Annotated in this window: 424 protein-coding genes, 4 tRNA genes, 1 other RNA gene, 2 pseudogenes and 1 riboswitch (2 of these 432 only partly in view); of the genes and pseudogenes, 204 read left to right on the forward strand and 227 right to left on the reverse strand. The window is 64.3% G+C overall.

Going from position 1 to position 454,189, the window contains the following annotated elements:
* On the reverse strand, positions 1–227 hold the beginning of the coding sequence (locus tag ACNEOT_RS03610) for a LysR family transcriptional regulator (RefSeq protein ID WP_415972190.1). It extends 652 nt beyond the left edge of the window; only the first 227 of its 879 coding nucleotides appear in the window; its start codon is at positions 225–227; the stop codon falls past the left edge of the window.
* Between the two features lie 263 nt (positions 228–490).
* Between ACNEOT_RS03610 and ACNEOT_RS03615 the strand changes: the two are divergent.
* Positions 491–685, forward strand: a pseudogene (locus ACNEOT_RS03615) (integrase core domain-containing protein); the annotation flags it as partial.
* A gap of 54 nt (positions 686–739) precedes the next feature.
* Here the strand turns inward: ACNEOT_RS03615 and ACNEOT_RS03620 are convergent.
* From ACNEOT_RS03620 to ACNEOT_RS03665, 10 genes are read right to left on the reverse strand one after another with little or no spacing between them, the layout of a single operon-like run.
* Positions 740–1,867, reverse strand: a complete 1,128-nt coding sequence (locus tag ACNEOT_RS03620; RefSeq protein ID WP_415972191.1) for a Glu/Leu/Phe/Val dehydrogenase dimerization domain-containing protein — start codon at positions 1,865–1,867, stop codon at positions 740–742.
* Between the two features lie 53 nt (positions 1,868–1,920).
* Positions 1,921–2,814: a hypothetical protein gene (locus tag ACNEOT_RS03625; RefSeq protein ID WP_415972193.1), complete on the reverse strand. Its 894-nt coding sequence runs from the start codon at positions 2,812–2,814 to the stop codon at positions 1,921–1,923.
* A 53-nt stretch (positions 2,815–2,867) separates the two neighbouring features.
* Positions 2,868–4,139, reverse strand: coding sequence for a pyridoxal phosphate-dependent aminotransferase (locus tag ACNEOT_RS03630; RefSeq protein WP_415972194.1), 1,272 nt, complete (start codon positions 4,137–4,139; stop codon positions 2,868–2,870).
* Positions 4,136–5,797, reverse strand: coding sequence for a class I adenylate-forming enzyme family protein (locus ACNEOT_RS03635; protein WP_415972196.1), 1,662 nt, complete (start codon positions 5,795–5,797; stop codon positions 4,136–4,138). Before ACNEOT_RS03635 ends, ACNEOT_RS03630 begins: the two co-directional genes overlap by 4 nt.
* Positions 5,798–5,828: 31 nt before the next feature.
* Complete coding sequence (locus ACNEOT_RS03640) at positions 5,829–6,401, reverse strand: type 1 glutamine amidotransferase (RefSeq protein WP_415972198.1); 573 nt, start codon at positions 6,399–6,401, stop codon at positions 5,829–5,831.
* The gene (locus ACNEOT_RS03645) at positions 6,394–7,242 is read right to left on the reverse strand and encodes a hypothetical protein (RefSeq protein ID WP_415972200.1); all 849 of its coding nucleotides are present in this window, start codon (positions 7,240–7,242) and stop codon (positions 6,394–6,396) included. The genes ACNEOT_RS03640 and ACNEOT_RS03645 overlap by 8 nt, the downstream gene beginning before the upstream one ends.
* Positions 7,239–8,300 carry an N-acetyl-gamma-glutamyl-phosphate reductase gene (argC, locus tag ACNEOT_RS03650; protein ID WP_415972202.1) on the reverse strand — a complete coding sequence of 354 codons (1,062 nt, stop codon included), beginning with the start codon at positions 8,298–8,300 and terminating at the stop codon, positions 7,239–7,241. Before argC ends, ACNEOT_RS03645 begins: the two co-directional genes overlap by 4 nt.
* The gene (locus tag ACNEOT_RS03655; protein ID WP_415972203.1) at positions 8,297–9,142 is read right to left on the reverse strand and encodes an ATP-grasp domain-containing protein; all 846 of its coding nucleotides are present in this window, start codon (positions 9,140–9,142) and stop codon (positions 8,297–8,299) included. The genes argC and ACNEOT_RS03655 overlap by 4 nt, the downstream gene beginning before the upstream one ends.
* Positions 9,143–9,145: 3 nt before the next feature.
* Complete coding sequence (locus ACNEOT_RS03660; protein WP_415972205.1) at positions 9,146–9,325, reverse strand: hypothetical protein; 180 nt, start codon at positions 9,323–9,325, stop codon at positions 9,146–9,148.
* A 2-nt stretch (positions 9,326–9,327) separates the two neighbouring features.
* On the reverse strand, positions 9,328–10,509 hold the full coding sequence (locus ACNEOT_RS03665) for a hypothetical protein (RefSeq protein WP_415972206.1): 1,182 nt from the start codon (positions 10,507–10,509) through the stop codon (positions 9,328–9,330).
* 260 nt (positions 10,510–10,769) lie between these two features.
* Here ACNEOT_RS03665 and ACNEOT_RS03670 point away from each other — a divergent pair, with 260 nt between their 5' ends.
* The gene (locus tag ACNEOT_RS03670) at positions 10,770–11,456 is read left to right on the forward strand and encodes a hypothetical protein (RefSeq protein ID WP_415972208.1); all 687 of its coding nucleotides are present in this window, start codon (positions 10,770–10,772) and stop codon (positions 11,454–11,456) included.
* On the opposite strand, the gene ACNEOT_RS03675 is transcribed toward ACNEOT_RS03670, so the two are convergent.
* From ACNEOT_RS03675 to ACNEOT_RS03685, 3 genes are read right to left on the reverse strand one after another with little or no spacing between them, the layout of a single operon-like run.
* Complete coding sequence (locus ACNEOT_RS03675) at positions 11,424–12,626, reverse strand: LLM class flavin-dependent oxidoreductase (protein ID WP_415972209.1); 1,203 nt, start codon at positions 12,624–12,626, stop codon at positions 11,424–11,426. The genes ACNEOT_RS03670 and ACNEOT_RS03675 overlap by 33 nt on opposite strands.
* A complete protein-coding gene (locus ACNEOT_RS03680) occupies positions 12,605–13,966 on the reverse strand; it encodes an NtaA/DmoA family FMN-dependent monooxygenase (RefSeq protein ID WP_415972211.1) in 1,362 nt (453 codons plus the stop codon). The genes ACNEOT_RS03675 and ACNEOT_RS03680 overlap by 22 nt, the downstream gene beginning before the upstream one ends.
* A complete protein-coding gene (locus ACNEOT_RS03685; protein ID WP_415972212.1) occupies positions 13,966–15,198 on the reverse strand; it encodes an MFS transporter in 1,233 nt (410 codons plus the stop codon). Before ACNEOT_RS03685 ends, ACNEOT_RS03680 begins: the two co-directional genes overlap by 1 nt.
* Before the next feature lie 91 nt (positions 15,199–15,289).
* Between ACNEOT_RS03685 and ACNEOT_RS03690 the strand changes: the two genes are divergently transcribed.
* Positions 15,290–15,739 carry a MerR family transcriptional regulator gene (locus ACNEOT_RS03690; RefSeq protein WP_415972214.1) on the forward strand — a complete coding sequence of 150 codons (450 nt, stop codon included), beginning with the start codon at positions 15,290–15,292 and terminating at the stop codon, positions 15,737–15,739.
* A 104-nt stretch (positions 15,740–15,843) separates the two neighbouring features.
* Positions 15,844–16,638 carry a response regulator transcription factor gene (locus ACNEOT_RS03695; protein WP_415972216.1) on the forward strand — a complete coding sequence of 265 codons (795 nt, stop codon included), beginning with the start codon at positions 15,844–15,846 and terminating at the stop codon, positions 16,636–16,638.
* A gap of 237 nt (positions 16,639–16,875) precedes the next feature.
* Here ACNEOT_RS03695 and ACNEOT_RS03700 read toward each other — a convergent pair whose 3' ends face one another.
* Both ACNEOT_RS03700 and ACNEOT_RS03705 read right to left on the reverse strand, forming a co-directional pair.
* Positions 16,876–17,727 (reverse strand): alpha/beta fold hydrolase, encoded by an 852-nt coding sequence (locus ACNEOT_RS03700; protein WP_415972218.1) that lies wholly within the window; start codon positions 17,725–17,727, stop codon positions 16,876–16,878.
* Positions 17,724–18,911 carry an acyltransferase family protein gene (locus ACNEOT_RS03705; RefSeq protein WP_415972220.1) on the reverse strand — a complete coding sequence of 396 codons (1,188 nt, stop codon included), beginning with the start codon at positions 18,909–18,911 and terminating at the stop codon, positions 17,724–17,726. Before ACNEOT_RS03705 ends, ACNEOT_RS03700 begins: the two co-directional genes overlap by 4 nt.
* A gap of 473 nt (positions 18,912–19,384) precedes the next feature.
* Between ACNEOT_RS03705 and ACNEOT_RS03710 the strand changes: the two genes are divergently transcribed.
* Entirely contained in the window at positions 19,385–20,782 is a 1,398-nt protein-coding gene (locus ACNEOT_RS03710) for a class I adenylate-forming enzyme family protein (RefSeq protein ID WP_415972222.1), read from the forward strand.
* Positions 20,783–20,799: 17 nt separating this feature from the next.
* Here ACNEOT_RS03710 and ACNEOT_RS03715 read toward each other — a convergent pair whose 3' ends face one another.
* Both ACNEOT_RS03715 and ACNEOT_RS03720 read right to left on the reverse strand, forming a co-directional pair.
* Entirely contained in the window at positions 20,800–21,441 is a 642-nt protein-coding gene (locus tag ACNEOT_RS03715) for a LysE family translocator (protein ID WP_415972224.1), read from the reverse strand.
* A 90-nt stretch (positions 21,442–21,531) separates the two neighbouring features.
* A complete protein-coding gene (locus ACNEOT_RS03720) occupies positions 21,532–21,996 on the reverse strand; it encodes a hypothetical protein (RefSeq protein WP_415972226.1) in 465 nt (154 codons plus the stop codon).
* 109 nt (positions 21,997–22,105) lie between these two features.
* Between ACNEOT_RS03720 and ACNEOT_RS03725 the strand changes: the two genes are divergently transcribed.
* Positions 22,106–22,981, forward strand: a complete 876-nt coding sequence (locus tag ACNEOT_RS03725; protein ID WP_415972228.1) for a bifunctional methylenetetrahydrofolate dehydrogenase/methenyltetrahydrofolate cyclohydrolase — start codon at positions 22,106–22,108, stop codon at positions 22,979–22,981.
* Here the strand turns inward: ACNEOT_RS03725 and ACNEOT_RS03730 are convergent.
* The 7 genes from ACNEOT_RS03730 to ACNEOT_RS03760 all read right to left on the reverse strand — a co-directional run bounded on the left by ACNEOT_RS03730 (position 22,951) and on the right by ACNEOT_RS03760 (position 29,323).
* Complete coding sequence (locus ACNEOT_RS03730; protein ID WP_415972230.1) at positions 22,951–23,754, reverse strand: IclR family transcriptional regulator; 804 nt, start codon at positions 23,752–23,754, stop codon at positions 22,951–22,953. The genes ACNEOT_RS03725 and ACNEOT_RS03730 overlap by 31 nt on opposite strands.
* A gap of 59 nt (positions 23,755–23,813) precedes the next feature.
* Entirely contained in the window at positions 23,814–24,506 is a 693-nt protein-coding gene (locus ACNEOT_RS03735; protein WP_415972232.1) for a GntR family transcriptional regulator, read from the reverse strand.
* A gap of 41 nt (positions 24,507–24,547) precedes the next feature.
* A complete protein-coding gene (locus ACNEOT_RS03740; RefSeq protein WP_415972234.1) occupies positions 24,548–25,684 on the reverse strand; it encodes an aromatic ring-hydroxylating oxygenase subunit alpha in 1,137 nt (378 codons plus the stop codon).
* A gap of 98 nt (positions 25,685–25,782) precedes the next feature.
* Entirely contained in the window at positions 25,783–26,937 is a 1,155-nt protein-coding gene (locus ACNEOT_RS03745; RefSeq protein WP_415972236.1) for an NAD(P)/FAD-dependent oxidoreductase, read from the reverse strand.
* A 5-nt stretch (positions 26,938–26,942) separates the two neighbouring features.
* On the reverse strand, positions 26,943–27,305 hold the full coding sequence (locus ACNEOT_RS03750; protein WP_415972238.1) for a bifunctional 3-phenylpropionate/cinnamic acid dioxygenase ferredoxin subunit: 363 nt from the start codon (positions 27,303–27,305) through the stop codon (positions 26,943–26,945).
* Between the two features lie 303 nt (positions 27,306–27,608).
* Positions 27,609–28,241 carry an MBL fold metallo-hydrolase gene (locus ACNEOT_RS03755; protein WP_415972239.1) on the reverse strand — a complete coding sequence of 211 codons (633 nt, stop codon included), beginning with the start codon at positions 28,239–28,241 and terminating at the stop codon, positions 27,609–27,611.
* Entirely contained in the window at positions 28,238–29,323 is a 1,086-nt protein-coding gene (locus ACNEOT_RS03760) for an S-(hydroxymethyl)mycothiol dehydrogenase (protein ID WP_415972241.1), read from the reverse strand. The genes ACNEOT_RS03755 and ACNEOT_RS03760 overlap by 4 nt, the downstream gene beginning before the upstream one ends.
* Before the next feature lie 489 nt (positions 29,324–29,812).
* Here ACNEOT_RS03760 and ACNEOT_RS03765 point away from each other — a divergent pair, with 489 nt between their 5' ends.
* The 3 genes from ACNEOT_RS03765 (at position 29,813) to purU (ending at position 34,843) form a co-directional block, all read left to right on the forward strand.
* Entirely contained in the window at positions 29,813–31,327 is a 1,515-nt protein-coding gene (locus ACNEOT_RS03765) for a BCCT family transporter (RefSeq protein ID WP_415973637.1), read from the forward strand.
* A gap of 176 nt (positions 31,328–31,503) precedes the next feature.
* Positions 31,504–33,969, forward strand: a complete 2,466-nt coding sequence (locus ACNEOT_RS03770; protein ID WP_415972243.1) for a GcvT family protein — start codon at positions 31,504–31,506, stop codon at positions 33,967–33,969.
* A gap of 25 nt (positions 33,970–33,994) precedes the next feature.
* The gene (gene purU, locus ACNEOT_RS03775) at positions 33,995–34,843 is read left to right on the forward strand and encodes a formyltetrahydrofolate deformylase (RefSeq protein WP_415972244.1); all 849 of its coding nucleotides are present in this window, start codon (positions 33,995–33,997) and stop codon (positions 34,841–34,843) included.
* 155 nt (positions 34,844–34,998) lie between these two features.
* Here purU and ACNEOT_RS03780 read toward each other — a convergent pair whose 3' ends face one another.
* Genes ACNEOT_RS03780 through glyA form a run of 8 tightly spaced genes read right to left on the reverse strand, consistent with a single transcriptional unit; the run spans position 34,999 to position 44,001 of the window.
* Entirely contained in the window at positions 34,999–36,381 is a 1,383-nt protein-coding gene (locus tag ACNEOT_RS03780; RefSeq protein WP_415972246.1) for an L-serine ammonia-lyase, read from the reverse strand.
* The gene (locus tag ACNEOT_RS03785) at positions 36,378–36,788 is read right to left on the reverse strand and encodes a glycine cleavage system protein H (RefSeq protein ID WP_415972248.1); all 411 of its coding nucleotides are present in this window, start codon (positions 36,786–36,788) and stop codon (positions 36,378–36,380) included. Before ACNEOT_RS03785 ends, ACNEOT_RS03780 begins: the two co-directional genes overlap by 4 nt.
* Positions 36,785–37,705, reverse strand: a complete 921-nt coding sequence (gene folP, locus ACNEOT_RS03790; protein ID WP_415972249.1) for a dihydropteroate synthase — start codon at positions 37,703–37,705, stop codon at positions 36,785–36,787. Before folP ends, ACNEOT_RS03785 begins: the two co-directional genes overlap by 4 nt.
* 41 nt (positions 37,706–37,746) lie before the next feature.
* The gene (locus ACNEOT_RS03795) at positions 37,747–38,325 is read right to left on the reverse strand and encodes a sarcosine oxidase subunit gamma (RefSeq protein WP_415972251.1); all 579 of its coding nucleotides are present in this window, start codon (positions 38,323–38,325) and stop codon (positions 37,747–37,749) included.
* Positions 38,318–41,161: a 2Fe-2S iron-sulfur cluster-binding protein gene (locus ACNEOT_RS03800; protein ID WP_415972253.1), complete on the reverse strand. Its 2,844-nt coding sequence runs from the start codon at positions 41,159–41,161 to the stop codon at positions 38,318–38,320. The genes ACNEOT_RS03795 and ACNEOT_RS03800 overlap by 8 nt, the downstream gene beginning before the upstream one ends.
* Positions 41,158–41,436 carry a sarcosine oxidase subunit delta gene (locus ACNEOT_RS03805; RefSeq protein ID WP_415973639.1) on the reverse strand — a complete coding sequence of 93 codons (279 nt, stop codon included), beginning with the start codon at positions 41,434–41,436 and terminating at the stop codon, positions 41,158–41,160. Before ACNEOT_RS03805 ends, ACNEOT_RS03800 begins: the two co-directional genes overlap by 4 nt.
* A gap of 49 nt (positions 41,437–41,485) precedes the next feature.
* A complete protein-coding gene (locus ACNEOT_RS03810) occupies positions 41,486–42,724 on the reverse strand; it encodes a sarcosine oxidase subunit beta family protein (protein WP_415972255.1) in 1,239 nt (412 codons plus the stop codon).
* Entirely contained in the window at positions 42,721–44,001 is a 1,281-nt protein-coding gene (gene glyA / locus ACNEOT_RS03815; RefSeq protein WP_415973640.1) for a serine hydroxymethyltransferase, read from the reverse strand. The genes ACNEOT_RS03810 and glyA overlap by 4 nt, the downstream gene beginning before the upstream one ends.
* Before the next feature lie 165 nt (positions 44,002–44,166).
* Between glyA and ACNEOT_RS03820 the strand changes: the two genes are divergently transcribed.
* The 3 genes from ACNEOT_RS03820 (at position 44,167) to ACNEOT_RS03830 (ending at position 46,894) form a co-directional block, all read left to right on the forward strand.
* Positions 44,167–44,838 (forward strand): GntR family transcriptional regulator, encoded by a 672-nt coding sequence (locus tag ACNEOT_RS03820; RefSeq protein ID WP_415972257.1) that lies wholly within the window; start codon positions 44,167–44,169, stop codon positions 44,836–44,838.
* A 253-nt stretch (positions 44,839–45,091) separates the two neighbouring features.
* Positions 45,092–45,970 carry an alpha/beta fold hydrolase gene (locus tag ACNEOT_RS03825; RefSeq protein WP_415972258.1) on the forward strand — a complete coding sequence of 293 codons (879 nt, stop codon included), beginning with the start codon at positions 45,092–45,094 and terminating at the stop codon, positions 45,968–45,970.
* 42 nt (positions 45,971–46,012) lie between these two features.
* Positions 46,013–46,894 (forward strand): SDR family NAD(P)-dependent oxidoreductase, encoded by an 882-nt coding sequence (locus ACNEOT_RS03830; RefSeq protein WP_415972260.1) that lies wholly within the window; start codon positions 46,013–46,015, stop codon positions 46,892–46,894.
* A gap of 73 nt (positions 46,895–46,967) precedes the next feature.
* Here the strand turns inward: ACNEOT_RS03830 and ACNEOT_RS03835 are convergent, their stop codons facing one another.
* A complete protein-coding gene (locus tag ACNEOT_RS03835; RefSeq protein WP_415972262.1) occupies positions 46,968–47,531 on the reverse strand; it encodes a hypothetical protein in 564 nt (187 codons plus the stop codon).
* Positions 47,532–47,680: 149 nt separating this feature from the next.
* On the reverse strand, positions 47,681–47,920 hold the full coding sequence (locus ACNEOT_RS03840) for a hypothetical protein (RefSeq protein WP_415972264.1): 240 nt from the start codon (positions 47,918–47,920) through the stop codon (positions 47,681–47,683).
* Between the two features lie 342 nt (positions 47,921–48,262).
* On the opposite strand from ACNEOT_RS03840, the gene ACNEOT_RS03845 reads away from it, so the two are divergent.
* Positions 48,263–49,030: a GAF and ANTAR domain-containing protein gene (locus tag ACNEOT_RS03845; RefSeq protein WP_415972265.1), complete on the forward strand. Its 768-nt coding sequence runs from the start codon at positions 48,263–48,265 to the stop codon at positions 49,028–49,030.
* 28 nt (positions 49,031–49,058) lie between these two features.
* Here the strand turns inward: ACNEOT_RS03845 and ACNEOT_RS03850 are convergent, their stop codons facing one another.
* From ACNEOT_RS03850 to ACNEOT_RS03865, 4 genes are all read right to left on the reverse strand, one after another.
* Positions 49,059–50,411, reverse strand: a complete 1,353-nt coding sequence (locus ACNEOT_RS03850) for an EAL domain-containing protein (protein ID WP_415972267.1) — start codon at positions 50,409–50,411, stop codon at positions 49,059–49,061.
* Between the two features lie 59 nt (positions 50,412–50,470).
* Entirely contained in the window at positions 50,471–51,310 is an 840-nt protein-coding gene (locus ACNEOT_RS03855) for a GAF and ANTAR domain-containing protein (RefSeq protein WP_415972268.1), read from the reverse strand.
* A gap of 294 nt (positions 51,311–51,604) precedes the next feature.
* On the reverse strand, positions 51,605–52,366 hold the full coding sequence (locus ACNEOT_RS03860) for a GAF and ANTAR domain-containing protein (RefSeq protein WP_415972269.1): 762 nt from the start codon (positions 52,364–52,366) through the stop codon (positions 51,605–51,607).
* A complete protein-coding gene (locus tag ACNEOT_RS03865) occupies positions 52,363–53,124 on the reverse strand; it encodes a GAF and ANTAR domain-containing protein (protein WP_415972271.1) in 762 nt (253 codons plus the stop codon). Before ACNEOT_RS03865 ends, ACNEOT_RS03860 begins: the two co-directional genes overlap by 4 nt.
* Before the next feature lie 143 nt (positions 53,125–53,267).
* Here ACNEOT_RS03865 and ACNEOT_RS03870 point away from each other — a divergent pair, with 143 nt between their 5' ends.
* From ACNEOT_RS03870 to ACNEOT_RS03880, 3 genes are all read left to right on the forward strand, one after another.
* Entirely contained in the window at positions 53,268–54,065 is a 798-nt protein-coding gene (locus ACNEOT_RS03870) for an endonuclease/exonuclease/phosphatase family protein (RefSeq protein ID WP_415972273.1), read from the forward strand.
* An 11-nt stretch (positions 54,066–54,076) separates the two neighbouring features.
* The gene (locus ACNEOT_RS03875; RefSeq protein WP_415972275.1) at positions 54,077–54,652 is read left to right on the forward strand and encodes a hypothetical protein; all 576 of its coding nucleotides are present in this window, start codon (positions 54,077–54,079) and stop codon (positions 54,650–54,652) included.
* 131 nt (positions 54,653–54,783) lie between these two features.
* Entirely contained in the window at positions 54,784–55,401 is a 618-nt protein-coding gene (locus tag ACNEOT_RS03880; RefSeq protein WP_415972277.1) for a hypothetical protein, read from the forward strand.
* On the opposite strand, the gene ACNEOT_RS03885 is transcribed toward ACNEOT_RS03880, so the two are convergent.
* Complete coding sequence (locus ACNEOT_RS03885) at positions 55,374–56,279, reverse strand: serine hydrolase (RefSeq protein ID WP_415972279.1); 906 nt, start codon at positions 56,277–56,279, stop codon at positions 55,374–55,376. The genes ACNEOT_RS03880 and ACNEOT_RS03885 overlap by 28 nt on opposite strands.
* A complete protein-coding gene (locus ACNEOT_RS03890; protein WP_415972281.1) occupies positions 56,276–57,130 on the reverse strand; it encodes a LysR family transcriptional regulator in 855 nt (284 codons plus the stop codon). The genes ACNEOT_RS03885 and ACNEOT_RS03890 overlap by 4 nt, the downstream gene beginning before the upstream one ends.
* Positions 57,131–57,233: 103 nt before the next feature.
* Between ACNEOT_RS03890 and bla the strand changes: the two genes are divergently transcribed.
* The gene (gene bla, locus ACNEOT_RS03895) at positions 57,234–58,151 is read left to right on the forward strand and encodes a class A beta-lactamase (protein ID WP_415972282.1); all 918 of its coding nucleotides are present in this window, start codon (positions 57,234–57,236) and stop codon (positions 58,149–58,151) included.
* Between the two features lie 2 nt (positions 58,152–58,153).
* Here bla and ACNEOT_RS03900 read toward each other — a convergent pair whose 3' ends face one another.
* Positions 58,154–58,606, reverse strand: a complete 453-nt coding sequence (locus ACNEOT_RS03900) for a MarR family winged helix-turn-helix transcriptional regulator (RefSeq protein ID WP_415972284.1) — start codon at positions 58,604–58,606, stop codon at positions 58,154–58,156.
* Between the two features lie 116 nt (positions 58,607–58,722).
* Here ACNEOT_RS03900 and ACNEOT_RS03905 point away from each other — a divergent pair, with 116 nt between their 5' ends.
* Positions 58,723–59,733, forward strand: coding sequence for an aldo/keto reductase (locus ACNEOT_RS03905; RefSeq protein WP_415972286.1), 1,011 nt, complete (start codon positions 58,723–58,725; stop codon positions 59,731–59,733).
* A gap of 14 nt (positions 59,734–59,747) precedes the next feature.
* Here the strand turns inward: ACNEOT_RS03905 and ACNEOT_RS03910 are convergent, their stop codons facing one another.
* Genes ACNEOT_RS03910 through ACNEOT_RS03930 form a run of 5 tightly spaced genes read right to left on the reverse strand, consistent with a single transcriptional unit; the run spans position 59,748 to position 65,782 of the window.
* Positions 59,748–60,560 carry an HpcH/HpaI aldolase/citrate lyase family protein gene (locus ACNEOT_RS03910; RefSeq protein ID WP_415972288.1) on the reverse strand — a complete coding sequence of 271 codons (813 nt, stop codon included), beginning with the start codon at positions 60,558–60,560 and terminating at the stop codon, positions 59,748–59,750.
* A complete protein-coding gene (locus tag ACNEOT_RS03915; RefSeq protein ID WP_415972289.1) occupies positions 60,557–61,042 on the reverse strand; it encodes a MaoC family dehydratase in 486 nt (161 codons plus the stop codon). The genes ACNEOT_RS03910 and ACNEOT_RS03915 overlap by 4 nt, the downstream gene beginning before the upstream one ends.
* Positions 61,039–62,205 (reverse strand): acyl-CoA dehydrogenase family protein, encoded by a 1,167-nt coding sequence (locus ACNEOT_RS03920; protein WP_415972290.1) that lies wholly within the window; start codon positions 62,203–62,205, stop codon positions 61,039–61,041. Before ACNEOT_RS03920 ends, ACNEOT_RS03915 begins: the two co-directional genes overlap by 4 nt.
* The gene (locus ACNEOT_RS03925; RefSeq protein WP_415972291.1) at positions 62,202–64,199 is read right to left on the reverse strand and encodes an acetyl/propionyl/methylcrotonyl-CoA carboxylase subunit alpha; all 1,998 of its coding nucleotides are present in this window, start codon (positions 64,197–64,199) and stop codon (positions 62,202–62,204) included. The genes ACNEOT_RS03920 and ACNEOT_RS03925 overlap by 4 nt, the downstream gene beginning before the upstream one ends.
* Before the next feature lie 5 nt (positions 64,200–64,204).
* Positions 64,205–65,782, reverse strand: a complete 1,578-nt coding sequence (locus tag ACNEOT_RS03930) for a carboxyl transferase domain-containing protein (RefSeq protein WP_415972293.1) — start codon at positions 65,780–65,782, stop codon at positions 64,205–64,207.
* Positions 65,783–65,882: 100 nt separating this feature from the next.
* On the opposite strand from ACNEOT_RS03930, the gene ACNEOT_RS03935 reads away from it, so the two are divergent.
* The 3 genes from ACNEOT_RS03935 (at position 65,883) to ACNEOT_RS03945 (ending at position 68,881) form a co-directional block, all read left to right on the forward strand.
* On the forward strand, positions 65,883–66,485 hold the full coding sequence (locus tag ACNEOT_RS03935; RefSeq protein ID WP_415972295.1) for a TetR/AcrR family transcriptional regulator: 603 nt from the start codon (positions 65,883–65,885) through the stop codon (positions 66,483–66,485).
* A gap of 120 nt (positions 66,486–66,605) precedes the next feature.
* Entirely contained in the window at positions 66,606–67,730 is a 1,125-nt protein-coding gene (locus tag ACNEOT_RS03940; protein ID WP_415972296.1) for a HoxN/HupN/NixA family nickel/cobalt transporter, read from the forward strand.
* A gap of 50 nt (positions 67,731–67,780) precedes the next feature.
* On the forward strand, positions 67,781–68,881 hold the full coding sequence (locus ACNEOT_RS03945; protein WP_415973642.1) for a lipase family protein: 1,101 nt from the start codon (positions 67,781–67,783) through the stop codon (positions 68,879–68,881).
* Here the strand turns inward: ACNEOT_RS03945 and ACNEOT_RS03950 are convergent.
* Genes ACNEOT_RS03950 through ACNEOT_RS03965 form a run of 4 tightly spaced genes read right to left on the reverse strand, consistent with a single transcriptional unit; the run spans position 68,878 to position 73,374 of the window.
* Positions 68,878–69,693: an SDR family oxidoreductase gene (locus ACNEOT_RS03950; protein WP_415972297.1), complete on the reverse strand. Its 816-nt coding sequence runs from the start codon at positions 69,691–69,693 to the stop codon at positions 68,878–68,880. The genes ACNEOT_RS03945 and ACNEOT_RS03950 overlap by 4 nt on opposite strands.
* On the reverse strand, positions 69,690–71,312 hold the full coding sequence (locus tag ACNEOT_RS03955; protein WP_415972299.1) for a bifunctional 3-(3-hydroxy-phenyl)propionate/3-hydroxycinnamic acid hydroxylase: 1,623 nt from the start codon (positions 71,310–71,312) through the stop codon (positions 69,690–69,692). The genes ACNEOT_RS03950 and ACNEOT_RS03955 overlap by 4 nt, the downstream gene beginning before the upstream one ends.
* The gene (locus tag ACNEOT_RS03960; protein WP_415972301.1) at positions 71,309–72,244 is read right to left on the reverse strand and encodes a fumarylacetoacetate hydrolase family protein; all 936 of its coding nucleotides are present in this window, start codon (positions 72,242–72,244) and stop codon (positions 71,309–71,311) included. The genes ACNEOT_RS03955 and ACNEOT_RS03960 overlap by 4 nt, the downstream gene beginning before the upstream one ends.
* Entirely contained in the window at positions 72,241–73,374 is a 1,134-nt protein-coding gene (locus ACNEOT_RS03965; protein ID WP_415972303.1) for a VOC family protein, read from the reverse strand. Before ACNEOT_RS03965 ends, ACNEOT_RS03960 begins: the two co-directional genes overlap by 4 nt.
* 123 nt (positions 73,375–73,497) lie before the next feature.
* On the opposite strand from ACNEOT_RS03965, the gene ACNEOT_RS03970 reads away from it, so the two are divergent.
* A complete protein-coding gene (locus ACNEOT_RS03970; protein ID WP_415972305.1) occupies positions 73,498–74,151 on the forward strand; it encodes a TetR/AcrR family transcriptional regulator in 654 nt (217 codons plus the stop codon).
* Between the two features lie 4 nt (positions 74,152–74,155).
* Here ACNEOT_RS03970 and ACNEOT_RS03975 read toward each other — a convergent pair whose 3' ends face one another.
* The 4 genes from ACNEOT_RS03975 to ACNEOT_RS03990 are packed head-to-tail and all read right to left on the reverse strand — an operon-like array spanning position 74,156 to position 78,585.
* A complete protein-coding gene (locus tag ACNEOT_RS03975) occupies positions 74,156–74,989 on the reverse strand; it encodes an SDR family NAD(P)-dependent oxidoreductase (protein WP_415972307.1) in 834 nt (277 codons plus the stop codon).
* A complete protein-coding gene (locus ACNEOT_RS03980; RefSeq protein ID WP_415972309.1) occupies positions 74,986–76,539 on the reverse strand; it encodes a flavin-containing monooxygenase in 1,554 nt (517 codons plus the stop codon). The genes ACNEOT_RS03975 and ACNEOT_RS03980 overlap by 4 nt, the downstream gene beginning before the upstream one ends.
* A 16-nt stretch (positions 76,540–76,555) precedes the next feature.
* Positions 76,556–77,674: a PDR/VanB family oxidoreductase gene (locus ACNEOT_RS03985; RefSeq protein ID WP_415972311.1), complete on the reverse strand. Its 1,119-nt coding sequence runs from the start codon at positions 77,672–77,674 to the stop codon at positions 76,556–76,558.
* A complete protein-coding gene (locus ACNEOT_RS03990) occupies positions 77,671–78,585 on the reverse strand; it encodes a metal-dependent hydrolase (protein ID WP_415972312.1) in 915 nt (304 codons plus the stop codon). Before ACNEOT_RS03990 ends, ACNEOT_RS03985 begins: the two co-directional genes overlap by 4 nt.
* 111 nt (positions 78,586–78,696) lie before the next feature.
* Between ACNEOT_RS03990 and ACNEOT_RS03995 the strand changes: the two genes are divergently transcribed.
* The 3 genes from ACNEOT_RS03995 (at position 78,697) to ACNEOT_RS04005 (ending at position 81,224) form a co-directional block, all read left to right on the forward strand.
* Positions 78,697–79,272, forward strand: a complete 576-nt coding sequence (locus ACNEOT_RS03995; RefSeq protein ID WP_415972314.1) for a TetR/AcrR family transcriptional regulator — start codon at positions 78,697–78,699, stop codon at positions 79,270–79,272.
* A 79-nt stretch (positions 79,273–79,351) separates the two neighbouring features.
* Positions 79,352–80,326, forward strand: a complete 975-nt coding sequence (locus ACNEOT_RS04000; protein ID WP_415972315.1) for an ABC transporter substrate-binding protein — start codon at positions 79,352–79,354, stop codon at positions 80,324–80,326.
* A 10-nt stretch (positions 80,327–80,336) separates the two neighbouring features.
* Positions 80,337–81,224 (forward strand): siderophore-interacting protein, encoded by an 888-nt coding sequence (locus ACNEOT_RS04005; protein ID WP_415972317.1) that lies wholly within the window; start codon positions 80,337–80,339, stop codon positions 81,222–81,224.
* A 14-nt stretch (positions 81,225–81,238) separates the two neighbouring features.
* Here ACNEOT_RS04005 and ACNEOT_RS04010 read toward each other — a convergent pair whose 3' ends face one another.
* From ACNEOT_RS04010 to ACNEOT_RS04040, 7 genes are all read right to left on the reverse strand, one after another.
* On the reverse strand, positions 81,239–82,729 hold the full coding sequence (locus tag ACNEOT_RS04010) for an aldehyde dehydrogenase family protein (protein WP_415972319.1): 1,491 nt from the start codon (positions 82,727–82,729) through the stop codon (positions 81,239–81,241).
* Positions 82,726–84,273: a long-chain-fatty-acid--CoA ligase gene (locus ACNEOT_RS04015; RefSeq protein ID WP_415972321.1), complete on the reverse strand. Its 1,548-nt coding sequence runs from the start codon at positions 84,271–84,273 to the stop codon at positions 82,726–82,728. Before ACNEOT_RS04015 ends, ACNEOT_RS04010 begins: the two co-directional genes overlap by 4 nt.
* A 131-nt stretch (positions 84,274–84,404) precedes the next feature.
* Positions 84,405–85,034 carry a TetR/AcrR family transcriptional regulator gene (locus ACNEOT_RS04020; protein WP_415972322.1) on the reverse strand — a complete coding sequence of 210 codons (630 nt, stop codon included), beginning with the start codon at positions 85,032–85,034 and terminating at the stop codon, positions 84,405–84,407.
* A 28-nt stretch (positions 85,035–85,062) separates the two neighbouring features.
* The gene (locus ACNEOT_RS04025; protein WP_415972324.1) at positions 85,063–87,237 is read right to left on the reverse strand and encodes a 3-hydroxyacyl-CoA dehydrogenase NAD-binding domain-containing protein; all 2,175 of its coding nucleotides are present in this window, start codon (positions 87,235–87,237) and stop codon (positions 85,063–85,065) included.
* Between the two features lie 35 nt (positions 87,238–87,272).
* Positions 87,273–88,481, reverse strand: a complete 1,209-nt coding sequence (locus tag ACNEOT_RS04030) for an acetyl-CoA C-acetyltransferase (RefSeq protein WP_415972326.1) — start codon at positions 88,479–88,481, stop codon at positions 87,273–87,275.
* Between the two features lie 32 nt (positions 88,482–88,513).
* Positions 88,514–89,671 (reverse strand): acyl-CoA dehydrogenase family protein, encoded by a 1,158-nt coding sequence (locus ACNEOT_RS04035; RefSeq protein WP_415972328.1) that lies wholly within the window; start codon positions 89,669–89,671, stop codon positions 88,514–88,516.
* Between the two features lie 171 nt (positions 89,672–89,842).
* Positions 89,843–90,541 (reverse strand): FadR/GntR family transcriptional regulator, encoded by a 699-nt coding sequence (locus ACNEOT_RS04040; protein WP_415972330.1) that lies wholly within the window; start codon positions 90,539–90,541, stop codon positions 89,843–89,845.
* 193 nt (positions 90,542–90,734) lie between these two features.
* Here ACNEOT_RS04040 and ACNEOT_RS04045 point away from each other — a divergent pair, with 193 nt between their 5' ends.
* The 3 genes from ACNEOT_RS04045 (at position 90,735) to ACNEOT_RS04055 (ending at position 95,023) form a co-directional block, all read left to right on the forward strand.
* Entirely contained in the window at positions 90,735–92,105 is a 1,371-nt protein-coding gene (locus ACNEOT_RS04045) for an SLC13 family permease (protein WP_415972332.1), read from the forward strand.
* Positions 92,106–92,324: 219 nt separating this feature from the next.
* Complete coding sequence (locus tag ACNEOT_RS04050; protein WP_415972333.1) at positions 92,325–93,524, forward strand: CaiB/BaiF CoA transferase family protein; 1,200 nt, start codon at positions 92,325–92,327, stop codon at positions 93,522–93,524.
* Positions 93,521–95,023: a carboxyl transferase domain-containing protein gene (locus tag ACNEOT_RS04055; RefSeq protein WP_415972334.1), complete on the forward strand. Its 1,503-nt coding sequence runs from the start codon at positions 93,521–93,523 to the stop codon at positions 95,021–95,023. The genes ACNEOT_RS04050 and ACNEOT_RS04055 overlap by 4 nt, the downstream gene beginning before the upstream one ends.
* 71 nt (positions 95,024–95,094) lie before the next feature.
* Here the strand turns inward: ACNEOT_RS04055 and ACNEOT_RS04060 are convergent, their stop codons facing one another.
* Both ACNEOT_RS04060 and ACNEOT_RS04065 read right to left on the reverse strand, forming a co-directional pair.
* Positions 95,095–95,835 carry an SDR family oxidoreductase gene (locus ACNEOT_RS04060; RefSeq protein WP_415972336.1) on the reverse strand — a complete coding sequence of 247 codons (741 nt, stop codon included), beginning with the start codon at positions 95,833–95,835 and terminating at the stop codon, positions 95,095–95,097.
* Positions 95,836–95,940: 105 nt separating this feature from the next.
* Positions 95,941–96,819, reverse strand: a complete 879-nt coding sequence (locus tag ACNEOT_RS04065) for an RNA polymerase sigma-70 factor (RefSeq protein ID WP_415972338.1) — start codon at positions 96,817–96,819, stop codon at positions 95,941–95,943.
* Between the two features lie 169 nt (positions 96,820–96,988).
* Between ACNEOT_RS04065 and ACNEOT_RS04070 the strand changes: the two genes are divergently transcribed.
* Positions 96,989–98,473, forward strand: a complete 1,485-nt coding sequence (locus ACNEOT_RS04070; protein ID WP_415972339.1) for an amidase — start codon at positions 96,989–96,991, stop codon at positions 98,471–98,473.
* Here ACNEOT_RS04070 and ACNEOT_RS04075 read toward each other — a convergent pair.
* On the reverse strand, positions 98,470–99,522 hold the full coding sequence (locus tag ACNEOT_RS04075; protein ID WP_415972341.1) for an NAD(P)H-binding protein: 1,053 nt from the start codon (positions 99,520–99,522) through the stop codon (positions 98,470–98,472). The genes ACNEOT_RS04070 and ACNEOT_RS04075 overlap by 4 nt on opposite strands.
* Before the next feature lie 86 nt (positions 99,523–99,608).
* Here ACNEOT_RS04075 and ACNEOT_RS04080 point away from each other — a divergent pair, with 86 nt between their 5' ends.
* Both ACNEOT_RS04080 and ACNEOT_RS04085 read left to right on the forward strand, forming a co-directional pair.
* Positions 99,609–100,409 (forward strand): alpha/beta fold hydrolase, encoded by an 801-nt coding sequence (locus tag ACNEOT_RS04080; protein ID WP_415972343.1) that lies wholly within the window; start codon positions 99,609–99,611, stop codon positions 100,407–100,409.
* Positions 100,409–101,554, forward strand: a complete 1,146-nt coding sequence (locus ACNEOT_RS04085; protein WP_415973643.1) for a SpoIIE family protein phosphatase — start codon at positions 100,409–100,411, stop codon at positions 101,552–101,554. The genes ACNEOT_RS04080 and ACNEOT_RS04085 overlap by 1 nt, the downstream gene beginning before the upstream one ends.
* Here ACNEOT_RS04085 and ACNEOT_RS04090 read toward each other — a convergent pair.
* From ACNEOT_RS04090 to ACNEOT_RS04110, 5 genes are all read right to left on the reverse strand, one after another.
* Positions 101,531–101,890, reverse strand: coding sequence for an STAS domain-containing protein (locus ACNEOT_RS04090; RefSeq protein ID WP_415972345.1), 360 nt, complete (start codon positions 101,888–101,890; stop codon positions 101,531–101,533). The two genes, ACNEOT_RS04085 and ACNEOT_RS04090, sit on opposite strands and share 24 nt — an antisense overlap.
* Positions 101,891–101,943: 53 nt before the next feature.
* Positions 101,944–103,290, reverse strand: coding sequence for an MCE family protein (locus ACNEOT_RS04095; protein WP_415972347.1), 1,347 nt, complete (start codon positions 103,288–103,290; stop codon positions 101,944–101,946).
* A 132-nt stretch (positions 103,291–103,422) separates the two neighbouring features.
* Positions 103,423–103,875 (reverse strand): hypothetical protein, encoded by a 453-nt coding sequence (locus ACNEOT_RS04100; protein ID WP_415972348.1) that lies wholly within the window; start codon positions 103,873–103,875, stop codon positions 103,423–103,425.
* A 62-nt stretch (positions 103,876–103,937) separates the two neighbouring features.
* Positions 103,938–105,200: a DUF6745 domain-containing protein gene (locus ACNEOT_RS04105; RefSeq protein ID WP_415972350.1), complete on the reverse strand. Its 1,263-nt coding sequence runs from the start codon at positions 105,198–105,200 to the stop codon at positions 103,938–103,940.
* Positions 105,201–105,329: 129 nt separating this feature from the next.
* Positions 105,330–106,310: a sugar-binding transcriptional regulator gene (locus ACNEOT_RS04110; RefSeq protein WP_415972352.1), complete on the reverse strand. Its 981-nt coding sequence runs from the start codon at positions 106,308–106,310 to the stop codon at positions 105,330–105,332.
* A 122-nt stretch (positions 106,311–106,432) separates the two neighbouring features.
* On the opposite strand from ACNEOT_RS04110, the gene ACNEOT_RS04115 reads away from it, so the two are divergent.
* The 4 genes from ACNEOT_RS04115 (at position 106,433) to ACNEOT_RS04130 (ending at position 112,134) form a co-directional block, all read left to right on the forward strand.
* Positions 106,433–107,287 (forward strand): MIP/aquaporin family protein, encoded by an 855-nt coding sequence (locus tag ACNEOT_RS04115; RefSeq protein WP_415972354.1) that lies wholly within the window; start codon positions 106,433–106,435, stop codon positions 107,285–107,287.
* A complete protein-coding gene (gene glpK / locus ACNEOT_RS04120; RefSeq protein WP_415972356.1) occupies positions 107,284–108,801 on the forward strand; it encodes a glycerol kinase GlpK in 1,518 nt (505 codons plus the stop codon). Before ACNEOT_RS04115 ends, glpK begins: the two co-directional genes overlap by 4 nt.
* The gene (locus ACNEOT_RS04125) at positions 108,798–110,504 is read left to right on the forward strand and encodes a glycerol-3-phosphate dehydrogenase/oxidase (RefSeq protein WP_415972358.1); all 1,707 of its coding nucleotides are present in this window, start codon (positions 108,798–108,800) and stop codon (positions 110,502–110,504) included. Before glpK ends, ACNEOT_RS04125 begins: the two co-directional genes overlap by 4 nt.
* 115 nt (positions 110,505–110,619) lie before the next feature.
* Positions 110,620–112,134: an alkaline phosphatase D family protein gene (locus ACNEOT_RS04130; RefSeq protein WP_415972360.1), complete on the forward strand. Its 1,515-nt coding sequence runs from the start codon at positions 110,620–110,622 to the stop codon at positions 112,132–112,134.
* 17 nt (positions 112,135–112,151) lie between these two features.
* On the opposite strand, the gene ACNEOT_RS04135 is transcribed toward ACNEOT_RS04130, so the two are convergent.
* Entirely contained in the window at positions 112,152–112,709 is a 558-nt protein-coding gene (locus ACNEOT_RS04135) for a TetR family transcriptional regulator (protein WP_415972362.1), read from the reverse strand.
* Positions 112,710–112,813: 104 nt separating this feature from the next.
* On the opposite strand from ACNEOT_RS04135, the gene ACNEOT_RS04140 reads away from it, so the two are divergent.
* Positions 112,814–114,274, forward strand: coding sequence for an FAD-dependent oxidoreductase (locus ACNEOT_RS04140; RefSeq protein WP_415972364.1), 1,461 nt, complete (start codon positions 112,814–112,816; stop codon positions 114,272–114,274).
* Here the strand turns inward: ACNEOT_RS04140 and glgX are convergent.
* The 3 genes from glgX to ACNEOT_RS04155 all read right to left on the reverse strand — a co-directional run bounded on the left by glgX (position 114,211) and on the right by ACNEOT_RS04155 (position 117,154).
* Positions 114,211–116,253 (reverse strand): glycogen debranching protein GlgX, encoded by a 2,043-nt coding sequence (gene glgX / locus ACNEOT_RS04145; RefSeq protein WP_415972366.1) that lies wholly within the window; start codon positions 116,251–116,253, stop codon positions 114,211–114,213. The two genes, ACNEOT_RS04140 and glgX, sit on opposite strands and share 64 nt — an antisense overlap.
* A gap of 65 nt (positions 116,254–116,318) precedes the next feature.
* The gene (locus ACNEOT_RS04150; protein WP_415972367.1) at positions 116,319–116,705 is read right to left on the reverse strand and encodes a DUF5313 family protein; all 387 of its coding nucleotides are present in this window, start codon (positions 116,703–116,705) and stop codon (positions 116,319–116,321) included.
* On the reverse strand, positions 116,702–117,154 hold the full coding sequence (locus tag ACNEOT_RS04155) for a MarR family winged helix-turn-helix transcriptional regulator (RefSeq protein ID WP_415972368.1): 453 nt from the start codon (positions 117,152–117,154) through the stop codon (positions 116,702–116,704). Before ACNEOT_RS04155 ends, ACNEOT_RS04150 begins: the two co-directional genes overlap by 4 nt.
* A gap of 244 nt (positions 117,155–117,398) precedes the next feature.
* Here ACNEOT_RS04155 and ACNEOT_RS04160 point away from each other — a divergent pair, with 244 nt between their 5' ends.
* Entirely contained in the window at positions 117,399–118,376 is a 978-nt protein-coding gene (locus ACNEOT_RS04160; protein ID WP_415973644.1) for an alpha/beta hydrolase, read from the forward strand.
* Positions 118,377–118,385: 9 nt separating this feature from the next.
* Here the strand turns inward: ACNEOT_RS04160 and ACNEOT_RS04165 are convergent, their stop codons facing one another.
* From ACNEOT_RS04165 to ACNEOT_RS04175, 3 genes are read right to left on the reverse strand one after another with little or no spacing between them, the layout of a single operon-like run.
* Positions 118,386–119,336 carry a helix-turn-helix domain-containing protein gene (locus ACNEOT_RS04165; RefSeq protein WP_415972369.1) on the reverse strand — a complete coding sequence of 317 codons (951 nt, stop codon included), beginning with the start codon at positions 119,334–119,336 and terminating at the stop codon, positions 118,386–118,388.
* A 20-nt stretch (positions 119,337–119,356) separates the two neighbouring features.
* Positions 119,357–120,358, reverse strand: coding sequence for a phenylacetaldoxime dehydratase family protein (locus ACNEOT_RS04170; protein ID WP_415972371.1), 1,002 nt, complete (start codon positions 120,356–120,358; stop codon positions 119,357–119,359).
* Positions 120,351–121,409, reverse strand: coding sequence for a carbon-nitrogen hydrolase family protein (locus ACNEOT_RS04175; protein WP_415972372.1), 1,059 nt, complete (start codon positions 121,407–121,409; stop codon positions 120,351–120,353). The genes ACNEOT_RS04170 and ACNEOT_RS04175 overlap by 8 nt, the downstream gene beginning before the upstream one ends.
* A 303-nt stretch (positions 121,410–121,712) precedes the next feature.
* Between ACNEOT_RS04175 and styD the strand changes: the two genes are divergently transcribed.
* The 6 genes from styD to ACNEOT_RS04205 all read left to right on the forward strand — a co-directional run bounded on the left by styD (position 121,713) and on the right by ACNEOT_RS04205 (position 129,591).
* Positions 121,713–123,197, forward strand: a complete 1,485-nt coding sequence (gene styD / locus ACNEOT_RS04180) for a phenylacetaldehyde dehydrogenase StyD (protein WP_415972374.1) — start codon at positions 121,713–121,715, stop codon at positions 123,195–123,197.
* A gap of 254 nt (positions 123,198–123,451) precedes the next feature.
* Positions 123,452–124,021, forward strand: a complete 570-nt coding sequence (locus ACNEOT_RS04185) for a TetR/AcrR family transcriptional regulator (RefSeq protein ID WP_415973645.1) — start codon at positions 123,452–123,454, stop codon at positions 124,019–124,021.
* Between the two features lie 88 nt (positions 124,022–124,109).
* Positions 124,110–126,056 (forward strand): primary-amine oxidase, encoded by a 1,947-nt coding sequence (locus ACNEOT_RS04190; protein WP_415972375.1) that lies wholly within the window; start codon positions 124,110–124,112, stop codon positions 126,054–126,056.
* Complete coding sequence (locus ACNEOT_RS04195; protein ID WP_415972377.1) at positions 126,049–127,470, forward strand: APC family permease; 1,422 nt, start codon at positions 126,049–126,051, stop codon at positions 127,468–127,470. The genes ACNEOT_RS04190 and ACNEOT_RS04195 overlap by 8 nt, the downstream gene beginning before the upstream one ends.
* 11 nt (positions 127,471–127,481) lie before the next feature.
* Positions 127,482–127,958 carry a DUF5134 domain-containing protein gene (locus tag ACNEOT_RS04200; protein ID WP_415972378.1) on the forward strand — a complete coding sequence of 159 codons (477 nt, stop codon included), beginning with the start codon at positions 127,482–127,484 and terminating at the stop codon, positions 127,956–127,958.
* A gap of 112 nt (positions 127,959–128,070) precedes the next feature.
* A complete protein-coding gene (locus ACNEOT_RS04205; protein WP_415972379.1) occupies positions 128,071–129,591 on the forward strand; it encodes a GMC family oxidoreductase in 1,521 nt (506 codons plus the stop codon).
* A gap of 32 nt (positions 129,592–129,623) precedes the next feature.
* On the opposite strand, the gene ACNEOT_RS04210 is transcribed toward ACNEOT_RS04205, so the two are convergent.
* The 11 genes from ACNEOT_RS04210 to ACNEOT_RS04260 all read right to left on the reverse strand — a co-directional run bounded on the left by ACNEOT_RS04210 (position 129,624) and on the right by ACNEOT_RS04260 (position 139,406).
* Positions 129,624–130,529 carry a helix-turn-helix domain-containing protein gene (locus ACNEOT_RS04210; RefSeq protein WP_415972381.1) on the reverse strand — a complete coding sequence of 302 codons (906 nt, stop codon included), beginning with the start codon at positions 130,527–130,529 and terminating at the stop codon, positions 129,624–129,626.
* Position 130,530: 1 nt separating this feature from the next.
* Positions 130,531–131,838, reverse strand: coding sequence for a phenylacetate--CoA ligase PaaK (paaK, locus tag ACNEOT_RS04215; RefSeq protein ID WP_415972383.1), 1,308 nt, complete (start codon positions 131,836–131,838; stop codon positions 130,531–130,533).
* Positions 131,839–131,856: 18 nt separating this feature from the next.
* A complete protein-coding gene (gene paaE / locus ACNEOT_RS04220; RefSeq protein WP_415972385.1) occupies positions 131,857–132,951 on the reverse strand; it encodes a 1,2-phenylacetyl-CoA epoxidase subunit PaaE in 1,095 nt (364 codons plus the stop codon).
* Complete coding sequence (gene paaD / locus ACNEOT_RS04225; protein ID WP_415973646.1) at positions 132,951–133,448, reverse strand: 1,2-phenylacetyl-CoA epoxidase subunit PaaD; 498 nt, start codon at positions 133,446–133,448, stop codon at positions 132,951–132,953. Before paaD ends, paaE begins: the two co-directional genes overlap by 1 nt.
* 5 nt (positions 133,449–133,453) lie before the next feature.
* On the reverse strand, positions 133,454–134,371 hold the full coding sequence (gene paaC / locus ACNEOT_RS04230; protein WP_415972387.1) for a 1,2-phenylacetyl-CoA epoxidase subunit PaaC: 918 nt from the start codon (positions 134,369–134,371) through the stop codon (positions 133,454–133,456).
* A 43-nt stretch (positions 134,372–134,414) separates the two neighbouring features.
* The gene (gene paaB, locus ACNEOT_RS04235; RefSeq protein ID WP_032379886.1) at positions 134,415–134,777 is read right to left on the reverse strand and encodes a 1,2-phenylacetyl-CoA epoxidase subunit PaaB; all 363 of its coding nucleotides are present in this window, start codon (positions 134,775–134,777) and stop codon (positions 134,415–134,417) included.
* Positions 134,774–135,721 carry a 1,2-phenylacetyl-CoA epoxidase subunit PaaA gene (paaA, locus tag ACNEOT_RS04240; RefSeq protein WP_415972389.1) on the reverse strand — a complete coding sequence of 316 codons (948 nt, stop codon included), beginning with the start codon at positions 135,719–135,721 and terminating at the stop codon, positions 134,774–134,776. Before paaA ends, paaB begins: the two co-directional genes overlap by 4 nt.
* Positions 135,722–135,857: 136 nt before the next feature.
* Positions 135,858–136,610 carry an enoyl-CoA hydratase/isomerase family protein gene (locus tag ACNEOT_RS04245; RefSeq protein WP_415972391.1) on the reverse strand — a complete coding sequence of 251 codons (753 nt, stop codon included), beginning with the start codon at positions 136,608–136,610 and terminating at the stop codon, positions 135,858–135,860.
* A complete protein-coding gene (locus tag ACNEOT_RS04250; RefSeq protein ID WP_415972393.1) occupies positions 136,607–137,491 on the reverse strand; it encodes a 3-hydroxyacyl-CoA dehydrogenase family protein in 885 nt (294 codons plus the stop codon). The genes ACNEOT_RS04245 and ACNEOT_RS04250 overlap by 4 nt, the downstream gene beginning before the upstream one ends.
* Positions 137,488–138,210, reverse strand: coding sequence for an enoyl-CoA hydratase/isomerase family protein (locus tag ACNEOT_RS04255; RefSeq protein WP_415972395.1), 723 nt, complete (start codon positions 138,208–138,210; stop codon positions 137,488–137,490). Before ACNEOT_RS04255 ends, ACNEOT_RS04250 begins: the two co-directional genes overlap by 4 nt.
* On the reverse strand, positions 138,207–139,406 hold the full coding sequence (locus tag ACNEOT_RS04260) for a thiolase family protein (protein ID WP_415972397.1): 1,200 nt from the start codon (positions 139,404–139,406) through the stop codon (positions 138,207–138,209). Before ACNEOT_RS04260 ends, ACNEOT_RS04255 begins: the two co-directional genes overlap by 4 nt.
* A gap of 111 nt (positions 139,407–139,517) precedes the next feature.
* Between ACNEOT_RS04260 and ACNEOT_RS04265 the strand changes: the two genes are divergently transcribed.
* The 5 genes from ACNEOT_RS04265 to ACNEOT_RS04285 all read left to right on the forward strand — a co-directional run bounded on the left by ACNEOT_RS04265 (position 139,518) and on the right by ACNEOT_RS04285 (position 144,083).
* Entirely contained in the window at positions 139,518–140,129 is a 612-nt protein-coding gene (locus ACNEOT_RS04265; protein ID WP_128646201.1) for a TetR/AcrR family transcriptional regulator, read from the forward strand.
* 77 nt (positions 140,130–140,206) lie between these two features.
* Positions 140,207–142,234 carry a phenylacetic acid degradation bifunctional protein PaaZ gene (paaZ, locus tag ACNEOT_RS04270; protein WP_415972399.1) on the forward strand — a complete coding sequence of 676 codons (2,028 nt, stop codon included), beginning with the start codon at positions 140,207–140,209 and terminating at the stop codon, positions 142,232–142,234.
* Positions 142,231–142,548, forward strand: coding sequence for an EthD family reductase (locus ACNEOT_RS04275; protein WP_415972400.1), 318 nt, complete (start codon positions 142,231–142,233; stop codon positions 142,546–142,548). Before paaZ ends, ACNEOT_RS04275 begins: the two co-directional genes overlap by 4 nt.
* 23 nt (positions 142,549–142,571) lie before the next feature.
* Positions 142,572–142,940, forward strand: a complete 369-nt coding sequence (gene paaI, locus ACNEOT_RS04280; protein ID WP_415973647.1) for a hydroxyphenylacetyl-CoA thioesterase PaaI — start codon at positions 142,572–142,574, stop codon at positions 142,938–142,940.
* Positions 142,941–142,970: 30 nt separating this feature from the next.
* Positions 142,971–144,083, forward strand: coding sequence for a helix-turn-helix domain-containing protein (locus ACNEOT_RS04285; protein WP_415972402.1), 1,113 nt, complete (start codon positions 142,971–142,973; stop codon positions 144,081–144,083).
* Here the strand turns inward: ACNEOT_RS04285 and ACNEOT_RS04290 are convergent.
* A complete protein-coding gene (locus ACNEOT_RS04290) occupies positions 144,067–145,470 on the reverse strand; it encodes an FAD-binding oxidoreductase (protein ID WP_415972404.1) in 1,404 nt (467 codons plus the stop codon). The genes ACNEOT_RS04285 and ACNEOT_RS04290 overlap by 17 nt on opposite strands.
* Positions 145,471–145,767: 297 nt before the next feature.
* On the opposite strand from ACNEOT_RS04290, the gene ACNEOT_RS04295 reads away from it, so the two are divergent.
* Positions 145,768–147,069, forward strand: a complete 1,302-nt coding sequence (locus ACNEOT_RS04295; RefSeq protein WP_415972405.1) for an MFS transporter — start codon at positions 145,768–145,770, stop codon at positions 147,067–147,069.
* Positions 147,070–147,292: 223 nt separating this feature from the next.
* Here the strand turns inward: ACNEOT_RS04295 and ACNEOT_RS04300 are convergent, their stop codons facing one another.
* From ACNEOT_RS04300 to ACNEOT_RS04325, 6 genes are all read right to left on the reverse strand, one after another.
* On the reverse strand, positions 147,293–147,754 hold the full coding sequence (locus ACNEOT_RS04300) for an SRPBCC family protein (protein ID WP_415972407.1): 462 nt from the start codon (positions 147,752–147,754) through the stop codon (positions 147,293–147,295).
* 52 nt (positions 147,755–147,806) lie between these two features.
* On the reverse strand, positions 147,807–149,042 hold the full coding sequence (locus tag ACNEOT_RS04305) for an O-succinylhomoserine sulfhydrylase (RefSeq protein WP_415972409.1): 1,236 nt from the start codon (positions 149,040–149,042) through the stop codon (positions 147,807–147,809).
* Positions 149,043–149,223: 181 nt separating this feature from the next.
* Positions 149,224–150,060 (reverse strand): thioesterase family protein, encoded by an 837-nt coding sequence (locus tag ACNEOT_RS04310; RefSeq protein ID WP_415972410.1) that lies wholly within the window; start codon positions 150,058–150,060, stop codon positions 149,224–149,226.
* Positions 150,061–150,094: 34 nt separating this feature from the next.
* Positions 150,095–151,324 (reverse strand): acyl-CoA dehydrogenase family protein, encoded by a 1,230-nt coding sequence (locus ACNEOT_RS04315; protein ID WP_415972412.1) that lies wholly within the window; start codon positions 151,322–151,324, stop codon positions 150,095–150,097.
* Between the two features lie 132 nt (positions 151,325–151,456).
* Positions 151,457–152,785, reverse strand: a complete 1,329-nt coding sequence (locus ACNEOT_RS04320) for a GMC family oxidoreductase N-terminal domain-containing protein (RefSeq protein ID WP_415972414.1) — start codon at positions 152,783–152,785, stop codon at positions 151,457–151,459.
* The gene (locus tag ACNEOT_RS04325) at positions 152,746–153,213 is read right to left on the reverse strand and encodes an OsmC family protein (protein ID WP_415972416.1); all 468 of its coding nucleotides are present in this window, start codon (positions 153,211–153,213) and stop codon (positions 152,746–152,748) included. The genes ACNEOT_RS04320 and ACNEOT_RS04325 overlap by 40 nt, the downstream gene beginning before the upstream one ends.
* 125 nt (positions 153,214–153,338) lie before the next feature.
* Between ACNEOT_RS04325 and ACNEOT_RS04330 the strand changes: the two genes are divergently transcribed.
* Positions 153,339–154,229, forward strand: coding sequence for a LysR family transcriptional regulator (locus ACNEOT_RS04330; protein ID WP_415972418.1), 891 nt, complete (start codon positions 153,339–153,341; stop codon positions 154,227–154,229).
* Positions 154,230–154,394: 165 nt separating this feature from the next.
* Here the strand turns inward: ACNEOT_RS04330 and ACNEOT_RS04335 are convergent, their stop codons facing one another.
* The 5 genes from ACNEOT_RS04335 to ACNEOT_RS04355 form a co-directional block, all read right to left on the reverse strand.
* Positions 154,395–155,135, reverse strand: a complete 741-nt coding sequence (locus ACNEOT_RS04335; protein ID WP_415972419.1) for a hypothetical protein — start codon at positions 155,133–155,135, stop codon at positions 154,395–154,397.
* A gap of 148 nt (positions 155,136–155,283) precedes the next feature.
* Positions 155,284–155,634: a hypothetical protein gene (locus ACNEOT_RS04340; protein ID WP_415972420.1), complete on the reverse strand. Its 351-nt coding sequence runs from the start codon at positions 155,632–155,634 to the stop codon at positions 155,284–155,286.
* Between the two features lie 369 nt (positions 155,635–156,003).
* Positions 156,004–156,930 carry an SMP-30/gluconolactonase/LRE family protein gene (locus tag ACNEOT_RS04345; protein ID WP_415972422.1) on the reverse strand — a complete coding sequence of 309 codons (927 nt, stop codon included), beginning with the start codon at positions 156,928–156,930 and terminating at the stop codon, positions 156,004–156,006.
* 327 nt (positions 156,931–157,257) lie between these two features.
* Positions 157,258–157,695 (reverse strand): NAD(+)--rifampin ADP-ribosyltransferase, encoded by a 438-nt coding sequence (arr, locus tag ACNEOT_RS04350; protein ID WP_415972424.1) that lies wholly within the window; start codon positions 157,693–157,695, stop codon positions 157,258–157,260.
* 182 nt (positions 157,696–157,877) lie between these two features.
* Positions 157,878–158,810: a cupin domain-containing protein gene (locus ACNEOT_RS04355; protein ID WP_415972425.1), complete on the reverse strand. Its 933-nt coding sequence runs from the start codon at positions 158,808–158,810 to the stop codon at positions 157,878–157,880.
* A 109-nt stretch (positions 158,811–158,919) separates the two neighbouring features.
* On the opposite strand from ACNEOT_RS04355, the gene ACNEOT_RS04360 reads away from it, so the two are divergent.
* Positions 158,920–159,660: an SDR family oxidoreductase gene (locus tag ACNEOT_RS04360; RefSeq protein WP_415972427.1), complete on the forward strand. Its 741-nt coding sequence runs from the start codon at positions 158,920–158,922 to the stop codon at positions 159,658–159,660.
* A 50-nt stretch (positions 159,661–159,710) separates the two neighbouring features.
* The gene (locus ACNEOT_RS04365) at positions 159,711–160,889 is read left to right on the forward strand and encodes a low temperature requirement protein A (RefSeq protein ID WP_415972429.1); all 1,179 of its coding nucleotides are present in this window, start codon (positions 159,711–159,713) and stop codon (positions 160,887–160,889) included.
* 191 nt (positions 160,890–161,080) lie between these two features.
* Here ACNEOT_RS04365 and lpdA read toward each other — a convergent pair whose 3' ends face one another.
* Genes lpdA through pdhA form a run of 4 tightly spaced genes read right to left on the reverse strand, consistent with a single transcriptional unit; the run spans position 161,081 to position 165,811 of the window.
* Complete coding sequence (gene lpdA / locus ACNEOT_RS04370; protein WP_415972431.1) at positions 161,081–162,448, reverse strand: dihydrolipoyl dehydrogenase; 1,368 nt, start codon at positions 162,446–162,448, stop codon at positions 161,081–161,083.
* Positions 162,445–163,698 (reverse strand): dihydrolipoamide acetyltransferase family protein, encoded by a 1,254-nt coding sequence (locus ACNEOT_RS04375; RefSeq protein WP_415972433.1) that lies wholly within the window; start codon positions 163,696–163,698, stop codon positions 162,445–162,447. Before ACNEOT_RS04375 ends, lpdA begins: the two co-directional genes overlap by 4 nt.
* Positions 163,695–164,699 (reverse strand): alpha-ketoacid dehydrogenase subunit beta, encoded by a 1,005-nt coding sequence (locus tag ACNEOT_RS04380; RefSeq protein ID WP_415972434.1) that lies wholly within the window; start codon positions 164,697–164,699, stop codon positions 163,695–163,697. Before ACNEOT_RS04380 ends, ACNEOT_RS04375 begins: the two co-directional genes overlap by 4 nt.
* The gene (gene pdhA, locus ACNEOT_RS04385) at positions 164,696–165,811 is read right to left on the reverse strand and encodes a pyruvate dehydrogenase (acetyl-transferring) E1 component subunit alpha (RefSeq protein ID WP_415972436.1); all 1,116 of its coding nucleotides are present in this window, start codon (positions 165,809–165,811) and stop codon (positions 164,696–164,698) included. Before pdhA ends, ACNEOT_RS04380 begins: the two co-directional genes overlap by 4 nt.
* A gap of 158 nt (positions 165,812–165,969) precedes the next feature.
* Here pdhA and ACNEOT_RS04390 point away from each other — a divergent pair, with 158 nt between their 5' ends.
* Entirely contained in the window at positions 165,970–166,449 is a 480-nt protein-coding gene (locus tag ACNEOT_RS04390; RefSeq protein ID WP_415973648.1) for an Lrp/AsnC family transcriptional regulator, read from the forward strand.
* Between the two features lie 78 nt (positions 166,450–166,527).
* On the opposite strand, the gene ACNEOT_RS04395 is transcribed toward ACNEOT_RS04390, so the two are convergent.
* The 4 genes from ACNEOT_RS04395 to ACNEOT_RS04410 form a co-directional block, all read right to left on the reverse strand.
* Positions 166,528–167,601, reverse strand: coding sequence for a Glu/Leu/Phe/Val dehydrogenase dimerization domain-containing protein (locus tag ACNEOT_RS04395; protein WP_415972438.1), 1,074 nt, complete (start codon positions 167,599–167,601; stop codon positions 166,528–166,530).
* 274 nt (positions 167,602–167,875) lie between these two features.
* Positions 167,876–169,246: an LLM class flavin-dependent oxidoreductase gene (locus ACNEOT_RS04400; protein WP_415972440.1), complete on the reverse strand. Its 1,371-nt coding sequence runs from the start codon at positions 169,244–169,246 to the stop codon at positions 167,876–167,878.
* Positions 169,247–169,347: 101 nt separating this feature from the next.
* On the reverse strand, positions 169,348–169,854 hold the full coding sequence (locus ACNEOT_RS04405; protein WP_415972442.1) for a flavin reductase family protein: 507 nt from the start codon (positions 169,852–169,854) through the stop codon (positions 169,348–169,350).
* 49 nt (positions 169,855–169,903) lie between these two features.
* Positions 169,904–170,482 (reverse strand): 3,4-dihydroxy-2-butanone-4-phosphate synthase, encoded by a 579-nt coding sequence (locus tag ACNEOT_RS04410; protein WP_415972443.1) that lies wholly within the window; start codon positions 170,480–170,482, stop codon positions 169,904–169,906.
* 193 nt (positions 170,483–170,675) lie between these two features.
* Between ACNEOT_RS04410 and ACNEOT_RS04415 the strand changes: the two genes are divergently transcribed.
* The 4 genes from ACNEOT_RS04415 to ACNEOT_RS04430 all read left to right on the forward strand — a co-directional run bounded on the left by ACNEOT_RS04415 (position 170,676) and on the right by ACNEOT_RS04430 (position 176,652).
* Positions 170,676–171,236 (forward strand): TetR/AcrR family transcriptional regulator, encoded by a 561-nt coding sequence (locus ACNEOT_RS04415; protein WP_415972445.1) that lies wholly within the window; start codon positions 170,676–170,678, stop codon positions 171,234–171,236.
* 462 nt (positions 171,237–171,698) lie between these two features.
* Positions 171,699–173,717: a CocE/NonD family hydrolase gene (locus ACNEOT_RS04420; RefSeq protein WP_415972446.1), complete on the forward strand. Its 2,019-nt coding sequence runs from the start codon at positions 171,699–171,701 to the stop codon at positions 173,715–173,717.
* A 113-nt stretch (positions 173,718–173,830) separates the two neighbouring features.
* Positions 173,831–175,324 carry a peptide MFS transporter gene (locus ACNEOT_RS04425; protein WP_415972447.1) on the forward strand — a complete coding sequence of 498 codons (1,494 nt, stop codon included), beginning with the start codon at positions 173,831–173,833 and terminating at the stop codon, positions 175,322–175,324.
* 107 nt (positions 175,325–175,431) lie between these two features.
* Positions 175,432–176,652, forward strand: coding sequence for an amidohydrolase family protein (locus ACNEOT_RS04430; protein ID WP_415972449.1), 1,221 nt, complete (start codon positions 175,432–175,434; stop codon positions 176,650–176,652).
* A 91-nt stretch (positions 176,653–176,743) separates the two neighbouring features.
* Here the strand turns inward: ACNEOT_RS04430 and hppD are convergent, their stop codons facing one another.
* The gene (gene hppD / locus ACNEOT_RS04435; RefSeq protein WP_415972451.1) at positions 176,744–177,949 is read right to left on the reverse strand and encodes a 4-hydroxyphenylpyruvate dioxygenase; all 1,206 of its coding nucleotides are present in this window, start codon (positions 177,947–177,949) and stop codon (positions 176,744–176,746) included.
* Between the two features lie 181 nt (positions 177,950–178,130).
* Here hppD and ACNEOT_RS04440 point away from each other — a divergent pair, with 181 nt between their 5' ends.
* Positions 178,131–178,643 carry an Lrp/AsnC family transcriptional regulator gene (locus tag ACNEOT_RS04440; protein ID WP_415972453.1) on the forward strand — a complete coding sequence of 171 codons (513 nt, stop codon included), beginning with the start codon at positions 178,131–178,133 and terminating at the stop codon, positions 178,641–178,643.
* Positions 178,644–178,677: 34 nt separating this feature from the next.
* Here ACNEOT_RS04440 and ACNEOT_RS04445 read toward each other — a convergent pair whose 3' ends face one another.
* The 3 genes from ACNEOT_RS04445 to ACNEOT_RS04455 all read right to left on the reverse strand — a co-directional run bounded on the left by ACNEOT_RS04445 (position 178,678) and on the right by ACNEOT_RS04455 (position 182,237).
* Positions 178,678–180,057: an SLC13 family permease gene (locus tag ACNEOT_RS04445; RefSeq protein ID WP_415972455.1), complete on the reverse strand. Its 1,380-nt coding sequence runs from the start codon at positions 180,055–180,057 to the stop codon at positions 178,678–178,680.
* A 73-nt stretch (positions 180,058–180,130) separates the two neighbouring features.
* Positions 180,131–181,012: a hydroxymethylglutaryl-CoA lyase gene (locus tag ACNEOT_RS04450; protein ID WP_415972456.1), complete on the reverse strand. Its 882-nt coding sequence runs from the start codon at positions 181,010–181,012 to the stop codon at positions 180,131–180,133.
* Between the two features lies 1 nt (position 181,013).
* A complete protein-coding gene (locus ACNEOT_RS04455) occupies positions 181,014–182,237 on the reverse strand; it encodes a CaiB/BaiF CoA transferase family protein (RefSeq protein WP_415972458.1) in 1,224 nt (407 codons plus the stop codon).
* A gap of 374 nt (positions 182,238–182,611) precedes the next feature.
* Between ACNEOT_RS04455 and ACNEOT_RS04460 the strand changes: the two genes are divergently transcribed.
* The gene (locus tag ACNEOT_RS04460; protein ID WP_415972459.1) at positions 182,612–183,271 is read left to right on the forward strand and encodes an IclR family transcriptional regulator; all 660 of its coding nucleotides are present in this window, start codon (positions 182,612–182,614) and stop codon (positions 183,269–183,271) included.
* A 7-nt stretch (positions 183,272–183,278) separates the two neighbouring features.
* Here ACNEOT_RS04460 and fahA read toward each other — a convergent pair whose 3' ends face one another.
* The 4 genes from fahA to ACNEOT_RS04480 all read right to left on the reverse strand — a co-directional run bounded on the left by fahA (position 183,279) and on the right by ACNEOT_RS04480 (position 187,055).
* A complete protein-coding gene (gene fahA / locus ACNEOT_RS04465) occupies positions 183,279–184,445 on the reverse strand; it encodes a fumarylacetoacetase (RefSeq protein ID WP_415972461.1) in 1,167 nt (388 codons plus the stop codon).
* A gap of 31 nt (positions 184,446–184,476) precedes the next feature.
* On the reverse strand, positions 184,477–185,265 hold the full coding sequence (locus tag ACNEOT_RS04470; protein ID WP_415972463.1) for a hypothetical protein: 789 nt from the start codon (positions 185,263–185,265) through the stop codon (positions 184,477–184,479).
* Positions 185,262–186,455 (reverse strand): homogentisate 1,2-dioxygenase, encoded by a 1,194-nt coding sequence (locus tag ACNEOT_RS04475; protein ID WP_415972464.1) that lies wholly within the window; start codon positions 186,453–186,455, stop codon positions 185,262–185,264. The genes ACNEOT_RS04470 and ACNEOT_RS04475 overlap by 4 nt, the downstream gene beginning before the upstream one ends.
* A 72-nt stretch (positions 186,456–186,527) precedes the next feature.
* The gene (locus ACNEOT_RS04480) at positions 186,528–187,055 is read right to left on the reverse strand and encodes a MarR family winged helix-turn-helix transcriptional regulator (protein ID WP_415972466.1); all 528 of its coding nucleotides are present in this window, start codon (positions 187,053–187,055) and stop codon (positions 186,528–186,530) included.
* A gap of 94 nt (positions 187,056–187,149) precedes the next feature.
* Here ACNEOT_RS04480 and ACNEOT_RS04485 point away from each other — a divergent pair, with 94 nt between their 5' ends.
* The gene (locus tag ACNEOT_RS04485; protein ID WP_415972468.1) at positions 187,150–187,359 is read left to right on the forward strand and encodes a hypothetical protein; all 210 of its coding nucleotides are present in this window, start codon (positions 187,150–187,152) and stop codon (positions 187,357–187,359) included.
* Here the strand turns inward: ACNEOT_RS04485 and ACNEOT_RS04490 are convergent.
* Positions 187,331–187,732, reverse strand: coding sequence for a GAF domain-containing protein (locus tag ACNEOT_RS04490; protein WP_415972469.1), 402 nt, complete (start codon positions 187,730–187,732; stop codon positions 187,331–187,333). The genes ACNEOT_RS04485 and ACNEOT_RS04490 overlap by 29 nt on opposite strands.
* 125 nt (positions 187,733–187,857) lie before the next feature.
* Here ACNEOT_RS04490 and ACNEOT_RS04495 point away from each other — a divergent pair, with 125 nt between their 5' ends.
* From ACNEOT_RS04495 to ACNEOT_RS04505, 3 genes are all read left to right on the forward strand, one after another.
* Positions 187,858–188,271: a hypothetical protein gene (locus tag ACNEOT_RS04495; protein ID WP_415972470.1), complete on the forward strand. Its 414-nt coding sequence runs from the start codon at positions 187,858–187,860 to the stop codon at positions 188,269–188,271.
* A 173-nt stretch (positions 188,272–188,444) separates the two neighbouring features.
* The gene (locus ACNEOT_RS04500) at positions 188,445–188,789 is read left to right on the forward strand and encodes a nuclear transport factor 2 family protein (RefSeq protein WP_415972471.1); all 345 of its coding nucleotides are present in this window, start codon (positions 188,445–188,447) and stop codon (positions 188,787–188,789) included.
* Complete coding sequence (locus tag ACNEOT_RS04505) at positions 188,786–189,625, forward strand: SDR family NAD(P)-dependent oxidoreductase (protein WP_415972473.1); 840 nt, start codon at positions 188,786–188,788, stop codon at positions 189,623–189,625. Before ACNEOT_RS04500 ends, ACNEOT_RS04505 begins: the two co-directional genes overlap by 4 nt.
* 77 nt (positions 189,626–189,702) lie before the next feature.
* Here ACNEOT_RS04505 and ACNEOT_RS04510 read toward each other — a convergent pair whose 3' ends face one another.
* Positions 189,703–190,638 (reverse strand): pyridoxal-phosphate dependent enzyme, encoded by a 936-nt coding sequence (locus ACNEOT_RS04510; protein WP_415972475.1) that lies wholly within the window; start codon positions 190,636–190,638, stop codon positions 189,703–189,705.
* 100 nt (positions 190,639–190,738) lie between these two features.
* Here ACNEOT_RS04510 and ACNEOT_RS04515 point away from each other — a divergent pair, with 100 nt between their 5' ends.
* Complete coding sequence (locus ACNEOT_RS04515; RefSeq protein ID WP_415972477.1) at positions 190,739–191,620, forward strand: dioxygenase; 882 nt, start codon at positions 190,739–190,741, stop codon at positions 191,618–191,620.
* Between the two features lie 24 nt (positions 191,621–191,644).
* Complete coding sequence (locus ACNEOT_RS04520; RefSeq protein WP_415972478.1) at positions 191,645–192,757, forward strand: CaiB/BaiF CoA transferase family protein; 1,113 nt, start codon at positions 191,645–191,647, stop codon at positions 192,755–192,757.
* On the opposite strand, the gene ACNEOT_RS04525 is transcribed toward ACNEOT_RS04520, so the two are convergent.
* Together ACNEOT_RS04525 and ACNEOT_RS04530 are read right to left on the reverse strand one after the other, a co-directional pair.
* Positions 192,754–193,482: an SIMPL domain-containing protein gene (locus tag ACNEOT_RS04525; protein WP_415972480.1), complete on the reverse strand. Its 729-nt coding sequence runs from the start codon at positions 193,480–193,482 to the stop codon at positions 192,754–192,756. The genes ACNEOT_RS04520 and ACNEOT_RS04525 overlap by 4 nt on opposite strands.
* Before the next feature lie 38 nt (positions 193,483–193,520).
* Positions 193,521–194,078 (reverse strand): YceI family protein, encoded by a 558-nt coding sequence (locus ACNEOT_RS04530; RefSeq protein ID WP_415972481.1) that lies wholly within the window; start codon positions 194,076–194,078, stop codon positions 193,521–193,523.
* A 65-nt stretch (positions 194,079–194,143) separates the two neighbouring features.
* Between ACNEOT_RS04530 and dhaL the strand changes: the two genes are divergently transcribed.
* A complete protein-coding gene (gene dhaL / locus ACNEOT_RS04535; protein ID WP_415972482.1) occupies positions 194,144–195,802 on the forward strand; it encodes a dihydroxyacetone kinase subunit DhaL in 1,659 nt (552 codons plus the stop codon).
* Here dhaL and ACNEOT_RS04540 read toward each other — a convergent pair.
* The 5 genes from ACNEOT_RS04540 to ACNEOT_RS04560 form a co-directional block, all read right to left on the reverse strand.
* Positions 195,786–196,271, reverse strand: coding sequence for a GAF domain-containing protein (locus ACNEOT_RS04540; RefSeq protein ID WP_415972484.1), 486 nt, complete (start codon positions 196,269–196,271; stop codon positions 195,786–195,788). The genes dhaL and ACNEOT_RS04540 overlap by 17 nt on opposite strands.
* Complete coding sequence (locus ACNEOT_RS04545; RefSeq protein ID WP_415972485.1) at positions 196,232–196,936, reverse strand: DUF998 domain-containing protein; 705 nt, start codon at positions 196,934–196,936, stop codon at positions 196,232–196,234. The genes ACNEOT_RS04540 and ACNEOT_RS04545 overlap by 40 nt, the downstream gene beginning before the upstream one ends.
* 9 nt (positions 196,937–196,945) lie before the next feature.
* A complete protein-coding gene (locus ACNEOT_RS04550; protein WP_415972486.1) occupies positions 196,946–197,983 on the reverse strand; it encodes a hypothetical protein in 1,038 nt (345 codons plus the stop codon).
* Positions 197,984–198,044: 61 nt separating this feature from the next.
* Positions 198,045–198,461 (reverse strand): very short patch repair endonuclease, encoded by a 417-nt coding sequence (locus tag ACNEOT_RS04555; RefSeq protein ID WP_415972488.1) that lies wholly within the window; start codon positions 198,459–198,461, stop codon positions 198,045–198,047.
* The gene (locus ACNEOT_RS04560) at positions 198,458–199,606 is read right to left on the reverse strand and encodes a DNA cytosine methyltransferase (RefSeq protein WP_415973649.1); all 1,149 of its coding nucleotides are present in this window, start codon (positions 199,604–199,606) and stop codon (positions 198,458–198,460) included. The genes ACNEOT_RS04555 and ACNEOT_RS04560 overlap by 4 nt, the downstream gene beginning before the upstream one ends.
* Before the next feature lie 179 nt (positions 199,607–199,785).
* Here ACNEOT_RS04560 and ACNEOT_RS04565 point away from each other — a divergent pair, with 179 nt between their 5' ends.
* The gene (locus tag ACNEOT_RS04565; protein ID WP_415972490.1) at positions 199,786–201,579 is read left to right on the forward strand and encodes an ABC transporter ATP-binding protein; all 1,794 of its coding nucleotides are present in this window, start codon (positions 199,786–199,788) and stop codon (positions 201,577–201,579) included.
* Positions 201,572–203,395: an ABC transporter ATP-binding protein gene (locus ACNEOT_RS04570; RefSeq protein ID WP_415972492.1), complete on the forward strand. Its 1,824-nt coding sequence runs from the start codon at positions 201,572–201,574 to the stop codon at positions 203,393–203,395. Before ACNEOT_RS04565 ends, ACNEOT_RS04570 begins: the two co-directional genes overlap by 8 nt.
* Here ACNEOT_RS04570 and ACNEOT_RS04575 read toward each other — a convergent pair.
* Positions 203,392–203,733, reverse strand: a complete 342-nt coding sequence (locus tag ACNEOT_RS04575; RefSeq protein WP_415972494.1) for a hypothetical protein — start codon at positions 203,731–203,733, stop codon at positions 203,392–203,394. The genes ACNEOT_RS04570 and ACNEOT_RS04575 overlap by 4 nt on opposite strands.
* A 188-nt stretch (positions 203,734–203,921) precedes the next feature.
* On the opposite strand from ACNEOT_RS04575, the gene ACNEOT_RS04580 reads away from it, so the two are divergent.
* Positions 203,922–204,437 (forward strand): putative glycolipid-binding domain-containing protein, encoded by a 516-nt coding sequence (locus ACNEOT_RS04580; protein WP_415973650.1) that lies wholly within the window; start codon positions 203,922–203,924, stop codon positions 204,435–204,437.
* On the opposite strand, the gene ACNEOT_RS04585 is transcribed toward ACNEOT_RS04580, so the two are convergent.
* Positions 204,410–205,381 (reverse strand): prephenate dehydrogenase, encoded by a 972-nt coding sequence (locus tag ACNEOT_RS04585; protein WP_415973651.1) that lies wholly within the window; start codon positions 205,379–205,381, stop codon positions 204,410–204,412. The two genes, ACNEOT_RS04580 and ACNEOT_RS04585, sit on opposite strands and share 28 nt — an antisense overlap.
* 63 nt (positions 205,382–205,444) lie before the next feature.
* Between ACNEOT_RS04585 and ACNEOT_RS04590 the strand changes: the two genes are divergently transcribed.
* The 4 genes from ACNEOT_RS04590 (at position 205,445) to ACNEOT_RS04605 (ending at position 206,896) form a co-directional block, all read left to right on the forward strand.
* A complete protein-coding gene (locus ACNEOT_RS04590) occupies positions 205,445–205,984 on the forward strand; it encodes a tRNA adenosine deaminase-associated protein (RefSeq protein WP_415972496.1) in 540 nt (179 codons plus the stop codon).
* Positions 205,985–205,993: 9 nt separating this feature from the next.
* Positions 205,994–206,443 carry a nucleoside deaminase gene (locus ACNEOT_RS04595; protein WP_415972498.1) on the forward strand — a complete coding sequence of 150 codons (450 nt, stop codon included), beginning with the start codon at positions 205,994–205,996 and terminating at the stop codon, positions 206,441–206,443.
* 106 nt (positions 206,444–206,549) lie between these two features.
* The gene (locus tag ACNEOT_RS04600; RefSeq protein WP_415972500.1) at positions 206,550–206,747 is read left to right on the forward strand and encodes a CsbD family protein; all 198 of its coding nucleotides are present in this window, start codon (positions 206,550–206,552) and stop codon (positions 206,745–206,747) included.
* Between the two features lie 58 nt (positions 206,748–206,805).
* Positions 206,806–206,896 (forward strand) — tRNA-Ser (locus tag ACNEOT_RS04605).
* 430 nt (positions 206,897–207,326) lie between these two features.
* Here ACNEOT_RS04605 and ACNEOT_RS04610 read toward each other — a convergent pair.
* The 3 genes from ACNEOT_RS04610 to ACNEOT_RS04620 are packed head-to-tail and all read right to left on the reverse strand — an operon-like array spanning position 207,327 to position 209,739.
* A complete protein-coding gene (locus ACNEOT_RS04610) occupies positions 207,327–207,794 on the reverse strand; it encodes a hypothetical protein (RefSeq protein ID WP_415972501.1) in 468 nt (155 codons plus the stop codon).
* 23 nt (positions 207,795–207,817) lie between these two features.
* Positions 207,818–208,732, reverse strand: a complete 915-nt coding sequence (locus ACNEOT_RS04615; RefSeq protein WP_415972503.1) for an alpha/beta hydrolase family protein — start codon at positions 208,730–208,732, stop codon at positions 207,818–207,820.
* Positions 208,729–209,739 (reverse strand): PHP domain-containing protein, encoded by a 1,011-nt coding sequence (locus ACNEOT_RS04620; RefSeq protein ID WP_415972505.1) that lies wholly within the window; start codon positions 209,737–209,739, stop codon positions 208,729–208,731. The genes ACNEOT_RS04615 and ACNEOT_RS04620 overlap by 4 nt, the downstream gene beginning before the upstream one ends.
* Before the next feature lie 120 nt (positions 209,740–209,859).
* On the opposite strand from ACNEOT_RS04620, the gene ACNEOT_RS04625 reads away from it, so the two are divergent.
* Positions 209,860–210,549: a YceI family protein gene (locus ACNEOT_RS04625; RefSeq protein WP_415972507.1), complete on the forward strand. Its 690-nt coding sequence runs from the start codon at positions 209,860–209,862 to the stop codon at positions 210,547–210,549.
* On the opposite strand, the gene ACNEOT_RS04630 is transcribed toward ACNEOT_RS04625, so the two are convergent.
* A complete protein-coding gene (locus ACNEOT_RS04630) occupies positions 210,530–211,435 on the reverse strand; it encodes a sterol desaturase family protein (RefSeq protein ID WP_415972509.1) in 906 nt (301 codons plus the stop codon). The genes ACNEOT_RS04625 and ACNEOT_RS04630 overlap by 20 nt on opposite strands.
* A 186-nt stretch (positions 211,436–211,621) precedes the next feature.
* On the opposite strand from ACNEOT_RS04630, the gene ACNEOT_RS04635 reads away from it, so the two are divergent.
* From ACNEOT_RS04635 to tgt, 7 genes are all read left to right on the forward strand, one after another.
* Positions 211,622–212,257, forward strand: a complete 636-nt coding sequence (locus ACNEOT_RS04635) for an SOUL family heme-binding protein (protein WP_415972511.1) — start codon at positions 211,622–211,624, stop codon at positions 212,255–212,257.
* Positions 212,258–212,398: 141 nt separating this feature from the next.
* Positions 212,399–212,857 carry an RrF2 family transcriptional regulator gene (locus tag ACNEOT_RS04640; protein WP_415972512.1) on the forward strand — a complete coding sequence of 153 codons (459 nt, stop codon included), beginning with the start codon at positions 212,399–212,401 and terminating at the stop codon, positions 212,855–212,857.
* Positions 212,858–212,952: 95 nt separating this feature from the next.
* Entirely contained in the window at positions 212,953–213,567 is a 615-nt protein-coding gene (locus tag ACNEOT_RS04645; protein ID WP_415972514.1) for a TetR family transcriptional regulator, read from the forward strand.
* A gap of 2 nt (positions 213,568–213,569) precedes the next feature.
* Positions 213,570–215,858, forward strand: a complete 2,289-nt coding sequence (locus ACNEOT_RS04650; protein WP_415972515.1) for an MMPL family transporter — start codon at positions 213,570–213,572, stop codon at positions 215,856–215,858.
* Between the two features lie 86 nt (positions 215,859–215,944).
* Positions 215,945–217,675 carry an ABC transporter ATP-binding protein gene (locus tag ACNEOT_RS04655; RefSeq protein ID WP_415972517.1) on the forward strand — a complete coding sequence of 577 codons (1,731 nt, stop codon included), beginning with the start codon at positions 215,945–215,947 and terminating at the stop codon, positions 217,673–217,675.
* Between the two features lie 8 nt (positions 217,676–217,683).
* Positions 217,684–219,606 (forward strand): ABC transporter ATP-binding protein, encoded by a 1,923-nt coding sequence (locus tag ACNEOT_RS04660; protein WP_415973652.1) that lies wholly within the window; start codon positions 217,684–217,686, stop codon positions 219,604–219,606.
* A 58-nt stretch (positions 219,607–219,664) separates the two neighbouring features.
* The gene (gene tgt / locus ACNEOT_RS04665) at positions 219,665–220,903 is read left to right on the forward strand and encodes a tRNA guanosine(34) transglycosylase Tgt (RefSeq protein ID WP_415972520.1); all 1,239 of its coding nucleotides are present in this window, start codon (positions 219,665–219,667) and stop codon (positions 220,901–220,903) included.
* Here the strand turns inward: tgt and ACNEOT_RS04670 are convergent.
* Positions 220,857–221,513 carry a pyridoxamine 5'-phosphate oxidase family protein gene (locus ACNEOT_RS04670; RefSeq protein WP_415973653.1) on the reverse strand — a complete coding sequence of 219 codons (657 nt, stop codon included), beginning with the start codon at positions 221,511–221,513 and terminating at the stop codon, positions 220,857–220,859. The two genes, tgt and ACNEOT_RS04670, sit on opposite strands and share 47 nt — an antisense overlap.
* Positions 221,514–221,697: 184 nt before the next feature.
* Here ACNEOT_RS04670 and ACNEOT_RS04675 point away from each other — a divergent pair, with 184 nt between their 5' ends.
* From ACNEOT_RS04675 to ACNEOT_RS04695, 5 genes are all read left to right on the forward strand, one after another.
* A complete protein-coding gene (locus ACNEOT_RS04675; protein WP_415972522.1) occupies positions 221,698–222,558 on the forward strand; it encodes a hypothetical protein in 861 nt (286 codons plus the stop codon).
* The gene (locus tag ACNEOT_RS04680) at positions 222,555–222,998 is read left to right on the forward strand and encodes a PIN domain-containing protein (RefSeq protein ID WP_415972524.1); all 444 of its coding nucleotides are present in this window, start codon (positions 222,555–222,557) and stop codon (positions 222,996–222,998) included. Before ACNEOT_RS04675 ends, ACNEOT_RS04680 begins: the two co-directional genes overlap by 4 nt.
* Positions 222,999–223,109: 111 nt before the next feature.
* Positions 223,110–227,486, forward strand: a complete 4,377-nt coding sequence (locus ACNEOT_RS04685) for an amino acid adenylation domain-containing protein (protein ID WP_415972526.1) — start codon at positions 223,110–223,112, stop codon at positions 227,484–227,486.
* Positions 227,487–227,538: 52 nt separating this feature from the next.
* Positions 227,539–228,012, forward strand: a complete 474-nt coding sequence (locus ACNEOT_RS04690) for a DUF2231 domain-containing protein (RefSeq protein WP_415972528.1) — start codon at positions 227,539–227,541, stop codon at positions 228,010–228,012.
* On the forward strand, positions 228,005–228,724 hold the full coding sequence (locus tag ACNEOT_RS04695) for a VIT family protein (RefSeq protein ID WP_415972530.1): 720 nt from the start codon (positions 228,005–228,007) through the stop codon (positions 228,722–228,724). Before ACNEOT_RS04690 ends, ACNEOT_RS04695 begins: the two co-directional genes overlap by 8 nt.
* Positions 228,725–228,730: 6 nt before the next feature.
* Here ACNEOT_RS04695 and ACNEOT_RS04700 read toward each other — a convergent pair whose 3' ends face one another.
* From ACNEOT_RS04700 to gluQRS, 4 genes are all read right to left on the reverse strand, one after another.
* The gene (locus tag ACNEOT_RS04700; RefSeq protein WP_415972532.1) at positions 228,731–229,612 is read right to left on the reverse strand and encodes a M56 family metallopeptidase; all 882 of its coding nucleotides are present in this window, start codon (positions 229,610–229,612) and stop codon (positions 228,731–228,733) included.
* The gene (locus tag ACNEOT_RS04705; RefSeq protein WP_415972534.1) at positions 229,609–229,980 is read right to left on the reverse strand and encodes a BlaI/MecI/CopY family transcriptional regulator; all 372 of its coding nucleotides are present in this window, start codon (positions 229,978–229,980) and stop codon (positions 229,609–229,611) included. The genes ACNEOT_RS04700 and ACNEOT_RS04705 overlap by 4 nt, the downstream gene beginning before the upstream one ends.
* A 74-nt stretch (positions 229,981–230,054) precedes the next feature.
* The gene (locus ACNEOT_RS04710; protein ID WP_415972536.1) at positions 230,055–230,798 is read right to left on the reverse strand and encodes a queuosine precursor transporter; all 744 of its coding nucleotides are present in this window, start codon (positions 230,796–230,798) and stop codon (positions 230,055–230,057) included.
* Between the two features lie 52 nt (positions 230,799–230,850).
* A complete protein-coding gene (gene gluQRS / locus ACNEOT_RS04715; RefSeq protein WP_415972538.1) occupies positions 230,851–231,711 on the reverse strand; it encodes a tRNA glutamyl-Q(34) synthetase GluQRS in 861 nt (286 codons plus the stop codon).
* Between the two features lie 158 nt (positions 231,712–231,869).
* Here gluQRS and ACNEOT_RS04720 point away from each other — a divergent pair, with 158 nt between their 5' ends.
* Positions 231,870–232,913 carry an ABC transporter substrate-binding protein gene (locus ACNEOT_RS04720; RefSeq protein WP_415972540.1) on the forward strand — a complete coding sequence of 348 codons (1,044 nt, stop codon included), beginning with the start codon at positions 231,870–231,872 and terminating at the stop codon, positions 232,911–232,913.
* A gap of 64 nt (positions 232,914–232,977) precedes the next feature.
* On the opposite strand, the gene ACNEOT_RS04725 is transcribed toward ACNEOT_RS04720, so the two are convergent.
* From ACNEOT_RS04725 to ACNEOT_RS04750, 6 genes are all read right to left on the reverse strand, one after another.
* Entirely contained in the window at positions 232,978–239,412 is a 6,435-nt protein-coding gene (locus tag ACNEOT_RS04725) for an amino acid adenylation domain-containing protein (RefSeq protein WP_415972542.1), read from the reverse strand.
* Positions 239,409–246,257 (reverse strand): amino acid adenylation domain-containing protein, encoded by a 6,849-nt coding sequence (locus ACNEOT_RS04730; protein ID WP_415972544.1) that lies wholly within the window; start codon positions 246,255–246,257, stop codon positions 239,409–239,411. The genes ACNEOT_RS04725 and ACNEOT_RS04730 overlap by 4 nt, the downstream gene beginning before the upstream one ends.
* 25 nt (positions 246,258–246,282) lie before the next feature.
* Positions 246,283–248,043: an ABC transporter ATP-binding protein gene (locus ACNEOT_RS04735; RefSeq protein WP_415972545.1), complete on the reverse strand. Its 1,761-nt coding sequence runs from the start codon at positions 248,041–248,043 to the stop codon at positions 246,283–246,285.
* Positions 248,040–249,764, reverse strand: coding sequence for an ABC transporter ATP-binding protein (locus ACNEOT_RS04740; RefSeq protein WP_415972547.1), 1,725 nt, complete (start codon positions 249,762–249,764; stop codon positions 248,040–248,042). The genes ACNEOT_RS04735 and ACNEOT_RS04740 overlap by 4 nt, the downstream gene beginning before the upstream one ends.
* Positions 249,761–250,705, reverse strand: coding sequence for a methionyl-tRNA formyltransferase (locus tag ACNEOT_RS04745; protein WP_415972549.1), 945 nt, complete (start codon positions 250,703–250,705; stop codon positions 249,761–249,763). The genes ACNEOT_RS04740 and ACNEOT_RS04745 overlap by 4 nt, the downstream gene beginning before the upstream one ends.
* Positions 250,706–250,829: 124 nt before the next feature.
* Entirely contained in the window at positions 250,830–251,765 is a 936-nt protein-coding gene (locus ACNEOT_RS04750; RefSeq protein WP_415972550.1) for a LysR family transcriptional regulator, read from the reverse strand.
* Positions 251,766–251,903: 138 nt separating this feature from the next.
* On the opposite strand from ACNEOT_RS04750, the gene ACNEOT_RS04755 reads away from it, so the two are divergent.
* Both ACNEOT_RS04755 and ACNEOT_RS04760 read left to right on the forward strand, forming a co-directional pair.
* Positions 251,904–253,319, forward strand: coding sequence for an MFS transporter (locus ACNEOT_RS04755; RefSeq protein ID WP_415972552.1), 1,416 nt, complete (start codon positions 251,904–251,906; stop codon positions 253,317–253,319).
* Entirely contained in the window at positions 253,316–254,062 is a 747-nt protein-coding gene (locus ACNEOT_RS04760) for a 3-hydroxybutyrate dehydrogenase (protein WP_415972554.1), read from the forward strand. Before ACNEOT_RS04755 ends, ACNEOT_RS04760 begins: the two co-directional genes overlap by 4 nt.
* Before the next feature lie 233 nt (positions 254,063–254,295).
* On the opposite strand, the gene ACNEOT_RS04765 is transcribed toward ACNEOT_RS04760, so the two are convergent.
* A tRNA-Ser gene (locus ACNEOT_RS04765) sits at positions 254,296–254,383 on the reverse strand.
* A 95-nt stretch (positions 254,384–254,478) separates the two neighbouring features.
* On the opposite strand from ACNEOT_RS04765, the gene ffs reads away from it, so the two are divergent.
* Together ffs and ACNEOT_RS04775 are read left to right on the forward strand one after the other, a co-directional pair.
* Positions 254,479–254,573, forward strand: an RNA gene (gene ffs / locus ACNEOT_RS04770) — signal recognition particle sRNA small type.
* Between the two features lie 53 nt (positions 254,574–254,626).
* A complete protein-coding gene (locus ACNEOT_RS04775; protein WP_415972555.1) occupies positions 254,627–255,913 on the forward strand; it encodes an aminotransferase class I/II-fold pyridoxal phosphate-dependent enzyme in 1,287 nt (428 codons plus the stop codon).
* 53 nt (positions 255,914–255,966) lie between these two features.
* On the opposite strand, the gene ACNEOT_RS04780 is transcribed toward ACNEOT_RS04775, so the two are convergent.
* Entirely contained in the window at positions 255,967–257,484 is a 1,518-nt protein-coding gene (locus ACNEOT_RS04780; RefSeq protein WP_415972556.1) for a DHA2 family efflux MFS transporter permease subunit, read from the reverse strand.
* A 103-nt stretch (positions 257,485–257,587) separates the two neighbouring features.
* On the opposite strand from ACNEOT_RS04780, the gene ACNEOT_RS04785 reads away from it, so the two are divergent.
* Positions 257,588–258,259 carry a TetR/AcrR family transcriptional regulator gene (locus ACNEOT_RS04785; protein WP_415972558.1) on the forward strand — a complete coding sequence of 224 codons (672 nt, stop codon included), beginning with the start codon at positions 257,588–257,590 and terminating at the stop codon, positions 258,257–258,259.
* 144 nt (positions 258,260–258,403) lie between these two features.
* Positions 258,404–259,693, forward strand: coding sequence for a lipase family protein (locus ACNEOT_RS04790; protein ID WP_415972560.1), 1,290 nt, complete (start codon positions 258,404–258,406; stop codon positions 259,691–259,693).
* Positions 259,694–259,718: 25 nt separating this feature from the next.
* Here ACNEOT_RS04790 and ACNEOT_RS04795 read toward each other — a convergent pair whose 3' ends face one another.
* Positions 259,719–260,048 (reverse strand): YnfA family protein, encoded by a 330-nt coding sequence (locus ACNEOT_RS04795; RefSeq protein ID WP_415972562.1) that lies wholly within the window; start codon positions 260,046–260,048, stop codon positions 259,719–259,721.
* A 105-nt stretch (positions 260,049–260,153) separates the two neighbouring features.
* Between ACNEOT_RS04795 and phoU the strand changes: the two genes are divergently transcribed.
* The 4 genes from phoU (at position 260,154) to ACNEOT_RS04815 (ending at position 262,348) form a co-directional block, all read left to right on the forward strand.
* Positions 260,154–260,807, forward strand: a complete 654-nt coding sequence (gene phoU / locus ACNEOT_RS04800) for a phosphate signaling complex protein PhoU (protein ID WP_415972564.1) — start codon at positions 260,154–260,156, stop codon at positions 260,805–260,807.
* Between the two features lie 37 nt (positions 260,808–260,844).
* On the forward strand, positions 260,845–261,648 hold the full coding sequence (locus tag ACNEOT_RS04805) for a transglutaminase-like domain-containing protein (RefSeq protein WP_415972566.1): 804 nt from the start codon (positions 260,845–260,847) through the stop codon (positions 261,646–261,648).
* 71 nt (positions 261,649–261,719) lie between these two features.
* The gene (locus ACNEOT_RS04810; protein WP_415972567.1) at positions 261,720–261,908 is read left to right on the forward strand and encodes a hypothetical protein; all 189 of its coding nucleotides are present in this window, start codon (positions 261,720–261,722) and stop codon (positions 261,906–261,908) included.
* Between the two features lie 5 nt (positions 261,909–261,913).
* On the forward strand, positions 261,914–262,348 hold the full coding sequence (locus tag ACNEOT_RS04815) for a hypothetical protein (RefSeq protein ID WP_415972569.1): 435 nt from the start codon (positions 261,914–261,916) through the stop codon (positions 262,346–262,348).
* A gap of 50 nt (positions 262,349–262,398) precedes the next feature.
* On the opposite strand, the gene ACNEOT_RS04820 is transcribed toward ACNEOT_RS04815, so the two are convergent.
* Positions 262,399–263,664 (reverse strand): hypothetical protein, encoded by a 1,266-nt coding sequence (locus ACNEOT_RS04820; protein WP_415972571.1) that lies wholly within the window; start codon positions 263,662–263,664, stop codon positions 262,399–262,401.
* A gap of 123 nt (positions 263,665–263,787) precedes the next feature.
* On the reverse strand, positions 263,788–264,372 hold the full coding sequence (locus tag ACNEOT_RS04825) for a DUF6461 domain-containing protein (RefSeq protein ID WP_415972573.1): 585 nt from the start codon (positions 264,370–264,372) through the stop codon (positions 263,788–263,790).
* Between the two features lie 48 nt (positions 264,373–264,420).
* Here ACNEOT_RS04825 and ACNEOT_RS04830 point away from each other — a divergent pair, with 48 nt between their 5' ends.
* The 3 genes from ACNEOT_RS04830 to ACNEOT_RS04840 are packed head-to-tail and all read left to right on the forward strand — an operon-like array spanning position 264,421 to position 269,834.
* Positions 264,421–264,996, forward strand: a complete 576-nt coding sequence (locus ACNEOT_RS04830) for an HhH-GPD-type base excision DNA repair protein (RefSeq protein ID WP_415972574.1) — start codon at positions 264,421–264,423, stop codon at positions 264,994–264,996.
* Positions 264,997–265,047: 51 nt separating this feature from the next.
* A complete protein-coding gene (locus tag ACNEOT_RS04835) occupies positions 265,048–267,441 on the forward strand; it encodes a helicase-associated domain-containing protein (protein ID WP_415972576.1) in 2,394 nt (797 codons plus the stop codon).
* A gap of 44 nt (positions 267,442–267,485) precedes the next feature.
* Positions 267,486–269,834, forward strand: coding sequence for a DNA polymerase III subunit gamma and tau (locus ACNEOT_RS04840; protein ID WP_415972578.1), 2,349 nt, complete (start codon positions 267,486–267,488; stop codon positions 269,832–269,834).
* A 12-nt stretch (positions 269,835–269,846) separates the two neighbouring features.
* On the opposite strand, the gene ACNEOT_RS04845 is transcribed toward ACNEOT_RS04840, so the two are convergent.
* Positions 269,847–270,077, reverse strand: coding sequence for a hypothetical protein (locus tag ACNEOT_RS04845; protein WP_415972580.1), 231 nt, complete (start codon positions 270,075–270,077; stop codon positions 269,847–269,849).
* 235 nt (positions 270,078–270,312) lie between these two features.
* On the opposite strand from ACNEOT_RS04845, the gene ACNEOT_RS04850 reads away from it, so the two are divergent.
* Together ACNEOT_RS04850 and ACNEOT_RS04855 are read left to right on the forward strand one after the other, a co-directional pair.
* Positions 270,313–271,524 carry an acetyl-CoA C-acetyltransferase gene (locus ACNEOT_RS04850; protein ID WP_415972582.1) on the forward strand — a complete coding sequence of 404 codons (1,212 nt, stop codon included), beginning with the start codon at positions 270,313–270,315 and terminating at the stop codon, positions 271,522–271,524.
* Positions 271,525–271,533: 9 nt separating this feature from the next.
* Positions 271,534–273,669 carry a 3-hydroxyacyl-CoA dehydrogenase NAD-binding domain-containing protein gene (locus ACNEOT_RS04855; RefSeq protein WP_415972584.1) on the forward strand — a complete coding sequence of 712 codons (2,136 nt, stop codon included), beginning with the start codon at positions 271,534–271,536 and terminating at the stop codon, positions 273,667–273,669.
* A gap of 39 nt (positions 273,670–273,708) precedes the next feature.
* Here the strand turns inward: ACNEOT_RS04855 and ACNEOT_RS04860 are convergent, their stop codons facing one another.
* The 4 genes from ACNEOT_RS04860 to mihF are packed head-to-tail and all read right to left on the reverse strand — an operon-like array spanning position 273,709 to position 276,429.
* Positions 273,709–274,380, reverse strand: a complete 672-nt coding sequence (locus ACNEOT_RS04860; RefSeq protein ID WP_415972585.1) for a GntR family transcriptional regulator — start codon at positions 274,378–274,380, stop codon at positions 273,709–273,711.
* Positions 274,381–274,392: 12 nt separating this feature from the next.
* The gene (locus tag ACNEOT_RS04865; RefSeq protein WP_415972586.1) at positions 274,393–275,565 is read right to left on the reverse strand and encodes a cation:proton antiporter; all 1,173 of its coding nucleotides are present in this window, start codon (positions 275,563–275,565) and stop codon (positions 274,393–274,395) included.
* A 19-nt stretch (positions 275,566–275,584) separates the two neighbouring features.
* Positions 275,585–276,067 carry a cation:proton antiporter regulatory subunit gene (locus tag ACNEOT_RS04870; RefSeq protein ID WP_415972587.1) on the reverse strand — a complete coding sequence of 161 codons (483 nt, stop codon included), beginning with the start codon at positions 276,065–276,067 and terminating at the stop codon, positions 275,585–275,587.
* A 47-nt stretch (positions 276,068–276,114) separates the two neighbouring features.
* Positions 276,115–276,429: an integration host factor, actinobacterial type gene (gene mihF, locus ACNEOT_RS04875; protein WP_008712632.1), complete on the reverse strand. Its 315-nt coding sequence runs from the start codon at positions 276,427–276,429 to the stop codon at positions 276,115–276,117.
* Positions 276,430–276,828: 399 nt separating this feature from the next.
* Here mihF and ACNEOT_RS04880 point away from each other — a divergent pair, with 399 nt between their 5' ends.
* On the forward strand, positions 276,829–277,389 hold the full coding sequence (locus ACNEOT_RS04880; RefSeq protein ID WP_415972589.1) for a hypothetical protein: 561 nt from the start codon (positions 276,829–276,831) through the stop codon (positions 277,387–277,389).
* A 41-nt stretch (positions 277,390–277,430) separates the two neighbouring features.
* On the forward strand, positions 277,431–278,483 hold the full coding sequence (locus tag ACNEOT_RS04885) for an alpha/beta hydrolase (RefSeq protein WP_415972590.1): 1,053 nt from the start codon (positions 277,431–277,433) through the stop codon (positions 278,481–278,483).
* A 16-nt stretch (positions 278,484–278,499) separates the two neighbouring features.
* Here the strand turns inward: ACNEOT_RS04885 and ACNEOT_RS04890 are convergent, their stop codons facing one another.
* Together ACNEOT_RS04890 and ACNEOT_RS04895 are read right to left on the reverse strand one after the other, a co-directional pair.
* Positions 278,500–279,414, reverse strand: a complete 915-nt coding sequence (locus ACNEOT_RS04890; RefSeq protein WP_415972592.1) for an oxygenase MpaB family protein — start codon at positions 279,412–279,414, stop codon at positions 278,500–278,502.
* Between the two features lie 2 nt (positions 279,415–279,416).
* Positions 279,417–280,913 carry an aldehyde dehydrogenase family protein gene (locus ACNEOT_RS04895; protein WP_415972593.1) on the reverse strand — a complete coding sequence of 499 codons (1,497 nt, stop codon included), beginning with the start codon at positions 280,911–280,913 and terminating at the stop codon, positions 279,417–279,419.
* 121 nt (positions 280,914–281,034) lie between these two features.
* On the opposite strand from ACNEOT_RS04895, the gene ACNEOT_RS04900 reads away from it, so the two are divergent.
* On the forward strand, positions 281,035–281,694 hold the full coding sequence (locus ACNEOT_RS04900; RefSeq protein WP_415972595.1) for a GntR family transcriptional regulator: 660 nt from the start codon (positions 281,035–281,037) through the stop codon (positions 281,692–281,694).
* Between the two features lie 25 nt (positions 281,695–281,719).
* Here ACNEOT_RS04900 and ACNEOT_RS04905 read toward each other — a convergent pair whose 3' ends face one another.
* From ACNEOT_RS04905 to ACNEOT_RS04915, 3 genes are read right to left on the reverse strand one after another with little or no spacing between them, the layout of a single operon-like run.
* On the reverse strand, positions 281,720–284,086 hold the full coding sequence (locus ACNEOT_RS04905; protein ID WP_415972596.1) for an FdhF/YdeP family oxidoreductase: 2,367 nt from the start codon (positions 284,084–284,086) through the stop codon (positions 281,720–281,722).
* Positions 284,087–284,134: 48 nt separating this feature from the next.
* Positions 284,135–284,395 (reverse strand): acyl-CoA-binding protein, encoded by a 261-nt coding sequence (locus ACNEOT_RS04910; RefSeq protein ID WP_415972597.1) that lies wholly within the window; start codon positions 284,393–284,395, stop codon positions 284,135–284,137.
* 28 nt (positions 284,396–284,423) lie between these two features.
* Positions 284,424–284,996: a TetR/AcrR family transcriptional regulator gene (locus ACNEOT_RS04915; RefSeq protein ID WP_415972599.1), complete on the reverse strand. Its 573-nt coding sequence runs from the start codon at positions 284,994–284,996 to the stop codon at positions 284,424–284,426.
* A gap of 23 nt (positions 284,997–285,019) precedes the next feature.
* On the opposite strand from ACNEOT_RS04915, the gene ACNEOT_RS04920 reads away from it, so the two are divergent.
* Complete coding sequence (locus ACNEOT_RS04920; protein ID WP_415972601.1) at positions 285,020–285,952, forward strand: oxygenase MpaB family protein; 933 nt, start codon at positions 285,020–285,022, stop codon at positions 285,950–285,952.
* 29 nt (positions 285,953–285,981) lie between these two features.
* Positions 285,982–286,764, forward strand: coding sequence for an alpha/beta fold hydrolase (locus tag ACNEOT_RS04925; RefSeq protein ID WP_415972603.1), 783 nt, complete (start codon positions 285,982–285,984; stop codon positions 286,762–286,764).
* A gap of 21 nt (positions 286,765–286,785) precedes the next feature.
* Here ACNEOT_RS04925 and ACNEOT_RS04930 read toward each other — a convergent pair whose 3' ends face one another.
* Entirely contained in the window at positions 286,786–288,102 is a 1,317-nt protein-coding gene (locus ACNEOT_RS04930; protein WP_415972604.1) for a class I SAM-dependent methyltransferase, read from the reverse strand.
* Entirely contained in the window at positions 288,099–289,544 is a 1,446-nt protein-coding gene (locus ACNEOT_RS04935; RefSeq protein ID WP_415972606.1) for an FAD-binding oxidoreductase, read from the reverse strand. Before ACNEOT_RS04935 ends, ACNEOT_RS04930 begins: the two co-directional genes overlap by 4 nt.
* A 258-nt stretch (positions 289,545–289,802) precedes the next feature.
* Here ACNEOT_RS04935 and ACNEOT_RS04940 point away from each other — a divergent pair, with 258 nt between their 5' ends.
* Positions 289,803–290,237, forward strand: a complete 435-nt coding sequence (locus ACNEOT_RS04940) for an SRPBCC family protein (RefSeq protein WP_415972608.1) — start codon at positions 289,803–289,805, stop codon at positions 290,235–290,237.
* Here the strand turns inward: ACNEOT_RS04940 and ACNEOT_RS04945 are convergent.
* Positions 290,234–290,896: a hypothetical protein gene (locus tag ACNEOT_RS04945; protein WP_415972609.1), complete on the reverse strand. Its 663-nt coding sequence runs from the start codon at positions 290,894–290,896 to the stop codon at positions 290,234–290,236. The two genes, ACNEOT_RS04940 and ACNEOT_RS04945, sit on opposite strands and share 4 nt — an antisense overlap.
* Before the next feature lie 120 nt (positions 290,897–291,016).
* On the opposite strand from ACNEOT_RS04945, the gene ACNEOT_RS04950 reads away from it, so the two are divergent.
* The 3 genes from ACNEOT_RS04950 to ACNEOT_RS04960 all read left to right on the forward strand — a co-directional run bounded on the left by ACNEOT_RS04950 (position 291,017) and on the right by ACNEOT_RS04960 (position 293,105).
* Entirely contained in the window at positions 291,017–291,355 is a 339-nt protein-coding gene (locus ACNEOT_RS04950; RefSeq protein WP_032395293.1) for a YbaB/EbfC family nucleoid-associated protein, read from the forward strand.
* A gap of 9 nt (positions 291,356–291,364) precedes the next feature.
* Positions 291,365–291,973 carry a recombination mediator RecR gene (recR, locus tag ACNEOT_RS04955; RefSeq protein ID WP_032379989.1) on the forward strand — a complete coding sequence of 203 codons (609 nt, stop codon included), beginning with the start codon at positions 291,365–291,367 and terminating at the stop codon, positions 291,971–291,973.
* 94 nt (positions 291,974–292,067) lie between these two features.
* Positions 292,068–293,105 carry a type IV toxin-antitoxin system AbiEi family antitoxin domain-containing protein gene (locus ACNEOT_RS04960; protein ID WP_415972611.1) on the forward strand — a complete coding sequence of 346 codons (1,038 nt, stop codon included), beginning with the start codon at positions 292,068–292,070 and terminating at the stop codon, positions 293,103–293,105.
* A 20-nt stretch (positions 293,106–293,125) separates the two neighbouring features.
* Here ACNEOT_RS04960 and ACNEOT_RS04965 read toward each other — a convergent pair whose 3' ends face one another.
* The 3 genes from ACNEOT_RS04965 to ACNEOT_RS04975 are packed head-to-tail and all read right to left on the reverse strand — an operon-like array spanning position 293,126 to position 296,033.
* Positions 293,126–293,830 (reverse strand): type 1 glutamine amidotransferase, encoded by a 705-nt coding sequence (locus ACNEOT_RS04965; RefSeq protein ID WP_415972612.1) that lies wholly within the window; start codon positions 293,828–293,830, stop codon positions 293,126–293,128.
* A complete protein-coding gene (locus ACNEOT_RS04970) occupies positions 293,823–295,085 on the reverse strand; it encodes a MurT ligase domain-containing protein (RefSeq protein WP_415972614.1) in 1,263 nt (420 codons plus the stop codon). The genes ACNEOT_RS04965 and ACNEOT_RS04970 overlap by 8 nt, the downstream gene beginning before the upstream one ends.
* A 51-nt stretch (positions 295,086–295,136) precedes the next feature.
* Positions 295,137–296,033 carry an EamA family transporter gene (locus ACNEOT_RS04975; protein ID WP_415972616.1) on the reverse strand — a complete coding sequence of 299 codons (897 nt, stop codon included), beginning with the start codon at positions 296,031–296,033 and terminating at the stop codon, positions 295,137–295,139.
* A 72-nt stretch (positions 296,034–296,105) separates the two neighbouring features.
* On the opposite strand from ACNEOT_RS04975, the gene ACNEOT_RS04980 reads away from it, so the two are divergent.
* Positions 296,106–297,032, forward strand: coding sequence for a LysR family transcriptional regulator (locus ACNEOT_RS04980; protein WP_415972618.1), 927 nt, complete (start codon positions 296,106–296,108; stop codon positions 297,030–297,032).
* 144 nt (positions 297,033–297,176) lie between these two features.
* Here ACNEOT_RS04980 and leuA read toward each other — a convergent pair whose 3' ends face one another.
* Both leuA and ACNEOT_RS04990 read right to left on the reverse strand, forming a co-directional pair.
* On the reverse strand, positions 297,177–298,988 hold the full coding sequence (gene leuA, locus ACNEOT_RS04985) for a 2-isopropylmalate synthase (protein ID WP_415972619.1): 1,812 nt from the start codon (positions 298,986–298,988) through the stop codon (positions 297,177–297,179).
* Positions 298,989–299,139: 151 nt separating this feature from the next.
* Positions 299,140–300,816, reverse strand: a complete 1,677-nt coding sequence (locus ACNEOT_RS04990) for an FUSC family protein (protein WP_415972621.1) — start codon at positions 300,814–300,816, stop codon at positions 299,140–299,142.
* Between the two features lie 137 nt (positions 300,817–300,953).
* Between ACNEOT_RS04990 and ACNEOT_RS04995 the strand changes: the two genes are divergently transcribed.
* Both ACNEOT_RS04995 and ACNEOT_RS05000 read left to right on the forward strand, forming a co-directional pair.
* Entirely contained in the window at positions 300,954–302,219 is a 1,266-nt protein-coding gene (locus tag ACNEOT_RS04995; protein WP_415972623.1) for an aspartate kinase, read from the forward strand.
* A gap of 3 nt (positions 302,220–302,222) precedes the next feature.
* Positions 302,223–303,245: an aspartate-semialdehyde dehydrogenase gene (locus ACNEOT_RS05000; protein ID WP_415972625.1), complete on the forward strand. Its 1,023-nt coding sequence runs from the start codon at positions 302,223–302,225 to the stop codon at positions 303,243–303,245.
* A gap of 56 nt (positions 303,246–303,301) precedes the next feature.
* On the opposite strand, the gene ACNEOT_RS05005 is transcribed toward ACNEOT_RS05000, so the two are convergent.
* Positions 303,302–304,372, reverse strand: coding sequence for an ABC transporter ATP-binding protein (locus ACNEOT_RS05005; protein ID WP_415972626.1), 1,071 nt, complete (start codon positions 304,370–304,372; stop codon positions 303,302–303,304).
* A gap of 117 nt (positions 304,373–304,489) precedes the next feature.
* On the opposite strand from ACNEOT_RS05005, the gene ACNEOT_RS05010 reads away from it, so the two are divergent.
* The 3 genes from ACNEOT_RS05010 (at position 304,490) to ACNEOT_RS05020 (ending at position 309,005) form a co-directional block, all read left to right on the forward strand.
* The gene (locus ACNEOT_RS05010) at positions 304,490–306,301 is read left to right on the forward strand and encodes a multicopper oxidase family protein (RefSeq protein ID WP_415972628.1); all 1,812 of its coding nucleotides are present in this window, start codon (positions 304,490–304,492) and stop codon (positions 306,299–306,301) included.
* A gap of 46 nt (positions 306,302–306,347) precedes the next feature.
* Complete coding sequence (locus ACNEOT_RS05015; RefSeq protein ID WP_415972630.1) at positions 306,348–307,982, forward strand: DUF222 domain-containing protein; 1,635 nt, start codon at positions 306,348–306,350, stop codon at positions 307,980–307,982.
* Between the two features lie 123 nt (positions 307,983–308,105).
* Positions 308,106–309,005, forward strand: a complete 900-nt coding sequence (locus ACNEOT_RS05020; protein ID WP_415972631.1) for a family 16 glycosylhydrolase — start codon at positions 308,106–308,108, stop codon at positions 309,003–309,005.
* Here the strand turns inward: ACNEOT_RS05020 and ACNEOT_RS05025 are convergent.
* The 3 genes from ACNEOT_RS05025 to ACNEOT_RS05035 are packed head-to-tail and all read right to left on the reverse strand — an operon-like array spanning position 308,960 to position 310,813.
* Positions 308,960–309,862, reverse strand: a complete 903-nt coding sequence (locus ACNEOT_RS05025; RefSeq protein ID WP_415972632.1) for a polysaccharide deacetylase family protein — start codon at positions 309,860–309,862, stop codon at positions 308,960–308,962. The two genes, ACNEOT_RS05020 and ACNEOT_RS05025, sit on opposite strands and share 46 nt — an antisense overlap.
* 42 nt (positions 309,863–309,904) lie before the next feature.
* The gene (locus ACNEOT_RS05030; protein WP_415972634.1) at positions 309,905–310,189 is read right to left on the reverse strand and encodes a hypothetical protein; all 285 of its coding nucleotides are present in this window, start codon (positions 310,187–310,189) and stop codon (positions 309,905–309,907) included.
* A 57-nt stretch (positions 310,190–310,246) separates the two neighbouring features.
* Positions 310,247–310,813 (reverse strand): CGNR zinc finger domain-containing protein, encoded by a 567-nt coding sequence (locus tag ACNEOT_RS05035; protein WP_415972636.1) that lies wholly within the window; start codon positions 310,811–310,813, stop codon positions 310,247–310,249.
* 81 nt (positions 310,814–310,894) lie between these two features.
* Here ACNEOT_RS05035 and ACNEOT_RS05040 point away from each other — a divergent pair, with 81 nt between their 5' ends.
* Positions 310,895–312,076 (forward strand): epoxide hydrolase family protein, encoded by a 1,182-nt coding sequence (locus ACNEOT_RS05040; protein ID WP_415972638.1) that lies wholly within the window; start codon positions 310,895–310,897, stop codon positions 312,074–312,076.
* Between the two features lie 8 nt (positions 312,077–312,084).
* Here the strand turns inward: ACNEOT_RS05040 and ACNEOT_RS05045 are convergent, their stop codons facing one another.
* The 3 genes from ACNEOT_RS05045 to ACNEOT_RS05055 form a co-directional block, all read right to left on the reverse strand.
* The gene (locus ACNEOT_RS05045; RefSeq protein WP_415972640.1) at positions 312,085–312,705 is read right to left on the reverse strand and encodes a 2'-5' RNA ligase family protein; all 621 of its coding nucleotides are present in this window, start codon (positions 312,703–312,705) and stop codon (positions 312,085–312,087) included.
* A gap of 54 nt (positions 312,706–312,759) precedes the next feature.
* A complete protein-coding gene (locus ACNEOT_RS05050; RefSeq protein ID WP_415972642.1) occupies positions 312,760–313,071 on the reverse strand; it encodes a hypothetical protein in 312 nt (103 codons plus the stop codon).
* A 62-nt stretch (positions 313,072–313,133) separates the two neighbouring features.
* On the reverse strand, positions 313,134–313,868 hold the full coding sequence (locus tag ACNEOT_RS05055; RefSeq protein WP_415972644.1) for an LpqN/LpqT family lipoprotein: 735 nt from the start codon (positions 313,866–313,868) through the stop codon (positions 313,134–313,136).
* Positions 313,869–314,021: 153 nt separating this feature from the next.
* On the opposite strand from ACNEOT_RS05055, the gene ACNEOT_RS05060 reads away from it, so the two are divergent.
* From ACNEOT_RS05060 to ACNEOT_RS05115, 12 genes are all read left to right on the forward strand, one after another.
* Positions 314,022–315,383, forward strand: a complete 1,362-nt coding sequence (locus ACNEOT_RS05060) for a neutral zinc metallopeptidase (RefSeq protein WP_415972645.1) — start codon at positions 314,022–314,024, stop codon at positions 315,381–315,383.
* A gap of 62 nt (positions 315,384–315,445) precedes the next feature.
* Positions 315,446–316,042 carry a TetR/AcrR family transcriptional regulator gene (locus tag ACNEOT_RS05065; protein WP_415972647.1) on the forward strand — a complete coding sequence of 199 codons (597 nt, stop codon included), beginning with the start codon at positions 315,446–315,448 and terminating at the stop codon, positions 316,040–316,042.
* Positions 316,039–317,556, forward strand: a complete 1,518-nt coding sequence (locus ACNEOT_RS05070) for a flavin-containing monooxygenase (protein WP_415972649.1) — start codon at positions 316,039–316,041, stop codon at positions 317,554–317,556. Before ACNEOT_RS05065 ends, ACNEOT_RS05070 begins: the two co-directional genes overlap by 4 nt.
* Positions 317,553–319,244, forward strand: coding sequence for a GMC oxidoreductase (locus tag ACNEOT_RS05075; RefSeq protein ID WP_415972651.1), 1,692 nt, complete (start codon positions 317,553–317,555; stop codon positions 319,242–319,244). Before ACNEOT_RS05070 ends, ACNEOT_RS05075 begins: the two co-directional genes overlap by 4 nt.
* Positions 319,244–319,879 carry an acetoacetate decarboxylase family protein gene (locus ACNEOT_RS05080; RefSeq protein ID WP_415972653.1) on the forward strand — a complete coding sequence of 212 codons (636 nt, stop codon included), beginning with the start codon at positions 319,244–319,246 and terminating at the stop codon, positions 319,877–319,879. Before ACNEOT_RS05075 ends, ACNEOT_RS05080 begins: the two co-directional genes overlap by 1 nt.
* 51 nt (positions 319,880–319,930) lie before the next feature.
* Positions 319,931–320,365, forward strand: coding sequence for a Fur family transcriptional regulator (locus ACNEOT_RS05085; protein ID WP_415972655.1), 435 nt, complete (start codon positions 319,931–319,933; stop codon positions 320,363–320,365).
* Between the two features lie 91 nt (positions 320,366–320,456).
* Positions 320,457–321,989 carry a catalase gene (locus ACNEOT_RS05090; protein ID WP_415972657.1) on the forward strand — a complete coding sequence of 511 codons (1,533 nt, stop codon included), beginning with the start codon at positions 320,457–320,459 and terminating at the stop codon, positions 321,987–321,989.
* 158 nt (positions 321,990–322,147) lie between these two features.
* Positions 322,148–322,621 carry a Dps family protein gene (locus ACNEOT_RS05095; RefSeq protein ID WP_415972659.1) on the forward strand — a complete coding sequence of 158 codons (474 nt, stop codon included), beginning with the start codon at positions 322,148–322,150 and terminating at the stop codon, positions 322,619–322,621.
* Between the two features lie 81 nt (positions 322,622–322,702).
* Entirely contained in the window at positions 322,703–323,389 is a 687-nt protein-coding gene (locus ACNEOT_RS05100; protein ID WP_415972661.1) for an HAD family hydrolase, read from the forward strand.
* Positions 323,386–325,185 (forward strand): glycoside hydrolase family 15 protein, encoded by a 1,800-nt coding sequence (locus ACNEOT_RS05105; RefSeq protein ID WP_415972663.1) that lies wholly within the window; start codon positions 323,386–323,388, stop codon positions 325,183–325,185. The genes ACNEOT_RS05100 and ACNEOT_RS05105 overlap by 4 nt, the downstream gene beginning before the upstream one ends.
* Before the next feature lie 29 nt (positions 325,186–325,214).
* Positions 325,215–326,015: an SDR family NAD(P)-dependent oxidoreductase gene (locus ACNEOT_RS05110; protein ID WP_415972665.1), complete on the forward strand. Its 801-nt coding sequence runs from the start codon at positions 325,215–325,217 to the stop codon at positions 326,013–326,015.
* Between the two features lie 9 nt (positions 326,016–326,024).
* A complete protein-coding gene (locus tag ACNEOT_RS05115) occupies positions 326,025–326,996 on the forward strand; it encodes an LLM class F420-dependent oxidoreductase (protein ID WP_415972666.1) in 972 nt (323 codons plus the stop codon).
* Between the two features lie 51 nt (positions 326,997–327,047).
* Here the strand turns inward: ACNEOT_RS05115 and ACNEOT_RS05120 are convergent, their stop codons facing one another.
* The 9 genes from ACNEOT_RS05120 to ACNEOT_RS05160 all read right to left on the reverse strand — a co-directional run bounded on the left by ACNEOT_RS05120 (position 327,048) and on the right by ACNEOT_RS05160 (position 333,451).
* Entirely contained in the window at positions 327,048–327,803 is a 756-nt protein-coding gene (locus tag ACNEOT_RS05120; RefSeq protein WP_415972668.1) for an ABC transporter permease, read from the reverse strand.
* Entirely contained in the window at positions 327,800–328,546 is a 747-nt protein-coding gene (locus ACNEOT_RS05125; RefSeq protein WP_415972670.1) for an ABC transporter permease, read from the reverse strand. Before ACNEOT_RS05125 ends, ACNEOT_RS05120 begins: the two co-directional genes overlap by 4 nt.
* Positions 328,543–329,445 carry an ABC transporter ATP-binding protein gene (locus tag ACNEOT_RS05130; protein ID WP_415972671.1) on the reverse strand — a complete coding sequence of 301 codons (903 nt, stop codon included), beginning with the start codon at positions 329,443–329,445 and terminating at the stop codon, positions 328,543–328,545. Before ACNEOT_RS05130 ends, ACNEOT_RS05125 begins: the two co-directional genes overlap by 4 nt.
* Positions 329,446–329,523: 78 nt before the next feature.
* Positions 329,524–330,198 (reverse strand): response regulator transcription factor, encoded by a 675-nt coding sequence (locus tag ACNEOT_RS05135; protein WP_415972673.1) that lies wholly within the window; start codon positions 330,196–330,198, stop codon positions 329,524–329,526.
* Positions 330,195–331,337, reverse strand: a complete 1,143-nt coding sequence (locus ACNEOT_RS05140) for a sensor histidine kinase (protein ID WP_415972675.1) — start codon at positions 331,335–331,337, stop codon at positions 330,195–330,197. Before ACNEOT_RS05140 ends, ACNEOT_RS05135 begins: the two co-directional genes overlap by 4 nt.
* 49 nt (positions 331,338–331,386) lie before the next feature.
* Positions 331,387–331,848: a DUF4429 domain-containing protein gene (locus ACNEOT_RS05145; RefSeq protein ID WP_415972677.1), complete on the reverse strand. Its 462-nt coding sequence runs from the start codon at positions 331,846–331,848 to the stop codon at positions 331,387–331,389.
* 32 nt (positions 331,849–331,880) lie between these two features.
* Positions 331,881–332,306: an SRPBCC family protein gene (locus ACNEOT_RS05150; protein WP_415972679.1), complete on the reverse strand. Its 426-nt coding sequence runs from the start codon at positions 332,304–332,306 to the stop codon at positions 331,881–331,883.
* A 115-nt stretch (positions 332,307–332,421) separates the two neighbouring features.
* A tRNA-Pro gene (locus ACNEOT_RS05155) sits at positions 332,422–332,495 on the reverse strand.
* Between the two features lie 17 nt (positions 332,496–332,512).
* Complete coding sequence (locus ACNEOT_RS05160) at positions 332,513–333,451, reverse strand: metallophosphoesterase (protein WP_415973654.1); 939 nt, start codon at positions 333,449–333,451, stop codon at positions 332,513–332,515.
* A 227-nt stretch (positions 333,452–333,678) separates the two neighbouring features.
* Between ACNEOT_RS05160 and ACNEOT_RS05165 the strand changes: the two genes are divergently transcribed.
* The gene (locus ACNEOT_RS05165) at positions 333,679–334,143 is read left to right on the forward strand and encodes a GatB/YqeY domain-containing protein (protein ID WP_037187848.1); all 465 of its coding nucleotides are present in this window, start codon (positions 333,679–333,681) and stop codon (positions 334,141–334,143) included.
* A gap of 66 nt (positions 334,144–334,209) precedes the next feature.
* Here the strand turns inward: ACNEOT_RS05165 and ACNEOT_RS05170 are convergent, their stop codons facing one another.
* Positions 334,210–336,558, reverse strand: a complete 2,349-nt coding sequence (locus tag ACNEOT_RS05170) for a penicillin-binding protein (protein ID WP_415973655.1) — start codon at positions 336,556–336,558, stop codon at positions 334,210–334,212.
* Between the two features lie 295 nt (positions 336,559–336,853).
* Here ACNEOT_RS05170 and ACNEOT_RS05175 point away from each other — a divergent pair, with 295 nt between their 5' ends.
* Positions 336,854–337,177, forward strand: coding sequence for a WhiB family transcriptional regulator (locus ACNEOT_RS05175; RefSeq protein WP_008712729.1), 324 nt, complete (start codon positions 336,854–336,856; stop codon positions 337,175–337,177).
* A gap of 48 nt (positions 337,178–337,225) precedes the next feature.
* Here ACNEOT_RS05175 and ACNEOT_RS05180 read toward each other — a convergent pair whose 3' ends face one another.
* Genes ACNEOT_RS05180 through ACNEOT_RS05190 form a run of 3 tightly spaced genes read right to left on the reverse strand, consistent with a single transcriptional unit; the run spans position 337,226 to position 340,761 of the window.
* Positions 337,226–338,356 (reverse strand): ArsA family ATPase, encoded by a 1,131-nt coding sequence (locus tag ACNEOT_RS05180; protein WP_415972682.1) that lies wholly within the window; start codon positions 338,354–338,356, stop codon positions 337,226–337,228.
* Positions 338,353–339,360 (reverse strand): ArsA family ATPase, encoded by a 1,008-nt coding sequence (locus ACNEOT_RS05185; protein ID WP_415972684.1) that lies wholly within the window; start codon positions 339,358–339,360, stop codon positions 338,353–338,355. Before ACNEOT_RS05185 ends, ACNEOT_RS05180 begins: the two co-directional genes overlap by 4 nt.
* Positions 339,361–339,405: 45 nt before the next feature.
* Positions 339,406–340,761 carry a wax ester/triacylglycerol synthase domain-containing protein gene (locus ACNEOT_RS05190; RefSeq protein ID WP_415972686.1) on the reverse strand — a complete coding sequence of 452 codons (1,356 nt, stop codon included), beginning with the start codon at positions 340,759–340,761 and terminating at the stop codon, positions 339,406–339,408.
* A gap of 57 nt (positions 340,762–340,818) precedes the next feature.
* Here ACNEOT_RS05190 and ACNEOT_RS05195 point away from each other — a divergent pair, with 57 nt between their 5' ends.
* Positions 340,819–340,986 (forward strand): DUF4177 domain-containing protein, encoded by a 168-nt coding sequence (locus ACNEOT_RS05195; protein ID WP_094609297.1) that lies wholly within the window; start codon positions 340,819–340,821, stop codon positions 340,984–340,986.
* A gap of 6 nt (positions 340,987–340,992) precedes the next feature.
* Positions 340,993–341,451: a RidA family protein gene (locus tag ACNEOT_RS05200; RefSeq protein ID WP_415972687.1), complete on the forward strand. Its 459-nt coding sequence runs from the start codon at positions 340,993–340,995 to the stop codon at positions 341,449–341,451.
* Positions 341,452–341,518: 67 nt separating this feature from the next.
* On the opposite strand, the gene ACNEOT_RS05205 is transcribed toward ACNEOT_RS05200, so the two are convergent.
* Positions 341,519–342,373, reverse strand: coding sequence for a Gfo/Idh/MocA family protein (locus ACNEOT_RS05205; protein WP_415972689.1), 855 nt, complete (start codon positions 342,371–342,373; stop codon positions 341,519–341,521).
* Positions 342,374–342,431: 58 nt separating this feature from the next.
* Here ACNEOT_RS05205 and ACNEOT_RS05210 point away from each other — a divergent pair, with 58 nt between their 5' ends.
* On the forward strand, positions 342,432–343,226 hold the full coding sequence (locus ACNEOT_RS05210) for an MBL fold metallo-hydrolase (protein WP_415972690.1): 795 nt from the start codon (positions 342,432–342,434) through the stop codon (positions 343,224–343,226).
* Here ACNEOT_RS05210 and ACNEOT_RS05215 read toward each other — a convergent pair whose 3' ends face one another.
* Entirely contained in the window at positions 343,227–343,901 is a 675-nt protein-coding gene (locus tag ACNEOT_RS05215) for a Crp/Fnr family transcriptional regulator (RefSeq protein ID WP_027494494.1), read from the reverse strand.
* A gap of 267 nt (positions 343,902–344,168) precedes the next feature.
* A complete protein-coding gene (locus ACNEOT_RS05220) occupies positions 344,169–344,438 on the reverse strand; it encodes a hypothetical protein (RefSeq protein WP_415972692.1) in 270 nt (89 codons plus the stop codon).
* 173 nt (positions 344,439–344,611) lie between these two features.
* On the opposite strand from ACNEOT_RS05220, the gene nth reads away from it, so the two are divergent.
* Genes nth through marP form a run of 4 tightly spaced genes read left to right on the forward strand, consistent with a single transcriptional unit; the run spans position 344,612 to position 347,857 of the window.
* Entirely contained in the window at positions 344,612–345,298 is a 687-nt protein-coding gene (gene nth / locus ACNEOT_RS05225) for an endonuclease III (protein ID WP_415973657.1), read from the forward strand.
* Between the two features lie 50 nt (positions 345,299–345,348).
* Positions 345,349–345,960 carry a TlpA family protein disulfide reductase gene (locus ACNEOT_RS05230; protein ID WP_415973659.1) on the forward strand — a complete coding sequence of 204 codons (612 nt, stop codon included), beginning with the start codon at positions 345,349–345,351 and terminating at the stop codon, positions 345,958–345,960.
* Between the two features lie 23 nt (positions 345,961–345,983).
* Positions 345,984–346,670 carry an NUDIX hydrolase gene (locus ACNEOT_RS05235; RefSeq protein ID WP_415973661.1) on the forward strand — a complete coding sequence of 229 codons (687 nt, stop codon included), beginning with the start codon at positions 345,984–345,986 and terminating at the stop codon, positions 346,668–346,670.
* Positions 346,667–347,857 carry an acid resistance serine protease MarP gene (marP, locus tag ACNEOT_RS05240; RefSeq protein WP_415972694.1) on the forward strand — a complete coding sequence of 397 codons (1,191 nt, stop codon included), beginning with the start codon at positions 346,667–346,669 and terminating at the stop codon, positions 347,855–347,857. The genes ACNEOT_RS05235 and marP overlap by 4 nt, the downstream gene beginning before the upstream one ends.
* 29 nt (positions 347,858–347,886) lie before the next feature.
* On the opposite strand, the gene ACNEOT_RS05245 is transcribed toward marP, so the two are convergent.
* Positions 347,887–348,819 carry an alpha/beta fold hydrolase gene (locus ACNEOT_RS05245; RefSeq protein ID WP_415972696.1) on the reverse strand — a complete coding sequence of 311 codons (933 nt, stop codon included), beginning with the start codon at positions 348,817–348,819 and terminating at the stop codon, positions 347,887–347,889.
* 18 nt (positions 348,820–348,837) lie between these two features.
* Positions 348,838–349,335, reverse strand: coding sequence for a phage holin family protein (locus ACNEOT_RS05250; RefSeq protein WP_415972698.1), 498 nt, complete (start codon positions 349,333–349,335; stop codon positions 348,838–348,840).
* 242 nt (positions 349,336–349,577) lie between these two features.
* Between ACNEOT_RS05250 and ACNEOT_RS05255 the strand changes: the two genes are divergently transcribed.
* Together ACNEOT_RS05255 and ACNEOT_RS05260 are read left to right on the forward strand one after the other, a co-directional pair.
* On the forward strand, positions 349,578–350,948 hold the full coding sequence (locus ACNEOT_RS05255; RefSeq protein ID WP_415972699.1) for an MFS transporter: 1,371 nt from the start codon (positions 349,578–349,580) through the stop codon (positions 350,946–350,948).
* 145 nt (positions 350,949–351,093) lie between these two features.
* Positions 351,094–352,956 carry a glycosyltransferase family 39 protein gene (locus tag ACNEOT_RS05260; protein ID WP_415972701.1) on the forward strand — a complete coding sequence of 621 codons (1,863 nt, stop codon included), beginning with the start codon at positions 351,094–351,096 and terminating at the stop codon, positions 352,954–352,956.
* Positions 352,957–353,001: 45 nt separating this feature from the next.
* Here the strand turns inward: ACNEOT_RS05260 and acs are convergent, their stop codons facing one another.
* Positions 353,002–354,945, reverse strand: a complete 1,944-nt coding sequence (gene acs / locus ACNEOT_RS05265) for an acetate--CoA ligase (RefSeq protein WP_415972702.1) — start codon at positions 354,943–354,945, stop codon at positions 353,002–353,004.
* A 444-nt stretch (positions 354,946–355,389) separates the two neighbouring features.
* Here acs and ACNEOT_RS05270 point away from each other — a divergent pair, with 444 nt between their 5' ends.
* The 5 genes from ACNEOT_RS05270 (at position 355,390) to ACNEOT_RS05290 (ending at position 361,571) form a co-directional block, all read left to right on the forward strand.
* Positions 355,390–357,018: a peptide ABC transporter substrate-binding protein gene (locus tag ACNEOT_RS05270; RefSeq protein ID WP_415972704.1), complete on the forward strand. Its 1,629-nt coding sequence runs from the start codon at positions 355,390–355,392 to the stop codon at positions 357,016–357,018.
* A gap of 162 nt (positions 357,019–357,180) precedes the next feature.
* Positions 357,181–358,107 carry an ABC transporter permease gene (locus tag ACNEOT_RS05275; protein WP_415972706.1) on the forward strand — a complete coding sequence of 309 codons (927 nt, stop codon included), beginning with the start codon at positions 357,181–357,183 and terminating at the stop codon, positions 358,105–358,107.
* Entirely contained in the window at positions 358,100–359,071 is a 972-nt protein-coding gene (locus ACNEOT_RS05280; RefSeq protein ID WP_415972708.1) for an ABC transporter permease, read from the forward strand. The genes ACNEOT_RS05275 and ACNEOT_RS05280 overlap by 8 nt, the downstream gene beginning before the upstream one ends.
* Positions 359,068–360,792: a dipeptide ABC transporter ATP-binding protein gene (locus tag ACNEOT_RS05285; protein ID WP_415972710.1), complete on the forward strand. Its 1,725-nt coding sequence runs from the start codon at positions 359,068–359,070 to the stop codon at positions 360,790–360,792. Before ACNEOT_RS05280 ends, ACNEOT_RS05285 begins: the two co-directional genes overlap by 4 nt.
* A 32-nt stretch (positions 360,793–360,824) precedes the next feature.
* Positions 360,825–361,571 carry an oxidoreductase gene (locus tag ACNEOT_RS05290; protein WP_415972712.1) on the forward strand — a complete coding sequence of 249 codons (747 nt, stop codon included), beginning with the start codon at positions 360,825–360,827 and terminating at the stop codon, positions 361,569–361,571.
* 362 nt (positions 361,572–361,933) lie between these two features.
* Here ACNEOT_RS05290 and ACNEOT_RS05295 read toward each other — a convergent pair whose 3' ends face one another.
* Positions 361,934–362,779, reverse strand: a complete 846-nt coding sequence (locus ACNEOT_RS05295; RefSeq protein ID WP_415972714.1) for an HAD family hydrolase — start codon at positions 362,777–362,779, stop codon at positions 361,934–361,936.
* Positions 362,780–363,114: 335 nt separating this feature from the next.
* On the opposite strand from ACNEOT_RS05295, the gene ssd reads away from it, so the two are divergent.
* From ssd to ACNEOT_RS05330, 7 genes are all read left to right on the forward strand, one after another.
* A complete protein-coding gene (gene ssd, locus ACNEOT_RS05300; RefSeq protein WP_415972716.1) occupies positions 363,115–364,230 on the forward strand; it encodes a septum site-determining protein Ssd in 1,116 nt (371 codons plus the stop codon).
* Positions 364,227–365,411 (forward strand): TadA family conjugal transfer-associated ATPase, encoded by a 1,185-nt coding sequence (locus tag ACNEOT_RS05305; protein ID WP_415972717.1) that lies wholly within the window; start codon positions 364,227–364,229, stop codon positions 365,409–365,411. The genes ssd and ACNEOT_RS05305 overlap by 4 nt, the downstream gene beginning before the upstream one ends.
* The gene (locus ACNEOT_RS05310) at positions 365,408–366,187 is read left to right on the forward strand and encodes a type II secretion system F family protein (protein WP_415972719.1); all 780 of its coding nucleotides are present in this window, start codon (positions 365,408–365,410) and stop codon (positions 366,185–366,187) included. Before ACNEOT_RS05305 ends, ACNEOT_RS05310 begins: the two co-directional genes overlap by 4 nt.
* Positions 366,184–366,756, forward strand: a complete 573-nt coding sequence (locus ACNEOT_RS05315) for a type II secretion system F family protein (protein ID WP_415972721.1) — start codon at positions 366,184–366,186, stop codon at positions 366,754–366,756. The genes ACNEOT_RS05310 and ACNEOT_RS05315 overlap by 4 nt, the downstream gene beginning before the upstream one ends.
* A gap of 63 nt (positions 366,757–366,819) precedes the next feature.
* On the forward strand, positions 366,820–367,023 hold the full coding sequence (locus tag ACNEOT_RS05320; RefSeq protein WP_415972723.1) for a DUF4244 domain-containing protein: 204 nt from the start codon (positions 366,820–366,822) through the stop codon (positions 367,021–367,023).
* Between the two features lie 56 nt (positions 367,024–367,079).
* Entirely contained in the window at positions 367,080–367,391 is a 312-nt protein-coding gene (locus ACNEOT_RS05325; RefSeq protein WP_415972725.1) for a TadE family type IV pilus minor pilin, read from the forward strand.
* Positions 367,388–367,741, forward strand: a complete 354-nt coding sequence (locus ACNEOT_RS05330; protein WP_415972726.1) for an Rv3654c family TadE-like protein — start codon at positions 367,388–367,390, stop codon at positions 367,739–367,741. The genes ACNEOT_RS05325 and ACNEOT_RS05330 overlap by 4 nt, the downstream gene beginning before the upstream one ends.
* Before the next feature lie 333 nt (positions 367,742–368,074).
* Here ACNEOT_RS05330 and ACNEOT_RS05335 read toward each other — a convergent pair whose 3' ends face one another.
* Positions 368,075–370,444 carry a DEAD/DEAH box helicase gene (locus ACNEOT_RS05335; RefSeq protein WP_415972728.1) on the reverse strand — a complete coding sequence of 790 codons (2,370 nt, stop codon included), beginning with the start codon at positions 370,442–370,444 and terminating at the stop codon, positions 368,075–368,077.
* Positions 370,445–370,843: 399 nt separating this feature from the next.
* On the opposite strand from ACNEOT_RS05335, the gene ACNEOT_RS05340 reads away from it, so the two are divergent.
* The 5 genes from ACNEOT_RS05340 (at position 370,844) to ACNEOT_RS05360 (ending at position 376,757) form a co-directional block, all read left to right on the forward strand.
* Positions 370,844–371,047: a cold-shock protein gene (locus ACNEOT_RS05340; protein ID WP_005248460.1), complete on the forward strand. Its 204-nt coding sequence runs from the start codon at positions 370,844–370,846 to the stop codon at positions 371,045–371,047.
* A 148-nt stretch (positions 371,048–371,195) separates the two neighbouring features.
* Positions 371,196–371,783: a hypothetical protein gene (locus ACNEOT_RS05345; RefSeq protein ID WP_415972732.1), complete on the forward strand. Its 588-nt coding sequence runs from the start codon at positions 371,196–371,198 to the stop codon at positions 371,781–371,783.
* Positions 371,784–371,892: 109 nt separating this feature from the next.
* Positions 371,893–374,862 (forward strand): type I DNA topoisomerase, encoded by a 2,970-nt coding sequence (gene topA, locus ACNEOT_RS05350; protein WP_415972733.1) that lies wholly within the window; start codon positions 371,893–371,895, stop codon positions 374,860–374,862.
* 122 nt (positions 374,863–374,984) lie between these two features.
* Positions 374,985–375,542, forward strand: coding sequence for a DUF3558 family protein (locus ACNEOT_RS05355; RefSeq protein ID WP_415972735.1), 558 nt, complete (start codon positions 374,985–374,987; stop codon positions 375,540–375,542).
* Between the two features lie 27 nt (positions 375,543–375,569).
* On the forward strand, positions 375,570–376,757 hold the full coding sequence (locus ACNEOT_RS05360) for a DNA polymerase III subunit delta' (protein WP_415972737.1): 1,188 nt from the start codon (positions 375,570–375,572) through the stop codon (positions 376,755–376,757).
* Here ACNEOT_RS05360 and ACNEOT_RS05365 read toward each other — a convergent pair.
* On the reverse strand, positions 376,754–377,284 hold the full coding sequence (locus tag ACNEOT_RS05365) for a CGNR zinc finger domain-containing protein (RefSeq protein ID WP_415972739.1): 531 nt from the start codon (positions 377,282–377,284) through the stop codon (positions 376,754–376,756). The two genes, ACNEOT_RS05360 and ACNEOT_RS05365, sit on opposite strands and share 4 nt — an antisense overlap.
* A gap of 88 nt (positions 377,285–377,372) precedes the next feature.
* Between ACNEOT_RS05365 and ACNEOT_RS05370 the strand changes: the two genes are divergently transcribed.
* Together ACNEOT_RS05370 and ACNEOT_RS05375 are read left to right on the forward strand one after the other, a co-directional pair.
* On the forward strand, positions 377,373–378,068 hold the full coding sequence (locus ACNEOT_RS05370) for an SDR family oxidoreductase (RefSeq protein WP_415972740.1): 696 nt from the start codon (positions 377,373–377,375) through the stop codon (positions 378,066–378,068).
* Positions 378,069–378,135: 67 nt separating this feature from the next.
* A tRNA-Thr gene (locus ACNEOT_RS05375) sits at positions 378,136–378,208 on the forward strand.
* Positions 378,209–378,720: 512 nt separating this feature from the next.
* Here the strand turns inward: ACNEOT_RS05375 and ACNEOT_RS05380 are convergent.
* The 3 genes from ACNEOT_RS05380 to ACNEOT_RS05390 form a co-directional block, all read right to left on the reverse strand.
* Positions 378,721–379,017: a helix-turn-helix domain-containing protein gene (locus ACNEOT_RS05380; protein WP_415972742.1), complete on the reverse strand. Its 297-nt coding sequence runs from the start codon at positions 379,015–379,017 to the stop codon at positions 378,721–378,723.
* A gap of 37 nt (positions 379,018–379,054) precedes the next feature.
* Positions 379,055–379,387 carry a type II toxin-antitoxin system RelE/ParE family toxin gene (locus tag ACNEOT_RS05385; protein ID WP_415972744.1) on the reverse strand — a complete coding sequence of 111 codons (333 nt, stop codon included), beginning with the start codon at positions 379,385–379,387 and terminating at the stop codon, positions 379,055–379,057.
* A 143-nt stretch (positions 379,388–379,530) separates the two neighbouring features.
* Entirely contained in the window at positions 379,531–379,731 is a 201-nt protein-coding gene (locus tag ACNEOT_RS05390) for a hypothetical protein (RefSeq protein WP_415972745.1), read from the reverse strand.
* Positions 379,732–379,851: 120 nt separating this feature from the next.
* Between ACNEOT_RS05390 and ACNEOT_RS05395 the strand changes: the two genes are divergently transcribed.
* From ACNEOT_RS05395 to ACNEOT_RS05415, 5 genes and pseudogenes are all read left to right on the forward strand, one after another.
* The gene (locus ACNEOT_RS05395; protein ID WP_415972747.1) at positions 379,852–380,481 is read left to right on the forward strand and encodes a hypothetical protein; all 630 of its coding nucleotides are present in this window, start codon (positions 379,852–379,854) and stop codon (positions 380,479–380,481) included.
* Between the two features lie 112 nt (positions 380,482–380,593).
* Positions 380,594–380,683, forward strand: a pseudogene (locus tag ACNEOT_RS05400) (DUF2510 domain-containing protein); the annotation flags it as partial.
* 224 nt (positions 380,684–380,907) lie between these two features.
* Positions 380,908–381,072, forward strand: coding sequence for a hypothetical protein (locus ACNEOT_RS05405; protein ID WP_415973718.1), 165 nt, complete (start codon positions 380,908–380,910; stop codon positions 381,070–381,072).
* Between the two features lie 98 nt (positions 381,073–381,170).
* A complete protein-coding gene (locus ACNEOT_RS05410; protein ID WP_415972748.1) occupies positions 381,171–381,761 on the forward strand; it encodes a hypothetical protein in 591 nt (196 codons plus the stop codon).
* On the forward strand, positions 381,748–382,992 hold the full coding sequence (locus ACNEOT_RS05415; protein ID WP_415972750.1) for a hypothetical protein: 1,245 nt from the start codon (positions 381,748–381,750) through the stop codon (positions 382,990–382,992). Before ACNEOT_RS05410 ends, ACNEOT_RS05415 begins: the two co-directional genes overlap by 14 nt.
* 286 nt (positions 382,993–383,278) lie before the next feature.
* Here the strand turns inward: ACNEOT_RS05415 and ACNEOT_RS05420 are convergent, their stop codons facing one another.
* Positions 383,279–384,382, reverse strand: coding sequence for a DNA alkylation repair protein (locus tag ACNEOT_RS05420; protein WP_415972751.1), 1,104 nt, complete (start codon positions 384,380–384,382; stop codon positions 383,279–383,281).
* Between the two features lie 94 nt (positions 384,383–384,476).
* Here ACNEOT_RS05420 and ACNEOT_RS05425 point away from each other — a divergent pair, with 94 nt between their 5' ends.
* Complete coding sequence (locus tag ACNEOT_RS05425) at positions 384,477–385,067, forward strand: hypothetical protein (RefSeq protein ID WP_415972753.1); 591 nt, start codon at positions 384,477–384,479, stop codon at positions 385,065–385,067.
* Here ACNEOT_RS05425 and ACNEOT_RS05430 read toward each other — a convergent pair whose 3' ends face one another.
* Positions 385,068–386,312 (reverse strand): MFS transporter, encoded by a 1,245-nt coding sequence (locus ACNEOT_RS05430; RefSeq protein ID WP_415972754.1) that lies wholly within the window; start codon positions 386,310–386,312, stop codon positions 385,068–385,070.
* Positions 386,313–386,426: 114 nt separating this feature from the next.
* Between ACNEOT_RS05430 and ACNEOT_RS05435 the strand changes: the two genes are divergently transcribed.
* A complete protein-coding gene (locus ACNEOT_RS05435; protein WP_415972755.1) occupies positions 386,427–387,311 on the forward strand; it encodes a LysR family transcriptional regulator in 885 nt (294 codons plus the stop codon).
* A 50-nt stretch (positions 387,312–387,361) separates the two neighbouring features.
* The gene (locus ACNEOT_RS05440; RefSeq protein WP_415972757.1) at positions 387,362–388,453 is read left to right on the forward strand and encodes a spore photoproduct lyase family protein; all 1,092 of its coding nucleotides are present in this window, start codon (positions 387,362–387,364) and stop codon (positions 388,451–388,453) included.
* A 55-nt stretch (positions 388,454–388,508) separates the two neighbouring features.
* On the opposite strand, the gene ACNEOT_RS05445 is transcribed toward ACNEOT_RS05440, so the two are convergent.
* The gene (locus ACNEOT_RS05445; RefSeq protein WP_415972759.1) at positions 388,509–389,501 is read right to left on the reverse strand and encodes a manganese catalase family protein; all 993 of its coding nucleotides are present in this window, start codon (positions 389,499–389,501) and stop codon (positions 388,509–388,511) included.
* Between the two features lie 206 nt (positions 389,502–389,707).
* On the opposite strand from ACNEOT_RS05445, the gene ACNEOT_RS05450 reads away from it, so the two are divergent.
* From ACNEOT_RS05450 to ACNEOT_RS05460, 3 genes are read left to right on the forward strand one after another with little or no spacing between them, the layout of a single operon-like run.
* Complete coding sequence (locus tag ACNEOT_RS05450) at positions 389,708–390,265, forward strand: dihydrofolate reductase family protein (protein WP_415972761.1); 558 nt, start codon at positions 389,708–389,710, stop codon at positions 390,263–390,265.
* A gap of 39 nt (positions 390,266–390,304) precedes the next feature.
* Positions 390,305–391,660, forward strand: a complete 1,356-nt coding sequence (locus tag ACNEOT_RS05455) for an AGE family epimerase/isomerase (protein WP_415972763.1) — start codon at positions 390,305–390,307, stop codon at positions 391,658–391,660.
* Complete coding sequence (locus ACNEOT_RS05460; protein ID WP_415972765.1) at positions 391,642–392,535, forward strand: LysR family transcriptional regulator; 894 nt, start codon at positions 391,642–391,644, stop codon at positions 392,533–392,535. Before ACNEOT_RS05455 ends, ACNEOT_RS05460 begins: the two co-directional genes overlap by 19 nt.
* Here ACNEOT_RS05460 and ACNEOT_RS05465 read toward each other — a convergent pair whose 3' ends face one another.
* The 5 genes from ACNEOT_RS05465 to ACNEOT_RS05485 form a co-directional block, all read right to left on the reverse strand.
* Entirely contained in the window at positions 392,536–393,345 is an 810-nt protein-coding gene (locus tag ACNEOT_RS05465; protein WP_415972767.1) for a carbohydrate ABC transporter permease, read from the reverse strand.
* On the reverse strand, positions 393,335–394,237 hold the full coding sequence (locus ACNEOT_RS05470; RefSeq protein ID WP_415973662.1) for a carbohydrate ABC transporter permease: 903 nt from the start codon (positions 394,235–394,237) through the stop codon (positions 393,335–393,337). The genes ACNEOT_RS05465 and ACNEOT_RS05470 overlap by 11 nt, the downstream gene beginning before the upstream one ends.
* 56 nt (positions 394,238–394,293) lie before the next feature.
* Entirely contained in the window at positions 394,294–395,130 is an 837-nt protein-coding gene (locus ACNEOT_RS05475; RefSeq protein WP_415972768.1) for a metallophosphoesterase, read from the reverse strand.
* An 86-nt stretch (positions 395,131–395,216) separates the two neighbouring features.
* Complete coding sequence (locus tag ACNEOT_RS05480; protein ID WP_415972770.1) at positions 395,217–396,593, reverse strand: ABC transporter substrate-binding protein; 1,377 nt, start codon at positions 396,591–396,593, stop codon at positions 395,217–395,219.
* A gap of 35 nt (positions 396,594–396,628) precedes the next feature.
* A complete protein-coding gene (locus ACNEOT_RS05485) occupies positions 396,629–397,750 on the reverse strand; it encodes an ABC transporter ATP-binding protein (RefSeq protein ID WP_415972771.1) in 1,122 nt (373 codons plus the stop codon).
* 199 nt (positions 397,751–397,949) lie between these two features.
* Here ACNEOT_RS05485 and ACNEOT_RS05490 point away from each other — a divergent pair, with 199 nt between their 5' ends.
* Positions 397,950–399,308 carry a hypothetical protein gene (locus ACNEOT_RS05490; protein ID WP_415972772.1) on the forward strand — a complete coding sequence of 453 codons (1,359 nt, stop codon included), beginning with the start codon at positions 397,950–397,952 and terminating at the stop codon, positions 399,306–399,308.
* On the forward strand, positions 399,299–400,396 hold the full coding sequence (locus ACNEOT_RS05495) for a hypothetical protein (protein WP_415972774.1): 1,098 nt from the start codon (positions 399,299–399,301) through the stop codon (positions 400,394–400,396). Before ACNEOT_RS05490 ends, ACNEOT_RS05495 begins: the two co-directional genes overlap by 10 nt.
* 28 nt (positions 400,397–400,424) lie before the next feature.
* Here the strand turns inward: ACNEOT_RS05495 and ACNEOT_RS05500 are convergent, their stop codons facing one another.
* On the reverse strand, positions 400,425–400,736 hold the full coding sequence (locus tag ACNEOT_RS05500) for a hypothetical protein (protein ID WP_415972776.1): 312 nt from the start codon (positions 400,734–400,736) through the stop codon (positions 400,425–400,427).
* Between the two features lie 89 nt (positions 400,737–400,825).
* Entirely contained in the window at positions 400,826–401,359 is a 534-nt protein-coding gene (locus ACNEOT_RS05505) for a CGNR zinc finger domain-containing protein (RefSeq protein ID WP_415972777.1), read from the reverse strand.
* Positions 401,360–401,398: 39 nt separating this feature from the next.
* Between ACNEOT_RS05505 and ACNEOT_RS05510 the strand changes: the two genes are divergently transcribed.
* Positions 401,399–402,400, forward strand: coding sequence for an EamA family transporter (locus tag ACNEOT_RS05510; RefSeq protein WP_415972779.1), 1,002 nt, complete (start codon positions 401,399–401,401; stop codon positions 402,398–402,400).
* A gap of 7 nt (positions 402,401–402,407) precedes the next feature.
* On the opposite strand, the gene ACNEOT_RS05515 is transcribed toward ACNEOT_RS05510, so the two are convergent.
* Complete coding sequence (locus tag ACNEOT_RS05515; RefSeq protein WP_415972781.1) at positions 402,408–403,052, reverse strand: TetR/AcrR family transcriptional regulator; 645 nt, start codon at positions 403,050–403,052, stop codon at positions 402,408–402,410.
* A gap of 73 nt (positions 403,053–403,125) precedes the next feature.
* On the opposite strand from ACNEOT_RS05515, the gene ACNEOT_RS05520 reads away from it, so the two are divergent.
* The 3 genes from ACNEOT_RS05520 to ACNEOT_RS05530 are packed head-to-tail and all read left to right on the forward strand — an operon-like array spanning position 403,126 to position 406,203.
* Positions 403,126–403,992 (forward strand): SDR family oxidoreductase, encoded by an 867-nt coding sequence (locus ACNEOT_RS05520; protein ID WP_415972782.1) that lies wholly within the window; start codon positions 403,126–403,128, stop codon positions 403,990–403,992.
* Positions 403,993–404,015: 23 nt separating this feature from the next.
* Positions 404,016–405,506: a flavin-containing monooxygenase gene (locus ACNEOT_RS05525; protein ID WP_415972784.1), complete on the forward strand. Its 1,491-nt coding sequence runs from the start codon at positions 404,016–404,018 to the stop codon at positions 405,504–405,506.
* Positions 405,490–406,203, forward strand: coding sequence for an NADPH-dependent F420 reductase (locus tag ACNEOT_RS05530; protein ID WP_415972786.1), 714 nt, complete (start codon positions 405,490–405,492; stop codon positions 406,201–406,203). The genes ACNEOT_RS05525 and ACNEOT_RS05530 overlap by 17 nt, the downstream gene beginning before the upstream one ends.
* Before the next feature lie 30 nt (positions 406,204–406,233).
* Here ACNEOT_RS05530 and ACNEOT_RS05535 read toward each other — a convergent pair whose 3' ends face one another.
* The 5 genes from ACNEOT_RS05535 to ACNEOT_RS05555 all read right to left on the reverse strand — a co-directional run bounded on the left by ACNEOT_RS05535 (position 406,234) and on the right by ACNEOT_RS05555 (position 411,082).
* Complete coding sequence (locus ACNEOT_RS05535) at positions 406,234–406,515, reverse strand: protealysin inhibitor emfourin (RefSeq protein ID WP_415972788.1); 282 nt, start codon at positions 406,513–406,515, stop codon at positions 406,234–406,236.
* Between the two features lie 10 nt (positions 406,516–406,525).
* Positions 406,526–407,563: a M4 family metallopeptidase gene (locus ACNEOT_RS05540; protein WP_415972790.1), complete on the reverse strand. Its 1,038-nt coding sequence runs from the start codon at positions 407,561–407,563 to the stop codon at positions 406,526–406,528.
* Between the two features lie 90 nt (positions 407,564–407,653).
* Entirely contained in the window at positions 407,654–408,403 is a 750-nt protein-coding gene (surE, locus tag ACNEOT_RS05545; RefSeq protein ID WP_415972791.1) for a 5'/3'-nucleotidase SurE, read from the reverse strand.
* Positions 408,400–409,293 (reverse strand): 1-phosphofructokinase family hexose kinase, encoded by an 894-nt coding sequence (locus tag ACNEOT_RS05550; RefSeq protein WP_415972793.1) that lies wholly within the window; start codon positions 409,291–409,293, stop codon positions 408,400–408,402. The genes surE and ACNEOT_RS05550 overlap by 4 nt, the downstream gene beginning before the upstream one ends.
* Before the next feature lie 115 nt (positions 409,294–409,408).
* Positions 409,409–411,082, reverse strand: a complete 1,674-nt coding sequence (locus ACNEOT_RS05555; RefSeq protein WP_415972795.1) for a phospholipase D family protein — start codon at positions 411,080–411,082, stop codon at positions 409,409–409,411.
* 54 nt (positions 411,083–411,136) lie between these two features.
* Between ACNEOT_RS05555 and ACNEOT_RS05560 the strand changes: the two genes are divergently transcribed.
* On the forward strand, positions 411,137–411,985 hold the full coding sequence (locus ACNEOT_RS05560) for an aldo/keto reductase (protein WP_415972797.1): 849 nt from the start codon (positions 411,137–411,139) through the stop codon (positions 411,983–411,985).
* Positions 411,986–412,040: 55 nt separating this feature from the next.
* Here the strand turns inward: ACNEOT_RS05560 and ACNEOT_RS05565 are convergent, their stop codons facing one another.
* Positions 412,041–412,679, reverse strand: coding sequence for a 3-oxoacid CoA-transferase subunit B (locus tag ACNEOT_RS05565; RefSeq protein WP_415972799.1), 639 nt, complete (start codon positions 412,677–412,679; stop codon positions 412,041–412,043).
* Positions 412,676–413,437, reverse strand: coding sequence for a CoA transferase subunit A (locus ACNEOT_RS05570; RefSeq protein ID WP_415972801.1), 762 nt, complete (start codon positions 413,435–413,437; stop codon positions 412,676–412,678). Before ACNEOT_RS05570 ends, ACNEOT_RS05565 begins: the two co-directional genes overlap by 4 nt.
* A 143-nt stretch (positions 413,438–413,580) precedes the next feature.
* Between ACNEOT_RS05570 and ACNEOT_RS05575 the strand changes: the two genes are divergently transcribed.
* Positions 413,581–414,363 (forward strand): IclR family transcriptional regulator, encoded by a 783-nt coding sequence (locus ACNEOT_RS05575; RefSeq protein ID WP_415972803.1) that lies wholly within the window; start codon positions 413,581–413,583, stop codon positions 414,361–414,363.
* Here the strand turns inward: ACNEOT_RS05575 and ACNEOT_RS05580 are convergent.
* Positions 414,360–414,632: a hypothetical protein gene (locus tag ACNEOT_RS05580; RefSeq protein WP_415972805.1), complete on the reverse strand. Its 273-nt coding sequence runs from the start codon at positions 414,630–414,632 to the stop codon at positions 414,360–414,362. The two genes, ACNEOT_RS05575 and ACNEOT_RS05580, sit on opposite strands and share 4 nt — an antisense overlap.
* A gap of 142 nt (positions 414,633–414,774) precedes the next feature.
* On the opposite strand from ACNEOT_RS05580, the gene ACNEOT_RS05585 reads away from it, so the two are divergent.
* A complete protein-coding gene (locus tag ACNEOT_RS05585; protein ID WP_415972806.1) occupies positions 414,775–417,123 on the forward strand; it encodes a DUF222 domain-containing protein in 2,349 nt (782 codons plus the stop codon).
* Between the two features lie 9 nt (positions 417,124–417,132).
* Here the strand turns inward: ACNEOT_RS05585 and ACNEOT_RS05590 are convergent, their stop codons facing one another.
* The gene (locus ACNEOT_RS05590) at positions 417,133–418,953 is read right to left on the reverse strand and encodes a pyridoxamine 5'-phosphate oxidase family protein (RefSeq protein ID WP_415972808.1); all 1,821 of its coding nucleotides are present in this window, start codon (positions 418,951–418,953) and stop codon (positions 417,133–417,135) included.
* Positions 418,954–419,135: 182 nt separating this feature from the next.
* Positions 419,136–420,017, reverse strand: coding sequence for an alpha/beta fold hydrolase (locus ACNEOT_RS05595; protein WP_415972810.1), 882 nt, complete (start codon positions 420,015–420,017; stop codon positions 419,136–419,138).
* 85 nt (positions 420,018–420,102) lie between these two features.
* On the opposite strand from ACNEOT_RS05595, the gene ACNEOT_RS05600 reads away from it, so the two are divergent.
* The gene (locus ACNEOT_RS05600; RefSeq protein WP_415972812.1) at positions 420,103–420,618 is read left to right on the forward strand and encodes a CGNR zinc finger domain-containing protein; all 516 of its coding nucleotides are present in this window, start codon (positions 420,103–420,105) and stop codon (positions 420,616–420,618) included.
* Positions 420,619–420,688: 70 nt separating this feature from the next.
* Here the strand turns inward: ACNEOT_RS05600 and ACNEOT_RS05605 are convergent, their stop codons facing one another.
* A complete protein-coding gene (locus tag ACNEOT_RS05605; RefSeq protein WP_415972813.1) occupies positions 420,689–421,834 on the reverse strand; it encodes an NADH:flavin oxidoreductase in 1,146 nt (381 codons plus the stop codon).
* A 65-nt stretch (positions 421,835–421,899) separates the two neighbouring features.
* Here ACNEOT_RS05605 and ACNEOT_RS05610 point away from each other — a divergent pair, with 65 nt between their 5' ends.
* The 3 genes from ACNEOT_RS05610 to ACNEOT_RS05620 all read left to right on the forward strand — a co-directional run bounded on the left by ACNEOT_RS05610 (position 421,900) and on the right by ACNEOT_RS05620 (position 424,829).
* The gene (locus ACNEOT_RS05610; RefSeq protein WP_415972815.1) at positions 421,900–422,721 is read left to right on the forward strand and encodes a sulfurtransferase; all 822 of its coding nucleotides are present in this window, start codon (positions 421,900–421,902) and stop codon (positions 422,719–422,721) included.
* A 71-nt stretch (positions 422,722–422,792) separates the two neighbouring features.
* Entirely contained in the window at positions 422,793–423,614 is an 822-nt protein-coding gene (locus tag ACNEOT_RS05615) for an SDR family oxidoreductase (RefSeq protein ID WP_415972816.1), read from the forward strand.
* A gap of 69 nt (positions 423,615–423,683) precedes the next feature.
* Positions 423,684–424,829 carry an acyl-CoA dehydrogenase family protein gene (locus ACNEOT_RS05620; protein ID WP_415973663.1) on the forward strand — a complete coding sequence of 382 codons (1,146 nt, stop codon included), beginning with the start codon at positions 423,684–423,686 and terminating at the stop codon, positions 424,827–424,829.
* A gap of 8 nt (positions 424,830–424,837) precedes the next feature.
* Here the strand turns inward: ACNEOT_RS05620 and ACNEOT_RS05625 are convergent, their stop codons facing one another.
* Positions 424,838–425,866: a TIGR03086 family metal-binding protein gene (locus ACNEOT_RS05625; RefSeq protein ID WP_415972818.1), complete on the reverse strand. Its 1,029-nt coding sequence runs from the start codon at positions 425,864–425,866 to the stop codon at positions 424,838–424,840.
* Entirely contained in the window at positions 425,863–426,222 is a 360-nt protein-coding gene (locus ACNEOT_RS05630; protein ID WP_415972820.1) for an ArsR/SmtB family transcription factor, read from the reverse strand. The genes ACNEOT_RS05625 and ACNEOT_RS05630 overlap by 4 nt, the downstream gene beginning before the upstream one ends.
* A gap of 95 nt (positions 426,223–426,317) precedes the next feature.
* On the opposite strand from ACNEOT_RS05630, the gene ACNEOT_RS05635 reads away from it, so the two are divergent.
* The 6 genes from ACNEOT_RS05635 to ACNEOT_RS05660 are packed head-to-tail and all read left to right on the forward strand — an operon-like array spanning position 426,318 to position 431,855.
* The gene (locus ACNEOT_RS05635) at positions 426,318–426,965 is read left to right on the forward strand and encodes a hypothetical protein (RefSeq protein WP_415972822.1); all 648 of its coding nucleotides are present in this window, start codon (positions 426,318–426,320) and stop codon (positions 426,963–426,965) included.
* A complete protein-coding gene (locus tag ACNEOT_RS05640; protein ID WP_415972823.1) occupies positions 426,962–427,603 on the forward strand; it encodes a DJ-1/PfpI family protein in 642 nt (213 codons plus the stop codon). The genes ACNEOT_RS05635 and ACNEOT_RS05640 overlap by 4 nt, the downstream gene beginning before the upstream one ends.
* A complete protein-coding gene (locus ACNEOT_RS05645) occupies positions 427,600–428,064 on the forward strand; it encodes a MarR family winged helix-turn-helix transcriptional regulator (RefSeq protein WP_415972824.1) in 465 nt (154 codons plus the stop codon). The genes ACNEOT_RS05640 and ACNEOT_RS05645 overlap by 4 nt, the downstream gene beginning before the upstream one ends.
* 7 nt (positions 428,065–428,071) lie before the next feature.
* On the forward strand, positions 428,072–429,310 hold the full coding sequence (locus ACNEOT_RS05650) for a hypothetical protein (protein WP_415972826.1): 1,239 nt from the start codon (positions 428,072–428,074) through the stop codon (positions 429,308–429,310).
* A 22-nt stretch (positions 429,311–429,332) separates the two neighbouring features.
* A complete protein-coding gene (locus ACNEOT_RS05655; protein WP_415972828.1) occupies positions 429,333–430,337 on the forward strand; it encodes an aldo/keto reductase family protein in 1,005 nt (334 codons plus the stop codon).
* Between the two features lie 45 nt (positions 430,338–430,382).
* The gene (locus ACNEOT_RS05660) at positions 430,383–431,855 is read left to right on the forward strand and encodes a carboxylesterase/lipase family protein (protein WP_415972830.1); all 1,473 of its coding nucleotides are present in this window, start codon (positions 430,383–430,385) and stop codon (positions 431,853–431,855) included.
* A 94-nt stretch (positions 431,856–431,949) separates the two neighbouring features.
* Here ACNEOT_RS05660 and ACNEOT_RS05665 read toward each other — a convergent pair whose 3' ends face one another.
* Entirely contained in the window at positions 431,950–433,791 is a 1,842-nt protein-coding gene (locus ACNEOT_RS05665; RefSeq protein ID WP_415972832.1) for an NAD(P)-binding domain-containing protein, read from the reverse strand.
* A gap of 113 nt (positions 433,792–433,904) precedes the next feature.
* Positions 433,905–434,795, reverse strand: a complete 891-nt coding sequence (locus ACNEOT_RS05670; RefSeq protein WP_415972833.1) for an alpha/beta fold hydrolase — start codon at positions 434,793–434,795, stop codon at positions 433,905–433,907.
* A 74-nt stretch (positions 434,796–434,869) separates the two neighbouring features.
* Between ACNEOT_RS05670 and ACNEOT_RS05675 the strand changes: the two genes are divergently transcribed.
* From ACNEOT_RS05675 to ACNEOT_RS05725, 11 genes are all read left to right on the forward strand, one after another.
* The gene (locus ACNEOT_RS05675; RefSeq protein WP_415972834.1) at positions 434,870–435,637 is read left to right on the forward strand and encodes a helix-turn-helix domain-containing protein; all 768 of its coding nucleotides are present in this window, start codon (positions 434,870–434,872) and stop codon (positions 435,635–435,637) included.
* 117 nt (positions 435,638–435,754) lie between these two features.
* A complete protein-coding gene (locus ACNEOT_RS05680; protein WP_415972836.1) occupies positions 435,755–436,813 on the forward strand; it encodes a 2,3-butanediol dehydrogenase in 1,059 nt (352 codons plus the stop codon).
* A gap of 44 nt (positions 436,814–436,857) precedes the next feature.
* Positions 436,858–438,150: a GAF domain-containing protein gene (locus ACNEOT_RS05685; protein WP_415972838.1), complete on the forward strand. Its 1,293-nt coding sequence runs from the start codon at positions 436,858–436,860 to the stop codon at positions 438,148–438,150.
* 21 nt (positions 438,151–438,171) lie between these two features.
* Complete coding sequence (locus tag ACNEOT_RS05690; RefSeq protein WP_415972840.1) at positions 438,172–440,229, forward strand: FUSC family protein; 2,058 nt, start codon at positions 438,172–438,174, stop codon at positions 440,227–440,229.
* A 34-nt stretch (positions 440,230–440,263) separates the two neighbouring features.
* Complete coding sequence (locus tag ACNEOT_RS05695; protein WP_415972842.1) at positions 440,264–440,890, forward strand: HEAT repeat domain-containing protein; 627 nt, start codon at positions 440,264–440,266, stop codon at positions 440,888–440,890.
* Between the two features lie 9 nt (positions 440,891–440,899).
* Positions 440,900–441,874, forward strand: a complete 975-nt coding sequence (locus ACNEOT_RS05700; RefSeq protein WP_415972844.1) for a HEAT repeat domain-containing protein — start codon at positions 440,900–440,902, stop codon at positions 441,872–441,874.
* A gap of 23 nt (positions 441,875–441,897) precedes the next feature.
* Complete coding sequence (locus tag ACNEOT_RS05705; RefSeq protein WP_415972846.1) at positions 441,898–442,239, forward strand: plastocyanin/azurin family copper-binding protein; 342 nt, start codon at positions 441,898–441,900, stop codon at positions 442,237–442,239.
* Between the two features lie 19 nt (positions 442,240–442,258).
* Positions 442,259–442,669, forward strand: a complete 411-nt coding sequence (locus ACNEOT_RS05710; protein ID WP_415972848.1) for a DUF2752 domain-containing protein — start codon at positions 442,259–442,261, stop codon at positions 442,667–442,669.
* A gap of 111 nt (positions 442,670–442,780) precedes the next feature.
* Positions 442,781–442,978 (forward strand): hypothetical protein, encoded by a 198-nt coding sequence (locus ACNEOT_RS05715; protein WP_243596936.1) that lies wholly within the window; start codon positions 442,781–442,783, stop codon positions 442,976–442,978.
* Positions 442,979–443,109: 131 nt separating this feature from the next.
* Positions 443,110–443,766, forward strand: a complete 657-nt coding sequence (locus ACNEOT_RS05720) for a GntR family transcriptional regulator (RefSeq protein ID WP_415972849.1) — start codon at positions 443,110–443,112, stop codon at positions 443,764–443,766.
* Complete coding sequence (locus ACNEOT_RS05725) at positions 443,763–445,013, forward strand: MFS transporter (protein WP_415972851.1); 1,251 nt, start codon at positions 443,763–443,765, stop codon at positions 445,011–445,013. Before ACNEOT_RS05720 ends, ACNEOT_RS05725 begins: the two co-directional genes overlap by 4 nt.
* Here ACNEOT_RS05725 and ACNEOT_RS05730 read toward each other — a convergent pair.
* Positions 445,010–445,657, reverse strand: a complete 648-nt coding sequence (locus ACNEOT_RS05730; RefSeq protein WP_415972853.1) for a hypothetical protein — start codon at positions 445,655–445,657, stop codon at positions 445,010–445,012. The two genes, ACNEOT_RS05725 and ACNEOT_RS05730, sit on opposite strands and share 4 nt — an antisense overlap.
* 36 nt (positions 445,658–445,693) lie before the next feature.
* Between ACNEOT_RS05730 and ACNEOT_RS05735 the strand changes: the two genes are divergently transcribed.
* Entirely contained in the window at positions 445,694–446,377 is a 684-nt protein-coding gene (locus ACNEOT_RS05735; RefSeq protein WP_415972854.1) for a hypothetical protein, read from the forward strand.
* Positions 446,378–446,526: 149 nt separating this feature from the next.
* On the opposite strand, the gene ACNEOT_RS05740 is transcribed toward ACNEOT_RS05735, so the two are convergent.
* Positions 446,527–447,864 carry a M1 family metallopeptidase gene (locus ACNEOT_RS05740; RefSeq protein ID WP_415972856.1) on the reverse strand — a complete coding sequence of 446 codons (1,338 nt, stop codon included), beginning with the start codon at positions 447,862–447,864 and terminating at the stop codon, positions 446,527–446,529.
* A 5-nt stretch (positions 447,865–447,869) separates the two neighbouring features.
* Positions 447,870–451,802 (reverse strand): Pls/PosA family non-ribosomal peptide synthetase, encoded by a 3,933-nt coding sequence (locus tag ACNEOT_RS05745; RefSeq protein ID WP_415972858.1) that lies wholly within the window; start codon positions 451,800–451,802, stop codon positions 447,870–447,872.
* Positions 451,803–452,006: 204 nt separating this feature from the next.
* A riboswitch (SAM riboswitch) is annotated at positions 452,007–452,122 on the forward strand.
* 54 nt (positions 452,123–452,176) lie between these two features.
* Here ACNEOT_RS05745 and ACNEOT_RS05750 point away from each other — a divergent pair.
* On the forward strand, positions 452,177–453,508 hold the full coding sequence (locus ACNEOT_RS05750; protein ID WP_415972860.1) for an aminotransferase class V-fold PLP-dependent enzyme: 1,332 nt from the start codon (positions 452,177–452,179) through the stop codon (positions 453,506–453,508).
* A gap of 152 nt (positions 453,509–453,660) precedes the next feature.
* Positions 453,661–454,164 carry a hypothetical protein gene (locus tag ACNEOT_RS05755; RefSeq protein WP_415972862.1) on the forward strand — a complete coding sequence of 168 codons (504 nt, stop codon included), beginning with the start codon at positions 453,661–453,663 and terminating at the stop codon, positions 454,162–454,164.
* Positions 454,165–454,172: 8 nt separating this feature from the next.
* Here the strand turns inward: ACNEOT_RS05755 and ACNEOT_RS05760 are convergent, their stop codons facing one another.
* On the reverse strand, positions 454,173–454,189 hold the 3' end of the coding sequence (locus tag ACNEOT_RS05760; RefSeq protein ID WP_415972863.1) for a YbaK/EbsC family protein. It continues 457 nt past the right edge of the window; only the last 17 of its 474 coding nucleotides appear in the window; its start codon lies off the right edge, out of view; the stop codon is at positions 454,173–454,175.

Raw genomic sequence — 454,189 nt, forward strand, 5'->3', positions numbered from 1 at the left:
GACACAGCATTGAGCACTGCTCGAGCCTCTGGGACCAGCCTGCACCCCGCGGCGGTCAGTGTTACTTGACGTTTGGACCTGTCGAACAGCGGCTGACCCAGCTCGTGTTCGAGTCTTCGGATCTGTTGACTGACCACGGCCTGGACCACGTGCAATCGCTCCGCCGAACGGGCAAAATGTAGCTCCTCGGCGACCACCAGAAAGTACCTGAGCTGCTTGATCTCCATGGTGATGAATTATCCCTTGCCCGCAGGTTGATGTAGCGAGTGAACGGCAAACCAAGCGGAACCGCATGCGTACCCAGCAGAAAACTATGCAGACTGCACAGAGTGGTTTGCTGCCCGATTCAACAGCGACCTCATGCCTGAACTCCTGAGCAGCAGAGAAACCGCCTACGGGCTTTTTCGAGCAACTTACGACATCACGATTCGCGTGCACTAGAACGCCAACTGATCCTGTTGCCGGTCAGAATTACTCGCGCAGATTCAGACCTGACATCACGTCCAAGCGAACCAGACCGCTCCGGCCGTAGACCAACGGCAAAGTCGAACGATTCGACTGGACCCTCAACCAGAAACGGGTCTACACCTCCCACGAATTCCGAGCGGCCACATACCAACACTGGGTCCCTCATTACAATCACCACCGAGCCCAAACCGGCATTGGCGGTAAGTCACCATCGAGCGACTCACCGTCCAAAACCTCCCCGGGAAGAACAACTAGCTATCAGTTGCGAGGATCATCTTCCGTCTCTCTCCGAACGCCGTTGAGCAAGCAGGGTTTCCAGTGCGGTGGTCGGTGAATCCTGGGCGAGATCGAACAAGTCGCGGGTGTTCTTGCGGACCTTGTCGGCGATCCAGTCGAAGACCCATTGTTTGCGTGCTTGTCCTGGTAGGTCGAAAGGCACGACTCGAGTGACAGCGAGGGCGGCGGATCCGGCACCGCCGATGTTGGCGATAACGCCGGGCACGAGCAGTGTGCCGGACCGTGCAGCTTTGTCGCGACTTTCCGTGGTCGAAGCGAGGTTCGCGCCCTCGACAACAAATCGCGCACGCAGTCGGTTGACGTTATCGGCGGTCAGTGCGTATTTCTGCGCCGCCAAGATCAGCAGGTCGGCGTCGATGTCGAGCCATGCGTCCGACTCCGAGGACAAGGTCACGGTGCTCGATAGCTGCGATCGGTCGATTCGTCCGTGGATGTCCGTGGCGGCAATAAGTTCTGCGGTGGACAACCGGCCGGCACTGATAGTTCCCTCGATATCGGCCACTGCGACGACGGCGTGACCTTTCGCTTCCAGGAACTGGGCGACAGCTCGTCCAACTGCTCCGAAGCCCTGAACGACGACCCTTGCGGGACTCCGACCTTGACTGGTCTCGAGGGCGGTAAGGGCGCTGACGGCCACGCCATATCCGGTCGCATCGATGAGGGGTTCATAGTATGTGCGCCAATCGATGGGCATGTCCGGTGCCCCGGGGCGGTAGCGGGGGTCGTACTGTGCCGCGTCGAAGAATATCGCGCGGTCTGCTGGGGTGACACCGAGATCGATTCCGAGGTGAATCCCGCCGTGCAACAACGGTTTGACGGTTCGACCGAATGTTCGGAAGGTGCTTTCGCGATCGGTACCGTCGGAGACGATGCCGCCTTTGGCGCCGCCGATTCGTAGTCCGGCCAGGACGAACTTGTCGGTCATGTCTCGTGCCAGACCGCTGACTTCTTCGTGGTCGACGGAGGGGGTCATTCTGACCCCTCCCATGGCGAGGCCGTCGACGAGGGAGTCCACCACCACCCATCCCGTGATGGAGCCTTGAGTTCCGTTCAGCTGCACTGACAGTGCGGGCGCTTGTGTTTTCACTATCGAGGTTGTCATCGAGTTGCTTTCCCTTTCGAGCGGTCTTCTGAGTGAGTGCGGCAGCGGAGGGGTCAGCTCGCGGTGACCACAGATGCTGGGGTGAATGCAACGTGATTGTTCAATAGCACGTTGTGGCTGGCGAAGTCGATCGAGATGTTGTCGCCGTCGGCGATGCGGTAGCCGTCGTGATAGCTTGCGCTGTCAGCGCCGAGAAAGACGTAGTTGAGGGCGCCGGGACGGCGAACGATGGGGTAGCTGAAGAAATGGCCCACCATTTCGTCTGCCGTGTAGTACAGCGAGTCGGTGCCGCAGCTGAAGTCTCCTTTCCAGGAAATCTGGCCATTGCGTGTGATCGTGACGGTTCCGGTCACCGAGGTCGGTGGGGTGTCGAGAAATACGTACGGCAGTAGCGATGTCTCGCAGAGTTTGCAATAGGGGTTGTACGCCGGGTCCTTTAAGTGAAGACCGATGTCGCACAGGTCATTTCCGAGCGTGTAACCGGCGTACTTCGGTTCGCCCTGCTCGTCGTTGAGGAACAGCAACACCACTTCGGGCTCCTCGATCAGGGCGATCGCATTCGCAGGGACGTGGAGCGCATCCCCACTCTCACGCAGCCACCGGTCGATGCCTTTGAAGAACCACCGGGCAGGTTCGACCGGTTCTCTCGGAGATGTCCGCTCGGGCATCTTCGATACGTGCGATCGCATGAACCCGCTGACGAGGCCGTCCGCCGACGGCGCTGCGTAGAACGGCCGGAGCCGTGGCTTCGCGTCGTAATTGGCGGTTCGTGGAACTTCTCGATCTGCTGTGAGGAGCGCTCGAATGCCGTTCAGGCCGTTGCTCGATGCGTCGCGCAGCTGTGCGTCATCGACGGTGTAGTACCGAACCGGCTCGTCGCTGCCCGTTGTGAGCAGGCCTATGAGGGGGTGTGTATCAGTTTCGATACGAAAGATTGCTTGGGGCATGGGATGTCTCCTGTTCGGGGCGATGAGGTGGTGAGTGGGAGCAGGTAGCGGGATCAGGCAAGAAGGTGGAGTGCGGATACGGCGTTGTGCAACCGGTCGAGGTTCTCTGCGATCCAGGGAAGGGTGAGGGGGTCGGACGAAGCGAGCGCCTGTTGTTGCTGCTGGAGTGTCGATCCGTACAGCTGGCTGGTCGAGAGTCGGACCGTCAGCTTGTCGAGTGGATCTCCGAATGCGGAGCCCGGAAGTGCAGCAACAGCGTATTTTCGCAGTAGCAGATCGGTGAGGTCGGCGCTCGACTCGACCTTGTGTGCAGCGCGCAGGGCGTCGCGATAGAGCGAGAAGTCCGGATACAGGTAACAGGTTCCCCGAGTCTCGGGCAACACCAAGCCTTCCGTTCTGAGGACGGAATTGGCGGCTCGAGCGACCGAGCGGTGCAGGTGCAGCGCCGCCCTCATCCATGCGACGATCTCCGGTGGTTCGGTCAGCGCGTATGCGGCGGCGTGTTGAACCGGCATCGTAGGGCTCGACCAGATGTGGCTTGCGACAGTGCATACCGAATCGAACAGCGATGGCGACTCCCCGCGCTGCGGGAACAGTGCAAATCCGGTACGCCACCCGCCGACAGCGAGGTTCTTCGTCAATCCCGTGGTGACAATGGTGCGTTCGGGGGCGAAGTTGATGGGCGAGGCACCGCGAACACTCGCCCCGTCGAAGGCCAGATCGTAGTAGATCTCGTCGGAGACAATGATCAGATCATGTTCGCGCGCAACGTCGGTGAGCTGTTGCACGATGTCTGCTGCGGCGATATCGCCAGTCGGGTTGTCCGGCAGGGTGGTCACCACGACCCGGATACTGCGCCCACTACGGCGTGCGGTCCGGGCGACCTCGGCGACGGCATCCGGGTCGGGCACACCCCCGGCACCGGGAAAAGTGTCGATCTCGATGACGCGAAGGCCGGCCAGCGTGGCCTGTGCGGTGTAACTGACCCAACTCGGGCGCGGCACGATCACGTCGCCGCCGAGAGCGAGGATGGACGCGAAGAGCAACGCTTTGCTTCCGGGACCAGTGATGATTCGCGAGGCGTCGGCGTCCACACCGCGTCGTCGCCAGTACCCGGCGGCGGCCTCGCGGTACGACTCGATGCCGGCGACCGGGCCGTAGTCGTTGTGTTCGGTGGCCGTGCGAAGTTCCTGCTGCAATCGAGGCGCAGCCGGAAGGCGAATCTCACCGCTGGCCATGGGCAGGACGTCACGGCCTTGCAGGCGAAGTGCATCGAGGGCTTCACCTATAGCCAGAGTGGCAGATGACTGCACTCCTGCAGTCATCGGTCGACGTTTTCGCTCGTACGCGAGGTGATCGCGAACTCGTCCCGCAACCGCCGCTTGCGGATCTTCCCGGTGCTGGTCTTGGGAAGGTGATCCACGACCTCGACTCGGCCGGGCAGGCACCAATCGGGGAACCCATCGGCAATCAATCGCGCTCGAACAGCGACGACCGATACATCGGTGTCCGGCGTGTGCGTGTCACTCCGAGCCAGGACCGCACACAGACCTGTCTGTTCACCGTGGCTGTCCAGGGATGGGATCACACTGGCTTCACCGACGCCGTCCAACAGTTGGATCGACGCCTCGATCTCGACGGTTGGCACGATGTTCTCGCCGAACCAGATCACGTCCGCAGCGCGGCCGAGTACTCGGATACCGTCGTCACCGAGGTCACGAGCAACATCACCTGTGTCGAACCACCCTTCGGAATCGACAGCCGCATCGAACTGATCTTGTTGTCCGAAATAGCCCAAAGCCCGTGAAGCGCCGCGAACCTCGAGTCGGCCCACCGGACGCTGCGCTGTGAGCCGGGCCCGCCCGACGACGCGAATCTCGACTCCGGCAATGGCATTACCGTTACTGATCGCAGGCAGGGACGGCGGTGCATCTCCGGGAGTCAGCACCGCGGGTCCGAACTCCGACATGCCCCACAGTGACGAGGTGCGGGCACCGAACACGTCTTTGATCTCCGAAGTGAGCGCCTCGACTACAGGCGCCGACCCGACAATTACCCGATCGAGTGTCGAGACATCGCACCGGAGGACCCTTTGCGCCGCGGACAGAGACAAGAGAGTCTGCGGAGGGCCGTACATGACAGTTGCGCCCGTCGCTTCGATCAGCGGAAGAAATTCCTCCGCGTCGCGGGACTGTTGGATGACCGTCGTCCCTCCGACGAGGGTGGTGGTGAGAATTCCTTGGACCAGCCCCGAATAGTGCACGACCGGCGTGGTGACCGCCACTACCGTGGTGCGATCGAGCCCGAAGTTGTCGACGTAGCTGCGGACAGCGGCATACAGCGAATTGTGTGAGTGAACCACCGCTTTCGACGGACCGGTCGTCCCTGATGTGAACAGCATCAAGCAGGCCGCGTCCGAGTCCAGATCCGCGGCCGCATCCACGAGCTCCTGATGCGCCCGTCGACTGCCGGTGGGCACCGGCAACAGGGAATCGACTGTCACTGCATCGGATTCGCCACGGTCACCGACGACGAGTACCTCCCTCACGGTGGGAGAACCGAGTCGGATCGACCGCGTATCAGTTGCCGTTCGGTCGGTCAGTAGCAGAATCGCCTGGACCACTCGCAGACGGTGCAGAAGCTCCTCGATGTCGGATCCTGGGGGAACGGGGCACAACACCGCTCCGATGCTGAAGGTCGCGAATGCGAATGCTGCCATTTCCCAGCGATTGCCGATCTGAACCGCCACTGCGTCACCGGTGCGTATTCCCCGGTCCAGCAGAAGCTTTCGGACCTGCGCGGTCCGTACCGTGAGGTCCTCGTACGACACCGATTCTGTCGACGTCAAGGTCGATCGGCGACCGATCAGTGCAGCGTGGCTCGGGCGGTCACGGTAACGATCGTTGAGGTCGTGGAGAAACGTCTCGTCCCGCCACCAGCCTCGTTGGCGTGCGAGGGACGAATCTACCGATGTGTGCGCCATGGTGCGCTCCTGCTCTTTCGGATCTGGTTTGTCAGAACGTGCGGACGACATCTACGAAGCCCTGCAACACTTTTCGCCCGTCGGCCCTGAACTCCAGATGTGCTTGCGAGCCGTAGATTCGGTGGTCGTGCGATCTGATGAACTCGACCGGGGCAAGGTCGGATCGCCCTATGCCCTCGAACCCGTCGGGTGCGGTGTCCACATACAGCGTGTGGCGTTGGAACAAGGTCAGTTCGGTGGAGCAATGGTTGAAGACCGGATCCACTGCGTCGACCGTGACCGTGTGATTACCCACTCGCTGGGGCCCCTGTTGCAGTGTCGATCCACGTGCAAGTGCGATGAGCTGCATTCCGCCGCATATGCCCCACACCGGCACCGTCGAGCCGAACACAGTATCGATCAGGCGTGCATAGAACTCGGAGTCGTAGGCACGAACTTTCGTGCCGCTGAGCACCAAACCCTTGTAGCGCTGCGGCAGCGGTGCGCCGGCGACGTCGCCCACTGCGATCGTGGTGACCTGCGCCCCCACCTTTTCCAGACTCTTGCACAGGGCGGGCAGCGACAGCGTGCCGTTGTCGACGACGAGAACCTCGGGGTCAGCCATTGGCCGCCGCTGTCTCGATCTGCGCCCGATCACCGGCAGAGGTGATGGACGTCCCGGCATATCCGTCGCGCAGTGACGATGTGAGACCGGATCCCAACGTGACTCGCTGCACGCCGCCGGCGAGTGCCTCGTCCGCGGCCCGCAGCTTCTTTCGCATCCCGCCGGAGGCGGTGTTGTTGTCGCGAAGCACAGCCGCTGCCTCTCTCGATATATCGTGGACGGGTTCGTCAGCGACCATCAGATGCGACACATTGGTCACCAGGGTCAGAACGGGTGCCCTGCACGCCGCCGCAATAGCGGCAGCGGCTCTGTCACCATCGGTATTGACAGTTCTGCCGCTCGGATCGAGCGCGAGAGGGGTGACGATGGTGACCCGGGAGCTCGAACTCGGGAACAACATCTCCGGGTCGACACGTCGAATGGGGCCGACTCGATTGTCGATCTCCACCAAAGTCTTTCCCTCCCAGTAATACCGCTCACCGTGATCGGCATGAAGAAGACCGTTGTCTCCGATCACACGAGTGCTGCTGACACCGCGCGCACCGAGTAACCCGGCGATACGGGATGTCAACGCTGCGCTCACGGCGTGGATGTCCTCGATGGTCTGATCGGTCGTCAGGCGGCTCTGGTTGCCGAACCGATCACGAAGAACCGTTGTGCCGCGGCCGGCCGCGGCGGCATACGCAGCCAACGGTGCCGACCATCCGTGCACCAGCACCAAGCGGGTCGACCCGGTACCGGTCGCCAAGCATGCAAGATCGTTCCACCACTCGTGTGTCAGATCGTCAACGCAGCTACCACCGACCTTGACCACGGTGGGTGGGGCGGCTACGGCGGTCATACCGGCACCACCGGGTTGTGTTGCAGCCCCAGGCCAGGGTCCAGTCCCAGGCTGATGTTGAGCATCTGTACTGCCTGTCCTGCAGCACCTTTGACAATGTTGTCCAATGCGGCCAGCACGACGATCCTTTCTCCTTCGATGTCGCGGACTACCGAGATGTCGCAATAGTTCGACCCGACCAGAACGTGCGGGTCGGGAACGGGGATCGATGTCTCGTCCAGGCGACGGATCCGGACGAACGGTGACGATTTGTAGAATTTGGTGTAACGAGCGAACAGGTTGCCGCCGTCGTGCGGTGAGGCCGGAAAGAGATAGCAACTGGCGAGCAATCCTCGAACGTTCGACACCCCGTATGCCGACATGCTGATGGGGATGGTCGATGTCGCCGCGCGGGACGCGAAGAAGCCCCTCACTTCGGCGGCATGACGGTGGCCGCTCGGCGCGTACGGGGTGATCGCTCCGTTTCGATACGGGTGGGCACCGGCCTTGTCGTAGCTGATGCCACCGCCGCTCGAGCCGGTCTTGCCGTCGACGAGAACACGGTCGAGCGGAAGAGCAGGATCGCCGACTATCGGTGCGAGCGCGAGAGTGACAGCCGTGGCGAAACAGCCTGGAACAGAAATCAAGTCGGCCGATACGATCTCGCCGGCGATCAGTTCCGGTACGCCGTAGACGAACTGTCGTGCCAGTGTCTCGTCTCGCCGAACGGCGGGATACCAGCGAGCATGCACTTCGGGGTCCTGGATGCGGAACGCGCCGCTGAGATCGATCACACGGACTGTTCCTGCAAGCTCGGATGCCAGGTGAGCCGATACATGTGCGGGCGTGGCCAGGAAGACCACATCGCATCGACTCCCGATCTCTGTTTCGTTGATTTTCTCGACCGGTGGCAGGCGCGCCTCACGCAGACCTGGATGTAGCTGCGGGACCGTCGCACCGATGCTCGACGATCCACCCAGGAAGGTGATTTCGGCGTTAGGGTGAGCGAGGAGCAGTCGAATCAACTCACTTCCGGTGATCCCGGATGCACCGATGATTCCGGCGCGAATCCGGCTCATGACAGCGCCGATGCGAGGTAGTTCACTATCGCGCCGGCGATGTCGATTCCTGAGCTGTCCGCGACCGCACGAAACGCCGGGGCATGGTTGACCTCGTTCAAGACGTAACCGTCCTCGGTCTCGAAGAGGTCGACTCCGAAGATTCCGGGGCCGAGCACCTTCAGTACCTCGTCGGTGATCGATCGAATGTCGGCCGAAATGCTCTGTTCCTCCTGATGAGATCCGATGGCGGCGTTGCTGCGCCAGTCTCCGGTCCCAGGTGTGAACCGTGAGACGGCTTCGACGCGGTCACCGATGACGAAGACGCGGATCGACGCGCCACCGTAGAAACGTTCCATGAGTGCGGCTTGCTCGAATGCATGCCCGAGATCCTCGACGTAGTCGTATATGGACTGGGCGCTCTTGAGGTTCTCGATGATCGTCACCCGCCGTCCCATGCCGCCGAAGATCGGTTTGAACACCACCGGCGTCTGGAAGTGAGAGAGAGCGTGCGTGAAGTCCTTGCGGGTAAGGATCAGCTGATAGTCGGCGACGGGAATGGCCGACTGCAGTCGGGTTCTGGTGATCAGCTTGTTCTCGCAGATGGCGATTGCCGATGCACTGTTGAGTACGAGTCGGTGATGAGGTGAGAGTGCCTCTGCGAGAAGGCCTCCTCGGGTGTAGCTTCGGCTGCGAACGAGGACCGCGTCGTAGCCATCGAGTGCAGTCGATCCTTCGGGGCCGACAGTGAGTTGTTCGTCGTTGACCCACTTCAGTGTCAGTCCTGTGCGGTCGGCCGCGGCGATGAGCTTCTGCTCTTCCCAGCCGAGTCGGTCGGCGACGATTGCCACACTTGCTGCCATGGGCTACTCGCCCCAATCGCGAAGCTGTGTCTGCACCATCTCGAACTGCGGCCTGCCACCGACCACCGTGCTGACTCGAAGCGTCAGTAGGCATTCGGGGCAGGACATCGTTTCCCCTGCATCCAGCGGAGGAGTGGCGAAGTCGGTTTCGCATTCGGGGCATTCTGTGTTCAGAAGTGACATGGTCATACTCCGTTTCGGATCGAGGTGAAATGGGCGGACACAGCGGCTTCGATGTCGATGAACGTCTTCGGCCGGTGCGGTTCTCGGGCAAGGTCGGCCAACACTGCGTCGATGTCGTCGGGGCTGAGCGTGCCGATACCGTCCACGGTGTCGGCCACCCAGTTCACCAACGAGGGTGACAGGCGGGAGCGCACGGAGAGCTTGCGTACGTTACCGACCGCTTCGGCGGCGATCGTCTCGTACGCCGCGGGATGCTCGAGTTGTCCCGACAGTTCGTAGGCGTAGGCGTACTCGCTGGTCGGACCGCTCATGAAGCTGCCGGCGAATCCCGTGTTTTCCGTTGCCAACGTGTATCGCGACAGCTCGGTCAGCGTGGACAGGTCATGGTCGCTTTCGCCGTGGAACAACCGGAGCGCGACAAGGATTTCGGCGAGCGGCGCGTTGCCGCCGCGCTCGCCGATTCCACCTACGGTCGCCGAAATCCACTGTGCGCCAGCATCGTATGCCGCCAACGAATTGGCGACCGCCAGGCCGAGCATGTTGTGTGAGTGAATTTCGATCTCTGAGCCCTCGATGGCCACCAGCGATGCGACGATGTCGCCGACCTCGGTCGGCCGAGCGCAGGCGACGGTCTCGGCGAGCCGGAATCGGTCGGCACCGGCATCGAACCCCGCGCTCACGTACTCGACCAGCCGTTCGGGGTCTGTTCGGACCCCGTCCTCACCGCTGAATTCGATGAGCAGTCCACGCTTCTTTCCTTCGTCGATAGCGAACCGTGCCAACGCGATCAGATACTTCGTACTGGGCGAGGCGAGCTTGAGCCCTGCATGTTCGGTCGAGGTCGGAATCGACAGCAGAATGGATTGGCAACCCAGGCGCTGTGCCTCGTCGAAGGAGCGGCTGACCTGAGCACGGTCGCGTACAACGACCAGGCTCAGGCATCGATCGGGGCCGATCGCGGCGTGGGCTGCCTCGATGATGTCTGCGTCACGGGCTTCCGGCCCGGAGATCATTCCGACCTCCACCAGGTCCACGCCGGTGTCTCTGAGCAGTCCGGCAATGGTCGCGGCTTCGGTGGGCCCGAATTCGACGCCGGCCATGTGGGCGGTGTCTCGCAGCGTTGCGTCCGAAATCTTGGGAAGCTCTCGTCGAGGTCGATCTGAAAAATGTTCTGCATCAGTCACTTTGCCGCACCCCAGTCACATCGTGTGCTGTCCCACGCCCGGACTCGTCGGTCCGTTTCGGGCTGTCGTAAATGAGACTCCTGCATCGGACAGCGCAGAACAACCCTTGTCAGGTCAGGAATTGTCACGGGCTGTCGGGAAGTATCCGATGTCGTCAGATCACGTAAAGGTGCAGCGGTGCAACATCGTCGGGCAACTAGAGTTTGGCTTCGGATCCACAGGAGGTGGGTGCGTGCCTGCGTTAGAGGATGGGACGTGATGTGAACGTGTTGCGATTCGGTGTTGTCGTTCCGCCGGCGAACCCGACTGTCGAGCCGGAATACCGGAGCATGCTCACCGATACGGAGTCGGAGTTCTTCACTTCACGCCTCCCTACCCGGGAGGGCGCCCTTCGTGAGGTATTGGCTCAATGGGGCCGAGACACCCCCGAAGCGCTGTCGAGGTTCGGCGCGATGCCGTTGGATGCGGCTGTCGTCGCATGCAGTGCATCCCATTACCTTCATTCGGCGGACGGCGATCGTGCGGTCTGCAGGGAACTGTCCGAATCGGCTGGTTACCCCGTTGCGTCATCGGCCCTGGCCACCACGCTGTATCTGCATGCCCACGACTGTGCGTCGATCACGTTGGTCAGTCCGTACGAACCGTGGTTGACCGAACTCTCGCGTGCATACTGGCAGGCCAGTGGCATCGCAGTGAACACAGTCATCTCGGTGCGGCGAGCCGCCGACTACGACCCCTACGTCGTCACTCACGACGACCTCGTCGACGCGGTGACATCAGCTCCTACCGGCTCCGATCCAGTGCTGTTCACCGGAACCGGGATGGGAACCCTGCGCGTCATCGATTCTCTTCGAGGGACCGGAGTGCCGATGGTCTCGTCCAACATGGCCTCGACGTGGTGGTTGAGATCACAGTCAGCGCGCGCTGGCCGACCTGCGAAACCGTGACTCGGGCACGGCCAGCCCGAGACGGCTGCGCAGAGTTCCTGGCGGTGTCGCAGTGGGCCGTTGACCCCGGTCCTGCAGTATTGGTACCAACGCTGTCGTGATGCGGCTCAGGTCGGTCGGAAGTACCGCCGGCCGCAGTCGAAAACCGTCGATCCCCAAGGCGTGCCAGGCGGCCATGATATCGGCGAGTTCGTCTGCTGTGCCGCTGAAAATTCGGCTGTCCGAACTCCAGGTGCCTGGATGGTTGGCGTCGAGCGCGGCGCGACGTTCGGCTGTCGAGGCTTTGTCGTCGTCGAGTAGGACAGTGATGTCGACGTAGATCGCGAGGGGTAGATATCGGCTCGGCCGGTCGAGGGCTTCGATTGCCCTGACCTCGCTCACGGTGTCGATGACGTCAGCGTCCGTGTGGGGCGTGATGAAGACGATGTCGGCCTCGCGGGCGGCGAGCCGGTACGGAATGGGGGCATGGCCCAGTGCAACGACGATCGGTTGACCTTGCGGAGAGCGAGGTGTGATCGACGGGCCCAGTGGCCTGAATCTGTTCGCGTCCGGCGTCAACCGGTGCAGTCGATCTCGGTCGATGTAGCGGAATGTCGACGCGTCGCGAACGACGGCGTCGTCGTCCCAGCTGTCCCACAGGTCGCGCACTGACCCCAGGTAGTGCGCGGCATCGTCGAACAGATCGGTGAGACGGGTGCTGATTTTGACCGGGTCGGTGATGTCGTCGTCGGTGAGTTGGGGTGTCGCCATCCGTCCGATATTGCGGGAATCGTCGGCGCGGAACGTGATCTGGGGCCGCAGACCGGCGCGGCCATGGCTGGCCCAGTCCAGCGAGGCGATCTGCGAACTGACGTGAAACGGTTCCGAATGTGTGACGTTGACGGTGGGAATCAGTCCGATCTCGGAGGTTCGCGGTGCCAGGGCCGCCAAGGTGAGGACTGCATCGAGCTGGCCACGCAGTTCGTCGGTGCGATCGTCGGCGCGGTGGAGTGTCGAGCTCTGAAGGGCAAGACCGTCTTCGAGGGTGACGAAGTCGATGCCGCCTGCTTCGGCGAGTTGCACGATTTCTGTCCAGTAGGCGATGTCGATGATTCTGTCGGGGCGGGCGGCAGTGTCTCGCCAGCTTGCCGGGTGCCATCCGGTTCCTGTCAGGGCAACTGTGAGATGCATGGGGTGTGTCCTTGATCGTCGGGAAAGAGGTTCTCACGCAATGTCTCTCCGCGGTAGCGGTCGGGGTACACGCCGAGATCTTGCAGTTCGGGCACTACCCGGTCGACGAAGTCGTCCACCGACTGGGGAACGATGGCGGGATCGACGATGATGCCGTCCGCAACCTCGGTGCGGACGTAGTCGGCGATCTGGTGTGCCACCTGCTGCGGTGTACCGACGAACGTGTGCGGGCCGGCGAAGCGGCGCATGAGATCGACGATGCTTCCTGGATCGCTCTCGTGTAGACGGTGTAGGCGCAGGACGGTGTCGGCTCGTCCGCTCGTTTTGATCAAGGTGTGACCTTGAGCAGCGACCTGGCGGTAGCTGCTGTCGAGGGGTGGCGGCGGCCCGAAAGGGTCGTGATCGGACAGGTCCAGGCCCAGGATCCCGCCCAATGTCTCCAGAGCGGAAACCGGCGAAATCTGTTGCTGCCGAAGAGAGGCGGATCTGGATTGTGCATCGGCCGAGCTGTCGCCGAGCACCACGCTCGCGCGAGTGAAGACCAACAGACTCTCGCGCGGGCGGTCGAACCGGGCAAGGCGATTCTTGATGTCCTGGTAGAAGATGCGCCCGGGTGCCGGGGCGGTGTGTTTGCTGAACACGATGTCGGCAGTTTCGGCCGCCAGTTCGCGGCCTTCCTGGGAGTCGCCCGCCTGAATGATGACCGGCGACGTCTGAGGCGAGGTGGGAACATTGAAGCGGCCCGCAATATCGAAGTGCCGCCCGTGGTGGGCGTATGCACCGCTACTGGAGTCGGTGAACCACCCGCGGCTCGAATCCGGCGCCAGCGGGCCCGACGACCAACTGCGCCACAGATCGTGCGCGAGAGCGAGGAACTCGCGGGCCCGTTCGTATCTCGCATCGTCGGGAAGGAAGCCTCCACGGGTGAAATTCGCACCGGTGAACGCATCGTTGGTGGTGACCACGTTCCACGCTGCCCGGCCACCGCTGACGTGATCGAGCGTCGCGAGTTTTCGCGCGAGTTCGTACGGTTCGTTGAACGTGGTGTTGACGGTTGCGGCCAGGCCGAGTCGAGACGTGACGGCCGAGATCGCTGCGAGGTACACCAGCGAGTCCGGCCGCCCCACCACGTCGTTCTCATAGATCTTGCCATTGAATTCGCGGAGACGAAGACCTTCGGCGAGGAACAGGAAGTCGAAGAGGCCACGTTCCGCGGATCGGGCCAGGTTCTCGAATGTCTCGAATTCGGTTTGGCTGCGGGACCGCGGGTCCGCCCACACCACGGTGCTGTCGACACCCGGGAGATGCGCGGCCAGATGAACTCGCGTACTTCTGCTCATCACGCGTGGATTTCGTTGACGTCCAGCTTGTTGGATGCATCGGTGAGTTTAGGTGGGGCGGCGAATCCGTGGCGTTTGGCCAGCACGATGACCAGCAGCGTCGGGGCAAGGATGATCAGTGCGGCCCACGCGAAGGAGTTCGGTCCCACTCCACTCAGCAGCAGTCCCCCGATGACACCTCCGACGGCCATGGCAACGTTCCACAATGTGACCAGCATGGCCTGTGCTTCGTCGGCCACCGGGCCTCCGGCTACACCGACTGCGGTCTGCAGAAGGGTCGGTGCTCCTCCCCATGCCAGACCCCAGAGGAACAATGCGGCATACAACACGATCGGGGTATCGCCGGCCAGTCCGAGAGCGGTCACTGCGACGGCGAACAGAATGGTCGCGGTGATGGCGAGCAGGCGTAGGGTTCGGTCGATCTTGGCACCGACGACCCAGATGCTGATCAAGCATGCGATGCCGAACACCAGGAGTGCGACATCGACCTGATCTCCTGCTCCGACGCTGTCGAGGAACGATGCGATGTAGGCGTAGAAGATGGTGTGCGCCAGAACGAAAGTGAGTGTCACGAACAGAACTGCGCCTACGCCAGGGGTGGTGATGGTGCGGTTGAACGATGCGCGGTTCCCGCGTCCCTGTCCGGGGAAGTCGGGGACGAAGGCCGCGATCCAGGCCACGAGAATCACGGCGATCACGGTCATCGCCCAGAAGGCCACGCGCCAGCCGAACTCTTTGCCGACGAAGGTTCCGAGGGGCACCCCTGCGGCCAGGGCCACAGGAATTCCGGCCATCGCTACAGCGATCGCTCGTCCCTGCAAGTGTTCGGGGACAAGCCGTCTGGCGTAGCCGGCGAGTAGCGCCCACGCCACTCCGGCGGCCATACCTGCCACGAATCGCGCCACCATCGTCAACTCGTAGTTCGACGACACGGCAGTCACCGAGTTCGCGACCAAGAATCCGATGATGGACAGCAGGAGAAGTCGCTTACGACGCCACCCTGCTGTGATCACGGTGAGCGGAATGGTGGTCAGAGCGGTTCCGATCGCATAGATTGTGATCGTCTGCCCCGCAGCGGACTCGCTGACGGACAGGCTCTGGCTCATTGCGGGAAGTAGTCCTGCGGGGAGAGTTTCGGTCAGGCTGGTGACGAAGACGGCGGTTGCCAGCGCCAGAAGCGACAGCAATGGGAGCCGTTCTGTCCGAGATTCGGGTTCTGAAGTTCTGGTCATGCAAGTATGGTTAAACCCTGACATTGGTGTGAGGGTCAAGAGCGGTGTCTATGGCCTGCATCACATTCGCTCGATATGCTGAGGAGACAGGATGCGCATCGGAGAATTGGCTTCTGCGACAAACACATCGGTGCGACTGCTCCGATACTACGAAGAGCGGCAACTCATCGTCTCGACCCGCGAAGCGAACGGGTACCGCACGTACGACGACCGGTTCGTTGATCGCGTCTTACAGATCCGTGGACTGCTCGATGCCGGCCTACCCACCAGAATCATCAAGCAAATCCTCCCCTGCCTCGACAAGCCCCGTGTCATCCACTTCGCCGACGCGACACCGGACATGATCGCTCTGCTCACGCACGAGCGCGATCGGATGGAAGAACGTGCCCTGAACATGATGAAGAACCGAGACGCCATTGCGTCGTACCTGGACGAGGTGATCGACATCGCCAACGAGGGATCGACTGCAACACCGCAACCTCTTCCCGCCCGAACCGAAAACGCTACCGACATCACCGCGACCAGCGCGATCGCCTCCTGACCGACGAGTTCCATTCATGGTTTGGATGATTTTAAATATCGCGCCCGCAACGATCCTGACCTACGGTAACCGAGTTACGACCATCGAAGTTGGGGGAGAATCGTATGGCGTCGAAGCTCGACACCGAAAGATCGATCCGCATCCGCACACGACAGTTCCCGGTCGCACCGATTCGGCATCTGACGGTACTGTCGGTCGACCCGATCGCAGTGGTCGACGACAACTGCATCCTGCGGCGCCGAGGCCACACGGTGAATCTGGTGGGATCGGGAAAAGCTGCACTGCAACACTTTCGCACCAGCGATGTCGTCCTGCTGAACATGGATCTACCGGACTTGGACGCGTTCGATGTCTGCAGCACCATCCGGCGGGAATCTGACATTCCGATCATTGCGATCGTCAACACCGACGATGAACTCGACCGGGTACTGGCACTGCGCGCCGGTGCAGACGACTGCGTGATGAAAAGTTGCGGCTTCCACGAAGTAGTGGCTCGCATCGATGCTGTGATCGGCCGCTCACGTCCACTGAAAGCGAAAGCTTCCCTGCGAGAGGAGATGACGGAGTTCGGTGGCCTGACGCTCGATGCGTCGACTCGCCGGTCACGCGTGGACAACAAGTGGATTTCTCTCACGGAGAAGGAATTCGACCTTCTGGCATTTCTCGTCCGCAAGCACCCGGCACCGGCCTCGCGAGAAGACATCATGAGATCCGTCTGGGACACCGACTGGACCGGATCCAACAGGACGATCGACACGCACGTCAGTAGCCTGCGCGCCAAGCTCGGATCGGTTCACTGGATCCAGGCCGTCCGCGGAGTGGGCTACCGAATGACTCTGCCCCCGGCGAAGCCGGATCGTTCGATTTGCTCCGTAGAAGAGAGCCAACTTCCTGCCTAGACTCACATCTTCGCCCGGGGGACAAGCGGTACTCGGCCCATACGCACCTCGAGTCGAGCGGGCCGACAGTTGCGGGATACGTGAAGTTCGGTTCGATGTGGCATGACGGTGAACTCGACCGGCCCCCGTCGAGGGGGATCTTGGTGCGTTCGGAATGCCGCACCATCCGGCCGCAGTTCCAGTGGGCCACTGTCCAGAAGTGCACCTCGAGTCAACAGTCAAGGCATGCGCCGCGCCCTACGCAGATCGATTCTTGCTGGGTTCGGCGAGTGCAGCTGTACCGATGCCATCTGATCCGGCCCTCGACAGCTCCGATAGCCACATCGCGATCAGGCCATCGACAAGCAACGGTTGATCGAGATGCACATTGTGTCCGGCACCATCGACCGCGACGTACGTTTGGCGATCGTAGTAGTCCAGAAGTTCCAACTGATCGCGCCACCCCACTACCGAATCCTGCTTACCAGTGATCAGCACGTTGATTCCGCCCAAGCGCGATGTCAGCGACTCCTCGGGGAGCGGCTCCAGGTTGTAGTTGAGCAGGAGCTCCTGAGCGGCTTCGCGGTCGTGTGCCTGGTAGCCAGGTACGACATGGTGGTGGTAGGCGGACCATGAAGCATGGGTGTGACGGGGGCTGATTGCCTTGAACGAGTCGAGGAAGACGCGATCGGCCTCATCGACGTCGAACTCGAAGTTGTCTCGTTCGACCGCGGGGATGTCGGGGTTGACAGTCCTGTTTCCTGCAGATTTGACCGCCGGCGCGATGAGAAGCGACCCGAGCACACGTGACCCATATCGAACGTGCAGTGCTCGGGCGATGAATCCGCCGTACGAGACCCCGACCAAGGCGAAATCCTCGTCGCGGAAATGGGTGTCGATGTAGTTCGAGACAGTCTCGACGACCCCTTCGGAGCTCATCGAGTTCAATCTGGGTGAACGACCAGACCCGGGAAGGTCGACGTAATGACGTTCCCATTTTTGTTCGGTGAAATTGCGGTCCAATGGCAACATCATGCGGTGATCGATCGTGAACCCGTGCAGAAGCAAGACTGGCGTACCTACTCCCTGTATGTGCGTAAACAAAGTCATACGGTTCTCCTTGCGTGCTCGGATTGTTTCCTGAGAAATTCTTTGGTCTTCTCCCGCACATATTTTTCCAGGGTGCCGTAAGAAAAATACGATAAAGCGAGGGCAAATAGATAGAATAGAGGAATCAATGCGAAGGATTCTGCCGCACCCATAGATTGCGGAGTGAAAGCAGTCTCGAACAATAGGATCAGTATCCATTGGTACATGTATATTCCAAAGGTATATTTTCCTATTACTGAGAGTTTCTTGACAATGTGCGGTACCCGATCAGTAGCAATCTCTCGTGTGGCTACGGCCCCGATCAGCAGTGTGATGGGCAGGACGGTGGCTGATGTGAGCGAGAAGAGGTATGGGAGTGTCGTCACCTCGAGCACGACTGCCAGTGCTAGTACGCTGCAGGCCAACAAAATGGATCGTGGCCAAATTCCGCGCCGCACCAGAATGCACACAATCACGCCGATGATGCACTCTAGCAAGCGGGTAAGGGGAAATATGTAGACGAACCAGTATTTCCATGACGATATCTCGACTGGTTGCATGTGCTCGACGAACGCGACGTTACCGATCCGACCCCCGTCGGGAAAGAGCGTCAGAAGAGCCGGAATGAGGATCACTGTCGCTACGAGCGTGGACAATAGTGTCCCCAGTTTTGCAGAACTCGCGCGTGAAAGTCGGCCTATCAGTTTGGGGAATATTAGATACAAGACAAGCTCGGTGCACAAGGTCCACGACGGTGCATTGAGTGAGTAGTATGCGTTCGGGTCAGGTATCCACGCGTGAAGTAGGAACAGATTCACTGGTATGGCCCAATCCAATTTCCAGAGCAACGCTAAGGCCAGGATAGATGCCACGACGTGAACGGGCCAGACCCTCAATAGCCTCTTGACCAGGAAATTCCGAAAAACCAAGGTATCGGGTTGGCTAGTGATCCATGCCAAGATGAAGCCGCTCAAGATCATGAAAAATGATACAGCGTTGCATCCGGCAGGATTCACCACTGTGAAGAGAATGCTGTCCGCGGCGACGTTACTCGTCAGGTGCAAGAAACTGAAATGCGACACCACAATAATAAACGATGGGATCAGGCGAATTGCAGCGAGTCCGTGCAGAGTCACGCGCTGAGGGGATCGATCGTCGGCGTCGGCGTCGGTTGTACGCCCCAGAGGCTCCTTATTCGAGGACATGAACCGATCCTAAGAACCTTCACACCAGTGGCAGGGTCAAGTAATCTCAGCGCTACTGTGACGGAAACCACCAAAAATATGGCTGTGTGATCGTAATTTTACTGCTGGTGAGATATCTTTTTAACATTTACTGGCCGTCGCGGAACGCCACACGATTAGCCGTGCATCGGGTCCGCGCTCGACTCCGCCGCGTCAGGTGCCATCGCCGTTGAAGGATGAGTCGAGGAGTTGCAGGAGCTCGAGCCCGCGCTACTGCAGATAGTTCTGGCAACCCAGCACTCGTGCAGCCCAGCTCGGATGGTCGTTCTCCGTGTGTGGCGCGGGCCTGCCGAACCTCGCGCAAGTATTGGCAGACGCGTGCTCGTACGCCGAGCACCAGTTCGATTACAGGACCATCGGTCCGCTCGCCGACGATCAGGCCCACGATGCGATGGTGACAGCTGCCGCCGCCGAGGACGCCGTAGACATAGGGCATGCCTCGCTCCATTCCGGTTTACAGCTCGAGGTGGCTACGTGCCGTCGAGGCGGAAAGACATTATCTGGCGGGAGTGGGAGCAGGCGACGTGGTCGCAGTCCTGCTCCCGAACCGCATCGAGATCATCACCACGATGTATGCAGCGTGGGCGCTGGGAGCGACGTTGACACCCGTCAACCCGGCACTCACCGACGACGAAGTGCGCTATCAGCTCGAGGACTCCACCACCCGCGCGCTCGTCGGGAACGATCGAGCCGGCAATCTTGCACGTGCGCAGAACATTTCATTCGTCGATGTCGATTCCGAGCAGCATCGTGGCGAAGGCGTACAGATGGGCGTCGGCCGCGCCATCCCGGGGCCCGACGCTCATTCCGCTCCCGCACTGATCGTCTACACCTCGGGAACGACGGGGCGTCCGAAAGGCTGTGTACTGACCCATCGCAACATCGACCGCATGAGCGCGGCGATCGTCACTGCGTGCGAACTCGGCGACGCAGACACGAGCTTGCTGGTGCTCCCACTTTTTCATTGCAACGGCCTTGTCGTTGGCACGGTTGCCCCGTTGCGAGCCGGCGGAAATGTCCATGTCGCGCCGCGATTCTCCCCGGACACGTTCTGGGACAACGTAGAACGCGTCCGACCCACATACTTCTCCGCAGTACCGACCATGTATTCGTTGCTGGCGGATCGAGGACCGACGGACCGCGATGTCTCGTCGCTGCGTTTCGTCATCTGCGGGGCAGCGCCCATGCCGGCCGGATTGATCGCGTCGTTCGAGTCGACCTTCCACGTTCCCATCGTCGAGGGCTACGGCCTGTCCGAATGTACTGTCGCAGCAACCATCAACCCGCCCAGCGGACTCCGCAAGCCGGGCACGGTGGGCATCGCGCTACCGGGTGTCGACATCGCCATCCGAACTCCCGACGGACCGAGTACTCATCCCGGTCGAACCGGGGAGGTGCTGGTGCGCGGCGAGACCGTCATGCAGGGATACCTGGGTCTACCGGAGATCACCGACAATACGATTCGCGACGGGTGGCTGCATACCGGAGACGTCGGCGTCGTCGACTCGGACGGTTATCTCGTCCTGGTGGATCGCCTCAAGGACATGATAATTCGCGGCGGAGAGAACATCGCACCGAGCGAAATCGAACACGTTCTGCAGTTGCACCCCGACGTCCTCGAAGCGGCTGTCATCGGCGAAGAACATCCGGTCTACGGCGAAGTCCCCGTCGCGCACGTTGTCGCACGAGCCGGCAGAACGATCTTCGTCGACGAGTTGGAAGCACACTGTGAACGGAGCTTGGCCAAGTACAAGCGACCCAGCCGCATGGTCGTTCACGATGCTCTGCCGAAGAACGCCGTCGGAAAGATCGCGAAGAAGGACCTTCGGTGAGTTCGAGGATGCGGCGTCTAGTTCCGCACGACGGCGTCGACGAGGAGCGCTGCAGCGAAGATCATCAGCAGCACGCCCACTCCCAGTTCCAGGTTGGCCAGTCCGCGTGATCCCAGATTGCGAAAAGCTCTGACGCCGAACACAACCAGTATCGGTAGGTAGAGAACTCCGACGAGGACGTCGGCCGCGCCGAGCACGCCGAGTTGCATCGCGATCGGCCACGAGGACGATCGGTCGACGAATTGTGGCAGCACGGCGACGAAGAACAGAATCACTTTCGGGTTCGTCAGATTGGTGACGAAGGTGCCGCGGAAGGCACGTCTACTCGATCCGGGTTCGGCACCGACGGCAAGTGGACTTTCGTTGCTCCGCCTGATTCGGCGGCTCGCTGAAAGCGCGCGGACTCCGAGGTAGGCGAGATATGCGGCACCGATCAACGCGAGAACGGTGAGACTGCCGGGAACGGCGACGATCAACGCGGACAGGCCGACTGCGCTGATGAGCATGTGCACGGCCAAACTGCACAAGGCACCTGCGGCTGCTGCCATCGCGACGAGTCGTCCTCCGACACTCGACCGCAGGATCATCACGGTATCGGGCCCGGGAGAGATGTAGCTGGCCAACACCAAAGACAAGAACACAGCCCACGGCACGCTCACGGGTCCTTGGGATCCTCTCGGTGCGACTCGGAGGCGATCGAGAGTAGCGCAATCGGCTTCGTCGGTTCACAGGGTGGGCAGGTCTGCACGCTACCCAGGTAGTCGCTCGGACGCTCTGCGAACCCGACGGTTGTGCCACGCCTGCGCTGCGAAGGGCGCACCGACCACACCGATGCAGACGACCGGCAATGCGACGGACCACGGCACGGACGCGCTCTTCAGGGCCATCACTACGCCGAGGAGGACCATCGGTTGTCCGAACGTGTCCAATAGGTCTACTCGACGGGGTTCGACCGGCGGTCGACCGAGTAACGGAATGCGGCGGCCCGCGTTCTCTCGCATGGTTCGCCGCGTCGACGCGACAATGAACGCCGCTCCTATGGCCGACGCGCAGACTCCTGCCGCGGCCAACCAGTTCTGTCCTTCGTCGACCAGAACCACCGTCAGGCAGAGGGCGGCAAGGATGACGTAGGTGCCGGCCAGCTTCCAGCGAGGTGCAGGCTCGCGCTCATCGCGCTGCACGCTGACCGGCCGCATCGGTTGCAGTGGCTCCATCGCCCGACCTTCCCACACCCCGGCTCTTGACCGGCTGCAAGAACACGAAGTAGCCTGACCGACAGTTGATATATCACGACAGAAGACGAAAGCCCGAGGAACCGAAGGTATGACCACAGCGCTGAAGATCGATGGGACGGCAGTCAGTGCAATCGTCAAGGACGATCTGCGGAATCGAGTCGACACGCTCCTTGCGCGAGGGATCAGGCCCGGACTCGGCACGATCCTGGTGGGCGACGATCCGGGTAGTCGTTCGTACGTCGCAGCCAAGCATCGTGACTGTGCCGAGGTGGGACTGCATTCGATTCAGGTGCGGCTGCCCGCGTCCGCGACCCAGCGCGAGATCGAAGATGCGGTACATGCCCTCAATGCAGACCCCGAGTGCACCGGCTTCATCGTGCAGCTGCCGCTGCCGTCACACATCGACACTCACCGGGTGATAGAGCTCATCGATCCGCGCAAGGACGCAGACGGACTGCACCCGACCAATCTCGGTCGGCTCGTGCTCGGCATGGACGGGCCGTTGCCCTGTACACCGCGCGGAATTCTGGAACTGCTTCGCCACCATGATGTTCCGATCACCGGCGCGCGCTTCTGCATCATCGGGTGTGGCATCACCGTGGGCCGCCCGCTCGGTCTGATGCTCACCCGGCGCAGCGAGCATGCGACGGTCACCATGTGCCACGAGGCGACGGTGGACACCGCTGCGCATACGCGAGCTGCCGACGTCGTCATCGCAGCAGCGGGCGTTGCGCACCTGGTGCGTCCCGATTGGATCAGTGCCGGGGCCACGGTGTTGTCGGTGGGTATCACCCGCACCGTCGAAGGAATCCTCGGCGACGTCCATCCCGGCGTCGAGCAGGTCGCAGGACGGCTCAGCGGTGCCACCGGCGGTGTCGGACCGATGACCCGCGCCATGCTGCTGACGAACGTCGTGGAATGCGCGGAAACCGCTCAGGCCGTGGGGATGAACGACTCGCGGTAGCCCATCTTCTCGCTGATCTCGGCGGCTGCGGCCAGAACGTCCGGGACTATCGCCCGCATTCGGGTCTCGTCGAAACGATAGACCGGACCGGAAATGCTCAGTGCGGCAGTGGTTTTACCGGTGTAGTCGAGAATCGGGGCCGCAATGGCATTGAGCCCGGTCTCGAATTCCTCGACCACGACGGCATATCCGAGGGTCACGGCCGCGTCGAGTTCGGCGGTGAGGGCGGCAACCGTGGTGAGTGTGTGCTCGGTGTACCGATGCAGCTCGAGCGAATCGACGACGGTGCGTCGAGTGTCGGGATCGAGGGCGGCCAGTAGTACCTTGCCGCTCGCGGTGGCGTGCAGGGGAGTCTGTTCACCGATCCAGTTGTGAGTTCCGACCGAGCTGGGTCCGCGAGCCTGATCGAGGTGTATCGCTGTATTGGCGCGCAGCACAGCGATATTCACAGTTTCACCGAGCTTTCCGGCGAGGCGTTCGCAGACGGCGTGGCCGTATTCGGTGATCTCGAGGCGCTCGGGCACGGCCGCGGCAAGCCTGAGAACCCCCAGGCTGAGCCGGTATTTCCCGCGATTGTGAGTCTGCATCACCATGTCGTGCTCTTCGAGCGACGCCAAGAGCCGCGACACGGTGGACTTGTGTACGCCGATTTCGGTGGCGATGGCGCTGACGCCTGCCTCCCCGAGCCTGGCCACAACCTCGAGCACTCGAAATGCGCGGTCGACGGATTGGACGCCGCCCTCCGGGGCACGTGTCGAATCGTCGGTTGCCACCCCCTGGACTATACGTACCGGACACCTACCTGGTGGTACGCCCCCTCGGGCGGTGACGTCTAGATGACGGCCCGAACTGCAACGTCGAACTCGGTCACGTGTGCTCGGGCGATCGTTGCGGCGGTCTCCGCATCGCCCGCCGCGATGGCGCGCAGAAGCTCGGTGTGCGTACCCACGTGATCGGCGAGTGGGGGCAGACGATCCATGAACAGCCAGAAGATGCGTGTGGCGAGATTGTTGTAGCGGATCAGCGCGTCTTCGAGAACGGGGTTCGACGCCAGCCGGTACACGGTGCGGTGGACTTCTGCGTCCCACTTGATCAGGTCGTACTGGCTGGGCGGTGCGGCCTCGAACTTCTCGGTGCGGTCGGCCATGCCCAACAGCACTTGCCGCTGCGTCGCCGTCGCCGCCGTGGCTGCCTTGGTGGCCGCCAGCGGCTCGAGGCGTTGACGGATCTCGGAGATGTCACCCAGGTCGGCGACGTCGATCGACGTCGCGAACGTGCCGCGTCGTGCGTGCGAGATGACGAGCCGCTCGTACTCGAGCCGTTTGAGCGCCTCCCGCACCGGTGTGCGGCCGACGCCCAGCTCGACGGACAGGGCAGATTCGACGACGGCTTCACCGGGCTTGATTGCGAGCATGACGAGCTTGTCGCGAATGGCCGCGTACGCGATGTCTGCCATCGTCGCCCCCGGCTCGGCCGACACCCCCGACGATCCGGGGGTGCTGGACGACTCCGCCTCGACGCTCATGGTCACCGATCCTATCGGCACCGAGACTGCGGCAGGGGCGGTCAGGCCTCGATACGGTTCTTCAACCAATCGTGGAAGATGCCGATGTGGTGTTCGCTGCCCACCAGCACGCCGCCGTCGCGATACTTGCGCGAGTTCATGGCGGGCTGGCAGCGTTCGCAGGCCTCGAAGTCCTGCAGATTCACCCGATGGAACAGCTCCACGGAGTGCTGCAGGTCCCGTCCCGAGGCGACGACCCCTGGCAGGTAGAGCCAATCGCATTCCACCAGAGTGTGATCGGCCGCGATCGGATACATGCGGTGGATGATGACGTGATCGGGGACGAGGTTGACGAACACCTGGGGACGAACGGTGATTGCGTAGTAGCGCCGATCCTGCTCGGGTGCGATTCCCGGAATCGCGTCGTGCCCCTCGGATCCGTCGAGCGTGAATCCTCGTACGGATTCACCGAATTCGGCTCCGTGGCCGACGTAGTACTGGGCTGCATAGCCGTCGGCGAACTCCGGCAGTACCTCGGTCAGCTCCGGATGGATCGTGGCGCAGTGGTAGCACTCCATGAAGTTCTCGATGATGAGCTTCCAGTTCGCCTTGACGTCGTAGCTGACGCGCCTGCCGAGTCCGAGGTCCTCGATCTTGTAACGGTCGATCGATTCGACGTCACCGAGTCGGTCGCGGATGTCCTGCACCACGGTGGTGTCGAAGGATGCCGGATTGTCGCTCAGGTTGACCCAGACGTAACCGAGCCATTCCTCCACCGACACCGAGGACAGGCCGTAGCGAACCCGGTCGATGTCGGGCATCTTGGTGAGATTCGGTGCAGCGATGAGCTTTCCGTCGAGATCGTATGTCCAGGCGTGGTACGGGCATTGGAACGATCGCTTGACCTCGCCCTTGTCTTCCATGCAGATCCGCGCGCCTCGGTGCGCGCAGACGTTGAGGTAGGCCTTGATGGCCCCGGTGCGTGTCCGTGTCACGATCACGCTCTCCCGACCGATCTGCACGGTGCGGAAGGCACCGGGCTTGTCCAGGTCCGCAGCACGGACGGCGCAGATCCACAGTTCCTCGAAGATCTTCTCCTGTTCGAGTTCGAAGATCGCCGGATCGGTGTAGTAGCGACCCGGGAGGGTGGAGATCAGGCTCTCGGGCAGGGGGAGCGAGGTATCGGGAATTGTGGTCAAGGGGGTCCTCCGTACGTGGCCGACCTCGAGGATCGGTGGCGAGACGTCAACTGCGATAGCGGGTTACGACGGGTGGAGCATCGGGTCTGCTGGTGGTGTCAGACCGCGCGGGCAGGAGCCGAGAGCTGTCGACGCCAGCGGGTGAACAATCGAACCTGATTGACACCGAGTACGCCGACCGGAAGTCCGTCGGATCGGTACACGGCGAGAAAGCTGCCCGCCTCGGGCGAACCCTCTTCGATGGTGCATTCGTTGTCCGGCCCTGCGGTGCCGGCGAATTGGATGCGTGAGCCGTACTGGTCGGACCAGAAGTACGGGGGTTTGACGTGTTGGCCGCCGTAGCTGCCCGCCAGCAGCGTCGCCACTGCGACGGTCGGTCTTTCGGACGCGCCTGCCCAATGCTCGACCCGTCGATGGATGCCGCTCGAATCGAGCCACGCGGCGCAGTCGCCGACGGCGACCACTCCGGGAAGCGCCGTTGCCCCGCCGCCGTCGCACAGGATTCCGTTGCCGAGGGCGAGTCCACTGGTACTCAGCCAATCGATGTTCGGAACACCGCCGATGCCGACGACCACGACGTCCGCGTCGAGCAGCCGACCGTCCGCGAGTCGAACGCCCTCGACGCGGTCGGTGCCGGTGAGGCCGTCGACGGCAATTCCGCAGATCAACGTGGTGCCGTTGTCGCGGTGCAGGTTGCCCACCGCGCTGCCCAGCCGGGTACCGAGTGGTCCGGCGAGCGGTGACGGTGCGGCCTCGACGACGGTGACGTCGAGGCCCAGTCTCCGTGCAGTGGAGGCTACTTCGGCTCCGATGAACCCGGCACCGATGACGACCAACCGCGCTCCTGGCACGAGTTCTGCCCGCAAGCGGTCGGCGTCGTCGATGGTGCGCAGAACGTGCACACCCGACAGGTGCTCGGTCCCGGGAAGCGATCGTGCGCGTGAACCGGTGGCCACGATGACGCCGTCGGACGTGACTTCGGCGCCGTCGTCGAGGGTGACGGTGCGACGCGAGGCATCCAGTGCGGTGGCTGTGCGGCCCAGAATCCAGGTGGCATCGAGGTTTTCGTCCTCGGGTTCGAGCGCGAGAGTCGCCACGTCCACCTCGCCGGCCAGATACTCCTTGGACAGCGGAGGGCGGTCGTAGGGTCGGTGGCTTTCGGCACCGATGATGGTCACTGCGCCGTCGAACCCGGCTGCCCGCAACGCGCGCGCCGAGCACAGTCCCGCCAGGGATGCCCCGACGATGGTCACGCTTTTCACGGTCGACCCTCGGCGGCCAGACGGCCACGAACGTCGGGCGGAAGATTGGGGGCCGCGGTGCTCAGCTCGATGTAGATCACACCGTCGTCGACGACAACGGTGTGAGTGCGCACCGGCAACTTCGCGGGGGGAGCGTCGACAGCTCCTGTGCGCAGGTCGAACGTGGACGCGTGGAGCGGACATTCGACCGCGCATCCTTCCAGCCAGCCGTCGGCGAGCGACGCGTCCTGATGCGTACAGGTGTCGTCGATCGCGAACAGCTCACCGTCCTCGGTGTGGAACACCGCCACCGGAGGGGTGGTGTCGACGCGAAGGGCTTCGCCGCCGGGAAGGTCGGCCAATGGGCACACCTCGAGCATTCGGATCCTCTCTGTATCGCTATGCGGAACACGTCTTACTGGCCGCAACAATAGTGTGAACATCGCCACAGGGGCGTGTCAAGAGGAGACGCCACTTTTCACGCCTGCGAAACATGATGTAACGCGAATCGGACAAGACGCAGGTTGGGGCTGCTGATCAGCATAATTAGCCCATGTAATGACTAGATGACGCGCAGTCGACCGGCAGGCTCGGCGGCACCCGGACTGGACGGCGACGGTCCGGGACGCCGTCAGGCATCGGTTACCGATGGGTAGAACTCGCGATCTTGATATATCAGCGGCTCAGTTGCCGCGGGCGATCCATTCTTCGAGGTGTGGTGCTTCGTCGCCGATGCGGGTTCCGTCGCCGTGTCCGGTGTTGACGCGGGTCTCGACAGGGAGGGCGAAGAGGCGGTCTCGGATGGATCCGATGATGGTCGGGAAATCCGAGTACGAGCGTCCGGTGGCTCCGGGTCCGCCGGAGAAGAGGGTGTCACCGGAGAACAACTGTCCTGCTTCGGGCAGATACAGGCACGTCGAGCCGGGTGAATGCCCGGGGGTGTGCAACGCCAGGATGTCGGTGCCGGCGACGGTGATGCGCTGGCCGTCCTCGAGGGCGGCGTGCCCGACCCCGGGGTGGGTCTGGTCCCACAGCATGTCGTCGGCGGGGTGCAACAGGATCGGCGCATCGAGGGCCTCGGCCAACTCGGGGGCGACGGTGACGTGGTCGTTGTGACCGTGGGTGCAGACGATCGCCGTCACATTCCGGCCGGCGACCGCATCGATGATGGGGGCGGCGGTGTGGGCGGCGTCGACGATCACCACCTCGTCGTCGTCACCGATGAGCCAGATGTTGTTGTCCACATCCCAGGTGCCACCGTCGAGGCTGAACGTGCCCGAGGTGACGACGTTCTGGACACGGAAGGTCCCGCTCACAGGATCACCACCGACCGCAGCACGGTGCCCTGATGCATCTTGTCGAACGCGGCTTCGACGTCGTCGAGGGTGATGCGTTCGGTGACGAACTTCTCGAGCGGCAACCGGCCCTGCTGGTACAGGTCCACCAACTGCGGGAAGTCGCGTTCGGGCAGGCAGTCTCCGTACCAGGACGATTTCAGTGATCCGCCGCGGGAGAAGAAGTCGATCAGCGGCATCTCGAGGGTCATCTCCGGTGTCGGGACACCGACGAGGACGACGGTTCCGGCCAGATCGCGGGCGTAGAACGCCTGCTTCCACGTCTCGGGGCGGCCGACGGCGTCGATGACGACATCGGCACCGAACCCTCCGGTGAGTTCCTGCACCGCCTCGACGGCGTCGACGACCGAGGAGTCGACGGTGTGGGTGGCTCCCAGGCCCAGTGCCCATTCGAGCTTGCCCGGGTCGCGGTCGACGGCGATGATCGTCGACGCCCCCGCCAGGCGGGCTCCGGCGATCGCGGCGTCGCCGACACCGCCGCAGCCGATCACCGCGACCGAATCTCCGCGGGAGACGTTGCCGGTGTTCATTGCCGCGCCGAGTCCGGCCATCACGCCGCAGCCGAGCAGTCCGACGACGGCGGGGTCGGCGTCCGGGTTGACCTTGGTGCACTGGCCTTCGTGGACGAGGGTTTTCTCGGCGAATGCGCCGATGCCCAGCGCCGGGGTCAGTTCGGTGCCGTCGTCGAGGGTCATCTTCTGTGCGGCGTTGTGGGTGTCGAAGCAGTACCACGGGGTGCCGCGTTTGCAGGCGCGGCATTCCCCGCACACGGCTCGCCAGTTGAGGACGACGAAGTCGCCGACCTCGACGTGTTCGACGCGGTCGCCGATGGTCTCGACGATGCCGGCGGCTTCGTGTCCGAGCAGGAACGGGAATTCGTCGTTGATGCCGCCTTCGCGGTAGTGCAGGTCGGTGTGGCACACCCCGCAGGCCTGAATCTTCACCACGACCTCGTTCGGTCCGGGATCGGGGATGGTGATCGTCTCGATGGAGACGGGTGCGCCCTTGCTCTTGGCGACGACGGCGCGGACCTGCTGCGGCATGGTTGTTGCTCCTGGGAGAGGTGTGGCAGTGCCAACGGCTGTTCGCCGGGCGTGGATACGAGTTAATATATCAGTTACAGGGCAGAGTGGAATGTTAAATACCGGTATCGAAACGTGTCGATTGCCGAGACCTCGTGGTCATCTGCGCTGGTCGAAGGGTTGAGTTGCGGGAAACGGTCCCATTGGGCCGCCTCGAGAGGACAATCATCTCTTGACATCGCACCCGGGTCGGCTCAGTCTGGTTCGGGTCAAACCATTTCAAGTTGCGCAGAGAGCAACGCGTCGCACACCCAGTCTCGACCACCACGCTGCGTGCACGGGCGACACACCTATTCGGCGAGAGCCGGAGGGAGAACGAATGTGACTACGAACAGCAAACCCCGAGGGGACAAGACTCGGGCCGCGTCGGCCGAGAAACATGCCCCCCACCATTACGGCCCGCTCGAGGTCTACCACCACGGAGAGGAGGGCAAACCGCGCACCGACAAGGTGGTCTTCGGCATCACGGCCGCCATCGTGATCGCCATCCTGGCCTGGGGTGTCCTCGGAACCGAGAACATGAAGTCCGTCAATGCGTCCGTACTCGACTGGGTCGTGACCAACGTCGGCTGGCTGTTCATCTTCTCGGCCACCGGGTTCGTGATCTTCGCACTGTGGCTCGCGCTCAGTCGGTACGGCAAGATTCCGCTCGGTAAGGACGGCGAGAAGCCGGAATTCAACACCGTCAGCTGGATCGCGATGATGTTCAGCGCCGGCATGGGAATCGGATTGATCTTCTGGGGAGTGGCCGAGCCGCTCACCCACTTCGTCACCCCACCGCCCGGAATCACCGATTCGACTGTGGGAACTGCACTCTCGACGGCCATCTTCCACTGGGGACTGCACCCCTGGTCGATGTACGCGGTGGTCGGATTGTCCATCGCCTACGGCACCTACCGGATGGGCCGCAAGCAGCTCATCAGCTCCTCGTTCATTCCGCTGATCGGTCGCCGCGCCGAAGGTCCCATCGGCAAGGTCATCGACATTCTGGCGATCTTCGCCACGATGTTCGGCACCGCGGCATCCCTCGGCCTCGGCGCACTCCAGATCGGTTCCGGTATCGAGGTTCTCGGCTGGGTCAACCAAGCGGGAACGCTTCTGCTCGTGGCTGTCGTCGCCATCCTGACACTTGCGTTCGTGGCCTCGGCAGTGTCCGGGGTGTCCAAGGGAATTCAGTGGCTGTCGAACATCAACATGGTGCTGGCCCTCGTGCTCGCGCTGTTCGTATTCGTCGCCGGACCCACAGTGCTCATCCTGAACCTGCTGCCCACCACTCTCGGTGACTACGCCGCGCACATCGCCGGCATGTCGGCGCGCTCGGCGGCATCCGGTGGCCCAGAGACCGAGTCCTGGCTCTCGTCCTGGACGATCTTCTACTGGGCCTGGTGGATCTCGTGGACCCCCTTCGTCGGTATGTTCCTCGCTCGCATCAGTCGCGGCCGCACCATCCGCCAGTTCGTCATCGGCGTCATTCTCATCCCTACGTCGGTGAGCTTGATCTGGTTCTCGATCTTCGGTGGAGCGGCAATCGGCGAGCAGCAGAAGGGAACCGAGGATCTGGTGGCCCTCGGTAAGCCGGAGTCGCAGCTGTTCGCGGTTCTCGACCATTTCCCGTTGGCCGGCATCTCGTCGGTGTTGGTGATGGTGTTGGTAGGCATCTTCTTCGTCAGTGGTGCCGACGCTGCCTCGATCGTGATGGGCACCCTGTCACAACGCGGCACCCTGGACCCGTCGCGTGGGGTCGTCGCCTTCTGGGGCGTGGTCACCGGCGGCATTGCGATCCTGATGCTGTGGACCGGAGGTTCGGACGCCCTCAACGGGTTGCAGACGATGACCATCATCGTGGCGGCACCGTTCGTACTGGTGATGATCGGTACGTGTGTCTCGCTGTACAAGGACGTCACGAACGATCCGTTCATCGTCAAGAACCCCAAGGCCCCGCCGAAAGTCAAGGCCGGCAAGTGAAGTGAACGATGGTGCGGGACGCGAGACCATGCGTCCCGCACCATCGGTATTTCGGGGGTTGACCGAGACCACCCGTGCCCATACTCTTGATATATCAATCTCTGGTTAGTTGTCGTGCAGGCCGTTGGTCACCTCGGCCGAGCTCCATCTCTCCACCCCGATACGGAAGGACCACCATGGGTTCACCGAGAGTTGTCATCATCGGCGCCGGCATCGTCGGTACCAACGTGGCCGACGAGCTCACCGCACGCGGTTGGGATCGCATCACCGTCCTCGATCAGGGGCCGCTCCCTCTCACGGGTGGATCCACCTCGCACGCACCGGGTCTGGTGTTCCAGACCAACGCCTCGAAGACGATGACCGAACTCGCCCGGTACACGGTCGAGAAGTTCAAGGGCCTCGAAGTGGACGGGCAGTGGTGCTTCAACCAGCTCGGCGGTCTCGAAGTGGCGACCACCGAGGAGCGACTGGCCGACCTGCATCGCAAGCAGGGTTGGGCTACGTCCTGGGGCATCGAAGGATCGGTCATCGACCCGTCCGAATGTGCCAAACTGCATCCGCTGATCGACCGTTCGCGTGTTCTCGGCGGTCTGTACGTCGAGACGGACGGACTCGCCAAGGCGTCGCGCGCCGTCGTGGCACTCACCCGACGTGCAGAATCGCGCGGAGCCGTCTTCCGTGGCTCCACGAAAGTCGTCGGTATCGAACAGACGGGTGGCCGAGTCACCGGTGTGGCGACCGACCAGGGCGTCATCGAGGCCGACATCGTGGTGTCCTGCGCCGGCTTCTGGGGCCCCGATGTGGGCGAACTGGTGGGCATGAAGGTGCCGCTGCTGCCATTGGCGCACCAGTACGCCAAGACCGATCAGATCCCGGAACTGGTGGGACGCAACACCGAAGCGGCCGAGGCCGGCATGCCCATCCTTCGTCATCAGGATCAGGACCTGTACTTCCGCGAGCACGTCGACCGTCTCGGCATCGGAACCTACGCGCACCGCCCGATGCCCGTCGACACCAAGACCCTGCCCGGCGGAGACGGTGTGTCCGACGAGGCGATGCCGTCCATGCTCGACTTCACGCAGGAGGACTTCGCCCCGTCGTGGGAGCAGTCCAAGCTGCTGTTGCCCTGCCTCGAGACCGCCAAGATCGACCACGGCTTCAACGGGGTCTTCTCGTTCACCCCCGACGGCGGACCGCTGCTCGGTGAGTCTCCGGACGTCAAGGGCTTCTGGATCGCGGAGGCGGTGTGGGTCACCCACTCGGCCGGAGTCGGCCGGGCTATCGCACAATTGTTGGTCGACGGACGCTCCGAGGTGGAACTGCACGGATGCGACGTCAACCGCTTCGAGGACTTCCAGCTCGACCCGGCGTACGTCAGTGAGACCTCGCAGCAGAACTTCGTCGAGATCTACGACGTCCTGCATCCGTTGCAGCCGCGGTTGTCACCGCGTGATGTTCGCGTCAGCCCGTTCAACGCACGGCAGCAGCAACTCGGTGCCGTGTTCCTCGAAGGCCACGGGTGGGAACGCCCGCACTGGTACGAGGCCAATGCCGCACTGGTGGAGCAGCTTCCAGCCGAATGGCAGCCACCGAAGCGCGACGAGTGGGCGTCGATGTTCCACTCGCCCATCGCGGCCGCCGAGGCGTGGAAGACCCGTACCGCCGTCGCTATGTACGACATGACCCCACTCAAGCGGCTGCGGGTGCGCGGACCCGGTGCGCTGGCACTGTTGGAGGGTTTGACGTCCGGAAAGATGGACAAGTCCATCGGAGCCGTCACGTACACGCTGGCTCTCGACGAGAAGGGCGGCGTCCGAAGCGATCTCACCGTCGCACGGCTGTCCGAGGACGAGTTCCAGGTCGGTGCCAACGGCAACCTCGACTTCGACTACCTTCGCCGCGAAGCGCCGAGCGACGGCAGCGTCACCGTCGACGACATCACCGGCTCCACGTGCTGCATCGGTCTGTGGGGTCCGCACGCCCGCGAGGTCGTCGAAAAGCTGACCCAGGACGATTTCTCCAACGAGAACTTCAAGTACTTCCGCTGCAAGCAGGTTCGCATCGGGGGAGTGCCCGTCACGGCGATGCGGTTGTCCTACGTGGGCGAGCTCGGGTGGGAGCTGTACACCACCGCCGACTACGGCCAGCGACTCTGGGACATGTTGTGGCAGGCCGGTTCCGAGTTCGGCATCATCGCCGGTGGACGCGCTGCGTTCAACAGCCTGCGCATGGAGAAGGGCTACCGCTCGTGGGGCTCGGACATGACCACCGAGCACAACCCCTACGAGGCAGGCCTCGGGTTCGCGGTGCGCCCGCAGAAGGGCGAGTTCCGTGGCCGCGACGCCGTGCTCGAGATGTCCGACGACACCGTCTCGAAGAAGTTGGTCTGCCTGAAGATCGACGACGGTACGTCGGTGGTACTCGGGCATGAGCCCGTCCTGGTGGACGGCCAACCGGCCGGGTATGTCACCAGTGCCTCGTTCGGGCACACCGTCGGTGCCCCCATCGCCTACGCCTGGGTTCCCGCGAGCAGCGCAGAACCCGGTGCAGCAGTACAGATTCGATACTTCGAAAGGCTCGTGTCCGCCACCGTCGTGGCCGAGCCCCTCGTCGACCCCGAGATGGCCAAGATCCGCAGCTGACGACCCACCAGTACCAGGAGATTCGATGACCGAGAACTTCACCCTCACGCTCAGCTGCGGACAGCGGCCGGGCATCGTCCGGGCCGTCAGTGCGTTCCTGTTCGACAACGACTGCGACATCGCCGAACACCAACAGTTCGACGACTCGACGGACGGTTCGTTCTTCCTGCGCACCTCGTTCGTGGCCGGTGGTAGCACCGACATCGAGAAGTTGACCGAGAGCTTCCGCGAGGTGGCCGAGCGATTTTCGATGATGTACACCTTCAACGGGTGCAGCCAACCGCGCGTGCTCGTCATGGTCTCCAAGATGGGTCACTGCCTCAACGACCTCATCTTCCGTTGGCGTTCACAGAATCTCGGTGGAGAACTGGTGGCCGTGGTCAGTAACCACGAAGTGCTGCGGCCGATGGCCGAGGCTGCCGGGCTGCCGTTCGTTCACGTCCCTGTCACTCCGGGTACCAAGGCCGAGGCCGAGCAGCGCTTGCTGGACCTCGTCGCCGAGTACGAGGTGGACCTGGTGGTGCTGGCGCGCTACATGCAGGTGCTCTCCGACGAGACGTGTCGAGCATTGCACGGCAAGGCGATCAACATCCATCACTCGTTCTTGCCCGGCTTCAAGGGTGCCAAGCCGTACCACCAGGCCTTCGACCGAGGCGTCAAGCAGGTCGGTGCGACGGCGCACTACGTCACCCCCGATCTGGACGAGGGCCCGATCATCGAGCAGCAGGTCATCCGCATCGATCACACTCACGACCCGTCTCGTCTGGCCACCGTCGGACAGGACGCCGAGGCACTCGCACTCTCGCGGGCGGTCCGCTGGCACTGCGAGAATCGCGTTCTGCTGCATGGGCACCGGACGGTCATCTTCAGCTGAGCCGACACACACGAGGGGCCCGTACCGAATCGGTACGGGCCCTCGTTGTTGCGTCGGTCCAGGGGGACCTCACACCCTTTCTGCCGAGTGCGCGCTGGTTCTCTTTGCGGAGAACACGAGCGCACCTTTCAACACGGGTGTGAGGTCCCTGGGGGTCAGCACTCCACGAAACTGACCGGCACGTTGATCGCGAGGCCGCCGCTCGAGGTCTCCTTGTACTTCGAATGCATGTCGGCACCGGTGGAGCGCATGGTCTCGATCACCTGATCCAGGCTGACGCGATGAGTGCCGTTACCACGCAACGCCATACGAGCGGCGTTGATCGCCTTACCGGCCGAGATGGCGTTGCGCTCGATGCACGGGATCTGCACCAATCCGCCGATGGGGTCGCAGGTGAGACCGAGGCTGTGTTCCATTGCTATTTCGGCGGCGTTCTCCACCTGTTCGGGTGTGCCGCCCAAAATCTCGGCCAGTCCGGCTGCAGCCATCGATGCTGCCGAGCCCACCTCACCCTGGCAGCCCACTTCGGCACCCGAGATCGAGGCCATCTCCTTGTAGAGCGATCCGATGGCCCCGGCGGTGAGTAGAAAGCGCACCGTGCTGCCGTCGGGATCGGCGACCCCGGCCGCGGTGTAGCGAGTGGCGTAGTGCAGCACAGCCGGAATGATGCCGGCCGCGCCGTTGGTCGGGGCCGTGACGATGCGCCCGCCCGACGCGTTCTCCTCGTTGACCGCGAGAGCGACGAGATTGACCCAGTCCTCGGCGAATTCGCTCGACCGGTGCGGGTCCTCGGCGGCCAGGCGCAGGAACCAGTCCCGTGCTCGGCGTCGTACTCCGAGTGTGCCGGGGAGGTATCCGTCGCGGGAGATGCCGCGAGCTTCGCACTCGACCATCACGTCGCGGATGTGGAGCAAGCCGTCCCGTATCTCGTCGAGTGTTCGGCGTTCTCGCTCCACCTCGGTCATGACGTCACTGATGCTGCAGCGCCGTCGCTCGCAGAGCTGCAGTAGTTCCTTGGCGGAGGCGAACCCGTTCGCGGAGGCGAGTGGTGTTACGGCCTCGACGCTTTCGGCCTCGGTCACCACGAAGCCGCCACCCACGGAGAAGTAGGTCTCGGTGTGCAGTTCGGTCGAGTCCGCGGCGCGAGCGGTGAGCTTCATTCCGTTGGGGTGGAAGGGCAGTACCGTCAGAGGGCGGAGCACGATGTCGTCCACCGCAAGCTCGATCTCTCGGTGACCACCGAACACGATCCGGCCGGATTCCGCCATCGATGTCTGGCGCCGTTCCATCACCTCGGTCGAAATGGTCTCGGGGAGATGGCCTTCCAGTCCGAGCAACACTGCCGTCATGGTGCCGTGGCCTGCTCCGGTCGCCGCAAGCGAGCCGTACAGGTCCACCGTCACCTCGCGGACGGCCTCGAAGGCAGACATGGTCCGCAGGTCCTCAACGAATCGGGCGGCTGCGCGCATCGGACCTACCGTGTGCGAACTGGACGGCCCGACCCCGACGGAGAACAGGTCGAACACGCTGATGGTCATGAGCCCACCCGCACTGCTCCGGTGGGCTCGCGCGTGGTGAGTTCGTCGAGCGACGTGGCTGCCGGGGCCAGTACCGCGAACAGCCAGCCGGCACCGAGCGGATCGGCGAGAACGATCGAAGGAGTCTCGTGCACAACGGGATTGACGATCGTCACCATCCCGCTCGCCGGGGCGTACACCGTCACCGACCCGGCGGAGGTGCGGATGGTGCCGCACGCCTGCCCTGCGGTCAGCACGGTACGGACCGACGGCAGGTCGACGCCGAGGATGTCGACAGCGCCGTCGAGTGCCGTCGGTGTCACGCCCACTCGGCTCGGGGTCTGGGCGGGTGAGCCGAACGGGTCGACGGCCATCCAACCGTGATCGTCACTGTAGAGGCGGCGGGCGGACGAGCGTGGTGCGGTCATGAGGAGGCCTCGGCATTCATGGAGTTCGAAACGGGGATGCAGGATGGAGCAACGTCGATGGAGCGCACTGCCCGCAGGACGGCCAGTGCGTCGATCGTGGCGGCGACGTCGTGGACACGCAGGAGCGATGCCCCGTTCTGGGCCGCGATCATGGCGGCTGCCAGTGATCCGGAGAGCCTGTCGTCGGTGTCTCGGCCGGTGATCGCTCCGATCATTCCCTTCCTGGACACACCGGCCATGATCGGTCGGCCCGCCGACGTCAGCGCCCGAAGACCCTGCAGCAGTTGCAGATTGTGCTCGAGGGTCTTACCGAATCCGAAGCCGGGATCGACCAGAATGCGGTACGCCGGGATTCCGGCGCGGATGCACTCGGAGGCCCGGTCTTCGAGGAACGCAGACACCTCCGCGGTGACGTCGTCGTAGCGAGGGGAATGCTGCATCGTCGACGGCTCGCCCTGCATGTGCGTCAGGCACACGGCGGCGTCCAGCTCGGCTGCTGCAGCGAGCGCGCCGGGAAGTCGGAGAGCCCGAACATCATTGATGACGCTGGCACCGGCGCGCACCGCCTCGCGCATCACCTCGGGACGCGAGGTGTCGATCGACAACGGTATCGAGGTGCTCCTGGACAATGCGTCGATCACTGGCACGACACGGGCGATTTCTTCGTCGACGGTGGGTGGAGTGGCCCCGGGACGGGTCGACTCACCGCCGATGTCGAGCAACTCCGCTCCCTCGTCGACCATCGACAGTGCATGCGCCACAGCGCGATCCGCGTCCAGGAACCGACCTCCGTCGGAGAACGAGTCCGGGGTGACGTTGACTATCCCGCAGACGACGGGATGTGCGGTCGTCAGCCGGGTCAGTAGTCGGTCGCGGGCATCGGCTGCCCGTGTCGCTGTGGAGACGGTCGTGAGCACTGCGATCACCTCTTTCTCTCGCACGGGTCCAGCGGTTCGATTCAGGCGAGTTCGGCGTATTCCTCGGCCGCGTCGATCAACCAGGCCGCGAGATAGCGTGCGAACGACGAACGCACGAGGATGCGGTAGTCCGTTCCGGTGTCGTCACAGGCGATGAGGATCATGCCTGCCATCGCGAGCATCGTCTGCACCGTCGACCCGGCCGGAAAGATGCTGGGATGCAGATCGATCGAGCATCCCTTGGCGAGTACATCTCGGGCCCGAGAACCGCTCAGCCGCAGACTGGTTCGCTGCGCGGACACGTCCGTTGCTGCACCACGGTGCTCACGCACGACCGAGCCGAGACGGTGTTCGAGCTCGACCGGATCGACGCCCGCTCCGATCACCAGCCACTCCTCGGGGCCGAGCCAGATCGCCGTGGTGTTCGTGCCCTCGGCGACGCGGCCGGGGCCGGGTAGTTCGGTGCCGAGCTCGGCCGAGGCCGCGGCACCGCCCGGTCCGTTCGGGTCGACCCAGAGATCGATGCCGGCGAGAAACGGCTCCTCCACGATGCGGACAGCAGCGTTGACGGGCAGAAGCACCTCTGCCAGTGGACTTCTGGAGGCGAGACGGTCAGCCATCACGGCGGTTTCCTTCCGGGTCGACGAGTACGGAGCCGGTGACTTCCACGGCGATCAGGGTGTCACCCACGGGGACGTGCAGGATGTCGCCGAGCCGGTCGCGTCCGGCTTCGAGCAGGGCCAACCCGAACGGGCGACCCAGTTCTGCGCTGGCGTAACTCGACGTGACGTGGCCGAGCATCGGTACCGGAAGCTCGGGCAGGATGCCGGTGTCGGAGTGTTCGATGATCTGTGAGCCCTCCGGCAGGACTGTCTCCCGATCGACCGGCAGCAAACCGACGAACTGTTTACGCAACGGGTTTCGGTTCTCGGCGCGGTCGAACGAGCGCTTCCCGATGAAGTCGAGTTTCTTCTTCGAGACTGCCCAGCTCATGCCCAGATCCTGCGGGGTGACGGTGCCGTCGGTGTCCTGCCCGACGATGGGGTACCCCTTCTCGGCGCGCAGCACGTGCATGGTCTCGGTGCCGTACGGAGTGATGCCGTACTTCTCGCCCGCATCGATCAGTCGGGACCACAGTGCGTGGGCGTGCCAGGAATCGATGTTCACCTCGAAGGCGAGTTCACCGGAAAAACTGATGCGCGCCACGCGCACCGGGACACCGTCGACCGAGGCGTCTCGCCAGGCCATGAACGGGAACGCCTCGTTGGAGACGTCGAGTTCGGGAAAGATCTCGCCGACCAGATCGCGGGAGCGCGGTCCGACGACGGGGAACGTGGCCCACTGCTCGGTCACCGAGGTCAGCCGAACCGCGAGGTGCGGCCACTCGGTCTGGAGCCATTCCTCCATCCAGTCCAGCATCGCAGCTGCGCCGCCCGTGGTGGTGAACACCTGGAATCGATTGTCGGCCAGTCGCATCACGGTTCCGTCGTCGATCACCATGCCGTCGGCACCGCACATCACGCCGTACCGAACCATGCCGACCTTCAAGTTGCTCATCATGTTCGTGTAGAACATGTCCAGCACCACACCGGCGTCGGGGCCCTGCACGTCGATCTTGCCCAGTGTCGAACCGTCGAGCATGCCGACGCCCGCACGCACGGCCGCGCACTCGCGGAGCACGGCGTCGTGCATCTCCTCGCCGGGCAGTGGGTAGTAGCGGGGTCGCTTCCACTGTCCGACGTCCTCGAAGACCGCGCCGCGTGCGACGTGCCAATCATGGACTGCAGTAACTCGTTCCGGATCGAACGCCATGCCGCGGTTGCGGCCGGCCAACGCCGCGAACGCCACCGGGGTGTACGGCGGGCGGAACGTGGTGGTGCCCAGGTTCTCCACCGGCTTGTCGAGCAGCTCCGCCACGATGCCCGAGGACACCACACCGGAGGTCTTGCCCTGATCGTGCGCTGTGCCGATCGTGGTGTAGCGCTTGATGTGTTCCATCGACGACATGCCTGCCCCGACGGCGCGGACCAGATCGGCCACCGTCGCGTCGCGCTGGACATCGACGAACTGGCTGTCGGCTGCGGCGTCGTCGCGCACACGCCAGAGCACCAGTGACTCGCTGCGGGGCACGGAATCGACTACAGGAAGCGAGGTTTCCGGAACATCGAGGCCCAGACGGGTCAGCGCGCGTGCTGCCGCCGAGCCACCGTCACCCAGGCATCCCGCGAGATGGAATGTTCCCGAGGCCGAGCCGGCGACGGTGATGCCCTCGACGTCGTCGGCAGGCACGAAAGCGCCCAGTTCGCCGTCGTAGCGCAGCTTCCCGCGGGCCTGGCTGAACAGGTGCACTGCGGGGTTCCAACCACCACTGACGAGCAGTACGTCGCAGCCCACGGTCTCGGTGGCACCATCCGCACCGACGACCATTGCGTGCGTGACGCGGGTGTCCCCGCGGCTGCCGGACACGACACTGCCGGTGCGCACCTCGATGCCGCGCTCGTGGCACAGCCCCAGCCAGTACCCGGGTGCCGTCTCGCGGGCATCGGCGATGCACGCGATGCGCACGCCCGCGTCGTGCAGATCGACAGCAGCTCGGTAGGCACTGTCGTTGGTGGTGAACACGACGGCCTCGGTGCCGACGGTGACGCCATAGCGGTGCAGGAACGTCCGTGCGCTGTGTGCCAGCATGATTCCCGGACGATCGTTGTCGGTGAAGACGACCGGGCGCTCGTGGGCTCCGGTGGCCACCAGGATGTGTCGCGATCGAATGCGCCATACCCGCTGACGGCTCAGTGCGGCAGGCGCTTCCAGGCCCAGGTGATCGGTGCGGCGTTCGAGGGCGAGCACGAAGCCGTCGTCGTAGGAACCGAACGCGGTGGTGCGGCGCAGCATTGTGACATCGGGAAACGTGGACAGCTCGGTCACCGTGTCGGCCACCCAGTCCAGTGCGGGCCGGCCGTCGATGACGTCGTCGGAGCCGAGAAGGGAACCGCCGAACTCGCTCTGGTCGTCGACGAGGATCACCCGAGCGCCACTGCGCGCGGCGACCAGAGCGGCCGTCAGACCGGCCGGCCCTGCCCCGACGATCAAGAGATCGGCGTGTGCGTGCATGGCGTCGTACTTGGCGGAGTCGGAGATCTCGGCGAGCCGGCCCTGCCCGGGGATGCCGCGGGCGACCAGACCGTCGTACAGCTCGATCGTCGTGGCGAGCAGCATCGGCTCGGGGAACGGCTCCTCGATCTGGACGAGTCCGCCGGTGTCCTCGGCCCATGCTGCGGTGAATCCGCGTGGCCTGCCGAGCTTGATGCTGGTCGTCACCTGATGAATGCCGTTGGCCAGCAACGCAGAAGCCAGCGTATCTCCCGGATGTCCCTGCAGGGTCGCACCGCCGAACGTGAAGTCGAAGGTGCTCGTGCGGTCGATACGGCCGCCGGACGCGGTGCGGAATGCGGTCATGGGTTCACCGGCTTCGGGTCGTCGAGGCGATAGACACTGTGAATTCGATAGGTGGCGGTGTCGCGGACGGCGTTGAACCAACGCCTACAGCCGGCACTGTGGCTCCACCGTTCTGCGAAGAGCCCCTTGGGGTTGTCGCGGAAGAACACGAAATGCGCCCACTGTTCATCGGTCAGCGCCGACGGCTCCTCGGGGTAGGCGACGTGCGCCTGTCCGCCGTAGTGGAACTCGGTCTCTTCTCGACTCCCGCACCACGGGCATTCGATCAATTGCATTGCCACTCCAAGATTCTCGTTCGGTGATGCGTGTGCCGGAAGGCAAGTGTCAGTGCGCCACGCCGGCTGCGCCGTGCTCGTCCACCAGCGCGCCGGTGACGAATCGGTCCAGACTGAACGGTGCGATGTACTCGTGCACCTCGTCGTTGGCGATGGTGTCGGCCAGGCACCAGCCTGCACCGGGAGTGGCCTTGAATCCGCCTGTGCCCCAGCCGCAATTGAGGAACACGTTGTCGAACGGGGTGCGACCGACGATGGGCGAGGCGTCGGGGCACACGTCCACGATTCCGGCCCAGGTGCGCAGCAGATGTGCGCGAGCGAAAACGGGGAACAACTCGACCGCGGCCGCCATCTGCCGTTCGATGATGTGGAATGCGCCGCGCTGGCCGTAGCCGTTGTAGGAATCGACGCCTGCGCCCATCACCAGTTCACCCTTGTGCGCCTGGGAGACGTACACGTGCACGGCATTCGACATGACCACCGTGGGGTGCACCGGCTCTAGCAATTCCGAGACCAGGGCCTGCAGTGGGTGACTCTGCAGCGGAGTCTTGATGCCGAGCATGTCCGTCAGCGTGGAGGTGTGCCCGGCCGCGCACAGAGCGACCTGCCCGGTGGCGATGTCGCCGCGCGTGGTCTTCACACCGGTGACGCGGTTGCCGTCCGTGGTGAAGCCGGTGACCTCGCAGTTCTGGATGATGTCGATACCGGCCGCGTCGGCGCGTCGGGCGAATCCCCAGGCGACGTAGTCGTGCTTCGCGATGCCGGCGCGGGGCTGATAGGTCGCGCCGAGTACCGGGTAGCGAATGTCGCTGGAGATGTTGACGATCGGGCACAGCTTCTTGACTTCGTCGGGGTCGACCCATTGGGCGTCGATGCCGTTGAGTCGGTTGGCCTCGACGCGTCGCACGCTGTCGCGCACGTCCTGCAGGCTGTGCGCGAGGTTGAGGACGCCGCGCTGGCTGAACAGGATGGGGTAGTCGAGATCGTCGGCAAGACCCTCCCACAGCTTCAACGAGTGCTCGTAGATACGCGCGCTTTCGTCCCACAGGTAGTTCGAGCGGATCAAGGTGGTGTTGCGCGCCATGTTTCCGCCGGCGAGCCAACCCTTCTCGAGCACAGCGACATTGGTGATGCCGTGGTTCTTGGCGAGGTAGTGCGCGGTGGCCAGACCGTGGCCACCGCCGCCGATGATCACGACGTCGTACGACTTCTTCGGTTCGGGGTTGCGCCACAGGAAGTCCGGGTGATCGGGCAGATGTGCGCCCGGTGGGCGTGCGGGGGCGGTCATCGGTAGCCTTCCGTCAGGTCGGGGTAGAGGGGGAACTGCGCGGCGACGGTTTCGACCCGGGTGCGTAGTGCATCGAGTCCGCGGTCGTCGGTGTCGGGACGCAATGCCTGCGCGATGACGTCGGCAACCTCGGAGAATGCCGTGGCGTCCAGTCCTCGCGTTGCCAGCGCGGGTGTTCCGATGCGGACGCCGGAGCTGACCATGGGCGGTCGTGGATCGAACGGAACTGCATTGCGGTTCACGGTGATTCCGACATGGTGCAGCCTGTCCTCGGCCTGCTTGCCGTCGAGCTCGGACTTGCGCAGGTCCACCAGAACGAGATGGACGTCGGTGCCGCCCGAGACCACGTCGATGCCTGCGGCGGCTGCGTCGTCGGTGAGGAGTCGATCGGCCAGGATTTTCGCGCCTTCGAGGGTGCGCTCCTGTCGTTCCCGAAAGTCCTCTTCGGCAGCGAGTTTGAACGAGACGGCCTTGGCTGCGATGACGTGCTCGAGCGGTCCACCCTGCTGGCCGGGGAAGACCGAGGAGTTGAACTTTTTGGCCAGGGCGGCGTCGTCGGTGATGATGACGCCACCGCGAGGACCGCCGAGCGTCTTGTGTGTCGTCGAGGTGACCACGTGTGCGTGCGGTACCGGCGATGGGTGCAGGCCCGCGGCGACCAGTCCGGCGAAGTGCGCCATGTCCACCATCAGGTAGGCACCGACTTCGTCTGCGATACGGCGGAATTCGGCGAAGTCGAGGTGACGAGGGTAGGCGGACCAGCCGGCCATGATCAGCTTGGGACGGTGTTCGTGGGCGAGGCGCTCGACCTCCTCCATGTCGACGCGGTGGTCGTGCTCGCCGACGTGGTAGGCCGAGACGTCGTAGAGCTTGCCCGAGAAGTTCAGCTTCATTCCGTGTGTGAGGTGTCCGCCGTGGGCGAGTGCGAGACCGAGGATCGAATCGCCCGGCTGCAGAAGTGCCGCCATGGCAGCGGCATTGGCTTGTGCACCGGAGTGCGGCTGCACGTTGGCGAACTGCGACCCGAACAGGGTGTTCAGCCGGTCGATCGCGAGTTGTTCGACGACGTCGACGTTTTCGCAACCGCCGTAGTAGCGCCGGCCGGGGTAGCCCTCGGCGTACTTGTTCGTCAGCACCGAACCCTGTGCCTGCATCACCGCCAGCGGCGCGAAGTTCTCGCTTGCGATCATTTCGAGTGTGTTCTGTTGGCGGCCGAGCTCGGCACTGATTGCGCGGTGCACCTCGGGATCGAGATCGGCGAGTACGCGGTTGGTCACGCCTTTCGGGTGCGGTGCCGTCGCCGTCGGTGCGAAGTCCTGCGTCAAGATGGCCGCCCTTCTGGAAGATCAATGATCTGGAACTGATATATCAAGATGCCAATAGAGTAAGATCACAAAGCAGGGCCGTCAAGGGCGGGCATCGACCGGGAGTGAGAAGCGAAGATGACAATCGGAATTCCGCTGGTGATCGATGCGGTGCCGCCCGTGGGAACCAATGCAGATCGCGCCTACGAAATCCTGCGTGAGCAGCTGATCATGCTGGAGATCCGACCGGGCGAGCCCATCAACGACGATCGGCTCGCCGAGCAATTGGGGTTGGGGCGAACGCCGATTCGGGAGGGACTCAAGCGACTCGAACGCGAGCGACTCGTCGTCGCGTATCCCCGACGCGGCACCTTCGCCACCGCCGTCGACATGACCGATCTGGCCAACATCTCCGAGATTCGCAAGCAGCTCGAGCCGGCGGCCTCGGCGCGTGCGGCTCGGACGGCCACGCGCGCATCGCGGGACCGGTTGGTGGAACTCGCGTCGTCGATCGCGAGCATCGACGACGGTGACGACCCACGCGAGGTTCTCCGCAAGGATGTTCAGGTGCACCGGGAGATCTACCGGGCGTCGGGCAACCCGCACCTCGAAGACATCCTGGTCAGCCTCGACGCGCATGCCACCCGTATCTGGTGCCTGTTTCTCGATCGCCTACCGAACGTCGCAGGCCACGTTCGCGAACACCTCGTTCTCTTGCAGGCCATCATCGACGGCGACGCCGAGACCGCTGCCGAACTGACTCTCGAACACGTCGCCGGGTTCGAGAACGCGATCAGGAAACTGTTGTAGTAGCGGCCGCGATTCGCTCGGCCGCACGCTCGTTGCGCAGCACCTCCGTTTGTCATCGCGCTGTACGGGTATTGCTGTGAAGGTCAAAAAACACGGCCGGTCCACGCCGCAGACGTCTCGACGACGTTTCTCGCGCACCATCGAGGAATCGAACGTGCTGCGCGTCTTGGAGTTCCCTTTTCGCTTCGGGCCGACCGACCGTCTCCTCGCGCTGTCGCATCGGTCTCGACAACAGCACCGAAGGGCAGGGCCCGTGATCGACGACGTGCCAGAGACCAAGCCAGTACCGCTCACCCGCGAACTCGCAAGCCATCGAGTGAGGTACATCGATCAGGGACAGGGTCCCGTAGTGGTTCTGATCCACGGATTGATGGGCACGCTCCACGACTGGGATCCGCAGATTGCCGGTCTCGCCGATCGGTTCCGCATCATCGCGGTGGATCTGCCGGGTCACGGTGAGTCGGACAAGATTCCGGGTGACTATTCACTGAGCGCGCACGCCGCGACAGTCCGCGATCTGTTGACGGCGCTCGACATCGACACGGTGACCGTCGTCGGCCATTCCTACGGGGGAGGGGTGGCAATGCAGATGCTCTACCTCTTTCCTCAGATGGTGGACGGTATCTGTTTGGTTGCCAGCGGCGGGCTGGGTCAGGACGTGAATCCGGTTCTGCGAGCAGCCTCTCTACCGGGCAGCGGAATGGCCATACCCCTGGCCGCCTCCACCGCCAGCCGAGCACTGCTCGGTGGGGTTCTCGGCGTGCTGACACGGTTGAGGTTGTTCAGATGGGGGGCAGGCGATCGGCGGGCGTGGCGAAACTTCGCGTCGATGGCAGACCCCGCGGCCCGCCGGGCCTTCCTGTCCACCGCTCGGTCCGTCATCGATTTCCGCGGGCAGACAGTGAGTGCCACGAGGCTTTTGGCGTCGTTCGGTGACGTGCGGGCCTTGTTGGTGTGGGGAGAGCGGGACGCCATCATTCCTCTCGCCCACGCGCACGCAGTGCGTGACCACATGCCCGAAGGAACTGCCATCGAGGTGGTGCCCGGCGCTGGGCACTTCCCGCACCTGGACGAGCCGGAGCGCTTCGATGCAGTCTTCCGCACCTTCATGGCCGGACCCGCGACATGCTGAATCCGGCGTGCCGAACTTCTTCTCATCGAGAGCGTGGAATGCATGCCTGATCTCCAGAAATACCCGGTAGTGCTCATCACCGGTGCGTCGAGCGGAATCGGCCGCGCAACAGCACATCTGAACGCGCGACAGGGTGCGCGACTCGTGCTGTGTGCCAGGGGGCTGGCAGGACTGGAGTCCGTGGCGACCGAATGCGTCGACCTCGGTGCCGCTGCGGTTGCGGTGATGCCCGTGGACGTCTCCCGCGGCGAGGACTTCACCCGCGTCGTGGATGACGTCGTCGAGCAATTCGGCGGCATCGATGTCTGCGTCCACTCGGCAGCAGTGATGTCGTACGGAACGTTTCTGGACACTCCCGCCGAGGTGTTCGATGCCGTCGTCACCGTCGATCTCCTCGGCGCAGCCAACGTCGCCCGCGCGACACTCGGTGTGTTCCGTGACCAGCAGTCGGGCCACTTGGTGATCATCGGCTCGCTGCTCGGCCGGATAGCAGCGCCGTGGATGAGCGGCTACGTGACGTCCAAATGGGGCCTGCGCGGCTTGACGCGCGTTCTACAGCAGGAAGCCAGACAGTACCCGGGTGTGTTCGTCAGTTCTGTTGCTCCCGGTGCTGTGCGCACACCGATCTACCAGCAGGCCGCGTCGTTCATCGGCCGAGCGGGTGCACCGCCTCCGCCCGTCGCATCGCCGGAGGTCATCGCGCGCGCAGTGAACAAGGTTGTGCGAAACCCACAGCGAGAGCGCGATGCCGATGCAGTGTTCGGGTTGGTGAACAAGGCTGCGGCGGCCGGTTTCGCGGTGGTACCCGGCCTGTTCGATCTGCTGGTCGGACCACTGCTATGGCGTTGGGGTACCTCGGCGGAGCCGAAGGCGAATACCGAGGGGGACGTCTTTCGATCCCGGTCGGGCTCTCCACACGCTTGAATGCGTCGTACCCCGCGGTGATGTGCTCCGCGGGGTACGTGCGCCACGTGCATTGCTGCACAGCCGTTTTCGGTCAGCCCTGTGCGCGAGCTGCCAGTTTGCCTGCGATGCCCGAAAGGATTTCGGACGGCCGCTGCTGCTCGCCCTGCTGTGCGCCCAGAATCACGAGTGTTCCGGTGAGGATCGGTAGAGCCCACTGCAGGTACTGCAGCTGCTTCTGTGCGGCTGCGGCCTCCCGCGGTGTTCCCGACGTCGGCTCGGTGGCAGATTCGATCGAATGGCCCTGCGCCTCGGTTGTTTTCGCGCCCAGTACGCCGCTGTAGGCGGTCGCGGCCAACGCGGCACCGGTCACGGCAATCTTGATCGTGGTGTTAGCGGTGACACCTTGCTGATGGCGAGCGCGATCACGGTTGGCCAGCAAGATTCCCGCACCGCCGATGAGGTGTGCGCCGATCGCACCGGCGTTGACCGGAGCCCATTTGGCCCAGCCCGCGGCGGCAACTCGCGCCCGGTCACGCGGATCGTGCACTGCGGAGGAGGCTCCGTTGACGCCGACGGCGCCCATGAGAGTGCCACCGAACCATGCAGCGGCACCGAGATCGTGCAGTGAACGGATGACAGTATTTCTGTTGGACATCGTTGTCCCTTTCGGTTGGAAGCGCACCGTCGACAGCGACTTGCGCAGAGTACGAAAGGAATCAGCGTCTTTTTCACCAGCTTCCCTGATGCTCCGGGTACCCGTGCAGAACGTTCCCACACCTGGGCCCCCGGTCGGCTGGTGTTGTTCTACTGTCCGACGAGTGGACGGGGCGTACTGGTGCGTAGCTGGATCTGCAGTTGCAGGTGTGCCCGGGTCGCATCGTCGAGCGCCGTGTGGGAGGTGCATTCGAGTGCAGCGTGCAGTCGGCGACGGTAGCCGGCGGCGTTCAAGCCGAAAGCAACCCAGATTTCTTCGTCGCCTGCGCCGCCGTAAGGAATCCAGCGAACGGCGAAGTCGATCAGTTCGTGGGCGTGGAACTCGTTCATGTGATGGCCTTGCCCCTGCGAGCGGTAGAGCCTGCATCGTCGATACGAATGTCGATACAGATACGGCCGTCGAGGAATGTCCGAAGTGCGAAACGATTGTCACAGGCCGGGCGACGAAAACTGTTGCGACACCATGACCCTGCACAGGGCGAAAGTGTCGATCCCGGATCGGCTGGTGGTCTCAGCATTCCCAGTCGACACCCACCGACACGAGTTGTCAACCGGGAGGGCCACTTCTCGGCAATTCGGCGGTGTCACCGCTCGTCTTCGAGGGGCCGCTAGACTGGAAAGGGAAATTCTTCACGCGATACAGGCGTACATCAGACCGATTCGAGGTTCCACATGGCGCAGGACTACGTCGATGACGGACGCGCCTCTGCCGAAGCCGACGAACTCGACGATTTGCGGGACAGTCTGACCTCGCTGTCGCAACTGGCCATGAACAGCCTCTCGCTGCCGCAGATGCTCACTCACATTGCCGAATTCGCGGTGCGGGCGATACCTGGTGCCGATGGTGCCGGCTTGACCCTCGAGCACGGTGATCGGCGCGACACCATCGTGGCAACGGATGATTTCGTCGTCGAAGTCGACACGATCCAGTACGCCCTCGGTGAGGGCCCGTGCATCTTCGCGGCCGCCGAGGGGCGCACCGTACGTTCGGGCTCGCTGGGCGGCGATGCTCGATGGCCGCGTTTCGGTCCGAGGATCGGCCGCCTCGGAGTGCACAGTGCGCTGTCCTTGCCCCTGATGACCAGCAACGAAACCCTGGGTGCCATCAATGTCTACGCCCACGCCAAGAACGCCTTCGACGACCGCGCGATGAATCTCGGCGAGCTGTTCGCAGTGCCCGCGGCGGTGTCCGTGGAGAACGCACGAACCCTGGCCAACGCGCTGCTGCTCACACATCAGCTCGAAACGGCGCTCACCAATCGCAAAGTGATCGACCACGCGATCGGCATCATCGTCAGCCGCAGCGGATGTACCAGCACAGAGGCGTTCGCGCGCTTACGCGCGATGAGCCAGCGGGACGGCATCAAATTGACGGTCGTCGCGCAATCGATCTTCGACGACGCGCAACGACGCGCGCAGGCCCGGCGCACCGGCCATTAGCCACCCGGGGTGGAGTGCGCCGTGAGCGTCACAGAGTGACGTGTGGCGGAAACGGCGGGATGACCCTAGACATCAGAGAACGGGCCGCGGCAACGACGATTCGTCTGTCGTGGGTGAGCAGAAACTCGAATCGACGCGTGTTCTCGGCTCCGATATCGCCCAGGTCCCGTGCGATGACCGCAGCGAAATAGTGTTGTCCCACAACGGCGATCGTCCACTGTCGAGTGAACGGCTCTCCTGGGTGCAGTTCCGTCCCGTGCACGCCCAGAGCGGGTTCGGGCGGCATACCGACGCCCAGCGCCGCGACGAACGTATTGGCGGCCGCCAGATCGGCATATCGCTGCGCAACAGTGGAATCGAAGAACTGTGCGCCCTGGAAGGCCGACAGGATCATCAACGGCTCGTGCGTCTGCCCGGCATGCCGCTCGATCTGACGAGTCAGAGCAGCCACCAATGGTTTTCGCCCTATCGCCGGCAGTGCGGCATCGAACAACTCCGACGGTACCGCCGGTACCCGGTCGGTGACCAGCGGTAAGGAATAGCTCCGCAGTGGCCGCGGCTCTGCGATCTCGTCGGCGGTGGTGCTCGAGGAGGGCAGCGGTGCAGGCCGCCCGAACATCCAGCCCTGACCCAGCACGGCTCCGTAGGCTCGGGCGCGCTCGAGGTGATCGTCGGTCTCGATCCCCTCGGCCAGAATCACGGCTCCGGTCGACGCGGCATGCGCCGTGACAGCCGCGATGATGCGGGCCAGCTCGGGAGTCGGATCTCGCTGTACGAGAGCGTGATCGAGCTTGATGATGTCGGGTGCGATGAATTCGAGCAGAGCCATGGAGTCGGGATGGCTGCCGATGTCGTCGAGAGCTATGCGGCAGCCGCTGCGTCGCGCCCTGTCGACCAGCCGCAACACACTCGCCGGGTCGGACAGCAGTGACCGCTCGGTGAGCTCGAGCACGATGTCGAGTCGGCCGAGGACATCGCGGATTCTGGTGTGCGCGCGGTCCGGCAGCATTCTCGCAGTAGAGGGTTCGACGTTGAGGAACAGGCTTCGGCGGGAAGTCAGATTTGCCTCGAGAGCGCCGTCGAGGGCGGCGGATCGGCACGTCCAGTCGAACTCCGTCGCGATACCCCTGGCGGCAGCGGCCTCGAACACCTCGGCCGGGTCCACCAGGGGATGCTGGGGCCATCGAGCGAGAGCTTCGTAACCGACGACGTCACCGTCGGAGAGGTCCACGATGGGTTGATACACCGGACGTACCGACCGCGGATCGGCAAGGATTGCATCGATGCTCTCGTGGTCGATCGCAGAACCCCGTGGGGCAGCGCGCAGATGCCGCACTCGCGGGTCGGCGAGTGCTCGACCCGCAGTGGCATCTGGGTGCATCGTGTGACTCCTCTGTATCTGGCCTGCTCGTGTGCCGTCGAACGAAAGATCTTCGTCGTTCAGTTGATGTCGGGTCGATGGAACTCCCCGCGCGTGAGTTGCGCGGCGAGTGCATTGACCGGGGTATTCGTGTCCTGCGACATTGTCGACAGTATGTCGAAGGCTTGCCGGGCGTCGGTGTTGTATCGCTCCATGATCATTCCCTTCGCCTGCCCTATCTGGTCACGAGAGGTGAGCGCGCGGGCGAATTGCTCGTGCTGCGTGCTGAGTGTGAGAGCCAACGCGGCGTGTGTGGCAAGTGCGGTGGACGCATCCACCGAAGACGCCGAAAAAGCGCCGGCGGTAAGCGAATACATCGTCAACGCGCCGACCACAGCCGTGCCGGTGTTCAGGGGCACGCTGAGGGCAGATCGAATCATCGTGCGTCCGACTATCTCGGCGGTGAACGTCGGAAATCGGATATCGGTGCGCACATCGCAGGCGAGTACGGTCTCGTCGAGGCGGACCGAGAGCAGTGACGGGCCGTTGTCGGCATCGCTCTGGATGCTGTCGGCCGCAGCTGCGAGCTGGTCGGTCGGCGCACGGAATTCGGTTCTGCCATTGCCCAGAAGCATTGTCGTCGAGGCACTGTCGGCACCGGAAACGACACGGAGGGCGGCCGAGGTGATCGCGGCGAGCGTGTTCTCGATGCTCTCGTGCTGCGCGTACAGTTCGCGGGCTACGGTCGCGAATGTCTGAGCATCGGACCGAATGTGCCCGGAGGACCGGATACTGCCGAACCGTTCGTCACGGGATCGGGCGGTGGCACCGGTGGATTGCGCAGAGGCTCCGATGCAACCGCACTGGGTCGTCGTAGCGGTACCGCGACGGGGGCACTGAGGCGCAACGAGATCGACCATCGTTGGTCTCCGCCCTTCGGGCTGCCGATGGTTCCGTGAATGCGCCTGGAGCGCTGAGCTCGAACCATCGGTACCGCGATCGTGAAAGCACGAAGCTACTCCGCACCACTCAGGACCGGGCGAAGAATGTCTCTGTCGATGATTGGCCTGCAGGCAACGTCATCGATCCCGGGTCGGCTGTGTTCTCAGCCCCCTCATCTGATAACAGGCTCGGTGGTTTGTCAACTCCGCGGCCACTTCGCTACGCCGAGACCGGGTTCTTTTCGGAGCCGAAACAACAACGCACACAATGCGTTACCGCCCGGGTTTGTCGCTCCGGATTCCGGCGACGTTCGCCAGGACTTCCCGAGCGTCCAGCGTTCGGTGGACCAGGGCGTCGCTCACCTGCGAGAGCGGCACGGACTGTTCGCGGGCGTAGCGGCGTAGCGCGCCGAACGCCTGGTCCATGTCGAGTGCGCCCACGTGCGAGAGCAGGCCCTTTGCCTGCTCGAGGCTGGCGCGATTGCGCAAGGTCGACGACAGTCGTGCACCGATCGCTGCCGGGTCCGGGGGCACGGAACCATGTACGAGTGCGATGCTGGCCACGTGGGCCAGAGCCTGGGCGAGTTCCAGATCGTCGTGATCGAGTGCGCCCGAACGTGATCCGAACAAGCCGAGGGTTCCGAGGACGTTCTTCTGCAGTCGCATGGGAACTGCGTGAACCGAGGCGAAACCTGCCGAGGTGGCGACCTCGACGAATTGCGGCCACGTCGACCTTTGCTCCTCGAGATTGGCAACACTGACGGGCTGCCCGGAATGGAAGCAGTCGAGGCACGGGCCCTGCTCGCGCTGAAGCTGAAAGACTTCCAACAGGCGAGTCGCTTCCGAGGACGCTGCCACCACGTGCAGCACGCCCCGCTCGTCGGCCAGAAGCAACCCCGCCGACGCGATGTCGAGCAACTCCGCACATTCGGTGGTCAGGCCACTGAGCAGCTCGATCACGTCGAACTCACCCACCAGACCGTTGGCCAGTCTCACGAAGGCTTCGGTCACTCCGTGCTCGCGGTCGATGCTCATCCGATGCTTCCCGAGTCGTACCCAGAGGTGGGTTTGTCGTCGGAAGCGAGCCTGAGCCGACGTTCGATGATGTCCCAGGCGACTTCGCTTGCCGTCTGTCCGCTCGTATAGGCGTGGGCCCGCAATCGGGCGAGGGCTTCGACGGAGTCCAGGTCGAGCTGACCCATCAAAATGCCTGTCGCCTGGTACACCTCGACGCGTTCGAGTGAGGCGAGTTGGTCCCAGCCGTCACCGCCCTCGCCTGCCGCCTCCCAATCCAGATCCGAGTTCATCAGATCCAACAGAGGTAGCGCGGCAAGTTCGGCAGCCCACATGCCTGCGCTCAAGTCGGTCTCCGACAGGGGGCCCGGTTTCGTGCAGAAGAGATCGAGTACGCCGATGTGCACGGCGGCAATTGCCGTGGGCAGAGCGAAGATTGCATTGACCCCGGCGTCGAGAACGGCGGGAGTGAATGCCGGCCACCGCCGCTCGGCGGGATCCGCCAGATCCGGCACCAGAACGGGGACGCCGGTGGACACCGCGTCCAAGCACGGCCCTTCGCCGAATGTGAACTGGAACTCGTCGAGCTTTCTGCTGAATTCACCACTGGATCCGAAGGTGCCGCGGCTCACGCCGTCATGAATTACCGAGATCGCCGCACCGTCGACCGGGAGAAGCTCGACACATGCCACGCACAGCCGGTCGGCCGCGGACAGTCCGTTTCCGGCGTCCGCCATTGCCGACGCCAATTCTTCGCGAAGGCGCGACTGCGCCGTCACAACCTGGCCGTTGGGATACTGCAGAACGCTCTCATGAAGCCAACCCTAGTCCTCTTCGTCGTCCTGTGCCCTCGTCTCGCGGATCGTGACGGCCGCAACGAAATCGACTGTCCCATCTCGACGCGCTCTGCCATCATGACGCCGTGAAGATCGTATCGATCAATGCCTGGGGCGGCGCGATGCACGACGACCTGGTGGCCTGGCTCGAAACCGTTGACGCCGATGTCTTTTGCCTTCAGGAGGTCACCCGAACTCCGCATCGATCGGGCTGGGCGACGTTCGCCGACGGCGAGCGCACACTGCCGCAGCGTCTGAATCTGTTCGACGACGTCTCGGCGGCGCTCGCCGGCTACACGCCGTACTTCGTCGCGAACGATGCCGGGCCGGTCACCGACGGCGACGGCCTCGAACTGCGGCAGGACTTCGGGATCGCGACATGGGTACGGGACGAGTTACCGGTCGTAGGAATCGACGCCCGATTCGTCCATTCGCACTTCGTCGACCACACGGTCTGGGACGTCGACGACCGCCCGAGAGCTGCTCTGACGGTCACCGTCCGCGATCGAATTGCAGGCAGGTTCGTCTCCGTCGTTCAACTGCACGGCCTGCGTGTTCCAATGGGTAAGGGCGACAATGCGGTTCGCCTCGAGCAGGCTCGAATACTCGTGGACATCGTGCGGAACGCCCGCTCGACGAGCGATGTCACCGTGTTGTGCGGCGACCTGAACCTGCTGCCGTCGAGTGAGACGTTCACGCTCCTCGGTGAGCACGGAATGACCGATCTCGTGGGAGATGCCGACACTCGGACATCGATCTATCGCAAACCGGTTCGCAATGCCGGCTATCTGTTGGTGTCGTCGCCGACCGCCGTGCGGAATTTCGAGATCGTCGCACGTCCGGAAGTGTCCGATCACCGAGCGCTGATGCTCGATCTCGTGTGACACTCGCCGGCATGAAGCGTGTGATTCGCGGTGCTCTCGTCGTCGCTCTGGTCGCGCCGCTCAGCGTGGCATTGACGTTCGCTCGGCCGGGCGTCGCTCATGCCTGCTCGTGTGTCTACTACACAGACGGAACTCAGGCCGAGCAGCAAGTTGCCGACTTCGCCTCGGGGGACAACGCGGTGTTCACCGGAACAGCGGTCGCCGAGCGTCGAGAGGACTTCACCGTCTACTACGACTTCGATGTCCGTGAGATCTTCCGCGGCGATGTCGGCGCGAAGACGACGGTATCCACCGCGAGCGAGGGTTCCGCGTGTGGAACCACCTTCGACCTGAAGGAGGAGTACCTCGTCTTCGCGACAACCTATGGCGCGCAGAACGCGCAGTGGGCCGTCGATTCATGCTCGGCAACAACGATTTCCGACAATGAGCTGACCCGCGCCGCGACGGTGAAGCAGTTCGGTGAACCTCGCGAGCTGACCGCAGACGACGGCACTTCACCGGTCCTGATCGCCCTGATCGGGGTCTGCGCTGTTGCTGCAGTTGCCGCCGGTGCAGCGGGCTGGAGCCTGTGGCGAGCGCGTCACTGACGCGTAGGTGTGGGCCTGACGTCGATGACGCCGGCGATACGTTATCGAACCGTGATCTTGTTAGCGCAGGTAACAGACCCTCGTTGTCGGCGATACAACCAACGCAACGTCCGTCGCGAGAGGGAGACGTCATGAGAGTTCGTACTTCGGTAGGATCGGCGGTGCTGGCCGTGGTGGCGGTAGCTGCCCTCGGCGCATGCGGCGCGGATTCCACGCCCGCGCGGACGACGCCCGGACCCATCGCATCGTCGACCGCGCCCGCGATGGCTGCGCCTGCCACAGAGGTCGACACAGCGGTCGAGGAACCGGCTCCGATCGACGACCGACCCGAGCCGACCGAGACTGCAGCCGGCGATCCTGTTCGGACGGACTCTTCCAGTTCGGACGGTCAGGCTCCCACGCTAGTAGGGGATTGGCAGCGGCACGCAAGTGTCCTTCATCTCGACCCGGACCCCGCGAGCAGCACGTTCACCACCGGGACCAGCTGCTGCGATGTCGAGACGTGGACCGCAACGTGGACCCCTATCGGTGCGAACGGGGACGACGGCGTGGTGGTGACACTGGTGCAGCGCACCTTCCTCTCCGGCGACGGTCTCGGCGGAAGCCTGTACGAGGGAGGGACGTTCGAGGCGTCGCCGAGCATCGGATACAACGGCACTCGGGTCCTGATGACTTACGGCCTGGGTGATGCGCCTGGGGTGCTCACGTGGTGCCGTTCCGGTCAGGGTGTTCCCGAGTGCGGTGCCTGACGCACGGCCGTGACCGCGATTCGGGCGGCCGCTCCGATGGCTCGATCGACAAGGGGTAGAAACAGATCCATTCGCGCTGCCCGAGTGAACACCGAAATCGCCACCGGGTGCTCGCCCGGAAACGACACCACCGCAACCTCGTTGCGGATGGGTCCGATGGTGCCCGTCTTGCCTGCCACCTGAACATCCGGGAACGGAATGCCACTTCGAATCCTGTGCGGCCACACTTGCTGCGTCAGAACGGTTCTCATGTAGCTACACTGCGCGGGAGAGGCGGCCGTGTCCGACCAGATGGCACGCAGAACCACGTTGATGTCGCGGGGCGTCGTCGACGAGGTGTACGCGGGATCGAAACCGGCACTGTCTATCACGGTGTAGTTGCTTGCGAGCAGTCCTACCGCCTCGTCTGTACTCAAACGCCCCGTGTCGTGGACGATCTGATCACCCAGGGTTTGTGTGCCACCGACGATTCGTGTGTTCTCCAGTCTCAGACTGTCGATCACATTCGTGAGGGCATCGAGCCCCACTGCACCGAGCAGTGCATCGGCAGCGGCGTTGTCGGACACTGTGATCATCGATCGCGCAACATCGCGCCAACTCATCGTCACCGGGTCGGCGCAGCTCGAGATTCCCGTAGGCCCGGGACTGCACTGCGCAGGAACCAGCCGCACCGGATCCGTTGCGGTCAAGCGACCCTCGTCGAACGCGCGTGATGTGGCAACCAGCAGGACGAGCTTCCACACCGATGCGGCCACGACCGGATCATCGCCCTCCAGGTCGACGGTCGGCCCTACGCCGTCGATGCGTTCGGCTCTGACCCAACCGCGGCATCCGGCGTCGGCGAACACCGCACGAAGCTGCTCGCGAACGAGTTTCATCTACTGGCCTGCAACAGGATTCGATCGATCAACGGCGTGATCGATTCGGCCTCGGCTTCGCGATGAATGATCCGGACGCGTAGCGCAACGTCCTCGGCCGCGAGGTCGAGGTGCGCGGTGCCGGGGAGCGTCGGGCTCGAGGCCGGGACGAGGCCGAAGCATCGACCGGACGCCACGGCCGTGGTCAGCTCACGAAAGGTTCTCGCCACCAATACCTCTGGATCGAGTGCACGGCGGCGGAACGCGTCGAGCATCAGATCGTGTGCAGGTGGGTTCGCAGTACGCGGAGTGGTAGCGAAGGCGAGGTCGGACAACATTCTGAGGCGAGGGCGCTCGGCCTGTGCCGAACGGTGTCCGGCGGGAACGCAGATTCGCCGAGGCAGCGTGATCACCGGGCCCGCCACGACTCGGTCGAGCACCACCGGATGATCGATCACCGCGACGTCGAGTTCGTTCGAGCGCACGCGGTCGAGCAACGACACCGCAGCAGCGGTCTCGACGCGCGCCCGTGTGCCGACGGACGCGGCGATGCGTGTGGCTATCGCGTCGTCGAGCTGAGGTACCAGGCCGATTCGAATGGTCCCGGATGTGGTGAGCGATTGTGCAGCAGAGGTCAATCGGCGCGAGTCGTCGACGATCAGTCTGGCGCGGGGCAGCAGCGCGGCACCGTGTTCGGTGATGGCAGCGCCATCGGGGGTCCGCTCGACGAGGGTGAGACCGAGATGGTTCTCCAGAGCCTTGATTGCCCTGGACACGGGCGGCTGCGTCACTCCGAGAGTGGCCGCGGCTCTGCCGAAATGGCGTTCTTCGGCGACGGCGACGAAATACTCGAGATGGCGAATCAGATCCACCTGGCTATTGAAACACGTTCACCTGCTCTGATACCGAACAGGAATGATCTGACCAGCGCTCGCGACTTGGCCCGAGAGTGTCCGAGTGTGATCGGCTGTCGGCATGCGTACCCCGACACCCACTGCACTGATCCTTGCGATAGCCGCTGCGACGCTGACCGCAGGGGTCGGATGTGCTTCGCCGACCACCACCGCCGAACCGCCGAGGGCCGAGGCGAGCGCGTCGCAGGTCCACACCGAACAGGACTATCTCGACCTCGAGAGCAGGGACGCCGCTCGCGTCGGTGTCAGTGCGATCGATCTGACCTCCGGTTCGACCGAAACATACCGCGGCGACGAGCGTTTCGCGTTCTGCTCGACGTTCAAGGTCTATGCCGTCGGTGCCGTACTCGCGGCCGTCGACAAGGGGACTCTGAGCCTGTCCGATACGAGAACGGTCACCGCGGAGGACAAGGTGCCCGGCTCGGCTGTCGATTGGGCTCCGGGATCGGTCGTCATGATTGCCGACCTGGCGTCGGCCGCATTGACCAAGAGCGACAACACGTCCGGCAATCTTCTGATCCGTGAGGCCGGTGGAACTGCGGCCGTCACCGAGTTCGCTCGCTCGTTGGGCGACACCGAGTTCCGACTGGACCGCATCGAGCCGGAGCTGAACACCGCAATTCCCGGCGACCCTCGGGACACCACGACGCCCAACTCGTTGGCGGCCGGCTACCGAACCCTGCTCGACGGCGACGTGCTGACTTCGGCCTCGCGCGAGCAACTGCTGGCGTGGATGGCCGGCACCGAAACCTCAGCGGCTCGGTTTCGTGCTGGGATTCCCCCGCAGTGGACCTCGGCGGACAAGACCGGAACGGGAAGCTACGGCGTGTCCAACGATGCGGGACTGTTGTTCGGGCCCGACGGTAGGAGAGTCCTGCTGGTCGTGCTCAGTGCAACGACGTCTGGTGCGGCAGACTCACCGGCCATGAATCCGTTGGTCGCCGATACGACCCGAGCAGCTCTGAACCAGCTGAGCTGACGTCAGCTCGCGGACCGTCGGACGGCATCGACCAGGGGGATCAGCTCCGGTTCGTGTGCCGCTTCGTCGAGGGCGTCCCGCAATGCTGCGTCATTCGTCGGGCGGGCCGTCTCGAGCAGCGCGAGTCCTTCTTCGCTGACGTCGGTGTAGATGCCGCGTCGATCGGTAGGGCACAGGTAGCGAGTGAGCAATCCGCGGTCTTCGAGGCGTGTGACCAGTCGGGTCGTGGCGCTCTGGCTCAGCACGATGGCGTCGGCCACCTGCTTCATCTGCAAGTGACCGCCCTCGCCGTCGTGCTGCCTGCCCAGGACGTCGAGCAGCCAGTACTCCCGTGCGCTGAGGTTGTGGTTCGCCTGGAGCGCGCGTTCGATGCGACCTTCGATGCGGCCGTGCAGTACGGCAAGCGCCAGCCAGTTCTGGGCCAACGCAGTCAGAGCGGGGTCGTGTGCGGTCATTGCCGTGCCTTTCGTGCCGAACTCGTCCCCACACCATACCGCGCTTGCAATTAATCAGCGTATGCAACTATTGTTGACGCTTGTTACCCGCTTGAGCTTCGACGATTGGACACCCCATGACCATCTCCCAGTACCTGCCTTCCGCTCTCGGATTCGGCACCGCACCGCTCGGAAACATGTTCCGCGCTATCCCCGACGACGAGGCAGCGGCGACGGTTCGAGCGGCCTGGGATCACGGAATCAGATTCTTCGATACGGCCCCCTTCTACGGTGCAGGTCTCTCCGAGATTCGCCTCGGCGAGGTACTGGCCGAGCATTCCCGCGACGAGTACGTGCTCAGTTCCAAGGTGGGCCGCGTCATCTCCGACGCGATCGAGGATCCGGCCACCCGCGAGTTCGGTGAGAAGGGCAACCTCTTCGAGCACGGCCGACCCAACGCGATGGTCAACGACTACACCGCCGACGCCACGATGCGGTCCATCGAGGACAGTCTGACGCGACTGAAGACCGACCGACTCGACATCGTGTGGGTCCACGACATAGCCCAGGACTTCTACGGCGACGAGTGGCTGCAGATGTACGAATCCGCCCGCACCGGTGCGTTCCGAGCGCTGACGCGGCTGCGCGACGAGGGCGTCATCAGGGGCTGGGGCCTGGGCGTCAACCGCGTCGAGCCGCTGGAGATGACGCTCGATCTCGACGAACCGAAGCCCGACGCCTTCCTGCTCGCCGGTCGGTACACACTCCTCGATCACTCTCGCGCGCTGCAGCGCCTGCTGCCCTCGGCCTTGGCCAGTGGCGTCGACATCGTGGTCGGTGGACCGTACAGCTCCGGAATCCTGGCCGGCGGCAACCATTTCGAGTACCAGGAAGCGCCGCAGGAGATAGTCGACAAGGTCACGCGCATCAAGGCGCTCGCCGACGAGCACGGTATCGGCATCAAATCCGCCGCACTCCAGTTCTCGCTTGCGCATCCGGCAGTGGCAGCCGTCATCCCGGGGGCAACACGACCCAGCCGCATCGCCGAGGACATCGCGGCCTCGACCGAGAAAGTTCCGGCCGCATTCTGGGAAGCGCTGCGCACGCAGGGAATCGTCTCGCCCGACGCGCCGCTGCCCGAGGTGTGATCGGCCTGGGGTGATCAGCTTTGTGGCCTGCGCGCAATGATGCGTCGAGCATGCGCGAGCACTGGAGCGTCGATCATCCGCCCACGGAAGGTGAAGACGCCGCGGTTGTGTGCGACGGCGTCGAGCACGGCGGTGGCCCAGTCGATTTCCTCGTCGGTAGGCGCGTAGGCCTGGCGGACGATCGGGATGTGGCTCGGATGAATGGCAACCTTGCCGTCGAAGCCAATGGCCACGGCGTCTTCGGCCTCTGCGCGTACGCCGTCGAGATCCTCGATGTCGAGGAACACCGAGTCCAGTGCGAACAGTCCCCGCGCCTTCGCCGCGAGCAGTGCCTGAGACCGAACATGCTGTGCCACATCGCGGTATTGCCCACCTGGGTGCCTGCTCGAGTTGCCGCCCATGGCGGCCACCAGATCCTCGGCCCCCCACATGACGCCGATTGCGTTTGTCGCGGCGAGGGCATCGAACACTGTCATCGCACCGAGCGGGGACTCGATCAGGGCGACGACGTTCAACGGTGCCAGTGCCGCAACCTGTTCGGCTGATTCGCATTTCGGCAACATGACGGTCGTGTACTCGGTCTGCTTCAACATCTCGAGGTCCGCAGCCTGATCCTCGGTGCCGTGTGCGTTGATACGAACGATCGTGCGCGCCGGATCGAGCGGTGTGGTCGTCACGGACTCGCGAGCACCGGCCTTGTCCGCCGCGCCGACGGCATCCTCGAGGTCGAGAATGACCACATCGGCTCGGGCTGCGGCTTTTTCGTACCGGTCGGGTCGGTCGGCCGGGCAGAACAGCCACGCTGGACCGGGCGGAATCCAGTTCACGACTCGTCCTCCGCTGGTTGCATCCGAACGAGGGTCTTGCGGACAGCGATGGCGACGACGTCACCGTGCTGGTTTCTGCCGGTGTGGGTGAAGGTCACGATTCCCTCGCCGGGGCGAGATTTCGATTCGCGCTTGTCCGAGATCACGGTCTCGGCGTACAGGGTATCGCCGTGAAACAGCGGCTTCGGAAACGACACCTCCGAAAAGCCGAGGTTCGCCACGATGGTGCCCTGGGTCAGCTGCGTCACCGACAGGCCGACGAGGGTCGAGACGGTGAACATCGAATTCACGAGTCTCTGCCCGAAAGCTGTTGTCTCGCTGTAGGCCGCGTCGAGGTGTAGAGCCTGGGTGTTCATCGTCTGCGTGGTGAACAGAGTGTTGTCGGCCTCGGTGATGGTGCGGCCCGGTCGGTGCTCGTAGACGGTGCCGAGTTCCATCTCCTCGAACCACAGGCCACGTTGGCGAATTCGCTTGTCGCTCAAAGTCCCAGGCTCCGCGCGATGAGCATCAACTGGACCTCCGTTGTACCTTCACCGATTTCGAGGATCTTGCTGTCGCGGTAGTGGCGAGCGACGACGTACTCGTTCATGAAGCCGTAGCCACCGTGAATCTGGGTCGCGTCGCGCGCGTTGTCCATGGCGGCCTCGGAGGCAACCAGCTTGGCGATGGACGCTGCCTTCTTGAACGGTTTGCCCGCCAACATCAGTGCGGCCGCGTCGTAGTACGCGGTGCGCGCGGTGTGGGCGCGGGCTTCCATGCGCGCGATCTTGAACGAAATTGACTGATTACGTGCGATCGGTGCTCCGAAGGCCTCACGCTCCTTGGCATACTTCGCACTCTCGTCCACGCAGCCCTGTGCGGCACCGACCGAGACCGCAGCGATCGCGATACGGCCCTCGTCGAGGATGTGCAGAAAGTTGGCATACCCGCGGCCTTCCTGCCCGAGCAGATTCTCCTGCGGCACGCGAACATCGGTGAAGCTGAGTGGGTGTGTGTCCGAGGCGTTCCATCCGACCTTGTTGTAGGCCGCTTCGGCGACGAAGCCGGGGGTGTTCGTGGGAACCAGTATCGAGGAGATCTGCTTGCGTCCGGTCGCTTCGTCGACGCCCGTCACAGCAGTGACGGTGACGAGTTCGGTGATGTCGGTACCGGAGTTGGTGATGAACTGCTTGCTGCCGTTGATGATCCAGTCGCCGCCGTCGCGCCTGGCGGTGGTCTTGGTGCCGCCCGCGTCGCTGCCGGCTCCGGGCTCGGTCAAGCCGAACGCGGCCAGAGCTTTGCCTGCCGTCAGCTTGGGTAGCCACTCCTGCTTCTGTGCGTCGTTGCCGAAGCGGTACACCGGCATCGCGCCGAGCGAGACGCCGGCCTCCAGCGTCATCGCAACGCTCTGATCGACCTTGCCGAGTTCTTCGAGCGCCAGGCACAGTGCGAAGTAGTCGCCGCCCATCCCGCCGAATTCCTCGGGGAACGGGAGACCGAACAGGCCCATCTCGGCCATCCCGGCGACGACCTCGTACGGAAACGAATGCTCGGCATCGTGTTTCGCCGAGACCGGCGCGACAACTGTCCGGGTGAAGTCGGCAACGGACTTCACCAGTTGCTGGTATTCGTCGGGCAGATTCGCGGACGACAGGTGGTCGGTCATGGCTGATCCTCTTCGGGGTCGGTGGGAACGATTCGGGCGAGGATCTGATCGACGCGGACCTTATCCCCGACTGCGACGGTCAGTTCGACGGTGCCGTCGATCGGAGTGGTGAGAGTGTGTTCCATCTTCATCGCCTCGACGACGACGATGGCCGTACCGGCCGTGACCGCACTGCCAGTGGTTGTTCCGATCGCGATGATCGAACCCGGCATCGGCGAGAGGATCTCGGCGTCACCGGAGTGAGCGTCGTCCTCGCGGACGCTCGGCTCGGCGATCCGATCCACTCGCCAGGTGCCGCGTGAGCTGGAAATCCAGGTGGCCGAGCCACTTCGGGCGAAGGTCATCGATTCACGCAGTCCGCCGATCACGAGATCGACGGAATCCTCGGCGGTCACTGCCCGTAGGGTTCGAGGCGGTCCGTCGTCGACGACAACCGTTGCCGCTGCAATAGTGCCGGTGATGGCCACGTGTGCCGTCCGACCTCCCGACGCGAGACGACGATGGAACGAAGCATGCGCGCCGACTCGCCAACCCGAGGGCGTTCCCCAGATGTCCTGACCCGCTGCCTGCCACGCGGCGAGCCACTGCACCGCGGTGGCGGCGATCAGAGCCTCGTCGGTCGCCTCGGCGGGGGAGAAGTGTTCGACGCGACGGTCGAGCAGCCCGGTGTCGAGGTTGCCGGCTCGAACATCGTTGTCCGCGAGCAGGAAACGTGCGAATTCGATGTTGGTCACGACCCCCAGTACCGCGGTGTCCGCGAGCGCCCGATCCAGCGCGCGCAGCGCCGTCGCGCGATCGGGGCCGTGCGCGATGACCTTGGAGAGCATGGGGTCGTAGTTGCTGCCCACTTCGGTTCCGAGAGCCAGACCGGAGTCGACGCGAATCCCAGGTGCGGCGGGCTCGCGAAGTCCGACGACGGTGCCGCCGGTGGGGAGGAACCCGCGACCGGGATCCTCGGCGTAGACGCGGGCCTCGATCGCGTGCCCGGTGAGGGTGATGTCGTCCTGGGTGATGGTCAGCGTCTCGCCCGACGCCACCCGAACCTGCCATTCGACGAGGTCGAGGCCGGTGACCATCTCGGTGACAGGGTGCTCGACTTGCAGACGGGTGTTCATCTCCATGAAGAAGAACTCGTCCGGGCTATCGGCCGACACGATGAATTCGACTGTGCCCGCGCCGGAGTAGTCGACGCTGCGCGCAGTGTTGCAGGCGGCCTCACCGATGCGAGCTCGAGTCTGCGCGTCGAGCAGCGGCGACGGTGCCTCCTCGATCACCTTCTGATGCCGACGCTGCAGGCTGCATTCACGTTCGCCGAGATGGATGACGTTTCCGTGACCGTCGGCGAGAACCTGAACCTCGATGTGTCGGGGCCGCAACACGAATCGTTCGAGGAACAGGGTGTCGTCGCCGAAAGACGAGGCCGCTTCACGGCGAGCACTCGCCAATGCAGCGGGGAGATCCTCGGCGCGCTCGACCAGCCGCATTCCCTTTCCGCCGCCGCCCGCGGAGGGCTTCACCAGCACCGGGAATCCGACGTCCGGGGCACCGGCGATGAGATCGGCGTCGGTGAGGCCGGGACGAGAGATACCGGGGACGACGGGGACTCCGAATGCGCTGACGGCGGCCTTTGCAGCGATCTTGTCGCCCATCACTTCGATGGCTTTGGCCGGTGGGCCCAGGAACGCGATACCGGCTGCGGCACAGGCAGACGCGAACTCGGAGTTCTCGGAGAGGAATCCGTAGCCGGGATGAATCCCCTGAGCGCCGGTGGCCTTCGCGGCCGCGATCACCTTGTCGATGTCGAGGTAGCTCTCGCGAGCGTTGGCGGGACCGAGGCGTACCGCGGTGTCGGCCTCGCGGACGTGGCGGGCGTCGGCATCGCCGTCGCTGTAGACAGCGACGGTGCGAATTCCCATGCGGCGCAGCGTGCGTGCCACCCGGACGGCTATCTCGCCGCGGTTGGCGATCAGAACGGTGTCGATCATCGTGGTCATTCCTGTCACATCCTGAAAACGCCGTAGGAGACCGGCTCGAGCGGAGCATTGGCGCACGCCGAGAGTGCCAGTCCGAGAACCTGCCTGGTGTCGGCCGGGTCGATGATGCCGTCGTCCCACAGGCGAGCCGTCGAATAGTAGGGGTTGCCCTGGCTTTCGTACTGCTCGCGAATCGGGGCCTTGAACTTTTTCTGATCCTCGTCACTCCAGGGCTTGCCTGCTGCGTCGAGCTGTTCGCTGCGCACGGTGGCGAGTACCGATGCGGCCTGTTCGCCGCCCATCACCGAGATGCGAGCGTTGGGCCACATGAACAGGAAGCGGGGCGAATAGGCTCTGCCGCACATGGAGTAGTTGCCTGCGCCGTAGGAACCGCCGATGACGACAGTGATCTTGGGGACGCGGGCACAGGCGACGGCGGTCACCATCTTCGCGCCGTGTTTTGCGATACCGCCTGCTTCGTAGTCTCGGCCGACCATGAATCCGGTGATGTTCTGGAGGAACACGAGCGGAATGCTGCGCTTGTCGCACAGTTCGATGAAATGTGCGCCCTTCATGGCAGATTCGGCGAACAGCACGCCGTTGTTGGCGACGATTCCGACGGGATGGCCGTGGATGTGGGCGAATCCGGTGACGAGTGTCTTGCCGTACTCGGCCTTGAACTCGTCGAATTCGCCGGCATCGACAACGCGGCCGATCACCTCGCGCACGTCGTACGGAGTGCGGGGGTCGGTGGGGACGACGTCGTAGAGCTCGGTCTGGTCGGCGACGGGTTCACGGGTGGGGAGAAGATCCCACGGACGCGGGGTGCGGGGCCCGAGGGTGGACACGATTCGGCGGACGCGGTGCAGGGCATCCCGATCGTCCTCTGCCAGGTGGTCGGTGACACCGGAGATCTTGGAGTGCAGATCGCCGCCACCGAGCTCTTCCGCGGTGACGACCTCGCCGGTTGCGGCCTTCACCAGCGGTGGGCCGCCGAGAAAGATCGTGCCCTGGTTCTTGACGATGATGGCCTCGTCGCTCATCGCCGGTACGTACGCTCCGCCCGCGGTGCACGAGCCCATGACGGCGGCGATCTGCGCAATTCCTTTGGCGCTCATCGTCGCCTGGTTGAAGAAGATGCGGCCGAAATGGTCGCGATCGGGAAAGACTTCGTCCTGGCGCGGGAGGAATGCGCCGCCCGAATCGACGAGGTAGATGCACGGCAGGGTGTTCTGCAGTGCGATCTCCTGCGCGCGCAGATGCTTCTTGACCGTCATCGGGTAGTACGTGCCGCCCTTGACGGTGGCGTCGTTGGCGATGATCACGCATTCGCGACCCGAGACGCGGCCGATGCCTGCAATCACCCCTGCGCCGGGGCATTCGTCGTCGTAGAGACCGTTGGCGGCCAGGGGCGCTATCTCCAGGAACGGACTGCCCGGATCCAGAAGCTCGTCGACACGGTCGCGGGGGAGGAGCTTGCCTCGCGCGATGTGGCGTTCCCGGGACTTTTCGCTGCCGCCGAGCGCCGCCGTGGCGAGTCGTTCTGCCAACTCTGCGCCGAGAAGCTCGTGGTCTGCCCGATTGGCAGCTGTATCGATCGCCATGAGATGTACGCCTTAGGGGTTGGACGCCGGCAGTTCAGTTAATGGTTGATAACTGACATCATAGTAAACTACGATTAACCGAGAGTCCAGAGTCGAGGGGGTGGTGGGCTTGGAACCGAAGCCGGCGACAGTGCGTGAGCAGCGAAAGGCCGAGCGTCGGCAGCAGTTGCTCGACGCCGCGGCATCACTGTTCGCCGAACGTGGGTTCACCTCGGTGCGGCTCGAGGATCTCGGCGCGGCAGTCGGTATCAGTGGCCCGGCCGTGTATCGGCACTTCCCCAACAAAGAGGCTGTGCTCGTAGAACTGATGGTGGGGATCTCGGAGTATCTGCTCAACGGTGGCCGTGCGGTGGTCGACCGTGGTGGGGTTGCCGTGGATACCTTGTCTGCGTTGGTCGAGTTTCACCTCGACTTCGCCTTCGACACACCGGCATTCATCCGAATTCAGGACCGCGACCTGCAAAGCCTGCCCGAGGGTGCTCGACGCAAGGTGCGCCGGATGCAGCGCGAGTACGTGGAACTGTGGGTCGGGGTGCTCTGTGCCGTCGGCCCGGAATTGAACGAGGCCGACGCTCGAACCACGGCACACGCGGTGTTCGGTCTGATCAACTCGACGCCGTACAGCGCGGGGCGCACTCCGTCACGTAGCGCCAGGCCGGTGTTGCGCGCCATGGTGCTCGGGGCGTTGGGCGTGTCGCACTGACCTCAGCGCCCACAATTCGACTCGAGGTTCGCGATCCCGTCTGCAGACACGAATAGTGGGCGCTGAGGTCACCTACTGTGCGAGTCGGCATACCCGCCTGAATCGGCGACAATGAACGACATGACGATTGAGCTATCGCGCGCCGAGATCGGCCGACGGCAGAGTCGATTCACTCGCGACGAAGTGCCCCGCTTGCTGGCGATCGCCGGGTTCGTGGTTGCGCTGCACGTGATCGGGTGGGGATTGTTCTCGCACTACGACTCCATCCCGAGCATCCACGGGCTCACCGGAGCCGACGGCACACTCGTGTACGCGGGGGCGGGCGTATTGGCGTACACCCTCGGGCTCAGGCACGCGTTCGACGCCGATCACATCGCCGCCATCGACGACACCACCCGCTTCCTGTTGCAGAAAGGCAAGCGGCCGTTGGCCGTCGGGCTCTTCTTCTCGCTGGGTCATTCGACGGTCGTGTTCGTCTTCGTCGCCGCGATAGCGTTCGTCGCGTCGCAGGCGACGGCGTTCCAGGATGCGTTCTCCGGGGTGGGCGGCATCATCGGCACCCTCGTCTCGGGCACCTTCCTGTATCTCATCGCCGCGCTGAACATCGCCGTCCTCGCCGGGATCGTCGGAGTGTGGCGACGCGCGAAACGGGGCGAGTACACCGAAGCAGGTCTCGACGAGTTGCTGGCCAAGCGTGGGCTGATGAACCGGCTGTTCCGGGGCCGCTACGACAAGCTCATCAACCACTCGTGGCAGATGTACCCACTGGGCCTGCTGTTCGGACTTGGATTCGATACCGCGACGCAGGTCGGACTCCTCGCGATCGCCGGCACGACGGCCATCGCCGGTGGGCTCCCACCGATGGCCATCATCGCACTGCCGGTCCTCTTCGCCGCGGGCATGACCACGATGGACACCATCGACGGCATCTTCATGTCCAAGGCGTACGGCTGGGCGTTCGTGACCCCGGTGCGCAAGATCTACTACAACATGACGATGACGGGTCTGTCCGTTTTCGTGGCCCTGGTGATCGGCACGGTGCAGCTGTTGAGCCTGCTCGCCGAGCAATTCGAGCTGACCGGTGGAGTGTGGGACGCCGTCGCCGTCGTCGATCTCGAGCTCGCCGGCCAACTCGTCGTCGGGACGTTCTTCGTCGTATGGATCGGCGCGGTCGTGTATTACAAGGTGGCGCGCATCGACGAACGCGGTGCGCCCGCGCACTCTAACGGAATGGAGACCCTGTGACCTCACGTCGGATCGGTGCCCTCGCAGTCGCCGCAGCGCTCGCATCGAGCATGGTCTCTGCCGCGCTGGCCGCCCCGGCTTCGGCTGCGCCGGCGATCACGCAGGAGATCGGCGACGTCGTCTCCACTCGCGAGCTCGACCGAAACCTGTGGGTGCCCGGCGCCGCCTCGGCCGAGGTACTCACCTACGTCACCACCGACACCTTCGGCGAGAAGGCACTGAGCACCGGCACCGTCTTTCTCCCGCCGGGCACTGCGCCCGAGGGTGGCTGGCCGGTGATCTCCTGGGCACACGGCACGTCCGGGCTCGGAGACTCGTGTGCGCCGTCGCTGATCGGTCCGGCCTACGCCGAGCGAGATCTGCCGTACCTGGGGAACTGGCTCGCGCAGGGCTACGCCATCGTTGCCAGCGACTATGCCGGGCTCGGAACACCTGGTTTGCCAACGTATCTCGACGGTCGAACCACGGCGCACAACGTCGTGGACATGGTCAAGGCCGGCCGCAACTACAGCGATGACCTCTCGCGGTCCTGGGTGACCGTCGGTCAATCGCAGGGCGCAGGAGCAGCGATCTACACCGCGCGGTACGCAACGGAATTCGGCGGGCCGGATCTCGACTACCGCGGGGCAGTCGGCACCGGAACTCCCGCGTACATCGAGAAATTGATCTCGATCGGTGGACCGGGCGTTCCGCCGGTGGAGCTACCGTCGGGTTTGACCGCCTACGTCGCGTACATCGGTGCGTCATTGCGCTACGCGCATCCCGAGCTGGGGCTGGACAACATCCTGACCCCACTCGGGAAGAAGTACGCAGACCTGGCCGAGACGACGTGCGTGTCGGATTTCGAGGAGCAGCTCGACGGTGTGACGATCGGCGACTTCTTCACCGCGCCGCTGACCGGCCTGCCCAACTTCACCGGCGTGCTCGACGACTACATGGCGATGCCCGAAACCGGATTCGACAAGCCCTTCTTCATGGGAAACGGACTGCAGGACATCGACGTTCCGTTCCCGACCACCGCAGCCTACGTCGCCCGCCTCACGGCCAACGGTCAGCCGGTGACCTTCAGGGCATACAACGCCGACCACAGCGGTGCCTTCGTCCAGTCGCAGGCCGACACGATCCCGTTCGTCGAGAATCTGTTCCGCTAGTGGGCAGCCCGCTTGCTCGGTAGTCCGTACGCCCGGGCAGTGAATGCCTCGAGTACGCTGCGCGGCAGCAACCTCTTCGCCAGAAATACGGCCGGAGCGTTGCTGCCGACGGCGTAGATGGGCAACGTCTTCTTGTCCTCGATGGCTTCGAGCACTGTGAGGGCCACGCGCTCGGCTGTGATGCCCACGGCCTCCTTGGCGTCCAGCTGCGAGATCACCGTGGTGAAATCACGAAGGTAGGGCGAATGCGGGCCGCAGTACTTGGTGCGACGGGCCGAGAGCCCGGTGGCGATGGAGCCGGGTTCGACTGTGGTGATGTCGATTCCGAACGGTTTGAGCTCGTAGCGCGCTGCCGTGGCAAACCCTTTGATCGCGGCCTTGGTGGCGGCGTACGAGGAACGATAGGCGAGAGGGAAGCTGGCGAGCATCGACCCGATCATGACGATCTTCCCGCTGCCACGCTCACGCATGCCCGGTAGAACGGCCTGGGTCAACTCGATCGCACCGAACACGTTGAGCTGGAAGAGCCGCGTCACGGCCTCGATGGGGAGCTCTTCGAGTGGGCCGCACTGGCTTTCACCCGCGTTGTTGATCAGGACATCCACCTCGATATCGGCGATCCCGTCCACGAAGGCCTTGATGGACTCGGGAACCGTGAGGTCCAGATCCCGGTACTCGACGCCGGGAATCGGGTCTGCGACCGACGAGGTATTGCGGCTCGTTCCGATCACGCGGTAACCGCGGGCGATCAGAACCTCGGCCACGGCCTGGCCGATACCGGACGTCGCTCCGGTGACAAGTGCGGTGTTCATCTACGCCTCTTCGTTGCAATGCGGGGGGAAGTAGTTCTGGTTGCAGTCGGTTTCGCCGCTGTGGGTTCGGGGCGTTCCTTTCGGCACAGCGTTGTGCTCGGCACTTTGGTGTGCAGGGACGGTACCGACTTGCCCGACGCCATGACGGTTCGATCCGGGCGCACGATGGCTGCGACTGCTCGACCGCGTCGAAGCCACTCGCCGAGATCGGACGACGCCGCGACTTCGACGACCGCCGCGCCCCGACGCTCGACTTCGCGTCGTTGATCGACGGTCAGCGGTGTGGTCGAGAGGAACACGAACTGTCCCGGCGCCACGCTGTCGAGGCGAGTGCCGTTGTCCAGTGGGCTGTTCGGGCAGAGCGCGCCGGCCAGTGCACGCACCTGGGTCGGTGCGCGTAGCACGTAGTCGGAGCGGGTGAGGGGTGGTGTGGCGCTGTCGGTCACCTTGGAGCCGATGAACGGTAGGCGGCCCAGGGCCGGTGCGATGTTGGTTCGCAAGATGCCGGTGAGTCGGCTGCCGCCGGTCATCGCCCATCCTATCGCCACCGCGAGCTGAATCATGTGCTTCGCGTGCGCTTTTCGCTCGATCTCGTAGCTGTCGAGCGAGGCGTCGCGGAGTCGGCCGTCGAGCGCGCCGACCAGCTTCCACACCAGATTGCGCGCATCACGTAGGCCGGCACCCATTCCCTGACCGATGAACGGCGGCGTCAGATGAACAGCGTCGCCGAGTACGAAGACCCGGCGATCACGCCACCGATCGGCTACCTGCGCCTTGAAGGTGTACTCGGCGCTGCGAATCAGTTTCATGTCCGGGACGTCTCCGGAAACGAACCACGGTGTGATCAAAGGGCGGATGGCCGAGAGGTCGGTGAACTCGTCGAGGGTCTCGCCATCGAGCATCTGGAACTCCCAGCGATAGCGGGTGGTGCCGATGCGCATGTACGTTGCCGATCGCTCGGAATCGCACACCTGGTGCACGCCGTCCCACTGATCGAGGTCGACGTCGGTCTCGATATCGATCACCAACCACCGCTGCTCGAAACCGAGGTCCTGCATCTTCGAGCCGATGGACCTGCGCACGACGCTGTTCGCACCGTCGCAACCGAGCACGTAGTCGGCGGTCACCCAGTGGGGCGTTCCGTCCTCGGTGGAGGTGTACGACACTCGGGCGGAGTCCTTCAGGTTCTGCACGTCGGTGATCTCGCACCCGCCGCGCATGTCGACACTGTCGAATCGCGCCAGATGAGTACGCATGAGGCGCTCGAGATCGGGTTGATCGAACATGTTGGCCTGTGGATAGCCGTGTGGCCGATCGTCCGGATCTCGCTCGAACTCGGCGAGTGTCCGAATCTCTTTGGTGCACAGCCGCAAACCTCGTCCGGGACGGGAGATTTCTGCGAAGTCCTCGGCCAGGCCGATATCGCCGAGAATCCGATAGACCTCGTCGTCGAGATGTACAGCGCGAGGCTGAGGATAGACATCGGCCCACCGATCCAGCACGAGGCACGGGACGCCGTACTGAGCCAGAAGTAGTGCAGCCGTCATGCCGGTCGGCCCGGCACCGACGATCACCACTGGATAGTGTGCACCGTCCTGTGCGGGCCCACCGCCGGTCATCGGTAGGAGACCCGGGTGCGCTGCACTCCCAGATCGAGGGAGCCGTCAGGAGTGGAGGAGGTCAGTTCGAGTACGTCGCCGTCTTTGAGGAAAGCGGGGTTCTTGGCCTGCTTCTTGAAGAAGACCTTCCACTTGAGCGCCGGCGGCACCAGAGATCCGATTATTTCGATCGGTTTGGCGGGGGCCTTCAACGCGGTGCCGCCGGGAGTGCCGGTGAGCAGCAGATCGCCCGGGTCGATCCGCTGGAACCTGCTCAGGGCCTGGAGCGACTCGACCGGACGGTAGATCATGTCGGCAACCGTACTGTCCTGTCGCACTTCACCGTTGACCCGCAGCGTCAGAGCGAGATCGCCGAATCGATCGAACTCGCCTTGCTCGAGAAGCACCAGGCGAGGCCCGACCGGTGTGAAGGTGGGGTACGACTTGCCCTCGTAGAACTGGGTCTTGGGCAACTGGACGTCGCGCGCCGAGACATCGTTGGTGATCACCAGGCCGGCAACGTACTCGGCCACGTTGGTGGCGTCGATCTTGGTTCCTACGGTGAGGGTCTTGCCGAACACCAGACCGATCTCGACTTCGTAGTCGAGCAGCTTCACGTGCGGCGGCTTGACGATGTCGTCGGTCGGACCGCTGATGGATCCGGAAGTCTTGCGGAAGAACGTCAGCGGCACCGTCTCGGGATTCATGCCCGAGTCCTTCACATGCGAGACGAAGTTGGTCATGTTCGCCATGATTCGACACGGTGCGGTGACCGGCGAGATCAGCGACAACGTTTCCACCGCAACGGTATCGGTACCCGAACGTGCGGCCTCGATCGCAGGGCGATCGGCGAGCAGCTCGGCAGTGGTGACCGCCGAGGTGTCGATTCGCGACGCTCCGGTCGGGGTCTCGACCCACCAGGCGTCGGCGGTGCGGAGTACGGCGATGCTCATGAGGATGCCACTTTCATCAGGCCACGAAGGCGTTCGGTGTCGAACTCGTTGTCTTTGCGCAGTGAGGAGATGATCGATTTCAGTTCGTGCAATGACGCCTTGCTGGGGGAGATTCCGAGGAAGTCCTTCGACGCGGGCGGCCCCCACTGGGCCAGTCCGGACGCAGTCATCGGGGCCCATCCGGGCTCGAGCGAATTGTCGAACATGTCGCCGTCGCTGAAGTGCTCCACCAGGAAACCATCGGGATCGCGCCAGTAGTCGAAGATCTGGCTGCCTTGGATGTGTCTGCCGATGCCCCACGAATGCTTGTATCCGCGTTCGGTGAGGAATTCGCCGCCGGCGGCGATGGCGTCGAGATCCGACACCTGATACGCGGAGTGCACGTAACGGTCCGACGGGCCCAGAGTCATTGCGAGCGTGTGGTGATCGGACGGGGTGTTCCCCCGATCGCAGCGGATGAAGCTCATCACCGGTCCGCGATCCCGCTGGCCGTCGTAGTAGAGAAAGTCGCTGACGATCAGTCCGAGGTGATGTAGGTACCAGTTCAGGTTCTCGAGGTAATCGACGCGCTGAAGCACCACGTGTCCCAGACGCTGGACTCGCGCCGGCTGAAGCGGCGGACGCTGAGTCGCGTTGACCCGATACCGCGGGTCGCCGAAGTTGTACGTGTGCGCGTCCTGCCCTGGCAGTTCCGGGTGTTCGGTGTATCCGGACACGACCTGGACCGGTTGTCCACCCGGATCGGTGAGGGTGACGGCGATTCCGCCCAGGGTGTCGGGCAGGCGCTGCACACGTTGTCCGGTGGAGTCGGCGAGTCGCACGACGTCTGCGTCCTCGGCCGCAGCGAAGGCAGCGCCGACGAATCTGGTTCGTTTGCCGCGTCGGATGATCACGCACGGCGAGCCGACGTGGGTTCCGCGGAGATGGATCTCCTCCGGCGTGCGCAGCGAGACCGTGAAGCCGAACGCTACGGCGAAAGCCTCGGCCTTGGCCAGGTCCGGTTTGCGGAACTCGAGCCACGCTATGTCGCGCGCTTTGATGATCGGATCTTTCGCGCGCCCGGGATGCTCGCCGGGAAGCGCGCCTTGGTCCACGTGCATGTTCTTATGGCCGTCGACGTCGTGTCCCATCAGCCCTCCTCGTCAGTGACAATATCGTCACCTATGAGTGCACCGTCAGTCAAGGTTATTGACAAAATCGTCAGCGGTGAGGAAGAGTCAGGGCGTCGACCAGCGCAGACAGAAGTAGGGAACATGACAGAAGCCCCGAATCGACTCGAGCGCCGTAAAGCCCGCACCAGGGGAGCGCTGATCGCCGCCGCACAGGGCTTCATCGCTCGCGGCGAATTGAACGCGCCGATCGCCGAGATCACCCAGGCAGCCGACGTCGGGATGGGGTCGTTCTACAACCACTTCGTCAGCCGCGAGCAGCTGTTCCAGTCCGCCGTCGATGGCGCTCTCGAACTACTCGGCGACTATCTCGATTCGCTGACCGACAGCTCGGCCGACCCCGTGGAAGCCTTCACGCGATCGTTCCGAATCACCGGCCGCCTCTTTCGCCTGCAGCCGGAGTTGAGTCGGGTTCTCATCCACTCCGGCCCCGAATTGATCACCTCGCAGCACGGTCTCGGTCCACGCGCGGCGAGGGACATCCACGCCGGCGTCGTTGCCGGGTATTTCCGCGTGCCGGATATTCAGCTGTCGCTCGCTTTGGTCGCAGGCGCACTGCTGGGTATGGGGCAACTACTGCTCGAGCAACCGGAGCGAAGCGACGTCGAGGCCGTCGACCAGATGGCGTACGGCGTGCTGCTGGCGCTCGGGGTATCCGACGCCGATGCACGCGAGCTATGCGCGCGAGAACTACCGCCGATGTCCGACGTGCCGAGTGTGAAGAGCGAAGAGCTCTGAAAGCTCAGCGGACATAAGACTTCTCCAGCTCACGAATGATGTCCGCAACTTCTCGATCTCGGCCGAGCTTCCACTCCAGAACCGGATTGAGCATGCCGCGAAACCAGAAGTACGGCGTCCACTGGGCGGGGGCGATGAGTCGAGCTCGACGCGTCCGAACCGAGCGGACGAGTAGATCGGCTGCACGTTGGGAAGACAACCGTCTGTTCAGTGGCCAGGGGAGGAATCCACCGATTCGCTGACCCAGCGGATCGGTGTCCAGGGTATGGCGGGCCAGATCGGTATCCACCACACCGAAGTACGCCAGACCGGCCGATGCACCGACGGCGGCGAGCTCGATGCGCAGGGCGCGGCCGAGTTGTTCCACAGCAGCTTTGCTCACCATGTACGCCGAGCCGCCCATACCGGGGGTGAAGGCGGCGCAGGACGAGATCAGCAGGATATGGCCACCGCTCGCGACGATCTCGTCGGCAGCAGCACGCACGATGTTGAGCACGCCCCCGAAGTTCACCGCCATCACCGAGTCGAAGACTTCTCGGTCGATCGCCCTGATCGTGGCCGGTGGCGGCGTGATGCCGGCGTTGGCCACCACGACGTCAAGGCCTCCGAACCTCTGTACCGTCCTCGCGACGCAGTCCACCATCGCGTCGGGGTCGGTGACGTCGCCGGTCAGGAGAAGGACTTGCTCGGAGTTCTGTGCCTTCGTCGGGAAGTCGCGGTCCACCACTGCAACGGAGGCCCCCGCGGCGACCAATGCCGCCACCGTGGCAGCCCCGATTCCCCGTGCACCACCGGTCACCAACGCAACCTTGCCTGCGAGCTCGATACGGTGTTTCATGCGAGATCCTTCGTTGTCACGAGCGCCGTGTCAGGACTGTCAGAGACCATGTCGAAAGTTGCACTGCGACAGTGGTAATGGCCCAATTCGATGGTGGACATTCGCCGGGTGAAGTTTCGAACCGAACCTGGCCAGTACGTCACGTTGCGGCCCGACGGACTCAGGTAATAGCTGCTGCAGCCTCCCGAGTTCCATACCGATCCCGCGAGTTTTCTGTCGGTGTGTTCGGCGAACGTCGTCTGCGCGCGCATGCTCACTTCCAGTGCCGCAATGGCATTGGTATCCATGGCGCGCAGCGCTGCGAGGATGTAGTTCACCTGAGCCTCGATCGTGACCACCTGCGAGGTGTACACCACCGAGTTGGGCCCGAGCAACATGAAGAAGTTCGGGAAGCCGTGCACGGTGGTACCCCGGTACGACGACATCTCGCCGTCGGGCCACCTGTCCGCCAACGACTTTCCGTCGCGGCCGACGATACGGCGGAACCCGGTGTGACCGGAGACGGTGAAACCTGTCCCGAGAACGATCACATCCACCTCGTGCAGAATGCCGTCGGTGGTGACGATGCCCTCGGGCGCGATCCGGGCGATGCCGGTGGTCTCGACGGTGACGTTCTCTCGACACAGTGCCGGATAGAACTTGTTCGAGAATGTGGGTCTCTTGCAGCCGAATCGGTAGTCGGGACTGAGCTTTTCGCGCAGAACGGGATCCTTCACCTGACGGCGCAGGTGGGCGCGGCCGAGTGCCGTGAGCGGTGCCAGCAACGAGCGATGGTCGATAAGTCCCGGAACCAATGCCTCCTGGAACAGATCGAACGTGCGGCGCATGGCCCGCTGCAGGGGTGGGAACCGTCGCAGCAAGGATCTGCCGGACTCGGAGATCGGCCGGTCGGGGTGCGGGAGAATCCACGTGGGCGTGCGCTGGAACAGCGTCAGGTGTGCGGCCTCGGGTGCCAGCCGCGGAACGAACTGCACCGCGGATGCTCCGGTGCCGATGACAGCGATACGGCGACCCTTCGTGGAGCTCTGATGGTCCCATTTCCCGGAGTGGAACACGGTGCCCGAGAACGATTCCAGGCCCTCGATCTTGGGCGTGGCGGGCTCACTGAACGGCCCGAGCGCCCCGATGAGGATACGTGCAGACCACGTTCCCGCACTCGTCCGCACCACCCAGCGGGCCTGCTCGTCGTTCCAGGTGGCGTCGAGCACCTCGTGACCGAAGCGGATGCGATCGCGAATTCCGAATCGATCGGTGCAGTCGTTGAGGTACGCCTCGATCTCGGGCTGCAGCGGGTACAGCCGCGTCCAGTCCGGGTTGGGCGCGAAAGAGAACGAGTAGAGGGCAGACGGGATGTCGCACTGCGCACCGGGATAGGTGTTCACGTGCCAGGTACCACCGACAGCGGCGTCGCGCTCGAAGATCAGAAAGTCGCCGCGGCCGTCCTGCTCCAGTCCGATGGCGGCACCGAGGCCGCCGAAACCCGCGCCGATGATCGCGACGTCGATCTGCGGCACCGTCGAATCGGTGTTGTCGGAGAGTGTTTCGGTCATGAGGTTTCGGCTCCTTCTACAGATCGAGGACGAGGACTTCGCCGTCGGCGGCACCGCGAGAGACACACAGGGTGAGCGAGTTCTCCCGCTCGCCCTCGCTCAGAACACGATCGCGATGCTCGACGCGTCCGCCTACGAGTCCGACGACGCACGCCCCGCAGAAGCCCTGGCGACACGAATACGGCTGGTCCGGCCTCGATCTGCGAAGGGCGTCGAGAGCGGTCTCCTGTGCGCCGACGTCGACGGTCTCACCGGATCGGTCGAGCTTCAGCACGAACGGCTCGCCGTCGATCACCGGTGCGGGCGCGAACAATTCGGTGTGGAACTCACGGATTGCCGTACTTCGGCGCGCCTCGATACGAAGCGTAGTCGACAGTGCCGCGGGCCCGCAGACGTACATGGCGGAATTCCCCATCCCGAGATCGACGATGTCGGTGGGAATCGGAAAGCCGTCGACGTCGTCGGTCTTGATGATGATGTGACCGCGTGATGTCAGTGCCGACTGCTGCAGTGCGGCGACGAACGGCAGGCTTGCCCGCGAGCGGCCGTGGTAGTACAACGTCCACCGCGCCCCGTTCTGGACGGCACGTTCGATCATCGCCCGGATGGGTGTGATGCCGATGCCGGCGGCCACGAAGAGGTAGTGCTCGGCCTCGGCCATCGGAAAGACGTTGCGGGGTCCGCGAACTCGGAGAACATCTCCGCGGGTGAGCGTATGGATCTCGGTGGATGCCCTCCCGCCGGGAATCTTGCGAACGCTGATGCGATAGCGGCTGCCACCACCGGGGCGGCCGGCCAGCGAGTACTGCCGCAGCGAGCCGGACGGCGTGGTGACGTCGATGTGCGCACCCGGCAGCCAGGTCGGCAGCGGCGCACCGTCTCTGCGAGACAACAGCAGTGAGCGCACATCCTCGGCCTCGTCGATCGTCTCGTCGACGACGGTCTCGAACTCGTATCCGACGCTTCGCCGCGGCCGCGCCGGGGACAGGGCCGTCACGATCGACGAATCGGTGACGAGCTTGGCGTACAGCCGGGATGCGGCACCGACGGCACGCAGTCCGATGCCGGGGGAGGTCACGATGACCTCGCCCAAGTGGCTGTGAGTGGGAGTCGCCACCACGGGAGTACTCGTCATTGCTGGGCCGCCAGGGCCGCGGGGGAGACCGCCAGATACTGCACGGCTTTGTCGATGTCGCCCATCTTCGACGGGTGGAAGCCCGGTCGGATGTACAGCGCGAGTTGCACGAACAGGAACGACAGGCCGGGAATGAGGTGCTTGTGTGACGCGCGAGCGAAGGCGACCGGCCAGGGGGCACGGATTCGGCGTTTTCCGGTTCGCGGCGTGGCTACGGAATTCTTGTACAGGTACGCGGCGGTGCTGAACCACAGCACGGCCAATCCGGCGCTGGCGATCACGGCGGTTCGGGCCCGGCGGAATCCGCCACCGTCGACGTACTGGAACGCGTCGAATGCAACGTTGCGATGCTCGAGTTCCTCCGCGCCGTGCCAGCGGAGCAGGTCCAGCATCGTGGGGTCGACGCCGAGCCGGTCGAATTCGGTGTTGTCCAGCAACCATTCACCCACCACTGCGGTGAAATGCTCTGCGGCCGCATAGATTCCGAGGCGCTCGTTCAGCCACGCCTTGCCTGCGCGACCGGTGAGTCCGTGGTCGCCGAACACCACGCCCACGGCGAAACGGATGCGCTCCAGAATCGGCTCGATGTCCACTCCGTGTGCAACGAGGTAGTTGCGGAAGCTCTCGTGGGAGGACGCGTGCGTTGCTTCCTGGCCGACGAATCCGACGACCTCCTCGTGCAGCCTGCGGTCGTCGATGAACGGCAGGGCGCGGGCGAACACGTCCGCCATCGCGCGTTCGCCCTCGGGCAGCACCAGGTGCATCACGTTCCAGAAGTGGGTGGCGTACCACTCGTGGGGGATGTACTGCAACGGAACTCCCGACCAGTCGAATGTCACCGCGCGCGCCACGATCGCGTATGACTCGTCGCTGTACTGCGCGTTCGAGTCCACCGTCTTGTTCCGAGACATTTCGAAACTCCGTTCTTCGAGATGGTGATGCTGCTGACTCAGATGCTACATAGCAACAAGAAGTGTTGCAATGTCGCATAGCAATCGCAGGGCAAACGTTAGGATCGAACGATGCATCCAGATGGTGACGACGGGCCGATTCTCGATGCCGCCCTGGAATTGTTCGGTGAGGTCGGAATTCCCCGCACCACGATCGGTGACGTCGCCAAGCGCGCCAAGATCAATCGAGTGACCGTCTATCGCCGGATCGGATCCAAGGACGACCTGGTGCGGGCCGTCATGAGGCGGGAATCGTCCCGACTGTTCGTGGCGGTGGCGGCAGCGGCCTCGAAGCAGACGTCACGTGCGGATCGCGCAGCACACGGCTTCGCGACGACGATCGACTCCGTGCGAACGAATCCGGTGCTGTTGAAAATGTTCGATTCCGAAAGTTCGGTAGTGCTCGAGCAGTTGACCATCAATGCATCGGCATTGCTCGTGCCCGCGATCAACGCTGCCGCGCACATCGCGCGCGGCGAGCTGGAGGCCGATACCTTCGCGGTCCCTGATGCGCCGGAAATCGTTGTACGCGTTGTTCATTCGATCCTGCTGACTCCGGCGGCCGCTGCCCCGCTCGATTCCTACGAGGATCTGCTCGCCTTTGCGCACCGAAGCATCGTGCCGTTGCTCGTCGGAGTGGGCCCGTAGGCCGAACAGTCGGCGGTAGTGTTCGGTTAGGCTAGGCTTGGCAACTATGTTGCTGCGCTCTCTCAGGTCATGCGTCCCAGTGGGCGTCGCTCTGTCGCTGCTGTTCCTCGCCGGGTGCTCGAGTGCATCCTCGGAACAGGCAGAGTCGGAGCGTGCGTCCGACACGAGGACGGTCCAGGACTACTTCGGCACTGTCGAAGTTCCCGCCGAGCCGGCGCGAGTCGTTGCAGCGGATCCGATCTCCCTGGCACTGATGCTCTCGCTCGAATCGAAACCTGTTGCTGCGTCGTTCAATCCGCTCGCTCTGCCGGCGCACGTCGACGAGAGGATCGGCGACATCGAGAACATCGCAGGGGAGGGCGGCGGTTTCGATCCCAACGTCGAGGCAATTCTGGCTCAGGATCCCGATCTGATCGTCGTGGTCGCCGGGTACGACGGCGAGGGCGAGAAGGCGTGGAACAAGGAGATCTACGACAAACTCGCAGCCAGTGGCGTCCCGACCTACGGATTTGCGTACAACGACGGGGTGTCGCTCGAGGATGTGTCACACGGAGTCGCTTCGTTAGGGGACGTACTCGGTAAGCAGGACGTGGCTACGGACCTCATGCAGGGATTGACCGATCGGATGGCTGCACTGAAGCAGAGGGTCGCCGACGCGGGCCTCGCCGACAAGCCGGTCTCCGCAGTCCGACTGAGTGAGCGGGGCGAGTACTCCATCCGAGTCGGTACCGGCGAGAGCATCGCATTCCGCGGTCTGGGCATGGCGCAGTCCGAGGGCCAGCAGGATCCGAGCCTGTTCCGTATCGACATCACCGACGAAACGCTGAACATGCTTGCCTCCGCCGACACCCTGTTCGTGTACACCGACGAGGGTGCCGGTGCCGAACGGGACGCGATCAGCACCGCGCCGCTGTGGGCCACACTGCCTGCCGTGCAGCAGAATCGAGTGCACTGGGTTTCGGCGAGTGTGTGGAACTCCTCGGACCCGATCGGCCTCGGCAAAATTGTGGACGACATCGAAACGATGTTCGTCGAGCCCGCCGAACAGAGTTGACGGCATCGTCGTGGCCCGTCAACGTGATGAAGGCGCGTACCTCACCGCACGAGTGCTCGAATCGATTCGACTGTCCCCGTCACTGATTCGGGTCGTATTCGATTCCTCCGGTACGCACGGGTTCGAGTCGAGTGGGGTGCCCGACGAGATCGTGCACCTCTACTTCCCTGCCAACGGGGAGAGTGCGCCGCCCGAGATGACCCGTCGCAACGGAGTTCTCGCTCATCACGACGGCGTGGCCCGTGAATGCCGCAACTACACGGTGCGACGCTGGGAATCGGGCCGGATCTGGATCGACTTCGTCGACCACGTCGGCGGAATCGCTGCCGAGTGGGCCCGCACGGCCCAACCGGGGCAGGCGCTGGGAATGTGGGGAACGCGGTCGTGGTACCAGCCCCCGGACAGCACCGACTGGATGCTGTTCGTCGCCGATCTGCCTGGACTGCCGGCACTGTGCCGCGCCCTCGAGCAATTGCCTGCGGGCGTGCGAGCCCATGCGATTGCCGAGGTCGCCCATGCCGACGACGTTCTCGATGTCCGGTCGGATACCTCGATCACTGTCGAGTGGCGGGTCGCTGGGAACGGACGCGCACCGTCGGAACTCTCCGATGCCGTCCGCGCCTACGAGATACCGGAGGGCAATGGTTACGTCTGGTTCGGTGGGGAGGCATCGGCAGGCCGAGCTGTACGAAAGTACATGCGCGGTGAACTGCGCTTCCCGGCGGACCGGCTCGCCATCGTGGGGTATTGGCGTGACGACAAAGAAGTCTGGCTCGAACGGTATGAGCGCGTTGCCGATTCACTGATCGACGACTACGAGCGCATCGCGGCGACCGGCGTCGGTGACGCCGAAGCGGAGATCGCCTGGGACGAGATTCTCGAACGCGCAGGCCTGTGAGCACTGGTTTGCGCTCAGCGGCGGTGACGCAGTCCGAGTAGTCGGTCGATCAGCGGCATGACCCACCGTCGACGGCGCAACGTCACCAGCTCGAATCCGGGGATGTCGAACAACTTGGTGACGCGGCTGTGGGTGCGGCAGAACTCGGCAAATCCTTCTTCGCCGTGTACCCGGCCGAAACCGCTGGCACCGACGCCGCCCATCGGCACCGATCCCATTCCGGCGAACGCGATCACCGAGTTGACGGTGACCTGACCGCACGCCAGTTGCGCCGCAATTGCTTTGCCCTGCTTGCGGGAGAACACCGATGCGCCGAGGGCGTACCGATGGTCGTTGCTCAGTTCGATCGCCTCGTCGATGCTGTCGACCTCACGAACGGTGACCGTGGGGCCGAATGTTTCCTCCCGCACGGCCGAGCAGCTCTCGGGTGTGTCCACCAACACGGTGGGGCCGATGAATCGCCTGCCGATCGAGGAGAGGCCACCGATCAGTGCTCGGCCACCGGCCGCCTCGGCGTCGGTGAGGTGGCGTCGGACGATATCGATCTGGCTGGGCATGGTCATCGGTCCGTAGGTGGCCGACTTGTCGCCTCCGGGGGTGATCTCGCGTGCATGCCGAACGAGTGCACCGGTGAATTGTGCTGCGACACTGCGCTCGACGTACACGCGCTCCACTCCCACACACGTCTGGCCGCCGTTGCTGAACGAGCCCCAGGCCACCGCCTCGGCCGCAGCTGCGATATCTGCGTCCGCCGCGACTATCACCGGGTCCTTGCCGCCGCATTCGACGACAACGGGCGTGAGCGTTTCGGCGCACGTCGCCATGATCTTCGAGCCGGTTCTCGTCGAGCCCGTGAACGCGATCTTGTCCACACCCGAGCGGCACAGGGCCGCACCGGTTTCCCCGTACCCGGTCACCAGCGACAGGATACCGAGTGGCAGAGACGGATTGGCCTCGTGGAAGGCGCGAACGTAGCGGGCCGCCACGGCGGGGGTGAACTCACTCGGCTTGAACACGACGCAGTTGCCTGCAGCCAGGGCCGAGCCGATCGCACTGTTGGGTGCGTAGAGCGGGTAGTTCCACGGGCCGATGACACCCACGACGCCGAGTGCGACTTTGTCCACGTGCGCGGAGTAGTTCGCGAGCAGCAATCCGGGGTTGACCCTGCGTGAACGGAGCAATCGCGGTGCCTGCTTCTCCGCCCACGCGATGTGCTCGAGGGTCAGTACGATCTCGAGCAGCGCATCCTCGGCCGGCTTTCCGTTCTCACGGTGGATCAGGTCGATGAATTCGGCTCGGTGACTCCAGATTTCGTGTCGCCATGCTCGCAGGTGCCGCGCGCGCGTGCGCGGCGGTAGAGCGGACCAGGTGCGCTGTGCGGTGCGAGCGAGACCGACCACTCGCGCCACCGCATCGGACGAATCGACGGTGAACGAGGCAACCGGTCCGTCGTCGATGGGGGAGACCGAATCGAAGGTGGCGCGGGCCCTTACCTCGGTGGTCACAGGGACGCTCCGAGCGCGTCCTTCGCCACGTGCGCATCTCGCAGTTCGCGCTTGAGGATCTTGCCTGCCCCGCTCATGGGCAGTGCGGTGACGAACTCGATGGTGCGGGGCGTCTTGTATCCGGCGACGTAGCTGCGGGTGTGCTCGCGAAGTTCGTCGACGGTCGGCGAGGCGCCCTCTGCCAGCACGACACAGGCGTGAACGCGCTCGCCCCACTCGCCGTCGGGAACACCGATCACGGCGCAGGCCAACACGGCGGGATGCAGGCTCAGTGCGCTCTCCACCTCGGCGCTGTAGACGTTCTCGCCACCGGTGATGATCATGTCCTTGAGGCGATCGACCACGAACAAGAATCCGTCGGCGTCGAGGTAGCCGACGTCACCGGTGTGCATCCAGTCGTCGCGAATGGCAGCGGCCGTCTCCTCCGGCTTGTTCCAGTAGCCCAGCATCACATGTCCACCTCGAACACAGATTTCGCCGACGGATCCGGTGGCCAACTGCTCGTCGTCGGGTCCGAGAATCTGGATCTCCGAGTGTGGGGCCGCGCGTCCGGCCGAGCCGATGCGTTCTCCCACATGGTGTTCCGGCCATAGCAGTGACGCGACCGGTGCGAGTTCCGTCATGCCGTAGGCCTGAGTGAGACGGGCCTGCGGAAGCCGGGCGAGGGTGCGTTCGAGCACGCCCGCGGAGATGGGGGATCCGCCGTACAGCACCCGGCTCAGCGACGAGGTGTCGAATTCGCTCAACGTGGGGTGGTCGACCAGGAGCTGAATCATCGTCGGTACCAACAGCACATCGGTGATGGAGTGCTTCGCGATCGCGCCGAGAACGGCGGTCGGCTCGAAGAACGGAACCATGACGTGGGTGCCGCCGAGCATGACCTGACCCACCCATGCGGCCAGGTCTGCGAGGTGGAACATCGGGGCGGCATGGAGCAGGACGGAGGCGTCGTCGAGCAGCTGTCCTGTCGCGACGGTTCCCAGGCCCGAGGTGACGAGGTTCGCGTGGGAGAGCATGACGCCCTTGGGGAAGCCTGTGGTGCCGCCGGTGTAGAAGAGACCGGCGAGCGCGTCGCCGCTGCGGCGCGCGTCGGGAATGGGATCGTGCGACGCGACCAGGTCCTCGTAGGAGACCATGCCCTCGGGGGTGGCTCCGTCTCCGCAGTAGACGATTGTCGCCAGGGTGGGACAGGCCGGGCTCAGGGCCGGCACCATGGCACCGAAGGTGTCGTCGACCAACAGGACTTTCGTCTCGGAATCGTTCAGGGCGTAGGCGACCTCGACGGGCGACCAACGGATGTTCACGGGATTGAGCACGGCATCGGCCCACGGGACCGCGAGCAGGTACTCCGAGTACCGGTCGCTGTTGAACGCCAGCATGGCCACTCGATCGCCCGCCTCGACTCCGATGGAGTGCAGGCCAGCAGCCAACCTCGCCACGCGGTCGATCTGTTCGGTGAAGGTCCTGACGCGATCGCCGAACACCGTTGCGGCCCGATTCGGTGTGGTGGCCGCGGAGCGGTGAAGGCCCTGAGTGAGGTACATGGCGAGTCCCTTGTCGAGAGGGGGCGAGGGTGCCCGAGGTGAATACGGTCACAGTTCCACCTTATTGGCACAGTGTCAATAGGCGAGCCGAGCGCTTCCGCTCTGGGCCATCGACGAAATAGATTGTCTGGCTAACGTTCTCGATCTTCGTCGAGGGAACGCACCGTGCCGATGACCGTGACGAGGACGTCGGTCAATAGAACTTCGACCTGCTCCCTCGTGAGGGTGCCGCGCACCAACCACTCACGACCCGCAGCCTTGACCATGCCGCCGAATGCGCGCACAGCCGAGGTCGCCAATCGGCGGGCGTCACCTCTGCCCTCGAATGCCGTTGCGTCGAGCACACGTTCGGCCGCGAGGTCGTCGGCCTCGTCGAGAATCAGCGCCACCTGTTCGTCGAGGCCCGAACCGCTCGCCATCGACACCCACGCAGTGCCATGTGTCTCGATGACCCCGACCAGCCAGTGCACACTGCCCCTGGCGCGCTCTTCCAGAGAACCCGTGGGCAGGTGTACTTCCTCGATCGGCGGCACGGTGACCAGGAAGCGAACGCTCTCGAGGTACAGATCGCGTTTGCTGCCGATGTAGTGGTGAATAAGCCCCCGCGCCACCCCGGCCGAGGCAGCGACGTCGGACATCGACACCTCGGCGTACGGCTTGTCACCGAACAAGCGAACAGCGCTCGCCAGAATCTGCGTCCGTCGCTCGTCCGGTTCCAGTCGATTCCACTTGGGGGTACTCGCAGCCGGCATGGTTCTCATGATCGCACCGAGGTGACGCGGCGACGCGTCAGAGGTACCGCTCGGTGCGCGAGCGCAGCGACCTCGGCACGACGAACCGATCTCCGTAACGCGCTCGCAGTTCGTCCGCCCGACGCACGAATCCCTGGAGTCCGCCGTCGAACTGGTTGACGAACTGCAGCACACCACCGGTCCACGCGGGGTAGCCGATGCCGAGAATGGAGCCGATGTTCGCGTCGGCGACAGTGCGCAGAACACCCTCGTCCAGGCACGCGATCGAGTCGAGTGACTGGGCGACCAGCATGCGATCCATCATGTCCTCGAACGGAATTCCGTGATCGGGGCGGTGGTAGTGCTCCACCAGACCCGGCCACAATCCCGCTTTGGTGCCATCCTCGGCGTACTCGTAGAAACCTCGTCCTGCCTTGCGGCCGGGGCGATCGAACTCGTCGACCAGGCGGTCGACCAGAGCGTAGGACCTCGAGACGATCCATGGTCGACCGTCGACGCGGGCGGCCTCGGCCATGCCCTCCCGAATGTGCCGGGACAGGGTCAAGGAAATCTCGTCCATCAGGGCCAGCGCGCCGGACGGGTAACCGGCTTGCAGTGCGGCCTGCTCGACGGTGGCCGGGTGCACACCCTCGGCAACCAGCGAGATCGCCTCGTCCATGAACCGCCCGATGACGCGGGTGGTGAAGAAGCCGTGACTGTCTCCGACGACGATCGGCGTCTTGCCGATCAGGCGAACGAAATCGAACGCGCGGGCCAGGGCGGAATCGCTGGTGTGCTCTCCCACCACGATTTCCACCAACGGCATCTTGTCCACCGGGGAGAAGAAATGCGTCCCGATGAAATCCGAGGTATGTGAAACGCCCTGCGACAGTTCGGTGATGGGCAACGTGGAGGTGTTGGAGCACAGCAACGCGTCGGCGGTCAGATACTTGTCGACGGCCTCGAAAGCACCCTGCTTGACGGCGGAATCCTCGAACACGGCCTCGACGACCAGGTCGCAACCCTCGGCGTCGGCCGCGTCGGAGCTGGGCGTGATGAGCGCGAGCACCGCATCGGCGTCGGCCTGGGTCTTTCGCCCCTTCGCGACGGCCCTGCCGAGAATCGAACGGGCGTAATCTTTTCCGCGCTCAGCGGATTCGATCGAGACATCACGCAGGACGACGGGGACCTCGGCCGAGGCGACGACGTAGGCGATGGCGGCACCCATCATTCCGGCACCGATCACCAGCACTTTCTCGGGCACCCGGTGCGGCTCGGAGCTCGGACGAGAGCCGCCCTTGTTGATGGATCCCAAATCGAAGAACATCGACTGGATCAGGTTGCCCGAGACCGCTCCGCAGGCCAGTGAGGTGCAGTGTCGGGTTTCCACGAGCGAGGCCGACTCGAAGTCGAGAACCGAACCTTCCACCGCCGCAGCAACTACGGAGATCGGGGCCGGCATCGGCGCACCCTTGACCTGCTTGCGCACCGTCGCCGCGAAGGCAGGCAATTGTGCGGCAATTGCAGGAGAAGCGGCGGTGCCACCGGGAATATCGAAACCCTTCCTGTCCCAGGGCTGTACGGCCTCGGGGTTGGCGACGATCCAGGCGCGAGCGCCGGCCATCATCTGCTCGTGGGAGTCGACTACTTCGTCGACGAGCCCGAGTTCGAGTGCCTGCTCCGGCCGATACCGCTGGCCCTGGCCCACCACCTGAGTCAGCGCCTTGACGATGCCGAACATGCGGACCGTTCTGGTGACGCCACCGGCCCCGGGGAGGAGGCCGAGGGTCACCTCGGGCAAGCCGAACCGAGCCCTGCTGTTGTTCAATGCAATTCGACGATGACAGGCGAGGGCGATCTCGAAGCCGCCGCCGAGAGCAGTGCCGCCGAGAGCAGCGACCACCGGCTTGCCGAGCTTCTCGAGGCGACGGAATTTGTCCTTGGTGAAATCGAGGGCATCAGCGATGCGCGCATGATCGTTGGGGCCGGCGTCGCGCAGCAGCTCGAGGTCGCCGCCGGAGAAGAAGGTGTCCTTCCCCGAGGTGACGATGACGCCGTCGAACGCGTCACGGTTGGCCTCGAGCCAATCGACCGTCTGCTCGAGCGATTCACCGAAGGTGGTGTTCATGGTGTTGGTGGACTGCGTCGGGTCGTCCATCGTCAGTACCAGTACGCGGTCGCTGCCGATCTCGCCGGTGATGGTCGGTGTTGTCACGGCAGTCGATGTGCTCACGGCGGTCCTCGGGGGGTTGGTCTTCAGCGGAGTGGTCACAGGCGCTCGATGATGGTGGCGACGCCCATTCCGGCACCGATGCACAGCGTGATCAGTGCGTAGCGCTCGTTTCGACGCTCGAGTTCGTCGAGCGCCATGCCGGTGAGCATTGCGCCCGTCGCTCCCAGTGGGTGGCCCATCGCGATCGCGCCACCGTTGACGTTGATGCGGTCGTGGTCGATGTGCAGCTTCTTCGCATAGTTGAGCACCACCGAGGCGAAGGCCTCGTTGACCTCGAACACCGCGATGTCGTCGAGGGTGAGCCCTGCTGCGGCCAACACCTTGTGGGTTGCCGGAACCGGTCCGGTGAGCATCAATGTCGGGTCCGATCCCGCGACGACACCGGCCACGACGCGTCCGCGCGGGGTCAATCCGCCTGCGCGACCGGCCTCTTCGGAGCCGATCAGAACCATCGCGGTGCCGTCGACGATGCCGGAGGAGTTGCCGGCGTGATGGACGTGATCGATGCGCTCGACCTCGGTGTATTTCTGCATGGCGACAGCGTCGAACCCGGCGAGCGCGCCCATCCGAGCGAAGGACGGCTTCAGGGCCGCGAGATCGGCCGTGGTGGTGTCGGGTCGCATGATCTCGTCGTGATCGAGCATCAGTCGGCCGTTGGCGTCGAACACCGGGATGACGGACTTCTCGAAGTGCCCCATCGACCAGGCGTGCGCCGCGCGCTGCTGGCTGCGCACCGCGAAGGCGTCGACCTCGTCGCGATCGAACCCCTCGATCGTCGCGATGAGGTCTGCGCTGACGCCCTGAGGAACGAAGTAACTGCTGTAGTTGGTCAGCGGGTCGCACGGCCACGCGCCGCCGTCCGCACCGAGGGGAACACGGGACATCGATTCGACGCCACCGGCGACGATGAGCCGATCCCATCCGGACCGAACCCGTTGCGCCGCAGTGTTGACGGCTTCGAGGCCCGATCCGCAGAACCTATTGAGCTGAACGCCGGCGACACTGTCCGGCAGTCCGGCAACCATCGCGACGGTTCGGGCGATGTCGCAACCCTGGTCGCCGACCGGGGTGACGACACCGAGCACGATGTCGTCGATCAGGGCCGGGTCGAGCTGTGAGTGTCGAGAGAGCAACGTGGACAACGTGTTCGCGGCCAGATCGACCGGTTTGATGGTGTGCAGTGAGCCGGTGCTCTTACCGCGGCCACGTGGGCTGCGCACTGCGTCGTAGAGGAATGCCTCCATGGTGTTGCCTTTCTGGGGCAGCGAGCCGAGTTCTACAGAGAGCGAGAGATGAGGTCTTTCATGACTTCGTTGGCACCGGCGTAGATGCGGGCGATGCGGCCGTCGACGAACATGCGAGCGATGGGGTATTCCTCCATGTAGCCGTAGCCACCGAAGAGCTGGAGGCAACGGTCGACCACCTCGAACTGTCGGTCGGTGGTCCAGTACTTGACCATCGCTGCGGTCGTGACGTCGAGGCTCCCCGAGATGTGTTGTGCCATGGCGTCGTCGACGAAGGTGCGGACGACGCGGCCGATGGTGGCGCATTCTGCGAGCTCGAACTTGGTGTTCTGCAGATCGAACAATGTCTTGCCGAACGCGTTGCGTGACTTGGTGTATTCGACGGTCTGGGCGACGGCGGCGTCGATCATCGCGGCGGCAGCGATGCCGCAGATCAGGCGTTCCTGGGGGAGTTGCTGCATCAACTGCGCGAAGCCGCGACCTTCTTCACCGAGCAGATTGGCGGCGGGAACACGAAGGCCGTCGAAGGTGAGTTCTGCTGTGTCCTGGCCTTTCTGGCCGATCTTGTGCAGCACGCGTCCGCGGTGGAAACCTTCGGTGGCGTCGGAGACCTCGGCGACGAGCAATGACAGTCCGCGGGCACCCGCGGACGGATCGGTCTTGGCGGCGATGATGATCAGGTCGCAGTGAGCTCCGTTGGAGATGAACGTCTTTCCGCCGGTCACGACGTAGTCGTCGCCGTCGCGCACTGCTCGGGTGGTGATGCCTTGCAGGTCCGAGCCGGTGCCCGGTTCGGTCATGGCGATAGCACCGATCCACTCGCCCGAGCACAGCTTCGGCAGCCACTGCTGCTTCTTCTCCTCGGAGGCGTAGGCCAGGATGTAGTGCGGAACAATGCCGCTGTGCACGCCCAGCTGCATGGCCGAATCGCCGGATCGAACCTGCTCTTCGAACAGCACCGCCTCGTGGCGGAAGTCGCCGCCACCTCCGCCGTACTGCTCGGGCACCGACATGCCGAGCAACCCGAGGCTTCCGGCGCTGCGGTAGACCTCGCGGCTGGGGCTTCCGGCTGCCGCAAATTCCTCGCGGTGGGGCGCGACCTCTTTCTCGAAGAATCCTTGGGCGAGCCGGCGCACATCGGCCAGTTCGGTCGCGAGGTCGTCACTGGTGCGGTCTGCGAGTGCAGTCATGGTGGGTCCTTGGCTCGAAGCGCATTCGGGATTAATTGGCGCTGTGCCAATAATGATTGCCCGACGGTGCCGCGGATGTCAACAGTGGGTAGCGCTCACCCTGCCGAACTCGACGTTGTGGACGGATTCGCGTCCTGAATCATCCGCAGCTTCGAGTTCGGTAGGTGCTCTCTAGCCGTCGGCGGAGCGCAGCAACGCAACGTCCGAGACGAGGCGGATGTGGTCGGCCATTGCCCGTCCCGCCTCGACCGGATCCTGATTGCGCACGGCTTCGGCGATGCGTCGGTGATGTTCGAGCGAGGCCTGGGGGCGGTTGGACTGCGACAACGACTCGATGCGGGTCTCGCGGATCAAGCCGGCGATTTCACCCATGAGCCTGGCGAGCAACGGTGAGTGCGCCGCCTCGGTGATCGCGTGATGGAACAGTTCGTCACCGGAGTCGCCGCGATCGCCGTCGGTGATCTCGGTGGCCATGACGGCGACGGCGTGGTCGATTGCCGCCATTTCGTCGTCGCTGCGACGCGTTGCTGCCAGTTCGGCGAGCTTGACCTCGAGTGCTTCGCGGGCCTCGATCACCTCGGGCAGGCGGTCGGCGTGTTCACGCAGGGCGCGGATTGCCATGTCTCCCACGGGTCGTCGCACGAGCACGGCACCGTCGCCGTGGCGGACGGCGAGGATTCCCTGCACCTCGAGTGCGACGAGGGCCTGGCTCAGTGATGCCCTGCTGACTCCCAGATGACCGGCCAGTTCGCGTTCGGGCGGAAGGCGATCGCCGGGGTTCATGTCGCGATCGGCGATGTGTTTGCACAGTTGCTCGACGATGACCTCGTACAACCGCGGCCGGGTCACGGGGCGAATTTGCTCAGCCACTGTGTCACTCGCTCTCTGTTCCTCTGGACCTTCACCCTAACCGTCGACGCGAGAGTAACGGCAGACACATGAACCCTTGACAAGTGATCCACTTCACTGGTTGAGTCCCTATTGACTCAGTGGCCAGTCCAATTAGCCACTGGAGATCCCGGGCAGCCGCTCGGGTGACACCGAGACGGACCGGAGACCTCCGATGTCGACCGAGTTGATACCCATCCTTGCGCTCGTCGTCATGTTCCTCGCCGCAACCGTGTTCCCCGTGAACATGGGTGCGTTGGGGTTCGTGGCGGCGTTCTTCGTCGGAACTCTTGCCGTGGGCATGGGTACCGACGACATCATCGCCGGCTTCCCGAGCAGCCTGTTTCTGACGCTCGTCGGCATCACCTATCTGTTCGCCATCGCACAGAACAACGGCACGGTCGACCTCCTCGTTCGGGGAGCGGTTCGCCTCGTCGGGGGCCGGGTCGCACTGATCCCCTGGGTGATGTTCGGAATCACCGGCGTCCTCACCTCGATCGGAGCGCTCGGGCCTGCCGCGGTGGCCATCGTTGCCCCGATCGCCCTCGGTTTCGCCGCCCGCTACAAGATCAACGCCCTGCTCATGGGCATGATGGTCATCCACGGCGCGCAGGCAGGCGGATTCTCACCCATCAGCATCTACGGCGTCACGGTCAACAACATCGCCGAGAAGGCAGGCCTGGTCAACAGCCCGCTCACGCTCTTTCTCGGAAGCTTGTTCTTCAACGCCGCAATCGGCGCGTTGCTGTTCATGTTCCTCGGTGGACGCTCTCTCATCGGCCGTAGCGTGCACGATCAGGACGGCACACGTCCTGACGGTGACACCGGCGGCGTCGGCGGTACGGGTTCGAGAACGGTCATGCGCGGCTTCGGATCGTCGACGCCTCGTCCGTCCGGTCAGACGGTCACCGTCGAGAACGCACCGCCCCTGGCCACCGCGGTCAAGGCCGTCACCTTCGATCAGATTCTCACGCTCATCGGTTTGGCATCGCTCGCCGTCTTCTCGCTCGTCCTCGACCTCGACGTCGGGTTCATCTCGATGACGGTGGCCGTGATCCTCGCACTGGCATCGCCCAAGGCGCAGAAGGGCGCGATCAATCAGATCAGCTGGTCGACGGTTCTGCTCATCGGTGGTGTGCTGACGTTCGTCGGCGTGTTGCAGGAGGCCGGAACGGTGGAGTACGTCGGTGATTCGGTTGCCGACATCGGCATCCCGTTGCTCGTGGCGCTGCTGCTCTGCTACATCGGTGCCATCGTCTCGGCCTTCGCGTCGTCCACCGCGATCCTCGGCGTCACGATCCCGCTGGCCGTTCCGTTCCTGCTCGCAGGCGAAGTAGGGGCCATCGGAGTCATAGTGGCGCTGTCCATCGCCTCGACCATCGTCGACGTCAGCCCGTTCTCGACCAACGGAGCCCTGGTGCTCGCCAACGCACGGGACATCGACCGCGACGTCTTCTACAAGCAGATCCTCAAATACAGCGCCTTGGTCGTGATCATCGGGCCGCTGATCGCCTGGGGATTGCTGGTCGTACCCGGCTGGCTGTAGCAACACGCAACTCGGAATTCGGGTCTACACGATGGCGGCACGTGTGTTCGACGTGCCGCCATCATGCAGCTGAGCTGGGGAAAGGCTCGAAGATCATTCCTTGACTTCTGTTGGGTTCGCTGTTCCAATTGAATTGGCTAGGCCACTGGCCCAGTAATCCACTCGAGCCCTCGATGGGCGTCTCGACCCCACCCCGCTTCGACGTAAAGGATCAATGCGATGCCCCTCAACACGACAGGCAGAACCGGACCGCTCGAAGGCACTGTGGTGGTCGATCTGACCCGCGCCCTGGCCGGCCCGCACGCGGCGATGATGCTCGGAGACCTGGGCGCAGACATCATCAAGGTCGAGACCCCCAAGGGCGGCGACGACACCCGAGTGTGGGGTCCCCCCTTCGTCACGCCACACGACGCCGAACGCGAATCGACGTACTTCCTCTCGGCCAACCGCAACAAGCGATCGATCGCACTCGACCTGAAAACCGATGACGGCCGAGAAGCGTTGGAGCGCATGATCGAACGAGCAGACGTAGTGCTCGAGAACTTCCGAACCGGAGTCCTCGACCGTCTCGGCTTCTCACCCGAACGCATCGCCGAGATCAATCCCAGAGTTGTCGTGTTGTCGATCAGCGGATTCGGCCACGACGGCCCCGAGGGGGGCCGCTCCGGCTACGACCAGATCGCCCAGGGCGAGGCGGGACTGATGTCGTTCACGGGCTCGAGCCCCGAGGACGTCCAGCGCGTCGGGGTTCCCATCGCGGACCTGCTGGCCGGAATGTACGGAGCCTTCGGCGTTCTCGCCGCACTTCGTGAACGCGACCGCACCGGACGCGGCAAGGTCGTTCGTACCTCGCTGCTCGCCAGCGTTGTCGGAGTGCATGCCTTCCAGGGCACCAAGTGGACCGTCGCCGGCGAGATCGGCACAGCACAGGGCAATCATCACCCGTCGATCTGCCCGTACGGCCTGTTTCCGACTTCGGATGGGGCAGTGCAGATCTCGGTAGGAAGTGAGGGCCTGTGGCATCGGTTCTGCGAGGGCTTCGGTATCGATCCCGATCTGGAAGGGATGGCCACCAACCCGCAACGCGTCGGCAGTCGCGACGGCGTCATCGAACTCGTCTCCAAGATCTTCCGTACCTACGAGACCGAGCCGTTGCTGACACTCCTCGACGAGATCGGTGTTCCCGCAGGCAAAGTGCGCAACATCCAGGAGGTCTACGAGTGGGAGCAGACCAAATCTCAGGGTCTGCTGGTGGATGTCGAGCACGCGACACTGGGCACCGTCACTCTGCCCGGGCCACCGCTGCGCTTCTTCGAGGCCGACGGCACCGAGGTCACCGAAACCAATCACCTGGCGCCGCCGGTACTGGGTGCCGACGACGAGCTCGTCCGCGACTGGCTGAAGGAAGCGATCCGATGACCAGAATGACCGCCCTCGAACTCCTGGACCTGGTGATCGATTCCGGCAGCTTCGACTCATGGGACACCCCGACCGCCGACTACATCATCGACGACCAGTACGCGAGCGAACTCGAAGCGGCCCGGGAGAAAACCGATCTCGACGAGTCCGTCCTCACCGGGTCCGCGACCATCCGGGGGCGCAAGGTTGCCATCCTGCTCGGTGAGTTCGCGTTCCTGGCCGGCTCCATCGGCGTTGCAGCGGGCGAACGGCTGGTCACGGCCGTACACCGATCGACCGACGAGCGGCTGCCACTGCTCGCGCTGCCGACGTCCGGTGGCACCCGCATGCAGGAGGGAACCGTCGCGTTTCTGCAGATGGTCAAGATCACCGCGGCGATCACCGCGCACAAGGCCGCGAACCTGCCGTACATCGTCTACCTGCGCCATCCCACCACCGGCGGAGTCTTCGCCTCCTGGGGGTCGCTCGGACACGTCACCGTCGCCGAGCCCGGTGCCCTCGTCGGCTTTCTCGGGCCCCGCGTCTACGAGGCGCTGTACGACGCGACGTTTCCCACGGGCGTCCAGACCTCGGAGAACCTGCAGGCGCACGGGCTCATCGACGCCATCCGCCCGCCCGAGCAACTCGGCGAGATCGTCGATCGTGCGCTGCGCATCATGACCGATATTCCGTCGTATCGCCCCCGCACGGTCGAGGCGCTCGAGTGGAAGATCGAGGACGTGCCTGCGTGGACGTCGATTCTGGCCTCCCGCAGAGCAGATCGTCCCGGTGTCCGCGAGCTGCTGTTCAGCACGGCCGCAGACGTGCTGCCGCTCAACGGAACCGGTCAGGGTGAGTCCGATCCCGGTCTGATCCTGGCCCTCGTTCGGTTCGGCGACATGCCGTGCGTGCTGTTGGGTCAGGACCGCCGCGGGCAGACGACGAAAACACCGCTCGGCCCCGCTGCGCTGCGAGAGGCCCGACGCGGCATGCGTCTGGCGCAGGATCTGAAGCTCCCGCTCGTCACCGTCATCGACACGGCCGGCGCAGCGCTGTCGAAGGAGGCCGAGGAAGGTGGCCTGGCGGGAGAGATCGCCCGGTGCATCGCCGACATGGTCGATCTCCAAACCCCAACGCTGTCATTGCTACTGGGCCAAGGGACCGGTGGCGGGGCACTCGCGCTGGTGCCCGCTGATCGCGTTCTCGCTGCTCAGCACGCGTGGCTCTCGCCGCTGCCGCCCGAGGGGGCGTCGGCCATCGTGCATCGAGACACCGCCCATGCCGCGGAGATGGCCACCAAGCAGGGCGTGCGCTCGCTCGATCTCTTCCGGGCCGGCGTCGTCGACATCATCATTCCCGAGTTGCCCGACGCGGCAGACGAATCGCAGCAGTTCTGCGATCGGGTGGGTGCGGTACTGCACCGTGAGCTGGCAGACCTGATCTCCGAAGACCCGTCGATGCGCATGATCGCCCGCGAGAAGCGTTTCAACAGAATCGGTTTCGCGGCCGCTGCTGTGTAGTTCCTGCCGAACTCGAAGTCATGGACGCTTTTCGGCTGGTTTTCATCCACAACTTCGAGTTCGACGGGGGGTCAGGCGTCCAGCCAGGCCTCGAACGTTGTGCCTGCCAACTCCGCGCCGTCGGCGGGAATCAATTCGCGCCCGTGCAGCAGCGCACCGAAGTACGGGGCCTGCTCATCGGCGATGACGGTTTTGCTGTCACCGCGCGCCTTCAGGCCGCGCTCGATGAACTCGTTGAGCCCGAACGCTTCCGGGCCACCGATCTCGATCATTCCGTTGCGCGGTGTGTCGAGTGCGACGCGAGCGACAACGGCCGATACGTCGTGCGCCGCGATCGGTTGGACAAGGGCCGGGCTCAGTCGGACTTCGTTTCCCGTGGTTGCACCCTGTGCGATGGCGGAGAAGAACTCGAAGAACTGCGTCGCCTGCACGATGGTGTATGGAATCGCCGATGCGCGAATCAGACTCTCCTGAGCCACCTTTGCGCGCATGTAGCCGCTGTCGGGAAGTCGGTCGGTACCGACCACGGACAGTGCGACGTGGTGCTGCACGCCCGCATCCGCTTCAGCCGTGAGGATGTTGGTGGTGGCACGAGTGAAGAAATCCAACACCGCCGCATCCTCGAACGACGGCGAGTTGGATACGTCGACCACCACATCCGCGCCGACGAGGACCTCGGCGAGGCCGTCGCCTGTCACGGTGTCGACCCCGGATTTCGGAGATGCGGCAACTACGTGGTGGCCGTGTTCGGTCAGAATGGTGACGACCGCAGAGCCGATGAGACCCGTTCCGCCGATGACAACGATCTTCATGAGAAGCCTCTCTTCGCCGCAGGGCAGTGACCTACGAAGCGAGCCGGTCGCGCTCGGTGGCTACCGGTCACAGTGAAGACAGGACAGCACCGGCATATGTGACAGCTAGCCGGACAACGCGGCAAGCTTCTCCGGATTCATCACCCACAGCACCTGCTCGATGCCGTTCTCGGAGGCGTCGATCGTCAACATGGTGGTCACCACCGAATCTCTCGTGATCAGAACCACGGCTTTGCCATTGACCTCGGCAAATCTGGTTTCCGCGCCCACCCAGAAGTGCGAGGAGAACGCGGCGACGAATGCTGCGACGCGGGTACGTCCGGCGACCGGAATGCGGGCAGCGGTATCGACCTTGCCTCCGCCGTCGGACAGGCTCACCACGTCCTGCGCCAGAATTCTCTCCAGAGACTCCAGGTCACCCTGCTGCGCTGCGGCGAGAAAGGCGTCGAGCAGACGGCGGTGGTCCTGGGAGTCGACCGGTTCCCGACGCGTGTCGGCGAGATGCTTGCGTGCCCGCGTCACCAATTGGCGCGCATTGGCATCTGTTGTCTCGAGGATGTCGGCAATCTGGCCGTACGGGTAGTCGAACGCCTCACGTAGAACGTACGCGGCACGCTCGCGCGCCGGAATTCTTTCCAGCACAACGAGAACAGCCAACTCGATTGCCGCGTCGTTCTCCGCGCCCAATGCTGGATCGGCACGCGTGTCGATCGGTTCCGGCAACCACGGGCCGACGTAGGACTCGCGCCGAACTCGCGCCGACTGGGTGACGTTGATCGACAAACGCGTGGTGACCGTGGTGAGGAAGGCGATCGAACTGCGTACGGAGGTGCGGTCCGTGGCCTGCCACTTCAGCCAGGCGTCCTGGACCACATCCTCGGCCTCGGCGGCGCTGCCCAGCATGCGATAGGCAACGCCGAACAGTCGCGGGCGGGCCGACTCGAAGGCGTCGGACCCGTCGTCCACCTGTTCGGGGTCGATCATCGACGTGGTCTCACTCTCTCTCTCTCTCTCTCGAGTGGGGACACTATCGTCGTTCCGACGGTCGGTGTGTTCTGAACTGCACATCGAGTTCGCAGTTGTGCAGAGAATCCGGTCCGAATCGGAGCGTAACTGCGAACTCGACGACAGATCCAACATCTAAGGTGGCGGGATGCGCATCGACGAGTATCGAACGTACGACGGACTGGGTTTGGCCGAGCTGGTGGCCGCAGGTGACGTGACGGCACGGGAGCTACTCGATTGCGCATCGGCGCAGGCGAAGTCGGTGAATCCGGCCATCAACGCAATCGTGCGGCCGATGCCGGAGCAGGCGGAGGAACGGCTGGCAGGGACCCTGGAGGGCCCGTTCGCCGGTGTGCCGTTCCTGATCAAGGACCTGTCCCAGGATTACGCCGGACTGCCCACCTCCAGCGGATCGCGTGCGCTCACCGACTTGCCGATGCCCGAGCATGCGACTGTGGTGCAACGCTGGCTCGATGCCGGGGTGGTCATCTTCGGAAAGACGAACACGCCGGAGTTCGGGGCCAAGGGGATCACCGAACCGGCAGCGTTCGGTCCGGCCCGAAACCCGTGGGACCGCACCAGAACTCCGGGCGGATCGTCGGGTGGTTCCGCTGCGGCGGTTGCGGCAGGAATCGTGCCGGTGGCAGGTGCGAACGACGGTGGCGGATCCATCCGAATTCCGGCCTCGTGCTGTGGACTGGTCGGGCTCAAGCCGGGCCGTGGACTGGTGCCGTCGGGTCCGACCTTCGGCGAGCCCATGCACGGGGCAGCGGTCCAGGGGGTCGTATCGAGATCGGTACGCGACACGGCAGCGATGCTCGACGTGCTCGCGGGCGGTGAGCCGACTGCCGGCTACTCCTCCGCACACCCCACCGACAGCTTCCTCTCGCGTGTCGGCATCGAACCGAAACCGTTGCGTATCGGCATGTACGCGGGGACGTCGGTCAATCCGACGCCGGCCGCGGAGGCGGTCGCAGCCATGGAATCGGCGGCGAAGACACTGACGGACCTCGGCCACACCGTCGAACTTCTCGAAGCGGCGCCGTACGACGATGCAGCGCTCAACCGCGAGTTCCTGCTTGCCTGGTTCACGTATCTGGCGTGGGAAATGGACGAGGTCAAGCGCAGAACCGGGTGCGGCGACGACAAATTCGAGCGAGACACCCGCATCATGGCAGCGCTCGGACGGTCGGCCAGCGGCGTCGACTACCTCGAGGCAGTGGAAGGCCGACACGTGCACGTGCGTGCGCTCGCCACCTACTTCGACACATACGATCTGCTGCTGACACCGACGCTCGCGGAACTGCCACCGAAGATCGGCGCTTTCGATCTCGCGAGGCCGCTGGAGGTGGCGTCGGAATTGTTGCTGCGCAGCCGAACTGCCGGCCTCCTCAAGTACACCGGCATCGTGGATCAGATGATCGACGACAACATTTCGTGGATTCCCTACACCCAGCTGGCCAACGTCACCGGGCGTCCGGCGCTCTCGCTTCCGCTGCACTGGACGCCCCAGGGGCTACCGATGGGCGCACACTTCACCGCGCCACTCGGCGGCGAAGCCGTACTCGTGCAACTCGCAGCACAGTTGGAACGAGCCGCGCCGTGGGCGCACCACTACGGGGATCTCGCCTAGCGGGTCGCTCCGAGCAGAGCCTTTCCCACGATGCCCGACGGCCGTTGCCGCACACGGCCGTCGACGATATCGACAACTCCACCGGCCCATTCGGGGTCGGTGTCGGCGGCGGCCTGGGGATCGGCGTGGGCATCGGTGCCCTCGTCGGCGGTGACGGTGATGGAACGCGCCAAGGCCTCGCGAACGCTCATCAACGAAGTATCCGGTTCGGCGAACACCTCCGTTGCCGCGTTGCCGCGTCGAACCACCATGTCGTGAGTGAGGCTCTCCACCAACGAGACCACCGTGCCGGGAGGCATCGCTGTGATCGCGGCGACGGCCCGGCCCACCAATCCGATGGGCAACAGCGGCACGGGAATTTGAGCGCGGCGAAGACCTGCCACGCTGCCGTACGCCTGCAGCAGTTCCGGGTAGCTCATGGTTTCGGTGCCGCCGATGTCGAAGGTCCCGGGGCGCGCGGTGTCGCCGAGTGCGCGAGCGATGATGGCGACCACATCGACGACGGCGATCGGCTGAACCTGCCTGCGCATCCACGTCGGGATGGGCGTCAGCGGGAGTCGCTCCGTCATGCGTCGTACCAACTCGAACGATGTCGATCCCGATCCGAGGATGATCGCCGCGCGCAGCACGGTGGCGTCGACGGAACTGTCGAGGAACGTCTCCTCCACCTGTAGCCGCGAGCGCAGATGATCCGAGAGCGGTGTGCCGTCGTCGGGGATGAGTCCGGAGAGGTAGACGATTCGTTGTACGCCGTTGCGCTCGGCCGCGGCAGCTATGGACTGCGCAGCATGGCGATCCTTCTCGACGAAGTCGCCGTCGTCCATCGAGTGCACGAGGTACACGACGGCGTCCACATCGGCGGTCGCAGTGTCGAACGTCTCGTGATCGTCGAGGTCGAAATGGACCGCGGAGACCTGCGCGCCCCAGGCGAAGCGCGATTTCTTGCTCGGATCGCGCATGGCCGCGTGCACGTCGTGACCCTGCTCGAGGAGGACCGGGATCAACCGTGACCCGATGTAGCCGGTTGCACCGGTGACCAGCACTCGCATGAGATTCTCGTTTCTGTAGACAAGTGCCATACCCTCTCGGAGCAGTCTCACTCCCCGGTGTCCGAGTCAGGTGACAGACTGTGCGGGTGAGCGCGCGCACCAGAAACAACGTGAGGGTCGTCGGAGCTGCCGACGGCCCGGTCGTGATGTTGGCGCACGGGTTCGGATGCGACCAGACGCTGTGGCGTTCGGTGACCGACATCCTGGCTCCGAATTTCTCGGTTGTGCTCTTCGACCACGTCGGGTCAGGTGCATCGGACCCGTCTGCATGGGACGCCGAGAAGTACGCGCCGTTGGACGCCTACGCCCGTGACATCGTCGATATCGTCGTCGAACTGGATCTTCACGACGTCACGTTCGTCGGTCACTCGGTGGCGTCGATGATGGGTGTTCTCGCGGTGCAGGCAGCTCCCGAGCGATTTTCCAAGCTCGTACTGCTGACGCCGTCACCTCGATACATCGACGACGGCGACTACAGCGGCGGGTTCAGCCGCGAGGACATCGACGAGCTGCTCGAATCGTTGGACAGCAACTATCTGGGGTGGTCCGCCGCAATGGCGCCGGTGATCGTGAACGCACCGGATCGGCCGGAGCTGGAGAACATGTGGACCGCGAGTTACTGCCGAACCGATCCGGCGTGCGCACGGGTCTTCGCTCGCACTACGTTCCTGTCCGACAACCGCGCGGATCTCGCGGCAGTGGCTCTCCCCACCTCGATCATCGATTGCCGGCGCGATTCGATTGCACCGCCGCAGGTCGGCAGGTTCGTCCATGATCACATCTCCGGCAGTGTGCTGACGACCCTGGACGTCAGTGGCCATTGCCCGCACGTCACCGCGCCCGAACAGACCGCCGAGGCGATTGCGGACTTCGTGAGATCGTCGTGATTCACGATCTCGATGCCGAGGATCTCTACGAGAACGCACCGTGTGGCTACCTGTCGGTCTATCCCGACATGAACATTGCGCGGCTGAACGCGACGCTGGCGAACTGGCTGGGCTACGAGGTCGACTCACTGATCGGCACCGACTTCACTCAACTGCTCACCGTGGGTGGACGGATCCACTACGAAACTCACTTCGGTCCGATTCTGCGTATGTACGGCCAGCTCGACGGCATCGCCCTCGACTTCGTGACGGCCGATCGCCGACGGTTGCCGGTGTTCGTGACCGCGAACGTCAAGACCGACGAGACGGGCACGCCGGTGTTGATTCGCATCACCGCGCTCGACGCCAGGGATCGTCGCACCTACGAACGCGAGCTGCTCGAGTCACGAACGCGGGCGGAGCTGCTGGCGAAGACGCTGCAGCGGTCGCTGCTGCCGCCGACTCTGTTACCGCCGTCGGGGATGACCGCGGCCGCTCACTATCACGCGGCATCGAGCGACGAGGTGGGCGGCGATTTCTACGACCTGTTCCCGCTCTCGGACGACCGATGGGGGTTCTTCCTCGGCGACGTGTGCGGCAAGGGTGCGTCGGCCGCGGCTGTGACGTCTCTGACGCGGTACACCCTGCGCGCTGCCGCGGTGTACGACCACGACCCTGTCGCGGTTCTGCACAATCTGGATTCGGTTCTGCGACAGGAGTTCCGCGACAACGAAGCGCAATTCTGCACCGCGGTGTTCGGAGTACTCAGCCGCTCGGACCGAGGTTTCGAGGTCTCGATGGCCAGCGGAGGTCATCCACCCCCACTGGTGATGCGGGCCGACGGCAGCGCGCATTACGTGCATATGACCGGTGGTCAACTCGTCGGGATTCTGCGCAACGCCCGCTTCGTTCCGGCCACGGTGACGTTGGGGCCCGGCGACACCCTGATGCTCTACACCGACGGCCTCACCGAGGCGAGAGTCGGCGCAGGTCGCTACGACGACGACGGCGCTCTGCTGGAGTTCGCGACGGCCCATGCACCGGCATCACCTGCCGTCATCGTCGATGGTCTACGGGTGCTGCTGAGCAGCTTCGGTGCCGGTTTGGCCGACGACGCAGCAGTGATGGCGCTGGGAGTGTCGTCAGTCGAGAGCGGCGAGAGCTGACGCCAGGTCGTCGTGCAGCGCGAATTCCTGGTCGAGTCCCATCAGCTTGATCGGACGGCTGGTGGTCGGTCCGTCGGCGACCACCGAGAACGCCAGGCTGTGCCCGTGATCCTTCTGCGCGGTTGCCAGCACCGTCATCGCTGCCGACGCCAGAAACGAGACCTTGCTCAAATCGACGATCAGGGCAGCGGGTGTGGTGGCAACCTGAGCGTCGATGGCGGTCGACAGGGCGGGAGCCGTGGTGACGTCGAGTTCGCCGGCGACCGCGATGACAGCTGCGCGACCGTCGTTGGAGGACTGGATCGAGAATCCGGTGGCGTTCGTATCGGCTGGCATGTTCACTCCTGAATCGTTACCCGCCGGGCTCGTCGACGGGGCATGCGGACCATTCAATCAGTAGGTCCTACTTCGAACGTGACCTGCGTTCCTCTGAGCGCGGGAGCACCGATCGTCGTCGTCCAGGAGGGCACGTCTGCGGGCTCGATTCCCGTTGCCCCGCCGTAGACGACGGCCAAGGTCTGCTGCTCGGTGATCGAGCCGGCGTACGAGGCGGGCACAGGGGAGAGCTGCGGAACCGGAAGTGACGGAATGTCCTGTTCGCCGGGGTTTCTCGACGGCACCTGGTACGAGCCGTCGTTGGGTGAGCCGCCCGGATACTGGGGGAAATACTCGCCCGCCGAGCGGTCGAGGGGGGAGTAGCAGGTGGGTGGGCGTTCCTGCTCGAACAGTCGTGGCTCGTCCTGATTCGGCAGGTACCGACCCTTCGGGTTGACGAACGGCATCGAGACGTTGATGCCGGGGTACTCGTCGCCGATGCCCGTGACGATCCTGCCGCGCCTGGCACCCTCGGCGAATTGGGCGACCGTGCAGCCGATGGCCGGGGAGAACTCGGCGAGGACCTCGAGCGCCTCGCGGGAGTTGGCGGCCAGTCCGATGAGGTCGGCCGAGTTGGCATCGAGGAAATCAGCGGTCGTACCCGAGGCCGATGTCACCGAGGAGTACAGCGCCTCGAGTGCCGGACGCTTCTCGACGACGGTATTGCCGGTGGTCCGCAGGTTGTCCAGTGCGTTGATCAATTCGGGTGCCGCATCGGAGTAGGTCTGCGAGAAGTCGGCGAGACCGCGCAGGTCCTCCTGGATCGCGGGCAGCTCGGTGTTGAGCCCGGCGAAGATGTTCTCTAGCCGGTCGATCGTGAGGCCGAGTTCCTCCCCGCGACCGCTCAGGCCCTGCGCCAAAGCACCGAGAGTGTTCGACAGATCCTGCGGCGGTACCGCCTGGAGCAGCGGCAACAGGCCGTCGAGGACTTGCCCGACCTCGATGGCGTTGCCGCTGCGGTCCTGCTTCAGCACGGTGCCCTCGGTGATCGGCGAGGCGGGCCTGCCGTCGGGCAACACCAACGCGACGTAGCGTTCGCCGAACAGCGTCTTCGGCAGCAGCCGCGCGGTCGCGTTCGACGGGATCATCTCGGCCATGTCCGGTTCGATTGCCAACTCCGAGGTGACGACGCCACCGGACGTCGTCGCCGATCGGACTTCGCCGACGATCATGCCGCGAACCTTGACGTCCGCATTGCGGGGAAGTGCGTTGCCGACGCTGTCGGTTTCGAGCGATACCGTCACGACGTCCTTGAACGTCTTGTTGTACGAGGTGACGCTCCACCCGACGAACACGACGATGAGTACGACGAGAGCGATCCCGAGGAGTCGGTTCTGCACCGGTGAGGGGGAGCCGGTCATGGAAGAACCGAAACGACAACAGCAGCCATGTCGCGAACCTTAGTGGTACACAACGTCACACTTACTACCGAAGATCGGTTTGTGAGATGGACCTAGCACCTCGGCTCGAATGTGATGTAGGCCACGACAGTCTCAGTCGGCGACGAGCGCAGGGGAATGGAACCAGCCGCCCGCACCTTCGCGCTGGCGACCGATGACCCATCGTCCAGCGGCAATTCCGGTGGCTCCGTGTTCGGGGTGGATGAGGTACGCCGTCCGAGAGTTGGTCAGAATACCGAGGGCGAGACCCCGGACGTCGTGGACGGGACTCGCCCACGAGCACATCCCGCCGTCGGAGACCAGGCTGTGGGGGTTGCCACCCGCTGCACTGCGCAGTAGTTCGACTCCGGACAGCGGCACCTTCTCACTGCGAGTCCGTTCGGTGGGGACGACGATGCCGTCGAGCAGTGCGTACGGGACGACGATCAAGTCGCCCTGAGCTTGCAACCCGTCGATGACGGGCACGGATATCTCCTTGTCGAGGTAGTCGAGAACGTCGAGACCGGTGAGGTCGGTCAGTGAGGACAGCGTGATGTTCGAGTTCATGTGGGTCACCTTGTGTGTAGTCGGGGGTGTGTAGTCGGGGGTGTGTAGTCGGGGATGTGTTGTCAGGTTCTGCGGAGAAGCTGGGCATAGTCGGCTCCGGCCAAACCGTAGGTCCAGCCCGCCGCGTCGACTGCGGACGCGAATGCGCCGGGGACGCGAAGCCCATAACGCCGACGCTCGCCGTCTCGTTCACGAGAGCCGTTGACGGCAAGCAGTATTCGGCCTTCGCCTCCCCAGCCGGCGGGTGTGGCGAACAGTTGCAGTGTGCAGCCGGGGTTTCCCGGATCGTCGTCGGTGTCGACCAGTCGTAAACCGGCCTGGTCCAGATAGGAATCCCAGCCGATTCGTTCGATGGCGCTGCGCCGGACCTCGACGTTGCGTTCGACGGTGATGCGTTCGACGGTCGGATCGTGAATCACCCAGCTCGGAACGACGGTGCCGCTCAGAACGTGGACCGCGCTACCGTCGCCGAACTTCAGCGCCGGCTCGATCGAATTGTGCAGCCGCACTTCACCGTGCAGCGAATCGGGCAACGGTTCCACGTGTACGGCAGTAGGCCGTTCGCACATCACTGCGATGTTCTCGAACGCCCACCACCATCCCGTCGACTCGACGAGGGCGGATTGAATATCGAGCAGTTCGCAGTCCTCGCGTCCGAACGAGAGCAGGCCGAAGTGCCGAAAGATGTCGTAGTACGCGACGCGATGAGCTTCCTGCTGGCCGTACCAGGTGATGGAGCCGAAGGGGCGGGGAGTGGTCGTGCGGATGGCGACGGCGACTCCGTCGAACAGGCTGGTGTGCAACGACTTACGGACGGTTCGGTCGACGATGGGGTCCGGGCTGATACCGGCGAGGGCCGCCTCGGTCGGTGTACCGCGTGCGACGATGCTGCGTGCTCGGACGTCGTTCCGGCCGTTGGCCTCGGACCATCGGTGTTCCCTCGGCCATTCGATATGGCGGCGCTCGATGATGCGGTCCATGCGGTGCCGAGAATCGGACAACAGGGTTGCGATACTGGCATCCACCTCGATGCTTGCGGTGGGCAGCGTTGTTGTCCTCGCCAAGTGCCGGCTCGCGATGAATGTGGCTGCAGCTCGGGGTGACGGCACCCAGTGGAAGTCGGGTTCGTCGAATCCGGATAGTCGATACAGTTGTGCCACAGCACCTTCCGCGACCGATCTGTCGGCCGGACCGGCCTTCAGGCCGTAGCCGAGCCATCGGTCGCGTTGGGCACAGACCGCACGAATGTTCTCGGCGTAAATATCGGGATTGTCACTGAATGTGCCGCGACGGGGAAATGTCGACGGCAACGGCACGGCGCTCACGAGAGGGAGGCGGTGTCCGCCTTTCCGGTTGTCATGATCAAAAGAGTGACACGAGATTCGCTCGAGCGCAAGAGGGTCACCCAGGTGCACGAAAGTTCGACCCCCGCTACGAAGTACCGCTCACAGGGGTCAGCGTGAGCGAAGAATCAACTGCGCGGCGCTGATGTCGTCGATGACGAGGTCGGTGATCAGTCCGCCGCGCATCGCGGCGGTGAGTGCGTCGAGTTTGGACGCTCCGGCGACTATGCAGACCCGACGCGGCACCACTTTGAGTCGGTCCAGGCTCGGTCCACTCGATCTGTCGTTCAACGCAATTCGGTCATGGCTGCCGTCGGAACGCAGGAATACCGTGGCGATGTCCCCGACGACGCCGTCGCGTTGGAGTTCGGCTCGGTCCTCGCGTTCGAGGTAGCCGGCGCTGTAGACGTGACTCGGCACGGCGCCGCTCATGACGCCGATGCTGAACACAGCGAGGTTCATCCGATCCTGCAGTTCGAGGACTCGTTTGATGCTGCGTTCGCGCCACAGGTGTCGGCGAGTTTCGGGGTAGTCGAAGAACGCGGGTACCGGAAAACCCTGTGCCACAGCGCCGTACGCATCGGCAAATGTTCGGACGATGTCGGTGGCGTAGGAGACTCCCGTGGTGCGGGTGTTCGCTGCGCCGTTGAGCTGCACGACGGTCGAGTTGTGGGTTCGCTTGGGAGCCAGCTTGCGACTGACGGCGCTGACGGTGGTTCCCCAGGCGACGCCCATCACCATGTCGGATTCGAAGAACGACGTCAGCAAGCGGCCCGCGAAGGTGGCGACACGGTCGAGGCGCTGCAGTTCGTCGACGGTCTCCGCGACGGGGACGACATGTGCACGAATGTCGTACAGATCGGCAAAAGCTCGCTCGATTCGCGGTGCCTGACCCAGTGGCGTCGAGATCTTGATTTCCACCAGTCCCGACGCCCGCGCGAACGTGATGAGTCTCGAGACCGTCGAACGGGAAACGCCCAGCTCACGGCCGATCGCCGCCATCGTCATGTCCTGGAAGTAGTACAGGCGCGCCGCCTGGGTGGCATGGCCGGTTCGCAGATCCGATTCGGGCGCAATGTGTGGGTCCGTCACCGCTGCCAGTGTACGACCGATTTGCACATATGTGCACCAGCTGTGCAACGCAGTGCAGGCCGTCTACCGTGGCAAACGGCACGCACTGTGGCGTGCATCACCAACTTTGCGGAGGCTACACAATGGCACGTAAGGAACCGGAATGGGGACTGCCGGCACACATGGCTGCCGAGTTCGCCGGAACCATGATTCTCATTCTGTTCGGCGTCGGAGTCGTCGCCCAGGTGGTCTCGGGCGGTGAATCGGGAAGTCTCGGAGACCACGACTCGATCGCCTGGGCATGGGGGCTCGGCGTGATGTTCGGCATCTACGTCGCGGGCCGCATCACCGGTGCGCACCTCAATCCCGCCGTGACGATCACGTTCGCACTCTTCCGCGGATTCGACTGGAAGATGGTTGCGCCGTACATCCTCGCGCAGACCGCAGGTGCCTTCGTGGCCGCACTGCTGGTGCGCTGGAACTACAACGACATGATCAACGCAGTGGACCCGGGGCACACCACCGCCACTCAGACGATCTTCTCCACGCTCCCCGGAAACGGAACGTTGCCCGTCAGCGTGAGCTCGGCGCTCATCGATCAGATCATCGGCACCGCGATCCTGCTGTTTCTCATTGTGGCAGTAACCGATTCGATGGGCACCGCGCCTATGGCCAACATGGCTCCGCTGATCGTCGGCCTCATCGTCGTTGCGATCGGCTTCGCGTGGGCGACCAACGCCGGATACGCGATCAATCCGGCTCGAGATTTCGGACCTCGCCTGGCGTCGTACATCACCGGATACGGTGGAGCGTGGCGAGATCAATACGGCGGCCTGTACTTCTGGGTCCCGATCGTCGGACCTCTCGTAGGCGGACCGATAGGAGTGTTCCTGTACGACCTGCTCATCGGAAAGAACCTACGCAAACAAGAAGGTTCGACGCCTGAGACAGCATCTCGACTCCCAGCAGATAACCGGACAACAGGAGAGAAGCCATGACCGACAGCGCACAGAAGTACATCGCCGCGATCGATCAGGGAACCACGTCGACGCGGTGCATGATCTTCGATCACGCGGGCACCGTCGTCGCGGTCGACCAGAAGGAACACAAGCAGATCTTTCCGCAGGCCGGGTGGGTCGAGCACGACGCGTCGGAGATCTGGGACAACGTGCGCGCCGTGGCGGCCGGTGCCATGGCCGCAGCGGATCTGACGCGCGAGGACATCGCCGCAGTCGGTATCACCAACCAGCGTGAGACAGCGCTGGTGTGGGATCGTGCGACGGGCAAGCCGATCTACAACGCCATCGTCTGGCAGGACACCCGTACCGATCGCATCGCCACCGCCCTCGGTGGGGGCGACGCCAACAAGTACACCGCCAAGACCGGACTGCCCTTGGCCACCTACTTCTCCGGCCCGAAGATCAAGTGGATCCTCGACAACGTCGACGGCGCACGGGCGAAAGCCGAAGCGGGAGAATTGTGTTTCGGCAACATGGACACCTGGGTGCTGTGGAACATGACCGGCGGTACCGACGGCGGGTTGCACTTCACCGATCCGACCAACGCCTCACGCACCCTGCTGATGGATCTCGACACTCTGCAGTGGGACGAGAGCATCTGTGCGGACATGGACATTCCGATGTCGATGATGCCCGAGATCCGTTCCAGCTCCGAGGTGTACGGCACCGGGCGTGAGCGCGGACCGTTCAGTGGAGTGCCGATCGCCGGCATCCTGGGCGATCAGCAGGCAGCCACCTTCGGGCAGGCCTGCCTGTCTCCCGGTGAGGCCAAGAACACCTACGGCACAGGCAATTTCGTGCTGCTCAACACCGGCACCGAAAAGGTCATGAGCAAGAACGGTCTGCTCACCACGGTCTGCTACAAGATCGGTGACCAGCCCACGGTGTACGCACTCGAAGGTTCCATCGCGGTGACGGGCTCGCTCGTGCAGTGGCTGCGCGACAACCTCGGCATGATCTCCACGGCCGCGGACATCGAGACCGACGCACGGTCGGTGGACGACAACGGCGGTGCCTACTTCGTCCCCGCGTTCTCCGGTCTCTTCGCCCCGCACTGGCGAGCGGACGCCCGCGGCGCGATCGTGGGACTGACGCGATTCGTCAACAAGGGGCACCTCGCACGTGCCGTACTGGAAGCCACCGCGTACCAGACGCGCGAGGTCATCGAGGCCATGAATGCAGACTCCGGTGTCGATCTCGAGGTGCTCAAGGTCGACGGCGGCATGGTGGTCAACGAACTCCTGATGCAGTTCCAGTCGGACATCCTCAACGTGGAGGTGGTGCGCCCCGTCGTAGCCGAAACCACTGCTCTGGGAGCGGCATACGCTGCCGGCCTCGCCGTCGGGTACTGGGAGAGCGAGGACGACATCCGGCAGAACTGGGCCGAGGACAAGACGTGGACCCCGTCCATGGACGAAGACCAGCGGGCGAAGCTCTACGCGGGCTGGAAGAAAGCAGTAACACGTACTCTCGATTGGGTTGATGAAGAATGAGTTCCACCACAACGGCTTTGAGTCCACAGGCGCGCGCCGATGCGCTGTCGCGGATGGAAGCCGAAGAGCTCGACATCCTGGTGATCGGCGGTGGCGTCGTCGGAGCGGGCACCGCACTCGACGCCGTGACGCGCGGGCTGAAAGTCGGTCTGCTCGAAGCGCGTGACTACGCAGCCGGCACGTCCAGCCGCTCGAGCAAACTGTTCCACGGCGGCCTCCGCTACCTCGAGCAGTTCAATTTCTCGCTGGTGTTCGAGGCGCTCAAGGAGCGCTCACTGGTACTGAACACGTTGTGTCCGCACCTCGCTCGTCCGGTGCCGTTCATCTACCCGCTGGAGAAGGTCATCGATCGCCCGTACGTCGGGCTCGGTATCGGCGTGTACGACGTCATGGGTGCCGGACGGGGCGTGCCGAGTCACCACAAGCACCTCGGCAAGAAGAAGACGCTCGAATCGTTCCCGTCCGGCAAGCGTTCGGCCATTCGCGGCGCGGTGAAGTTCTACGAGGGCCAGGTCGACGACGCACGACACACGATGATGCTCGCCCGTACCGCGGCTGCCTACGGTGCGTTGTGCGCCAACAGCACTCGCGTCACGGGCTTCCTCCGGGAGGACGACAAGGTGGTCGGCGTCGTGGCGAGCGACCTCGAGACGGGCCGATCTTTCGAGGTGCGGGCCAAGCAGGTCATCAATGCCGCGGGTGTGTGGACCGACGAGGTGCAGCAGATGGTGGGTGGACGTGGTCAGTTCCAGGTCCGCGCATCCAAGGGCGTACACCTGGTGGTGCCGCGCAACCGCATCAACAGTGCCACCGGCATCATCACCCGAACCGAGAAGAGTCTGCTGTTCGTCATTCCGTGGGGTAGCCACTGGATCATCGGCACCACCGATACCGACTGGAAGCTCGATCTGGCCCATCCGGCCGCGAGCCAGAGCGACATCGACTACATCCTGGGCCATGTGAACAAGCTGCTGGCAGACCCTTTGGACCGAACCGACGTCGTCGGGGTGTACGCGGGACTTCGACCGTTGCTGTACGGCGAATCCGATTCCACGAGCACGCTCTCTCGTGAACACGCGGTGTCCAGTCCGGTGCGGGGACTGACGGTGATCGCCGGTGGCAAGTACACCACCTACCGCGTGATGGCAAAGGACGCAGTCGATTCCGCGGTGCACGGGCTCGAACGCACTGTTCCGAAGTGTGTCACCGAGAACATTCCGCTCGTCGGTGCCGACGGCTATCTGGGCGCGTTCAATTCCCGTGGACTGACGGCCGAACGCACCGGTATGCGCGTCTCACGCGTCGAGCATCTGCTCGGTCGGTACGGCACTCTGATGGGTGAGCTGCTGGACATGATCGACGCCGATCCCGAACTGGGGAAGCCACTCGACAGCGCGCCGGAGTATCTGCGGGCCGAGGCTGTCTACGCCGCCAGTAACGAGGGCGCGCAGCATCTGGACGACATCCTGACCCGTCGTCTGCGCATTTCCATCGAGGTACCCGATCGCGGTGAAGCAGCTGCCGCGGAGGTGGCGCAACTCGTCGCACCGATTCTCGGTTGGGACGCGCAGCACGTGGCCGAGGAAGTCGAGCACTATCGGCTTCGCGTTCTGGCAGAACGAGACTCGCAGGAGCAGCCCGACGACGACACTGCCGATGCGGCGCGCCTCGGAGCGCCGGACGTTCGCCTCGGGGTGAGCTGAGCCGTCGTCACAGAGGTTCGGTGAGGTAGTGGCTCAGGGTCGGCCCTACCCACCGGACCTCTCTGTCTCCCTGAGCGCTACGAGCCGTTCATATCGATGCGCGACGGTGGACGGCATGCAGCTCACCCGTCGATCCCTTCTCAGGTATGCCGCTCTCGGTGCCGCTGCCACGCCGTTGCTGGCGTGCAGCCCGGCGCTGGTTCGCACCCGGCCGATGCTGACACACGGAGTCGCCAGCGGCGATGTGCGCGCTGACGGTGCGCTGGTGTGGGCACGTTCCGATTCTCCGGCGACGATGATCGTCGATACGTCCGCCACGGACTCGTTCTCCTCGGTGACCACGATGCGCGGGCCACTGTTGACTCCGCAGTCCGACGGCACAGGAGTGCTGCGCCTCATCGGATTGCCTGCGGGACAGCAGGTTCACTACCGCGTCACGCTCGAGGGTGAGGACGGCGCGACATCGGAACCCGTCACCGGAGTGTTCTCCACAGCTCCGGTGAGCCCGTCCGATATCCGGTTGTTGTGGGGTGGTGACACCGCTGGCCAGGGCTACGGCATCAATCCCGACATCGGCGGAATGACCATTTTCTCGGCGATGGCCGACCGGCAGCCCGATCTCTTCCTGCACAGCGGCGATGTCATCTATGCGGACGGCCCGCTCGAGGAGAGCGTGACGCTGCCCGACGGCCGAATCTGGCGAAACACGATGAGCGAGGCCAAGTCCAAGGTCGCCGAGACGCTCGACGAGTACCGCGGCCAGTATGCCTACAATCTCACCGACGACAACTACCGCCGCTTCAATTCGTCTGTCGCCCAAATGGTCCAGTGGGACGATCACGAGACGGTCAACAACTGGTACCCCGGTGAGATCCTCGACCTCGAGCAGTACACGGTGAAGGACGTGAACCTGTTGTCGCAGCGAGCGTTGCAGGCGTTTCACGAATGGTTGCCCATCGCGCCCACCGAAGCCGTCGACGGCCGGGTGTACCGCAAGATCGCGTACGGGCCGTTGCTGGACGTCTTCGTCCTCGACATGCGCACATACAAGGACGCGAACGGTGCGAACACCGCGGCGGCAGGGGAGATCCTCGGCTCGGCGCAGCGTCAGTGGTTGATCGACGAACTGTCCCGCTCGACCGCGACGTGGAAGATCATCGCGAACGATCTGCCCCTGGGACTCGTCGTGCCTGATGGAAAGACCGCGCAGGAAGGTGTCGGCAACGGCGACCCCGGTGCGCCGCTGGGCCGTGAGACCGACATCGCGCAGGTGCTCACCGCCATCGACCGGAACGATGTCAGCGGCACCGTCTGGCTCACCGCCGACGTGCATTACACAGCAGCGCATCACTATTCGCCGGAACGCGCCGCATACCAGGAATTTCGCGAGTTCTGGGAATTCGTCAGCGGGCCGCTCAACGCCGGAGCATTCGGTCCCAACGACCTGGACGGTACTTTCGGCCCGGAGGCGGTGTTCGTGCATGCGCCACCGGAGCCGAACGCGTCGCCGCTCGACGCGTTTCAGCATTTCGGTGAGGTTCTCATCGACGGGGATTCGCGCGAACTCACCGTCAACCTGTGCGACGGGACCGGGGCTGTGCTGTTCACGAAGGTGCTGCCCGCCGCCTGAGTGGCCCGGCCCGTCGATCAGAGGGGTTCGGTGAGGTAGCGCCGCAGGGTCGGCCCCACCCACCGGACCAGCTGCTCGTGGCTCATGTCCACCAGGGGCTGGATCTCGAGAACATAGCGAGCGAACACCAGGCCGAGTACCTGTGATCCGACGAGCGCAGCGCGCTCGGCGTGCCGGTCCACCGCGACCGCGGACAGGGCAGGCGCTACCTGCGTGGCGAATACCTGTTGCATCGTCGCTGCGGCCGCGGCGTTGGTGGCTGCGGCGCGGAGCAGAGCGAGAAATGTTCCGTCCTGCTCCCAGATCTCGAAGAACTTGGGCATCAGTGTGTTCGCTAGATCCTCGGGCGCGACGCCCGTCAGGTCCGGAATATGGAGGACGAAGGTCGCGGCTTCGGCGAACAGTGCTTCCTTGGTTCCGAAGTAGCGAACGACCATCGCCGCGTCGACTCCCGCTGTACCCGCGACGGAACGCATGGTGGTGCGGTCGTAGCCGTCGGCTGCGAATTGCGCCCGCGCGGCGTCGAGGATGCGGGCGCGGGTGGCGGTTGCGGATCGTGGTTGCTTCTCGGCCATGTGCGCAGCCTAAGTCAACAACCGTTGACCGCGGCGTTCGGGAGGTCTATCGTCGCAAGTCAACAACCGTTGACCTTGTGAGCAGACCACCTCGGGAGAGTGCCATGACCCATTCGGATGTCGTTGTCGTCGGCGCAGGCCCGGCCGGATGCATGCTGGCCGGGGAACTCGCACGTGCAGGCCGATCGGTGACCGTGCTGGAGAAGCACGTTGCAGCGTCGCCGTTGTCGCGGGCGTTCGGCGTGCACGCCCGCACACTCGAAGTCCTCGACAGTCGTGGGCTGGCAGAAGATCTGCTTGCGACCGGAATTCACGCTTCGGGATTGAAGCTGTGGAACGGTCTGACGCTCGACCTCGGCATGCTGCCTTCGACGTTCCCGTTTGTGCTGGTCACGCCACAGAGCAACGTGGACGCGACGCTCGAAGCGCACGCTCGGAAGTCCGGGGCGCAGATTTTGCGCGGAGTGACGGTCACGGGTCTCGAACAGGACGGCAGCGGCGTCCTCGTACGCGGTCGTGACGCGGACGGCAACGAGCAGGAATGGACCGCGTCGTACGCAGTGGGCACGGACGGGGTCCGCAGCATCGTCCGCGGCGCAATCGGACTCGACTTTCCCGGCAAGGAATTGCTGCGGTCGATCATGCTCGCCGACGTGCGGCTGACGGATCCACCCAACGGGCTGATCAACGTCGATGCGGGCGAGGACTGCTTCGCATTCGTGGCACCCTTCGGCGACGGATGGTTCCGCGTGATCGCGTGGGACCGCAACGACGAGTCGGACGAGGATGCGCCGATCGAAGAGTCCCGACTGCGTGAGGTGCTCCGCCGGGCGGTGGGAAGCGATTACGGATGGAGCGAGGTGCGGTGGAGCTCGCGTTTTTCCTGCGACGAGCGACAGGTTGCGCGTTATCGAGTGGGCCGAGTGTTCCTGGCCGGCGATGCTGCGCACGTGCATTCGCCTGCAGGAGGTCAGGGGATGAACACCGGAATCCAGGACGCGATGAATCTCGGCTGGAAGCTGGCCGCCGTTCTCGGCGGTGCCGACGAGAAGATCCTCGACACCTATCACGACGAACGACATCCGGTCGGAAAGCTCGTGCTTCGCAGTAGCGGGGCGACGATCCGAATGCTGTTGTTGCGCTCGGTGATCGCGCAGAAATTACGCAACGCTGTCTCGGCCCGGATTCTCCGTCAGCCACGCGCAGTGGACAAGATCGCCGGCATGTTCTCGGGCGTCGGAATCTCGTACGCGCACAGAAAGGGCGAACACCCTCTGGTGGGAACTCGCGCTGCGGGCATCCCGCTGACCGGCGGCACCGTCACCGAGGCGCTGCGCAACGGTGATTTCGTCTTGATCAGCGAAAGAGACTGCACAAGAACAGATGTCGTGCACCGGTCGGACGAGGGACCGGCTGCCCTCGTCCGGCCCGACGGTTACATCGCCTGGGCCGGACGCTCCGAATCCGGAGACTGGAAGCGGGTCCTCGAACGATGGACCGGTCAGCCCTGCAACAACGTGAACGAATGCTCGCGGATCAGGATGGATGGGCCGCCGGCCTCGTAGGCCTGATCCGGGTCACTCGAGATCGACTGCGTCCACGTTCCCTTCGGCAATGTGAAGTCGACGGTTCCGGGTGAGGCGTTGACCATCCACGCGAACGATGCGTCGCCCTCGCCGCCACGCATCAGCACCAGGATGCTGTGGGCGTTGCCGTCGGACCAGTCCTCGTCGCTCAACTTCTCACCGTCGGCGCGGTAGAAGTCGACGGTGTCCGGACCGGCTCCTTCTTCCTCGGAATCGCTGTCGTGCCGGAACCAGGTGGGGCGCAGCGCCGGGTGCTCGTTGCGCAGCGCGATGAGGTGGGTGGTGAAGTCGACGAGGTCCTGATCGGCTGTGCTCCAGTCGAACCAGGAGACCTCGTTGTCCTGGCAGTAGGCGTTGTTGTTGCCGTTCTGCGTCCGGCCCATCTCGTCGCCGCCGAGGATCATCGGAACACCGGCTGACAGGAGCAGTGTCGCGAGGTGGTTGCGTTGCTGCCGGGCCCGAAGTGCATTGACGCCCTCGTCGTCGGTCGGTCCCTCGGCACCGCAACCCCAGGAGCGGTTGTCGGACTCGCCGTCCTGGCTGTCCTCGCCGTTCTCCTCGTTGTGCTTGTCGTCGTAGGAATTCAAGTCGGCCAACGTGAAACCGTCGTGTGCGGTGATGAAGTTGACGCTCGCCAGTGTGGGTCGGCGGGTGCTCTCGTAGACGTCGGGGCTGCCGGTGACGCGCTGGGCCAGGGCCGGCAGCGCTCCGCTCTCACCGCGCCAGAAGTCACGCACGTCGTCGCGGAACTTACCGTTCCACTCCGACCAGCGGGCCGGAAATCCACCCACCTGATAGCCCTGGGTGTCCCACGGTTCGGCGATGAGCTTGACCGGAGCGAGCGTCGGATCCTGGTGCACGATGCTCAGAAATGCGCTGTGCACGTTCAGGTCCGAGTCCTGCCGGGTCAGCGTGCTGGCGAGGTCGAAGCGGAATCCGTCGACGTGCATCTCGGTGACCCAGTACCGCAAGGAATCCAGGATGAGTGCCAGCGCAGCGGGGTGGCCGACGTTGAGACTGTTACCGGTACCGGTGGTGTCGTAGTACGCACTCCGGTCGTCGTCGACGAGTCGGTAGTGCGAGCCGTTGTCGATTCCCTTGAGCGAGAGTGTGGGGCCGAGGTGATTGCCTTCGGCGGTGTGGTTGTAGACGACGTCGAGAATGACCTCGATGCCGTTGTCGTGCATGGCCTTCACCAGTGCTTTGAATTCGTCGACCTGGCCGCCGGTGTCGCCGCTGCTGCTGTATTCGTTGTGCGGGGCGAAGAAGCCGATCGAGTTGTAGCCCCAGTAGTTTCGCCGGCCCTCTTCGAGCAGATGCGAATCCTGGACGAACTGGTGGATCGGCAGCAACTCCACTGCGGTGACGCCGATCCGTTTGAGGTGCGCAATCGCGGCCGGATGCGCCAGGCCGGCGTAGGTTCCGCGAATATCCTCGGGCACATCAGGATTGGTAGCGGTGAATCCCTTCACGTGCACCTCGTAGACGACCGTCTTGTCCAGGGGTGTGCGCGGTGACTCGTCGCCGGACCAGTCGAAATTCGATTGCACGGCAACGGAGTACGGCATGTGCGGACCCGAATCCTCGTCGTTGCGGGTCTCCGGCTCGTCGTGCAGGTGCGAGAAGACCGACTCGTTCCAGTCGACCTGGCCGCTGACAGCAGTGGCGTACGGGTCGAGAAGCAATTTGGCCGAGTTGTGCCTCAGTCCCGACGCGGGATCCCACGGTCCGTCGACGCGCAGACCGTAGCGGGCACCGGGCGTGACATCGGGAACCAGATCATGAAAAACGTGTCCGGTCATCTGCGTCAACGGTGTTGTACTGCGCTCTGTTCCGTCGTCGTTCATCACGACCACGGACACCGAATCCGCTGTTTCGGAGTAGACGGCAAGGTTGGCACCGTCGTTCGACAGACGCGAGACGCCCAAGGGGTACGGGAGACTGGATGAGGAGGGCATGCAGGGCGCGATACCCCTGTGTCCGAACTGCGAAACGCCTGCGCACCGGGCGTTCGCCGTGCAGCTCAGTGATTGCGGCGATAGTTCTCGCGTTCTCGTTCGAGTTCGGCCGTCTTCTTCTCGCTCTTCAGGTCGGCTGGAAGGCCGTGGATCTCGAGGCGTCGGGCGCGATTCTGGTCCATGTACGCGGCGGTGTAGAAAAGTGCGAGCAGCAGGCTGAGCAGCACCATCGAGGCTCGCAGCCAGATTGCTCCCGGGAAGAGGACGAAGAATCCGATGAATATCGGCAGGAACGGAATCATCGACCGAAGGATGTGACGCGGAGTCGCTCTCGGCCCGACCAGGTCGCGTCGAACCCACTCCTGCATCTCGTCGGGGAGTTTGCGGCCGAGAACGGCGTAGCCCAGCCATTGACCGAGGGACGGACGGGTGCGGGTCGGGCGAGTGTTCACGACAGTGCTCCTGCTGCGATGGCCGCGTCGTTGATGCGGGTGAGGACGCGCCGCAGTTCTTCGAGTTCGGCGAGTGACGCGCCGAGCTTCGCCACGACGGCGGGCGGAATCTTCTCGGCTCTCGTGCGTAGCGCGGCTCCAGCCGGGGTGAGTGAGACGAGTAGAACGCGCTCGTCCTCGGCGCTTCGATTGCGGGTGAGCAAACCCATCGACTCCAGACGCTTGAGCAGAGGCGACAGTGTTGGCGAGTCGAGTTGCAGTGCAGATCCGATGGCCTTGACCGACATCGGCGAGTCGCCCCACAGCGCCAGCATCACCAGATACTGCGGATGGGTCAGGCCCATCGGCTCGAGTAGTGGCCGATACACCGAGAGCACCGCGCGGTTGGTGACCGCGAGGGCGAAGCAGACCTGGCGATCGAGCGCGAGTGGATCTTCGGTGGTCGTCACACGGCCCAACGTATCAGATTCGTTAGTGCACTAACTATTAGTGGGCGAATGGACCAAGGATTCCGACAACGTCGTCCCCGAAAAGCGTTGCAAATCAGGGCAGATGCTCGTGCAGCTGCAGATCGCCAGAGTCCCGGTCGGTCCGAACCGGACGTCTTCGTCTTCCCCGTTCCATCCGGTCGGTTGTTGTGCAATGCTCCATGTCGATTCGCTGTTTCCTGTGAAAAATTCCGAGAGGATCGCCATGCGTCGTCGACGCATCTTGACTCCGTTCGTCATCGCCGCAGTGCTGTCCCTGTCCTCGGTCGGTGTGGCCACCGCGGACCCTGTCGCGCCGGTCGCAAGGATCGTCGACACGTCGATCACCTCCGAGACCCTGCGAACCCTCAGCGTGGAATCGCCCGCCATGGGGGCTGTAGTCGAGGTTCAAGTCCTCACCCCGGCGGTGAAAACCGGATCACGGCCGACGCTGTACATGCTCAGCGGAATCGGCGAAGAGGATCCGAACAACAGCATGTGGCTCCGCAAGGGCAAAGCCGCCGAGTTCTTCGCGGACAAGAACGTCAACGTCGTTCTACCGCTGGCCGGACCGGGCAGCTTCTACACCGACTGGCAACGGGACGACCCGAAACTCGGCCGCTACCGATGGGAGACGTTCCTGACCCAGGAACTTCCCCCGCTGATCGACGCGGCCGTGGACGGCAACGGACGCAACGCGATCGCGGGTCTGTCCATGGGTGCACAGTCGGCCATGATGTTGGCCGCACGAAACCCCGATGTCTACTCCGGGGTGGCGTCGTACAGCGGTTGCTTCGCGTCCTCGGAGCCCATGGGACAAGCGAGTATCCGCGCGATCGTCGCAGCCTTCGGCGGCAACGCCGACAACATGTGGGGCGGGCCTCTCGATCCTGCCTGGGTGCAACACGATTCGGTGGTCAATGCCGAGAGCTTGCGCGGCACCGACGTGTACGTGTCGGTGGGAACGGGAGCTCCTGGACGCCACGAAAGCTTCGACAGCGTAGCGGCATTGGACCGAGTGGTCATCGGCGGCATCATCGAGGTCGGTGCGAACTACTGCACCCACCGGCTTGCCGACCGACTCGGGCAGCTGAACATTCCCGCCACCTTCGACTTCGAGGACACCGGAACCCACTCGTGGCCGTACTGGGTGGAACAGCTACCCAAGAGTTGGCCGACACTGGCCGGGTCGCTCGGAATCTGAGCGGCCCGCTCAACTGCGGTTGGTGTCGCGAAAATCCTTGGGAGTACAGCCGAATCGGGTGCGGAATGCTCGGCTGAAGTGCGCGGGGTCGGTGAAACCCCATGATGCCGCGAGTGCCCCGATCGTGGTGCGGGCATTCTGCGGCTCGCACAGCGCCCGTTTGACGCCGTCCAGACGCTGCATCCAGATCCACTCACTGGCGGTACACGGCTCACCGGCGAACGCTCGATGAACCGTACTCAACGACAAGTGCAGGGAGGCAGCCACTTCTGTCACCGTCAGGTCCGGATCTCGTAGTCGCGCAGTCATGGCACGCTTGATTTCCGCGAGCCGTTCGGACGCCGCATAGGGAGCAGGCTTCTCGACTCCGGTCAGCCCCACCAGGCCCGCTACCAGGATGTACTCGACGCTCTGTGACACGGCCTCGGCGGACGCCGCACTCATGTCGACGTCGTCCATGATCGACGAGATCATGCTGACGAGGAGCTTGCCTGCGCCGTGGCGTCCCGAGACCGCCCGCGCGGTCAGCGATCCCGTGTCCTTGACGAGCGTTCGCAGCGTTGCACCGGGAAGCATCAGCACGTACTGGGAGAAGGGATCGTCGAAGCGAAGGCTGTAAGGACGCGTCGAGTCGTAGAGCGCGAAATCCCCGGGCTCGAGTACGGCCGTCCGTTCGTCCTGCGCGATCAGCCCGGTGCCCGACGTCTGCACGCTGACCAGAAAGTAGTCCTCACTGGTCCGGGAGATACCTGCAGGCGTCCGCAATACGTTCTGGGCCGTAGCGGTCACCCGCGACAGACCGAGCGTTGCCAGCCCGGTGGATTCGATGCGCCCGGTGATCGCCGACGCGTCCTCGGGAATCGTGCACTCGAGATCGACGTATGTTCGGCTCACGGCCGCCGTCCAGAAGTCGACACTGTCGGCACGGTCCACCGAGTCGGTGCGCAGCGGATCGCCCATGTCAGGTACCTCCCGTCTCGTCACAGACTAGAACGCTCGGGGGCGTTACGCAGTAGACCTGTGCGGTCGTGGCATCCGAAGTACTCGAAGTACTGCTCGTCGGCTGCCGCGACGGTGACCTCGTGATAGAGCCGCAGCGAGGCCGCGGGCCCCATCGTGGACAGATACTTCAGCGCCGCACCGAAGATGGCCACGTGCGTCGGATGGGACTCGGCCCACGACTCCAGATCACCCAGACTGCGCCACCAACTCATGCCGAACGACTTGTCCGTATCTGTGCCGTGTTCGTCGACGACGGTCATGTATCGATTGGCGAAGCAGCCGATGTCCAGGCCGTCGTCTCGAAGGAAGTCCATCCCGGCACGGAGAACGGGCTCGACGTCGCGCAGATACATCTCTCGTTCGGAGCCCGCAGTGTCCGCCCAATCCTGTCCCGATCTGATGAGACAGATGTTGTGGTGGGGAACAACTGTGACTCTGTCGCCGTCGCGAATGAAATCCGGTTCCCCGTCCGAGGTGAGTGGGTCGTTCTGCGACAACGGGATTCGATCTCTGACTCCGCCCCAGTACGCGTGTTCCTCGATCTCTCCGCTGAGAGAATCCGTCAGCGTCGCAACACCTTCCATGCGTCCGGTGGAGGAGAACAGTGTTTCGTAGCGATCGACGGTCGGTCTGATGATCTCGACGAAGCGACCCCGGACGCTCGTCCAGTGCCGACCGACGGAACCGAACCATCGGTCGAAGGCGTCCGTATCGTCCCAGTAGCCGATGAACACCGTCGTGGCGATGCCTTCCTCGTCGGTGTATCGCGCCCGATCCTTGCGGGCCGGACCGTCCTCTCCCCACGGGATCGCGTCGGGGTGGCCTTGAATTCCGAAGTAGGCCATCACCACTCGCTCGGTCGAGACCGGAAAGCGAGCGACGTACGAAGGAAAGGGCGGTTGGTATGCCTCCGGTGTTCTCCGCGGACACGATCGGGGTTGGACGAGATGGGCGGGTACTGCCGATTCGAGTTCAGACACGGGCTGTGTCCTCGTCGCGAGCGAGTTGTTCGGCGATCTCCAGGCGCACCTCCGCGGCGACCTCCTCGGTGAAGTCGTAGCGCGCGTTCGTGGTGGGCCGGGCCCCCGAGACCACGCGGTCGCCGGGAGTCTTGTCGAGCCACAACCGCGTCACGTCTGGCCGAGAGTAGTGACCGGCAGGATCAGCGGCGGCTTTCGCGATGGAGATCAGGCTGGTGTCGATATCGGCATAGACCAGGCCCTCGGCGTCGGGTGCCAGTGGTTCGTGCATCAGTTGACCATCCGGGGCGAAGATGCGGGCGTGGCCACCCCCAGCGGTGAGCATGGCGCGCTTGGCGTCGTCGGTGCACATGATCTCGACCATCTCGGGCGATACCGTCGCGCACGGGCTGATGACGAAACACCCGCCCTCGACGGCGTAGATGCGGCTGGCCGCGGTATTGACCTCGGGTCCCAGGGCGTACGCCGCGCCGGTGTAGAGAGAGAAACTCGGCCACGCACCGACGTGGATTTGCTCGTTCTGGGCGTACATCGCGTACTTCGACAAGGGTTGCAGGTGCTCCCAGCAGCACAATGCGCCGACGCGTCCGAGATCGGTGTCGTAGACCGACAGATCGGAGCCGTCTCCCTCGCCGTACACGGTGCGTTCGACGTGGGTCGGCTTGAGCTTGCGGCGCATGGCGACGGTCTTTCCCTCCGCATCGATGATCCACTGCGCGATGTACAGGCTGGCCTTGTAGCGTTCGCTCAGACCCACCACCACCATGATGGAGTTGTCTTGGGCCGCCTTGGTGATTCGGTCGGCCTGGGGTGTCCCGTACTCCAGCGAGTTGTCGAAATAGCGCTGCGTGAACTGAAACCCCCATGCCGGTGCGTCGAGCCAGATGTACCAGGGGTATCCGGGCAGATACGTCTCGGGAAAAGCGACGAGCTCGGCTCCGGCGCGTGCCGCGTCCTCGATGAGGCCGACGGCCTTGTCGATCGAGGCGTCGAGATCGAGAAATACCGGTGCGGCTTGAACGGCTGCCGCGCGAAATCGATGGTGTTCCATGGTGGGGCCTTTCGGTGGGGAGTGCCCTAGTTTTGCCTGCTGAGAGCGCTTCGGATGGCCTCGAAGTGTCGGAAAAATTGACTCTCCGTCGCAGCCGAGGCTTGCGAAACACAGCCGAAACCGAAACCGGTCACCTCGACACACGATCGTCATCGCCGGCCGCTCGGCCGCGGTCGATCAGTGGTGCGCATCTGCCGCACAATGTGTGCGCGATCACACAAGACCTTCGTGCCTGTTCGGGCGCAGTCTGGAGCAGACATGCGAGAGGTGCCTGCGTCGGCATCGGAAGAGAGAGCGAAAAACATGACTGCACTTCAGGAATCGGCGGCCCCGTCGCTGCCCGCGAACACCGCCACCGAGCTCTACATCGCAGGGCAGTGGCACGGCGCGTCCGACGGAGGAACCTTCACCGATGTCAACCCCACCACCGAGGAGCCGCTGGCCGAGGTCGCTGCGGCCACGGCATCGGACGTCGACGCTGCGGTGCGTGCTGCCCGTGCCCAGCTCGGCGGCGAATGGGGTGCAACGCCCGGCGCGGTCCGTGGACAGCTACTCAATCGAATTGCCGATCTGATCGAGCGCGACGGGGATCTGTTGGCACGGTTGGAGGCTCTCGATGTCGGCAAGCCGGTGGGTCAGCCGGCGATGCTCGACATTCCCAACGCTGCAGCCACGTTCCGGCACTTCGCCGGCTGGGCCGACAAGATCACCGGAAGCTCGATCCCCACGGCAGGCTACTTCGGGCAGCCGACGCACTCGTACACCGTGCGCGAGCCCGTCGGCGTCATCGGCATGATCGTCCCCTGGAACACCCCACTGATGATCGCCGCCTGGAAGCTCGCGCCCGCGCTGGCCGCGGGAAACACCGTTGTCGTCAAACCGCCGGAGGACGCTCCGCTGTCGATCCTGCATCTCGCTCGGCTGATCGACGAGGCGGGAATACCTGCCGGAGTCGTCAATGTCGTTGCCGGACTGGGAGAAGTGACCGGCGACGCGTTGGTCGGGCATCCTGACGTCGACAAGATCAGCTTCACCGGCAGCCCGCGCGTCGGCAAGCTCATCGCCAAGAAGGCTGCCGACACGTTCAAGCGAACGACGCTCGAGCTCGGCGGCAAGTCCCCGCAGATCATTCTCGGGGACGCGGACCTCGAGGCAGCGATCAACGGAACCGCGATGGGACTGTTCTTCAACCAGGGTCAGGTGTGCGCGGCCGGCACCCGAGTGTTGGTGCACCGCTCGCTGTACTCCCAGGTGGTCGACGGCCTGTCTGCCGCGGCGTCGGCTCAGGTGCTGGGCGACCCGTTCGATCCGTCGACGACGATGGGCGCACTGGTCAACGCGAAGCAGCGCGACAGCGTCCTGGGATACATTCAGGCCGGACGCGACGGCGGCGCGCGCGTAGCGGCCGGTGGTGGCCGCCCGGACGGGGCCGGATATTTCGTCGAGCCCACCATCTTCGCCGACGCGAACAACGACATGAAAATTGCGCAGGAGGAGATCTTCGGGCCCGTCGGCACGGTGATTCCGTTCGACACTCCGCAGGAGGCGATCACGATCGCCAACGGGACCGCCTACGGTCTCGCGGCCTCGATCTGGACCCGTGACGTGTCGAGGGCGCACACTCTGGCTGCGCAGGTCCGTTCCGGTGCGGTATGGGTGAACGGCTGGGCGGCAATCGATCCCGCCCTCCCGTGGGGTGGCATGAAATCGAGCGGCACCGGGCGAGAGTTGGGTTGGGCCGGCATCGAGGCCAATACCGAGGAGAAAGTCGTGACGATCGTTCTCTAGAGCTCACGCAGGTGAGCGGGAGTGGAGCCTGCGGAACGACCCAGGTGAACGGAACTTCGACCCCTGCTACGAATTTCCGCTCACCTGGGGTAACGCGGTGTTTACGGAAGAACGCGCGATTCGTAACGAACAGGTCGCAGAATTTAGTTCAACGGACGTAGAACAACGGCCGAACGGATCGGAAGGCGATGATGACGATGCCCGAGCCTTAGTTCCCAGCAGGGAGCCGCTACCGTAGGGCTGTGCCGAAGCTCGTGGATCACGACGAACGCCGCCGCGCGATCACCGCGGCAACCTGGCGTTTGATCGCTGCCAAGGGGATCGATGCCGCGAACATGCGGGACATCGCGACCGAGGCTGGATACACGAACGGTGCGCTGAGCCACTACTTCGCGGGCAAGGACGAGATTCTCCGAACCGCATTCGAGCACGTCTTCGAGGCAACGAACCGCCGTATCGACGAAGCCCTCGGCGACGCAACGGGATTCGATGCCCTCCGCATCTTCTGTCGAGAGGTCATGCCGACAACCGAGGAGACACTGCTCGAGGCGAGAATCGCAGTCTCGCTCTGGCAGCGCGCAATGTACGACGAGCACATGGACGACACGAACCATCGATCCCTGGTGTCGTGGCGGGCGCGGATGGCGGAGTTTCTCGAGCAGGCTCGCGCGGAAGGCGACGCCGGCGACTTCGACGTCGAGCTTGCCGTCGAAATGTTGCTCAACATGATGATGGGCATGCAGATCCTCGGCGTGCTCACCCCCGATGACACCACTGCCGACCGGCAGTTCGAGATGCTCGACCGGTTCATAGCTCAGCTGTAACCACCCTGTGTGCGGGCGACTCGCACTCTTCCGCATGCCTTCGTTATTCAACGACTGTAGAACCAACACCCGACCCCGAGGAACACTCATGCCAACCCTCACACCCCACGCAATCGACCACGCCTTGTCGTTACCCACCGAAGATGAGATCGCCCAGGTTCGAGACATCGTCGACGCCGCCGGATTCGTCACCGCCGCAACCAGGTTCGTCTACGTCGGACTGGACGAACCGGAGAAGGCAGAGCTGTATGTCGCCGAACCGCCCACCCGACGCACCTTCCGGGTGCTGTTGCACGAGATCTCGACACCCGATGCCGTCGACCTTCTCGTCTCCCTCGACGAGCGTCAGGTGATCGGCTCCACTCGACTCGACGCCATCCGTGACGGTCAGATGCCGGTACTCGACGAGGAATTCGAGCTCGTCGAGAGCGTGCTCTCCACCGACCCGGACTGGCTCGCTGCGCTGGCCACACGCGGACTGGACGTAGCCGACGTTCGGGTGGCACCCCTGTCGGCAGGCGTTTTCGACTACCCGGGCGAACACGGTCGACGCATACTGCGCGGCTTGGCCTTTCGGCAGGACCACCCCGCCGATCACGCGTGGGCCCATCCCATCGACGGGCTGGTCGCCTTCGTCGACGTGATGAAACGGACGGTGGACAAGGTTGTCGACCTGGGTGTGGTTCCCATCCCGGAGGAGTCGGGCAACTTCGACGATCTGTCCGTCACCGGCCCGCTGCGCACCACGCAGAAACCGATCGAGATCACCCAACCCGATGGTCCGAGTTTCACGGTTGCAGGCAATCGCGTCGACTGGGAGAAGTGGTCGTTCCGAGTCGGCTTCGATGTGCGTGAAGGTCTGGTATTGCACCAGATCGGGTTCGAGGACGGCGGTACCGTCCGGCCGATCATTCATCGCGCTTCGATATCCGAAATGGTTGTCCCCTATGGTGATCCGTCGCCGGTGCGGTCATGGCAGAACTACTTCGACACCGGTGAGTATCTGGTGGGTCGGTACGCGAACTCACTCGAGCTCGGGTGCGACTGCGTCGGGGATATCACGTACTTCGACGCCGTGATCGCCGACGAATTCGGAAACCCCAAAACTCTGACCAACGCAGTGTGCATGCACGAGGAAGATTTCGGGGTGCTGTGGAAGCACACCGATCTGTGGGCCGGCTCGCAGGAGACCCGTCGCCAGCGCCGACTGGTGATTTCCTTCTTCACCACCATCGGCAACTACGACTACGGCTTCTTCTGGTACCTCTACCTCGACGGCACCATCGAATTCGAGGTCAAGGCAACCGGAATCGTGTTCACCTCCGGGCATCCCGGTGGGGACTACCCGTACGCAACGGAGCTTGCCCCGGGACTCGGAGCGCCGTGCCACCAGCACCTGTTCAGCGCGCGACTCGACATGATGATCGACGGCATCGGCAACTCCGTCGAGGAGATCGAGACCCGCCGAGTGCCGATGGGGCCGGACAACCTGCACGGCAATGCCTTTGCCCTGCAACACACACCACTCACCACGGAATCCGAGGCGCAACGCATCGCCGACGGCACGGTGGGCCGCGTCTGGCACGTCACCAATCCCACCTCGCTGAGCCGGCTCGGAAGGCCCGTCGGATACACGCTGCACCCCGAGGGGCAGCCCCTGCTTCTGGCCGACGACAATTCGTCGATCGCGCGACGCGCCACCTTCGCCACCAAGCATCTCTGGGTGACGCAGTTCGACCGGAACGAACGTTATGCCGCGGGCGATTTCGTCAACCAGCACCATGGTGGAGCCGGTCTGCCGGCGTTCGTCGCGGCCGACCGCAGTCTCGTCGACGAGGACATCGTGCTGTGGCACACCTTCGGGCTCACCCACTTCCCGAGACCCGAGGACTGGCCGATCATGCCGGTGGACTACACCGGCTTCAAGCTCAAGCCTGCAGGATTCTTCGATCGCAACCCGACACTCGATGTGCCGAGAACGACGTCGACGCACTGCGCCTCCTCCAGCTGCGAGAGCGGTGAGCAGAATGTCTGAGCGCCAATCGAATTCGACGGCAGGCGCGCTACGCGGCTCCATCGGCGTCGTCGGGATCGTGTTTCTGGTCATCGCCGCTGCAGCGCCGCTGACCGCCATCGGTGGGGCGCTGCCGGTCATGATCGCGACCGGCAACGGAGCGGGCGCACCGCTCGCCTACATCGTCGCGGCGATCGTCCTGCTGATCTTCAGCGTCGGGTACGCGGCCATGAGCCGACATATGGTCGACACCGGCGCGTTCTACGCCTACGTGGAAAAGGGGCTCGGGAGAACCATGGGCCTCGGCGCCGCGGGTCTGGCGCTGCTGACGTACACCGCCATTCAGGCGGGCATCTACGGCCTCGCCGCATCGACCGTCGACAGCCTGGTCGTGAAGTACGGCGGACCCGACCTGCCGTGGTGGCTGTGGGCGCTCGGTCTCGTCGCGATCGTGGCGCTGCTCGGCTACCGCAGCATCGATCTCGGTGCCAAGGTGCTCGGGGTGCTGCTGGTGCTCGAGATCGGCATCATCGTGATCCTGTCGGTCGCGGTGTTCGCCAAGGGCGGTGCCGCGGGCATCGATGTCGAATCGTTCACTCCCTCGGCCTTCTTCAGCGGATCGCCGGGAATCGCCCTGATGTTCGCGATCGCGTCGTTCATCGGCTTCGAGGCCACCGCGATCTACGGCGAGGAGGCGCGTAACCCCACCCGGACCGTTCCGATCGCGACCTACGCCGCTGTCGTCACCATCGGACTGGTGTACGCGGTGTCGAGCTGGGCCGTGGTGCTCGCCTTCGGCAGTGCGTCCGTCGCTCAGGCCGCAGCCGACGACACGGCGGGATTGACCTTCGCCGCTGCCGCCCAGTACTTGGGCCCGATGTCGGCAGACATCATGGAAATCATGTTGGTCACCAGTCTCTTCGCCGCCTTGCTCGCGTTCCACAATGCGATCGGACGGTACGTATTCGCACTGGCCCGCAAGGGTGTCGCCCCGTCGATGTTGGCGCGCACCCACGCTCGGCACGGCTCTCCGCACATGGGATCGGTGTTCCAGACCGCATCGGCGACAGTGGTTCTCGTGGTTTTCGCAGCAGCAGGCGCAGACCCGGTGCTGGAACTGTTCACCTGGATGTCCGGTCTGGCCACCGTGAGCATCCTGGTACTGATGATCCTCACCGGCGGCGCGATCATCGCCTTCTTCCGTCGATCGACCGTGGATACGCGCATCTGGCACACCGTTGTCGCCCCGGCGCTCGGAACCGTGGGGTTGATGGCGATCCTCGGTCTCGTGTTGGACAACTTCACTCTGCTGATCGGTGGTTCCGGTGTGCTCGCTGCCCTGCTGTTGATCGTCGTCACTGTCTTCTTCGTCGGCGGTCTTCTCGTAGCTCGGCTGACCGGATCTCGCGCTCGGGACCTCGAGACGACGGGCTGACACCGATGGTCATGACGGTGCTGATGGCGCTGGGCGCGGTGGGTGCGGTGCTTCCGCTGATCGGACGCCGCAACCACACGGGGCGGGTGCGGTGGGCGCACCTCTGCATGGGCACCGTCATGGCCGCCATGGTGGCATTCGGCACGAATCCATCCGTGGTTCTGATATCGATATTCGCTCTGGTTGCGGCTGCCGTACATGTCACCGCACACCGTCCGAACAGAACGCGATCGATCCCGTGCGCTGTGGACCTGACCTGCATGGCAGTGCTGCTGATGATGCTGGCGCCCATGCACTCTCACTCGGAACCGCAGACGGCGACGCAACATCAGCACGGGACCGCGTCGGATCCGAGGATCGCCGCCGTCCTGCTCCTGATGGGGTGGATGGCCGTGACGATCCAGCTGCTGCGCAAGAACCCGCCCGGACGACGAGTGACCGCGGGTTCCGCACTGATGATCCTGGGAATGGCCCCGATGGTGCTCTGACGGAAGCGCAAGCGGTGCGCATCTGACCCAGAATGTGTGCGCGCAGCGACATGTTTGCCGTGTCGATTTCGGACACTGTTGTGGCGACGGTCACAACAGAAAGAAGAAGCGCATGTCGACGGATTACATCGTAGTGGGAGCAGGATCAGCTGGAAGCGTCATCGCCCGAAGGCTTCTCGATGCCGGGCACACCGTGCATGTCATCGAGGCCGGACCCGTCGATACCGATCCGGCGATTCATTCGCCGCAGGGCTGGCCGACGCTACTGGGAGGATCGCAGGACTGGGGGCTGTTCACCACGCCGCAGAAGCACGCCAACGACAGGCGGATCTTCTGGCCACGCGGACGCGTACTCGGTGGTAGCTCGTCTCTCAACGGAATGATCTACGTCCGAGGCCATTCGAGCGATTACGACGCGTGGGCGTCGGCAACAGGTGATGCCGGGTGGGCGTGGAAGAACGTACTGCCGCTGTTCAAGCGTTCGGAGTCGCACGAGCTCGGGGCCACCGAGTTCCACGGCGGCGACGGGCCGCTGCCGGTGTCGATCATGGGCACTCCGCATCCGCTGGCCGCAGCCTTCGTCGATGCGGCAGTCGAGCACGGCCACAAACTCATCGACGACTTCAACGCCGACGAGATGGTCGGCGCCGGCTACAACCACACCACCACGCGCGACGGCGAGCGGATGAGCGCATGGAAGAGCTTCGTCGGCCCGGTACTGGACAACCCCGATCTGACGGTCACCACCGGAGCGCTTGTGCACCGGGTGGTGCTCGAGGACGGTCGCGCCGTGGGAATCGAGTACGCACTCGGTGGTTCCACACCGCAGCGAACGTTCGCCGATCACGAGGTCATCCTGTGCGGCGGGGCTCTGGGGTCCCCGAAGGCACTGATGCTCAGTGGAATCGGGCCGTCGGGTCACCTCGAGAAGTTGGGCATCGAGACCGTCGTCGACCTTCCGGGCGTCGGCGAGAACCTGCACGACCACCTACTGCTGAGCAACATTTACGAGTCGCTCGAACCCCTCGCCGCCGGTACCAACAACCTGCTCGAGGCTCAGCTGTACGCGCGGAGCACCGGATGGGCCGGTGCCGCGCCGGATCTACAGCCGCTGTTCATGCACATTCCGTACCCGGCAGACGGATACCCGGTGCCCGAGAACGGCTACACCATCGCACCCGGCATCGTCGCTCCGCGCTCTCGCGGAACGTTGCGTCTGGCGTCCTCGGATCCGAGTGAACTGCCACTGGCAGATCCGAACATTCTGGCCGACCCCTACGACCTCGAAGCCATGGTCGACGCGGTGGAGATCTGTCGCGAGATCGGTGCATCCGACGCGTTCGCACCGTGGCGCAAGGCAGAGGTGGTTCCGGGACCGAGCGCGCGCACTCGGGACGACCTACGCGCCTACGTTCGACAGACTGCCGGTACTTATCACCACCAGGTCGGCACCTGCAAGATGGGAGCCGACTCGGACGCCGATGCCGTTGTCGGAGCAGACCTTCGGGTACGCGGCGTCGAAGGCCTGCGGGTCGCTGACGCGTCGATCATGCCCACGGTGCCGTCGGGCAACACCAATGCTCCGTCGATCATGGTCGGCGAGCGGGCCTCGGATCTGATCCTCGGGAAGTAATCTCGCAGATCGGGTGAGGGCGGACTACGCCCTCACCCGACGCGGTAGTGGCGCGGCGACACGCCGTACGTCTCTTTGAACAGCTTCGAGAAGTTCGAGGAGTCGACCAAACCGTTACGCGCACAGATTGTTCCGATGCTGTCCGCAGCGCAGCGTGGATCCCGGAGTTCGCGACGGCAACGGTCGAGTCGACGGGACCTGATCCAGCCCGCCACCGTGCGGCCGTCGGACTCGAACAATTTCTGCAGATACCGCGTCGAAATGTGCAGTCGCCCAGCAATGGAGGCGGTGGACAGAGCGGGATCGGACAGGTGGGTGTCGACGAGACTCTTGGCTTCGATCAACAGTGTCGAGCCCGGGGTCTCGTGTGGCGCGGCATCGTCGAGGGCGGCGCACAGTAGATCGAGCACGGCGTGTTCGAGCATCGGTGTGGTGGGCAGGGTGCCGTCGAACGCGGTGCGCCTCAGCGTGTGCAGAAACGGCGAGACCAACGCTCCGACACCGTGAGCACCCTCGATACGCCGGGCCGCAACAGCCGTCAGTTCTCGGGAGTCGATGCGTAGTTCGTCCCGCGGAAACATCACGACGAACATCTCGAAGTCTCCGGCGAAGTGCAGTTCGTACGGTGCACTGGTGTCGTACACCGCGAAGTCACCCGGATGCAGCACGGCCTCGCGGTCGTTCTGCACGATCGAGCCGCACCCTCCCAACTGCAGACCCACCTTGATCAGGCCCGGATCAGAACGCCGGATGGTCGCGCGCGTACGCCTGACGTCGACCTCGCGGCCGGTCACCTCACTCAGTTGCAACGCGCCCAGAGTCGAGGACACCAGCGTGCCCTCGAACGAGGAAGGCCCGGTCGACACAGCATCGAGCGGCACGAACGCCGTCGAGACGTTCTCGCGCCATTGCTCGAAATCCTGTGCCACCGGGCTCATGTCAAACGGAAGGTCGGTTGTCGATCAGACGGCGGGCTTTGCCGATGGACCGCTCGAGTGCGCCCGGAGTGACGACGTCGACCGCGACGCTGACGCCGATACGGTCCTTGACGAGCTTCTTCAACGTTGCCGCGGCTGTTCCATGCGTGTCGAGCGAGGCGTCGGGTCGGGCTTCGACGAGGACGGTCAGTGAGTCCATGCGTCCGGCGCGTTCGAGCACACACTGGAACTGTGGTGCCAGAGCGGGAACCGTCAGGATCAGCTCCTCGATCTGCGTCGGGAACAGATTGACTCCGCGCAGAATGATCATGTCGTCGGTACGGCCGGTGACCTTCTGCATCCGTCGCATCGTGCGGGCCGTGCCGGGCAGCAGCCGCGTGAGATCGCGGGTGCGGTAACGGATGATCGGCATCGCTTCCTTGGACAACGACGTGAACACCAGCTCACCCTCCTCGCCGTCGGGCAGGACTTCGCCGGTCACCGGGTCGATGACCTCCGGGTAGAAATGATCCTCCCAAATGTGGAGTCCGTCCTTGGTTTCGACGCATTCCATCGCAACGCCGGGTCCCATGACCTCGGACAGGCCGTAGATGTCGACGGCGTCCATGTCGAGGGTCTTCTCGATCTCCTTGCGCATCTCCTCGGTCCATGGCTCCGCGCCGAAGACTCCGGTCCGCAGTGACGTCTTCGCCGGATCGATACCCTTTTTGATCATCGCGTCGACGATCGTGAGCATGTACGACGGGGTGACCATGATGGCGTCGGGCTCGAAGTCCTCGATGAGCTGGATCTGCCGATCGGTCATGCCCCCGGACATCGGAATGACGGTGCAGCCCAATCGTTCTGCGCCGTAGTGCGCGCCCAGGCCGCCGGTGAACAGTCCGTAGCCGTAGGCCACGTGCACCTTGTCGGACGGCTTCACACCACCCGCGCGAAGGCTGCGCGCGATGAGATCCGCCCAGTTGCTGATGTCGTTCGCGGTGTACCCGACGACGGTCGGACGACCCGTGGTACCCGAGGACGCATGGATGCGCGACACCTTGTCCTGCGGCACAGCGAACATCCCGAAGGGATAGTTCTCTCGTAGGTCCTTCTTGGCGGTGAACGGGAACTTCGCCAGATCCGACAGATCCTCGAGATCGGTCGGGTGGACTCCTGCGTCGTCGAAGGCCTTCTTGTAGTGCGGCACATTGTCGTAAGCGTGCTGCAGCGACCATTGCAGGCGCTCGAGCTGCAGCGTCGCAATGCGGTCCCGAGAAGCGAACTCGATGTCGGGAGTATCTGTAGGGGCGGACAGCACACTGGTCATGATTGCTCTCTCGTGGTCTCAGGCGTCGAAGTCGACGGTGACGGTGTCGCTGACGGGGAACGTCTGGCAGGTGAGGACGAAGCCGGCGGCAACTTCGTTGTCTTCGAGTGCGTAGTTGCGACGCATGTCCACCTCGCCGAAGGTCACCTTCGCGCGGCAGGTGCCGCACACGCCTCCCTTGCAGGCGAACGGGAGATCGGAGCGCAGTTGCTCGGCCGAATCGAGAATCGACTCGTCCTGAGGCAGTGCACCTTTCACCTCGCGGCCGTCGAGGATGATCGTGACCTCACTGCTGGGCCCGGTGATGCCCGGCTCGCGGTGCTTCTCCTGGGGAGGAGGCACGTCGTCGACGTAGAACAGCTCGGCGTGGACGCTGCTCTTGGCCACGCCCAGGTCTGCCAGGACCTGCTGGGCATCGGTGACCATCCCGAACGGGCCGCACAGCCAGAAATGATCGATGTCCGGTGTCGCGATAACGGTGTCGAGGATCTCGCGGAGTCGTTCGGCGTCGAGCCTGCCGCTGAACAGTTCCACCTCGCGAGGCTCCCTGGACAGCACGTGAATGACGTCGAATCGGCTGCCGTACTGGTCTTTGAGGTCGGCGATCTCCTCGGCGAACATCACGGTCCGGGTCCGGCGATTGCCGTACAGCAGAACGACTTCGGCCTCCGGATTGGCGAGAACCGAGGACGCGATCGACAGCATGGGGGTGATGCCGGAACCGGCGGCGATGAGGACGTGCCTGCCGGCCGCGGCCGGGTCGGCGTGAAAGTTGCCGCTCGGTCCCTGGACGTCGATGCGGTCGCCTGCCTTGACCTCGTGAACGAGCCAGGAGGAGAACAAGCCGTCGGAGACCTCACGGACCCCGACGCGGGGACGCGCGCCCGCAGGCGCGCAGATGGAGTAGGAGCGACGGTGCTCGACGCCGTCGACGGTGCGGCTGAGCATCAGCGACTGGCCGGGGCGGAAGTCGAATTCCTCGCGCAGCTCGTCGGGCACATCGAACGTGACGGCCACGGCGTCGTCGCACAGCGATTCGACGTCGGCGACGGTCAACGTGTGAAAAGGCTTGTTCCGCAGATTCTTCTGCTCGGGCTCGGCAATGACGGTCATCAGATTTCCTTCACGTGGTCGAAGGGTTCGAGGCAGTCGTCGCACCGGTACTGTGCCTTGCACAGAGTGGCCCCGAACTCGGAGGTGAGTCGGGTGTTGGTGGAGCTGCACTGTGGGCAGATGAGCTGCCGCGGCTTGACCGTGAGGGTCAGCGGTACGGGACCGGAGGTGCGCGCCGGGGCCGGACCCGGTGTGGAGTATCCGGTGTCGCGGAGTTTGCGTAGGCCCTCCGCGGAGATCCAGTCGGTGCTCCAGGCCGGGGTCAAGCTGGTCACTATTTCGACGTCGGTGTAACCGTGGTCGTGAAGTTTGTGCTCGATGTCGTCACGCATGGTCGCCATGGCCGGGCAGCCCGAATACGTCGGGGTGATGGTGACGAGCACGCTGCCGTCCTCGCGGACGTCGACATCACGTAGGACACCGAGGTCGTCGAGGGTGAGCAGCGGCATCTCGGGATCCAGTACGGTGGCAGCGATCTCGCGTGCCGTTCGTTCCATCGTTGTCACCAGACTCCCTCCGGATGTGCCCTCGCCACGACCTGCATCTCGGCGATCAGTGGCCCGAACGCTTCGGTGTGGATGCCTCGCCTGCCACCGCGGCCGCCGATGGTACCGACGGACTTGCCCTCGGGCGCTTCGAGCTCTGCGGCGTGAAGCACCTGTGCCAGAACGGAATCGAACTCCTCGCGGACATCACGGGGGTCGACGGCGACACCGACCTTCGCGAGTGCGATCTCCTCGTCCGTGGGGAGAAACAGTTCGGAGACGTACGGCCAGATGCGCGTCACGGCGTCACGAGCGCGTCGCTTCGATTCGTCGGTTCCGCAACCCAGGGTGACGACCCATCGCGCCGCGTAATCGCGGTGGTAAGTCAACTCTTTGACGCCCTTGTTCGCAACGGCAGCCAGGACCGGGTCGCGCGAGTCCTGCAAACGTGTGAAGACGGCGAGACGCCACGTCGAGAACACCAGCAGACGAACCTGGGATTTCGCGAAGTCGCCGTTGTCGAGCTCGGTGAGCCGCACGTTGCGGAAGTCCGCCTCGTCGCGAAAGAACGCCAGGGCATCCTCCGCGGGTGCAGGGGACGTCTCCGAGATGACCGGCACCACCGTCGGGTCGGCCTTTGCGGCGCGGGCCAGTAGCAACCGGGCCTGGCCGAGGAGGTCGAGACCGACGTTGGCCAGAGCGACTTCCTCTTCGAGTTCGGGTGCGCGAGTGCTCCACTCGGCGAGGCGCTGCGAGCTGATCAGCGCGTCGTCGCCGAGCATGAGGCAGTACGCGGCAAGGGCTTTCAGGTCGACGTCGTCGGGGACGGTGGTGTCGACGCCGGCGAGCGGGTCGTCGAAACTCGTTCCGAATGCCCACTGCCCGTGCGAATCCTCGTCGACGAGGCCCTCGTAGGCGTTGTCGTGATCAGTCATGAGTGCTTGTCCTCGAATGAATGGTGGTGCAGCGGAGTGGGTCTCACATGTGGGGAACGTTGTCGGGGATCTCGTAGAACGTCGGGTGGCGGTACACCTTGTCGCCACTCGGCGCGAAGAACGGATCCTTCTCCGACGGCGACGACGCGACGATCGAGTTGGACGGAACCACCCAGATGCTCACACCCTCGTTGCGACGGGTGTAGACGTCGCGAGCGTGCCGCAGGGCCATGTGGTCGTCGGCGGCGTGCAGCGATCCGACGTGCACGTGGTTCAGGCCGCGCTTGCCGCGCAGGAAGACCTCGTACAGTGGCCAATCAGCCTTGACTGCTTCTCTTTTCGGCTCGACCGGAACACCCTCTGTGGGAACCGCTCCGTGGCCGCCCTCGGCGGTGAACTCACTCATGATGCTGCGTTCCTTTCGGCGAATGCGGTGGCGGCGTCACGGACCCAGGCACCGCCGTCGTGCGCTGCCCGACGGCTCGCGATGCGCTCGACGTTGGAGGCACCGTTGCCCTTGATCACCTGCATGAACTCGGACCAGTCGGGCTCGCCGAAATCGTGCGACTTGCGCTCTTCGTTCCACTTCAGATCCGGGTCCGGGAACGTGACGCCCAGTGCCTTCGCCTGCGGAATCGACATGTCGACGAAGCGTTGGCGCAGTTCGTCATTGGTGTGGCGCTTGATGCCCCACTTCATGGACTGCTCGGTGTTGGGGGACTCGTCGTCCGGCGGGCCGAACATCATCAGTGCAGGCCACCACCAGCGATTCACCGATTCCTGAACCATCGCGCGCTGTTCGTCGGTGCCGCGCATCATCGTCGCGAGCAGTTCGTAACCCTGGCGCTGGTGGAAGGACTCCTCCTTGCAGACGCGGATCATCGCGCGCGCGTACGGACCGAAGCTGCTGCGGCACAGGGGAACCTGGTTGCAGATCGCTGCGCCGTCGACGAGCCAGCCGATGGTGCCCACGTCGGCATACGTCAGGGTGGGGTAGTTGAAGATCGAGGAGTACTTCTGCTTGCCCTCGATGAGCTTGACCGTCAGGTCGGCGCGGTCCGCTCCCAGGGTTTCGGCCGCGGAGTAGAGATAGAGGCCGTGGCCGGCCTCGTCCTGGACCTTGGCCATCAGGATCGCCTTGCGGCGCAGCGACGGCGCGCGGGTGAGCCAGTTGCCCTCCGGCTGCATTCCGATGATCTCGGAGTGCGCGTGCTGGGCGATTTGTCGAATGAGCGACTTGCGATAGCCGTCGGGCATCCAGTCACGGGGCTCGACGCGCTGCTCGTGGGCAATGGTCTCGTCGAACCCGTCCTGCAGCGATTCGGCGGACAGGGTGTTTGACGTGGTCATAAGTCCTACTTTCATTACCGAATGATCGGTTGGTAACCAGTATGCATCGAAGTGACCCCCGGCACAAGTGCGGCTTCGCCGCAGTGGTGCGGTTAAGTGCCTCAGGCGGCACTCAACCGCACCACTGCCGCAGGCACTACCTCTTCTTGTTCAGGAACGCGTCGACGGCGGCCTTGTGGTCGACGGTCTGGCCCAGCGCAGTCTGTGCCTGCGCCTCGCGGTCCAGGGCGTCGGAGAGCCCGGGCCTCCTGATCAGCGACTTGACCTGCCGGTACGCCTGGGTGGGGCCGGCGGCGAGCGTCGTGGCCAGCGTGTGGGCGGTCTCGAGAACGTCGGCGTCGTCGACGACGCGGTGCACCAGACCCCAATCGAGGGCCTGGGCGGCGGTGACCTTGTCGCCGAGCAGCATCAGGCCGGCCGCTCGGCTCGAACCCAGTGCCTCGACCAGCGCAAAGCTCAAACCGGAGTCTGATGCCAAGCCGATGCCGGTGAACGCCGTCGCGAAGGAGGACTTGGTGCCCGCAACCCGGATGTCTCCGGCCAGTGCGATCCCGAGACCAGCGCCGACGCACGCACCGGGGATGGCGACGACGATCGGCACCTCGAGCGCAGCCAGTCCTCTGATCACCGGGTTGTAGTGCTCGCCGACGGTATCCATCGCCGTGGCAGGGTCGGCCTCGAGTGCGGCGACGTGCTCACCGAGATCCTGGCCGACGCAGAAGTTCTTGCCCTCGGCGGTGATGAGCACAGCGCGGACCCCGGGTGCAGCGGCGTTCTGAACCGCCTCCGCCAGGGCGACCTTCGTCGTCACGTCGAGCGCATTGTGCGCCTCGGAACGAGCGAGAGTGATGGTCGCCAGGCCGTCGGCGACGTCGAACCGTACCGTCATGAGTTCGTCCAATCGTGAAAGCCGCGACCGGACTTGCGTCCGATGTCGCCGCGAGCAACCATGTCTCGCAACAACTGCGGGGGAGTGAACCTGTCGCCGAGTGTCGACGCCAGGTGTTCTGCGATCGCGAGCCGCACGTCCAACCCGACGAGGTCCGTCGACCGCAACGGACCCATCGGGTGCTTGTAGCCGAGTTCCATTGCTCGATCGATGGATTCGGCGTCGGCGACGCCTTCCTCCAACATCCGAATGGCTTCGAGCCCCAGGCAGACGCCGAGCCGAGAGGTAGCGAAGCCGGGGGAGTCGTTGACGAGCACCTCGGTCTTGCCGAGCAACGACACCCACTGCCGTCCGCGCTCCACCACGTCCGCAGATGTGACAGGTGCGCGCACGATCTCGACGAGAGTCGACGCCGGAACAGGATTGAAGAAGTGCATGCCGATGAAGCGGCTCGGATCACTCAGTGCAGCGCCGAGTTCGGCGATCGAGATCGAGCTCGTGTTGGAGGCGATAACGGTCTCGGGCCCGGCGATCTTGTCGACGAGAGCGAGGACCTCGACCTTGAGCGACGGGATCTCAGGCACCGCTTCGACAATCAGATCGAGCTCGGCAGGGAGATCGGCCGGCCCGGCGACAGTGGACACCCGAGCGAGAATCACCGAAGGGTCCTCGCTGAGCTTGCCGCGCTCGTGCGCCCGAGCCAGGCCCGTCTCGACTCGACCGAGAGCGGCAGCTTGGTCGGCCGCTTCGGCGATGACGACGGTGGAACCGAGGGCTGCGAACACCTGCGCGATCCCCGCACCCATACGTCCGCCACCGACAACGGCCACTCTTTTCGGTCGTTCCGCGGGCTCCACTCCTGCGTTCGAGGGAACTGTCATTTTTTCTTCTCCAGAAATGCCGTCATCCGGCGTTGTTTGTCTTCGGTCTCGAACAGCACGGCCTGCGCGATGTCGTCGGCCCATGGATGTGAACCGGGCGCGTCGAGGATCTTCTTCGTCAGCGTCAAGGCCAAGGGCGCCTGTCTCGCAATGCGATCCGCGAGTGCGTGCGCGGCGGCCAACGGCTCGTCGACGACGTCCAGCACCAGGCCGGAGCGCAGGGCTGCGTCGGCGTCGAGTGTTCGGCCACCGAGCAGAACTTGCTTGGCAACGGACACACCCACCAGTGTCGGCAACCGGTAACTGGCACCGGCAGCGGCCATGATGCCCAGTCCCGGTTCGGGATTGCCGAACACGGCCGTCGGCGACGCGATGCGGATGTCGCAGGCGTAGGACAGTTCGGCTCCACCTCCGAGGGCGTAGCCGCGAACCGCGGCGATCGTCGGCAGGGGGAGTGCAGCGAACCGGTCGAACAGGTTTCGGTTGATGCCGCGCAACGCGTCGTCGCGGGTACGCGCGCGCAACTGGTTGATGTCGGCACCCCCGGCGAAGTGCTCGCCCTCACTGGTCAGAACGACGATCTTCGGATCATGCTCGACGAGCCCGCACACCTCGTGCAACTCACCGATCATCTCGGCGTCGATCGCATTGCGCTGCTTCTCACGGGCAAGCGTGACGACGACGCGATCGGCCAGTTCCTCTACGACGAGTGTGTTCACGGTGCCTCGATCAACATCGACACGCCTTGCCCGACGCCGACGCACAGTGTTGCGAGACCGCGTGATGCCTTCTCGCGTTCCATCCGGCCCAACAGCGTCAACAGGATTCGCGCGCCCGACGAGCCGAGAGGGTGGCCGAGTGCGATCGCCCCGCCGTCGGCATTGACGATGTCCTCGTTCAGCTTCAACTGGCGGATGACGCCGAGGGACTGCGCCGCGAAGGCTTCGTTGAGCTCGACGGCACCGAGATCGTCGGCAGACCACCCGGCGCGAGCGAGTGCCTTCTTCGTGGACGGCACCGGACCGAGCCCCATGATGTGCGGCGCGATTCCTGCGCTCGCACTGGTGACGATGCGGCCGCGAACCTCGAGGCCGTACTTGTTCACGGCCTCCTCGGATGCCACCACCAGCGCCGACGCCCCGTCGGTGAAGGGTGACGAGGTGCCCGCGGTGACGATGCCGTCCTTGCGGAACACGGTCTTCAGCGTGCCGAGCTTTTCCAGTGTGGTTCCGCGCCGAGGTGTCTCGTCCTCCGTGACGTCGCCGTTCTCGGTCGAGACGGACACGATCTCGTCGGCGAAGCGGCCTGCGTCCTGGGCGGCGACGGCGCGCTGCTGGCTGCGGAAGGCGAAGGCGTCGGACTCGGCGCGGGTGATGCCTTCGCTGAGTGCGACCTCCTCGGCGGTCTCGCCCATCGACAGGGTGATCTTGGGATCGGTCCCGGCGTCGTGTGCGGCGAAGGTCGGATTGGTGAAGCGCCACCCGAGAGCGGTGTCGAAGATCTCTCCCGGCTTGGCCCACGCCGTCCCTGGCTTGGCCATGACCCAGGGCGCACGTGTCATGGATTCGACGCCACCGGCGACGATGATGTCGGCCTCGCCGCCGCGAATGGTGTTCGCGGCGTTGGCCACTGCCGTCAGGCCGCTCGCGCACAAGCGGTTGATGGTGTAACCCGGAACCGTGTGGGGGAGCCCCGCGAGCAGAACCGCCATTCTGGCCACGTCTCGATTGTCCTCGCCTGCCTGGTTCGCGGCCCCGAGAATGACCTCGTCGATTCGATCGACGGGCACGCCCGCTCGACGGACGGCCTCTGCGACGACGATCCCGGCAAGATCGTCGGGGCGCACGGTCGACAGCGCTCCGCCGTAGCGTCCGTGCGGCGTCCGCGCGCCGGCCACGAGAAATACTTCGCCCACTGGGAATCTCCTTCGTACGGTTGCGTCATAGATAACCGAACATTCGGTCGTTTGGCAAGACCTGCTGCCCATGGTGCTGTGGAATCGGCCATCGGCTGAGAAGATGTGGACATGACAACCGCACGCGCGCCGCGCAAGACCGGACTGCCAGGCCGGCCGGGATACGACCTGGATTCCTTGTTGGCCGTGGCGGTCAAGGTCTTCAACGACCGCGGATACGACGGCACCAGCATGGAGGTGCTGGCCAAGCGGCTCGGCATCACCAAGTCCTCGATCTACCACCACGTATCGGGCAAATCGGAGTTGCTCGAACTCGCATTGTCACGGGCGCTCAACGCTCTTTTCGCGGTGACGACCGAGGACCGGGCGACGACCGGGCGATACATAGACCGTCTCGAATACCTGGTGCGCCGCAGCGTGGACATCCTGTGTGCCGAACTTCCCTACGTCACGCTGCTGCTGCGCGTTCGCGGGAACACCGACGTCGAACGCCGGGCGCTGGCCCGTCGACGCGAATTCGACTCCTTCGTCACCGGGCTCGTGGTGGCAGCGGCCGAAGAGGGCGACCTGCGTCCCGGTGTGGATCCGGCGCTGGCGTCCAAGCTGGTGTTCGGCACGGTCAACTCGCTCATCGAGTGGTACCGCCCGCGGACCGGCGGATCGGTGGAAGAACTCGCCGACGCTGTCGTGGCACTGACCTTCGACGGGCTCCGCCGCACCTAGGCCGGCCGAACCTTGACATCTCGGCGTCGGACGGCGATGGTAATTACCGACCGAACGTACGGTGAGATGGAGGCGTTGTGAGCAGACTTCTGAAAAGCTATGCCCAGGGAGCGTGGTATTGCGCGACCGACGAGGGGGCGCCGCTGCTGAGCGCCGTCGACGGCAGCGAGATCGCCAGGGTGTCGTCCACCGGCCTCGATGTCGCAGGCATGATCGACTACGGCCGCACCGTCGGAGGCCCGGCGCTTGCCGCTCTGACGTTCCACGAACGCGCGGCTTTGCTGAAACAACTGGGCCTGACGCTGCTGGCCGGCAAAGAGGAGTTCTACCAGCTCTCTCGGCACACCGGAGCCACCGTGCGAGATTCCGGTGTCGATATCGACGGCGGATTCGGCACCGTTCTGAGCTACGCGAGCAAGGCTCGACGCGAACTCCCCAACGAAACGGTCCATCTCGACGGCGCCATCGAGCAGCTCGGCAAGAAGGGCACCTTCCTCGGTCAGCACATCTACACCTCGCGCCGCGGCGTCGCCGTGCAGATCAATGCCTACAACTTCCCGGTCTGGGGCTTCCTCGAAAAGCTGGCACCCGCCTTCATCGCCGGTGTGCCGTCGATCATCAAGCCCGCCAGCCAAACGGCATACCTCACCGAGCTGGTGTTCCGCCGGATCATCGAGTCGGGCTTGCTGCCCGAGGGTTCGGTCCAGCTGCTCTGCGGCAGTGCCCGCGGCGTACTCGACCATCTCGGCGGCCAGGACTCGGTGGCGTTCACCGGATCGGCCGATACCGCAGCTACCCTGCGCTCACACCCCAACGTCGTCGGCGAGGGACTGCACTTCACCGCCGAGGCCGACTCGCTGAACGCATCCATCCTGGGTTCCGATGTGGCACAGAGCGATCCGGAATTCGATCTGTTCGTCAAGGGCGTCTTCATCGAGATGACGTCCAAGGCCGGACAGAAGTGCACGGCAATTCGCCGCGTGTTGGTTCCACAGGACTCGGTGGACGCTGTCATCGAGGCGTTGAAAGCCAAGCTCGACAAGGTGGTCGTCGGTGACCCGAAGGACGATGGTGTCACCATGGGTGCGCTGGCCAGCATCGACCAACGCGACGAGGTCCTCAAATCCATTCGTGGACTGACGAAGTCGGCCACCGTGGTCTACGGCGATCCGGACACGGTGGATCAGCGAGCGGGCGCATTCATGGCCCCGGTACTCCTGAAGGCCGGAGAGAAGTCTGCACCCGAACCCCACGAAATCGAGGCCTTCGGACCCGTCTCGACCGTCATCGGATACGACAACACCGCTGATCTGCTCGATCTCGTGGCCCGCGGAAAGGGCTCTCTGGTTGCATCTCTCGTGACCAAGGATTCCGCCGTTGCGCGCGAGATCGTGCTGGGCAGTGCTCCGTACCACGGACGCATCCTGGTGCTGAACTCCGAGGACGCGAAGGAGTCGACCGGTCACGGCTCGCCGCTGCCGGTGTTGGTGCACGGTGGCCCCGGACGCGCAGGCGGCGGTGAAGAACTCGGCGGTATCCGCGGCGTCCTGCACCACATGCAGCGCACCGCAATTCAGGGAACACCGGACGTCCTGACGGCCATCGGCAACAAGTGGGTCACCGGCGCGAAGCAGACGACCGGCGACGTTCATCCGTTCCGGAAGAACCTGGGCGAGTTGAAGCTGGGCGACACCATCGTCGGCGGCCCACGACAGGTCACCCGAGCGGACATCGATCACTTCGCCGAGTTCACCGGCGACACCTTCTATGCGCACACCGATCCCGAAGCGGCAGCGGCCAACCCGCTGTTCGGCGGAATCGTTGCGCACGGCTACCTGGTGGTCTCGCTGGCAGCCGGGCTGTTCGTCGACCCGGCCCCGGGCCCCGTACTCGCCAACTTCGGCGTCGACAGCCTGCGTTTCCTGACGCCGGTCAAGGCAGAGGATTCGCTGACGGTCACGTTGACGGCCAAGCTCATCACCCCGCGTCAAAGCGCCGATTACGGCGAAGTACGGTGGGACGCAGTGGTCGTCAACCAGGAGGGCGATCCCGTCGCCACCTACGACGTGCTGACGCTCGTCGCGAAGCCCGAGGCGGCATCATGAGCATTCGAGTCGCCGTCTGCTACGGGATGCCGGAGGACCCAGCCGCTTTCGATCGTCACTACGCCGAGGTGCACGTGCCCCTCGCTCGTGCTGTCCCCGGTCTGATCGACTTCACCTGGGGCACGCTCGACTCACTCGACGAGTCCCCACCTCCGTACTACGCGATCGCCGGCCTGCACTTCGCGGACGAGGCATCGCTGAAGACGGGGCTGGCCTCGCCCGAGATGAAGGCTGCAGGCAAGGATCTGCGCAACTTCGCGACCGGCGGGGTCACGATGTTCACCCAGAACGAGCGATCGGTGCTGCGGCCGTGACGGATTCGACGATCTCACGGGATATGTTCGAGGCCGATGCCGCGTCCCGAAAGCTCGGTATCGAATTGATCGAGCTGTCACCGGGGCACGCCCGGATGTCGATGGTCGTCACCGAGGACATGGTCAACGGGTATGCCATCACGCACGGCGGTTACGTGTTTCTGCTGGCAGACACCACGTTCGCGATGGCCTGCAACTCCCACGAGGATTCGGCCGTAGCGGCCCGCTGCGACATCCGTTACCTACGTCCGACGAAGACCGGTGACGTCCTGGTCGCAGACGCCGTCGAGCGCGCACGGTTCGGCCGCAACGGTCTGTATGACGTCTCGGTGACGTGCCGAGGTGAGCTGATCGCAGAATTCCGAGGCGACAGCCGCACGATAGCGCGGTAGCGACTCGCCAGGTGGAAGTACTGTGAATCGGTGAGCACTGCGGATCTCTCGGCGCTGGCGGACGCAACTGCCACGGCTGTGGGCGGTGCTGTTTCGGTGATGGATCCGCAGGGCTACGTCGTTGCGTACTCGTCTGTTCCGGGTCAGTCGATCGACGACGTGCGGCGCGACGGGATTCTCGGCAAGCAGGTTCCGGCCAGGTACATGGTGCACCACATCGATCCGGAGTTCCGGCGAAGTTCGACGGTCCATGTGGTCGATGTTCCGGGCGCCCTACCGCGACTGGCGGTGGCCGTTTCGGCGGACGGGGAGTACCTCGGATCCATCTGGTGCATCGTGTCCGCGGCTCTGTCCGGTCCGCCCGATCGAGACGCGGTGACCGCATTGACTCGCGCTGCTGCGGCCGCGGTGCCGCTGTTACTTTCTCGCCTCCGTCCGACGTCGCCCCACAACCCCAGGGCGCGTGCACTGCTGACCGATCCTGCCGTCGTCACCCCGCCCGGCAGCCAGTACGTGGTGCTTGCGGCGAGAGTGGCCTCCGCTCGACCCGAGGCCCTGCTGATGCAGCTCGTCGGTCTGTTGGAACTCACCTTCGGCGGCAATCGGGATTCGGGGTGTGTCATCGAGCAGCACACCGCGTTTCTCGTCGTTGCATCGGAGGACATTCGCCTCGTCACCGAGGAAGCCGAAGAGGTTCGACGACGGGCGGAGAGTGCATTCGGTGCGGCGGTGACATTCGCGATCGGCGGGCCGCATTCCAGGCCTGCGGTGGCGCGTAATCATGCCCACTGGACTTTGGATTCGATCGAAGACGGCTCGCAGACAACGACGTTCGAGCAGAGGCGGGTGGCGGTCACCCTGAACAGGGCGGCCGACGCGTTCTCGGACGTGCAGCTGGCGCTTCCGGCCGTCGAACGAATGCTGTCCTACGATTCCGCCGAAGGTACCTTCTATGCCGCGACGGTACTGGCGCTACTCGCGCACGAGTCCAACGTCGCCGCAGCGTCGGCATCGCTGTATTTGCACGCCAACACCTTTCGCTACCGGCTGCGGCGAACGAAGGAACTCTTCGATCTCGATCTCGATGATCCCGATACCCGCTTGCTCGTGTGGATGTCGCTCCGGCTCAGAGCCGGGCAGTGAGGACCTTGCCCGGGTTGAGCAGGTAGTGGGGGTCGAGTAATTCCTTGATGCCCCGCTGCAGTTCGGCTGCGACCGGGTCGAGTTCGGTTTCCAGAAGGTCGCGCTTGAGCAGTCCTACTCCGTGCTCGCCGGTGATGGTTCCACCGAGTGAGAGAGCGAAGGCCGCGATCTCGTCGAATGCTCGGTGAGCCTTGGCCAACGACGCCGGATCGACGGGGTCGACGATGACCGTCGGATGGATGTTCCCGTCACCGGCGTGGCCGACGACACCGATGACGATGCCGGTGCTTTCGGCGATACGGCCGACTTCGTCGATCATCGTGGCGAGCTGCGAAATGGGTACCGACACATCGTCGACCAGCGGTGAACCCAGGCGCTCGAGCGCGGGATACGCCATTCGACGGGCCTGAACCAGCTGCTCCGACTCGACCTCGTCCTCGGCCACAGCAACGTCCACCGCGCCGCATTCGGTGCACAACGCGGCGATCGTTTCGAGTTCCTGCACGGCGCCGTCGCCGATGTCGGACTGCGCGATCAGCACTGCGGCGGCGTCGGTCCCGAAGTCCATGCGCGCATAGGCATCGATGGCGGCAACGGTGGTGCGGTCCAACAACTCGAACAGACTCGGGGTGATACCTGCGGCACGAATTTTCGTGACGGCTTCACCGGCGGCCACGGTGGACGGGAACGTTGCGGCCATCGTCAGCGGAGTCGCGCTGGGGAAGTCGAGGCCGAGCGTGGCCTCGGTGATGATACCGAGGGTGCCCTCGGAGCCCACGAACAGGTCGGCAAGGGACAGACCTGCAACACCTTTCACGGTGCGCCGACCCACGAAGGTCGCTCGGCCGTCGGCCAGCACGACGCGCAGCCCACGGACGAAACGCGCGGTCACTCCGTATTTCACGCAGCAGAGCCCTCCTGCGTTGGTCGCGATGTTGCCCCCGATGGTCGACGCCTCCCAGCTGGACGGGTCGGGCAAGTACGTCAGACCTTGTTCTCGGGCAGCATCTTTGAGTTGCTTGTTCGTCACGCCGGGTTGCACGACGGCGACGCGGTCGACGACGTCGAGCTCGATGATCCTGTTCATTCGGCGGGTGTTGAGTGCGATGGCTCCGGTGCTGGAGTTGGCCGCACCCGCCAGGCCGGTCAGTGCGCCCTGGGGTACCACAGGAATGCGGTGCGCCGAGGCGATTCTCATGACGGCCTGGACATCCGCCCCGGTGGTGGGTAGCACCGCTACCAGCGGCCGGGTGAATTCGCACAGCGCTGCGGCGTCGTGGCGATAGTTGTCCAGCACGTCCGGATCGGTCACCACCGCGTCGGAACCGAGTGCACGTGTCAGCTCTTCGACGATGACGGAATCGACCGTCGACGGTAGGGCAGTCATGGATTCGAGTATGACCGCCGTCACGTGCGGTGTCTGCGTCGTTTCGGACGAACACCGGCGCTCCCGTCGGTAGTTTTCGACGAACTCCATCACCGGCCTGCAGTCGTGACCTCCACCGCCTTGACAAACCCACGTGTCGCCGGTCACAGTGATTACCGACCGAATGGACGGTGAGTTTTATCCGGATTTTCGGTCGCGGAGTATCAGCGGCACGCGGCCGCGACCCACGCCCCACGACACTGCGAACTGCTGCTCGGACGACCGAGCGCCGCAGCCCGAACGAAACGAGACAAGTCGATGTCAACACAGGTCGAGACGCCTACCGGGGTGTCGCGCGAGCATCGCCGCGCCGCGATGGCCAGCATGGTCGGCACTACCGTCGAGTGGTACGACTTTTTCATCTACGCCCAGGCGGCGTCGCTGATCTTCGCCAACCTGTTCTTCGCGCCGATGGGGACGGCCGGCCAGTTGGTCGCATACGTCACGATCGGTATCAGCTTCATCTTCCGTCCGCTCGGTGCCATCGTCGCCGGCTATTTCGGCGACAAGATCGGCCGCAAGAAGGTCCTCATCGCCACCCTCACCCTGATGGGTGCGGCCACCGTCGGAATGGGCCTGCTGCCCACGTACGCGACCATCGGCATCTGGGCTCCGATCATCCTGATCGTGCTGCGCATCCTGCAGGGATTCTCCACCGGCGGTGAATGGGGCGGCGCGGCGCTGATGGCCGTCGAGCACGCACCCAAGGGCAAGCGTGGAATCTACGGTGCCGCAACCCAGATGGGCGTTCCGCTCGGCATGCTCATCGCCGTGGGCACGTTGGCGCTGTGCACCGGTCTGCTGAGCGAGGAGCAGTTCGAGGCCTGGGGCTGGCGCATTCCGTTCCTCATCAGCTTCGTGCTGATCCTCGTCGGCTTCTATATCCGACGCCGTGTCGAGGAGACTCCGGTATTCAAGGAACTCGCAGAACGCAAGGAGCGCAACCACACTCCGGTCCGTTCGCTGTGGCGCACCAACAAGAAGCAGGTCATGCTCGCCGCTCTGTCGTTCATCGGCACCAACGGCAACGGGTACATCATCGTCGGTGGATTCATCGTCGCGTACTCGACCAGGGAGCACGGTCTCGCTCGCGTGGACGTGTTGGTGGCCAGTCTATTCGCGGCCCTGGTCTGGGGAGTGTTCACGCTTCTGGGCGCACATCTGTCCGATCGTTACGCCCGAACCACCATCATGAACCTCGGAAACGCGGCAATGGTGTTGTGTGCCATCCCGTTCTTCCTGCTCGTGGATACCGGTGAGCTGCACTGGATCTACCTGGCCCTCGGACTGTTCGCCGTCGGGCTCGGGCTCTCGTACGGGCCTCAGCCGGCACTGTACGCCGAAATGTTCCCCGCAGCAGTGCGATTCAGTGGTGCATCCATCGGCTACGCCATCGGCACCGTGCTCGGTGGGGCCTTCGTGCCCACGATCTCCGAGGCGCTGTTCAAGGGAACCGGTACCTCGATGTCGATCTCGATCTACCTGATGATCCTGGCGGCCATCTCCTTCGTCGCGACCTCGCGAATCAAGAATCGTAAAGACGAGGATCTGAACGTCTGACCCATCCAGTCACGAAAACCCCGAAACCATGGCGGTTTCGGGGTTTTCGTTGTCGCATGGACTGCCCGTGAAGAACGTGTCGCCCGACGCAGGCCGCCGCGTATCGATCTCCGGCCCGCCCGCCGACGTCCTTGCCGACCACATCGCTGGAGCTTTTTCCGAAACCGCGAAGGGATTCACCGATCGATCATCGCTGGCCCGATCATGGAGAGCGATCCAGATTTCAGCCGCGTTCGGCGGCAGCTTTGATCTTGGCCAACGTCTCTTTGATGCCCGCTTCGAGTTCGAGCTCGAAGTTGTCGTTTCCGCCGAACGCCTTGTCTACCAGAAATGCCGAGAGGCCGGTGGTTTCACCGTCCGCAGCCACGCGGCGTTCGGTCAGTGTCACGCCGTCGGTGGACGGGGTGATCTCGAAGCCCCACACCGTGTGGTTTTCTGTGATTCGGTAGGCGATCTCGCGGTTGGGCTCGAAGGTTACGACCTTGCCGGTGGTGGGCCACACCAGCAGTCCGCGCTTGTTGATGTTGATCATCTTCGAGCCTGCGCGGACTGCTCCGCCGCGGATGATGACTTTGCGACACTGCGGGCTCCATTCGCCCATGCGGGTGAGATCGGAGATGATCGACCAGACCGTCTCGGGGCTGGCCTGGATGTCGGTGGATGCTTCGATCAGTGGTGTTGCCATTGCAGATCTCCTTGTATGGGGTACAGCGTTGTGGTGGGGGGCGTGTCGACCATCAGGTCCGTCGCAAACGGGTCGTAGTCGACCGACCCAATGCATCCGCGATGTCGTCGAGTAGGTCCTCGATGTCCTCGAGCCCCACCGAGATGCGCACCACGCCGTCTGTGATTCCCACTGCCGCACGCCCTTCCGGGCCCAGGCTGCGGTGTGTGGTGGTTGCGGGGTGCGTGGTCATCGACTTGGTATCGCCGAGGTTGTTCGAGATGTCGATGATGCGCAGATTGTCGAGGAACTCGAAAGCGCGTGCCTTGCCGCCCTCGACTTCGAATGTGACGACCGTGCCGCCGCCGCTCATCTGCGAGACTGCGAGGTCGTGCTGCGGATGTGACTGTAGATACGGGTATCTCACCCACTGCACACCGGACTGTGCCTCGAGAAACTCTGCCGCTGCCAACGCCGAGGCGTTCATGTGCCGCACGCGTAGCGGCATGGTCTCCAAGCCCTTGAGTAGGGTCCATGCGTTGAACGGGCTGAGCGTCGGACCGGTGTGGCGCATCAGTGTTCGAACCGGCCCGTCGATGAACTCCTGCGACCCCAGGATTGCTCCCCCGAGCACACGCCCCTGTCCATCCATGTGTTTGGTTCCCGAGTAGACCACGACGTCGGCACCGAGGTCGACGCTGCGCTGCAGGATGGGTGTCGCAAAGACGTTGTCCATCACTACTTTCCCGCCTTCGGCGTGCGCCATTTCGGTCACTTTCCGCACGTCGACGATGGACTGCATCGGATTCGACGGCGTCTCGAAGAACACGGCGGTGGTGGGCACGGATAGCGCCTGCTCCCATTGGTCGAGGTCGTCGCCGTCTACGAAGACGGTGTCGATTCCCCAGCGCGGCAGGATCTCGTTGCACACGACGAAGCACGATCCGAACAGGCTGCGCGATGCGACGAGTCGATCGCCGGACTTCAGCAACGCGCCGAGCGCAGTGAAGACCGCGGACATCCCACTGGACGTGGCGAAGGCGGCTTCGGCTCCATCGAGGATCCGCAGCCGTTCCTCGAACATTGCCACCGTGGGGTTTCCGAAGCGCGAGTACACGAAGTAGTCGATGTCGCCGGCGAACGCCTGCTCCGCGATCTCGGCGCTCTCGTAGACGAAACCCGAAGTGAGATAAAGGGCCTCGGCATTCTCCTCGAACGCCGACCGGTTCAGACCCCCGCGGACGGCACGTGTGGCCTGGCCGACCCCGGCGGGCAGGGGTCTGGAGAAACCGCCGCCAGTGGGGTTCATCTGGGCCGCCGAGGAAATTCGGCGGAGCGACAGCGGGAAACGACCGGATCCTCGTCGATGATCGACCAGATCTCCTCGGGTCTCGCTCTAATGTCGGTGGGTGTCTCGGTCGGTGGTGTTGCCATTGCAGATCTCCTCGGATGGGGTGCGGTGTTCCGGTAGGTGGTGTCGGTGTCGCCGCTCAAACGGGCAGTCGGGTGAGCAACACCGTCTGGCTCGACCGTCCCACCGACCCGGCCTGGTCGAATAGGTCTGCGGCGGTGTAGCCGAACCCGCGTTCGCCGCGGACGAGTTGGGCGTCGACGCCGAACCACTCGCCGGTCGGCGGACGGTGCAGGTGGATGGTGGTGTCGGTGTTCATCCACGTCCACTCGCGGGGCGAGAGGGTGCTGCCGAGACCGTTGGCGATGTCGACTACGCAAGCGAACCGGGACAGCGGTGACGCGGTCTCACCCTCGACGAGATGGATTCGCGAACGAAGCCACGTCAGATTCGGCCGCGAAGATCCCGCGCCGAGACGATGGAAGTCGACCGAGGAGATGAACCCGGTTGTCGCCCAGCCCATCGCAATCCAGTCCGGCGGCGCTCCACCGGCCGTGTCTTCGGTGGCGGCCCCGAACACCTCGGACGGTGTGACGAGTTCGGCCGTGTCTGTCGACGCAAGCAACCAGGCGGTCGCCCGCGCGGCGGTGCGGAATCGGCCGTCGGGCCCGAGCACGTCGAGCTCGGCGGTTGCTTGCGAGATCTGTCGACCAGGACGGGTCACAATCGCGCGGGTTCGGTTCTGCGACAACCCGATCGCCCCGAGGATGTCGACGGTCACCCGAGAGATCGACATCCCCGGGACCTGAGTCAGTCCCTCGAGGGCACGAACGAGGAGCGCCGACGGGGGACCGCCGTGTTGCATGGAGTCGGTCCACACGCTCACCGTCGACTGGGTCGGGGTGAAGTGCTCGTATCCGGCGGTGACACCGAGCGGCAGGTAGTACGCCGCGTCGGTGGTCTGGGGAGAGCTCACGAGACTAGGTACTCGGCATCCCGATTTGCGCTGTTCATAACAGTCCGGAGGCTAATAGAGGATTCCACTCCGATGTCCGCATGAGCTGCTGCATCTGGCGTCGGCGGACACCGGTGTTACTTCCCTCGATCACCGGATACGCGAGTGCGTCCTCTAGGTAACCGATGAGCGGCATCTGCGGGTTGTAGGACTCCACGCCGACTATCTTGATCAGGTCGGTGATGACGTCGACCGCTGTCTCGGACCCGAAGATCTTTGCGTGCAAGGCCAGCTCCAACGCGGACGGGTGTCGTGAGGCCGCGGCATCGAGTGCTCGCCACGCGAGGAGACGGGTGGCTTCGATTTTGCCCTTGCAGTCGGTGAGTACGTCCGCAACGGCCTGGTGGTCGATGATCGGAACCGCACCGCCACGCTTCTCGCGGACGGCGAAGGCGTAAGCGGCGGCAAACGCCTGTCGCATGGCCGCGACGGAGAAGGACGCGATGGACGCACCGCTGGCGAGAAAGGCATTGCGTGTCAGATCCGCTCCCTGCCCTTGTTCGCCGATCAGATTTCCCAGCGGAACGCGGACGTTGTCGAATTTCACTCGCGAGGTCAGGCATCCTTTCAACCCAGGAAGGTCGAGGTGTTCGAGGACGCTGAACCCAGTCGAGAGGTGTTCGCGTTCGACGACGATGATCGATAGCCCTGCAGGGGTGCGGCATACGACACTCATCATGTCCGGGCCGGCACCGTCCCATCCGCCGAGGTGCGATGCCCACATTTTCTCGCCGTTGAGTACCCAGTGGTCGCCGTCGACGACGGCGGTGGTTCGCGTGCCCTCGGCTGGTGTCGCGGCGTCGAAATTGGCGCTACCACCGGGTTCGCTGTATGCCATTGCCGCAACGGGACTTCCGCTATCGGCGAGGAACGGGGCAACGAACCGCTTGATCTGGTCCGGCGTGCCTGCCTCGAACACTGGGGCCATGGCAAGCGTCGAACCTGCGAGACTGATGGTGAAGTCGGGGCTTGCGCAGGCAAATTCTTCGATGACCATCGATGTGTCGACACCGTTGGTGGCCGAACCACCGAACGGCGCAGGAATGAGCCCTTTCAGAAAGCCGGCTGCGACCGCCTTCTCGAATACCGGTCGCGCCAGCAATGCCCGCTCGAACGGATCGGGGGTCTTCTTCACCGACTCTGCCAGCGGGTACAGGTGGTCCTCGGCGAACTGCCGTGCAGTGTCGCGCAGTTTCAGTTGTTCTGGGGACAACTCGAAAAACATGGTGTTTTCCCTTGTTCGGGTCGGTGCGGTTGCCGCATGCGAATTCGCTTTTGATTGGTTGTGCTGTGTGTCGCCGGGGGTGGGCAGCACACACCCCCGGCTCTTGTGGGGCCGCTGAGTCGACCGTTGCGGTTACCGCCGGTCAGCGCCGCCGGAAAGGTGCCGTGCCAATCGCCTGCCCAATGCCATGCATGTGATCGTGGGTGGCAGTCCCCATGGCTCGGGTATCACCGAAGCGTCACAGGCATAGAGACCTTCGATCGAAGTCTCCAGATTTGCGTTCACGGACTCGCCGATTCTGACTGAGCCTCCCGGATGTGCAGCGGAGATGCCTCCCCGGAAGATGTCGGTGGCCCCCGCTTCACGAAGGATCCCCTCCGCGATCGCGCATCCGTTTTCGAGGCGCTCGACGTCAGCTGCGGTGAGTTTCTTGGTGATGTCGTTCGAGCCGATCGACCCCGCGAGATCGTCCCTGATTTTCACCATGATCTGGAGAGTTGACTCAGATGGGTAACGTGATGGGTCAACTCCTGCCCCGGCAGCGAGCACCGCGAGATTCTCGGCCGGAGTGCACAAATCCGTCAGCATGAACCCTTCATCGTCGAAGTGGGTTCCCGCCGACATGGGAATGTCGGGTGGGGCTACAAGGCCCGGCACGACGCCGGAGACGATCACCAACGGGTCGTGGAAGAACGCCTCGCCTGCGCCGCCCACGCCACTTGCCTGAAGGATTCGTGCCGTCCCGACCCCGCCGGCTGAGACGACGACGATATCGGCATGCGCGACCTCAGTGCCGGAGCCCGCGTCGTAGACGACGCCTGTCGCGCGTCCATCTCGGCACTCGACCGCCGAGACGAACGCCCCCGTTCTCAGCTCCGCTCCCAGGGTGACGGCCTCGTCGACCCACATCCGGGCGTTCCACTTCGCTTCGTACGCTGGTGCTGAGTAGAAGCCCATCGGAACGCTGGACTCGCAGCGGTCCTGGTAGATAAGTTTTTCCAGGGGACGCCAGTCGAGTCCGAGCCGCTGGGCGGCGGTCTGGATCTGCGTTGCTTTCGGGCCGATGAGGTCCTCGCGGAGCTCAGCCACAGGGAGCTCCTCGCGAACCGATGCGACGTCCGAGCGCAGATCGACCGCGTACCGGTCGAAGAGATCGAACGGCGGATTGGTCGCAGTTCCGTAGTAGTAGATCGAGCTACCGCCCACTGTCACGCCACGGAGCAGCATCACACCATCGACCGCGAACGCACCTCTGCCCGGGGACATCAGCTGCTCCATCGTCTGCTCGAGCGTCCCTGTCACGGGCGCTTCATCTCCCCACTCGAGGATCAGCACACGATGACCGGCGGATGCGAGGTCTCGCGCGACGGTGGCACCAGCGGGGCCCGTACCGACAACGATGGCGTCGAACTTCGAGGTACTCACTGCTGAGCCCCGTCGCCCGCACGAGCGATCACCCATTCTTCGGTGACCTCACTGCCCGCCGCTCGAAAGAGTTTGCCGACTGGACAGAATTTATTGACCAGCTCCCTGAGCTCATCGATCTGCCCAGCGTCGGCATCGGTGCGTCCGTTGTAACGCAGATGCACCGACCGGAACGGCATCTCGACTTCCTCCTGGAGAGCCATCCCTCGGGGGTCGAGTTGTGCGACCACGTTCACGACCACGTCATCCACCGTGATCCCCAACGCGTGCTTCGCGACGGCCTTCAACGTGATGCCCGAACAACCGGCAAGCGCCCCCAGGCTGGCCTCGACGGGATTCACACCGAGGTTTCCCCCTCCAACTGACGTGGGCTCATCGAGCAGGTAGGAATGCTCGCCTGTGGAAACGGTCATGGCCAGGGGACCCGCAGTAGCGGCCCCGATGGTGACTTGCGCTGTGGGCATACGAACTCCTCGTCGATTGACTGGCTGCGTTCCAGCGGCCGAGATCAACTTCGAGTGTGCGATACACCTGTGATCACCGGAAGTGTGCAGATGTGGCATACGTGATCGATATATAAGATCACGCGGTGGAGATCAGACAAATCCAGGCGGTACTCGCCATCGCGGAAAACGGCAGTTTCCGGAAGGCGGCGCGCCAGCTGTATCTAGGTCAGCCGACTCTGTCGCAACACGTGCGCAGTCTCGAAGTCGAACTCGGCGTGGCACTATTCGAGCGGTCGGCAGCGGGTGCGACCCTCACTCGAGCCGGCGAGCAACTGATACCGAGGTTCACCCGAGTGCTCGCGACGATCGGGCAACTCGACCAGGAGGCTGCGGAACTCGCGGCTGGTGGAGCCGGGCGTGTACGAGTCGCCGCTGTGAGCGCGGCAATCGCACCCGCAGTTATCCCAGCGCTTCAACAGTTGCAGTCGACTCACCCCCGACTGGGAATCACCCTCACCGAACTCCTGCCGTCTGCGATCGAGGAAGCCGTACGCAGCGGTGTAGCCGAGATCGGCGTCGTCGCCCGATCCGGCATCGCCACTCCTGTCGAGGAACATGAGGTGCTTCAGACCGGCACGATCGGGCTACTCGTTTCGAGCAGCAGCAGACTCGCCGCCGTCGGTTCGATCACACGGGATCAGCTCATCGATGAGCAAGTGATTCTCCTTCCGCATGGCCACCTTCTCCGGAAGTTCGCAGACGGATACTTCCCGGACGGCATGCTGCGGAACGCCTACGAGGTGAGCCACCATTCGACTGTGGAGCACCTCGTCAGTGCCGGGCTCGGAATAGCTCTGGGCCCTTACCGAACGCCGCGGCGTAATGATCCGACCGTCTACCGGCCTATTGCCGATGCCCAACTCGATTGGACCCTACTCATGACCACGCACAGCACACCGAGTGCAGTTGCGGCAGTTGTTGCTTCGGCGATAAGCCGTAGCTTTCGGGATCTCGCCGCTGCGGCGCAGGGCTGAGCCGTTTGCATTTCGCCAGTGACGGCGTTCGTCGAAGTGGCGTGTCCGCCGGTAGAAACCACTGAAAAGGACACTGTCGGGGCGGATTGCGTCGATGATCGATCCAACGACCGAGCTGGACCGGCCGCCCCCTGATCGGCAAGCTTTCTGCTCGGCGTCGAATTGTCACTTGGGGCTGATCTTGTCCACCATCGACTTCGTCAAAGCAATGACTTCGTCTTTGTCCGCATCACGCAGGGGCGTGAAGTCACCGTCCACACTGACCCCGGTGGCGTACTCGACGTTGAGGTACACGGTGTACCCCCGCACCACGACAGTCGAGGTGAACACCGTGCTCGAGGCGGTGTCTCCGTCTTTCGTGTTGGTGTACGCGTTCTTCGTGAACAAGGTGTCGGTGACGCCGTAGCGCTCGCGCAACTCACGGGGTAGGTCCGACACATCGATAGATTGGGTGCCGGTGTCGTCGCCGGACTTCGAGATATCGGTCTTCGGGCAGCGTTCGACAAATGTGCGGTCGCCGTCGAGGTCCAGTTCCTGATCGGCAACAAAGATGCTCGCGCCCATATGGGAGTCGCTCGTGCGGGCGAACTGCGCCGTCACTTTCGGTGCGGCCCGGATGAATTCGGCCAGCGCCGCAGAGTTGGTGCGCACAAGGTCTCCGCACTCTGGTGGGGTCACGATCGGAACCTCGTCCAGAACGGCAGCGAATTCCGATCGATCGACGGATCGGAACAACGTCCCGGCTTCGTACTCGGATGCGGCAGGAAACCAGTCGGTCATGGTGTCGATGTCAGCGTTCGCCGCCGTGTCGTTCTCCGGCCTCGCGGTCCCGTCGGTACTGCATGCTGCGGAACCTGCGAGCAGAAGTACGAGTGCGGTAACTCGGGCGCGCTGAGCGAGGGTCACTGGTCGATCGTATGGGTTCGATACCGGTTCTGTCATCCGAATCAGACCGGTTGTCCCTTTTCGGGTGGTCCATGCAAGAACGAATAGCGGTCGACGTTTCGGACGTCAACGCCCAGTTGAGTCCGGGCCGGCAATCTCACCCCGAACGTCACTGGCGATAGATTTCCACGTGGGCACCGGTGACCACGCCGACATTCAACGTGGGCATGCCCCAACTCGAGCTGCAGTTACCCGATGCTTGGTCAGTCGGTACGAATGAGCGAGTCGACGACGTGTAAGGGCCGACCGCATAGAACGGGAAGCGGTTGGGGATGCCGTGAAGACCCCAGCACTCGACAGCGAGGGTGTACTCCCTGCCCGCCGGGGCACCGGTGTCGAAGCACGTTGCCGACGCGCTGAAGGCGTCGTGGCGAATCGCGCAATCCTGTGGGTCTGCTTGCGCGATGCCCGGGCCGATGATCGTGGCGACGGCCAGGCCGGAGACGGCAACGACAGTCACGCGTACTACTGCTTTGATTTTGCTTCTCATGCAGTACTTTTCGCTAGGAAACGACCGAACGTTACGTTATGATTGCGGTTGTCTCTACAACCATGAGAGCCCGTATTCGACATCGAAAGGTCACGGCCTAGCGAGGTACGAGCGCACTCCGGACCTCGATGTCACCGGGATGGGGGCGACCGAGCCAGTCGGCCAGCGACCCGTCGATATACAAACAGTCGAGGGTCAACGTGTCGGATCCGTCCTTCTCGCGTCGAGATCCCGAACCGTAGATCGGATCACCGGAATCCGGTCACGGCGTGTTCGGTGCTAGGTATGCGTCGTTCATTGCGTCCTCTTCATTTCCTGCGCGAAAGTCGGAACTCGAGGTCAAGGCGTTACCGGCGTAAGGTCCACGCCGGGTGGGGGAGTCAGGCGACGGAGGGTCCCGTCGAAGACGGTGACGTACAGGGCCCACCCGTCGGCTGAGGGGCCTATGCGTACCGAGCTCGGTCCCGTCCATCCGGACGAGAGGCCGGATGCAATGACGCACGTCGCACCGGTTTCCGGGTCGATGCCGTAGACCGAACCCTCCACGTGTGCAGCGGCGTACAGCATGCCTGCGTCGGACATGGTCAGGTCGTCGAGACCTGGAAAGGCTCCCGGCACAGTGGCTACCGCTGACCAGTTGTCCGGGTCTGCGAGTGGCACTTCGATGACCTGGCCGGTGAACAGATCGTCGGTATACACCCGGCTGTGGTCCGGACTGAGCGCCAACCCTTCCGATCGAGGGACGGGCGACCAGTTCACCTCGACGGCATCGGTGTCTGGATCGTACCGGGTCAAACCTTTTGAGGGAGAACCGAAATCGACGCCGACGTCCGTGGTCAGGAAGTCACCGTTCGGTAGCCGCAGAAGGCCGTGCGCCGCCATGTCGGTCACCGCGCTGACCTTGCCGTCACGGGTGTCGAGCTGGGAAAGCCCAGGGCCGGCAACGAAATAGAGGATTCCGTTGTGCAACTGCATTCCTCGTGGAGCCGCGAGATCGCTGAGAACTGGCTGGAGCCGGCCGTTTTCATCCACGTGGACGATGCTGGAAGCGCCGGATATGTAGAACCCGCCGGCACCGTCGGGTTCCAAATTCTCCGGTTCGTCGAGTCCACTCACCACGGTGTCGACCGACCAGCCTGCGCACGTCAGTGGTGAGATGCCGGAATGGGGTGTCTCCGCGTGAGCCGGTACGGACGAGATTGCCGAGAGAGCAACAACCGTGCCGACGAGAAGCCGCAACCGAAGGCCGTACGAAACCGAAGACATAGCGCACACCCTAATACAGACCAGGCGGTCTGCGAGGATGTCATTGGGGCTCGATGATCCGTCATGTCACCCAGGCGTCGACAGGCATCGAATATTCATTCCCGGCTGCCACTGGCCTACGTGACCACTGGCTACAGCGCGATGTCCTCTACATTCCAGATTCAGTCGAAATCTCCTGCGCTGCAGCGTAAATCATACCCACAGGTACGCCGCGGAGCGCACAAGTCCCTCCTGCCGGCGGTCTCGGTGTGAACAATTCTGTGGGTTTCGGTCCAGGCACCATGGCCACGTGCAAGGGAGGTGAATTGAAATCGGCCGGCCGGCTGCTCAGTCGTAGATGACGTCGGCTCCGGTTCGCCTCAGCTCTTCCAGGCCTGCTCGGAACTTGTCGAGATACTCGGTCGAGTGTCCGACCCAGTCGAGCATCTCGCCGACTATCTTGACCGGGTTCGGGCTTCGGAAGGATTGGGTCGGGTTGCCGGGGAACTTCTTGTCGGTGACGTTCGGGTCGTCTTCGACATGGCCGTCCGGCTCGACGATGTACACCCGGGGCCGGCCCGGTCCGACCGCCATCTCGGCCGCGAGAACTGCGTTGTCCAAAACCTTCGTCATGTAGATGTTGTTCGAGACGAGCTCGGAACGGTAGTTGGATCGATAACCCGGGGTGAGGAAGTCCCCAACCCGCAGGTCGGCTTTGGTGCCGTGAAAGTAGGCACCCGATTCATGCACCCGAAACTGCGGTGGTGTGTCTGCCGTTTCTGCCATCGATAGCCCCCTTGTGTCGTGATGTGCCGGACGATTGGGCGCGCCGTTGGGGGTCTTGCCGCAAGCCCCCATCGCGCAGTTATGGTGAAGGGGGATGGAAGAGGCCAGAGTGCGCGGAGCTATTGTGCGCAGCGGCAATCGATTCGATGGATCCCGTCACCAGATCTCGTGAGCAACCGAGGTCAGACCGCCTGCAATCTGGGCGCTTCCGCTCGGCCGCGAGAGGTCCTTCGCGCGTACGCACTGGGGGATTCGCTCGTGTATCTGCTGAATGCCGTGCTGAAGGCGCTGGCCGAGCCGTAACCGACTCGGCGTGCCACCTCGACGATCCCCAGGTCGTCTTGCCGAAGAAGGTCGCGGGCCACCGCCATCCGCCAGGCCATCAGATACTCCATGGGCGGCATTCCGATGTGGCGGTTGAAGCGCTCGTAGAACGCCGATCGCGACAATGCGGCGACTGTGGCCAGCTGTGCGACTGTCCACGGCGTGTCGAGACGCTCGTGCATGGTCTGAATGGCGGGGGCGAGCTTGTGGTCCGCCAGTCCGCGGAGCAGCCCGGGCGGTGTCTGTGGGGTGACCGTCGTCCGAAGTGCCTCGACAAGCAGGATCTCCACCAGTCGCGTCAGTACCAGGGCCCGCCCGGGCCGGTCCTGCAGCGCTTCGTCGGCTACGAGCGAAACGAGCGCATGGAAGCGTTCGACGCCGCGCACGTGGACGACGGGCGGCAGCAACGAACTGAGCAGAGCCGCGTCGGGTGAATCGAAGACGAAACTGCCGCCCAGGATGCGGACCTCGGGTTCTGCACCGTCCGAATAATCTGCGTCCAAGTCGTCGCCGGTCATCTGGCGTGGGTCCATCGAGACGGGCTCGACGTCGTGGAAGCTCGTCATCTCGAACGCGGGGGTGGTCGGCAGAAGAACGAAGTCGCCCTGCTCGAGCACGATCTCCGGCTCGTTGTCCACCGCCAGGCGACAGCTCCCCTCGAGCACGACAGAGAATCCGGGCTGCCCGAACGCGGTGTAGCGGACGCCCCACGCACCCGCTGCCGAGATGCGCTTGGAGAACACGCCCTGAGGCCTGAGCATTTGCACGACCTCGGAGAGAGGATCTGTCACCGAACACTCCTGACATCTACGCGATCCGACTGGCAGTGCGGACGATTGATAACGAAAACCGGATGGTTAACTATAGATCGTCCGGTTGAGGCTGCATAGGGTTCTGGTTATGAAAACAGTCATGATCACCGGAGCCTCCTCCGGATACGGCCTCGAGACCGCTTGCTACTTCCACTCGCACGGATGGCGGGTCCTCGCCACCATGCGTACTCCACACGAGGACGTTCTTCCCGAATCCGACCGCATCGAGATCCTGCAGCTCGACGTGACGGACCCCGACAGCATCGCCGCCGCGTTCGCAAAGGCAGGCCCCATCGACGTACTGGTCAACAATGCGGGAATCGGAGGCATCGGTGTAGTGGAAGCCATGCCGGTCGAGAAGGCCCGCGAGTTGTTCGAGACCAACACCTTCGCGGTCATGGCGACCACCAAAGCCGTCATCCCTCAATTTCGCGAACGTCGCTCAGGTGTCATCGTCAATGTCAGCTCCAGCGTCGTCCTCGGCGCAATGCCCCTCACCGCCATGTACAAGGCCAGCAAAATGGCCACCGAAGGCTTCACCGCGTCGCTGGCACTCGAACTCGCCGAATTCGGCGTGCAGGCCAAGCTCGTCCAACCCGGCTACTGCCCGACGACCCGTTTCACGGCCAACGGGGGAGACCTCAGTCCCTATCTGCCCGAGACGTATGCCGGCTTCTTCGGCCCCATCCTCGAGGCCTTCAGCGTCCAAGGCAATGTCACCACACCCACCGACGTCGCCGAAGCGGTATGGCGCGCAGTCCACGACACCACCGGCACCCTGCGTTTCCCCGCCGGCCCGGACGCCGTCGCGCTGGCTCAGGTCCGCTGACCGTGATCCGGGCTGTGCAGGGCCGCGGGCATGCGGTCAGGAACCGACGTGTGCCGCTCAACAGTGACACCGCAGGCGTGGCACCGCTGGAGCTGTACTTCGATTTGGTTTTCGTCTTCGCCATCACTCAGATCACCGTGGCCATGGCCCATGACTTCGGAGTGCAGTCCATCCTGCGTGGCACGCTCCTGCTCGCCCTGATCTGGGCGGGATGGGCCGGCTACGCGTGGCTCGGCAACATGGCGCTCGCTCACTCGAGCGCGATGCGAAATCTGCTGCTGACGGCGATGGCGGCAATGTTCATCCTGGCGCTGTCGATACCCGAGGCCTTCCACGACGCGGCCGGCGGGCTCGACGGCCCACTGGCCGTCGCTGTCTGCTACCTGGTGTTCCGGGCGCTGCACCTGGGGATGTACTGGCGGTTGAGTGCACCCGACCCGGTCATGCGCAGACAGCTGATCCGCTTCGCCCCGGCCGTGCTGACCGGAACTGCGCTGATGTTCTCGGCGGCTGCTGTGCACGGTGCTGCGCAGACGTGGCTGTGGATCGGTGCCGTGGCCGCGGACTTCGTCGGGCTTGCACTCGGCGGGGCACGTGGGTGGCAGCTCCGTTCGACGATTCACTTCAGCGAGAGGCACGGCCAGATCATCATCATCGCGCTGGGCGAGTCCATCCTCGCGATCGGTGTGGCCGTCGAGGGGGATGCGATGAGCTGGCCCATTGTCGGGGCCGCCCTGTTGGGATTGTTCGTGGCCACCTCATTGTGGTGGATCTACTTCGACGTCACCGCTGCACACGCCGAGCACCGGCTGCAGCAGGAGCCGCCCGAGACCCGAGCGCGGTTGGCGCGCAACGCCTATTCGATCCTTCACCTGCCGATGATCTTGGGAATCGTACTGACTGCGCTCGGCCTGAAAAAGGTGGTGCAATATGCCGGTACCGGCGAAAGTCACACGTTGACAGACCCCCTCGAAGCATCCACCCTTCTCGCCCTCATCGGCGGCATCATCCTGTACCTCTTCACGCACGCCGTCTTCCGAGTGGTGCTGGGGATGCGCATCTACCTGGGCCGATTCCTGGCCATGGGAGTGCTAGCGCTCCTGTGGGCCATCGGGTTTCAGGTTCCCGGCCACACAACCCTGATCCTCGTCGCCGCAACCATGGCCACACTGATCGCCGTCGAAGCTCTCACTCATGCCGACCAGCGAAAGGCGGTCACCCAACCTTGATCGGGACCGGGTAGTAAGCAAGGATGCTCCGGCGTTCGAGATCGTGCAGAACGCATGGAGTGCAACCACATTCCGGTCCGCGCACGGCGGCGGGCATCGTGGCCGATGAATTCGTGTCCAGTGCCGGGTTTCGAGGAATGGCCCTGTACCCCGACCATTACGGCAGAAGCGACGAGTCGTCCTGGCTCAGGTCAACCGTGCGCGTGCAACGGCCGACCGGACAAGGCCATCATTGCCTCGCCCAATGCTTCGTTCTGCGTGGGGTGTGCGTGTACGAAACTGCCGACCTCGGACGGCAACGCTTCCCATGCCACCGCGAGTTGCGCCTCCCCGATCAATTCACCCACGCGATCACCGACGAGGTGGACGCCGACGATCGGGCCGTCGTCTCGTGCGCGGATCACCTTGACTCCACCTGCGGTGGCGAGGATTCGGCTCTTGCCGTTACCGCCCAGGTCGTAGACCATCGACGTCACCGTGCCGTACCTTTCCTCCGCGGCCTTCTCGGTGAGACCGACCGACGCGACCTCGGGATGCGAGTACGTCACTCGCGGAACGACGTCACCGTCGATACGCGCAGGCGCAAGGCCGGCAATGTGTTCGGCAACGAACATGCCGTGCTGAAAACCTCTGTGCGCCAGCTGATACCCCGCGACGATATCGCCGACGGCATAGACGCCCTCGGCTGTGGTGAGCAGGCATTCATCGACGGTGACGAAGCCGCGCTCGGTGGCGATGCCGTGCTCGGCAAGACCGAGGCCCTCGGTGCGGGGACCGCGGCCGACGGACACCAGGACGAGATCCGCCGCGAGGGTATCCCCGGATGACAACGCCACCGCGACGCCGTCGGCGGATTCGGTGACGGTCTCGACCTTGGTTCCCGTGCGAATGTCGATGCCGCGCTTGCGTAGCGCTTTGGTGAGCTGTTTCGAGGACCACTCGTCCTCACCCGGAACGATGCGATCGAGTGCCTCGACGACGGTGACCTCGGCACCGAAAGACGCCCAGATGCTGGCGAATTCGATACCGATCACACCTCCGCCGAGCACGACAACCGACTCCGGAACTCGATCGAGCGCCAAAGCGCCGTCGCTCGTGAGAACGCGAGGTCCAAGCTCGATTCCCGGGATGGTGCGCGAATACGAGCCGGTGGCAAGGACCAGCGAGGATCCGGTGATCCGTCGACCGTTCACCTCTACTGTGCGAGGACCGACCACCTGGCCACGGCCGGAAACGATCTCGATGCCGGGACGCTTCAGCAAGCCCTGCAGCCCGGAGTACAGACCAGCGACCACGCTGCGTTGATAGTCCAGTGCCGCAAGCATATTGACACCGGTCAGCGAAGCGGTGACGCCGACGTGAGCCGAACCGCGTACCGCGTCGGCCACCTCGGCCGTGTGCAGCAGCGCCTTGGTGGGGATGCAGCCGCGATGCAGGCAGGTGCCCCCGAGCTTGTCCTCCTCGATCAGTGCGACCGAGAGGCCGAGCTGTTCGGCGCGCAGAGCGCAGGAATATCCGCCGGAGCCGCCACCAAGGATGAGTACGTCGACGTCACTCATCGGACGGAACCCAATGCCACGACGGGGTTCTCGACGAAATCCGCTACGGTGCGCAGGAACCCGCCTGCCACTCCGCCGTCGCACACGCGGTGATCGAACGCCAACGACAGCTGCGCCACCTTGCGGACGGCCAATTGGCCGTCGACCACCCACGGGCGGTCGATGATGCGTCCGATGCCCAGGATCGCGGCCTCGGGATGATTGATGATCGCAGCCGAACCGTCGACCCCGAACACGCCGTAGTTGTTGAGGGTGAACGTTCCGCCGCTCAGCCGTGCTGCGGGGAGAGAACCTGTTCGGGCAAGTTCGGTCAACTCGGCCAGCCGCTCGGCGAGTTCCTTCAGATCGGCTTTGTCGGCCCGGGGTACAACGGGAACCATCAGTCCGCGATCGGTTTGCGCGGCAATGCCCAGTCCGACGTTCTCGTACCGCAGGATCTCGCCCGCGGCGGTATCGACCGTGCTGTTGAGCTCCGGGAACTTGGCCAGCGCGATCATGGTGAGCTTGGCGAGAACCGCCAGCAGTGTCACCTTGACTCCGTCGATGGAGGCGTCGAGGTCGCGTCGGGCCTGCATCAGCGCCGTCGCGTCGACGTCGACCCACACGGTGGCCTCCGGAATCTCGGCGCGACTGCGAGAGAGCTTGTCTGCGATGGTCTTACGAATACCGGTGATCGGGATGCGCGTGACCCCCTCGCGCGAGGGAGTAACTGGCGTGGCCAGCGCGCGTTCGACGTCCGCGCGGGTGATGACCCCGTGGCCACCAGCAGTCGCGATGGTGGCTAAATCGAGGCCACCCTGCAGTGCCATGCTCCGGACGATGGGGGAGAGCACCTTCGGTGCATGTGAGCGGAAATTCGTAGCCTGGGTCGAGTTTCCGCTCACATGCGAAGCTCTTTTTCGACGACCGGTGGGGCCGTGCCCGGTGCCGTACCCGATCAACACATTTCCCGAACCCGCGCGCTCCTCCTCGCGGTAGCGCTCGTGGGCTGCGGGAACATCGGCGACGGCACCGCCGGTGATACTGATGAGCGGCGCTCCGACCGCGAGTGACGTGCCCTCGGCCGCATGCAGTTCGCCAACAACACCCTCGAACGGGCACGGGACCTCGACGGACGCTTTCGCGGTCTCCACTTCGACGACGACCTGATCGATGGTGACGGTGTCGCCGGGCTTGACCTTCCACTCGACGATCTCGGCCTCGGTCAGTCCCTCACCGAGGTCAGGGAGCAAAAATACCTGCATGCTCATACCGAGACCGCCTTGCTGAGATCTGGGGCGTCGTTCCACTGCAGCCGGTCCATCGCGTCGAGCACACGGTCTGCGGACGGTAGGTGGAAGTGCTCCAACTTCGGTGCGGGGTAGGGGATATCGAGTCCGGCGACCCGCAGGACCGGGGCGTGGAGGTAATGGAAGCAGCGCTCCGAGACGCGTGACGCGATCTCGGCGGCTACGCCGGCGAAACCTTGCGCCTCCTGGACCACGATGCAGCGGCCGGTCTTTCGTACCGAGGCCGCGACGGTCTCATCGTCGAACGGATTCAGCGATCGCAAATCGATCACCTCGACGCTACGGCCGTCGTCGGCCGCGAACTCGGCTGACTGCATGGCCACCGACACGGTGGGGCCGTAAGCGAGAAGTGTGACGTCGGTACCGGTTCGACGCACGACCGCTGTGCCGATCGGCTGGGTCTTTCCCAGCTCGATGTCGTCCTTGGAGAAGTACAGTCGCTTCGGTTCGAGGAAGATCACCGGATCGGGATCTGCGATGGCGTCGCGCATCAGCGAGTACGCGTCGGCGACGGTGGACGGGGAGACGACCTTCAAGCCCGGGGTGTGCGCGTAGTAGGCCTCGGAGGAGTCGCAGTGATGCTCGACGCCGCCGATACCGCCGGCGAACGGAATTCGAATGACCATCGGCGCGGTGAGTGAGCCACGAGTTCTGTTGCGCAGCTTGGCCACATGAGAGACGATCTGTTCGAATGCCGGGTAGGCGAAGGCGTCGAACTGCATCTCGACGACGGGCTTGTAGCCCGACATCGCCATGCCGATCGCGAATCCGACGATGCCCGATTCGGCAAGGGGGGTGTCGAAGCAGCGGTCATCGCCGAAGTCGCGGGTGAGGCCGTCGGTGACGCGGAAGACGCCGCCGAGTGTGCCGACGTCCTCGCCGAACACGACGACCTTCTCGTCCTCGGTCAGTGCATCTCGCAGGGCTGCGTTGAGTGCTCCGGCCATGGTCATCGTGGTCATGACAGTTCTCCTGCTGCGATTTCGGCGGCGACCTGATTGCGCTGTTCGGTCAGACCGGGGGTGGGTGAGGAGTAGACGAACCGGAACAGGTCCTCGGGGTCGACCTCCTGCTCGACGTTCATGCCGGCGCGCAAGGCTGCAGCATCGGCGTCGGCGGAGACGGTCATCTGCTCGCGGAGCTCGTCGGTGAGAACGCCCTGGCCTTCGAGGTAGGAATCCAAGCGCGAGAGCGGGTCTCGGGCCAACCAGCCTTCTACCTCGTCGGCCTTGCGGTAGCGGGTGGCGTCGTCGGCATTGGTGTGTGCGTCCATGCGGTAGGTGTGGGCCTCGACGACGACCGGTCCCTTGCCTGCGCGGACGTACTTCACGGCCTCGTCCATCACTGCCATCATCGCGACGGGGTCGTTGCCGTCGACCTGCTCGCTACCGATGCCGTAGCCGACACCCTTGTGCGACAACGACGGTGCCGCACTCTGGCGCGCCAGCGGAACGCTGATCGCGAATCCGTTGTTCTGGACCAGGAAGATGACTGGAGCTCGGAACACGGCGGCGAAGTTGAGGGCCTCGTGGAAGTCACCCTCGCTGGTGGCACCGTCTCCGCAGAATGCGAGAGCGATGGTGTCGCGACCCTGCTTGGCCTCGGCGTACGCGAAACCGGTTGCGTGAAGTAATTGTGTTGCCAGAGGCGTGCATTGGGGAGCAACCTTGTACGCGGTCGGGTCGTAACCGCAGTGCCAGTAGCCGGCGAGCATGCCGAGCAACTCCACCTGGTCGACGCCACGCGCGGCGAGAGCCATCGAGTCGCGGTAGGTGGGGAACATCCAGTCCTGCTCACCCAGGCAGAGGGCTGCGGCGATCTGGCAGGCCTCCTGCCCGCGGGAGGAGGGATATACCGCGAGTCGACCCTGCTTGGTCAATGCCGTTGCCTGCTGGTCGAATCGGCGGCCGTGGACCATCGAGCGGTACATCTCGAGCAGGCGTTCGTCCGACGGCCGCGCATAGCGTGCGGCGCTGTCGACACCCGTCCCGTCCGGTGCGAGATACTGCACCGGACGGTCGGCGGGCATGAACTGTTGATAGGACGTTGCCGGAACCTTCTCGACGGTCGTCATGGGGCATTCTCCTGAGATCGGCTTGTACAGTGATTCTGTACTCGTCTTGGCAAGGTGCGAGCCAACAGTGGTCAACGTTGGACAATCAGTAGATACCGGTCGAACATTCAGCAAAAACGTCTTTGTGTAGACGGAATCGAAAGGGTGTGAGTGGACGAATGGTGGAGGTACGCGGTGAGGTGGAGCTCGATGACGTCGATCGACGAATTCTCCGGGAACTCAAGGTCGACGGTCGACTCTCGATGCGGGTGCTGGCGGACCGCGTGCACATTTCGCGCGCACATGCCTACAACCGTGTCGACCGGCTGAAGGAATCGGGAATCATCGAACGATTCACGGTGCAGGTGGATCACGCGGCGTCCGGGCTGGGTACGTCCGCGTTCATCGCGCTGTCGATCCGCCAGGATTCGTGGCGCACCGTCGCCGATGGTTTGCGCGCAATGGAATTTGTCGATCATTTCAGTTTGCTGGGCGGGGATTTCGATGTCCTGGTGCTCATCCGAACGCCGGACAACGAGAGCTTGCGGCGAGTGGTGCTCGAGGGTCTGCAATCGCTCGACGGTGTTCGCGCAACCCGCACGTGGTTGATCTTCGACGAAGACCGAGGCGGATTGGACGGGACGCCGACCGTCGCATGAGCGGCCTGATCGCTCGGCCATCAGTGACCGTTCGCGCCAGATGAGGGCCGATGGTCGATCGTCAGAATCCGAGATCGATTACGAGGCCGTCGCTGCCGTTGTCGAGGCCTCTCGGGCGCGCCGTCCAGCGAGAGTGCGGGCGGCCTCGTCTGGGGTGACGCCGTCGTTGTCGGAGATCTCGAAGACCTGATTCAGAGTGTCGCCGATGGCAACTGCTCGCTCGTGGACAACCGACTCGGACCAACCGAGTACCTCGCGCCCTACGAGGTGGATGGCACCGCCGGCGTTGGCCACGAAGTCGGGTGCGTAGAGAATTCCGCGTCCGTGCAGAATGTCCGAAGCGGCCTCGTCGGCGATGACGTTGTTGGCGGCACCGGCCACGACGGAACAGTCGAGTGTTCGCGCCACGTCGGTGGTGATGACGCCGCCCATCGCGCAGGGTGCGAAGACATCACACGGGGTGGACAGAACGTCGTCGAGGGCAACCGCTTTGTGGCCCAACGCAACAGCGTGCGCTACTCGCTCGGTGTCGGTGTCTGCCACCAAGAGTTGCGCACCCGCTTCGGCGGCCAGGGAAGCCAGTGATCCTCCAACTGCGCCCAGGCCCTGGACCAGGACCGTCAAACCGTCGAGTGACCCCAACCCACGGTGCGCGACGGTCGCCTTCATGGCCTCGAACACGCCAACGGCGGTGGTGAACGCGCTCGAACCCGCGCCGCCGCGTTCGAGCGACCGTCCGAACACGAACTCGGTGGTGTCGTTGAGAGTGTCCATGTCGGCCGAATTGGTGTTGACGTCCGGTCCGGTCCAGTACTTGCCGGACAACTTGTCGATGTTCTCGGCGTGGATTCGGAGGATACGTGCCCACGTGCTCGGATCGATCGAATGACGCGGCGCGGGAAGCGCAATCACGGATTTCCCCCCGCCCATCGGAAGGTTGCTCACTGCCATCTTCAACGTCATCGCCCCCGCCAATTTCCCGGCGTCGGTGAGGGCGTCCGCCAGCTGTGAGTACTGTGCGGCTCTGGTGCCTCCGGCCGCTGGTCCGAGTTGGGTCGAATCGAGTCGAATGACGAAATGGGCACCAGTCTCCCGGTCGAATCGGGTGACCGTCATTTCCCCGTCCCAGTTCAGTGCGCTGTCGATACTCATGATGTACCCCTTGATGTTCGATGGATGGGTGGACGCAGACAACTCCGAGCAGTCCCGGTTCGTGCCCGCGGCGACGGAGGGTGCGTCTTCATAGTGTGACCAGTCCTCGCCGAAAATGTCTCTGCAGTTTCACAATTGGAGACGAATGACAGAAGACGCGGACCCCCGGCGGCCACTTGTCCAACGCGCCCATGCGGATCCAGTTGTGTCTTGGAAAAGTGGTTGCGGCGTCGCCGCAATTCCGTGCACGCGGTGGCGTTCTACCAATCGACAGTCACCCGACGGCGTCAACCGATCGTCGAGGGAGTGGCTGACCGCGGTCGGGACGCGCCAGCCCGAGATGCGACCGCAATGTACTGCCGGAGTACTCGGTCCTGAAGTGTCCCGTTCGCTGCAGCTCAGGAACTACTGTCTCGGCAAAATCGTGCAGTCCGCTCGGCATGACCGGAGGGCAGATCATGAAGCCGTCGGTGGCGTTCTTCTCTCGCCACTGACGCATGTGGTCGGCGAGCATCTCCGGCGTGCCGATCACAGTGCTGTGTCCGTAGGAGGTGACCACTCGCTGGTAGAGCTCCCGAAGTGACAGCTTCTCGCGACGGGCCATTTCGACGATCAATCGCTGTCGGCTCTGGTACGAGTTGGTTTCGGGAATGCGATCGGGAAGGCCCCCGTCGAGCGGCATCTGCGAGACATCGAATCCCAACAGCTGCGACAGTCGTGCGAGGCCGATTTCGGGCCGGATCAGTCCCTGTAGTTCTCGGTAGTTCGCCTGAGCCTCGGCCTCGGTGCCGCCCAGTATGGGGCACAGGCCTGCAACGACTTTCAACGAATCTGCGGGACGGCCGTTGAGAGCTGCGCGGCGTTTGATGTCACTGTAGAAACTCTGGGCCGATTCCAGATTCTGTTGTGCGGTGAACGTGACTTCGGCGAGCTTTGCGGCCAGCTCGAGACCGGGCTCGGAGGCGCCGGCCTGAACTGCGACAGGACGGCCCTGCGGTGTGCGCCTGATGTTGAGAGGGCCTGCGACACTGAAGTACTCGCCCTCGTGATCGAGAGGATGCATCTTGGACGGATCGAAGTACGTGCCTGTCTCTTTGTCGAGCACGAATGCGTCATCGTCCCAGCTGTCCCACAGGCCGCTGGCCACCGAGAAGAACTCCGCGGCGCGAGCGTAGCGATCTTGGTAGCTGGCGTGCTTGCCGCTTCCGAAGTTGCGAGCCTCGGCTTCTACGTACGATGTGACCAAATTCCACCCCACTCGACCGCCGCTCAAGTTGTCGATGGACGCCAGTTTGCGAGCCAGGTGGTACGGCTCGTTGTACGTGGTCGTCTGGGTGACCACGATGCCAATCTGCTTGGTGACCACGGCGAGGGCCGACGCGAGCGTGAGAGGTTCGTACCGATAGATGACCGGGTCGAGAGACAACATGTCCGGTGTCGCTGTCGGGGCGCAGAGCTCATCGGCCAAGAACACGAAATCGAACAGTGCCTTCTCTGCGGTGTGTGCACTGTCGGCGAAGAATTCGAATTCTGCGCCTGCGTTGGACACTGCGTCGGGGTGCCGCCAGCCAGCGACATGGACACTCGTCGGTGACAGAACCGCGCCCAGAATCATATTGCGGTCCTGCGAGTCACTATCGGTCATCGTTTCTTCCTGTCATCGGTACTTCGGAATGTGGCTGCACGAGCAATCGAAAGAAGGTCACCGCCGATGCGATGTCATTCCTTCGTTCTTTTGAGCGGACGTCATGTCGAGATTTGCGAATACTCTCCTTTGAAGAAGATCAGTGGTTTGTCGGCCGGACCGATATCGAATTCGAGAACTCGTGCCACCACAATCCAGTGATCACCAGCTTCGTGGATGGCTCCTACTTCGCACTCGATCCACGCCAGCGCATCTTCCACGAGCGGCGCGTTCGAACGATCACCGTCGCGAGGGGCTACCTGCCGCAACTTGTCGGGCGATTTCGATGCTATCGCTGCGCACACGGCATGCTGATTCTCACTGAGGACGCTCACCGCAAAGTGCCTGGAGCCGTTGATCTTCGGCCACGATGTCGATGTCTTGGATGGCGAGAATGCCACCAGTGGGGGGTCGATGGAGATGGAGGTGAAGGATCCGATCACCATGCCGACGGGTCCGCTGTCGACGGCGTTGGCGGTGACTGCGACAACCCCCGTCGGAAGTGTTCCGAGAACGCGCCGAAAGGTGCGATTGTCGGTGGGATCCAAGCGTGCGGTCGGAGTTGTCATGTGCACCTTTCATGCTGCGAGAGATTCGACGGGCAGGTACTGCCATTGCTCACAACAGAACGAGGTCGTGGGTGCGCGCAAAAGCCGAGAGAGACGAGCCTCGCAAGGTTTCGCCGGAGTCGGCAACCAGATGGCAGGCCCCTGCCGCGAGGCTGCGGCTGTCCGCGCGCGCCACCAGATCGAGTGCTCTCGAGAAGTCCGAATCTCGGTTTGTGCCCTCGCATCGCACGGGCAGGACGTGTCCCGGGCGGGTGACGGAAGCCGGCGTCGATGTCGGATCTGCCAGGGTTCGGAGGGTGAGCGCCCGATCATGAGCCGAGATTCCGGTCGTGACGCCGGTGGCCGCGTCGACGGCGACGGTGAAATTCAGCGCGCTCTGTTCCGAGGCGAAAACGGGTTGGTCCGGGATTCGCAGTTGGTCGAGTCTGTCGTGGCGCAACAGGGCGAGAATCAGCCCGGTCGAATGACGAATCGCGAAGTGAAGCAACGAGACTGTCGAGCGGCTGCCGGCGAAGAAGAGCACTCCGTCGCCGTTTTCGTCGAAGAAGACCGCGGGCCGGCCCTTCGACAACTGATCGACCACGTCGGACGTCGACGACCGATGAAGCGTTTGTGCACGTGGTGTCATGGCTGCCCCTCGGGCTCGCATAGGCCGACCTGGTCGGGAGGTAAGGCGAGGATTGTATAACGCTTGTTACCAAAACTCGTTGATCGACAGCGTGACGTAGTGCTCATCACTCTGTCAAGCAGTTGGGCGTAATGGCCGTGACGAGCCTGTGGCAGATTGGGACCGCACAGTTGTCGAGGGTCTGGAGCAAGCAATGGGTCGACCGCCGGATCCTGATCGCCGCCGAGTCGTACTCGATCGAGCTATGGCGTACCTGGCCGAACATGGTCTGGCGAACCTGACTCTGAGGCGTCTGGCGTCGGAGATGAACGTGAGCACCAATACCCTGTCTTACCAGTTCGGATCGAAAGAAGCGCTGGTCGCGGCCGCCCTCGATCGAGCAAGAGACGTGACGTTGACCTTTCTTGATTCGGCCCGTCGCGTCGATCCTGACCTGAAACGATGCATGGGCAAGGTGTGGGCCTGGTGGTTGAGCGACCGCCGTCATCTGGTCTCCACGCGACTGAATATGGAAGCGATGATGTCGGCGGAAACCGACGTCGAACCCGAGCGCAGGCCGGACCTGCTCGGGTTCTGGATCGAATACTTCGCGGACTGGATTGCCGAAGAAACCGGCATCGCTCGAATCGATGCCGTGTCCAAGTCGACTTTGCTGAATGCGGTCTTGAGTGGTGCCGTGGTCGATCTGCTGAGTACGGGCGACGAGGATCGCATCGAGCGGGCATTGAAGGACTTTTTGGACGGCTTTTACTAGTTCGGACCGCGTCGTGTTTCTTGCACGTAACCGGAATATCACCCCTATGTGACTGTTGACACATCCTCCGATGACGGTTAATCTCTGCTCAGTTCTTGTAACAAAAGATACGAAAACATCGTTGTCGTGTTTGTGACCCAATTAAGCTGTGTCAGTTGGAGTTTCACGTGTGGGTACCCGGACTCGACGGCTCGAGGGCAACCCGTCTACGGGAGCTCGCGGGGGTGAGTAGGTACGCCACCGGGGCGTCGAAAGTCACCGCTTCGCTCAACATGTCGTGACCTGCTCGCCCACAGAAGTGCAGCAGTAGCAGCAGTTGGACTGTCCGGCCACAGCCGGCGTCCTCCCGATGACCATTACATGCTCTTTAGATGCGTGAAGCCGATTCGACGGACCGGCCCTGACGTCGGCACTCGGCCTCGTGGCATCGACGACGTCGTTCTCAGGCCAAGAAAGGACAGCATGACCACCCAGCCACAGATCACTGTCGAGGACTTGTGGATCGAACTTCTCACGGGGGCGCGGCTCGCAGCCCGCCGGTGGTATCGCGCGGACCTGACGGCACCGGCTCCGACGATCTTCGAGCACCTTCCCTACCGGCTGACCGACCTCCGGGCGAACCGGGACAATTCCTGGTACCAGCCGCTCGCCGCCGCCGGTTATGTGGGACTTCGCGTCGACATCAGGGGCACCGGAAACTCGAAGGGTCTTTTCACCGACGAGTACTCCGCGGAAGAACTCGATGACGCTGAGGCGCTCGTCGCGTGGATACGAAACCAGTCCTGGTCGGACGGATCGGTGGGCATGATCGGCATCTCGTACAGCGGCTTCAACGCCCTGCAACTCGGCACCAGAAACCCGCCCGGGCTCAAAGCAGTCATCGCGGCAGGGTTCGCCGACGACCGCTTCGAACAGGACGTCCACCGAATCGGCGGCGCAGTCCACGATCAAGGCCTTGCATGGGCTCAAATGTGCACGGGCGTCGTCACATTGCCGCCAGACCCCCGATTCGTCGGCGAAGACGCATGGCTCGAGCGCTGGGAGCAGAGACTCGACGCGTTCGAGCCACCGGTCCTGAAGTGGCTAGGCCATCAGAGAAAAGACGAGTACTGGACCCATGGATCCGCTCGCTACGGCTACGACAGTATGACCTGCGCCGTCTACGCGGTCAGCGGATGGAACGACAGATACCGCGACGGCGTGCTCAGCCTCATGAAGAACTACGGCGGACCCAAAAAAGGTCTGATCGGGCCCTGGGAACATGCCTGGCCGCAGGAAGCCGGCATAGGACCGCGGTTGGAGTTCGTATCCGAAGCCATTCGGTGGTTCGACCACTGGCTTCGCGGCGACGACAACGGAATCATGGACGAGCCCTCCTTTCACGTCTGGGTGGAAGAGTCCGCCGCGCCGTCGACGTCCTTTCGCCACCAGGAAGGCAAATGGGTGGGTTTGAAGAGCTGGCCCGATAATGCGGTCGGAGCTCTCGAGTTCTCCGGCTCGTCGACCGGATTGCGCTCCGACTCCGTCACTCTGGACGCCGATTGTGTAATCAGCGGTGACAGCCTCATCGGTCTCGATGGCGGTGTCTCTGCTCCGTTCAAGTCTGCAGCAACAGACCTTCCAAGGGATCAGCGTGCCGACGACGGGCGATCCACCACGTTCGATTCTCCTGTTCTGACAGAGGCGATCGACATCCTCGGCCAGATCACCGTCGGGCTGACCGTAGCGTCGAAAACAACGGTTGCGACACTGAGTGCACGGCTGTGCGATGTCTTACCCGACGGCACCTCGCGTTTGATCAGCGTCGGAATGCTGAACCTGACCATGCGGGACGGACAGGAACGACCCACCCCACTGCCGTGCGACCGAGACGTGCCGGTCGAGATCGTCTTCCAAGGCACCGGATATACGGTGCCCGCAGGCCACCGGCTGCGGCTCTCGCTCTCGTCCAACTACTGGCCGTGGATGTGGCCTTCTCCCGAGACGCCCCACTTGACCTTGGTCGAGGGAAGTCGTCTTTCGCTGTCGGTGCCGCGACTTCTCGCCGGAAGCACCCCTCCGGTGTCGGATTTCTACACCTCGACCCCCGCCCACGAGACAGTCAGCGGAAGTTGGGCAGCAAATGCGGACACCGACGAGAATTCGACGACCATTCTGCATGATCTCGGCTCCGGCCAGCTGGTACGGCGAAGCACGTCGAAGATTGCGACGCAGCCGTTCATGTCCGACGGTGCCCAACTTACCTTCAGAATGACACAGGAAGACCACATCACCGATGGCGATCCGTTGTCCGCCGTGTCGATCATGACGGTCGAGGAAACACTGCAACGCCGACTCTGGTCGACATCGGTCACCACACGCACCGAAATCTCCTGCAACAGTGAGAGTTTCATCGTCGACGCGACACTGACAGCCAAGCAGGATCACACGGTGGTGCGCGATTTGGAATGGCACGACGTCATACCGCGGGACCATGGCTGAGTGCAGCGCCCACTGAAACGACCCTCTCGTTCTTACGCGCCGAAACGCGCGGTTGTGAACACCCACTGATCTTCATGGACTCTCGAATCCTCTAGGAGTTGCACGAAATGGCCATGTCAACCACAGATGAACAGTTTCCACAGCCCACCGGAAGGTGGGGTCGGCCTGCCTCGGTTCACCCACGAGCGCTGTACACAATCGGCGTCTTCGAGGTGCTGGAGCGATTCTCGTATTTCGGGATGCTGACCATTTTGGTCTACTACATCTACTTCACCACCGACAACGGCGGTCTGGGAATGCCGCAGAACGCGGCAACAGCAATTGTCGGCGGCTACGGCGGCATCATCTATCTGTCGACGATCGCAGGTGGTTGGATCGCCGACCGAGTCCTCGGAAACGAGCGGACGCTGGTGGTCGGCGCGATAGTCGTTCTGGCCGGCCACATCAGCCTGGCGCTGCTGCCAGGGATTTCGGGCCTCGTAGTGGGTCTGGCATTCGTCGCTGTCGGCAGTGGTGCGATCAAGACATCGACCGGCACCATCATCGGCACCCTCTACGAGGCCAAGGACCCACGCCGCGAAATCGGGTTCACCATCTACTACGTCAGCATCAGCCTCGGCTCGCTGTTCGGTGCCACAACCACAGCATTCCTGCAAAAGAATTGGGGATTCCATGCCGGATTCGGTGCTGCTGCAGTGGGAATGGCAGTCGGACTCGGCATCTACCTGACCACCAGGAGGACCCAAACCCTGACCCCCGACGCACTTCTTGCCAGTAATCCGGCATCGACAGGCATTATCGTGCGAACTGTCCTCATCGTCGGTGTTCTGGTAGCTGCGGCAGTTGCACTCATCGCGTCAGGTGCCGTGGACGTCTCGCAATCAGCAGGCGTGGTAGCAGTGTTGGCCTCGGCCGTCGGGCTCTGTTACCTGATCTCGATATTGAAGTCGAAAAAAGTCACCGCTGCGGACAAGAAGCGCGTCATCGGATACCTCCCGATTTTCGGTGCGTCGATCCTGATCGTAATGTTCTTTCTGCAGCTCTACACCTCGATTTCCGTGCACGCCGACGTCCACACGAACCGCCAGGTTTTCGGTTGGGAACTCCCGCCTTCGACTGCAATTGCTATCGGCCCCATCTTCACGCTGGCGCTGTTCCCCGTGGTGTCCGTGCTGTGGAAACGGCTGGGATCTCGCCAGCCTTCGGTGGTCGGAAAGTACGCGATAGGGCTGCTCATCATGTGCGCCGGATACGGCTTGCTCGGTGCCTTCTCGATGAGCCCGACGGGCACCACACCGATACTTGTTGTTCTGATCGTGGTGCTCTGCTTCTACGCGGCCGATCTGGTTGCGGCACCATCGGGTGTCTCTACCGTGACTGCGCTCGCCCCGCCCGCCTACAAGTCACAACTGCTGTCCGTCCACTACCTCAGCTTTTCCATAGCTGCCGCCCTTTCCGGTGTCATCGCTCAGTACTACCCGGCTGATACCGGAGACTCGGCGGGTGGGTTCTTCTGGGCCAACGCTGCCCTCGGATTGGGAGCTGCATTGCTGTTGATCATGCTGCGACGTCCGATCTGCCGCGCGATGGCCCTGGAAAGCAAGTAACCGCGTGTGACCTCGGCCTCTACTCGAGAAACGACTCGGAGAATCGTCGATCGGTCCTTTCCCACCACTTCGGTACATCTCGAAATACCAATCAAGGAGCACTAATCATGAGCACTGTTGTCAGAGCCGGCCACCTTGCCGACGTTCGCCACGGCGAGGTCTTGCGTGATCAAGCGGTTATTGTCGACGGGGACCGCATCGTGGATGTCAAGCCCTGGGGGGCGGTGCAGACTTCTACCAGTGATGTCGTCGATTTGAGCGATTACCTGGTTTGTCCGGGTCTGATTGATTTGCATACCCATCTCATCGGCAACCTCGATCACGGAAGCTACATGCCGTACTTGACCAAATCCGCGGGATGGGCGCTGTTCGAGGGGGTTCGCAACGCGAAAACGACACTCGAAGCAGGTTTTACGACCGTAAGGGACATGGGCACGTTTCGTGCATTCCTCGACTGCGACCTCCGTGACGCGATCAATGGAGGAATCGTAACGGGACCTCGAATTCATGCGGCTGGAGGCTATGTCACCTCGTCTACCGGAGGTGGAGAAATCACCGATCTTGCCCTCGACATTCCACTTCCTCGGGATTTTCGGATCGGAGTGGCAGACTCCGTCGACGAGGTCCGAAAAGCTGTTCGTACTTTGATCCACGGGGGAGCCGATTTCATCAAGGTCATTGCTACCGGCGCTGGTTTCGCCGCCGGTACCACACCGGGTGCCCCCGAATTCAGTGAGGCGGAAATTCATGCGGCCGTCGAAGAGGCGCGGCACTACGGCAAGACTGTGGCGGCGCATGCCCACGGTACAGAGGGGGCGCTTCGCGCTGTGCGGGCAGGCGTACGAACTCTCGACCACGGATCGTACATATCGGGCAGTGAGATTTTCGATGCCATGAAAGAAGCCGGGACGATTTACGTTCCCACCACGTACCTCATTCATTGGGTCGACGATCAAGGAGCCTCGTCCGGCTTTCCGGAGGAAGTACGGCGAAAGGTGCACGACGCAGTCGACCTCTCCATGGACGCCTTGCGTGAGGCCGTCGAACGAAAGCTGCCGATTGCGTACGGTACGGATGCCATCATTTTCCCCCATGGAGAGAACGCGGCACAGATGAAAGATTTCTCGGATGTAGGGATGACCGGAATGGAAATACTGCAGTCCGCTACCGTAAATGCTGCCGATGCGCTCGGATCCGGTGATGTCGGCATTGTCGAGCCCGGTCGATTTGCCGACATGGTCGCGATTCGGAATGTGGCCACCGTGGACGACTTCCACATCTTCGACAATATCGATGTGGTGATCAAGGGTGGTGAAGTCGTCAGGTAGGCGCTGACCTTCGACGAGGACCGAGGCGGTCTGGGACGCCCGACGCCGCCCACGGAACGCTGAAAGTGGGCGGCGTCGAACAGATCGGGAGTCAGAAGTTGCCGCGAGCGTCCTGCTCGCGTTCGATGGCCTCGAACAAGGCTTTGAAATTGCCGATGCCGAAGCCGAGTGAGCCGTGGCGTTCGATTAGTTCGAAGAACACCGTCGGGCGATCGACCAGTGGTTTGGTGAAGATCTGCAGGAGGTAGCCGTCCTCGTCTCGGTCGACGAGAATTCCGCGCCGCTGCAGCTCCTCGATCGGTACCCGGACATTGCCGATGCGAGCCCGCAGTTGCGGGTCCTCGTAGTAAGAATCGGGGGTGGCAAGGAATTCGACGCCCGCTGCGCGCAGGGCATCGACCGAGGACAGGATGTCGTTGGTCGCGAGTGCCAGATGCTGTGCTCCAGGGCCTCGATAGAAGTCGAGGTACTCGTCGATCTGCGAGCGCTTCTTGGCGACGGCCGGCTCGTTGAGCGGGAATTTCACCCGGTGGTTGCCGTTGGAGACAACCTTGCTCATCAGAGCCGAATAGTCGGTTGCGATGTCGGCTCCGACGAATTCGGCCATGTTGGTGAAGCCCATGACGCGGTGGTAAAAGTCCACCCACTCGTCCATCTTGCCGAGCTCGACGTTGCCCACCACGTGATCGAGGGCCTGAAAGATGCGCTTGGGGGCGCCTTCCGGTCGCTGCAACGTCGATGTACGCGGCACGTAACCGGGAAGGTAGGCACCGGTGTATCGGGATCGGTCGACCAAGGTGTGGCGGGTGTCGCCGTAGGTGGCGATGGTCGCAAGCCGCACCGTGCCGTGCTCGTCGGTGACATCGGTGGGTTCTTGCAGCACGCTCGCGCCCTGCGCCCGTGCATGCTCGATGCATCGATCCACATCGGGGACGGCCAGCGAGATGTCGATGACGCCGTCACCGTGGCGCGTGTGGTGTGCAACGAGGTCGCTGTCGGGGTCGACAGCTCCCTTGATGACGAATCGCACTGCGCCCGACTTGAGTACGTACGCGTGGTGGTCGCGTTGGCCGGTCGTCGGACCGGAGTAGGCCACCAATTCCATGCCGAAAGCGGACTGGAAGAAGTGGGTGGTCTGCGTCGCGTTGCCCACGACCCACACGATGGCGTCCCACCCACTGACCGGAAAAGGGTCCCGCTTGTCGTCGTACTCGACCAGACCGACGAGCTGACGCAATTGCTCGGCGTCGAGATCGGCCAGCCGTTCGTCGTCGTTGAGGATGTTGTCGAGGCTCATTGAATCTCCCAGATTGCCGAGGTGGTGTGGTGTCGACCAGTTGTTCCGTCGAGCAAAACATCTGCCAGTTACGCCGTCAATCGACCCCGCTTCTACTGTCTCAGCTGTACAGATAGCGCAGACAATGATCGGTATTGCTATACGATATGCCTACAAAACACGAACACTGCCGAGGTGCACGATGGAACCCACGCTCGACAAGCTCGACCGCGCAATACTCGCTGCGCTGCAGGATAATTCGAGAATCGGTGTGCTCGAGCTGTCACGGACGCTGGGTGTGGCGCGGGCAACGGTGACGGCACGGTTGCAGCGACTCGAAGACAGCGGTGTCATCACCGGCTATCGCCCGCGAATCGGTTTGGCTGCAGCAGGTTACGGGGTTCAGGCATTCGTCACGCTGGAGATCGCGCAAGGTGCGCTGGGCGATGTCGTCGCGGTTCTGGAGCAGATCCCGGGCGTCCTGGAAGCCTTTGCTACGACCGGTGCAGGTGATGTGCTGTGCCGGGTCGCGGCGGCCTCGCACGACGATCTGCAGCGAACTCTGATCGTGCTCAACCAGTCTCGTACGATCGCGCGGTCGACGAGTGTGGTGGTGCTGTCGGAACTGGTCGAGTTCCGAACGATGCCGTTGCTGAATACCGCAGAGACCGACAGAACGCCGAAAGCCCCTGCCTACCGACCCTCGCGTGAGTGAGGGCGGCAGGCAGGGGCGTATCGGTTCCGTCGAGTCAGACGACCGATGGTGCGACCACCGTCAGTAGCCAGACCGTCGGCGGGGCGAAGAGAACGACGAGGCCGCAGTACCCCAGCATCTTTCGCTGGAATCGGGCCTTGTCGTCCACTCGTGCCTCGGCCAGGACCATCACGCCGTTGGTGGAGAACGGGCTGACGTCGACCACCGTCGCCGAGAAAGCGATGGCGGCAACGAATCCGATGGCGCCCAGCTCGCCGGCGGCGAGCATCGGTGCAGCGAGGGGGAGAGCGATGCCGATGGTGCCGATCGACGATCCGAACGCCGAGATGATGGCCACCGCGTAGCACAGGATCAGTGCCGTCAGCAGCGGTGATCCCAGGGCCGAAGCGGCGTCGCCGAGGAATCCCAGCGTGCCGTTCTGGGTCATGACCGTCATGTAGGTCTGGACGCCACAGACCAGAACCACTGCAGGCCAGGCGATGTTGTCGACCACCTTGGGGTGAGTCTTCGGAGCCAGCAGCAACAACACTACCGAGACGCAGATTGCGCTGACTCCGATGTCGACACCCAAGGTCACGGACAACAGAACCAGGGCAGCGATGCCGAGCAGCGTGAGTACGCGCACTCGAGTCAGGGGAACGGCTTGATCGGGAACCGTTGTGACGGAGGCGGCTTCGATCGGATCGGCTTCGACTTTTACTGCGGTGCCGCCGCCGCTGCCCTCGGGCAACCCGGTGTGGCCCGGACGCGGTCCGGACGGCACCGGCAGTCCGCCCTCCTGGTCGCGCAGATCCTGGACATCGAACGCACGCGTCCGGTCTTTGATGAGGTCGCGGCCGAGAACGAGGAAGAGCACGAGGGCGATGAGGGTATTGAGCACGAACGGGATGAGGAACAGGGCCAGCGGATGTGAGCCCACACCGGTGGAGTCCATCAAGCCGTTGACGAAAGCGCCGTAGAGGTTGATCGGGGAGAAGCAGCACGCAAGAGCGCCATGGCTCACGACCATGCCCATCAGGAAGGGGCTGATGTTGTTGCGCTTGGCCAAAGGCATCGCGATCGGTGCCAGCATCCCGACGGCGAGAACGGATCCGAGGGCCATCAGCAGACCGGACAGCAGGAACATCATCCACAGGATGGCCCAGCGTCGACCGCCGACCAGTCGGAGGGATCGATCGATGACGACGTCGATGGTTCCGTTGGCTTTGGCGATGGCGAACAGCAAGGTGATGCCGCCGACGATGATGAAAGTACTTCCGGGGAATGCGTCGATGATGTCGTCGATGGGTATGCCGGAAATGGCGCCGCCGATGAGGAAAGCGCCGGCGAAGGCGAGTAGGCCCATGTTGATGGGAGTGATCGTCGCGACCGTGAAGATGGCGATGAGGGCGACGATCGAGATTGCGTAGACCATGGCTGGCCTTTCGGACGGAGGATGAGGTTGTGCCGCAGCGGAAGCGGCGATGCGCGGGCCGGAGCCCGCCTGATCACAGTGCGGAAGCGGGTGTGGGGAGGGGAAGAGCGCGATCGACCACTGCACGAGCGAGATCGGCGGCGGCGGCCAGAGCTGCAGTGTCGATACCGGTGTCGATTCCGGCGCGATGGAACGTGTCCACGAGCTGCTCGGTGGCCAGGTTTCCGTGTGCGCCCGGGGCGAAGGGGCAACCTCCGTACCCGGCGAGTGCGCTGTCGAAGTATCCGATCTCGAGGTCGAGCACTGCACGTACCGCTGTTTCGAGGGCCTGATCGTGAGCGTTGTGCAGGTGCAGGCTGATTGTCAACTCGGGCAACGCCGTTCGGACAGCCTCGACACCGGTCAGTACCTGATCGGTGGTGGCGATCCCCAGCGTGTCGGCCAGGCCGAGGCTCGATACACCGGTGTCGGCCATGCGTTCACACACCTCGACCAGCCGCTCGGACGTGATGACGCCATCGAACGGGCACACGAAGGCGGTGCTGACTCCGCCGATGAACCTGCGGTCCGGGTGCAGCGCGACCGCGGAACCGAGATCGCGCAAGGCATCGTCGGGCGAGCGGCCGGCGTTGGCGCGGCTGTGGCCCTCGCTGGCGGACGTGACGATCTGGATCACATCGATGTCCGTCTCGGCAGCCCGGTGGACTCCACGACTGTTCAAAGTCAATGCACTGTAACGGGTTCCGTTTCGGCGGGGTGCGCGCGAGATGACCTCCTCGGCATCGGCCATCTGCGGCACTCGGGTGGCAGAGACGAACGACGCGATCTCGAGGGATGTGATGCCCGACGCGAGGGTGGCGTCGAGCACCGCCAGCTTGTCCGCGGTGGGGACGATGCACTTCTCGTCCTGCAAACCGTCGCGGAGATAGACGTCGGTGATGTGGACGCGAGGCATCTCAGATCACCTTCCTGGCGCGCAGATCGTCGAGCTGCTCTTCGGTGAGACCGAGCGTACGGCCGAGGACATCGTCCGTGTGCTCGCCCAGATCCGGGCCCGCCCACCTGACGGCCGTGGCGGTATCTCCGAAACGCGGAACCACTCCGGGAAAGCGCACTTCCTCGGTGCTGCCTTGTTCCACCGAGACTTTCAGAGGCTGCACCATGCCGCGGGCGACGAAGTGCTCGTCCTCGGCGATCTGGCCCGCGTCGAATACTTCTCCGACGGGAACGCCTGCGGCACCGAGCTCGTCGACGACCACCGATGTAGGGCGCGCCGAGGTCCACGTGGATATCGCTCCGTCGAGCTCGGCCTCGCGCTGGAATCTCTTGTCGCCGTCGGCCAAGTCGGGGTCCGCGGCCAGGTCTGCTCTGCCCACCGCCGTCATGAGCCGTCCGAACACGCTGCTCGAGTTGCCGGCGATCATGACGCTCCCGTCCCGGGACGGATAGATCCCGCTGGGGACGACGCCGGGGAGATTGCCCGCAGTGCGCTGGCGAACTGTGCCGTATGCGTCGAAGTCCGGGACCAGCGATTCCATGGCCATGAACACTGCCTCGTAGAGTGCGACGTCGGCAACCTTGGGTCGAGAATGATCTCCGCTGCGTTCGCGAGCGAGCAGCATCACCAGGGCACCGACAGCGCCGTGGAGTCCGGCCAGGACATCGCCGATGGGTGCTGCCGGGCGCACCGGTTCGCGATCTGCGTGTCCGGTGACGTGCCGAAGTCCGCCGAAAGCCTCTGCGACACCGCCGAATCCGGCGCGATCGCGATGCGGCCCGGTTTGGCCGTAGCCCGAGATCCGTACCAGGACGACGTCGGGATTGACTACTTGTAGGCGCTCGGGTCCGAGTCCCCACCGCTCGAGTGTGCCGGGTCGGAAGTTCTCGACGACGACGTCGGCAGTTTCGATCAGTCGCAACGCCAGATCGCGGCCGTCGTCGGTCCGAAGGTCGAGGGTCACCGAATGCTTGTTGCGGGCAATGGTCCGAAACATCATGGAGGTGTCTCCGCGGCTTCGACGCCAGCCGCGGAGTTCGTCGCCGACGCCGGGGCGTTCGATCTTGATGACCTCGGCACCGAAGTCGGCGAAGAGGCGACTGGCGAATGGTGCGGCGATGAAGTTGCCCAGCTCGATCACACGGATTCCGTGCAATGGGCCGTTCTCGATGGTGGTGGACACCGGTGGTCACTCCCTGCAGTTGGGTAGTAGGTCCGAGTGAAGATTGCGATTATCATTATTTGATAACTGCATTATCTCCTGATAGGAATGACCATAGTGTGCTGGATCACTAATGACAACCACTGTGACGTGCATTGCCGACGCAGGTCGGTATGGCCGTCATCATGAACGGTGCCGTGGTCGGCGGGAATCGACCGAGGACGAGGTAGAGCACTGCACAGCCAACGCGCTCAGCTACCGCGATCTGGCCGTTCTCCATCGTGGCGCTCGGCCCTGCTGACGGCGTCGCGGGCCGGTCCGACACCTATGCTGCGTTAGCAGTGTCGGCCGTGTAGCCGGCGCGATGCGGGAATCGAACACGGAGGTCGACAGCAGTGACGGACGGCAGCGCCGACACCACTACCGGGGTTCTGGCTCGGGCCGCGGCAATTCTGAACGCCGTCGAGGCTTGCCCTCGGACCACCGGTGACCTCGCCAAGATGCTGGGGCTGTCTGCATCGACGGTCTATCGACTGGTCGGCGAGATGGTGCGGTACTCGATGCTCCGCCGGGACAACGACGGTCTTCTTCATCCCGGTGATCGCTTCGGCACCTCCACCCTCGGCGGGCTCGCGGTACCGATTCTCAGGCGCCTGCGGCAGGAGACCGGAGAATCCGCCCAGTTGTGGGTACTGCGGGGATCGCATCGACTGTGCCTGGTATCGGAGGATTCACAGCACGAACTCCGGGCATCCTTGCCCGTGGGGGCGCTACTTCCCCTCGGAGCGGGGTCGGCCGGTCACGTGTTGGCCGGCGATCTCGACGGCGACGCCGACAGTCGCGCACTCGGGTGGTGGGAGTCGGTGTCCGAGCGAACCCCAGGGCTGACCTCGGTCAGTGCACCGGTCCGCCGAGACGAGCGCATCGTTGCCGCCGTGTGCGTCGCGGGTCCGGTAGAGAGGGTGCCGACGTCGGCCGGCCAGCTGTGGGGCCAGGCTGTGCGCGACGCTGCACTCGAAATCGAGCAGTCCCTCGTGGTCCGATCGGACTGGTAGCAGTCGCTCAGGCCGGCACGATGCGGCCACGGACGTCTCCGAACCCGATGCGCGACCCGTTGAGCCCCGGAGCGCTCGCGGCGATGACGACCTCGTCACCGTCCTCGAGGAAGGTTCGGGTCTCCGCACCGAGTTGTACGGGTTCTGCACCGCCCCAGGTCAATTCGATGAACGCGCCGCGCTGATTCTTCTCCGGTCCGGAGATGGTGCCCGAGGCGAACAGGTCGCCCGTCCGGCTGGTCGCGCCGTTGACGGTTTCGTGGGCCAGCATCTGAGCGGGTGACCAGTACATTGCACCGTAGGGCGGGTGGGAAACCACGTGACCGTTCCACGAGACCGTCAGGTCGATATCGAGTGCCCACGAACGAGACTCGCGGAGGTACTCGAGTGGCTCGGGGTCCTGAACCGGCGTCGAGACCCTCGCGTGTTCGAGCGCGAGCAGGGGTACCACCCACGGTGAGATGGACGTCGCGAAACTCTTGCCGAGGTTCGGCCCCAGCGGTACGTACTCCCAGGCCTGGATGTCGCGAGCCGACCAGTCGTTGACGATGACAGCACCGAACACGTGCTCGGAGAAATCATTCGGCGAGATGGGTCCATCCGCCGGAACGCCGACGACGAAGCCCATCTCGGCTTCGATGTCCAGTCTCCGACTCGGACCGAACGTGGGCGACGCCTCGTCGGGTGCTTTGCGTTGACCGGACGGCCGCCTGACATCGGTACCGGAGACGACGACCGTGCCGGCCCGGCCGTGATATGCAACGGGCAGATGCTTCCAATTCGGTAGGAGCGGTTCGGCATCGGGACGAAAGAGTCGACCGAGATTGGCTGCGTGATGTTCCGAGGCGTAGAAGTCCACGTAGTCGGCGACCTCGAACGGTAGGTGCATCGTGACATCGGAAACCGACACGATTGCCTGCGCGGGGGTCGTGCCAGCGATCAGCATGTCGGTGACGCACTCGCGGACCTCGACCCACCGACTGCGACCGCGCGCCATGAACGCATTGAGGCTCGCCGACGCGAAATCTTCGTCGTCAAGAGCCGCGTACAGGTCGATCACGTTGTCGCCATAACGAACTCCGACACGAGCATCGCTACTGGAAGTACTGAATACCCCACAGGGCAGGTTGTCGATTCCGAACTCGGAATCAGCGGGGATATCGATGTGCGTCATGGACGGCGCTCCTGATGTACGGGGGTGGGGCTCACAGGGGTGGGACGAGGCCCAGCCGGACGAGGTCGTCGAGGGGCTCACGAATGCTGCAGGTACCGAACGATGCGAATGCGCGTTCGCCTTCGACACCGGACACAAGGCGGGCGAGGACCTCCTCGTCCCGGATCGCCAATATCTTCTCGAGTTCGCCGACCCGAGCACCGCTGTGCGCGGCTTCTGCGGCAAGTATCACGTTGAGAAAACCGTGCTGCTCGAAGCCGTTGTCGGGATCGGTATTTCGAGCTGCACGATGCAGTCCGGCTGTGGCTTTGAAATGGATCTCTCGCTTCGCGGCCTCATATATTTCCGACGCGAGTTCGTGCTCGCTCGGATACATGTCGGCGGTGACGCCCCCGGTCCTGAACTTGGCACGATACCCGCGCTCGTCCACGGCATCGAAGATGTCGTCGCGTCGGGCATCTCGGGGTATCTCGACGTAGATGTCGATGTCCTGAGTGATGGTGCGCAAGGCATCGATGTCGGTGCCGTCGGGAACTGCCACTTCGATGGCCACGACGGTCACCCCGGCCGTGCGGTCAGCGGCGCGCAGGCCTGCCTCTACGCTTCTTGGGCCGGCAGGTGCGGTCAACGCCACCTTCATCCGTGCACCCAGGTTCAGCTCGGTTACCCGATCCATGGGAACGACCAACGGGCCCACCAGGTCTGCGAAGGCACTGTCCCGGTACTCGAGGTGTTGGCGCACAGCAACATCGAGAGGCGCGTTGCCGGGAGGGAAGACGGCGGCGTCGTCGCAGAGTCGACGAAAGAACGGTGGGATCATCGGTTCGGTCCCCGGCCGGCCCAGGTCCACGCATAGCCGGTGTCCTCGCATGCGAGCGCACCTTCGCCGAGTTCGAGGGGGCGGAAGGAATCGACCATGACGGCCAGTTCGTCGAAGAACTCGGCACCGATGCTGCGTTCGTACGCTCCCGGCTGCGGCCCGTGAGCGTGACCGCCCGGATGTACCGAGATCGAACCCTGCCCGATGCCAGAGCCTTTGCGTGCCTCGTAGTCGCCGCCGACGTAGAACATGATCTCGTCGGAGTCGACGTTGGAGTGGTAGTACGGCACCGGAATTGCCAGCGGGTGGTAATCGACCTTGCGCGGCACGAAGTTGCAGATTACGAAATTGGACCCTTCGAAAGCCTGGTGAGCCGGCGGCGGTTGATGCACGCGGCCGGTGATCGGTTCGTAGTCGGAGATGTTGAACGTGTACGGGTAGAGGCAGCCATCCCACCCCACCACGTCGAACGGATGATTCGGGTAGACGAACCGCGTTCCGACGATGCCCGTCGAACCACGGTGTTTGACAAGCACTTCCACGTCGGTGCCGTCGGCGAGCAGGGCCTCGGACGGTCCGTGCAGATCGCGCTCGCAGTAGGGGGCGTGCTCGAGTAACTGGCCGTACTTCGACAGGAACCGCTTCGGTGGCGCAATGTGACTGTTGGCCTCGATGGCGTACGCGCGCAGGGGGCCGTCGGGAATCCAGCGGTGTGTCGTTGCGCGTGGGATGAGCACGTAGTCGCCCTGCCGTGCCTCCAGGATTCCGAACACCGTTTCGACTGTCGCAGAACCGGATTCGACGTAGACCATCTCGTCACCGATCGAGTTACGGTACAGCGGAGAAGGTTTGCAAGCGACGACATAGGACAGTCTGACGTCGGCGTTGCCGAGGACGAGGCGTCGGCCGGTGACGACGTCGGTGTCCGCCACCGCCGATTCTGGAAACAGGTCATGCAACTTCAGGTGCCGCGGCAGGAGCGGATGATTGGGCGTGGTCGATTGGTCGGGGAGCTCCCACGCCGTGGCGTCGACGATTGCCGACGGTATGTGACGGTGATAGAGCAGGGACGAGTCCGACGAGAAGCCCTCTTCGCCCATCAGCTCCTCGAAGTAGAGGTTCCCGTCTGGAGTTCGGTGCTGGGTGTGCCGCTTCGGCGGTATCGATCCGAGCTGCCGGTAATAGGCCACGTCGTCGCTCCTGTGTTCTGTTCACCGCTTATAGTAAATACATTAACTACTTTGACGTGATCTACGCAACCTTCAATTGCGTCCCCGGACGTCGAACTGGCTGCGATGGGTGATGAGTTTGGTCAACAGCATCACCAGGATCCGCTGTTCGGGTTCGGTGAGCGCGCTGGCCCACGCATTCTCCCGTTCGTTCTGTTCGGCGAACGTCGCGACCATCTCGTCATGCCCTTGCGTTGTGAGGGCGAGACGCACGGAACGACCGTCCTTCTCGTCGGGGGTGCTGGCGAGCAGTCCGCCGGCGATGAGGGTCTTGGACAGGTTCGATACAGCGGCGCGGCTCATACCCGTCAGCTCCGCCGCCCGCTTCGGCTCGATCGGACCCGCCAACCAGGTGACGAACATCAGTCGGAACGACGACCACGACCAGCCTCGCGGCCGATGAACCGTCGACTCCAGGTCGTACGTGACGATGTTCGACGCTCGGTTGAGTGTCAGTAGGACCTCGGTGGCCAGCTGATGCTCGAACCCGTAGTCCCGGGCCAGCGTGGTGTTGGCGGTCTCGATGAACGACCAGAAATCAGGCTCGGATGAGTCGGTCACGGAACCACTGTAGCTAGGGAGTCACCTGATCAACAGATGTATCAATTTTCCGACGCAGGTTCGAGCTGTGGTCGGCGTGGGTCATGATGGACGCATGAGCTCGAAGAACCTGTTCGGTGGCCCCCGGACCCTGCTGATCGTGGCAGCGGTGGTCATCGCGATCGCACTCGTCGCTGCCGCCGCGACGCTGATCGTCCGCGCTGTGCTGGGGCCGCCCGAGGGTGAGAACAAGTTCGAGATCGAGGGTTACTCCGTCGTGCAGGTCGATCCCCAGGTCAGCGACCTCGCGCTCGCCACACGCTAGCCGACTCTGCGGCGACCTTCGGGTCGTGTGTCTGCTGAAAGTTTCGCCCGCCGCGCGCGAACGTGCGGAGCGTGGCGGCGGGTACCTCGTGCTCGGGAACCGGCGCGCCGGTCCACTCGCAGTCACGCACGAAGACCATGCTCGACGCCACCGCGTCGGCTCCGAGATCTTCATGCAGTGGGCCGGAGATTCGGCCGAGAAAGAACTCCCCGCGCTGGGTCCGCGTCCAGACGAAGGACCCGTCCGGCACCTGCTCGAAGCGCTCGACTCGTCGTAGTGATCGTTCGTCATCAGCCGACATCCCGCAGAGTCCATGGGTGAGGGCACGCTCGACACCGCCGGGCATGGGCGCGCGATAGACAGCATCCGGCATACAGCCGAGCCTAGAACCCGAGGGGTTTACATACCTTCTGGTCCGTTACATGATGTTCTCGAACCTTGGACGAATTCAACGAAATGGGGAGCATCGTGTTTTCGAGAAAAGTAGTCACTCGCCTCGTGGCGGCACCGTTGGTTGCGGGAGCCCTGACGCTTGGGTCGGCGGGGATCGGGTCGGCCGCGACCGTCACGGAACTCAGGCCAGCACAAGCCTTCGTGTTCTTTCAGCACGGCGTGAGCTTCGGATCGGGCCCGGTCGAGGCAACAGCGACGGTGGGTGCTGAGGCAGGGAAAGTCACCGTCACGACCGCGAGCAAGATTTCGGGTGCGGGTGACATGGGCTCGTCCGCGGTGGGTCTGCTGCCGGTTCCGGTGACCGTGGTGTGGACGAACATCGACAATGGGCGATCCGGTTCGGCGGGTGGGATGTCGACCGAGCCGATCACTCTCGCTACCGGCGTCGGCCGCGTCGATCTCACGATCACGACGGACACTCCCAACCTGCCCGGTGGTGGCCGCGTCGTCGTGGAGTAGTCATGCCTTCGGTGAGGACAGCCGGACTGAGTAGGCCGAATTCGACTGCGCCGCTGTGGCCGAACAGTTCTGGGAATCTGCTCGAGTGCTGGCCGGTGTCGTAGAGGGTCCTCCTGAGCGTTGCGTCGACCCGGTGTTGACATTCCCCCTGGGGGAGGCATCACCGTGGTGCCATGACCACAGATTGGGATGGACTCCCGGACAACGTGAAGAAGTTCATGACCGCACTCGACGCCCGACACGGCGCTCGTGCGCTCACCGTGTTCACCGCGGATGCCGTCGTGACCGATGAGGGACACGACCACTCGGGCCGCGACGAGATCGAGGCCTGGCTGACCGCCTCGGTCAGTGAGAGTGAGTACACTTACACAACAGAATTCACCGGAGCGACCACGACCGGTACCGCTGTCGACATCACGCAGCACTTGGAAGGCAACTTCCCCGGGGGAGTCGTCGACCTGCATTACCGCTTCAGCCTGGACGGCGCGCTGATCGATCGGTTGGTGATCGAGCCATGAGCAAACGATGGCTCATCACCGGTGGCACACCGGGCGGTTTCGGTATGGCGTACGCGGAGGTAGCGCTGGAGGCGGGGGACCGCGTGGTGCTCACCGCCCGGCGTCCGGGGGAACTGGAGTCGTGGGCCGAGCGGTACGGAGACCGCGTTCTCGTCGTGCCCATGGACGTCACCGATGCGGCACAGGTGCTACGAGCGGTACGAACAGCCGAGGACCATTTCGGCGGTATCGACGTGCTGGTCAACAACGCCGGGCGCGGCTGGTACGGATCGATCGAGGGAATGAACGAGACCTCGATACGGGCAATGTTCGAGCTGAATTTCTTCGCCGTGCTGTCCGTCACGCGCGCAGTGCTACCAGGTATGCGCGCCCGCGGAAGCGGGTGGATCGTCAACGTGTCCTCAGTGGCCGGGCTTCTGGCGGCGGTCGGATTCGGCTACTACAGCGCCACGAAATACGCGATCGAAGCCGTCACCGATGCGCTGCGCCAAGAGGTCGCCGAGCACGGCATCTCCGTGTTGGCGGTCGAACCAGGGGCCTTCCGCACGAACGCATACGCCGGATTCGCCGAAGAACCCGTCGCGGAGGCGATTCCGGAATACCACGACATGCTGGAACAGGTGCGGGCTGCCTTCGTCGACATGAACGGGGTGCAACCGGGCGATCCGCATCGCGGTGCCCGTGCGGTGATCGCAGCGATGACCCAGGACCCACCGCCACGCCGGCTGATCCTGGGCAACAGCGGGTACGACGCCGTCATCGACGCGCTGGAACAGAAACTGAGCGACATCCGGTCGAACGAGTCGCTATCTCGGAGCGCGGATTTCCCCGACTAGCCGGGCCCGTGCCGCTTCTCGCGCCATCGGTCGAATCATGTTCGACGCCACCGCGTCGTCGTGGAATAGACGTGTCTTCAGTGTCGATAGCCGGCCTGACGTAGGCCGAATTCGACTGTGCCGCGGTGGCCGAACAGTCCCGGCAATCCGCCGGTGTGCAGCAGCACGGTTCGTTCGCCTGCCTTGATCGTCGAATCCTGCACGGCAGCAACGAGACCGGCAGCGGCGCGCCCGGAGTAAACAGGATCGAGCACGAGTCCCTCGGTGCGGGCGACCATCGTCATCGCTGCGGCGACGGAATCCGACAGCACCGCATACCCCTCGCCGACGACATCGTGCCGGAATCTCAACTGCTCCCGATCGATCGGCCGGTCGGCGAAATGCAGTACGCGATCCACCGGGTCCGAGACGGCGCCGCAGTCGACGCCGAGTACGCGTTCGGCACCGAGGCGTCGGACGAGCCCCGCCATCGTTCCGCCTGATCCGACCGCTGCGACGATGGTGTTCACGGAGGGGATCTCGGCCAGGATCTCGTCGGCGCACGAGACATAGCCCTCGACGCTGTCCAGCGAGGTGCCGCCGAACGGGATCAGCGCTGCCCCCTCGCCCAGTGCGGCGGCGGTCTCGGCGGCTCGCTCTTCCAGCGAGTCGGTGCCCGCCCAGACGATCCGCGCTCCCAACAGGCCGTCGAGCACGATGTTTCCGGATTCGTTGGGCTCGGGTGCGCCGGCCAGAACGAGTACCACGTCGAGGCCGAGTCGTGCGCCCGCCGCAGCGGTGAGCCGGGCGTGATTGCTCTGGGCCGCACCACTGGTGACGAGTGTGGTGGCCCCGGCTTCGATCGCTGCCCCGCAGAGCCACTCGAGCTTGCGGATCTTGTTTCCGCCGCCGCCCGGCCCGAGCAGGTCGTCGCGCTTGATCCACAGATCGTTCGGACCGAGCCCCAACGCCGCGGCCAGGCGGGGAGCGGGCTCGAGCGGGGTGGGGTACTGCGACAGGGTCACCTTGGGCACCTGGCCACTGTAGGTCGCGCGGGCTCGCGAGGTGGCGTTGCCGTAAGTCGACTTCAGTGCTAGGTTGAAGGTTCAACTTAAGTACTTCGAAGGACCCGCCATGACATCCGTGATCAACCCGCCGGTCGCGGGAGCAGCGTTCGACGCATTTCTTGCCGATGCCGCACCCGCGAGTCGGTCGCAGCCGCTGTGGACCCCGAGCGACGGGCCGATGCCCGCCCTCTACATCAGTCATGGCGCACCTCCGGTGTTCGACGACGCGCTCTGGATGAACGAGATGTTCACCTGGTCGCAGTCGATGCCCAAGCCGAAGGCAATTCTGATCGTCAGCGCGCACTGGGAAGAGGCCCCGCTGAGCCTGTCGGCATCGGCGGCGGCGACTCCGCTCGTCTACGACTTCGGCGGATTCGCCCAGCGCTACTTCTCGATGGAATACCGAACACCCGACGCCGAAGCCCTGGCCGCACGCGTGGCCGCTGCGCTGCCCGCGTCGGAGAACCTGCACCGCCATTCCTCTCGTGGACTCGACCATGGCGCGTGGGTGCCGCTGAAAGTCATGTACCCCTACGCCGATGTTCCGGTTTTGCAATTGAGCCTGCCGACGCATGCGCCCGATCGGCTCATGGCGATCGGTGCTGCGCTGAAAAAACTTCGTGCCGAGGGTGTGCTGGTGATGGGTTCGGGGTTCATGACGCACGGACTGCCGTTCCTCTCCCGAGAGAACTTCGCGACCAACACCGTGCCGACGTGGTCCGAGGACTTCGATCTCTGGGCCGCCGACGCGTTGTCGCGCGGTGACGTCGCGACGCTGGCCGACTTCCGCAACGCCGCACCGGGAATGCCGTATGCCCACCCCACCGTCGAACACTTCACTCCGCTGTTCGTCACCCTCGGTGCAGCCGAGAACCCCGAGGCACCGGTCACCACGGCCATCACCGGCTTCCAATTCGGCTTGGCGAAGAGGTCTTTCGCGGTCGCGTGAGTCGCAGAGTCATACAGTGGACCGATGACGCATGCCACCGGTCCACTCGCAGGCCTCGTCGTCGCCGATTTTTCTCGCGTACTCGCCGGGCCGTACGCGACGATGATGCTCGGCGACATGGGCACCGAGGTCATCAAGGTCGAAAGACCCGGAACCGGCGACGACACCCGCTCCTGGGGTCCGCCCTACGACTCCGCCGGTACAGCAACGTATTTCAACTCTGTCAACCGCAACAAGACATCGCGAGTCATCGACCTGCAGTCCGAGCGCGGTGTTGCCGAGGCACGGGAGATCGTAGCGGGCGCAGACATCCTGATCGAGAACTTCCGAGCCGGGGCCATGGACCGGTTGGGTCTGGGGTATTCGACGTTCGCGCAGACGAATCCTGGTTTGATCTACTGCTCGATCACCGGATTCGGTACCGGCGGCGGAGCAGCGCTGCCGGGATACGACCTCGTGGTTCAAGCAGTCGGCGGGCTGATGAGCGTCACCGGCCCCGACGCCTCCACGCCCACCAAGGTGGGCGTGGCGATGGTCGACATCGTCACCGGACTGCATGCACTCAGCGGAATCCTTGCCGCACTGCACCATCGATCGAACACCGGTGCAGGACAACAGGTACACACCTCATTGATGGCCTCGGTGCTGTCGGCACTGAGCAATCAGTCTTCCGCCTATCTCGGTGCAGGCGTCGTACCGGTCCCGATGGGCAACAAGCACCCGTCTCTCGTGCCGTACGAGGTATTCGAGACCGCGGATCGGCCACTCGCGTTGGCGGTGGGCAACGACCAACAGTTCCAGGCACTGGTCGAGGTGCTGAACGAGCCCAAACTCGCTGCAGACGAGCGTTTCTCGTCCAATTCTGCCCGCGTCGAACATCGAGATCAGCTGGTCGACATCCTGAACTCGGCGCTGCAGACGCGGACCGCGGACGAATGGTACCGAGAACTGATGGCCCGCAACGTTCCCGCAGGGCCGGTCAATTCCCTGGACGAGGCCTTCGCATTTGCGGATTCACTCGGACTCGAACCTCGGGTGCAGGTTCCCGGTTCGGTGGCCGACGGCGTCCGCAATCCGGTGGACTTCTCGGCGACGCCGGTGAACTACCGCCTGCCACCGCCGGCCGGCCAGATCTAGTTCAACGCCCACTTCACCGACACGGACACGCTGACCGTCTGCTGTCCCGGTTCGATGGGCACCGCCATGTCGAACGAACTGGCGGACTCGCCGAGGGCCCTCGGCTGCTCCTGGCCGGTGATCGACTCGGTGATCGACAGAACGTCACCGAGTTCGCCGCCTGCCAGCGTGGCGTACTGCTCGGCGCGGTCGCGGGCATCGGCGAACGCCCTGGACCGAGCATCGGCGATCAGTTCGGAATCGTCGTCGATCCGGAACGAGACCCCGGAGATGCGGGTCGCGTTTCCGCCGGCCGAGGTGGCGTCGCCCAGGACTGCTGACGCCTTCGACAGATCGCGCACCGTGACCTGCAAGGTGTTGGTGGCCTGATATCCGGAGATGGCCGAGGTACCGCCAGGCAGTGCGCCGGAGTACTGCGGATCGATCGATACCTGCTGAGTCTGGACGTCCTCGCGGGCGACGCCCGCCGCGATCACGGCGTCCGTCACGTCACCGACTGCAGCATTGGCCTCTTCGATGGCGGCGGTGACGTCCTCGGCCGTGGCCTGGACGCCGATCTGCGTCGTCAAGGTATCGGGTGCGCCCTGGACTTCTCCCACGCCGTTGACGTTCACTCCGGGAGGTCCATCGGGTGACGTGGCTGGACTGCTGCAGCCAGCGGTCAGGGCCACCGTCAGCGCCAGTGCCGAGACGCACGATCCGATCATCCATCGATTTCGACTCATCGCCGTAGTGTCCAGCATGACAGGGGAATGGGAAAGACCTACGACGCGGATTTTCGATACTCGGCGTCGAAGATTGCGGTCACTTCGTCCACCACCTTCATGGCTCCGAACATCTGCGAGTACGGGGTGATCTTGTGATCCGACTGACGCACAACAGTTTCGGACTCGATGTGCCATCGATCGCCGAGGTCGTCGACATACACGTCCACGGCGATGTCCCGCGAAACGCCATGGATCTCCACTGTGCCGCCCAGCCGAAACCCGGAATCGACGACGGTGATCTCCGTCGAACGGAATTCGATGGTGGGATATCGGTCGGCGTCGAAGCTCTTGAGCGCGTTGGCTTTCGCCACCATCTTCTCGGGTCCGATCAAGGGTGTCAGTCCACCCTCGCCATGGACCACATCGAGTGAACTCACCTCGGCGGTCAGGGCAACCGCGGTGGGTGTGTCCCCGGACCACTCGACGCTCGCAGTCCACGAGGTCAACGCAATCGTGAGGCGGTGCCCCATCTTGGAAGCCTTCCCGGTGACATCCGTCCGAACAGCCAACTGCCCGCCGTCCGATGCGTCGAGCGTCCAGGTCTCGGTACTCATGCCCCGACTGTATCCGTCCCGCATAACCGACGAAGGGACGAGGCGCAGGTAGTTAGGGTGGAGCCATGTTCTCCAATTCCCCTCGAACATTCGTCGCCGACGCCCTCCGCGGCTTCGTCGCGTCCACCGACGACATCGCCTGGCATTCCGACCCCGGATTCCTGACCCGCCGCTATCGGATATCCGACGGCCAGGTCGCCCTGCTGTCCGGTGGGGGATCGGGCCACGAACCACTGCACGCCGGGTTCATCGGCCGCGGCATGCTCACCGGCGCGTGCCCCGGCCTGGTGTTCACCTCACCCAACGCCCTCCAGGTGCACGAGGCATCCAAGGCCGTGGACTCCGGCGGCGGCGTGCTGCACATCGTCAAGAACTACACCGGCGACGTGATGAACTTCAGGATTGCCCGAGAGCTGTTGCAGGAGGACGGTATTGCGGCCGACGTCGTTCTCGTCGACGACGACGTGGCCAGTGAGAGCGAGGACGGACCGGGCCGACGGGGCACCGCAGCGACCATCGTCGTCGAAAAGGTATGCGGCGCAGCGGCAGAACGTGGTGACAGTCTGCAGGCGGTGGTCGCGCTGGGGCGTCGGACAGCGGAGAACTCACGCAGTATGGCCGTGGCCCTGCACCCGCCGACCCTGCCGGGTGCAAGCGAACCGTCGTTCGACTTGCCGTCCGGTGAGATGGAATTCGGCATCGGCATCCACGGAGAACGTGGCACCGACCGCGTACCCGGACTGCCCGCTCAGGAGATCGTCGCGAAACTGACCGATCCCATCGTGGACTCGCTCGGATTGGCCTCGGGCGAATCGGTGATCGCGGTGGTCAACGGGCTCGGGGCAACGCACCCGCTGGAGTTGCACCTGCTGTTCGGCGAACTCTCGGAATACCTGCACGGCAAAGGGATCGAGATCTCTCGCTCCCTCGTCGGCAGTTTCGTCACGGCGCTCGACATGGGCGGCGCGTCGATCACCCTCGTTCGCGCAGACGACGAACTGCTCGAACTCTGGGACGCACCTACCGACGCACCCGGTTGGCCCAACGTGCAGAGTCGTGGCGCGAAACCGGTGGGCCAGCGCGGCGGATTCGGACCGTCGTTCGAGCCATCCGACACCGGCGAGGTGTCGGCGTTCGTCTCGGAATGGATCGGGGCGTGGGCGAAGCGCGTACTCGACGAGGAGCCGGCACTGACCGAGCTGGACCGCAAGGCAGGCGACGGCGATTTCGGAACCAACATGATGGCCGCACTCGAGCAGCTCGATCTGGACGCTGTGAAGCAAAACTACTCGGCAGCAACGGTATTCGAGGCCGTGAGTGAGGCGTACCTGGGCCACGCCGGCGGTACCTCCGGCGCACTGTTCGGAATCTGGTTCCGCCAGTTCTACCGGACGATGTTGGACTCCGAGCCGGATCTCGCGGCTGTCGGACAGGCCGCCCGGGCCGGGCTCGACAGCATCACCGAACTCGGCGGCGCGCGCGTGGGCGACAAGACGATGGTCGACGCCATCGCCCCGGCCGTCGAGGCACTCGAGAAGGACGGCGGCACCCTGCAAGACGCCGCCGACGCCGCGAAGACCGGAGCCGAATCGACGGAGGACATGACCGCCAATCGGGGGCGCGCCAGCTACGTCGGTGAGGCCGCGCGAGGCGTCGTCGATCCCGGTGCACTGGTCATGGCCTGGTTCTTCGAGGCAGCAGCAAGTTCTATCCGAGAGAACTGAGAAAGACCTCCGCGATCGCTTCGAGGCCGGCCTGATCGTCGGCGTCGAAGCGGTTCGGCACGGGGCTGTCCAGGTCGAACACGCCGATCAGGGTGTCGCCCTGGTACAGCGGTACGACGACCTCGGAGCGAGTGTTGGCATCGCATGCGATGTGGCCGGGGAAGGCGTGAACGTCGGCGACGCGTTGAGTCTCACGAGTGGTCGCGGCCGCGCCACAGACACCCTTGCTCAGGGCGATCCGGACGCATGCCGGCTGCCCCTGAAACGGGCCGACTACCAGTTCGGTGCCGTCATACAAGTAGAAACCGACCCAATTGACCTCGGGCAGAGCGTGATACACCAGCGCAGAAAGATTGGCGGCGTTGGCGACGAGATTCGATTCCTCGAACACCAGGCCGCGGGCCTGCTCGGTGAGCTGCTGATACTGCTCTACTTTGGAACCGTTGAGTTCGGTTGCGATGAAGGACATACGCCGAGTCTAAGCGCGCATCCCAGCACCACCAGATACGCCGACATTCCGCCCACCTGGACCCGCTGGGCAACACCGAGGCCGTGATCGCCGGGAAGATTGTCGGCGATCAACAGCCACGCCGTGGCCAGCGTCGTGACGATCAGGACTGCCAGGCCCACCGTGCGCAGCAGAGGGTAGAGCCGGTATCGGAATGCGGCCAACGTGAACGCAATCATGACGGTGAAGATCGCGAACACCGCGATGGTGCTGGTCAGGGCATGTAGATGGTGGAGTTGGGGGAACAGTCCGCTCGGCTCGATCGGGCAACTCGGATCGTCGGCCGCCACGCACTCGAGGGGGAGTTTCGCGTCGGCGATGGTCGCGATACCGAAGATGCCCGACGCCACCCAGCCGGTGACGACAAGCCGTCGGCGTGGGGTTGCCAGAAAGCCGAGGACCGAGGCGAGAATCATCAGCGAGCCCGTGACGACGTCTGCGGTGGAGAAGAATTCGCGGTACGGCTGATCGCGGGCGTCGAGTTCGCTCAGAAACGATGTGGCCGGGTCGAGACCGGTGTCGAGAAAGAACTCGGCCACCCACGCGGAGTACAGCGCTCCGGCGAGGATCAAGCAGACCGCCACGACCACACGGCGGATGTCCACACCTTCAGTTCTCGAACGCACCGACCAAGGCTAGCCAGTCAGTACGTCGGCAGCTGCCACCGCCAGTGCGGCCGCGGAGTCGCAGTCGTCCATCATGGCGGACACCGTGGGAACCGTGCGTGCGTAGCGTGCAGCAGAGTCGTCCTTCTCGGGCATGCCGAGCACAGGGTTGCCCACCACGATGTCCGCGAGGCACGACGAATCCAGGTCGCGTGTCTCGACGGAATAACCGCCTTGTCGGACGGTCTCGCGGTCTGTCGAATCCACGTCGCCGTCGACGTAGGTCAGCGCGACGTCGAGCATGGCGAAGTTGTCCTCGAACGCGGCCGAGGACACGGTGAAGTTGCAGCGGTACGGATCTGCTGCAGGACTCCACCGGTCCACCGTCCACGTTTCGGGCAAGCGCCCCAGCACGGCGCACGGATCTTTCGCGGCGAGTGGGAGGTCGTACTTCGAACCGGCTCGCAGAGGTGGATCGTCCAGTAGTCGCAGTGCGGTCTCGGCGACGGATTTCGCAGCGGTGCACGCGTCGCCGTCGGCGCGATACACGTCGATCATGGCGTAGCTGCGGCCCGACTCGGTATGGAAGCTTTCCATCGGCCCTTCGATGGCACCGTCGAACTTCTCACGCAGCGGAAACGTGATGCGGCACAGATCGCCTGACGAATCGTTGACGTACACCTGCACGCCACCGATCGTGACCTGCTCGACGTCGGAGTCCTCGGCCAACGGCTGATAGCTGTCCAGATCGATCGTGACGGAGTCGGGGGCGCTCGATCGCCCAGTGGCCAGCTCGGCTGTGCACTGACTCAACTCACCGTCCGGTCGCAACTGAACCAGAGTGCCCAAGGCGGCAAGGTCGTCCTCGGTGAGAAACCCGCAAGGATCGAGGCTGCGGACAAAGGCCGCCGACTCCGACAAGTACTGATCCACCTCGGACATCTCGAACCCGTACCGGTTCTGCGATGCGGGGGATGCGTTGCCGAGCACCACCGCCGCGCAGCCACTCGTCGATACCGTCAGTGCCAGCGCCGTTGCAGCAAGCAGCCAATTTCTACGCAGCGTCATTCGTCCCCCGTACTCGAATCAACCGATCATGGGGTTGGACGCGCGGGGAGTGCCGGAGGTTTCACTCCGCCGAAAGTTCGTTCTCGACGCGGTCGGCGGCGACGGTGGGGTCCTCGTGTTCCCAGATGCGGACCACGCGCCAGCCCTGCTCGAGAAGCTTCTCGTCCGTGTCGCGATCGCGGGCGACGTTCGCGGCCAGCTTGTCGGCCCACCACTGTGCGTTGTTGCGGGGTTTGGTCGCGTGCACCGGGCAACTGTGCCAGAAGCAGCCGTCGACGTAGACCGCGACCTTGCGCCTGGGGAAGACCAGATCTGCCCGACGCCTCATGCCCTTCAACGGTGCGCGATCGACGAAATATCGCAGGCCCCGACGGTGCAGTGCCCGCCTCAGCGCCACTTCTGGCTTGGTGTCGCGTCGTTTCTGCTTGCTCAGTCGCGCACTGGTCTTGGCGTCGGTGCCGGGCCGGTCTGCGCTCACACCGGAACTCGCTCGGCGTACCCGCCCATGCGCTCGAGGTGCGCGTCGAGGTCGTCGAGAAAGCCTGGTGCGAACCGCAAGTTGCCGGCTCGGGCGCGCTTGAGGAATCCGGCCGTCGCCCGCGCCGAGAGCAGCTTCGAGTCGTCCAGGAAATTGATCAGGTCCTCGTAAGGCTCGTGCACCGGCATGGTCGAGACGGCAACACGGTAGCTACTGCGATCGCGCCCCCACGCGGCGGTCGGCCAGGCTTGACCAGGCAACAGAGCTACATCGTTCGAGGCGTCGTACGGCCGGGGATCGTCGAGCGCGCTCGCTGCCCACGCCGCCATCCGCACACTGACGGCATTGCCGACGAGCTTCCACCTGTGACCGCTGCGAACGCCGGCTTGCTGCACGGACGGCAACGTCCACTCCGGATCGAAGCCCTGCAGACGCTCAGCACCGATGATGCCGGGAGTGACGATCTCCCCGGACGGTAGGCGAACGGCCGGGGGACTGGCGATGCCGAGGGAGGATCCGCCCTTGAGCGTCGGGACAGCATTGACCGCCCAGCCCAGACCGCGAATGCCCTCGGTCCAGTAGAAGCCGCACGGCTGCGTGGTCGGGTCGCCGTCGGGCAACGGGCCTGCATCCTGCGAGAACAGCACCTCCCGCGGATCGTCGGTGCGCGAGGCCAGCATCACCACACGCTGGCGACGCTGCGGTAAACCGAACGCCCGGGCGTCGACGACGCGGTAGGCCCACATGTAGCCGAGGTCTTCGAGTGCGTCGGTGATGTGGCGCATGGCGGCCCCGCGTCCGAGCTGCAGCATGAACGGCACGTTCTCCATCAGCAGCCATCGCGGACCACGTCGACGCGAGACCAGCCGAAACACCTCATCCACCAAACCGGAACGGGCACCGGTGATGCCCGCGGTACGTCCGGCCTGGGAGAGGTCCTGACACGGGAAGCCGGCTGCGACGAGTTCGGTGTCGGCGGGGAGGCTTCGGAGGGTGGTGACGTCGGTGTGCAGGGGTGTCTCGGGCATCCGCGCTCGCAGGACGGCCTGGGCTCCCGGGTCGATTTCGCACAGCAACTGCGTCGTCCACCCCGCGTCGGCCAACCCCAGCTCGAGACCACCGATCCCCGCGAACAACCCGACCATCGACCGTGCGCTCACGTGTGCCCTTCTCTCGCCCGACGGTCCTACGTTACTCGAGAGTCGGTGCGCTTGACCTCGACCAGGCTCGAGCTTTCACACTGGAATGCGAGGGCCGAAAAATCGGTTGGAATCAGCGGCTGTGTGGTGAAACCATGCGAACACAGCAATAAGGAGAAGAACCTGTGTCTACGGGTGTGCTCGATCCCGAAACCCGAACCCTCGATCAGTCATATCCGGACGCTCCGAAGGCGCCCAGCTCACTGCGTCGTTTCGCGCCGTTTCTGCTGCCGTACAAGTGGTTCTACATCGCCTCGATCGTGGTCTCGCTGATCGCCACCATGACCGGCCTGGTGATTCCGCTGGTGATGCAACGCGTCATCGACGGCCCCATCACCGACCGCGATTTCTCTGCAGTGTGGTGGCCCGCGGCATTCGTCCTGTTGCTCGGCACCGTCGATGCGCTCGGAATCTGGGTTCGGCGCTACCTGGTCTCCCGTCCGTCGAGTCAATTCGAGATATCGGCGCGCGCAACGGTATTCGACAAGTTGCAGCGATTGTCGGTCTCGGCTCACGAGAGCTGGGAATCGGGTCAGCTGCTCTCGCGGGCCATTGCAGACCTCGGTTCGCTGCGACGGTTCATGGCCTTCATCGGACCGTTCATCATCATCAACGCCGTCACACTCGTCGTGGGTATCGGTGTATTGCTGGTGCAGTCCTGGCAATTGGGGCTGATCATGCTGGTGACGTCGATCCCGCTGGTGATCGCGTGTACCAGGTTCGAGACGCTGTATCGCGTCGTGGCCCGCGATGCTCAGGATCAGGCGGGCGACGTCACGACGACGGTCGAGGAATCCATCCAGGGCATCCGTGTGCTGAAAGCGTTCGGCCGAAGTGCGCACTTGGGCAAGCAGTTTCTGCGTCAGGCCCGCACGTTGCGCGGCACCGAGCTGAAGAAGGTGCGCTATCTCGCGATCATCTGGGCGGTGATCGTCGGATTGCAGCCGATCACCATCGGCGCGATCCTGGCGGTGGGTACGTACTCGATCGTGCAGGGCACCATGACGGTCGGCACGCTCGTCGCGGCCATCGCCATCGTCACCTTTCTGTTGTGGCCGATCGAATCCTTCGGTTACCTACTGGCAGAGCTGAACAACGCACGCACGGCAGCGGACCGGTACTGGGAGATCATGGATACTCCTGAAACCGTGACCGACCCGGACGATCCCGTCGAATTGCCCGAAAAAATCCGTGGCCGAGTGCAATTCGATCGCGTCGGATTCACCTTTCCCGACGCGTCCTCGCCGCTTCTGACCGGCGTCAGCTTCGTGATCGAGCCGGGGGAGACGGTCGCGCTCGTCGGCAACACCGGTAGCGGAAAGACCGCGCTGACGAACCTCGTACCCCGTCTGTTCGACGCCACCGAGGGCTCCATCACCATCGACGGTATCGACGTGGCCTCGATGCGGTTGGCGGATCTGCGCTCGATCGTCTCGGTGGCGTTCGAGGATCCGGTGCTGTTCTCGGCCAGTGCGCGCGAGAACATCGCGCTCGGTTCGCCCGGCGCGTCCGATGCCGAGATCGCCGAGGCGTTGGAGATCGCGCACGCAACGGATTTCGTCGAGCAGTTGCCGTGGGGTCTGGCCACCCGAATCGGTGAGCAGGGGATGAGTTTGTCCGGCGGGCAACGGCAGCGGCTCGCTCTGGCACGGGCGGTGCTGGGCAAGCCGCGGGTGCTGGTGCTCGACGATCCACTCTCTGCACTCGACGTGGACACCGAGGCAAAAGTGCAGAAGGAACTGCGGCGTGTGTTGGCGCACTCGACGACAGTGCTGGTGGCGCACCGGCCGTCGACCGCTGCGTTGGCCGACCGCGTGCTGTATCTCGAGAACGGAAGAATTGTGGAACAGGGAACGCACGAGGGACTGCTGGCGTCATCGCCGCGGTACCGCGAGGTGATGGGATCGGTTCATGGCTGAGCAGACCGCAGCTGCAGATTGGCGCGGCGTCGGCGGCGAGGAATCGGAGGTCGACGCCACCGGAAACCTGGTGTTGGCCGGGCGTTCTCGTCGGTTGCTCGTCTCGCTGGTACGGCCGTACAAGAAGCAGGCCCTGCTGTCTTTTCTGATCATTCTGGTCGACAACATCACCTACGTGGCGGGTCCGTTGTTCATCGCCTACGCCCTGGACAACGGCGTCGGCGCTGCGGGACAGGGTGATTGGGGTCCGCTGCTGTGGGCGGTGGGCGGCTACACCGGCTTCGGTCTGCTCGGGATGATCACCACCTATGCGTTCCTCACCGTCTCCGGTCGGCTGAGCCAGAACATCCTGTACGACCTCCGCGGACGGGTGTTCGACCATGCCCAGAAACTGAGTCTGTCGTTCCACGAGAAATACACCTCGGGGCGGTTGATCTCACGACTGACCAGCGATGTCGAATCGCTGCAGACCCTGCTCGAGAGCGCACTCAACGATGCGCTGACGGCCATCCTGTCGATGGTGTCGATCGCGATCATCCTGGTGTACCTCGACGTTCCGATGGCGATTATCGTGCTGGCCGGCTTCGTCCCGCTGGTGCTCGTCACCCGGTGGTCGCAGCGGCGACAACGCCAGGGATACCGTCGAACACGGGTCGCGATTGCGCGCGTCGTGGTCCATTTCGTGGAGTCGATGGGCGGCATCCGTGCCGTGCAGGTGTTCCGACGCGAGGGCCGCAACGACGCCATTCTGAGCACCGAGGATTCGGAGTATCGCGACGCCACCACCGCAGCGCTGCGCGGCATGGCGAGCTACACCGGCATCGTGCGGTGGATCGGCAACGTCACGCTCGCGATCATCCTGGTGTTCGGTAGCTGGGGAGTGATCAACGGCCACATGGACATCGGTGTACTCGCGGCCTACGTACTGTATCTGCGTCGGTTCTACGGGCCGCTCGACGAGCTGGCGATGGTGTTCAACGCCTACCAGTCCGCAGCGGCTGCGCTGGAGAAGATTTCCGGTGTGCTCGAGGAGGAGCCATCGGTGACGGCGGCGACGAACCCGGTGAAGATCGGAACGGCCAAGGGCGACATCACGTTCGACGACGTGCACTTCTCCTACGGCCCCGAACGCGTCGTGCTGCCGGAATTCTCGCTGCACGTGCCTGCGGGGCAGGTGGTCGCGATGGTCGGAGCGACCGGGGCAGGCAAGTCGACACTGGCAAAGCTGTTGGCGCGCTTCTACGATCCGACGGCCGGAGCTGTACGACTCGACGGCGTCGACATGCGGGAGATCAGCGACGAGGACCTGCGCCGCAACGTCGTCATGGTGACGCAGGAGTCGTTCCTGTTCTCCGGATCGGTGGCAGACAACATCCGACTCGGACGCCCCGACGCGACCGATGCCGAGGTGCGGGCAGCCGCGGAGGCGGTGGGACTGACGGAGTTCATCGCGTCGCTACCGGAGGGAATCGACACCGACGTGCGCAAGCGTGGTGGTCGATTGTCCTCGGGCCAAAGGCAATTGGTGGCCTTCGCGCGGGTGTTCCTCGCCGAGCCGTCGGTGATCGTGCTGGACGAGGCGACGTCGAGTCTGGACATCCCCAGTGAGCGGCTCGTTCAGCGTGCACTCGAGACCATCCTGCAGGGACGTACGGCGCTCATCATCGCGCACCGTCTCTCGACGGTGGCCATCGCAGATCGGGTGCTCGTCATGTCCGACGGCGACATCGTCGAAGACGGAACCCCCGAGGACCTCATTGCGGGAGAGGGACGGTTTGCACACCTGCACGAGGCGTGGGAGGACTCGCTCGTCTAATTCCAGGGCGTGATGGGCGGTTTGACCCACATAATCTTCTCGTCGGCGTGCTGGGGCGTCGCACCGTCGTGGTCGGGGTGCTCGGCTGCCCAGGCAGATTTTCGGTCGAGCAACTCGGCCACGATGGTCCACGTCTCCATCGTGCTCGGCGGGTGCAGGTCGGCGGCACGAGCCAGCTTCCTGCGGACGGCGTCGGTGAGATCGAGCAATTCGGCACCGGTGATGCCGCGATCCCACACGTAGCGCGCCAGAGCTTTCGCCTTGTCCTGTCGGCTCTTCGCTGCCTGCTCGGAGTGCGCGAAATCGAACTGCCCGCCGCCTGCGTTCTCTGTCGTCACGGGGATCACCTTAGTAATGGGCGGTAAAAGTTGCGTCCGCTTGTTCTTCGGGGGGCTTCGTCGCATACCGTAGGCGGGTGATCACTCAAGCATCGGGTGCAGAGCATGCCTCCGTCCCCGCGACCGGCTCCACCGACGCGAAAACCTGGCCCTCGATCCTGACGTGGCGAGCACACGATGTTCCGCGCATGGAATCCGTGCGCGTGCAGCTCTCGGGCAATCGCATCAAGGCTGCCGGCCGCATCATCGGTGCTGCGTGCAGCGATCATCCCGCCTTCAGTGCGTCCTACGACCTGGTGACCGATGAATACGGCGTCACCAAGCGCCTCTCGGTGCGGACCTCGCTCGCTTCCGGTGATCGGCAGGCGTCCGTGAGCCGCGACGACGAGGGCTACTGGATGGTGGAGAACAGTGCCAGCCACCAGCGTTCGACCTACAGCGGCGCACTCGACGTCGACATGGTGCTCAGCCCGTTCTTCAACACTCTGCCGATCCGTCGATTCGGTCTGCACACCCAGGTGCAGGACCTCGAGGTGCCGACTGTGTACGTCAACCTGCTCGATCTCAGCATCCAAGCGGCCACGCTGACCTACAGCAGCGGTTCCGAGGGCATCCACGTCATTTCGCCGGTGTCGACGTCGTCGGTCACGGTCGATGCCGACGGCTTCGTCCTCGACTACCCGGGACTGGCCGAACGGATCTGACGCACGACGCCACCGCGCCGACCCGCGTCCTGCAGTTTTACGCGCCATCCCGGCTCGCCGGGGGTGACGTCGTCGATCTCGAAGCGCTGGTGCTGCTCGTACTGCAGGCGCGCTGCATGTCCGGCGTCGACCAGCGTTTTCGTGGAATTTTCGTCCAGTTCCTCGCGTGCGGCTGTCAGTGCGGTCAGTGCCTCGTCCAGCGCGGTTCGCAGAGCGGTGGCGTTTCCCTCGGTCATTGCCCGGACGAGATTCGGCGACGACGACGCCACCCGCGTCCCGTCGCGAAACGAACCCGCCGCCAGTCCCAACGCCAGTGGTCCGCCTGTCGCTCCCACGATTGCCAGGGCCTCGGCCAGCAGATGCGGTAGGTGGGAAATGCGGGCGACGGCGCGATCGTGCTCGACGCTCTCGGCCGGCACCACCACCGAACCGCAGTCAAGGGCGAGCTGGGCGACCCTGACCCACACGTCGGCGTCGACACCGGGGTCCGTTGCCACCACCCACACCGCGTCGGTGAAGAGGGTCGGATCGGTGGCAGACCAGCCCGACTGGTTGGTGCCGGCCATCGGATGGCCGCCGACATAGCGGGCCTGTAGTCCGCGGGCGGCCACGGCGGTGGCAACCTCGGCTTTGACGCTGACGACATCGGTGATGGGAGCTGCGGGTGCATGCTCGGCGATTGCCGCCAGAACGGAGTCGACAGCAGGCATCGGAACCGCGATGACGATCAACGCGTCTTGCGCTGCCGCCCTGGTCAGCGCAGCTGTCAGGTCGGTGCCCACGTCATACCCATCGGCCACCGCCCCGGCGATCGCGTCGGCCGATCGGTTCCATCCCCACACCTGACGGCCGCCGTCGTGCGCCGCGCGCAGGATCGACCCGCCGATCAGTCCGAGACCCAGAACGCACACCGAAGAAGAAGTCACCCGATCAGATTGGCACAGGTAGGTGGCGTCGACGGGAGGTGGACTTCGAATACAGGCCCATACCGGACTACCGTTGCGCGCATGGCCGCACAGCGCGCGAACAACAACCGCGCATCCGCATCGGAGTACGACGACCTAGAGGGATTCGGCGTTGCAGTTGTCCGAGAGGACGGCAAGTGGACCGTGACGCCGCTGTCCGACGACGCACTGACCAGCCTGTCGGCGGCAGAGACCGAACTGCGTGAACTGCGAAGCTCGGGAGCGGTGTTCGGACTGCTCGACGTCGACGAGGAATTCTTCGTCATCCTGCGTCCGGCACCGAACGGCACTCGTCTGCTGCTGTCCGACGCGGTTGCCGCAGTGGACTACGACATCGCCGCGGACGTCCTCGATGCGCTCAACATCGAGATTCCCGACGTCGACCCCGACGAACTCGACGACATCGAACCCTACGAAGAAGGCGACCTCGCACTGCTCGCCGACCTCGGCCTCCCCGAGGCAGTGCTGGGCATCATCGTCGCCGAGACCGACGACTACCCCGACGAGCAGCTCCAGTCCATCGCCGAACGCCTGGGCTTCGACAGCGAGTTCGCCGCAGCAGTGGACAAGCTGCGGCGGTAACCGATGCCGATGTCCGACGCGGACATGATCCGAGCAGCCCTGTCGGCTGCCGCTGAAGCATCGGACGCCGACGTCCCCGTCGGAGCCGTCGTGTTCGACGCCTCAGGACGTGAGATCGCCCGGGGGTGCAATGCACGGGAGGCGTCGGGCGACCCCACCGCACATGCGGAAGTGATCGCGTTGCGTCGAGCAGCCGCCGTGCACGGCGATGGCTGGCGGCTAGAGGACTGCACGCTGGCTGTCACGTTGGAACCCTGCACGATGTGCGCCGGAGCGCTGGTCCTGGCCCGCGTCGGAGCTGTGGTGTTCGGTGCCTGGGAACCGAAGACCGGTGCCGTCGGCTCGCTCTGGGACGTGGTGCGAGACCGACGTCTGACACACCGGCCTCAGGTGCGCGGCGGTGTGCTGGAGGCCGAATGCGCCGAGGTGCTGACTCGGTTCTTCGCTCGCCAAAGATAACGATCGCGTTTCGAGGTGAGGGGTGAGGTAGCCGGGTCACTGCGTTTTCGGGAGTGTGGAGGACGGGGTGCAAAGACGCGCTCCAACCTCTGCGAAGGAGACAGCTATGGGACTCGACGACAAGATCTCGAACAAGACCGAAGACCTCGGCGGCAAGGCCAAGGAAGCCGCAGGTTCGGTCACCGGAAACAAGGACCTCGAAGCAGAAGGCAAGGGCGACCAGGCCTCGGCCGCAATCAAGGACGGCGTCGAGAAGGTCAAGGACGCAGCCTCGAACATCAAGGACAAGCTCACCGGGCACTAGTTTTACGCGCTGAGCAGGCGATTTAGCCTCAGGCCGTCATTCCGGTACAGTCTTCTGCGGTGGCGTGTCCGAGCGGCCTAAGGAGCACGCCTCGAAAGCGTGTGACGGGTAATCCCCGTCCGAGGGTTCAAATCCCTCCGCCACCGCCACAACTCCCCACCTGTTCACGCAGGTGGGGAGTTTTTTGTGGGCCCGGGGTCTTCGCAAACGCGCGCGCATTCGTCAGACGCGTCCGAATTCGCCACCGATCCGGGCACTACTCCGCGCGCACCTGGCAAACGCGCGCGCGTTTGCGGGATCACCGGGCGGGATCAGTGGGCGGGATCAGTGGGCGGAACCATCGGGCGGGGTGACCGGGCGGAAGTGGGCGCGGGCAGGAGTGCGCGGGTCGACGGGCGTCAAGTTCGGGGTTGCCGTGCTCCTCGGCCCAGGAGCTATCGCAAACGCGCGCGCATTCGTCAGACGCGTCCGGATTCGCCACCGATCGCGGGTCTATTCTGCGCGCGTGTGGCAAACGCGCGCGCGTTTGCGGGATCACCGAGCCCGGGCACCCGAACGAGTGCGGAGAGACTCAGAAGCTCAGCACTGCCCCGCACCCGCAGCGTCGAGTCCACGCAGAATTTCGCCCTGATCAGCAGGCGGCACGGTGTTCCAGCTGGAGGCGGTGGTCATTTCGGTGCGCAGACCCTCGACGGACTTGGCGCGATCGGATATTCCGGTTTGCTCCAGCGCATCGATGGACGGCAGAAACTGGGTGCAGGTCTGCTGGTAGAGGTCTTCACCGGTGACGCCGGAGGTCGCCTCGCTCGGAGCAGCGGGATCAGCGGCGGGCGGTGCCTCGGCAACGTAAGGGTCGGCGGGCACGGGAGCGGGCGCAGGTGCGGGGGCATCGACCGTCGTTGTGGCAGGCATCGTCGTCGTAGCCGAAATCGTGGTGGTTGCGGCAGCTGTCGTGGACGCCGCCTCGGTAGACGGCTCGTCGCTGCATCCCGCCACCGAGATGGCCACGATCAGCCCGAGCAATCCGGTCGCGATTCTTCGGTTCATCGCAAATGTGTATCACCTGCGGCTCAGAGCAGGGTCTGCGCCCGTCCGGTGATGGTGCTCAGGGCCGTCGACCAGGCGAGATCTTTCGGGTCGAGAAACGCACCGTGTCCGGCTCCTGGCAGCACGACGAGTTCGGGATCGGTACTGCCTGCCTTCTTCGCTGCGTCGACGTAGACGCGGCTCTGGTTCACCGAGACGGTTCGATCGGCATCACCGTGCAGCGCGGTCAGCGGAATGTCGAGGGGAAGGTACTCGATGGGAGAGGCGATCTCGTACCGCCCTGGCACCTCGTTGGGCATGCCGCCCAGGAATGCGGGCACGAATTTGTCTCCACCGATGTCGGCCGCTCGCTTCATGTCGAAAACGCCGGCCATGATGGTGGCGCTGCGCGGACGGATTCGCGGTTCCGCTCCTGGTGCGTCGACGGGCATGAGGTGTCGGGCCGCCACCCATGCGGCGAGTTGGCCGCCGGCCGAATGACCGGCGACGTGGACGCGGTCGAGGTCGAGCCTTCCGTCGGCTGCATTCTGTACGACGGTTGCCAGCGCCTCGGTGGCGTCGTCGACGTCGGAGAGGGTGTTGGCCCAATTGTTCGGTCCGCGACGGTATTCGACGTTCCACACGGCGATGCCCTGATCGGCGATGGCCGTCGACATCTGTTGGAAGTACGACAGGTCGAGGTCTTGCTGCCAGCCGCCGCCGTGAATCATCACCACCACCGGGAGCGAGTCGGCGGTGTTGTCGGGCAGATACAGGTCGCCGATGTTGTCCGGTTGGTACCCGTACTTCAGCCGGATGGGATCCCCGGCCGGGCCCGATACCGGTTGTACCGCAGCCGAATACGTCTCGGCGGTACTCGGTGAGGAATCGGTGTCGGCACCACTGCAGCCGACCAATGTGACCGTCAGCAGCCCGGAGAGGAAGTGACGACGATTCACGCGCTCCGAGCCGTCCAATCGAGCAGTTCGGCGAGCGGCCAGGTGTTGATCACACGCTCGGCGGGCACGCCGCGCGCTTCGGCGCGGACGGCGCCGTAGCCCTGCCAGTCGAGCTGGCCGGGCGCGTGTGCGTCGGTGTCGATGGAGAACAGGCAGTCGCGTTCGAGCGCGATGTCGATCAGGCGCTCCGGGGGATCCTGCCGCTCGGGCCGGGCGTTGATCTCCACGGCGGTGCCGAACTGGCGGCAGCCCTCGAACACCACCGGTGCATCGAACGTCGATTCGGGCCGGGTGCCGCGTCCACCCTCGACGAGTCGGCCGGTGCAGTGGCCGAGGACGTCGACATGCGGGTTGGCGATGGCGGTCACCATGCGTTTGGTCATGGTCTTGGAGTCGGCGCGCAGATTGGAATGCACGCTCGCCACCACTACGTCGAGCTCGGCGAGCAGGCCCTCGTCCTGGTCGAGAGATCCGTCGTCGAGGATGTCGACTTCGATTCCGGTGAGGATGCGGAACGGTGCGAGCCGCTCGTTCAATTCGGCAATGACGTCGAGCTGCGTGCGCAGGCGCTCGGCCGTGAGGCCGTTGGCGACCTTGAGCCGCGGCGAATGGTCTGTCAGGGCGCAATATCGGTGACCGAGCCTCGCGGCGGTGCGCATCATCTCCTCGATGGGGCTGCCGCCGTCGGACCAGTTGGAATGGGTGTGGAGGTCGCCCTGCAATGCCGCGCGCAGCTGGTTGTTGCCGATGGGTTCGGCCGCGTTGCGCTGCTCGAGCAGGTAGTCGGGAACGTCCTGAGTCAGCGCTTGACGAATGATGAGCGAGGTCTTGGCACCGATACCGGCCAGTGAGGACCAGCTGTCTGCCTTCTCGTGCTCGGAGCGTTGTGCAGGCGTGAGAGATTCGACCACGTCGGCTGCCCGACGGTATGCCTTGACGCGGTGGGTGTCCGAGCGCGAGCGTTCGAGCCAGAAGCCGATCTCACGAAGTGCGTCCACCGGATCCATACGCTTCATTGTGCCCGGTGACACCGACACTTGTTCACAGGGCAAACGGACAAAACTCTCAGCGATTTACCAGCTCGCTCACTCCCCATCGGCTTGAAGCTGCAACTATCATCGGCAGTCATGACCAAGAAATGGTGGATCGTAGGAGTAGTTGTCGTCGCCGTAGTGGCGCTCGGGCTGTACTTCGGCCCCAAGATCTATGCATCGTTGCAGGAAGATGACGCCCCGGCCGCGACGGTTTCGACGTCCGACGCTCAGGCTGCAACGACCGAAGATTTGAACGGAACCTGGACGGTGACCCCCGGCGACGCGTCGAACAAGACCGCAGCGGGTTACACCGTCGACGAGGTTCTCAACGGTTCCGACGTGACCGTCGTCGGGTCGACGGCCGAGGTGGGCGGCACCGTCACCATCGCCGACAACTCGCTCACGGCCGGTGAGGTTGTGGTGCAGACCAATTCGATCACCACCGACAGCGATCGGCGGGACGGACAGTTCCGCGGCAACATCTTCGACACCGCAACGTATCCGACGGCGACGTTCACGATCGACTCGCCGATCGACCTGTCCTCGTTGCCCAAGGACGGCACCACCGAAACCGTCACTGCCGAGGGCACTTTGACGCTCAAGGATCAGACGCGTCCGGTCTCGGTGCAGATGGAGGTGCTGCAGTCCGGTGACACGCTCATCGCGTCGGGCGCAGTTCCTACGACGTGGGCCGACTACGGAATCGAACCGCCGTCGCTGGGCTTCGTCACCGTGGAGGACTCGGGAACAGTCGACTTCCTGATCAATCTGAGTCGGCAGTAGCGCGTCCTCGCGGGGCCGCAGGCGTCCATCCCGGCGGTCCTACGAGGTATCCGACGCGTTCCTTCCACGACCGCGATGCCGCAACATCCCGAGCGATGTTGCGGTATTCGTGTGTCTGGAGGGTCCAGATGTTGAAGGTGTCCACGGGTTTGGTCAGGCCGTAGTGCGGACGTTCGACTTCCTCGGCGTAGCTGCCGAACAGGCGATCCCAGATGATGAGGATGCCGCCGTAGTTCTTGTCGAGGTACTGCGGATCGCGGCCGTGATGGACGCGATGATGCGAGGGCGTGTTGAAGACGAACTCGAACGGGCGCGGCAGGCGGTCGATGCGCTCGGTGTGCACCCAGAATTGATAGACGAGGTTGATCGAGAAGCCGACGAACACCATCCACGGCGGCATGCCCAGCAGGGGGAGTGGCAGCCACATGATGACCTCGCCGCTGTTGTTCCATTTCTGCCGTAGGGCCGCCGCGAAGTTGAAGTACTCGCTCGAATGATGAGCCTGATGCGTTGCCCAGATCAGTCGGGTTCGATGCGCGATGCGGTGATAGCCGTAGAACAGCACGTCGATGCCCAGGATCAGAATCACCCACGTGTACCAGGCGTCGGCAGGAAGATGCCACGGCGCAATGTAGGCGTAGACGGCCGTGTAACCGATCAGGGCCAAGGACTTCCACGCCGTGGTGGTCGCGATGGACACCAGGCCCATGCTCATACTGGCCCGCGCATCCTTGGCGGAGTAGCTACCGCGGTGCCCGTCCTCCAGCTTGGCGGCGGCGATCCACTCGATCGTCAGCAACAGCGCGAATGCGGGAATGGCCAGCGCCACGGGATCGCGCAGGGGTTCGGGCAGTGCGTTCCATGCCGAACCGATCCACTCGGTCATAGACCCTCCCAGCGTGACAATTAGAGATCGAGTGTAACGCTTCTTCGGGATCGAGAACGAGATGGTACGTCCGCGATGGAGTCGAATGCCGCGCCTCGACCTCCGCCCCGATCCGAACTTGATTCCAGGACCGCGGCTCGTACCGTGGAAGTGGCGCACCCGATAGCCGAGAGAGTGGAGTCGGACTTGTTGAAGAAAATTGCGACCACAGTGGGACAGGTGGGCGAGTCCGTGTTGGGCGTCGTCGGAATTCGGGTCGGCACCGAAGAACCGCCGCACACGAGCCGTCGACTGACCGATGCGGTGGAAATACGTCGTTACGAGCCGCGAATCGCGGCGCAGACCACGGTCGACGCCGATGAGGAGGAGGCGCGCCAGGAGGGTTTCCGACGCCTTGCCCGGTACATTTTCGGCGGAAACGGTGGCAAGCAGAAGGTCGCGATGACCGCTCCCGTCAGTCAGTCGCCGAAAGGCTCGCAGAAGGTTGCGATGACTGCACCGGTGTCGAGCACGCCCGGTAGCGACGGCTGGGTCGTCCGGTTCTTCATGCCGTCGAAGTGGACGATCGACACGCTGCCCACGCCCGACGACGACCGCGTGACGTTGACGTCTGTTCCGGCGGAGACCGTGGCCGTGCTGCGTTTCAGCGGTGGACGCGGCCGGGGCGACATCGAACCGCAGATGGCGAAGCTGACCGAAGCGCTGCGCGCCCACGACATAGAGATGCTGGGTGAGCCGATGACCTGGTTCTACGATCCTCCATGGACCTTGGCGCCGTTCCGTCGCAACGAGGTGGTCGTGGCGGTACCGGAAGGTTCCTGACCGTTGGTGATTCGATCTCGAACCGATGACGACCTTCGTGTGCTGCCCAGTGGGTTCTGCCTGATGGGCGAGGTGCCGTCGAGCATCGATATGTGCCGTCGAATGTTCGCTAATTCCCTAGTGTGATGGTAGGAATTGAGCGTGCACATCACGGCCAAAGCGGACTATGCGGTTCGGACGCTTGTCGAGCTCGCAGCGGTCGGTGGGCGCAGGCCCGCGAAAGCGGAAGCGTTGGCCACAGCGCAGGGCATTCCGCACAAGTTCCTCGAATCGGTGCTTTCGGATCTGCGTCGTGCCGATCTGGTGTGCAGTAGGCGGGGACCCGACGGCGGGTACTGGTTGGCGCGGGAGGCGTCGGACATCTCTGTTGCCGACGTGATCCGTGCCGTGGAGGGGCCTCTGGCGTCGGTGCGCGGGCAGCGGCCGGAGGATGCGGAGTATGCCGGTCCGGCCGAGCCGCTCACTCGGGTGTGGCTGGCGGTGCGCGTGAATCTGCGCGCGGTGCTCGAGGCCGTGTCGTTGGCCGACATCGTGGGGGACGATCTTCCGGACTTCGTCGGCGAGCTGATCAGCGAGCCGACAGCATGGGCGCGTCGGTGACCTGAGTCATATCTGCGCCAACGTGTGGCGAGATCGACAAAATTGCACATCACTGCAAACTTGCAGAGTCGTGCAAGTTCCGTAGGTTGGTAGTCGTGACTTCTCCGACGGGCCTTCGTGATCTGAAGAAGGCCGCCACCCGCGACGCCCTCGGCATGGCCGCCGTGCGTCTGGGGAAAGAACATGGTTTCGACGCGGTCACCGCCGACGCCATCGCGCACGAGGCGGGAGTCTCCACCCGCACGTTCCACAACTACTTCTCCAACAAGGAAGAAGCAGTTCTCCATCACATCGAAGCGTCGGCTCTCGAATGGTTCGAGCTCCTGCGAGCCAGGCCCTCGACGGAACCGATATGGGATTCGTTGCGGCACATAGCAATCAACCTCGTCTCCGATCCCGGCCGGGACCTCGACGACACCTTCGCGGCGGCGCGGCTGATCGAAGCCAACCCCGCCCTGCTGGCCCGCAAGCTCGAAATGCACCAGTCGCTCACCCGCAAACTCGGCGAAGCCATCGCGGAGCGAACCGGTACCGATATCGACACCGACCTCTACCCCAACCTGCTCCAGATGGCCGTCGGTGGAGCTGTGACCGCTGCCTTGAACATCTGGATCACCGACTCCGCAGGTGCATCGACACCGAGGGCACTCATCGAGGACGCCTTCGACCAACTCCGAGCCGGACTACCCGAACCCAACCGAGGAGCTTGACAGTGGCTACCTATCTCTACCGAATCGGAAGATTCGCGTACCGACGCAAGGGCATCGTCCTCGGACTGTGGCTGGCGATTCTGGTTCTCGCCGGAGTTGGCGCAGCCACGCTGTCCGCACCGACGGTCAACTCGTTCTCCATCCCCGGAACACCCGCTCAGGCCGCACTCGACCTGCAGGAGGAGCGGTTCGGCGGAGCCGAAGACCCGCTGCAAGCGGTCAACGCCGAGTACGTCTTCCAGGCACCGGACGGCCAGTCTCTCGACACCCCGCAGTACACCTCGGCGATCGACGCCACCATCGCCGAGATCGAGAAGGTCGACGCGGCAAAGCCGGCGGAAGGTGCACCGCCACTTGCCGATCCGGTTGCGGCCAACCAGTCGATCATCGAGCAGTACACCAAGGCGGCTACGGAGGCAGGCACCCCGGCCGACAAGGTAGCGGCCGATGCGGCCGCCACCTCGCCGCTGAGTCCCGACGGCAACGTCGGCACCGTTACCGCGCCGATCAACGTCGATCTCGCCGACGTCACCGATCAGATTCGTAGCGATCTCGACGCCGCCGCGCAGCCGGCCCGCGATGCAGGCTTGAACGTCATCTTGGGCGGCACCGTCGCGCAGGAGAACCCGTCGCCCGGTGGAAGTTCGGAACTCGTCGGTCTTGCCGTCGCTGCCATCGTTCTTCTCATCATGTTCGGTTCGGCCGCCGCCGCCAGCTTGCCGCTGATCACCGCGGTCGTCGGCATCGGTATCTCGAGTCTGGCGATCACCACGGCCTCCGGCTTCGCCGATCTGTCCTCGTTCACCCCGGTCCTGGCCATCATGATCGGTCTGGCCGTCGCCATCGACTACTCCCTGTTCATCCTCGCCCGCTATCGACACGAGCTGACGCTGACCGACGATCGCGAGGAAGCCGTCGGGCGGTCGGTGGGAACCGCAGGCTCGGCCGTCGTCTTCGCCGGTGCCACCGTGTTGATCGCCCTCGTCGCGCTACGCGTCGTCGGCATCCCTTTCCTGTCGCAGATGGGTCTGGCCGCAGGTTTTGCCGTGCTGGTCGCCGTCTTGATCGCGTTGACGTTCCTGCCCGCCATGCTCGGCGTCTACAAGGGCAAAGCCTTCGCGGGCAAGCTGAAGTTCGTCAACACCACCGACCCGGAGGACCCGAAGGCCACTCCGACCAACGGACTCCGTTGGGCTCGATTCCTGGTCAAGAGGCCGATCCTCGGCCTCGTCGGAGGCATCGTGCTCCTCGGCGTCATCGCGGGCCCGGCGACCGGCCTCTCGCTCGCTCTGCCGTCCATCGCCACCTCGGACCCCTCCACGCCTGCTCGTCAGGCATACGACATCACCGAGAAAGCCTTCGGACCGGGACGCAACGGCCCGCTGCTCGTCATCGCCGACGCGTCCGGCGTCGCAGAAGCCGATCGCACCGCGTCGTTCGGCAAGGTGGTCGACACGATCACCGGTCAACCCGACGTCACCAACGCACAGATCATTGCCGTCAACCCCGCGGGTGACACGGCTCAGATCCTGGTGACTCCGTCGAGCACACCGAACAGTGACCAGACCAAAGCCCTGGTGACCAACCTTCGCGACGCCGAAAGTGGATTGCAGCAGAGCGAGGGCGTCTCCTATGGAGTGACCGGCGAGACTGCAATCGGAATCGACATCTCCGACCGGCTGCAGAGTGCGCTGATCCCGTACCTGGCAGTGGTCGTCGGCCTGGCATTCGTGCTGCTGATGTTGGTGTTCCGCTCGATCTTGGTGCCGCTGACCGCAACTGTCGGCTTCTTGCTCAGTGTGCTCGCGACCTTCGGTGCCACGGTGTTCATCTTCCAAGAGGGCGGGCTCGGCCTGATCTCCAACCCGCAGCCGATCGTCAGCTTCATGCCGATCTTCCTCATCGGTGTCGTGTTCGGCCTGGCCATGGACTACCAGGTGTTCCTCGTGTCGCGAATGCGTGAGGAGTTCGTCCACGGAGCCGCCGCCAAAGATGCCGTCGTCAACGGCTTCAAGTACGGCGCACGCGTGGTCACCTCGGCCGCAGTCATCATGATCTCGGTGTTCGCCGCGTTCATCGCCGAGCCGGACTCGTTCATCAAGTCCATCGGATTCGCGCTCGCCGCCGCGGTGTTCTTCGACGCGTTCGTCGTGCGCATGGTGCTGATTCCGTCGGTGATGGCGCTGCTCGGCGACAAGGCCTGGTGGCTGCCGAAATGGCTGGACAAGATCCTGCCGAACGTCGACATCGAAGGGGCCAAGCTGAAGACGGCGCCGGTGAAGGACGCCTGACACCCAGCATCGACCGGCCGAAGATTGCCCGTACAGCCCGAAACGGAGAGACTGATATCCATGTGTACGAGTAATCTTCGGCCATCATGCTGATTCCCCTGCTGCGCACCTACCTGGCCCCGTACAAGCTGCCGATAGTCGCGCTGGTTCTGCTGCAACTGGTGGCAACGCTGGCGGCACTGTTCCTCCCCAGCCTCAACGCCGACATCATCGACAAGGGCGTCACCACCGGTGACACGGGCTACATCCTCTCGGCAGGCGGGGTGATGTTGCTGGTATCGGCTGTGCAGATCATCAGCTCCGTGGCCGCGGTGTTCATCGGTGCTCGTGCAGCCATGGGTGTCGGACGCGATCTGCGCGGTGCCATCCTGCATCGCGTCGGCACCTTCTCTGCTCGTGAGGTCGGTCAGTTCGGTGCGCCGTCGCTGATCACCCGCAACACCAACGACGTTCAGCAGGTGCAGTTGGTGATCGTCATGGGGTTCACCATCGTGGTGATGGCCCCGATCATGTGCGTCGGCGGCATCGTGATGTCTCTGCGCGAGGATCTCGGGTTGTCCTGGATTCTGCTGATCGCGGTTCCCGGCCTCGCGATTTCGATGGGCCTGATCATCGTCAAGATGGTGCCTGCGTTCCGTTCGATGCAGAAGCGTATCGATGCCGTCAATCGTGTTCTGCGTGAACAGATCACCGGCATCCGCGTGGTGCGAGCCTTCGTTCGCGAGGATTTCGAGATCGACCGTTTCGGAGCGGCCAACATCGCGCTCACCGACACCGCGCTGCGCGTCGGACGGCTCATGGCCCTGATGTTCCCGACGGTCATGCTCATCAGCAACGTCACCAGCGTGGCCGTCATCTGGTTCGGTGGCCACGCGATCGACAACGGCACCATGCAGATCGGCTCTCTGACAGCGCTGCTGAGCTACATCATGCTCATCCTCATGTCGGTGATGATGGCCTCGTTCATCGCGATGATGGTGCCTCGCGCATCGGTGTGTGCCGATCGCATCAGCGAAGTGCTGGCCACCGAATCCTCGGTCGTGTTGCCGGACAAGCCCAAGACGTTCGCGTCCTCGCCGGGAACGGTCGAGCTGGTGAACGCCGAATTCTCTTTCCCCGGAGCCGAATATCCGGTGCTGTGTGGAGTGAACCTGACTGCCGAGGCAGGCAAGGTCACCGCCATCATCGGCGGCACCGGCTCGGGAAAGTCCACTCTCGTCAACCTGATTCCGCGGCTGATCGACGTCACCGGCGGTGAGGTACGCGTCGGCGGAGTCGATATCCGCGAACTCGACCTGGATCTGCTGCGTTCCGAGATCGGTCTGATTCCGCAGAAGCCGTACCTGTTCTCGGGCACCATCGCGAGCAACCTGCGCTATGGCAAGTCCGATGCCACCGACGCCGAACTGTGGGAGGCACTCGAGATCGCGCAGGGAGCCGATTTCGTCCGCGCCATGCCCGAGGGATTGGAAACCCCCGTCGCACAGGGCGGTACGACGGTCTCCGGTGGTCAGCGGCAGCGCCTCGCCATCGCTCGCGCGCTGGTGCGCAAACCCAGCATCTACCTGTTCGACGATTCGTTCTCCGCGCTCGACCTCACCACCGACGCGAATCTGCGTGCGGCGCTGCGGCCGGTGACGCGAGATGCATGCATGATCGTTGTAGCTCAACGTGTCTCGACGATCATCGACGCCGATCAGATACTCGTACTCGACGACGGAAAGCCGGTAGGTGTGGGTACCCACGACCAATTGATGGCCGATTGCCCCACCTACGCCGAGATCGTCGACTCGCAGCACGCCGTGGGTGCACTGTGACCGCGCAGGTGGAGAAGGTGGAGGGCAAGGACGACGCCCCCGTCGCCAAAGCTGTGGTGCCCGGTACCAAGGCTCGAAACTTCGAGGGCTCGTTGCGGCGATTGATCGGCCTGCTCGCCCCGGAGAAGGTGCTCCTGTCGGTGATGCTGGCATTCGGTATCGCCAGCACGGTGCTGACCGTCGCCGCGCCTACCGTGCTGGGGCACGCGACCGACTTGATCTTCAACGGCGTCGTCGGCCGAGAGCTCGATTCCGACCAGACCAGAGAGCAGGCCATCGACCAGCTCCGCGCGGAGGGCAACGACTCCGTCGCGGACCTGGTGTCCGGTACGGATCTGACTCCTGGAGCCGGAATCGACTTCGGCGCAGTCGGGACCGTGCTGATGTGGGTTCTCGTTCTGTACGTGCTGTCTTCGGTGTTGGCGTGGGCGCAGGGATACATCCTCAACATCGCGCTGCAACGTCGAATCCTGTTGCTGCGCGGGAGCGTCGAAGCGAAGGTGCATCGACTGCCGCTGAAGTACTTCGACAACAATGCCCGCGGTGAGACTCTCAGCCGCGTCACCAACGACATCGACAACGTCTCGACCAGTCTGCAGCAGACGCTGAGTCAGTTGATCACGGGAATTCTGACCGTCCTCGGCATCCTCGGTGTCATGATCTGGATCTCGCCGCTGCTGGCTCTCGTTGCGGTACTGACCATTCCGGCCTCGTTCGCGGTCACTGCCGTCATCGCCAAGCGGTCTCAGCCGCACTTCGTCAATCAGTGGAAGCACACCGGCAAGCTGAACGCTCAGATCGAGGAGACCTACACCGGGCACGAGATCGTCAAGGCCTTCGGCCGTCAGGCAGAGGTGGAACGCGAATTCGGCGACCGCAACGAGAAGCTGTTCCAGTCGAGCTTCAGAGCGCAGTTCATCTCCGGCATGATCATGCCCGTCATCATGTTCCTCGGGAACATCAACTACGTGGTCATCGCCGTCGTCGGCGGACTGCGGGTCGCATCGGGCACGCTCACGCTCGGTGAGGTGCAGGCGTTCATTCAGTACTCGCGTCAGTTCACGCAACCGCTCACTCAGGTGGGTGCAATGGTGAATCTGGTCCAATCGGGCGTGGCGTCCGCCGAGCGCATCTTCGAGGTCCTCGACGCCGAGGAAGAAGACGCCGATCCGGCCGATGCGGTACGACCCAACGAGCGCCGTGGACGCGTCGAATTCGAGAACGTCTCCTTCGGTTACTCGACCGACCGCCCGCTGATCGAAAACCTCTCTCTGGTGGCCGATCCCGGGCACCTGGTGGCGATCGTCGGCCCGACCGGCGCGGGCAAGACCACCCTGGTGAACCTCATCATGCGGTTCTACGAGATAGATTCCGGCCGAATCACCCTCGACGGCGTCGACACTCGAAAGATGACCCGCGAAGAGCTGCGGGCCCGCACCGGAATGGTGCTCCAGGACACCTGGCTGTTCGGCGGAACCATTCGCGAGAACATCGCCTACGGCGACCCGAGCGCGAGCGAGGAGGAAATCCTCGAGGCCGCGCGAGTGAGCTACGTCGACCGCTTCGTGCACTCTCTGCCCGACGGCTACGACACGATCATCGACGAGGAAGGCAACAACGTCAGCGCCGGTGAGAAGCAGCTCATCACCATCGCCCGCGCCTTCCTGGCCAAACCGCTGATCCTCATCCTCGACGAGGCCACCAGCTCCGTCGACACCCGCACCGAACTGCTGGTGCAGAAGGCCACCGCCAAGCTGCGCACCGATCGCACCAGTTTTGTTATCGCCCACAGGCTCTCGACCATCCGCGACGCCGACACCATCGTGGTGATGGAGAACGGCAGCATCGTCGAGCAGGGTGATCACGAGGAACTGCTCGCAGCCAGGGGTGCGTACTTCCGCTTGAATGCGGCTGGCGCCGCAGTGGCGTGATTAGGTGCCCCAGAGGGCACTTAACCGCACCACTGCCGCGCAGCGGCATACTGACTCGGTGAGTTCCTCCAGTTTCGGCTTCGATATCGGCACCCGGCTCGACGGTGAGCTCGGGCGCACCGGCACCATCCACACCCCGCACGGCGACATCGCCACCCCCGCGTTCATCGCGGTGGGAACCAAGGCGACCGTCAAAGCGGTGCTGCCCGAGGCGATGAAGGAACTTGGCGCGCAGGCGGTGCTCGCCAACGCCTATCACCTGTATCTGCAGCCGGGCTCGGACATCGTCGACGAGGCCGGTGGGCTGGGCAAGTTCATGAACTGGGACGGGCCGACGTTCACCGACAGCGGCGGATTTCAGGTGATGTCACTCGGAGTCGGATTCAAGAAGGTCATCTCGATGGACGCCACCCGCGTGCAGTCCGACGACGTCATCGCCGAGGGCAAGGAGCGCCTGGCGCACGTCGACGACGACGGCGTGACGTTCAAGTCCCATCTCGACGGATCCAAGCATCGCTTCACCCCCGAGGTGTCGATGCAGATTCAGCACCGTCTCGGGGCAGATATCATGTTCGCGTTCGACGAGCTGACCACGCTGATGAATACCCGCGGATACCAAGAGAAATCGGTCGATCGCACTCAGGCGTGGGCGAAGCGATGCGTCCTCGAGCACGAACGACTCACCATCGAGCGGGCCGACAAGCCGTACCAGGCGCTGTTCGGGGTGGTCCAAGGCGCGCAGTACGAGGATCTCCGGCGCAAGGCCGCGCACGATCTCGAGACCATCACCGGAGAGAGCGGCAGAGGATTCGATGGCTACGGCATCGGCGGCGCACTCGAGAAGCAGAACCTGGGCACCATCACCCGGTGGGTGAACGAGGAACTGCCCGAACACAAGCCGCGTCACATGCTCGGTATCAGCGAGCCGGACGACTTCTTCGTCGCCATCGAGAACGGTGCCGACACCTTCGACTGCGTCAATCCCTCACGGGTAGCGCGCAATGCGGCGATCTACGTGCCGACGGGGCGCTTCAACATCAACACCGCCAAGCATCGACGCGACTTCACCCCGATCGACGAGAACTGCGACTGCTATACCTGCGCGCACTACACCAAGGCCTATATCCATCACCTGTTCAAGGCCAAGGAAATGCTCGCCTCGACGCTGTGCACCATCCATAACGAGCGCTTCACGGTGAAGCTCGTCGACGACATTCGTGCCTCGATCGAGCAGGGACGGTTCGCCGAGTTCAAGACGGAGTTTCTGGGTCGTTTCTATGCACCGAAGACTGCGTGAGCTGATCTTCTAGCTCCGAAATCCGCTGTAGCAGTTCCTGTTCCCGCTCGGCCGCCTTGCGCTGGTACACCTCGGACAGCTCCGCGAGGTAATTGGCGTCGTAGCGGGGAATGATGCTGCGGGTGCAGTTCCAGTCGAAGGCCTCGACATCGATGACGACGCTGCGTTCGCACGTGGCGGCCACGGTCAGGTCGCCGATCTTTTTCAGACGATCCAGCAGTTCGGGGTCTTCGGCCTTCTCGACGGTGCGAGCCCGCCCGTAGAGCTTGAGTCGTTGCCGCAGAGGGTAATTCACGAGAAACAGTGCGACGCGATCGTCGTGATCGAGATTGGCCGCCGTCACGTACTGATGGTTGCCGGCGAAGTCCGCAAAGCCCAAGGTGTGATCGTCGAGGACCTGCAAAAACCCCTTAGGGCCACTTCGATACTGGATGTAGGGCCATCCGGTCTCGGCGACGGTGGCGATCTGGAATTGATCCAGCGCGCGAATCATGGCCTTCTCGCGAGTGTCGAGAGGCGTCGGGCCGTCGTCGGGTCGCTCGGTGTGCGAGCCGTACGCGTTGTAACTGCCGTCGACCTTCTGCCGCGCAATCGCCGCAGGGCCGAACATCAAATGGTGATAGTGGTTGTTCGGCGGCACGAGGTTCACCATATGACACCGGGGCCTCATCACCGCCTCGAAGGAATCGACGTGTCGGAGGCAACCGCAACAATCTCCTACGCCGGATGTGCCGCGATCGAGCACAATGGACAAGTTGGTGAAATACGGGCGAGCCAGAGCGGAGTTGATGACCATGACCACTCAATTCGAGTTTCGACTCAGCGGTTCGGATGCCCCCGAGGGCGAGCTGGACGCCGACGACCTGATTGCACTCGTCCAGAGTCTCAAATCGGTAGCGATGAACATCGGCCGAAGCGAAACCGATGCTGATCCGCTGGGGCGCGCCCCAGCACGGGTTCACCGCGTCGCGAATCTGGTCGTCGGGTTGGCCCCTGGTAGTACAAGGCTGCTCGTCCGCCGAGCGGGCGCAGGGCCGGATGCGTTGGACTTCGATCTGGCAGACGAGGAAGCTTTCGACGCCAAATTCGCGCAGTTGGTGGAGTCCATCGGTCTCGACCATCGGCCGGATTGGGTGAGTGATTCGCTGTCGCACGCCGCGGGCGAGTTGGCATCGGCACTTCGCCGCGCTGCCCCGGAAGTCGAATTCAAAGCGGGCGGGCTGACGCGACAGGCTTTTACTACGACGGCACTGCGACCCGAGACCTGGGAGGTCGCTACCAGTTTGTCGATCGAGCTCAGCACTTTCGTCGGTCGCCTGTATTCGGCAAATCTGCACACTCACCGCTTTCAGGTGGAGGACGATGTCGGCAACCAAGTCGCTCTGCCTGATGTGGCCGACGACTCGGAACTCGGCCCGTTGCTCGGCAGGCATGTGACTGTGACCGGTACGCCGGAGGTCGGCGCGGACGGACAGTTGAAGAGGCTGTTGAACTCGAGGATTGCTGCGCTTCCTGAATCTGTCGCGGAGACAGGGGTCTCGGACGCCGTCCCCCTCGGCGACATCCTGGCAGATGCCCCCGGTATCGAGCCCGGCGGAATCGACGGTGTGAGCAACGACGAAGCTGACGCGTTTTTCGCTGCTCTCGGGTTATGACCAGACCCTCGAGCCCGGGAGCTGCTCTCCTCGATACCGATGTTTTCAGCATTCTGTACATCGACCCGGCCAGAGCTGCACATCGCGGTCACCCAGTTACGGACCTGCGCGCACGGTTGGCCGGGCTTCAGGTCGTCATCGCATTCCAGACAAGGGCGGAAGTGCTTGCAGGTGCGATCGCGGGCAACTGGGGTGAGCGCAGAGTAGCGGCAGCTCGGGACAAGCTGGACTCGGCTCCGACGATCTCCATCGACCGCGAGGTCGTCGACGCTTACGCAGTACTGAACGCCGCGTGCAAGAGTGCAGATCACGCGCTACACGCCAAAATCCACACCGGTGATCGCTGGATCGCCGCATGCGCAATTGCGAAAGGCGTGCCATTGCTGAGCCTGGACGGCATCTATTCCGGAGCGCCGGACCTGGCCCTTCTGGGCGGCTGAGCCCCCCGACTCTCACGGTTGCACAATTCGCTCCTCGGCGTCCCGCCCGCACTGCGCGTAGCTTGGTACTACAACACATGTAGTAGCCAAGACCGCCGTGGGGGGACCACCATGCTCGACGCCTTGCCTTTGACTTCGGCGCAGGCCGATATCTGGATGGCTCAGCAATTCATGCCCGACGTGCCCTTCGCCATTGCGTACTACGTCGACATCGTCGGTGCCGTCGACGTCGACACCCTGGTTGCCAGTGGCAGCAGGGCGCATCGGGAGTTCATGTCGTCGACGATGCGAATCGCCGAGCTCGACGGGACGCCGGTCCAGCATTTCGTTCCGCGGGAGACCGAGGCAGTGGAGATCCTCGACTTTCGTGGACACGACCGTCCGTACGACGCGGCCGAGCGGTGGATGAACGAGGACTGCCGTACTCCGTTGTCGATGGACGGCCAACTCGTCCGGTTACGGTTACTTCGAATCGGTGACGAACGCGTCTTGTGGTACACCAGGGCGCACCACATCGCACTCGACGGGTATTCCTCGATGAAGGTGCTCGAGCGTGCGGCGGACCTGTATGCCGCGATGCAGGACGGCGTCGAGCCACCGCGGATCGATCCCACGACTCCGGCGGCACTTCTCGCCGAGGACGAGCGCTACCGCGTATCCGCCCGTGCGCGGCGCGATCGGGCGCACTGGGAGTCCGCTGACCTGGGCTATGCCGCACCTTGGGGCCGGAGTGCTCATCATGCGTCGGTGCCGATCGTCGTCGGCGAGGATCGGTCGATCTCTCCGACCGTTCGAGGTCATGCCACGTCGTCCGTGGTGATCGCGGCATTCGCTGCTTTCCTCTCGCGCATGAACGAGGTGGACGACGTCGGTCTGTCGCTGCCGGTGTCGGCGCGGCCGACAGCAATGCTGCGCGCGGCCGGATCGTCGTTGTCGCATGTGGTGCCGCTGCGGTTGCCGGGCATCGGATCGGCGACGGTGAACAACGTGGTGAAGTCGGCCGAGGTCGCGATCGGGGCCGTGCTGCGGCATCAGCGCAGCAGGCCGCCGGTGTCCGAGATCGGGAATGCCCTGCACGCAGGGCGTTTCGGGCCGACCATCAACGTGATGATGTTCGCGAACACCGTGGCCGTCGGTGACTTCGACGGCGAGATCGGCATTCTGACCACAGGCCCGGTGTCGGATCTTGCCGTCAACATCTATCCCGGGCGAGGGGGAGCGCGTCCTCGTATCGACTTCGAAGCCAATCCTGCCGCCTACACACCGAGCGACCTGGCGCGCCACCATGCTCGGTTCCTGCACTTTCTCGAACGTTTCGCCGAGTCCGCCCACGGTGATACGGCCGTGGCAGATCTAGACCTGTTCCTGCCCCAAGAATCGCGCATGACGCCTGCGTCGGTGGGAGAGGCCGTGACGGATCGTGGATCGCTGAACGACGTGTTCTCGACGGCAATCATGGAGCACGGCAATCGAATTGCGATTCAGGAGGCGCATCTTTCGGTCACCTACGCAGAGTTGGGCGCGAGAGTCGCCGCACTCGCATGCGCCTTGAGTGCCCGAGGAATCGGTACCGAAGACCGGGTCGCCGTTCGCATCGGCCGATCCCTCGAGGGGGTCGTCGCGTTCTGGGCAATTGCACGAGTGGGCGCTGTGTACGTTCCGGTCGACCCGAATTACCCGCGCGAGCGAGCGCAGTTCGTGGTGCGAGACAGCGGGGCGGTGTTGGGCCTGTGCACGGTCGGCCGCGAAATCGGTGACGTGGAGTGGCTGAACCTCGATGACGTTCCCGCGGAGGGTGGCCCGGGAGACGAAGCCGCGCCGCCGACACCGCACCCCGCGGCGTACATCATCTACACCTCCGGCTCCACCGGCACTCCCAAAGGCGTCGTCGTCACCCACGCCGGCATCGCCGCGTTGGTGCAACAGATCAGGAGTAGCTACCACCTCGACGTCGACTCACGAGTCTGTCACCTCGCTTCGCCCGGATTCGACACAGCCATCGTCGAGGTGCTGGCCGCAGCAACCGCAGGCGCGGCAGTGGTGATCGCGCCTGCGGGTAGCTACGCGGGCGCTGAATTGTCCGATCTGATCGTGCAGCAGGCAATTACACACCTGCTCATCACGCCCTCGGCTCTGTCGACATTGGATCCCTCGGTATTGGCAGGTGTCGGGACCATCATCATCGGCGGTGAGGCGGCGCCGCAGGATAAGGTCGACCGCTGGTCGGTGAGTCGACGACTGCTCAACGCCTATGGCCCCACCGAGACGACCTGCAGTGTCACGATGACCGCACCACTGAACCCGGGCAGCGCGGACGGAATCGGTCGAGCCATGGTGGGGGCGGTGATTCACCTTCTCGATCGCACACTGCGGCCCGTTCCGTCGGGCGCTGTCGGCGAGATCTACATCGAGACTTCCGGTGTCGCGCGCGGATATCTCGGTCGCACTGCGGATACAGCGGCGCGCTTCGTTGCGAACCCGTTCGGCAGCAGCGGGACTCGGATCTTCCGCAGTGGAGATCGGGCGCGTCTACGCGGCGACGGCACACTGGAGTTCCTCGGCCGCACCGACGACCAGATCAAGATCCGGGGAAATCGCGTCGAACTGGGTGAGGTCGACGCTGCGTTGCGCGCGTATCCGGGTGTCGCTGCAGCATCATCGGCATTACGTCGCAGTCGGACTGGGGATCTGCGTCTCGACGGGTATGTCGTAGCCGCGCGCACCGGACACGTGCTCGACACCGAGCGCATTCGTAACGATCTCGCCGGAAGATTGCCCGCCCACATGGTGCCGGCGACCATCTCGCTTCTCGACGAGGTTCCGCTGACGGTCAATCGTAAGGTCGATCGCGACGCCCTTCCTGTTCCGACCCCGACCACTCCGGCGACCGGTACTCCGATCGAGCCGTCCGGTGCCACCGAGGAGATGGTGGCGGCAGCGTTCGCGCGCGTGCTCGGTATCGATGATATCGATTGCGCCGCTTCGTTCTTCGATATCGGGGGCGACTCGCTGGCGGCGAGCAGAGTCGTCGCATCGGTGCGGTCCGAGTCCTCGGTGGTCGTCGGTGTGCGAGACCTGGCCGGTGCCCCGTCCGTTCAGGCCTTGGCAGCACGCATCGACGAACGTCGACTTACCGGGCGTCAGCAGAATTCGCGGCCCGAACGCGGAATGTCGAGGGGGGTAGACGCAATTCCACTCGCGCCGCAGCAACGCCACATCGATCGAAGTGCCCACCTACCGCTGTACAACTTGCCGTTCACGGTCACGATTTCCGGGGAATTCCACTGCGCGACAGCCTTGCGGGCGATGACCGACCTGATCGATCGGCACCACACCCTGCGGACGCGCTACCCGGATGTCGACGGGGTTCCGGTGCAGGTTGTCGAGCCGGATTCGGCGAGGGCGGTATCGAACCTCGATGTTGTCGACTTCGATGACGCCGCAGTGTTGAACACGCTCGAGCAACCGTTCGACGTGCGCACCGAGTTTCCGATCCGGGCTCGCCTGTTCGCAGTAGCGCCCGATCACCACGTGCTCGCGTGCTCCGTCCACCACAGTGCAGCGGACGGTTGGTCACTGGGGCTTTTGGCGTCGGATTTCCTCCTGGCATATCACGCCAGGATTGCCGGCACCGTACCGTCGTGGCCCGAATTATCCTTGCAGTACGCCGATTACAGCGTCTGGGCCGCCGAACGCGACGTGTCTGCCGATCTCGACTTCTGGCGCGCGGAGTTGGCGGATGTACCCGGCTCGAGGGACTTGCCGTTGGACCGCCCTCGTACGCAGTACTGGGACTTCTCCGGCGCTCGCACGTCGCTTCGGTTCGACGCAGCCACCACCGAGAGAATGACCGATCTGGCACAGCGTTGCGGGACAGGACGATTCACCGTTCTTCGCGCAGCACTGTTGATTCTGCTCGCCCAGGCCACGGAATCCACCGACATCGTCATCGGAACCCCGGTAGCCGGTCGCGACGACCCGAGGCTGGAGCAACTCGTCGGAACCTTCACCAACACCGTCGCCATCCGGACGAAGATCGCCGCGGCCACGACCGTCGAGGACATCGTGCAGTTGGCCCGTGCGAGCGAACTACTGGCCTTCGACCATGCCTCCGTTCCGTTCGAGGACGTCGTCGCCGATCTCGCGGCCGACTCGACGGACGGGCGGCACCCGATCTTTCAGGTGGCGATGTCGTTGGACGTCTTCAGCGCCGCGACCCTTTCCGTCGGGGACGTACGCTTAGAGGTCACGCCGCAGCCTCTCGACATCGCCAAGTGCGATCTCCACTTTCACGTCACTGACCATCGAGACGGCGAAGATGATCCCATCGAGACTGTGGTCGATATCGTCTATCCCACAGCGTTGTTCGACGAGTCGACGGTGGTCGAATTCGGTCGTCGCTATGAGGAGATCGTGCGGGCGATCGTGGCCGATCCGGCATCGACATGGAGGGATTCTCCGTCAACCGAACTACTACACACTGTGTAGCATCAATCGTGCGTGACGTGCACGCGACTTGTCGAGCATTGCGGGAGAACGCATGTCCACGATCAACGGTCTACCGGCCCACCTCCTTCTGATTCACTTCATCGTGGTGCTGGCACCGCTCACCGCGATCCTCGCCATCGGCGCCAGCATCTGGACCGGTGTGCGCAGCAAACTCGTGTGGCTCATTGCAGTCCTGGCGGTGTTCACGCTGGTGCTGACTCCGCTGACGACCGAGGCGGGCGAGTGGCTCGAGAAGCGCGTCCCCGAGACGGCAGCGGTCGAACAGCACACCGAGATCGGTGACTGGATGATCTACTTCTCCGTCGGTCTGGTCGTCGTCGCCGCAGCACTGGTGCTCCTGCATCTACGCGAGCGACGCGGCAACGCGCCTGTGCGGTGGCAGTCGTTTGCGGTGGTGGTGTTGGCCGTAGTGATCGGAGCGACGACAATCGTGCAGGTGTACAGAATCGGAGAGTCCGGCGCGCGTGCCGCGTGGGAAGACGTGACGGCGGTCGGCAATGGCTGAGGTGGAACCGGCGCTGCACGAGCACGAACCCCACGGTGATCTGTCGGGTCGGTTGAACTGGCTTCGGGCCGGGGTTTTGGGCGCGAACGACGGCATCGTGTCCACCGCAGGCCTGGTGGTCGGCGTGGCCGCGGCCACAACCGATCGCGGGTCGTTGCTCACGGCGGGCATTGCCGGTCTTGTCGCCGGAGCGGTGTCGATGGCCCTCGGCGAATACGTCTCGGTGAGCACGCAGCGCGACGCGGAGCGTTCGCTGCTCATCAAGGAGCAGCGGGAGCTGGCCGAGGAGCCCGAGGAGGAGCTGGCCGAGCTGGCTGCACTCTACGAGGCCAAGGGGCTGTCCGCGGAGACCGCGCAGAAGGTTGCGCAGGAACTGACCGATCACGATCCGTTCGCCGCGCACGTGGACATCGAATTGGGAATCGACCCCGATGCGTTGACCAATCCATGGCAAGCAGCCGGATCGTCGGCGGTGTCGTTCATCAGCGGTGCCCTGTTGCCGTTGCTCTCGATCCTGCTTCTTCCTGCCTCGCAACGTATTCCGGTCACGTTCGTCGTGGTGTTGCTTGCTCTGGCGTTGACCGGAACCATCAGCGCGCGCCTCGGTGGAGCGCCGAGTCGTCCTGCAGTGACTCGAATCGTGATCGGTGGTGCGATCGCGATGGCGGTCACCTACGCGATCGGCCAATTGGCCGGAGTGGCCGGAATCTGATCCGCGTCAGCGGAAGACGGAGGTGGCGACTTCGCCCGCCTCCGGTGCGATGACGTCCTGAACGACGTCGAACAGCGATGCCGAAATGACCGCGAACGCAAGGATCAGTACCAGTCCGGCCGCGAAGACTCTGCGATCCTGACGCGGCGGCGGTGGCTCGCTCAGGGCCTGGACACGACGCACGACATCTCCGCCGGTGCCGGCGAGCGTTCGCGGGCCGCGCTCGATGTGGGCGCGGAGCAGAGCGATTCTGGCGATGGCGGACAACGTGTCCGGACGACCGTGTGCGGCTGCGCTCTCGTCCGCTTGGCGCTCGGCGGCGTGCCGTACCTTCGCGCAGATCGGCTGCAGAATCGGATCGAATTGCGCCGCAATCTCGCACATCTGGATCCAGAAGCTGTGTCGATGCCGCAGGTGCGCGTGCTCGTGTTCGATCACTGCACGTAACTCGTTGTCCGACAATGCGTGCGCAAGCCCGGTGGTGATCACGACGGCACCGCCGCCGGAGGGAACGGCGAACGCGTCGGGCATATCGGTCTCGACGAGGACGATGCCTCCCGATTCGCGTGCCTCGACACCGAATTCGGATGCGACGGACGATCCGACGATGACGCGTCGAACATGTTGTGCCACCTCGAACAAGCGCCACAGAATCCATGCCGTGGTGGCGATCCCCAGCACCACCTGAACTGTCTCGCCCGACGCCAGCAGCACCGCTGCGAGTGCGGCCATCGACGACGCCACGGCGAATGCAGTGACGACGGCGAGTAGGGGAAACAGGACGACGGCCGTCTGCGGGCTCAGCCGCCGGTCGATGTGCTCGGCTCCGAACCGGATCGTGAGCGAGAGCGCCCACGGGAGGATTGCGACGACCAGCAGCAGTGTCATGACCGTGGTTCGTCGGCCTTCGCCAACAGACTGCGCAGCGTCGCCTCGTCCTCGGAGTCGAGTGAGGCCACGAAGCTGGCCAGCACATCGGCGCGTTCGGGTCTCGCGCCGAGTTCGGTGCGCATTCGCATCGCTGCTCGCAATGCGGGGATCTCGCGAACCGGGGCATTGAGTGTGTAGACGAACGAGCGCCCACGCCTTTCACGATCGACGAGGCCCTTGCCGTGCAGCCGCACCAGCGCGGTCATGACGGTGGTGTGGGCGAGATCGGATCCGAGATGCTCGCGTGCCTGGGCCACCGACAATTCCGTGTGAACGCCGAGCAATTCGAGGATCGACTCCTCCAATTGCCCGGACGCTCTACGCACTCGAAATCCCTCGCTCGTGTCGTTACCCCGAGGATAGGCCACGTCGAGGATCTTCTACGGATGTCGGCCGGGTCCTACTGCTCCTGGTACGACGGTTCGCGTTTCTTGATGTACGAGATGACGCGGTAGGTGATCGGCATGACGATGACCTCGGCCAGCGTCTTCCACAGGAATCCGACGATGACGTAGTTGACGAAGTCGGTCCATGTGCTGATGCCGATGACTCCGGCAGCAATGGAGCAGAAGATCAGGGTGTCGAAGAACTCGCCGACGATGGTCGACCCGATCAGTCGCGCCCACAGGTGCTTTTCCTTGGTGCGCTCCTTGATCTTGACCAGGACGACGGAGTTGAGTAGCTGCCCGACGGTATAGCCGGCGAGACCGGCGAGAACCAGCCGGGGGACGACGCCGACGACGGATTCGAGGGCGGCCTGGTTCTCGTAGAACGAGGCGGCGGGAAGTTCGATGGCGATCCAGAAGCACACGGAGGTGAGCAGCAGGGAGCCGAATCCCAGATAGATCGCGCGGCGCGTGGCTTTGAAGCCGTAGACCTCGCTGAGCACGTCGCCGAGGATGTAGGCGAGGGGGAAGAGGAAGAACGCGCCGTCGGTGTTGATCGGCAGGATTTGGAACGGTCCGAGCATGACGTCGGACGAGGCGAAGAAGGCGACACCTTTGCTGGCGGCCACGTTCGAGATCAGCAGCGTCGCCACGAAGAGCGCGACGATGGGGGCGTAGTACCCCTTGCTGATGTGAGCGAACGTGGCCTGCCCAGACTCGGTGCCGCCGTCGGGGGCGGTGTGTTCGGTAGTAGTCACCGCTCGATCCAAGCACCCACACGACGATGGGCGCGAATCCCCGACTCACGGATCAGGTGGTGGAGGGGTCGAACACCCACGGTTCGCGTGGCACCAGCGTCGGCTTCCACTGCTCGAGCAATTCCTCGGCGTTTCTCGCGTCGGGCATACCGAGGGAGGCGGTGATGAGTGCCCACGCGTCGGGTCGTTCGCGCAGCGTGACCGCGCCGTCACGCTTGGCCAGACGCTTGCCCTCGACGTTGAGGCCCAGGGGCACGTGGACGTAGGTGGCTGGAGTGAGCCCGAGGAGCTTCGCCAGGTATCCCTGCCGCGGGGCGGAGGTGAGGAGGTCGTCGCCGCGCACGATCTGGTCGACGCCCTGCGCGCCGTCGTCGACGACCACCGCCAGATTGTAGGCAGGGACGCCGTCGGACCTTCGGAGTACGAAGTCGTCGACCTGACCCCGGAACAGGCCGTGCAGTTGGTCGACGATCGTGAATTCGTTTGTCTGTGAACGCAATCGGATAGCGGGTGGTCGGTCCTTGGCTGCTTTCTGGTCCGCGGTGAGATCCCGGCAGGTTCCGGGGTAGGCCCCGTCGGGTGCGTGCGGAGCAGAAGCCGCCTGGAGGATTTCCCGACGTGTACAGAAACATTCGTAGGTCATCCCGGCCGCACCGAGCGTGCGAATCGTGGCGTCGTAGATCTCCCGGCGCTCGGATTGACGCATGATGGGCCCGTCCCAGTCGAGTCCTATCGCTGCGAGATCCTCGAGCTGACGTTGTTCGGAGCCGGCCTTCACTCGGTCGAGGTCTTCGACGCGCATCACGAACCGACGTTCGGTGGAGCGAGCGAACAGCCATGCCAACAATGCGGTTCGAAGATTGCCGAGATGCAGATCGCCCGAGGGACTGGGAGCGAAGCGTCCGACGGGCATGGGTACATCGTAGTTTCGGATGCCGCGGAGGAGCATTTCCAGTGCGACGCTGCGTGCGGTGCGCACCCGGGGGGTGAACCGACTGCACCGAACCGCAGTCGAGTTGGCTAGTCTTCCAACATAGGCAACGTTTGCCTAACTTAGACGATGAGGAAAGTATGCGGACCTTCAGGATTTCCCCGACTCGAACTCGCGCCTCTCGGCGCACACTGACGACGGCATTCGCCGTGCTCGCCGTGGTGGGTACCACCGCATTGAGCGGATGCTCCTCGTCCGACAACGGGCCGGCAGAGGCGGACAAGACCGCCTCGGAGCCCGGTTTCAGCTACGTGGACGGCCGCGGAAAGACAGTCGAGCTCGACGCGGTCCCGTCACGCATCGTGGCCAGCGAACAGGCCGCAGCAGCGTTGATCCCGTTGGGCATCGAACCGGTCGGGATCTGGGGAGGGAGCTCCTTCGAGTCGTCGATCCCACTGCGCGGCCTCGATCTCGATGGCATCGAAAGCGTGGGACAGGCGTACGGCGACATCGACGTCGAGAAGGTCGCAGCCCTCGACCCCGATGTGATCATCACCGGCTGGTACGCAGGCGACGCGTACGGTGGCCTCGGTCTGGAAACGTCGGACCTCGCCAAGAAGCTCGAGCAGGTTGCGCCGTTCCTCGCGGTGTCTGCGCAGAAGCCCTCGTCCGAGAGCTTGCAGGACTACGAGGCCCTGGCCACGGCACTCGGTGCGGACGTCGATACCGAAGCAACCAGGGCCGACCGTGACGCCTACGACTCTGCGGTCGCGGACCTGAAGAAATCGATCGCAGCCAAGCCTGGTTTGACCGCGATGGCCATTTCCCCATCGGACCAGTACTACGTCGCGATCAACGACGAGTTTCCCGAACTGCGCGACTACAAGAACTGGGGTCTGACCCTTCTGGAGTCCGACGTTCCGCGCGCCGCCGACTCGGGATCCTTCACGCCGGTGAACTGGGAAAATGCCGGTCAGTACCAGCCCAATCTCATTCTGCTGGACACTCGTTCGTACTCGACCCCGCTGGCCGAGTTGGAGGCCGACCGGCCGACGTGGGCTCTGGTGAACGCGGCCAAGGCCGGCAACATCGCCGACTGGACTACCGACGCGACCAACAACTACGCGAGCTACACCGCACAGATCGTCGCCCTGACAGCGGCAATCGACAAGACCACGGTCTAGATCCACAGAGTCGGATCGGACCCGAAACACCCCCCACCTCGGTACCCCCGAGGTGGGGGGTGTTTCAGCGGATACGGGCCCAGATGTAGTCGGCCACCTGTTCCCCGAACACCGACCAATTGTGCGCCTGACCCAGCTGCGCATGCTCGAGGTCGACGGAGTGTGCCTCCAAGGTCCCGGTGATTCTGTCCCTCCACTGACGGTCCCGCCGCCGCTGCATCTCCAGTGGGGTTCCCCGAGAAGCTCCGATCAGCAGGGCATCGCCCGCGTGCCTGCCGACGGTCGGCGGTATCGACAGTGAAAGATGACGGCCGAGGGTGCGCACCAACCGTTCCTGCACCTCGGGAGCAAAGCTCGACAGCAGCGGGTCCGTCTGCACGTGGCGACGGAAAGCGATCTGGGCCTCCGCAATACCGTTCTGCGACAACTCCTCACGTTCGGCCGTGTCCGCCTCGGCGACGTCCGCGTAGGAATCGAGCAGTACCAGCGAGGCCACCACTTCGCCCTGCTGGTGCAGACGCGCAGCGATCGCATGTGCGAGCTGCCCTCCGAAAGACCATCCGAGCAGGTGATACGGACCGTGCGGTCGCACGGCTCGGATCCGCTTCACATGGTCGTCGACCAGTGCTTCGACCGACGTCAACTCGATCGCTTCGTCGCCGCTCTGCAATGCCGGGTCCTGAATGGCGTACACCGATATCGACGGATCGAGGAACCGCAGGGCTCCGATGTAGGACCAACTGAGACCGCCGGCCGGCTGCAGACAGAACACCGCGGAATCGCCGGCCTGACGCAACACCACCAACGGTGCGAGCATGCTGTCTCCGCCGCCGTCGATCACCGCCCGTGCCAGTCCCGCGACTGTCGGGTTGGCGTAGATCTCGCGCACGCCGAGCTCGAGATCCACTGTGCGCAGGCGAGATGCCAACCGTACGGCGGCCAGCGAATGCCCACCCAACGCGAAGAAATCGTCATCCCTGCCGATCTCGTTCACGCCCAGTACATCTCGGACCGCGTCGGCGATCAATGATTCGACATCGCCTCTCGGACGATCGACCGACTCGGTGTTCTCCGACGGTGACGGCAACGCCGCGACGTCGAGCTTCCCGTTGACCGTCATCGGGAGGCTGTCGACCACCTGAACCGATGCCGGGACCATGTAGGTCGGGATCAGTTCCCGCAGGCCGTCTTTGACCGAAGACGCGGTGATGTCCGACGGCTTGGTGTCGTCGACCAGGACGTACGCAGCCAGCTCCGTGTTGCCTGCCCGCTCGAACACGGTCACCGCGGCGCGGACGATTCCGGGCAACCGGAGGAGCGCGTCCTGTATCTCACCGGTTTCGACGCGGTGCCCTCTGATCTTCACCTGGTTGTCCGCGCGTCCGTGATAGGAGATCAACCCGTCCGGATCGCGAGACACCAGATCGCCGGTTCGATACATACGAGAACCGTTGTCGGCGAATGGGTTTGCCACAAAACGTTCTGCGGTCAGCGCAGGTCGTCCATCGTATCCGCGGGCGAGACCTGCACCCGACAGATACAGCTCACCGATGACCCCGGGTGCCGATTGCCGTAATGCCGTGTCGAGTACGTGCGCGGTCGTGTTCAAAATGGGCCGACCCAGTGTCGGCGTCGACCGGTCCTGCACGTCGGCACCGAGTGCATTGATGGTGTACTCGGTAGGCCCGTACAGGTTGTACCCCCCGGTCCCGGGTGCCTCTCGTAAATCCGACCACAGGCGGTCTCCCACCGCCTCGCCGCCGAGCGAGACGAACACCAGGCCCGCAGCGTCGCCGTCCTCCTGGGGCGTTGCTCGGCACCGCGGGCGAGTCAGTAGACCGGCGTCGACCAGATGCTCTCCGTAGGTCGGCGTGACGTCGAAGGCATCGATTTTCTCCGCGTCGAAGTACTCGAGAAGAACGGCCGGATCGCGGCGCGTCTGCTCGTCGATGACGTGCACGGTGTGCCCCTCCAGCAGCCAGAACAACTGCTCCCACGATGCATCGAACGAGAAGGAGGTGGTGTGCGCGATCGCCAGTTGCCGATGCCCGGCCCGTGCGACGACGGGCTCGAAGATTTCGGTGCGGTGGTTGACGAACATGTTGGTCAGCCCACCGTATGGGACCGCAACACCTTTGGGGCGACCTGTCGATCCCGACGTGTAGATGATGTACGCGAGCTGGTCGAGACGCCGCGTGAGCATGCCGATCGGGGTCGATTCGTTGTCGACGGCCGCCGACACCAGGTTTCGGACGCCGTCGGTGTCGAGTTCGACGACGGCAGTGGCCTGTTCTGTCGTGATCGCCTGCAGGGTTCCGGACAGCGTGCTCGTCGTCAGAACTACGTGTGGGCGTGATTCGCGCACGATGTACTCGATGCGGTCCTGGGGCATCTCCGTGTCGACCGGAACGTAGGCGGCTCCTGCGGCGAAGACTGCGAACAGTGCCTCGACCATGAGTTCGGTGCGGGGAAGGAAGAGCATGACCCGCGATTCCCCGACCACGCCGTGCGATCGCAGCAGCGCCCCGAGGTTCACTGCGCGCGAATGCAGATCGGCAAAGCTCCACCGGACATCTCCGGCCACCAACGCCAGGTCGCTCGGTCGGTCGGCAGCGCGTGCGGCGAACAGATCCCACACCGTTCGTTCGGGTACCGCCGAGCCGAGTGTGCCCGAGTGTCGCTGCGTCCACGCGAGCTCGCGTGGGGTGAGAAGTGAGATGCCGGCCGTTGCTTCGTCCGGCCTTGCCGTCAGCGCCGCCAGGGCCGCCCGGTAGGTTTCGGCGACCGCCGCTGCCTGGGCATCGTCGAGCGCCTCCTGTCGATGCATCATCCTCACGCGGGCACCGGACTCCACCGGTGCGACCACCACCGTCATTGCGTAATGCGTTGCATCGCTCAGGCTTTGATCGATCACCCGAAGTCCGCCATCGGGGCCCAGGCGCTCGTCGGGCGGGACGACCGGGATGTTCTGAAAGACGAACAACGTATCGAACAATCCACGATGTCCGGCGCACTCCTCGAGATCGGACAGCGCAAGGTACGGGTGGGTCAGCAGTGGTCGCCGCTCGTCCTGGATACGGGCCAGGTGGTCACGAACAGCGAGTGCGGGATCGATCCGCACCCGCAGCGGAACGGTGTTGAACAGCAACCCCAGAAGCTCGTCGATACCGGGGATTTCGGCCGGTCGACCGGACACCACGGTGCCGAATACCACGTCGTCCTGGCCGGTGAACTTCTGCAGCGTCAGCGCCCACGCCAGTTCGTAGACGATGCTGGCCGTCACGCCGGTCTGCGCGGCGAGTTCCTTCACCTCGAGCGTCAGGGAGCGGTCGAGGTGAAAGACGGTGTTCGCGGAACGGGCCGCATCGACCGAAGTCGCTGTGCGTCGTGGAGCGAGCAGCGTCGGTCCGGGCGTACCGGAGAGCTGGCGTCGCCACATCTGCAGGCCCGCATCACGATCGCGAGTTCGAAGCCACATCACGTAGTCGTCGTAGGACGCGCGGTGGATCGTCTCCACGTGCCCGGGCGTGGTGTACTCGTCGAGAATTGCCCGCAGAAATCTCCAGATCGACCACCCGTCGAGAACGAGATGCTCGATGGTGAACACCATCGCACTCTCGCCTTCGGGGAGCAACACCACGCCCAGTCGGACGAGTGGCGGCTGCAACGGGTCGAATCCGCCTGCAGCCTCGCTCTTTTCGAAGCGGGTCAGCTCCGCCCGAGCCGAATCGACGTCGAGATGTCGCAGATCTCCTGTCGCCCAGGGCATCCTGACCGCCCTCGGCACCGCGGCAACGGTGCGCTCGCCGAGTTGGACATACCCCGCACCGACCTGCGGGTGTGCCGCGAGAACTGCGTCGGCGGCACGCCGCAGCAGATCCGTATCGAGCGAGCCGGAGAGCCGCATCACCGTCTGCGAAACGTACACGCCCTCGCCCTGTCCACCGAGCTGCTGATGGAAGAGGAGGCCGTCCTGCAACGACGTCGTCGGGTAGATCGCTCGGAGCGGGCCGAGGATCGACTCCACGTGTCGACGCTCCCTTGTATCGAGTCCGGCCGCGTCGGTGCTGCGATCGATACCGTCCGCAAAGGCGCTGTCCGCCACAGGGTTGACCCCGGAACCCACCGCATTCACTCCGGTCGCGATGGCCGTGGCCAGACGCGCGGCACAGAATGCCGCATCTGCGTCCGCGAGTCCCGAGACGGAACACACGCACGACCACGAACCGGTGTCGGCTCGAAGGAACCTGACGTCGATTCCCGGCTCCGAGGCGGTCTGCGCAGGCTGGTATCCGTCGGCACTCGAGATATGGATGCGGACCTGCAGATCGGCTTTCGGTAGGTCGTCGAACACCCCGGGGGTGTGTTCACTGAGGTGCGCGGCCACCCCGAAGGACGCGGCGTGCTCGGGGTCGGCATCTGCGCCGAGCATGGTTCCGGTCTCGGTGTCGATCACGACGGGGAGTCCGCGACGCAGGGAACCCACTGTCCTGGAACCGTGTTCGGTACCTCGGTCTCGATCGGATTCTTCGACCCACACCACCATCGACTCGAGTCCGAGGACGTCCGGCATCACCTCGCGCACCGACTCGAGGACAGTCGTCCGAGTTTCGACGATGCCCGCAAGCCCGGTTGTCGACAATGCCGCGGAGCTGTCGGCACCACCGCTCGCCGGTGACAACCCCACCGGTGTCGGGGCCGTCGGTGTGCCTCGGCGGTCGATCACGTCCGCAGCGGCATCGACGACATCCAGCCACGACTCGGCGTGGTCGACGATCGAAAGGTCCTCTGCCAGAACCTGATCGAGAAGCGCCCACCTCGCCGAGGGAGCCGCCGACACACCGACCGCAGATCGATCGCTCGTCAGTGCATCGAGGATGGACGGCCACGACTCCTCGTCGACCACCGCGTAGGTCATCTCGACGTGCACAGCACTCTCGGAGATCCAGGTGGCACGAAGACCCGCCGCAGCGGAACCCCCGAAGGCCGATCCTTGCCCGGCGATCCGAGACCTCTCGAGGATCTCGGTCACCGGCAGCAAGGCACGCAGACGACTGTCGCCGTCGGCATCGAATCCGGTGCACAGCGCGTCGTGCCGAAGGTAGAGGCCGATGAGCGCTGCTTGGGCGCGGCGGACCTGCGGATGCGACAGGGTGAGCGTGCGTGTCCACCTGCCGGGACGCGATCGACCGTCTCTCGGGATGTGGTGCGAGGTCGGCTGGTCCGGTCGGGTCACCAGTTCGGAGATACGCCGAGTCGGATCTGCGACCGCCTGAGCCGCGATCAGCACCATGTCGTCGAGAATCGTCCGAGCAGTGTTGTCGTCGAACAATTCTCGGCGGTAGACGATATCGAGGCCCAGTTGCCCCGATTCACCTCGTGGACCGATTGCGGCGATCAGATCGAACTTCGCCGACGCGTCGTCCGGCGGGCGAAGGACTCCGTCGACGGGCCCCAGCGACACCGGCTTCGGCCTGGTGTCCACTTCGGCGATCATCACCTGGAACAGCGGATGCACACCCGGGGTTCGCGCGGGTCGGAGCCAGTCGACGACCTCGTGGAAGGGGGTAGCGCGATTGTCCACACAGTCGAGCGTCGAACTCCTCGTCCGCGCGCTCAACTCGGCAACGGTGGGGTCGCCGGTGAGGTCGGTCGGCAACACGACCGTGTTCACGTAGAGCCCCACCGCGTCCATGAGAGCGTCCGGTGGCCGGGTATCGACGGCGGTCCCCATCGGGATCCGGTCGCCGCTGCCGTGGGCACGCAGCGCGAGAGCGGTGACGATCTGGAGAAAGATCAATCGGCTGATTCGATTGGTGGCGCAGAACTGCTCGATGTCGTCGGCGAGGAAGGCGGGCAGAACCGTCTCGATGATCTGCCCCGAGGTCGACGGTACTTCGCTGCGAGCGCGATCGAGCGGAAGATCGACGGGCTCGATAAAATCTGCGAGTGTCGTCGTCCAGAAGGGTCGAGACGCGGCGACATCGGCGGCATCTTCATCGGCTGCGTAGTCCGCGTAGTCCACTGCCGGAGTCGCCCACACCGGCGCCTCGCCCCTCACGCGCGCGGCGTACGCGATCTCGAGATCGTTCAACAGGATCGGCACCGAACCGCCGTCGGCGGCGATGTGGTGCACCGTCAGGACCAATCGCGAGTGGTCGTACAGGTCGGCGGCGAAGGGGATTTCGGCGGCGAGGTCGAACGTGCGCGGACTGTACGGCTCACCCCGACGGTCCGCTACCTCGACCGCAGCGTCGGATTTCAGGTGGTGCAGCACTCTGCCGGAGTCGTTCGAGTAGACACTGCGCAGTGAGTCGTGACGTGTCGCCACATCCGAGAGGGCATCGGCAAGAACGTCCAGATCCGGATCCGACGTCAGATCGAGGTGGATCGGCATCGTGTACGCATGGCGGTCCGTTTCCATCTGGTCGAGAAACAGCATCCGCTCCTGTGCACTCGACGCCGGGCCGGTGCGTGCGGATGCGTGGGTGTGCGTCATCGGTGAACTCCTGATGCAAGGGTGTCGAGAAAGTGTTCCGCCACTGTCGACGCGGTGAGGTCCTCCGAGAGTGCGAGGTGATGAACGGACAGCTGTGCGGACCACCCGTCGCTCTCGCCTTTTTCGACGTGGACGCGGAGCAACGGGCCGGTGTCGACGTCGATCCCGTGCACCACATCGGCAGGCTTCTGCCCTGCCCTGTCCTCGTCGGCGATGTGCACGACGGTCCCGAGGTCCACCGCGTCGAGATGTACCTCGAAGGCCTTCCACAATCTGCGACGTGAGCGGTCGATGCGGGTGCGGAGCGCAGGAAACGTCTCCATCAACATCGTTGTCGCCCGACGAACTTCCACATCGAGGTCGGTCGCGGTCACGTCGGCGCGGGCGGGGATATCGGCCCGCACCGTTTCGATGCGGTTGTCGATGTCCAGACCGGACTTCACGGCGGCCTTCGCCAGATCCGGTAGAGCAACAGCAATGTCAGCGCGGGAAGAGCTCTCGTGCGCAGGGGTGTTCGTCGCCTCGTCTTCGAGGGCGGCCTCGGCGAGGGCCGCGACCGTGCGGAGGTCGAATATGTGCATTTCGGTGATACGCCAGCCGTGTCTGCGAGCAAGGGTGACCGTACGGATCGCGCTGATGCTGTCGCCGCCGATTCGAAAGAAGTCGTCGTCGATTCCGATGTCGTCGGCATCGATGCCGAGCGCTTCGGCGATGCTGGCACGAATTGCGATCTCGCGAGCGCTTGTCGGTGCGCGATCACCGGACGCGGAGTCGACACGGAAGTCGATGGGGGAAAGCCCGTTGCGGTCGAGCTTTCCGCTCGAGGTCAGCGGGATCTCGTCCAGTATCGCGATGCGAGCCGGAACCCATGACGCGGGGAGGATACGCGTGACCGTGGCGCGTATATCGCTTTCCAACAGGGTCTTTCCTGATTCTGCGACGACGTATCCGACGAGTCGTGGCCCGGCAGGCGTGATCTGTTGGGCCGCGGCGCTCGACCGGACGCCGGGATGAGCGAGCAGTGCGGCCTCCACCTCGGCCAGTTCGATGCGTTGGCCCGCCAGCTTGATCTGGCCGTCGGTGCGGCCGAGGTACTCGATACTGCCGTCGCGTCGTTGCCGCGCGCGGTCGCCGGAGTGGTAGAGACGTGCCCCGGGCACGCCGGGACGGGGGTCGGCCACGAATCTGCTCGCGGTCAGTGCAGTGTTGCGGTGGTAGCCGCGGGCCAGTTGCGCGCCGCCGAGGTAGAGGTCTCCTTCGGCACCGGGGAGCACCTCGGTGAGAGTGTGATCGAGTATGCGGCAGTGGGTGTTCCACACCGGCGAGCCGATCGCGACGGCCAGACCCGCGACCGGACCGCGCGCCGAGACGTTCTCGGCGGTCACGTCGATTGCAGCTTCGGTGGGGCCGTACAGATTCAGCAGGGTCGCCCGCGGAAAGACTGCCGCCACCGACTGTGCGTGCTGCGACGTCAACGGCTCTCCGCTGCACACGATCAGCCGCAGTGCCCTGGCGTCGAGGACGGGGCTCGAGGGTTCGGACGTTGCCGCGGTGAGGAATTCGCTGAGCATCGAGGGAACGAAGTGGACGATGCTCACGCCGTGCGTCGCGATGAGGTCTGCAAGACGCCGAGGATCTCGGTGGCCACCGGCCTCCACCACGACGACCGACGTTCCGGTGACGAAGGGGAGAAAGATCTCCCAGCCCGAGACGTCGAACGACGCGGGGGTCTTCTGCAGGAACACGTCGGCAGCGGTGATCTCGTGATGCTCTGCGGCCCAGAGCAATCGATTCACGATTGCGGAATGGGAGACCGCGACTCCCTTCGGTCGTCCGGTCGAACCCGACGTGTACAGGACGTACGCCGGATGGTGACCGCGCAGCGGGCGTCGGCGTTCGGCGTCGACAACCGGATGCGTCGGCATCGAGGCCAGCCGGGTCACCACCGATGGCTCGGCGAGGTCGATCAGCGGCACATCCGAAGCAGGCAGGCGCCCAGCGATATCGGCGGTGGTGACGATGGTGGCGGCACCGGAGTCCTCGAGGAGGTAGCGAATCCGTGCCTCGGGAAGCGTTGTATCGAGGGGCACATAGGCAGCTCCCGAGAAGGTCACGGCAAGGAGTGCGATGATCGATTCGGGTGACCGATCGAGTGCGACCGCCACGACGTCCTCGGGTCCGTGACCGGAGTCGATGATCAGTCGAGCCAGTGCGGCCGCCTGGCCGAGGACGGAACCGAGATCTCGGCGACGACCGTCGAAGATCAGTGCAGCGTCGGCCACCGGGGATGTGCGCGTGATGATCCTGTCGAGTGTCAGGTCCGGTTCGATGTCCACTCGCGCACCGTCGAGTCGGGACAGCGTGGCCTGATCCTCAGCGTCGAGCAGATCCAGCGCTCCGACCCGAACGTCGAGCGATGCCGGCATCCGGCGCAACACCGTCTCGATTCGCCGCATCAGTGTGTCGGCGGCGTCGGTGTCGACGACGTCGGTTGCGTACTCGACAGTGAGTCCGATCGCCGAATCATTCTCTTGCAGAGTGACACTGACGTCGTATTTCGCCGTCCCGGTGTCGACGGGAAGCCGTTCGGTGCTCAGGTCGCCGAGAGCCAGGCTGCCCCCGCCGTCCCGGTGCGGTTGGTGGATCACCATCACGCGCACCGGTGGTTGCTCTCGCAGCGCCGGCACTGCGGCCACGACGTCCTCGTACGGTGCCGTCGAATGCGCGAGCGCGTGCAGCGTTTGATCGCGGGCACGCATGAACAGTTCTCGCAGCGTGGGGTTTCCGCGTAGATCCGCACGGAGCAGCACGGTGTTCAGGTAGAAACCTACTTCGTCGGTCATGTCGACGTCGGTGTTCGTGGACCGGATCGACATGGGCGACGCCGTCATGAACTGCTCGCCCGAGCCGCACGCCCGGAGTGCGATCGCGGTGGCTACCTGAGCGGCCATGTACATGCTGGCCCCGCAGGTGCGCGCCGTGTCCCGTACGGCCTTCGCCACATCATCGGCGACGACGCGTCGGATCGTCCGGCCCGGACGTGCGCCGGTGTGGCGTGCAGCGCGCCAGCCCGGTACTTCGAGCACCGGCGGCAGTGGGGTCAGATGAGCTCGCCACGAAGCGATCTCGGCATCGTGAACTTCTTCGACCGCCGCCCGATGGGGTGGTGCTTCGCCGAGGTCAAGTGGTATCCGGCCGGAATTCCGTGCGGCGTAAGCGTGCGAGAGGGTGCGTAGCAGTGCCGGTTCCGACCACTCGTCGGTGGCGATGTGATGGAGGGCGAGAACGACCGTCGCGCACTCTTTCTCGTCGTCGTGCGTGAACACGACGGCGCGCAGCGGAATCGACTCCGACGGATCGAATCGTTCTCGCAGGAATTGCTCGATCGCCTGGGACGCACTCGAAGACGGCACAACGCGGTGCCGCAGGGCAGGAGCCGAGCGTTGGTCGCTCGGGTCGAGAACCTCTACTGTCAGTGCGCCGTCGTTCTCGACATACAACGACCGGAGTGACCGATGACGTGCGGTGACGTCGCCGAGCGCATGTTCGAGAGCAGACAGGTCGAGGGCGCCGGACACCCGAAACGCCAGCGGGACCGTGTAGGTTCCTCCGTGTCCGCTGAGTCTGTCCGCCAACCACATTCGACGCTCTCCGGCGTTCATCGGCCGGGGACGCGTGTCGATCTCCACCGTTTCGTGGTTGCTCGATCTGTCATCGGCGAGCGGGCACGCGTCCGCTGCGGTGGAGATCGCGCCGGTGGGGTCTGCTGTGTCGATGTACGTGGACAGCGCCGCGACCGTCGGGTGATCGAACACTGCCCGCACCGATATCCGTACGTTCGGATCCCGATTCACTCGGGTGACCAGACGCATCGCGGCCAGCGAATCTCCGCCGAGGGCAAAGAAGTCGCTCTCGGGTCCCATGGAGTCCACCAGCGCCTGCGGTCCGGCGTCACGGGCCAGCAGGGTTGCGATATGGCCGGCCAACTGCCGTTGCGCATCGGTCAGCGGCCCCGACGACGCTGCTCCCACGTCCGGGACGGGCAGGGCACGCCGGTCGACTTTGCCGTTGACGGTCGTGGGAAAGGCATCGAGCACCATCAGGTGTGCGGGGATCATGTGCTGGGGCAGCAGTGTTGCCAGATGCTCGAGAACACTGTGAGAGAGGTTGTCCGAGTTCGGGTTCGCGTCGTCTGTCGGGACCACGTAGCCGCAGAGAATCGGTGATGCCGCTGCGTGCACGAGTACGACGGCGGCGCGAACGCGAGGATGCGTGGCGGCAGCGGCCTCGATTTCTTCCAGCTCGACGCGCATTCCTCGGATCTTGACCTGGTTGTCGGCTCGGCCGAGGAAGTCGAGTGTTCCGCCTTCCGTCCAGCGAGCGCGGTCGCCCGTTCGGTAGGCACGCCCGCCGACCTCGACGGCGAAGGGGTCTGCGACGAATCTCGCGGCAGTCATGTCCGATGCCCCGACGTAACCGCGTCCGAGCAGGTCTCCCGCCGCGTACAGCTCACCACCCATGCCCATGGGGAGCGGTCGAAGGCGGTCGTCGAGCACGTACAACCGGCAACCCGGATTCGGCGCTCCGATCGAGGTGGATATCCGGTCGGATCCGGTCCCGTCGTACACCACGTGGGACACCCCGATGGTCGCCTCGGCGGGCCCGTACCCGTGATACAGGGCTGCGTTCATGCGAGAACGGAACCGCGCGAACAGTTCCGGGGTGAGAACTTCACCGCCGCACCAGACATGGCGAACCCCTGCCATCGCGTCGGTGCCGGCGCTGGTCTCGAGAAGTACATCGAGCATGGAGGCGACGAGATATACGAACGTCACCCGTTCACGAGATATCAACTCCAACAATCGCTGTGGGTCTCGGTCTTCGCCGGGTCCCGCCACGACCACGGTTCCTCCCGAGCAGAGGGGCAGTAGTAGCTCGTTGATCGAAATATCGAATGCCAGAGGAGCTTTGAACAAACTGGCATCGCCAGGGCCGACTTTCAGAATGTGCTCGATCTGCCATCTCATCCGGCTCGCGATGGCCTCGTGCCGGATCATGGCCCCCTTCGGTCGGCCCGTCGAACCCGAGGTGAAGATGACGTATGCCAGACCGGCTCCGTGACGGAGCACCCCAGACGGCGGGACGGAAGGTCGCCTCTCGTGCTCCCATCGATCGAGAGCCACCGCTATGGACAGCACCTTTGTGTCCTCGTCGGACTTCGAGCTACCCGGTCCGCGCAACGCCACGCTGATGCCCGCGTCACGGACAACCGCACTCCTACGGGCCTGCGGCCATTGTGGGTCGAAGGGAACGAACGCAGCTCCCGCGGCGAGGACGCCCATGACGGAAACGACCATCTCGGCGGACCGAGTCATGTCGATGGCCACGCGTGCTTCCGGTCCGACGCCTGCCGCCACCAACGCGTGCGCGAGTTGGCTGGAGCGCTGCCTCAACTCGGAGTAGGTCAGACGAGTCCGGCCCGCTACGACGGCGGTCGCGTCGCCCGTCCGGTCCGCCCACGATTGGAACATCTCCACGACATCCTGGTCGGCGAGGCAGTGGCCGGTCTCGTTGACGTCGGTGACGAGCGTCTGCAGGTGCTGGGATGAGGAGAGGGGCAACGAATCGATCGGCGCATCCGGTGCGGTAGTCGCGGCGTCCAGGAAGACCGCCAGCGCGTGCGCATGGGCGCGGATCTCGTTGCCTGCGCTCGTACCTCGTATTTCCATTGCCAGCCAGGACGATCGGGGGTTCGCGCGGTCGATGGTGCCCTCCACCACGAACTCGAGGTCCGTCACGGGACCGAGCCAGCACTGACGCAGCCGCGCTCGCTCATTGCCGAACATCGAGTCACGTTCGGCGACAAGTACATTGATTCCCGGAGCCACCAGCGCAGAGTCCCCTCGGCGCAGCCGCAGCAACTCCGTCACCACGGCAGGTGCGACGGCGGTGTGCGGTCGCATCCCGGTCAGGCTGGAATCGACGTCGCCAAGCACGTCGACGAGAGTTCTTCTGCTGTCGTGTTCGAGTACGAACGGTACGACGGTGGACGTCATCGAGATCGGAGATTCTGCCGGGGCGTGACCACCGGTTGCCAGCCGAATGGGTTGCCGCCCTGCTTGTCTCGTTGTCGCGGCGTACGCGCTCAGTAGACCGACGAGAGCGCGACGCGGCGATGTACCCGAGAGAGCGGCCAACGCGAGTACTCGCTCGACGATGTTCTCCGGCAGGTCGATCGCTGCACGCGATACGGACAGTCCCGTGTGCTCGAGCAGGCCCTGATCTTCGGGCAGGCCCGCGACCACCGCCTCCCAGTATTCTCGGTCCTCGCTCGGCGACGCGGTGTCGGTTCGAGGACGGTTCGGCGGGTCCGTCCGGGCATCGTTGTAGGCGTCGGCAACGCGTTCGGTGAGTGCGGCGACCGAGCGACCGTCGATCACGACGTGATGGTAGGCCTGAATCCACCACAGCCGCCCGTCGTCGGCGGCGGCGACGATGTGATGGTGCATCGGGCCCGTGTCCGGAGATCCGATCCTCGACCGTGCGTCGGCAACCAGCACATCGATACGGGTGTCCGATCCAGTCGTCGTGCGGGTCTCGATGCGTCCGGGTATCGCGTCGACGATGTCGAGGTCGCCGTCCGAGGACGGGGTGAACGCGCGATCGAGATGCGGCAATCCGGCGAGTGTGTCTCGGAGAGCACCCCGGAAACGGTCGAGATCGGTCGTCGTGGGCAGCTCGAGTCGCCACGCCAGCGAGTACGTGCCTTCGCCGTCGTCGATCTGGGCGGCGGTCCAGACTGCCCTCTGCGCGGGGGTGATTCGAGGTGCGTCGAGCATGGTCATCCGGGTCTCCTTGTCGGGGGTGCGTCTACTCGACATCTGTTGTGCCTGCCCATGCCGACCAGAGGCGCGCGTAGCGGCCGTCGGCTGCGACGAGATCGGAATGGGTGCCCGACTCCACGACTCGACCGTGCTCGAGGACCACGATCGTGTCGGCGGACACGGCCTGGGTCAGCCTGTGCGCCACGATCACCGTGGTCCTGCCTGCGGTCGCTGCCGATGCTGCTTCTTCGAGCATGCGAGCGCCACTGCTGCCGGCCTCCGCGGTGGCTTCGTCGAGAATCGCGACGGGAGGATCGGACAACACCAGCCTCGCCAGTGCGAGCTGCTGTGCCTGGGATGCACTGAGCGGATGGCCGTTCTCCCCGATACGCGTGTCGAGACCGTCCGGTAGCGCCCGAACCCAATCGGCGGCACGGACCCGAGTGAGGGCGTCCCACAGCGCGGCTTCGTCCGCATCGGCGTCGGCCAACCGCAGATCGTCGGCGAGGGAGCCGGCACTGACGTGCACGTCCTGCGACAGGATCGCAACATGTCGTCGGAGACGATCGGTGCCCAGGTCGCGTAACGCTATGCCGCCCAACGTGACCGAACCGCTGTCCGGTTCGAGGGATCCGGCCGCGAGGAGCGCGGCAGTGGTCTTTCCTGCACCTGTCGAACCGACCACTGCCACCGTCTGTGCCGCGGGAACGGTGATCGTGACTCCGTGCAGAACGTCGCCGCCTGTCGCGTACGCGAATGTCACGTCGGACAGTTCCAACGTGGCGTCGCGCGGCTGGGCATCGGTGCCAGTCGATCGCGTCGACGCCATGTCTGCCACACCGACCAGGCGGTTGAGGCTGGCACCGGCCGACTGGATGTCGTCGAACAGGAACAGCACCGTGCCGAGCGGGTTGAACAGGCGATGGAACAGCAACGTTGCGGCGGTGACCGCGCCCAGTGAGACGACATCGCTTCGTACCAAAAGGAATCCGGTGCACAAGATGATGGTCAGGCCGACCAGCTCCGCGCGGTTCTCCTTACCGACGAAGCGGGTCAGCAGCGTGAACGTCGCGATCGAGAAGTCTCTGGCTCGTTCGGACTCCGTCTCCACCGTCGCGATGGCGTCGTCTTCGAGGCGGTACGCACGCACCGTCCGCGCGCCTTGGATGTTGCTGATCAGCGCCTGGGATCGATCGCCCATCGCGGCGCGTTCGGCTGCGTAGAGAGGGCCGCTGCGCGGCAGGTACCACCGAAGTGCGGTGACGTACAACGGCAATGCCAAACAGCCGGCCAGCCCGAGACGCCAGTCGATGCCGTACATCGTGACCACCGATACCGCAATCAGCAGCGCCGCGTTCACCACGGCGGGCAGCACCCCGGTGACCGCGCGGGTCACCTGGGACACATCGTCACTGATGCGCGAGAGCACATCTCCGCGGCCTGCCCGTTCGACCGTACGGGTGGGGAGGGTGAGAACACGGCCGACCACGTTCTCGCGAAGATGCGCGACGACGCCTTCGCCCATTTTCGCCACCAGGTAGGCCATCAGTCCGGCGAACACCCCGTTCACGACCGCAGCGATCATGACCAGAACCACCACCAGAAGGATCCGGCCTGCCGGTGCGCCCGCGACGACCTCGTCCACGAGTCGCCCGAGAATCAGGATCGGTGCCAGAGCAGACACGGCGGAGACGATGCCGACCAGGGGAGTGAGCGTGACGAGGCCGGGTCGAGCCGCGAGTTGTCCGCGCAGCCACGACCACGATCGTCCGGCGGTTGCGATGGGCAGACGGGTGTCGTGGGTCATCGCAGTACAGCCTCCGCGTAGTCGTCGGCCAGTTCGAGGAGAACGGAATGGGGTGCGTCCGCGGCGATTCGACCGTCACGTAGCACCACGACCCGATCGGCGACCGACAGCAGTGCAGGACTGGTGGTCACGATGATCGTCGTCTTCGGGGTCCGCACGGTCGGGCCGTGACGGAGCGTCGCGATACCCCGAGCAACGGCATGTTCGGTCACCGAGTCCACCGCAGTGGTCGGTTCGTGCAACACCAGTACGGGAGGCTCCGCGAACAGGGCCCGAGCCAGAGCGATACGTTGCCGTTGTCCCCCGGACAGATTCGCGCCACGCTCGGTCAATCGCTGTTCGAGCCCGTCCGCATGACTTGCCACTATCTGGTCTGCACCCGAGGCGCGGAGCGCTCCGTCGAGGTCTCGGTCCGTGTGTCCACGTCCAGCGGTGATGTTGTTCTTCACGGTGTCCGCGAACAGGTCCGAGACGTGTGGCTCGACGACAATCGACGCTCGAACGTGGGCGAGGTCGATGTCCCGGGTGGGGATACCTGCGAGCAGAACATCGCCGGCGATGTCAGCGGGCGATACTTGGCCGGACAGGACGGCCACGATCGACTCGGCGTCCTCGGGCCCGTACGCCAGTATTGCCACGATCTCCCCCGAAGCGATGTCGAGGTCGATTGCCTGCAAGGACCGGTGTGCGACACCGCGAAAGGCGAGATCGAGGCGCTGTCCCATGATGTGTTCGGTGCCGTGATCGAGAATTCGATCCGCCCCGAGTACCAGGGCAACACGATCGGCCGACGCCCGTGCGCGGGCTACGACCGCGGGGATCGAGGACAGCACACCCAGTGGTTCGATGAGGAATTGAGCCAGGCCGACGACGGCAATCAATTCGCCGACGGTGATCCGTCCGACGAGAGCGAAGTAGCCGGCCAGCCCCGCGACGGTTGCCGCAACCACCGCGCTCACGCCGGTGGTGATCCCCAATTGTGTCGCCAGCGATCGCGCCGTGAGCAGCGCCGCGCCAAGGGCTTTCGCGCTCGCACGTCGGTAGCGGGTCGCTGCCTCGGTTTCCGCACCGATACCTTCGATCGACCGATGTCCACTGACAAGGTCGGTGGCCAGTGCGGTCGCCTCGGCCACCGTCCGCTGCTGTTCGGCCGCGCGCCGAGTCACCCGCGGTGCCACGAGCTGGAGCACGGCGACGAAGATCGGGGTGCCGATGAAGATGGCCAGCCCCAGCGGAACGTCGATGATCATCAGCGCAACGGCGGTGGCAACGACCGCTGTCGCTGCGGCCGCAATACGCGGGAACAGATCCAGGAACCACGCCGATTGTTCGGCGTCGGTACTCGAAATGGTGAGTAGCTCACCACCCCGCAGAGAGGTGTCCAGGCCTCTCGGGTCGAGAATTCGACCGGTGACCTCCATCCGGATGCGGTGCGCCTCGTGTTGCAGAGCGACGTTCAGAGACCGCATACCGAACTGGTAAGCCGTTGTCAGACAAAGGAACAACGCTGCGAGTCCGAGGATGGAGACGGCGAACCACGTGGGGTCGCCCGAGGTGATCGCCGAGTCGATGATCCACCCAAGCGTGATCGGAACTGCAGTCTCGGCCAGCTGGTGGATGCAGATCAGCAGCGTTCCGACGCTCACTCGGCGCACGTTGCGCGTCAGTGTTCGACGGACGATGCGCCCGCCGGTCACGGTGTCCTCCACGTCGACTCTCATGCCGTGGGCGTGAGATAGCCACCGCCGGTCACGAAATAGTCGAGCGCGTCGAGATCGTCCCCACCTTCCGTGCGTACTCGGTCGATGACGAGTCCGTGGTTGGTACCGCGGTGGGCGTCGGGGCCACAGACGATCACCATCCCCGTGCCTTCCTTGATGAAGATGCGACCCGGCGTTCCGCCGTAGATGCCGTCCGAGACATGAGCGGCGATGATCCGAATCCGTTGGCCTTTGTGAAAGGTGTACGCGTTGGGGTACGGATCCGACATTGCGCGCACCAGCCTGTCCAGGTCCTCGGCGGACCAGGTCCAGTCGATGCAGCTGTCCGATTCATGCCGTTTGTGGAAGAAGGTTCGCTTCGACAGATCCTGCGGCGTCCACGTGGCCGTTCCGTTCTCGATACTCTCGAGCGCATCCAACAGCACCTCGGGGATCAGCTCGATCGTCGCCTCGACGAGGTCGGTCGAGGTGTCCGTCGGTCCGATCGGCACCGCCCGCTGGGTGATGACGTCTCCGGTGTCGAGTTCACCGTCCATTCGATGTGCAGTCAGTCCGGTCTCGGCTGCACCGCTGATCAAGGCCCAGATCACCGGCGAGAATCCAGTGAACGCGGGGAGTAGCGAATCATGCAGGTTCACTGTCCCGTACCGGGGCATCGCGAAAATTTCCGGAGGCAACCAGGTCCGCCAGTTGTTGGCGACGATGATGTCCGGTGCCCACTGTCGAAGTTTGTCGACCAACACCCCGTCCGGACGCTTCGCCAGATGCACCTCGACTCCGTGATCCCGTGCGAGATCCTCGACCGAATCGGACCAAATACTCTCGTACGCTTGCTCACTGACTGGATGCGTCACTACCGCGACGACGTCGTGGCGCGACTTCAGAAGAGTCTCCAAAGTCTTGTGACCCCAGGTCTGGTAACCGAACAGCACTACCCGCATTGGCTCATCTCCGTGTCTGTACTCCGGCGAGTTGGCATGTGCCTCACCTGTGTGTGGCCACCGAGGCTCCCCGCTCGACGCGAACGATTCCCCCGGACCGATAGTTAGGCTAGCCTAGCATCAGCTACGGGCTCGGTCGGGTGCGTGACGCGGTGCCGTCCCCCAGCAATTCCGATCGCTGCTCGTTCACCACGGCGCGAATTGCGTCCACTACCGCCGACACCTCCGGCCGTCGCAGTGTTTCGCTTCGGGTGACGAGCCAATAGGTCAGTTTCACCGCGATGGCGTCGGGCAGTACTCGTTTCAGGTCGGGGTGGCGGTCGGCCATGAAGCACGGCAGCAGTCCGATACCGGCGGACGCTCGGGTGGCTTCGACGTGGACGAACACGTTGGTGGACGTCACCGATTCGCGCATCGTCGGGGTGAAGTTGGGGGCCAGATCGAGGTCGTCGACGTGCAGCATCGAGTCGATGAAGTAGATGAACGGGTGCGTGGCCAGCTCGGCTGGGATCTGCGGCGTTCCGTGTTCTTCCAGGTAGGTCCGAGATGCGTACAGCCCGAGGCGATAGTCACCGAGCCGGATCGCCTCGGCGCGATGTACCTGCGGTTGGCCGACGACGATCTCGATGTCCAGACCCGACCGCTGTTGCGACGCGCGCCGGGTGACGGCGACTATTTCCACCGACACCCGCGGATGCGTGCGCTGCACCCGCGCCGCGGCCGGAGCCGCGATGTACGCGCTGAAGCCGTCGGTCGCCGAAATACGCACCACACCCTCCAACGCGCCGGCGTCGGTGGAGACCAGCGTGCGCAAGGCATCCTCGACGGCTTCGGCAGCGGCCAGTGCGCCGCGGCCCAGCTGTGTGAGCTCCCAGCCTCCGCCCGCCCGGGTCAGCACTCGGCCGCCGAGCGTGTCCTCGAGCGCGGCGATGCGTCGGGAAATGGTCGTGTGGTTGATGCCCAGATCGTCGGCCGCGGAACTGTAGCGGCCGGTTCGGCTGACGGCGAGCAGTACCAGCAGGTCGTCGGCGCTGGGGATCTTCCCGCCACCGCGTGTCATGTCTGCAGTTTTGCAGATCCGACCTGCGCGCATGCCCCTTGCGCAGAAAAAGATCTGCACCAATACTCAGACCCAACCGCAATATGTGTGGTCTGTCACAAACATCGACACGCAGTGCCGAGCAACACAGGAGAAGCTATGAGCGTCGACCAGCCGCTGGCAGGACGGTCCGAACCGGACCCCGATGCCACCCCCGCAGGCCTCAAGAAGGTCGTCGGGGCATCGATGGCAGGCACCATCGTCGAGTGGTACGAGTTCTTCCTCTACGGAACCGCCGCAACTCTGGTGTTCAGCAAGATCTTCTTCGCCGCTGGAACCAGTGAGCTCGACGCGATCCTCGCCGCCTTCGTCACGTACGCCGTCGGCTTCGTCGCACGTCCGTTGGGCGGGATCGTCTTCGGTCACTACGGAGACAAGTACGGCCGAAAGAAGTTGCTGCAGTTCAGTCTTGTCCTCGTCGGTGGTGCCACGTTCCTCATGGGCTGCCTGCCGACCTTCGAGGCCATCGGCTACTGGGCGCCGGCACTGCTGGTGACGTTGCGATTCATCCAGGGCTTCGCCGTCGGCGGCGAATGGGGTGGCGCGGTTCTGCTCGTCGCAGAACACAGCCCGAACAAATCCCGCGGATTCTGGGCCAGCTGGCCGCAGGCCGGTGTTCCCGCAGGCAATCTGCTCGCCACCGTTGCGCTGCTGGTGTTGACGACAACCCTGTCCGAAGAAGCCTTCCTCAGCTGGGGCTGGCGAGTCGCGTTCTGGCTTTCCGCTGTCATCGTGTTCGTCGGCTACTACATCCGCACCAAGGTCTCCGACGCCCCGATCTTCCTCGAGGCCCACAAGCAGGCCGAGGTCATCAAGGCTGCGTCGTACGGCGTCTTCGAGGTCGTCAAGCGTTACCCGCGTGGAGTGTTCACCGCGATGGGCCTGCGCTTCGGCGAGAACGTCATGTACTACCTCGTCGTCACCTTCTCCATCACGTACCTGAAGGTGGAAGTGGGCACCGACACCAGCACGATCCTGTGGTGGATGCTCATCGCTCACGCGATTCACTTCTGCACAATTCCGTTGGTGGGCAAGCTCGCCGACCGCGTGGGTCGACGCCCGGTCTACTTCGCCGGTGCACTCACCGCGGCAACGTGGGGCTTCTTCGCCTTCCCGATGATGAACAGCGGCCACAACGTCGTGATCCTGCTGGCCATCATCATCGGCCTGATGTTCCACGCCTTCATGTACGCCACACAGCCCGCGATCATGGCCGAGATGTTCCCGACGCGGATGCGGTATTCCGGTGTGTCCCTGGGCTATCAGGTCACCTCGATCGTCGCGGGTTCGCTTGCTCCGATCATCGCGGTGAAGCTGCTCGACATCTACGGCTCGTCGGTGCCGATCGCGGTGTACCTGGCCGTGGCCTGCGCCATCACCGTGGTTGCCGTCGTCGTCGCCAGGGAGACAAAGGGATTGGCGCTCGAAAGCATCGACATCGCCGACGCCAAGAACCTGGCCACCGAGGCCGAACTGGCCAAGGCCGGCCTGCTCGATCCGAGTGTAAAGCGGTGACCGACCTGACCGGACGCTCCGCCCTCGTCACCGGGGGAGCGTCCGGCATCGGGGCTGCGTGCGTACGCGAGCTCGCAGGCCGGGGTGCGCGCGTCACCGTCGCCGACGTGAACGACGTGGCCGCAAAGGAATTGGCGTCCGAGATCCGTGGTGAGGTGTGGTCGGTGGACCTGCTCGACACCACTGCGCTGGACGAGCTCCGGCTGGAAATCGACATTCTGGTCAACAACGCAGGCATCCAAACCGTCGCACCGATCGTCGACTTCGACCCGGGCGCATTCCGTCGAATTCAGACTCTGATGGTCGAGGCTCCATTCCTCTTGATTCGGGCTGCGTTGCCGCACATGTACTCTCGCGGCTTCGGTCGCGTGATCAACCTGTCGTCGGTGCACGGGCTGCGGGCCTCGGAATTCAAGGTCGCCTACGTGACCGCCAAACATGCGTTGGAAGGTCTGTCGAAAGTGACGGCCCTCGAAGGTGCGGCCCACGGCGTGACGAGCAACTGCGTCAACCCGGGATACGTGCGAACGCCGCTGGTCGAAAAACAAATCGCCGACCAGGCCAAGGCACACGGCATCCCCGAGAACGAGGTACTGGAGAAGGTCCTGCTCACCGAGGCCGCCATCAAGAGACTCGTCGAACCCGCCGAAGTCGCCTCACTGGTGGGCTGGTTGACCTCCGAGAACGCAGGCATGGTCACCGGAGCGTCGTACACCATGGACGGTGGTTGGTCGGCTCGTTAGGTTCGGTGCCCACCGTCCGCGTCAATGGTCCACTGCATACGTCTGGGCGCGGCAATGTGCCATTGACGCAGGGCGAGCCGCCGCGTGAATGGACCGTTGCATACGTCTGACCGGTGCAAGGGTCCATTGACGCGAACGGGGTGGGCGCGCGAACGGGGAGGGGCCGGTCGAGCGGGCGAATGGCAACACCCCGAACAGCAAGAAGCCCCCGTGACGTGTCACGGGGGCTTCTCTGGCGGAGGATAGGGGATTTGAACCCCTGAGGGCGTTAACCCAACCCGCGTTCCAGGCGAGCGCCATAGGCCACTAGGCGAATCCTCCGTGGGGGAGCTTACCCGGTTACCCCCACCATCTCCCAAATCGGGAGGCGCGAAGGGTGGTGATGCGACCCCATCGTGTAGGCGGCTACACTTCCAAACGGATCCCGCGCGGCGCGCATCCTGTGAACTCCCCCAGGGCCGGAAGGCAGCAAGGGTCAATGGGCTCTGCCGGGTGCGCGGGGTCCCCTTTACTTCAGTGACATCGACACTGTCCGGGGAACCAGTCACCGAGAGGCCGCTCCGCATGCCAGCGCAAACCCAGTTGGGTCTGATGAACCATGAGGAGCTCGCCTCCGAGCACGAGCGGCAGAGCGCGAAGTACACGCAGCTCAAGACCGAAAATCTGGCACTGGATCTCACCCGCGGCAAGCCGTCTCCCGAGCAGCTCGATCTCGCTGCCGAATTGCTGACACTCCCGGGCGCGGATTACAAGGACGGCAACGGTACCGATTGCCGCAACTACGGTGGCCTCGCCGGTCTGCCGGAATTGCGCGCGATCTTCGGTGATCTGCTCGGCATTCCGGTGAAGAACCTGCTGGCCGGCAACAACGCCAGCCTCGAAATCATGCAGGACCTCGTGGTCTGGGCGCTGCTGCACGGTCTGCCCGACTCCCCGCGAGCCTGGTCGGCCGAGCCGAACGTGCGCTTCCTGTGCCCGGCTCCCGGCTACGACCGGCACTTCGCCATCACCGAGAGCTTCGGCATCGAGATGATCCCTGTTCCCGTGGGCCCCGACGGTCCCGACGTGCACGAGATCGCCACCCTGGTGGCGTCGGATCCGCAGATCAAGGGCATGTGGGTCGTCCCGAACTACGCGAATCCCACCGGCGCCGTCTACTCCGAAGAGGTCGTTCGCGCGCTGGCCACCATGCCAACTGCTGCGCCCGACTTTCGATTGTTCTGGGACAACGCCTACGCGGTGCATCCACTGACGGAGGAATTTGCCCCGTCGTACGACGTCCTGGGCATGGCCGCCGAGGCAGGGTTCCCCAACCGGCCGTTCGTGTTCGCGTCGACCTCGAAAATCACGTTCGCCGGAGCTGGTGTGAGCTTCTTCGGCAGTTCCGAGGAGAACCTCGCCTGGTACCAGAAGCACCTCGGGAAGAAGAGCATCGGACCGGACAAGCTGAATCAGCTTCGTCACGCGCGCTTCTTCGGGGATGCCGACGGTGTTCGGGCCCACATGGCCAAGCATCGCGAGATCCTGGCCCCGAAGTTCGCGCTGGTGCAGCAGATTCTCGAGGACCGCCTCGGTGCGTCGAAGATCGCGTCGTGGACCGAACCCAAGGGCGGCTACTTCATCAGTCTCGACGTGCTCGAGGGCACGGCCGCCCGGTCTATCGCACTGGCAAAGGACGCCGGAATTGCTCTGACGGCAGCCGGCTCGGCCTTCCCGTACGGAAAAGATCCGGAAGACAAGAACATTCGCCTCGCCCCGAGCTTCCCCTCGCTCGGTGAGCTGGAGAAGTCGATGGACGGCGTCGCGACCTGCGTGTTGCTGGCCGCGACCGAAAAGCTGCTCGAAGAGTAGTGGTGCGGTTGGGTGCCAGGGAAGGCACTCAACCGCACCACTGCCGCAGGCACTCAGTGCCCGACGACTACCGCACCCTCGGGAGCGCTGGGCAAAGGTCCCTTCTTCAGAAGCGTGGCCGAGAGCACTGCGCCCAGTAGGAAGATGCCCGACGCCCACCAGAAGGTGGTGGTGTAGCTGGCGATCTCCGCGTTGGCCTGCAGCAAGGCCGCGTCGGTCGCCGTGGCGATGTTGGAGCTGACGTAGCTGGTGGCCGCGTTGGCCGCGACGGTACTGAGCAGCGCCGTACCGATCGAGCCGCCCACCTGCTGCATCGTGTTCACCGTTGCCGATGCCACGCCGGAGTCGTCCGGGGCGACGCCCGAGATCGCGCCCTGCATCGCCGGTGCCATGGAGGCACCGATTCCGAGGCCCATGATGATCAGCCCCGGCAGGATGTGGGTGACGTAGCTGCTGTCGATGGCGATCTGAGTGAGCAGTCCCATGCCGATCGAGGCCACTATCAGCCCCGTCGTCATCAGGATGCGGGGTCCGAATCGGGGGAGAATCAGCGCCGTCGACAGTGTCGCGGTGAGGATCAACGCCGCGATCATCGGCATGAACGCGAACCCGGTGGTGATAGGTGTGTACTTCAGTGTGTTCTGCAGGTAGTACGTCAGGAACAGGAACACCGCGAACATGCCCGCGCCCGAGATGAAGACGGTGAGGAGCGATCCCGCGCGGGTGCGGTCGAGCACGATGCGCAGCGGCAGCAGCGGGTGCTCGGCGCGCATCTGGATGGTCACGAACACTGCGAGGAGAACGACACCTGCGGCGAGGAAGCCGAGGGTCACTGCGTTGCTCCAGCCGTCGGACTCGGCGTGTGCGAAGCCGTAGACGATGGAGAACAGTGCTGCCGATACTGCGATGGTGCCGGGGATGTCCAGCTTGGGCCGGACGTCGACCTTGTGCTTGGCCAGGAACAGGAACCCGCCGACGAAGGCGATCGCAGCGAAGAACAGGTTGACGTACAGGCTCCAGCGCCAGTTCGCCCATTCGGTGAGGACGCCGCCGAGAAGTAGGCCGAGTGCGCCGCCGCCGCCGGCGATGGCACCGAAGATTCCGAATGCCTTGGCGCGTTCCTTGGTGTCGGTGAAGGTGGTGGCCAGCAGCGAGAGCGCTGCGGGGGCGAGCAAGGCACCGAACAGGCCTTGGCCGGCGCGGGCGGCGACGAGCATGCCGAAGTTGACGGCTGCGCCGCCGACCGCCGACATCAGCGCGAAGCCGACGAGGCCGATGAGGAAGGTGTTGCGGCGACCGAAGAGGTCGCTCAGGCGTCCGCCGAGCAGGAGCAGGCTGCCGAACGCGAGGGCGTAGGCGGTGACGATCCAGGAGCGGTTTGCATTGTCGAAGCCCAGGTCGAGCTGGGCGGCGGGGAGTGCGATGTTCACGATGGTCGCGTCGAGCACGACCATGAGCTGGGCCAGGCCGAGCGTGGCGAGAATCAGCCAGCGATTCCGATGCGCACGTTCGTCCGCCGGTGTGGTGGTCGACGTCGCGTCGCCCACGTTCTCCGATGAAAGGGTGGTCATGAGTCCTCGGTTCGGCTATGCGGAGGTGTATCCTCCGGAGGTAGGCAAAGGTAACAGCTAAGTGGAGGAATATCCTCCGCTTATCGGGTGAAACGGACATCGAATGAGTGTGAGAGCCGACACAACGGCACCGAAGCCCCTCCGGGCCGACGCCGAGCGCAACCGTCGACGCATTGTCGACGCGGCCCGCGAACTGTTCGCCTCACACGGAATCGACATCACTCTCGACGACGTCGCAGCGCATGCCAAGGTGGGTGTCGGAACCGTTTATCGCCGCTTCTCATGCAAAGAAGAACTGATCGACGGCGTGTTCGAGCAGCGTCTCGAAGACATGCTTCGCACTGCCGAACGAGCGCTGGAGACCGAGGATGCGTGGGACGGTCTGGTGCAGTTCCTCGGTGATGTGTGCGCTGGAATGGCACTCGATCGCGGACTCGGAGACGTCGTGCTCGGGTCCGATCAGGGTTGCCGCGGCATCGCGGAGGTACGTCAGCGGATAGATCCGTTCTTCGTGAAGATCGTCGATCGGGCTCGGGCATCAGGTCAGCTGCGCCCCGACATCGCGGTCACCGACTTCTATCCGGTACTCGGGATGATCGGCGCCAGCGTCGAATTCTCCAGTGCCGTCGACGCATCCAACTGGCGTCGGTATTTCACCGTGTTGCTCGACGGACTTCGTGGTGACGGCGTCCCTCGGTCGACGCTGCCGGGGCGCCCGTTCACCAATGAGGAAGTCGACGTTGCCAAAACTGCGTTGCATCGTCGCCGACGCTGAGCAATTCGGACGTGGGTCACGAACCCCTTTGCGATGTGCGATCGATCACGTAGGGTCCCTTACGGAATTGAGTGCTACCCGATGTATCGACAACTCGGGAGCTGGGGATCTACGTTGGGGGATTCGTTGCGTTCGATGCGTGTCATGTGTTCGGCAGTCGCTGTGTCTGCAGTGTTCATCGGGATGGCGAATCCGGTTGCCTCTGCGGCCCCGCCTTCGGGATCGTCGACGGGTTCGACCGTCGAATCCGACTTCTACGTACCGCCGAGCCCGCTGCCCGCAGGCGCTCCGGGTGACGTGATCCGTTCGGAGCCTTCGCATCTCGCTCTCTCGGTCCCCGGAATCGGTGGCCCGCTGCCCGGTGCGGCAACGCGAATCATGTACCGCAGCACAGATTCCAACGACGACGCGAATGCCGTCACGGGCACGTACATCGATCCGGCGGCGCCGTGGACCGGGCCCGGACCACGTCCGCTCGTCGTACTCGCCCCGGGAACTCAGGGCCAGGGCGACCAGTGTGCGCCGTCGAAGATGCTCAATAACCTCATCACGTACACCCCGCCGCTCGGCTTCATGGTCGAGTACGAAGTGCTCGCGGCATACGCCCTGCTCTCGCAGGGGTACGGCGTCGTGATCACCGATTACGAGGGTCTCGGCACCCCGGGCGCACACACCTACGTCAACCGCGCATCGGAAGCTCACGCTGTGCTCGACGCGGCCCGCGCGGCTCAGAATCTGCAGGGCACCAAGATTTCCGAAGACGGCCCTGTCGCTGCATACGGTTACTCGCAGGGCGGTGGAGCCGCCGCTGCTGCAGCGGAACTCGCGGGCGAGTACGCGCCGGAGATGGACCTCGTCGGCACGTACGCGGGCGCGCCTCCTGCCGATCTGAAGCAGACCCTGGAGCAGGTCGACGGCACCATTCTCACCGGCGTGATCGGCTACACCCTCAACGGTCTGCTCAACTCCGACCCCGGCCTGCAGCCGATCGTCGACGAGAACATCAACGACGCAGGCAAGGCCATGCTGAACCTCGTCGCGAATCAGTGTGTCGGAGAGACGATTCTGAACGTCGGGCTGCACCGTACCAACGAATACACCAAGACCGGTGAGCCGCTGTCGGTGGTGCTGGACAGGCTGCCCGTCGCTCAGGAGATCCTGGCCAAGAACAAGATCGGCATGCGCACACCCAACGCTCCGGTGCTGATCCAGTCCGGCACGTCCGACGACATCGTGCCTCACGGACAGGCCGTCGGCCTCGCCGGTGACTGGTGCGGCAAGGGTGCGACGGTGCAGTTGAGCGCCGCGCAGGTTCCGGCCATCGTCCCGGGATCCGGTGCAGGGCATCTGATTCCGGACATCCTCGGCCTCGGCGAGGCGCAGAACTGGATCAAGGACCGCTTCTACGGAGTTCCCGCTCCGTCCAACTGCTGATCTGCTGAAGTACGGCCCGCGCATCTCACCGCGGGCCGTACATGATCACGGCAACGCCGATCAGCGCGATCGAGGATCCGGCAATATCCCAGCGATCGGGGCGGAAGCCGTCGGCCACCATTGCCCAGAGCAGTGATCCCGCCACGAACACCCCGCCGTACGCGGCAAGAATGCGTCCGAAGTTCGCATCGGGCTGCAGCGTCGCGACGAAGCCGTAGGCACCGAGCGCGATCACCCCCGCTCCCACCCACAGCCATCCGCGATGCTCGCGGATTCCCTGCCACACCAGCCACGCCCCGCCGATCTCGAACACCGCTGCGACCGCGAAGAGCATGACCGACTTCACAATGTTCATGCGACGAAGGCTGCCACAGAACGGCGCGGGTGTAGAAAGATGCCACTCGGGGTAGGTCCTGTTGGCCCCACATCGAGGGCAACAGCGGTAGGGGTTGGGTAAGTCATGCGGGACGTGTACACCGAAACACTCGATACGTTGGCGTCGAATTTGTCCGACATGTCGAGAATGGCCGAGAAGGCAATGGTCGACGCCACCCGCGCCCTGCTGACCGCCGACATCGTCCTCGCCGAGCAGACCATCGAGTACCGCGAAGAGATGGACATACTCGCCGTCGAATGGGAGCACGGAGCTTTCGGCTTCCTCGCCCTGCAGGCACCGGTTGCCCACGATCTACGACGCGTGGTCTCCGGAATCAACATCGTCGCCGACCTGCAGCGGATGGGCGGCCTGGCCGTGCACATCGCCGAACTGGCCCGTCGTCGCCATCCCGCGCACGTGCTGCCGCCCGAGGTGGAGGGTGTGTTCGAGCAGATGGGCCGCGTTGCCGTCGCGCAGGCCGAGACGACTCAGCGCGTACTGGAAACCAGAGACGCCGAACTCGCCGCCGACCTACGGATCCAGGATCAAGAAATGGACGCACTGCATCGCAGTCTGTTCATGCTGACCTCTGCACCCGACTGGCCGCACGGCGTTCCGGCCGCCGTGGACATCACTCTGCTCGGCCGGTTCTACGAGCGCTACTCCGACCACACGGTCGAGGTCGCCAAACGGGTCATCTTCCTGGTGACCGGCGATCGCCCCACCGACGAGTCGTAGTCTGCGCAAACGGCTCGAAGGTGGCAGGATCGGCACGATGAAACGTGACGTCTCTGCGTACCTCGATGTCGACGTGACCGAGGCAAGCACCCTCGAGTTCCAGATCGCGGTCGCACCGCACCCGGGAACCGATGTGTGGGAAGCACTCTCGTTCACGCTCGACGGTCAGCCCGTCGAAGCGCAGGAGATCAGTGGTGCTCACGGCACACGCATTCACAAGCTCCATTGCGAAGCGGGCAAGCTCGAGGCGTCGTACTCGGCCACCATCTACGGCAACACCGAGCCCGCTCCCGTGTCCGATTACGACCTCTCGTTGTACCTTCGGCCCAGCCGCTACTCCGAGGCGGACAAGTTCTTCGGTTTTGCCGCAACGGAATTCGGCTCTTACCCGCCGTCCGAGAAACTGCTCGCCGAGGTGTCGTCCTGGGTCGGTGCCCGTCTGAGCTACGTACCGGGCAGCAGCGACCCCATCGACGGCGCAGTCGACACCCTCCTCGCCGGTGCCGGAGTATGCCGCGATTACACCCACCTCGTGGTTGCGCTGCTGCGCGCCGTCAACGTCCCCGCCCGCCTGGTCGCGGTGTATGCGCCGGGCTGCGACCCGATGGACTTCCACGCAGTGGCCGAAGCTTTCGTCGAAGGCCAATGGCGAGTGGTCGACGCCACGTGCCTCGCGCCGCCATCGACCCTGGTGCGCATCGCCACCGGACGCGACGCAGCCGACACCGCCTTCCTCGACAACCACGGCGGATCGATCATCCTCAACAGCGCCGTCGTCGGAGCCGTCGTCGACGGACCCTTGCCCTTCGACGACATCACCCAGCTGGTGTCGATTACCTGACTGGGTCGCTCCTGCGGGCTTCGCTCCTGGCACCTGATCGGGTCGAGTCGGAGCCGCGTTAGGCTGCGGCCGTGCGAATCTCTGTGCGGCGTGGTGGTGTGCGGATCGATGGGGTGCCCGTCGGGGACCGCTCGCAGTCCAATATCGTGGTCAAGCCGTCGGGCACCCGGGTTGACGTACAGATCGCATCTGCCGCAACCGTTGTGGACAGGTCGGTATTGCAGGGAATCGCGTTGGCTGCAGCCGGATCGATCGACTGAGAATCGTGATCTTCATTGCCGGACTCTTGATTATGGTGGTGGTATCGATTGCGGCTGTTCGTTCACGTGACGGCTTTTCCAAGGCCGCTGTCACGCTGGTGTGGCTCCCCCTCGGCATTGCTTTCCTGACCCTTTGGGGTTTCAGCTATCGATGGGCAAGCCAATCAGGTTGTCGAGGGGCCTTTCCCGAGCATTTCGGGTACCGTCCACCGGATTTCGAGGTCGAGCCCTTTCCAGTCGAGGACCGGCAGTCCTGGTGGCCTCTCGGTCGAGAATGCGCCGGCCGCGACTCCGATAGCGGCACGGTGATCTTCGAGCACACTGGGTGGGGAACAACCTTGATCGTGTATCCGGCCTTGATCTGCGCGGTGGTTGCACTGGCTGTCGTTGTCGTGAGAACTGCGGTGCTGGCACGACGAGCCAGCAGTTCGAAGTCGTGAGCTCGTGAAATGTCATCCGACTTTCATGGGCCAGGCCATCGACTTGTTCGTTACGGGTTCGGCGGTGTTTTCGGAACGAGGCGCGAGGCGTCGACCGTGATGGAGGCGACGACGCCGGCGTTGGCAGGGTCGGCGAACGCTTCCGGTGTTGTAGATCGAACAGTAACCGTCTCCGACTCGGCGGTCAGGTCGATCTTCGACGCCGTACCGTCGGAGCCGAAGCGGCGCAACATATTTGTGCCGTCGACGGACCACTGCGTGCCGTCGGGCGCTATAGCGCGATCTGCTCGGGTAGCCCGGATTTCGTCGGGGCCGTCGACGGGCACAATGCGTCGGGTAACTCTGTCCAGCAATCGAACTCGCTCTTCATCCGGATAGGTCCTGATCACTCCATGACGTCGGTTGCTGTTCATGGACGACCGTGTCCACCCCAGGAGATACAGCTGCCCCTCGTGGACCGCGGTGGCCCAGCTGCCCTCGGTGGTATGCCGCTCGATGTTCAGCTCACCCTCGGGAGAAATGGTGCACAGATGAATATCGTGCTCGGAGGTGATCCAGAAGCCGTGTTCGATAGCGTGTATCCGACGCGACCAGCGGTCGACCGAAGGTTCGATGGTCAGCGGCAGCAGATAGCGAGTGATGACCGGAACTGCGCCCGCCGTGTCGACCTGCAAGAGAACCGGGTCCGACGAGTGCATTACCCAGATCGAGTCTCCCCTGATCGTCACAGCTCCAGCTACGAACGGTCTGAGCGAAGAGGGGTTGTCGTCGAGATCGATGTCGATCAGTACACCCGACGAGGCGAAGTCGCCGTCTTCGGTGTCTTTGGACGGCCACCAGTCGTGTGCGACGGGAATGGCATCGATCTCAGTGAGCTGGTCGGTTCCGTCGATGGTGGTCCAGCCGTTTTCGATCGGTCGAACTTGTTTGTCCACTAGATGCATCAGGCGGATGCGGCCGTGGACGTGGGGTGGCGCGTCCACGCCGAAGTCGGTGAGCATCGCGTTGTACGTTCCGGTCAGAGTGACCTCGCCGTCGGTGGGCTTGTCGTTCCACCACCGTGCGCTCCAGCCGTCGCCGTAGACGAGGTGAAGCCACAGTAGACGCCCATCGCGGTGCATTCTGGGTGCTCGGCCGTAGGCGGGTCTGGCGATGGCAGTGCGTGTTTCGTCGCACGGAGAAGGTGCTTCTGCCAGCGAGTAGTGCTCGAGGGCGACGTCGGCGAGATCGCCGACCGATGCGCGGGGAAAGGATCCATCCTGTATGACCCACCCTGCAACGAATACTCGGAGGGTGCGTGGAGACGACGCGTTCATGCATTTCCCGACGCAGTAGGGGAGTCCGCACGACGAGGCGTGGCGGGCGTCGGGTCACCGTGCTTTGAGGCTACATGCGTGGGTCGAAACGCGACGCGATTCCCTTCCGGTATGCGGTTGAGCTCAACCCTCGCTGCATGTTTCGACGATGGCGGGATCGATCGGATCGGCTGGCAGCGCTACCACTCCGGCAAGCCGTGCCTGAAGGCAGAGCCCACCGGACATCCATCGCTCCCAGTCGATTCCGTCCTCCTCGTCGAGGTAGCCGTCGGGCGCAGATCGGTCGGTGGGGTCGGCCTCGCGACCGAGCTCGAACTGCCGCTCGATCACACCGTCGACTGCGTACACGAAGGTGGAAAGTCCATTCACATCCCACTGCACGGTGATGCTGGTGCCGAATGTGTCGGACAGTTTCTCCGGAACCGGGGGCAGTAAGCCTGAGATGGTGAACTCTTCGAGTACCCAGACCCAGTCGCCAGCTACGCCGGCATAGCGTCTCGCCATGTCGCTGTCGGGGAGGGAATCGGACCAGTCGTCGACATCCATGTCGGCCGGCTTCCGAGATTTTGCGGGATTCACCGACGCGAACACCGCGAGCACAGCCTCGGGATCCGTCGAGCGCACGAGCGTGAAGCACAGGCCCAGGTCGAAGCGGTCATCCTCATCGGCCCAGTCGAATCGGCTTTGCGAAATCTCGTTCGTCGTCATGAGCCGAGCCTTTCATCATCGTGGACGGTGCATGGCAGGATCGAGGCCATGTCTCGCACATTGCACCTCGTCGGCGATCCAGAGGCCGATGCACTGCTCGCCGAGGATCCGTTCGCGCTGCTCATCGGCATGTTGCTCGATCAGCAGGTGCCGATGGAATCGGCGTTCGCCGGCCCGAAGAAGCTCGTCGACCGTCTCGGTGATCTGAAGGTCGACACCGTCGCGGACGCCGACCCGGAAGAGTTCGCAGCCTTGTGCGCGCAGACTCCGGCCGTCCACCGGTTCCCCGGTTCGATGGCCAAGCGAATCCAGGGGCTTGCGGCGTTTCTGGTGGAGAACTACGACGGGAAGCCGCAGGAGATCTGGACCCGCGACGAACCCAACGGTGCCGAAGTACTGAAGCGACTCAAAGCGCTCCCCGGATACGGCGATCAGAAGGCCCGCATCTTTCTCGCGCTGCTCGGCAAGCAGATGGGCGTCACGCCCGACGGGTGGCGCAAGGCCGCCGGAGCGTACGGCGACGACGGTGCGCGTCGATCCATCGCCGACGTGGTGGACGAGAAATCACTGCTCGAAGTACGTGAATTCAAGAAGGCAGCGAAAGCCGCGGCCAAGAACAAATAAGTCTGTCGGTGCCGGTCGTTACAGTGACCAGAACTTTCACCGGGGGGCGAGATGACCGACGATATCGGGACGTACGAGGGTTGGCTGGCGTCTCTGGACGAGGACGCACTGACCGACCTGCTCTGCCGTCGGCCGGACGTCGCCACCGACCCGCCACCACGCTCGTTCGGCTTGCTCGCACAGCTTCTCGGTGCCCCGGCCAGGGTGTCGATGCTGCCGCGTCGACTCGACAGTGGTGCGCTCGCCCTCCTCGAATTGTTCGCGCTCATGGGCGATCTGAGCCGCGCGGAGATCGGCCACTGGACGAGTGAGGGATCGGTCAACGAGACCCGGCATGTCGAGGCAGCTCTCGCCACGCTGACGGCCTACGGGTTGATCTGGCCGCACACCTCGGTCGAGACGGGCACCGTCGAGTATCGACCCATCGATCTGTCCGGGGTGTTCGCGCACCCGTTCGGGCTTGCTCGCAGACAGCGAAAGTTGTTCTCGCGCTGCGCCGTCGAGGAGGATCGATTGATGCTGATGTCGCTTCTCGGCATCGACGCGGCGCTCGATCGAGGGGCACGCGCCGACGCTGTTGCCGCCGCGATGACACCCGATCGTATCCGGGCATTGTTCGACGGCGGTCCCGCAGAGATGCGAGAAATGTTGTCTCGCTTCGTCGATGGCAAGCCGGTCTCACTGATCTTCGACATCCCGCCGACCGCAGGCGCGGCCGCATTTGGGCGGGGATTGCTGTATCGACTGGACGGACACCGCGTCGAGATGCCGTTGGAGGTGAGCATCGCACTGCGAGGGCATGATTGGCGTTTACCCATCGAACTCACCCCGCCGACCTTTGCCGCTCGGGTGCTCTCGTCCGGCGACGTCCGGCGCACTCGTTCCATCGCCCTGCTGCAATTCTGCGAGCACACGCAGGCGTTGCTGACGGCTGTCGACACGGACGATCTGACGATGATGAAGACGGGCGGCATCAGTGCCAAAGATCTCCGGTCGCTGACGACGCGGCTGGGATTTGCCGACGAACACGACACCGCGTTGATGCTGATGCTCTCCCGCGAAGCCGGGCTGCTGACCGAACGCGGAAAGACCGGGCTCGCCCTCACCTCCACCTACGAGAGATGGTCGACGAGCACGCGAGCCGAACAGGCGGCCGCATTGGTGGCGGCATGGTGGTGTACGCCGTTCACGCCCACCCACCGAGTACCTCGCGCCTCGCAGAAGACCGTGCCGGTGCTCAGGAAGATGCTCGACGATCCCGCGGCCGCGGACCTTCGCGCAACCGCGCTGACAGCTCTCCTTCGATACGAGGACGCCGACTCGCCGGCAACGGTTCTGCACGGCAGCGAGGAGTTCGCCCGGTACCTCGATTGGCACATCCCGGTGGTCTCGGCAAGCGCCGGGCCGGGTCATGTGGCCGCGCTCTGGGCAGAGGCAGGTCGACTCGGAGTACTGGCCGACGGCGCGCCGAGCGATCTGTGCCGCATCCTCACGGATTTTCCCGCAGGTAGAGACGGCGACCCTCGCGACATCGCTGCGGCTCTGTCGGCGCAGTTGCAGGACATGGCCGACTGGGTGCCGTTCTCGGTCCGGCTGCTACCCGATTCCACGGTGGTGGTGACCGGACCGCCGAGCACCGAGGTGGCGTCGATACTCGGCGCGGCCGCGCAGCCCGAGTCGAGAGAAGTCGCATCGGTCTGGCGGTTCACCCCGGCATCGATCCGCAGTTTCTTCGACACCGGCGGTACCGGCGAGGAATTGATCGATGCCCTGGCCGACATGGCCGACACGGAGGTTCCGCAGGCTCTGAGCTACACGATTCGAGACTGCTGGCGCACCTACGGCTCGCTGGCCGTGCGCAAGATCCCCTGCGCCATCGTCTCCGACGACGTCGTACTGCTGACGAACATCGAGACCGACGAGTCGCTGGCCGTGCTGCAGTTCCACCGCCTCGCCCCGACCGTGCTGGTCAGTTCGGCCACACCGATCGACACCATCGCCGTACTCCGCAGGCACGGATACTCCCCGGTGCGGCATTCCGACACCGGGCAACTCCAGCTCGACAGCACACCTCGCATCCGTGCCGAGAACACGCGTGAGAAGCATCCGCCCGTCCACGCGCGCCAGCACAGGCGCGAACCACGCGAGTTGGCGCGACTCCTGCTGGCAGGCGAGCGCGGAACGGTGGACGAAGGACGGGTGCGGTCTGCACTCGTTCCCCACAGTCGGCTGCTGCCGCGGGAACTGGATCTGTTGACCGATGCCGCAGCGAAGGGCACACCCGTCTCGATCGACTACCAGAACTCGAAGGGAGCCATCGTGCGGCACGCGATTTCGGACGCGCTGCAGGACGGCAATTGGTTGTACGCGCTCTCGGAATCGACCAGTACTCGCGAGAGCTTCGCGATCATGAACATCAGAGCGGTATCCGCCGGCCGACAATGACCGGCGATGCAACTGTGTCCGTGGTCGCCGGTACCCTTTCGGGCGTGGCCCTCTACCGGAAGTACCGTCCCGCGACGTTCGCCGAGGTCGTCGGTCAGGAGCACGTCACCGAGCCGATCAGCGTGGCGTTGGACAGCAACAGAATCAACCACGCCTACCTCTTCTCCGGCCCGCGTGGCTGCGGAAAGACCTCCTCGGCGCGGATCCTTGCCCGATCGCTGAACTGCGCCGAAGGTCCGACGTCGACGCCCTGCGGCGTGTGCAACTCCTGCGTCGCCCTCGCCCCCGGCGGACCCGGCAACTTCGACGTCGTCGAGATGGACGCGGCCAGCCACGGTGGCGTCGACGATGCGCGTGATCTGAGGGACAAGGCCGTGTATGCCCCGGCCGAATCGCGCTACGTCATCTTCATCATCGACGAGGCACACATGGTCACCCCGGCAGGCTTCAACGCACTGCTCAAGGTCGTCGAGGAACCGCCCGAGCACCTCGTCTTCATCTTCGCGACCACCGAGCCCGAGAAGGTGCTCCCCACCATCCGCTCGCGTACCCATCACTACCCGTTCCGGCTGCTCGCGCCGTCGACGATGCGCGTTCTGCTGGAGAAGATCTGCGGCCAGGAACAGGTCCCGGTCGAGGATGCGGTCTACCCGTTGGTCATCCGCGCAGGCGGCGGTTCTCCCCGTGACTCGCTCAGCGTCATGGATCAGCTGCTGGCCGGAGCCGGACCCGAGGGGGTCACGTACCCGCGGGCGCTGTCACTGCTCGGGGTCACCGACGTCGCCCTGATCGACGAAGCCGTCGACGCGTTGGCGGCGGGCGACGGAGGCGCACTGTTCGGCACCGTCGACAAAGTGATGGACGCAGGCCACGACCCGCGTCGCTTCGCCATCGACCTCCTCGACCGCATGCGAGATCTGATCCTGATGAAAGCCGTGCCCGACGCCGGGGAACGCGGTCTGGTCGACGTGCCGGGCGACGTACTCGAGCGACTCCGTGACGAGGCGGATCTTCTGGGCTCGGCCACGCTGACTCGCTACGCCGAGATCGTGCACTCGGGCCTCGGCGAAATGCGCGGAGCAACGGCACCGCGTCTGCTGCTCGAAGTGATGTGCGCCCGCATGCTGCTGCCCTCGGCCTCCGATGCCGAATCGGCGGTACTGCAGCGTCTCGAACGCGTCGAACGTCGCTTGGACGTCACCCTCCCAGCGGGGGAGCAGGCCGCCGTCGCGCAGGCAGTCGCGGATCCGACGCGACCGCAGCTGCAACCCGCCGAGGCACCGTCCGGTCCGGCACCGGTGAGCAAGTTCCAGCGACCGTCGCAACGCCCGTCCGCCGCAGAGTCGGCGGCACCTGCCCCGGCTTCTGTCGCGCCGGCACCCGCCGCATCGATTCCCACACCGGCACCGGAGCCGACCGCAACACCGGAACCTGCACAGCCCGCATCACCCGAGCCCGCACAACCCGAGCCCGTCGCAACACCGGAACCGGTCGCTACTCCCGAGCCGGCCCCCGCGCCTGAGCCCGTTGCACCAGCCACGCCGGCCACGGAACCCGAGTCGAAGTCGGATGTCGCATCGACCCCGGCACCTGCGGTTACCCCGGCACCTACAGCTACCCCGGAACCCGCTCCTGCACAGAAGGATTCGATCCCCGTTCCGTCGGTGTCGCACGAGGATTTCCCGCCGGAGCCCGAGGACGATTACGGCCCCGAACCGGAGCCGGTGTTCGAGGCGGAACCCGCACCTGTCGCGGTTCCTGCTGCCGCGTCGAACGAACCAGACGCGGCTGCGGTGCGAGCGGTGTGGTCCGAGGTACGTACGAAGGTTCGAGACCGAAGCAGGACCGTCGAGGTGATGTTGTCCGGTGCGTCGGTGCGCGCTGTCGAGAACGGCACCATCACGCTGGGCCACGATTCGGCACCGTTGGCCAAGCGGCTCGAGGAGCCGCGCAATGCCGACGTCATTCGCGATGCCCTACGTGACGTGTTCGGCGTCGAATGGTCGGTGGTGTGTCTGGTAGGTGCTGCGGCACCACCGGAAGCGTCATCAGCAAAAAAAGATGAACCGGCAGCGAAACCCGCGTCGCTGCCGAAGTTCTCGAGGCCGAGCCAGGCAGGGGCTCCCCGCCCCACGTCGGACGGTTTCGGATCAGCGGGCGACGGATCTTCGGCGGGCATCGGGGCGGACGACATTCCGATGCCGGAAGCGCCGGACTATCCCGACGAGCCCGAGCCGGTAGGCCCACCGCCACCGGAGACGCCGGAGGACGAGGAAGAGCTGCTCAAGGCCGCGGCCGAGCCAGCAGATCCGACGGTCCGGCGGGACCCGGAAACCGTCGCGATGGAGCTGTTGGTCAGCGAACTGGGAGCCGTACCGCTCAAAGAGACCTGACAGACGGGTGACTCAGCCGACGGTGAGGTCCTCGTTGTCGGCGAACACCAGTCGCCCACTGTCGAGGGCCACGGCCCAACGCCGGGCCACCGCCCAGTCTCTCGATGTGGTGTCGGGGGTCTGCACGCCGAAGTCCTCGACGATCGCGCCGCTCTCGTAGGCGTCCTGCGCGGCTTCGTCGTCGGTGGTGTGAATGCGTACTTTGACGCGAGCGCCCACGGTCAGTTGGTTGTCGGTTTCCATGGTCGGTCTTCTTCCGCGCTCGGTAGATCGGATCTTTGGGAGTGTCCCATGCCGACATAGTTCAAACCTGAAGTGGATCGTCGGGTCATGGAGAACGCTCGTTTCGGTCCTTATGTCGCAGCTGCCGATGGCCCTACTGTGACATGAGCTGAGGTCTGTTGTGGCCTCGCATCGACGCGGTCGGCCAGTACGGCGACGGCGACGCCGATCGAGAATGTGGAAGGAACTGCGCGCTGTGACTACAGAGGCATTCATTTATGAAGCCATCAGGACTCCCCGAGGCAAGGGAAAGAACGGCTCCCTGCATTCGGTGAAGCCGATTTCCCTGGTGACCGGCCTGATCGACGAGCTTCGTCGACGTTTCCCCGATATGGACGAGAACCGAATCTCCGATCTCATCCTCGGTGTGGTCTCACCCGTCGGAGATCAGGGTGCCGATATCGCGCGTACGGCAGTGCTCGCTGCGAAGATGCCCGACACCGTCGGCGGATTCCAGCTCAACCGCTTCTGCGCGTCCGGCCTCGAGGCCGTCAACCTGGCGGCGCAGAAGGTGCGCTCGGGCTGGGACGAACTCGTCATCGCCGGTGGCGTCGAGTCGATGTCGCGGGTGCCGATGGGCAGTGACGGCGGCGCGTGGGCCATGGACCCCGTCACCAACTACGACACCTACTTCGCTCCGCAGGGCATCGGTGCCGATCTCATCGCGACGATCGAGGGGTTCAGCCGCGAGGACGTCGACGCCTATGCGGTGCAGTCCCAGGAGCGCGCCGCAGCGGCGTGGTCCGGTGGCTACTTCGCCAAGTCCGTCGTTCCGGTGACGGACCAGAACGGTCTGCTGATCCTCGATCAGGACGAGCACATGCGTCCGGGTACGACGGTCGAGTCGCTCGGCAAGCTGAACCCGGCGTTCACCGGCATCGCGGCAATGGGCGGATTCGACGACGTGGCGCTGCAGAAGTACCACTGGATCGAGAAGATCGATCACGTGCACACCGGCGGTAACAGCTCCGGCATCGTCGACGGCGCGGCACTCGTCCTCGTCGGCAGCGAGCAGGCAGGCAAGGACCTGAACCTGGTGCCGCGGGCGCGCATCGTCGCGACCGCCACCAGTGGTGCCGATACGACGATCATGCTGACCGGGCCGACCCCGGCGTCGAAGAAGGTTCTCGCGACCGCGGGCCTGACCGTCGACGACATCGATCTCTTCGAGCTCAACGAGGCGTTCGCCTCCGTCGTGCTGCGTTTCCAGAAGGATCTGAACATCCCGAACGAGAAGCTCAACGTCAACGGCGGCGCCATCGCCATGGGCCACCCGCTGGGGGCCACCGGAGCCATGATCACCGGCACCGTGCTCGACGAGCTCGAGCGCCGCGGCGGCCGATACGCCTTGATCACCCTGTGCATCGGCGGCGGCATGGGCGTCGCAACCATCATCGAGCGAGTCTGAGGTATTACGATGTCTGACAACATGATTCAGTGGGACCAGGACGCCGACGGTATCGTCGTTCTGACGATGGACGACCCCAACCAGGGCGCCAACACGATGAACCAGCTGTACAAGGACTCGATGGGCGCGACGGTCGACCGCCTCGAGGCCGAGAAGGACAGCATCACCGGAGTCGTGCTGACCTCCGCCAAGAAGACGTTCTTCGCCGGCGGCGATCTGCACACCCTCATCGCCGCGCAGCCCGAGGACGCCCAGCGGGTGTTCGACGAGGTCCAGGAAGTCAAGAGCCAGCTGCGACGCATCGAGAAGCTCGGCAAGCCGGTCGTGTCCGCCATCAACGGCGCTGCACTCGGCGGCGGACTCGAAATCGCACTCGCGACGCATCACCGCATCGCTGCCGATGTTCCCGGCGTTCAGATCGGTCTGCCCGAGGTCTCGCTCGGCCTGCTCCCCGGCGGCGGTGGAGTTGCCCGCATCACGCGACTTCTCGGCATCCAGACCGGCTTCATGACCGTCCTCGCTCAGGGCACCCGGTTCCGTCCGGCGAAGGCTCTCGAAATCGGTCTGATTCACGAATTGGTCGGCAGCATCGACGAATTGGTGCCCACCGCCAAGGCGTGGATCAAGGCCAACCCCGAGGGTGGCGTCGCCCCGTGGGACGTCAAGGGCTACAAGATCCCCGGCGGCACACCGTCGAACCCGAAGCTTGCACAGATCCTGCCGGCCTTCCCGTCCAACCTGCGCAAGCAGATCAAGGGCGCACCGATGCCCGCTCCGCGCGCGATTCTCGCTGCGGCAGTGGAAGGTGCACAGGTCGACTTCGACAACGCGTGCACCATCGAATCGCGTTACTTCACCGAGTTGGTCACCGGCCTGGTGTCCAAGAACATGATTCAGGCATTCTTCTTCGACCTGCAGGCGATCAACGCCGGCAAGTCTCGCCCCGACGGCATCGAGAAGACCACTTTCACCAAGGTTGCGGTTCTCGGCGCGGGCATGATGGGCGCGGGTATCGCCTACGTGTGTGCGAAGGCCGGAATCGACGTGGTGCTCAAGGACGTTGCCATCGAGTCGGCCCAGAAGGGCAAGGCGTACTCCGAGGCAATCGAGGCCAAGGCACTCTCGCGTGGCAAGACCACCCAGGAGAAGTCCGACGCTCTGCTCGCGCGCATCCACCCGACGGCCGATGCCAAGGACGTCGAAGGCGCAGACCTCGTCATCGAGGCCGTCTTCGAGTCGGAAGAGTTGAAGCAGAAGGTGTTCCAGGAGATCGAGGACCTCGTCGATCCGACGGCGCTGCTCGGTTCCAACACCTCGACGCTGCCCATCACGAGCCTCGCTCAGGGCATCAAGCGTCAGGAAGACTTCATCGGAATCCACTTCTTCTCGCCCGTCGACAAGATGCCGCTGGTGGAGATCATCCGCGGCGAGAAGACGTCGGATGCGGCTTTGGCCAAGGCATTCGACCTGGTGCAGCTCATCAAGAAGACGCCGATCGTCGTCAACGACAGTCGCGGTTTCTTCACCTCGCGCGTCATCGGCACGTTCATCAACGAGGCCATCTCGATGCTGGGCGAGGGCGTCGAGCCGTCGACCATCGAGCAGGCAGGTCTGCAGGCCGGCTATCCGGCTGCGCCGCTGCAGCTCTCGGACGAGCTGACGCTCAACCTGATGCAGAAGATTCGCAAGGAGACCTACGACGCGCTGATCGCCGCGGGTCAGACTCCTCCCGAGGATCCGGCAGGCGCAGTCATCGACAAGATGGTCGACGAGTTCGAGCGTCCGTCGAAGGCCAAGGGTGCGGGCTTCTACGAGTACGAGGACGGCAAGCGCGCCGGGCTGTGGCCCGGACTGCGTGATGCGTTCAAGTCGGGTTCGGCGGACATCCCGTTCGAGGACCTCAAGGAACGCATGCTGTTCATCGAGGCCATCGAGACGCAGAAGTGCTTCGACGAGGGTGTGCTGAACACCACCGCCGACGCCAACATCGGCTCGATCTTCGGCATCGGTTTCCCGGCCTGGACCGGAGGCGTGCACCAGTACGTCGTCGGCTATCCGGGAGGGCAGGCCGGATTCGTCACTCGTGCAGACGAATTGGCGAAGAAGTACGGCGAGCGCTTCCAGGTTCCCGCCTCGCTGCGCTAGGTCGTGCGCGTTTTGCGTAGCTCCAGGTACGCAAAACGCTCACGAGGGCGAAGCCCGATGCGCTATCAACCTCTCGGCGCCGTCTGTGAATTGTTGCTTCATCAATTCGCAGGCGGCGTCGATGTCGTTTCGAACGAGTGCCTCGATGAGTTCCTCGTGGTTGCGGACAGCCGCCCGTCCCCAGTCGCGGTCGGTGGCGTACAGGCGGGTGGGTGTGTAGCGGGTCGCGTTGTTGAGGAACCACGCGAGCTTCGCTGATTCGGCGAGTCGGTTCAGGACACGGTGGAACTCGAACTCGCAGTTCTCGACGTCCTCGGGTTTGCCGTTCTCGACGGCGATCGAGAGTGCGGCGGTGAGTTCGGCGAGTCGATCGAGTTCGGCCTCGGTGATCTTGGGCGCAGCGCGGCGCACCAACTCGACGGCGATCCGTCCCTGCAGCCAGAAGATGTCGACGATGTCGTTCGGCGTCAGCGGCGACACCTTGTACCCGCGATGAGGGACGAGTTCGACGATGCCCTCACCCCGCAGCGTCAGCAGTGCCTCACGTACGGGGGTGACGCTCACACCGAGTTCGGCTGCCGTCTCGTCGAGCCGGATGAAATCTCCCGGGCTCACTTCGCCGGACATCACGAGGTGCCGGACGTGGCTGGCCACTTCTTCCGACAGCTGCGGCCGCCGGCGCAGAACCGATGCTCGACGTTTGTCCACCATTCGGAAAGCCAATCACACGGCGGGCTTGGTGCGGAGGAGGACCTGCGCGACCGGTTCGACGACTCGGGCGGCGATGGGCCCCAGGATCGCCATCAGCAGCACGTACGCCGTCGCCAGAGCTGCCAGTTCACCTTCCACCGCTCCGGCGGCGACGGCCAGTCCGGCGATGACGATGGAGAACTCGCCGCGCGCCACCAGGGCCGCACCGGTACGCAGTCGTCCCGGCCGCCCGATTCCCTGACGGCCCGCCGCCCACCAACCCGTCGCAATCTTCGTCGCCGTCGTGGTGACGGCGAGTACGACGGCCCAGCCCAGCACCGGTGGGATGGTCGCGGGGTCGGTGGCGAGCCCGAACACCACGAAGAACATCGCTGCGAAGAGGTCGCGGAGTGGTTCGAGCACGCGGGTGGCGTTGTCGGCCGTCGACCCGGAGATAGCGATGCCGAGCAGGAACGCGCCGACGGCGGCCGAGACCTGCAGTTCCGACGCGATGCCTGCCACCAGCAGAGCCGAACCGAGGACTTTGAGCAGGACGATCTCGCGGTCGGGACTGTCGACGACGGCGGAGACGAATCTGCCGTATCGCAGCGCCACCACCAGCACGAAGGTGATGACGAACAGGGAGATGCCGAGGGCTTCGAGTCCGCCGAGGAAGCTGACCCCGCTGAGCACCGCGGTGAGAATCGGTAGGTAGATGGCCATCGCCAGGTCCTCGAAGACCAGGATGGACAGCACGACGGGTGTTTCGCGGTTTCCCAGGCGACCCAAGTCGGTGAGGACCTTGGCGATGATGCCCGAGGACGAGATGTAGGTGACGCCGCCCATCACCAGTGCGCCGACTCCGCCCCACCCGAGCAGGAGTGCGACGACGGCTCCCGGTGCGAAGTTCAGGACGATGTCGACCAGACCGGCCATCCACGAGCGGCGTAGTCCGGTGACGAGTTCGGTGGCGGTGTATTCGAGACCGAGTAGCAGCAACAACAGGATGACGCCGATTTCGCTGGCGATCTCACTGAATTCGTCGATGCCGCCGAGGGTGACGAAGCCGCCGTTGCCGAAGGCGAGCCCGCCGAGCAGGTAGAACGGGATGGGGGAGACGCCGATCTTGCCGGCGAGACGAGCGAGCAGTCCGAGTGCGAAGAACACCGCGCCCAGTTCGGTCAGGGCGAGTGCACTCTCGGCCACGGCTCAGAACCGATCGGTCTCAGGCACCGGCAAGGATCCTGGCAGCTGCGTCCAGCCCATCGGCTGTGCCGACGGCGACCAGGAGGTCGCCGGCGACGAGGGTGAAGCCGGGGGTGGGTGACGGTTGGACCTGGCCTGCCCGCATCACTGCGACGATCGAGACGCCGGTCTTGGTGCGCATCCCGGTATCGCCGAGGGGGCGGCCGTCGAATCGCGAGCCCTCCCTGACGGGAAGCTGGCGGGTGTTGATTCCGGGGAGATCGCGATGCTCTTCCCCGAGCTGAGCGATGAGTTGCGGCGACCCGAGCAGATTGCCCAGGGCCGCCGCTTCCTCATTGCTCAGCGTGATGGACGCCTGTGTCGCATCGGGGTCGTCCTTGCGCGAGACGATGAGCTCGTTCGCGCCGTCCTTGCGGGTGATGACGCCTATGCGTCGCCCGGAAGCGAGGGCGAAATCCTTCCGCACCCCGATTCCGGGCAGCAGGGTCACTTCGACGTTCATGGTCGAAATGCTAGCCCTGCAGGCAGCGCGTTATCGCAAGTTGTGAATCAGGATGCGACGGCAGCCAGAAGCGCTTCGCGCTGGTTTGCGCCGAGGCCACCGATACGGCGGGTATCAGCGATGGACAGCTGCTCGAGCAGCTGTGCGGCGCGCACGGATCCAACACCCGGCAGGGCCTTGATCAGGGCGGACACCTTGGTCTTCTTGACGATCTCGTCGTTCTCCGCCTTGGCGAGAACGTCAGCGACGCTGAGTTCGCCGGACTTGACGGATGCGAGCAGCTTCGACCGCGCAGTGCGTGCCTCGGCCGCCTTGGCCAGCGCCGCGGTGCGCTGTTCCGGTGTCAATACTGGTAAAGCCATGGCCTGTTCTCCTCGATTGTGGTGACCCGTCGCTCGTTGACAGGTCTCGACCCTCTTGCATCGTGCCTGGTGGCTCTCCCAATCTAACCGAACAACACGACTGTCATTCCGGTCGAGCCACCGAACCTTCCCAGCCAGGCTACGTCCTATCCGATTCGGGGTGTGCCCCGACCAGCACTTGGGCCCCGTGAGCCCTCGTGTACGGGGGTGTCCGACGCCTCCGCGTATGCGTCCGTACTGCAACCGGAAACCTGCGCGGTCGATCGAAAAGAGTGTGCACGTATCAGCCGCGTACGCTGCGTCAGCGGGCGCGCGGTGCGAGACAGGGGAATCGCGATGGGAGTCGACGCCGACTGGACGGTTTCTCCGTGCGTGAGGCTGGGGAAGCTCGAATTCGGTATGTCTTCGGCACAGGTGGACGCATTGTCCGACACATACGGCTCGGTGACCGGGCGGGGCAATGATCGAATGCCCGATGACATTCTGCGTGACACCCTGCAAACGTTCGGCCACGCACTGAGCGAAGAGGAACAGCAGGTCTTCCTCGCCGCGTTTGCAGACAGCGGCCCGTCCGTCGACAGCGTGACCGAGACTCGTGGCGATCCGGGTCTCGTTCTGCGTTACGAGGCCGACCGCCTCGTCGAGATCATGCCTGCCGCGAAGCAGCGCCCATTGTTCTTCGATGACAGGGACATATTCTCGCTGCGCGAGCTGGAGCCACTTGCGTTGCTGGAGCGGCTCAATGGGAGTCCCGGACGCTTCGCCGACACCGAAGCGGCATTCGACGACCTCGCCATCTCACTCGATGGTTTCTGCGTCACCGATGCTGCCGCCGGCGTGCGCATTCTGGACGAAGCCGACGAGCGTTTCCAGGGACGCACGGTGACCTTGCGGGCATGCCCTTACCTACCCGATGGCGAGATGGGCCGGTTCATCCTGCATTCGGTACTCGGCAGCTGACCCATACCCGAACGGGCGGTCGGATTGTTACCCTGACTTTCATGGTGCGTATCAGACGACTGCTGGCCGGGCTGGCCGCTTCGATGCTTCTTCTCGCCGGCGGGGGCACCGCGGGCGCTGCTCCGATCAACGTGCCGTGGTCACCGGACGATGCGCTCGACTCCGAGGTGAGCTTCGAATCCGGTGGCATCACCTTCCACGGCAGCCTTCGTACGCCGGTGGGCGAGACTCGCGGCGTCGCATTGGTACTGCCGGGCAGCGGGCCCATCGACCGCAACGGAAACTCCGACGATCTGCAGCTGAACACTCCCGCCTACGTCGCCGACGAGCTGTCGCGGCGGGGTATCGCGAGCCTGCGATTCGACAAGGTCGGTACCGGCCGAACAGGACTGGACGGTGTGGATCCGAACAACCCTCCCGGCTTCGACGCACAGGTGGCCAATGCCGCCGACGCCCTGGCTTTCCTGCAGCAACGCACGGGGTTCGGGCCCGATCGCACGACGGTGATCGGGCACAGCGAGGGCGCACTGACGGCACTGCGACTTGCCGATGCCGACAACGCGGCATTCACCCATATCGGCCTGCTGGAGCCGTTGGCCATCCGCTACCTCGATCTGCTGACTGCACAGGTGAATCGCAACATCGACCAGGCGGTCGCGGTAGGTCAGTTCACCGAGGAGCAGGCCGCATCGTCCCGATCCCGGTTCGCCCAGGCCGTCGCCGATATTCGCGGGGGACGGCCGCTGTCGACCGAGCCGGACCCGATCGTCGACGGTCTCGGACTGCGTGAGGGCGCCACCTTCCTGCGCGAAGCGGACGCCACCGATCCTGCGGATCTCGCTGCTGCGCTCCCGAACACCTACTCCTCGTTCTTGACGTGCTCGGACAAGGATCTCAACGTCTCCTGCGGCCAGGTCGACAACCTGCGAGTCGGCCTGGAGCACACCGACCTCGACTTCGCGCATTTCGCCAACAGCTCGCACATGCTCGGCGAACTCGGCCCGCTGCCTGCCGATCCGAACATCGCTCTGGCACCGCTGCCGCTCTCGTCCGAATTTCGCGATGCGTTCGGCGTGTGGGCGGACGGCCTCTGAGTCGTCGAATTCGCAGTTACGCCGAGATTTCCGGCGAATCTTTCGCGCAACTGCGAACTCGCGGTGAGGCCAGTGAGCCCAGATCGCTGGGCCGATAGCCGACGGGGTATCCGGGGTAGGTCTTGTTGGATGCGTCGGCGGTCGCCCGTGATTGCGTCCGCCTGGGTAGGAATTGCTCCACGCGGGCTCTGGCACGCAGAGCCCGCACGGCAGCCCGCTCGATGGTCTGCGAGCCCGTCGGGAAACCGAAAGCACTGGCCATCCGGTCGTCCAGTAACGCGAACACTCCCTGCTTCACGAGCGGGGTCAGCGCGGCCGGGTACCACGAGCAGTACAGCTCGAGGGTGTAGGTACCGATCCGTCGATTGTCCTCGGTGAATCGAAAGGTGCGCTCCTCGTAGTCGAGCTTGAACTGCGCGAGCTCGGTGTAGGAATCTGGAATGTTCTTGATGCCCATCCGTTTTCCCACTTCACAGTAGAAGTGAAACGTTGCCAGTCGTTCGTTGGGATGCAGGCGACGCCACCCGTAGGTGTCGATCCACTCGATCGGCTCGTAGATGAACGTCGTCAACACGTAGAGCATGTCGTCGTTCGAGATGTCGTACTGCCCGTGCATTCGATTGACCATCCGCAGCGATTCACGCCCCCGCTCGGAGTCGTACCCGTGCTCGAGCATCTCGGCCATCAGCAGCGAGGTGTCGTCGTAGCGCTTCTGCGGACGGTTCTCGAATTCACCGGTCCTGGCCAACAATGCCGAGATGGTCGGTACGCAGTAGGTACGGAACAGTGCGAATTCGAGTGCGCGCTGATAGTCCCACGGAAACTCGTAACCGGCTGTGATGCGGTGGATCGCATGGCAATCGCGCACCGGATCGAGTTCCTCGATGCGCCGCAACCAGCCGAAGCGCCCCCTCTTCGGCGTGATGTCCACGGTCAGCCCCGTCCGTGTCGAAGCTTCAGGGCCAGCACCGAGAGCTTCATGTTGCGCGCTTTTCGCTTCATCGTCAGTAGATTGACCGGAGCAGCAAAACTCTGCACGGTCAACGATTTGACGGTGCTGAACTCGCGGAGGCCATCGGCCCCGTGGATGCGGCCGAATCCCGAGTCGCCGGTGCCGCCGAACGGCAGCGCCGCGACTCCGGCAAAGCCGAGAACCGAATTGACCGTCACCACACCACAATCGAGCTTCTCCGCAGCGCGTCTACCCACGGCTCCGTCCTGGGTGAAGACGGACGCGCCGAGTCCGTACTTGGACGCATTGGCCCGTTCGATGCCCTCGTCCAGATCGCGCACCTTGTTGACGACGACCGTCGGGCCGAAGGTCTCTTCGGTGATCGCTGTCGAATCCTCGGGTACGCCGGTGAGAACCACCGGATCGATGTACGGGCCGTGCAATGAATCCAGGCCGCCGACAACAGCTTTGCCGCCCTTGGCCAGGGCGTCCTCGATCTGGCCCCGGACGATCTCGCTCTGTTTGGACAAGGTCATCGGACCGTACGACGAGGTCTTCGTTCCGCCGGGCTTCAATGCCTCGACCGCCGTAGTGAATTCGGTGACGAAGCGGTCGTACACCGGGGCGGCGACGTAGATGCGTTCGACGCCCGCGCAGGTCTGGCCGGCGTTGCCCATCGCTCCGAAGGTCGCGAACTCCACTGCGGCAGTGATGTCTGCGTCCGCGTCGACGAGCATCGCGTCCTTGCCACCGCACTCGGCGACCAGCGGTGTCAGCGACTTCGCGCAGGTGGCCATGACCTTCTTGGCCGTGGCGGTGGAGCCGGTGAACGCGATCTTGTCCACGCCCGATTCGACCAGGGCGGTGCCGGTGGAGCCGTCACCGGTGATCGTCTGGAACACCGGATGCGGAGCGGCCAGCGACGCCCACTTCTCGGCCAGCCAGACTCCGACACCGGGGGTGAGTTCGCTCGGCTTGAACACGACGGTGTTGCCTGCGGCGAGTGCGTAGGCGATGGAGCCCATCGGGGTGTACAGCGGGTAGTTCCAGGGGCCGATGACTCCGACGACGCCGAACGGGCGGTACCCGACGTAGGCCTTTTGATTGACGGCGAGCAGACCTGATCCGACCTTGCGTTGCCGCAGAGTCTTCTCCGCTTTTCGGGCCGCCCAGTCGAGGTGTTCGACGCCGAGCATCACCTCGAGCAGCGAGTCCTCGTCGGGCTTGCCGGTTTCGGCGGCGATGACGGCAGCGAGGCTCGCAGCGTCCCGTGCGATGGCCGACTTGAATTCCAGTAACCACCGCTTGCGGCCCTCGAAGCCCTGGGAGTCCCACCACCGGGCTGCCGACCTGGCTCGGGCGACGGCACCGGCGACCTCTGCGGGTTCTGCGATCGGATAGGTGGCCAACGCCAGACCCGTTCGCGGATCGAGACTTTCGAAGGTGTTCTCGGTCGTTCGATCGATCTGGTCCGTCATGGGCTCTATCCTCCAGCAGATCGCATCACATATATTTGATGTGATTCAATGTTGTCCAGGACACACTATGCGTCACGGTCGGTTGCGACAACCCCGCCGCCTCGACGTCAGGAGCACAACCATGAGCGTCGATCGCGTCGGGGAAGAGGCGTCGACGAAACGACGAATATCGCGCAGGCCTCAACTGTCCGAGGACGTCGCCGGCAGCATCCGGCAGCAGATCGTCACGGGGGCATTGCGACCCGGCACATTCGTGCGGATCGACGAGACGGCGGCGGAGCTGGGAGTGAGCGCAACCCCGGTTCGCGAAGCGCTCGTCTCGCTGCGAGGCGAAGGGCTCGTCGAACAAGTGCCCCGTCGCGGCTACCGCGTCGGCGAGCTCTCGGAGCAGGACGTCGACGACATCTTCTGGCTGCAGGGCACCATTGCGGGCACGCTCGCAGGCCGTGCTGCCCACAACATCACCCCCGAGCATCTGGAACGGTTGACCGCATTCAACGAGGGCTTACGCGAGGCTGTGTCCCGCAACGACACCGAATCGGTGGAGTGCTACGAGTTCGAGTTTCATCGATTCGTCAACAAGGTCGCAGGCGGAACGACACTGGCCTGGTTCCTCCTCGGCGCGGTCAGATACACACCGCGGGTGTACGCGAGCGACAAACGCTGGGGTGACGATGCGGTATGCAGCCACGAGCAGCTGCTCGAGGCCTTTGCCCGACGCGATGCCGTGGCCGCCGAGGACGTGATGCGACGGCAGTTCCGGAAGTGGGACGTGAGCTGAATCCGACCCACTTCCGAAAAGCCCGTCAGCTCAGGTGATGCGGCTGCGGATGCTTCTTGTGTCCCTCGTCCGAACGCATCTCGTCCTGGTGTCCGCCCTTGTCGGCAGTGGCCGACGTACCGGCGGGAACGAGCTTGATCACAACGGATTTCGAGGTCGGGCAATTGCTGTCGGTTGCCGTCGAATCGAGCGGAACCAGAGGATTGGTCTCCGGGTAGTACGCCGCCGCGCATCCGCGAGGGGTGTCGTACTCGACGATGCGGAAGTGCGAAGCGCTCCGGTCGACATCGTCGTCGTCCCACTTCGTCACCAGATCGACGAAGTCGCCGTCACGGTAGCCGAGCGCGGCGATGTCCTCGCGGTGGACGAACACGACGCGTCGGCCACCTTCGATGCCGCGGTATCGATCGCTCATGCCGTAGATGGTGGTGTTGAACTGATCGTGACTGCGCAGCGTCTGCAGCAGCAGATGGCCGTCGGGCACGTGCAGAACGTCGATGGGTGAGGCGCTGAATTGCGCTTTGCCCGAGGGGGTTTCGAATGTTCGTGAATCCCGAGGCGGATGCGGAAGAACGAACCCGCCGGGCCGACGTACGTTGACCTCGTACCCAGCGCACCCGCTGACCACGCGAGCGATGTGGGTACGAATGTTGCTGTAGTTCTCGCGCATGTCCTTCCAGTCGATGCCGTGGCGATCGCCCAGGGTCGCCTCGGCGATGCCCGTCAGAATCGAGATTTCCGACCGCAGGTGTTCGCTGGCGGGCTTCAACGGCCCTTTCGAGGAGTGCACCGAACAGGTCGAGTCCTCCACCGAAATCCACTGCGGCCCCGACTTCTGCACGTCCTTCTCGGTGCGCCCCAGCGTCGGCAGGATCAACGCCGTCTCTCCGGTTATCAGGTGGGAGCGGTTGACCTTGGTGGAGATGTGCACGGTCATGCGCAGTTTCCGCATGGCCTCGAACGTCACTTCGGAATCGGGTGTCGCCTGCACGAAGTTACCGCCGAGGCCGAGGAAGAACTGCGCTTTTCCGTCTCGCATCGCTCGGATCGAATCGATGGTGTCGAGGCCGTGCTTGCGGGGCGGATCGAATCCGAACTCGCTCGCGATGGCGTCGAGGAAATGCTCCGGAACTCGCTCCCAGATTCCCATCGTGCGGTCGCCCTGCACGTTGGAGTGTCCACGAACGGGTAACAACCCGGCACCGGGCTTGCCGATGTTCCCTTGCGCTAGAGCGAGGTTGGTGACTTCCTTGATGGTGGCGACGGCGTTGCGGTGCTGCGTGAGGCCCATTGCCCAGCAGAACACCGTGGCCTTGGAGTCGCGCAGCATCTTCGCAGCCTCGGTGATCTGCTCGACGGTCAGGCCCGTTGCGCCGGTGACCACGTCCCAGTCCACCGATGCGACGTGCTCGCGCCATTCGTCGAACCCGGCGGTGTACGTCTGGACGAACTCGTGATCGATGCTGTCCCATTCGAGCAACAACGACCCGATGGCCTGGAACAGTGCGAGGTCACCGTTGATCTTGATCGGAAGATGGTAATCCGAGAGATCGGTGCCGGGACCCACCATGCCGCGCGGGGTCTGGGGATTCTTGAAGTTGAGCAATCCCGCTTCACGGAGCGGGTTGATCGAGATGATCTTGGCCCCGTTCTGCTTGGCCTTCTCCAACGCCGAGAGCATCCGGGGGTGGTTGGTGCCGGGGTTCTGACCGGCCAGAACGATGAGTTCGGCACCGTAGACGTCGTCGAGGGTGACACTGGCCTTGCCGATGCCGATGGTCTCCTGCAGGGCGAACGACGTCGACTCGTGACACATATTGGAACAGTCGGGCAAATTGTTGGTCCCGAAGGCGCGCGCGAACAGTTGGTAGACGAACGCGGACTCGTTCGAGGCACGGCCCGAGGTGTAGAAGAGGGCCTCGTCCGGAGTGGCGAGGGAATTCAACTGGTCGCCGATCAAGCGGAATGCGTCGTCCCACTCGATCGGTTCGTAGTGGGTACCGCCGGGGCGCTTGACCATCGGGTGGGTGATCCGGCCCTGCTGGCCGAGCCAGTGCTCGGTGTGCGCGTCCAGTTCGGCAATGCTGTGCTGCGCGAAGAACTCCGGCGTCGCCCGGGTTGTCGTTGCTTCTTCGGCAACGGCCTTGGCTCCGTTCTCGCAGAACTCCGCGGCGTGCCGATGGCCCGGATCGGGGTCGGGCCAGGCGCAACTCATGCAGTCGAAGCCCTCGGCCTGGTTCAGCTTCAGGAGCGTCTGAGCGGTGCGTACCGGGCCCATGTGCCCGAGTGCTCGCTTCATCGACACTGCAACGGCGACGGGGCCTGCCGCGTGGGTCTTGGGCTTCTCGATATCGAGATCGGCCTCGTCGACGTCGCTGTCGGTGCGTCTCATGCGGGTCCCTTCGTTGCGTTACCCCCGCACTCGACCATAGCCTTCGGCTCAGCCGGCGAGGAGCTCGGTCACCAGATCCACGTACTGCTGCTTCGCCGAATCCTGGCTCGTGCCTTCGAGCTTCGCCCAGGCATCGAACTTCGCGCGGTTCACCATGTCCAGCCGTCCGGGCCGCTTACCCGAGACGTCGCCGATCGAACCCTGCTTGTAGAGCGAGTACAGGCTCAGCAGGTCGTCGTTGCTCGGCTTGGTCGTGAGCTTCTTGACGTCAACCTGGGCATCGGCGAACGACTGGTCGAGATCGGACATGAAAGAACTCCTTCTGGTCGAGGTGGTGTCATCCTTGCACGGCGGCATCGGAAATCAGCCGAATGCAATGCGCGACGAGCACTTCGCGGGTGACGGTGATCGTGCCGTCGAGGTAGCCGATGAACAGGGCGGTCAGAGCGCCGACGGTTCCCACGGCGATCAGTTGTCGGTCCTCGGTGTCCGGAAGTTGTGCATGCACCAACTCGACGAAACCGGGCAGCAGGTCGAGTCCGCGGCGGCTCAGCGCCGGTTCTGAGAGCGGTGCGATGAGCAGCACCCGTCCGGTACGCGGTTCGTCGATGATGAGTTCGACGAATGAGCGGACCGGCGCGGCGATGGTGTCCTCGACAGTGGCGGCCTGTGCGACGGCGTCGAGCAAAGCGTCCCGTGCCCTGCCGCCCACCCACTCGTACACCGCGCGGACGAACGTGTCGCGGTCGGTGAAGCTCTCGTAGAAATATCGCTCGGTCAGTCCGGCGGTGCGGCAGACGGCCCGTACGTTGACGGCCGGTCCGTCCGGGGAGCCGAGGAGCTCGACCCCGGCGGCGAGCAACGCGTCGTACCGCTTGGTTCGGCGTTCCTCCAGCTGTTGACTACGCATGTTGTCAACTCTAGTCTGACAACATGCGTAGTCAGTCCGATCGACCCGTCCCGCTCGGTCCCGAATCGCTCACGTGGAAGTACTTCGGCGACTGGCGGGGAATGCTGCAGGGCGTCTGGGCCGGGTCGATGCAGAACATGCACCCCGGGCTCGGTGCCGGAGTGGAGCAACATTCGACGTTCTTCGACGAGCGCTGGCAGCGCCTGTATCGGTCCTTGTACCCCATCGGCGGGGTCGTGTTCGACGGCGATCGCGCCGAGAAGACCGCCCTGCAGGTGCGGGGCTACCACACGAACATCAAGGGAATCGACGCCAAGGGACGCAAGTACCACGCGCTCGATCCCGACACGTTCTACTGGGCCCACGCGACCTTCTTCATGGGTACGGTGCTCACCGCCGATCACTTCATGGGTGGACTGACCGAAGAGCAGAAAGTGCAGATGTTCGACGAGCACGTGCAGTGGTACCGCCTGTACGGCATGAACATGCGGTCGGTGCCCGCGACGTGGCCCGAGTTCCAGACGTACTGGAATCACATGTGCTCGGACGTGTTGGAAGACAACATGGCCGCGCGCGGAGTGCTGGACCTGTCGAAGCTGGGACCACCGCCGTACGCATCCTGGCTCCCGGAGCCGGTGTGGGCCGTGCTTCGGCGTCCGGTGGCGAGGATGTTCGTCTGGATCACCGTCGGGCTCTACGACCAGCCCGTGCGTGAGCTGCTCGGCTACAGCTGGTCGGCGCAGGACGAGAAGCGTCTCGCGCTGTTCGGTAAGGCAGTGAACCTGGCGTTCATGCTGGTGCCACCGCGGCGGCGACTGCATCCGCGAGGCCGCGCCGGATGGGACCGCGTCAAGGGCCGGATTCCGAGAACATCACCGTTGCTGCACACACCCGCCCGCAATCTTCCGCCCGCGGAACGTCGTGCGCACCCCTCGCACTACAGCCCGAAGGTGTAGTTCGGCGCGCTCGGGGTACCTCGCGGGGTATGCACAACGTCAGAACCGGAACCGGTACCCCGCTCGTCCTCGTCCACGGGCTCGGGTCCTCGCACGGCAACTGGGATCCGATCGTCCCGGCCCTCGCCGCTCACCGGCAGGTCATCGCCCTCGACCTACCAGGATTCGGGCAGACACCGCCGCTACCCGAGGTGTCCATCGCTTCCCTGACCGACGCGCTGCGAGCGTTCCTCGACAGAGAAGGACTCGCCGACGCCGATCTGGTCGGTAGCTCCATGGGTGCGCGCATGGTCGTCGAACTCGGTCGGCGTGGACACCGCGGCTCGATGGTGGCGCTCGATCCGGGTGGCTTCTGGAACGACCGTCAGGTCAAGATCTTCGGCGCCACGATCACGGCATCGCTGGCGCTGATGAAGCGGGTGCAGCCGCTGGTTCCGTTCCTGGCCGGCAACCCGGTCACCAGAACCGCTGCGCTGGCTCAGTTCTCGGCCGCGCCGTGGAAACTGCCGAGCGGATTGGTCGAACGGGAGCTGAAGGGCTTTTCGTCCAAGACTTCGCCGTCACTGGACGCCGCCCGCAAGGCTCTGATCCGCGGACCGAAGCAGCTCGGTGCACCGAAAGGGTCGTTGCAGGGATCGCTGCTCATCGGCTGGGGTCGCCAGGACAAGGTCACGACGCCCAGCCAGGCAGGCGTGGCGCTGGAGCGATTCCCCGACGCCACCCTGCATTGGTTCGACAAGTGCGGTCACTTCCCGCACTGGGATCAGCCGACCGAGACGGCCCGGGTCATCCTGCGTGCGACGGGTGGATGAACCCAAGTGCGCTCACAACCGTCAGCCGTTCCACCAGGGCCGCAGAGGCACGTCCGCCTGCCCCTTCGGTCCGAGTTTGACGGCCAGCACCTGGTGCAGCTGAACCACATTGCGCTCGAATCCCAGACGTGAGCCGGCCATGTAGAGGCCCCAGACGCGGGCTGTGCCCTCGCCGGCCTCGGCGACGCAGGCATCCCAGTTGTCCACGAGGTTCTGGCACCACCCGGCGAGGGTGAGTGCGTAGTGCTCGCGCAGGTTCTCCTCGTGCCGAACCTCGAGTCCGACGTCCTGGATTTCGGTGATGATCCGCCCCGAGCCGGTGAGCTCGCCGTCGGGAAAGACGTATCGGTCGATGAAGCTGCCGGCTTTGGCGTGCGCGCGATTGTCCGGCCGGGTGATCGAGTGGTTGAGCAGTCGGCCGCCGTCGCGCAGCTTGGACTGGATGAACGTGAAGTACGACGGGTAGTTGTGCACACCGATGTGCTCGGTCAACCCGATGGAGGAGATGGCATCGAAGTTGGTCTCGGCCACGTCGCGGTAATCGGAGAACCGCACCTCGGCGAACTCGGACAGACCCTCCTCGGCGATGGCCTTCTGCGCCCACGACGCCTGCTCCTGCGACAGCGTCACACCGATGACGTGCACTCCGCGGCGAGCGGCATAGCGAACCATCGAGCCCCAACCGCAGCCGATGTCGAGTAGCCGATCGCCCGGTTGCAGGCCGAGCTTGTCGAACACCAGGCGATACTTGTTCTCCTGTGCAGCTTCCAGAGACTGATCGACGCTCTCGAACGCCGCACACGTGTACGTCATCGAGGGTCCGAGCACCTTCTCGTAGAACGCGTTCGAGACATCGTAGTGGTGGTGGATCGCTTCGGCGTCCCGAGTCTTGGAGTGGCGCAACCCTTCTGCGATACGACGCCACCGCGGAATTGCCTCCTGGGGTGGGGGAGCGATGGGCCGCAACACATCCCAGCCGAGCGAACGGGCGATCGATGTCAGTGTCATTGCCGAGGGGCGTCGAAAGTGGAGCTCGTCGCCCATCAGCGCAAGCAGCTCGTACGGGTCGCCGGGATGGACGCCGGTTGCTTCGAGATCTCCCGAGACGTATGCCCGCGCCATGCCGAGATCGCCGGGAGCGGTTGCGAGATAGGTGGTTCCGCGTGGGCTCTTGAGGTTGAGTCCGATCTTCGCGTCCTCGGGTCCTGCGGTGCTGCCGTCGTACGCGGTGAAACGCAACGGGATGTTGCCGTCGGAGATCAGTTCCAGGATCTCGGAGATCTTGAGCTTCTGGGCACCGTTCGCCGTCCGATTGCCGGAGTCCTTGAACGTCGTCATTTGCGTTGCACCGCCTTCGAGTACAAATCCAACAATCGGGATTCGGGATCGTATTTATTCTTCAGCTCGATGTATCTTTCGCCGCCGTACAGCACAGCGAATTCATCCTCGGTGTAGTAAGCGTCCGAGTACAGCGATTTATGCCCGTCGAACTCGGTCACCTTCTTCTCGATGGCGCGGTTCGCCGCGCCCTCGGGTTCGCCGGCCACGATGGGGACCGAGGACCAGAAACCGATGTTGACGTAGGTGCGCTTCGGCTCGAGCGGGTAGAGCGGCCACGGCCGTGCCGGGTTCGCTCCTGGTGCCGCCGGCTCACGAAGACGCAACGGGCACAACCACAACGGCTCGATGGGAACGTTGTCGAGGAACCACGCCACGAAGCCGGCGGTGTGTTCGATCGGAACCTCGACATCCTGCACGACGCGCTCGCGAGGCGGGTTTCCCTTGCGCTTCTCGAGGCGATCGCCGATGTCGTACTTGCGATCGAGGCCGATCAACTTCCAGTAGAAACTACTGCGCCGGTACTTGCGCGGCCAGAAGCGTCGAATTTTCGGGTTCTGTGTTCCGAACGCGCGGGAGCACCAGAACCAGTCGGTGTCCCAGCGCCACAGGTAATCGTGGATGGTGAGGCGGTCGGTCTTCGGTGTGTCCGATGCGTGTTGGATCGAGCGGTAGAAGATGTCGGCACCGGTGTAATCGCTGACCGGGCCGGGCTCATCCGTTTGGACGCCGAGCGTGAGGTAGCTTTCGTCGGCACTGAACACCACACCGTCGAGGTACTGGACCTCGATTCCGTCGTACTCACGGCGGTTGACGATGGCGTCCATCGTGGACTGAAGCGTCTCGAGATCGTGAAAACGCAGGTGGCGCAACGCGACATAGGGCAGAACGGGTTCGAGCTGAATCTTCAGCCGAGTGGAGTACCCGAGGGTGCCGTACGAGTTGGGAAAGCCCCAGTAGAGATCAGCGTGTTCGCCCTCCGGCGTCGCGGTGACGATTTCACCGTTGCCGGTGAGCACGTCGATCTCGAGTACCGATTCGTGTGGGAGACCGCTGCGAAACGACGTCGACTCGATGCCGAGTCCGGTGACCGCACCGCCGAGAGTGATCGTCTTGAGCTGCGGGACGACGAGGGGAGCGAGACCGTAGGGAAGCGTCGCGTCCACCAGGTCCTCGTACGTGCACATCCCGGCGACATCGGCGGTGCGTGTGGTCGGGTCGACAGTGATGACCTTGCTCAGGCCCGATACGTCGAGCCCCGGTGCGGTCGAGGTCGACCGTGCTCTGAACAGATTGGACGTCTTCTTCGCCAGACGCACCGTCGCATCGGCAGGGATCGCTCGATAGCTGCGAAGCAACTGCTCGACACCCGACCGATGCGCTGCGTAACCGCTCTCTCTCGGTTCTGGCCGTCGTCCGAGAAGAGCATTCACTGAAGCCACGTACAGACGCTATATCTCGTACCGCCTGGTATCCACCGGCGATGGCGTCCGAGCGGTGAAACTTGACGCAACTGTTGCCGAATCCACGTGATGGATTCGGGTGAATCGGACAAATGGTTGCAGCATGCATGCGTTTTGCTCGGCGCGACATTCGATCCGTGAAGCACATCACACTTCGATCGGCGCAATGCCGGACGGGGCCGCGTGGCGAGGCAGGATGGATCCACATCCCGTTCACAATCGAAGGAGAACGTTTCTGTGGCCCAGGTCAGTGCATCCAGTTCCGCCACCATTGCTGCCACACCGGATCGGGTGCTCGCCGCGCTCGCCGACTACGAGACCGTGCGCCCGCGCATCCTGCCCGAGCAGTACCGCGACTACGAGGTCGTTCAGGGCGGGCAGGGTGACGGAACAGTGGCGAAGTGGACCCTGCAGGCCACCGAGAAGCGCGTGCGCAACGTCGCCGCGACCGTCGCAGTCGCCGGAACCACCATCACCGAACGCGACGCCAACTCCTCCATGGTCACCACCTGGTCCGTCACTCCGGATGGCGCCGGCACCACGGTCACCACCACGACCGAGTGGAAAGGCGCGGGCGGAATCGGCGGATTCTTCGAGAAGACCTTCGCTCCGCTCGGCCTGAAGAAGATCCAGGCCGCGACGCTGGAGAATTTGCGTCGCGAATTGATCTAGACCTGCTCGAAGTCGGGGGCCTCGATGAGCGTCAGAGTTCCGACGACGACGGTGCGCATCGACCACAGGAACATCCCGTCGGGGCCGCGGTCGACGTTGTCGTAGGCCCCCGGCAGGGTGTCGAGGTCGGTACGTGCCGCGATCACCTCGTCGTACTCACGATCGCGTCGGGCACTGTTGTAGACCATCTCGGCCAGCGCGAGTGCATGTTCGCAGACGGTGATGACGGCCCATGTCGCCTGCTTGGGAGTGAGGTCGTAGCGAACCCGGTAGCGGGTCTGCACGGTGTCGGCCATGCGAATGGCATCGATCGAGCTGGGGGTCAGCCCGATCAGGTACTCCGCGATGCCCGGGTTGCTGTGGACCAGTTCGCGCAGCGCGGCGGCGAGCGTCAACAACGCGTCGTGCATGGATTCGTCGTCACCGGGAAGCGGAGCCGACCACCTGCGCAGGATCTCCTCGGCCACCAGTGCCTTGAGCGAACAGAGGTCGTCGATGTTGTTGTAGATCGCCACGATCGACACGCCCAGGCTCTCGGCCACCGACTTCACCGAGACCTTCGGCAGAGTCAGCTCGATCCCCGCCTCGGCCATGGTCTCCGGCGTTACCCGACGCCTACGAGGGGAGTGGTGTCCCTCGTGGTTCGTCGTTACATCCATCTGCAGAACGATACGCATCTCAGTGTTGACGGATCGTCAGCGAGGTGGCGCGGCGGCACGTCTGCGATGCCGGTGCGGCTACGCTGGGGTTCGCTTCGACCCACGCGAGAGGACGGCACAGTGCAACCCGGTGAGCAGCCCGATATGGCATCGATCCTGCAGCAGGCCCAACAGATGCAGCAGCAGCTGATGGCCGCGCAGGCCGAGATCGCGGAAACCGAAGTGACCGGTCAGGCGGGCGGCGGACTCGTCGTCGCCACCGTCAAGGGAACCGGTGAAGTGGTCGGACTGACCATCGACCCCAAGGTCGTCGACCCGGATGACGTCGAAACGTTGCAGGACCTGGTGATCGGTGCCATCGCCGACGCGTCCAAAGCGGCGCAGAACGTTGCGAGCGAGAAGCTCGGTCCCCTCGCGGGCGGTCTCGGTGGCGGCTCGCTCGGTCTTCCCGGCTTCTAGGCGAGAAGAGTGTACGAAGGTCCGGTACAGGATCTGATCGACGAACTCGGGAAGTTTCCCGGGGTCGGTCCGAAAAGCGCCCAGCGCATAGCCTTTCACCTCCTCGGCGTCGAGCCTCCCGAGGTGGACAGGCTCATGCGCGCACTGCAGCGCATCCGCGACGGCGTGCAGTTCTGCATCGTCTGCGGCACGGTCTCGGACAAGGAACTGTGCCGGATCTGCGCGGACTCGCGACGTGACAGATCCATGATCTGCGTCGTCGAAGAGCCCAAAGATGTTCAGGCAGTAGAGCGCACGCGAGAATTCAAAGGCCGCTACCACGTGCTCGGTGGGGCGCTCGATCCGTTGAACGGAGTGGGTCCTGATCAACTGCGCATCCGAGAATTGTTGACTCGCGTGGGAACTCAGGACGACGGCGTCGACGTCACCGAAGTCATCATCGCCACCGACCCCAACACCGAGGGCGAAGCAACAGCGACGTACCTGGTGCGAATGATGCGCGACTTCCCCGGCCTGGCAATCACCCGTCTCGCCTCGGGCCTGCCGATGGGCGGAGATCTCGAATTCGCGGACGAACTCACGCTGGGGCGGGCTCTGACCGGGCGGCGTCGTATGTGAGTGCCTGCGGCAGTGGTGTGGTTAAGTGCCCTGGGCGGCACCTTTTCGCACCACTGGCGAAGCCACTGTCGGACCCCTGGTGCATCATCCCGCCATGGAAAACGACGCGATCCGGATACCGCAGTCTGTCCTCGATGCTCAGCACGGATTGGTGACCACCGTTCAGTTGCGCGCGTCGGGCGTCACCCCGAAAGCCATCCGTCACCGCGTCGAGACGGGTCAGTGGTTGCGAGTGTTTCGCAACGTCATATGTCTGACCAACGGTCCACTCAGCCGGGAGATGGAGCTGCAGGCGGCGCTGCTGTACGGAGGCAGCGGTGCGATCCTCAGTCACAACACCGCCGCGCACCTGTGGGGAATGCTGAGGGAGTCCACCGGTCCCATCCATGTGACCGTGCCGCGCAATTGCTCCGCCATCAGCCAGCCGCCGACGATGCGTCATGTCCTGGCGCGGCCGACATCGCTGAGCAACGCGTGTATCCATCCCGGTGTCCTGGTGCATCGGTCGTTGGCCATCGAACATATCGGTGTCGATACCGACCCACGTCGGACGAGCAGAGAAGACACTGCCCTGGACTTGGCTGTGTCTGCACCGGCGGCGCACGAGGCCGCCGCCGCCTTCGTCTCTGCGATGACCAACGGCAGGGTGTCGGTATCGGCGATGCGTCGAAAGATCGAACTGCGGAGGCCGCGTCGCTACAAGAAGATTCTGCTCGACGCCCTGTCCCTACTCGCGGGAGGAGTCCAGTCCGTTCTCGAGTTTCGGTATGCAATAGATGTCGAGCAAGCTCATGGGCTGCCGTCCGGGCGTCGTCAAGCACCGCATCATGTCGGTGATCGGGTGTTGTTCGAGGATGTCGAATATTCGCAAGGTGGTCTGATCGTTCGCCTCGACGGTCAGCATTTCCATTCGGCAAAAAACGTCAGGTTCAGAGACCGTCTGCGAGACAACGCCGCCGAGCTCAGTGGGCGCCCTCGGTTGGTGTACGGCTGGCAGGAAGTGTCGACCGACCCATGCGGGGTGTTCCGCGAGGTGCGCGATGTGCTGGTGCGGGAAGGATGGACGGATGAGTCCTATGCGTGCGAGAAGTGCTGCGCAGTGGTGCGGTTAGGTGCCGCCCAGGGCACTTAACCGCACCACTGCCGCAGGCACTACCGGAGCCGCTCCTTGCGCAGTTGCGCAACCTCGGGCAAGTCGAGGGGAGCGAGAGTCGTCCCCAGGGCACGCCCCAGCAAGTAGTCGGCCAACTCCGGGTTTCGGGCGAGTACCGGCCCGTGCATGTAGGTGCCGATCACAGAGCCCTGCACGACGCCTTCGCGTCCGTCGCCGACGCCGTTGCCCACCCCGTGGGTGACCTTGGCGAGTGGGGATGCATCCAGGCCGAGAGTTGTTCCGCCGCGGTGGTTCTCGAAACCGGTGAGTTTTTGGCTCAGGCCGTCGAGCGCGGGTTCGGTGACGACTTCACCGATGGATCGGGTGGCCTGCGGTGCGGTGGTGACGTCGAACAGGGAGATGCCGTCGACGCGTTCACCCGCGGATGTTTCGTACCAGTGGCCCAGTACCTGGATCGCAGCGCAGATTGCGAGCACCGGAACGCCGCGGGCGGCCGCGTTCTGCAGTCCCGGGTATCGGGTGAGGTGACGCGTCGCCAGGCGTTGAGCCGAATCCTCGGCTCCACCAAGGGTATACACGTCGAGTGAATCGGGAACCGGGTCGCTGAGGGTGATCTGCACGACCTCGGCGTCGATGTCGCGCATCCGCAGTCGCTGCCGAAGAATGAGCGCATTTCCGTTGTCGCCGTAGGTGCCCATCACGTCGGGCAGGACGAGGCCGATGCGAACGGTGGACTCAGACATCCTTCACCTCACGTGCCAGCGCCCGCCCGAGATCGCGGAACGCGGTGTAGTTGGCCAGCACCTCGACGCGCCCGGGTGGACAGGATGCGATGGCCTGCAACGGATCTGCGATGGTGGTGTGCTGTGATCCTGCGTACAGCAGACGTACTCCGAGGTCGGTTGCGCGCTCACCGGCGGCCACGACGGCGACGTTCTCGAAGTGCTCGAAGCGAACGTCCCACAACCACGACAGGTCTTCACCGTCCGGTACCTGACCGTTGACGGCGATGACGAGTCCGTCGCAGGTGGGGTCGATCATCGACAGCGCTTCCTGCCAGCCGGCGGGGTTCTTCGCGAGAAGCATTCGGACGGAATGGGATCCGTACTGGACGGTGGAGTAGCGTCCGGCCACTTCGTCGACGCTCGACGCGGCGGCGACGGCATCTTCTGCGCTCGCGCCGAGGGTCACGGCGGCGGCGACGGCCTGAGCTGCGTTGCCGCGGTTGGCTTTTCCTGGCAGCGACAGCTTCATCGGCAGCACGAGACCATTGGGGCCGTACAGGTTTTCGTCGTCGAGCCACCAATCCGGCGTCGGGCGCTTGAAGTCGCTGCCGGTGCTGTACCAGTGCTCGCCCTCCCACAGGATGGGCTCGCCGGTACGGGGGCAGCTGACCGAGTCCCCCGCCCACCCGCCGCCGGCGGCGACCCACACGACGTTCGGGGCGTCGAACGCAGCGGAGGTGACCAGGACGTCGTCGCAGTTGGCGATGACGACCGTCTCGGGATGCCGGGCCAAGCCGGCGCGCAGCTTGCGTTCGATCATGTTGATCTCGCCGACTCGGTCGAGTTGATCGCGACTGAGGTTGAGCAACACGATGGCTGCCGGGTCCACTGCGTCGGACACGTGGGGGACGTGCAACTCGTCGACCTCGAGGGCAGCCAGCTCGGCATCGAAATGGGCGTGCAGTGCGGCGACGATGCCTGCGTCCATGTTCGCGCCGTCGGCCTGGGTGGCGACGTCGCCGAGAGTGGCCAGCGCCGCAGCCGTCATTCTGGTGGTGGTGGACTTGCCGTTGGTTCCGGTGACGATGACGGTGCGTCGACCACGGCCGAGACCGCCGAGGATGCTCGGATCGATCTTGAGGGCGACGAGCCCGCCGATCATCGAGCCCTTGCCCCGGCCTGCCTTGCGAGACGCCCAGGTCGCCAGCTCCGCCGCGCGCAGTGCCACGCGGCCACGTGCGCCGATACGTCTGCGCTCACCCACTTCAACCATCCGCCGAGTCTGGCACAGAAGAGCGTGCGGTTTCATGTCGGCGGTGGCCCGTCACACCGGCGCTTTCTCCAGCACTTCGGTGGGCCTGCGGACAGCCATGCCGCCGAGGCATCCGCCGATCACGACGACGCCGCCGATCAGCGCGAGTATCGACGGGTCCTCACCCAGGAATATCCACGCACCGGCGATGCCGACGACGGGGACCAACAGGGAGAACGGAGCGACGAGGCCGGCGGGGTTGCGACTCATCAGAATGCTCCACAGGCCGCTGCCGATGATCGTGGCGGGAATCACGATGTAGGCCAACGCGACCAAGCCGGGCCAGCCCTGCGGACCGAACGATTCCGTCAGTGCGTTCCACCCGGCGCTCGGCCCCTCGACGATCGCGGACAGGGCGAGCATCGGCACCGGCGGCACGACGGTCATCCACAGCATCAGCGTCATCGGCGAGTCGGACTTGGCGAGTCGGTTTCCGAGGTTGCCGAACGCCCAGCCGAGCCCGGCGAGCAGGGTCAGGATCACCGGCAGCAGGGTGGCGTTCTGCGCACGGTCCCAACCGATCAGCACCATGCCGAGCACGGCGATCCCGATGCCGATGGCCTGCCTACGGGAGACGTGTTCGCGCAGCAGAACCGCGCCGAGAACGACGGTGAACGGGGCGGACGACTGCAGAACGAGCGACGCCAACCCGGTGGGCATGCCGGCCGCCATGGCCGCGAACAGGAAGGCGAACTGGAGGAAGCCGAACCCGAAGCCGTACAGCAGCAGCCATTTGAGCGGCACCTTGGGGCGTGGGACGAGCAGCACGACGGGGACCGCGATGACCAGGAACCGCAGCGCGGCGAAGAAGAAGGGCGGAAAGTGATCGAGCCCGACGCGGATGGCGAGGAAGTTCAGGCCCCACAGCACGGCGACGGTCAGTCCGAGGAGGCGGTCGCGAGTGGTCATGCCGTCAATCGTGACGGTGACAAATGATCAGCACAATCGAATATATTCGCAGCAATAGTTAAGATTTACTGCATGAACGTCGAGCGGCTCAGGATCCTCCGAGAACTCGCCGATCGCGGGACCGTTGCCGCTGTCGCCGACGCGTTGTCGATGACACCGTCGGCAGTGTCTCAGCAGCTCAAGCTGTTGGCCCGCGAGGCGGGGGTGACACTGCTCGAACCCGCCGGCCGTCGACTTCGACTCACCGACGCCGGACGTGCACTGGTGCTCAGAACCGACGACGTGCTCGCCGCTCTCGCCCGCGCATCGGCCGAGATGGATCGATACCGAGCGTCCCCGCGGGGACGCGTGCGAGTTGCTCTGTTCCCGTCCGGTGCTGCTCTGCTGCTGCCCGGGGTGCTGACGCGTCTGGCGAACTCGGAGGTCGACATCGATGCCCGCGACGAGGACTTGCCTGCATCCTCGGTTCCCGAACTTCTGGCGGATTACGACGTGGTGCTCACGCACCGGGACGAGCGGTCGCCTTCGACCGCGGGTTCCCGCATCGAAGTGACGACGCTCATGCGTGAACCCATCGACCTGGTGCTGTCGTCCGATCATGCCCTGGCGCACCATGAATCGATCGACCTCCGAGATCTGGTCGACGAGCAGTGGATCAGCGTGCGCGGAGGATTCCCGGTCGACGACGTGCTGCTGTCGGTGGCCGCCGCCACGGGCGTCGAACCCCGAGTAGTGCAGCGAGTGAACGACTTTCGCGTCACCGAGGTCTTGGTCGCGGCCGGGCACGGCGTGGCCCTGATGCCGCGCTACGCCGTCGTGCATCCGGATTTGATCAGAATTCCATTGTCGGGCGTGCGGGCGGGGCGCATCTACGAACTCGCGACGCGTCCTGATGCGCGCCGACTACCCGCGATCTCCACCGTGTTGGACGCTTTCGCGGCGGAGGTGAATGCGACGACCGGGAAATCGGACCTACCGCAGCGAAGCCGTCTGAGTTAGCCTGAGTAACGAGCCGGGTGTTCACTGTGCTGACGTGGTTGTACATGCGCCGCGCCCCAGCCGGCACATCGTCCCGACAGCAGTTCTGACATACGACGAAGCCGCCCACCCGTGACAGGGGTGGGCGGCTTTCGCTTGTCCGGATCAGCGCAGCGCGCGGTTCACAGCCGAGACCACGGCGCGCAGTGACGCGGTGGTGATCGACGTCGCGATTCCGACGCCCCAGACCGTGGTGGCGACACCGGCGGGCGAGGTGACCGAGGCCTCGACGTAGGCGGCGGCCTGGGCGTCGTCGCCTGCGGACATGGCGTGCTCGGAGTAGTCGAGCACGCTGACGTCGTAACCGATGGTGGACAGTGCGTCGACGAACGAGGCGAGCGGACCGTTGCCGGAGCCGGAGATTTCCTGCTCGACGCCGTCGACCTTGACCGTCGCGGTGATCATGTCGGTGCCACCGTCGACCTCCGCGGCCTGGACCGACTGCTTGATGCGCTCGAGTGGACGGATCGGCGTCAGGTACTCCTCGGCGAAGACGTCCCACATCTCCTTGGGAGAGACCTCGCCGCCCTCGCCGTCGGTGATGCGCTGGACGGCCTGGGAGAACTCGATCTGCAGGCGACGCGGCAGGTTCAGTCCGTGATCGGACTTCATGATGTACGCGACGCCGCCCTTGCCGGACTGCGAGTTGACGCGGATGACGGCCTCGTACGTGCGCCCGACGTCCTTCGGGTCGACGGGCAGGTACGGAACCTGCCAGGTGACGTCGCCGATGTCCGAACCCTGTTGGTCCGCAGCGACTTTCATTGCGTCGAGGCCCTTGTTGATGGCGTCCTGGTGGCTGCCGGAGAAGGCGGTGTAGACCAGATCGCCACCGTAGGGGTGCCGCTCGGCGACGGGAAGTTGGTTGCAGTACTCCACCGTTCGACGAACCTCGTCGATGTTGGAGAAGTCGATCTGCGGATCCACGCCGCGGGTGAACAGGTTCAGTCCGAGCGTGACCAGGCAGACGTTGCCGGTGCGTTCGCCGTTACCGAACAGGCAGCCCTCGATGCGGTCAGCGCCGGCCTGGTAGCCGAGTTCTGCTGCAGCAACACCGGTTCCGCGGTCGTTGTGCGGGTGCAGCGACAGCACGATGCTGTCGCGGCGGTCGAGATTGCGGCTCATCCACTCGATCGAGTCGGCGTAGACGTTGGGCGTCGCCATCTCGACGGTGGCAGGCAGATTCAGGATCAGCGGCTTGGCGGGTGTGGGATCGATGATCGCGGTGACCGCGTCGCACACCTCTTTCGCGTAGGAAAGTTCGGTGCCGGTGTAGGACTCGGGTGAGTACTCGTAGCGCCAATCGGTATCGGGGAACTTGGCTGCTTCTTCGAGAACCTTGCGGGCACCGTCGGTGGCGATCTTCTTGATGACGTCACGATCGGCCCGGAACACCACGCGGCGCTGCAGGATCGACGTCGAATTGTAGAAATGCACGATGACGCTGCGGGCACCCTCGCACGCGACGAACGTGCGCTCGATGAGCTCGGGACGGCACTGCGTGAGCACCTGAATGGTGACGTCGTCGGGAATCGCGCCGTCCTCGATGATCTCGCGGACGAAATCGAAGTCGGTCTGGCTGGCCGACGGGAAGCCGACCTCGATCTGCTTGTAGCCCATGCGAACGAGCAGGTCGAACATGCGGCGCTTGCGCGCCGGGCTCATCGGGTCGATCAGCGCCTGGTTGCCGTCGCGCAGATCCACGGCGCACCACTGCGGCGTCCGGTCGATGATCTTGTCCGGCCACGTGCGGTCGGGGAGGGTGATGGGCTCCACTTCCTCGGCGAACGGCCGATAACGGAAGGTGGGCATCGAGGAGTTCTTCTGGGTGTTCCACGCGGGCTGATCGCTGGGCGCGGGCCGCGAGGGCGGGGTGATGGTGCGAGATCCCGAGGTGAATGCGTCGGCTGGTGACATGGTCTTCGTCTCTCCGTACAGATCAGAGCAATGTGTTCGACCGGCGCAACGAACCCCGCGACGGGAAGCCAGTCTGGTCTCAGACCCCGTCGCGGCTGTTAAGAAGGAGAGCTCGCAGCATGGGCTGAGTGTACTACCGCACACAGGAGGGCTACCCCAGGGTCGGCGACTCGAATTTCGCAGTGACCTCGTCGAGTCGGTGCTGCCAGCGCTCGACGTCGTTCGTTCGTCCGTCGTCGCCGACGGTCCAACAGTGCGCGAGCAGTTCGTATCCCAGCCGATCGACCGTCGCATGCAGCGTCCATACTCGATGCGCCCAACGCCGATCGTTGTGTGCCGCTTCGGCACCCGCGAGCGCCGAGCCGACCAACTCGAACTGGACGTCGCGCCTGAGCGTCAGAGTGTGTGGCGCAGTGACGGTGTCGGTGCGCAGAACCGTCACCAGTTCTGCGGCGAGCCGAAGAACCCGACCATCGGACCAGTGCAGTGCGCGTCGGAAGGCACCGGGCAGCAGCAACCACAGTGCTGCGAACGCAAGTGCGACACCCACGGTCGTTTCGACGACCCGATCGACGACGATGCCCTCCAGCGGAGCCCCGGGATGCGAGATCGTGCCCATCAGCAACGCCAGTGGGGTGATGAACGTGACTGCGAGGCCGTAATTGCGCGCGACCGAGATTTCGATCGCGAACTGCAGCACCATCAACACCACGATGACGGCCAACCCCGACAGCGGAGAAAGATAGACCGCCGAGAACAGCACGACCCCGGCCAACGTTCCGCCGAGTCGCTGCATGCCCCGGTAGGTGCCGTGCACGCGGTCGGGACCTTGCTGCAGCACCAGAACCGCGCCCATGATGGCCCAATCCGGCCTGCTCAGCTCCAGCGCAACGCTGATGCTGCCGGCTGCGGCCGCCGCGCAGAACACTCGAATTGCGGTGGACGCCGCGTGGGAATCGCGATGCAGCGATCGCCGCAACCGGTACCCGACGCCGGGCCGGGCGAGCGGCAACTGATCGGGCACGGAGTCGACCGCCCGATCCGGATCGGTGCTCCGGGCGGTTGCCGCCGCGAACGTCAGATGAGCATCGAACAGTGTCTGGACCAGTACCGGCCGCGATGCCAACCGGGCGGCCCCGGCGTCGTACACAGCAGCCCAAGCCGCGTGCAGACGCGAGGCGGCTGCATGTCGATCGGCCGCGGACGCCGTCGGCGAGCTCGTGTATTTCTCGATCGCTCCCACCGCGGCACCGACGGCCTCCCGCTCGGGACCTCGCGGATCCCGCAGCACCCCGGACATCGCCACCACCAGCGCCGACGCCACCCCGATGATCGCGCAGGCCGCTCCGCGGACGGCGCTGATATCGGCACTGGGGATGTACGACGACACCGCGCACACCAGCACGAAGAAGAACGCCCCGGGCGGCCCGAGACGCAGCGCAGCGATCACGTAGACCGCGACGAGGGCGAGGATCGAGAGCACGGTCACGGGGATCATCCGCGCCCAGCCGGTGTTTCCGAGGTCGAGCGCAACCTGCCCGGCCGTCGCGCCGAGCCACACCGAGGCCACCAGCGCGCCGCCAGCGACCAGCACCACCCACCAACGCGAGCGGTAAGGACGGCCCTCGCCGTAGATGACCGCGAAACTGCCCGAGACCACCAGGAGCGCCTCGGTGTGGAAGCCGAGAACCCACGCCAGGATCGCGGGGACACCGAAGGCCAGCGCCGAGCGCAGTCCACCCGGCCAACGACGTCCGACGGCGGGAAGCCCGAAGAGCACCCGCAGACCTCGCGCGGGCGGGGGTGGGCGATGCTCGGGAATGGTCACCGGAAACATGTTAAAGCAGGCGAGGGGGCCTAAAATCCCAGCTCGGAGCTACCCGGACCACTGCGCGGGGCATTCGCTCGGTAAGGTGACCCGCGGACAATCGAACGGTTGTCGGCTATCCAGCGGAGGTAAAACGCGTGGCTCTCATCGTCCAGAAGTACGGTGGATCGTCGGTGGGGACCGCCGAACGCATCCGACGCGTCGCTGAACGAATCGTCGAGACCAAGAAGGCGGGCAACGACGTCGTCGTGGTCGTGTCGGCCATGGGCGATACCACCGACGAACTGCTCGACCTGGCCCAGCAGGTGTGCCCGGCCCCGCCGGCCCGTGAGATGGACATGCTGCTCACCTCGGGTGAACGCATCTCCAACGCACTGGTCGCAATGGCCATTCACTCGCTCGGTGCCGAGGCGCGGTCGTTCACCGGCTCGCAGGCAGGCGTCGTCACCACCAGCGTGCACGGCAACGCCAAGATCATCGACGTCACCCCCGGCCGAGTGCGCAGCGCTCTCGACGAGGGTTCGATCGTGCTCGTCGCCGGGTTCCAGGGCGTCAGCCAGGACAGCAAGGACGTCACCACGCTCGGACGCGGTGGATCGGACACCACCGCCGTTGCGCTCGCCGCAGCACTGAACGCCGACGTCTGCGAGATCTACACCGACGTCGACGGCATCTTCACCGCCGATCCGCGCATCGTGCCCAATGCCCGTCACCTCGACACCGTCTCGTTCGAGGAGATGCTGGAGATGGCGGCCTGCGGCGCGAAAGTGCTGATGCTGCGCTGCGTCGAATACGCCCGTCGTTACAACGTTCCCGTTCACGTGCGCTCGTCGTACACCACGAAACCCGGAACGATCGTCTCCGGATCTATGGAGGACATTCCAGTGGAAGAAGCAATTCTCACCGGCGTCGCACACGATCGCAGCGAGGCGAAGGTCACCGTCGTCGGTATCCCCGACTCGCCGGGCTACGCCGCCAAGGTCTTCCGCGCCGTCGCCGACGCCGAGATCAACATCGACATGGTGCTCCAGGGCGTCTCCAAGATCGACACGGGCAAGACCGACATCACCTTCACCTGCCCCAAGGCCGACGGCCCGACGGCAGTGGAGAAGCTCACCAAGCTCCAAGCCGAGATCGGCTTCGCGCAGGTGCTCTACGACGATCACATCGGCAAGGTCTCCCTCGTCGGTGCCGGCATGAAGAGTCACCCCGGCGTCACCGCGACGTTCTGCGAGGCCCTGGCCGACGCGTCGATCAACATCGACCTGATCAGCACCTCGGAGATTCGAATCTCGGTGCTGGTCAGCGACACCCAGCTCGACGACGCGGTGCGGGTACTGCACGCCGCCTTCGATCTCGGCGGCGACGAAGAAGCCGTCGTACACGCAGGAACAGGACGATAGAAGATGACCACAGTTGCAGTCGTAGGAGCCACCGGCCAGGTCGGTGCCGTCATGCGAACTCTGTTGGAGGAGCGTAACTTCCCCGCCGACACCGTTCGATTCTTTGCTTCGGCTCGCTCGGCGGGCAAGAAGCTGCCGTTCCGCGGCGAGGAGATCATCGTCGAGGACGCGTCCACCGCCGATCTCACCGGAATCGACATCGCCCTGTTCTCGGCCGGTGCCACGCTCTCGCGGGAGCAGGCACCGCGATTCGCTGCAGCCGGCGCGGTCGTCATCGACAACTCGTCGGCGTTCCGCAAGGACTCCGACGTGCCGCTGGTGGTCAGCGAAGTCAACCCCGAGGCAGCGAAGAACCCGCCCCGCGGCATCATCGCCAACCCCAACTGCACCACCATGGCCGCGATGCCGGTGCTCAAGGTGCTGCACGACGAGGCGGGCCTCCAGCGCTTGATCGTCTCGAGCTACCAGGCCGTCTCCGGTAGCGGACTCGCCGGTGTCGAGGAACTCGCCACCCAGGCGCGCGCCGTCATCGGCGACGTCGAAAAGCTGGTGCACGACGGTTCGTCGGTGGATTTCCCGGCCCCGAACAAGTACGTCGCGCCCATCGCCTTCAACGTTCTGCCCCTGGCAGGTGCGTTGGTCGACGACGGATCCGGTGAAACCGACGAGGATCAGAAGCTGCGCAACGAATCGCGCAAGATCCTCGGATTGCCCGACCTTCTGGTGAGCGGGACGTGCGTGCGCGTGCCCGTGTTCACCGGTCACTCGCTGTCGATCAACGCCGAGTTCGCCAACCCGCTCTCGGTCGAGCGGGCGCGGGAGCTGTTGGCATCGGCACCCGGTGTCGAGCTGGTGGATGTGCCGACGCCTCTGCAGGCCGCAGGTAAGGACGCATCCCTGGTGGGCCGCATCCGTCAGGACCCCGGCGTTCCCGAGGGCCGCGGATTGGCGCTGTTCGTTTCGGGCGACAACCTGCGTAAGGGTGCCGCGCTCAACACGATTCAGATCGCAGAACTGCTGGTCTGACGTCGTGCGCGTTTTGCGTAGCTCCAGCTACGCAAAACGCGCACGACGGGGGATGCTCAGTTGAGGCGCAGGCCCTCGGCCGATGCGTCGAAGATGTGCGCGTGAGCGTCGTCGATACGCACGTGGACGCGATCGCCCTTCTCGGGTGGGCTGCGCCAATCGGCCCGCGCGACGATAGTTTCGGTGTGGCCGTTGATGTCTGCGCGACCGAATACGAACGCCTCGGATCCGAGTTCCTCGACCACGTCGATCTCGAGAGCGATGCCGCTGCCGGCGATCTCGATGTGCTCGGGGCGGATACCGAACATCACCTCCGTTGCCGAACCGATGGTTTCGCGCGGAACGGGAATCACCTGATCGGCCAGGCGAACGCCGCCGTCGGTGACCGGGGCGCGGAACAAGTTCATCGACGGTGAGCCCATGAACCCGGCGACGAACGCATTGACCGGGGTGCGATACAGCTCGCGCGGAGTGGCGCACTGTTGCAGCACACCACCTTTGAGCACTGCGACGCGATCGCCCATCGTCATGGCCTCGACCTGATCGTGGGTGACGTAGACGGTGGTGGTGCCGAGCCGGCGCTGCAGCTGCGCGATCTGCGTCCGCGTCTGGACCCGAAGTTTGGCGTCGAGGTTACTCAGCGGCTCGTCCATCAGGAACACCTGTGGTTGACGAACGATGGCGCGTCCCATGGCAACTCGTTGACGTTGGCCGCCGGAGAGCGCCTTGGGCTTACGATCGAGGTACGGCTCGAGGTCGAGCAGCTTCGCGGCTTCTTCGACGCGAGCGCGGATGTCTTCCTTGTTGGCCTTCGCAAGCTTCAGCGCGAAGCCCATGTTCTCCGCGACGGTCATGTGCGGATACAGAGCGTAGTTCTGGAACACCATCGCGATGTCGCGATCCTTGGGTTCGGAATTGGTGACGTCCTTGCCGCCGATGAGGATGCGACCGGAATTGACCTCTTCGAGCCCCGCGAGCATTCGCAGCGACGTCGACTTACCGCAGCCGGACGGACCGACCAGAACGAGGAACTCGCCGTCCTCGATGTGCAGGTCGAGCTCGTTCACCGCCGGGGCGTCAGAGCCCGGAAACAGCCTGGTGGTGCGCTCGAACGTGATTGTTGCCATGACGAAATAGATCCCTCCACCGGCAGGAACGTGCCGGACGATCCGAGTGTGGGGTGACGGCGGAAGCCGACGTGCACATAGTATGGCCTCAGTCACAACCAGGAGAGAGGTGGCCGGGTGAGCGGAGCTGTGTCCAGACGAACCGCCCTACGTGGGCTCGCCGTGGCCGCGGTAGCCGCCGGTGCCGCTGCCATTCCGGTGGCGTCGACGACGCGTCGGGCCTTGGCCGACGACTTTCTCCGCGGCCAGAGCCCGCTGCTGTTCCACTCACCACCGCTGACGCCGTTCCGCGACGAGTTGCCTCGGTTGCCACTGATCAGCGGAACTCAGGTGACGTTGGACGCCCACAGCTCCACCCACGCCTTCCACGCCGATCTGCGGCCCGGGCCCACCTTCGGCTACGGCGAGTGCGACTACCTCGGCCCCACCATCGAGTCGCAGCAAGGCCAGCCCTGGACGCTGAAGTACTCGAACACCACCACCGGTAATCCTCTCGCCGCCGACATCGACACCTCGCTGCACGGCATGAGCGAGATGGACCGCACGATGACGCCGACGTCACTGCACCTGCACGGCAGCATCACCGAACCGGCCAGCGACGGGCACTCCGAGATGCCGGTGCGACCGGGTGAATCGATGACACACAACTTCCCGGGGCTCAACGACGCCGCGGGGCTGTGGTACCACGACCACGCGATGTCGATGACGCGCATCAACGTCTACGCCGGCCTGCTCGGAACGAACCTGGTCCGAGATCGTTGGGACACCGGCACTTCCGACAACGCACTCGGTCTGCCGTCGGGGGAGTTCGAGCTGCCGCTGGTGCTGCAGGAAAAGATCATGAATCCCGACGGCAGCATGAGCATTCGCTCCAATATCACCGTGCCGCAGGGGAAATGGGAAGGCGGCGGCACCGGAGACGTGGGCGTCGTCAACGGCAAGATCTGGCCGACGATGGAAGTCGCCCGGGGGATGTACCGACTGCGAGTCGTCAACGCCGGTTCGTACAGCGTGTGGAACCTGTTCTTCACCAACCGACTTCGCTTCTGGGTCATAGGTAACGACGGGGGATTGCTCGACGCCCCGGTGGAAGCCACCAGTATCCGACTCGCGCCCGCCGAGCGCGCCGACATCCTCGTCGACTTCGGGGCCGTCGAACCGGGCGCACTGATCGAGTTGCTCAACGACGAGCCGCCGCCCGCCCAGGCCGCATCGCTCGGTGCGGTGCCGATGCCGCTGTTCTGCCAGTTCCGCGTCGCGTCCGCGGCTGGGTTCCGGGGCGGCATGCCGACGCTGTTGCGCGGAGGCAAGGGACAGCCGGATCTGTTGCCGCCGTTGCCGACTGCGACATTCACGCGCACTGTCACCGTCAATCAACCGTCCGGTGGGCTCAACCTGGACATGACGTTGATGAACCTGAACAACCTGAGGTACTCCGACCCGGATATCGAGATGCCCAAGCAGGGCACGGTGGAGATGTGGAACATCGTCAACACGACGGTGGAGCCGCACCCAATTCACCTGCACCTAGCGCACTTTCGGACGCTGGGACGAATCCCGATCGACCTCGCCGCATACCAACGCGACTTCCCCCGGCCCGCGTTCGGTACCCGCTGGGCTCCGCCGGTGGAGAAGTTCCTCACCGGACCGTCTGTGCCGCCTGCGGCATGGGAAGCCGGCTGGAAAGACACCGTCAACACCTACCCGGGCACCGTCACGCAGATCCTCGTCCGATTCCCGACGGCCGACGAACTCGGCTTCGACCCCGACGCCACCTTCGCCGGCCCGGCCACGCACCACGGCGGGGGAGAGCACGGTGGGCACGACATGGGTGGTTCGAGCGAGTTGCAGGGCTACATGTGGCACTGCCACATGCTCGACCACGAGGACCACGAAATGATGTTGCGGTACCGCACTGTCGCTCCCTGAACTGCGCCGCAAGAAGTTGTCGGTGGGTGGGTATAGCTTTCGTGGTGTGAAGGCATCGGGGGATGTGTCGGGGTTCGCGGACCAGGAATTGGTCTCCGCGCTCGCTGACGTGTCGTCGCACGAAAGTGCCCTCGCCGCAGCCAAATACACGGTGCTGGCGGAGATGGACCGGCGCGGTCTGGCGATGAAGCTCGGGTACTCCACCGTCACCCGGTGGTACGCGCGGTCGGTACGGATCACCGACGGGTCCGCCACCCGCCAAGTGGCATTGGGGTACTGGCTCACCGACCGGCCCAGTGTTCTCGACGCCCTCGCGACCGGTGAGATCCATGCCGCGCATGCGTTCGCGATCGCGGACGGTTACGACACCGTGGTGGTTGCCGACCCCTCCCTGGACGAGCAACACCGCGACGCCGTGGTCGCCGAACTCCTCGACACCGCTCGGCGGAGCACCGCCGGGCAGGTCGCCTCCCGTGCACAAGCACTGGCGCATTCCGCCGCTGACGACGCCAGAGCTCGACACGAGAAGGCGGAAAAGGCGGAGAAGGCGGACAAAGAACGACGCGAACGGGAACAGGCGAGCGGGGCCGTGGCGGGGGCGGACGCCAGTGACAACGCCGATGGCGCGGGTGACTCGGATGATGCGGGTGACTCGGATGATGCTGGCGGCTCAGCAGCTGGCGATGGCACGGATGCCGCGAGCACTGCTGGGCATCCGGAACCGGCTGGGCCCGAACCTGTTCCGCCGGGACCGCCGCCGGTACCGGTGTCGGAGAACCCTGGCCTGAACCGGTTCGATGTTCATCGTCTTGCGAACGGGCGCTTTCAGCTCGGTGGCAGTGTCGACCGGTTGTTGGCCGAGAAACTTCTCACCGCACTGTCGAGGTTGACCGCACCGCAACCGGGTCCGGGCGGGGAACGCGACCCGCGTAGTCCGTCCAAGCGCCGCGCCGACGCACTCGATCAGATACTCGACCGACACCTACGCGGGAGCACCCGCGAAACGGCCGGTGGTGCGCGGGCGTCGGTGCACCTGATCGTGCCGTTGCGGGATCTGCTCGCCTACGGGGCCGGCCGATCCGGCAGCGGTGACCGCGAAAGCGGTACCGGTGCCGGCGATTCCGACCGCGATGGAGCCGGAGACATCGACGCGGGTCGCAGCACCGCCGACCGCAGCAGAACCGATCGTGGTCATGGTGCCGGTAGTGATGGTTCCGGGGAGAAGTCTGCGCCCGGGCCTGCCGACGCCGACTGGCCGTTCCACTTCGACTGGACCGGACCGATGAGCCGCAACCTCGCCGAACTCATCACCTGCGACGCCGACCTGACTCCCGTCATCGTCGACCACCACGGCGTCCCCCTCGCGCTCGGTCGCACCACCAGACTCGCCACCGACGACCAACGCATCGCGCTGACCATCCGCGACACATGCTGCGTGATGTGCGGCCGCCCCGCACAGTGGTGCCAAGCCCACCACGTGAAATTCTGGGAACACGGCGGCACAACCGATCTGAACAACCTCGCCCTGGTCTGCGGCGAATGCCACCGACTCGTCCACCAAAGCGACTGGCAACTGATCATGGGTGAGGACGGGCACCCCTACGCCATCCCACCCGAATCCGTCGACCCCAGAAGACAACCCATCCCCAGCTACCACCGCCGAAAACAACGCGCGGCCTGACACGGTTCGACCGATCAGCCGCGGGGATAGAGGGCTCGATACCGGTCTCCTGCCGCGAGTTCGAGCGGCCGCGGTCTGGCAGGTGGGAATGCAGCCGCGCGGGCGACGGCTTATATTCGGCGCGTGTCACGAAGAGTCTGGTCGGTCGCGCTGGTCTGTGTGTTCTCCATGCTCGGATCAGCCAGTTGTGCGACGCCCTCCGAACCGACGCCCTCCGAACCGACGCCCTCCGAACCGACGCCCACCGACCCAAGCCCGTTTTCGTTCAGGGACGACTTCTCAGGGCCGGGAGGGGCGGCACCCAACTCGAAGGTCTGGACCGTCGACATCGGTAACGCAGAGTTCGACGGTTGGGGAAACAGTGAACTGCAGTACTACACCGACAGTGCGGACAACCTGGCGCTCGACGGCAACGGCAACCTCGCCATCACCGCCCGTCCTACGCCGGCAGGTACGGATGCACCGTGTTGGACCGGCGACGACTGCCCGTTCACGTCAGGACGAATCAACTCGATGGGGACGGTGACTCTCGATACCGGTCACGCCGAGGCGCGCATGAAAGTGCCTGCCGGACTGGGCTTGTGGCCGGCGTTCTGGATGCTGGGCGGTTCTCCTGATGCGTGGCCGGACGACGGAGAGATCGATGTCGCCGAGATCATCGGCAGTGAACTCGGCATCGTCAACGGCACGGTGCACGGCCCGGGATATTCCGACGACGGCGGAATCACCGGCGAGTACGACTCGAAGGTCGACCTGTCGGCCGAGTTTCACACCTACGCCGTAGACAAGAGCGCCGATTCGGTCACCTGGTCGCTCGATGGAACGCCGTACTTCGAGATACATCAGGAGGACTTGCCGTCCGGCGCGACCTGGGTGTTCGACCGGCCGTTCCATGTGCTGTTCGATCTCGCGGTAGGCGGAACCATGTCCGGCAATCCCGACTCGTCGACGGTGTTTCCGGCAACCCTTCTCGTGGACTACGTCTCGCTCGACGGTGTCGGCGCTTCGACTGCTGCGCGGTAGTGCGCTGCGATCTCGCCCGGGGTGGTGAACCAGACGCCGTCGCTGTTGTCGGCCATGTGCTCGAGCGCGGCGCGGAACCGTCGGAGGCGGTAGGGCTGTCCGGTCAGGAACGTGTGCACGGAGATCGCCAACACCACGGGCTGATGCGCGGAGTTTGCCTTCATTTCGTCGAAACTGTCGATGATGTTGCGCTCGAACGTCATTGCGGTCTGGTGATGGTGGACGAACACCGGTAGATCGTTCACCTCGTGCGGGTACGGGATGCTGAGCAGCGGACCTCCCCGGGTCTTCAGCCACACCGGCTGATCGTCGATGGGCCAGTCGAGGGTGTACTCGTAGCCGCGTTCGGCAAGCAGGTCTTCGGTCGCTCGGCTGGGATTGGCCCCGGGGCTCATCCAACCCCGAGGCGGTGCTCCCTCGTGCCGCTCGATGGCGGCGGTGACCTCCTCGATCGAGCGGCGCTCGACGTCCTCGTCTTGGTCGTTCGGTTGTACAGCGTTGGTTCGTCCGTGCGCGACTACCTCGGCATCGAGGGCGCGGAAGGTGTCGATCAGCTGCGGGGCGTGGTCGTACACCTCGGTATTGACGAGCAGGGTCGGGCGAATTCCGCTCTGTTGCAACGTGTCTGCGATCCGAAAGCCGCCGACTCGGTTTCCGTACTCGCGCCAGCCCCAGTTGTAGGTGTTCGGCTGATCCATCGCGGGCGTGTAACCCAACCCGGGCTCGCCGTCGTCGTACGGAAAATGCTCGCAGTTGACAGCCACGTACACCGCGAGGCGCGCCCCACCCGGCCAGTCGAACTGCACGCGATCGCCGATGGGGGAGTAGTCGAACCGACCGTGCGAGGCGAGTGGCATGGCGGGAGCATTGCCCGCAGTGGTTCTTCGCAAACTGGTGAATCAGCGCGCGTGGATCGCGGCCTCGACCACTTGTGCGATCTGCGGATTCCGCGGCTCGAAAACCTCGAACAGTCCTATGGCTGCCAGTTGCGGTGCGAGCGAGGTCAACGCGGCGATCAATTCTCGGTGGACCTCGGATCCGGGTTCGGCGTCGTCGAGCGCTCGCGCGTTCGCAACGAACGCCGCGACGGTTCCTTTGCGGATCTCGCATCCGTCGAACGAAGCCGTCTCGGCTCCGTCGGGCAAAACATCCTCGGGGCTTACCGAACGACCGACCACTTCCATCGACCTTCCGTTTTCGGGTTCACTGATTCCAGGCCAGTGTGCCCGACGTTGAGCCGATTACGGAGCGTGCTTTCGTCGGTTGGCTGCGAATCGGGCCTTCTTCTGGCGGTTACCGCAGGTGTTCATGTCGCACCACCTACGAGAACGGCTTTGACTGGTGTCGAAGAAGGCGGCCCGGCACGTCGGGGACGCGCACAGCGCCAATGTGCCGTCTCGCTCGCCGGCGATGATCCCGATGGCGTCAGCCGCGATGACACCCAAGGCGTCTTCGACGGATGACGGCGAGCTCAGTAGCCACCGTTGGTTGCCCTCGGCAGTGAGAACAGCGGCGGCCTGCCCGCGAACGCTGTGATCGTTGATGGTTCGTACGGCCGACGTGGGCAGTGTGTCGTCGACTGCAGCAGCAGTTGCGGCGAGATGAATCGCCTCCCGCAGTTCGCGTGCCTGGTCCAGTTGCGCGTCGGTGCACGTATCGACGGCGAGCCCGTTCATCGCCAACCAGTCGACGAGCCGGTGCGGCACCGGAATGCGTTCGACAGGGTCGCCGCATCGTTCCGTGAGCGTCCCGGTGAAGGCGGTCGACAGGACGTTACCGGGGCGAAAATCGGGAAACCCTTCAGGCATGGAACCATCTTAGCCGGTTGCGAAACGGGGCGGCGAAAGGTAGAACTGGCTCAGCCGGTTCACAAACCCGACAGGAGACACATGCCGCCGTACGAAAGCCTCGACGTGCGCGCCTTCGAGGCCCGCGCATCCGACACCGACCTGGAGGACCTGCGTGCCCGGTTGAGCGCTGCGCGTTTGCCGGAAGCCGAGACGGTGGCCTCCACCGAGGCCGGCCGTCAGCGGTGGGTTCAGGGCGTTCCACTTGCCGACCTGGAGGAGGTGGTTGGCTATTGGCGCACGGGGTACGACTGGCGGAAATTCGAGGCGCGCCTCGACGGGATCGGTCAGTTTCGGGCGGTCATCGACGGCCTGGGGATTCACTTTCTGCACCGCCGATCCGACCGCGCAGATGCCACTCCGCTGATCATGAGTCACGGTTGGCCAGGCAGCGTCGCCGAATTCGTCGACGTGATCGACGCTCTGGCGAATCCCGAAGACTCGAGCGCGCCGGCGTTCCATGTCGTGGTCCCCTCGCTGCCGGGGTTCGGCTACAGCGACAAACCGTCCACCACCGGATGGGGAACCGAAAAGATCGCGGCCGCGTGGGTCGAGTTGATGCGAAAGTTGGGTTACAACAAGTTCTTGGCCCACGGTGGTGACTGGGGAGGCGTGATCACCACCATCCTCGGAGGCCGCTTCCCGGAGCACGTCCTCGGCATCCATACGACGCTCGCGCAGGCTCCGCCCGGGTTGAGCACGGAAGGCTTGACGGCCGATGAGCGCCGATGGACGGAGGAGACCGGCGATTTCTGGCACCATCGCTCGGCGTACGCGAAGCAGCAGGCGACCCGTCCACAAACGATCGGATATTCCCTCGTCGACTCCCCGGTCGGTTTGCTCGCCTGGATCCTCGACAAATTCGCGGAATGGACCGACACCGAGGACAGTCCCTTCGAGACGATCTCCAGGGATCGAATCCTCGACAACGTCACCCTCTACTGGCTGACGCGAACCGGAGCCTCGTCGGCTCGGATCTACTACGAGAGCCACAACTCCCTCGATCCGGATCTTCGGGTGGATGTGCCTGCAGCGATCACCACTTATCCGCGCGATATCGAGAAATACCCTCGGGCGTGGGCTCAGGAACGCTTTCGGCACATCGTCCGCTGGAGGGCGCCGACGTCGGGCGGACATTTTCCGTCGCTGGAAAATTCCGACTACTTCGCCAGAGATGTACAGGCGGGGCTCGCTGCTGTGCTGGCGGCGACCGGCACACGTTGATCGCTGGATTACCCACCCAGCTGGTGCGTGCTGATGGTGTCCCAGGTGTAGATCCCAGCGGTGGAGTCCTGGTGGACCGCGAGGAGTCGCACCTCGGAGATGTTCATCCGCACCGTCCGGCGACGGTCATCCCGGGCATCGAGTCCCGCGAGTTCGGCGATCAACGGTTCCGAATCGGAGTCGGCTGTGCCGTAGCCCAGGGAGATATGGGGTGCGTGGGGTTCGGGCGGCATCGCTGCGTCACCGAGAGCCGTTGCCGCGCAGGCGCGTACCGACCGTACGAGGCTGTCCCATTGCTGGCTGCGGCTTCCTTCGTATCCGACCGAATACTCGGATACATAAGGGCCGGTCATGTCGACTGTGAACGGAGCCAGGGCCGCTGACGCCTCGTCCAGGAGTTCGCGCAGAGCGCGCACGGTGTCGGCGCGGACGGTGTCGAGAAAGGCGGGGATTCGAGTGACTGTGGCGTGCAGAAACTCCGTCGGCTGAACCGAGCACACACCGGTTGCGCGAATTGCGTCCTGAATCGGGGTGAGAACACTGCCGTCGATCCGCGGAAGTGCGTAGACATGGAGCGCGTTGCGCTCGTGCGGCCACGCGGTCATCGGTAGATCGAACAGACTCTTCATCGGTGAGTTCCCTGGGGCATGGACGTCAGTATCCAGGGGTCGAGTGAACAGCCGTCAGGGCAGCCGGCGTGCCTGAGCTCGGGCGTAGTCCTCGGGGTGGTTCTTCTTCTGATTCACCCGCACGGGGTACAGCAGCAGCCAGAAGGCGAAGAAGCACACCGCGCGGATCAGTACCCACACGAACCACAACGGCCACACGACGATCAGGCCCACTTGGAGTAACTGTTTCAGCACTACAGGCGTGCCGTTCGCCAGCGCCAGCCAGCGCAGCGGGTTCAGTTTTCGGGCGAAGCGTTTCGGCTCGGAGTACGGCTCGTCGGGGCCGATGCTCAGTGGGGACACAGAGCCGTTTTCGGGCACAGACATGGGCGGACCTGTCTCACGGTGGTCGGAGCGTCGAAGCTCCGACCACCGTGCTCGGCGACGAATTACGGTGTGATGACGGTCTGTTCGTCGACCTGGGTAGTGGCGTCGACGAGCAGGTCGAACTGGTCGATGCTGCCGTCGACGTTGATCTGCAGGATGTAGAAGCCGTCCTGTCCGGTGATGATCGCTGTCTTCTGAGCCGACACCACCTCGGCACCGGTTTCGTCGGTGTACGTGCCGGCGATTTGGTAGGCCGGGAATCCCGACAGGGTCGACACGCTGCCTTCGCCGGATTCGGTGAATCCGGGGAGGTTCTTCAATTCGCCTGGGGCGTAATCGATGATGGCCTGTGGGTCGACGTCGCCCTCGAGCTTGGAGACGATGGCGATCATGCTCGGCGTGCGTTCGTCGGCGGCGACTTCGGGGTAGATGATCGCACCGTAGGCCCAGTCCGGGGTTTGCTCGGCCGCGTCGACCCAGCCGTCCGGGATGGCCAGGTTGATGGTGGGCGCGGTGGGATCATCACGGGTGACGGGGATTTCGGTCAGGCCCGCGTCGACGATGTAGTCGGCGATGGTGGGGTTGGGGCCCGCGGGGGCCTCCGAGGTGGTGGCCGGTGCCAGCTTCTTGACCGTGGTGGTGGCTGCTGCCTCGGTCGTAGTAGTCGTCGTCGTTGTGGCCGCCGAAGTCGTGGCCGTCGCGGTGTCGGAGTTGCTGCTGCATCCGGCGGCGGTGAACCCGAGTACCACTATGGCAGCGCATGCCGCCCCACGAACACCAACAGTAGAGATTCTCATCGGGCCTCTTTCGATTTTTCGGATACAGCATTCATGTGGGCACAGCAGGGGTTGAACCGACCGGATCGTAGAACCCGGAGATTGGAAATGGATTGGAAAGTGGCGCGCACCTTCCAATCCATTTCCAATCCTCGGTGGTTAGCGTCTGCATCCATGAGGTCAGCAGTGAGGACGTTCGCGGTGGTCGGGGTAGTCGCGTTGGCATTGTCCGCGTGTGGCGGTTCGGAGGAATCTAGCAGCAGCGCAACGGAATCGACGCCGCAACCCCTCGCGGGCGACGCGTCCGCAACGGCCGGAATCGTGGGCGATGCCTCCGATCCGGTGAACGAGATCGTCGCTGCCGCCATCGACGATCTGCAGACGTATTGGGCCGAGCAATTTCCCGCTGTGTACGGCAGCGAGTACTCACCCGTCAGCGGCGGCTTCTATGCGGTGGTGCCGTCGTCCGGGGACTTGCCGCCGTGTGCGTCGTCGGCAGACGACATCGCGGGCAACGCCTTCTACTGCCCGACTGCGGACGTAGTGGCCTGGGACAGTGAGGGTTTGCTTCCTGATCTTCGACAACGGTTCGGTGACTTCGTGATTCCCGTGGTGATGGCCCACGAGTGGGGGCACGCGATCCAGGCCCGAGCCAATTTCGAGGGCATGACCGTGACGAGCGAAATCCAGGCGGACTGTTTCGCCGGGGCGTGGGCGGCACATGCGGTGTCCGACGCGACCGCGTTCGATCCGTCCCAGGCCGAACTCGACAGTGCGCTGGCAGGGTTCCTGTATCTGCGTGACGAGCCGGGGAGTTCGGCCGAGAGTGCGTCCGCGCACGGCAGTGGCTTCGACCGCGTCAGTTCGTTCCAGACCGGGTTCGACGGTGGCCCGATGGACTGCAAGCCGTACGTCGACGGCTCGCCTCCCGTCCTGCAGTTGCCGTTCACCAGCCAGTCCGACGCCGACCGGGGCGGCGACGCTCCGCTCGAGCAGATCATCGACGGTGTTCCGAAAGATCTCGAGGACTACTGGAGTGCGCTCTTCCCGGAGTTGACGGGGCGGCCGTGGGAACCGCTGAAACCGGTCGTTGCGTTCGACCCGTCCGATGCGCCCGATTGCGGCGGTCAGTCCGCCTCCGGGTACGTGTTGTTCTACTGCGTGCCCGACGACTACGTGGGGTTCGACGCCGTCGATGCGATGCCGCGGTTCTACGAGCAGGGTGGGGATTTCGCCGTCGCGGCGCTCATCGCCACGCAGTATGGGTTGGCGGGGATGGCCCACGCCGGGATCGACGCCGACAATCAGGACACGTCGTTGCAGGGCGATTGCTTCGCGGGTAGTTGGGCGGCCAGCGTGTTGCTGCAGAACCGTCCCACCAGTGGATACTCCTTGTCTCCCGGGGATCTGGACGAGGCGATCGCGGCGCTGCTGCTCTTCCGGGGCGACGGTGACGAGTCGCGTCAGGGCAGTGGGTTCCTGCGTGTGGAAGCGTTCCGGCACGGCGTCATGGACGGGGCGCAGGCCTGCATCTAGCAATCCAGGGCAACTTAAAGTCAGGCTGGACTGTTTGTTGATTTGACGCTACTGTCCCATGCGTGACTACCGACACAGGGCTCGACGGCGCCGGGTCGACCGAGCGCCGAACGCAGGCCGAACGCACCGCAGGAACACGGGCGAAGCTGCTCGACGCCGCGATCGACTGCCTCGTGGAACTGGGCTTCGCCAAGACCAGCACCCAGGAGATCGCGCGGCGCGCCGGCGTATCGCGAGGCGCGCAGTTGCATCACTTCCCCACCAAGGAGTCGTTGCTGATATCGGCCGTCGAGCATCTGGTCGATCGCCGCCTCTCGGAGATCCTCGAAGCCGAACCGGATCCCGAACGCGGACCCGAGATCCTCGTCGACGCATTCTCCGGGCCCCTCTTCTACGCCGCCCTCGAACTGTGGGTGGCGGCCCGCACCGATCCGGCGTTGCACAAGGCCATGATTCCCCTCGAACGTCGCGTCGCCGAGGCCATTCAGAGCGGTGCTCAGATCGTCATGGGTAGCCGAATGTCTCCGGAATCGATCGAACTCAGTGTCGAACTTGCCCGCGGTCTGGCCGTCTCGGCACTGTTCCGCACTCCCGAAGCCGACGCGCAACTGCGCGACCGGCTCCTTCCCATCTGGTCCGAAAAGGTGATGACATCATGAGTCTCGAAGCGCGCGTGGACATCCTCGTCGTCGGAGCCGGTTTCGCAGGCCTCGCCGCGGTGGCGAAAATCCTCGCCGACGACCCGGCAGCCGATGTCACCGTCATCGAACGAGCCTCGGATGTGGGCGGAACGTGGCGCGACAACACCTATCCCGGTTGTGCGTGCGATGTGCCGACGTCGCTGTACTCGTTCTCGTTCGCTCCGAGCCCCAAGTGGAGTCACACCTTCGCGCGGCAGCCGGAATTGTTCGACTACCTGCGTTCGGTGGTCGATCGTTTGAACCTGCAGGACCGAATCGTCACGAACTGCGAATTGCAGTCGGCCACCTGGGACGAGACGAACAAGCGGTGGACGGTGCAGACGTCGCAGGGACCGACGAGCGTACGGGTGCTGGTCGCCGCCACCGGGGCGCTTTCTACTCCGAAGATCCCGAATGTGCCCGGCATCGACGCGTTCGCCGGCACCGTGTTTCATTCCGCGACATGGAATCACGAGCACGATCTCACCGGCGAGCGCGTCGCCGTCATCGGTACGGGAGCGTCTGCGGTGCAGTTCGTCCCCGAGATCGTCGACCGCACCGAACGGCTCACCGTCTTCCAACGCACCCCCGCGTGGGTCATTCCGCGGCTCGACCGCACCATCGGCCGGCTCGAGCGCACGCTCTACGAGCGAATCCCGTTGGCCCACCGAGCAGTGCGTGGTGTGATCTACGGTTACCGGGAGGCCTACGTGACGGTGTTGGCGGACAACCCGTGGATGCTGCCCGCGGTGAAGATGTTCGCGAAGTCGAATCTGAAGCGTCAGGTGAAGAACCCCGAAAAGCGTGCGGCTCTGACCCCCGACTACGCGCCCGGCTGCAAAAGGCTTCTGCTGTCCAACGATTGGCTACCGACGCTGGACCGACCGGACGTCGATCTGGTGACGTCGGGCCTGACATCGGTGACCGAGAACGGCGTGGTCGACGCCTCGGGTCGCAACCACGAGGTGGACACCATCATCTTTGCGACGGGGTTCACGCCAACCGAGCCTCCGGTGTCACATCTGTTGCGCGGCAGCGACGGTCGCACGCTCGCGCAGCACTGGGGCGGCAGCCCGCAGGCGCATCTCGGGACCACCGTCGCCGGCTTCCCGAACCTGTTCCTGATGTACGGCCCCAACACCAACCTCGGGCACAGTTCCATCGTCTACATGCTCGAGTCGCAGGCCAACTATGTGGTGTCTGCTTTGAATGAGATGAAGGACCGCACGGTCGTGGCCGTCGAGGTCAACGAATCCGCTCAGCGGCAGCACAATTCGTGGGTCGACTCAGCGCTCGACGGCACCGTGTGGAACGCCGGTGGCTGCTCGAGCTGGTACCTCGACGCCAACGGCCGTAACTCCACGATGTGGCCCACGTACACATTCCGGTTCCGCAACAAGACACGCAAGTTCGACGTCTCGAACTATCGGCTCGTCTCCGACAGTCTCGAACCAGACGCTCTCGAATCAGACAACGAGGTGGTATCCGCATGAGCGACTACGACGTTTTGATCATCGGTTCCGGTTTCGGCGGCAGCGTTGCTGCGCTGCGGGCCGTAGAGAAGGGCTACCGGGTTGCCGTGCTCGAATCCGGTCGCCGGTTCGAGGACGACGAGCTGCCCAAGACCAGCTGGCGTTTGCGCAAGTACCTGTGGGCTCCGGCTCTGGGTTGCTATGGCGTGCAACGCATTCACCTGTTACCCGATGTGCTGGTGATGGCGGGAGCGGGCGTCGGCGGAGGCTCGCTGAACTACGCGAACACGTTGTACCAGCCACCGGCGAAGTTCTTCGAGGACCCGCAGTGGGCCGGCATCACCGACTGGCAGCGCGAGTTGAATCCGTACTACGACCAGGCCCGCCGGATGCTCGGCGTCGAGACCAATCCCACCATCACCGCCTCGGACAAGGTGATGAAGGAAGTGGCCGAGGACATGGGCGTCGGTGACACGTTCACTTCGACCCCGGTGGGCGTCTACTTCGGCGATCGCGGCCGGACCGCGCCCGACCCGTTCTTCGGTGGCGCAGGCCCCGAGCGTACCGGTTGCACCGAATGCGGAGCGTGCATGACCGGCTGTCGCGTCGGTGCGAAGAACACACTCGTCAAGAACTACCTGTATCTCGCCGAACATGCTGGCGCGCAGGTTCTTCCGCTGACCACCGTGGTGGACGTGCGGCCGAACGGCTCGGGTTACGACGTGGTGACGCGTCGGACCGGTGGAAAGTTGCGGCGCGGAGAGAAGACGATCACGGCCGACCAGGTGATCTTCTCGGCCGGTACTTACGGCACCCAGAAGCTGATGCTCGCGGCCAAGGAGAAGGGCTCGCTGCCGAGACTGTCCGAGCGGATCGGATCGCTGGTGCGTACCAACTCCGAGGCGGTGCTCGCAGCCACCGCCCGCGGCCGCGAGGTGGATTACCACGAGGGTGTGGCGATCACGTCGTCGTTCCACCCGGACGACCACACGCACATCGAGCCGGTGCGTTACGGCAAGGGCAGCAATGCAATCGGACTGTTGCAGACCGTGCTGAGCGACGGCGGTGGCAAGATGCCGCGCGTACTCAAGACCCTCGGCGTCGCGCTGCGTCATCCCGGTGCCGCGGTTCGGAGCCTGTCGGTGCATCGGTGGTCGGAGCGAACCGTCATCGCGTTGGTGATGCAGACCGACGACAACTCGCTCGAGCTCGGATCCAAGAAGGGCCCGTTCGGGCGTCGCCTCACCAGCAGGCCGGGTGCGGGTGATCCTCCACCGCAGTGGATCCCGCAGGGGCACGAAGCAATTCGTCTGCTGGCAGACAAGATCGGTGGCGACCCGGGCGGGTCGATCGCCGAGATCGTGAACATTCCGATGACCGCGCACTTCCTCGGCGGCTGCGCCATCGGCGATTCGCCGCAGAAGGGTGTGATCGACGGCTACCAGCGGGTCTACGGCTACGAGGGGCTGCATGTGCTCGACGGTTCCGCCGTCAGCGCCAACCTCGGAGTCAACCCGTCCCTGACGATCACCGCCCAGGCTGAGCGGGCAATGGCGTTGTGGCCCAACAAGGGTGAGCCCGACAAGCGTCCCGCGGTGGGCAGCGAGTACCAGGAGGTTGCGCCCACGCAGCCGGTCCGTCCGGTCGTTCCGGTCTCAGCACCGGGTGCATTGCGTCTTCCGCTGACAGTCGTGGGGAGGGATTCCTGATGTGGAGTGTCGCCGAATCGGAGACCGAGCGCACCGAGTGGCCCGTCAGTCCTGCGGCTCCGTGGCCGGCGAACGTGCGTGCCACGATCTGGTGGCATCGCGCCCGTTCTTCGGATTTCACGCCGTCCGGTGCCAAGACGTTGCCGATCACGATGTGCATGGTCGTCGACTATGTGACGTCACCGGTAGGCCCGTACCGGGAAATTCTGGCGAGTCCGGCTCTGCGTCGGGACGTCGGGAAGATCCCTCGGATGGCGGTGCCGTTCATCGCCGTCGACTCGGCGACGTCGGTACACGGCGGCCGGACCAACTGGCACCTGCCGAAGGTGCTCGCCGAGTTCGACGGCGACGTGCTGGGCGTCGCCGGGGTGAGCAGCGGTGAGTGGTCGGTGCGGACGAACTCCCGCGCCGTCGGACCGACGTTCCCCCTGATCGGATCGATCGGGTTCGCGCAGCCGGTGCCCGGCGGCTCGGCCGTTGCCACCGCAAGCCTGAAGGGCAAGGCCAGGTTGGCCCGCGTCGAGGTGGATGCGAAGGGCCCGACGCTGAGTCGTTGGATGCCGTCGGGCACGTTTTTCGGGTTGCAGATCGTATCGGGGTCGATGCGGACGGGTGAAGCGCGCCTGGTCGGGTAGCCGCGAACCGCTTTTCTTGACTTAGTCCAGATTAGGGGCATACTGGACCACATGCAGCTCACCGAACGTGTCGACCCCGCAGCGCAGTTGCGCTCGGTCGGTCTTCGCGTCACCGGACCTCGAGTTGCAGTGCTGAATGCGGTCACAGCCCGACCGCATTCGCACGCCGACGACATCGCTGCTGCCGTTCGCGAGAACGGTGGCAGTGTGTCGACTCAGGCCGTCTACGACGTGCTCAAGGCCTGCGTGGACGCAGGTCTGCTGCGCCGCATCGAACCAGCGGGTTCGGCTGCGCTGTACGAGAGCCGGACGGCGGACAATCATCACCACCTCGTGTGCCGCGAGTGCCAGGTCGTGGTCGATGTCGATTGCGTCGTCGGAGCCGCGCCGTGCCTTCTACCCGAGGATGCACACGGTTTCGTCGTCGACGAAGCCGAAATTGTGTTCTGGGGTTTGTGCAGCGGCTGCGCGAGGCATTCCCTCTGACAACGCGGTCCAGCCGACGGCCGCCCAGTTTCACAGATTTTTCGAGAAGCAGCCCTTTTCGATGTCGATACAGCCCCTCAGGAGGCTTTGCATGACCAACCCGATCACCAATAAGCCGACCACCAGCAATTCGGGAATCCCCGTCCCCAGCGACGACCAGTCGCTGACCGCAGGAACGCAGGGACCGATTCTTCTGCACGACCACTACCTCATCGAGAAGATGGCGCAGTTCAACCGTGAGCGGGTCCCGGAGCGCGTCGTGCATGCCAAGGGCGCAGGCGCGTTCGGTGAACTCGAAATCACCGGAGACATCAGCAAGTACACCAAGGCGAAGGCGCTGCAGCCCGGTGCCAAGACCGAGATGCTGGCGCGATTCTCCACGGTCGCGGGCGAGCAGGGTAGTCCCGATACCTGGCGCGACCCGCGTGGCTTCTCGCTCAAGTTCTACACCGAGGAAGGCAATTGGGACTTGGTCGGCAACAACACCCCGATCTTCTTCGTCAAGGACCCGATCAAGTTCCAGGACTTCATCCGCAGCCAGAAGCGCATGCCCGACTCCGGTCTGCGCGACAACAACATGCAGTGGGACTTCTGGACCCTCTCGCCCGAGTCGGCACACCAGGTGACGTGGCTCATGGGTGACCGCGGCATTCCCAAGTCGTTCCGCCACATGGACGGATTCGGTTCGCACACGTACCAGCTCATCGCCGAGGACGGCACGAAGACCTGGGTGAAGTTCCACTTCAAGACCGACCAGGGCATCGACTACCTGACGCAGGACAAGGCGGACGAGGTTGCGGGTACGTCACCCGACCATCACCGTCAGGACCTCTTCGGATCCATCAAGAACGGCGACTTCCCCAGCTGGACCCTGAAGGTGCAGCTGATGCCGTACGACGAGGCCGAGAACTACAAGTACAACCCGTTCGACCTCACCAAGGTCTGGTCGCAGAAGGACTACCCGTTGATCGAGGTCGGCAAGATGACCTTGAACCGCAACCCGGAGAACTTCTTCGCTCAGATCGAGCAGAGCTCGTTCGAGCCGTCCAACACCGTGCCCGGGATCGGCTTCAGCCCCGACAAGATGCTGCTCGGACGTGTCTTCTCCTACGCCGACGCGCACCGGTACCGCATCGGAGCGAACTACGCGCAGCTGCCGGTCAACGCACCCAAGTCACCGGTGAACTCGTACTCCAAGGACGGGTCCATGCGGTACTCGTTCAATTCGCCGGAAACGCCTGTCTACGCACCGAACTCGTTCGGCGGCCCCTCTGCGGACACGAACAAGTACGGCGACGACGGAGCGTGGGACTTCGAGCCTCGCTTCGTGCGCACCGGGTACATCGAGCACCCCGAGGACGGCGACTTCGTGCAAGCGGGAGCCTTGGTTCGGGAGGTCATGGACGACGCGCAGCGCGAGCGTCTCGTCGGGAACATCGTCGGGCACGTCCTCAACGGCGTCAGCGAGCCCGTCCTGAGCCGGGTGTTCGAGTACTGGACCAACGTCGACCCCGAGCTCGGCAAGAAGGTCGAGGAAGGCGTTCGGTCGCAGCAGAACGAGACCGCACCGACCACCGGTGCAGGCGCAGTCGACGATCCTGCCGACGAGGCTGCGAAGGTCTGATCGGATCGAGCCTGGGATCGGCGTCACAGCGATGATGGCGTCGACTCGGAACAACGCGTGTCCACATGCGGTTGTTCGATCAAGATTGTGCAGTACAGAAGTGAGAACAATAATGGTGTGCGATGCATACCGTCGTCCAACGGCAGGGAGGCCACATCATGACGAACCCCATCACCAGCACCCTCGACGCAGGTCAGCAGAAGATCGCAGGCGACGCGCTCCAGGGAACCGTGGTCGATCTCATCGACCTCTCGCTCATCGCGAAGCAGGCGCACTGGAACGTGATCGGTAAGAACTTCCGGTCCGTGCACCTCGAGCTTGACGAATTGGTTACCGCTGCACGTGAATTCACCGATCAAGCTGCCGAGCGGGCAACCGCCATCGGCGTCAGCCCCGACGGCCGCGCGGCCACCGTGTCGTCATCAGCGGGAACCAAGGGCTTCGGGGCAGGCTGGACGCAGGACAGCGAGGTCGTGCCGGCAATCGTCGACAATCTCGCCGCGGTGGTCGAGCGTCTTCGCGGACGCATCGCCGACACCGGCGAAGCAGATCCGGTGACGCAGGACCTGCTGATCGCCATCACGGCGCGCCTCGAGCAGCTGCACTGGATGTGGCAGGCCCAGGCCAGCTAGCATTTCTTCACTTCGACAGGCCCCTCGCTCGCGGCGGGGGGCCTGTTGTTTGCCCGCATCACCCCCGGGTATCCGAAAGTCATGCCTGCTACTCCGACCGTCGACGCAGTCCTGTTCGACATCGACGGCACCCTCGTCGATTCCAACTACGTGCACGTCGACGCGTGGTCGCGTGCGTTCCGTGAAGCGGGCCGAACGGTGCCGTCGTGGCGTATCCACCGCTCCATCGGTATGGACGGGTCGAAGCTGCTCGAGACGCTCGTCGGATCTTCGGACAGCGCCCTGGCCGGCGAGGCGAAGACGTTGCACGGTGAGTACTACGCGGCGGCGTCGGCCGATCTGGAAATTCTCCCCGGTGCTCGGGAGTTGTTGGCGGACCTGAACTCTCGTGGTCTGACGGTGGTGTTGGCCACATCCGCACCCGAGAGCGAACTGACGACGCTGCGCGATCTGCTCGGCGTCGAGGATTCGGTGGCAGTGGTGACGTCCGGCGAGGACGCCGAGGTCGCCAAGCCCGAACCCGACATCATCGGTGTCGCACTGTCCCGTGCGGGCGTCGACGCCGAGAACGCAATCATGGTGGGCGACAGCGTCTGGGACATCGAGTCGGCTCGGCGCGCCGGGGTTCGTGCCATCGGCGTCCTGAGCGGGGGCATCTCGCGCGGAGAGTTGCTCGACGCGGGCGCGGTGGCCGTGTTCGACGATCCGGCCGATCTGCTGGCTCACCTCGCGGACAGCCCGATCCTCGATGGAAAGGCACGTGCTTGAGCGAGTTTCGAAAGCCGTATGCGAGGGTCGACGGCTACGTCCCCATCGAAAGTTACGGAGCCATCGGCGACGGCCGGACCGTGGCGATGATCGCCGACGACGGCCGGATCGACTGGTTCCCGGTGCCCAATCTCGATTCACCGCCGCCGTTCGCGGCACTGCTGGATTCCGGAAACGGCGGGTACATCCAGTTGACGCCGCGCGACGAGTTCACCGTTCAGCGTGAATTCGTATCCGGGACCAACGTTCTGAGTACCACCTACCGTACCGATTCCGGCTCTGTTCGGGTCACCGACTCGTTGAGCACCGGCGTGGCTGGACGCCTGCCCTGGGTGGAGTTGGCGCGCCGCGTCGAGGGTCTCGACGGCACCGTCGAGCTCGCCTGGGCGGTGGCACCGGGCACCATGCTCGGCATCGCATCGCCGTGGGCCTACGAAACCGAGCACGGCACCGTACTCCGAGTTGACGGATTGACCTTGGCCGTAAGGACTTTGGACATCGACGACGTGCACGTCGCGGACCGTGACATCAGCGGTGTCTTCAGTACGAGTGCAGGATCTCGGCACGTTCTGGGCGTGGTGGGGACGGAGAACGAACCGCTTCCCTTACCCGACCCGCAGCACCTCGACGAGGGAATCGACCGGACCATCGACAACTGGCGCGTGTGGTCCGACGAGTTCTCCTACGACGGCCCGTGGGCGGAGCATGTGGCTCGCAGTGCGCTGGCGCTGAAGTTGTTGCTGCACAGCCCGTCCGGTGCAATCGCTGCAGCCGCGACGACCTCGTTGCCCGAGAACCGGACCGGCGGCAAGAACTGGGACTACCGCTACGCGTGGGTTCGCGATGCCGCGTACACCATTCGCGCACTGCAACGGTTCGGTCTCCGCGAGGAGATTCATGCTGCGGTCGCGTGGTTGCTGAAGGTCATTCGGGGCAACGATCCGTTGGTCAACGTGTTCTACACCCTCGGCGGCGAATTGCCCGGTGGGACAGAGCAACCCGACGTACCCGGCTGGCGGGGCATCGGCCCGGTGGTGAACGGCAACGCCGCGGCGGATCAGTTGCAGCTCATGATCTTCGGCGACCTGTTCTCCATCATCCGGCAGTACGTCGACGCGGGAAACATTCTGGACGCGCAGACCGGACGGCTGCTCGCTGCCATCGCCGACGAGGCCTGCGATTCCTGGCAGCGCAAGGACGCGGGAATTTGGGAGCTCGAGGACGAACAGCATTACACCAGCTCGAAACTGGGCTGCTGGCAGGCGCTGGACTGCGCGGTGCACCTCGCCGAATCGGGAGAGATTCCGGGGATACCCGACCGCTGGAAGGCCGAGAAGGAACGCATCCGGCACTACGTCGAGACGCAGTGCTGGTCGGACGAGCGCCAGGCCTACCTTGCCTACCCGGGGGCCGAGGGCCTCGACGCCTCCGTGCTGCTGGCTGCGGAGATGGATTTCGATCGTGGCGAACGTCTTTCGTCCACCATCGATGCGCTCGGCGAAGAACTCGGTGCAGGACCGCTGATGTATCGCTACAGCGGAGTGGCCGAAGAGGAAGTGACCTTCGTGGCCTGCGCATTCTGGCGGGTATCGGCGCTGTCCTGCGTCGGCCGCGAGGACGAGGCCACAGCATTGATGGACCAGTTGGTGGAACTCTCCAACGACGTCGGGCTGTACAGCGAAATGATCGATGCTTCGGATGGGTCGTTTCTGGGTAACTTCCCGCAGGGCCTGAGCCACCTGGCCCTGGTGAATGCGGCGCTGACCATCGCGCGTTCGCACGACGCCACGGCCTGACATCAACCTCTAGCGCAAAGTGGGATCGTATGGATCTGGGAATCGATGGTAGAACGGCGCTGGTGACCGGGGCGGATTCCGGCATCGGCTGGCATACCGCCAAAATGCTGTTGGCCGAGGGTGTTCGGGTCGTCGTCAGCGACAAGGATCAGAACTCGCTCGACGCCGCGGCGGCCGAACTCGGAGCTGCCGAGGGCCGGTTGTTCGCCTTCGCTGCGGACGTGACCGACACCGAAGCCGTCGAGAATTTGGCCGTGCAGACGCAGAATGCGGTGGGCGACATCGACATTCTCGTCCAGTCCTCGGGTGTGACGGGAGCCCAGGGCCTCTTTCACGAAATCGACGAGGAGGGCTGGCGCGCGACCCTCGACATCGACTTGATGGGACCCGTCCGGTTGCTGAGGGCCTTCCTGCCTGCGCTCCGCCGAGGTGGCTGGGGACGCATCGTGCTGCTGACCTCCGAGGATGCGGTGCAGCCCTACGACGACGAATTGCCCTACTGCGCAGCGAAAGCCGGCGTATTGGCCCTGGCCAAGGGGCTCTCGCGCAGCTATGCCTCGGAAGGATTGCTGGTCAATGCCGTCTCTCCTGCGTTCATCCACACCCCGATGACCGACGCGATGATGGACAAACGCGCCGAGGAGAAAGGCACCGACCGTGACGGTGCCATCGAGAGCTTCCTCGACGAGGAGCGTCCGTACATGGAGCTCGGACGTCGGGGCGAACCCGACGAGGTCGCCGCGGTGATCACGTTCCTGTGCTCGGACCGGGCCAGCTTCGTCAACGGTTCCAACTACCGAGTCGACGCCGGTTCCGTCGCAACTATCTAGGAGACACTTATGACCAATTTCGGATACACCTTGATGACCGAGCAGAGCGGCCCGAAAGAGCTGGTGCAGTACGCCGTCGGTGCCGAGAGGGTCGGGTTCGACTTCGAGGTTTCCAGCGACCACTACTCGCCATGGCTCTCGTCCATGGGGCATTCGCCGTACGCCTGGACCACGTTGGGTGCGGTGGCTCAGGCCACCGAACGCGTCGAATTGATGACGTACGTGACGTGCCCGATCATCCGGTATCACCCGGCCGTCGTCGCGCAGAAGGCTGCGACGATGCAGATCCTGTCCGACGGACGCTTCACCCTCGGCCTCGGCAGCGGTGAGAACCTCAACGAGCACGTCGTCGGCGAGGGCTGGCCGTCCATCGACAAGCGGCAGGACATGTTCGTCGAGGCCCTCGAAATCATCAGGGCACTGCACGCGGGTGGCTTGGTCACCTACGACGGCAAGCACTTTCGCGTCGACTCCGCCCGGATCTGGGACCTGCCGGAAGGCGGTGTGCCCATCGGTATCGCGGCCGGCGGTGAGAAGGCCGTGGCGCGGTTCGCCGAATACGGCGATCACCTCATCGCCACCGAGCCGGACGCCGATCTCGTCAAGGCGTGGTCGGACAACCACGAGGGACCGGCGCGGTCCATCGGTCAGATCCCCATCTCGTGGGATCCGGACAAGGATGCCGCCGTCGATCGTGCGCACGATCGATTCCGTTGGTTCGCGGGCGGCTGGGCCGTCAACGCCGATCTGCCGACGACAGCCGGATTCGCCGGAGCGACAAAGTTCGTACGGAAAGAGGACGTGGCCGACACCATTCCGTGCGGACCGGACCTGGACGCGATCGTCGAGGCTGTGAAGCCGTACTGGGAGGCCGGATACACCGACATCGCACTCGTACAGGTGGGTGACGAGACCCAGGAACGCTTCCTCGCCGAGGCCGCGGGACCCCTGTTGGAGAAACTGCGCGCTGCGTCCAGCTGAGATCATCGCTACGAGACCCCGATCCGTTGTCCGGATCGGGGTCTCGAGCTGTCACTGAACGTGAATGTCCTTGCGCTCGAGCACCCTGGCTGTCAGTGCGACCACTGCGAGCGTGAGCACTACGGTGGCCGTCAGTACCGACAATGCGGACCCGGTCGTGAGCGAACCGGAGTCACCGAAGGTTCCGGTGGCCAACTGGGTTGCGCGCGTTGACACGGCATAGGGCAACACGAAAATGGCCCCGGTCAACTCGGCGGTGAGGGCGAACACCGACATACCTGCCCCGACGAGAGCGATGGCAATCGGCACCGCGAAGGACCTGATGTTCATCGACAGAGCGGACTGCAGCGCCGCCACCGGTAGCGACCCCACCACGACGAGAGCGCTGGTCGCGAAGAGCTCGGACGGGAGCATGCCGTCGAGTGAGAAGACAACCTTGCCGACAGCGACCACGGTTGCCAGCATGACGACGTTCATGGCCGCGGTCAGCGTTGCCACCACTGCGGTCTTGGCGATCACGATGCGCACCGACGGAACCGGCCCGCTCATCAGAGCATTCCAATTCCCGCCCCGGTGTTCGGATTTCCACGCCAACGATGCGAGTACTGCGACGCCGAGTGCCAGTGGGAACAGGCCGTAGAACACGACTGTGCGCAACCAGAGTGTGCGCCACCCGTCGGCCAGCTCGGCACCCGACGCGATCGTGTTGAACGTTCCGACCCCCGCGATGATCAGCGGGAGGAGAACAACGACTGCCCATGCCTGCGAGCGCCTGAGCTTGATCATTTCGGCCGCGTACGCGTTCATCCTCGTACCTCCTGTCGATCGAGTCGAACGGTCATGAGCCAGAACACCATTGCCCCGACGACTCCGAGGGCGGCGATGCTGGCGTAGGACGGGTCCAGCGTCACCACCTGCTCGCCCCGGTAGTCGGCGGCCGACGCCAAGGAGTAGTAGCCCCACGGAGTCAGGTGTGCAGCCCAGGCCGGGAATCCGGAGGCGCAGATCGCGATGACGGTACCCACGATGCCGATTCCCAGCGCGACCAGTTGATTGTCCACTCGCGCCGAAATCAGCAGGTGGAGTGCAAGTATCACGATATTTGCCGTCACCGATGCCGCCGTGTAGCCCAACCACAGACCGGCAGGCAACGGTTGGGTCACCCCGAGGGCGGTTCCCAGAAATACACCCGCAGCGCTGGCCGCCACCGTCGCAGCACCGACGACGAGGCCCGTCGAGACGAGCTTCGCGCGAACGAGGGCTCCGCGCTCGGCTCCGTTGGTCTGGTTCAGCAGCCAGCCATTGGACTGGTGCTCGACTTCCACTGTGCGGCTGGCCATCACTGCGATCAGTAGGGGCGAGGCGATGGGGACGGCCAGAGACAGCCCGGCCAGTGGGAGTGCCCAGGAGACCGTGGTCGTATCGTTAGACGTCGCCGCGGTGAGAGCGCCGACGAAGGTCAGTCCGACGATTCCGGCCACCATCAGTGCAGCGATGGCGCCGATGTGCAGGTGCCTGAGTTTGGCGAATTCGTTGCGTACTGTCGTCACAATCGGCCTCCCTTCGTCAGATTCATGAAAACGTCCTCGAGCGACTGATCCTTGCGCCGAACACCGTAGACGCCGATGTTCGCGCCGACGAGTTCTGCCACCACCCGTGCGGTACCTCGATCGTCGATACCGGACAGTCTCAGCGTGTGGTCCTCGATCCGAAGCGGAATGCATTGTGGCAGAACCGAACGTGCGCACTGTGGATCGATGGTGTCGATGAGTACGTCCGGAGTGGAAGCGGCGAAGAGCTCGTCCCGGGTCCCCTGGAAGATCAAGCGACCCTGGCTGAGGATTCCCAACATGTTCGCAGTCTTGTCGATCTCGCCGAGCAGATGACTCGAGACCATCACCGTCACACCGTGTTCGGCGAGATGGCGGAGCAGTCCGCGGATCTCTTCGATGCCGGCCGGGTCCAATCCATTGGTCGGCTCGTCCAGAATGAGCAGTCGCGGTTCTCGCGCCAATGCCATTGCGATCCCGAGTCGTTGCTTCATACCGAGCGAATAATTCTTGACCTTCTTGCCAAGGTGTTCCTGCAGGCGGACAGTGGCCACCGCCCGCTCGATCTGGTCTGCGCTCAAACCGAGTGAGCGTTGCACGATGCGGAGATTCTCCGCACCCGTCAGATGTCCGTATCCGGGTGGAGCTTCGATGAGTGAACCGATGTGCGAGAGCAAGTCGCGGCGAGTGCCGTGATTCATCGGCTCACCGAGGATCTCCACCTCACCCGAGGTCGGTCGGATCAGGGACAGCAGCATTTTCATGGTCGTCGACTTGCCCGATCCGTTCGGACCGAGAAAGCCGTAGACGCAGCCCTCAGGAATGCGAAGGTTCACGTCGTCGACGACGGTGTGCGTGTCGTAGCGCTTGCCGAGGCTGTGAGTTCTGACGATGTCCATGCCCCGACTGTTCCGCATTCGGCCAGGAGAATCGTCCGCCCACAGGAGTATTTCGGAGGGTATACCCAGGTATACCTTTCAGCCGCCGGCGCCCGGCCCGACCAACCCCGACTCGTACGCGGCGATCACTGCCTGGGTGCGATCACGCACCCCCAGCTTGGACAGAATGCGTCCCACGTGGGCTTTCACGGTCGCCTCCGACACCGCGATCGCAGCGGCGATCTCCGCGTTGGACAGCCCGCTCGACAGGTGGACCAACACTTCGCGTTCCCGTGGAGTCAGATCCGCGAGTTGCTCAGCGGAACTGGACAGCGACCGTGCTCGGGGTGTCGCGGCCGAGGTGAAGTGCTCGATCAGGCGTCGCGTCGCGCTCGGGGCGACCACCGAATCTCCCTCGCGCACATGCTGAATTGCCGATATCAGCTCGTCGATCGGCGCGTCCTTGACGAGAAAGCCAGCGGCACCGGCCCGAAGAGCATCGAATACGTACTCGTCGAGGTCGAAGGTGGTCAGTATCAGTACTTTCGAGTTCGTGGCCTGCACGATTTCACGGGTTGCTTCGATACCGTCCATCATCGGCATTCTGACGTCCATGAGAACGACGTCGGGGGTGGTTGCCCGAACCACCTCGATGCCTTCGCGTCCGTCGGCGGCTTCACCGACTATCCGGACCTCGGGACGAGACCCGAGCACCAACCTCAGACCGGCGCGCACGAGGCTCTGATCATCGACCAGCACAACCGATATCGTCACCGGGCCACCTCGGTGGGCAGAGAAACCGTGACGGCGAATCCATCCTCGGTCGGGCCGGCATCGAAGGTGCCGCCCTGCGTCAGAACTCTTTCCCGCATGCCGATCAGCCCCCATCCGGACGTGGACGTCGTACCGGTTCCGCAGCCGTCGTCGGCAATGGTCAACTCCACGTTCGCGGGTCCATAGTTCACGTGTACTCGCACAGCTCGGACCGCAGGTCCCGCGTGTTTGCCGACGTTGGTCAACGATTCTTGAATCACACGGTAGATCACCAGCTGCAGCCCTGCCGGCAAGTCGACCGGCCGGCCCGTCACGCAGTAGTCCACCGGAATACCTGCCGCTCGGGATCTCTCGATCAGGCGGTCGAGCTGGGCGACGCCCGGCGAAGGCACCCTGCCGACGGGATCGTCGGAATGCAGAACGGTCAGCATCGACCGCATCTCGGTCATCGCTTCCCGCCCGGTGTCACGGACGGTCTCCATCGCCGCAGCGGCCGCATCGGGATCCTGCCGGACGGTGCCTGCAGCACCCTCCGACAACAACACGATCGCGCTCAGGCTGTGGGAGACGATGTCGTGTATCTCGCGGGCAATTCGGGTTCGCTCGGCCGCCGCAGCGTCGCGCTCCATCTGCTCGGCGCGGAGCAGCAGGCTGTGAACGTACTCGTTGCGGACGCGTGCCAGCGTTCCGGTCAGCCATGCCGTTGCCACGATCAGAACCAGCAGCCCGACGTCACCGACCGACATGCTGTAGCGCTCCATCGACGGCAGTGTCATCGCAATCGTCCACACCGCCACTGAGACGGCCGCGGTCACCGAAGTCGACGGTGGTCGACTGCGAGCGACGGCGTGCAGCGCGGGAACGAGCATCACATCCGCGACCAGCAACTCCACCCCGAGCGCGAGTTGGAGGTACGCGGTCGCGACAACCACCGAGAACATCGACAAGGGCCGACGGCGATGGAAGACATACGGCAGGCACAGCCCGATCGGCAGCACTTGTGCGATCCAGGAGACCGCGCCGACAGGGACCACGAATCCCTGCACGGGCACGTTGTAGGCGAAGACCGCAGCCGCGACAACGCAGTCGAGAAGCCTGTGCTTGCGCAGGGTCGGCCGGGCAGCATCGATCACCGTCATCGCCCGATACCGTACTGCAGGAGCGCATTCGGGTCACGCTGCTGACGAGTCAGAAGCTTCGAAACATCCCGTCGACGATGCTTTTTCCCAGCCCCTTCGCAACTTTCCCGGCCACTGACGGTCCGTCGCGTTCTTGAGATGACACAGGTTCCGGTGACTGCACGGGCTCGGGCGGTGCCTGTTCGACCGGCACCGGAAGAGCGTCCGCAGCAGCGACGGCCGCCTCGACCAGCGCAGCGAAGGGCCCGGGATCTTCCCCGCACGTCAGGCCGTGAGGATCGGTGTGTACCTTGCGCGGCGACGGTGGATCTCCACGTCTGACGATTCGAAACCACCCGGTGAACCGTCCCCAGTCGTGCTCGACGGCCTCGATGCCGCCGAGCGGGACGACGACGGGGGAGAGCTTCTTCTGCTCGGACGTCGCCGTCCATCCCCGGTGCACGAAGGTGAGCGTGCCTGCATCGACATCGAGCGTTGCTGTGCACGATGCGCCCTCGAAGCTCTCGTTCATGGGCACATTGTGATACCTGCGCGCAGAATTGGCTACGGAGCGAGGCGGGACAGGTTCTTCGAGATACTCGACGTCAGCGCTTTGCCGACGATCGCGGCGAGCCCAGGCACGGGTGCGTCGAATCCGATAGTGTAGTCGAGCTCGGTACCGCCGTCGGAGGTCGGCGTGAGCTTCTGGACGCCCCAGTGTCCGCGCAGCGGACCACCTTTGGTGATGCGGTACTCGATCAGCGAGTTCGGCTCGGACGTGATCGTGGTTTCCTCGAACGCGGGCAACGGCCCGAGCTTGAGGCTTCGGGTAGAGCCCACCCCATTGCGCGATGTATCGCCGTCGCGCACGCGGCCGATCTTCGCCAGGAACAGTGGGCCGAGGTTCTCGTGCTCGGACAGTGCAGCGAACACGACCTCGGGCGGAGAAACGAACCGGTGGGTGACATGGACGCGGGTGGGTGTCGGCATGGGTCGTGAGATCCGTTCGCTCGGGGTCGGCAGAGTCGACTCACAGTAGCGTCGATCACGCAAAGAAAAGGGACCCGCTCGAATGAATCGAGCGGGTCCCTTCGTGGTCCAACTGTCGGGGTGGCGGGATTCGAACCCACGACCTCTTCGTCCCGAACGAAGCGCGCTACCAAGCTGCGCCACACCCCGTGTACCGCTGGAGAAGTCTAACTCACGACTGCCTCGGAACGCGAAACGCCCTCGTCGGAGACGTTTTTCGGGCCCATTCTCGGGGCCGGAGTCAGCGTGATCAAGGTGGCCTCGGGCCGGCAGCAGAATCGCGCGGGCGCGTACGGCGAAGTTCCGAGCCCCGCGGAGACGTGCAGCTGGGTGTGCGCACCCCACTTCGACGGACCCTTGACGCGCGAACGGTCGATCTCGCAGTTCGTCACCAGAGCGCCGTAGAACGGCAGGCACAGTTGGCCACCGTGCGTGTGACCGGCAAGCACGAGGTCGTATCCGTCCTGGGCGAACTTGTCCAACACTCGCGGCTCCGGGGAGTGCGTGATGCCCAGGCGCAGGTCGGCCAACGGATTCGGCTGACCGGCGATGGTGTCGTATCGATCGCGCTTCAGGTGGGGATCGTCGACGCCTGCCGACGCGATCCGTACCCCGGCCACCTCGAGCTCGCGGCGTACGTGGGTCACGTCGAGCCAGCCGCGCTCGGAGAACGCGGCCCGCAGATCGCGCCACGGCAGCGAGTCGCCGGTGGTGCGCTTGTGGTTCTTGTCGAAGTACTTGAACGGGTTCTTCGGCTTCGGCGCGAAGTAGTCGTTGCTGCCGAACACGAACAGACCCGGCCGGGCCAACAGAGGTCCCAAAGCCTGTACGACGCTGGGGACAGCGCGCTGGTGCGAGAGGTTGTCTCCGGTGTTGACGACCAGGTCGGGTTCGAGGCGGTCCAACTCACGCAGCCAGTTCTGCTTCATTCGCTGGCCGGGCATCATGTGCAGGTCGCTGATGTGCAGCACGCGCAGCGTCGCCGAACCCGGCTCGAGCACTGCCATGGACGTCTCGCGGAGCGTGAACGCGTTGCGCTCGATGAGTGTGGCGTATCCGACGCCCAGCGCCGCAGCTCCCGCAGTCCCGATCACAGAACTCTTCAGCGGTGACGCACGGACGGCGTCTCGCGCCTGCTCTGCAGCCCAGCGCAGTTGCGTGGAGGCACCGCGCAGTTGTGTGGAGGCACTGCGCAGTTGCGTCGAGGTTCGGAGAAGCGAGGGACTGAAGTGAACGGACACCTCATCCACGATACGGCAGCAACCGGATATGGACGTGCGAGCCGGCGACTGTGACGTGCATGCCGGCGGCTGGGCCGCGTAGCGTTTCCGCCATGTCCGAACTCAAGGCTCGCCTCCGTACCGACCTCACCGCAGCGATGAAGGCGAAGGACAAACTCCGCCTGGCAACGCTGCGCATGATTCTCGCCGCCATCCAGACCGAGGAGGTCTCCGGCAAGGAGGCCCACGACCTGACCGACGACGACGTGCTCAAAGTGCTCGCCAAGGAAGCGAAGAAGCGCGGCGAGTCGGCCGAGATCTACACGCAGAACGGACGCGGCGAACTCGCCGCAAACGAGCACGCAGAGGCGCAGATCATCAACGAGTATCTGCCGACTCCACTCACGGACGAGGAGCTCGCCACCATTGTCGACACCGCCATCGCTCAGGTCGCCGAGGACCTCGGGGAGCGCCCGGCGATGAAGCAGATGGGCCAGGTCATGAAGATCGCGTCGGGACTCGCCGCAGGCAAGGCCGACGGATCGCGACTGTCGAAGGCTGTCAAAGACCGCCTGTAGTGCGCTACGCGCAGTGGTGCGGCTGAGTGCCCTCTGGGGCACATAACCGCACCACTGCCGCAGGCACTAGCGAGGTGCCGTGAGACCGGGAATAGCCGGAATCTGGATTCCTGGTGGTAGGTCGGGTATCCGGATCCCCGGCAGTGCGGGTGCCGGAGCCGGGGCAGGCCGAACCGAACCGTCACTGACGTAGATCGTGATGTTCGATCCGGGGACCGCAGAGCCCGACGGCGACGTCGACACCACCGTGCCGCGGGCAGCCTGGTCGGCTGTCGTGGCCACTGTCACCTGGAAGCCCGCACCCTGCAGGGTCGCGGTCGCCGACGACTGACTCTGCCCGGTGACGTCGGGTACCTGGCCGTTGGACGAGCCGCGCACGTACTTCTGGTCGACGGGCGGCAATGCGACGGGCCCGAAGTTGGTGGCGATCGGGCTCATGGCGTCGAACCACGTTCGGGCCGGCTCGTTACCGCCGTACAGGTTGCCGGACCCGCAGGGGCGCAGCGGGAACGAGCAGATCTCGCTGGGCGTCGGTGAGTCGCCGTAGGTGTAGACGGCGGCTGCGTAGTTGTTGGTGAACCCGAGGAAGCCCGAAGACCGGTGCGACTCGGTGGTTCCGGTCTTGCCGGACATCGGCAGCGACCAGCCGACGGAGCCGGCCGCGGATGCGGATGTGCCGCCTGCCTGGTCGTCCTTGCTCATTGCGTTGGCGAGGGTGTTGGCCAACCCGGGCTCGACGACCTGCTCACATGCCTGCTGGGTTACCGGGACGGGCTTGCCTTCGCGGTCGAAGACCGAATCGATCGGGGTGGGCGGGCACCATTTGCCGCCGGAGGCCAGAGTGGCGGCCACATTGGAGAGCTCGAGAGGGTTCACCCAGGTGGGTCCGAGGGTGAACGAGCCGAGGTTCTGGTCCTTCTGGAAGTCGGCCATCGATTGCTCGGCACCCGACGAGCCCGGGTTGGTGTACGAGCGCAGGCCCAGTCGAACGGCCATGTCGACCGTGGGCGTCACGCCGACCGACTCGATCAGCTTGACGAACGCGGTGTTGGGAGACTGTGCCAATGCGTCGGTGATGGACAGTGCCGGCGGGTAGTTGCCCGCATTCTCGACGCAGTAGGTCGCTGCCGGGCAGTTCCGGGCTCCGCCGTCGCCGACGCCTTTGACCTCGACGCGACGGGGGACCTGCAGAGTTGCGCTGGTTCCCAGTCCGCGTTCCATCGCGGCGGCGGTGGTGAAGATCTTGAAGATCGATCCGGCACCGTTACCGATCAGCGAGTACGGCTGGGGCTGGACGGTTTCGTCGGCGTCGGCGTCGAGACCGTATGTGCGGCTGCTGCCCATCGCGAGGATGCGGTGTTGATCCTGACCCGGTGCAACGACGTTCATGACGGTGGCGACGCCGTCGAGCGACGGGCTGGTGTTGCTGACCAGCGCGGCCTTGGTGGAGTTCTGCACCGAAGGATCGAGCGTCGTGCGGATGAGGTACCCGCCCTTGTCGATCTGCTCGCGGCTGATCCCGGCGTCGGCGAGGTACTGCAGTGCATAGTCGCAGAAGAACCCGCGGTCACCGGCCGCGATGCAGCCTCGCGGCAGGGTCTGGGGAACCGGCAGCACCCCGAGCGGCTCGGACTTGAGTGCGGCGAGCTCGTCGGCGCGTTCGGGGAGGTTCTGGATCATCGTGTCGAGCACGGTGTTCCGGCGCTCGAGCACGCCCTCCTCGTTGGTGTACGGGTTGAGGGCCGAGCTGGACTGCACCATGCCGGCGAGCATCGCGGCCTGTACGGCGCTGAGCTGGCTGGCGTCGATGCCGAAGTAGGTCTGGGCGGCGTCCTGGATGCCGAAGGACGCGTTGCCGAACGGCACCAGGTTGAGGTACCGGGTGAGGATTTCGTCCTTGGTCAGTTCCTTGTCGAGTGTCAGCGCCATCCGGATCTCGCGGATCTTGCGAGCGGGAGTCGTCTCGATCGCTGCGCGACGCTCGGCATCGGTCTTGGCGACGACGAGCAGCTGGTAGTTCTTCACGTACTGCTGATCGATCGTCGATGCGCCCTGCTGGACCTGCCCGCTGGTGGTGTTGGTGAGGAACGCCCGCAGCGTGCCCTGCCAGTCCACGCCCTGGTGCTCGGCGAAGCGACGGTCCTCGATCGAGACGATGGCGAGCTTCATCTCGTTGGAGATCTTGTCGCTCGGTACCTCGAAGCGGCGCTGCTCGTACAGCCAGGCAATGGGGGTGCCGTTGACGTCCGTCATGGTCGAAACAGCAGGCACTGCGCCCTCGACCAACTCGGCCGAGACGTTGTCGACGGTATCGGCGGCGCGGTTGGAGGCGTACCCGAACCCTCCGGCCAAGGGGAACATCACGCCGGCGAGCAATGCACCGGCGAGTGCTGAACATCCGGCGAGCTTCGCCACGGTTTTTCCGACTGACACAGAGGACAGCGTACGTGGGTGCCGCTCGGACCGGCGGAGGCCCGCACGTGCGGTGCGCTGCGCCCCTGCTCGGGACGGCCGTACCAGAAATGTGACCCTGCCGTCTTGCAATCGGGGACGGCTTTGACCTAAATTATGGACACGGTGTGATTCGCATAACACTTGATAATGAATGTGGGGCAGCTCCTAGAATTTGTGCTTCGCCTGGCGAGGTACAAACCACTTCGAGCCTCCGGGCCGTCCAGTGAGGACGTCCGCTACGCAAAGGGGTATCCGCATGCACACGACAACCGCGCCGACGCGACTCGATGTAGAAGAAGCAGAAGCACGCATCGCCTGGGTGTCGCACGCCCGTTGCAAGGGCACCGACCCGGACCAGCTCTTCGTCCGGGGTGCAGCGCAGCGCAAGGCCGCGACGATCTGCCGTCACTGCCCGGTTCTGATGCAGTGCGGTGCGGATGCGCTCGACAACCGCGTCGAGTTCGGCGTATGGGGCGGCATGACGGAACGCCAGCGCAGGGCTCTGCTCAAGCAGCACCCCGAGGTCGACTCCTGGTCCGAGTTCTTCGAGACCCAGCGCCAGCAGCAAGCAGCTATCTAGCCCCCTGCCGGTCCCGGCCGGCCCACGCCATGGCCGGGAACGGCTGATCTACCCCTTGCGGGTGAGCTGATCGGCCACCGCACGCAGCGCGGCCAAGTCGGACACCTCGAACGGCAGCGACGGAACACCGACGATGGGAACCCGTGGGTGGGCGCCGGTGAAGCGTCGAAGCAACCGCACCTCGCGTGCTGCCGTCACCGCACGTTGCGCGTGGATACGAAGAACGGCGGCAGTCAGATTCGCGCCGGGGTCGTCGATTCGATCGAGCAGATCGGCGGCCGTCGCGGCGTGGTCCGCCTGCACGGACGACAGCGTCGGATGCGTACGGTTCACCACCAACCCGGCCAAGGGCATCTTCTCTGCAGAGAGCCGCTCCACGAAGAATGCGGCCTCACGCAGTGCGTCGGGTTCGGCGGCGGCGACGACGAGGAAGCTGGTCCCGTCCTCGCGAAGCAATTGGTACGTACGCGTTGCGCGTTCGCGGAAGCCACCGAACATCGAATCCAGCGACTGCACGAAAGCCGAAGCGTCGGAGAGCATTTGGCTCCCGATAACCGTGGAGACGCCGCGCATCGCCAAGCTCATCGCGCTGGTGACCACGCGGGTGATACCGCGGCCGGGCGCAGTGAGCAGACGAATGAAGCGGCCGTCGAGGAACGAGCCGAGCCGTTGCGGCGCATCGAGGAAGTCCAGCGCATTGCGCGACGGCGGAGTGTCCACCACGATCAGATCCCATGAGGAATCCAGGGACAACTGCCCCAACTTCTCCATCGCCATGTACTCCTGCGTGCCCGAAAAGGACGATGCGACAGTCTGATAGAACGGGTTGGCCAGCACCTGCTCGGCCTTCTCCGGCGTCGAATGCTCGATGACCATCTCGTCGAACGTGCTGCGCATGTTCAGCATCATCGCGTGCAGTTCGCCCTTGGCGTCCGCGCCCAGCTTCACCGGCTGCGGGCTGTTGTCGAGATCGCCGAGACCGAGGGCCTGAGCCAGACGGCGAGCCGGATCGATCGTCAGCACCACCACGCGCCTACCCTGCTCGGCAGCGCGCAGCGCCATCGCGGCCGCGGTGGTCGTCTTGCCGACCCCGCCTGCCCCGCAGACGACGACGATCCGAGACGTGGGATCGGTCAGAATGCGATCGACGTCGAGTTCGGTTGCTACTGGTCGAGTCATCGGACACCCTGTTCTGCCAGCTTGGCGGCGAGCTCGTACAAGCCGCCGAGATCGACACCGTCGGCCAACATCGGCAGCGACATGCGTGCAACGTCGAGTTCGTCGAGCGTGGTTGCGCTCTCCACCTGAGCCGACAGCGTCGCCGCATGCTCGATGGACTCGGTGAGCAGACCCGCGAAGTCGGCGTCGGAGAGCGTGATTCCGGTCTTGGCGAGCCCGTCCGCAATGGCGGCGGCGTCGATCTCGCCCTCGGCGATCGCCTCGAGCGACTCGGCAGGCAGGTACGTCGGTTCGGTGCGATTGACGACGACCGTGCCCAGGCGGAGGTCCGCTGCTTCGAGCTCTCGCACCGCGTCGGCGGTCTCCTGGACCGGGAGCGCCTCGAGCAGTGTCACCAGATGAACGACGGTGTCGGCCGAGTGCAGCAGCCGCACCACGCCCTCACTCTGCGAACGGACCGGCCCGCCCTTGGCGAGATCGGCCATGGCCTTGGTGACGTCGAGGAAGTTTCCGATGCGGCCGGTCGGCGGCGAGTCGACGACAATCTCGTCGTAGACGCGGTTGCCCTTCTTGTCGGTCCGCACCACGCATTCCTTGACCTTGCCGGTCAGCAGCACGTCGCGCAGTCCGGGTGCGATGGTCGTCGCGAATTCGATGGCACCGATCTTGCGCATCGCGCGGCCGGCGAAGCCCAGGTTGTAGAACATGTCGAGGTATTCGAGGAACGCGGTCTCGATGTCGATTGCCAGCGCATAGACCTCTCCTCCACCGTCGGCCGAGGCCACGCGCGTCTCCTGCGGCGGTAGCTGCGGCACGTCGAACAGCTGCGCTATGCCCTGCCTGCCCTCGACCTCGACCAGCAACACCCGTCGACCGCCGGCCGCGAGCGCCAGCGCCAATGCAGCAGCGACCGTCGTCTTGCCGGTCCCGCCCTTACCGGACACGAAATGCAGCCGCGCGGCATCTGCCTTCGCCGGCCATCCCTCTTCGTTGGCTGTACCCACACCTCGACCATATAGAGGTCGATCCCGGGCGGCCGCTCGAAGTCTCTAACTCTGCCCGGAGTGTCGGCGGAGTCGGTCGACCAATCGCTGCGTGTACGCCTCGAGATCCGGAACCGCGTCGGGACAGGCCACCGTCGCGACGGTCACCGTGTCGCCGAAACCGAAGAAGCCGTGATTTAGGCACCGGCCGTCCTCGAGAGACGAGAAGCCTGCGGAGAAACGCGCGGCCGAACCACACAGTTCGAGGCTCGCGCGGCCACGGTCGACGCTGACCACCGTTGTCTGAGCGCCGACGCGCGAGGGTGTGCGGTCGCGTTGTCGGAACCTACGTCCTTGCACGAATCGGACGATCGGCGCAGGTACCCGCTCGTCCGCGCGCGCGAGGCGTAGTAGTGGTTCGGCCGTGACTCTGGCTCGCTCGTTTTTCAGCGACCCAGTGATCAGCTCGGCCCGTGTCTCGGGATCCGGCTCGTCGACGTGGAGATCGACCGTTCCCACCACTACTCGATTCGCTGCCCGCCACTTCGCGTCCGACGGCAGAGCCATCGGTACGAACGCCGCGACGGTACCTCCGGAGTCGGAGAGCCGACCGTCACCGTCGCCCAGGTACTCGTCGAGACATTCGCCGACGGCGCAGAGCGCGGACACCGTGACCGACGCAGTCCCCGCGCGAACGTCCTCCGCCGGCATCGGCACTATGCGCACGACTCGCTCCGGCCCGACGGCCCCGTTCAGCGCCGTGGCGGGCAGCGCAGGTAGACCGGGTGGTGCGCCCCGATAGGCGCGAACTGCTCGACGGGCCTCCCAACGTGATCGAGCGAGATCTATCGGCGCCCGGACCACCGCGCCGAGCACGCCCGCAACAGCGCTCCTCTGTTCGACGGGCGTCTTTCGCGGTAGTTCCTGCGCTGTCGCCGATGATGGCTCGAACAATGACCGAACCATCCTGGACACCCCCACGCCATCGGTGAGGGCATGCCCGACCTGCAGAATCACTATCGTGACCGCGCCCTGCACCAGCGGAGCACGACGAACGCCTCGCACCACGTGCAGGTGCCAGGAATGTTCTCTGAGGTCGAGACGGCCACGAAGCAGCCCGCCCACGAAGGCCTCGAACTCGGCCCACGACGCGCCGCGGAGGTCGTGGTCGGACATTCGCTCAGCCGGCGGGGAGATATCGGGTACCCATCGGGGATAGTCCAGATTCAGGAACGCCTCCTGTAGGCGCATCCCGAGACCGTGGACGAGGGGTGCACGAGCCTCCATGTGCGCGACGACCTCCTCGAACGAGGGCGCGGCACGATCGCCTGCGTCGAACACCGTCAGGGAGAACTGGTCTCGAGAATCACCGCGGTCACGCGCGAAGTGGTAGACAGCGTCCTTGATATCGAGCCGATCCATTCGACGACTGTAGTTCCGGCACCGCGCCACCGGCACCGAACGATAGGCTCATGCGTCATGAGCGAAAAGATCATCTGGGAGTACTTCACCGCGCCGGTGCTGATTCACGCAACCAAGCAGATTCTCGACAACTACGGCTCCGAGGGCTGGGAGCTCGTCACGATCATGGCAGGACCCAACGGCGGCGACACTCTGGTCGCATACTTCAAGCGCCCCAAGGCCTGAGCGCCCATGGCAATCTGGAGTGAACGACTGTCCGAGCTGGGCATCGTGCTGCCCGACGTGGTCCCGCCGCTGGCCGCATACGTTCCGGCCATCCAGGTGGGCTCGTTGGTCTACACCTCCGGCCAGCTGCCGATCGTGGACGGGAACCTGACGTCCGCGGGCAAGGTGGGCGCGGACATCACGGCCGAGGACGCCACCGCGGCGGCTCGGGTGTGCGCCTTGAACGCGCTGGCGGCCGTGCATGCGCTGGTCGGTATCGATTCGGTCGCGCGGGTGGTCAAGGCAGTCGGCTTCGTGGCGTCCGCGCCGGGATTCACCGGTCAGCCCGGGGTGATCAACGGCGCGTCGAACGTCATCGGCGAGATCTTCGGTGATGCAGGCAAGCACGCTCGCTCGGCCGTCGGTGTTGCGGAACTGCCCCTCGGCGCGTCGGTCGAAGTGGAGCTCATCGTCGAACTGCGCTGACGCGCAGTGGCGTGCTCGAGTGCTCTCTGGGGCGCTCTATCGCGCCACTACGGCGCAGCCGCACATGTCACTGCGGCGCAGCCGCACTGATGATTTTCTGTAGGTGCAGACCTCGGTGCACGGAGCATTCGTGGTCGATTCCCGAGTCGACGGATTCGAGGAATTCGTCCAGCAGGACGGCGTAGCAGTCGGTCGACGGGGTGGATCGGTCGGTGAGTGTCTCCACTCCGTCCGGTCCGCTCAGTTCGATGCGCATCAGCGACGGTATGATCGGTGTGCGCAGCGACAATTGGACGGTGCTTCGTGCGCCACCTTCGTGTTCGAGCAGTACCGTCCAACTGTCCGACGCCATCTCGCGGTGCGAATAGGCAACGCGGGCAATGGTTCCCAGTGCGGCGTCGAGTAGATCGAACACGTGTGGCCCGATGTCGAGGATCGCGCCGTCGTCGTGTCGCCATTGCGAATTGGCGTATCCCCCGCCGAGTACGGCACCGGAGAACCAGGTTCCCGAGCCCGCCGCCCACGGGCGTCCGGCGGTCGCGTCGAGGAATTGCCTTGTCTCCGGGGCGAATCGGAGCGTGAGCGTCACCATCGACCGCACGCCGGCTGCCGTGACGGCCTCAGCAAGTTCCTCGGCCTCGGCCACGGTTGCCGCAATCGGCTTGTCCAGCAACACATGTTTGCCTGCGTGCACTGCGCGGAGGGCGTATCCGGCCTGCACGGCCGGTGGCACTGCGAACGCCACCGTGTCGACTGCGTCGAGCAGGGCGTCGAAGGATTCGTAGACCGGTGCGCCCAACTGCGCCGCCGCCTCGGGCTTTCGGGCCCACGCTCCGGCGAAGTCGACGGCCGGATGGGCGAGGAGCGAGGGGGCCTGAGTCTTGCGGGCCCAGGGTCCCGCTCCGACGAGTCCGATCTTCATGACTGTCGACGGTAGTCCGCATGGACACCTCCTGGGGCAGGCGACCTACAGTATTTCAATGGCCGCCTCGAACCCCCAGCATCCCGCGTACGGACTTCTCCGGCAGGTGACGCCCACGGCGTCGGTTCTGCTGGCCGACAACCCGGGCAAGATGACGCTCGACGGGACCAATACCTGGATTCTGCGGGCACCGGGGTCGGACGAGTGCATCGTCGTCGATCCGGGGCCGAAGAACCGGGGCCATCTCGACGCCGTCGCCGCGTCGGGCACGGTGGTACTGACGTTGGTGACCCATCGCCATGCCGATCACACAGCAGGCCTGAAGCGGTTTCACCGAAAGACGGGGGCACCGGTGCGGGCGGTGGGGGAGGAGTTTCTGTACGGCGATGCGAAGAGTCTGGCCGACGGCGAGGTCATCGAGGCCGCCGGACTGCGCATCGAGGTGCTCAGCACGCCCGGTCACACCGCGGATTCGGTCAGTTTCGTTCTGGACGACGCGATCCTGACGGGAGATACCGTCCTCGGCCGCGGCACCACGGTGCTCGATCCGAAGGACGGCTCACTCGCGGACTATCTGCAGTCGTTGGACCGGCTCGAAGCGGCGGGCGCAGGGAAGACCGTACTTCCCGGGCACGGGCCGGAGTTGCCGGACACCGCCGAGGTGGCGCGAGCGTATCGCGCCCACCGTCGGCAGCGGCTCGATCAGGTTCGCTCGGCGCTCGCCGAGATCGGCGAGAACGCGAAACCGATGCAGGTGGTACGTCACGTCTACTCGGACGTGGACAAGAAGTTGTGGCCGGCTGCGCGCATGTCCGTGAAAACGCAGCTGGCCTACCTTCGCCGAAACGGCTAGCTAGCGAGCTCTGCGGGCCAGTCGCTCGGAGTCCGAGATCAGCACGGACTTGCCTTCGAGGCGCAGCCATCCGCGGTGTGCGAAGTCGGCCAGTGCCTTGTTGACGGTCTCGCGAGACGCGCCGACGAGCTGCGCGATCTCTTCCTGCGTCAGGTCGTGGGTGACGCGCAGCGATCCCGCTTCCTGGGTGCCGAAGCGCTGGGCGAGCTGCAACAGTGCCTTCGCGACGCGTCCGGGAACGTCGGTGAAGATGAGGTCGGCGAGGTTGTTGTTGGTGCGGCGCAACCGGCGGGCCAGTACGCGCAGCAACTGCTCGGCGATCTCGGGGCGCTGGTCGATCCAGTCCTTGAGTGCAGCCCGGTCCATGCTCACCGCGCGCACCTCGGTGACCGTGGTGGCCGAGGACGTACGGGGGCCGGGGTCGAAGATGGACAGCTCGCCGAACATGTCCGACGGTCCCATGATCGTCAGCAGGTTCTCGCGGCCGTCGGGGGAGCGTCGCCCGAGCTTGATCTTGCCGGAGACGATGATGTAGAGCCGGTCTCCGGGCTCGCCCTCGTTGAACACCACGTGTCCACGGGGGAAATCGACAGGCTGCAGCTGCTTCGTCAGTGCCGCAACCGCAGAGGGTTCGACTCCTTGGAAGATGCCGGCCCGTGCCAGGACGTCGTCCACTTGCGCTCCTTTTGGGATGTCGGTGACGCGGTAACCCGCATCACCGAAAGCGTTTGTACACAGTTCGTGCCACTCACCGAACTGCGGTGCAGTTCAGGCGTCGACGCCGATCCGATGATCAAACACAACAATTACCTCAGGGGAGTCTACTTCGAGTCGGTCGAAACCGAGTGATCGACGCCACCACAGGTTGCCAGAGGTATCGCGTGTGTGTTCCCGTTCACCGGAAATTCATCGAAATCACGACCATTGGGATGAATCGGTCGTTCAGCTGGCGCGTTGGTCGACCATGCCGTCGCGCGTATCGATCGTTCGCGGCGGGGTCTGGCGGCGCTTGCGGGTGTTGAATCGGGCCAATGCGTGCGGAAAACCCTCGTTCGCCAGAGTGGCGACCTCGGACGTGCTTGCTTGATCGAGGAATTCCTGCACTTCCTGCTCCCGGACGCCGATCTTGCTGAGCCGGAACTCGACGCGTTCCATCGCGAGTGCGAAGAGCATGAGTAGTACCGGAAAGAGCACCACGGCGAGTCCTTGCATACCGGCCAGTTAACACCGAAAAGGTCTCGATACAAACACAGCTCGGTGCGCTCGCGTAGTTCGTTACGCATTCTTGTCCGTACAGTTGTGGGGTGGATTCGACAGCTCCGAAACGCCCCGACGTGCGCAAACGCGAGGAGACTCATCTCGGGCTCGTGCGCCGGGCCCGTCGGATGAACCGGACGTTGAACACTGCCTTTCCGCATGTGTACTGCGAACTGGACTTCACCACGCCCCTCGAACTCGCCGTCGCGACCATCCTGTCCGCGCAGTGCACCGACAAGCGCGTCAACATGGTCACCCCGGCACTGTTCGTGAGATACCGCACAGCCCGCGATTATGCCGAGGCCGACCGCACCGAACTCGAGGAGTACATCCGCACCACGGGGTTCTACCGCAACAAGGCGAACTCGCTGATCGGACTCGGGCAGAAGTTGCTGGAGAACTACGACGGCGAAGTGCCCGCGACGCTGAAGGATCTCGTCACTCTTCCCGGGATCGGTCGCAAGACGGCCAACGTGGTGCTCGGAAATGCGTTCGACGTTCCCGGAATCACCGTCGACACTCATTTCGGACGGCTCGTGCGGCGCTGGCAGTGGACCGAGGAACAGGATCCGGTCAAGGTCGAGCACGCTGTCGGCGCACTCATCGAACGCAAGGAGTGGACGCTCCTCTCGCATCGCGTCATCTTTCACGGCCGACGCGTCTGCCATGCCCGCACGCCTGCGTGTGGGGTATGCATCCTCGCCAAGGACTGCCCCTCCTACGGGACGGGTCCGACCGACCCCGCTACCGCGGCTGCGTTGGTGAAGGGTCCGGAAACCGAACACCTCCTCGCCCTCGCCGGAATCGTGCCGTGAACAAAGCTGCTCTGCGGTGGTCTCTGGTCGCGCTGATCCTGGTGGTCGGCATGGTCTACGCGCTGTGGCCGCGCAACGACGTTCCGGGCGTGCAGCCCCAGGAGGGTCCAGGCCTCGGGCAGCGGGCACCGAGCACGGGCGAGCGTCGCGCTGCCGACACCCCCGAGGCTCTCGCCCCGCTGCGGCGCGAAGCCGCGCTGGCCGCATGTCCTACGCCGTCGGGCGTTTCCGCGGCGGGCCCGTTGACGGGTATCACCCTCGAATGCATCGGTGACGGCTCGAACGTCGATCTCGGTCAGGTGCTCGCCGGTCGCCCGGCACTGCTCAACATCTGGGCCTACTGGTGCGGGCCGTGCGCGGAAGAGCTGCCCTACCTGCAGCAATACGCGCAGCGAGCGGGCGAGAAGATTGCAGTGTTGACGGTCCACAACGACGCCAACGAGGCCAACGGACTGACTCGGCTCACCGATTACGGCGTCACCCTGCCGGGAGTTCAGGACGGCTCCGGGCGCGTGGTCGCGGCCGTCGGAGCGCCGAACGTGTTGCCCGTGTCCGTTCTGATATCTGCGGATGGCACTGTCGCCAAGGTGCTACCTCAACCTTTCAGAAGCGTCGACGACATCGCCGACGCAGTGCGCGTGAACCTCGGAGTCGACTCGTGAGCGCACCCGACTGGCTGGGCCGCATGCTCGACGTCGCGGGTGGTGCGAGCGGCCTGACCGATACCACCGGGACCAACCCCGTGCTGCAGCGTCATGCGCAACCCGCCGACCGGACCCGTTCGGCGGCGGTACTCGTGCTGTTCGGCGGCTCGGCCGTCGCCGATCCCGCTGCGCGCGGCGGACTGCCTGCCGATGCCGACGTACTGCTGACCCAACGTGCGTCGACGCTGCGCGATCACCGCGGACAGATTGCTTTCCCCGGTGGGGCCACCGACCCGGGCGACGACGGTCCGATCGGTACGGCGCTGCGGGAGGCGCAGGAAGAAACCGGACTCGATCCGACAGGCGTCGTACCACTGGCGACCATGCCGGGCATCTACGTTCCGCCGTCGCGCTTCGACGTGGTTCCGGTGCTCTCGTACTGGGAGCGACCGAGCCCGGTGCGCGTCGTCGATTCCGGTGAGACCGAGCGGGTGGTGCGAGTTCCGTTGCGCGAGTTGCTCGATCCGGACAACCGATTCCAGGTGCGCCACCCTGCCGGCTACCAGGGACCCGCGTTCGCGGTGCAGGGAATGCTGGTGTGGGGATTCACGGGCGGTATTCTGGCGGGCCTGCTGGCTGTATCGGGCTGGGAGCCCGAGTGGGACACGGGGGACATACGCGATCTGGAGGCCAGCTTGACTGCGGTAGGAGCGAGGCTCGATCGGTGACGGGTTCAGGGTGGGTCGATATCGCGGTGGTTGCCATCGCACTGCTGGCGGCGACGTCGGGATGGCGGCAGGGGGCGGTGGCGTCGGCGCTGGCGTTTCTCGGTGTCGTTCTCGGAGCCGTCGCCGGAATTCTGGTGGCACCACACGTGCTCGAGCACGTCGACGGTTCGCGAACGCGGGTATTCGTCGGTATCGCGTTGATCGTGGTGCTGGTGATCGTCGGTGAAGTGGCCGGGATGGTGCTCGGGCGGGCGCTGCGCAGCGGAATCCATTCGCGTGCAGCACGATCGGTGGACAGCACGATCGGTGCCGGGCTGCAGGCGGTGGCGGTGCTCGCCGCCGCGTGGTTGCTCGCCATTCCACTGACGTCGTCCTCGCAGCCCGAGGTGGCCAGCGCGGTCCGCGGATCGACGGTTCTCGGCCAGGTCGACGAGGTGGCACCCGATTGGCTGCGGCAGGTACCCGACGAATTCTCGGCGCTGCTCGACACCTCCGGATTGCCCGACGTCATCGGGCCGTTCGGCCGCACTCCGGTCGCCGACGTCGCGGCACCCGACTCCGGGATCGCAGCGGGCCCGATTCCTGTTCGGCTGCAGTCGAGCATCATCAAGATCAACGGCGTCGCGCCGAGTTGCCAGAAGGCGCTCGAAGGTTCGGGCTTCGTCGTCGGACCGGACCTGGTGATGACCAACGCGCACGTCGTCGCAGGCACGTCCGAGGTCACCGTCGATTCGCCGAACGGACCTCTTGCCGCCGACGTCGTACTGTTCGATCCCGAGGAAGACGTTGCGCTGCTTCGGGTTTCGCAGCTCCAGGCGCCGGTGCTGCCGTTCGCGGCGACGCCCGGCGAATCAGGAGCCGACGCCATCGTGCTCGGTTACCCCGGCGGTGGCCCGTACACGGCGAGCCCGGCGCGCATCCGCGAGATCATCAACCTCAGCGGTCCGGACATCTACCGCACCGGCACCGTCGAACGGCAGGTGTACACCGTGCGTGGATCGGTGCGGCAGGGCAATTCCGGTGGACCATTGGTCAATTCGTCCGGTGAGGTACTCGGCGTCGTGTTCGGTGCCGCTGTCGACGACCCTGACACCGGATTCGTGCTGACCGCGTCGGAGATCGCCGACGAACTCGCGCAGGGCTTCGCTGCGCCGGTACCGGTGGGCACGGGCGACTGCATCGTGTAGTTCCCACGTGCACGGTATGTCGTAGCCCGCTACGAACCGTGCACGACCCGCAGGATCTCCTCGGACACCACGTCGGGGGCCTCCTGGTGCACGTAGTGCCCCACGTCCCGCACCGTTCGACGCGTCAGACCCGGTGCCCAGTGCCGATCCCGATCGAGGGTGGTGGGCAGGACGTACGGGTCGAGGTCGCCGCTGATCTGGGCGACGGGGATCGAGGTGCGTACGTCGACGGCGTCCATGAAGCGGCGGCCGTCGGAACGAAACTGGCTGCGGAATGCCCACCGCTGATATTCGAGCGCGCAATGGGCGGCACCGGGGATGCGGATGGCCGAACGCATCTTGGCGGTGGTGTCGGCGAAGTCCACGGAGCGCTGCCACTGCGAGCCGGCGCGGCTACGCATCAGCTCCTCGACGGCGATGCCGCCTCGGCGCGTCAGCAGTGTCTCGGGGCGCAACGGAACCTGGTAGCGAACGAAGTGCGGTAGTAGCGCTGCCCGCTGAGCGGAATCCTTCAGCACGGCGCGGCGTAGGGAGATGGGGTGCGGTGCGTTGATCAGCACCATCGATCGCACCATGCGTGGGTGCAGTGCCGAACTGGCCCAGCAGACGAGGCCACCGTCGGCGTGGCCGACGAACGCGGCGTGCGGGTAACCCAAGGCCCGAACGAGTCCGACGATGTCGCCGGCCAGGGTCCACCCGTCGTATCCGCGTGGTGGTTTGTCGGAGTCGCCGTAGCCGCGTAGGTCGACGGCGATGGCGCGGACGCCCGACCGAGAGAGCGCCTCGAGTTGGTGCCGCCACGAATACCAGAAGTCGGCGAAGCCGTGCAGCAGAACCACAAGTGGTGCGTCGGGTGCGTGTTCGCCGACTTCCACGACGTGGAACCGGATTCCGTTGGCGTGGATGTCGCGATGGATCCACTGCCCCGGATAGCGGACGGTGGACGGATCGGGCTTGTTCATACTGCTCGGTTCGCCGGGCTACAACTTCTTGTAGCCGGGAACTCCGGGGATGGAATCGTGCTGGTTGGGCAGTACCGACGACGCCTGCTTGAGCGAGTCGATGGTCTTCTCCGGCTTGCGGAGCTTCTTGACTCTGCGATATCCGAGGAATCCGAACAGCGCCGCGGCCAACACCATGAATGCGAACACGATGAGGAATGCAGCCCATCGGTAGAGCCACACGTCGAGCAGCTCGGCGGCGAAGAAGAAGAAGAAGAAGGTGCTGAACAGAAGCACCGTCAGCGCGATGATGAAGAAGACGCTGCCCTGCAGACCCTTCTTGACCTCGCCGGTGACCTCGGCCTTGGCGAGGGCGACTTCTGCGCGCACCAGCGTCGAGACCTGAGTGGTGGCGTCCTTGACGAGATTTCCGATGCTGGCGCTACCAGGGGTGCGAGCATCGACATCGGTCAGAGGTATCGACGAAATCGTGTTCGGGACTCCGTTGCCGTATCCCTTGTCATTGCTGACGCTCAACTCTCGACCCCTTGTAATCGCTCTGCTCGTGTTTTGCGGATCGTATCGACAGTAGTGCCTGGGTAGCAGGTTAACTGTTTCGAGGCAGTCGGGCGACGCCCGGCCCTGTAGGGACGTACCTCGCCGTCGGGTGGGGCAAACCAGGCGATCTTGCAGAAACGGCCGACGCACGCGACGTGGTCGTGAAATTCTCAGGTATTCATCAGGTAATTTGCAGGGAACTTCCCCCTTCAGGAGCATTCGTGAGTTCAACACACGCCGTCACCGATGACGGCGCAATTCCCGCACCTCAGGTGCCGCGGTCGCGCATCGTGATCGCCTCGATGGTCGGTACGTCCATCGAATTCTTCGACTTCTACATCTATGCGACGGCGGCAGTGCTCGTCTTCCCCCGCCTGTTCTTCCCGGCGGGCAACGACACCACAGCACTGCTGGCGTCGTTCGCGACGTTCGGCTTGGCGTTCGTCGCGCGACCCATCGGTTCGATTCTGTTCGGCCACTTCGGCGATCGCATCGGCCGCAAGGCGACCCTCGTCGGGTCCCTGCTGACCATGGGCGTCGCGACCTTCGCAATCGGGCTCCTGCCGACCTACGCCGCGGCGGGTCTGTGGGCACCGGCTCTGCTGGCGCTGATGCGCTTCACGCAGGGCGTCGGCCTCGGCGGCGAATGGAGCGGTGCTGCGCTACTGGCCACCGAAACTGCGAAGCCGGGCAAGCGAGCATGGGCGGCGATGTACCCGCAGCTGGGCGCGCCCATCGGCTTCTTCTTCGCCAACGGCATCTTCCTGCTCATCGTCATCGCCACGGGTTACGACTCCGCGAACTCCGGTACCGACCACGCATTCCTCACGTGGGGTTGGCGGATCCCGTTCTTGCTCAGCGCGATCATGGTCATCATCGGCCTGTACGTGCGGCTCAAGCTCGAGGAGACTCCGGTGTTCAAGCTGGCCGTCGAGCGCGGCCAGAAGGTCAAGACTCCGCTGGCTCAGGTGTTCAAGACCAGTTGGCGTCAGCTCATCATCGGCACGTTCGTCATGCTTGCCACCTACACGCTGTTCTACATCATGACCACGTGGGTGGTCAGTTACGGAACGGGCAAGGTCTCCGACGTCAACGGTCCCAAGTTGGCCATCCCGTACACGGACTTCCTGGAGCTGCAGCTGATCGCGGTGCTGTTCTTCGCAGCCCTGATTCCGGTGGCCGGACTGCTCGCCGACAAGTACGGCCGGCGTCCCACGCTCATCGTGATCACTGCGGCGATCATCGTGTTCGGGCTCTCGTTCCACTGGTTCGCCGATCCGTCGTCCGCGTCGGCAGGCAAGATGCTGGTGTTCATGTGCGTCGGGCTGGGATTGATGGGCCTGACGTTCGGACCCATGAGTGCTGTTCTGCCCGAGCTCTTCCCGACCAACGTGCGTTACACCGGCTCGGGAATTTCGTACAACACCGCGTCGATCCTCGGTGCCGCAGTGGCTCCCTTCATCGCAACGTGGTTGGTGAGCAGCTACGGCGTCGGCTGGGTGGGCGTGTACCTCGCCATCGCTGCGGCGTTGACGTTGATCGCCTTGCTGATCATGAAAGAAACTCGGGATCAGTCCCTCGACAGCGTGTAGGGCGGCTGCGCCGCAGGTGAGCGGAAATTCGACCTCTGCTACGAATTTCCGCTCACCTGTAGTTGCTGTCCGTCGTCGATATTGACGGTCGATTGCCAGGAAGTAGGCAGCGGACCTTCAGGATCGGGGGCAACAGTGATCGTTCGTGACCACTTCTCCTGCGACCATCCCCGCCCGGCTCGATGTGAGCCGGCCGCGATGGGCGATGCCTACTCTCGCCGCCCTTCTCGTCGCAACGGCAGCGGCCTATTCCCTGGATCTGAACCGCGAGCACTGGGGTAACTCCTTCTACGCGGCGGCCGTCCAGGCAGGCTCGGTGAGTTGGAAGGCCTTCCTGTTCGGTTCCTCCGACGCCGCGAACTCGATCACCGTCGACAAACCGCCGGCCTCGCTGTGGGTCATGGAGCTCTCGGTACGCATCTTCGGGCTCAACTCGTGGTCGTTGCTGCTGCCGCAGGTTCTTCTGGCGGTGCTCAGCGTGGGAATCATGTACGCGATCGTTGCCCGCCGGTTCGGCCACGGGGCAGCGCTGATTGCGGGGGCGATACTGGCCACGACGCCGACCTTCGCGCTGATGTTCCGCTACGACAATCCCGATGCCCTACTCACCCTGACGCTGCTGGGCGCAGCCTGGGCGATGCTTCGGGCACTCGAAGACGGTCGGACGCGTTGGCTGGTCCTCGCCGGAGCTGTTGTGGGACTGGGCTTTCTGACGAAGCAATTGCAGGCGTTCCTCGTCGTTCCGGCTCTGGCCGTCGCCTACACAGCGTTCGGGCCGTCGAAGCTCGGAACCCGAATCCTGCAGTTGCTGGCCGCCGGTGCCGCCGTCCTCGTGACGGCGGGATGGTGGGTGGCGATCGTGCAGTTCGTACCGGCATCGGACCGGCCGTGGGTCGGCGGATCGAAAACCGACAGCATTCTGGACCTGACCTTCGGCTACAACGGCCTGGGCCGGTTGACGGGCAACGAACACGGGAGCAGTGCGGGGTCGTTTTCAGCTGGAGTAGACCCGGGTGGGCACGGTACGCAGACGGGCATCACCCGCTTGTTCGCGGCTGCGCAGGGTGGTCAGATCTCGTGGCTGATTCCGGGAGCGCTCGTGCTCGTGGTGGCGGGAATCGTGATGCGCGGCAAAGCTTTTCGGCAGGACTTTCAGCGGGCCTGGTACGTGATGTGGGGGTTGTGGCTCGTCGGGTGCGCGCTGGTGTTCAGCTTCATGTCGGGCACCTTCCACTCCTACTACACGATCGTGATCGCCCCGGCGATAGCCGCCATCGTCGGTGCGGCACTTCGCGAACTGTGGGTACGACGCCAAAATGTTTGGTGGCGTGCGGTTCTCGTCCTGGCCTCGACCGTCACGACTGCAACATCGTTCGTCTTCCTTGCCCGCACTCCGGATTTCGTTCCGTGGTTGCGCTGGGTTGTCCTGGCATCGGGGGCAGTCGTTGCTCTCGCCCTCGTGGTCCGAGGATCGGGAAAACTATCGATCGCAGTCGGGGCGATCGCGCTGGCAGTCGCTCTGGCCGGGCCGGTGGCGTACGTCGCCGACACCGTGGTCACCCCGCACAGTGGGGGAGGCCCTTCGGCAGGTCCCTCGATTCCATCCGAGGCAGCAAAATTCAGAAGCGATGCGCAAGAGGAAAGTGCAGGCCGCTCGGCGCAATTCACTGCCCAGGCTCCGGACGCCGAACTGACGGGTTTGCTCGAATCCGACGCACAGAATTACACCTGGGTGGCGGCGACGATCGGTTCCAACGCCGCCGCGGGCATACAACTGGCGACGGGAGATCCAGTGATGCCGGTGGGCGGATTCTCCGGAACCGATCCGTCGCCGACGCTCGAACAATTCCAGGCCGACGTCGCTGCCGGCAAGATCCACTACTTCCTCGCGGGCACCGACAAGAACAGGCCGTCGGCGATCGGCGATTGGGTGGCCGCGACGTTCACTCCGCAGACCGTGGACGATCGCACGGTGTTCGACCTGAGTGCGCTGCGCGCAGTGGTGTGATTAAGCGCCGCAGAGGGCACTTGATCACACCACTGCCGTAGGCACTCAGCGACCCTTCTTGATCGCCTCGAATACCTTCGGGTCGACGAGGGTGGAGACGTCTCCGAGTTCGCGGCCCTCGGCCACATCGCGGAGCAGGCGGCGCATGATCTTGCCGGACCTGGTCTTCGGCAGCTCGGGGACGATGGAAATCTCACGCGGCTTGGCGATAGGCGAAATCTCCTTGGAGACCTGCGCTTTGAGCTCCGCGATCAAGGCATCGCCGGTGTTCTCCTCACCGCCGCGCAGGATGACGAACGCGACGATGCCCTGACCGGTGGTCTCGTCGGCAGCGCCGACGACGGCGGCCTCGGCGACACTGTGGTGACTGACCAGTGCCGACTCCACCTCGGACGTCGAGATGCGGTGACCGGAGACGTTCATGACGTCGTCGACGCGTCCGAGGACCCACAGGGCACCGTCTTCGTCGTACTTGGCACCGTCACCGGCGAAGTACCAGCCCTCCTCGGCGTACCGCGACCAGTACGTTTCCTTGTACCGGTCCATGTCGCCCCAGATGCCGCGCAGCATGGCGGGCCACGGCTCGTCGAGGACGAGATAGCCGTTGCCGCCGTTGCCCAGTGGCTTGGCGTCGTCGTCGACGATCTTGGCGGAGATGCCGGGTAGCGGGGTCATCGCGGAGCCGGGCTTGGTGGAGGTGACGCCGGGCAGCGGGGAGATCATGATCGCACCGGTCTCGGTCTGCCACCAGGTGTCGACGATCGGCGCACTGCCGCCGCCGACGACGTCGCGGAACCAGCGCCACGCCTCGGGGTTGATCGGCTCGCCGACGCTGCCGAGCAGACGAATCGAGCTCAGATCGTGCGCATCGGGAATCTCCTTGCCCCACTTCATGAAAGTACGAACGAGGGTCGGCGAGGTGTAGTAGATCGAAACCTTGTACTTCTCGATGACGTTCCAATGACGGTGCTCGTCGGGCGAATTGGGAGTTCCCTCGTACACGACCTGGGTCGCGCGATTCGAGAGCGGCCCGTAGACGATGTAGGAGTGCCCGGTGACCCAACCGATGTCGGCGGTGCACCAGTACACGTCGGTTCCGGCCTTGTGGTCGAAGACGTTGTGGTGCGTGTACGAGGTCTGCGTCAGGTAGCCGCCGGAGGTGTGGATGATGCCCTTGGGCTTACCCGTCGTACCGGAGGTGTACAGGATGAAGAGGGGGTGCTCGGCCGGGAACGGCTGCGCCTCATGCTCTTTCGACGCATTCGCGACGGTCTCGTGCCACCACAGGTCGCGGCCTTCGGTCCAGGCAACCTCGGAGTCGGTGCGCTTGACGACGAGCACATGTTCGATCGACGCGGCGCCGTCCACCGCTTCGTCGACGGTGTCCTTGATGGGCGCGGGCTTGCCGCGTCGCCACTGGCCGTCGGTGGTGATGACGAGCTTGGCTTGGGCGTCGTCGATGCGTGAGCGCAGTGCGGTGGCGGAGAAGCCGGCGAAGACGACCGAGTGGGTCAGGCCGAGGCGTGCGCAGGCGAGGATGGAGACGATGGCCTCGGGGATCATCGGCATGTAGATCGCGACGCGGTCACCGGAGACGAGACCGAGGTCGGTCAGGGTGTTGGCGGCCTGGCTGACGTCGGCGAGCAGATCGGAGTAGGTGACGTCGCGGCTGTCTCCGGGTTCGCCTTCCCAGTGGATCGCCACCTGGTCGCCATGGCCGTCGATGACGTGTCGGTCGACGCAGTTGTAGGCGACGTTGAGCTCGCCGTCGGCGAACCACTTGGCGACGGGGGCATCGGACCAGTCGAGTACCTCGGTGAACGGGGTGTGCCAGTGGAGCCGGCGGGCCTGTTCTGCCCAGAAGCCGAGTCGATCCTCCTCCGCGGCGGCGTAGAGCTCGGCTCCGGCGTTGGCCGCAGCGGAGAACTCGGCCGAGGGTGCGTAGGAAGCAACCGCGGTCTCGTCGGTCCCGGAGGTACTGGTCGTCATCTCGAATAGCTCTCTTTCGTCCGATGCTTTTGGCCCATGAAACGGCACTCGCAGGCCCGTCTCGAGCTATTGGTGAGGGTAGTCACATGTGATGGCGATCGCACCGTTGCAATCGGCTGCAACCCTTTGATCTGCGGTGATCGGTTGTTTTGGCACGGTGGGCGGTAAATGGGCTCATCGGTGAGCCGGCTCGACGACGGCTGTGCCCGAACTGTGAGAAATCGACTTGCTCAAACGTTTCGATCATGTTTCCGGCCTACTCACCGGTCAACAAAATCCGGGGGACTGCACATGTTCGTTTCAGGATGTGTCTAAAGTCCATCCCATCAGATCGTTGATACGGCTTACATGCCGTGTCTTGCGGTTGCCCACGAATCCCCGGGCGTCGCGCCCGAGGAACTGAGCATGGATGACCCCGTGCTCACATCTGGATGGAGGATTTCTTTGCGTAAAACACGCATCGCGTCAGCTGCAATTGCAGTTGTCGTCGGAGCGGCGCTGGTGACGGCGTGCTCTTCGAGCGATTCGACTGGCGGCGGAGGGGCCGGAGACGGCTCCGCCATCATCAACGCGTGGAGCGGCGAGCCGCAGAACCCGTTGGTCCCCACCAATACGAGCGAGAACACCGGCGGCCGCGTCGTCGACTCGATCTTCGCAGGCCTGGTTTCCTACACGCCCGAGGGCGGTGTCGAGAACGAGGTCGCAGACTCGATCGATACCACCGACGGTCAGAACTACACCGTTACGTTGAAGGACGGCTGGCAGTTCACCGACGGCACGCCGGTCACGGCCAAGTCGTTCGTCGATGCCTGGAACTACGGCGCGCTGTCGACCAACGCGCAGCTGCAGGGCTCGTTCTTCGATCCGATCCAGGGTTACGACGAGGTCGCCGCCGAGAACCCGACTGTGCAGACCATGTCCGGTCTGAAGGTCGTCGACGACAAGACCTTCACCATCGAGCTCAAGCAGCCCGAGGCGGCGTTCCCCGATCGTCTCGGCTTCGCCGCGTACTACCCGCTACCCGAGGTGGCCTACAAGGACATCGCCGCTTTCGGCGAGAACCCGATCGGTAACGGCCCGTACAAGTTCGCCCAGGAAGGCGCATGGCAGCACAACGTGCGGATCGACCTGGTCACCAACCCCGACTACGCCGGTAACCGCAAGCCCGCCAACGGCGGAGTGAGCTTCATTCTTTACAGCAACCTCGACACTGCGTACACCGATCTGCTCTCGAACAACGTCGATGTTCTCGACAACGTTCCGGCCTCGGCCGTCACCACGTTCGAGTCGGACCTGCCCGGCCGCACGGTGAATCAGCCGTCCGCGTCGATCGAGACGTTCACCATCCCGGGTCGCCTCGCGCACTTCGGTGGCGAGGAAGGCGCTCTGCGTCGTCAGGCGATCTCCAAGGCGATCAACCGCGACCAGATCACCGAGCAGATCTTCAACAAGACACGAACTCCCGCAAAGGATTTCACCAGCCCCGCCATCGATGGCTGGACCGGCGATCTCTCCGACGTCGCCAATGTCGAGTACGACCCCGAGGGCGCCAAGGCTCTGTGGGCACAGGCCGACGCCATCGCGCCGTGGTCCGGAACGTTCTCCATCGCCTACAACTCCGACGGCGGACACCAGGAATGGGTGGATGCGGTCAGCAACAGCATCCGCAACACGCTCGGTATCGAAGCGCAGGGCGCCCCGTACCCGACGTTCGCTCAGCTGCGTACCGAAGCAACGAACCGCACCATCGCGACCGCATTCCGCTCGGGCTGGCAGGGTGACTACCCGCAGCAGTACGGCTTCCTCGCGCAGAACTACCAGACCGGTGGCAGCTCCAACGACGGTGAGTACTCCAACCCGGAGTTCGACCGTCTGCTCCGTGAGTCCGCTGGTGAGACCGACAAGACGAAGGCGCAGGAGCTGACCAACCAGGCTCAGGAAATCCTGCTCAACGATCTGCCTGCCGTGCCGACCTGGTACCGCAACGCGGCCAGCGGTTGGTCGGAGAACGTCACCAACGTCAAGATCGGTTGGGACGGAATTCCGATCTACAACGAGATCGAGAAGAACTGATCACGTTCGCTCCACTGCTCTAGAGACCGAGAAGGGCGGTAGGTCTTCCACCTACCGCCCTTCTCGTGTGCTCGTTCCCCCACATCTACGTTCGACGCCCCGCTGCAGCTGATCCTTGCGCCTCTGCGGTGACGTCCACCTTCCTCCAAAGGAGGTGATCCGATGCTCTGGTACATCGGACGCCGATTACTTCAGATGATCCCCGTGTTCATCGGGGCGACATTCTTGATCTATGCCATGGTCTTCCTACTGCCGGGAGACCCCATCGCGGCACTGGCAGGTGACAAGGCGATCAGCCCAGCCGTCGCCGACCAACTGCGCGCCCGCTATCACCTCGACCAGCCCTTCATCGTGCAGTACTTGCTGTACCTGAAGGGCATCTTCACCTTCGACTTCGGCATGTCCTTCTCCGGCCGCCCGGTCAGTGAAGTTCTCGTGCAAGCGTTTCCGATCACCGCCAAGCTTGCCTCCATGGCCCTCGTCATCGAGGCCGTCTTCGGCATCGGCTTCGGTCTGATCGCAGGGCTGCGCAAGGGCAAGCTGTTCGACTCGACGGTCCTCGTCGTCAGCCTCGTGATCATCGCCGTACCGATCTTCGTCATCGGTTTCCTTGCGCAGTTCTTCATCGGTATCAAGTGGGGTTGGGTGCCGCCGACCGTAGGCGGTAATACCAGCTTCGCGAACCTGTTGTTGCCGGCATTCGTGCTCGGAGCCGTCTCGTTCGCCTACGTGGTGCGACTGACGCGCACATCGGTGGCCGAGAACCTCAGTGCGGACTTCGTGCGGACGGCGACGGCCAAGGGCCTCTCGCGTAGCCGCGTCGTCAACGTGCACGTGTTGCGCAACTCGCTGATCCCCGTCGTGACGTTCCTCGGAGCAGATCTCGCCAGCCTCATGGGCGGCGCGATCATCACCGAGGGAATCTTCAACATCAACGGAGTCGGTGGCACCATCTACCAAGCCGTCATCCGCGGCGAAGCGCCGACCGTCGTGTCTTTCGTGACCGTGCTGATCGTCGTCTACCTGGTCGCCAATCTCATCGTCGACCTTCTCTATGCCGCGCTCGACCCGAGGATTCGCTATGTCTGATCCCATCACACCGAAGAGCGTCGACGCCGATCGCGCTACTCGCCAAGCACGTTTCGTCGAGGCCGACGAGGTCATCGATGTGTCGCAGACCGACGCGGTCGTCATCGACGACGCCCCCGCCAGCATCTGGTCCGACGCGTGGAGGAACCTTCGGACTCGGCCGATGTTCATCGTTTCGGCGATCATCATCCTGGCCGTCATCGTGGTCGCAGCGGTGCCGGGACTGTTCACCAGTACCGATCCGCGATTCTGCGATCTGCAGTTCAGCATGCAGGGTCCGGGATCGGGGCACTGGTTCGGTTACGACCGTCAGGGCTGCGACATCTACTCCCGTGTCCTGTTCGGTGCCCGTGCTTCCGTGTTGACCGGTGTCGGAGTGACCTTCCTGGTGCTGGTCATCGGAGTCGTGTTCGGTGCCCTCGCCGGCTTCTACGGCGGAATTGCGGATTCGTTGCTCTCACGAGTCACCGACATCTTCTTCGGCGTCCCGCTGATCCTGGCCGCCATCGTGCTGATGCAGCTGTTCACCGATCGCACGATCTTCACCGTCATTCTGGTGTTGGCGTTGTTCGGCTGGCCGCAGATGGCTCGCATCACCCGCGGTGCAGTGCTGTCGGCAAAGGGCAACGACTATGTAATGGCTTCGCAGGCATTGGGTTTGACGCGCCTGCGGACCCTGATTCGGCACGTACTGCCCAACGCGATGGCGCCGATCATCGTCATCACGACGATTTCTCTCGGTACGTTCATCGTGGCCGAGGCGACGCTGTCGTTCCTCGGTATCGGCCTGCCTCCCACCGAGGTCTCCTGGGGCGGCGATATCAGTGCCGCTCAGGTCACCCTGCGCCAGGGATCGACCATTCTCTTCTATCCTGCTGCAGCGCTGGCAATTACGGTGCTCGGCTTCATCATGATGGGTGACGCCCTGCGCGACGCCCTCGATCCGAAGGCGAGGAAGCGATGACGGATCCAACACGCATCGCGGTGGAGCAGCCTCTGCTCGACATCCAAGATCTCGAGGTCTCGTTCCGGTCCAATTCCGGTGCGGTACCCGCCGTTCGCGGGGTCTCGTTGACGGTCTACCCGGGGCAGACCGTCGCGATCGTGGGTGAGTCGGGCTCGGGTAAGTCGACGACTGCGCACTCGATCATCAACCTGCTTCCCGGCACCGGCACCGTGACTGCCGGTCGCATCCTGTTCGAGGGTCGCGATCTTGCGCAGGCCAAGGAGAAGGACTTCGTCGATATTCGCGGTAGCCAGATCGGTTTGGTTCCCCAGGATCCGATGTCGAACCTGAACCCGGTGTGGAAGATCGGATTTCAGATCGAAGAGGCGCTCGCTGCCAATGGGATCGCCAAGGGCAAGGCGGCACGGGTTCGCGCAGCCGAACTTCTCGAGGAGGCCGGCCTCAGCGATTCCGAGAAGAGGGTCAATCAGTACCCGCACGAGTTCTCCGGCGGTATGCGTCAGCGGGCCCTCATCGCCATCGGACTCTCGGCGCGTCCGAAGTTGCTGATCGCCGACGAGCCGACCTCCGCACTCGACGTCACCGTGCAGCGTCAGATCCTCGACCATCTCGAGGGCTTGACCAAGGAACTCGGGACCGCGGTTCTGCTGATCACCCACGATCTCGGTCTGGCCGCCGAGCGAGCCGAACACCTTGTGGTGATGAGCAAGGGGCGGATCGTGGAATCCGGTCCGGCACTGGAGATCCTGCAGGACCCCCAGCATCCGTATACGCGCAAGCTCGTCTCCGCCGCGCCGTCTCTCGCGTCGCAGCGGTTGAAGTCGTCCGTGGTCCGCAAGGAAATCGTCAAGCAGGCCAAGGAAGTCGCTGTCGAGGTTGTGGCGGAAGAATCGAACCAGTCTGCCTTTGCGCCCGCCGAAGACACAGTGTTGGTCGTCGAGGGCTTGACCAAGGAGTTCAAGCTCCGCGGCGGCAACCCGTTCAAGTCGTCCGTGTTCACTGCCGTCAAGGACGTGTCGTTCGGGGTCGCACGCGGAACCACGACGGCCATCGTCGGCGAGTCGGGATCCGGCAAGTCGACCGTGGCACAGATGGTTCTGGGACTTCTCGAGCCCACAGCCGGTTCGGTCAAATTCGACGGTCGTGACGTCGCCGGGTTGAACAACAAGGACGCATTCGCGTTCCGTCGTCGCGTACAGCCGATCTTCCAGAATCCCTACGGCACCCTGGATCCGATGTACTCGATCTTCAGCACCATCGAGGAGCCGCTGCGCACCCACAAGGTGGGATCGAAGTCCCAACGCGAGGCCAGGGTCCGAGATCTGCTGGACAAGGTCGCTCTGCCGTCCTCGGTGATGCGTAGGTTCCCCAACGAGCTGTCCGGTGGCCAACGGCAACGTGTCGCCATCGCACGTGCATTGGCCCTCGAACCCGAGATGGTCATCTGCGACGAGGCAGTCTCGGCTCTGGACGTGTTGGTGCAGGCGCAGATCTTGTCCCTGCTCAACGACTTGCAAGCCGAGCTCGGACTGACGTATCTGTTCATCACGCACGACCTCGCGGTGGTTCGTCAGATCGCTGACGACGTGCTGGTGATGCGCAGTGGTGAGATCGTGGAGGCGGCGTCGACCGATGCGGTCTTCGACAACCCACAGCAGGAATACACCCAGAAACTGCTTGCAGCCATTCCGGGTGGCTCGGTACAGCTGGGCGCGTAGCCGCACGGTGGGAGGGGGTACCGTCGTCTGTCGTGACGGACCCCCTCGCCCCGCTGCTGGAACTGCCTGGAGTTCTCGACTCCGCCGAACGTGCGCGCGACGCCCTGGGTGCCGTGCATCGGCACAAGGCAAATCGTCGTGGATGGCCCGCGACCGCCGCCGAGGCTGCGGTGCGTGCGGCTCGGTCGTCCTCGACACTCGAGGGCGGTTCGATGGATTTCCCCCGCGACGGCGAAGAAGGCGACCCCATTCTGGCGGGTGCGCTACGAGTAGCTGCCGCCCTCGACGGTGACGCGCTGCCGAACACGATCTCGACGTGGAAGCGTGCACCACTGCAAACCCTTGCTCGACTCCACCTGCTGGCCGCCGCCGATCTCGTCGACGATGCCTCCGATCTGGGTCGCCCCCGCAGCGATGCTGGTGTCGGCGATCGACTCGACCTACTCGCTCAGTTGGTGACCGGTGGAACCTCTGCGCCTGCGCCGGTGATCGCGGCCGTCGTGCACGGTGAATTGTTGACGCTCAAAGCTTTCGGATCGGCCGACGGCATCGTTGCGCGGGCTGCATCGCGACTGGTGGCAGCGTCTTCGGGATTCGACCCCCACAACCTCGGGGTGCCGGAAGTGAGCTGGATGCGTCGGGCGAACGCGTACCGAGACGGTGCGTCGGGATTCGCCGAGGGCACCGCAACGGGCGTGGGGAGCTGGGTGATCCTGTGCTGCGGTGCCTTCGAAGCGGGTGCGGCAGAGGCGACTTCGATTGCCGAGGCTGCGCAGTAGACATACGCACGTAAAAGGGCGGCGATGCCGACTTGCGTCGACGTCGCCGCCCGTTAGCACGGAGCGCCTGGTTACCAAGCGTGCACAGGTGGGCTGTGATGGACTACCACGTGGCCTCGGCGAGAGTTCGACAGTGATGAGGTCATCCCTGCAACCGGTGCAGGGTTCTTGCTGATCGCTGGCGAATGTCGCAGGCCCACAGCGCTTCTGCCATTAGGTGGCAAGCTCCGCGTGGGTGCCGGTGTCCGTGCTGGGAATTCCGGTCGGGAGAGCGAATCTTCTCTTCCGATTCGTTCTTGGCCTTCCGTTCTTCCGTAAGACATTTGTACCCCGTGACGCGCCTCACATCAAGGGGTTCGGGCCTATCGTTTTCTGCGAAGCAGTCCGTAGGTGATCGCTCCGGCGGCCAGTGCGCTGAAACCTGCTGCGGCACTTGCCGCTACGGTCCTGCCGGACGGGGTCTGGATCCGCGATCGCAGCGAGACGGGGTTGGAGAATGTCAGAATCGGCCATCCACGTGACGCGGCCTCCTTGCGCAGTGCGCGATCGGGGTTGACGGCGGTGGGATGCCCGACGGCACGCAGCATCGGTACGTCGGTGATCGAATCCGAGTATGCGTAGCTCGAGGTCAGGTCGTAATCGTGTTGTGCTGCCAGGGAGTTCATGGCGTCGACCTTGCCTTCGCCGTAGCAGTAGAAATCGACCTCGCCGATGTACTTGCCGTCCACGGTCACCATCGTCGTGGCCATGCTGTGATCGGCTCCCAGCATTTCTGCGATGGGGTGCACGATTTCGTCGCCGGATGCCGAGACGACCACGACGTCGTGTCCGCGGAGCTTGTGGTCGGCTATTAGGTCGGCGGCCTCGGCGAACACGAGGGGGTCGACGATGTTGTGCAGGGTTTCGGCGACGACGGCCCGTACCTGTTCGACGTCCCAACCCGCGGTCATGCTGGCAATGTGCGCGCGCATGCGCTCCATCTGGTCGTGATCGGCTCCCGAGAGCAGGAACAGGAACTGCGCATAGCTGCTCTTGAGGACTGCGCGCCGATTGATGAGGCCTTGGTCGAAGAACGGCTTGCTGAAGGCCAGTGTGCTGGACTTGGCGATGATCGTCTTGTCGAGGTCGAAGAATGCCGCGACGCGCGTTCCGCGTCGGCCGGCCGGGGCGTCGTCGTTGCTCGCGCTCTGGGTCACGTTTGTCACCATAGTGGCCGGTGGTGACCGGTGAATGTTGTGCGGTGCCATCGGTCGACTCGGCGCGAATCGGTCGAGAAAAACCGACGGTTGAACTTGCAAACAAGGACGTCCACGGGTGTAGTATTTATTACGAGCCCGGTTCATTCCGGGCGGTGTTCAGCCCGACCCCCCGGGGCTGAACCAGACGACCCTCGCCTCCTCCCCCCCCTGGCGAGGGTCGTCCCATTTCTCGGGGTAGGCCCAAAACTGGTACAGATGTACCGGAATTCATCCACAGGGCCGAATCTATCCACATTTCCCCAAGTCGCGCGCACCTCGAGCAAATTCTCACGCAGGCTTGGCTCATGGAATCGCACTCTCTACCACGAAGCGCGCACCCGACCGTGGCGATGTCGATCGAGCTTCGTGGTCTTCGCGAGGACGTGTATCGCATCGCTGCAGCCGCGGATTGTGTTGTGGAAGAACAGAACTTACTGGTCGGTACCGGCTCGCCGCGATCGATCTGGGACCGCGCCGGGAATATTCTGATCGATTTCGCGTCTGCGGAGACCGCATTGTCGACGGGATTTTCACGACGCTCGGGCGTCATCATCGTTACGGATGAGCCGCCGACTCTCGACGTCTGGCGAACTGCGACATCGCTCGGTGCCGAACATGTGATCTCCCTGCCGTGGGACGAGGACACCCTCGTGCGCTTACTCGGCGAACCAGCATCGGTGCCGACGGGAGACGGTGGAGTGATCGCCGTCGTCGGCGCTCGCGGTGGTGCCGGCGCATCCACCTTCGCAGCCGCACTCGGACTCTGCGGTAGCCGCACGGGCCGGCGCTCCCTCCTCGTCGAGGGTGACCGGTACGGCAGCGGCCTCGATCTGCTCCTCGGCTGGGAGAACGCCCCCGGTCTGCGGTGGTCCGGATTGATCGTCGAGGGTGGACGAGTCTCCGGCGACGCCCTGCACGGTGCGTTGCCCTCTCGGGACGGGTTGTCGGTGCTGGCGCTCGGCCGATCCGACGACCGCAGTGCCGGGCTCTCGGCCGTCGCGGTGACGGCTGTGCTCGACGCAGGACGCGCAGCGGGGAATCTGGTGGTGTGCGACGCCCCGCGCCATCCCAGCGACGTCTCCGACGCTGTGTATGCCGCGGCAGACCTCGTCGTGCTGGTCCTTCCGGCGGAACTGCGAGCCGTGACGTCTGCGGAGGCGGTCGCCGCACACGTGGCGGATCGAAATGCGAACGTCGGCGTCGTCGTTCGGGGGCCTGCACCGGGAGGGCTACGTGCTGACGACATCGCAGTCGCCCTCGATCTGCCGCTGTTGACGTCGATGCGCGCCGAGCCCGGGTTGGCCGAGCGTCTCGAACGGGCAGGTCTGGTTCTCGGCCGGCGTTCGCCGCTGGCTGCAGCGGCGAACGCTGTGCTTGATACGTTCGCGCACAAGCCCGGCGGTCAACGGTGGGCGGCATGAGCGCCGTGGTCACCGCGGATTTGCTGGACCGCGTCCGAGATCGCCTGGCCGCATCGGCCGAGACTCCGGTCCCCGCCACTGTGGCCGCGGCCATCCGTGCCGAAGCAGGCGGAGTCATCGGTGACACCGATATGCTTGCGGCCCTTCGTGTTCTGCAGACCGAGCTGACCGGAGCTGGGCCGTTGGAGCCGCTGCTGTCCGAGCCAGGGGTGACCGATGTACTGGTCACCGCTCCCGATCAGGTGTGGATCGACCGTGGTCGCGGACTCGAACGCACCGGAGTTCGTTTCCTCGACGAGGCTGCGGTGCGCCGCCTGGCACAACGACTCGCCCTCTCGGCCGGACGTCGATTGGACGACGCGCAGCCCTGGGTCGACGGTCGACTACCGGGCGTCGGGCAGGGGGCATTCGGTGTCCGCCTGCACGCTGTGCTGGCACCCGTCGCGAGCGGCGGAACGTGCGTCTCGCTCCGCGTGCTGCGACCCGCGACGCAAGGACTCGGCGCACTTCGTGCGTCGGGAGCCGTGACCCCCGAAGGGTACGAGTTGCTGCGTCGAATCGTGTTAGGCCGCTTGGCGTTTCTTGTCGTCGGCGGAACGGGGGCGGGAAAGACGACGCTCCTGGCTGCCCTGTTGGGCGAGGTGGACCCGGCCGAACGGATCGTCTGCGTCGAGGATGCGGCGGAGTTGGCGCCGGCGCATCCACACGTCGTTCGTCTGGTGGCCCGCGCGCCCAATGTCGAAGGCGTCGGCGAGGTATCGGTGCGGCAACTGGTGCGTCAGGCATTGCGAATGCGACCCGATCGCCTGGTCGTCGGTGAGGTTCGCGGGGCCGAGGTGATCGACCTGATGATCGCTCTCAACACCGGCCACGACGGCGGAGCCGGCACCATTCACGCGAACTCGCCGGCCGAGGTGCCTGCTCGTCTCGAAGCCCTTGCTGCACTGGGAGGAATGGGCCGAGACGCACTGCACAGCCAACTTGCCGCAGCAGTTCAGGTGGTGCTGCACGTTCATCGCAGCGCCGATGGAACCCGACGACTGCGGGAGATCGGAGTGGTCGACGTCGATCCGACCGGTCGAGTACACATCGTGCCGGCCTGGTCTGCCGATGCCGACGCCACGCCGGGTGAAGGTCGGCTCCTGGAACTACTCGACCGCCGATGCGGTGACGCCCGATGACGGCGGCACTGTTGGTACTCGCAATGGCAGTCACCCTGTGGCCGAGTGGATTCCGTCGACTACCCCGCGAAGGGCGACGGGTGTCGACCGCGCCGTCGTGGTTGGTCACGGCCTGCTGCGCCCTTGCTGCGGCTGGGTCGGTCTGGTGGTTCGGCGGAATCTGGGCCGTGTGCGCAGCAGCCGTGGCCGGTGGCACCGGCTGGCGTCGCTCTCGTCGTCGGCTCGAACGCAACCGACGCGCAACCGAATTGAACTGGTTGGCAACCGGAGTCGAGGTGGTGATCGGCGAACTGCGGGTCGGATCTCATCCGGCCACGGCCAGTGCGGTTGCGGCGGACGAGTGCGGCGGCATCGCGTCGGCGGCATTGCGCGGTGCAGCGTCGCGATCTCGACTGGGCGGCAGGGCTGCGGACGGTATTGCTGCAACCGATTCGCTCTTGGACGCCGAGCTCGGCCGGCTGGCCGCCGCGTGGCGAGTGGCCGACGACCATGGACTCGCACTCGCCGAGCTGCTGGACGCTGTTCGCGACGACATGCTGGGGCGCAGGAGGTTTCGCGAACGAACCGACGCATCGCTCGCCGGTGCCCGCGCCACGGCTCTGGTGCTGGCCGGTCTGCCCATACTCGGCGTGGCACTGGGCCAGCTGATGGGTGCCGATCCGCTGAAGATTCTGCTCGGCGGTGGGCTCGGTGGAATGCTGCTGCTCATCGGTACGGCGCTCGGCTGCGCCGGATTGCTGTGGACCGACGCGATCACCGGCAAGGTGACGACGTGATGTGGTCGACGGTGCTCTGCCTGGCAGCAGCATTGGTCATCGTGCCCTCGGTCGGTGGCGGGCTGCGCAGGCTGGCACCCGACGACCGAGTGGATGCCCAGGCCGTTCATGCACCGAAGCCCGACCCGCTCGCGGTGGCCACCACCTTCGACCTGCTGGCCGCATGCTTGCGATCGGGGTTGCCTATATCGACTGCCGCTGCGGCAGCGGCTCATTCCGCTCCGGCCTCGTTCGGTGTCGCGCTCCGCAAGGCCGCCGATCTACTCGAGCTCGGTGCCGATGCCGAGACCGCGTGGGACAGTGTCGCGCAGGATCCCGAGACCGAGGCCCTGGCGCGAATGGCACGGCGATCTGCCCGAGCCGGGTCGTCCATGGCGTCGGCGATGGCGGAACTTGCTGCTACGCAACGTACCCGGGCCGAGGATGCGTCTGCTGCTGCGGCCGAGCGCGCCGGGGTACTGATCAGTGGGCCGTTGGGTCTGTGCTTTCTGCCTGCCTTCATCTGCCTCGGCATCATTCCCGTGGTGATCGGACTGGCGGGCAACGTACTGGGCGGCGGTCCGCTGTGATCGCCGCGCACACAATCTTCCGTTGCGGAACTGCCGCTTCGGAGAACAGGGAGGGGAATCGAGATGATCGAGAACGCACTGCAGGAGTTGAAGACACGAATCATGTTGTTCGGGGTGGAGGACGATGGCATGTCGACTGCGGAGTACGCGATCGGCACCATCGCGGCCGCGGCATTCGGGGCGGTGCTGTACACCGTGGTGACGGGCGACAGCATCGTGTCGGCGTTGACCGGGATCATCGACAAGGCGCTCAACACCACCGTCTGACCGCAGGTAATGACGGACTCTCGCTCGCTTGCGGACGAGGATCGGACGACGGTGCCGTGACGGTGGAGGCGGCGTTCGCGATTGCTTCCATCGTCGCGGTGATCGTGGTGTGTATCGGGGCGATCGTGTCGGTGACGATGCATATCGGGTGCGTCGACGCGGCCAGGGAGGTGGCTCGTTTGGCGGCGAGAGGAGATGCGACGCAGGCTGTTTCGGTGGGGGAACGGGTTGCTCCGGACGGCGCTCGGGTCGCAGTGTCCGAGGACGGTGAGTTCTTCGTCGCACGGGTCGAGGTGGCGAGTCCGCTGCCGGGATTGACACTGTCGGCCGAGGCGGTTGCTGCGGCGGAACCGGTTGCAGCGGAATGAGAACGGGCCTGCGTGATGACGAGGGTGGGGCTACGGTGTTGGCGGCGCTGGCGATGTCGGCGTTGATCGTCGTGGTGGTGATGGTGATCCACGTCGGTTCTGCGGTGGGCGCTCGTCATCAGGCGCAGTCGGCGGCCGATCTCGCGGCGTTGGCCGGTGCGGGTGCTCTCGATCGTGGAGTGGCGGATGCGTGCGAGACGGCGCGGGTGTTGGCGGGACGAATGGAGACTCGGTTGCGGGAGTGCACTGTCGACGACTGGGATGTGATCGTCACGGTGGGTCAGCCGGTGTTTCTCGGGCGCTTCGGCATGTCCGACGCCATCGCCTCGGCGCGGGCGGGGCCGGGGTGAGTGTTCGGCCCGCCCGCCCGAATCCGCAAACGCGCGCGCGTTTGTCAGGTGCGCGGGGAATCGCCCCGTCTGGCCGGGCGATTTCGCGAGCGTTCCGCGAATGCGCGCGCGTTTGCCTCTGAACCTGGGCTGCTGAACTCGGCCCTTTGAACCGGGGCGGCTCAACTCGGGAGGGGTGAGCCGAGTGCCTCTGAGCCGTGGCGAGGCCCGTATCCAGATCGCAAACGCGCGCGCGTTTGTCAGGTGCGCGGGGAATCGCCCGTCTGGCCAGGCGATTTCGCGAGCGTTCCGCGAATGCGCGCGCGTTTGCCGCAGAACCCTGGGGCGGGGGGTTCAGCCCTCTCGGGTAATGGCCGCGAGTACCGCCGTCAACACTCGAACAGCGCCGTCTTTGTCCAGTGGATCGTTGCCGTTTCCGCATTTGGGTGATTGCACACAGGAGGGGCAGCCGGTCTGGCATTCGCAGGAGACGATGGCGTCTTTCGTGGCCTCGAGCCAGTCGGCGATGGCCACGTGACCGCGGTCGGCGAAGCCTGCTCCGCCGTCGTATCCGTCGTAGACGAAGACGGTCGGCAAGCCGGTGTCGGGGTGCAAGGCCGTCGACACTCCGCCGATGTCCCAGCGATCGCAGGTTGCCACCAGAGGCAGCAATCCGATCGCCGCGTGCTCTGCCGCATGCAGTGAACCGGGAAATCGCTCGAACGGAATGCCACTGTGCTCCAACAACTCCGGGGTGATGGTGTACATGACGGCTCGAGTGTCGAGTGTCTGCGCCGGCATGTCGAGTTCGATCGAATCGAGAACCTCGCCCGAGGGGAGGCGTCGTAGATATCCGACAACCTGATGCGTCACGTTCACCTGCACCAGCGCGACGCGTACCTCGCCGTAGTCGATGGATTCGTGCACGGCAGTGATCGAGATGTCGGTGATCTCGCGGGCGGAGGTGTTCCATTCGGGCTGCTCGGCGTGCACCAGCGCGAGGCCGGCATCGAGGTCGAGTTCGTCGACGACGAAGGATTCGCCCTGATGGATGTGCACTGCTCCCGGATGCGCAGTGGCAGGGGCACGTCCGCCGTCGACGGTGCCGAGCATGCGGCCCGACTCGCCGTCGACGATGGCCACCTGCACGCCGGTACCGCCGCGAATGTTCACCGCACCGTGCGGCGACAGTTGCTGCCCCTCGGGGGAGATGAACCACCCGTGCGGACGCTTGCGCACGTAGCCCTTCAGCTCCAGTTCCTCGAGCACCGACTCGGCGCTCAGTTCCTCCGCCTCGGCCAAGCTGATCGGCAGTTCCACTGCAGCGCAGAGCAATTGCGGGGCAAGAATGTACGGGTTGGTGGGGTCGGTGACGGTGGCCTCGACGGGCTTGTCCAACAGGGCTGCCGGGTGATGCACCAGATACGTGTCGAGGGGATCGTCGCGGGCAACCAGCACCAGCAGCGAGCCCTCCCCGCGCCGCCCGGCCCGGCCGCCCTGCTGCCAGAACGACGCGACGGTGCCGGGGAAACCGGCGACGATCACCGCGTCCAAGCCGGCGATGTCCACGCCGAGTTCGAGCGCGTTGGTGGTGGCAACTCCGAGCAATGTGCCGTCGGACAGATCGGATTCGAGTTTTCGCCGATCCTCCGCCAAATACCCTGCGCGATAGGCGGCGACGCGTCGCACCAACTGCGGATCGACGTCGGCGAGAATTCTCTGCGTGCCCAGCGCGGTCACCTCGGCTCCGCGTCTGGACCGCACGAATGCCAGGGTTCGTGCGCCCTCGACCAGCAGGTCGGCCATGATGCGCGACGCTTCGGCCCCCGCGGATTTCCTTACCGGAGCGCCGTTTTCGCCGGTGATCTCCTTGAGTAACGGCGGTTCCCACAGTGCGACGGTGCGGGCCCCGTGCGGGGATCCGTCTTCGGTGACCTCCTCGCACGGAGCACCGATGAGGCGGCTCGCGGCCCGTCCTGGTTCCGAGGTGGTCGCGCTGGCGAGAACGAACACCGGTGACGCGCCGTATCGCGCGCACAGGCGTCGCAGCCTACGTAGGACCAGCGCAACATTCGATCCGAAAACGCCTCGATAGTAATGGCATTCGTCCACCACCACATAGCGGAGATTGCGCAGGAAACGCGACCACCGCTCGTGCGCACCGAGGATGCCGAGATGCAGCATGTCGGGGTTGGTGAAGATCCATCGTGCATTGGTGCGGACCCACTGGCGGATCTCGATCGGGGTGTCGCCGTCGTACGCGCTGGGGAACACCTCGGCGAGTTCGCTTGACATCGAACGTAATTCGTCGGTGATCGAGATGGTGGTGCGCAGCTGGTCGGCACCGAGGGCTTTGGTCGGAGCCAGGTACAGCGCGGTCGCCCGGGCATCGGCGGAGAGCGTCGTCAGGATGGGGAGTTGATACGCCAGCGATTTACCCGATGCGGTGCTCGTGGAGAGCACCACATGATTGCCCTCGGCGGCGAGCGTTGCCGCCCGCGCCTGATGCGTCCACGGTTGTGCGATCCCACGAGAGGTGATCACCTGCACCACTTCCGGGCCGACCCACGACGGCCAGGATGCGAATTGCGAGGCCCGTGCCGGCAGCTCGGCAACGTGGGTCAACGGGCTCTCGCTCGCGGGCGAGCCCGCCAACACTCGATCCAACAATCGTTGCCCGTAACTCCGCGCATCCGCACCGCCGTGCGGATGGTTCTCGCTCACTGCCGGTCTCCATGCATTCGTTCGATCTACAAGCGCCGTCGGGCTCTTCGCGACCTGGGTTCTATATGCTATCGCGGACCATGCGGAGCGCCCTCTTGCCCTGGTGGGAGCAGCATTCGACGTTCCAAATGTTGTAACTTTCAACAATACGGACGAAATGTTCGAAAACGGTCGACTTTCGACTGTTGCGAATGCGGAGATCATGGTTCACTTGACGCGGTCGCAGCTTCTGTGTTCGTTCTACGCTCGCAGGATCTATCGTTGCGGGCGCGGTACTGGGAGAGCTCGTCCGTCAGGGGGAATCCTGAGGGGGATTCATACAAGTGCAGCGGTCGGAACCGGCCCGATGGACCGAAAGTGCGCTCCATCGAATCCGGTGTTAGAAAGTGAAGGAAAAGCATGGCACAGGGAACTGTGAAGTGGTTCAACGCCGAAAAGGGCTTTGGATTCATCGCACCAGAAGACGGCTCCGCTGACGTCTTCGTTCATTACTCCGAGATTCAGGGCAGCGGCTTCCGCACCCTCGAGGAGAACCAGCGCGTCGAGTTCGAGGTCGGCCAGGGCACCAAGGGTCCTCAGGCAACGGGCGTACGCGCAGTCTGATTCTCTTCTTTTCGGAGTCGAGAACCACCATCCCCCTTTTCTATCGGTCTGCAGAAGCCGATCGAAAAGGGGGATGTTTCGTTTCGGCGAACCACCCGGGAGCGTCGAAAGCCGTGAGCGCGGGCGTCGATGTCCTAATGTCCATGCTGTGAACCAGCTGTCCTTCTTCTCCGCCGAATCGTTGCCGCCCGCGGTGACCGATCTCGCTGGGCTGCTGGCTGCCACCGGCCATGTCGTCACCTCCTCTGGTTCTGCCCGGATTTCCGTCGTGGTCGACGCGCAGTGGCGCGCGGATGCCATCGCCGAACTCATCGAGCAATGTGGTCTGACGCCGGAGCTCGGTCGATCGGAGGAGGACCGGCCTCTCGTGCGTACTGCGTCGGTGCCCGAACTGTCCGCATTGGCGTCTCTGTGGACCAAGGGCGCTGTCAAGGCCGTTCCGCCCGGTTGGGTACCGGGTTCGCGGGAACTGCGCGCCTGGGTGCTCGCGTCGGGTCGTCCCGAGGCGGAGGGGGAGCGATACGTGCTCGGCCTCGATCCGCACGCACCCGAGACTCATGCGGTGCTCGCTCAGTCGTTGATGCGGGCCGGTATCGCGCCGACGCTGATCGGCACGCGCGGGTCCAATCCGGGCCTTCGAATCACCGGTCGACGCCGGCTGTTGCGTCTCACCGAGAACGTCGGCGAGTCTCCTACCGACGTGGACGCCCGTACCAATTGGCCACACGCTGAGTAGGAACTTCGATGACTGATCTGCGAGTATTTGCCCGACGTATGTCAGTCTGTTAGGAGTGGGACGGGCAAATCTGTCTGTGAAAACGCACTAGGGAAGGTTCGGCAGCAAGGTGGCAGCACGTAAGAACGGCACGGGGGACAGCTCCGCCGAGCCGCGTCGTCTGGTCATCGTCGAGTCTCCGACCAAGGCCAAGAAGATTGCCCCTTACCTCGGCAGCAACTACGTCGTCGAGGCCTCCGTGGGCCACATTCGCGACCTCCCCCGCGGTGCCGCCGACGTTCCCGCCAAGTACAAGGGAGAGCCCTGGGCGCGTCTCGGAGTGGACGTCGACCACGACTTCGAGGCCCTGTACGTCGTCTCGCCCGAGAAGAAGGGCAAGGTCGCAGAGCTGAAAAGCCTGCTCAAGGACGCCGACGAGCTGTATCTCGCCACTGACCCCGACCGCGAGGGTGAGGCCATCGCCTGGCATCTCCTCGAGACCCTGAACCCCAAAGTCCCCGTTCGACGGATGGTGTTCCACGAGATCACCAAGCCGGCGATCCTTGCCGCCGCCGCCGATACTCGCGACCTCGACCAAGACCTCGTCGACGCCCAGGAGACCCGTCGTATTCTCGACCGTCTCTACGGCTACGAGGTCAGCCCGGTGCTGTGGAAGAAGGTCATGCCGAAGCTCTCGGCAGGCCGAGTGCAGTCCGTGGCAACCCGCATCATCGTCCAGCGTGAGCGCGAGCGGATGGCCTTCCGCAGTGCCGAGTACTGGGACATCTCCGCCACCCTCGACGCCGGTGCCGACGCCACGCCGCGCAGTTTCGGTGCGCGTTTGGTCAATGTCGACGGCAACCGCGTCGCCGCCGGCCGCGACTTCGGACCCGACGGCAAGCTCAAGACCGAGTCGGTGACCGTTCTCGACGAACCGCGTGCCCGACGCCTCGCCGACGCTCTCGAAGGCGTCGACCTCACCGTCGCGTCGGCCGAGGACAAGCCGTACACGCGTAAGCCGTACCCGCCGTTCATGACGTCGACGCTGCAGCAGGAGGCGGGGCGCAAGCTGCGCTTCAGCTCCGAGCGGACCATGCGCGTGGCGCAGCGTCTGTACGAGAACGGCTACATCACCTACATGCGTACCGACTCGACGTCGCTGTCCGCATCTGCGGTCTCCGCGGCACGGGCGCAGGCGACCGAGCTCTACGGTCCCGAGTACGTGCATCCGACTCCGCGGCAGTACACCCGCAAGGTCAAGAACGCGCAGGAGGCGCACGAGGCCATCCGCCCCGCCGGTGACGTGTTCCAGACCCCCGGTCAGCTGCACTCGGCACTGCAGACCGACGAGTTCCGGCTCTACGAGCTGATCTGGCAGCGCACGGTCGCGTCGCAGATGGCCGATCTTCGCGGTACCACTCTGACGCTGCGCATCACCGGAACCGCGGGCACAGGCGAGGAGTGCACGTTCTCCGCTTCGGGTCGCACCATCACGTTCGCCGGCTTCCTCAAGGCGTACGTCGAGAGCGTCGACGACGAGGCAGGCGGTCAGACCGACGACGCCGAGTCGCGTCTGCCCGCGCTGAAGGCTGGCCAGGCGGTGACGGCAACCAAGCTCGATCCCGACGGCCACACCACCAACCCGCCTGCACGTTTCACCGAGGCGTCGCTCATCAAGACGCTCGAAGAGCTGGGAATCGGTCGGCCGTCGACGTATTCGTCCATCATCAAGACCATTCTCGACCGCGGATACGTCTACAAGCGTGGCAGCGCACTGGTGCCGTCGTGGGTGGCGTTCTCGGTGATTGCGTTGTTGGAGGCGCACTTCGGACGGCTGGTGGACTTCGACTTCACCGCAGGCATGGAGGACGACCTCGACGCGATCGCGGGAGGCCGTGAGCGACGCGGCAATTGGCTGCAGAACTTCTACTTCGGCGGCGAGACCGGTGCCGAGGGTTCGGTGGCGCGCTCCGGTGGTCTGAAGAAGATGGTGGGTCAGAATCTCGAAGAGATCGATGCCCGCACCATCAACTCGATCCGCCTGTTCGACGACTCCGAGGGTCGCGAAATCCATGTGCGCGTAGGCCGTTACGGTCCGTACCTCGAGCGCATGGTCAAAAATGACGACGATCCCGATGGGGATCCGATCAGCCAGCGCGCCAATCTGCCCGATGATCTTCCGCCGGACGAGTTGACGCTCGACTTCGCCGAAAAGCTCTTCGCCACACCGCAAGAGGGCCGCAAGCTCGGTGTGGATCCGTTGACCGGTCACGACATCGTGGCCAAGGAAGGCCGTTTCGGGCCCTACGTCACCGAGATCCTGCCCGAGCCGGAACCCGAACCCGCGCCCCCTGAGCCGGATATCGTGCCGGTGCCCCAGGACAACGATTCGGGCGGTGGCGTCAAGACTGCAGTGAAGAAGGCTGCGGCCAAGAAGGCACCGGCGAAGAAGGCAGCGAAGAAGGCGACCGGCCCCAAGCCGCGCACCGGTTCACTGCTCAAGTCCATGGACCTCGCGACCATCACGCTCGAGGATGCGCTCAAGCTGCTCTCGCTGCCGCGCCTCGTCGGAGTCGATCCTGAGTCCAAGGAAGAGATCCTTGCGCAGAACGGTCGCTACGGCCCATACCTGAAGAAGGGCACCGACTCTCGCTCGCTCGCCGACGAGGACCAGATGTTCACCGTCACGTTGGACGAGGCACTGAAGATCTACGCCGAGCCCAAGCGTCGGGGTCGTCAGGGTGAAGCCAAGCCGCCGTTGCGTGAGATGGGCGTCGACCCCATCAGTGAGAAGCCGATGGTGATCAAGGACGGCCGCTTCGGGCCGTACGTCACCGACGGCGAGACCAACGCCAGCCTGCGCAAGGACGACGACGTGGAGTCGATCACCGACGATCGTGCGTCGGAGTTGTTGGCGGACAGGCGTGCTCGCGGTCCGGTGAAGAAGAAGGCACCCGCCAAGAAGGCCGCTGCGAAGAAAGCTCCGGCTAAGAAGGCGGCGGCGAAAAAGGCTCCGGCGAAGAAGGCTGCTGCCAAGAAGACTCCCGCCAAGAAGGCCCCGGCCAAGAAGTCTGCTGCGAAGAAGACCGACGGCGAGTAGCCGTCGAACTCGACGTTGTGGACGGAAATACGGCCGAAACTCGCCACAGCTTCGAGTTCGGCGCGGAACATTCTGCGGTCGGGACGCGTCCCACTGCCGTGAAACGCAGAATGATCGGGGTCGTGACCCTGGGGTGCACAGTGCTGACGCTGGCCGGCTGCTCGCAGGAGGTGCAGGGCCGGGCGACCGCTGGGGCGCAGGTCTCGCCCTCGTCCTCGGCGTCGAGGCCGGACGTGCCCGCAGGGGAGCTGTTGGATCCGTGCTCGCTGCCGCTCGAGAGCTTGGACCCGAAGGGTGCACTCGACCTGAAGGACTCGGTCACGCCACGGACACCCGACACATCCGGCGTCTGCGTGTGGACGAGTTCGGACTTCTCGTTGTCGGTGAGCATGACCGTCAGCGAGTTCATGCTGTTCGACAATCCCGAGTCGATCCCGAGCTTGGAGGACGTCCGCTCGAAAAAGGTGGGAGACACCGAGCTCGACCTGTTTCGAATCACCTCGAAATTCGACGACGACGGTACGAGCCAGTCGTGCAACGCTCAGACCGAGACCTCGGCGGGCAACGTGAGCCTGAGCGTCATCGAGATCGACTTCGAACCCGCGGAACCGATCGATGCCTGCGCGACGACCGAGGACATCCTGCGTTCGCTCGAGCCGTACCTGCCCGCGCCGAAGTAGTCGGTCCCAACCATTAGGGTTGGCGTCATGGCGGGTGTGTTCGATCGGTTGGTCGGTCAGGAAGATGTCGAGGCCGACCTGACGGCCGCCGCGGTGGCCGCTCGCACCGGGGTCGATTCGTCGGCAATGACGCATTCGTGGCTGTTCACCGGCCCGCCCGGATCCGGACGTTCCATCGCCGCCCTGTGCTTCGCTGCGGCGCTGCAGTGCACCACCGAGGGCTCACCTGGGTGCGGACATTGTCAGGCCTGCTCGACGACGATGGCCGGTACCCACGGCGATGTGCGACGCGTCGTGCCCGAGGGATTGAGCATCAGCACCAAGGAGATGCGCGACATCGTCTCCATCGCCTCGCGTCGGCCCAGTACGGGGTTGTGGCAGGTGGTGGTGGTCGAGGACGCCGATCGCCTCACCGAAGGTGCCGGAAACGTGCTGCTCAAGGTCGTCGAGGAGCCGCCGGCCAGGACGGTGTTCCTACTGTGTGCGCCGTCGGTGGATCCGCAGGACATTTCGGTGACTCTGCGCTCGCGATGCCGTCATGTCTCCTTGGTGACGCCCACGGTGCCGGCGATCGCCCAGGTGCTGCAGACCCGCGACAAGCTCGACGCCGAGACGGCGGAGTGGGCCGCGTCGATCAGTGGCGGCCACGTGGGCCGGGCGCGTCGCCTCGCCACCGACGAGGACGCGCGGGCGCGGCGCAAACGTGCGCTGGCTCTGGCGTCGGCTGCAGCGCGGCCCAATCAGGCGTACCTCGCGGCCGAGGAGTTGGTGAAGGCCGCCGAGGACGAGGCCAAGGAGATGAGTGCCTCCCGCGACGAGGCCGAGACCGAGGAATTGCGTACGGCCCTCGGCGCGGGCGGTACCGGTAAGGGTGCTGCGGGGGCGCTGCGCGGTTCGGCCGGTGTGCTCAAGGATCTCGAGAAGCGGCAGAAGTCTCGCGCCACCAGAACCGGTCGTGATTCGTTGGACCGAGCGCTGATGGATCTGGTCGGTCTGTACCGCGATGCGTTGGCGCGCTCGTACGGATCGACCGCCACGGCGACGCACCCCGATATGGCGGAGCAAGTCGAACGCATGGCCAAAGCGGTGTCGCCCGAGGCGTTGCTGAAGAGTATCGAGGCGATCCTCGAATGCCGAGAGTCGTTGGCTGTCAATGCAAAACCGAAGTTCGCCATCTACGCGATGGTTGCGACGCTGGGCGACGTGCTGCGTTAGACCTGCGCTTTTTTCCGCGCTCGCGAAGCCCGAAGATTGGCAACGTTGCCGCAGGTCTTGACGTCGTGCCAGACGCCGCTGTTGTTGCGGGAGCGATCGTAGAAGGCAGATCCGCAGGCCTCGTTCTTGCATCTCTTGAGTCGACGCCACGTGTCTGCCTGTTGGGCGAGAAGTACTTCGGCCCAGATCTGCGACGCAATGTAGTCGGCACCGGTGCCGGTGGGCGAGAGTCGGACGGAGCCATCGGAGTCCGGTACCAGTTCGACGGTCACAGCGGGGATCGGCGCCAGCTCGCCGGCGATGGCTGCCTCGACGTCGGCGCGCAGCGCGCGGAGCGTGGCCGCATCGTCGTCCGACAGCCGCTCTCCCCAGGTGGCGGATGCAGTGTCGCCGTCGGCGATGAGATCGGGCAGGCCGTAGGGGGCGATGGCTCGCGTGTTCAGCAGGTCTTGAACGACGCTCAGACCGTCCGGTGCCGGAGCGAGGCGAAAGCGCTCCGTCGGCGACGGCAAACGGCTCGGTGACATATGTGAACCCTATTTGACTATGTCGTTTGGGTCAACTAGGAATGACAGAATCAAAAGCATTTGACCTCTGTCTGGAAGGGCGACGACCATGGTGTCGATTTCAGGAGCAACAGTGTTGGTGACCGGCGGTCAGCGCGGTCTGGGTAAAGCAACGGTCGACGCGTTGCTCGAGCGTGGGGCCGCGAAGGTCTACGCGACGGCGAGGAGCCCGCGAGAGGACTCCGATCCGCGGGTGGTGCCGGTTGCCCTCGATGTCGCCGACGCCGATTCCGTTGCAGCGCTTGGTGATATCGCGTCGGATGTATCGATCGTCTTCAACAACGCCGGCGCTCCCGGAACGGGACCGTTGCTGACGACACCGATCGACGACGTTCGCGCGGTGTTCGAGACCAACGTGTTCGGCGCGCTGCGAATTGCGCAGGAGTTCGCGCCGATCCTGAAGGCGAACGGCGGCGGGGCGTTGATCGACATCCACTCGGTGCTGTCGTGGCTCGGCGGCGCGGGTGCCTACGGGGCGTCGAAGGCGGCGATCTGGTCGGCCACCAACTCGCTTCGGCTCGAGCTCGCACCCCAGGGGACGCTCGTCGTCGGGGTGCATCTGGGATACACCGACACCGACATGATCGCTGATTTGGACGTGCCGAAGAACGACCCACGAGACGTGGTGCGTCAGGTGCTCGACGCGGTCGAAGCCGGCGAGACGGAAGTGCTCGCCGACGATCTGACCAGGCACGTCAAGTCGATCCTCAGCGGACCGGCAGAGGGATTGGGCCTCGCTGGCTGACCGGCGAGGGGAGGCGATTTTCGTTTCGACGTGATGCTCCGTTAGACTCACCAACGCCGAAAGGCACGCCGCCTTAGCTCAGTCGGTAGAGCATTTCACTCGTAATGAAAAGGTCAAGAGTTCGATTCTCTTAGGCGGCTCAGAGACGAAAGCCCCTCACCAGCGGGATCCGGTGAGGGGCTTCTTCATGTCCTGCTCGGGTGAGCGTCAGGCCGGCTGATGTGGTCGCAATGTGGTTGCATCGCGCTCACGAGCTTGCTTCTCGGCTGACCTTTCTGCGTCGGCCACATCCAGTGCTGTCCCCAGTGCGTCAGCCTCAGGCGTCAGATGGTCGTACAGATCGGCCGTGATCGACACCTGCGAGTGACGCAGGGTCTTGGACGCCAGTGCGAGGGGCACTCCGTTTATCAACATCAGCGTCGCGGCGAGGGGTCGAAGGTCGTGGAGCCGGCACTTCGGTAACTGCGAGCAATAGCAGGTCAAGAGGACTGAATGAAGCGGGGGTGTAACCGAGACCAGGGACGTCGCGTCCGGTCTCGGTTGGACACGCGTGCGCGCACACGCGCACGCGTGCGCGTGGCCGTCTCGTCTGGGCAGACAGCAATGGCCCCACCGACGTGAATCGGTGGGGGCCATCAGTGACTAGCTTCGGTCAGGCTGTCTCGAGGAATCTGACGTCTACGTGCAGGCCTGCGTTCGCGGCCATCTTGAGCAGAGCGTCGGTGGTGAACTTCGAGAGCTTCCCGGTGTTGAGCTGAGAGATCCGTGGCTGTGTGACGCTGAAATGCATTCCGGCCTCGGTCTGATCCCAGCCCTGGGCAGTCATGTGTGCGAGCAGAGCGTCCATGATCGTGGACTTGACCCGGACCAGTTCTGCTTCGACCGGGTCTTCGTAGAGGGCGTCCCAGATATCGTCTGTGACGGTGACTTTCGTGTCGTTGTTGCTCATGTGGGGGTCCTGTGCTGGGTGAGTAGTGCTGGGTGTGTCAGGTCCCCGCCGCGTGGTGCTGCGCTGTGGTGTAGCGGGCTTGACCTTTGGCGATGTCCTTAGGTGACGTGGTCTGCGTCTTTTTCACGAACGAGTGCAGTACATATACGTAGTCGCCGAAGGATGCGACATAGAACACTCGATATATGTTGTTGGACTGACGGACCCGGATTTCGTAGACGCCTTTTCCGACAGTCTTTATCGGGGTGGCGTCGTGTGGATGCCCGCCCTGCTGGACGCGCAGCAGCTCACGGCCGAAGTCCTGTTTGACCTCGGTCGGGAACGCTCGGATGTCGTCCTGGGACGAACCGATCCACACCACCTTCTTCACCCGAAAATTATATCTCTCACGATATATGCAGTCAATACTGGCACGGATATAAGTGCAGGTGGGTCGGGTTGACGGCCATCCAGTTCACGGTGCGAGAGCCGTCACCAACGTGCTCAACGGGTGACACAAAGCGCCTATTGGCGCTAGTGTCCGGGCTGACGCCAGCCCTCGGGCTCATTGTCGGGTGAGTGAGTCACCTCGACGGCGCTGGCCACGTTGTCCAACTCGAAGAGAACGTGTCCGTCCTCGTTGCGTGCGACAAGGTGTCCGCTGTGCGTGTTGAATGAGTGGACGCGTGGATGAACTTCGGTGGTGCCGTCTGGGTACGTAATTCGTAATCCCATGTGTTGACACGCTATCGAAGTGAAGTCCGCGGTGGCGGCAGTTCGCGAGCAGTCGATGTCCCGTCTCGGCCGTTGGTCGATCGTTCTGGCCCTGTCGGTGCGACGGACTACTCTCCATTGATGTCGATTGAGTGGGTGGGCGATGCGTGGGGCTGGTTCAACACGGGTCGTGTTTCGGCCACTGCTGCCGCTGTATCGATGGGCGCCGCAGTGTCGGCTGCAGGAGTTGGAATAAGAACGCTGCGCCGGTCGAAACGTGACAGCAAGAGTCGTTCTCGACCAATGGTCGGTGCGGAACTCATTCCAGACCGGTGGGCTCGAGACGTCGTCAACCTGATAGTCAGGAATTTCGGTCCCTCCGTTGCCCGGAACGTTCGCGTCACGTTCGACCCACCACTCTCAGACGAACCTGACGATGTAGGCCAGCAAAGCCCGTCTCTGTTCATCAACCGCCGGTATGCGGGTCCAATCCCAACCTTGATGCCAGGGGCCGAGCTGCGGAACACGTATTGGGACTTCGACGAATCGACAGAGCCGCCTCAAATGGTCACCGTTACAGTCGACTGCGAGTCAGCGGATACCAACTCCCGTGGTGAGCCGGATCGGTACAGCGATGTGTTTCACCTTGATCTGCGGGTGGTCAAGGCGGGTACTTGGGTGGAGAGCAGTCGTGCACCCGAAGCGCAGTTGCAGAAGGGTGTGGCGGCGCTGAATACGATCGCCGGCCGACTGAAGGCCTCGAAGCTTTGATAGAGCCCCGTCTGTGGCACGAGCCTTGGCCCATGTCATCCGGTTGAATGACGTTAACGTGCAACGCATCACGGACCCGGTTTCCACCAGGCTTCTCTGGTGACCATTACGCATGACAGCCGCAGGTTGGTACCCGGACCCGGTCGATCCCACGTTGACGCGCTACTGGGACGGTGCGCAGTGGACTCCAGCCGTCCAGTCGCGCCCCGTACCGCACACCGTGGCGACCCTGTCGCCGGCGGCGAAGAAGCCGAACAAGACGTTGCAGACCCTCTGCGTGATTTTCCTCGTGGTGTTCATCGGTGGAATGGCCGTGTCTGCGATCGAGAACAACACCGCGACCCAGGCATCACTCGAACGCGGACGTCGGACAATGCTGAGACCGTCGCGGCAGTGGAACCAGTCCAGACTGCCGATGCTCCGAACATGTACAGGCCCAAAGACACTCTGGCCTACGACGGTGGCCTTCAGGCCGCTGTCACCTCGGTGGCCCACGGCCCGTCGACGAGCATTCTCGACGACGAAGGCCCGTACACGATCATCTCGTACCAACTCCCCACGGCAGCCGCATCGGCCTACCCCAAGGGGTAGACGTGAACTCCAGTAGAAAGGCCCTTCGGTCAGCCGGAGGGCCTTTGTGCTGCCAAAAACTGCGCAGCCTGTCGGTGGTTGGTCCTACACTCCGCGCCATGCACAAACTCAATGACGACGCTTGGAACAAGAGCGCTCCGTACCTCGCCTCGGATATCGGCGGGTATCCGCCGAGCATCGTCCACCACTCGATCGCTCTGCTCTTGGGTGATGAGGAGGTCACCCAGTCGCGGGTCGAGTACGTCATGGGTATTCGGCAGGCCGATGGTTCCGAGAAGTGCACATGGCGCGTGTGGGTCACGACGGCACATCACCTCGCCCACGTCGACGTCGAGATCGACGCCGACACATACACGCTGGACGAAGAACAGGAGCGGTATCGCCAGATCAACCCTGCTGTCGCTCGGGTTCGCGCCGCGTGGATCAGGCCACTCTCCGCGATCCTTGAGCTGGCGTTGGTCGGAGACACATCTGCAAGGTCTTCGGCTGGCCGAGAGCGATGGATCCGCATTCCGGCGATCAAGCTATCGTTCGCACACTTGCAGCCGGTGTCAATCCCGGTCGACGTTGCCGACCGCCGAGGCGAAAAGGAGCGAACGGCCAGTTTCGTCGACGTGCTGCGGGGCGCGGTGCAACAGCCGCATCAACACCCTGATAATTCCAAGAGGGCTGCCGATGTCAACGAATGACCACGAGTCCGCCTCCGACTTCGACAAGTGGGTTGCGATTTCGCTAGCGCTCCCTGAATACGTGCACCTCGAGACGGTTACGTCGATTATGGTCAATGACGACTACCTGCAGCACCGCGGAATTGCGCAGGACACATACGATTCGCGCTGGCTCAGAACGCCGCTGCCTGTTCAAATCGGTTGGCGTCGTATCGAGAAGCCGACCCATCCCATCGTGGAACTGACACTGATCGCGTCAGAAGTTCTCGACGAATTCCTTGGCCACACTCGGACGAAACCTGCAACCGCGGAGAAGCCCGACGTTCCTGGTGCCACGACAGTTGCGGTCTGCGTAGTGCCGGTGCACGACTTGGACGCCGCGTTTACTCAGCAGGATGGCGTTCTCGACGTCGTTACACTGGCCAATCTGCTTGTTGCTGACACAATCCGAGCGCTAAGAATGATGACGGGTATTCCGCTCAAAGATGTTCTATATAGGCAGCTTTCGTCAATTGTTCCAACGCTCCTAGGGAGACGGAAGGCCGAGACTGTCGACTGGAGCGACGGTCCGGTGATTTTCCTACAGCACTCAATGGCGGATCTGGTTTCGAGCGATCCGATTTCTGCCGACGACGAGGTCGTACTAGGCCAGGCTCTCTACCAGTTGTCTATCGGCCGACCGGCAGCAGTGGTTCGAGATCACGTAGGTAGGGCTGGCGCGGCGACAGCAAGTGGCGACCATCCGGCGGCTCTTGTGGCCTATGCGACCGCTTGCGAAGTGGCCCTCGATAATTTCCTCACAGCAATGATGTGGGAAGAGGGGATGACGCCAGCCGACGCGGCCGATGGCTGGGACAACTCCCTCGCGAATCGGATCAAACGGAATTACGCCTCAAGGCTGGGTGGAAACTGGAGTATGAAGACATCGACCGCGCTCACCGCCTACTCGCGTGACGTAGCGAAGCCGCGCCACCGCATCGTTCACGCCGGCGAAACCGTGGACGGGCCCGCTGTCGAACGCGCAGCAGTCGCAGCAGAAGAGCTTTTCTCCTTCGTGACCAAATTGCTGGTCAGTCGAGGTGCCTCGTACCCAAAGACGATCTCACTGCTATTGGGGAGAGACTCATTACAGCGCTACGGCGGGGAAGCCACCAGGAGTCTGCTCAAGGCACACGAGGACCACAACGATCGGTGGGAACACGAGTTCGGTCTGTGGCGGAAACAGTGGTTCGATCTGGTCTGGGGCGCGTGACATACGCGGCAACGATCGACCTTCCCGCGGCCGTGATTGAGCAGATGAGCAGGACGGATCGTGGACGTGATGTGGTCGCAGAATGCTGACTGTTGCCGAGTCCTGCGTGGAATCAGCGAGCAGCTGGTCGGGGCCTGAGCAGGTCGTATGTACCCTAGCGGAGCGGGGACCATTCCGTATTTGTCACTCGTAATGAAAAGTCAAGAGTTCGATTCTCTTAGGCGGCTCCGACACGTTTCGGAACAGCGGTTATGCACTTCGCATAGCCGCTGTTTCTGTCTCACAGCTACTTCGAATCCACGAGCACGAACTCTGCGCGGCCGGAACTCACGCCGTTGATCTGGAGCTCGATGGCGTGCGGGCCGGGGTAGTACTTGCGCGTGGTCAGCGCCCGAAAGGAATGCTGCCGACCGACGTCGATGCTTTCACCGGGCGCGATCGTTTTCGTCGTCAGCTTGAACGTCTTCCCCGTCACCCCGCCGTTGGCTTTGGTGTGGTGAACGATGTAGTCGATCGCGAGCTTGGCGGGTTCGGTGCCGACATTGCGGATCGAAGCCTCGAAGCGCAGGCTCTCCCCGATCCGCAGTTCCGCGATTTCGACGGAAGGTCCTGTCACCTCCAGGTCGGCCGGAGCGAACCCCAGCAGGGCGAGTGCGTCGCGGTGTCCGTTCTTGATCACCGTCCGAAGTGCATGTCGCACAAGCTGGTCGGTGTTGGCGTCCGGACTTTCGAGCCACCGGGACGCGGTGGATACCACCAAGTCCGGGACGTCTCGGCTGAAGTCGTTGAGGTGGTTCGCGACAGAACGCCGAACGTAGTCACTGTCGTCCCGGTAGAGCTCGTCCAGAATCGGGACCGTGACGCCTGGCCGCAAAAGAATCTCGGGGACTCGCACCGACCACGGCAGGTATGGGCGAGTGCCTTCCGATGCCAGACGACGCACATGTGCGTCCGAGGATCGCGTCCATTCCAGCGCAATTGCGAGCGACCGATCCAGATCGGCTCGCAAAAAAGTGCGAATGGCGAACTCCGAGGTGAGTCGGCCGGTGAGTTCGGCGAGAAGCGTCAACCCGTCGTCGAATGCGGCATCGGTCTGCTCGTCGACGGCCTTCATGGCGACGGCGCTCGTGACGGGCCAGATCGACCAGCCTTGCAAGTCCGGATCCTCGGCAGCGAGTCGGATGATGCGGGCGAACTCCGCGTAGTTGCCGGGCAGTCCCGAGAGAAGGGCATCGCGTAACAGATCGGCGCGCACCCGTAGCGCGAGCGGGCCCAATTGATCTGCCGCCCCTCGCAGTACCGACAGATCAGCGTTCGGTGCGGCGGTGTGCATGGTCCGAAACAGCGTGCGCGCTGCGTCCGGGCCGATGAGTTCGTCGGCGAAAGGCATGAGAGCTTCTTACCCGAGATCGAGCAGCAGTGGAATTGTCGGAGCTGAGGTGGACAGACACTGCGTGGACGATCGGGCGGTACAGTCCGTCGCTATGCCCGACCTTGCGAAGCTCACCGACCGGTCGTGGTCGTGGTCGGTGGCGTTTTGGTGCACGGTTCCGGTGTCGTTGTACGGCTCGCTGTTCGCCATGACCGGCGAGTGGCGATGGACATTCGCCGCGACAGCGGTGGCTGTGGTTGCCCTCGTCCTGTGGGCGAAGCGCTATCGCGAGATATCGATGGATCGAACCCGGCAGATCTGGCGTTGGACGTCCGTCGTAGTGCTTGTCGTCTGCGCCTTCGGCTTGTCGGTCGTTGTGGGGACAGAACTGCTGGGAGACAAGAGCAGTCGTGTCGGCGACTCCTCCGATCCCCGGAGGGTCGCATGCGGGTCCGTGTTGAAACCGAGGCCGACCGACATGCTCACCGCTGAATTTCCGGAGAACTTCCCGGTCGAGGCGCGTGGGCAACTGGGTCCGATATCGAAAGACAGCTTGGCGAAGCGGTGTTCCGATCGACTCGACACGTCGTCGAATTTCGGTGTAGCGACTGCTGTGGGCGCGGCGCAACTTGCCGTGCGTGCGGCGGTACACATCAGGCGGCGACGCGCCCCAGCTGCTCTCGTTTCGACACCGTTGTCCTGATCAGCGAGCGACCGTTGCCCGTCGGGCCAGCATTGCCACTCCGGTTAGCAGGACCAGCACGATGGCCGCGAGTCCCGTCATGGCCGTGGTTGCCGACATTTCCAGGGTGGCGACTCCGATGCCGAGGGCAGGGATACCCAGGCCCAGGTAGGAGATGAGGAACAGTCCGGCGAGGGCCTCACTGCGCTGAGCCGGTGCCGCCATGGCGGTAACTGCTCCGACTGCAGCCTTGAAGAGCACGCCTGCGCCGATTCCGGCGATCACTCCGCCGATCAGGAACATCGGCAGACTAAGCGCGTGCATTCCGGTCACCAACGTGATCAGACCGACGGCCTCGGCCGAGATTCCCAGTGCGAGTTTCGCTGTGCTCGTCATGCGGCTGGTCAGCGTTTGAGCCAACGCTGCGGTTCCGAAGACCGCGAATACGGTGGCACCACTGAGTAGCCGTGACGGGTGGTCGAGGGTTCCTGCGACGAATCCCGGTGCCACCGAAGTGAATACACCGAACACGGAGAACGACGCGAAGCCTGCGGCGGCAGTGGCGAAATAACCGGCGCGATCACCGTGGTCGGCGTCGATGCGTTGAGGACGGTACGCGGGCCGCACCGGGAGTTCGGCCACCGTCTCGGGAACGAGGGCGACGCCGATGACGGCGACCACGAGCAATACTGCGAACACTGCGTACGGGGTGTGCAGGGGAGCGCTGACCCACTGCGCCAGGATTCCGGCGACGAGTGGACCGACTCCCAACCCACCGATGTTCGCTGCGGTGGAGACCTTCTCGAAACGTTGGCCCGACGCTTCGGGGCGGTGCTTCGTGTGCAGCTCGTGCAGATACGCCGTCGCCGTAGCGGTGAGCACGCCGACTCCGAGGCCGGTGATGAAGCGCGCCACCAACAGAACCGGCAAAGCGGTGCCGGAGAGGAACATGATCGCTGCCACCAATTCGAGCAACAGCGCCGTGATCAGAACTTTCTTGCGCCCGACCCAGTCCGAGACATGGCCGGCCAGAATCAAACTCACGATGACGCCGACGGCGTAGACGGCGAACACGACCGTCACCATGAAGGTCGAGAAGCCGTCCCGCTCTTGGTAGAGCGGGTACAGGGGACTCGGCACGGTGGAGAACGCCATGGCAGTCAGGAACGCGGCTGCGACGACCCAGAATCCGACGCCGTGTCGACGCGCGGAGCTGGAATCAGGTGCGTTCAGTGGGTGAAGGAGTGTCTGGGTGGCGATGGACATGTGGTGCTCCCGATGTCTGTGTGCGATCGTTCGGTTCTCACTTTCCTCCGCATCGACCATCGCGTCCAACGAAGAAAACAGCTCGCAACCATCTGCATATGCGATGATCGATCGATGGAGCTCAGACACCTCGAGTACTTCGTCGCAGTGAGCGAGGAGCAGAACTTCACCCGCGCGGCCGCTCGTCTGCACATCGTGCAGTCGGCGGTCTCGGCCGCGATCAAATCGCTCGAACGTGAGCTCGGCGCCTCGCTGCTGGATCGCAACTCGAAACGGGTACTACTCACAGAGGCGGGGAGCGCGCTGCTCCCGCGTGCCCGCGCAGTGCTCGATGCAGCGCGTGACGCTCGCGATGTGGTCGACGAGGTTCGCGGGGGTCTGCGCGGCACCCTGCGGATCGGCACGCTGACCTCCATCGGCTTGATCGATCTTCCGGGCCTGCTCGGGGAGTATCACCGTAGGTTCCCGCACGTTCAATTGTTCACCGGCGCAGCAGCATCGGGGACGCAGGGTCTGGTGGAGTCGGTCGCCGACGGCCGTCTCGATCTCGCGTTCGTTTCCGATCCGGGCAGCCACCCGGTTGGAGTCGACGTGCGCGAGCTCGCCTCGTCCGTGTTGGACCTCGCCCTTCCCCTCGATCACGCATTGGCAGGACGAAAATCGTTGACGCTGGCAGACATCGCCGAGTTCGACTTCATCGACTCGCCGGTGGGCTTCGGCAACCGTGCGGTGGCGGACCGCGCTTTCGCCGCGGCGGGTCTGCGGCGCAGGGTGGCTATCGAGATCACCGACATCTCCACCGGTGCCGATTATGTGCGCAACGGGCTCGGCATTGCGCTCCTGCCCAGTTTCGTCCTGTCCGGCACCGACGGTGTGCGCGTGAAGACCATCATGGACGCCGACCTGAGGTGGCCCCTCGCCGTCGCCACCCCGACAGCTCGGACTCCCAGTGCCGCGGTCAGGGCCCTGCTGAGTGTGATCGACGAATATCTCGTCTGAGCTGCGGTGATCGGGAAGGTTCCACCGTCCCCGGACGTTGAACAGGAGTAATGAATGATTTTCTGGCTACCCCGACACGACTGTGGACGCCTTCTCGCGTCCTGATCACGCGATCCGCCTCCGAGCTTCCTCACACCGCGGAAATTCTCCGGCGGTGCGAAGCCGCCGGAGTGACCGAGATCGACGTTTTGCCAGGGGACCGCTTGACCGGCCTGCGTGGTGAGACCGAGCGAGAAACTTACGCGCGAGCCAAGACGACGATGGCAGTGGTGGTAGCGCCACCGAGCGTGCTGAAGCCGCAACCGATTCCGCCGAGTGCGGATTGGCGAATCGACTTGGCGAAGGGATGCCCGGCGCACTGTCAGTACTGCTATCTGGCGGGGTCGCTGTCCGGGCCACCGATCACTCGGGTGTTCGCCAATCTCGACGACGTCTTGGCCGGTATCGGTACCCACGCTGGCCGCGGCACCATCACCTCGGGAACCGAGGAGCGCGGACACGAGGGCACCACCTTCGAACTCTCCTGCTACACCGATCCTTTGGGCATCGAGCATGTGACTGGATCGCTCGCCGAGGCCGTGCGCAGGGTCGGCTCAGGCACCTACGGCGACGGTGTGTCGCTACGTTTCACCACCAAGTTCGACGACGTGACCGAATTGGTAACGCTCGATCACCGGCGTCGCACCCGAGTTCGCTTGTCGGTCAACGCCGATGACATCGCCCATCGATTCGAGGGCGGGACCGCGCGGATGCCTGCACGAATCCAGGCGCTACGACAGTTGGCGCTGGCCGGATATCGAGTGGGGCTGACCATCGCTCCGATCATGCCGATCCCGCAGTGGCGTGAACAGTACGGTCGATTGCTCTCCAATGTCGCGGGCGCATTGCGTGACGTTCCCGATCTGGACCTGACTGCCGAGATCATCACCCATCGGTTCACCCCGTCCAGCAAGGACGTGCTGTTGAGTTGGTACCCGGGGACGAAACTCGAGATGGACGAAGGTTCCCGTACGGCGAAGCGAAACAAATTCGGCGGCGTGAAGTACGTCTATCCGAAGGACGTCATGTCGGAGATGCGGACGTGGTTCGCCGAAGAACTCGAGTCCGTTCTGCCCGACGCGCAGCTTCTGTACTGGACGTGAAAAAACCCGGCCTACACCGTCGTGCGGTGGAGGCCGGGCTGCGAAAGCTAAAGAGTTACTTCATCTTTCCGAACGTGGCGTCGATCTCTGCCATTTCCATCTCGGCGGTCTGCTGAATCAGTTCCATCAGGTCCGTGTCCAGGCCGGGAGCAAACTCTTCCAGCCGTTCCGGTGAGATTTCCATCGGAGCGCCGGCGGGGGCCTGCTCGCTCGCATCGAGATTCGTGCCGTCCTTCGACGGGGACATGCCCTGGAAGATGCGGCCGGCCTCGGATGCACCGGTCAGGTCGAAGCTGTACTGCTTGCTCTGCAGCCCGAGTTCGACGAGCTTTTGGACCTCGGGGAACTTCTCGGCGTTGGTCTTGGGAATCGGCAGCGTCTTCTTCCAGTCGACGCCCAGTGTCTCGAGGGCTTTCGCGTAACCGTTCTCGTGGGCCTGGTCTCGCACGATCAGGTACGAAATGGTCGATCGCGCAGCCTTGTTGGCGGTCATCTCGTACATGCGGCACTTCTGCAGGCGACCGGTCGACTCGAGCATGAGGTTGTACATCAGGTCGAGGACCAGGTTGCCGGAGTTGTAGACGTAGCTTCCGCTCCAGGGATTGCCGACCGAATCCACCGGCAGTGCGCCTTGCGCGCCCACGAGGTAGTGGTGGATATTGCCCTGCGACAGAGCGAGATTCAACGGAGTCGCTCCGCCCGCGCCGGGTGTGTCGAGAGGGTCGCTCAGCTTGCCCTGATACTCCGGCGAGCCGTCGAGCAGCCGCGAGATGGTGGTGCCGATGAGCTCGACGTGGCTGATCTCCTCGGTGCCGATGCCTTGGATCAGGTCGCGGTACGGCTTGGCGGCTGCACCGCGAAAGTTCATGGCCTGGAACAGGTATTGCATCATGGTGCGCATCTCGCCGAACTGTCCTCCGAGCCCTTCCTGAAGGGCATTGGCGGCGGCGGGATCGGGCTCGTCGGTGGCAATGTCGTGGATGAGTGACTGAACGTGCAGGTACATAAGAACCTCCGAGATTGCGACCAGCGAAGTTGCTGCCCTCATGGAGTGGGTGCCCCGTATGTCTGTATCCGAATCCTGGGCCCCCTCTGCACGGCCGGCGAACAGGCATTCCACCCCTTGTCTCGGGCTTGCATAAAGGGTTCGCCCAAGCCTGCGGATGCGAGTTTTCGATTGAAAGTGAAGCGACCGGTGATTAACTGCGTGCGGCGAGGTCAGTACCTACGACCCCAACCGACTCCAGGAGTGACATGGCAATTCTGACGTTCAACATGATCGTTTCTCTCGACGGCTATGTCGAGGATTCTGCAGGCAGTCTCGACTACGCCATGCCCGACGAGGAGACGCATCGCTTCTTCAATCGTCAGACCGAGGAGACTGCGGCCTTCCTGTTCGGGCGTCGAATGTACGAGGCCATGGAGGATTACTGGACGGCCCCGGAACGAGCGGACGGCGACGACATCGAGGCAGAGTTCGCGCGACTGTACGTGGACACGCCGCGCATCGTCTTCTCCGACACTCTGGACTCCGTTGCCGATGGATGTCGGTTGGTGCGCAGTGCCGACGCCGTCGCCGAAGTGCAGCGCCTCAAACGGGAGACCGAGGGAACCATTGCCGTGGCCGGTGCCGCTCTGGCGGAGTCGCTGGTCGACGAGATCGATCAGTTCGAGGTCATCCTCCTACCGACCATCCTCGGCGGGGGCAAGCCGTATTTTCCGGTCGGTCACCACCTCGACCTGACGCTCGCCGAGCAGAAGGTGTTTGCCGCGTCGGGATGGATGTACCTGCGCTACAACGTCTCTCGCTGAGACCGGACGGGTGTTCGGCGTGCAGAGCACAATGAACGGATGGCTTCAGGGAAAACTCGCAACTGGTGGACGCTTCCCGCGCACCGGTTGTGGCTCGACACCGAGGCGTCTCGACTCCTCCGATTCGGAACCACCCTCGACCATCCCGCCGGTGGTGCCGCGTGGCTGGACGATCGCGGAAACCCCGACCTCGATCATCCGGCCCACACGTACATCACCGCTCGGATGGCGCACGTGCACTTTCTCGCGTCCCTGAACGGGCGACCGGGATCCCGCAGGAAGGCCGATCGCGTCTTCGGCGGACTGCTGTCGACACTGCGGGATGCCCGGAACGGTGGATGGTTCGAGTCCAGCGCCGACGCGTCCTCGCCCGAGGCAGTCAAATCGGCCTATACGCATGCTTTCGTGGTGCTTGCAGCGGCGGCTGCCACCGCGGTGGGTCACCCCCAGGGCCGAGAGCTTCTCGATGAGGCACTCGATACTGTCGACGCCCGATTCTGGGACGAACGGTATGGAATGTGCTGCGATACATGGACTGTGGACTGGACCGAGCTCGACCCGTATCGCGGCATCAACGCCAACATGCACATGGTCGAAGCAATGCTGGCCGCCGCCGACGCCGGTGCGCCCGAGATCTGGCGCGAACGCGCACTGCGCATCTGCGACAACGTATGTCGATGGGCGGCGGCCAACGAGTGGCGCGTCCCGGAGCACTTCACCGACGAGTGGATCCCGCAACTCGAGTACAACCGTGACGACGTCACGAACCAATTCAAGCCCTACGGTGCCACCGTCGGCCACGGATTCGAGTGGGCACGACTACTCGTGCAGGCCGAACCTTTCACCGACGGTCCGCGCGACAACGACTTCGTCGACGCAGCCGCGTCCCTGTATCACCGTGCGGCGCTTGATGGATGGCAACCCGGCCCGACGCCCGGCTTCGTCTACACCACCGACTGGACAGGGAAGCCGGTCGTCACCAATCGTCTGCACTGGGTGCTGTGCGAAGCAATTGCTGCTGCCGCAACTCTGGGCCGTCACACCGGAGAAGATCGGTACGGTAGCGACTATCGCGAATGGTGGGACGTGGCTGATGCGTACTTCATCGACCGCGTCGACGGCTCCTGGCACCACGAACTCGATGTCGACAACGTTCCGGCAGCGACGGTGTGGAGCGGCAAGCCCGATCTCTACCACGCCGTACAAGCGGACATGGATCAGCCGATATGCGACGGGCTCGAGCATGGTGGCGGCGCTGCAGACCGATGTGCACTGACACGCACGGTCCAAGAATGCATCACCTGTAAATCTTCCGTTCAGGTGCCGCTGTGTGCGCTCTATACCCTGGCGAGACATCACACCTCGAAGGGCAGACCATGGAGCTCAGGCATCTGACGGCGTTCATTGCCCTCTCCGAGGAACTGCATTTCGGACGCGCCGCCGCGCGCCTGCACCTGACTCAACCGTCGCTCAGCGCCCAATTGCAGAAGCTCGAGAAGTCACTGGGAGTGACGTTGGTCGCCCGGACTTCCCATGAGGTGACGCTGACCCGTGCGGGGCGGGAATTCGAGAGTCAGGCGCGCCTCATTGTTCGGCAGATGGAGACGGCAGCGAAGGTCACCAGGGCAATCGCGATCGGCGAAGAACGTTCGCTCAACGTCGGGTACAACCTGCCTGCGAGCCGGCACCTGCTACCGGAAGCACTTGCTCGGATGAGCCGTGACCACTCCGATGTCGTGGTGTCGTTGTGGGAGAAACGAACCGGCCCTCAGCTGGCGGCTCTGAGCGACGGCACCCTCGATGTCGCGTTCGTGTACGGCCGACCCGGCTCGCCGGAGTTTCGCTACCGCCGGGTGCTTCAGGGGGTACCGCTCGTCGCCGTGGTCGGTCGGGCGCACAGCTGGGCGGGCCGGACTGGAGTTCCGTTCGCGGAGTTGGCAAGTCAATCCTGCGTCATGTTCGACCGGGAGCAGTGCCCGGCGATGTACGACTCCCTCTTCGCGGCCGCCGCAGACAATCGCATCGGCCTGCACGTTGCCCAGACTGCCGATGATCCGGGTGCGACGGCGCACGTGGTATCGGTGAAACCATTGGTCGGCTTCGCGTCGTGGTCCCGGGCGACCTCGGCGGGCATGGGAGCCGTCGGAGCCGACACCGTGGCCGTCAAGCTGTTCGACCCCGTTCCGAGAATCGACCTGTATCTGGTCTGGCGAGGCAACGAGTCCAACCCAGCAGTCGATGCCTTCGTGCGCTGCATCGAACCGGCGTGATCACTTCAGCCCTGACCGCACGAACGCGTCGACGATGTGGCGCTGCAGCACGACATAGAGCAGGAACACCGGTAGGCACGCCATTCCTGCGACAGCCATCATCGGCCCCCAGTCGGTGCCTTCGGTACCCATGAAACTACGCAAACCCAATTGCAGTACTGCGTTGCTTCGCTGCAATACCACTGCGGGCCAGAAGTATTCGTTCCAAGAGTTGATGAACAGCAGGATCGACAGGGCGGCGAGGGCGGGCCGGAGGTTGGGGACCACCACCGTCCAGAGGATCGACCACGACGAACGCCCGTCCATCTGCGCTGCCGAGATCAGCTCTTTCGGGAAGCCTGCCATGTGTTGCCGAAGCAGCAGCACCGCCAACGCGGAGCAGAGCGTGGGTACGACGACGCCTGCGAGGGTGTTGATCAGTCCCAACTGGTACAGCAGAACGTAGTTCGGCAACATCGTCACCTGGAACGGGACCAGCCACGTACCGACGAACGCGAGGTACAGCAACTTCTGAAACCTGAACGTGTACATCGCGAAGGCGTACGACGCCAGCAGGGCAATCAGCAACTGTGCCGTCGACGACACGAGCGCGACTGCGAATGTGTTGCCCAACAGCCCGAACAAGTCCACCTTGTTCGCTGCGTCGGAATAGTTGGTGAGGGAGAGAGGCCACGGCACCGGAGCCAGGGAGTAGACGTCCTCGGGTCGGCGTAACGAGGTTGCGAACAACCAGTAAATCGGGAACGCACACGCCAGAGCGGTGATGGCCAGCACCAGGTGTCCGCGGAGGCGAGAAGTGTCAATCGTCATGGAACGCAATCCTTTCCGAAAGCCAGACGAGTCCACCGGCAATCGCCCCGAATCCGAGGAACAGTACGATTCCCGCGGCGGCGCTCAGGCCGGCGTCGAACGTACGAAAGCCGTAGTCCCACAGCAGGTAGTAGATGTTCGTCGTCGATCGAGAGGGACCGCCCTGGGTCAGGGTGTCGATGAGCGGGAAAGTCCACTGCGCACTGAGCAGCACGGTCATCAGGGCGAGGAACACCAACGTCGGTGAGAGCAACGGCAGTACGATCCACCGATCGATCTGCCACTTCGACGCGCCGTCCATCTCCGCGGCCTCCTGATAGGAGTTGTCCACCCCGGCCATTCCAGCGGACACCACAAGCACCGCGAAGCCGAGAAAATGCCACCCGGTGATCACGATGATCACGAACTGCGCAGTGTCCGCGTCCTGGATCCAGTTGCGATCGGATCCGATCATTCGATTGACGATGCCGGCACCGGGATCGAGCAGCCACTGCCAGACGGCTGCACCGGCGACGGGTGCGATGAGAAACGGCGCGAAGACGATGCTCTGGTACACCACTCGGGCGCGTCCGTTCACACTGCGCGTGGCGAACGCGATGACCACCGGTAGGACTATGGAGAACGGAAGCAGCCCGACGATCAGAATCGCTGTGCGCCAGAGTGAGTCTCCCACTGCCGGCAGCTCGAGCAGCCTCCGATAGTTGTCGGCACCGACCGGGACCATCGGTGTGGTCGGCAGGAGATTCCACGAATACGTCGACAGCTCCGCCGCCTGCACCAGCGGCCGATACGTCCACGCGATCAACAGTGCGACGGCAGGCGTCAGATACAGGTACGGCTGCGCCGCCCGCGTCGCCCGTCGCCATCGGCCGGGCGTCGCCGACTGCTCGATTCTCGGCGCGACCACGATCTCGCGCGGTCGGTCCTCCACGGTGACGAACACACCCGTCACCCGGCCCGGCGCGAGAGATCCGCCAGCTTGGCCAGCACAGACTGCCTGGACTCGTCGTAGACCACCGCGGCAGGCGTCGCGTCGACCGCGGTTGCGGCGAAGCCGGATTCGAGGAGATCGACCCGACTGAAGCCGAAGCCGGTGAGGCCTCGGTGCCGATCGAGCGGGGGAGCGGTATCGACGCGATACGACATCGCAGGCCCGACCCACACCGGAACGCCACCGATGGACCCCGCCCCGGTGTGGTGCGCGTGGCCGCACAGGACCATCCGCACATCGGATCCCGCGATCGTTTCGGCAAGGTCGTCGGGGTTCTGCAACCGCAGGTAGTCGACCGTCGTCACCGGCGACGAGATCGGTGGATGGTGCAACACCAGGATCGTCCCGCGCCGAGACGGCGTCGCCAATCGATCTGCGAGCCAACGCAGTTGGTGCTGCTCTATCCGGCCGTCGTGCCGGCCCGGGGTGGAGCTGTCGAGGACGACGATGCGTACGCCGTCGACGACGTGCACCGAGTCCCACGTGCGATGCGGATCCGGCATGTCGCCTTCGTCGAGCAACTCGCGACCGAACGCTGCCCGTTCGTCGTGATTGCCCATCGCGTAGATGATTGCAGCGCCCAACGATTCGGCCACAGGTTCGACCGCGTCGCGCAGACGGCGGTATGCGGCCGGGTCACCGTCGTCCGCCAGATCACCGGAGAACACCAACGCGTCGACGCGCTGACCGGAGGCCACGAGCAGGTCGAGCACCGACCTCAGATTCGCAAAGGTGTCGACCCTTCCATGCACCAGTTCCCCCTCGGCACGTAGGTGCGTGTCGGTCAGCTGCACCAGTGTGAAGCTCCCGGAACCTGGTCGTTCCGCAGGCTCTACTCCTGCCTCATTGGGTCGTTCCGCGGGCTCCACTCCTGCCGCGGTCATGATGCGGGGAGAAGCGTCGTCGCCTGCTCACGGGCGGCCGTCAATGTCGAAGCCGGATCTGCTCCCTGGTAGACGATCGATTCGACGGCGTCCATCATGCCGTCCCGAATCTGCAGATAATCGTTGCCGGGCATCGATACCCACGGCTCCATCGTCTCCAGCTGCGTCAGGTTGGGCTCGATCAACGGGCTGGATTCGGCCCAGTCCTTCAACCCGTCGGGATCGTCGACGAGGCCGGTACGCAGGGGCAGGTAGCCGATCCCCTTCGAGATCGCGGTGTAGGACTCCTCGCTGGTCAGGAACTCGATCAGCTCCCACGAGGCACGCTGCTTCGCGGGGTCGGAGGCGAAGGTGAACAGCGATGCCCCGGAGTTGGTCGGTACGACGGGCTTGGAGTCGAACGACGGCATCGTGGTGGCGCGCAGATCCCACTTGTCCTTCGCGCCCTTGATGAACGTGCCTTGAATTGCGCTGGATTCCAGGATCATTCCCATGTCGCCACGGGCAAAGGCCTCGTATCCCTGCTGCTGGCTGAGCTTGGGGGTGGCTCCGGAGTCGACGAGGGAGCGCGCCATCGTGGTCGCTTCGATGACGGGTTCTTCGTCGAACTCGAGCGTCGACCGATCGTCGGAGATCACCCGGCCGCCGTTGGATCGAACGAGGCTCTGGAAGCACCAGTCCTTTGCGGACTTCGTGAGGCAGTCCAGGTACACCCCACCCTTGCCGGTCTTCGCCGCGATGGCCGACGCTGCGGACGCCACCTCGTCCCAGGTGGTGGGCGGAGTCGCCGGATCGAGGCCGGCCTGCTCGAACAGTGTTGCGTTGTAATAGAAAACGGGAGTGGAGAAGACGAACGGCACTCCGTAGGTTTGGCCGTTCCAATCGGCGAGTACTCGCGCCGTGGGAGCGTAAGGGTGGCGTGCGCCGTCGAAATTGCGCTGCACCTCGTCCTTGCCGACGAGGTCGTCGAGCGACTTCGCTCCCAACTGGTTGATGGTGAAGTCGAGGTCGCTGAAGCCGAGCTGCGCTACGTCCGGCGCAGCTCCGGCCACCATCTGGCTCTGGATGCTCGACACCGTGTCGGTGGCGGGATTGGGGCTGTTGCCCTGCGGCTTCTGCGCGGTGACATCGATGTTCGGATGCTGCTTCTCGAACTCGGCGATCAGGGTGTCGAAGGTGTCCGTCCACGCACCGGCAAGTCCGTAGTTGTAGCTCTCGAAGACGATCGACACCGGTTGATCCGGTGCGAGTTCGGGAATCGGAGTCGATCCTGCCGCCGAGGTAGAGGCACTGGTGCTTCCCAGCCCTCCGCATGCGGTCAACAGCAGAGCGCTCACGACGAGCGCTCCCGATCCTGTGAGAGTGCGTTTCACTGTCGGGTCTCCATTCGATGACGAGGGATGGTCGGTCAGGCGACGAACAGGGGTGTGCCGGTTCGGGCGGGTGTGTTCTCGGGCGTCCACATCAGGCGTCGACCACTGTCGCGGTCGAACAGATGCACGTCCTCTGGGCGGACGGATACCGCGACCGGGGCACCCGGCTCGGTGTTGGATGGGCGAGGCGCTCTGATACACAACGGGTTCGAGCCTGCGCGGATGTGGATCAGCTCTTCGCTGCCGAGGTTCTCGACAGTGGTGACGACTGCCTCCACATGAGCGTGTGTGTCGACGACCTGCATCTTCTCCGGCCGAATGCCCACGACGATCGGGTGTTCGGGATGCGAGTCGGCCTCGATCCCGAGAGGAATGTTCACGCCGGGCGCGACAGCATGGAGTTCGCCCCGACTTTCGGTGACGGTGGCGTCGAACAGGTTCATCGGCGGGGCACCGAGGAATCCGGCCACGAAGGTCGATCGGGGGGTGTCGTAGAGCTCGGCCGGTGTGCCGACCTGCTCGATGCGGCCGTTGTCCATCAGAGCAATTCGGGTCGCCATGGTCATGGCCTCGACCTGATCGTGCGTGACGTAGACGAAGGTAGCGCCGATCCGCCGGTGGAGTTCGATCAGCTCGGTGCGTGTGGCGCTGCGGAGCTTCGCGTCGAGGTTGGACAAGGGCTCGTCCATCAGGAAGGCACCCGGATCTCGAACCATGGCTCTTGCCAGCGCAACTCGTTGCCGCTGCCCACCCGAGAGTTCGGCTGGTCTTCGTCCCAGCAACTCGCTCAGGTCGAGCGTTGCCGCGACCGCGGCCACCGAGTCCGCGATGGCCGTGCGGGAAAACCTCCGTGATCGAAGCGGAAAACCGATGTTCTTGGCGACGGTCAGGTGCGGATAGAGCGCGTAACTCTGAAACACCATCGCAAGATCGCGGCTACGCGGAGGAGCGGCGGTGATGTCGTTGCCGTCGAGAAGAATTCGGCCGCTCGACGGCTGGATCAGGCCGGCCACCAAACGCAGCAGGGTCGACTTTCCGCAACCGCTCGGTCCGAGAAGAACCAGGAACTCGCCGTCGGCGATATCGAGATCCACATCCTCGATCGCCTGTGTGTTGCCGTACATCTTGGACACGGACTCGAGCTGTATGCGGCCCACCGCAACCCCTCACCTGGTGCTGTCGAATCGATGGGGCTATGCCAACACCCGGTGGTGTATCGGGGGTGAACGAAGTGGGCAGAATGAGGCTCACCTGTCGGTCGGTAGCGACGATGAGCTGGAACGATAGGTTCTCGCACTCGGCCGATCGTCAGCTCGGAAGCACAAAAACCTTCCGCTGGGTCTGTATTGTCGATCCGTGCCCGAAGGTAGAAGATACGACGCCATCATCGACGTATCGGTGATCGTCACGGTCGTGGCGCTCGGTGTGGTGGCGGCCGGGTTGCTGCATTCACCGGAAAATGCGGTGTCCACCGAAGAGGCCGCGGTCGACAGTGACTACTCCATCGTGTCCGAGCCGATCGAGTATCCGGTGGACATCCCGGGCTGCTCGGAGGTCGAGCCGCCCCCGTCCGGTGAGAGCGAACTGTTCATGACGTCGTCCATCGGGGGTGACACCCCGTCGTACGACAACCCTGCCTATCCCTGGCTCACCTCGGGTAAAGCCGGTGCCATGTCAGCTGCAGTGCTTGCCGCTTTGCCCAGCGATGTCACCGTTGAGCTGGCCGCCCCATCCCAGTCGCTGACCTTTCAACCTGTAGACGACCTCGGCGCCGACATGCCGGAGGGCTTCGAGCCCAGCACCAGCGCGACGGGAACATTGGCTCGGGCCGGCTCTTCTGCCTACGCAAGCGTCGACGTCCGACCGTCGGACACCGGTATCCCCACCTGTGTTGCGGGCGCTCTCGATGCGCGAATCACCGTGCCCGACGGCACCGTCGTCGACACCAACGACAGTTGGTACGAGTACGGCGGTAACCGATCGCACTTCCGCACGGCCACCGCCTATCACCCGGACGGGACGCAGGTGACTGCCACTCTCACCGACACCGATTCGGCCGAATTCCCGCTGGAGACATCAGAATTGGCTCTCATTGCCGCACGGCCAGAGCTGCGAGTCACGGTTCCTGCTCCGGCCGACACTCCTGCTCCACGGCAGGATTGCTCCGTCTCTTCGGGCGGCATGTTGTCTGACGAGGACGGAACCGTCGCCGAGATTCGGGCCGAGTCCGTCGAGTCGGCGAACGACGCGTTGACGGAAACGTGGGAGTCGCTCCCTTCCGCTCCGCCGCTGGATAGACCGATCGGGTCCCTTGTTCCGGGCTATTACGGTTCCGGGGTGTGCACCGATCTCGAGGTGGTCGGTACCGATATCGGATTGTCCATTTCCGTGTCGGGAGGAGCGGCGCTGCCGGTTGCGAGAGACCCGTACGATCCGGAGAACGCGTACGGGCCCGTCGTCCAATTCCGCACGCTCCCCGACGGTTCTGTGGTCGAGAGCTACGACGCCGATGTCGTGAACAGCATGACATCCGAAGATGGCACCACACAGCTCACGCGTTCGGTGATGGTGACACGACCGACCGGGGTGCAGGTATCGGTGCGCTCCACGGTCGACCTCGATCGCACGCAGTACGCACCGCTGGTTCTGCCGGACCCGTTGCCTTTCGATATTCTCGACGCCGTGGCACAGGCTTCGATTGCGCAGTGGCCGTGAAGGATTCGACCACGCGCAATGTCCGCGCAGCAGCTGCGGTGCTGGTTGCAGTGGCGTCCATCATCGCCGCAGTCGTCGTGGTATCGAAGCAGGACGTTCCCGTCGAACGGCCGTCCGACAGCGAAGCGATGACACCGACATTCTCGGAGGCCACCACGACCGAGGTACCACCCGGACCCGTCCTCGAGCCCACCTGGCAGATCGATGCCGAAACCGTCTACGGGAGGCAGTTCGCCGCATTCCGTTCTCCCGCAGCAGATCTTGCCTACGATTCGAGCGTCGCGGGGGTGATCGACGGCGGTGATGTTCTGGTCAGCGCTATCGGACTGCCCAATCCGCGTTCCTACTCGGTGGATGCGATCGAGTTCGTCGCGATCGATGCCGACGACGGCAGTGTGCGATGGAAGAAGTCGCCCGGTTCAGTCGACGAATGCGCGAGTGTTCCCGTTCGGGGCGAGATCGTCTGTCTGGATTCGTATTCCGACGTCCCGTCCATCGTGAGGATCGGAGTGGGCGACGGGGAGGCACGGAGAACGCCGATGCCCGAAGCGTGGTTCGCGTACGCCGTCGAGAGCGATGGCTCGTCCGTTTTCGTGCTCGAGGGCAACCCGGAGGACGGTGAATCTGTGTTGCACGGGGGTTCCATCGATGCCCTCGACCGGATGTGGTCGCGTCCGATCACGTCGTTTGCGGGCTGGGATGGCGTGGAGGGCCCGCTGATTCACGTGTCCGACGGTCGCGGTCTCGTCACCCTCGGCGGCGAGGCCACGTTCTTCGATCCACGAACCGGCACTCCGCTCGAGGGGCTCGAATTGTTGCCCGACGCAACCGCGGTCGCGGAGAACGGTGCGGAGGTGTGGGAGCTACGAGACCCGTATGCCACCGAGACTTCCGTCGGCGGCACCGTCTATTCGTTCGAGGAGGACGCGCTCGTGGCCACCACGGAATCGAACGACGTGCGCTGGCGGTGGCCCTTGCCCGAGAGGTCGGACGGTTTCACGGAATCGGGTTCGATCGCCGAGACCGCTTCGGGGGTGTTCTTTCTCGGAACCGATTCGATGGTCCGTCTCGAATCGGTCCCGGGTTGAGCTCGCTCGGTTCCACCCCGCGACCGTTCTAGGACCGACGTGGAGTGCGCTCACCGGTGTTCGGGTCCACGTCGAACAGTTGGTCGGTGTTGTCGGGGGCGTAGACCACGGTGTTCGATTCGCGGGCACGTCGCTTGGCACCCTCGCGAACGGCCAGGAAGCCGCCTGCAAACAGCACGATGACAGCGATGGCCGCGACGATTGCCCAACCCTCGAAGCCGCCTGCAAGTGCCGCGATGAGACCACCCGCCGCGGCGATCCCGGCGAAGATCATGACGACAGCCAGCATGTTCAGGGTTGCTCGCGCCCAGCTTTTCTCGGTAGGCCTTTGCTCGACCATGGGGTATTCCTTTCGATCAGTTCACGCCGCGAATACCCGAAAGTCGGCCGAATATGCCCCTGTGTCCCGCCGCACACGGCGGGCAGGCGCTACTGCGCCTTGCGGGCCCGGTACGCGGCAACGGCCGCTCGGTTGCCGCAGGTGGTGCTGCAGAATCGGCGAGACCGGTTGCGTGACAGGTCGAGAACCAACCCTTTGCAGTCGGGATCGGCGCAGACGTCGAAGCGGGAGAGTTCGTCGGCTCGGATGACGTCGATCATGGCCATCGCGGTTTCGACCACGATGCGCGTTGCGAGCGGACTGTCGTCGGCGACGGCGTGGATGTGCCAGTCGAGTTCATCGTGGCGAACCAGTCGTGGCAGTGCCGAGGACTCGGCGAGTAGACGGTTCACCTCGATCACGGCGTCGTCGCGGGTGCTGGTGAGCAGCGTGCGCAGGGTCGGCCGCAGTGCCCGAACGGCGTCGAGCTCGGCGTCGTCGCCGTCGAAGCGCCCGGAGTAGCCCTGGCCGGTGAAGAACTCGGCCAACTCCTCGCGGGCGGTCATGGTGTCCGGATCTTCACCGGAATTGACCAATGCCACGGCCGCCAGGAGTGACAGCTCGGTGTCATGAGCGAAAAGCATGTTGACACCTTACCAGGCTGCCCTCTACTGTCACATGTCATGACGGCTGATACTCATGACGCGCAGGTGGATCTTGCGGCTACTCGCGACGCCGCAGCGCGCTCGCGTCGACTGTCGGGGCTCGGGTTCGCGCTGCTCTCGGCCGCGTCGTTCGGGCTCTCCGGCTCGCTGGCCACGGGATTGCTCGACGCCGGTTGGACGGCCGGGGCCGCCGTGACCGCGCGCATTCTGCTCGCCGCGGCGGTGTTGCTGATTCCGTCGCTCCTTGCGTTGCGCGGGCGGTGGAGCCTGCTGGCGAAGAACTGGAAGCTGATTGCCGCGTACGGAGCGTTCGCGGTGGCGGGCTGCCAGCTCGCGTTCTTCAACGCCGTCGGACGCATGGAAGTGGGAGTGGCGCTGCTCATCGAGTTCACCTCGCCCGTGGCCGTCATCGGATGGATGTGGTTTCGTCACCAGCAACGTCCGGGCCGCCTGACCCTGGTGGGTGCACTGCTGGCCGCGATGGGTCTCGTGCTGGTACTCGACCTGATCTCCGGGGCAGACGTCGACACCGTCGGCGTGCTGTGGGCTCTCGGGGCCATGGCCGGTGCTGCGGTCTACTGGGTGCTCTCGGCCGACGAGAGCAACGGACTTCCGCCGATCGTGCTCGCCGGCGGCGGGCTACTCGCGGGCGGGTTGATCCTGCTGGTCGCCGGACTCGTGGGAATCGTCCCGTTCGCCGCCCCGTTGACCGACGTCACCTTCGTCGACGCCGTCGTGCCGTGGTGGGTTCCGATCATCGGTCTCGGAGTCGTCACCGCCGCACTGGCCTACGTCCTCGGAATCGCCGCGGGCCGACGCCTCGGGTCGCGGTTGGCGTCGTTCATGGGCTTGATGGAAGTCGTTGCCGCACTTGTGTTCGCGTGGCTGTTGCTCGGGCAGGCTCCGGCACCGATCCAATTGGCCGGTGGCGCACTGATTCTGCTCGGCGTGATCGTCGTCAAATCCGGCGAGCGCTCCACCGCGGACGCCCCAGTGGAGCCGCTGCAGAGCAGAGCCTGACAACTGGTCAGTCGTCGACGCGCCCGAACACCACGGCGGCCAGGATGGTGTGGGCGCTGGCGATCACGGATTCGAGAGGTTCGCGCTCGGTGGACAGCAGCCATTGTTGAGCAATGGTGAGAACCGCGCCCACCAATCCCATGGCCAATGTTCGACGGTTCGGCCCGGCCAGGCCGCGGCTGGACCCGACGGTCTCGGCTATCTGTAGCACCGTCGCGGAGAACGAGGTGGTGGTCTTGCGGTACAGCGCGTCCACGGTGGGGGAGACGCCGAGAATCTCGACGAAGGCGATCCGAGCAGACTTGGGCTGCTCGGCAACGAAGGTGAAGAACCCTGTCAGGGCTCCTCGCAGCACCTGTTCGCTGGAGTCGGTCTCGGCGGCCGCTCCGGCGAGGATGTTCTCGCGCATCGCGTCGGTGGCTCGGGCGTACGTGGCCATCAGCAAGTCCTCGCTGTTGGTGAAGGACTCGTAGAAGTAGCGCTTGGTGAGCCCGGCCTCGCTGCAGACCTTCTCCACGGTTGCCGTCCGGTAGCCGGTGGTGCCGAAGACTTCGACGGCGGCATCGAGCAGTCGGGTTCGACGCTCCTGCTGCCGCTGCTGCTGGGGAGCGCCCCGGTAGGTGCGGCCGACTTCACTGTGATGGGTAGTCACACACAGATCTTGACACCGCTCGGTATCAGATGCAAAGTGTTCGCAGACAAGCATTCCGATCGAGGGGGAGTACATGGCGGCGTCGACGCTACGGAACAAGGTCGTTCTGATCACCGGAGCAGCACGGGGAATCGGTGCCGAGACGGCTCGGGCGCTGGCGGGCCGCGGTGCACGGCTGGTTCTCGTCGACGTCGACGAGGCCCCGCTGCGAGAGTTAGCGACGCAGCTGAAGGCCGAGGCGTTCGTCGCCGACGTCCGAAGTCTGGACGACATGCAGCGCGCCGTCGACGGCGGTATCGCGGCCTACGGAGGTATCGACCTGGTGCTCGCCAACGCCGGGATCGCGAGCTACGGATCGATCATGCAGGTGGACCCGGCCACGTTCCAGCGGGTCATGGACATCAACGTCATGGGCGTGTTCAACACCGTCCGCGCCGCGTTGCCGTCGCTCATCGAACGCAACGGCTACATCCTCGTCGTCTCGTCGTTGGCAGCATTCACCCCGTGCCCCGGCCTGGCGGCATACAACGCCAGCAAGGCCGCAGCAGAACACTTCGCGAATGCGCTGCGGCTGGAAGTGAACTACCGAGGAGTCGACGTCGGCTCGGCCCACATGGCCTGGATCGACACACCGATGGTGCAGGACGCCAAATCCGATCTCACGGCATTCCAGGATCTGCTGGCGGTGCTGCCCGGCCCGCTCGGCAAGACGATGACCGTCGAGCAGTGCGTCGACGCGTTCGTCGACGGCCTGGCCAAGCGCAAGCGTCGCGTGTACGTACCGCGCTGGGTGGGTGCGGCGTCCTGGTTCAAGGCCGTCATCACCTCGCGCGTCGGTGATCGAAGCATGCTCGAGCACGTGCCGACCATCCTGCCCAAGATGGACGAAGAAGTAGCTCGCCTCGGTAGGTCCGAGAGCGCTCGCAACAAGACCAGCTGACCCCCACCGGAGGAATCGTTGACATGACTGCCGTACTGACTACTCCCGAGGTCGATGTACTCATCATCGGGGCCGGCCTGTCCGGAATCGGAGCCGCGCGTCACCTCGGGCACGATCTGCCGGGAAAGACGTACACCATTCTGGAGAGCCGCGGTGCCATCGGTGGCACGTGGGATCTGTTCCGCTACCCCGGTATTCGCTCCGATTCCGACATGTACACGCTCGGGTACAGCTTCAAGCCGTGGATGGGGGAGAAGTCCATCGCAGACGGCACCGACATCCGCAACTACATCGTCGAAACTGCCCGAGAAGCAGGTGTGGACAAGCACATTCGGTACCACCACAAGGTCGTTGCCCTCGAATGGTCCAGCGAACAGCAGTTCTGGACGGTCACGGCGCAGCGCAGCGATACGAACGAGACAGTCACGATCACCGCGTCGTTCGTGTTCTCGTGCAGCGGTTACTACGACTACGACAAGGGCTTCAGCCCGGAGTTCGCCGGTCAGGAGAATTTCGGGGGGCAGGTGATCCACCCGCAGCACTGGCCCGAGGATCTGGACTACTCCGGCAAGAAGATCGTCGTGATCGGTAGTGGTGCAACAGCAATCACGTTGGCGCCCAACCTGGCCCAGGACGCCGAGCATGTGACTCTGCTGCAGCGCTCGCCCAGTTACATTCTGTCCCTGCCGTCGAAGGACCCGATCGCGCAGACCCTGCGGAAGCGACTACCGAAGAAGCTGGCGTACAGCGTGACTCGGCTCAAGAATGTGTCGATGGCGATGTTGATCTACACCTTGAGCCAGAAGTACCCGGAATTCATGAAGAAGCGGATCCGGACGATGCAGGAGGGATGGCTGCCGAAGGGATACGACCTCGACACCCACTTCACCCCGTCCTACAACCCGTGGGACCAGCGGCTGTGCCTGGTACCCGACAACGATCTGTTCCGTTCGATTCGCAAGGACGAAGTTTCGATCGTCACCGATCACATCGACAGCTTCACCGAGACGGGCTTGAAGCTGAAGTCCGGCAAGCACCTCGACGCCGATATCGTGGTCACTGCAACGGGATTGAACCTCAGCGCGTTGGGCGGTGCCACCTTCCGTGTCGACGGCGAAGACGTGGATCTGCCCAGCACCATGGCGTACAAGGGCATGATGCTCACCGGCATCCCCAACTTCGCCTTCGTGGTCGGATACACCAATGCGTCGTGGACACTCAAGGCCGACATGGTCTCGAACTACGTCATGCGATTGCTTGCCCACATGGACCGGAACGGGTACAGCACCGTCGAGCTCGAACGCGATCCGTCCGTGGACGAAGAACCGTTCCTCGACTTCGCAGCCGGCTACGTGCTCCGGGCCGTCGACAACTTCCCGAGGCAGGGCAGCGAAACTCCATGGAAGCTACGGATGAACTACTTCCGTGACCTGCCCGTTCTGCGGTACGGCAAGCTGGTGGACAAGGCGATGAAGTTCGGCCGCCCCCGATCGAAGGTTGCAGTCGGATCCTGACGGGAATAGATCCGATCGTGGATCGTTTGTTCCGGACATGAAAATTGGAATCATCGGTAGTGGACTGATCGGCGGCACCCTCGTCCGTCGTTGGGCAGCGCTCGGTCACGAGATTCGGTTCTCGAATTCTCGCGACCCGGAGACCCTGGCAGATCTGGCTGCAGAAACCGGGGCGACGGCCGTGTGGGCGGCCGACGCGGCGGCCGACGCGGACCTGGTGGTGCTGAGCATTCCGCAGAAGAACGTTCCCGATCTGGCCCCGGGCATCGCCGGCGCTCGCAAGCCCGGAGCCCCGATCATCGAGACCAACAACTACTACCCGCAGCAGCGCGACGGGTTGATCGAGGACATCGAGGGTGGGACGCCCGAAAGTGTGTGGGTGTCCCAGCAGCTCGGTGAGCCGGTGATCAAGGCGTTCAACGGTATTTGGTACAAGCACCTGCTCGAGAAGGGTGTGCCGGCCGGAACCGAGGGGCGAATTGCCCTACCCATCGCCGGCGACGACGACGACTCGAAGAAGCTGGTGTTCTCGGTGATCGACGAGCTCGGATTCGACCCGGTCGACGGCGGAACACTCGCCGAGTCCTGGCGTCAGCAACCGGGAACGCCCGTGTACGGCAAGGACTTCGGAGTCGACGACACGGTGAAGGCATTGGGTGAGGCGACGGCTGCACGCACCGCGGAGTGGAAGGCCTGAGCCGACCGCTGGTTCCACCCGACGCGGCAGCTACCTGGCGCGGCCTTCGCGGAGCGTGCGCTCCGCGAGGTCGCGTAGCGGTCCGGTCAGATTCGAATCCCCGACGCGGCACGAGTGCTCGCCCACCGACACGCTCCAGACGAAGGTGTCCCGGGCGTCCGACTCGGCAGCTTCGGCGGCTTGCTGATCGGCGAGGTACGGGCGCGCGGCCTCGACCAACGACTGCCATTCCGGCTCGTCGGTCTCGACGACTCCACGTTTGGACATCCCGGCGATGCCACCGGTTCGCAGTACCTCGATGCGCAGGCTCATCTGCCCTCGATCACACCCGATCGTCGCTCGGCTTCCGTGTTGACTGAACTCCCACGGTAGACCAACCTGTGGCCACGGCCCTGGCAACGTCGGAGTCGGCACCGAATCGTTTTGCCGCCGCGGCGAGCGTCGCGGCCGAGAATCCGGCGAAATCGACCGTCGGTGCCAGTCCGCCGACGGTCATCGTGTCGAACCACACCCGCCCGATGCGATCCCACGCCGGACCACCCAATGTGGTTGCCGCAACGGCGAAGGCGCGGTTGGGGATTCCCGAATTGATGTGCACGCCGCCGTCGTCCTCCGTGGTGACCACGAAATCGTCCATGCTCGCCGGCTGCGGGTCCTTGCCCAGAACGTCGTCGTCGTATGCAGTGCCGGGCTCGAGCAGTGAGCGCAATGCCTTGCCCTGGACCGCAGGCAGGAACAGGCCTTCGCCGATCAGCCACGACGCATCCTCGGCGTTCTGCTTCGCTGTGTACTGCTCGACCAACGCGCCGAAGACGTCGGAGATCGACTCGTTCAGCGCCCCGGCCTGATCCTTGTATTCGAGCGGGGTGGTGTACTGCGTGAACCCGTGTGCGAGCTCGTGCGCAACGACGCCGAGCGAGACGGTGAACCGACCGAACACTTCGCCGTCACCGTCGCCGAACACCATGCGCGAGCCGTCCCAGAACGCATTGTCGTAGTCCTGGCCGTAGTGAACCGTCGCGTCGAGGGGCAGGCCGCTGCCGTCGAGACTCGAGTAGCCGTAGACCTCGTCGAAGAACGCATACGTGGCCCCGAGGCCGTCGTACGCCTCATCTGTCGCGGCATCGCCGGTGGGATCCTCACCCTCGGCCCGCACCTGCTGACCGGGCAGATCGCGAGTGGACTTGGCATCGGAAATCGTGCGCTCGAGCGTGCCACCGGTGCGCGGGGCGATGGCGGTACGCGCCTGCACCACTTCGCGTCCGGCACGCATCTCACGATCGGCGAGCAGTGTGGCGCGAGCACCAGGACCCTGCAGCCGCTCGAGCAGAAACGGTGGAACTACAGAATGGAACGTCATACGCGGTGACCCCCTAGGTCCGTGGCATGTGCGGTGATGCATCCCAGTGTGCCCGAGGGCACCGACAATTCTCGTTCGGTAGCGGAGAGCTCACTCGCCGATCGTCGACAGATCGACTCCGTCCACCTCGCTCGGGGGACGCAGTGCGGTGACGGTCGCCCAGTTCCGGGCCAACAGGGAGGCGTCGGAATCGTCGTCCTCGGCTTGGATCTCGTCGAAGCGTACGGTGACGAAATCCTCTCCACGATCACCTATTTCGGCCTGTACCGCCCCGTAGCGGGCCAAGGAGGCCGGCACGATTCCCGCCAACTCCTTGAGCGGAACGTCCGGGATGTTGACGTTGACGACGGCGTCGGACGGGCTGTGCACCATCATCCACGTCACCGCGATGCGGGCCACGTGCTCGGCCGTCGCCCAATGTGTCGGCTCCGGGGCGATCGACGACAGCGCCATCGCGGGAACCCGATGCGTCAGCGCCGTCAGTGCGGCACCGACGGTGCCCGAATGCAGCACGGCCGCACCGGTGTTGGGGCCATGGTTGATCCCGGACAGCACCAGATCCGGCGGGTCGCCGAAAGCTCCGCGGGTGGCGACGAAGGCAATGAGCGCGGGTGATGCGTGCACCGCGTACACCGGAACATCGGGCAGGCCGTCGAGAGCGACGGACTCGAGTCCGAGATGATCGTCGACGCCCATGCCGGTCAGCGACGCACTGGCCCCGCTGCGCTCCTCGTGCGGTGCGGCGACGACGACGTCGAGACCTGCCTCGACGGCCACCCGCGCGAGCAGGGCGATTCCCTCGCTGAACACGCCGTCGTCATTGGTGATCAGAGCCCTCACTTCTTGCCTGCCTTCTTGTACGGACGTACCTCGACCGACTCGGTGAGGCCGAGAACCAGGTCGCGTCGCCCGCTACCGAGGCCGCGGCGCGTGACGTTGGCCGTACCCGCCCCACCACCGAGACGCAACGCCTCGGGGACCGACAACCCCTGGGCGAGCCCGGCCGCGATGCCGGCGCTCATCGAATCGCCTGCTCCGTGGTGATCGACCATGCGCAGCCCGGGCGTGACGATCTCGAGAACATCACCGTCCACCAGAGCCAGGGCAGGATCTCCTGCGCGCGAGATCACGACGACCTCCGCGCCGTCGTCGTGCATCTGTCGCATCGAGTCGATGAGGTGCTCGGGGTCCTCGGACTCGGTCCTGCCGTCGGCGATGAGGTCCTCGTGACTGACCTTGAGCACCGTGAGTCCGCCGGCGAGCGCGGCCAGCATGGTCGGGCCCGACAGGTCGGCCACCACGGTCTTGCCCAGGGCGGTCAGGTCTGCGCAGAGCCGCTCGTACACCTCGGGCGGAACGATGTCGTCTTCGTGCGGGCCGCCGAGAATGGCGACGTCGGTGCGGGCACCGGCGGCAAGGGTGGCGCTGAACAGATCGTCGAGGGCGTGCCGGGCCAGCGGCGGCGGGTCGACGGTGGCGATGATCTCGCGCTCGCCGCTGCGACGATCGTGCACATAGGACCCGCTCTCCTGGCCGATGTCGACGGACACGACCGAGATTCCTTCGCGCTCGATGAGATCGCGCAGGACGTCCCCTATTTCGCCGCCGAACACTCCGGTCAGCGTCACGTCCAGACCCAGCACTGCTGCCATCCGGGCAATCCAGTGGCCCTGACCGCCTGCGTGCACGTGCAGTTCGGTGTTGCCGTTGGGGGCTTTGTCGAGGGTCACTGTCAGCAAGGGTGAGGGGGCGAAGACAAGGGCGCTGAGTTCACTGGATGAGGAAGCCACCGTCTGTGCATGCCCGAAATGTCAGGTCCGAAACGGGCATATCGGAAAAATCGGCTCAGAACCGACGACGCAGGCGCATTCCGATCGGGCGGCCGTCGGGGTCGACGAGCAGTCGGTAGGCGAATGCGGAGAGTCGCTGTTGCCAGAGCGGAGGCACGGTGATCTCGTGTCTGCGCAGGCGGCCGACAGGTCGCGGGCCCGAGGACGGGTTGCGGTGCCAGTTGTCGAGCGCGGTTGCGCTGGCCGAGATGGCGTCGAAGAACTGCTGGGGATCGATCAGGTCGGCGTCGTCGCCGTCGGCGCGGCCGAGGTGCTCGCGAATCAGTTCCAGGCGCAGGTTGCGGGCGTGGGTTCGGGCACCGTCTCCCAGACCCGCGGGATCTCGCGGGTCGCGGGGGTCACGTTCGGAGTCGATGATGGCGGCCGTCAACTCCGAATCATGAGTCCAGGAGCGGCGATTGAAGTTGTCCGAGCCCACTGCTGCCCAGACGTCGTCCATGATGCATACCTTCGAGTGCACGTACACCGGTATGCCACGGTCGTTTTCGATGTCCAGAACCAACACGCGATCGCCGCCGGCGGCGCGGATGACGCCGAGAGCGGCCGAATGGCCCAGCAGCGCAGACGGAATGGTGAGCGCACTGTCGTCGTCGAGGTGCTTGGGAACCACCACCACCAGTCGCAGGTTCGGCTTGCGCCGCAACGCCGCCGCAAAGACCCGCGCCACGTCGACCGACCACAGGTACTGGTCCTCGATGTAGATCAACTCGGAGGCTCGGTCGAGGGCTTTGGCGTACGCGCGCGCCGCGCTGCGCTCGCCCTTGGTGGCGAACGGGTATGCCGGGCGTCGGCGTGGGTAGGTGCGCAGCAGTTGCACCGAGCACGTGCCCTGCGGCGACGGTGGTGCAGCGGCGGGCGGCAGTTCCGACGGCTCGCGTGTCACTCCGCGCAGCATGTCGGGTATTGCATGCCAGGGTAGGCGGGAGAGAGCAGCGGGATCCTCCCAACGCTCGCGGAACACGTCCTCGACGTCCCGCACCGCCGGGCCTTCGAGTTGCACCTGTACGTCGTGCCAGGCCGGGATCTCGCCGTACTCGGGAGGGAACGGACGCGAGACCGGATCGCCGAAATGATCCGCGTCGTCGCGTCGGGCACGCGCCAGATCGATACCACCGACGAACGCGACGTCCACGAGATCCTGGTTGCGGTACCGCACGACGACGAACTTCTGGTGGTGGCTACCGAGCGTCAGCACGCGCTGGTCGAGAATCACCTCGCCGCCGGCCTCCTCGAGCCGCAGCGCGAGCTTACGGTTCTTCGGGCCGGTGAAACCGAGCGTGTCCATGTGCGAGCGCCACACCATGCCCTTCACGACGCCACCGCGGTGCGCGACACCTGCGAGCGCATCCTCGACGGTCACGCCGTCGTCGGTGAGCAGCTGTTCCGGGTCGCCGCGCCAATCGGTGAAGAGCACCAGATCGTCGTGCTCGGTTCGCGCGAGAGCCTGCGCCAGCGCTGCGAAATACGTCCTGCCGTGGACGAGATTCTCGACGCGGTTGCCCTCGGTCCAGGCGGCGATTCGGGTGTCGTCGTTGCCCCGTTCGGGTGCGGTGAGGAACCACGGGTGCGCTGGGTCGAAACGACGCTCGGGAGCTATCAGAGCAGAGGTGGACCGGCCGAACTTCTCGGCAACTCCGTCGACGACGCGCCGGATGCGCTGCACTATCACGCTCGCATCATTTCACCCGGTTTGAAGCGCCGGGAGGGCGGGCACCCGAGCGATATGACTCAGGTACCCAACGTCACGCTCAGAAACGGCAAGCAGATCCCGCAGCTCGGCTTCGGCGTGTTCCAGATCGACCCCGAGGAGACGGCCAAAGCTGTCGAAACGGCCCTCGAGATCGGCTACCGCCACATCGACACCGCCGAGATGTACGGCAACGAGAAGCAGGTCGGCGACGGTATCCGCAACTCCGGCATCGATCGCGAATCGGTGTTCGTCACCAGCAAGCTCAACAACGGCTTTCATCGGCCGGACGATGCGCGCAAGGCGTTCGAGAAGACTCTGACCGATCTCGGCACCGACTACGTGGATCTCTTTCTGATCCACTGGCCTCTACCGACCCGCTACGACGGCGACTTCGTGTCCACGTGGAAGACGTTGGAGGAGTTCGCAGCCGACGGTCGCGCCCGCAATATCGGCGTGTCCAACTTCCAGCCTGCCCACCTGGATCGGTTGGCAGAGGAAACGGACACCGTTCCTGCCGTCAATCAGATCGAGGTGCACCCGTATTTCGTCAACAACGAGGTGTGGGCCTACGGCCGCGAGCACGCCATTCCCACCGAGGCGTGGTCGCCGATCGCCCAGGGCAATGTTCTCGAAGACCCGGAACTGCAGCGAATCGCCGACGCGGCAGGCAAATCCGTCGCTCAGGTTGTGCTGCGGTGGCACATCCAGCGCGGCAACATCATCTTCCCGAAGTCGGTGACGCCCGAGCGCGTCAAGGCCAACTTCGAGATCTTCGACTTCGAGCTCGGCTCCGCCGACGTCGAGGCGATCACCGCGCTCGACAAGGGTGAGGAAGGACGTACCGGACCCGATCCGGACACCTTCGACATGATCCCGGACTGACACGTCCGACAGTGGGCTCGAACGTGATCGCGGCGTTCGAGCCCACTGTCTTGTGTCAGGTCTTCAACGCCGATCCCGTTGCGGCGGTGACCTCTTCGGTGGTCACGCCTGGTGCGAGTTCGACCAGGGCCAGTGTCCCGTCACCCACCACGTCGATGACAGCGAGGTTGGTGATGACGCGATTCACGACGCCTTGTCCGGTCAACGGAAGGGTGCAGGCGTCGAGGATCTTCGGATTGCCATCGCGGTCGGTGTGCTCCATGACGACGATGACGCGTCGCGCACCGTGCACGAGGTCCATCGCACCGCCCATGCCCTTGACCATCTTGCCCGGAACCATCCAGTTGGCGAGGTCGCCGGTGCGTGAGACCTGCATGCCGCCCAGTACGGCGGTGTCGATGTGCCCGCCGCGGATCATGCCGAAGCTCAGTGACGAATCGAAGTACGCGGCACCGAGATTGACGGTGACCGTCTCTTTGCCCGCGTTGATGAGATTGGCGTCGACTTCGTCCTCGGTGGGGTACGGCCCGGTGCCGAGGATGCCGTTCTCGGAGTGCAGGGTGACCTTGACCGCGTCGGTCAGGTAACCCGGGATCAACGTCGGCAGGCCGATGCCGAGGTTGACGTACTCGCCGTCGACCATCTCCGCTGCGGCTCGTTCGGCCATCTGCTCGCGGGTCCACCCTGTGTTCATGCTCGAACTCCTGAAGTGACGGTGCGCTTTTCGATGCGCTTGTCCTGTGGCCCGGTGTGCACGACGCGTTGGACGAACACTCCGGGAAGATGTACGTGGGCGGGATCGATCTCGCCCGGCTCCACGAGATTCTCGACCTGCGCGATGGTGGTCTTGCCTGCCATCGCAGCGAGGGGATTGAAGTTCATCGCAGTCTTGTCGAACACGAGATTCCCTGCGGTATCGCCGATCTCGGCGTGCACCAGAGCAAAGTCCGCGTTGATCGCCTCCTCCAGCACGTACCGCTTGTCGCCGAACACCCGTGTCTCTTTGGGCGGCGACGCGATCGAGACGGATCCGTCGGCGTTGTAGCGCCAAGGCATTCCGCCGTCGGCGATGGGGCTGCCGACTCCTGCGGGGGTGAAGAACGCGGGAATTCCGGTGCCGCCCGCGCGGAGTCGCTCGGCCAGGGTGCCCTGCGGAGTGAGCTCGACCTCGAGCTCCCCGGCGAGATACTGCCGGGCGAATTCCTTGTTCTCACCGACGTACGAGGCGGTGACGCGGCGAATCCGTCCGGCAGCCAACAAGATTCCGAGTCCATAGCCGTCGACGCCGCAGTTGTTGGAAAACACTTCGAGCTCGGTCGCATCGGTGTTCGCAATGGCCTCGACGAGGGCGTCGGGGACGCCGCACAGACCGAAGCCGCCTACTGCGATGGTCGCTCCTCTGCCGATGTCCGCGACCGCGTCGGCGGCCGACGCGTAAATCTTTCCTGTCACTTCCAGCTCCTGATGTGTTCGTTGAGCAAACGTTCGCCTCAGTGAACCTGAGCTGTGGTTTCCGGTGAAGTGAATGCGGGCTTTTGCTCGTTCGATGAACGCTTGGGGGCTTGGCGTCCGCTGAGCGGACGTAGTATGGCGCGGTGACGTCACCGGATGCCAATGCAAGTGTGATCGGGAAGATCTGCTCGTTGCTGCGGGCAGCGGGAGGCGCGGAGCCGTCGGGTGCCTCGACCACGGCGCTCGCACGGACGGCCGACATTGCACGACCGACCGCGCATCGGCTGCTGTCGTCGCTGGCCGAGGAAGGCTTCGTCGACCGCGACTCTGCGTCCGGCCGCTGGTCGTTGGGTCCGGAGATCTACCTACTCGGGTCGATGGCGGCTCTGCGGTACGACATCACGGATCAAGCTCGAAAAGTAGTGCAGGCGTTGGCGACCGAGAGCGGGGAGAGCGCATTCCTCTCGGCCCGGCGAGGAGCGGAGACCGTCTGCTTGCTTCGGGTGGAAGGGAGCTTTCCGCTGCGCTCGCATGTGTTGTACGAGGGCATTCGGCTGCCGCTCGGGGTCGCGTCCGCCGGTCTGGCCATTCTTTCGCACCTGCCCGATCGGGAAGTCGACCAGTACCTCGACGGAGTCGACCTGGTGCCCGAGTGGGGCCCGGATCATTCGGAGGCGGCGATCCGGCATCGCGTCGGACTCACTCGGACAACAGGATTCGCCGTCAACCCGGGATTGCTCGTGGAGGGCAGTTGGGGCCTCGGTGCGGCTGTGTTCGACCGTGCCGGAGGGCCTGCATGGGCGCTGAGCCTGACCGGGGTAGAGACGCGATTTCGGGACGATCGACGCCGAGAGCTGGGCAAGCTGCTGCTCGACGCGGCGCACCGACTCACCGTGCAATTGGGCGAGCGTCCCGGCCTCGACTAGCTGTCGAGTTCTTCGAGAATATCCGCGGCGTCCTGACTGCCTGCGGTGGCCAACCTCCGCAACTCGGTGCGGTCGCCACGTTCACCGGCCAATTCGACAAGAATGTCGACGGCATCGCTGCTGCCGGCATCGGCGAAAGTACGTAGTTCGTCGAGGTCGTTCCGAGAGCCTGCGAGTTCTACCAACTCGTCGACGGCATCCTGATCGCCGCGGGCCGCGCGTGCGCGCAAGTCACGCAATTCCGATGCCGTGGAATTCGATTCGGTCATGAGGTGAAGTGTAGATCCATCATCGAATAACGGCAGGTCAAGTGGCCGTTGGGCGGCTTGTGAAGTTCTTGTCGGTGGGTCGGGATACTCTTCTTTCAGCTCGAACGCATGTTCGGTATCGGGGTTCACCGGGGGGTGGAGAATGAGTGCAGCACCAGCAGTGTCGTTGGCGGCGTTGACCGCTGCCGCACGAGACGAGAACCGGCACGCCGCACGCAAGATTGCTGCCTGCTACGACGTCCACCGCACCTGGATCACCCGCGATATCAAGCACAAGCACTACAGCCGCTACGGGCGCACCGAAATGGCGTTGGCGTTGGGGTGCTCGGCGACGGTTGCCGAATCGTATGTCTCGATCGCCGTCGCCCTGCACACCCGGCTCCCGCTGTTGCGGGCCGCGTTCTCCGCCGGTGAGATCGACCTCGCCCGAGTCCGGACGGCCTGCCGGATCCTCGACAATCTCTCCGACGACCTCGTCGCACGCGTCGAAGCCGAGGTCGTCGACGCCGCCCGCCAGAATTCGCCCGGGCCTTTGGAGAACGCGATCTGGGAGATTCTGGTTCGTGTGGCACCCGAGGAAGCAGCAGCATTGCGGGAGTTCGCGAAGAAATTTCGGACCGTCACCTTTAGTTCCGCCGGTGAGCTCGCCCGCATCCGAGCCGAGTTGACCGCCCCCGAAGCTGCTGCCGCATGGCAGCTTCTCGAAGAAATGGCCGACACCCTCTGCCCGAAAGACCCGCGCGGGAAGAAGGAACGGCTCTGCGATGCGTTCATGGCCCGCATGCACGGCGAATCACGGCTGGTGTGCCAATGCCAGCGCCCCACATGCCCGAAAAAGGATGCGGGTGCGGTGTTGCCGGATCGGCGGGTGCCGCTGACGATGATCACCGTCGACATCGCCACCCTCATCGGATTACTCGCGAACCCGGCGTATCTGGCCGGTCACGGGTCCATCGATCCGGAGTTGGCGCGGGAGTTGGCCCGCACCAGTCAGTGGCAGATCCTGCTCACCGACGCCGTGACCCTCGCCGAATCCCTCGGCCTCGCCCAGCAGAACCCAGAAACAGGTGACTGGGAACGAACCCCGACGAACGACAAGGACATAGCGTCACCGAACGCGGAAACTGAGCCTGCCGCAGAAGCAGCACCGGCAGCCGCAGCCGCAGCGAATTCAGCGACGGACACCGGCACCGCTGCAAACGAGACAGAGCCCGGCGCAAGCACTGACACCGAACCGGCGTCGGAGACCAGGACCGAATCTGGCATAGCCACTGGGACTTCCATCGATACCGACCCCGACACCGACACCGCTACTGTGCCGGGCACGGACCCTCCGTGTGAGCCCGCCAACCGCACCGACACCGAATCGACCACTGCACCATCGCCGGCGACGGTACCGAAACCTACCCCCGGCCGGGGAGCTGATCCCGGCCATGGCTCCAATTCAGCGTCGCCGCATGCAGCATCACCCCGAGGCCCGGTGGGAGCATCCGGTCCGCCAGCAGATCTGAGCCGAGCGTCCGATCCACGCCAAATACACTTTGCTGCAGAACAACCCGAACGATCGAGTACAGGATCGCCGACACCGTCGAGTGGACCAGCACCTGCAACAGACTCCGCGCGGGGAACACACACTGCGTCTGTTCCTCCGCCCGAACCGCGAAAGAAAACACCACCGGAGCCGAACCCGAACCCGGTCGGAGCAGCACCGCAACCCGCCCCAGGTACCGACGGGACGGCAGAACCCAGCGGGGAGGAACACCGACGACGAACTCAGTCGTTGACCTCTGCTGCAGCTCTGTTCTGCACCCACACCCCACTCGGCCGTGGCACACGGCACAGCTCTGCCCTCGACCTGACCGACATCAGACATCCCGCCCGCAACATGAGGGCACTCGACCTACGCTCGACAATCCAGCCGAACAACCGAACCATCCACGCACCCGCCGGCCTCTACCTCGGCAACGCATCCCTCACCGCCGCCCTCGAAGCAGCCATCGCCGCCGACCCCACCCTCGGAAAATCCGTACCCCGCGACCCACTGACCGACCGCGCCCTCATCTACCGACCCGACACCCTCACCACCACCGCCGTCCGGCAACGCGACAGGCACTGCCGCTTCCCCGGCTGCCACCGCCCCGCCGCACGCTGCCAACTCGACCACATCATCGCCTTCGACCACACCAACCCACTCGGCGGAGGCTGGACGACCATCAACAACCTCCAATGCCTGTGCGAGTTCCACCATTCGGTGAAAACCGCCGGCTACTGGACAGCCACCATGCTCCCCGGCGGCGCACTACTATGGACCTCCACCTCGAAAACCACCCGAATCACTCTGCCCGCCAACGGAACAGCCGCACCCATCCTCGGCAACGACCTCAGACCACACATCCCCACAAAACCGAGACGATCCGGCATCATCGCCTACCCCAACCCACCCGACACCGAACAACCCGAGACAAACGACACGACAGCACCGCCGTTTTAGATGCAGCGGTCAATAGTCGAACGCCTCGAACCTGATGTCTTCACCGGCCACCCACTCCGACACTGCGTCGTGCAGAGACGGAACCGCACATACGTAGAACTGTCTTCGTCCAACGCGTCCCACGGCTTTGACGTCGGCGTCGGTCATCCTTCGGGTGTGTGTTCGGGCTCCGAGCTGTTCGAGAGTGCGAAGCCGGGCATGCCCGTCGGTGTCGATCTGTCCGGTAAGGAACACCGTGATTGCCACCCCCCAGCGGCCGACCCGCTCGACGACGTCGACGGCGAGAGCCAGGTCCTCTGCGCGCACACTCCAGAGCAGGGTCAGCGCGAGTCCCGATTCGTGGGCAGCGTGCGCCTGCGCCATGAATGGAGTGATCCCGACCCCTGATGCCACGACCACTACGTCGTCGGTATCGGGCTTCGTGTCGGCGTATCTGGTGTCATCCTCGCCGCCGAAGCCCATGACAGTTGCAGTCAGGTCCGAACCTGGGGTCCATCGCGACAGCAGCCTGGTGACCGGTCCGTGCTCCCGGACGGTTATCTCGAATACGTTGCTGCCCAGTGTATTCGGTTCGCTCGACACTGTGAACGTTCTGATGAAGTCGTCGTTGAGTGAGCGGGGGTCATGATCGCGCATGTGCGACCAGCCGCGATCGAGTCGATCGGAGAAGTCGAGGGTGACGTGTTGCCCTGCGCGCCATTGCACCGGCTTCGACGGCTCGCCCGGAGAAAGCCGGAATGTGTACCGCGATATCGTCGGCGTGATCGGTAGCTTGTGGATCAGCGAGGCAAGCATCCTGTCCGCTGATCTGGGCTGGCGGCCCGAATCGCCGACCTCGCGGGCCAATCTCCGAACCGGAGGGTTGTACGGCGACGGGTCGAGCAGCGTGCCTCTGAACGGGAGGCCGTCCCTCACCAGGCGCACCGCCTCGATTTCGATCCGCACAGCCATATTGCTATGTGGCAGAACAATTTCAGCTGCATCGCCGATCAATACCTCTGCGCGTCCAGTCAGGTAGAGAACGTCGCCGGTGTCGAAATCGGGAAAGGTGACGCCCACTGCCCGGTCGGAGGTGATGTTCCCCAACGTCTGGTAGAGGCGGTTCCCCGAGTACTCCGGGTAGACCAAGGTCACGCCCTCCGCGTCGGAGTTGCTGAAGACCCGGACGAATCCTGGTGCCCCGCCGCGGAGGTTGGTGTCCATGCTGTCGGCACCGTGTCGGCTGGAGATGAAAAACGTGTCGGATCTGTCGATGATGGCGAGGGCCTCGGCCGGTAGCGGGAGTGAATCGGTGATCAGCTGCGGAGAAGATTCGTGGGGTGTTATCGCCCGCTTGTTCAGGTACTTGGGGCAGTTACCGAGGGTTTCGTCGACTGCGACGTCGACCTGGACTTCCACGCGTTCGTTGTTGTCCGAAGTTGTTGTCTTCGTTCGCTTTACCGCCACCACGCCGTCGAGCATCCGTCCTGCGATCTTGACCCTTCCCCTGTGCTCCAGGTCGACGACGAGGCCCGAGACCAAGCGTTCTCGTCCGTTCGTGTTTTCGTGACACAAGAGGCCCTCGAGCACAGGGTCGGTACCCGTCCAATCAGTGCCCTGTTCTGCGGAGCGAGGTTCGAGGTGGGCCGGGAACCTCAACCGCAGAACGCCCGCCGCGGCCGGGGTTGCTGTTCCGGGAGCGCCCCCGAGCAGGGTTGTCCATACGCGATCGTCGACGCCGTTTGTTCCGAGCGCCACGAGTGGGCTCCGACTCATCCAGGATCCGTACGCGGTGGGCAGACCTGGAACGGTGGGGTTGTCCTCGTAGGGCACCTGCAGAAGACGGTGCATCGTCTCTTCCCCTGGATGCCACTGGCTCGGCACATGGTCGTCATCTGTTCGCATGACGTCTGACCCTTCTCGGAAATTGTCGGTCTACATGGCTGTTCGAGGTACCCGGTGGACGCCGGATGCTGCGGACCCGAGACATTGTGCCGCGCTATGGATCCCGGGACGGGCCGGGAGGCTTTCGATCAGGCTGCGTGAGGTGACTCGGAGGATCCGTGCAGGAAGGTGGTGATCAGGGAGGCGACTTCGTCGAGGTGGCTTTCGAGGAGAAAGTGGCCCCCGTCGAGCAGGTGAATTTCCGCGTCGGGAAGATCGCGCAGGAACGCACGGGCACCGTCGGGTCCGAAGATCTCGTCGTTCTCGCCCCAGACGGCGAGGAACGGGGGACGTGAATCGCGAAAGTAACGCTGCACCGCGGGGTACAGGTGGACGTTCGTTGGATATTCGGAGAACAGCTTCAGTTGGATCTCATCGTTGCCGGGACGGGTGAGGAGCGCGTGGTCGTGGATCCAGGCGTCGGGGCTCAGGAGGGTCGGATCGGAGACGCCGTGGGTGTATTGCCATCGGACCGCTTCGAGATCGAGTGCATTGCGCAGCGGCGCAGCGTTTTCCGGCGTGCGGTTCTTCGCGTAGGTCCATAGAGGTGCCCAGAACGAGTCCACGAACCCTTCCTCGTACGCGTTGCCGTTCTGGCTGACGATGGCGGTGATGCGATCGGGATGGCCGAGGGCGAGGCGCCACCCGACGGGTGCGCCGTAGTCCTGGGTGTAGATCGCGTAGCGGTCGAGACCCAGTTGGTCGAGGAGATGGTCGGTGACAGTGGTGAGGGTGTCGAACGTGTAGTCGAAGTCGTCGACGGACGGAGCTGCTGAGTACCCGAAGCCGATGAAGTCGGGCGCGATCACGTGAAAACTCTTGCCCAACAACGGGATGAGGTGGCGGAACATGAAGGAACTGGAGGGTGTTCCGTGAAGCAGCACGATGGTGGGATCGGACGGATTTCCGGCCTCCCGGTAGAAGACGTCGAGTCCGTCGACGGTGATGGTGTGGTGATGAACGGCGACCATGGATAACCCCTATGGGTAGTTGATGTGGTTACCCCATGACAAAACCACGGTAGTAGTAACCTGTCAAGTGCGCTATGATGGTTACATGATCACCGGGGATGCGCGGGCCATCGACGAAGCACTGCTGATCGACCTCCTGAACACCACGCCGGTGGTCGAGGATCAGCCGATGGATCTTCTCGCGGAGGATGCAGACGGTCGAGACTGGCTGAGTGCGCGCGGCGGGACCGGAAGCGCCGAGGAACTTCGGGAGTGCCGCGCTGCGCGTGACGACCTTCAGCGGGTGGTGCGGGGTGCAACAACACCGTCGTCGCTGAGCAGGTATCTGGTTGGCCTCTCGAGGGTGCCGGTGCTGACCGACGACGCCCTCGACTGGGTTCTTCAGGTGGCGGAGGATCGCCGACTGGCCGCACGGATTGTGCTGGTCTGGGCGGAGATTCGTGAGAATTCTCCCGGCGCACTGCGTCCGTGTGCGAATGACGAGTGCCGCTTGTTTCTTCTGGATCGCTCGCGTGCCGGCACCGCGCGGTGGTGCTCGATGGCCACGTGTGGCAACAAGATGAAGGCGCGGCGGCACCGTGCTCGCGCGGGAAGCGACTGACTGTCGCGCTCAGCAGCGTCCACGACGGGGGCAATCACCCTCGTCGTGGACACCCTGCTGGCCGGGTGTATCAGACCAAGTGCTGAATGTGATCGCGCGTGAATTCGATGCGCTCGTCCACGCGGCCGTCGCCCACCTTGTTCACCCACTCGGGATCCGACAGCAGTGCGCGCCCGACGGCCACCAAATCGAATTCGTTGTCCTCGAACTGACCGACCAGCGCATCGAGTCCGGTGACACCCGACGCGGCATCCTCCGACCATGCCGAGGTGAAGACCGAGTCGAGGCCGACCGATCCGACGGTGATGACAGGAACGCCGGTGAGCTTGCGGGTCCACCCGGCCAAACCCAGCTTCCCGTCGCTGCCGTCCAGCTCCGGGAACGCCGGATCCCAGTGGCGACGTGTCGAGGCGTGCAGGACGTCCACTCCGGCGTCGACCAGAGGTGTCAGGACGCGCGAGAGCTCGTCGGGGTTGTCTGCGAGACGGGCATCGAAGTGGTTGCTCTTCCACTGCGAGAAGCGGTACACGATGGCGAAGTCTTCACCCACTGCGGCGCGGATGGCCGCAACGACCTGGGCGGGGAAGCGAGTCCGGGCTTCCAGTGAGCCGCCGAACTCGTCGTCTCGCACATTGGTTGTGGCCCAAAGGAACTCGTCCAGAAGGTAACCGTGGGCCCCGTGCAGCTCGATACCGTCGAAACCGGTGTTCTTCGCGTTGACCGCCGCCTGAACCCACTGCGAGGTGAGTTCGTCGAGGTCGGAGTCGGTGAATGCGCGGCCAACCGAGGAGCCGTCGAGTGCAATTCCCGACGGGCTGACCGTGGTGACGTCCGGGAAGAGGCGAGGCTCGGTTCCTCGCTCGACACCGAGGTGCCACAACTGAGGGATGATCGCGCTGCCTTCGGCGTGCACCGCGTCGACGACGCCTTTCCAGCCCTCGAGGCTGGCATCACCGTAGATCCGCGGGACGCGGGTGTGGGGACCTGCGGCGGGATCGGGGATGTAAGTGCCCTCGGTGATGATGAGGCCGGTGCCACCGGCGGCGCGCTTGCGGTAGTACTCGGCCACATCAGGACCGGGGACGCCGTCGGGTGAGAATGCGCGCGTCATCGGGGCCATCGCGAAGCGATTGCGCAGCTTCAGCGACTTGACCTCGAAAGGCTCGAAGAGCCCGGCGGTGGACAGATGCTGTGTTGTCGATGCAGTTTCGGTCACGCCTGCGCACAACCTGCACCGACACCGAGCTATTCCCGGCACTGGGCTGTTAGCGTCGGAGCCTTATGAGCCCCTCGCCGCTGATTTCAGCCGCCGAACTGCACGATCTCTTCGAGATGGGACGAGGCCCGGTGGTCCTCGATGTCCGGTTCGAGCTCCACACCGGAAGTGACAGAGCCGGTTACGAGGCCGGCCATATTCCGAATGCACAGTTCGTCGACCTCGACACCGAACTTGCCGGCGTCCCGGGCTCGGACGGCCGTCACCCGTTGCCCGACACCGAAACGTTCGTCGCAGCGATGCGAGGTGCCGGGGTGAGTGACGACTCCTCCGTGGTGGTCTACGACGCGGGCCCCGCCACCGCGGCAGCGCGAGCATGGTGGTTGCTGCGCTACAACGGGCACCGCGACGTACGCGTCCTCGACGGTGGCCTCGCCCAATGGACTGCGGCCGGATTCCCGATCGGGACCGAACCGTCGATCGTCGCAGCCGGGTCGTTCACTGCGCGGCCACCCCTCGCGCGGGTTCTCGAGGTCGACGACGTTCTCGAGTTCGCGCAACACAACGTACTGATCGACGCTCGGGCAGCCGAGCGGTTCCGAGGGGAGGTGGAACCGGTGGATCCCGTGGCCGGTCATATCCCCGGCGCAGTCAATCGGCCGACGACCGAGAACGTGGATTCGGACGGACGCTTTCTGGCCCCGGAGGTACTCGATGGCGCATTCGGTGGACTCGTGCCGACGGGGAAGGACGTCGCCGTCTACTGCGGTTCCGGGGTGACCGCGGCACATCAGATTCTGGCGCTCGAATTGTTGGGCATCGATGCTGCCTTGTATCCGGGATCGTGGTCGGGGTGGATCACCGATCCGACGCGCCCGCGAGCGTGACGTAGGCCCCTGACCGGCACGTTCATGTCGGCAGGGTTGAACTTGAATCCAACTTCAACTATACCTTGGGCATGAAGGTTGCAGGCAAAGTTGCCATCGTCACCGGCGGCGGTGGCGGAATCGGCGGGGCCATCGCTGCTCGACTCTCCGAACACGGCGCACGCGCCGTCGTCTCCGACCTCGACGAACGCACGGCTCGATCCGTGGTCGACGCCATCGAACGCGACCGGCCGGGAACTGCGGTCGCCGCGGCGGCCGATGCGTCGAACACCGCAGATATCGAGCGGCTGATAAAGCTGGCCGAGGACTCGTTCGGTCCGGTCGATCTCTACTTCGCCAACGCAGGCATCAGCGGTGCCCCCGGACTCGACGCCGCCGAGAAGGACTGGGATTTCTCGTTCGACGTCAACGTGCGCGCGCACATTCGCGCCGCCCAGCTGTTGGTGCCGGGCTGGCTCGAACGCGGTGAGGGCTACTTCGTCAGCACTGCGTCCGCGGCCGGCTTGCTCACCCAAATCGGTTCGGCGACGTATGCGACAACCAAACACGCGGCGGTCGGATTCGCCGAATGGTTGAACGTCACCTACGGCAATCGTGGCATCCGAGTCAGTTGCCTGTGTCCGATGGGCGTCAACACCAAGCTGCTCTACGAAGGCCGCGAATCCGGAGATGCATTGGGAGCGGCCGCAACTGCGGCGGTGCTCAGTGCCGGTGCCGTACTCGAACCGCTCGATGTCGCCGACGTGGTGCTGGACGCGATGGACCGTGAGCAGTTCCTGATTCTGCCGCACGAGAACGTATTGGACATGTACCGCAACAAGGGTGCCGACTACGACCGGTGGTTGCGCGGCATGCGTCGCTACCAGGACAGCTTGCTCGACAACAACCGTTAGGGGCCCACCGTGGCATTTTTCGAGACCAGCGACCGCGCGAAGAAGTACGAGTCGGATCTGTTGGAGTTCATGGACTCTCACGTCTACCCGGCCGAGGCAGTGTACGAGCAGCAGATGCTCGAATCCGGTGACCCGCACTTCCATCCGCCGATCCTCGAAGATCTGAAGAAGGAAGCGCGCTCGCGCGGATTGTGGAATCTGTTCCACCCACACCAGGAGTGGGGCCCAGGCCTGACCAATCTCGAGTACGCTCCGCTCGCCGAGATCATGGGCCGCAGCCTGCTCGCCCCCGAGGCATGCAACTGCAACGCGCCGGACACCGGCAACATGGAGGTGTTCACTCTCTTCGGCACCGACGAGCACAAAGAAAAATATTTGAAGCCGTTGCTGGACGGCACCATTCGCTCGGCCTTTGCGATGACCGAGCCCGACGTGGCCAGCTCCGACGCCACCAACATCGCGATGAAGATGGATCGTGACGGTGACGACTTCATCTTGAACGGGCGTAAATGGTGGACGTCGAACGCGATGCACAAGAACTGCAAGGTTCTCATCGTCATGGGCAAGACCGATCCGGAGGCTGCTACTCATCGGCAGCAGTCGATGCTCGTCGTGCCCATCGACGCACCCGGTGTCACCGTGCTGCGCAACCTGCCGGTATTCGGCTACATCGACCGCGAGGGCCACGCGGAGGTGCTTTTCGAGGATGTGCGGGTGCCGGCGAAGGACGTGTTGAAGGGGCCGGGTGAGGGTTTCGCCATCAGCCAGGCTCGCCTGGGACCGGGTCGTATCCACCACGCCATGCGCACCATCGGCGTGGCGGAGCGTGCCCTCGAATTGCTGTGTCGCCGTGCGGTATCGCGGGTGACCTTCGGTAAGCCGGTGGCAATGCGCGCAAACATCCAGGACTGGATCGCCGAGGCGCGCATCGAGATCGAGAAGACGCGACTGCTCACGTTCAAGGCCGCTTATTTGATGGACACCGTCGGGAACAAGGAAGCGCGGACCGAGATCGCGGCCATCAAGGTTGCCGCACCCGAGATGGCGCTGAAGATCATCGACCGTGCCATCCAGGTGCACGGCGGCGGTGGCGTGAGCAACGACTTCCCGCTCGCGATGATGTACGCCCACATTCGGACCCTGCGTCTGGCCGATGGTCCCGACGAGGTGCACAAGATGTCGATCGCGAAAATGGAGCTGAAGAAGTACCTCTGAACGTACGTCTATCGACCCGGCTGCCAGGCCGGGTCGCGGCCGATGAAGGCCATCAGCTTGTCCTGCGGGGACGCGTCGTTGCCGACCGGGACAGCGGGCCCGTATTGCCCGCTGTCCCGCAGCATGTGCTCCATCGGACGCATGGCTTCGAGGGCCGCGGAGCAACGTTCGGAACCCAGATCGGGTTCGCGCCCAAGCGCTTTCGCCAGGTCCCAGGAGTGCATCCAGATGTCGGCGGTGTAGAAGACGGCGATTGCCTGATCGACAGGCATCTCGCCGGTGTGCGGGTTCTTCAGAATTCGGCCCGCGGGGTCGTCGAGAATGGCTTGGATCTCGGCGACGTGCTGAGTCCAGGCGGCAACCGGGTCGGCCTCGATGTCGAGAGTCTGGAATTCGATTCCTGCGCCGCCGGCGAGAAAGCCGCGAGACCACTCGATGAGGTGCTTCACGACATCGATTGCGGCCCAGCCTGATACCGGGCTCGGTTTCGACCAATCCTCCGGGGACGCGGACTGCACCAAGGCGGTGAATGCGGCCGCGTCGCGCGCGTGTTGCTGCCCCGGTCCGGCAAGCATCTCGTCGAGCTTGTCGTAGCCCTCCTTCACGCCGATGTCCATTCCACTCGACAGCATGCCGTCACGCGTCGCGAAGTCCGACACCACACTGAGCACTCTGAGCAGCGTGCCACCGCCCTCGCGGTTCTCGAACGTGAGCGTCTCGAGTGCAACCGAATCCGGCTGGCCCTCGTAGGTGAAGGTCCACACGATGCGCTCGTTGTCTCTTACCTCGTGGAAGCTGCCGAAGAAGGAAGCAATTTCCTCACCGTCGCGGTCGTTGGCGAAAGCCCATGCGCCGCCGGTGTGACCGTCCCACTTCAGTATTCGGGTCGTCAACGACCGAGGCCCCACCCACCGGCGATACAGCTCGGGGTCGATGTGAGCGCGAAACACCTGCTCCGGTGCCGCGTCGAACTCTCGGATGATCTCGATCGTGGGGACTTTGTCGTCGGCGAGAATTTCGGTTTCGTACCCGTTCATGACACTTCCTTCGTCTCGGTGGTCTCGTCCTCTGCGATGCTCTCCAGCAGGGCGTCGAGGCGTCCATATCGTTGTTCTGCTTCGTGGCGGTAGCGCTCGATCCATTTCGCCATCAGACCGAATACCTCTGCATCCAGGTGCACTGGACGACGCTGAGCGTCTTTGCTACGAGTGACGAGCCCCGCCTCTTCGAGCACTTTGACGTGTTTGGAGACAGCTTGCAGGCTCATGTCGTACGGCTCGGCCAGTTCGCTGACGTTCGCATCCGCGCCTGCGAGTCGGGCCACCATGTCACGTCGGGTGGGGTCTGCGAGGGCGGCGAACGTCCTGTTCAGTTGCTCCGTGCGGTCGTCCATCGGCTCCTCGATTCGTCGCTGGTAACGAGATTAGGCCGCGCACCCCGCTTAGTCAACCACTTGGTTGAGTAAGGCCGATGTCTTACCCTCGGCGCATGAGTCTCGGTGACGACATGGTGGAGGACGTGCTGGCGCTCGATCTGGGGCATGCAGTGCGGGTCGCGGTCGATGGAGTGACCGCGTCGGGTAAAACCACCTGTGCGCGGTGGCTGGTGGATTCTGTTGTGGCGCAGGGCCGTCCGGCAGTGCAGGTGACCATGGACGGGTTCCATCACCGGCGCGCCCATCGATATCGTCAGGGCCGGACGTCGGCGCTCGGCTACTACCGCGATGCCTACGATTTCGATGCCTTGCTCGAGAACGTGCTGATTCCGTTGGGGCCGCACGGAAGTGGTGCCATCCGCAGTCGCGTCATCGATCTGGCGTCCGATGAGCCGGTACAAGATCCGCCGGAACCGGTGCCTGCCGATGCGATCGTCGTAGTGGATGGGACGTTTCTGCACCGGCCGCCGCTGGCCCAATTCTGGGACTACTCCGTGTTCGTGGACACCCCGATGGATGTGGCGCGCTCCCGTGGGATTGCCAGAGATGCCGACGCGCTCGGTGGCCCGGAGGCTGCGGGAAGAGCTTTCGACCAGCGCTATCACGCAGCGTGCCGCATCTATCTCGACGAGGTGGATCCCCGAACGCTGACAACGCGGGTGCTGCCGGGGATTGACAGTCTGCTGTCAATGGAGGCATGATTGACAGCATCCTGTCAATCGACGTGAGGGCTATCCGAATGACCACCATTGCGCTGTATGCCACCGACACCATGGCCGACTGGGAATACGGGTACCTCACCGCGGGGCTGGCCATGGCCCGCGAGCAGGACGCGAACGCGAACCGATTGATCGTTGCATCCGAGACTGGGGATGCCGTCACGACGATGGGTGGATTGCGCGTCACTCCTGACGTCGCGCTGGCCGATCTTCCGACCCTCGATGCCCTGATTCTGCCCGGAGCAAGCAGTTGGGATTCCGGCCACGACGCAGCGCTCCGGATCGCCGCCGAACTCGTCGCGGCCGGCACTCCGGTCGCTGCGATCTGTGGCGCAACCTACGGGTTGGCCAGGGCCGGACTGCTCGACGACCGGCCGCATACCTCCAATGCCGCCGAGTTCCTCACGCAGGCAGCCGAATACCGCGGAGCAGAGTACTACCGAGAAGACAAGGCAGTGTCCGACGGTACCGTCATCACCGCCGGAGCGACGGCACCGATCGAGTTCGCCAAGTTGGTGTTCGAGCGCCTGAACGTGTTTCCTCAACCCGTCGTCGATGCCTGGTACGGCCTCTACACGACAGGTGAACGCAAGTACTACGACCAGCTGGCGGGTGCATGACGCAACGTAGCCCGGCGGGTGATGCGCTGACCGCTCTTGTCTTGCCCGTCTTCGAGCTCAACGGCGAATTCCTCGCCGCCGCACACGACATCACGGAGCCGACGGGTCTGACACCGGCGTGGTGGCAGGTGCTCGGGGCGACCCTGGACGAGCCGCTGTCGGTCGCCGACATCGCGCGCCGTGTCGGGTTGGGGTTGGCGCGGCAGAGCGTGCAGCGGACGGCAAATCTGTTGGTGGACAAAGGCTGGGCGGTATACGTCGACAACCCCAACCACAAGCGGGCGAAGCTGTTGGAACCGACACCCAAGGGACGCGAGACTGTTGCTGCACTGCGTGACGCGCAACATGCATGGTCCGATGCCGTGGGTGCCGAAGTGGGAGAGGACGAATTGCGTTCTTTCGAGGCAACCCTTGTCAAGATCCTCGCAGCGTCCCGGGACTACCGCGGGAGCAGTGCATAATTCGGCAATGGCTGTGCTCGCAATACTGTTCTCCGGACTTCTGGCTGGATTGCTGTCGCAATCCGACGGGATCGACATGTTCGGTGACACCAGCTTTGGCGGGGTGCTGTTCTCCAGCGGCGGCGGGGGAGTAGCACTCGCGGTGATTCTCGCGTCTGGTCTGGCGATGGTTGTTCGTCGACGCATCGTGCTGGCGGGTCTATCCATCGCTGCGGCAGTCGTCATCGGGAGCTCGGCACTGTTGTTCTCGTCCGACTTCGGCGAGGTGATGGCAGGCGGCGTCCTGTTGGGATGCGGTGCAGTACAGGCGAATCGCGAACGACTTCGTCAGGCGCTGCTTGCCGCGTCATTTCTTCTCGGACTGCTCAGCGCAGGCGCGGTCGAGGCTCTGCAGTACTCAGGCATTCCGCGGCGTTACGCTGACTACCTCACCGAATCCGATATGGGCACACCGGTGGTCGTGCCGGCGCTCTGCGTACTGACAGTGCTGACGGTGGCCTGGGCAGCTCGTATCGACCTCGGTGACGACAATTCGTCACCCGAACGGAGCATCCGCACAGTCGCGGCAATACTGCTGGTATCGATCGGTGGCCTTGCGCTGGCCGTACTGTTCGGACACAGCATGTTCGAGAGCGAGTACGGTCTCGTGGGGAACTGGTACTTCGGAATCCTCGTCGTACCCTTGCTGTTCGCGGCCGCTGCTCTGCTGCCAGGGCGAGGCGGCATCATGATTCTCGCCGGGAGCGCTGTGTTGCTCACCTCGACCACCACGTCGGGGGTGGGTATCAGTGTCTCGGCCTGGGTCTGGACACTGGGGCTGGTGGCTGTCACCGCGATCTCGGTGGCGGCAGGCACGGCCCTCGGATTGCGTTGGGGGCGTCCGCTGATCGGAGTTGCAGTTCTGGCGGTGGTCTGTGTGACGGCCCTGTTCGAGCAGCCCCCGCTGGACAACGTTCACTACGTGGCGAGTCTGATCGTCTTTCCGGCCGCCGCGGCCTACCTGTACGTGGCGTGCACACCGGTCGACCCCGCGCCGGCGACGCTCGGACTCGCAGTGCCGGTGGCGATCACGGTGCCGATGGTCGTCACCTATGGTTGGACGGCGTACACGCCGCTCACGTCCGTCATGCACAGCACGACGTGGCCCAGCACCGAGCTGTGGTTCTCGACGGGCGCAGCAGTTGTGACGGTGGTCCTCGCAAGCGTCGGGATGCGGTTCCTCGGTCGTCGACCGCTACTGAATTGATCACCGGAGTACCGTTTTCATCATGGCTTACAGATACCTCGGAAACAGTGGACTGAAGATCTCGGAGATCACCTACGGCAACTGGTTGACGCACGGTTCGCAGGTGGAGAACGACATCGCCACCCAGTGTGTACGCGCTGCTCTCGATGCAGGCATCACCACGTTCGACACCGCCGACGTCTACGCAAACGGAGCTGCCGAAACTGTCCTCGGTGACGCCCTGAAAGGGGAGCGTCGGGAATCACTGGAGATTTTCACCAAGGTCTATTTTCCCGTCGGACCCAAGGGCCCCAACGACACCGGACTCTCGCGTAAGCACATCCTCGAGGGCATCGACGCGTCGCTGCGTCGGCTCGGTACCGATTACGTCGACCTCTACCAGGCGCATCGCTACGACGTCGAAACTCCGCTCGAGGAGACCATCGCCGCATTCGGTGACGTCGTCCGCCAGGGCAAGGCGCTCTACATCGGCGTCTCGGAATGGACGGCCGATCAGTTGCGGGCCGGGCAGGAACTCGCCCGCCAGAACGGCTTCTCGATCATCTCGAACCAGCCGCAGTACTCGGCGTTGTGGCGCGTCATCGAGGATCAGGTGATCCCGACGTCGAAGGAACTGGGCATCTCGCAGATCGTCTGGTCGCCCATCGCGCAGGGCGTGCTCACCGGCAAGTACCTCCCCGGCCAACCCTTGCCCGACGGCTCTCGAGCCAAGGACGACAAGGGCGGCGACAAGATGATCGCGCGCTACCTCGACGATCAAACGCTCACCCGGGTGCAGCAATTGAAGCCGATCGCAGACGACCTGGGAATCACCATGGCGCAGTTGGCCGTTGCGTGGGTGTTGGCCAACGACAACATCGCGGCAGCTCTCGTCGGAGCCTCGCGTCCGGAGCAGATCGCCGAGAACATCAAGGCCTCCGAGGTCACTCTCGAAGCCGACGTACTCGCCAAGATCGACGAGGCCCTCGGTGATTCGGTCGAGCGCGACGCGGGCAAGACGGGTTCGCCGGAGGCACGTCTGGTCTGACCGCCTGCTCGCATCGGTCCGACTCGAACAGGGTAGTAAGGACGTATGGACACGATCACCGTCGATACACCTCAGGGCCAGGTTCGCGGTCGGGCCGACGCGGGCATCACCTCGTTCCGCGGAGTGCCGTACGCCGAGGCCCCGTTCGGACCCCGTCGATTTCAGGCACCCTCGCAACCGCCCACGTGGGATGGAGTGCGCGACGCGCTCGAACTGGGTGCGACCGTTCCCAAGGTGGGTTATCGGCCGCCGACCAGCGAGATCCTCAGCGAGCCGGTGGTAGCCGGTGAGGACTGCCTGAACGTCAACGTCTTCACCCCCGATGTCGGTGGATCGGCTCCGGTGTTCGTCTGGATCCACGGCGGCGCATTCGTCAACGGCAGCAACGCCATTCCCACGTACGACGGTTCCGCCTTCGCACGAGATGGCGTCGTTGCCGTGGTGATCAACTACCGACTCGGAGTCGACGGTTTCGCGCTGATCGACGGTGCCCCGGCCAACCGCGGGATGCTGGATCAGGTCGCAGCGCTCGAATGGGTACGCGACCACATCGCCTCCTACGGCGGCGACCCGGCGCGAGTGACCATCGCGGGGGAATCGGCCGGCGCGATGAGCGTCGGCACCCTGATGTCGATGCCCAGCGCCGACGGTCTCTTCCAGCGGGCGATTCTGCAGAGCGGAGCCGGGCACCACGTCATCACCGCCGAGACCGCCGCGAAGGTCTCCGCGGCGCTGGCGTCCACGCTCGGCGTCGACGCTTCGGTCGACGGCCTGGGTTCGGTTCCGGTGGATGCGTTGGTGGACGCCCAACGCGAACTGTCCGATCGGATCACGGCCGAGGCCCCGACCGGCGCATGGGGAGAGCTGGCCCTGAACGTGATGGCCTTCGAGCCGTACATCGACGGCGATGTGGTTCCGGCGCTTCCCTTTTCGCGCATCGGTGACGGCGCGAGCGCCCAGGTGGATGTGCTGATCGGAACGACCAGCGAAGAGCATGCATTCTTCATCGTCCCGGCCGGGCTGGTGCCGCATATCACCGAGGACTACGTGAAGATGGTCCTCGCCGGGTATCGGGCCGATCCGTCGGCGCTGGACCGGTACCGCGAACAGCTGCCCGACGCCTCGGCGGGCGAGCTGATGATCGCCGTCATGACCGACTGGTTCTTCCGCATCCCGGCCACACGTCTGATCGAGGCCCGCTCGGGTAACGCATTCGTGTACGAATTCACCTGGCGGTCATCGCTGTTCGACGGCGCCCTCGGAGCCTGTCATGCACTGGAGATCCCGTTCGTGTTCGACATGCTGCACAAGCCCGAGGCCGCGCGCATCACGGGGCCGAACCCGCCCCAACAGGTTGCCGACGAGATGCACCGTGCCTGGGTCGATTTCGTGCGCGACGGCTCTCCCGGCTGGAACCGGTACGGAGCGGACCGTGCCGTGATGATGTTCGGTGACGAGCCCGGCGTCGTCCTCGACCCGAGGCCGGCAACACGAGCGGTGTGGGACGGGGTGCGCTGAGCGGCTGCGCCGCACGTGCACGCGGGGCCTGCGGGTCGTTTCCGCAGGCCCCACTCCTGCCTCGTAACCTGCTACGAAATTCGGTGCACATGGATCACCGAAGGTGATGCACCTCCTGCAGACCGTAGACAGGGGTGTCGATGCCCTCGTAACGCGCTTTGATCTGCAGGGCGAGGTACAGCGAATAGTGCCGTGACTGGTGCAGATTGCCGCCGTGGAACCAGAAGTTCTCTTGCTGCGTCGGCTTCCACATGTTGCGCTGCTCGCCCTCCCACGGGCCTGGATCCTTGGTGGTGTCCGAGCCGAGGCCCCAGCATTTGCCGACCTTGTCCGCGGTCTCCTGATCGATCAGGTCGGCGACCCAGCCGTTCATCGAGCCGTAGCCGGTGGCGTAGACGATGAGATCGGCGGGTAGCTCGGTGCCGTCGTCGAGCACGACACCGGTCTTGCTGATCCTGTTCACTTGTCCGCCAACGAGTTTGATTCTGCCGTCCGCGACGAGTTCCGATGCACCGACGTCGATGTAGTAGCCCGAGCCGCGGCGCAGGTACTTCATGAACAGCCCGGATCCGTCGTCACCGAAGTCGAGTTGGAACCCGGCCTTCTCGAGTCGATCGTAGAAGTCCTTGTCCTGCTCCGCGATCTGCTGATACACCGGAATCTGGAACTCGTGCATGATCCGGTAGGGCAGCGACGCGAACGTGAGATCTGCCTTGGCCGTGGTCATTCCGGATTCCACTGCGCGCTCGGAGTACAGATCACCCAACGCGATCTCGCACAGCGAATCGGACTTGACGATGTGCGTGGACGAACGTTGCAGCATCGTCACGTCGACGCCGGTCTCGTACAGCGCCTTGCAGATGTCGTGCGCCGAATTGTTGGAACCGACGACCACAACGCGCTTACCGACATAGGCGTCGGGACCGGGATGTTCGCTGGAATGATGCTGTTCGCCCTCGAATTCGTCCATGCCGGGGAAGTTGGGGACGTTCTTCTTGCCCGACATTCCGGTGGCCATCACCAGCTGCTTGGGCCGGAGAATCACTTCCTCGCCGTCGCGGTCCACGACGACCGTCCACTCCTTCGCCACCTCGTCGTAGGTAGCGGATTTCGCGGTGGTCTTGCTCCAGTACGGCACCTCCATGACCTTGGTGTACATCTCGAGCCAGTCGCCGATCTTGTCCTTCGGCGCGAACACCGGCCAGTTCGGCGGGAACGGTAGGTAGGGCAGGTGGTCGTACCAGACCGGATCGTGCAGGCACAGCGACTTGTAGCGTCCGCGCCACTGATCGCCGGGGCGTTCGGCCCGGTCGACGACGATCGCAGGCACACCCAGCTGCCGGAACCGCGCTCCGAGAGCGATCCCGCCCTGGCCTCCGCCGATCACGAGGGCGTACGGCTGCACGCTGTAGCCGAGTTCTTTCTCCTCGATCTCTTTCTTCTCCGCCCAGTTCTGGGTATCGGCGTTCGAGCCGTGCACCGCGCCCTTGATGCGCGACTTGCCCTGGCGTTCCTCGTGGCCCTTGAGCTCCTGCATCGTGGTCAGCAGAGTCCAGGCCACGTCGTCGCCGGTGTCGGCGTCCACCGTCAGACGCAGATGTCCTTTGCCGCGGCTCGTCGCGGTCTCGAACTCGATCCACGCCGAGAGGACGCCGTCTGCCTCGTCGGGAACCTCGGTGGTGTGGAAGCCCGCCGGATCGGTGTCGTCGAGCCGCTCGGACAGCATGTCGCTGACGCCGTCGTGGCCCTCGACCGTCTTGAGATTCCAGGTGAACGTCACGAGATCGCGCCAGAAGCTGCTGACGGCGAACATGCCCGCAACGCGGGGAATATCGCGCGCGACCAGGGCCTCCTCGAACTTCGACAGCCACGCGTCGACGCGTTCCTGCGGGCTGGGCGTCCGGGTGATTTCTATCGGTTCGATGGTCTGGGTCATGGAGACTCCTTGCTATTCGTGGCGCGTTCTGTGTGATCCAGCACACTCCTTCCTCGAAGTGGGGTCGAGAGTTGCAGTGGGTTGCAGCGCGAATCGGGTGCAGCCGACCGCGCTCACCGCGGTTGGTTGCACCCGATTTCGGCGTCGCGGACGAATTCGTCGATGAGCGATGCCAATTTTTCGGGTCGGTCCTCGGACACCCAGGTGCGTGAGTTCTCGAGCAGCACGAATCGGGAGTCGGGAAAGTCTCGTGCCAGGCGTTCACCGTGGTCGAGGGGGAAGAATTTGTCGTCCGAGGCCCATACGACAAGCACAGGTCGATCGACTTCCGGAAACGATCGTGCGGCGTCGAGCGTGTAGCTCCGGTGCACCGTGCGCAAGAACCGAACGACATCGCGTCGAACAGCACGGTCGAGCACCGGTGTGAAGTAGTGGTCCAGCAACTCGTCGTCGATCTTTCGATGGCTGAGACCGCCGTAGCCGATCGGTGACCGCCCGAGCAATCGGCGCAGGAGCGGAACCCGCATGGCGGCACTGACCAGCTCGAAGGTCACCGGCACGCGAGCCATCCAGCACAGGTACGCAAACATCGGAGGCGGGAAATTCTCGTACGCATCGCACGGCGTCAGCACGATGCGAGCGATGCGCTCGGGGTGACGGGTGATCGTCAGCTGGGTGAGCATGCCGCCGCCGTCGTTCCCGATGAGGGTGACGTCACGTAAGTCCATGGCCTCGATCACCTCGGCGACGATCTCGGCGAGGCCGGTCGCAGTCAGATCGGCATCGGACTTCATCGGCAGCCGGTGGCTACCGAACGGCCAATCCGCGGTGATGCATCGGTAGTTCTCGGCGAGTGTGGGTACGACCCTGCGCCACACTGCAGCGTTGGCGAACAGCCCGTGGACGAAGACCAGCGTGGCACCGGACCCTCGCTCGTACACGCGGACAGGTCCGGAGTTCACGGTGATCGTTGTCGATTCACCGAGTTCGTTGCGAAGATCCATGGTCGGGAGCCTCTCTTCGAGCGTTGTGTCGAAAGCCCTTCCCCTGAGCGGGGCGTGGTGACAGCATGGCGGGCATGTCGGCTCGTGCGCTTCCAGAAACGTGCTGTCCCTCAGCGACACTGTGGCTGTGGGCCGGGCATGCCGTCTACCTCGGCCCTTCGCTGCAGCTCGACTATCACTCCGGGTCTGTGTTGTGCTTCGCCGGCGGGGTCGACGCGCCGTTCACACTGCGCGACAACGCATCAGGGCAATGGTGCGTCCGCAGCGCTGCCGTCGCGCCGCGAACAGTCCACCGAATCGAGTCGCATGGAGAACGAATGTTGTTCGCGTACTTCGATCCTGGTGCTTCCCGAGCACAGGCCGTATTCGATCGCATGATCACGCGGCACGGCGAGATCGGGCTCACCCTCGACGCCGAATCTGAGTTGCTGGAGTTGGCGGCGTCGCCCGCACCCGATCCGATAGCGATCTCCGAATGCATACGTGGTCCGGAGATACACGAGATCGACGAGCGGATTCTGGACGCGATGGAGATGGTGCGCGGAAAACCCGGAGCCGTCGGTTCGGCCGCCGATCTCGCTGCTGCTGTGAACCTGTCGACATCACGATTTCTGCACCTATTCGCGGCCGAGGCCGGCACCAGCTTCCGTCGATATCGATTGTGGGCAAGGATGCTTCACGTCGGTGCCGCGGTGGCCGCGGGTGATGACTTGACCCGTGCTTCTGTGGAGGCGGGCTTCGCTTCGCCATCGCACTTCAGCACCGCATTCAATGCCATGTTCGGTCTGTCAGCGGTCGCGTTGCTCGGCGGTGGTGCGCAGGTGATCGTCATGGAATCCTGACCGGAAGTCCCGCCGTCGAAGCGGCTGATCGCGATGCAACACGCTGCAACCCTGGCGCTTGTGCTCCGGGTCACATAAACCTGTGTGCATATCCGATCCAGTCAGGAGTGAGAACCGATGCGCGCAGCTGTGTACTACGGCCCCAACAAGGTGGAGATCACCGACGTTCCCGAGCCGAATCCCGGTGCAGGCCAGGTCAAGGTCAAGGTGGGGTTCAACGGAATCTGCGGAACCGACCTCCACGAGTACTACGCGGGCCCGATCTTCATCCCCACCTCGCCGCATCCGCTGACCGGCCAGGAGCTGCCGCTGGTACTCGGACACGAGTTCTCGGGCACCGTCACCGAGCTCGGGACGGGCGTCACCGGTGTAAAAGTCGGCGACCGCGTAGCCATCGAGCCGCTGTACCGCTGCGGCCACTGCGGGCCGTGCCGGGCCGGCAACTACAACATCTGCGCGCAGATCGGTTTCCACGGACTGATGTCCGACGGCGGAATGGCCGAGTACACAGTGGTGCCCACCGACATGATTCACGCCTTGCCCGACAACGTCTCCCTCGAACTCGGAGCCCTCGTCGAACCCATGTCTGTTGCTTATCATGCTGCGACACTGGGAGATCCGAGGCCGGAGGACACCGCGATGGTGTTCGGTGCCGGGCCCATCGGCATCGGCCTGTGGTTCGCACTGCGAGGCAAGGGGCTCGACAACGTCTACGTCGTCGAACCGTCGCCGACGCGTCGAGCATCGATCGAAGCCTTGGGCGCGAAGACTCTCGATCCGACAGCCGCGGACATTCCCGCCTACATCGCCGACCTCACCGACGGCAAGGGTGCCGACGCCATCTACGACGCGGCCGGCGTGCAACCTGCCGTCGAGACCGCGCTCGGATGCATCGGGGCGCGTAAGCCGTTGGTCAGTGTCGCGATCTACGAAAAGCCCCTGACCACGCCGTTGCAGAAGCTGGTGATGAACGAATCCCGAATTCAGGGATCGCTCTGCTACACCTCCGCCGACTACGAGGCCGTCATCGATCTGATGAGCCAGGGCCACTACGACACGACGGGCTGGGTGGACAAGATCACGCTCGACGGCGTCATCGACGACGGCTTCGAAGCGCTGCACGCGGGCACGAAGATGAAAGTGCTCGTCGACCCCTCGACTGTGGCTTCGAGCTGACCCCCTGCCATGCGCATTTGTGAGCTGGAGCACAATTGTCTGTGATGATGCAGTCGACAGGTCCCGAACCTGCGCTGGCGGCCGGCGAAGACCCGCGCCGCTACGCGCAGATTCTCACGGCCGTGTACGACGCGACCATGACCGGCGGCAAGTCGCCCGCGCGTCCCCGCGATGTCATCGGTGACTCGTGGCGTCGGCTGCAGACCCTGGGAATCGACCCCGAGCTGGGCAACCCCGCCGAGACACAGATGGACGTGTCCGACCTCGAGCTCAGCCGTCGGGAATCGGGGTTGTTCGACATCCTCGACGATCTGGCCCGCGGCTTGGAATCGGTGGTGCAGGACGGGGACAACATCCTCGTTGTCGCGGACCGACACGGGCGAGTGCTGTGGCGTAGCGGTTCGACGTCGGTTCTGGACCGGGCCGACAGCCTCGGCTTCGTCGAAGGAGCCAATTGGGCCGAGGACTCGGTGGGCACCAACGCCATCGGAACGGCATTGGTCTCGCGTCGCGCGGTGCAGATATTCTCGGCCGAACACTATGTGCGCAGCCATCATTCGTGGACCTGCGCCGGAGCGCCCATCCGCGATCCGCGAACCGGTCAGGTACTGGGAGCCATCGACGTCAGTGGCCCGGCCAAGACGGTGCACCCCACCACCATCGCCTTGGTCGACGCCGTCGCGCGGTTGGCGGAATCCCAACTCCGCGAGATTCACCGGTCCACGCTCGACCGACTGCGTTCGGTGGCCGCACCGATGCTCGCGCGACTGCAATCCCCGGCGCTGGCCGTCGACGCGAACGGTTGGGTCGCGGCCGTCGAGTCGGTGGCGCTACGCAATCGCATCCTGCTTCCCGAAGACCTGGCAACGGGCCGCTTCTGGCTGCCGACCCTCGGCGTGTGCGACTTCGAACCCCTGCCCGGTGGATGGCTGGTGCGACCCACCAGCACAATGGATTCCGGAGTCGCCGATGTCGGATCGACGAGAATCCGCATCGACCTACGCAATTCGCAGAAGCCTCGCATCGAAGTGCGCAGTGAGGTGGGGGAGTGGACCCACGAGCCGACGCCACGGCACGCCGAAATTCTGTACCTGCTCGCCACACATCGACAGGGGCGCACCGCCTCGCAGATGGCGGCCGATCTCTTCGGCGACGACGGTCGCGCGATCACGGTCCGGGCCGAAATGTCGAGGCTGCGCAAACACCTCGCGGGCATCATTTCCACGCAGCCGTATCGGTTGGACGAGTCGGCGACCGTCGAAGTGGTCACGCCGTCGGACATGAGTCGACTGCTACCGCATTCGTCGGCCCCTGCGATCCGGGCGGCACGGGGCTGAGCCGTAGCGCAGAATCGGGGAATGAACCGCCTCGCCCGAATCCTCGACGCCTCGGACCCGGGGCAGGTACGGCTCCGCAGTGCCTCGGCGACGACGCTGACGGTGCTGCTGGCGATGGTGACGCTCGTGCTGATCACGCGCACCATCGGCCAACCGGTGACGGTGGCGATGCTCGGAACCGTCGTGGCGATGCAGGCGTCGGCGGCGGTGAAGGACAAGGATCAGCGCAATCGGTTGATCACCACCGCGTTGATGGCGCTGCCTGCGTCGGCGGCAGTGACGTTGGCTGCGTTGCTGTCCGAGCTCGGCAAGGTGGCCGACGTCGGATTCATCGCGGTGCTGTTCGCGGCGGTGTGGGTGCGCAGATTCGGCCCTCGCGGCACGGCGCTGGGGATGGTCTCGTTCATCTCGTACTTCTTCGCGTTGTTCCTTCGCGCGACCCCGGGGCAGTTGCCGATGCTCGTCGCGGCAATTTTCGGCGGCTTGGCGATCGCGCTGTTCGTGCGTGCGGTGATCTTTCCGGACCGGCCGATCGTGGAGGTCCGGCGACTACTGTTCGCGATGCGGGCGGTGTCGGTCTCGGTGCTGGAGGCGGCGTCGGCAGGGCCGAGTCGTGACCTGAACCTGGTGCGCCGCAGGCTCGATCGGCTCGGCAACACCGCATTGATGATCGACGACTGGCTCGACCGCCATGACGCCGGGCAACTGCTCAGTGTCACCAGTACCGATCTCTCGCTCCGCGTGTTCGACGCCCAGATCGCGACCGAACAGCTCGTCAGCTCGCTGTGGGCTCTCGATCCCGCCAAGCCCTGGCCGACGGCGCTGGGTCAGGCGACAACCGCGCTCGGGTCGTGCCTGCAGAACACACCGTCGCCGGAACAACTGCGGGCCGCTCGAAGATTGGCGGCGACGGCAGCCGAGCGAGCCGACCCGTCGACCCCGGCAGGCATCGCGACCGTCTCGGCGCAGCGAGCAGTGCAGGCGCACATAGCCATTCACCACATCACCACAAATGCCGTCTCGGTTGCGGCCGGCCCTGAGGCCGTGCCCGTCGGGCCTGCGGTGAAGGACGAGCCGAGCGGGCTCAACCCCAGCACCAAGGCTGCGATCCAGGTAGCCGTCGCGACCAGCGCCGCGACGGTGCTGGGTGAACTCGTCTCTCCCGACCGCTGGTACTGGGCAGTGCTGACGGCGTTCCTGGTGTTCACGGGCGCATCGACGAGGGGCGAAATCCTCACGCGGGCAGGCCAGCGCATTCTCGGAACCATCGCTGGGGTGCTGGCAGGAGTGGTGATCGCCGCACTGGTGGGCAACAACCAACCCGTTCAGCTGGTGCTGATCGTCGTCTGCGTCTTCTTCGCGTTCTACCTGGTGACGGTGGCGTACGCGTTGTTGTCGTTCTTCGTCACCATTCTGCTCGCGATGCTCTACGGGCTGCTGGGCACATTCAGCATCGATGTCCTCGAGCTCCGAATAGTCGAGACGGCAGTCGGCGGCGCCGTCGGAATCGCATCGGCCTACTTCATCTTCTCGACCGGTACCCGAAAAACTCTGGTGGACAACGTCGACACGTATCTCGAACAGTTGGACGCGTTGATCGGGACCAGCGTCGAATCGGTTCTCGCGCCGGGAGGTGAAACCGACCTGGTCGCATCGACGCGCAAGCTCGACAACGCGCTCAAAGACGTTCTGACATCCGGAAAGCCACTGGTCCTCGGTCCGACGACCCGCAGCAGACGCGGCGCGAAACGACTGTTGCGCGTGCTGGCCGTCAGCAGTCGATCAGCGCATGCACTCGCTCGAGCCGGTGTGCTGGCCTCACGCGCAGACCCGGACACTGCACCTTCGGTCGACACCGCCCGAGCTCTGCGCGACGCCGCGGCCATGGTGCGCGGGACCGCACGCCACGTCGGGGCCGTGGTTTCCGGGGAACACGTCGACCCGCCCGAGAAGATCACCGAGACAACGGTGTTGGATGTGATGCTCACCTCGACCAGCTCGCCCGGCCCGCTGCGGGGTGCGGTACGGGCACTGAACACGATGAACCGAACACTCGCCGATGTGTTGAGTGGGAGTTGACCTTCACACGGTGACAAGGTCTTGGCTGGATGCCATGAACGAACTACTTCAGCATCAGGATTCGTCCGTCCGGCTTCGGGCCGCACTCGACATCGGTACGTCACCCGACCCGCGGTTTATCGATGCCTTGCTCGGGCGATGCGCCGTCGAACCCGATTTTCAGGTGCGAGAGATGTTGACGTGGGCGTTGATTCGTCATCCCGCGTCGGCGACGGTTCCGAGGCTGATGCAGGAGGTGCGCTCCGGAGGTGCCCTCGCTCGCAGCCAGGCGCTGCACACGTTGTCCAAGATCAAGGACCCTGCGGCGTGGCCGGTGATCACCGAGCAGCTATTGGGCGATCCAGACGACGAGGTGGCACGAAGCGCATGGCGGGCGGCAGTGGTCCTGGTGCCGGCCGGCAGCGAATCAGCCTTGGCGACAATGCTGTCCACCCAGATCGGCCGAGGTGGGCATGAGGTGCAGCGCAGTCTCAGCCGCGCGCTGGTTGCGCTCGGATCGGTGATCGAACCGATGCTGCGCGAGGCCGCGTCGAGCAAGGATGAAGCCGTTCGCGCACACGCGCGGGCCACCGAGGCTCTGCTCCGAGACCCGGACGCCGGGTTTGCAGTATTCGAGGCCAAACGTGTCGATGCGCTTGGTGTCGCGGGATCGAACGGGTGAAATGGTCGGATGTTGATCGGTGAGGTGTCGCGGCGCTCGGGTGTCAGTGCACGCATGCTGCGGCACTACGACAGGCTCGGACTCGTGTGCCCGACCTCGCGGAGCAGCACCGGCTATCGCGAATACTCCATCGGCGATGTTCGACGCCTCTTTCACGTCGAGTCGCTGCGTTCGCTCGGGTTGTCGCTGAGCGACGTGGCCCGCGCGCTCGACGATCCGAGTTTCGAGGCGTCGCGGCTCGTGGTCGAGATGGCTGCGGAGGCCGAGGAACGCATCAGGCGCGATACCGAGTTGCTCACGCGGTTGCGTCGAATCGGCGACGCGCGGCCCGAGGATTGGGAGGACGTACTCGGTACCGTCGCGTTGCTCGGCGATCTGGGATCGGTCAGTGCCGGGAAACGGCAGACGGCAGCTCTGTCGTCCGTCGGAGACCGACCCATTCCGGCGGACGCCTTGGCCGAAGCCGTGCTGCGCGAACCGGCACCCAACGTTGCCGGCGCACTTCGGTGGGCCCTCGCGCAGACCGGGGGAGACGCTGTCGCGGCGCTTCGAGAGGGTCTGGACTCACCGGACCCTGTGGTGCGTCGACGAGCCGCCGATACCGTCGTCGAAATTTCGGATCCTGCCGCCACCGAGCTGTTGCGGCAGGCGCTCTCGCACGACGACGAACAGGTCAGGCGGATTGCGGCGGTGGAATTGGCGGCCCGTGGGATGGCCGATGCCGTCCCCACGCTGGTGGAGATGGTGTTCGCGGGAACGAACGATGTGGATGCCGCCGATGCCCTTGGCATGCTGGGATCCGCCGACTCGATCGTCGCGGCCCTGATGGACGGGCCCGGTGATATGCCGACTCGCCTGCGAGTGACGCAGGCATTGGCGAGTATTCCTGGGCCGGCAGCGTCGCAAGCGTTGCGTGAACTGGCGCAGGACACGGACCGTTCGATCGCACTGACCGCGGGCTACATCCTGAGCCAGCGGGAATGAGGGCCTTGGGTACCGTCGGAGAGATGAAGGCATTCGGACTGCTCGCGGCACTGATGATCACGTTGACGGCCTGCTCCACGGCAACCACCCCGGCCGCGCCCGCCGAACCCGTAGCCGCGAACCAGGTGACCGTTGCCGATCGGATGTACTCGCCCCAGACTCTGACGATCTCGGTAGGGGACACCGTCACCTGGGTGTTCGCCGACCGCGGCATGGCCCACAACGTCGTCGCCGACGACAAGTCGTTCCGCAGCGAACTGATGGAGACCGGACAGTTCACCCACACCTTCGACACCGCGGGCACCTTCACGTACCACTGCACCCCGCATCCGGACATGACGGCATCTATCGTCGTCGAGCCCTGAAACTTCTAGGCTCAGGGGCATGACGGCACCGACCCGAGGACGCAGCATCGCCGCGCCACTCGGCGTGGCCGCTGCCGCTGTCGGCGGAGCTGTGCTGCTGCACGTCCGCGACCCCCGAACCTCGACGTACCTGCCGTGCCCGCTGCACGCTCTCACCGGACTGTGGTGCCCCGGATGCGGCGCGACCCGGGCTCTGGGTGACCTCACTCGCGGAGACATCGCCGCGGCCGCGTCGAGCAATGTCGTTGCAGTTCTGCTCGTCGTCGTTGCGGTCGGGGTGTGGGCGGCGTGGTTGCGAGCGCGCTGGGATGGTCGTTCGATGTCGCTCCCTCGACCGAGTCGCCCTACCGTGGCAGTGCTGATCGTTCTTCTGACTGCCTTCACCGTGGTGCGCAACACTGCGTGGGGCACCATGTTCGCCCCGACCTGAACTCGAGGTACTACCTGTGTTGTTGGAAATCTTCTCGATCATTGTGCTGGTGGGCGTGCTCATCGCGCTCATCCCCACGGCTCGACGTGTGTTCAGGAAAGGTGACGACGAATGAGCGACTCACTGAGGGATCGCGTGCGCGCGAAACTCCTTGCCCAACTCGCCGACGACGGAGGCACCGCAGCCGAACAGGCCGAAGGGGACGACCCGCGCCTGAACGCCCTACGCGACGACCTCGAAGCACTCGACGCGGCACAGGACGGTGACCCGATCATCGACGACATCGCCGCAAGACACTGGGTGCCCTGACCGAACCCCGACCCGCCCTGGGGTAGTCAATGTGACGTTCAGTGGCCTTTTGGGGGGTCAATGTCACGTTGAGTGGACTTCTTCCGGGTCCCGAATTGGTGCACGGTTGAGGTACATCTAGTATCTATGTTGTGCTCGAGACGAAATCTGCTGCCGACACGGCGTACGCGACGGTCAAAGAGCTCATTGTTTCGGGAGAACTTCCCGGCGGTGAGCTCGTCAGCGAGGGCGAGATCGCGTCGCGCCTCGAGATCAGCCGCACTCCCGTACGCGAGGCGTTCTTACGCTTGCAGGTCGAGGGTTGGATGCGCCTCTATCCCAAGCGCGGGGCGTTGGTCGTCCCGATCGCGGTGGGAGAGGCGGAGAACGTCGTCGACGCGCGCCGCCTCGTCGAAGCAGGCAGTGTGCGCGCGTTCGTTGACGACGTCCGCGTCCGCGAGTCCGTGGTGCTCGCTCTCCGCGAGAACCTGCAACTGCAAGAACAGCTGGCGGTGGACGGTACCGCGGCGCAATTCAGCGCGGTCGACGCCGACTTCCATCGCACCGTCGTCCGCGCCGGCGGCAACCCGTTGCTCGACGCGTTCTACGACGGACTTCGCGAGCGCCAGCGGCGGATGACGGCAGCCTCGGTGACGCGTGATCCGGGTCAGATCTCGCGCATCGTCGACGACCATCGCCGGCTGACCGACCTCATCGAGGCAGGCGACGCAGACGGATTCGAGCAGGCCGTCGAACAACACATGCTCGGGGTGCATGGGCTTCGTGCCACAAGAGGGGGAACACGATGAGCGAGATGATGACCGACGATCGAGACGTCGAGACGCATGCACGACGCTGGCTGCTGGTGGCGTCGGGCATGTTCGCCGTTGCGTGGGGCGGGAACGAGTTCACGCCGTTGCTGGTGATGTATCGGCTCGATCATGGCTTCTCGGCCGTGGTGGTCGATACGTTCCTGTTCGCCTACGTTCTGGGCATCATTCCGGCGATGCTGATCTGTGGGCCGCTCTCGGATCGACTCGGTCGACGCCCGATCATGTTGCCCGCCCCGGTAATTGCCGCGGCCGGGTCGATTCTGATCGCGCTGGGACCGGACAACGCGTACCTGCTGTTCAGTGGCCGCGTGCTCAGCGGCATCGCACTCGGAATCGGTATGGCGGTGGGGGGTAGCTGGGTCAAGGAACTCTCCAGCCGCGACGCCACTGCCAAGGCCGGTGCCGGAGCGCGGCGCGCCGCGATGTCTCTGACCGCGGGCTTCGCGCTCGGTGCCGGAGTCGCCGGAGTGCTTGCGCAATGGGCACCGTGGCCGACGCACCTCGCCTACAGCGTGCACGTGCTGATCTGCATCGTGGCCGGCGTCGGGATGCTCTCGGTTCCGGAAACGCGCACTGCCACAACAGCATCGAAGAGCAAGAAGCTGCTCGACGACCTGAGGATTCCGTCCGCATCCCATCGCCGGTTCCTCTTCGTCGTGTTGCCTTTGGCCCCATGGGTTTTCGGTGCCGCGAGCGTCGCCTACGCGGTGCTGCCGTCACTGATGGCCGACGCGCTGGCGGACGAGCCCGGCGGCGGCTATCCCGTCGCGCTGTCTGCGGCGATGGCGGTGATCGCACTCGGCTCCGGCTTCGCGATTCAGGCCGTCGGACGTCGAATCGACACACCCGCCAACGCTCGGGGTGCACTGGTGGCGCTGACTCTGCTGGTGGTCGGTATGGCTGTCGCGGCATGGGCGGCGTCGGTGCTGACCATCGCTGCCGCGCTGATCGCCGCAGCGGTGCTGGGTTGTGGGTACGGCATGGCGTTGGTCTCGGGTTTGCAAGAGGTGCAACGCATTGCGGGTCCCGACGACCTCGCCGGCCTCACCGCAGTGTTCTATTCGCTGACGTACCTCGGCTTCGCGGTGCCTGCCGTTCTGTCTGCGCTCACCGAGTCCTGGCCCGGTGTGGTGACCTATCCGATCATCTTCGGTGTCGGCGCGGTGGTGGCGGCATTGTGTGGCCTGGTGGTGCGGTCGAAGACGTCTGCTCACCTGCCCTAGGGTCGTGCGCGTTTTGCGTATTCAGAGGTACGCAAAACGCGCACGAGGGAGGGTGGTCTTCTGCGCTGCTCACGCCATCGGCAGATCACCACCGCGGCCCCCACCACACCGGCCAGGACGAGAATTACCCCGGCGGCCACACTGGCAACGCGGGTAGGCCACGGCATGATGGCCGGCACGGCGAACATGCCCAGAAAGAACGGCTCGATCATCGCCCCGGCGGGGACGACCAGGCGCGCGACCAATCCCCACAGGCCGCCGCCTCTCGCGACAACCCCGACCAACCCCAACGGGCCGCCCGCAACAAGGGCCATGGCGAACCACACTCGGTTTGCCGCCCACACGGTCGCATCGAACATCCCGAACAGCTGGCCGACACCGTAATGCACCGACAGAGCCGTCAGGCCGGCAACGATTCCGGCCGCGAATGCCTGCAGCGGACGGCGCACGAGCCAACCGGACAGGATCGGGAGACCGGCCCAGACGGCACCGGAGTTCACCAATTTGCTGACGGTCGAGCGCACGGCCAGCAGAGTGTCTGCCTGAGCGGACAATTGGCTCTCGCTCGTGATATTCGAGACCAGTGACACGAGAGCTACGGTGACTGCGGCTGCAACGACAAGCCCCCACCACCGTTTCGCCATCAGTGGATGGTACGCACGCATCGTGCCGTTCTGCGAATGGACAGAGCTCTCCGTGAGTGGGTGCGCGCCGACAGGTTCGGCTCTAGGATCAGCGGCATCATGCTGCAGTCCTCGCGCGCGGTCCCGCCACATCGGGTACCCCCGACGGTGGCGCTCGCAGGTGCGACCGTGTGGAACCGGCGTGAGGCGTACTGGTTTCTGACTGCCGTGATCGTGCCTGCTGCCTGCTGGTCGAAGTATCCGACGGTGGTGCCGTACGTCTTCGCGATCGTTCTGGTCACGGCTCTGGTGTTTCGCGGCCGACGGATCGTCCGGTGGGTGTCGATGCTGCGCTGGGGAATGATCGCCGACGTCGAGACCGTGGACACTGCGTTACGGGGCGAGCGTAACCTGATGCTTGCACACGCCACCGGATGGAACGTCCAAAGGCGTTGGTACACAGGCATTGTCACCGAATCGACGGTGCGGTATCGGGCCGGGGAGGCGCGCGGTCACCTGTTCGTTCGGGGACTGCCGTTCACCACCGGGGTGGTACTCGCGCACTCGAAGCAGCCATCGTCGGCCATGGCCATCAGCGACTTCCCGTGCGATTTGTACCTGGACGGGAAGGGACGCTGGGCGGCGTCGTTCCCGAGAGGTTTCTGGTTGCAGGCACTGGCGACGGCGGCACTGTACGGCTACGCCGTGGCAGGCCTCGTCCTGTCGCTCCGGTATCGCTGACGCAGAGGTTTCGCCCCTCGCCCCGGAAGTCTTCGCAAACGCGCGCGCATTCGTCAGATGCGCGCAGATTCGCGGACTATTCAGGGGTAATTTTGGCAAACGCGCGCGCGTTTGCGGAACTCGGGGGGGCGATTGCCCGCGGGCCAAAACTACGGCAACGACGGCATCTTCTTGTCCACGAGCCATGCGTCCCAAAGGCTTCGGGGGCAACCGAAGCGGGAGGCGAGGTCGGTGAAGTCCGCTGTTGCCACCGTCGAGTAGCGGTACTTGGAGGTCCATTCCTGGATCAGGCCGAAGAAGCGCTCGTCACCGATGGTGCGTCGTAGTGCGTGCAGTGCCAGTGCGCCGCGCTTGTAGACGCGGTCGTCGAAGATGCGAGCAGGCCCCGGATCGGTGAGCTGCAGGTCCATCGCCAGCCCACGCTGAATGGTGTGTGCGCGTTTGGCCTTGTCGTGAGCCGTTGCGCCGCCGGAGTTCTCGGCCCAGATCCACTCGGAGTAGCAGGCGAATCCCTCGTGCAGCCAGATGTCGGCCCAATTACCGAGGGTCAGCGAGTTGCCGAACCACTGATGCGCCAACTCGTGCGCCACCAGACGCTCGTAGTACCGCGAACCGGAACAGTGATTGGCACCGAAGATCGACAGCCCCTGCGCCTCGATCGGGATCTCGAGATCGTCGTCGGTCACCACCACGGTGTACGACGCGAAAGGATAAGGGCCGTAGAGCCGTACGAACGTGTCCATCATCTGCGGTTGACGACCGAAGTCGTGATCGAACTGCGCTCGCAGGCGCGGCGGGGTGATGGCCTTCATCGGCACCGGCCCCGGGCTGACGATGCGATGCTCGTACGGACCGATCTGGATGGTCGCGAGGTAGCTGGCCATCGGCTCCGGCTGCTCGTACACCCACGTGGTGCGGCTGGCGCGAGTCTGCTTGCGCACCAACGTTCCGTTCGCCACCGCGTAGTACGGCGAATCGGTAGTGATGGTGATGCCGTAGCTGGCCTTGGACACAGGATGGTCGTCGCACGGGAACCAGGACGCGGCACCGTTGGGCTGGCTCGCGACGATCGATCCCTCGGTGAGCTCGTCCCAGCCGACCTCACCCCAGAAGCCGTGGATGGGCTTGGGGGTTCCGCCGTACGCCACCGTGACCACCAGGGCCGCGCCCGAGGCGATCGGTTTGGCCGGGGTGATCTTCAGTTTGCCGCGCTGGTGGCTGAACTTCACCGAACGTGAACCGTTGACCGACACCTTCGACACATTCATCGCCGGGCCGAGATCGAACGCGAACTTCGACACCGTCGCCGTGGTGACAGCGGTGATCTTCGCCTTGCCCGTCAACCGGTTGCTCTCGACCTTGTACTCGAGGTCGAGTTCGTAGCGCGAGACGCGGTAACCGCGATTGCCGTTCTGCGGGAGATACGTGTCGATCGGATTGTCACTGGAGTCGACGTCGAACACGGGGGCCACGAGCCTGTCTGCCACGACGCTCACCCCTCGTTTCGGTCGTCGCGAATCCGCGGAAAGGGATCACCCTTGGCCCACGGCGCGATCGGATTGCCCTGCCAACGAGTATGCGCGGGAACCGTATCGCCGCGCATCACCAGAGATGCAGGCCCCACCGTTGCGCCGTCACCGATCCCCGACGCCGGTAGCGCGACACAGTGTGGTCCCAATGTTGCGCCTGCACCGAGATCGACCGTGTCCATGGACATGATCCGATCATGGAACAGGTGCGTCTGCACAACGCACCCTCGGTTCACGGTCGCGCCGTCGGCCAATGTCACCAGATCGGCCTCGGGAAGCCAGTACGTCTCGCACCAGACCCCGCGGCCGATATCCGCTCCCAGCCACCGCAACCACATGTTCAGCACCGCAGTGCCCTCGGCGGCGCGCGCGAACCAGGGCGCGGCGACGGTTTCGACGAACGTGTCGGCCACCTCGTTGCGCCACACGAACGAACTCCACAGCGGATGATCGGTCTTGCCGATCCGGCCCACCCACAACCACTTCGCTGCCGCTGAGACCGCAGCCGCCACGAAACCGGCGACCAGCAACACGAGACCACTGAGCAACGCGGCCAGCCAATATCCGACGGCGTCGGCGATGGCGGTGAGCCCGAACAACACGGCCAGACCGATACCGAACGTGACGACGACGGGAATCAACCGGCACGTCTCGACGAGCGAGCGGGCGATCTTCAGCTTGCGTGACGGGTTGAACGTGCGCGAGGAGTCCGCACTACCGGCGGCCCGACGCAGTCGCACCGGCGGGCTGCCGAGCCACGACGAGCCGGACTTCGCCTTGTCCGGAGTGGCCGACAACACGGCGACCAGACCGTTCTTCGGGACGGTCCGCCCTGGTCCGGTCATGCCGGAGTTGCCGAGGAACGCCCGCTTGCCCACCTTGGCGTCGCCCAGATGCATCCAGCCGCCGCCGAGTTCGTAACTGGCGACCATGGTGTCGTCGGCGAGGAACGCGCCGTCGGCGACGGTGGTGAACTTGGGAATCATCAGAACCGTCGACGCCTCGACGTCCTTGCCGATCTTCGCACCGAGGAGTCGAAGCCAATGCGGGGTCAGCAGAGACGCGTAGAGCGGGAACAGGAATGTTCGCGCGGAGTCCATCAGCCTCTCGGTGGCCCACACCTGCCAGCCGATGCGGCTGCGGACCGGGTGGTACCCGCCGACGAGTCCGATGCTGAGCAACCGCACCGCGACGACGGTGATCAACGCGAACACCGCCAACGACACCAACGTTGCGACGGGCAACATCACCAGGCCGCGCTCGAAGGCGTCGAGCACGGAGTCCGCGGTGTGAATCCACCACCCCATCAGCACCAGGCTGACACCGATCGAGAACAGGGCCATTCCGGACAGGAACAGCGACGCGACGCCGTACGCGAACACCCACTTGGTGGCACGCGGCGGCGTCTCTGCCGGCCACGGATGATCGGCCTTGCCGACCTTCTGGGCCGGCGAGCCGGACCACATCTGACCGGCCTTCACCCGTCCGACGACGGCAGAGCCTGCGGTGACGACGGCGTTCTTGCCGACCTTGGTGCCGGGCAACAACGTCGAGCGTGCGCCGACGGTGGCACCGGCACCGATCTCGACGCCGCCGATGTAGACGAGGTCGCCGTCGATCCAATGCCCGGACAGGTCGACCTCGGGTTCGATGGAACAGCCGTCACCCATCTCGAGCATGCCGGTGACCGGCGGCAGGGTGTGCAGGTCGACGCCTTTGCCGATCTTGGCACCCAGTGCGCGCGCGTAGTAGACCATCCACGGTGCGCCCGAGAGGTTCGAGGCGCCACTGGCATCGGTCAATCTCGTTGCTGCCCACAGTCTTATGTGCATGCTGCCGCCGCGTTTGTACGCCCCGGGCTTCAGACCTGCCAACAGGATGCGTGAGCCGACCACCGAGATCGCCATGCGGCCGACCGGAGTGATGAAGAGAAGGAAGGCGACGAGAATCCACCACCACGACAGCGTCGGAGCCCACGACACGTCGCCGAACCACGACATGACGTTGAACAGCAGCCCGAGCCAGGTGACCCACTGCAATCCGGTGAGGGTGGTCAACGGAATCGTCGCCAGGATCTGCGCCCACTGCGCGGAGCGTGACGTCGGGGCGACCTCACGCGGAACGGCCTCGACGACGGGCTTCAGATCGTCGAGATACTGCGCCAGTGACCCCAGCCGCGGGTGGTCGTAGAGCTGCGCGACGGTGATCTCGGGGAACCGCTCGCGCAACGCCGTCACCAATTGCGCGGCCGACAGTGAACCGCCGCCGTTGGCGAAGAAATCGGCGTTCTCGTCCGAGACCTGCGCGCCGAGGATGTTGGTCCACAGTTCGGCCACCCACCCCGCCGTGCCACCGAGCGAGGACGCTCCCGACATGCCGGGCAGGGGCCACGGCAATGCATTGCGATCGACCTTGCCCGAGGTGCGCGTCGGCATCTCGTCCACGAGAGCGAGCCTCGGCACCAGTGCCGCGGGCAACTGCTCGGCCAGCAACTCGCGCGCCGCCTCGAGATCGAAATTCGGGTTGGTGCTGGCGAGATACCCGACGAGCACCGAGTTTCCGGCCGCTGTCTTGCGGATGGCTGCCGCCGCACCACCGACACCCGGAAGTGCTTGCAGCGCATTGTCTATCTCGCCGAGCTCGATGCGGCGACCGCCGAGTTTTACCTGATCGTCGGCACGGCCCTGAAACAGCAGGCCTTCGAGCTCGAGTTTGACCAGATCGCCACTGCGATACGCCCGCTCCCAGCCGAGAGAGGCCATGGGCGCGTACTTTTCGGCGTCCTTGGCCGGATCGAGATACCGCGCGAGTCCGACGCCGCCGATGACCAATTCACCGACCTCGCCGATCTGAACCGGAGTGCCGGAGCCGTCGACCACGGCAAGGTCCCACCCGTCGAGGGGGAGACCGATGCGGACCGGTCCCTTGCCGTCCATGATCGCCGCGCACGCGACGACCGTCGCCTCGGTGGGGCCGTACGTGTTCCAGACCTCACGGCCCTCGACGGCCAATCGCTCGGCCAGTTCCGGCGGGCAGGCTTCGCCGCCGAAAATTAACAGCCGCACCGCTTCCAGAGCGACCGCGGGCCACAGCGACGCCAGCGTCGGCACCGTCGAGACCACACTGATGTCCCGCGAGACGAGCCATGGACCCAGGTCGAAACCGGACCGCACCAACGACCGCGGAGCGGGTACGAGACACGCACCGTGGCGCCACGCCAGCCACATCTCCTCGCACGACGCGTCGAACGCCACCGATAGGCCGGCGAGCACACGGTCACCCGGTCCGAGGGGATCCTTCTGCAGGAACATGCGCGCCTCGGCGTCGACGAACGCCGCCGCGTTGCGATGACTCACGGCGACGCCCTTGGGGGTGCCGGTGGAGCCCGAGGTGAAGATGACCCACGCGTCGTCCTCGGGGGTTGGCGGTTCGGCGTCGTACCGAGGAACTTCCTGTTTGGGAGCTGTACCGGCCGCGATTCCGCCCGCAGTGACGATGGCCGTCACCTTGGCCTCGCCGAAGACCAACTCGGCCCGCTCTTCCGGATCGTCGGCGTCCACCGGTACGTACGCAGCTCCGACGTTCAGGATGGACAGGATGGCGACGTAGAGCGAGAAGGAACCCGACGGCATGCGGATGCCGACGCGATCGCCGCGCCGGACACCGGCATTGGCGAGCCACTGAGCACCCTCGGCGATGTCGTCCAACAATTCCGAGTAACTGACCGAGACGGTGCCGTCATCGATCGCGGGAGCGTCGGGAAAGCTGTGGGCAGTCGCGCGCAGAACGTCGATCAGCGTCCGCGGGGGTGGGGCGAGAGACGAGCGAAGGTACGGTGCGGGCGCTGCCGTGACCTCGGGATCTCGGGTTGCGGAATGGCTATCGGATTCGTGCACAGACAACCGGGTGTCCTTCGTGTTCGTGGGGCGGTGGAGCGCATCTGGAACCGTGGCAGGGGAGCCGCAGCGTCGTTGGTTATCTCATGTTCGGTTGGCCGGAAGGTGAACGGACGCGCCTTCCCATCGCGGGAATCTTACTGGTGTCGAGGAGCAAGTCTCGGCTTGACAAACCCACAGAGAGTTTGCGAGTGTCTTCTCCACGGTCACGAGTACCAGCATCAAGCCCCGGCTAGCTGGTCGGCAACCCTCCTCCGCGGTGGGGTGCTCCGGGTGACGACCAGGCTGTTGCCGGAGAACCGGTGCGGCAAGCGCGGACTCGTTCACGAATTCCTTCGGTTGCGGGTCCCTCGAACGTGAGGGCTTGATCTGTCATGACATCTGTACTTTCCCGCCCCTGTGCTCCTTTTGCCCCTGTTTCGGGCACGGATCTCCAGGTACCGCTGGTGCAGGGCGGCACGTGCACCTACGCCAACTTCGACTACGCCGCGAGCGCGCCGGCTCTGGTTGCGGTGACCGACCGGATCGCGGAGCTGCTGCCGTTCTACTCGAGCGTGCATCGCGGTGCCGGCTACGCCTCGCGGGTCTCGACGGCGGCGTACGAGAAGGCTCGCGTGACCGTGGCCGATTTCGTTGGTGCACAAGTAGATTCGGTGGTGGTGTTCACTCGCAACACCACCGACTCGCTCAACCTGCTCGCCGCCTGCGTGCCGGGCGAGACCGTCGTGCTCGATATCGAACATCACGCGAATCTGCTCCCGTGGCGTGATCGACGAGTGGTGGTGGCTGCGTCGACCCTGGCCGAAACCATCACTCGGCTCGACGCGGAGCTTGCCGCGAAACCCGCTGCGCTACTGGCGATCACGGGTGCATCGAACGTCACCGGCGAGGTCCTGCCCATCGCCGAACTCGCAGCGCTTGCGCATCGACACGGCGCGCGCATCGCGGTGGACGGTGCGCAACTGGTGCCGCACCGCCGGGTCGACATCGACGCACTCGGTGTGGACTACCTCGCGTTCTCCGGCCACAAGCTGTACGCCCCGTTCGGCGCGGGAGTGCTTGTGGGAAAGCGTGATTGGCTCGACCTCGGTGAGCCGCACCTGGCCGGCGGCGGCGCGGTGCGCAGCGTGAGCATCGACCACACCGACTGGGCTCCGGCACCGCAGCGGCACGAGGCGGGTACACCCAACGTGCTCGGGGTCGCCGCACTCGCCGCAGCCTGCGAGGCCATCGCGGGCTTCGACGACGACGAACTACAAGCCCACGAGCGCGAACTGTCTGCTCGATTGCGCGACGGACTGGCGGCCCTGGACGGCGTCGAGCAGTTGCAGGTGTGGGCCGACGCCCCCGACAGTGTCGGCATCGTCACCTTCACCGTCGCCGGACGCGACCCCGGTGAGGTCGCCGCGTACCTCTCGGCCGAACACGGAATCGGTGTGCGTGACGGAAAGTTCTGCGCACATCCGCTGCTGGGCAGGCTGGGGCATACGGCCGGCGCGGTTCGCGCCAGCATCGGACTCGGCAGCTCCTCGGCCGATGTGGACCGGCTCGTCGATGCCCTCGCCGGCCTGGTCGAAGCGGGGCCGAACTGGCACTACGCAGAGGATGCGGGCTGGTGGAATCCGGTGCCCGACCCGCGACCGTTCCCCGAGCTGGTGGATGGGGCCGCCGGGGTTGGATCCCCGTGCACCTCCGCAGACAGTTAGCATGGCGACATGACCGTGAGTGTCGTGTGGACGGGTAACCGCCACTGGTGCAACAGATACGTGGATCTGTGCCGCACTGCGTCCGGGTCGTGTTCGAGTTCGGCTCCACTCCGACCGAATGCGTTCACCGACTTCTAGAACCAGGACCACTCATGTCGCACAACTTCACCCGCGTTGCCGTCGAATTCGACAGCGTCTGGACCGAACTGACCGTCGCAGCGGATGTGAACATCATCCGAATCCAGGCCTCCGACCTGCGAGAAGCTCAGCAGCAACGGGCTCGTCTGCGGGCCGAAGCGGTCGAGCGCGGTGAGTCGGCCGAGAGCGTTGCGGTGTTTCTCGATCTGGAAATCCACATCGCTGCCGACGCGCGCACGGCACGCCGAGAGTTCGCGGGGCTGAATGCGCCCGCCAACCCGTCGTCCATCCGCTACATCGGTACGCCGTCGGGATTGGCCAGTCTGATCTCCGACGTCACCGCCGCCGACGTGGCGGACGGTGTGACGTTGCAGGTCCACGACGATGCCGATCGACAGGCGATCTTCATCGGCTCCGGAGTGCTGCCGCTCTTGGGATCGCGCGGCACGCGGTTCGACGTCGACACCGTCGACGCGATACTCGGCGCACCGCAGATCGCCCCGACACTCGCGTCCTGAGCACTCGGTCAGGTGACGTCGATCG

It is taken from the genome of Rhodococcus sp. 077-4 (genome assembly GCF_047782425.1).
Lineage (GTDB): Bacteria > Actinomycetota > Actinomycetes > Mycobacteriales > Mycobacteriaceae > Rhodococcoides.

Excerpts from the sequence above, each read along its gene's own strand:
- ACNEOT_RS04905 (WP_415972596.1), bottom strand. The coding sequence starts at position 284,086 with ATGAGACGCACCGACAGCGACGTCGACGAGGCCGATCTCGATATCGAG.
- ACNEOT_RS04895 (WP_415972593.1), bottom strand. The coding sequence starts at position 280,913 with ATGACGGACCAGATCGATCGAACGACCGAGAACACCTTCGAAAGTCTC.
- ACNEOT_RS05110 (WP_415972665.1), top strand. The coding sequence starts at position 325,215 with ATGGATCTGGGAATCGATGGTAGAACGGCGCTGGTGACCGGGGCGGAT.
- ACNEOT_RS05450 (WP_415972761.1), top strand. The coding sequence starts at position 389,708 with ATGGCAATTCTGACGTTCAACATGATCGTTTCTCTCGACGGCTATGTC.
- ACNEOT_RS03970 (WP_415972305.1), top strand. The coding sequence starts at position 73,498 with ATGACAGAAGCCCCGAATCGACTCGAGCGCCGTAAAGCCCGCACCAGG.
- ACNEOT_RS05630 (WP_415972820.1), bottom strand. The coding sequence starts at position 426,222 with ATGGACGACCGCACGGAGCAACTGAACAGGACGTTCGCCGCCCTCGCA.
- ACNEOT_RS05700 (WP_415972844.1), top strand. The coding sequence starts at position 440,900 with ATGTTGATCGGTGAGGTGTCGCGGCGCTCGGGTGTCAGTGCACGCATG.
- ACNEOT_RS04880 (WP_415972589.1), top strand. The coding sequence starts at position 276,829 with ATGTCTTCGGCACAGGTGGACGCATTGTCCGACACATACGGCTCGGTG.
- ACNEOT_RS05085 (WP_415972655.1), top strand. The coding sequence starts at position 319,931 with ATGCAGCTCACCGAACGTGTCGACCCCGCAGCGCAGTTGCGCTCGGTC.
- ACNEOT_RS04965 (WP_415972612.1), bottom strand. The coding sequence starts at position 293,830 with ATGTCTGAGTCCACCGTTCGCATCGGCCTCGTCCTGCCCGACGTGATG.
- ACNEOT_RS04325 (WP_415972416.1), bottom strand. The coding sequence starts at position 153,213 with ATGCCCACAGCGCAAGTCACCATCGGGGCCGCTACTGCGGGTCCCCTG.
- ACNEOT_RS05305 (WP_415972717.1), top strand. The coding sequence starts at position 364,227 with ATGAGCGCCGTGGTCACCGCGGATTTGCTGGACCGCGTCCGAGATCGC.
- ACNEOT_RS04825 (WP_415972573.1), bottom strand. The coding sequence starts at position 264,372 with ATGACGACGAACGAGATTTCGCAAAGCCGATTCGACTGGGCCGATGAG.
- ACNEOT_RS04395 (WP_415972438.1), bottom strand. The coding sequence starts at position 167,601 with ATGAGTATCGACAGCGCACTGAACTGGGACGGGGAAATGACGGTCACC.
- ACNEOT_RS05730 (WP_415972853.1), bottom strand. The coding sequence starts at position 445,657 with ATGGCGAAACGGTGGTGGGGGCTTGTCGTTGCAGCCGCAGTCACCGTA.
- ACNEOT_RS04910 (WP_415972597.1), bottom strand. The coding sequence starts at position 284,395 with ATGTCCGATCTCGACCAGTCGTTCGCCGATGCCCAGGTTGACGTCAAG.
- ACNEOT_RS04795 (WP_415972562.1), bottom strand. The coding sequence starts at position 260,048 with ATGAACATTGTGAAGTCGGTCATGCTCTTCGCGGTCGCAGCGGTGTTC.
- ACNEOT_RS05560 (WP_415972797.1), top strand. The coding sequence starts at position 411,137 with ATGACTCAGGTACCCAACGTCACGCTCAGAAACGGCAAGCAGATCCCG.
- ACNEOT_RS03660 (WP_415972205.1), bottom strand. The coding sequence starts at position 9,325 with ATGTCACTTCTGAACACAGAATGCCCCGAATGCGAAACCGACTTCGCC.
- ACNEOT_RS04190 (WP_415972375.1), top strand. The coding sequence starts at position 124,110 with ATGCCAACCCTCACACCCCACGCAATCGACCACGCCTTGTCGTTACCC.
- ACNEOT_RS05655 (WP_415972828.1), top strand. The coding sequence starts at position 429,333 with ATGGCTTACAGATACCTCGGAAACAGTGGACTGAAGATCTCGGAGATC.
- ACNEOT_RS05220 (WP_415972692.1), bottom strand. The coding sequence starts at position 344,438 with ATGCAAGGACTCGCCGTGGTGCTCTTTCCGGTACTACTCATGCTCTTC.
- ACNEOT_RS05535 (WP_415972788.1), bottom strand. The coding sequence starts at position 406,515 with ATGAGCCTGCGCATCGAGGTACTGCGAACCGGTGGCATCGCCGGGATG.
- ACNEOT_RS05600 (WP_415972812.1), top strand. The coding sequence starts at position 420,103 with ATGATCACCGGGGATGCGCGGGCCATCGACGAAGCACTGCTGATCGAC.
- ACNEOT_RS03905 (WP_415972286.1), top strand. The coding sequence starts at position 58,723 with ATGACCATCTCCCAGTACCTGCCTTCCGCTCTCGGATTCGGCACCGCA.
- ACNEOT_RS05465 (WP_415972767.1), bottom strand. The coding sequence starts at position 393,345 with ATGACGATTGACACTTCTCGCCTCCGCGGACACCTGGTGCTGGCCATC.
- ACNEOT_RS04925 (WP_415972603.1), top strand. The coding sequence starts at position 285,982 with ATGCACAACGTCAGAACCGGAACCGGTACCCCGCTCGTCCTCGTCCAC.
- ACNEOT_RS04375 (WP_415972433.1), bottom strand. The coding sequence starts at position 163,698 with ATGAGCATGCAGGTATTTTTGCTCCCTGACCTCGGTGAGGGACTGACC.
- ACNEOT_RS05100 (WP_415972661.1), top strand. The coding sequence starts at position 322,703 with ATGCCTGCTACTCCGACCGTCGACGCAGTCCTGTTCGACATCGACGGC.
- ACNEOT_RS04700 (WP_415972532.1), bottom strand. The coding sequence starts at position 229,612 with ATGACACTGCTGCTGGTCGTCGCAATCCTCCCGTGGGCGCTCTCGCTC.
- ACNEOT_RS03990 (WP_415972312.1), bottom strand. The coding sequence starts at position 78,585 with ATGTCTCGGAACAAGACGGTGGACTCGAACGCGCAGTACAGCGACGAG.
- ACNEOT_RS04070 (WP_415972339.1), top strand. The coding sequence starts at position 96,989 with ATGCGCATCGACGAGTATCGAACGTACGACGGACTGGGTTTGGCCGAG.
- ACNEOT_RS04205 (WP_415972379.1), top strand. The coding sequence starts at position 128,071 with ATGTCGACGGATTACATCGTAGTGGGAGCAGGATCAGCTGGAAGCGTC.
- ACNEOT_RS05205 (WP_415972689.1), bottom strand. The coding sequence starts at position 342,373 with ATGAAGATCGGACTCGTCGGAGCGGGACCCTGGGCCCGCAAGACTCAG.
- ACNEOT_RS04590 (WP_415972496.1), top strand. The coding sequence starts at position 205,445 with ATGGCCGCACAGCGCGCGAACAACAACCGCGCATCCGCATCGGAGTAC.
- ACNEOT_RS03780 (WP_415972246.1), bottom strand. The coding sequence starts at position 36,381 with ATGACCATCAGCGTGTTCGACCTGTTCTCCGTCGGGGTCGGGCCGTCC.
- ACNEOT_RS05660 (WP_415972830.1), top strand. The coding sequence starts at position 430,383 with ATGGACACGATCACCGTCGATACACCTCAGGGCCAGGTTCGCGGTCGG.
- ACNEOT_RS05505 (WP_415972777.1), bottom strand. The coding sequence starts at position 401,359 with ATGCTTTTCGCTCATGACACCGAGCTGTCACTCCTGGCGGCCGTGGCA.
- ACNEOT_RS04930 (WP_415972604.1), bottom strand. The coding sequence starts at position 288,102 with ATGACGACGTTCAAGGACTCCGGCAATCGGACGGCGAACGGTGCCCAG.
- ACNEOT_RS04690 (WP_415972528.1), top strand. The coding sequence starts at position 227,539 with ATGTCCACGATCAACGGTCTACCGGCCCACCTCCTTCTGATTCACTTC.
- ACNEOT_RS04405 (WP_415972442.1), bottom strand. The coding sequence starts at position 169,854 with ATGACAACTCCGACCGCACGCTTGGATCCCACCGACAATCGCACCTTT.
- ACNEOT_RS04835 (WP_415972576.1), top strand. The coding sequence starts at position 265,048 with ATGACCGACGATATCGGGACGTACGAGGGTTGGCTGGCGTCTCTGGAC.
- ACNEOT_RS05080 (WP_415972653.1), top strand. The coding sequence starts at position 319,244 with ATGTGGAGTGTCGCCGAATCGGAGACCGAGCGCACCGAGTGGCCCGTC.
- ACNEOT_RS03725 (WP_415972228.1), top strand. The coding sequence starts at position 22,106 with ATGACCACAGCGCTGAAGATCGATGGGACGGCAGTCAGTGCAATCGTC.
- ACNEOT_RS05750 (WP_415972860.1), top strand. The coding sequence starts at position 452,177 with ATGACATCTGTACTTTCCCGCCCCTGTGCTCCTTTTGCCCCTGTTTCG.
- ACNEOT_RS04410 (WP_415972443.1), bottom strand. The coding sequence starts at position 170,482 with ATGACACCACGTGCACAAACGCTTCATCGGTCGTCGACGTCCGACGTG.
- ACNEOT_RS05005 (WP_415972626.1), bottom strand. The coding sequence starts at position 304,372 with ATGGCAACAATCACGTTCGAGCGCACCACCAGGCTGTTTCCGGGCTCT.
- ACNEOT_RS03700 (WP_415972218.1), bottom strand. The coding sequence starts at position 17,727 with ATGACTTTGTTTACGCACATACAGGGAGTAGGTACGCCAGTCTTGCTT.
- ACNEOT_RS04670 (WP_415973653.1), bottom strand. The coding sequence starts at position 221,513 with ATGTTCGGCCCTGCGGCGATTGCGCGGCAGAAGGTCGACGGCAGTTAC.
- ACNEOT_RS04515 (WP_415972477.1), top strand. The coding sequence starts at position 190,739 with ATGACATCCGTGATCAACCCGCCGGTCGCGGGAGCAGCGTTCGACGCA.
- ACNEOT_RS05120 (WP_415972668.1), bottom strand. The coding sequence starts at position 327,803 with ATGAACGCGTACGCGGCCGAAATGATCAAGCTCAGGCGCTCGCAGGCA.
- ACNEOT_RS03770 (WP_415972243.1), top strand. The coding sequence starts at position 31,504 with ATGGGTTCACCGAGAGTTGTCATCATCGGCGCCGGCATCGTCGGTACC.
- ACNEOT_RS04390 (WP_415973648.1), top strand. The coding sequence starts at position 165,970 with ATGGTGGAGGTACGCGGTGAGGTGGAGCTCGATGACGTCGATCGACGA.
- ACNEOT_RS03800 (WP_415972253.1), bottom strand. The coding sequence starts at position 41,161 with ATGACCGCATTCCGCACCGCGTCCGGCGGCCGTATCGACCGCACGAGC.
- ACNEOT_RS03845 (WP_415972265.1), top strand. The coding sequence starts at position 48,263 with ATGGCGCAGGACTACGTCGATGACGGACGCGCCTCTGCCGAAGCCGAC.
- ACNEOT_RS05175 (WP_008712729.1), top strand. The coding sequence starts at position 336,854 with ATGCACACGACAACCGCGCCGACGCGACTCGATGTAGAAGAAGCAGAA.
- glgX (WP_415972366.1), bottom strand. The coding sequence starts at position 116,253 with ATGCCCTCCTCATCCAGTCTCCCGTACCCCTTGGGCGTCTCGCGTCTG.
- ACNEOT_RS05040 (WP_415972638.1), top strand. The coding sequence starts at position 310,895 with ATGCCGCCGTACGAAAGCCTCGACGTGCGCGCCTTCGAGGCCCGCGCA.
- ACNEOT_RS04485 (WP_415972468.1), top strand. The coding sequence starts at position 187,150 with ATGAGCTCGAAGAACCTGTTCGGTGGCCCCCGGACCCTGCTGATCGTG.
- ACNEOT_RS04740 (WP_415972547.1), bottom strand. The coding sequence starts at position 249,764 with ATGAGAGTCGACGTGGAGGACACCGTGACCGGCGGGCGCATCGTCCGT.
- ACNEOT_RS05725 (WP_415972851.1), top strand. The coding sequence starts at position 443,763 with ATGAGCGAGATGATGACCGACGATCGAGACGTCGAGACGCATGCACGA.
- ACNEOT_RS05455 (WP_415972763.1), top strand. The coding sequence starts at position 390,305 with ATGGCTTCAGGGAAAACTCGCAACTGGTGGACGCTTCCCGCGCACCGG.
- paaD (WP_415973646.1), bottom strand. The coding sequence starts at position 133,448 with ATGGAACGAACGGCACGCGAGATCGCTGCCACCGTACTGGATCCCGAG.
- paaI (WP_415973647.1), top strand. The coding sequence starts at position 142,572 with ATGTTCGAGGCCGATGCCGCGTCCCGAAAGCTCGGTATCGAATTGATC.
- ACNEOT_RS05610 (WP_415972815.1), top strand. The coding sequence starts at position 421,900 with ATGAGCCCCTCGCCGCTGATTTCAGCCGCCGAACTGCACGATCTCTTC.
- bla (WP_415972282.1), top strand. The coding sequence starts at position 57,234 with ATGCGTACCCCGACACCCACTGCACTGATCCTTGCGATAGCCGCTGCG.
- ACNEOT_RS05685 (WP_415972838.1), top strand. The coding sequence starts at position 436,858 with ATGATGCAGTCGACAGGTCCCGAACCTGCGCTGGCGGCCGGCGAAGAC.
- ACNEOT_RS05035 (WP_415972636.1), bottom strand. The coding sequence starts at position 310,813 with ATGCCTGAAGGGTTTCCCGATTTTCGCCCCGGTAACGTCCTGTCGACC.
- ACNEOT_RS04735 (WP_415972545.1), bottom strand. The coding sequence starts at position 248,043 with ATGACCCACGACACCCGTCTGCCCATCGCAACCGCCGGACGATCGTGG.
- ACNEOT_RS05280 (WP_415972708.1), top strand. The coding sequence starts at position 358,100 with ATGTCTGATCCCATCACACCGAAGAGCGTCGACGCCGATCGCGCTACT.
- ACNEOT_RS05230 (WP_415973659.1), top strand. The coding sequence starts at position 345,349 with ATGGTCTACGCGCTGTGGCCGCGCAACGACGTTCCGGGCGTGCAGCCC.
- phoU (WP_415972564.1), top strand. The coding sequence starts at position 260,154 with ATGCGGGACGTGTACACCGAAACACTCGATACGTTGGCGTCGAATTTG.
- ACNEOT_RS04915 (WP_415972599.1), bottom strand. The coding sequence starts at position 284,996 with ATGCGTAGTCAACAGCTGGAGGAACGCCGAACCAAGCGGTACGACGCG.
- ACNEOT_RS03835 (WP_415972262.1), bottom strand. The coding sequence starts at position 47,531 with ATGTCCAACAGAAATACTGTCATCCGTTCACTGCACGATCTCGGTGCC.
- ACNEOT_RS03680 (WP_415972211.1), bottom strand. The coding sequence starts at position 13,966 with ATGAGCAGAAGTACGCGAGTTCATCTGGCCGCGCATCTCCCGGGTGTC.
- ACNEOT_RS05075 (WP_415972651.1), top strand. The coding sequence starts at position 317,553 with ATGAGCGACTACGACGTTTTGATCATCGGTTCCGGTTTCGGCGGCAGC.
- ACNEOT_RS04830 (WP_415972574.1), top strand. The coding sequence starts at position 264,421 with ATGTCTCGCACATTGCACCTCGTCGGCGATCCAGAGGCCGATGCACTG.
- paaC (WP_415972387.1), bottom strand. The coding sequence starts at position 134,371 with ATGACTGATCACGACAACGCCTACGAGGGCCTCGTCGACGAGGATTCG.
- ACNEOT_RS04620 (WP_415972505.1), bottom strand. The coding sequence starts at position 209,739 with ATGGATCCGGTGGACGCACTTCGTGAGATCGGCTTCTGGCTCGAACGC.
- ACNEOT_RS04360 (WP_415972427.1), top strand. The coding sequence starts at position 158,920 with ATGAAAACAGTCATGATCACCGGAGCCTCCTCCGGATACGGCCTCGAG.
- ACNEOT_RS05200 (WP_415972687.1), top strand. The coding sequence starts at position 340,993 with ATGGCAATCTGGAGTGAACGACTGTCCGAGCTGGGCATCGTGCTGCCC.
- ACNEOT_RS04075 (WP_415972341.1), bottom strand. The coding sequence starts at position 99,522 with ATGCGAGTGCTGGTCACCGGTGCAACCGGCTACATCGGGTCACGGTTG.
- ACNEOT_RS03980 (WP_415972309.1), bottom strand. The coding sequence starts at position 76,539 with ATGACCGAAACACTCTCCGACAACACCGATTCGACGGTGCCGCAGATC.
- ACNEOT_RS04200 (WP_415972378.1), top strand. The coding sequence starts at position 127,482 with ATGACGGTGCTGATGGCGCTGGGCGCGGTGGGTGCGGTGCTTCCGCTG.
- ACNEOT_RS03925 (WP_415972291.1), bottom strand. The coding sequence starts at position 64,199 with ATGACCACGATGATCGACACCGTTCTGATCGCCAACCGCGGCGAGATA.
- ACNEOT_RS05520 (WP_415972782.1), top strand. The coding sequence starts at position 403,126 with ATGGCGGCGTCGACGCTACGGAACAAGGTCGTTCTGATCACCGGAGCA.
- ACNEOT_RS04380 (WP_415972434.1), bottom strand. The coding sequence starts at position 164,699 with ATGACCACGATGACCATGGCCGGAGCACTCAACGCAGCCCTGCGAGAT.
- nth (WP_415973657.1), top strand. The coding sequence starts at position 344,612 with ATGAACCGGACGTTGAACACTGCCTTTCCGCATGTGTACTGCGAACTG.
- ACNEOT_RS05295 (WP_415972714.1), bottom strand. The coding sequence starts at position 362,779 with ATGGTGACAAACGTGACCCAGAGCGCGAGCAACGACGACGCCCCGGCC.
- acs (WP_415972702.1), bottom strand. The coding sequence starts at position 354,945 with ATGACGACCAGTACCTCCGGGACCGACGAGACCGCGGTTGCTTCCTAC.
- ACNEOT_RS04345 (WP_415972422.1), bottom strand. The coding sequence starts at position 156,930 with ATGTCTTCGGTTTCGTACGGCCTTCGGTTGCGGCTTCTCGTCGGCACG.
- ACNEOT_RS04015 (WP_415972321.1), bottom strand. The coding sequence starts at position 84,273 with ATGTACCTCACTCAGGGCCTTCACCGCTCCGCGGCCACCACACCGAAT.
- dhaL (WP_415972482.1), top strand. The coding sequence starts at position 194,144 with ATGTTCTCCAATTCCCCTCGAACATTCGTCGCCGACGCCCTCCGCGGC.
- ACNEOT_RS04745 (WP_415972549.1), bottom strand. The coding sequence starts at position 250,705 with ATGCGGGTAGTGCTGTTCGGTTACCAGACCTGGGGTCACAAGACTTTG.
- ACNEOT_RS04980 (WP_415972618.1), top strand. The coding sequence starts at position 296,106 with ATGAACGTCGAGCGGCTCAGGATCCTCCGAGAACTCGCCGATCGCGGG.
- ACNEOT_RS03810 (WP_415972255.1), bottom strand. The coding sequence starts at position 42,724 with ATGACCGCCCCCGCACGCCCACCGGGCGCACATCTGCCCGATCACCCG.
- ACNEOT_RS04065 (WP_415972338.1), bottom strand. The coding sequence starts at position 96,819 with ATGATCGACCCCGAACAGGTGGACGACGGGTCCGACGCCTTCGAGTCG.
- ACNEOT_RS04680 (WP_415972524.1), top strand. The coding sequence starts at position 222,555 with ATGACCAGACCCTCGAGCCCGGGAGCTGCTCTCCTCGATACCGATGTT.
- ACNEOT_RS03620 (WP_415972191.1), bottom strand. The coding sequence starts at position 1,867 with ATGACAACCTCGATAGTGAAAACACAAGCGCCCGCACTGTCAGTGCAG.
- ACNEOT_RS05275 (WP_415972706.1), top strand. The coding sequence starts at position 357,181 with ATGCTCTGGTACATCGGACGCCGATTACTTCAGATGATCCCCGTGTTC.
- ACNEOT_RS04920 (WP_415972601.1), top strand. The coding sequence starts at position 285,020 with ATGCGTAGTCAGTCCGATCGACCCGTCCCGCTCGGTCCCGAATCGCTC.
- ACNEOT_RS03965 (WP_415972303.1), bottom strand. The coding sequence starts at position 73,374 with ATGGGACACGACGTCGACGGCCATAAGAACATGCACGTGGACCAAGGC.
- ACNEOT_RS03960 (WP_415972301.1), bottom strand. The coding sequence starts at position 72,244 with ATGAGCATCGCCGTACTCCGCACCGCCGACGCCTGGTGGGTCGAGACC.
- ACNEOT_RS05410 (WP_415972748.1), top strand. The coding sequence starts at position 381,171 with ATGCACAAACTCAATGACGACGCTTGGAACAAGAGCGCTCCGTACCTC.
- ACNEOT_RS03760 (WP_415972241.1), bottom strand. The coding sequence starts at position 29,323 with ATGCCGCAGCAGGTCCGCGCCGTCGTCGCCAAGAGCAAGGGCGCACCC.
- ACNEOT_RS04445 (WP_415972455.1), bottom strand. The coding sequence starts at position 180,057 with ATGGTCTACGCAATCTCGATCGTCGCCCTCATCGCCATCTTCACGGTC.
- ACNEOT_RS04860 (WP_415972585.1), bottom strand. The coding sequence starts at position 274,380 with ATGGTGGACAAACGTCGAGCATCGGTTCTGCGCCGGCGGCCGCAGCTG.
- ACNEOT_RS05360 (WP_415972737.1), top strand. The coding sequence starts at position 375,570 with ATGGCGGGTGTGTTCGATCGGTTGGTCGGTCAGGAAGATGTCGAGGCC.
- ACNEOT_RS05580 (WP_415972805.1), bottom strand. The coding sequence starts at position 414,632 with ATGACCGAATCGAATTCCACGGCATCGGAATTGCGTGACTTGCGCGCA.
- ACNEOT_RS04135 (WP_415972362.1), bottom strand. The coding sequence starts at position 112,709 with ATGGCCGAGAAGCAACCACGATCCGCAACCGCCACCCGCGCCCGCATC.
- ACNEOT_RS04470 (WP_415972463.1), bottom strand. The coding sequence starts at position 185,265 with ATGATCCCACCGTTCTTTCGTCGACTCTGCGACGACGCCGCCGTCTTC.
- ACNEOT_RS05650 (WP_415972826.1), top strand. The coding sequence starts at position 428,072 with ATGGCTGTGCTCGCAATACTGTTCTCCGGACTTCTGGCTGGATTGCTG.
- ACNEOT_RS05755 (WP_415972862.1), top strand. The coding sequence starts at position 453,661 with ATGTCGCACAACTTCACCCGCGTTGCCGTCGAATTCGACAGCGTCTGG.
- ACNEOT_RS04140 (WP_415972364.1), top strand. The coding sequence starts at position 112,814 with ATGACCCATTCGGATGTCGTTGTCGTCGGCGCAGGCCCGGCCGGATGC.
- ACNEOT_RS04525 (WP_415972480.1), bottom strand. The coding sequence starts at position 193,482 with ATGAGTCGAAATCGATGGATGATCGGATCGTGCGTCTCGGCACTGGCG.
- ACNEOT_RS04315 (WP_415972412.1), bottom strand. The coding sequence starts at position 151,324 with ATGTTTTTCGAGTTGTCCCCAGAACAACTGAAACTGCGCGACACTGCA.
- ACNEOT_RS04630 (WP_415972509.1), bottom strand. The coding sequence starts at position 211,435 with ATGACCGAGTGGATCGGTTCGGCATGGAACGCACTGCCCGAACCCCTG.
- ACNEOT_RS04415 (WP_415972445.1), top strand. The coding sequence starts at position 170,676 with ATGGGTCGACCGCCGGATCCTGATCGCCGCCGAGTCGTACTCGATCGA.
- ACNEOT_RS05460 (WP_415972765.1), top strand. The coding sequence starts at position 391,642 with ATGGAGCTCAGGCATCTGACGGCGTTCATTGCCCTCTCCGAGGAACTG.
- ACNEOT_RS04550 (WP_415972486.1), bottom strand. The coding sequence starts at position 197,983 with ATGACGCTGCGTAGAAATTGGCTGCTTGCTGCAACGGCGCTGGCACTG.
- ACNEOT_RS03985 (WP_415972311.1), bottom strand. The coding sequence starts at position 77,674 with ATGACGAGTACTCCCGTGGTGGCGACTCCCACTCACAGCCACTTGGGC.
- ACNEOT_RS05050 (WP_415972642.1), bottom strand. The coding sequence starts at position 313,071 with ATGTCTGTGCCCGAAAACGGCTCTGTGTCCCCACTGAGCATCGGCCCC.
- ACNEOT_RS03685 (WP_415972212.1), bottom strand. The coding sequence starts at position 15,198 with ATGACCAGAACTTCAGAACCCGAATCTCGGACAGAACGGCTCCCATTG.
- ACNEOT_RS05150 (WP_415972679.1), bottom strand. The coding sequence starts at position 332,306 with ATGCCGACACCCACCCGCGTCCATGTCACCCACCGGTTCGTTTCTCCG.
- ACNEOT_RS05420 (WP_415972751.1), bottom strand. The coding sequence starts at position 384,382 with ATGCCTTTCGCCGACGAACTCATCGGCCCGGACGCAGCGCGCACGCTG.
- ACNEOT_RS04595 (WP_415972498.1), top strand. The coding sequence starts at position 205,994 with ATGTCCGACGCGGACATGATCCGAGCAGCCCTGTCGGCTGCCGCTGAA.
- argC (WP_415972202.1), bottom strand. The coding sequence starts at position 8,300 with ATGAGCCGGATTCGCGCCGGAATCATCGGTGCATCCGGGATCACCGGA.
- ACNEOT_RS04420 (WP_415972446.1), top strand. The coding sequence starts at position 171,699 with ATGACCACCCAGCCACAGATCACTGTCGAGGACTTGTGGATCGAACTT.
- ACNEOT_RS04945 (WP_415972609.1), bottom strand. The coding sequence starts at position 290,896 with ATGGATGTAACGACGAACCACGAGGGACACCACTCCCCTCGTAGGCGT.
- ACNEOT_RS04580 (WP_415973650.1), top strand. The coding sequence starts at position 203,922 with ATGGAATCCGTGCGCGTGCAGCTCTCGGGCAATCGCATCAAGGCTGCC.
- ssd (WP_415972716.1), top strand. The coding sequence starts at position 363,115 with ATGGAATCGCACTCTCTACCACGAAGCGCGCACCCGACCGTGGCGATG.
- ACNEOT_RS04095 (WP_415972347.1), bottom strand. The coding sequence starts at position 103,290 with ATGACCGGCTCCCCCTCACCGGTGCAGAACCGACTCCTCGGGATCGCT.
- ACNEOT_RS03995 (WP_415972314.1), top strand. The coding sequence starts at position 78,697 with ATGCATCCAGATGGTGACGACGGGCCGATTCTCGATGCCGCCCTGGAA.
- ACNEOT_RS04050 (WP_415972333.1), top strand. The coding sequence starts at position 92,325 with ATGCCCCTCAACACGACAGGCAGAACCGGACCGCTCGAAGGCACTGTG.
- ACNEOT_RS05625 (WP_415972818.1), bottom strand. The coding sequence starts at position 425,866 with ATGAACGGGTACGAAACCGAAATTCTCGCCGACGACAAAGTCCCCACG.
- ACNEOT_RS05735 (WP_415972854.1), top strand. The coding sequence starts at position 445,694 with ATGGACAGAGCTCTCCGTGAGTGGGTGCGCGCCGACAGGTTCGGCTCT.
- ACNEOT_RS04030 (WP_415972326.1), bottom strand. The coding sequence starts at position 88,481 with ATGGAGGCATTCCTCTACGACGCAGTGCGCAGCCCACGTGGCCGCGGT.
- ACNEOT_RS05000 (WP_415972625.1), top strand. The coding sequence starts at position 302,223 with ATGACCACAGTTGCAGTCGTAGGAGCCACCGGCCAGGTCGGTGCCGTC.
- ACNEOT_RS03695 (WP_415972216.1), top strand. The coding sequence starts at position 15,844 with ATGGCGTCGAAGCTCGACACCGAAAGATCGATCCGCATCCGCACACGA.
- ACNEOT_RS03675 (WP_415972209.1), bottom strand. The coding sequence starts at position 12,626 with ATGCATCTCACAGTTGCCCTGACAGGAACCGGATGGCACCCGGCAAGC.
- ACNEOT_RS04900 (WP_415972595.1), top strand. The coding sequence starts at position 281,035 with ATGAGCGTCGATCGCGTCGGGGAAGAGGCGTCGACGAAACGACGAATA.
- ACNEOT_RS04885 (WP_415972590.1), top strand. The coding sequence starts at position 277,431 with ATGGTGCGTATCAGACGACTGCTGGCCGGGCTGGCCGCTTCGATGCTT.
- ACNEOT_RS05715 (WP_243596936.1), top strand. The coding sequence starts at position 442,781 with ATGAGCGACTCACTGAGGGATCGCGTGCGCGCGAAACTCCTTGCCCAA.
- ACNEOT_RS04750 (WP_415972550.1), bottom strand. The coding sequence starts at position 251,765 with ATGACACGCGGTGGCGGGAAGATCCCCAGCGCCGACGACCTGCTGGTA.
- ACNEOT_RS03850 (WP_415972267.1), bottom strand. The coding sequence starts at position 50,411 with ATGCACCCAGATGCCACTGCGGGTCGAGCACTCGCCGACCCGCGAGTG.
- ACNEOT_RS03820 (WP_415972257.1), top strand. The coding sequence starts at position 44,167 with ATGACAATCGGAATTCCGCTGGTGATCGATGCGGTGCCGCCCGTGGGA.
- ACNEOT_RS05405 (WP_415973718.1), top strand. The coding sequence starts at position 380,908 with ATGTACAGGCCCAAAGACACTCTGGCCTACGACGGTGGCCTTCAGGCC.
- ACNEOT_RS04975 (WP_415972616.1), bottom strand. The coding sequence starts at position 296,033 with ATGACCACTCGCGACCGCCTCCTCGGACTGACCGTCGCCGTGCTGTGG.
- paaE (WP_415972385.1), bottom strand. The coding sequence starts at position 132,951 with ATGACCGTCATTGCCGAGCCCGAGCAGAAGAATCTGCGGAACAAGCCT.
- paaA (WP_415972389.1), bottom strand. The coding sequence starts at position 135,721 with ATGACCACGTCAAACACCCTGTCCGCCGAATCGCTGCAGGACGGGTTC.
- ACNEOT_RS04300 (WP_415972407.1), bottom strand. The coding sequence starts at position 147,754 with ATGGCAACACCACTGATCGAAGCATCCACCGACATCCAGGCCAGCCCC.
- ACNEOT_RS05710 (WP_415972848.1), top strand. The coding sequence starts at position 442,259 with ATGACGGCACCGACCCGAGGACGCAGCATCGCCGCGCCACTCGGCGTG.
- ACNEOT_RS03830 (WP_415972260.1), top strand. The coding sequence starts at position 46,013 with ATGCCTGATCTCCAGAAATACCCGGTAGTGCTCATCACCGGTGCGTCG.
- ACNEOT_RS05370 (WP_415972740.1), top strand. The coding sequence starts at position 377,373 with ATGGTGTCGATTTCAGGAGCAACAGTGTTGGTGACCGGCGGTCAGCGC.
- ACNEOT_RS04775 (WP_415972555.1), top strand. The coding sequence starts at position 254,627 with ATGCCAGCGCAAACCCAGTTGGGTCTGATGAACCATGAGGAGCTCGCC.
- ACNEOT_RS05665 (WP_415972832.1), bottom strand. The coding sequence starts at position 433,791 with ATGACCCAGACCATCGAACCGATAGAAATCACCCGGACGCCCAGCCCG.
- ACNEOT_RS05320 (WP_415972723.1), top strand. The coding sequence starts at position 366,820 with ATGATCGAGAACGCACTGCAGGAGTTGAAGACACGAATCATGTTGTTC.
- ACNEOT_RS05435 (WP_415972755.1), top strand. The coding sequence starts at position 386,427 with ATGGAGCTCAGACACCTCGAGTACTTCGTCGCAGTGAGCGAGGAGCAG.
- ACNEOT_RS04720 (WP_415972540.1), top strand. The coding sequence starts at position 231,870 with ATGCGGACCTTCAGGATTTCCCCGACTCGAACTCGCGCCTCTCGGCGC.
- ACNEOT_RS04560 (WP_415973649.1), bottom strand. The coding sequence starts at position 199,606 with ATGGTCGGGTTGTTCGCGGGGATCGGTGGTCTCGAGCTGGGGTTGGCC.
- ACNEOT_RS03875 (WP_415972275.1), top strand. The coding sequence starts at position 54,077 with ATGAAGCGTGTGATTCGCGGTGCTCTCGTCGTCGCTCTGGTCGCGCCG.
- ACNEOT_RS05055 (WP_415972644.1), bottom strand. The coding sequence starts at position 313,868 with ATGAGAATCTCTACTGTTGGTGTTCGTGGGGCGGCATGCGCTGCCATA.
- ACNEOT_RS05425 (WP_415972753.1), top strand. The coding sequence starts at position 384,477 with ATGCCCGACCTTGCGAAGCTCACCGACCGGTCGTGGTCGTGGTCGGTG.
- ACNEOT_RS05210 (WP_415972690.1), top strand. The coding sequence starts at position 342,432 with ATGGCCGCCTCGAACCCCCAGCATCCCGCGTACGGACTTCTCCGGCAG.
- ACNEOT_RS05195 (WP_094609297.1), top strand. The coding sequence starts at position 340,819 with ATGAGCGAAAAGATCATCTGGGAGTACTTCACCGCGCCGGTGCTGATT.
- ACNEOT_RS03795 (WP_415972251.1), bottom strand. The coding sequence starts at position 38,325 with ATGGCTGACCGTCTCGCCTCCAGAAGTCCACTGGCAGAGGTGCTTCTG.
- ACNEOT_RS04295 (WP_415972405.1), top strand. The coding sequence starts at position 145,768 with ATGTCAACACAGGTCGAGACGCCTACCGGGGTGTCGCGCGAGCATCGC.
- ACNEOT_RS04425 (WP_415972447.1), top strand. The coding sequence starts at position 173,831 with ATGTCAACCACAGATGAACAGTTTCCACAGCCCACCGGAAGGTGGGGT.
- ACNEOT_RS03900 (WP_415972284.1), bottom strand. The coding sequence starts at position 58,606 with ATGACCGCACACGACCCCGCTCTGACTGCGTTGGCCCAGAACTGGCTG.
- ACNEOT_RS05640 (WP_415972823.1), top strand. The coding sequence starts at position 426,962 with ATGATTGACAGCATCCTGTCAATCGACGTGAGGGCTATCCGAATGACC.
- fahA (WP_415972461.1), bottom strand. The coding sequence starts at position 184,445 with ATGACGCACATCGATATCCCCGCTGATTCCGAGTTCGGAATCGACAAC.
- ACNEOT_RS04675 (WP_415972522.1), top strand. The coding sequence starts at position 221,698 with ATGACCACTCAATTCGAGTTTCGACTCAGCGGTTCGGATGCCCCCGAG.
- ACNEOT_RS05095 (WP_415972659.1), top strand. The coding sequence starts at position 322,148 with ATGACGAACCCCATCACCAGCACCCTCGACGCAGGTCAGCAGAAGATC.
- ACNEOT_RS03630 (WP_415972194.1), bottom strand. The coding sequence starts at position 4,139 with ATGACTGCAGGAGTGCAGTCATCTGCCACTCTGGCTATAGGTGAAGCC.
- ACNEOT_RS05130 (WP_415972671.1), bottom strand. The coding sequence starts at position 329,445 with ATGGACATCGTCAGAACTCACAGCCTCGGCAAGCGCTACGACACGCAC.
- ACNEOT_RS04265 (WP_128646201.1), top strand. The coding sequence starts at position 139,518 with ATGACAACCGCACGCGCGCCGCGCAAGACCGGACTGCCAGGCCGGCCG.
- ACNEOT_RS04855 (WP_415972584.1), top strand. The coding sequence starts at position 271,534 with ATGTCTGACAACATGATTCAGTGGGACCAGGACGCCGACGGTATCGTC.
- ACNEOT_RS03645 (WP_415972200.1), bottom strand. The coding sequence starts at position 7,242 with ATGACCGCCGTAGCCGCCCCACCCACCGTGGTCAAGGTCGGTGGTAGC.
- ACNEOT_RS05060 (WP_415972645.1), top strand. The coding sequence starts at position 314,022 with ATGAGGTCAGCAGTGAGGACGTTCGCGGTGGTCGGGGTAGTCGCGTTG.
- ACNEOT_RS04785 (WP_415972558.1), top strand. The coding sequence starts at position 257,588 with ATGAGTGTGAGAGCCGACACAACGGCACCGAAGCCCCTCCGGGCCGAC.
- pdhA (WP_415972436.1), bottom strand. The coding sequence starts at position 165,811 with ATGACGACCGTCGAGAAGGTTCCGGCAACGTCCTATCAACAGTTCATG.
- ACNEOT_RS05180 (WP_415972682.1), bottom strand. The coding sequence starts at position 338,356 with ATGACTCGACCAGTAGCAACCGAACTCGACGTCGATCGCATTCTGACC.
- ACNEOT_RS05645 (WP_415972824.1), top strand. The coding sequence starts at position 427,600 with ATGACGCAACGTAGCCCGGCGGGTGATGCGCTGACCGCTCTTGTCTTG.
- ACNEOT_RS03860 (WP_415972269.1), bottom strand. The coding sequence starts at position 52,366 with ATGAGCATCGACCGCGAGCACGGAGTGACCGAAGCCTTCGTGAGACTG.
- ACNEOT_RS04130 (WP_415972360.1), top strand. The coding sequence starts at position 110,620 with ATGCAGCTCACCCGTCGATCCCTTCTCAGGTATGCCGCTCTCGGTGCC.
- ACNEOT_RS03655 (WP_415972203.1), bottom strand. The coding sequence starts at position 9,142 with ATGGCAGCAAGTGTGGCAATCGTCGCCGACCGACTCGGCTGGGAAGAG.
- ACNEOT_RS04695 (WP_415972530.1), top strand. The coding sequence starts at position 228,005 with ATGGCTGAGGTGGAACCGGCGCTGCACGAGCACGAACCCCACGGTGAT.
- ACNEOT_RS05395 (WP_415972747.1), top strand. The coding sequence starts at position 379,852 with ATGTCGATTGAGTGGGTGGGCGATGCGTGGGGCTGGTTCAACACGGGT.
- ACNEOT_RS03940 (WP_415972296.1), top strand. The coding sequence starts at position 66,606 with ATGACGATTGAGCTATCGCGCGCCGAGATCGGCCGACGGCAGAGTCGA.
- ACNEOT_RS03930 (WP_415972293.1), bottom strand. The coding sequence starts at position 65,782 with ATGGCGATCGATACAGCTGCCAATCGGGCAGACCACGAGCTTCTCGGC.
- ACNEOT_RS05340 (WP_005248460.1), top strand. The coding sequence starts at position 370,844 with ATGGCACAGGGAACTGTGAAGTGGTTCAACGCCGAAAAGGGCTTTGGA.
- ACNEOT_RS05500 (WP_415972776.1), bottom strand. The coding sequence starts at position 400,736 with ATGGTCGAGCAAAGGCCTACCGAGAAAAGCTGGGCGCGAGCAACCCTG.
- ACNEOT_RS03945 (WP_415973642.1), top strand. The coding sequence starts at position 67,781 with ATGGTCTCTGCCGCGCTGGCCGCCCCGGCTTCGGCTGCGCCGGCGATC.
- lpdA (WP_415972431.1), bottom strand. The coding sequence starts at position 162,448 with ATGAGTGACGTCGACGTACTCATCCTTGGTGGCGGCTCCGGCGGATAT.
- ACNEOT_RS04655 (WP_415972517.1), top strand. The coding sequence starts at position 215,945 with ATGCTGATTCCCCTGCTGCGCACCTACCTGGCCCCGTACAAGCTGCCG.
- ACNEOT_RS05695 (WP_415972842.1), top strand. The coding sequence starts at position 440,264 with ATGAACGAACTACTTCAGCATCAGGATTCGTCCGTCCGGCTTCGGGCC.
- ACNEOT_RS05235 (WP_415973661.1), top strand. The coding sequence starts at position 345,984 with ATGCTCGACGTCGCGGGTGGTGCGAGCGGCCTGACCGATACCACCGGG.
- ACNEOT_RS05635 (WP_415972822.1), top strand. The coding sequence starts at position 426,318 with ATGAGTCTCGGTGACGACATGGTGGAGGACGTGCTGGCGCTCGATCTG.
- ACNEOT_RS05415 (WP_415972750.1), top strand. The coding sequence starts at position 381,748 with ATGTCAACGAATGACCACGAGTCCGCCTCCGACTTCGACAAGTGGGTT.
- purU (WP_415972244.1), top strand. The coding sequence starts at position 33,995 with ATGACCGAGAACTTCACCCTCACGCTCAGCTGCGGACAGCGGCCGGGC.
- ACNEOT_RS04685 (WP_415972526.1), top strand. The coding sequence starts at position 223,110 with ATGCTCGACGCCTTGCCTTTGACTTCGGCGCAGGCCGATATCTGGATG.
- ACNEOT_RS05590 (WP_415972808.1), bottom strand. The coding sequence starts at position 418,953 with ATGCACCGTCTTCTGCAGGTGCCCTACGAGGACAACCCCACCGTTCCA.
- ACNEOT_RS03880 (WP_415972277.1), top strand. The coding sequence starts at position 54,784 with ATGAGAGTTCGTACTTCGGTAGGATCGGCGGTGCTGGCCGTGGTGGCG.
- ACNEOT_RS05445 (WP_415972759.1), bottom strand. The coding sequence starts at position 389,501 with ATGAGGGCAGCAACTTCGCTGGTCGCAATCTCGGAGGTTCTTATGTAC.
- ACNEOT_RS04725 (WP_415972542.1), bottom strand. The coding sequence starts at position 239,412 with ATGACGCACACCCACGCATCCGCACGCACCGGCCCGGCGTCGAGTGCA.
- ACNEOT_RS04020 (WP_415972322.1), bottom strand. The coding sequence starts at position 85,034 with ATGAGAACCATGCCGGCTGCGAGTACCCCCAAGTGGAATCGACTGGAA.
- ACNEOT_RS05365 (WP_415972739.1), bottom strand. The coding sequence starts at position 377,284 with ATGTCACCGAGCCGTTTGCCGTCGCCGACGGAGCGCTTTCGCCTCGCT.
- ACNEOT_RS04250 (WP_415972393.1), bottom strand. The coding sequence starts at position 137,491 with ATGACAGTTCCCTCGAACGCAGGAGTGGAGCCCGCGGAACGACCGAAA.
- ACNEOT_RS04625 (WP_415972507.1), top strand. The coding sequence starts at position 209,860 with ATGACCAAGAAATGGTGGATCGTAGGAGTAGTTGTCGTCGCCGTAGTG.
- ACNEOT_RS05380 (WP_415972742.1), bottom strand. The coding sequence starts at position 379,017 with ATGAGCAACAACGACACGAAAGTCACCGTCACAGACGATATCTGGGAC.
- mihF (WP_008712632.1), bottom strand. The coding sequence starts at position 276,429 with ATGGCTTTACCAGTATTGACACCGGAACAGCGCACCGCGGCGCTGGCC.
- ACNEOT_RS05440 (WP_415972757.1), top strand. The coding sequence starts at position 387,362 with ATGAATGATTTTCTGGCTACCCCGACACGACTGTGGACGCCTTCTCGC.
- ACNEOT_RS04100 (WP_415972348.1), bottom strand. The coding sequence starts at position 103,875 with ATGAACTCGAACATCACGCTGTCCTCACTGACCGACCTCACCGGTCTC.
- ACNEOT_RS04045 (WP_415972332.1), top strand. The coding sequence starts at position 90,735 with ATGTCGACCGAGTTGATACCCATCCTTGCGCTCGTCGTCATGTTCCTC.
- ACNEOT_RS04505 (WP_415972473.1), top strand. The coding sequence starts at position 188,786 with ATGAGCAAACGATGGCTCATCACCGGTGGCACACCGGGCGGTTTCGGT.
- ACNEOT_RS04165 (WP_415972369.1), bottom strand. The coding sequence starts at position 119,336 with ATGGGCGATCCGCTGCGCACCGACTCGGTGGACCGTGCCGACAGTGTC.
- ACNEOT_RS03920 (WP_415972290.1), bottom strand. The coding sequence starts at position 62,205 with ATGACCGACCACCTGTCGTCCGCGAATCTGCCCGACGAATACCAGCAA.
- ACNEOT_RS05045 (WP_415972640.1), bottom strand. The coding sequence starts at position 312,705 with ATGAAGAGTCTGTTCGATCTACCGATGACCGCGTGGCCGCACGAGCGC.
- ACNEOT_RS04450 (WP_415972456.1), bottom strand. The coding sequence starts at position 181,012 with ATGCCTCGCGTCCACATCACCGACGTCTATCTCCGCGACGGTTTGCAG.
- ACNEOT_RS04780 (WP_415972556.1), bottom strand. The coding sequence starts at position 257,484 with ATGACCACCCTTTCATCGGAGAACGTGGGCGACGCGACGTCGACCACC.
- ACNEOT_RS04540 (WP_415972484.1), bottom strand. The coding sequence starts at position 196,271 with ATGTCCTTCATCGCAACCGAACTCAACGGTTCCAAAGTAGAGCAGTAT.
- ACNEOT_RS04870 (WP_415972587.1), bottom strand. The coding sequence starts at position 276,067 with ATGAACGTCGAAGTGACCCTGCTGCCCGGAATCGGGGTGCGGAAGGAT.
- ACNEOT_RS04790 (WP_415972560.1), top strand. The coding sequence starts at position 258,404 with ATGTGTTCGGCAGTCGCTGTGTCTGCAGTGTTCATCGGGATGGCGAAT.
- ACNEOT_RS05540 (WP_415972790.1), bottom strand. The coding sequence starts at position 407,563 with ATGACGTTCCATTCTGTAGTTCCACCGTTTCTGCTCGAGCGGCTGCAG.
- ACNEOT_RS04090 (WP_415972345.1), bottom strand. The coding sequence starts at position 101,890 with ATGCCAGCCGATACGAACGCCACCGGATTCTCGATCCAGTCCTCCAAC.
- ACNEOT_RS04600 (WP_415972500.1), top strand. The coding sequence starts at position 206,550 with ATGGGACTCGACGACAAGATCTCGAACAAGACCGAAGACCTCGGCGGC.
- ACNEOT_RS03955 (WP_415972299.1), bottom strand. The coding sequence starts at position 71,312 with ATGACCGGCGGTGGGCCCGCACAGGACGGTGCACACTATCCAGTGGTG.
- ACNEOT_RS05705 (WP_415972846.1), top strand. The coding sequence starts at position 441,898 with ATGAAGGCATTCGGACTGCTCGCGGCACTGATGATCACGTTGACGGCC.
- ACNEOT_RS05025 (WP_415972632.1), bottom strand. The coding sequence starts at position 309,862 with ATGCCACTCGCCTCGCACGGTCGGTTCGACTACTCCCCCATCGGCGAT.
- ACNEOT_RS03635 (WP_415972196.1), bottom strand. The coding sequence starts at position 5,797 with ATGGCGCACACATCGGTAGATTCGTCCCTCGCACGCCAACGAGGCTGG.
- ACNEOT_RS04400 (WP_415972440.1), bottom strand. The coding sequence starts at position 169,246 with ATGACCGATAGTGACTCGCAGGACCGCAATATGATTCTGGGCGCGGTT.
- ACNEOT_RS04125 (WP_415972358.1), top strand. The coding sequence starts at position 108,798 with ATGAGTTCCACCACAACGGCTTTGAGTCCACAGGCGCGCGCCGATGCG.
- ACNEOT_RS05115 (WP_415972666.1), top strand. The coding sequence starts at position 326,025 with ATGACCAATTTCGGATACACCTTGATGACCGAGCAGAGCGGCCCGAAA.
- ACNEOT_RS05190 (WP_415972686.1), bottom strand. The coding sequence starts at position 340,761 with ATGGATCGGCTCGATATCAAGGACGCTGTCTACCACTTCGCGCGTGAC.
- ACNEOT_RS04755 (WP_415972552.1), top strand. The coding sequence starts at position 251,904 with ATGAGCGTCGACCAGCCGCTGGCAGGACGGTCCGAACCGGACCCCGAT.
- ACNEOT_RS04490 (WP_415972469.1), bottom strand. The coding sequence starts at position 187,732 with ATGCCGGATGCTGTCTATCGCGCGCCCATGCCCGGCGGTGTCGAGCGT.
- ACNEOT_RS05140 (WP_415972675.1), bottom strand. The coding sequence starts at position 331,337 with ATGACGGTGATCGATGCTGCCCGGCCGACCCTGCGCAAGCACAGGCTT.
- ACNEOT_RS05165 (WP_037187848.1), top strand. The coding sequence starts at position 333,679 with ATGTCCGAACTCAAGGCTCGCCTCCGTACCGACCTCACCGCAGCGATG.
- ACNEOT_RS04730 (WP_415972544.1), bottom strand. The coding sequence starts at position 246,257 with ATGACCATGCTCGACGCACCTCGAATCACCCCCGCGCAGAGGGCAGTC.
- ACNEOT_RS03640 (WP_415972198.1), bottom strand. The coding sequence starts at position 6,401 with ATGGCTGACCCCGAGGTTCTCGTCGTCGACAACGGCACGCTGTCGCTG.
- ACNEOT_RS05310 (WP_415972719.1), top strand. The coding sequence starts at position 365,408 with ATGACGGCGGCACTGTTGGTACTCGCAATGGCAGTCACCCTGTGGCCG.
- ACNEOT_RS04845 (WP_415972580.1), bottom strand. The coding sequence starts at position 270,077 with ATGGAAACCGACAACCAACTGACCGTGGGCGCTCGCGTCAAAGTACGC.
- ACNEOT_RS04210 (WP_415972381.1), bottom strand. The coding sequence starts at position 130,529 with ATGAGCCCGGTGGCACAGGATTTCGAGCAATGGCGCGAGAACGTCTCG.
- ACNEOT_RS05245 (WP_415972696.1), bottom strand. The coding sequence starts at position 348,819 with ATGAACAAGCCCGATCCGTCCACCGTCCGCTATCCGGGGCAGTGGATC.
- ACNEOT_RS03885 (WP_415972279.1), bottom strand. The coding sequence starts at position 56,279 with ATGAAACTCGTTCGCGAGCAGCTTCGTGCGGTGTTCGCCGACGCCGGA.
- ACNEOT_RS04290 (WP_415972404.1), bottom strand. The coding sequence starts at position 145,470 with ATGACTGCCCTACCGTCGACGGTCGATTCCGTCATCGTCGAAGAGCTG.
- ACNEOT_RS05145 (WP_415972677.1), bottom strand. The coding sequence starts at position 331,848 with ATGAACGAGAGCTTCGAGGGCGCATCGTGCACAGCAACGCTCGATGTC.
- ACNEOT_RS05030 (WP_415972634.1), bottom strand. The coding sequence starts at position 310,189 with ATGGAAGTGGTCGGTCGTTCGGTAAGCCCCGAGGATGTTTTGCCCGAC.
- ACNEOT_RS04060 (WP_415972336.1), bottom strand. The coding sequence starts at position 95,835 with ATGAAGATCGTTGTCATCGGCGGAACGGGTCTCATCGGCTCTGCGGTC.
- ACNEOT_RS04610 (WP_415972501.1), bottom strand. The coding sequence starts at position 207,794 with ATGAACCGAAGAATCGCGACCGGATTGCTCGGGCTGATCGTGGCCATC.
- ACNEOT_RS03785 (WP_415972248.1), bottom strand. The coding sequence starts at position 36,788 with ATGACCGCACCACGCTCGTCCGCCCGCCGCCTCTACAGTGACGATCAC.
- ACNEOT_RS03710 (WP_415972222.1), top strand. The coding sequence starts at position 19,385 with ATGCCTCGCTCCATTCCGGTTTACAGCTCGAGGTGGCTACGTGCCGTC.
- ACNEOT_RS03950 (WP_415972297.1), bottom strand. The coding sequence starts at position 69,693 with ATGAACACCGCACTTGTCACCGGAGCGACGTCCGGTATCGGCCAGGCC.
- ACNEOT_RS05595 (WP_415972810.1), bottom strand. The coding sequence starts at position 420,017 with ATGGTCGCCGTTCATCACCACACCATCACCGTCGACGGACTCGACGTC.
- ACNEOT_RS04195 (WP_415972377.1), top strand. The coding sequence starts at position 126,049 with ATGTCTGAGCGCCAATCGAATTCGACGGCAGGCGCGCTACGCGGCTCC.
- ACNEOT_RS05680 (WP_415972836.1), top strand. The coding sequence starts at position 435,755 with ATGCGCGCAGCTGTGTACTACGGCCCCAACAAGGTGGAGATCACCGAC.
- ACNEOT_RS05690 (WP_415972840.1), top strand. The coding sequence starts at position 438,172 with ATGAACCGCCTCGCCCGAATCCTCGACGCCTCGGACCCGGGGCAGGTA.
- ACNEOT_RS04245 (WP_415972391.1), bottom strand. The coding sequence starts at position 136,610 with ATGACGGTACGGTTCGACGTCGCCGACGGCCTGGCGACCATCACTCTC.
- ACNEOT_RS05285 (WP_415972710.1), top strand. The coding sequence starts at position 359,068 with ATGACGGATCCAACACGCATCGCGGTGGAGCAGCCTCTGCTCGACATC.
- ACNEOT_RS03720 (WP_415972226.1), bottom strand. The coding sequence starts at position 21,996 with ATGGAGCCACTGCAACCGATGCGGCCGGTCAGCGTGCAGCGCGATGAG.
- ACNEOT_RS05090 (WP_415972657.1), top strand. The coding sequence starts at position 320,457 with ATGACCAACCCGATCACCAATAAGCCGACCACCAGCAATTCGGGAATC.
- ACNEOT_RS03625 (WP_415972193.1), bottom strand. The coding sequence starts at position 2,814 with ATGCCCCAAGCAATCTTTCGTATCGAAACTGATACACACCCCCTCATA.
- ACNEOT_RS05525 (WP_415972784.1), top strand. The coding sequence starts at position 404,016 with ATGACTGCCGTACTGACTACTCCCGAGGTCGATGTACTCATCATCGGG.
- ACNEOT_RS03855 (WP_415972268.1), bottom strand. The coding sequence starts at position 51,310 with ATGGTCGATCTCGTTGCGCCTCAGTGCCCCCGTCGCGGTACCGCTACG.
- glpK (WP_415972356.1), top strand. The coding sequence starts at position 107,284 with ATGACCGACAGCGCACAGAAGTACATCGCCGCGATCGATCAGGGAACC.
- ACNEOT_RS04530 (WP_415972481.1), bottom strand. The coding sequence starts at position 194,078 with ATGAGTACCGAGACCTGGACGCTCGACGCATCGGACGGCGGGCAGTTG.
- ACNEOT_RS05670 (WP_415972833.1), bottom strand. The coding sequence starts at position 434,795 with ATGGATCTTCGCAACGAACTCGGTGAATCGACAACGATCACCGTGAAC.
- ACNEOT_RS05615 (WP_415972816.1), top strand. The coding sequence starts at position 422,793 with ATGAAGGTTGCAGGCAAAGTTGCCATCGTCACCGGCGGCGGTGGCGGA.
- ACNEOT_RS04160 (WP_415973644.1), top strand. The coding sequence starts at position 117,399 with ATGCGTCGTCGACGCATCTTGACTCCGTTCGTCATCGCCGCAGTGCTG.
- ACNEOT_RS03705 (WP_415972220.1), bottom strand. The coding sequence starts at position 18,911 with ATGTCCTCGAATAAGGAGCCTCTGGGGCGTACAACCGACGCCGACGCC.
- ACNEOT_RS04035 (WP_415972328.1), bottom strand. The coding sequence starts at position 89,671 with ATGACTGCACTCGCAGACCGCACCAGTGACGACCTCGCGACCGAACTG.
- arr (WP_415972424.1), bottom strand. The coding sequence starts at position 157,695 with ATGGCAGAAACGGCAGACACACCACCGCAGTTTCGGGTGCATGAATCG.
- ACNEOT_RS04320 (WP_415972414.1), bottom strand. The coding sequence starts at position 152,785 with ATGGGTGATCGCTCGTGCGGGCGACGGGGCTCAGCAGTGAGTACCTCG.
- paaB (WP_032379886.1), bottom strand. The coding sequence starts at position 134,777 with ATGAGTGAGTTCACCGCCGAGGGCGGCCACGGAGCGGTTCCCACAGAG.
- ACNEOT_RS04970 (WP_415972614.1), bottom strand. The coding sequence starts at position 295,085 with ATGGTTGAAGTGGGTGAGCGCAGACGTATCGGCGCACGTGGCCGCGTG.
- ACNEOT_RS03975 (WP_415972307.1), bottom strand. The coding sequence starts at position 74,989 with ATGAAACACCGTATCGAGCTCGCAGGCAAGGTTGCGTTGGTGACCGGT.
- ACNEOT_RS04175 (WP_415972372.1), bottom strand. The coding sequence starts at position 121,409 with ATGGAACACCATCGATTTCGCGCGGCAGCCGTTCAAGCCGCACCGGTA.
- ACNEOT_RS04960 (WP_415972611.1), top strand. The coding sequence starts at position 292,068 with ATGGAAAACGACGCGATCCGGATACCGCAGTCTGTCCTCGATGCTCAG.
- ACNEOT_RS04520 (WP_415972478.1), top strand. The coding sequence starts at position 191,645 with ATGACGCATGCCACCGGTCCACTCGCAGGCCTCGTCGTCGCCGATTTT.
- ACNEOT_RS04500 (WP_415972471.1), top strand. The coding sequence starts at position 188,445 with ATGACCACAGATTGGGATGGACTCCCGGACAACGTGAAGAAGTTCATG.
- ACNEOT_RS05620 (WP_415973663.1), top strand. The coding sequence starts at position 423,684 with ATGGACTCTCACGTCTACCCGGCCGAGGCAGTGTACGAGCAGCAGATG.
- ACNEOT_RS04305 (WP_415972409.1), bottom strand. The coding sequence starts at position 149,042 with ATGAACCCCACTGGCGGCGGTTTCTCCAGACCCCTGCCCGCCGGGGTC.
- ACNEOT_RS03750 (WP_415972238.1), bottom strand. The coding sequence starts at position 27,305 with ATGCTCGAGGTGTGCCCATTGGCCGACCTTCCCGGCGGCGAAGCCCTT.
- ACNEOT_RS05565 (WP_415972799.1), bottom strand. The coding sequence starts at position 412,679 with ATGAACACAGGGTGGACCCGCGAGCAGATGGCCGAACGAGCCGCAGCG.
- ACNEOT_RS04275 (WP_415972400.1), top strand. The coding sequence starts at position 142,231 with ATGAGCATTCGAGTCGCCGTCTGCTACGGGATGCCGGAGGACCCAGCC.
- ACNEOT_RS03840 (WP_415972264.1), bottom strand. The coding sequence starts at position 47,920 with ATGAACGAGTTCCACGCCCACGAACTGATCGACTTCGCCGTTCGCTGG.
- ACNEOT_RS03690 (WP_415972214.1), top strand. The coding sequence starts at position 15,290 with ATGCGCATCGGAGAATTGGCTTCTGCGACAAACACATCGGTGCGACTG.
- ACNEOT_RS03805 (WP_415973639.1), bottom strand. The coding sequence starts at position 41,436 with ATGCAATTGATCGAATGCCCGTGGTGCGGGAGTCGAGAAGAGACCGAG.
- paaK (WP_415972383.1), bottom strand. The coding sequence starts at position 131,838 with ATGACCAGTGTGCTGTCCGCCCCTACAGATACTCCCGACATCGAGTTC.
- leuA (WP_415972619.1), bottom strand. The coding sequence starts at position 298,988 with ATGTCACCAGCCGACGCATTCACCTCGGGATCTCGCACCATCACCCCG.
- hppD (WP_415972451.1), bottom strand. The coding sequence starts at position 177,949 with ATGAGCCTCGACAACATCCTCAACGACGACGAACGGCTGGCCGATCTC.
- ACNEOT_RS05585 (WP_415972806.1), top strand. The coding sequence starts at position 414,775 with ATGAGTGCAGCACCAGCAGTGTCGTTGGCGGCGTTGACCGCTGCCGCA.
- ACNEOT_RS05330 (WP_415972726.1), top strand. The coding sequence starts at position 367,388 with ATGAGAACGGGCCTGCGTGATGACGAGGGTGGGGCTACGGTGTTGGCG.
- ACNEOT_RS04440 (WP_415972453.1), top strand. The coding sequence starts at position 178,131 with ATGGAACCCACGCTCGACAAGCTCGACCGCGCAATACTCGCTGCGCTG.
- ACNEOT_RS04820 (WP_415972571.1), bottom strand. The coding sequence starts at position 263,664 with ATGAACGCGTCGTCTCCACGCACCCTCCGAGTATTCGTTGCAGGGTGG.
- ACNEOT_RS04055 (WP_415972334.1), top strand. The coding sequence starts at position 93,521 with ATGACCAGAATGACCGCCCTCGAACTCCTGGACCTGGTGATCGATTCC.
- ACNEOT_RS04115 (WP_415972354.1), top strand. The coding sequence starts at position 106,433 with ATGGCACGTAAGGAACCGGAATGGGGACTGCCGGCACACATGGCTGCC.
- ACNEOT_RS05070 (WP_415972649.1), top strand. The coding sequence starts at position 316,039 with ATGAGTCTCGAAGCGCGCGTGGACATCCTCGTCGTCGGAGCCGGTTTC.
- ACNEOT_RS05430 (WP_415972754.1), bottom strand. The coding sequence starts at position 386,312 with ATGTCCATCGCCACCCAGACACTCCTTCACCCACTGAACGCACCTGAT.
- ACNEOT_RS05510 (WP_415972779.1), top strand. The coding sequence starts at position 401,399 with ATGACGGCTGATACTCATGACGCGCAGGTGGATCTTGCGGCTACTCGC.
- ACNEOT_RS05390 (WP_415972745.1), bottom strand. The coding sequence starts at position 379,731 with ATGGGATTACGAATTACGTACCCAGACGGCACCACCGAAGTTCATCCA.
- styD (WP_415972374.1), top strand. The coding sequence starts at position 121,713 with ATGACTGCACTTCAGGAATCGGCGGCCCCGTCGCTGCCCGCGAACACC.
- ACNEOT_RS03735 (WP_415972232.1), bottom strand. The coding sequence starts at position 24,506 with ATGAGCGTCGAGGCGGAGTCGTCCAGCACCCCCGGATCGTCGGGGGTG.
- ACNEOT_RS05675 (WP_415972834.1), top strand. The coding sequence starts at position 434,870 with ATGTCGGCTCGTGCGCTTCCAGAAACGTGCTGTCCCTCAGCGACACTG.
- ACNEOT_RS04805 (WP_415972566.1), top strand. The coding sequence starts at position 260,845 with ATGAAACGTGACGTCTCTGCGTACCTCGATGTCGACGTGACCGAGGCA.
- gluQRS (WP_415972538.1), bottom strand. The coding sequence starts at position 231,711 with ATGCCCGTCGGACGCTTCGCTCCCAGTCCCTCGGGCGATCTGCATCTC.
- ACNEOT_RS04570 (WP_415972492.1), top strand. The coding sequence starts at position 201,572 with ATGGCTGAGCAGACCGCAGCTGCAGATTGGCGCGGCGTCGGCGGCGAG.
- ACNEOT_RS04430 (WP_415972449.1), top strand. The coding sequence starts at position 175,432 with ATGAGCACTGTTGTCAGAGCCGGCCACCTTGCCGACGTTCGCCACGGC.